Annotated in this window: 402 protein-coding genes, 6 tRNA genes, 23 pseudogenes and 1 riboswitch (1 of these 432 only partly in view); of the genes and pseudogenes, 255 read left to right on the forward strand and 176 right to left on the reverse strand. The window is 71.0% G+C overall.

The window, feature by feature from the left end:
• A pseudogene (locus tag IPK81_22485) lies at positions 1-1,821 on the forward strand (TRAP transporter permease); it begins 102 nt to the left of the window's first position.
• Here IPK81_22485 and IPK81_22490 read toward each other — a convergent pair.
• Together IPK81_22490 and IPK81_22495 are read right to left on the reverse strand one after the other, a co-directional pair.
• Positions 1,778-2,584 carry an RNA methyltransferase gene (locus IPK81_22490; GenBank protein QQS12237.1) on the reverse strand — a complete coding sequence of 269 codons (807 nt, stop codon included), beginning with the start codon at positions 2,582-2,584 and terminating at the stop codon, positions 1,778-1,780. The pseudogene IPK81_22485 and the gene IPK81_22490 sit on opposite strands and share 44 nt — an antisense overlap.
• 96 nt (positions 2,585-2,680) lie before the next feature.
• On the reverse strand, positions 2,681-3,475 hold the full coding sequence (locus tag IPK81_22495) for a DUF4394 domain-containing protein (GenBank protein ID QQS12238.1): 795 nt from the start codon (positions 3,473-3,475) through the stop codon (positions 2,681-2,683).
• Between the two features lie 220 nt (positions 3,476-3,695).
• Between IPK81_22495 and IPK81_22500 the strand changes: the two genes are divergently transcribed.
• From IPK81_22500 to IPK81_22520, 5 genes are all read left to right on the forward strand, one after another.
• Positions 3,696-3,956 carry a UxaA family hydrolase gene (locus IPK81_22500; GenBank protein QQS12239.1) on the forward strand — a complete coding sequence of 87 codons (261 nt, stop codon included), beginning with the start codon at positions 3,696-3,698 and terminating at the stop codon, positions 3,954-3,956.
• 77 nt (positions 3,957-4,033) lie between these two features.
• Complete coding sequence (locus tag IPK81_22505; GenBank protein ID QQS12240.1) at positions 4,034-4,765, forward strand: SDR family oxidoreductase; 732 nt, start codon at positions 4,034-4,036, stop codon at positions 4,763-4,765.
• Between the two features lies 1 nt (position 4,766).
• Positions 4,767-5,432 carry a bifunctional 4-hydroxy-2-oxoglutarate aldolase/2-dehydro-3-deoxy-phosphogluconate aldolase gene (gene eda, locus IPK81_22510; protein QQS12241.1) on the forward strand — a complete coding sequence of 222 codons (666 nt, stop codon included), beginning with the start codon at positions 4,767-4,769 and terminating at the stop codon, positions 5,430-5,432.
• A gap of 142 nt (positions 5,433-5,574) precedes the next feature.
• On the forward strand, positions 5,575-6,618 hold the full coding sequence (locus tag IPK81_22515; protein ID QQS12242.1) for a beta-propeller fold lactonase family protein: 1,044 nt from the start codon (positions 5,575-5,577) through the stop codon (positions 6,616-6,618).
• A gap of 25 nt (positions 6,619-6,643) precedes the next feature.
• Entirely contained in the window at positions 6,644-7,624 is a 981-nt protein-coding gene (locus IPK81_22520) for a sterol desaturase family protein (protein ID QQS12243.1), read from the forward strand.
• A 4-nt stretch (positions 7,625-7,628) separates the two neighbouring features.
• Here the strand turns inward: IPK81_22520 and IPK81_22525 are convergent, their stop codons facing one another.
• On the reverse strand, positions 7,629-8,567 hold the full coding sequence (locus IPK81_22525; protein ID QQS12244.1) for a sugar kinase: 939 nt from the start codon (positions 8,565-8,567) through the stop codon (positions 7,629-7,631).
• A gap of 113 nt (positions 8,568-8,680) precedes the next feature.
• Here IPK81_22525 and IPK81_22530 point away from each other — a divergent pair, with 113 nt between their 5' ends.
• Genes IPK81_22530 through IPK81_22540 form a run of 3 tightly spaced genes read left to right on the forward strand, consistent with a single transcriptional unit; the run spans position 8,681 to position 12,458 of the window.
• Positions 8,681-9,556, forward strand: coding sequence for a DMT family transporter (locus IPK81_22530; protein QQS12245.1), 876 nt, complete (start codon positions 8,681-8,683; stop codon positions 9,554-9,556).
• Between the two features lie 40 nt (positions 9,557-9,596).
• Positions 9,597-10,622 carry a 2-hydroxyacid dehydrogenase gene (locus IPK81_22535; GenBank protein ID QQS12246.1) on the forward strand — a complete coding sequence of 342 codons (1,026 nt, stop codon included), beginning with the start codon at positions 9,597-9,599 and terminating at the stop codon, positions 10,620-10,622.
• A 36-nt stretch (positions 10,623-10,658) separates the two neighbouring features.
• Entirely contained in the window at positions 10,659-12,458 is a 1,800-nt protein-coding gene (locus tag IPK81_22540; GenBank protein QQS12247.1) for a dihydroxy-acid dehydratase family protein, read from the forward strand.
• A gap of 43 nt (positions 12,459-12,501) precedes the next feature.
• Here IPK81_22540 and IPK81_22545 read toward each other — a convergent pair whose 3' ends face one another.
• The gene (locus IPK81_22545; GenBank protein ID QQS12248.1) at positions 12,502-12,891 is read right to left on the reverse strand and encodes a DUF983 domain-containing protein; all 390 of its coding nucleotides are present in this window, start codon (positions 12,889-12,891) and stop codon (positions 12,502-12,504) included.
• Positions 12,892-13,031: 140 nt separating this feature from the next.
• Between IPK81_22545 and IPK81_22550 the strand changes: the two genes are divergently transcribed.
• Both IPK81_22550 and IPK81_22555 read left to right on the forward strand, forming a co-directional pair.
• Complete coding sequence (locus IPK81_22550) at positions 13,032-14,285, forward strand: CoA transferase (protein ID QQS12249.1); 1,254 nt, start codon at positions 13,032-13,034, stop codon at positions 14,283-14,285.
• Positions 14,285-15,202: a CoA ester lyase gene (locus IPK81_22555; GenBank protein ID QQS12250.1), complete on the forward strand. Its 918-nt coding sequence runs from the start codon at positions 14,285-14,287 to the stop codon at positions 15,200-15,202. The genes IPK81_22550 and IPK81_22555 overlap by 1 nt, the downstream gene beginning before the upstream one ends.
• 34 nt (positions 15,203-15,236) lie before the next feature.
• Here the strand turns inward: IPK81_22555 and IPK81_22560 are convergent, their stop codons facing one another.
• Positions 15,237-16,691, reverse strand: a complete 1,455-nt coding sequence (locus IPK81_22560) for a M81 family metallopeptidase (GenBank protein QQS12251.1) — start codon at positions 16,689-16,691, stop codon at positions 15,237-15,239.
• A 91-nt stretch (positions 16,692-16,782) separates the two neighbouring features.
• On the opposite strand from IPK81_22560, the gene IPK81_22565 reads away from it, so the two are divergent.
• Together IPK81_22565 and IPK81_22570 are read left to right on the forward strand one after the other, a co-directional pair.
• Positions 16,783-17,268 carry a YajQ family cyclic di-GMP-binding protein gene (locus IPK81_22565; protein QQS12252.1) on the forward strand — a complete coding sequence of 162 codons (486 nt, stop codon included), beginning with the start codon at positions 16,783-16,785 and terminating at the stop codon, positions 17,266-17,268.
• Positions 17,261-17,686: a VanZ family protein gene (locus tag IPK81_22570; GenBank protein QQS12253.1), complete on the forward strand. Its 426-nt coding sequence runs from the start codon at positions 17,261-17,263 to the stop codon at positions 17,684-17,686. Before IPK81_22565 ends, IPK81_22570 begins: the two co-directional genes overlap by 8 nt.
• A gap of 125 nt (positions 17,687-17,811) precedes the next feature.
• On the opposite strand, the gene IPK81_22575 is transcribed toward IPK81_22570, so the two are convergent.
• On the reverse strand, positions 17,812-18,693 hold the full coding sequence (locus IPK81_22575) for an SDR family oxidoreductase (GenBank protein ID QQS12254.1): 882 nt from the start codon (positions 18,691-18,693) through the stop codon (positions 17,812-17,814).
• Positions 18,694-18,874: 181 nt separating this feature from the next.
• On the opposite strand from IPK81_22575, the gene IPK81_22580 reads away from it, so the two are divergent.
• Complete coding sequence (locus IPK81_22580) at positions 18,875-19,375, forward strand: CspA family cold shock protein (GenBank protein ID QQS12255.1); 501 nt, start codon at positions 18,875-18,877, stop codon at positions 19,373-19,375.
• Positions 19,376-19,393: 18 nt separating this feature from the next.
• Here IPK81_22580 and IPK81_22585 read toward each other — a convergent pair whose 3' ends face one another.
• The 3 genes from IPK81_22585 to IPK81_22595 form a co-directional block, all read right to left on the reverse strand.
• Positions 19,394-20,368 carry an ABC transporter substrate-binding protein gene (locus tag IPK81_22585; GenBank protein ID QQS12256.1) on the reverse strand — a complete coding sequence of 325 codons (975 nt, stop codon included), beginning with the start codon at positions 20,366-20,368 and terminating at the stop codon, positions 19,394-19,396.
• Positions 20,369-20,405: 37 nt separating this feature from the next.
• Positions 20,406-21,149, reverse strand: coding sequence for an ABC transporter permease (locus IPK81_22590; protein QQS12257.1), 744 nt, complete (start codon positions 21,147-21,149; stop codon positions 20,406-20,408).
• Positions 21,149-21,976, reverse strand: a complete 828-nt coding sequence (locus tag IPK81_22595; GenBank protein QQS12258.1) for an ABC transporter ATP-binding protein — start codon at positions 21,974-21,976, stop codon at positions 21,149-21,151. The genes IPK81_22590 and IPK81_22595 overlap by 1 nt, the downstream gene beginning before the upstream one ends.
• A riboswitch (TPP riboswitch) is annotated at positions 21,969-22,074 on the reverse strand. It overlaps the preceding gene by 8 nt.
• Positions 22,075-22,223: 149 nt before the next feature.
• On the opposite strand from IPK81_22595, the gene IPK81_22600 reads away from it, so the two are divergent.
• Entirely contained in the window at positions 22,224-22,697 is a 474-nt protein-coding gene (locus IPK81_22600; protein QQS15223.1) for a DUF192 domain-containing protein, read from the forward strand.
• A gap of 267 nt (positions 22,698-22,964) precedes the next feature.
• Here the strand turns inward: IPK81_22600 and IPK81_22605 are convergent, their stop codons facing one another.
• The 7 genes and pseudogenes from IPK81_22605 to IPK81_22635 all read right to left on the reverse strand — a co-directional run bounded on the left by IPK81_22605 (position 22,965) and on the right by IPK81_22635 (position 34,169).
• Positions 22,965-25,196, reverse strand: a complete 2,232-nt coding sequence (locus tag IPK81_22605; GenBank protein QQS15224.1) for a trehalose-6-phosphate synthase — start codon at positions 25,194-25,196, stop codon at positions 22,965-22,967.
• A 56-nt stretch (positions 25,197-25,252) separates the two neighbouring features.
• A complete protein-coding gene (locus tag IPK81_22610) occupies positions 25,253-27,043 on the reverse strand; it encodes a glycoside hydrolase family 15 protein (protein ID QQS12259.1) in 1,791 nt (596 codons plus the stop codon).
• Complete coding sequence (otsB, locus tag IPK81_22615; protein ID QQS12260.1) at positions 27,040-27,774, reverse strand: trehalose-phosphatase; 735 nt, start codon at positions 27,772-27,774, stop codon at positions 27,040-27,042. The genes IPK81_22610 and otsB overlap by 4 nt, the downstream gene beginning before the upstream one ends.
• A 68-nt stretch (positions 27,775-27,842) precedes the next feature.
• Positions 27,843-30,438, reverse strand: a pseudogene (locus tag IPK81_22620) (cation-translocating P-type ATPase).
• A 103-nt stretch (positions 30,439-30,541) separates the two neighbouring features.
• Complete coding sequence (locus tag IPK81_22625; GenBank protein ID QQS12261.1) at positions 30,542-32,821, reverse strand: xanthine dehydrogenase family protein molybdopterin-binding subunit; 2,280 nt, start codon at positions 32,819-32,821, stop codon at positions 30,542-30,544.
• Positions 32,818-33,300 carry a (2Fe-2S)-binding protein gene (locus tag IPK81_22630; protein QQS12262.1) on the reverse strand — a complete coding sequence of 161 codons (483 nt, stop codon included), beginning with the start codon at positions 33,298-33,300 and terminating at the stop codon, positions 32,818-32,820. Before IPK81_22630 ends, IPK81_22625 begins: the two co-directional genes overlap by 4 nt.
• Positions 33,301-33,302: 2 nt before the next feature.
• Entirely contained in the window at positions 33,303-34,169 is an 867-nt protein-coding gene (locus IPK81_22635; protein QQS12263.1) for a xanthine dehydrogenase family protein subunit M, read from the reverse strand.
• A 197-nt stretch (positions 34,170-34,366) separates the two neighbouring features.
• On the opposite strand from IPK81_22635, the gene IPK81_22640 reads away from it, so the two are divergent.
• The 5 genes from IPK81_22640 (at position 34,367) to IPK81_22660 (ending at position 39,411) form a co-directional block, all read left to right on the forward strand.
• A complete protein-coding gene (locus tag IPK81_22640; GenBank protein QQS12264.1) occupies positions 34,367-34,759 on the forward strand; it encodes a two pore domain potassium channel family protein in 393 nt (130 codons plus the stop codon).
• Between the two features lie 88 nt (positions 34,760-34,847).
• On the forward strand, positions 34,848-35,327 hold the full coding sequence (locus IPK81_22645) for a DUF861 domain-containing protein (protein ID QQS12265.1): 480 nt from the start codon (positions 34,848-34,850) through the stop codon (positions 35,325-35,327).
• A 96-nt stretch (positions 35,328-35,423) separates the two neighbouring features.
• Positions 35,424-36,824 (forward strand): class II fumarate hydratase, encoded by a 1,401-nt coding sequence (gene fumC, locus IPK81_22650; protein ID QQS12266.1) that lies wholly within the window; start codon positions 35,424-35,426, stop codon positions 36,822-36,824.
• A 363-nt stretch (positions 36,825-37,187) separates the two neighbouring features.
• A complete protein-coding gene (locus IPK81_22655; GenBank protein QQS12267.1) occupies positions 37,188-38,867 on the forward strand; it encodes a formate--tetrahydrofolate ligase in 1,680 nt (559 codons plus the stop codon).
• 25 nt (positions 38,868-38,892) lie between these two features.
• Complete coding sequence (locus IPK81_22660) at positions 38,893-39,411, forward strand: AAA family ATPase (GenBank protein QQS12268.1); 519 nt, start codon at positions 38,893-38,895, stop codon at positions 39,409-39,411.
• A gap of 204 nt (positions 39,412-39,615) precedes the next feature.
• On the opposite strand, the gene IPK81_22665 is transcribed toward IPK81_22660, so the two are convergent.
• Positions 39,616-40,026, reverse strand: a complete 411-nt coding sequence (locus tag IPK81_22665) for a DUF2237 domain-containing protein (GenBank protein QQS12269.1) — start codon at positions 40,024-40,026, stop codon at positions 39,616-39,618.
• A gap of 270 nt (positions 40,027-40,296) precedes the next feature.
• Here IPK81_22665 and IPK81_22670 point away from each other — a divergent pair.
• The 4 genes from IPK81_22670 to prmB all read left to right on the forward strand — a co-directional run bounded on the left by IPK81_22670 (position 40,297) and on the right by prmB (position 41,836).
• Positions 40,297-40,373 (forward strand) — tRNA-Pro (locus IPK81_22670).
• Positions 40,374-40,415: 42 nt separating this feature from the next.
• Complete coding sequence (locus tag IPK81_22675; GenBank protein QQS12270.1) at positions 40,416-40,718, forward strand: ETC complex I subunit; 303 nt, start codon at positions 40,416-40,418, stop codon at positions 40,716-40,718.
• 54 nt (positions 40,719-40,772) lie between these two features.
• A tRNA-Arg gene (locus tag IPK81_22680) sits at positions 40,773-40,848 on the forward strand.
• A 31-nt stretch (positions 40,849-40,879) separates the two neighbouring features.
• Complete coding sequence (gene prmB / locus IPK81_22685; GenBank protein QQS15225.1) at positions 40,880-41,836, forward strand: 50S ribosomal protein L3 N(5)-glutamine methyltransferase; 957 nt, start codon at positions 40,880-40,882, stop codon at positions 41,834-41,836.
• Here prmB and IPK81_22690 read toward each other — a convergent pair whose 3' ends face one another.
• Both IPK81_22690 and IPK81_22695 read right to left on the reverse strand, forming a co-directional pair.
• Positions 41,837-42,496, reverse strand: a complete 660-nt coding sequence (locus IPK81_22690) for a cupin domain-containing protein (GenBank protein ID QQS12271.1) — start codon at positions 42,494-42,496, stop codon at positions 41,837-41,839.
• Positions 42,493-43,089 (reverse strand): sigma-70 family RNA polymerase sigma factor, encoded by a 597-nt coding sequence (locus tag IPK81_22695; GenBank protein ID QQS15226.1) that lies wholly within the window; start codon positions 43,087-43,089, stop codon positions 42,493-42,495. Before IPK81_22695 ends, IPK81_22690 begins: the two co-directional genes overlap by 4 nt.
• Positions 43,090-43,341: 252 nt before the next feature.
• Here IPK81_22695 and IPK81_22700 point away from each other — a divergent pair, with 252 nt between their 5' ends.
• A complete protein-coding gene (locus tag IPK81_22700) occupies positions 43,342-44,091 on the forward strand; it encodes a hypothetical protein (protein ID QQS12272.1) in 750 nt (249 codons plus the stop codon).
• On the opposite strand, the gene IPK81_22705 is transcribed toward IPK81_22700, so the two are convergent.
• Positions 43,996-45,147: an aromatic ring-hydroxylating dioxygenase subunit alpha gene (locus IPK81_22705; protein QQS12273.1), complete on the reverse strand. Its 1,152-nt coding sequence runs from the start codon at positions 45,145-45,147 to the stop codon at positions 43,996-43,998. The two genes, IPK81_22700 and IPK81_22705, sit on opposite strands and share 96 nt — an antisense overlap.
• 138 nt (positions 45,148-45,285) lie before the next feature.
• Here IPK81_22705 and IPK81_22710 point away from each other — a divergent pair, with 138 nt between their 5' ends.
• The gene (locus IPK81_22710) at positions 45,286-46,098 is read left to right on the forward strand and encodes a TIGR00282 family metallophosphoesterase (GenBank protein ID QQS12274.1); all 813 of its coding nucleotides are present in this window, start codon (positions 45,286-45,288) and stop codon (positions 46,096-46,098) included.
• 506 nt (positions 46,099-46,604) lie between these two features.
• On the opposite strand, the gene IPK81_22715 is transcribed toward IPK81_22710, so the two are convergent.
• Positions 46,605-47,612 carry an NADPH:quinone reductase gene (locus tag IPK81_22715; protein QQS12275.1) on the reverse strand — a complete coding sequence of 336 codons (1,008 nt, stop codon included), beginning with the start codon at positions 47,610-47,612 and terminating at the stop codon, positions 46,605-46,607.
• A gap of 64 nt (positions 47,613-47,676) precedes the next feature.
• On the reverse strand, positions 47,677-48,315 hold the full coding sequence (locus tag IPK81_22720; GenBank protein ID QQS12276.1) for a DJ-1/PfpI family protein: 639 nt from the start codon (positions 48,313-48,315) through the stop codon (positions 47,677-47,679).
• A gap of 160 nt (positions 48,316-48,475) precedes the next feature.
• On the opposite strand from IPK81_22720, the gene IPK81_22725 reads away from it, so the two are divergent.
• From IPK81_22725 to IPK81_22740, 4 genes are all read left to right on the forward strand, one after another.
• Positions 48,476-49,234 (forward strand): YebC/PmpR family DNA-binding transcriptional regulator, encoded by a 759-nt coding sequence (locus IPK81_22725; GenBank protein ID QQS12277.1) that lies wholly within the window; start codon positions 48,476-48,478, stop codon positions 49,232-49,234.
• Positions 49,235-49,321: 87 nt separating this feature from the next.
• The gene (ruvC, locus tag IPK81_22730) at positions 49,322-49,963 is read left to right on the forward strand and encodes a crossover junction endodeoxyribonuclease RuvC (protein QQS12278.1); all 642 of its coding nucleotides are present in this window, start codon (positions 49,322-49,324) and stop codon (positions 49,961-49,963) included.
• On the forward strand, positions 49,960-50,580 hold the full coding sequence (ruvA, locus tag IPK81_22735; GenBank protein ID QQS12279.1) for a Holliday junction branch migration protein RuvA: 621 nt from the start codon (positions 49,960-49,962) through the stop codon (positions 50,578-50,580). Before ruvC ends, ruvA begins: the two co-directional genes overlap by 4 nt.
• A 115-nt stretch (positions 50,581-50,695) precedes the next feature.
• Positions 50,696-54,100: a carbamoyl-phosphate synthase large subunit gene (locus IPK81_22740; protein ID QQS12280.1), complete on the forward strand. Its 3,405-nt coding sequence runs from the start codon at positions 50,696-50,698 to the stop codon at positions 54,098-54,100.
• A gap of 46 nt (positions 54,101-54,146) precedes the next feature.
• Here the strand turns inward: IPK81_22740 and IPK81_22745 are convergent, their stop codons facing one another.
• A complete protein-coding gene (locus tag IPK81_22745) occupies positions 54,147-54,545 on the reverse strand; it encodes an MAPEG family protein (GenBank protein ID QQS12281.1) in 399 nt (132 codons plus the stop codon).
• 177 nt (positions 54,546-54,722) lie between these two features.
• Here IPK81_22745 and IPK81_22750 point away from each other — a divergent pair, with 177 nt between their 5' ends.
• The 15 genes from IPK81_22750 to ftsH all read left to right on the forward strand — a co-directional run bounded on the left by IPK81_22750 (position 54,723) and on the right by ftsH (position 74,906).
• Complete coding sequence (locus tag IPK81_22750) at positions 54,723-55,544, forward strand: helix-turn-helix domain-containing protein (GenBank protein QQS12282.1); 822 nt, start codon at positions 54,723-54,725, stop codon at positions 55,542-55,544.
• A 76-nt stretch (positions 55,545-55,620) separates the two neighbouring features.
• Positions 55,621-58,119: a protein kinase gene (locus tag IPK81_22755; GenBank protein QQS12283.1), complete on the forward strand. Its 2,499-nt coding sequence runs from the start codon at positions 55,621-55,623 to the stop codon at positions 58,117-58,119.
• Positions 58,120-58,182: 63 nt separating this feature from the next.
• A complete protein-coding gene (locus tag IPK81_22760; GenBank protein ID QQS12284.1) occupies positions 58,183-60,864 on the forward strand; it encodes a protein kinase in 2,682 nt (893 codons plus the stop codon).
• Positions 60,865-61,006: 142 nt separating this feature from the next.
• The gene (locus IPK81_22765) at positions 61,007-63,730 is read left to right on the forward strand and encodes a protein kinase (protein QQS12285.1); all 2,724 of its coding nucleotides are present in this window, start codon (positions 61,007-61,009) and stop codon (positions 63,728-63,730) included.
• Between the two features lie 118 nt (positions 63,731-63,848).
• Complete coding sequence (gene ruvB, locus IPK81_22770) at positions 63,849-64,937, forward strand: Holliday junction branch migration DNA helicase RuvB (protein ID QQS12286.1); 1,089 nt, start codon at positions 63,849-63,851, stop codon at positions 64,935-64,937.
• Between the two features lie 35 nt (positions 64,938-64,972).
• On the forward strand, positions 64,973-65,404 hold the full coding sequence (locus IPK81_22775) for a YbgC/FadM family acyl-CoA thioesterase (GenBank protein QQS15227.1): 432 nt from the start codon (positions 64,973-64,975) through the stop codon (positions 65,402-65,404).
• Between the two features lie 82 nt (positions 65,405-65,486).
• Positions 65,487-66,293: a protein TolQ gene (gene tolQ / locus IPK81_22780; protein ID QQS12287.1), complete on the forward strand. Its 807-nt coding sequence runs from the start codon at positions 65,487-65,489 to the stop codon at positions 66,291-66,293.
• A gap of 71 nt (positions 66,294-66,364) precedes the next feature.
• Complete coding sequence (gene tolR / locus IPK81_22785; protein QQS15228.1) at positions 66,365-66,835, forward strand: protein TolR; 471 nt, start codon at positions 66,365-66,367, stop codon at positions 66,833-66,835.
• Between the two features lie 22 nt (positions 66,836-66,857).
• Positions 66,858-67,877: an energy transducer TonB gene (locus IPK81_22790; GenBank protein ID QQS12288.1), complete on the forward strand. Its 1,020-nt coding sequence runs from the start codon at positions 66,858-66,860 to the stop codon at positions 67,875-67,877.
• A 77-nt stretch (positions 67,878-67,954) separates the two neighbouring features.
• Positions 67,955-69,253: a Tol-Pal system protein TolB gene (tolB, locus tag IPK81_22795; GenBank protein QQS15229.1), complete on the forward strand. Its 1,299-nt coding sequence runs from the start codon at positions 67,955-67,957 to the stop codon at positions 69,251-69,253.
• A 183-nt stretch (positions 69,254-69,436) separates the two neighbouring features.
• Positions 69,437-69,895 (forward strand): peptidoglycan-associated lipoprotein Pal, encoded by a 459-nt coding sequence (pal, locus tag IPK81_22800; GenBank protein ID QQS15230.1) that lies wholly within the window; start codon positions 69,437-69,439, stop codon positions 69,893-69,895.
• Positions 69,896-70,143: 248 nt separating this feature from the next.
• Positions 70,144-70,608, forward strand: a complete 465-nt coding sequence (locus IPK81_22805; GenBank protein QQS12289.1) for an OmpA family protein — start codon at positions 70,144-70,146, stop codon at positions 70,606-70,608.
• 84 nt (positions 70,609-70,692) lie between these two features.
• Positions 70,693-71,535, forward strand: a complete 843-nt coding sequence (gene ybgF / locus IPK81_22810) for a tol-pal system protein YbgF (protein ID QQS12290.1) — start codon at positions 70,693-70,695, stop codon at positions 71,533-71,535.
• 72 nt (positions 71,536-71,607) lie between these two features.
• A complete protein-coding gene (gene tilS, locus IPK81_22815; GenBank protein ID QQS12291.1) occupies positions 71,608-72,924 on the forward strand; it encodes a tRNA lysidine(34) synthetase TilS in 1,317 nt (438 codons plus the stop codon).
• Between the two features lie 50 nt (positions 72,925-72,974).
• A complete protein-coding gene (gene ftsH / locus IPK81_22820; protein QQS12292.1) occupies positions 72,975-74,906 on the forward strand; it encodes an ATP-dependent zinc metalloprotease FtsH in 1,932 nt (643 codons plus the stop codon).
• Positions 74,907-75,038: 132 nt separating this feature from the next.
• Here the strand turns inward: ftsH and IPK81_22825 are convergent.
• Positions 75,039-76,049, reverse strand: a pseudogene (locus tag IPK81_22825) (IS30 family transposase).
• Positions 76,050-76,726: 677 nt separating this feature from the next.
• Between IPK81_22825 and IPK81_22830 the strand changes: the two are divergent.
• Entirely contained in the window at positions 76,727-77,596 is an 870-nt protein-coding gene (locus IPK81_22830; protein QQS15231.1) for an ATP-binding cassette domain-containing protein, read from the forward strand.
• 67 nt (positions 77,597-77,663) lie between these two features.
• Positions 77,664-78,407, forward strand: coding sequence for a hypothetical protein (locus IPK81_22835; protein ID QQS12293.1), 744 nt, complete (start codon positions 77,664-77,666; stop codon positions 78,405-78,407).
• Between the two features lie 923 nt (positions 78,408-79,330).
• Here the strand turns inward: IPK81_22835 and thiD are convergent.
• Entirely contained in the window at positions 79,331-80,146 is an 816-nt protein-coding gene (gene thiD, locus IPK81_22840) for a bifunctional hydroxymethylpyrimidine kinase/phosphomethylpyrimidine kinase (protein ID QQS12294.1), read from the reverse strand.
• Positions 80,147-80,166: 20 nt separating this feature from the next.
• Positions 80,167-81,537 (reverse strand): phosphoglucosamine mutase, encoded by a 1,371-nt coding sequence (locus IPK81_22845; protein ID QQS12295.1) that lies wholly within the window; start codon positions 81,535-81,537, stop codon positions 80,167-80,169.
• A 253-nt stretch (positions 81,538-81,790) separates the two neighbouring features.
• On the opposite strand from IPK81_22845, the gene IPK81_22850 reads away from it, so the two are divergent.
• Positions 81,791-82,918, forward strand: a complete 1,128-nt coding sequence (locus tag IPK81_22850; protein ID QQS12296.1) for a TRAP transporter substrate-binding protein — start codon at positions 81,791-81,793, stop codon at positions 82,916-82,918.
• Positions 82,919-82,934: 16 nt separating this feature from the next.
• Here IPK81_22850 and IPK81_22855 read toward each other — a convergent pair whose 3' ends face one another.
• From IPK81_22855 to IPK81_22865, 3 genes are all read right to left on the reverse strand, one after another.
• Positions 82,935-83,732, reverse strand: coding sequence for a FecR domain-containing protein (locus IPK81_22855; GenBank protein QQS12297.1), 798 nt, complete (start codon positions 83,730-83,732; stop codon positions 82,935-82,937).
• Between the two features lie 105 nt (positions 83,733-83,837).
• Positions 83,838-84,551 (reverse strand): FecR domain-containing protein, encoded by a 714-nt coding sequence (locus IPK81_22860; GenBank protein ID QQS12298.1) that lies wholly within the window; start codon positions 84,549-84,551, stop codon positions 83,838-83,840.
• 10 nt (positions 84,552-84,561) lie between these two features.
• On the reverse strand, positions 84,562-85,773 hold the full coding sequence (locus IPK81_22865) for a tetratricopeptide repeat protein (protein QQS12299.1): 1,212 nt from the start codon (positions 85,771-85,773) through the stop codon (positions 84,562-84,564).
• A 380-nt stretch (positions 85,774-86,153) separates the two neighbouring features.
• Here IPK81_22865 and IPK81_22870 point away from each other — a divergent pair, with 380 nt between their 5' ends.
• From IPK81_22870 to IPK81_22880, 3 genes are all read left to right on the forward strand, one after another.
• Positions 86,154-86,585 (forward strand): CBS domain-containing protein, encoded by a 432-nt coding sequence (locus IPK81_22870; protein ID QQS12300.1) that lies wholly within the window; start codon positions 86,154-86,156, stop codon positions 86,583-86,585.
• 307 nt (positions 86,586-86,892) lie between these two features.
• Positions 86,893-88,896, forward strand: a complete 2,004-nt coding sequence (locus IPK81_22875; GenBank protein QQS12301.1) for a hypothetical protein — start codon at positions 86,893-86,895, stop codon at positions 88,894-88,896.
• A 242-nt stretch (positions 88,897-89,138) separates the two neighbouring features.
• Positions 89,139-89,663, forward strand: a complete 525-nt coding sequence (locus tag IPK81_22880) for a hypothetical protein (protein ID QQS12302.1) — start codon at positions 89,139-89,141, stop codon at positions 89,661-89,663.
• Here the strand turns inward: IPK81_22880 and IPK81_22885 are convergent.
• Positions 89,660-89,854: a hypothetical protein gene (locus IPK81_22885; GenBank protein ID QQS12303.1), complete on the reverse strand. Its 195-nt coding sequence runs from the start codon at positions 89,852-89,854 to the stop codon at positions 89,660-89,662. The genes IPK81_22880 and IPK81_22885 overlap by 4 nt on opposite strands.
• Positions 89,855-89,951: 97 nt before the next feature.
• Between IPK81_22885 and IPK81_22890 the strand changes: the two genes are divergently transcribed.
• Together IPK81_22890 and ilvD are read left to right on the forward strand one after the other, a co-directional pair.
• Complete coding sequence (locus IPK81_22890) at positions 89,952-90,587, forward strand: hypothetical protein (GenBank protein ID QQS12304.1); 636 nt, start codon at positions 89,952-89,954, stop codon at positions 90,585-90,587.
• A 131-nt stretch (positions 90,588-90,718) separates the two neighbouring features.
• Positions 90,719-92,483: pseudogene (gene ilvD / locus IPK81_22895) on the forward strand (dihydroxy-acid dehydratase).
• A gap of 13 nt (positions 92,484-92,496) precedes the next feature.
• Here ilvD and IPK81_22900 read toward each other — a convergent pair.
• Together IPK81_22900 and IPK81_22905 are read right to left on the reverse strand one after the other, a co-directional pair.
• Positions 92,497-92,856, reverse strand: a complete 360-nt coding sequence (locus IPK81_22900) for an MmcQ/YjbR family DNA-binding protein (protein ID QQS12305.1) — start codon at positions 92,854-92,856, stop codon at positions 92,497-92,499.
• A complete protein-coding gene (locus IPK81_22905) occupies positions 92,856-93,326 on the reverse strand; it encodes a VOC family protein (GenBank protein QQS12306.1) in 471 nt (156 codons plus the stop codon). The genes IPK81_22900 and IPK81_22905 overlap by 1 nt, the downstream gene beginning before the upstream one ends.
• 53 nt (positions 93,327-93,379) lie before the next feature.
• On the opposite strand from IPK81_22905, the gene IPK81_22910 reads away from it, so the two are divergent.
• Genes IPK81_22910 through IPK81_22925 form a run of 4 tightly spaced genes read left to right on the forward strand, consistent with a single transcriptional unit; the run spans position 93,380 to position 96,565 of the window.
• The gene (locus IPK81_22910) at positions 93,380-93,988 is read left to right on the forward strand and encodes a TetR/AcrR family transcriptional regulator (protein ID QQS12307.1); all 609 of its coding nucleotides are present in this window, start codon (positions 93,380-93,382) and stop codon (positions 93,986-93,988) included.
• Positions 93,989-94,044: 56 nt separating this feature from the next.
• Positions 94,045-95,019 (forward strand): tripartite tricarboxylate transporter substrate binding protein, encoded by a 975-nt coding sequence (locus IPK81_22915; GenBank protein ID QQS12308.1) that lies wholly within the window; start codon positions 94,045-94,047, stop codon positions 95,017-95,019.
• A 27-nt stretch (positions 95,020-95,046) separates the two neighbouring features.
• Complete coding sequence (locus IPK81_22920; GenBank protein QQS15232.1) at positions 95,047-96,240, forward strand: aromatic ring-hydroxylating dioxygenase subunit alpha; 1,194 nt, start codon at positions 95,047-95,049, stop codon at positions 96,238-96,240.
• A gap of 22 nt (positions 96,241-96,262) precedes the next feature.
• Positions 96,263-96,565, forward strand: coding sequence for a hypothetical protein (locus IPK81_22925; protein ID QQS12309.1), 303 nt, complete (start codon positions 96,263-96,265; stop codon positions 96,563-96,565).
• Positions 96,566-96,572: 7 nt separating this feature from the next.
• On the opposite strand, the gene xth is transcribed toward IPK81_22925, so the two are convergent.
• Complete coding sequence (xth, locus tag IPK81_22930) at positions 96,573-97,364, reverse strand: exodeoxyribonuclease III (protein QQS12310.1); 792 nt, start codon at positions 97,362-97,364, stop codon at positions 96,573-96,575.
• Between the two features lie 63 nt (positions 97,365-97,427).
• On the reverse strand, positions 97,428-97,766 hold the full coding sequence (gene erpA, locus IPK81_22935; protein ID QQS12311.1) for an iron-sulfur cluster insertion protein ErpA: 339 nt from the start codon (positions 97,764-97,766) through the stop codon (positions 97,428-97,430).
• Between the two features lie 231 nt (positions 97,767-97,997).
• On the opposite strand from erpA, the gene IPK81_22940 reads away from it, so the two are divergent.
• Positions 97,998-98,717 carry a SapC family protein gene (locus tag IPK81_22940; protein QQS15233.1) on the forward strand — a complete coding sequence of 240 codons (720 nt, stop codon included), beginning with the start codon at positions 97,998-98,000 and terminating at the stop codon, positions 98,715-98,717.
• Positions 98,718-98,864: 147 nt separating this feature from the next.
• On the opposite strand, the gene ruvX is transcribed toward IPK81_22940, so the two are convergent.
• From ruvX to IPK81_22955, 3 genes are all read right to left on the reverse strand, one after another.
• On the reverse strand, positions 98,865-99,401 hold the full coding sequence (ruvX, locus tag IPK81_22945; protein QQS12312.1) for a Holliday junction resolvase RuvX: 537 nt from the start codon (positions 99,399-99,401) through the stop codon (positions 98,865-98,867).
• The gene (locus IPK81_22950; protein QQS12313.1) at positions 99,374-100,210 is read right to left on the reverse strand and encodes an alpha/beta fold hydrolase; all 837 of its coding nucleotides are present in this window, start codon (positions 100,208-100,210) and stop codon (positions 99,374-99,376) included. Before IPK81_22950 ends, ruvX begins: the two co-directional genes overlap by 28 nt.
• A 96-nt stretch (positions 100,211-100,306) precedes the next feature.
• Positions 100,307-101,026 carry a hypothetical protein gene (locus tag IPK81_22955; protein ID QQS12314.1) on the reverse strand — a complete coding sequence of 240 codons (720 nt, stop codon included), beginning with the start codon at positions 101,024-101,026 and terminating at the stop codon, positions 100,307-100,309.
• Positions 101,027-101,165: 139 nt separating this feature from the next.
• Here IPK81_22955 and IPK81_22960 point away from each other — a divergent pair, with 139 nt between their 5' ends.
• The 6 genes from IPK81_22960 to IPK81_22985 all read left to right on the forward strand — a co-directional run bounded on the left by IPK81_22960 (position 101,166) and on the right by IPK81_22985 (position 106,468).
• Positions 101,166-102,059 (forward strand): alpha/beta hydrolase, encoded by an 894-nt coding sequence (locus IPK81_22960; GenBank protein QQS12315.1) that lies wholly within the window; start codon positions 101,166-101,168, stop codon positions 102,057-102,059.
• A gap of 74 nt (positions 102,060-102,133) precedes the next feature.
• Complete coding sequence (gene gatC / locus IPK81_22965) at positions 102,134-102,451, forward strand: Asp-tRNA(Asn)/Glu-tRNA(Gln) amidotransferase subunit GatC (protein ID QQS12316.1); 318 nt, start codon at positions 102,134-102,136, stop codon at positions 102,449-102,451.
• A gap of 51 nt (positions 102,452-102,502) precedes the next feature.
• A complete protein-coding gene (gene gatA, locus IPK81_22970; protein QQS12317.1) occupies positions 102,503-103,972 on the forward strand; it encodes an Asp-tRNA(Asn)/Glu-tRNA(Gln) amidotransferase subunit GatA in 1,470 nt (489 codons plus the stop codon).
• A gap of 40 nt (positions 103,973-104,012) precedes the next feature.
• Complete coding sequence (locus IPK81_22975; GenBank protein QQS12318.1) at positions 104,013-104,666, forward strand: hypothetical protein; 654 nt, start codon at positions 104,013-104,015, stop codon at positions 104,664-104,666.
• Positions 104,667-104,774: 108 nt separating this feature from the next.
• Positions 104,775-105,437, forward strand: a complete 663-nt coding sequence (locus IPK81_22980; protein ID QQS12319.1) for a hypothetical protein — start codon at positions 104,775-104,777, stop codon at positions 105,435-105,437.
• 53 nt (positions 105,438-105,490) lie between these two features.
• Positions 105,491-106,468, forward strand: coding sequence for a dienelactone hydrolase family protein (locus tag IPK81_22985; protein ID QQS12320.1), 978 nt, complete (start codon positions 105,491-105,493; stop codon positions 106,466-106,468).
• 10 nt (positions 106,469-106,478) lie between these two features.
• On the opposite strand, the gene IPK81_22990 is transcribed toward IPK81_22985, so the two are convergent.
• Positions 106,479-107,591, reverse strand: a complete 1,113-nt coding sequence (locus IPK81_22990; GenBank protein QQS12321.1) for an acyltransferase — start codon at positions 107,589-107,591, stop codon at positions 106,479-106,481.
• Positions 107,592-107,959: 368 nt separating this feature from the next.
• Between IPK81_22990 and IPK81_22995 the strand changes: the two genes are divergently transcribed.
• From IPK81_22995 to gatB, 4 genes are all read left to right on the forward strand, one after another.
• On the forward strand, positions 107,960-108,268 hold the full coding sequence (locus IPK81_22995; protein ID QQS12322.1) for a hypothetical protein: 309 nt from the start codon (positions 107,960-107,962) through the stop codon (positions 108,266-108,268).
• 99 nt (positions 108,269-108,367) lie between these two features.
• The gene (locus IPK81_23000; protein QQS12323.1) at positions 108,368-108,664 is read left to right on the forward strand and encodes a DUF1877 family protein; all 297 of its coding nucleotides are present in this window, start codon (positions 108,368-108,370) and stop codon (positions 108,662-108,664) included.
• Positions 108,652-108,882: a DUF1877 family protein gene (locus IPK81_23005; GenBank protein QQS12324.1), complete on the forward strand. Its 231-nt coding sequence runs from the start codon at positions 108,652-108,654 to the stop codon at positions 108,880-108,882. Before IPK81_23000 ends, IPK81_23005 begins: the two co-directional genes overlap by 13 nt.
• 87 nt (positions 108,883-108,969) lie before the next feature.
• Positions 108,970-110,418 (forward strand): Asp-tRNA(Asn)/Glu-tRNA(Gln) amidotransferase subunit GatB, encoded by a 1,449-nt coding sequence (gene gatB / locus IPK81_23010; protein QQS12325.1) that lies wholly within the window; start codon positions 108,970-108,972, stop codon positions 110,416-110,418.
• 12 nt (positions 110,419-110,430) lie between these two features.
• Here the strand turns inward: gatB and IPK81_23015 are convergent, their stop codons facing one another.
• Together IPK81_23015 and IPK81_23020 are read right to left on the reverse strand one after the other, a co-directional pair.
• Complete coding sequence (locus IPK81_23015) at positions 110,431-111,291, reverse strand: VOC family protein (protein QQS12326.1); 861 nt, start codon at positions 111,289-111,291, stop codon at positions 110,431-110,433.
• An 80-nt stretch (positions 111,292-111,371) separates the two neighbouring features.
• On the reverse strand, positions 111,372-112,472 hold the full coding sequence (locus IPK81_23020; GenBank protein QQS12327.1) for a GTP-binding protein: 1,101 nt from the start codon (positions 112,470-112,472) through the stop codon (positions 111,372-111,374).
• 164 nt (positions 112,473-112,636) lie between these two features.
• Here IPK81_23020 and IPK81_23025 point away from each other — a divergent pair, with 164 nt between their 5' ends.
• Positions 112,637-113,707 carry a cyclase family protein gene (locus tag IPK81_23025; protein ID QQS12328.1) on the forward strand — a complete coding sequence of 357 codons (1,071 nt, stop codon included), beginning with the start codon at positions 112,637-112,639 and terminating at the stop codon, positions 113,705-113,707.
• A gap of 73 nt (positions 113,708-113,780) precedes the next feature.
• On the opposite strand, the gene IPK81_23030 is transcribed toward IPK81_23025, so the two are convergent.
• A complete protein-coding gene (locus tag IPK81_23030; protein ID QQS12329.1) occupies positions 113,781-115,001 on the reverse strand; it encodes an MFS transporter in 1,221 nt (406 codons plus the stop codon).
• A gap of 137 nt (positions 115,002-115,138) precedes the next feature.
• Here IPK81_23030 and IPK81_23035 point away from each other — a divergent pair, with 137 nt between their 5' ends.
• The 6 genes from IPK81_23035 to IPK81_23060 all read left to right on the forward strand — a co-directional run bounded on the left by IPK81_23035 (position 115,139) and on the right by IPK81_23060 (position 120,789).
• Positions 115,139-115,624, forward strand: coding sequence for an ASCH domain-containing protein (locus IPK81_23035; GenBank protein QQS12330.1), 486 nt, complete (start codon positions 115,139-115,141; stop codon positions 115,622-115,624).
• Positions 115,625-115,757: 133 nt separating this feature from the next.
• The gene (locus IPK81_23040) at positions 115,758-116,987 is read left to right on the forward strand and encodes a beta-lactamase family protein (GenBank protein ID QQS15234.1); all 1,230 of its coding nucleotides are present in this window, start codon (positions 115,758-115,760) and stop codon (positions 116,985-116,987) included.
• 49 nt (positions 116,988-117,036) lie between these two features.
• Positions 117,037-118,308 carry a beta-lactamase family protein gene (locus tag IPK81_23045; protein QQS15235.1) on the forward strand — a complete coding sequence of 424 codons (1,272 nt, stop codon included), beginning with the start codon at positions 117,037-117,039 and terminating at the stop codon, positions 118,306-118,308.
• Between the two features lie 35 nt (positions 118,309-118,343).
• Positions 118,344-119,177 (forward strand): amidohydrolase family protein, encoded by an 834-nt coding sequence (locus tag IPK81_23050; protein ID QQS12331.1) that lies wholly within the window; start codon positions 118,344-118,346, stop codon positions 119,175-119,177.
• A gap of 41 nt (positions 119,178-119,218) precedes the next feature.
• The gene (locus IPK81_23055; protein QQS15236.1) at positions 119,219-119,587 is read left to right on the forward strand and encodes a FixH family protein; all 369 of its coding nucleotides are present in this window, start codon (positions 119,219-119,221) and stop codon (positions 119,585-119,587) included.
• Positions 119,587-120,789 (forward strand): cytochrome-c peroxidase, encoded by a 1,203-nt coding sequence (locus IPK81_23060; protein ID QQS12332.1) that lies wholly within the window; start codon positions 119,587-119,589, stop codon positions 120,787-120,789. Before IPK81_23055 ends, IPK81_23060 begins: the two co-directional genes overlap by 1 nt.
• 4 nt (positions 120,790-120,793) lie before the next feature.
• Here IPK81_23060 and IPK81_23065 read toward each other — a convergent pair whose 3' ends face one another.
• Complete coding sequence (locus IPK81_23065) at positions 120,794-122,776, reverse strand: hypothetical protein (protein ID QQS12333.1); 1,983 nt, start codon at positions 122,774-122,776, stop codon at positions 120,794-120,796.
• A 97-nt stretch (positions 122,777-122,873) separates the two neighbouring features.
• Here IPK81_23065 and IPK81_23070 point away from each other — a divergent pair, with 97 nt between their 5' ends.
• Both IPK81_23070 and IPK81_23075 read left to right on the forward strand, forming a co-directional pair.
• Entirely contained in the window at positions 122,874-123,494 is a 621-nt protein-coding gene (locus IPK81_23070; protein QQS12334.1) for a glutathione S-transferase N-terminal domain-containing protein, read from the forward strand.
• Between the two features lie 144 nt (positions 123,495-123,638).
• Positions 123,639-123,732, forward strand: a tRNA-Ser gene (locus IPK81_23075).
• A 40-nt stretch (positions 123,733-123,772) separates the two neighbouring features.
• Here the strand turns inward: IPK81_23075 and IPK81_23080 are convergent.
• On the reverse strand, positions 123,773-123,961 hold the full coding sequence (locus IPK81_23080) for a hypothetical protein (protein ID QQS12335.1): 189 nt from the start codon (positions 123,959-123,961) through the stop codon (positions 123,773-123,775).
• Between the two features lie 308 nt (positions 123,962-124,269).
• Between IPK81_23080 and IPK81_23085 the strand changes: the two genes are divergently transcribed.
• A complete protein-coding gene (locus IPK81_23085; GenBank protein QQS12336.1) occupies positions 124,270-124,593 on the forward strand; it encodes a membrane lipoprotein lipid attachment site-containing protein in 324 nt (107 codons plus the stop codon).
• A gap of 101 nt (positions 124,594-124,694) precedes the next feature.
• Here the strand turns inward: IPK81_23085 and modC are convergent, their stop codons facing one another.
• The 3 genes from modC to modA form a co-directional block, all read right to left on the reverse strand.
• A complete protein-coding gene (gene modC, locus IPK81_23090) occupies positions 124,695-125,768 on the reverse strand; it encodes a molybdenum ABC transporter ATP-binding protein (protein QQS12337.1) in 1,074 nt (357 codons plus the stop codon).
• A complete protein-coding gene (gene modB / locus IPK81_23095; GenBank protein ID QQS12338.1) occupies positions 125,765-126,460 on the reverse strand; it encodes a molybdate ABC transporter permease subunit in 696 nt (231 codons plus the stop codon). The genes modC and modB overlap by 4 nt, the downstream gene beginning before the upstream one ends.
• A gap of 62 nt (positions 126,461-126,522) precedes the next feature.
• Positions 126,523-127,311, reverse strand: coding sequence for a molybdate ABC transporter substrate-binding protein (gene modA, locus IPK81_23100; GenBank protein QQS15237.1), 789 nt, complete (start codon positions 127,309-127,311; stop codon positions 126,523-126,525).
• Between the two features lie 133 nt (positions 127,312-127,444).
• Here modA and IPK81_23105 point away from each other — a divergent pair, with 133 nt between their 5' ends.
• On the forward strand, positions 127,445-127,816 hold the full coding sequence (locus IPK81_23105; protein ID QQS12339.1) for a LysR family transcriptional regulator: 372 nt from the start codon (positions 127,445-127,447) through the stop codon (positions 127,814-127,816).
• Between the two features lie 52 nt (positions 127,817-127,868).
• Here IPK81_23105 and IPK81_23110 read toward each other — a convergent pair.
• Positions 127,869-129,286 (reverse strand): annotated as a pseudogene (locus IPK81_23110) (4-hydroxyphenylacetate 3-hydroxylase).
• A 151-nt stretch (positions 129,287-129,437) separates the two neighbouring features.
• On the opposite strand from IPK81_23110, the gene IPK81_23115 reads away from it, so the two are divergent.
• Together IPK81_23115 and IPK81_23120 are read left to right on the forward strand one after the other, a co-directional pair.
• The gene (locus IPK81_23115; GenBank protein ID QQS12340.1) at positions 129,438-130,046 is read left to right on the forward strand and encodes a hypothetical protein; all 609 of its coding nucleotides are present in this window, start codon (positions 129,438-129,440) and stop codon (positions 130,044-130,046) included.
• Positions 129,995-130,411: pseudogene (locus IPK81_23120) on the forward strand (tripartite tricarboxylate transporter substrate binding protein). The gene IPK81_23115 and the pseudogene IPK81_23120 overlap by 52 nt, the downstream one beginning before the upstream one ends.
• A 12-nt stretch (positions 130,412-130,423) precedes the next feature.
• Here IPK81_23120 and IPK81_23125 read toward each other — a convergent pair.
• From IPK81_23125 to IPK81_23140, 4 genes are read right to left on the reverse strand one after another with little or no spacing between them, the layout of a single operon-like run.
• Positions 130,424-131,215 (reverse strand): alpha/beta fold hydrolase, encoded by a 792-nt coding sequence (locus IPK81_23125; GenBank protein QQS12341.1) that lies wholly within the window; start codon positions 131,213-131,215, stop codon positions 130,424-130,426.
• A 3-nt stretch (positions 131,216-131,218) separates the two neighbouring features.
• Positions 131,219-131,917, reverse strand: coding sequence for a 3-oxoacid CoA-transferase subunit B (locus tag IPK81_23130; GenBank protein ID QQS12342.1), 699 nt, complete (start codon positions 131,915-131,917; stop codon positions 131,219-131,221).
• Between the two features lie 2 nt (positions 131,918-131,919).
• Positions 131,920-132,591 carry a 3-oxoacid CoA-transferase subunit A gene (locus IPK81_23135; protein ID QQS12343.1) on the reverse strand — a complete coding sequence of 224 codons (672 nt, stop codon included), beginning with the start codon at positions 132,589-132,591 and terminating at the stop codon, positions 131,920-131,922.
• Positions 132,592-132,625: 34 nt separating this feature from the next.
• Positions 132,626-133,243: a glutathione S-transferase N-terminal domain-containing protein gene (locus IPK81_23140; protein QQS12344.1), complete on the reverse strand. Its 618-nt coding sequence runs from the start codon at positions 133,241-133,243 to the stop codon at positions 132,626-132,628.
• A 188-nt stretch (positions 133,244-133,431) separates the two neighbouring features.
• Between IPK81_23140 and IPK81_23145 the strand changes: the two genes are divergently transcribed.
• The 3 genes from IPK81_23145 (at position 133,432) to argE (ending at position 136,043) form a co-directional block, all read left to right on the forward strand.
• Positions 133,432-134,319, forward strand: coding sequence for an MBL fold metallo-hydrolase (locus IPK81_23145; protein ID QQS12345.1), 888 nt, complete (start codon positions 133,432-133,434; stop codon positions 134,317-134,319).
• A 37-nt stretch (positions 134,320-134,356) separates the two neighbouring features.
• On the forward strand, positions 134,357-134,758 hold the full coding sequence (locus IPK81_23150; protein QQS12346.1) for a PPOX class F420-dependent oxidoreductase: 402 nt from the start codon (positions 134,357-134,359) through the stop codon (positions 134,756-134,758).
• Positions 134,759-134,870: 112 nt separating this feature from the next.
• Positions 134,871-136,043: an acetylornithine deacetylase gene (gene argE, locus IPK81_23155; GenBank protein QQS12347.1), complete on the forward strand. Its 1,173-nt coding sequence runs from the start codon at positions 134,871-134,873 to the stop codon at positions 136,041-136,043.
• Here the strand turns inward: argE and IPK81_23160 are convergent.
• Positions 136,003-136,800: an RNA pseudouridine synthase gene (locus IPK81_23160; GenBank protein QQS12348.1), complete on the reverse strand. Its 798-nt coding sequence runs from the start codon at positions 136,798-136,800 to the stop codon at positions 136,003-136,005. The two genes, argE and IPK81_23160, sit on opposite strands and share 41 nt — an antisense overlap.
• Positions 136,797-137,594 (reverse strand): aspartate dehydrogenase, encoded by a 798-nt coding sequence (locus IPK81_23165; GenBank protein ID QQS12349.1) that lies wholly within the window; start codon positions 137,592-137,594, stop codon positions 136,797-136,799. Before IPK81_23165 ends, IPK81_23160 begins: the two co-directional genes overlap by 4 nt.
• 338 nt (positions 137,595-137,932) lie before the next feature.
• Between IPK81_23165 and IPK81_23170 the strand changes: the two genes are divergently transcribed.
• The 7 genes and pseudogenes from IPK81_23170 to ppa all read left to right on the forward strand — a co-directional run bounded on the left by IPK81_23170 (position 137,933) and on the right by ppa (position 145,546).
• Complete coding sequence (locus IPK81_23170; GenBank protein ID QQS12350.1) at positions 137,933-139,741, forward strand: FAD-dependent oxidoreductase; 1,809 nt, start codon at positions 137,933-137,935, stop codon at positions 139,739-139,741.
• Entirely contained in the window at positions 139,726-141,555 is a 1,830-nt protein-coding gene (locus IPK81_23175) for a 2-oxoacid:acceptor oxidoreductase subunit alpha (protein ID QQS12351.1), read from the forward strand. Before IPK81_23170 ends, IPK81_23175 begins: the two co-directional genes overlap by 16 nt.
• A gap of 25 nt (positions 141,556-141,580) precedes the next feature.
• Positions 141,581-142,636, forward strand: coding sequence for a 2-oxoacid:ferredoxin oxidoreductase subunit beta (locus IPK81_23180; protein QQS12352.1), 1,056 nt, complete (start codon positions 141,581-141,583; stop codon positions 142,634-142,636).
• An 8-nt stretch (positions 142,637-142,644) separates the two neighbouring features.
• Positions 142,645-143,064 carry a DUF3574 domain-containing protein gene (locus tag IPK81_23185; GenBank protein ID QQS12353.1) on the forward strand — a complete coding sequence of 140 codons (420 nt, stop codon included), beginning with the start codon at positions 142,645-142,647 and terminating at the stop codon, positions 143,062-143,064.
• A gap of 93 nt (positions 143,065-143,157) precedes the next feature.
• On the forward strand, positions 143,158-144,117 hold the full coding sequence (locus IPK81_23190; GenBank protein ID QQS12354.1) for a tripartite tricarboxylate transporter substrate binding protein: 960 nt from the start codon (positions 143,158-143,160) through the stop codon (positions 144,115-144,117).
• Between the two features lie 73 nt (positions 144,118-144,190).
• A pseudogene (locus IPK81_23195) lies at positions 144,191-144,978 on the forward strand (SDR family oxidoreductase).
• A 34-nt stretch (positions 144,979-145,012) separates the two neighbouring features.
• A complete protein-coding gene (gene ppa / locus IPK81_23200; GenBank protein ID QQS12355.1) occupies positions 145,013-145,546 on the forward strand; it encodes an inorganic diphosphatase in 534 nt (177 codons plus the stop codon).
• Positions 145,547-145,555: 9 nt separating this feature from the next.
• On the opposite strand, the gene IPK81_23205 is transcribed toward ppa, so the two are convergent.
• Positions 145,556-146,380, reverse strand: a complete 825-nt coding sequence (locus IPK81_23205) for an NAD(P)-dependent oxidoreductase (GenBank protein ID QQS12356.1) — start codon at positions 146,378-146,380, stop codon at positions 145,556-145,558.
• 122 nt (positions 146,381-146,502) lie between these two features.
• On the opposite strand from IPK81_23205, the gene IPK81_23210 reads away from it, so the two are divergent.
• The 3 genes from IPK81_23210 to IPK81_23220 all read left to right on the forward strand — a co-directional run bounded on the left by IPK81_23210 (position 146,503) and on the right by IPK81_23220 (position 149,582).
• On the forward strand, positions 146,503-147,339 hold the full coding sequence (locus tag IPK81_23210) for a phytanoyl-CoA dioxygenase family protein (protein ID QQS12357.1): 837 nt from the start codon (positions 146,503-146,505) through the stop codon (positions 147,337-147,339).
• Positions 147,340-147,344: 5 nt separating this feature from the next.
• On the forward strand, positions 147,345-148,673 hold the full coding sequence (locus tag IPK81_23215; protein QQS12358.1) for an FAD-binding oxidoreductase: 1,329 nt from the start codon (positions 147,345-147,347) through the stop codon (positions 148,671-148,673).
• Between the two features lie 66 nt (positions 148,674-148,739).
• A complete protein-coding gene (locus IPK81_23220) occupies positions 148,740-149,582 on the forward strand; it encodes an enoyl-CoA hydratase/isomerase family protein (protein ID QQS12359.1) in 843 nt (280 codons plus the stop codon).
• A gap of 64 nt (positions 149,583-149,646) precedes the next feature.
• Here the strand turns inward: IPK81_23220 and IPK81_23225 are convergent, their stop codons facing one another.
• The 4 genes and pseudogenes from IPK81_23225 to IPK81_23240 all read right to left on the reverse strand — a co-directional run bounded on the left by IPK81_23225 (position 149,647) and on the right by IPK81_23240 (position 152,343).
• Positions 149,647-149,850, reverse strand: a complete 204-nt coding sequence (locus tag IPK81_23225) for an aa3-type cytochrome c oxidase subunit IV (protein QQS12360.1) — start codon at positions 149,848-149,850, stop codon at positions 149,647-149,649.
• A gap of 113 nt (positions 149,851-149,963) precedes the next feature.
• Positions 149,964-150,563, reverse strand: coding sequence for a HutD family protein (locus IPK81_23230; GenBank protein QQS12361.1), 600 nt, complete (start codon positions 150,561-150,563; stop codon positions 149,964-149,966).
• Positions 150,560-151,220 (reverse strand): annotated as a pseudogene (locus IPK81_23235) (phosphoribosylglycinamide formyltransferase). Before IPK81_23235 ends, IPK81_23230 begins: the two are co-directional and overlap by 4 nt.
• 22 nt (positions 151,221-151,242) lie before the next feature.
• Entirely contained in the window at positions 151,243-152,343 is a 1,101-nt protein-coding gene (locus IPK81_23240) for a phosphoribosylformylglycinamidine cyclo-ligase (GenBank protein QQS12362.1), read from the reverse strand.
• A 99-nt stretch (positions 152,344-152,442) separates the two neighbouring features.
• Here IPK81_23240 and IPK81_23245 point away from each other — a divergent pair, with 99 nt between their 5' ends.
• From IPK81_23245 to IPK81_23285, 9 genes and pseudogenes are all read left to right on the forward strand, one after another.
• Complete coding sequence (locus IPK81_23245) at positions 152,443-153,528, forward strand: DUF2066 domain-containing protein (protein QQS12363.1); 1,086 nt, start codon at positions 152,443-152,445, stop codon at positions 153,526-153,528.
• Between the two features lie 25 nt (positions 153,529-153,553).
• Positions 153,554-154,114 carry a CDP-alcohol phosphatidyltransferase family protein gene (locus IPK81_23250; GenBank protein QQS15238.1) on the forward strand — a complete coding sequence of 187 codons (561 nt, stop codon included), beginning with the start codon at positions 153,554-153,556 and terminating at the stop codon, positions 154,112-154,114.
• A gap of 11 nt (positions 154,115-154,125) precedes the next feature.
• The gene (locus tag IPK81_23255; protein QQS12364.1) at positions 154,126-155,232 is read left to right on the forward strand and encodes an AI-2E family transporter; all 1,107 of its coding nucleotides are present in this window, start codon (positions 154,126-154,128) and stop codon (positions 155,230-155,232) included.
• 10 nt (positions 155,233-155,242) lie between these two features.
• Complete coding sequence (locus IPK81_23260) at positions 155,243-155,953, forward strand: DNA replication protein (protein ID QQS12365.1); 711 nt, start codon at positions 155,243-155,245, stop codon at positions 155,951-155,953.
• Between the two features lie 12 nt (positions 155,954-155,965).
• A pseudogene (locus IPK81_23265) lies at positions 155,966-156,746 on the forward strand (SDR family oxidoreductase).
• 512 nt (positions 156,747-157,258) lie between these two features.
• Entirely contained in the window at positions 157,259-157,882 is a 624-nt protein-coding gene (locus IPK81_23270; protein QQS12366.1) for a hypothetical protein, read from the forward strand.
• 104 nt (positions 157,883-157,986) lie between these two features.
• Entirely contained in the window at positions 157,987-158,871 is an 885-nt protein-coding gene (locus IPK81_23275; GenBank protein QQS12367.1) for a YicC family protein, read from the forward strand.
• 10 nt (positions 158,872-158,881) lie between these two features.
• Positions 158,882-159,538 (forward strand): guanylate kinase, encoded by a 657-nt coding sequence (gmk, locus tag IPK81_23280; protein ID QQS12368.1) that lies wholly within the window; start codon positions 158,882-158,884, stop codon positions 159,536-159,538.
• Between the two features lie 450 nt (positions 159,539-159,988).
• A pseudogene (locus tag IPK81_23285) lies at positions 159,989-160,933 on the forward strand (transposase).
• A gap of 112 nt (positions 160,934-161,045) precedes the next feature.
• On the opposite strand, the gene IPK81_23290 reads toward IPK81_23285, so the two are convergent.
• From IPK81_23290 to IPK81_23305, 4 genes are all read right to left on the reverse strand, one after another.
• On the reverse strand, positions 161,046-161,771 hold the full coding sequence (locus tag IPK81_23290; protein QQS12369.1) for a hypothetical protein: 726 nt from the start codon (positions 161,769-161,771) through the stop codon (positions 161,046-161,048).
• A gap of 94 nt (positions 161,772-161,865) precedes the next feature.
• Positions 161,866-162,855: an NADPH:quinone reductase gene (locus IPK81_23295; protein ID QQS12370.1), complete on the reverse strand. Its 990-nt coding sequence runs from the start codon at positions 162,853-162,855 to the stop codon at positions 161,866-161,868.
• A gap of 10 nt (positions 162,856-162,865) precedes the next feature.
• On the reverse strand, positions 162,866-164,194 hold the full coding sequence (pyrC, locus tag IPK81_23300; GenBank protein QQS12371.1) for a dihydroorotase: 1,329 nt from the start codon (positions 164,192-164,194) through the stop codon (positions 162,866-162,868).
• Between the two features lies 1 nt (position 164,195).
• A complete protein-coding gene (locus tag IPK81_23305) occupies positions 164,196-165,164 on the reverse strand; it encodes an aspartate carbamoyltransferase catalytic subunit (protein QQS12372.1) in 969 nt (322 codons plus the stop codon).
• Positions 165,165-165,296: 132 nt separating this feature from the next.
• Here IPK81_23305 and IPK81_23310 point away from each other — a divergent pair, with 132 nt between their 5' ends.
• From IPK81_23310 to IPK81_23325, 4 genes are all read left to right on the forward strand, one after another.
• Positions 165,297-165,776: an isoprenylcysteine carboxylmethyltransferase family protein gene (locus IPK81_23310; protein ID QQS12373.1), complete on the forward strand. Its 480-nt coding sequence runs from the start codon at positions 165,297-165,299 to the stop codon at positions 165,774-165,776.
• Complete coding sequence (locus IPK81_23315) at positions 165,776-167,017, forward strand: TIGR03862 family flavoprotein (protein ID QQS12374.1); 1,242 nt, start codon at positions 165,776-165,778, stop codon at positions 167,015-167,017. The genes IPK81_23310 and IPK81_23315 overlap by 1 nt, the downstream gene beginning before the upstream one ends.
• 101 nt (positions 167,018-167,118) lie before the next feature.
• Entirely contained in the window at positions 167,119-167,811 is a 693-nt protein-coding gene (locus tag IPK81_23320; GenBank protein ID QQS12375.1) for a response regulator transcription factor, read from the forward strand.
• A gap of 11 nt (positions 167,812-167,822) precedes the next feature.
• A complete protein-coding gene (locus tag IPK81_23325) occupies positions 167,823-169,196 on the forward strand; it encodes a hypothetical protein (GenBank protein QQS12376.1) in 1,374 nt (457 codons plus the stop codon).
• Between the two features lie 3 nt (positions 169,197-169,199).
• Here the strand turns inward: IPK81_23325 and IPK81_23330 are convergent, their stop codons facing one another.
• Together IPK81_23330 and IPK81_23335 are read right to left on the reverse strand one after the other, a co-directional pair.
• Positions 169,200-170,258: an adenylate/guanylate cyclase domain-containing protein gene (locus IPK81_23330; protein QQS12377.1), complete on the reverse strand. Its 1,059-nt coding sequence runs from the start codon at positions 170,256-170,258 to the stop codon at positions 169,200-169,202.
• 4 nt (positions 170,259-170,262) lie between these two features.
• Positions 170,263-171,264 (reverse strand): threonine/serine dehydratase, encoded by a 1,002-nt coding sequence (locus tag IPK81_23335; GenBank protein QQS12378.1) that lies wholly within the window; start codon positions 171,262-171,264, stop codon positions 170,263-170,265.
• Between the two features lie 801 nt (positions 171,265-172,065).
• On the opposite strand from IPK81_23335, the gene IPK81_23340 reads away from it, so the two are divergent.
• Positions 172,066-173,214 (forward strand): enoyl-CoA hydratase/isomerase family protein, encoded by a 1,149-nt coding sequence (locus IPK81_23340; GenBank protein ID QQS15239.1) that lies wholly within the window; start codon positions 172,066-172,068, stop codon positions 173,212-173,214.
• 28 nt (positions 173,215-173,242) lie between these two features.
• Here IPK81_23340 and IPK81_23345 read toward each other — a convergent pair.
• Positions 173,243-173,329: transfer RNA gene (locus IPK81_23345), tRNA-Leu, on the reverse strand.
• A gap of 133 nt (positions 173,330-173,462) precedes the next feature.
• Here IPK81_23345 and IPK81_23350 point away from each other — a divergent pair.
• The 3 genes from IPK81_23350 (at position 173,463) to IPK81_23360 (ending at position 175,604) form a co-directional block, all read left to right on the forward strand.
• Complete coding sequence (locus IPK81_23350; protein ID QQS12379.1) at positions 173,463-174,050, forward strand: histidine phosphatase family protein; 588 nt, start codon at positions 173,463-173,465, stop codon at positions 174,048-174,050.
• 137 nt (positions 174,051-174,187) lie between these two features.
• Positions 174,188-174,418 (forward strand): hypothetical protein, encoded by a 231-nt coding sequence (locus tag IPK81_23355; GenBank protein ID QQS12380.1) that lies wholly within the window; start codon positions 174,188-174,190, stop codon positions 174,416-174,418.
• Positions 174,419-174,638: 220 nt separating this feature from the next.
• Entirely contained in the window at positions 174,639-175,604 is a 966-nt protein-coding gene (locus IPK81_23360) for a DUF692 domain-containing protein (protein ID QQS12381.1), read from the forward strand.
• A 740-nt stretch (positions 175,605-176,344) separates the two neighbouring features.
• Here the strand turns inward: IPK81_23360 and IPK81_23365 are convergent.
• Positions 176,345-176,701, reverse strand: a complete 357-nt coding sequence (locus IPK81_23365) for a DUF559 domain-containing protein (protein ID QQS12382.1) — start codon at positions 176,699-176,701, stop codon at positions 176,345-176,347.
• Positions 176,702-176,972: 271 nt separating this feature from the next.
• Between IPK81_23365 and IPK81_23370 the strand changes: the two genes are divergently transcribed.
• From IPK81_23370 to IPK81_23380, 3 genes are all read left to right on the forward strand, one after another.
• Positions 176,973-177,929, forward strand: a complete 957-nt coding sequence (locus IPK81_23370) for a putative DNA-binding domain-containing protein (protein ID QQS12383.1) — start codon at positions 176,973-176,975, stop codon at positions 177,927-177,929.
• Positions 177,930-178,152: 223 nt separating this feature from the next.
• A complete protein-coding gene (locus IPK81_23375; protein QQS12384.1) occupies positions 178,153-178,629 on the forward strand; it encodes a hypothetical protein in 477 nt (158 codons plus the stop codon).
• 147 nt (positions 178,630-178,776) lie between these two features.
• Complete coding sequence (locus IPK81_23380; protein ID QQS12385.1) at positions 178,777-180,240, forward strand: terminase; 1,464 nt, start codon at positions 178,777-178,779, stop codon at positions 180,238-180,240.
• Between the two features lie 143 nt (positions 180,241-180,383).
• On the opposite strand, the gene IPK81_23385 is transcribed toward IPK81_23380, so the two are convergent.
• Both IPK81_23385 and IPK81_23390 read right to left on the reverse strand, forming a co-directional pair.
• Complete coding sequence (locus IPK81_23385; protein ID QQS12386.1) at positions 180,384-181,397, reverse strand: hypothetical protein; 1,014 nt, start codon at positions 181,395-181,397, stop codon at positions 180,384-180,386.
• 80 nt (positions 181,398-181,477) lie between these two features.
• On the reverse strand, positions 181,478-182,398 hold the full coding sequence (locus IPK81_23390) for a patatin-like phospholipase family protein (protein ID QQS12387.1): 921 nt from the start codon (positions 182,396-182,398) through the stop codon (positions 181,478-181,480).
• A gap of 166 nt (positions 182,399-182,564) precedes the next feature.
• Between IPK81_23390 and IPK81_23395 the strand changes: the two genes are divergently transcribed.
• Positions 182,565-183,314: an alpha/beta hydrolase gene (locus tag IPK81_23395; protein QQS12388.1), complete on the forward strand. Its 750-nt coding sequence runs from the start codon at positions 182,565-182,567 to the stop codon at positions 183,312-183,314.
• A gap of 19 nt (positions 183,315-183,333) precedes the next feature.
• Here IPK81_23395 and IPK81_23400 read toward each other — a convergent pair whose 3' ends face one another.
• From IPK81_23400 to IPK81_23430, 7 genes are all read right to left on the reverse strand, one after another.
• Complete coding sequence (locus tag IPK81_23400) at positions 183,334-183,966, reverse strand: hypothetical protein (GenBank protein QQS12389.1); 633 nt, start codon at positions 183,964-183,966, stop codon at positions 183,334-183,336.
• A 387-nt stretch (positions 183,967-184,353) separates the two neighbouring features.
• Entirely contained in the window at positions 184,354-185,208 is an 855-nt protein-coding gene (locus IPK81_23405) for a phytanoyl-CoA dioxygenase family protein (protein ID QQS12390.1), read from the reverse strand.
• 325 nt (positions 185,209-185,533) lie between these two features.
• Positions 185,534-186,508 (reverse strand): dipeptide ABC transporter ATP-binding protein, encoded by a 975-nt coding sequence (locus IPK81_23410; GenBank protein ID QQS12391.1) that lies wholly within the window; start codon positions 186,506-186,508, stop codon positions 185,534-185,536.
• 22 nt (positions 186,509-186,530) lie between these two features.
• A complete protein-coding gene (locus IPK81_23415) occupies positions 186,531-187,445 on the reverse strand; it encodes an ABC transporter ATP-binding protein (protein ID QQS15240.1) in 915 nt (304 codons plus the stop codon).
• A gap of 71 nt (positions 187,446-187,516) precedes the next feature.
• Positions 187,517-188,467 (reverse strand): ABC transporter permease, encoded by a 951-nt coding sequence (locus IPK81_23420; protein QQS12392.1) that lies wholly within the window; start codon positions 188,465-188,467, stop codon positions 187,517-187,519.
• Complete coding sequence (locus tag IPK81_23425) at positions 188,433-189,380, reverse strand: ABC transporter permease (GenBank protein QQS15241.1); 948 nt, start codon at positions 189,378-189,380, stop codon at positions 188,433-188,435. Before IPK81_23425 ends, IPK81_23420 begins: the two co-directional genes overlap by 35 nt.
• 57 nt (positions 189,381-189,437) lie before the next feature.
• Entirely contained in the window at positions 189,438-191,228 is a 1,791-nt protein-coding gene (locus IPK81_23430) for a peptide ABC transporter substrate-binding protein (protein QQS12393.1), read from the reverse strand.
• A 189-nt stretch (positions 191,229-191,417) separates the two neighbouring features.
• On the opposite strand from IPK81_23430, the gene IPK81_23435 reads away from it, so the two are divergent.
• From IPK81_23435 to IPK81_23445, 3 genes are all read left to right on the forward strand, one after another.
• On the forward strand, positions 191,418-192,278 hold the full coding sequence (locus tag IPK81_23435; GenBank protein ID QQS12394.1) for an SDR family NAD(P)-dependent oxidoreductase: 861 nt from the start codon (positions 191,418-191,420) through the stop codon (positions 192,276-192,278).
• 68 nt (positions 192,279-192,346) lie between these two features.
• Positions 192,347-192,742, forward strand: a complete 396-nt coding sequence (locus IPK81_23440) for an MAPEG family protein (GenBank protein ID QQS12395.1) — start codon at positions 192,347-192,349, stop codon at positions 192,740-192,742.
• A gap of 78 nt (positions 192,743-192,820) precedes the next feature.
• A complete protein-coding gene (locus IPK81_23445; protein QQS12396.1) occupies positions 192,821-193,900 on the forward strand; it encodes a C-terminal binding protein in 1,080 nt (359 codons plus the stop codon).
• 12 nt (positions 193,901-193,912) lie between these two features.
• Here the strand turns inward: IPK81_23445 and IPK81_23450 are convergent, their stop codons facing one another.
• The 4 genes and pseudogenes from IPK81_23450 to IPK81_23465 form a co-directional block, all read right to left on the reverse strand.
• Positions 193,913-195,049: a mandelate racemase/muconate lactonizing enzyme family protein gene (locus IPK81_23450; GenBank protein QQS12397.1), complete on the reverse strand. Its 1,137-nt coding sequence runs from the start codon at positions 195,047-195,049 to the stop codon at positions 193,913-193,915.
• Between the two features lie 72 nt (positions 195,050-195,121).
• A complete protein-coding gene (upp, locus tag IPK81_23455; GenBank protein ID QQS12398.1) occupies positions 195,122-195,757 on the reverse strand; it encodes a uracil phosphoribosyltransferase in 636 nt (211 codons plus the stop codon).
• Positions 195,758-195,773: 16 nt separating this feature from the next.
• Positions 195,774-196,975, reverse strand: a pseudogene (locus IPK81_23460) (URC4/urg3 family protein).
• A gap of 44 nt (positions 196,976-197,019) precedes the next feature.
• Positions 197,020-198,309, reverse strand: a complete 1,290-nt coding sequence (locus IPK81_23465) for a GTP cyclohydrolase II (GenBank protein ID QQS12399.1) — start codon at positions 198,307-198,309, stop codon at positions 197,020-197,022.
• Between the two features lie 262 nt (positions 198,310-198,571).
• Here IPK81_23465 and IPK81_23470 point away from each other — a divergent pair, with 262 nt between their 5' ends.
• Positions 198,572-199,000 carry a cupin domain-containing protein gene (locus IPK81_23470; GenBank protein QQS15242.1) on the forward strand — a complete coding sequence of 143 codons (429 nt, stop codon included), beginning with the start codon at positions 198,572-198,574 and terminating at the stop codon, positions 198,998-199,000.
• Positions 199,001-199,019: 19 nt separating this feature from the next.
• On the opposite strand, the gene IPK81_23475 is transcribed toward IPK81_23470, so the two are convergent.
• Positions 199,020-200,147 (reverse strand): FAD-binding oxidoreductase, encoded by a 1,128-nt coding sequence (locus IPK81_23475; GenBank protein QQS12400.1) that lies wholly within the window; start codon positions 200,145-200,147, stop codon positions 199,020-199,022.
• Positions 200,148-200,236: 89 nt separating this feature from the next.
• Here IPK81_23475 and IPK81_23480 point away from each other — a divergent pair, with 89 nt between their 5' ends.
• From IPK81_23480 to IPK81_23505, 6 genes and pseudogenes are all read left to right on the forward strand, one after another.
• On the forward strand, positions 200,237-201,757 hold the full coding sequence (locus tag IPK81_23480) for an AMP-binding protein (GenBank protein QQS12401.1): 1,521 nt from the start codon (positions 200,237-200,239) through the stop codon (positions 201,755-201,757).
• Positions 201,758-201,850: 93 nt separating this feature from the next.
• Positions 201,851-203,014 (forward strand): LLM class flavin-dependent oxidoreductase, encoded by a 1,164-nt coding sequence (locus tag IPK81_23485; protein QQS12402.1) that lies wholly within the window; start codon positions 201,851-201,853, stop codon positions 203,012-203,014.
• A 31-nt stretch (positions 203,015-203,045) separates the two neighbouring features.
• Positions 203,046-203,801: an SDR family oxidoreductase gene (locus IPK81_23490; GenBank protein ID QQS12403.1), complete on the forward strand. Its 756-nt coding sequence runs from the start codon at positions 203,046-203,048 to the stop codon at positions 203,799-203,801.
• A 43-nt stretch (positions 203,802-203,844) separates the two neighbouring features.
• Positions 203,845-205,272, forward strand: coding sequence for an MFS transporter (locus tag IPK81_23495; protein ID QQS12404.1), 1,428 nt, complete (start codon positions 203,845-203,847; stop codon positions 205,270-205,272).
• A gap of 48 nt (positions 205,273-205,320) precedes the next feature.
• Positions 205,321-206,116, forward strand: a pseudogene (locus IPK81_23500) (SDR family oxidoreductase).
• 30 nt (positions 206,117-206,146) lie between these two features.
• Positions 206,147-207,178, forward strand: a complete 1,032-nt coding sequence (locus IPK81_23505; GenBank protein ID QQS12405.1) for an aldo/keto reductase — start codon at positions 206,147-206,149, stop codon at positions 207,176-207,178.
• 146 nt (positions 207,179-207,324) lie between these two features.
• Here IPK81_23505 and IPK81_23510 read toward each other — a convergent pair whose 3' ends face one another.
• The 3 genes from IPK81_23510 to IPK81_23520 form a co-directional block, all read right to left on the reverse strand.
• A complete protein-coding gene (locus tag IPK81_23510) occupies positions 207,325-208,449 on the reverse strand; it encodes an AbrB family transcriptional regulator (GenBank protein ID QQS12406.1) in 1,125 nt (374 codons plus the stop codon).
• On the reverse strand, positions 208,446-209,213 hold the full coding sequence (locus IPK81_23515; protein ID QQS12407.1) for an NAD kinase: 768 nt from the start codon (positions 209,211-209,213) through the stop codon (positions 208,446-208,448). The genes IPK81_23510 and IPK81_23515 overlap by 4 nt, the downstream gene beginning before the upstream one ends.
• A gap of 97 nt (positions 209,214-209,310) precedes the next feature.
• Positions 209,311-210,339, reverse strand: a complete 1,029-nt coding sequence (locus IPK81_23520; protein ID QQS12408.1) for a cobalamin-independent methionine synthase II family protein — start codon at positions 210,337-210,339, stop codon at positions 209,311-209,313.
• 99 nt (positions 210,340-210,438) lie between these two features.
• On the opposite strand from IPK81_23520, the gene phnC reads away from it, so the two are divergent.
• From phnC to IPK81_23550, 6 genes are read left to right on the forward strand one after another with little or no spacing between them, the layout of a single operon-like run.
• A complete protein-coding gene (gene phnC / locus IPK81_23525; protein QQS12409.1) occupies positions 210,439-211,248 on the forward strand; it encodes a phosphonate ABC transporter ATP-binding protein in 810 nt (269 codons plus the stop codon).
• Between the two features lie 32 nt (positions 211,249-211,280).
• Positions 211,281-212,216: a phosphate/phosphite/phosphonate ABC transporter substrate-binding protein gene (locus IPK81_23530; GenBank protein ID QQS12410.1), complete on the forward strand. Its 936-nt coding sequence runs from the start codon at positions 211,281-211,283 to the stop codon at positions 212,214-212,216.
• Between the two features lie 7 nt (positions 212,217-212,223).
• On the forward strand, positions 212,224-213,117 hold the full coding sequence (gene phnE / locus IPK81_23535) for a phosphonate ABC transporter, permease protein PhnE (protein ID QQS12411.1): 894 nt from the start codon (positions 212,224-212,226) through the stop codon (positions 213,115-213,117).
• A gap of 10 nt (positions 213,118-213,127) precedes the next feature.
• Complete coding sequence (gene phnE / locus IPK81_23540) at positions 213,128-214,036, forward strand: phosphonate ABC transporter, permease protein PhnE (GenBank protein ID QQS12412.1); 909 nt, start codon at positions 213,128-213,130, stop codon at positions 214,034-214,036.
• A 2-nt stretch (positions 214,037-214,038) separates the two neighbouring features.
• Positions 214,039-214,791 (forward strand): phosphocholine cytidylyltransferase family protein, encoded by a 753-nt coding sequence (locus tag IPK81_23545; GenBank protein ID QQS12413.1) that lies wholly within the window; start codon positions 214,039-214,041, stop codon positions 214,789-214,791.
• Positions 214,792-214,798: 7 nt separating this feature from the next.
• Complete coding sequence (locus IPK81_23550; GenBank protein QQS12414.1) at positions 214,799-215,860, forward strand: cobalamin-independent methionine synthase II family protein; 1,062 nt, start codon at positions 214,799-214,801, stop codon at positions 215,858-215,860.
• 9 nt (positions 215,861-215,869) lie between these two features.
• On the opposite strand, the gene IPK81_23555 is transcribed toward IPK81_23550, so the two are convergent.
• The 3 genes from IPK81_23555 to IPK81_23565 form a co-directional block, all read right to left on the reverse strand.
• Positions 215,870-216,949: a hypothetical protein gene (locus IPK81_23555; protein ID QQS12415.1), complete on the reverse strand. Its 1,080-nt coding sequence runs from the start codon at positions 216,947-216,949 to the stop codon at positions 215,870-215,872.
• A gap of 348 nt (positions 216,950-217,297) precedes the next feature.
• Positions 217,298-218,239: a DMT family transporter gene (locus tag IPK81_23560; protein ID QQS12416.1), complete on the reverse strand. Its 942-nt coding sequence runs from the start codon at positions 218,237-218,239 to the stop codon at positions 217,298-217,300.
• Positions 218,236-219,111: an EamA family transporter gene (locus IPK81_23565; protein ID QQS12417.1), complete on the reverse strand. Its 876-nt coding sequence runs from the start codon at positions 219,109-219,111 to the stop codon at positions 218,236-218,238. Before IPK81_23565 ends, IPK81_23560 begins: the two co-directional genes overlap by 4 nt.
• 191 nt (positions 219,112-219,302) lie before the next feature.
• Between IPK81_23565 and IPK81_23570 the strand changes: the two are divergent.
• Positions 219,303-220,324, forward strand: a pseudogene (locus IPK81_23570) (alpha/beta fold hydrolase).
• On the opposite strand, the gene IPK81_23575 reads toward IPK81_23570, so the two are convergent.
• Complete coding sequence (locus tag IPK81_23575; GenBank protein ID QQS12418.1) at positions 220,325-221,272, reverse strand: DMT family transporter; 948 nt, start codon at positions 221,270-221,272, stop codon at positions 220,325-220,327. It lies immediately after the preceding pseudogene.
• Between the two features lie 112 nt (positions 221,273-221,384).
• Between IPK81_23575 and IPK81_23580 the strand changes: the two genes are divergently transcribed.
• From IPK81_23580 to IPK81_23590, 3 genes are all read left to right on the forward strand, one after another.
• Positions 221,385-223,706, forward strand: coding sequence for an adenylate/guanylate cyclase domain-containing protein (locus IPK81_23580; protein ID QQS12419.1), 2,322 nt, complete (start codon positions 221,385-221,387; stop codon positions 223,704-223,706).
• A 5-nt stretch (positions 223,707-223,711) separates the two neighbouring features.
• A complete protein-coding gene (locus IPK81_23585) occupies positions 223,712-224,632 on the forward strand; it encodes a DUF4392 domain-containing protein (GenBank protein ID QQS12420.1) in 921 nt (306 codons plus the stop codon).
• Positions 224,633-224,745: 113 nt separating this feature from the next.
• Entirely contained in the window at positions 224,746-225,933 is a 1,188-nt protein-coding gene (locus IPK81_23590) for an acyl-CoA/acyl-ACP dehydrogenase (protein QQS12421.1), read from the forward strand.
• A gap of 14 nt (positions 225,934-225,947) precedes the next feature.
• On the opposite strand, the gene IPK81_23595 is transcribed toward IPK81_23590, so the two are convergent.
• Positions 225,948-226,574 (reverse strand): DedA family protein, encoded by a 627-nt coding sequence (locus IPK81_23595; GenBank protein QQS12422.1) that lies wholly within the window; start codon positions 226,572-226,574, stop codon positions 225,948-225,950.
• Between the two features lie 180 nt (positions 226,575-226,754).
• Here IPK81_23595 and IPK81_23600 point away from each other — a divergent pair, with 180 nt between their 5' ends.
• From IPK81_23600 to IPK81_23650, 11 genes are all read left to right on the forward strand, one after another.
• Positions 226,755-227,732: an NADPH:quinone oxidoreductase family protein gene (locus IPK81_23600; GenBank protein ID QQS12423.1), complete on the forward strand. Its 978-nt coding sequence runs from the start codon at positions 226,755-226,757 to the stop codon at positions 227,730-227,732.
• Between the two features lie 29 nt (positions 227,733-227,761).
• Positions 227,762-228,517: an SDR family oxidoreductase gene (locus IPK81_23605; GenBank protein QQS12424.1), complete on the forward strand. Its 756-nt coding sequence runs from the start codon at positions 227,762-227,764 to the stop codon at positions 228,515-228,517.
• A 17-nt stretch (positions 228,518-228,534) separates the two neighbouring features.
• Complete coding sequence (locus IPK81_23610; GenBank protein ID QQS12425.1) at positions 228,535-228,996, forward strand: (2Fe-2S)-binding protein; 462 nt, start codon at positions 228,535-228,537, stop codon at positions 228,994-228,996.
• A gap of 37 nt (positions 228,997-229,033) precedes the next feature.
• On the forward strand, positions 229,034-230,137 hold the full coding sequence (locus tag IPK81_23615; GenBank protein ID QQS12426.1) for a M14 family metallopeptidase: 1,104 nt from the start codon (positions 229,034-229,036) through the stop codon (positions 230,135-230,137).
• A 4-nt stretch (positions 230,138-230,141) separates the two neighbouring features.
• On the forward strand, positions 230,142-231,146 hold the full coding sequence (locus IPK81_23620; protein ID QQS15243.1) for a D-cysteine desulfhydrase: 1,005 nt from the start codon (positions 230,142-230,144) through the stop codon (positions 231,144-231,146).
• A 26-nt stretch (positions 231,147-231,172) separates the two neighbouring features.
• Positions 231,173-232,705, forward strand: a complete 1,533-nt coding sequence (locus IPK81_23625) for a M81 family metallopeptidase (protein ID QQS12427.1) — start codon at positions 231,173-231,175, stop codon at positions 232,703-232,705.
• Between the two features lie 128 nt (positions 232,706-232,833).
• Positions 232,834-234,789, forward strand: coding sequence for a hypothetical protein (locus tag IPK81_23630; protein QQS12428.1), 1,956 nt, complete (start codon positions 232,834-232,836; stop codon positions 234,787-234,789).
• 83 nt (positions 234,790-234,872) lie between these two features.
• Positions 234,873-235,502, forward strand: coding sequence for a carbon monoxide dehydrogenase subunit G (locus IPK81_23635; protein QQS12429.1), 630 nt, complete (start codon positions 234,873-234,875; stop codon positions 235,500-235,502).
• A gap of 130 nt (positions 235,503-235,632) precedes the next feature.
• The gene (locus tag IPK81_23640) at positions 235,633-236,118 is read left to right on the forward strand and encodes a (2Fe-2S)-binding protein (protein QQS12430.1); all 486 of its coding nucleotides are present in this window, start codon (positions 235,633-235,635) and stop codon (positions 236,116-236,118) included.
• 50 nt (positions 236,119-236,168) lie between these two features.
• Positions 236,169-238,538, forward strand: coding sequence for a xanthine dehydrogenase family protein molybdopterin-binding subunit (locus IPK81_23645; GenBank protein QQS12431.1), 2,370 nt, complete (start codon positions 236,169-236,171; stop codon positions 238,536-238,538).
• Between the two features lie 25 nt (positions 238,539-238,563).
• Complete coding sequence (locus tag IPK81_23650) at positions 238,564-239,361, forward strand: FAD binding domain-containing protein (protein ID QQS12432.1); 798 nt, start codon at positions 238,564-238,566, stop codon at positions 239,359-239,361.
• Between the two features lie 72 nt (positions 239,362-239,433).
• On the opposite strand, the gene IPK81_23655 is transcribed toward IPK81_23650, so the two are convergent.
• Both IPK81_23655 and IPK81_23660 read right to left on the reverse strand, forming a co-directional pair.
• A complete protein-coding gene (locus IPK81_23655) occupies positions 239,434-239,994 on the reverse strand; it encodes a hypothetical protein (GenBank protein ID QQS12433.1) in 561 nt (186 codons plus the stop codon).
• 162 nt (positions 239,995-240,156) lie between these two features.
• Complete coding sequence (locus IPK81_23660) at positions 240,157-241,365, reverse strand: citrate synthase family protein (protein QQS12434.1); 1,209 nt, start codon at positions 241,363-241,365, stop codon at positions 240,157-240,159.
• A gap of 72 nt (positions 241,366-241,437) precedes the next feature.
• Here IPK81_23660 and IPK81_23665 point away from each other — a divergent pair, with 72 nt between their 5' ends.
• On the forward strand, positions 241,438-242,541 hold the full coding sequence (locus tag IPK81_23665) for a citrate synthase/methylcitrate synthase (protein QQS12435.1): 1,104 nt from the start codon (positions 241,438-241,440) through the stop codon (positions 242,539-242,541).
• A gap of 246 nt (positions 242,542-242,787) precedes the next feature.
• Here IPK81_23665 and rnd read toward each other — a convergent pair whose 3' ends face one another.
• Positions 242,788-243,966, reverse strand: a complete 1,179-nt coding sequence (gene rnd, locus IPK81_23670) for a ribonuclease D (GenBank protein QQS12436.1) — start codon at positions 243,964-243,966, stop codon at positions 242,788-242,790.
• Between the two features lie 195 nt (positions 243,967-244,161).
• On the opposite strand from rnd, the gene aspS reads away from it, so the two are divergent.
• The gene (gene aspS, locus IPK81_23675) at positions 244,162-245,964 is read left to right on the forward strand and encodes an aspartate--tRNA ligase (GenBank protein QQS12437.1); all 1,803 of its coding nucleotides are present in this window, start codon (positions 244,162-244,164) and stop codon (positions 245,962-245,964) included.
• Between the two features lie 442 nt (positions 245,965-246,406).
• On the opposite strand, the gene IPK81_23680 is transcribed toward aspS, so the two are convergent.
• Entirely contained in the window at positions 246,407-247,126 is a 720-nt protein-coding gene (locus tag IPK81_23680; protein ID QQS12438.1) for a ribonuclease activity regulator RraA, read from the reverse strand.
• A gap of 239 nt (positions 247,127-247,365) precedes the next feature.
• On the opposite strand from IPK81_23680, the gene IPK81_23685 reads away from it, so the two are divergent.
• The 3 genes from IPK81_23685 (at position 247,366) to IPK81_23695 (ending at position 254,342) form a co-directional block, all read left to right on the forward strand.
• A complete protein-coding gene (locus IPK81_23685; GenBank protein QQS12439.1) occupies positions 247,366-249,048 on the forward strand; it encodes an amidohydrolase family protein in 1,683 nt (560 codons plus the stop codon).
• Between the two features lie 305 nt (positions 249,049-249,353).
• Positions 249,354-251,228 carry a hypothetical protein gene (locus tag IPK81_23690; GenBank protein QQS12440.1) on the forward strand — a complete coding sequence of 625 codons (1,875 nt, stop codon included), beginning with the start codon at positions 249,354-249,356 and terminating at the stop codon, positions 251,226-251,228.
• Positions 251,229-251,234: 6 nt separating this feature from the next.
• The gene (locus tag IPK81_23695) at positions 251,235-254,342 is read left to right on the forward strand and encodes a hypothetical protein (GenBank protein ID QQS12441.1); all 3,108 of its coding nucleotides are present in this window, start codon (positions 251,235-251,237) and stop codon (positions 254,340-254,342) included.
• A 219-nt stretch (positions 254,343-254,561) separates the two neighbouring features.
• On the opposite strand, the gene IPK81_23700 is transcribed toward IPK81_23695, so the two are convergent.
• Positions 254,562-255,470, reverse strand: coding sequence for a transcriptional regulator GcvA (locus IPK81_23700; protein ID QQS12442.1), 909 nt, complete (start codon positions 255,468-255,470; stop codon positions 254,562-254,564).
• Positions 255,471-256,022: 552 nt separating this feature from the next.
• Here IPK81_23700 and IPK81_23705 point away from each other — a divergent pair.
• The gene (locus IPK81_23705; GenBank protein QQS12443.1) at positions 256,023-256,613 is read left to right on the forward strand and encodes an adenylate kinase; all 591 of its coding nucleotides are present in this window, start codon (positions 256,023-256,025) and stop codon (positions 256,611-256,613) included.
• Positions 256,614-256,955: 342 nt separating this feature from the next.
• Here the strand turns inward: IPK81_23705 and IPK81_23710 are convergent.
• Positions 256,956-257,029 (reverse strand) — tRNA-Cys (locus IPK81_23710).
• A 201-nt stretch (positions 257,030-257,230) separates the two neighbouring features.
• On the opposite strand from IPK81_23710, the gene IPK81_23715 reads away from it, so the two are divergent.
• The 4 genes from IPK81_23715 (at position 257,231) to IPK81_23730 (ending at position 260,580) form a co-directional block, all read left to right on the forward strand.
• Positions 257,231-257,890: a protein-L-isoaspartate O-methyltransferase gene (locus IPK81_23715; protein ID QQS12444.1), complete on the forward strand. Its 660-nt coding sequence runs from the start codon at positions 257,231-257,233 to the stop codon at positions 257,888-257,890.
• A gap of 58 nt (positions 257,891-257,948) precedes the next feature.
• A complete protein-coding gene (locus IPK81_23720; GenBank protein ID QQS12445.1) occupies positions 257,949-258,275 on the forward strand; it encodes a sulfurtransferase in 327 nt (108 codons plus the stop codon).
• Positions 258,275-259,657, forward strand: coding sequence for a TolC family outer membrane protein (locus tag IPK81_23725; GenBank protein ID QQS12446.1), 1,383 nt, complete (start codon positions 258,275-258,277; stop codon positions 259,655-259,657). Before IPK81_23720 ends, IPK81_23725 begins: the two co-directional genes overlap by 1 nt.
• Before the next feature lie 104 nt (positions 259,658-259,761).
• Positions 259,762-260,580, forward strand: coding sequence for a DUF2497 domain-containing protein (locus tag IPK81_23730; GenBank protein ID QQS12447.1), 819 nt, complete (start codon positions 259,762-259,764; stop codon positions 260,578-260,580).
• Between the two features lie 97 nt (positions 260,581-260,677).
• Here IPK81_23730 and IPK81_23735 read toward each other — a convergent pair whose 3' ends face one another.
• On the reverse strand, positions 260,678-261,277 hold the full coding sequence (locus tag IPK81_23735) for a Spy/CpxP family protein refolding chaperone (GenBank protein ID QQS12448.1): 600 nt from the start codon (positions 261,275-261,277) through the stop codon (positions 260,678-260,680).
• 246 nt (positions 261,278-261,523) lie between these two features.
• Here IPK81_23735 and IPK81_23740 point away from each other — a divergent pair, with 246 nt between their 5' ends.
• Positions 261,524-264,202: a valine--tRNA ligase gene (locus IPK81_23740; protein ID QQS12449.1), complete on the forward strand. Its 2,679-nt coding sequence runs from the start codon at positions 261,524-261,526 to the stop codon at positions 264,200-264,202.
• A gap of 293 nt (positions 264,203-264,495) precedes the next feature.
• Here the strand turns inward: IPK81_23740 and IPK81_23745 are convergent, their stop codons facing one another.
• Positions 264,496-265,299, reverse strand: coding sequence for a helix-turn-helix transcriptional regulator (locus IPK81_23745; protein ID QQS12450.1), 804 nt, complete (start codon positions 265,297-265,299; stop codon positions 264,496-264,498).
• A 132-nt stretch (positions 265,300-265,431) separates the two neighbouring features.
• On the opposite strand from IPK81_23745, the gene IPK81_23750 reads away from it, so the two are divergent.
• From IPK81_23750 to IPK81_23775, 6 genes are all read left to right on the forward strand, one after another.
• A complete protein-coding gene (locus IPK81_23750) occupies positions 265,432-266,622 on the forward strand; it encodes an MFS transporter (GenBank protein QQS12451.1) in 1,191 nt (396 codons plus the stop codon).
• A gap of 318 nt (positions 266,623-266,940) precedes the next feature.
• Entirely contained in the window at positions 266,941-267,273 is a 333-nt protein-coding gene (locus IPK81_23755; protein QQS12452.1) for a hypothetical protein, read from the forward strand.
• Between the two features lie 3 nt (positions 267,274-267,276).
• A complete protein-coding gene (locus IPK81_23760; protein QQS15244.1) occupies positions 267,277-268,197 on the forward strand; it encodes a 2-dehydro-3-deoxygalactonokinase in 921 nt (306 codons plus the stop codon).
• Between the two features lie 89 nt (positions 268,198-268,286).
• The gene (locus tag IPK81_23765; protein QQS12453.1) at positions 268,287-268,949 is read left to right on the forward strand and encodes a hypothetical protein; all 663 of its coding nucleotides are present in this window, start codon (positions 268,287-268,289) and stop codon (positions 268,947-268,949) included.
• Positions 268,950-268,963: 14 nt separating this feature from the next.
• On the forward strand, positions 268,964-269,587 hold the full coding sequence (locus tag IPK81_23770; protein QQS12454.1) for a 2-dehydro-3-deoxy-6-phosphogalactonate aldolase: 624 nt from the start codon (positions 268,964-268,966) through the stop codon (positions 269,585-269,587).
• 13 nt (positions 269,588-269,600) lie between these two features.
• The gene (locus IPK81_23775; GenBank protein QQS12455.1) at positions 269,601-270,737 is read left to right on the forward strand and encodes an acyl-CoA--6-aminopenicillanic acid acyltransferase; all 1,137 of its coding nucleotides are present in this window, start codon (positions 269,601-269,603) and stop codon (positions 270,735-270,737) included.
• 69 nt (positions 270,738-270,806) lie between these two features.
• Here the strand turns inward: IPK81_23775 and IPK81_23780 are convergent, their stop codons facing one another.
• Complete coding sequence (locus IPK81_23780) at positions 270,807-271,346, reverse strand: N-acetyltransferase (GenBank protein QQS12456.1); 540 nt, start codon at positions 271,344-271,346, stop codon at positions 270,807-270,809.
• A 37-nt stretch (positions 271,347-271,383) separates the two neighbouring features.
• Between IPK81_23780 and IPK81_23785 the strand changes: the two genes are divergently transcribed.
• On the forward strand, positions 271,384-272,277 hold the full coding sequence (locus IPK81_23785; GenBank protein QQS12457.1) for a carbonic anhydrase: 894 nt from the start codon (positions 271,384-271,386) through the stop codon (positions 272,275-272,277).
• A 29-nt stretch (positions 272,278-272,306) separates the two neighbouring features.
• Here the strand turns inward: IPK81_23785 and IPK81_23790 are convergent, their stop codons facing one another.
• Positions 272,307-272,813 (reverse strand): hypothetical protein, encoded by a 507-nt coding sequence (locus IPK81_23790; protein ID QQS12458.1) that lies wholly within the window; start codon positions 272,811-272,813, stop codon positions 272,307-272,309.
• 367 nt (positions 272,814-273,180) lie between these two features.
• Here IPK81_23790 and recA point away from each other — a divergent pair, with 367 nt between their 5' ends.
• The gene (recA, locus tag IPK81_23795) at positions 273,181-274,251 is read left to right on the forward strand and encodes a recombinase RecA (protein QQS12459.1); all 1,071 of its coding nucleotides are present in this window, start codon (positions 273,181-273,183) and stop codon (positions 274,249-274,251) included.
• A gap of 544 nt (positions 274,252-274,795) precedes the next feature.
• Here recA and IPK81_23800 read toward each other — a convergent pair.
• The 5 genes from IPK81_23800 to IPK81_23820 form a co-directional block, all read right to left on the reverse strand.
• Positions 274,796-275,401, reverse strand: coding sequence for an alpha/beta fold hydrolase (locus IPK81_23800; protein ID QQS12460.1), 606 nt, complete (start codon positions 275,399-275,401; stop codon positions 274,796-274,798).
• 247 nt (positions 275,402-275,648) lie between these two features.
• On the reverse strand, positions 275,649-276,413 hold the full coding sequence (locus IPK81_23805) for a YkgJ family cysteine cluster protein (GenBank protein ID QQS12461.1): 765 nt from the start codon (positions 276,411-276,413) through the stop codon (positions 275,649-275,651).
• A complete protein-coding gene (locus tag IPK81_23810) occupies positions 276,410-277,249 on the reverse strand; it encodes a YkgJ family cysteine cluster protein (protein ID QQS12462.1) in 840 nt (279 codons plus the stop codon). The genes IPK81_23805 and IPK81_23810 overlap by 4 nt, the downstream gene beginning before the upstream one ends.
• Before the next feature lie 61 nt (positions 277,250-277,310).
• On the reverse strand, positions 277,311-278,843 hold the full coding sequence (locus IPK81_23815; GenBank protein ID QQS12463.1) for a YkgJ family cysteine cluster protein: 1,533 nt from the start codon (positions 278,841-278,843) through the stop codon (positions 277,311-277,313).
• Positions 278,840-280,405, reverse strand: a complete 1,566-nt coding sequence (locus IPK81_23820) for a YkgJ family cysteine cluster protein (protein ID QQS12464.1) — start codon at positions 280,403-280,405, stop codon at positions 278,840-278,842. Before IPK81_23820 ends, IPK81_23815 begins: the two co-directional genes overlap by 4 nt.
• A gap of 199 nt (positions 280,406-280,604) precedes the next feature.
• Here IPK81_23820 and alaS point away from each other — a divergent pair, with 199 nt between their 5' ends.
• The gene (alaS, locus tag IPK81_23825; protein QQS12465.1) at positions 280,605-283,268 is read left to right on the forward strand and encodes an alanine--tRNA ligase; all 2,664 of its coding nucleotides are present in this window, start codon (positions 280,605-280,607) and stop codon (positions 283,266-283,268) included.
• Positions 283,269-283,270: 2 nt separating this feature from the next.
• Positions 283,271-283,600, forward strand: a complete 330-nt coding sequence (locus IPK81_23830; protein QQS12466.1) for a hypothetical protein — start codon at positions 283,271-283,273, stop codon at positions 283,598-283,600.
• A 20-nt stretch (positions 283,601-283,620) separates the two neighbouring features.
• Here IPK81_23830 and IPK81_23835 read toward each other — a convergent pair whose 3' ends face one another.
• Complete coding sequence (locus IPK81_23835; protein ID QQS12467.1) at positions 283,621-284,688, reverse strand: hypothetical protein; 1,068 nt, start codon at positions 284,686-284,688, stop codon at positions 283,621-283,623.
• Positions 284,689-284,994: 306 nt separating this feature from the next.
• Between IPK81_23835 and IPK81_23840 the strand changes: the two genes are divergently transcribed.
• A complete protein-coding gene (locus IPK81_23840) occupies positions 284,995-286,542 on the forward strand; it encodes a hypothetical protein (GenBank protein QQS12468.1) in 1,548 nt (515 codons plus the stop codon).
• 296 nt (positions 286,543-286,838) lie between these two features.
• Positions 286,839-287,918 (forward strand): amidohydrolase, encoded by a 1,080-nt coding sequence (locus tag IPK81_23845; GenBank protein QQS12469.1) that lies wholly within the window; start codon positions 286,839-286,841, stop codon positions 287,916-287,918.
• Positions 287,919-287,930: 12 nt separating this feature from the next.
• Here IPK81_23845 and IPK81_23850 read toward each other — a convergent pair whose 3' ends face one another.
• From IPK81_23850 to IPK81_23865, 4 genes are read right to left on the reverse strand one after another with little or no spacing between them, the layout of a single operon-like run.
• Positions 287,931-288,758, reverse strand: a complete 828-nt coding sequence (locus IPK81_23850; GenBank protein QQS12470.1) for an isocitrate lyase/phosphoenolpyruvate mutase family protein — start codon at positions 288,756-288,758, stop codon at positions 287,931-287,933.
• A 5-nt stretch (positions 288,759-288,763) separates the two neighbouring features.
• Entirely contained in the window at positions 288,764-289,057 is a 294-nt protein-coding gene (locus IPK81_23855) for a hypothetical protein (GenBank protein QQS12471.1), read from the reverse strand.
• Positions 289,054-289,971 (reverse strand): LLM class flavin-dependent oxidoreductase, encoded by a 918-nt coding sequence (locus IPK81_23860; GenBank protein QQS12472.1) that lies wholly within the window; start codon positions 289,969-289,971, stop codon positions 289,054-289,056. The genes IPK81_23855 and IPK81_23860 overlap by 4 nt, the downstream gene beginning before the upstream one ends.
• 19 nt (positions 289,972-289,990) lie before the next feature.
• A complete protein-coding gene (locus tag IPK81_23865; protein QQS12473.1) occupies positions 289,991-290,755 on the reverse strand; it encodes an alpha/beta fold hydrolase in 765 nt (254 codons plus the stop codon).
• Positions 290,756-290,940: 185 nt separating this feature from the next.
• Between IPK81_23865 and IPK81_23870 the strand changes: the two genes are divergently transcribed.
• On the forward strand, positions 290,941-291,738 hold the full coding sequence (locus IPK81_23870) for a TIGR03084 family protein (GenBank protein ID QQS15245.1): 798 nt from the start codon (positions 290,941-290,943) through the stop codon (positions 291,736-291,738).
• A gap of 126 nt (positions 291,739-291,864) precedes the next feature.
• Here IPK81_23870 and IPK81_23875 read toward each other — a convergent pair.
• The 6 genes and pseudogenes from IPK81_23875 to IPK81_23900 all read right to left on the reverse strand — a co-directional run bounded on the left by IPK81_23875 (position 291,865) and on the right by IPK81_23900 (position 297,439).
• Positions 291,865-291,948, reverse strand: a pseudogene (locus tag IPK81_23875) (helix-turn-helix domain-containing protein).
• Between the two features lie 190 nt (positions 291,949-292,138).
• Positions 292,139-292,924: a citryl-CoA lyase gene (locus IPK81_23880; GenBank protein ID QQS12474.1), complete on the reverse strand. Its 786-nt coding sequence runs from the start codon at positions 292,922-292,924 to the stop codon at positions 292,139-292,141.
• Positions 292,925-293,018: 94 nt separating this feature from the next.
• Complete coding sequence (locus IPK81_23885) at positions 293,019-294,254, reverse strand: LLM class flavin-dependent oxidoreductase (GenBank protein ID QQS12475.1); 1,236 nt, start codon at positions 294,252-294,254, stop codon at positions 293,019-293,021.
• A 36-nt stretch (positions 294,255-294,290) separates the two neighbouring features.
• Positions 294,291-295,073, reverse strand: a complete 783-nt coding sequence (locus IPK81_23890) for an alpha/beta fold hydrolase (GenBank protein ID QQS12476.1) — start codon at positions 295,071-295,073, stop codon at positions 294,291-294,293.
• Positions 295,074-295,231: 158 nt separating this feature from the next.
• The gene (locus tag IPK81_23895; GenBank protein ID QQS12477.1) at positions 295,232-296,254 is read right to left on the reverse strand and encodes a ferredoxin--NADP reductase; all 1,023 of its coding nucleotides are present in this window, start codon (positions 296,252-296,254) and stop codon (positions 295,232-295,234) included.
• A 90-nt stretch (positions 296,255-296,344) separates the two neighbouring features.
• Positions 296,345-297,439, reverse strand: coding sequence for a 3-hydroxyacyl-CoA dehydrogenase (locus IPK81_23900; GenBank protein QQS12478.1), 1,095 nt, complete (start codon positions 297,437-297,439; stop codon positions 296,345-296,347).
• Here IPK81_23900 and IPK81_23905 point away from each other — a divergent pair.
• A complete protein-coding gene (locus IPK81_23905) occupies positions 297,425-297,928 on the forward strand; it encodes a hypothetical protein (protein ID QQS12479.1) in 504 nt (167 codons plus the stop codon). The genes IPK81_23900 and IPK81_23905 overlap by 15 nt on opposite strands.
• Positions 297,871-298,389, forward strand: a complete 519-nt coding sequence (locus IPK81_23910) for a tripartite tricarboxylate transporter substrate binding protein (GenBank protein ID QQS12480.1) — start codon at positions 297,871-297,873, stop codon at positions 298,387-298,389. The genes IPK81_23905 and IPK81_23910 overlap by 58 nt, the downstream gene beginning before the upstream one ends.
• A gap of 39 nt (positions 298,390-298,428) precedes the next feature.
• On the opposite strand, the gene IPK81_23915 is transcribed toward IPK81_23910, so the two are convergent.
• From IPK81_23915 to IPK81_23930, 4 genes are all read right to left on the reverse strand, one after another.
• A complete protein-coding gene (locus IPK81_23915; protein QQS12481.1) occupies positions 298,429-299,415 on the reverse strand; it encodes a tripartite tricarboxylate transporter substrate binding protein in 987 nt (328 codons plus the stop codon).
• A 92-nt stretch (positions 299,416-299,507) separates the two neighbouring features.
• Positions 299,508-299,903: a hypothetical protein gene (locus tag IPK81_23920; protein ID QQS12482.1), complete on the reverse strand. Its 396-nt coding sequence runs from the start codon at positions 299,901-299,903 to the stop codon at positions 299,508-299,510.
• A gap of 27 nt (positions 299,904-299,930) precedes the next feature.
• Entirely contained in the window at positions 299,931-300,683 is a 753-nt protein-coding gene (locus IPK81_23925) for an amidohydrolase family protein (GenBank protein ID QQS15246.1), read from the reverse strand.
• A gap of 25 nt (positions 300,684-300,708) precedes the next feature.
• Positions 300,709-302,139, reverse strand: coding sequence for an amidase family protein (locus tag IPK81_23930; GenBank protein QQS12483.1), 1,431 nt, complete (start codon positions 302,137-302,139; stop codon positions 300,709-300,711).
• A gap of 145 nt (positions 302,140-302,284) precedes the next feature.
• On the opposite strand from IPK81_23930, the gene IPK81_23935 reads away from it, so the two are divergent.
• Entirely contained in the window at positions 302,285-303,265 is a 981-nt protein-coding gene (locus tag IPK81_23935) for a tripartite tricarboxylate transporter substrate binding protein (protein ID QQS12484.1), read from the forward strand.
• A 73-nt stretch (positions 303,266-303,338) separates the two neighbouring features.
• On the opposite strand, the gene IPK81_23940 is transcribed toward IPK81_23935, so the two are convergent.
• On the reverse strand, positions 303,339-304,943 hold the full coding sequence (locus IPK81_23940; GenBank protein QQS12485.1) for a peptide ABC transporter substrate-binding protein: 1,605 nt from the start codon (positions 304,941-304,943) through the stop codon (positions 303,339-303,341).
• A gap of 159 nt (positions 304,944-305,102) precedes the next feature.
• Here IPK81_23940 and queC point away from each other — a divergent pair, with 159 nt between their 5' ends.
• Positions 305,103-305,801 (forward strand): 7-cyano-7-deazaguanine synthase QueC, encoded by a 699-nt coding sequence (gene queC / locus IPK81_23945; protein ID QQS12486.1) that lies wholly within the window; start codon positions 305,103-305,105, stop codon positions 305,799-305,801.
• Between the two features lie 135 nt (positions 305,802-305,936).
• On the opposite strand, the gene pbpC is transcribed toward queC, so the two are convergent.
• Both pbpC and IPK81_23955 read right to left on the reverse strand, forming a co-directional pair.
• Positions 305,937-308,084: a penicillin-binding protein 1C gene (gene pbpC / locus IPK81_23950; protein QQS12487.1), complete on the reverse strand. Its 2,148-nt coding sequence runs from the start codon at positions 308,082-308,084 to the stop codon at positions 305,937-305,939.
• Between the two features lie 55 nt (positions 308,085-308,139).
• The gene (locus IPK81_23955; protein QQS12488.1) at positions 308,140-313,224 is read right to left on the reverse strand and encodes an alpha-2-macroglobulin family protein; all 5,085 of its coding nucleotides are present in this window, start codon (positions 313,222-313,224) and stop codon (positions 308,140-308,142) included.
• A gap of 373 nt (positions 313,225-313,597) precedes the next feature.
• On the opposite strand from IPK81_23955, the gene IPK81_23960 reads away from it, so the two are divergent.
• The gene (locus tag IPK81_23960) at positions 313,598-314,026 is read left to right on the forward strand and encodes a DUF1489 domain-containing protein (protein QQS12489.1); all 429 of its coding nucleotides are present in this window, start codon (positions 313,598-313,600) and stop codon (positions 314,024-314,026) included.
• Between the two features lie 5 nt (positions 314,027-314,031).
• Positions 314,032-315,510, forward strand: a complete 1,479-nt coding sequence (locus IPK81_23965) for a hypothetical protein (protein ID QQS12490.1) — start codon at positions 314,032-314,034, stop codon at positions 315,508-315,510.
• 9 nt (positions 315,511-315,519) lie between these two features.
• Here the strand turns inward: IPK81_23965 and IPK81_23970 are convergent, their stop codons facing one another.
• The gene (locus IPK81_23970; GenBank protein ID QQS12491.1) at positions 315,520-317,154 is read right to left on the reverse strand and encodes an AMP-binding protein; all 1,635 of its coding nucleotides are present in this window, start codon (positions 317,152-317,154) and stop codon (positions 315,520-315,522) included.
• Positions 317,155-317,356: 202 nt separating this feature from the next.
• Between IPK81_23970 and IPK81_23975 the strand changes: the two genes are divergently transcribed.
• Positions 317,357-319,459 carry a molybdopterin oxidoreductase family protein gene (locus IPK81_23975; protein ID QQS12492.1) on the forward strand — a complete coding sequence of 701 codons (2,103 nt, stop codon included), beginning with the start codon at positions 317,357-317,359 and terminating at the stop codon, positions 319,457-319,459.
• Between the two features lie 77 nt (positions 319,460-319,536).
• Positions 319,537-320,220 (forward strand): class I SAM-dependent methyltransferase, encoded by a 684-nt coding sequence (locus IPK81_23980; GenBank protein QQS12493.1) that lies wholly within the window; start codon positions 319,537-319,539, stop codon positions 320,218-320,220.
• A gap of 140 nt (positions 320,221-320,360) precedes the next feature.
• Here the strand turns inward: IPK81_23980 and IPK81_23985 are convergent, their stop codons facing one another.
• The gene (locus tag IPK81_23985; protein ID QQS12494.1) at positions 320,361-320,720 is read right to left on the reverse strand and encodes a hypothetical protein; all 360 of its coding nucleotides are present in this window, start codon (positions 320,718-320,720) and stop codon (positions 320,361-320,363) included.
• Between the two features lie 288 nt (positions 320,721-321,008).
• Between IPK81_23985 and IPK81_23990 the strand changes: the two are divergent.
• Both IPK81_23990 and IPK81_23995 read left to right on the forward strand, forming a co-directional pair.
• A pseudogene (locus tag IPK81_23990) lies at positions 321,009-321,946 on the forward strand (AAA family ATPase).
• Positions 321,947-322,231: 285 nt separating this feature from the next.
• The gene (locus IPK81_23995) at positions 322,232-324,331 is read left to right on the forward strand and encodes a DUF4139 domain-containing protein (protein ID QQS12495.1); all 2,100 of its coding nucleotides are present in this window, start codon (positions 322,232-322,234) and stop codon (positions 324,329-324,331) included.
• A gap of 279 nt (positions 324,332-324,610) precedes the next feature.
• Here IPK81_23995 and IPK81_24000 read toward each other — a convergent pair whose 3' ends face one another.
• Both IPK81_24000 and IPK81_24005 read right to left on the reverse strand, forming a co-directional pair.
• A complete protein-coding gene (locus IPK81_24000) occupies positions 324,611-325,654 on the reverse strand; it encodes a quinone-dependent dihydroorotate dehydrogenase (protein QQS12496.1) in 1,044 nt (347 codons plus the stop codon).
• A gap of 77 nt (positions 325,655-325,731) precedes the next feature.
• Positions 325,732-326,313: a hypothetical protein gene (locus IPK81_24005; protein QQS12497.1), complete on the reverse strand. Its 582-nt coding sequence runs from the start codon at positions 326,311-326,313 to the stop codon at positions 325,732-325,734.
• Positions 326,314-326,560: 247 nt separating this feature from the next.
• Here IPK81_24005 and IPK81_24010 point away from each other — a divergent pair, with 247 nt between their 5' ends.
• Positions 326,561-328,228 carry an NAD(P)/FAD-dependent oxidoreductase gene (locus tag IPK81_24010; protein ID QQS12498.1) on the forward strand — a complete coding sequence of 556 codons (1,668 nt, stop codon included), beginning with the start codon at positions 326,561-326,563 and terminating at the stop codon, positions 328,226-328,228.
• Between the two features lie 37 nt (positions 328,229-328,265).
• Here the strand turns inward: IPK81_24010 and parE are convergent, their stop codons facing one another.
• Positions 328,266-330,272 carry a DNA topoisomerase IV subunit B gene (gene parE / locus IPK81_24015; GenBank protein QQS12499.1) on the reverse strand — a complete coding sequence of 669 codons (2,007 nt, stop codon included), beginning with the start codon at positions 330,270-330,272 and terminating at the stop codon, positions 328,266-328,268.
• A 113-nt stretch (positions 330,273-330,385) separates the two neighbouring features.
• Here parE and IPK81_24020 point away from each other — a divergent pair, with 113 nt between their 5' ends.
• From IPK81_24020 to IPK81_24035, 4 genes are all read left to right on the forward strand, one after another.
• Entirely contained in the window at positions 330,386-330,802 is a 417-nt protein-coding gene (locus tag IPK81_24020; GenBank protein ID QQS12500.1) for an acyl-CoA thioesterase, read from the forward strand.
• Complete coding sequence (locus IPK81_24025) at positions 330,799-331,569, forward strand: DUF1007 family protein (protein ID QQS12501.1); 771 nt, start codon at positions 330,799-330,801, stop codon at positions 331,567-331,569. The genes IPK81_24020 and IPK81_24025 overlap by 4 nt, the downstream gene beginning before the upstream one ends.
• A gap of 105 nt (positions 331,570-331,674) precedes the next feature.
• Positions 331,675-332,706, forward strand: coding sequence for a hypothetical protein (locus IPK81_24030; GenBank protein QQS12502.1), 1,032 nt, complete (start codon positions 331,675-331,677; stop codon positions 332,704-332,706).
• A gap of 142 nt (positions 332,707-332,848) precedes the next feature.
• A complete protein-coding gene (locus IPK81_24035) occupies positions 332,849-333,754 on the forward strand; it encodes a DMT family transporter (GenBank protein QQS12503.1) in 906 nt (301 codons plus the stop codon).
• A gap of 4 nt (positions 333,755-333,758) precedes the next feature.
• On the opposite strand, the gene IPK81_24040 is transcribed toward IPK81_24035, so the two are convergent.
• Positions 333,759-334,163: a nuclear transport factor 2 family protein gene (locus tag IPK81_24040; GenBank protein QQS15247.1), complete on the reverse strand. Its 405-nt coding sequence runs from the start codon at positions 334,161-334,163 to the stop codon at positions 333,759-333,761.
• 55 nt (positions 334,164-334,218) lie between these two features.
• Positions 334,219-335,016 (reverse strand): annotated as a pseudogene (locus IPK81_24045) (crotonase/enoyl-CoA hydratase family protein).
• Positions 335,017-335,144: 128 nt separating this feature from the next.
• Between IPK81_24045 and IPK81_24050 the strand changes: the two are divergent.
• From IPK81_24050 to IPK81_24070, 5 genes are all read left to right on the forward strand, one after another.
• Positions 335,145-336,302, forward strand: coding sequence for an acyl-CoA dehydrogenase family protein (locus IPK81_24050; protein ID QQS12504.1), 1,158 nt, complete (start codon positions 335,145-335,147; stop codon positions 336,300-336,302).
• Between the two features lie 14 nt (positions 336,303-336,316).
• Positions 336,317-337,378 carry an acyl-CoA dehydrogenase family protein gene (locus tag IPK81_24055; protein QQS12505.1) on the forward strand — a complete coding sequence of 354 codons (1,062 nt, stop codon included), beginning with the start codon at positions 336,317-336,319 and terminating at the stop codon, positions 337,376-337,378.
• A gap of 65 nt (positions 337,379-337,443) precedes the next feature.
• The gene (locus IPK81_24060) at positions 337,444-338,640 is read left to right on the forward strand and encodes an acyl-CoA dehydrogenase family protein (protein QQS12506.1); all 1,197 of its coding nucleotides are present in this window, start codon (positions 337,444-337,446) and stop codon (positions 338,638-338,640) included.
• A 19-nt stretch (positions 338,641-338,659) separates the two neighbouring features.
• Positions 338,660-339,061 (forward strand): VOC family protein, encoded by a 402-nt coding sequence (locus IPK81_24065; protein ID QQS12507.1) that lies wholly within the window; start codon positions 338,660-338,662, stop codon positions 339,059-339,061.
• A gap of 96 nt (positions 339,062-339,157) precedes the next feature.
• Positions 339,158-339,682, forward strand: a complete 525-nt coding sequence (locus IPK81_24070) for a hypothetical protein (GenBank protein ID QQS12508.1) — start codon at positions 339,158-339,160, stop codon at positions 339,680-339,682.
• A gap of 15 nt (positions 339,683-339,697) precedes the next feature.
• Here IPK81_24070 and IPK81_24075 read toward each other — a convergent pair whose 3' ends face one another.
• The 5 genes from IPK81_24075 to IPK81_24095 form a co-directional block, all read right to left on the reverse strand.
• Complete coding sequence (locus IPK81_24075) at positions 339,698-341,116, reverse strand: amidase (GenBank protein ID QQS12509.1); 1,419 nt, start codon at positions 341,114-341,116, stop codon at positions 339,698-339,700.
• Between the two features lie 31 nt (positions 341,117-341,147).
• Positions 341,148-341,888 carry a hypothetical protein gene (locus IPK81_24080; GenBank protein QQS12510.1) on the reverse strand — a complete coding sequence of 247 codons (741 nt, stop codon included), beginning with the start codon at positions 341,886-341,888 and terminating at the stop codon, positions 341,148-341,150.
• Positions 341,885-342,781, reverse strand: a complete 897-nt coding sequence (locus IPK81_24085; protein QQS12511.1) for a phytanoyl-CoA dioxygenase family protein — start codon at positions 342,779-342,781, stop codon at positions 341,885-341,887. Before IPK81_24085 ends, IPK81_24080 begins: the two co-directional genes overlap by 4 nt.
• Positions 342,782-342,807: 26 nt before the next feature.
• Positions 342,808-343,116 carry an antibiotic biosynthesis monooxygenase gene (locus tag IPK81_24090; protein QQS12512.1) on the reverse strand — a complete coding sequence of 103 codons (309 nt, stop codon included), beginning with the start codon at positions 343,114-343,116 and terminating at the stop codon, positions 342,808-342,810.
• Positions 343,117-343,218: 102 nt separating this feature from the next.
• Positions 343,219-344,463 carry a hypothetical protein gene (locus tag IPK81_24095; GenBank protein ID QQS12513.1) on the reverse strand — a complete coding sequence of 415 codons (1,245 nt, stop codon included), beginning with the start codon at positions 344,461-344,463 and terminating at the stop codon, positions 343,219-343,221.
• A 128-nt stretch (positions 344,464-344,591) separates the two neighbouring features.
• Between IPK81_24095 and IPK81_24100 the strand changes: the two genes are divergently transcribed.
• Complete coding sequence (locus IPK81_24100; protein QQS12514.1) at positions 344,592-345,479, forward strand: TauD/TfdA family dioxygenase; 888 nt, start codon at positions 344,592-344,594, stop codon at positions 345,477-345,479.
• Positions 345,480-345,599: 120 nt separating this feature from the next.
• On the opposite strand, the gene IPK81_24105 is transcribed toward IPK81_24100, so the two are convergent.
• Entirely contained in the window at positions 345,600-347,285 is a 1,686-nt protein-coding gene (locus IPK81_24105) for an amidohydrolase family protein (protein ID QQS12515.1), read from the reverse strand.
• Positions 347,286-347,657: 372 nt separating this feature from the next.
• Here IPK81_24105 and IPK81_24110 point away from each other — a divergent pair, with 372 nt between their 5' ends.
• From IPK81_24110 to IPK81_24125, 4 genes are read left to right on the forward strand one after another with little or no spacing between them, the layout of a single operon-like run.
• Positions 347,658-348,725, forward strand: a complete 1,068-nt coding sequence (locus IPK81_24110; GenBank protein QQS12516.1) for a tartrate dehydrogenase — start codon at positions 347,658-347,660, stop codon at positions 348,723-348,725.
• Between the two features lie 30 nt (positions 348,726-348,755).
• Entirely contained in the window at positions 348,756-349,454 is a 699-nt protein-coding gene (locus tag IPK81_24115) for an enoyl-CoA hydratase/isomerase family protein (protein QQS12517.1), read from the forward strand.
• A gap of 19 nt (positions 349,455-349,473) precedes the next feature.
• A complete protein-coding gene (locus IPK81_24120) occupies positions 349,474-350,364 on the forward strand; it encodes an alpha/beta hydrolase (protein QQS12518.1) in 891 nt (296 codons plus the stop codon).
• 45 nt (positions 350,365-350,409) lie between these two features.
• The gene (locus IPK81_24125; protein ID QQS12519.1) at positions 350,410-351,393 is read left to right on the forward strand and encodes a tripartite tricarboxylate transporter substrate binding protein BugD; all 984 of its coding nucleotides are present in this window, start codon (positions 350,410-350,412) and stop codon (positions 351,391-351,393) included.
• Between the two features lie 332 nt (positions 351,394-351,725).
• Here IPK81_24125 and IPK81_24130 read toward each other — a convergent pair whose 3' ends face one another.
• The gene (locus IPK81_24130) at positions 351,726-352,802 is read right to left on the reverse strand and encodes an alkaline phosphatase family protein (GenBank protein QQS12520.1); all 1,077 of its coding nucleotides are present in this window, start codon (positions 352,800-352,802) and stop codon (positions 351,726-351,728) included.
• Between the two features lie 223 nt (positions 352,803-353,025).
• On the opposite strand from IPK81_24130, the gene IPK81_24135 reads away from it, so the two are divergent.
• A complete protein-coding gene (locus IPK81_24135; GenBank protein ID QQS12521.1) occupies positions 353,026-354,813 on the forward strand; it encodes a hypothetical protein in 1,788 nt (595 codons plus the stop codon).
• 140 nt (positions 354,814-354,953) lie between these two features.
• On the opposite strand, the gene IPK81_24140 is transcribed toward IPK81_24135, so the two are convergent.
• The 4 genes from IPK81_24140 to IPK81_24155 form a co-directional block, all read right to left on the reverse strand.
• On the reverse strand, positions 354,954-356,177 hold the full coding sequence (locus tag IPK81_24140; GenBank protein ID QQS15248.1) for a beta-lactamase family protein: 1,224 nt from the start codon (positions 356,175-356,177) through the stop codon (positions 354,954-354,956).
• A gap of 124 nt (positions 356,178-356,301) precedes the next feature.
• Positions 356,302-356,712, reverse strand: coding sequence for a hypothetical protein (locus IPK81_24145; GenBank protein ID QQS12522.1), 411 nt, complete (start codon positions 356,710-356,712; stop codon positions 356,302-356,304).
• A gap of 407 nt (positions 356,713-357,119) precedes the next feature.
• Positions 357,120-358,442, reverse strand: coding sequence for a hypothetical protein (locus IPK81_24150; GenBank protein QQS12523.1), 1,323 nt, complete (start codon positions 358,440-358,442; stop codon positions 357,120-357,122).
• Positions 358,443-358,593: 151 nt separating this feature from the next.
• Positions 358,594-359,772, reverse strand: a complete 1,179-nt coding sequence (locus tag IPK81_24155) for a hypothetical protein (GenBank protein QQS12524.1) — start codon at positions 359,770-359,772, stop codon at positions 358,594-358,596.
• Between the two features lie 301 nt (positions 359,773-360,073).
• Between IPK81_24155 and IPK81_24160 the strand changes: the two genes are divergently transcribed.
• The 3 genes from IPK81_24160 (at position 360,074) to IPK81_24170 (ending at position 362,693) form a co-directional block, all read left to right on the forward strand.
• Positions 360,074-361,042 carry an ABC transporter substrate-binding protein gene (locus IPK81_24160; GenBank protein QQS12525.1) on the forward strand — a complete coding sequence of 323 codons (969 nt, stop codon included), beginning with the start codon at positions 360,074-360,076 and terminating at the stop codon, positions 361,040-361,042.
• A gap of 774 nt (positions 361,043-361,816) precedes the next feature.
• Positions 361,817-362,020, forward strand: coding sequence for a hypothetical protein (locus tag IPK81_24165; protein QQS15249.1), 204 nt, complete (start codon positions 361,817-361,819; stop codon positions 362,018-362,020).
• Between the two features lie 97 nt (positions 362,021-362,117).
• Positions 362,118-362,693: a hypothetical protein gene (locus IPK81_24170; GenBank protein ID QQS12526.1), complete on the forward strand. Its 576-nt coding sequence runs from the start codon at positions 362,118-362,120 to the stop codon at positions 362,691-362,693.
• Positions 362,694-363,044: 351 nt separating this feature from the next.
• Here the strand turns inward: IPK81_24170 and IPK81_24175 are convergent, their stop codons facing one another.
• The 5 genes and pseudogenes from IPK81_24175 to IPK81_24195 all read right to left on the reverse strand — a co-directional run bounded on the left by IPK81_24175 (position 363,045) and on the right by IPK81_24195 (position 367,610).
• The gene (locus tag IPK81_24175) at positions 363,045-363,257 is read right to left on the reverse strand and encodes a hypothetical protein (GenBank protein QQS12527.1); all 213 of its coding nucleotides are present in this window, start codon (positions 363,255-363,257) and stop codon (positions 363,045-363,047) included.
• Positions 363,258-363,285: 28 nt separating this feature from the next.
• A complete protein-coding gene (locus tag IPK81_24180) occupies positions 363,286-364,239 on the reverse strand; it encodes a hypothetical protein (GenBank protein QQS12528.1) in 954 nt (317 codons plus the stop codon).
• 81 nt (positions 364,240-364,320) lie between these two features.
• Positions 364,321-364,539, reverse strand: a complete 219-nt coding sequence (locus tag IPK81_24185; protein QQS12529.1) for a dodecin domain-containing protein — start codon at positions 364,537-364,539, stop codon at positions 364,321-364,323.
• A gap of 372 nt (positions 364,540-364,911) precedes the next feature.
• Positions 364,912-365,577 carry an aspartate/glutamate racemase family protein gene (locus IPK81_24190; protein ID QQS12530.1) on the reverse strand — a complete coding sequence of 222 codons (666 nt, stop codon included), beginning with the start codon at positions 365,575-365,577 and terminating at the stop codon, positions 364,912-364,914.
• A 24-nt stretch (positions 365,578-365,601) separates the two neighbouring features.
• A pseudogene (locus tag IPK81_24195) lies at positions 365,602-367,610 on the reverse strand (NADPH-dependent 2,4-dienoyl-CoA reductase).
• Positions 367,611-367,715: 105 nt separating this feature from the next.
• Here IPK81_24195 and IPK81_24200 point away from each other — a divergent pair.
• Both IPK81_24200 and IPK81_24205 read left to right on the forward strand, forming a co-directional pair.
• The gene (locus tag IPK81_24200) at positions 367,716-368,627 is read left to right on the forward strand and encodes a polysaccharide deacetylase family protein (GenBank protein ID QQS12531.1); all 912 of its coding nucleotides are present in this window, start codon (positions 367,716-367,718) and stop codon (positions 368,625-368,627) included.
• A gap of 2 nt (positions 368,628-368,629) precedes the next feature.
• Complete coding sequence (locus IPK81_24205) at positions 368,630-369,526, forward strand: polysaccharide deacetylase family protein (GenBank protein QQS12532.1); 897 nt, start codon at positions 368,630-368,632, stop codon at positions 369,524-369,526.
• 10 nt (positions 369,527-369,536) lie between these two features.
• Here the strand turns inward: IPK81_24205 and IPK81_24210 are convergent.
• Positions 369,537-370,401, reverse strand: a pseudogene (locus IPK81_24210) (class I SAM-dependent methyltransferase).
• Between the two features lie 131 nt (positions 370,402-370,532).
• Positions 370,533-372,023, reverse strand: coding sequence for a DEAD/DEAH box helicase (locus IPK81_24215; protein QQS12533.1), 1,491 nt, complete (start codon positions 372,021-372,023; stop codon positions 370,533-370,535).
• A 689-nt stretch (positions 372,024-372,712) separates the two neighbouring features.
• Here IPK81_24215 and IPK81_24220 point away from each other — a divergent pair.
• Positions 372,713-373,531, forward strand: a complete 819-nt coding sequence (locus IPK81_24220; protein QQS12534.1) for an alpha/beta fold hydrolase — start codon at positions 372,713-372,715, stop codon at positions 373,529-373,531.
• 118 nt (positions 373,532-373,649) lie between these two features.
• Here IPK81_24220 and IPK81_24225 read toward each other — a convergent pair whose 3' ends face one another.
• The 5 genes from IPK81_24225 to IPK81_24245 form a co-directional block, all read right to left on the reverse strand.
• Positions 373,650-374,438 carry an alpha/beta fold hydrolase gene (locus IPK81_24225; GenBank protein QQS12535.1) on the reverse strand — a complete coding sequence of 263 codons (789 nt, stop codon included), beginning with the start codon at positions 374,436-374,438 and terminating at the stop codon, positions 373,650-373,652.
• 88 nt (positions 374,439-374,526) lie between these two features.
• Entirely contained in the window at positions 374,527-375,759 is a 1,233-nt protein-coding gene (locus tag IPK81_24230) for an LLM class flavin-dependent oxidoreductase (protein ID QQS12536.1), read from the reverse strand.
• Between the two features lie 74 nt (positions 375,760-375,833).
• Complete coding sequence (locus IPK81_24235; GenBank protein QQS12537.1) at positions 375,834-376,175, reverse strand: hypothetical protein; 342 nt, start codon at positions 376,173-376,175, stop codon at positions 375,834-375,836.
• Positions 376,176-376,994 (reverse strand): SDR family oxidoreductase, encoded by an 819-nt coding sequence (locus IPK81_24240; GenBank protein QQS15250.1) that lies wholly within the window; start codon positions 376,992-376,994, stop codon positions 376,176-376,178. It abuts the gene before it with no gap.
• A complete protein-coding gene (locus IPK81_24245; GenBank protein ID QQS12538.1) occupies positions 376,946-378,037 on the reverse strand; it encodes a LysR family transcriptional regulator in 1,092 nt (363 codons plus the stop codon). Before IPK81_24245 ends, IPK81_24240 begins: the two co-directional genes overlap by 49 nt.
• Positions 378,038-378,167: 130 nt before the next feature.
• On the opposite strand from IPK81_24245, the gene IPK81_24250 reads away from it, so the two are divergent.
• The 3 genes from IPK81_24250 (at position 378,168) to pncA (ending at position 382,876) form a co-directional block, all read left to right on the forward strand.
• Complete coding sequence (locus IPK81_24250) at positions 378,168-378,389, forward strand: hypothetical protein (GenBank protein ID QQS12539.1); 222 nt, start codon at positions 378,168-378,170, stop codon at positions 378,387-378,389.
• Between the two features lie 45 nt (positions 378,390-378,434).
• Positions 378,435-382,055, forward strand: coding sequence for an ABC transporter ATP-binding protein (locus IPK81_24255; GenBank protein QQS12540.1), 3,621 nt, complete (start codon positions 378,435-378,437; stop codon positions 382,053-382,055).
• Between the two features lie 95 nt (positions 382,056-382,150).
• Complete coding sequence (gene pncA / locus IPK81_24260; GenBank protein QQS12541.1) at positions 382,151-382,876, forward strand: bifunctional nicotinamidase/pyrazinamidase; 726 nt, start codon at positions 382,151-382,153, stop codon at positions 382,874-382,876.
• A 30-nt stretch (positions 382,877-382,906) separates the two neighbouring features.
• Here the strand turns inward: pncA and IPK81_24265 are convergent, their stop codons facing one another.
• From IPK81_24265 to IPK81_24275, 3 genes are all read right to left on the reverse strand, one after another.
• Positions 382,907-383,236, reverse strand: coding sequence for a hypothetical protein (locus tag IPK81_24265; GenBank protein QQS12542.1), 330 nt, complete (start codon positions 383,234-383,236; stop codon positions 382,907-382,909).
• A 146-nt stretch (positions 383,237-383,382) separates the two neighbouring features.
• Positions 383,383-384,576, reverse strand: a complete 1,194-nt coding sequence (locus IPK81_24270; GenBank protein ID QQS12543.1) for a PLP-dependent transferase — start codon at positions 384,574-384,576, stop codon at positions 383,383-383,385.
• A 20-nt stretch (positions 384,577-384,596) separates the two neighbouring features.
• Complete coding sequence (locus IPK81_24275) at positions 384,597-385,202, reverse strand: aminodeoxychorismate/anthranilate synthase component II (GenBank protein QQS12544.1); 606 nt, start codon at positions 385,200-385,202, stop codon at positions 384,597-384,599.
• Positions 385,203-385,335: 133 nt separating this feature from the next.
• On the opposite strand from IPK81_24275, the gene IPK81_24280 reads away from it, so the two are divergent.
• From IPK81_24280 to ppk2, 5 genes are all read left to right on the forward strand, one after another.
• Positions 385,336-386,226 carry an EamA family transporter gene (locus tag IPK81_24280; protein ID QQS12545.1) on the forward strand — a complete coding sequence of 297 codons (891 nt, stop codon included), beginning with the start codon at positions 385,336-385,338 and terminating at the stop codon, positions 386,224-386,226.
• A gap of 72 nt (positions 386,227-386,298) precedes the next feature.
• Positions 386,299-387,486 carry a divergent polysaccharide deacetylase family protein gene (locus tag IPK81_24285; protein QQS12546.1) on the forward strand — a complete coding sequence of 396 codons (1,188 nt, stop codon included), beginning with the start codon at positions 386,299-386,301 and terminating at the stop codon, positions 387,484-387,486.
• A 71-nt stretch (positions 387,487-387,557) separates the two neighbouring features.
• On the forward strand, positions 387,558-389,012 hold the full coding sequence (locus tag IPK81_24290) for an amidase (protein QQS12547.1): 1,455 nt from the start codon (positions 387,558-387,560) through the stop codon (positions 389,010-389,012).
• A 104-nt stretch (positions 389,013-389,116) separates the two neighbouring features.
• Positions 389,117-390,724: an AMP-binding protein gene (locus tag IPK81_24295; GenBank protein ID QQS12548.1), complete on the forward strand. Its 1,608-nt coding sequence runs from the start codon at positions 389,117-389,119 to the stop codon at positions 390,722-390,724.
• 391 nt (positions 390,725-391,115) lie between these two features.
• Positions 391,116-392,177, forward strand: a complete 1,062-nt coding sequence (gene ppk2, locus IPK81_24300; protein QQS12549.1) for a polyphosphate kinase 2 — start codon at positions 391,116-391,118, stop codon at positions 392,175-392,177.
• A 22-nt stretch (positions 392,178-392,199) separates the two neighbouring features.
• On the opposite strand, the gene IPK81_24305 is transcribed toward ppk2, so the two are convergent.
• Positions 392,200-393,144: a hypothetical protein gene (locus tag IPK81_24305; GenBank protein ID QQS15251.1), complete on the reverse strand. Its 945-nt coding sequence runs from the start codon at positions 393,142-393,144 to the stop codon at positions 392,200-392,202.
• A 97-nt stretch (positions 393,145-393,241) separates the two neighbouring features.
• On the opposite strand from IPK81_24305, the gene IPK81_24310 reads away from it, so the two are divergent.
• The 3 genes from IPK81_24310 to IPK81_24320 all read left to right on the forward strand — a co-directional run bounded on the left by IPK81_24310 (position 393,242) and on the right by IPK81_24320 (position 396,377).
• On the forward strand, positions 393,242-393,976 hold the full coding sequence (locus tag IPK81_24310; GenBank protein ID QQS12550.1) for an MBL fold metallo-hydrolase: 735 nt from the start codon (positions 393,242-393,244) through the stop codon (positions 393,974-393,976).
• A 98-nt stretch (positions 393,977-394,074) separates the two neighbouring features.
• Positions 394,075-395,049 (forward strand): tripartite tricarboxylate transporter substrate binding protein, encoded by a 975-nt coding sequence (locus IPK81_24315; GenBank protein ID QQS12551.1) that lies wholly within the window; start codon positions 394,075-394,077, stop codon positions 395,047-395,049.
• Between the two features lie 116 nt (positions 395,050-395,165).
• Entirely contained in the window at positions 395,166-396,377 is a 1,212-nt protein-coding gene (locus IPK81_24320) for an acyl-CoA dehydrogenase family protein (GenBank protein QQS12552.1), read from the forward strand.
• Between the two features lie 45 nt (positions 396,378-396,422).
• Here the strand turns inward: IPK81_24320 and IPK81_24325 are convergent, their stop codons facing one another.
• Both IPK81_24325 and IPK81_24330 read right to left on the reverse strand, forming a co-directional pair.
• Positions 396,423-396,890, reverse strand: coding sequence for a hypothetical protein (locus tag IPK81_24325; GenBank protein ID QQS12553.1), 468 nt, complete (start codon positions 396,888-396,890; stop codon positions 396,423-396,425).
• 125 nt (positions 396,891-397,015) lie between these two features.
• The gene (locus IPK81_24330) at positions 397,016-398,068 is read right to left on the reverse strand and encodes an alcohol dehydrogenase catalytic domain-containing protein (protein ID QQS12554.1); all 1,053 of its coding nucleotides are present in this window, start codon (positions 398,066-398,068) and stop codon (positions 397,016-397,018) included.
• Positions 398,069-398,127: 59 nt separating this feature from the next.
• Here IPK81_24330 and IPK81_24335 point away from each other — a divergent pair, with 59 nt between their 5' ends.
• Genes IPK81_24335 through IPK81_24355 form a run of 5 tightly spaced genes read left to right on the forward strand, consistent with a single transcriptional unit; the run spans position 398,128 to position 401,879 of the window.
• Positions 398,128-398,643 carry a MaoC family dehydratase gene (locus IPK81_24335; protein ID QQS12555.1) on the forward strand — a complete coding sequence of 172 codons (516 nt, stop codon included), beginning with the start codon at positions 398,128-398,130 and terminating at the stop codon, positions 398,641-398,643.
• The gene (locus IPK81_24340) at positions 398,643-399,416 is read left to right on the forward strand and encodes an SDR family oxidoreductase (GenBank protein QQS12556.1); all 774 of its coding nucleotides are present in this window, start codon (positions 398,643-398,645) and stop codon (positions 399,414-399,416) included. Before IPK81_24335 ends, IPK81_24340 begins: the two co-directional genes overlap by 1 nt.
• A gap of 29 nt (positions 399,417-399,445) precedes the next feature.
• Complete coding sequence (locus IPK81_24345) at positions 399,446-399,736, forward strand: antibiotic biosynthesis monooxygenase (protein ID QQS12557.1); 291 nt, start codon at positions 399,446-399,448, stop codon at positions 399,734-399,736.
• Positions 399,737-399,773: 37 nt separating this feature from the next.
• The gene (gene corA / locus IPK81_24350; protein ID QQS12558.1) at positions 399,774-400,841 is read left to right on the forward strand and encodes a magnesium/cobalt transporter CorA; all 1,068 of its coding nucleotides are present in this window, start codon (positions 399,774-399,776) and stop codon (positions 400,839-400,841) included.
• A 33-nt stretch (positions 400,842-400,874) separates the two neighbouring features.
• Positions 400,875-401,879, forward strand: coding sequence for a glutathione S-transferase family protein (locus IPK81_24355; protein QQS12559.1), 1,005 nt, complete (start codon positions 400,875-400,877; stop codon positions 401,877-401,879).
• A gap of 12 nt (positions 401,880-401,891) precedes the next feature.
• On the opposite strand, the gene cynS is transcribed toward IPK81_24355, so the two are convergent.
• The 5 genes from cynS to IPK81_24380 form a co-directional block, all read right to left on the reverse strand.
• Complete coding sequence (cynS, locus tag IPK81_24360; GenBank protein ID QQS12560.1) at positions 401,892-402,338, reverse strand: cyanase; 447 nt, start codon at positions 402,336-402,338, stop codon at positions 401,892-401,894.
• A 10-nt stretch (positions 402,339-402,348) separates the two neighbouring features.
• On the reverse strand, positions 402,349-403,275 hold the full coding sequence (locus IPK81_24365; protein ID QQS12561.1) for an ABC transporter ATP-binding protein: 927 nt from the start codon (positions 403,273-403,275) through the stop codon (positions 402,349-402,351).
• Positions 403,276-403,280: 5 nt separating this feature from the next.
• Positions 403,281-404,132: a nitrate ABC transporter permease gene (gene ntrB / locus IPK81_24370; GenBank protein QQS12562.1), complete on the reverse strand. Its 852-nt coding sequence runs from the start codon at positions 404,130-404,132 to the stop codon at positions 403,281-403,283.
• 40 nt (positions 404,133-404,172) lie between these two features.
• Entirely contained in the window at positions 404,173-405,546 is a 1,374-nt protein-coding gene (locus IPK81_24375; GenBank protein QQS12563.1) for an ABC transporter substrate-binding protein, read from the reverse strand.
• Between the two features lie 244 nt (positions 405,547-405,790).
• On the reverse strand, positions 405,791-407,032 hold the full coding sequence (locus IPK81_24380; GenBank protein QQS12564.1) for an acyl-CoA dehydrogenase: 1,242 nt from the start codon (positions 407,030-407,032) through the stop codon (positions 405,791-405,793).
• 164 nt (positions 407,033-407,196) lie between these two features.
• Here IPK81_24380 and IPK81_24385 point away from each other — a divergent pair.
• The 6 genes and pseudogenes from IPK81_24385 (at position 407,197) to IPK81_24410 (ending at position 412,728) form a co-directional block, all read left to right on the forward strand.
• A pseudogene (locus IPK81_24385) lies at positions 407,197-408,110 on the forward strand (branched-chain amino acid ABC transporter permease LivH).
• 2 nt (positions 408,111-408,112) lie between these two features.
• Positions 408,113-409,585, forward strand: a complete 1,473-nt coding sequence (gene livM / locus IPK81_24390; GenBank protein ID QQS12565.1) for a high-affinity branched-chain amino acid ABC transporter permease LivM — start codon at positions 408,113-408,115, stop codon at positions 409,583-409,585.
• Entirely contained in the window at positions 409,582-410,400 is an 819-nt protein-coding gene (locus tag IPK81_24395) for an ABC transporter ATP-binding protein (protein ID QQS12566.1), read from the forward strand. The genes livM and IPK81_24395 overlap by 4 nt, the downstream gene beginning before the upstream one ends.
• Positions 410,401-410,404: 4 nt before the next feature.
• The gene (locus tag IPK81_24400) at positions 410,405-411,112 is read left to right on the forward strand and encodes an ABC transporter ATP-binding protein (protein QQS12567.1); all 708 of its coding nucleotides are present in this window, start codon (positions 410,405-410,407) and stop codon (positions 411,110-411,112) included.
• 55 nt (positions 411,113-411,167) lie between these two features.
• Positions 411,168-411,479: a hypothetical protein gene (locus IPK81_24405; GenBank protein ID QQS15252.1), complete on the forward strand. Its 312-nt coding sequence runs from the start codon at positions 411,168-411,170 to the stop codon at positions 411,477-411,479.
• Positions 411,480-411,609: 130 nt separating this feature from the next.
• On the forward strand, positions 411,610-412,728 hold the full coding sequence (locus tag IPK81_24410; GenBank protein QQS12568.1) for an ABC transporter substrate-binding protein: 1,119 nt from the start codon (positions 411,610-411,612) through the stop codon (positions 412,726-412,728).
• Between the two features lie 74 nt (positions 412,729-412,802).
• On the opposite strand, the gene IPK81_24415 is transcribed toward IPK81_24410, so the two are convergent.
• A complete protein-coding gene (locus IPK81_24415) occupies positions 412,803-413,294 on the reverse strand; it encodes a helix-turn-helix domain-containing protein (GenBank protein ID QQS12569.1) in 492 nt (163 codons plus the stop codon).
• A 321-nt stretch (positions 413,295-413,615) separates the two neighbouring features.
• On the opposite strand from IPK81_24415, the pseudogene IPK81_24420 reads away from it, so the two are divergent.
• From IPK81_24420 to IPK81_24475, 12 genes and pseudogenes are all read left to right on the forward strand, one after another.
• Positions 413,616-414,150, forward strand: a pseudogene (locus IPK81_24420) (2,4'-dihydroxyacetophenone dioxygenase family protein).
• A gap of 181 nt (positions 414,151-414,331) precedes the next feature.
• On the forward strand, positions 414,332-414,772 hold the full coding sequence (rpiB, locus tag IPK81_24425) for a ribose 5-phosphate isomerase B (protein ID QQS12570.1): 441 nt from the start codon (positions 414,332-414,334) through the stop codon (positions 414,770-414,772).
• A 37-nt stretch (positions 414,773-414,809) separates the two neighbouring features.
• A complete protein-coding gene (locus tag IPK81_24430; GenBank protein ID QQS12571.1) occupies positions 414,810-416,126 on the forward strand; it encodes a serine hydroxymethyltransferase in 1,317 nt (438 codons plus the stop codon).
• A 51-nt stretch (positions 416,127-416,177) separates the two neighbouring features.
• The gene (gene nrdR, locus IPK81_24435; protein ID QQS12572.1) at positions 416,178-416,639 is read left to right on the forward strand and encodes a transcriptional repressor NrdR; all 462 of its coding nucleotides are present in this window, start codon (positions 416,178-416,180) and stop codon (positions 416,637-416,639) included.
• Between the two features lie 191 nt (positions 416,640-416,830).
• Positions 416,831-417,924, forward strand: a pseudogene (gene ribD, locus IPK81_24440) (bifunctional diaminohydroxyphosphoribosylaminopyrimidine deaminase/5-amino-6-(5-phosphoribosylamino)uracil reductase RibD).
• 8 nt (positions 417,925-417,932) lie between these two features.
• Complete coding sequence (locus tag IPK81_24445) at positions 417,933-418,547, forward strand: riboflavin synthase (protein QQS12573.1); 615 nt, start codon at positions 417,933-417,935, stop codon at positions 418,545-418,547.
• Positions 418,544-419,699 (forward strand): annotated as a pseudogene (gene ribB, locus IPK81_24450) (3,4-dihydroxy-2-butanone-4-phosphate synthase). The gene IPK81_24445 and the pseudogene ribB overlap by 4 nt, the downstream one beginning before the upstream one ends.
• A gap of 2 nt (positions 419,700-419,701) precedes the next feature.
• Positions 419,702-420,184: a 6,7-dimethyl-8-ribityllumazine synthase gene (locus tag IPK81_24455; protein ID QQS12574.1), complete on the forward strand. Its 483-nt coding sequence runs from the start codon at positions 419,702-419,704 to the stop codon at positions 420,182-420,184.
• Positions 420,181-420,714, forward strand: coding sequence for a transcription antitermination factor NusB (gene nusB / locus IPK81_24460; GenBank protein ID QQS12575.1), 534 nt, complete (start codon positions 420,181-420,183; stop codon positions 420,712-420,714). The genes IPK81_24455 and nusB overlap by 4 nt, the downstream gene beginning before the upstream one ends.
• A gap of 4 nt (positions 420,715-420,718) precedes the next feature.
• A complete protein-coding gene (gene thiL / locus IPK81_24465; GenBank protein QQS12576.1) occupies positions 420,719-421,702 on the forward strand; it encodes a thiamine-phosphate kinase in 984 nt (327 codons plus the stop codon).
• A 132-nt stretch (positions 421,703-421,834) separates the two neighbouring features.
• Positions 421,835-423,049: an MFS transporter gene (locus IPK81_24470; protein QQS12577.1), complete on the forward strand. Its 1,215-nt coding sequence runs from the start codon at positions 421,835-421,837 to the stop codon at positions 423,047-423,049.
• Between the two features lie 85 nt (positions 423,050-423,134).
• Positions 423,135-423,959: an isocitrate lyase/phosphoenolpyruvate mutase family protein gene (locus IPK81_24475; GenBank protein QQS12578.1), complete on the forward strand. Its 825-nt coding sequence runs from the start codon at positions 423,135-423,137 to the stop codon at positions 423,957-423,959.
• Between the two features lie 67 nt (positions 423,960-424,026).
• Here IPK81_24475 and IPK81_24480 read toward each other — a convergent pair whose 3' ends face one another.
• Complete coding sequence (locus tag IPK81_24480) at positions 424,027-424,464, reverse strand: hypothetical protein (protein QQS12579.1); 438 nt, start codon at positions 424,462-424,464, stop codon at positions 424,027-424,029.
• A gap of 95 nt (positions 424,465-424,559) precedes the next feature.
• Positions 424,560-425,192, reverse strand: coding sequence for a glutathione S-transferase family protein (locus tag IPK81_24485; GenBank protein ID QQS12580.1), 633 nt, complete (start codon positions 425,190-425,192; stop codon positions 424,560-424,562).
• A 298-nt stretch (positions 425,193-425,490) separates the two neighbouring features.
• Here IPK81_24485 and IPK81_24490 point away from each other — a divergent pair, with 298 nt between their 5' ends.
• Positions 425,491-427,623 carry a sodium-translocating pyrophosphatase gene (locus tag IPK81_24490; GenBank protein QQS12581.1) on the forward strand — a complete coding sequence of 711 codons (2,133 nt, stop codon included), beginning with the start codon at positions 425,491-425,493 and terminating at the stop codon, positions 427,621-427,623.
• 114 nt (positions 427,624-427,737) lie between these two features.
• Here IPK81_24490 and IPK81_24495 read toward each other — a convergent pair whose 3' ends face one another.
• From IPK81_24495 to IPK81_24505, 3 genes are all read right to left on the reverse strand, one after another.
• Complete coding sequence (locus tag IPK81_24495; GenBank protein QQS12582.1) at positions 427,738-428,028, reverse strand: hypothetical protein; 291 nt, start codon at positions 428,026-428,028, stop codon at positions 427,738-427,740.
• A 228-nt stretch (positions 428,029-428,256) separates the two neighbouring features.
• Positions 428,257-429,363 carry a class II histone deacetylase gene (locus IPK81_24500; GenBank protein ID QQS12583.1) on the reverse strand — a complete coding sequence of 369 codons (1,107 nt, stop codon included), beginning with the start codon at positions 429,361-429,363 and terminating at the stop codon, positions 428,257-428,259.
• Positions 429,364-429,380: 17 nt separating this feature from the next.
• Positions 429,381-429,830, reverse strand: a complete 450-nt coding sequence (locus tag IPK81_24505) for an outer membrane protein assembly factor BamE (GenBank protein ID QQS12584.1) — start codon at positions 429,828-429,830, stop codon at positions 429,381-429,383.
• A gap of 40 nt (positions 429,831-429,870) precedes the next feature.
• On the opposite strand from IPK81_24505, the gene IPK81_24510 reads away from it, so the two are divergent.
• The 8 genes from IPK81_24510 to IPK81_24545 all read left to right on the forward strand — a co-directional run bounded on the left by IPK81_24510 (position 429,871) and on the right by IPK81_24545 (position 434,916).
• Positions 429,871-430,527 (forward strand): ubiquinol-cytochrome C chaperone family protein, encoded by a 657-nt coding sequence (locus IPK81_24510; protein QQS12585.1) that lies wholly within the window; start codon positions 429,871-429,873, stop codon positions 430,525-430,527.
• The gene (locus IPK81_24515; protein ID QQS12586.1) at positions 430,524-431,087 is read left to right on the forward strand and encodes a DUF177 domain-containing protein; all 564 of its coding nucleotides are present in this window, start codon (positions 430,524-430,526) and stop codon (positions 431,085-431,087) included. Before IPK81_24510 ends, IPK81_24515 begins: the two co-directional genes overlap by 4 nt.
• Positions 431,088-431,224: 137 nt before the next feature.
• On the forward strand, positions 431,225-431,413 hold the full coding sequence (gene rpmF / locus IPK81_24520) for a 50S ribosomal protein L32 (GenBank protein ID QQS12587.1): 189 nt from the start codon (positions 431,225-431,227) through the stop codon (positions 431,411-431,413).
• A 36-nt stretch (positions 431,414-431,449) separates the two neighbouring features.
• Entirely contained in the window at positions 431,450-432,517 is a 1,068-nt protein-coding gene (gene plsX, locus IPK81_24525; protein QQS12588.1) for a phosphate acyltransferase PlsX, read from the forward strand.
• Positions 432,514-433,485, forward strand: a complete 972-nt coding sequence (locus IPK81_24530; GenBank protein ID QQS12589.1) for a ketoacyl-ACP synthase III — start codon at positions 432,514-432,516, stop codon at positions 433,483-433,485. Before plsX ends, IPK81_24530 begins: the two co-directional genes overlap by 4 nt.
• 345 nt (positions 433,486-433,830) lie before the next feature.
• Complete coding sequence (locus tag IPK81_24535) at positions 433,831-434,154, forward strand: integration host factor subunit alpha (GenBank protein QQS12590.1); 324 nt, start codon at positions 433,831-433,833, stop codon at positions 434,152-434,154.
• Between the two features lie 35 nt (positions 434,155-434,189).
• Positions 434,190-434,648, forward strand: a complete 459-nt coding sequence (locus IPK81_24540; GenBank protein QQS15253.1) for a MerR family transcriptional regulator — start codon at positions 434,190-434,192, stop codon at positions 434,646-434,648.
• 191 nt (positions 434,649-434,839) lie between these two features.
• A tRNA-Pro gene (locus IPK81_24545) sits at positions 434,840-434,916 on the forward strand.
• A gap of 46 nt (positions 434,917-434,962) precedes the next feature.
• Here IPK81_24545 and IPK81_24550 read toward each other — a convergent pair.
• Positions 434,963-435,190 (reverse strand): hypothetical protein, encoded by a 228-nt coding sequence (locus tag IPK81_24550; protein ID QQS15254.1) that lies wholly within the window; start codon positions 435,188-435,190, stop codon positions 434,963-434,965.
• Positions 435,191-435,390: 200 nt separating this feature from the next.
• On the opposite strand from IPK81_24550, the gene IPK81_24555 reads away from it, so the two are divergent.
• A complete protein-coding gene (locus IPK81_24555; protein ID QQS12591.1) occupies positions 435,391-435,723 on the forward strand; it encodes a divalent-cation tolerance protein CutA in 333 nt (110 codons plus the stop codon).
• 133 nt (positions 435,724-435,856) lie between these two features.
• Positions 435,857-437,167: an MFS transporter gene (locus IPK81_24560; GenBank protein QQS12592.1), complete on the forward strand. Its 1,311-nt coding sequence runs from the start codon at positions 435,857-435,859 to the stop codon at positions 437,165-437,167.
• 45 nt (positions 437,168-437,212) lie between these two features.
• Here IPK81_24560 and IPK81_24565 read toward each other — a convergent pair whose 3' ends face one another.
• The 4 genes from IPK81_24565 to IPK81_24580 form a co-directional block, all read right to left on the reverse strand.
• On the reverse strand, positions 437,213-437,809 hold the full coding sequence (locus IPK81_24565; GenBank protein ID QQS12593.1) for a glutathione S-transferase family protein: 597 nt from the start codon (positions 437,807-437,809) through the stop codon (positions 437,213-437,215).
• A gap of 14 nt (positions 437,810-437,823) precedes the next feature.
• The gene (locus tag IPK81_24570; GenBank protein QQS12594.1) at positions 437,824-438,348 is read right to left on the reverse strand and encodes a hypothetical protein; all 525 of its coding nucleotides are present in this window, start codon (positions 438,346-438,348) and stop codon (positions 437,824-437,826) included.
• Between the two features lie 24 nt (positions 438,349-438,372).
• Positions 438,373-438,861 carry a hypothetical protein gene (locus IPK81_24575; GenBank protein ID QQS12595.1) on the reverse strand — a complete coding sequence of 163 codons (489 nt, stop codon included), beginning with the start codon at positions 438,859-438,861 and terminating at the stop codon, positions 438,373-438,375.
• 116 nt (positions 438,862-438,977) lie between these two features.
• Positions 438,978-440,270, reverse strand: a complete 1,293-nt coding sequence (locus tag IPK81_24580; protein QQS12596.1) for an O-acetylhomoserine aminocarboxypropyltransferase — start codon at positions 440,268-440,270, stop codon at positions 438,978-438,980.
• A 90-nt stretch (positions 440,271-440,360) separates the two neighbouring features.
• Between IPK81_24580 and IPK81_24585 the strand changes: the two genes are divergently transcribed.
• The 4 genes from IPK81_24585 to IPK81_24600 all read left to right on the forward strand — a co-directional run bounded on the left by IPK81_24585 (position 440,361) and on the right by IPK81_24600 (position 444,927).
• Entirely contained in the window at positions 440,361-441,650 is a 1,290-nt protein-coding gene (locus IPK81_24585) for an aminotransferase class V-fold PLP-dependent enzyme (protein ID QQS12597.1), read from the forward strand.
• A gap of 63 nt (positions 441,651-441,713) precedes the next feature.
• The gene (locus IPK81_24590) at positions 441,714-442,490 is read left to right on the forward strand and encodes a class II aldolase/adducin family protein (protein QQS12598.1); all 777 of its coding nucleotides are present in this window, start codon (positions 441,714-441,716) and stop codon (positions 442,488-442,490) included.
• Positions 442,491-442,614: 124 nt separating this feature from the next.
• A complete protein-coding gene (locus IPK81_24595; protein ID QQS12599.1) occupies positions 442,615-443,622 on the forward strand; it encodes a tripartite tricarboxylate transporter substrate binding protein in 1,008 nt (335 codons plus the stop codon).
• A gap of 81 nt (positions 443,623-443,703) precedes the next feature.
• Positions 443,704-444,927 carry an MFS transporter gene (locus tag IPK81_24600; GenBank protein QQS12600.1) on the forward strand — a complete coding sequence of 408 codons (1,224 nt, stop codon included), beginning with the start codon at positions 443,704-443,706 and terminating at the stop codon, positions 444,925-444,927.
• Here IPK81_24600 and IPK81_24605 read toward each other — a convergent pair.
• Genes IPK81_24605 through IPK81_24615 form a run of 3 tightly spaced genes read right to left on the reverse strand, consistent with a single transcriptional unit; the run spans position 444,911 to position 448,484 of the window.
• Complete coding sequence (locus tag IPK81_24605; GenBank protein ID QQS12601.1) at positions 444,911-445,915, reverse strand: LLM class flavin-dependent oxidoreductase; 1,005 nt, start codon at positions 445,913-445,915, stop codon at positions 444,911-444,913. The two genes, IPK81_24600 and IPK81_24605, sit on opposite strands and share 17 nt — an antisense overlap.
• Positions 445,916-445,940: 25 nt before the next feature.
• Positions 445,941-447,932, reverse strand: coding sequence for a glycosyltransferase family 39 protein (locus IPK81_24610; GenBank protein QQS12602.1), 1,992 nt, complete (start codon positions 447,930-447,932; stop codon positions 445,941-445,943).
• A 33-nt stretch (positions 447,933-447,965) separates the two neighbouring features.
• A complete protein-coding gene (locus IPK81_24615) occupies positions 447,966-448,484 on the reverse strand; it encodes a CoA-binding protein (GenBank protein ID QQS12603.1) in 519 nt (172 codons plus the stop codon).
• A 144-nt stretch (positions 448,485-448,628) separates the two neighbouring features.
• Here IPK81_24615 and IPK81_24620 point away from each other — a divergent pair, with 144 nt between their 5' ends.
• From IPK81_24620 to IPK81_24635, 4 genes and pseudogenes are all read left to right on the forward strand, one after another.
• Complete coding sequence (locus IPK81_24620; protein QQS15255.1) at positions 448,629-449,780, forward strand: NADH:flavin oxidoreductase/NADH oxidase; 1,152 nt, start codon at positions 448,629-448,631, stop codon at positions 449,778-449,780.
• A 30-nt stretch (positions 449,781-449,810) separates the two neighbouring features.
• Positions 449,811-450,128: a hypothetical protein gene (locus IPK81_24625; protein QQS12604.1), complete on the forward strand. Its 318-nt coding sequence runs from the start codon at positions 449,811-449,813 to the stop codon at positions 450,126-450,128.
• A gap of 17 nt (positions 450,129-450,145) precedes the next feature.
• On the forward strand, positions 450,146-450,496 hold the full coding sequence (locus IPK81_24630) for a hypothetical protein (protein ID QQS12605.1): 351 nt from the start codon (positions 450,146-450,148) through the stop codon (positions 450,494-450,496).
• A gap of 451 nt (positions 450,497-450,947) precedes the next feature.
• Positions 450,948-451,106 (forward strand): annotated as a pseudogene (locus IPK81_24635) (patatin-like phospholipase family protein).
• Positions 451,107-451,885 lie beyond the last annotated feature (779 nt).

The following is a 451,885-nucleotide window of genomic DNA, read 5'->3' on the forward strand; positions in this document are numbered from 1 at the left end:
GTCATCGGCCTGATCTTCCTGGTCTTCGCGCTGGTCAGGCGCAAGGCGGCCAAGGCGCGGCCGTCCTCGGCGCTCTCGCCCGGCGGCGTGCCGCTGTTCGACTGGCTGCTGATGGCCGCCACGGTCATCGCGGCGCTCGACATTCGCTCGTCTTTCATGATCTCGCCTTCCGCGTCGGCAACCGGCTGGTCCTCGACGTGATCATGGGCTCGGTGCTGATCGTTGCCGTGCTCGAGGCGACGCGGCGCACCATGGGCTGGGCGCTGGTGATCATCGCCAGCGTCTTCATCGTCTATGCGCTGGTCGGGCCATGGATGCCGGGCATCCTGGTTCACCCCGGCGCGTCATGGGCGCACCTGATCGAGCACCTCTATCTCGGCAGCAACGGCTTCTACGGCGTGCCGGTCGGCGTGGTCGCGACATACGTGTTCCACTTCGTCCTGTTCGGCGTGCTCGCCATGCGCATCGGGCTGGGCCAGCTGTTCCTCGATGTCGCGATGGCGGTCGCCGGGCGCTTCGCGGGCGGTCCGGCCAAGGTGGCGATCTTCGGCTCGGCGCTGTTCGGCATGATCTCCGGCAGCTCCGTGGCCAACGCCGTCACCGTGGGCTCGCTGACCATCCCGATGATGAACCGGCTGGGCTACAAGAGGCACTTCGCCGCCGGCGTCGAGGCCACCGCCAGCACCGGCGGGCAGATCACGCCGCCGGTCATGGGCGCCGCCGCATTCCTGATGGTCGAGTACCTGGGTCTGCCGTACCAGACGATCATCATCGCGGCGATCCTGCCGGCCTTCATGCATTTCTTCGGCGTCTTCGTGCAGACGCACTTCGAGGCCAAGAAGCAGGGCCTGCGCGGCCTGGCGCCGGAGGAGCTGCCGAACCTCCGGCAATCGCTGCGGCGCGACTGGCCGACCCTGATCCGCTCTTCGGCCTCCTCGCCGTGCTGTTCTCGGGCTTCACGCCCTATCTCGCGTCGGCCTGCTGCTGGCGCTGTGGTGGCTCAACAAGGCGCGGCGGCTGCACTGGGGCGAGCTGGTGGACGGCTTCATCGTCGGCGCGAAGTACGCGCTGGCTGTCGGCGCGGCGGCCGCCTGCGTCGGCATCATCATCGGCGTCGTCACGCTGAGCGGCGTGGGCTTCAAATTCGCCCATGTCACGGTCGAGGCCGCCAAAGCGCTGGCGTGCTCGGGCCCGGTCGCGGCGGTCGCGGGCGTGTTCGGCTACGCCGGCGGCGAGCAGGCGCTGGTGCTGCTCTTCACGCTGATGATGGTGGCGGTGATCTGCATCGTCATGGGCTGCGGCATCCCCACGACGTCGACCTACATCATCATGGTGGCGGTCGCGGCGCCGGCGCTGAAGATGATGGGCGTGCCCGACCTGGTGAGCCACTTCTTCGTCTTCTACTACGGCGTCCTGGCCGACATCACCCCGCCGGTGGCGCTGGCCGCCTATGCGGCGGCGGGCATGGCGGGAGCCGACCCGTTCAAGACCGGCAACACCGCGTTCCGCCTGGCGCTCGGCAAGGCGCTGGTGCCGTTCGTGTTCGTCTACTCGCCGACGCTGCTGCTGGTGGTTCCCGGATTCTCGTGGGGCGAGTTCGCCAGCACGCTGTTCGGCTGCCTCGTCGGCGTGACCATGCTGTCGGCCGCCTTCTCGGGCTTCATGCTGGCGCGGATGGCGCGGTGGGAATGCTGGCTGATCGGGCTGGCCTCTCTGCCGGTCGTCGCCCCGAGCATGACCGCGACGCTCGCCGGCCTGGCGATGGCGACGCCGGTGTTCATCCGCCAGATGGTCGCGTGGCGCCGCCCGGCGCCGGCGTGAGGGCGCGCCGCCGGCGCCGGATCTCGTAGAGGCAGACGGCCGTCGCGGCCGCGACGTTGAGCGAGTTCGAGGCGCCGTCCTGTGGGATCCTCACGATCCGGTCGCACACCGCCGCCGTCTCCGGCGACAATCCGCGCGCCTCGTTGCCGACCACCAGCGCGAGGGGGCCGTCGAGCGGCGCGGCGTCGAGCGTGGAGTCGGTGTCGAGGCTGGTGCCGACCACGGCCACGCCATCGGCGCGCAGCGCCACCAACGCCGCCGCGAGATCGTCGACTCGCACGATCCGCAGGCGGTTGACGGCGCCGGCCGAACTGCGCGCGGCCTGGCTGTTGACGCCGGTCTGGCCTGCCGCGCCGAGGACCACGCCGTCGACGCCGAACACCTCCGCCGAGCGCAGGGCGGCGCCGAGGTTGAACGAATCCATCACGCCGTCGAGCGCGAGCCAGAGGCCCGGCGTCCGCGCCGCGTAACGCAGGTCCGCCGGCGTCGCGTAAGGGTAGGGGCCGACGCGGATCGCGAAACCCTGGTGGTCGTCGGCGCCGCAGAGATTCGTCAGCCGGGCGCGCGGCGCGGTGTCGACGCGGAGATCGAGCGCCGCCGCGAGCCGGCGGTAGTCCGTGGCTGGCGCAGGAGCGACGTCGTCGGCGATCCAGGCCTCGAGGACGGGCCAGCGTCCCGCGCGCAAGGTTTCGAGCACGAGGTTGCGCCCCCACAGCCAGCTACGCTGATGATTGCCGAGGTACTGTCCGCCGCGTCGCGCCATCGATTCCGCCATCGCCTTCTATGGCCGCAGCATAGCGTGAATCGACGGCGCCGGCGGTGGTCCGCCGGCGTCGTGGCGTAGGCCGGCGCGGGCCGGCTACTTCGTTGGCCGAACCGCGATGTCGGTGACGTTCGCCGGCAGGCCCTCGATCCTGGCGCCCGCGGTTGCCTTGCCGCTGACGATGTCGACGCTGTGCAGCATGCCGCCGGCCAGCAGCCACGCGCGGTTGCCGCCGTTGCCGTCGGACTCGATGTCGAAGCCGATACCGCCGGTGGTCACCACGCCCAGCGCGCCGAGCGTGTTGAGGACGCCGTCGTTCGGCGGCGCCTGGCGCGCCAACGCGCCCAGTGCGCCGTCGATGTCGTAGAGCGTCGTCTCCTTGGCGCCCTTGAACGAGTTGACGTAGGCGCCGGCGCGGATCGCCGGTTTCGCGTCCTTGTTGGCGTCGGTGGCTGCGTATTTCAGCGCGCCGTCGGTGATGACGCCGCCGTCGTCGACGTTGGCGCGCAGATTCGTGCCTTCGCTGCCGATGATGCGCAGACGGTCGGCCACGGGATTGAAGTCGACGGTCGCGTGCGCGCCCGCGGGCAGCATCGTCTTCAGCGTGGATTTCTCGGTGGCTTTCCCTGTCTGGGTGTCGATGGTGACGACCTTGCCGTCGGCGGTGACGCCGTAGAGCATGCCGTCGGCCGGGCGCACGTCGATACCGACCAGGGGTCCCGCGCCGGTCACCGGCACGGTGCGCGTCACCTTGCGGGCGTCGGTGTCGATGATGACGAGGCTCTTGCCGTCGGCGAGGCCGACGAGGGTCGCCGCGAGGGACGGGGCCGCCGCCAGCCCGGCGGCGGCGATCGTGATGGCGGCGATCACGTGGGTCGGTCTGCTTGTCATGGATCCCTCCGGTTCTCTCGGTGTCGCGCGCCCAGGGGACGTCGCTGTTCGGTCTACGCGCCGCCGCCGCCGGGGGATGACCGGCTCACGCCCTTGTCACGGCGCGGGAGGATCGTGTGAGGCGCGACGGCCGGCGGGCGGCGATAAAGCGCGTGCAAGCCTGCATGCGGTCCGCTATTGACCGGCCGCGTTCGAAATCCCGCGACGAGGCCAGATCGACATGGCGGACGGCGACTCACGGATCCTTCAACTCGCGCCCGGCGACAATGTCGCGGTCGCGATCCACGAGATCGAGGCGGGCGAGACCGTGCGCATCCATGGCCGTGAGATCGCCGTTCCCCGGACGCTGCCCGTGGGCGGCAAATTCGCCGCGCGGCGCATCGAGACCGGGGAGCCGCTCGTCAAGTACGGCACGACGATCGGCCGCGCGACGGCCGACATCGCGGTCGGAGCGCCGCTGGATTCGACCAATACCGGCTGATTTCCGCCGTGGAGGCGTGATTCCCCCGCCGCGCGTTCCGCTCTAGGATCGCGCCGAACGGGGGGGGAGGCAAGCGCATGCGGCTCCGAGGCAAGAAGTGCGTCGTCACGGCGGCGGCGCAGGGGATCGGCGAGGCCACGGCGCGGGCCTTCGCGCGCGAGGGCGCCGAGGTGTTCGCCACCGATGTCGACATCGACAAGCTGACGCGCGCGCTGGGCGGCGTCGCCGGGATACGGCCGTCGCGGCTGGACGTGCTCGACAAGACCGCCATCGGGGTTCTGGCGCGGGCCACCGGGCCGGTCGACGTTCTCTTCAACTGCGCCGGGTTCGTCCATCACGGAACCGTGCTCGACGCCACCGACGAGCAGTGGGAGTTCGCCTTCGACCTCAACGTCCGCAGCATGTTCTGGACGATCCAGGCGTTCCTCCCGGCGATTCTGGAGTCCGGCCGGGGCGCCTCGATCGTCAACGTCGCTTCGGCGGCGTCGTCGCACAAGGGCGCGCCGCTGCGGTTCATCTACGGCACGACCAAGGCCGCCATCGTCGGGTTGACCAAGTCGGTCGCCGCCGATTTCGTGAAGCAGGGCGTGCGCTGCAACGCGATCTGTCCGGGAACCATCCAGACGCCGTCGCTCGACGACCGCATCGCGGCGATGGGCGGGGACGCCAGTATGTTCAAGGCCCGCCAGCCCGGCGGCCGGTTCGGCACGCCGGACGAGGTGGCGGCTCTGGCGGTCTATCTAGCCGGCGACGAGAGCGCCTTCACCACCGGTACGACGCACGTGATCGACGGCGGCTGGAGCGTATGACATGGCCGCGGGCCGGCACGCCGCGCGCGATATCGGCGCCGTCCTGGCCAAGGCGCCAGTCATCCCGGTCCTGACGCTGTCCGGAGCCGAGGACGGCGTTCCGGTGGCGCGGGCCTTGGTCACCGGCGGACTGAGGGTGCTGGAGATCACCCTCAGGACGGATGGCGCGTTGGAGGCGCTACGGGCGATCGTGGCCGAGGTGCCGGAGGCCATCGCGGGGGTCGGCACCGTGCTGGCGCCAAGCCAGTTCGCGGAGGCGCAGCGAGCCGGCGCTCAGTTCGCGGTCAGTCCCGGTCATACCACGGCGCTGCTCGACGCCGCCCGGGCGGTAGATCTGCCCTACTTGCCCGGGGTGGCGACGGTCTCGGAGGCCATGGAGTTGGCGGAACGGGGCTACAGGTACCTCAAGTTCTTTCCCGCGGCCTCGGCGGGTGGAACGGATGCGCTTCGGCAGATCGCGGGCCCCTTGCCGGATTTACGGTTCTGTCCGACCGGCGGCATCGACGACCGCACGGCCGCCGCCTATCTCGCGCTTCCGAACGTGGCCTGTGTGGGGGGATCGTGGCCCGCTCCAGCGTCCGCGATCGGCGCCCGCGACTGGCCCCGTATCGAAGCGCTCGCCGCCGCCGCCGCCGCCTTGACGCGCGCCGTGGGGGCGGTGGATTGACGCCGGTCAATGCCGGCGGAGGACGCGGCCGGGAAAATGAAGCCAGCGTCACGGTGGCGTGAATCGGCGTCTTGTGTCATGTAAAGGCCCGATTTTGGTCCGGCGGGCGTCGCCGGTGCAAATTGACCGGAGCGACTCATCTATGACCGGGCGTGGGTTCTGGCGGGCGCTATGGGCGGCCGGCGTCCTTGTCTGCGCCACGGGTGGCTCGGCGGTCGCGGCCGATCCGCCGGTCGCCATCATACTGAACTCCGAAGAAGCGTCGATGAGCATCGTCGACCGTCTCATGATGCAGGAGGTCGACAGGCGCCCGCTCGGACGTGAACCGCACCACCTCATCCTCACGCCGGACGGCAAGGATCTGATCGTCGCGTCGACGGTGACCAACGAGCTGGTGTTCCTCGATCCGGTCACCGCGGTCGAGCGGAAGCGCATCCGCAACATCCTCGACCCCTACCAGCTCGGGTTCAGCCCCGACGGGAAATGGTTCGTGACCGCGGCGTTCCGCATGAACCACGTGGACATATACGAGGCGAAGGATTTCAAGCTGGTGAAGCGCATCGCGCTGCACACGCTGCCAAGCCACATGGCTTTCAGCAAGGACAGCTCTTCGGTCTATTTCACAGTCCAAGGCTCCAACCAGGTCGCTGCGGTGTCGCTGGAGCGCCAGGAGATCATGTGGAGTCTCGACGTCGGCGATTCGCCGGCGGGGATCTTCGTCCTTCCGGACCAGAAGCGGCTGCTGGTTGGGCTGACGGGCGAGGACGCCGTCGTCGTCGTCGACATGGCGCGGAAGGAGGTCGTGAAGCGCATCACGACGGGCCGGGGCGCGCACAACCTCTTTCGGACGCCGGATCCGAAGCGCGTGATGGTCTCCAACCGGATCGAGGGCACCATCGGCGTGATCGACGTCGAGAAGCTCGAGCTGGTCGACACCATCAAGGTCCCCGGCGGGCCGGACGATCTCGATTTCACGCCCGACGGCAAGCAGATCTGGGTCACGCTGCGCTGGCGCCGCAAGGTGGCGGTCGTCGATCTCGCGACCCGCAAGGTGGTCGGCACGGTCAACGTCGGCCGTTCGCCGCACGGCCTCTACCTCAACGGCCCGCATACGGTGTCGCGGTCGCGCGACGCGCCGCCGGAGGCGCCGCCGGCGCGCACCGCCGAGGAAAAGGGCCGCCAGTAGGCGGCCCCGCGGCACGGAGAGCGCGATGCGCTGGTTGCTGGATTTCTGGATCGAGGTCCAGGCTTGGATCCTGGAGACGATCGTCAATCCCGCGCTCTTCAAGCTCGGGCTGATGACGTTCCTCGACGACGCGCCGGCGCTGGTCGAGATCGTCATGCTCGGCGTCGTCCAGATCGCGGTGATCGCCTGCGTGTTCATGCCGCTGGAGCGTCTGGCGCCCGCCGAGCGGTGGCCGGACCACAAGCTGGCGCGGGTCGACGTCGTCTACACCCTCCTGAACAAGCTCGGCGTCATGCCGCTTCTGGTGTTCCTCGTCCTCTACGATCTCAACGACCTGCTGCTCGACGCGGTGCGCGAGCACGGGCTCGTGATGCCGACGATCGAGCTGCATGTCCCCTGGCTGCGCGACAAGCCGCTCCTGCTGTTCGCGATCTACTTCCTCGTCTACGATTTCGCCGGATACTGGCTGCACCGCATGCAGCACGGATTCCGCTGGTGGTGGGCGCTGCACAGCCTGCACCACAGCCAGCGCCAGATGACGTGCTGGTCCGACGACCGCAACCACGTCCTCGACGACCTGCTGACGTCGCTGTATTTCGCGTTCGTCGCGCTCGCGATCGGCGTCGCGCCCGGCCAGTTCGTGATGATCCTGCTGCTGGGCCGGCTGATCGAGAGTTTCTCGCACATCAACCTGCGCTTCGGCTTCGGGCGCTACCTCGACAAGGTCGTCGTCGATCCGTGGTTCCACCGCACGCACCACGCCATGGCCAGCCCGGCGGAACCGCATATCCACGACCGCAATTTCGGGACGGTCCTGCCGGTCTGGGACCTGCTGTTCCGCACCGCCGTCTACGACTACAAGCCGCGGCCGACCGGGGTCGACGACTCCGCCGACGCCGACAACGGCAAGGGCTGGATCGGCCAGCAGGTCGCCGGCTTCGCCCGGCTCGGCCGCGCGCTGATCGCCATGGTGCGGCCGCGCGCGGTGCGGGCGCCGGCCGAGTAGGGCGTCAGACGCCGTCGCGGCGCTCCAGCGCGGCGATGACGTCGGCGCGGCGCGGGATCGGCGCCACGGCGCCGAAGCCGGTCGTCGACAACGCCGCCGCCGCGTTGGCGTAGATGGCGGCCGCGAACGGATCGTCGCCGGCCAGCGTGCGCGCCAGGAACGCGCCCGCGAAGGTGTCGCCGGCGCCGGTGGCGTCCACCGCGTCGACCCGCCGCGGTGCGATCCGCCGCCGTTCCCGCGGCGTGGCGACCAGGGCGCCGGCGGCGCCGAGCTTCAGCGCGACCAGCGACGGACCCAGCGTGAGATAGAAATCGGCGATCGCGTCGGCGTCGGCCAGACCGGTCAACGCGGTGGCGTCGTCGAAGCTGGGCAGGGCGATGTCGCAGCGCGCGATGGCGGCGTGGATCGTCTCGCGCGCCGCGTCGATGCTCCACAGCTTGAGCCGCAGATTGGTGTCGTAGGCGATCCGGCCGCCGGCGCGCCGGACGATGTCGATGGCGGCGAACCCCGCGTCCCGGGCCGTGGCGGAGATCGCCTGGCTGATGCCGGAGAGGTGCAGCATCCGGGCGCCGGCGAGAAACGCCGCCGGCAGATCGGCGGCCGCCATCAGGCTGGCGGCCGAGCCGCGGCGCAGGAACGAGAAGCTGTGGCCGGTCGCGGCGTGGGTGGCGAAATACGCCGCCGTGTGGCCGTCGTCGCGCCGCGCCACGCCGGCGTGGTCGACGCCCTCGCGCGTCCACAGCTCGACGAACAGGTCACCGAACGCGTCGCGGCCCAGCGCCGTGACGTAGCCGACCGACGCTCCTTGCCGCGCCGCGGCGATGGCGGCGTTCGAGGTGTCGCCGCCGAACCCCTGCAGCCAGCGCGTGCCGCCGGGCTCGGTCTGGTTGAACTCGACCATCGGCTCGCCGAGGCAGACGAGGTCGGGCGTCGCTTTGGCCATTCGGCGCGCTCCGGTGGCGGTGGTGGTTGCGGACCCGTCCGGCGACGGGTACCGATGGCGTAACAGAAGCGCGCGCCGCACGGCAATGGCGCGCCGCGAGGAGGGGGGACGCGGTGTCGATGTTCGCGGGCGGCGCGGCGGCCGGCGTCCCCTACATGCTGCTGGCGATGCTGGTGTTCTCGGCCAACGACGCGCTGGCCAAGCACGTCGCCGCGCTCTGCCCGCTGATCCAGCTCCTGTTCATCCGCAATCTCGGCGCCGCGCTGATCGTCGTGCCGCGGGTCCACGCCTATGGCTGGCTGCGGGCGCTGGCGGTGCCGCGTATCGGCCTGCACGCGCTGCGCGGCGCGCTGATCCTGATCGAGCTGGCGCTGTTCTACACCGCCGTGCCGCTGATCCCGCTGGCCGACACGCTGACGATCTACCAGGCGTCCCCGATCCTGACGACGGCGCTGGCGGTGCCGATCCTCGGCGAGCGGGTCGGCTGGCGGCGCTGGACCGCCGTCGCCGTCGGTTTCGTCGGCGTGGTCCTGGTCATGCGGCCGGGCGGCGCCGAGGGGTCGATGGCGCATCTCATCGCGCTGGCCGGGGCGGTGGTGTACGCGGGGGTGACGCTGCTCACGCGTCTGCTGCGCGACGCGGGACCGGTGCCGATGATCGCCTGGCATGTCGGCGGCACCCTGCTGGCGGTGGCGCTGGCGGCGCCGTTCTTCTGGCGGCCGATCGATTGGACGACCGCGGTCCTGATCGCGATCATGGGCGTGGTGTCGACCGGCGGACACGTCCTGAACAACCGGTCGCTGGCGCTGTCGCCGGCCTCCGTGGTGATGCCGTTCCACTACACGCAGATCGTCTGGGGGATCGTGTTCGGCTGGCTGATCTGGCGCGACACGCCCGACGGCTGGATGCTGTCCGGCGCGGCCCTGATCGTCGCCAGCGGCCTGTTCATCATGTACCGCGAGCGGGTCGTGCGCGGCGGTGGCGCCTAGCGGCCGCACGGCGATCTGGCGTCGCGCTCCGGATGGTGGAATGCTGCGCCAAACCGCGCCGGCGGCGACCGGCGCCAACGGCCCCGCCGGAAGCGGGGCGGCGACGGGGAGAGGACGCTTGAAGCCCGACATCCTTCTGGTCGTGCCGCTGATCGACAGCGCGATGGCCGCGCTCGACGAGCGTTTCACCGTGCACCGCCTGTGGGAGGCCGCCGATCCGGCGGCGTTCGCGGCGTCGGTCGCCGACCGCGTGCGCGGTCTCGCCACCACCGGCGCGACCGGCGTGAAGGGCGATCTGATCGCGCGGCTGCCGAGGCTCGAGGCGGTCGCGTCCTACGGCGTCGGCGTCGACGCCATCGATCTGGCGGCCTGCCGGGCGCGCGGCATCGGCGTGTCGAACACGCCGGACGTGCTGACCCAGGAGGTCGCGGATTTCGGCATGGCGCTGCTGCTGGCCGCGGCGCGGCGCATCCCGCAGGCCGACGCCTACGTGCGCCGCGGCGACTACCGCCGCGACGGCAAGGACATGTATCCGCTGACGACGCGGGCGCGGGGCAAGCGCGTCGGCGTGGTCGGCATGGGCGCGATCGGAAGCGCCTTCGCGAAGCTGTGCGGCGCCTTCGATATGAAGGTGTCGTGGCACGGACCGAGGCCGAAGCCCGGCGTGCCGCACCCCTACGTCGCCGATCTGTCGACGCTGGCGGCCGAGGTCGATTTCCTCGTGCTGACCTGCAAGGGCGGGCCGGACACCGCCGGGTTGGTCGACGCCGCCGTGCTGCGCGCGCTCGGACCCAAGGGCACGCTTGTCAACATCGCGCGCGGCAGCGTGGTCGACGAGAGGGCGCTGGTGGCCGCGCTGGCATCCGGCGAGCTCGGCGCCGCCGCGCTCGACGTGCACGCCGACGAGCCGAACGCCGCGCCGGAGCTGTTCGCGATGGACAACGTCGTGATCCAGCCGCACGTCGCCAGCGGCACGCACGAGACGCGCGGCGCGATGGGCCAGCTGGTGGTCGACAATCTGGCGGCGTGGTTTTCGGAACGGCGGCTGCTGACGCCGGTCACCTGAGGCGCGCGGAGCGCCGCGGAAGCGAGGGGAAGCGAGATGGCGAAGGGCAACGGGAAGAGCGACGGCAAGCGCCGTCTGCGCAGCCGCGAGTGGTTCGACAGCGCGAGCGATCCGACGATGACGGCGCTCTATCTCGAGCGCTACATGAATTTCGGCCTGACGCTGGCCGAGCTGCGCGGCGGCCGGCCGATCATCGGCATCGCCCAGACCGGCAGCGACCTGTCGCCCTGCAACCGCCACCACCTCGACCTGGCGTGGCGCGTGCGCGACGGCATCCGCGACGCCGGCGGCATCCCGATCGAGTTCCCGGTGCATCCCATCCAGGAATCGGGCAAGCGGCCGACGGCGGCGCTCGACCGCAACCTCGCCTACCTCAGCCTCGTGGAGTGCCTCTACGGCTACTTCTTCGACGGCGTCGTGCTGACCACGGGCTGCGACAAGACCACGCCGGCGATGATCATGGGCGCGGCCACCGTCGACATCCCGGCCATCGTGCTGTCGGGCGGCCCGATGCTCGACGGCCATTTCGGCGGCGGATTGTCTGGTTCCGGCACGATCGTGTGGTACGCCCGCCAGGAGCTGGCGGCCGGACGCATCGACATGGAGCAGTTCGTCGAGATGGTGGCGACGGCGGCGCCCAGCGTCGGTCACTGCAACACCATGGGCACGGCGCTGTCGATGAACAGCATGGCCGAGGCGCTGGGCATGTCGCTGCCGGGCTGCGCGTCGATCCCGGGCCCGTACCGCGAGCGCGGCCAGATGGCCTACGAGACCGGCCGGCGCATCGTCGACATGGTGTGGGAGGATCTTCGGCCGTCGAAGATCCTGACGCGCAAGGCGTTCGAGAACGCCATCGTCGCCGCCAGCGCGCTCGGCGCCTCGACCAACTGCCCGCCGCACGTCAACGCCATCGCCCGCCACGCCGGCGTCAAGCTCGAGATCGGCGACTGGGAAAAGATCGGCTACGACATCCCGCTGCTGGTCAACTGCATGCCCGCCGGCAAGTACCTCGGCGAGGCGTTCCACCGCGCCGGCGGCGTGCCGACGGTGATGGCCGAGCTGCTGCGCAAGGGCAAGATACACGGCGACGCCATGACGGTCAGCGGCAGGACGATGGCCCGCAACGTCAAGTCGGCGGCGCCGGTCGACCACGAGGTGATCAAGTCCTACGACAAGCCGATGCTCGGCCAGGCGGGGTTCGCGGTGCTGTCCGGCAACCTGTTCGACTCCGCGATCATGAAGACCTCGGTGATCTCGCCGGAGTTCCGCAAGAAGTACCTCCAGCGCAAGGGCGACCGGGACGCGTTCGAGGGCAACGCGGTCGTGTTCGACGGCCCGGAGGACTACCACCACCGCATCAACGACCCGAAGCTGCCGATCGACGAGAACAGCATCCTGTTCGTGCGCTACACCGGACCGATCGGGTATCCCGGCGCCGCCGAGGTGGTGAACATGCTGCCGCCGGACCGGCTGGTGAAAGGCGGCATCCTGCTGCTGCCCTGCGTCGGCGACGGGCGGCAGAGCGGCACCTCGGCCAGCCCCTCGATCCTCAACGCCTCGCCCGAGGCGGCGGTCGGCGGCGGGCTGGCGCTGCTCAAGACCGGCGACAAGGTGCGCGTCGACCTCAAGAAACGCACCGCCAACATCATGATCGACGCCAAGGAGCTGGAGGCGCGCCGCAAGGCGTGGAAGCCGAACTATCCCGCCAGCCAGACGCCGTGGCAGGAGCTGCAGCGCAAGTTCGTCGGCCAGCTCGACACCGGCGCCTGCCTCGACTTCGCGATCGATTTCCAGCGCATCGCCGAGAAGAAGGGCGTGCCGCGGCACTCGCACTGAGCGGCGGAACGGACGGGGCGCCGCGACGGCGCCCCGCGCCGCGTCAGCCCGGCTGCGGCGAGCGGATCTTCAACGCCCAGAGGACGCCGAGCGTGGCGCCCTTGACGCGCGGCAGCAGCCACAGGCACAGGCCGAGGCCGAGCGGCAGCCAGAGGACGGCGTGGACCCAGAGATCCGGTTCGTAGAGTTTCTCGACCAGCAGGACCAGCGGCACCACGATGTGGCCGACGATGAAGATCACGAAATAGGCCGGCGCGTCGTCGGCGCGGTAGGCCGAGAACTTCTCGCCGCAGGCCGGGCAGGCGCTGCGCAGCTTCAGATAGGCGCTGAACAGGCCGCCTTCGCCGCAATTCGGGCAGCGGCCGAACAGCCCGCGCCGTAGCGAGGCCGGCCAGTCGCGGTCGGCGTCGTCGTTGGGGGGGATCTGCGGCATCGGCCTCTCCGGCGGCTCCGTGGACGATTGATATAGGCCTTCGCGTCGGCTCGCGTCAGGGGGCCCGCCGTGCGGCGTCTTGTCCCTGCGTCCGTCGTAGGATAACGCAGTCGCGGAACGACGGCACGGGGCGGGGACGCATGGAAGCCGAACTTGCGAAGCGGGACTACGATCCGGACGCGCGGGGTCCGTTGACCGGGCTGCGGGTGCTGGATCTGGCGCGACTGGTCGCCGGCAACACCGTCACCCAGATGCTGGGCGACTACGGCGCCGAGGTGATCAAGGTCGAGCCGCCGGCCGGCGACACGCTGCGCGCCTGGCGGGTCAAGGGCGTCGAGACCAACTGGAAGATCTTCTCGCGCAACAAGAGGAGCCTGGCGGTCGACTTCCGCAAGAAGCCCGTGCGCGACATCCTGCTGAAGCTGGCGGCCGGCAGCGCCGTCCTCGTCGAGAGCTTCCGGCCCGGCACCTTGGAGAAGATGGGGCTCGGACCGGACGTCCTCCTGGCGGCCAACCCGAAGCTGATCATCGTGCGGATCACCGGGTGGGGCCAGACCGGCCCGTACAGCCACCGGCCCGGCTTCGGCACGCTGGTCGAGGGCATGAGCGGATTCGCCTCGATGAACGGATTCGAGGACCGCGAGCCGGTGCTGCCGCCGATGTACCTCGCCGACACCATCGCCGGTCTGACCGGCGCCGCCGCCGTGATGATGGCGTTGCGCGAGGTCGAGGTGAACGGCGGCAAAGGGCAGGTGATCGATCTGCCGCTGCTCGATCCGCTGTTCAACGCGCTCGGACCGCAGGCCGCCAACCACCGGCTCACCGGCAAGATCAAGATCCGCACCGGCAGCCGCTCGACCAACGCGGCCCCGCGCAACGTCTACCGCACGAAGGACGATGCCTGGGTCTGCCTCTCGGCGTCGACCCAGGGCATGACCGAACGGCTGTTCCGCGCCATCGGCCGGGCCGACCTGATCGAGGATCCGCGCTACCGCACCAACGACGACCGCGTGCGCCACGGCGAGGAGCTCGACGCCATCATCGGCGCCTTCTGCGGCGCGCGCACCCTCGACGAGAACGTCGCCTTCTTCGACAAGGCGGAGGTCACCATCGGCCCGGTCTACGACGTGGCGCGCATCCTCAAGGACCCGCACTTCATCGACCGCGGAATCCTGGCGGACTATCCCGACGACGAGGTCGGCCGGTTCGCCATGCACGCCGTCACGCCGCGGCTGATGGGCACGCCGGGATCGATCCGCGCGCCGGCGCCGGCGCTGGGCGCCGACAATCGCGCGATCCTCGCCGGCATCGGAATCTCGGGCGAGGCGTACGACGCGCTGGCCCGCGACAAGGTCGTGATCGACGCGCCTTCGGGCGACGGGGAGGAGGGCTGATGAACGCCGCCAAGGAGCTGCCGGTCTGGCGCTCGCTGCTCTACGTGCCGGTCAACGTCGAGAAGTTCGTCGACAAGGCGCACACCAGCGGCGCCGACGTGGTCCAGCTCGACCTCGAGGACAGCGTGCCGCCCTCGGCCAAGGACCACGCCCGCACGCTGGTGGCCGCGTCGGCCCAGCGCGTGCGCCGGGCCGGGGCCGACGTGGTCGTGCGCATCAACCGGCCGATCGACATGGCCGTCCGCGATCTCGAGGCGTCGGTCGGCCCGCTGGTCGACGGCATCGCCGTCACCAAGGTCGAGGGACCGGACCACGTGCGCCTGCTCGACGAGCTGGTGTCGGAACTGGAGGCCAAGCGCGGTCTGCGGGAGGGCCACACCAAGTTCATCGTCATGATCGAGACGCCGGCGACGTACTTCAACATGCCGGCGGTGGCGGCGTCGGCGGCGCGCATCGTCGCGATGAGCATCGGCGGCGAGGATTTCGCCTCGGAGGTCGGCATGGAGCCGACCGAGGAGACGCTGCAGCTCCCCAAGCAGACCATGATCTACGCCGCGAAATCGGCGGGGCTGATGCCGTTCGGCTACATCGCCAGCGTCGCGGGATTCGGCGACTGGGACGGCTTCCGCCGCATGGTGCGCCGTTCCCGCCAGTTCGGCTTCATGGGCGCGAGCTGCATCCATCCGGGCCAGGTGCCGATCGTCAACGAGGAGTACACGCCCTCCGCCGAGGAGGTGGCGTTCGCGCGCCGCATCATCGAGGAGGACCGCAAGCACGCCGCCGCCGGCCGCGCCTCCTTCGCCGTCGACGGCAAGATGATCGACATCCCCGTCATCCGCCGCGCCGAGACGCTGGTGAGGCGCGCCGAGGCGATCGCGGCCCGCGAGGCGGTCAAGAAGGCGGCGCTGGGCGGCTAGCGCGGCGGGCGCCACCATCGACGCGGTGGCGGGCCTACGCGAACGGATCCTCGACCTTCGGCCAGAACGGCGTCGTGCGCTTGGTGTAGGGCAGACGGGCGTAGGCCGGCTCCGACGCGCCGGGCGTGGTGCAGTAGAGCGTCTCGCGCGCGATCGGCGCGAAGCCGTTGTAGAAGTGCTGCGCCGATTTCACGACGACGATCCGGTAGGCGGTCGGATCGATGCCGAGCGCGCGGAAGGCGTCGGCGTGGAAGGTCTGCGTGCGGTGCGTGTTGATGGCGATGTCGATCTCCGGCGACGACAGCCACGCCACGTCGCCCAGCGGCGCCATCACCGGTCCGTAGGGCTGCATGACGTCGCGGGCGATCTTGCGCACGGTGACCCGGAGATCGACCGGATCGCCGCTGCATTTGCCGCTCTTGCCGCCGAGCCGCATGTCCAGCGTGGCGCCCTCGCCGGCCTCCTCGGCGATGCGGAACGCCATCGGATCCCACATCACGCCGAACAGGGTCGGGCCGGCGCGGCGCTCGAGGATGGCGCGCAGCAGGAACGTGGCGTCGCCGGGCGCGCCGCTGCCGGGATTGTCGGCGCGGTCGGCGATCACCACCGTGCCCTCGTTGTGCGTGCCGGCGCGGTCGAGCGCCTCGGCCGGCGTCAGGAACCGGGTGGCGTAGTTGTGCCGCTCGGCGAACAGCTCGCCCGCGAGCTGGGCCGCCAGCCGCCCGGCCTTGGCGGCGTCGCCGTCGGCCACGACCAGCATGCGGGCACCGACGTCCTCGACGTCGGCGAACGCGAAGCCGTGCGCCAGGGACACCGACAGGATGCCGTCCTTGCCCTCGAGCGACGCCATCCTGGCGACGAAGCTCTTCATCGGCTCCACCGGCGTGCGGAACGAGCCCATCATGCGGCAGTCGTGACGGACCATGACCGGGCGGGTCTTCCCCTCCGCGGCGTCGGCGCAGATCGCGAACAGCTCGGCGGCGCGTTCCATCGGATCGATGTGCGGGTACTCCTTGTAGATGACGATGGCCGTGGCGGCCGAGAGCATCGCCGCCGACAGATGGCAGTGCAGGTCGAGTTCGGCACCGATCGCGACCTTCGGGCCGACCAGGGCGCGGACGCGCGTCAGCAGGTCGCCTTCGCAATCGTCATACCCGTCCGCGACCATGGCGCCGTGGAGGTTGAGCAGCACGATGTCGAACGGTCCGGCGGCCCGGATAGACTCCAGGATCTCGTCGCGGAAATCCTCGTAGACGCGGCGCACGGTCGTGCCCGACGGCGCGGCGAAGGTGAGCAATCCCTCCACCACCGCCCAGCCGCGTGCCTCGGCGTCGCGGCGCCAGACATGGAGCGGCCCCGAGAAGGACGAGGGAGGATGCTTCGTGGCGTCGCCCCGGAAGATGCCGAACGCCTCGTAGGCCCGCCGGCCGGTCGGGAACGGCACGAACATGTTGGTCTCGGTGCCGAATCCGGCGATGAACACGCGCAACGTCAGCCTCCTGTGGTCGGCCGGAGCGTAGCCCTCCGGTCGCGGGCTTGCTAGGCTTGGACGCCGCCAACCGACGCGCGGACGGAGCGCCATGCCCACTTTCGATATCGTCTCCAAGACCGATCTGGCCGAGGTCGACAACGCGCTCGACGGCGTCCGCCGCGAGATCTCCACGCGCTTCGACTTCAAGGGCAGCGCGGTGACGCTGGAGCGCAAGGACGAGGCGATCACCATCCTCGCCGACGACGCGCTCAAGCTGAAGCAGGTGCAGGAGCTGGTGAAGGGCTACTTCGCGCGGCGCAAACTCGATGGAAGGGCGCTGGAGTTCAAGGACCACGAGCGGGCGTCGGGCAACGCCGTCCGCCAGACCGTGGTCGTCAAACAAGGGATCGACCGCGAGGCCGCGAAGACGATCGTCAAGGCGATCAAGGACTCGAAGATGAAGGTCCAGGCGGCGATCCAGGGCGACGAGCTTCGGCTGACGGGCAAGAAGCGCGACGACCTGCAGGAGGCCATCGCCCTCGTGCGCAAGCTCGACATCGACCGGCCGCTGCAGTTCGTGAATTTCCGTGACTGACGGCGCCGCGACGCGCGCGGGGGGGCCGGTCGTCGGCGCCATCGTGGCGCTGCGCCGGCTCGGCGAGGCGTGGCGCGGGCCGCTGATGGTCCTCTGGGGGCTCGGCCTCGTGGTCCTGGCGTTCCTCTACTGGGCGCCGTCGATGACGCCGCCGACCAGCGTCGCCGGCGTCGAGCTCGGCCTCGACAAGCTGTTCCACGCCGCCGCGCACGCGGGCTTCGTCTGCCTGCCGCTGGCGATCCTCGCCGACGGTCCGCTCCGTCGCGGCACCGTCGCGCTGGCGCTGCTCGTCGCGGTCGGCTTCGAGCTGGGCCAGCTCTGGGCGCCGGGCCGCAGCTTCGGTGCGTCCGATCTCGCCGCCAACGCGCTCGGCGCCGCCTTCGGCGTGTGGCTGGGTGGCGTCGTCCGACGGCTCTAGACGAGGCTCGCCGCGCGTTCCGAGACAGTGTCATCCCGAGCGCAGCGAGGGATCTAGGCGGCCTCCCTTGGATCCCTCGCTGCGCTCGCGACGATAGAAGGAGCGCGCCAGCCGATCGGCCCGCGCTAGCCGCGCTTGGCGCGGTCCGCCGCGTTGGTCGACTGGATCGCCTCGCGGATCTTGCGCCAGTGGTCCTCGTCGTAGGCCAGCATGTGCGAGAACGTGCCGTTGCCCATGATGCCCATGCCGCCGTCGATGGCGACGACCTCGCCGTTGATGTAGGCGACCTCGTCGGACATCAGGAACGCCGCCATGTTCGCCAGTTCGTGCGGCCGGCCGACCCGGCCCATCGGGTTGCGCGTCTTGTAGGGATCCTCGGCGCCATCGCCCATCGGACTGAGGCGCGCCCAGGCGCCCTCGGTCGGGAACGGCCCCGGCGCGATGGCGTTCAGGCGGATGCCGTGGCGGGCCCATTCGACCGCCAGGCTCTGGGTCATGACCGCGACGCCCGCCTTGGACATCGCCGAGGGCACGACGAACGGGCTGCCGGTCCACACCCACGTGGTGAGGATCGACAGCACGCTGGCCGCGCGACCCTCCGCGATCCAGCGCCGGCCGCAGGCGTTGGTCATGTAGAAGGTGCCGTGGAACACGATGTTGGCGATGGCGTCGAAGGCGCGCGGGCTCAGATCCTTGGTCTGCGAGATGAAGTTGCCGGCGGCGTTGTTGACCAGACCGTCGAGCGGGCCGACCTCGCGCCAGATCGCGTCGATGGTCTCCTCCACCGCCGACGCCACCTTGATGTCGCAGCCGTAGGTGTCCACGCGGCGCCCGGGATGGCGCGCCATCGCGGCGTCCGCCGCTTCCTTGAGCACGCCGCCGCGGCGGCCGAGGATGACGCAGTCGGCGCCGAGCTCGACGAATTTCTCCATCATGAGCCGGCCGAGGCCCGAGCCTCCGCCCGTCACGAGGAAGCGCTTGCCCTTGAACAGATCGGTCCTGAACATCGCGTCCTCCATCGTCCGGATCGTCGTGGTCGAGCATTAGATCGGCGGCCGCGTTTCGTCGAGCGGCGGGCCGGCGCGCATTTGAGGCTGTTCACGGCCGGCGCGATCGGTGCTAGAGTTTTGTGGGGACAAGAATAATGGGGATCGGCGTATGGCGATCCAGCAAAGCGAACAGGGTGGGATGAGTCCGGAGACGGTCGAGTTCCGCGGTAGAGTGAAGTGGTTCAACGCGACCAAGGGCTACGGATTCCTGACTGTGGAGCCGGGCGGCGCGGACGCGTTCCTGCACGTCACGATCCTGCGCCAGGTCGGGCACGAGGACATCGCGCCGGGGGTGACCCTGGGCTGCCACGCCACGCGCGGACCCAAAGGCCTCCAGATCATGCGCATCGTGTCAGTCGACCTGTCGACCGCCGGACCGATGCCGCGCGCCGACGCCGGCACGCCACCCTCCGCTGACGACGATCCCGGTGAAGATTTCGAGCCCGGCCAGGTCAAGTGGTACAACGCCGAGCGCGGCTATGGCTTCGTGTGTCCGGCGTCCAGCGGCAAGGACGTGTTCGTGCACGCCGCCACGCTGCGCAAGAACGGCATCGAAGGGCTGACTCCCGGGCAGAACGTGCGCGTGCGCGTCGCGCAGGGACCCAAGGGCCTGCAGGTCGCCGATATCCGCGTCGGCTGACGCGCCGCGCGGCGCGTATCAGCGGATCTCCCTGACGTAGGAATCGACGGGCACGTCGCGCTTGATCAGGCCGCGCCCCTTGAGGAATTTCGCGAAGGTCTCGTAGCGGGCGCGGTCCAGCGCCGCCGGATCGGCGGCCAGCAGCGGCAGGGTGTCCTTCCATGCCCGGCGGTTCAGTTCGTTGGCGACCTCCTTGCCGCCGTAGGCCGCGAACGCCGCCCACGCCGCGTCGGGGTTCGCCCGCAGCCACTCCGTCGCCTCGCGGATGGCGGCGAGGATGTTCCGGGTGCGCGCCACGTCGAGCGACGACGCGCGCGCGACGAGGATCAGCTCGTCGTACATCGGCACGCCGTAGGTCTCGACCATGAACGCCACGCCCTTGAGCTTCTCGATCTCGAGATCGTTGAGCTCGAAGTTGCGGAAGGCGCCGATGACCGCGTCGACCTGCTTCGATTTCAGCGCCGTCGTCAGCGCGAAATTGACGTTCACCAGGGTCACGTCCTTGAGCGTCAGCCCCGCGGTCTCCAGCATCGCGGCGAGGATCGCGTCCTCGAATCCGGCCACCGAGTAGCCGACCTTGCGGCCCTTGAGATCGGGCAGCGTGCGGATCGGTCCGCCGGCGAGCGCGACCAGCGAATTGAGCGGCCGGTCGACCAGCGCGCCCACGCGGACCAGCGGCAGCGCGTCGCTGGCGCGGTCGCTGCCGGCGACGAAGAGCTGGAGCTGCGGCTGGTAGGAGACGGCGTAGTCCCCCTTGCCGGCGGCCACCAGCTTCGGAGGGGCGCTGGGATCGGCGGGCACGATCAGATCGACCTCCAGCCCGCGCTTGGCGAACAGCCCGCGCGTCTTGGCGATCACCAGCGCGGCGTGGTCGGGATTGAGGAACCAGTCCAGCAGGATCGTCACCTTGTCGGCGGCGCGGGCGGCGCCCGACGCGAGGAACGGGACGCCCAGCGACAGGGCGGCGACGGCGTGGCGGCGATGAAGGGTCATCGGTCTCTCTCCTCGAGTAAGCGTCGATTCGAATGTCTCAGGGTTGGCGCGGCACCCACGGCATGGCGCGGCGCAGGACGGCGTCCACGGCGGCGTAGAGCGCCACGCCGATGGCGCAGAGCGTCACCAGCGCCGCGAAGGCCAGCGGCGCCTGGCCGCGCGCCAGCTGCTGCATCATCACGTAGCCGAGCCCGGCGCTGGCGCCGACCCATTCGCCGATCACCGCGCCGATCGGCGCGACGGTGGCCGCCACGCGCACGCCGGACGCGAAGGCGGGCAGGGCGGCCGGCAGCCGCACGCGCAGCAGGATCGCGGCCGGCCGCGCGTCCATCGTGCGCGCCAGATCGATCAGCGCCGGATCGACCCGCCGCAAACCGTCGAACGTGGCGCTGGCTACCGGGAAGAAGATCACCAGGGTCGCCATCGCGACCTTCGAGGCCATGCCGTAGCCCAGCCACAGCACCAGCAGCGGCGCGATCGCGAACACCGGCAGCGACTGGCTGATCACCAGCGTCGGCAGGCCCCACGCGCGCGCCGCCGGGAAGCGCGCCATTGTCAGCGCGATCGCCACGCCCAGGCCAACGCCCAATGCCAGCCCCAGTCCGATCTCGGCCAGCGTGTAGGCCGCGTGCTCGAGCAGCAGATCGCCGCGGGCCGCGAACTCCTCCGCGACGATCGACGGCGGCGGCAGGATGTAGTGCGGCAGGTCGAACGCGCGCACCGCCGCCTCCCACAGCGCGACGAGTCCGGCCAGCGGCAGCAGCGCGCGCAGTACCCGCATCACGCGGCCTCGCCCAGCGGATGGCGCGCGGCGAGCCGCCGCAGCAACGCCGCCTGCAACGCCAGCGTCGCGTCGGCGTCGGCCGCCCGTGGCGTCGGCGCGGCGTCGGCCGGGATCGCGACGCGCTCGACGGTGGCCGGCGCGCCCGCCATCATGAGGATCTCGTCGCCCAGGCGCGCGGCCTCCAGCGGATCGTGCGTGACTAGCAGGACGGTCCTGCCGGCGAGGTGGCTTGCGGCCAGGTCCTGCAACCGCAGCCGCGTCAGCGCGTCGAGCTGGCCGAACGGCTCGTCCATCAGCACGACAGGCCGGTCCTCGACCAGGGTGCGAGCCAACGCCACGCGTTGACGCATGCCACCCGACAGCGCGTCCGGCGGCGAGTCGAGCCGCGTGCCCAATCCGAAAGCCCGCAGCAGCGCCGTCGCCCGCCCGCGCGCCGCCGCCAGCGGCGCGGCTTCTCCACGCAGCCGGAATCCCAGCGCCGCGTTGTCGCGCGCCGACAACCATGGCAGCAGCAGATCGGTCTGGCCCATCCACGCCAGCCGGCCGGCCAACGGCGCGCCGTCGCCGGCCGTCACGGCCGCGGTCAGCGTCTCGGCGGCCTCCGCAGTGCCCCGTCCGCCGTTTTCGGCGGACGGCCCGAGGCCGGCGATCAGGCGCAACAGCGAGCTCTTGCCAACCCCTGACGCGCCTAGAAGACAGGTCGTGCGTCCGGCGGCGACGTCGAGCGACAGGCCGTCGAACACCGTCAACCCGGCGTAGGACAGACGCGCGTCGTGGATATGGAGGGAGGGCGCCCCCTTGGAAGGCGCCGTGGCCGCAGACATCGTTCACCCGTCCCTACGCCGGTCCGAACCGGATCAGGTTCCGGGGTCGTCCCTCTCAGGACCTCTCAGCCGATCGCTCGGCTCCCCCCGGTGACTCGCAGACGCGCGGACTATGGTCGGGCGGCGGGGGCCCCGCAACGCCTTTGTTTCGCCGCGCCGGGCCGGGTAAAGTGCCGCCATGAGCGCATGGAAGCACAAAGTGATCACCGGCGTCATGGCGCTGGGACTCGTCGGCGGGACGCTGCCGATGCTGCTGCCGTCGGGCGGCGGCGCCCAGGCCCCGGCCGCGACGCCGTCGGCGCCGCCGCTGCCCGGCGCGCCGTCGCCGATGGCGTTCGACCGCTCGACCCTGACCATCGAGACCAGCGTCGGCGAGCGGAAATTCGACGTCGAACTGGCGCTGACGCCGGAACAGCATCAGCGCGGCCTGATGTTCCGCAAGTCGATGGGCGCGATGGAGGGCATGCTGTTCGACAACGGCGTCGAGCGGCCCACGGCGTTCTGGATGGCCAACACGTTGATCCCGTTGGACATGCTGTTCATCGCCGGCGACGGCACGATCGTGCGCATCCACCCCAACGCCGTCCCATTGTCGACCGACACCATACCGTCGGGGGCGCCGGTCAGGGGCGTGCTTGAGCTCAACGGCGGCGCCGCCCGCATGCTCGGCATCAAGCCCGGCGACAAGGTCCGTCACGCCATCTTCGGCAACGCGAAGTAGCGCCGCGCCGGACACCGACGATCCGATCCGGCGGCCGCGCGTCACGGTCTTGCGGCCGCCACGTCGCGCCATCCGGGAATTCGTCACGCCTCCGCAAATTGTTACGCGCGATATCGGGGGCAACGCGGCTCACAGGCGGGGTACGTGGTCCCGCGGGGACCGCGTGCCGGTCTCCGCCGGACGCGCCCGGCGTCTTGGAGGCGGCGCTAGCCTGCCGGCCGCCGCGCGGCCGATCGGCCGGGGCGAGCGGGTGCTCGACCGGGTTGGTCAGGCCGCGTTCGCCGCGGCTTCGATCCGGATGTGCTCGCGGCGGCGCAGCCGGGCGGCGTCCAGCAGCATACGGGCCGCCCATCGGTAGACGTTCCGGCGGCGGACGAGGTCGCGCATCATCAGCATCCGCTCGCGCTGCTCGGTCGCGGTCATCCTCAGGGCGGCGTCGAACGCCTTCGCCATCCCCTGGGTGTCGTAGGGGTTCACGATCAGCGCCTCCGACAGCTCCTGCGCGGCGCCGGCGAACGTCGAGAGGATGAGGACGCCGTGCTCGTCGTCGCGCGCGGCGACGAACTCCTTGGCGACGAGGTTCATCCCGTCGTGCAGGCTCGACACGACGCACATGTCGGCGGCGCGGAACAGCTCGAAGATCTCGTTCGGCTCGTGGTGGCGCACGATCAGCAGGATCGGCTTGTAGCCGTCGTCGCCATGGCGGGCGTTGACCTCCTCGGCGAGGCGCTCGGCCTCGACGTGGAGGGCGCTGTAGGCGTCGAGCTTGCCGCGCGTCGGCGCCGCGACCTGGATGAACGTGAGCTTGCGGCGCCATTCCGGCTGCCGCGTGAGCAGATTGTCGACCGCGCGGATGCGGTCGAGGATGCCCTTGGTGTAGTCGAAGCGCTCGATGCCGACGGCGACGCGCATCTCGGGATCGAGCCCGTGTCGCCGGCGCACCGCCGCGCGGCACTCGTTCACCGACGCCTGCGAGGCCAGCGCCGCGGGCGGCCACTCGATCGAGATCGGATAGGGCCGGACCGTCGTCTCGCCGCCGCCGAGCGCGACCGAGGCGCGCTCGCGGTCGATCCGGCTCTCCATGAAGCGGTCGACCGCCTCGAGGAAATTGTTGCAGTGGAGCTGGGTGTGGAAGCCGAGGATCGTGCTGCCCAGCAGGCCGTCGATGATCGCTTCCCGCCACGGACAGATGCTGAACGTCTCGGCGTTGGGCCAAGGGATGTGCCAGAAGGTAAGGATGGTCGCCCGCGGCAGCCGCTCGCGGATCATGCGGGGCAGCAGCGCGAAGTGGTAGTCTTGGACGAGCACGACGGGGTCGTCGCAGCCCGCCTCCTCGACCACCGCGTCGGCGAACCGCCGGTTGACCGCGACGTAGCGGGCCCAGTCCTCATCGCGGAAGACGGGCCGCACGAAGGCGATGTGGCAGAGCGGCCAGAGCCCCTCGTTGGCGGCGCCGTAATAGTAGCCGTCCTGCTCGTCGTCCGACAACCAGACGCGGCGCAAAGTGTACGCCGGCGCCGCCGGAGGCACGCCCAGACGGTCGTGGGCGTCGACCGTCTCGCGGTCGGCCGTGCCGCTGCCGTGCGCGATCCAGGTCCCACCGCAGGCGCGCATCACCGGCTCCAGCGCGGCCACTAAGCCGCTGGCGGGCACCTGGAGCGCGACGCCGCCGGCGTCGGCGCGGTTGTGGATGTAGGGTTCGCGGTTCGACACGACGAGCACCTTGGTGTCCGGCAGCTCGTCGGCCAGCAGCCTGTGCAGGGTGCGCGGCGACCACTCGACGTGGAATCCGTCGTCGGCGTTGCGGTCCTCCCGGATCTCGTCGAGCAGGGCGCGCATCTCGCGGCCGACGGGGAAGTCGTCGCGCGGCTTCGCCGGACCGCCGGCTTGGTCGCGCGCCTCGGCGATGGCGCGCCGGATCGAGCGTGTCCATGCGCGCATCAGGGCGACGATGGTCACCGTCGAGAGGAGGCCGAGTCCGACGGCGACGCCGACCAGCGACAGCACCGTGTAGAAGCGCGCCGAGCGCGCCCGCTGTTCGATGAAGGCGAGGTCGTGGACCACGAGCAGATGGCCCGCCGCCGCGCCGACCGCCATCGGAAACACGCTGACGTGGATCCGGCGGTCGCCGGTGGTGAGCGTGGTGAACGTCTCGCCCGGACCACGGGCGAGATCGCCGCAGCCGACCTCCCTAGGCATCAGGCGCGTGGCGTGGCGCAGCGCGCCGTCCGCCGCGCAGAAGCCGAGCGCCGTGAGCCGCTCGTCCTCGGACAGGCGCTCGAAGTATCCGACCGGATCGAACCCAGGGACGACCACCTGGCCGCCCGCGAGATGGGCGCGGACCGAGTGCTGGACGAGGCGCGCCCGCAGTTCGACGTCGCGGCGCGACCACCCCTCGACCATGGTCGAGGCGAGGGGCGCCAGAAGGATGATGAGGAGGAGCGACGCGACGGTCGCGATGGCGACGTACCGCGCGAGCGAACTGCGGAGGAACTCCATGGTCGCGGCGCGCCGCGCCAGACCGGCGGCGGCGATGAAGGGGGACGTGCGGAGTCTCATCGAGCGCCCTCCCAGCCCTTCGACAGACGCATCGCGGCGACGATGATGCCGACCATCGAGTAGGTCTGCGGGAAGTTGCCCCACAGCTCGCCGGTCGCCGGATCGATGTCCTCCGACAGCAGGCCGACGTGGTTCCGCCGCGCCAGAAGCGCCTCGAAGATCCGGCGGGCCTCCTCGAGCCGTCCGACGGCGGCGAGCGCGTCGACGTACCAGAACGTGCAGATCGTGAACGACACGGAGGGCGCGCCGAAATCGTCGGGGGCGGCGTAGCGCAGCAGGTAGCCGTTACGACCGAGACGCCGGCCGACCACGTCGACGGTGGCCACGAAGCGCTCGTCCGAGGCGGAGACGATGCCGAACTCGTGCATCAGCAGCACGCTGGCGTCGATCTCATCGGAGTCGAGGCTGCCCGTGAAGCAGCCCAGATCTGGGTTCCAGGCGCGCGCGAGGATCGTCTCGCGCAACGCGTCGGCGGCGTCGCGCCAGTGGGCGGCGCGCGCGCCGAGCCCGAGCTTCGTGGCGATCCGCGCCAGGCGGTCGCAGGCGACCCACGACATGGCCGCCGAATGGGTGTGGATCCGGGCGCGGCCGCGGTACTCCCAGATGCCCGCGTCGGGCATCAGCGCCCGCTCGAGAGCGCTCGCGCCGAGCGGCTCCAGCATCTCGAACAACGCCTGGCCGCCCATGTCCGGCAGGCGTTCGTCGACGAACATCTGCGACGCGGCCAGGAGGACGCTGCCGTAGACGTCGTGCTGCACCTGCTCGGCGGCGGCGTTGCCGACGCGGACGGGGCCGTGTCCGCGGTAGCCGCGCAGCGCCGGCGCGACGCGCTCGTCGAGCCGCGATTCCGGCACCACCGCGTAGACCGGCTTCAGGTCGGGTCCGCGCTCCATGGCGATGACGTTGGTGACGTACTCGATGAAGCGTTCCATCGTGCGCGTCGCGCCCACCCTGTTGAGCGCGTGCACGGTGAAGAACGCGTCTCGGATCCAGCAATAGCGGTAGTCCCAGTTGCGCGGCGTGTCCGGCGCCTCCGGGATCGAGGTGGTGAGCGCCGCGACGATGGCGCCGGTCTCCTCGAAGCTGCACAGCTTCAGGGTGATGGCGGCGCGGATCACCGCCTCCTGCCATTCGTACGGGACGTTCAGATTGCGCACCCAGTCGCGCCAGTGCTCGCGCGTCAGATCGTGGAACTCGCGCCCGACGCGGGCGATGGAATCAGGCAGCGTCTCGTCGGCGTGGACGACGAACGTCACCGGCCGGGCGAGCACGAAGGCGCTCTCGCCGGCGACGTAGCTGACCGGCGCGTCGGTGGTCAGGCGGATCGAACCGGCGTCGCTGACATAGCGCATGTGGTTGCTGCCCGGCACGGCCGTCGCGTGGACGGCGCCGTAGTCCATCCGTGGACGCATCCGGACACGGATGCGGCACAGCCCAGAGAGCGGCTCGACGCGGCGCACGATCGCCGGCGGCCGGTACGTCCGGCCGTGCTGCTGGAAGCGCGGCGCGAAATCGGTGATCGCGAAGGACGCGCCCGTCGACGAGGTGACCACCGTCCGCACGATCGCCGTGTTGCGCTCGTACGTCTGCTCCGTCGTCGATTCCTCGTCGAAGCCGATGGAAAAGTAGCCGCCCGCCGGATCGTCGCCGTCGACGAGGGCGCAGAAAACGGGGTCGCCGTCGATGCGCGGCCAGCAGGCCCAGACGAAGGTGCCGCGGCGGTCGAGCAGCGCCGCGATGTTGCCGTTGCCGATGACCGCGAGATCGAGGGATGGCCTTGGGATCATGCCGGGAGCCTCGCCGCGAGCGCCGCCAGCCACGACCGCACGGCCGACGGACCGTTGAAATCGCTATCCGCCGCCGCGAACAACTCGCCGGCGACCCGCAGCGCGCCGCCGCCGAGGCGTCGGGCCGCGTCGAACGCGGAGAGGTCCGAGAAATCGTCGCCAATCATAAGCGGACGCCGCCCTGCGAACGGCGCGAGCCGCGACAGCGTCTCCAGCGCCGTGCCCTTGGACACGTGCTTCGGGACGATCTCGATGACCTTCCGGCCGGCGCAGAGGATCAGATGGTCGGGCCCGTCGGCGAGGATGCGGCGCAGCGCGGACTCGACCATGGGCTCGGCGGCGGGGGCCAGCCTGTAGTGGACGGCGATGGAGCAGGGCTTCTGTTCGATGACGATCCCCGGCGCGATATCCTCGAGCCGGCGCACGGCGTCGCGCACCGCGCCGTCCAGCGGCGCCGCGAGATCCACCGGTTCCCGACCGCGTTCCGTGCGGATCTCGGCGCCGTGCACGCCCGCGACGAGAAGGGTCGACGGCGCGAGAAGGCGGTCGATATCCGACACCGGGCGGCCCGTGATGATCGCCAACGCCCCGCCGAGGCCCGTCTGAAGGCGTTGGAGGAGCGGCACCAGACCGTCCGGGACGCGGACCGCGTCGGGAGTCGGCGCGATATCGATCAACGTGCCGTCGAGGTCGAGGAACAAAGCGCAGTCGAGTGCGTCTTCGAACCGCATCGACATTAACTTTGGGTCCAGGGCCGGCGGGCGCAAGGTCGGGCCGCCGCGTCGGCATGAATCGGCGTTTATCCGGATTGCCGGGCGCGGGCCCGCCGCGCCGTCGGGTTCCGGCGCCACAGCGGCTTCGTCGCTTCCAGCAGCAGGAACACGACGACGCCGGCGGCGAGCGTCACGGCGAGGTCGTCGGCGTGCAGCGGACCGAAGCGGAAGAGGTCGCGCGCCCACGCCCACAGCAGCGTGACCGCCAGCAGCGCGGCGACGGCCGACAGGACCCAGACGAGAGCGGGATTCGGGCGGATCAACGCGGTGACCGGGGACGCGCTGAACGAGCGGTTGACGAAGATCAGGCTGATGATCGTCAGCACGAGCGAGAAGAACGTCAGAGCGCGGACCTCCGACTCGGGCATGCCGCGCTGCAGGGCGGCGAGGAATATCCCGGCGACGAGCGCCAGCGCGAGCATCCCCTGCGAGAGGCTCCACGCGATCAACCGGGCGGGGAAGAGGGGTTCGTCGGGTGACCTCGGCGGGCGCCGCATCACGTCCTCCTCCTCGGTCTCGGCCTCGAACACCAGCGAGCAGACAGGATCGATCACCATCTCGAGGAACGCGATGTGCATCGGGCCCGAACAGGAGCGGCAGCCCGAACAGGAGCGGCAGCAGCGCCAGCCCGGCGATCGGCACGTGGACGGCGAAGATGAACCCCATCGCCTTGCGCAGATTGTCGTAGATCCGTCGCCCCAGCAGAATCGACTTCACGATCGAGCCGAAATCGTCGTCGAGCAGCACGATGGACGACGCCTCGCGCGCCACGTCGGTGCCGCGCCCGCCCATGGCGATGCCGATATGCGCCGCCTTCAGCGACGGCGCGTCGTTGACGCCGTCGCCGGTCATGGCGACGATCTCGCCGTTCGCCTTCAACGCCTCGACGATGCGCAGCTTCTGTTCCGGCATGATGCGCGCGAACACCGTCGTCGCGCGCACCCGCTCGCGTAGAGCGGCGTCGTCCAGTGCCGCCAGCTCGTCGCCGGTCGCCACGTCCCGGCCCTCGATGCCGGCCTGCCGCGCGATGGCGCGCGCCGTCGCCGGATAGTCGCCGGTGATCATCACCACCCGGATGCCGGCCGAGCGGCAGTCCGCCACCGCCGCCGGCACGCTCGCGCGCAGCGGATCGGCCAGCCCGGCGAGGCCGACGAACTCGAACGCGAAGTCGCGCGGCGAGTCGGGCAAGGCCGTCCCGGTGAACGACGCGCGGGCCACGCCCAGCACGCGCAACCCTTCGGCGGCCATCGAATCCACGGTCGTGGTCAGCGCGGCGGCCGCCGCGGCGTCGAGACGGCACAGATCGGCGATGGCCTCCGGCGCGCCCTTGGCCGCGACGACGATGCCCTCGGCGCCAGCGGCCGGCCGCCACGCCTGCGTCATGGCGAGGAGGTCCGGCCGCAGGCCGTAGGCGCGTTCGAGCGTCCACCCGGCGTCCGGCATGCGCCCGGTCCCGGCGGGCTCCGCGCCGCCGAGCGCGTGGAACGCCTTGTCCATGGGATCGAACGGTTCGCGCGCGCTGGCGAGCAGGCCGGCCGCGGCGATGTCGTGGAATCCCGCCGCGAGTGTCGCGCCTGATGCGTCGGTGAGCCGGAGGATCCCGCCGCCGGCGGGTCGCAGCTCGGCGATCCTCATCCGGTTCTCGGTCAGCGTGCCGGTCTTGTCCGTGCACAGCACGGTCGCGGATCCGAGCGTCTCGATGGCGGCGGCGCGCCGCGTCAGGACCCGCGCGCGCGAAATGCGCCAGGCGCCCATCGCCATGAAGATGGTGAGCACCACCGGGAACTCTTCCGGGAGCATCGACATGCCCAGCGCGATGCCGGCCAGCACCGCGTCGAGCCAGCCGCCCCTCAGGGTGCCGTAGAGCAGGACGGCGAGGACGCTCACGGCGCCGCCGCCGGCGGTGCACGCCCACACCAGCCGGCGCGTCTGCGCCCGCAGCCGCGGCGGCTCCGTCTCCAGGGCGCCCAGCGACTGGCCGATCCTGCCGATCTCGCTGCGCGCGCCGGTCGCCGTCACCTCGCCGGTCCCCGTGCCCCGCACGATCAGCGATCCGGAGAAGACGAACGGCAGGTCGTCGCCGCCCGGTCGGGGGGCCTCCGATGGAGCGACTCCGGCGCGGGCGGCTTTGCGCACGGGTACGGACTCTCCCGTCAGCAGCGATTCGTCGGTCTGCAGGTCGTGGGCGTCGACGAGGACGGCGTCGGCCGGCACGCGGTCGCCTTCCGCGAGGACGACGATGTCGCCGCGCACGACGTCGCGGCCGGCGATGCGCTTGCGCTCGCCGTCGCGCACGACCAGGGCGCGCGGGCTGGTGAGGTCGCGCAGCGCCTCGAGCACCTTTTCGGTGCGCGTCTCCTGGATCACGGTGATGGCGACCGAGAGGACCGCGAAGCCGAGCAGGATGACGGCGTCCTTCGGCTCTCCGAGCGCGAGGTAGATGGCGCCGCCGCCCAGCAGCAGCGCCAGCATCGGCTCGCGCAGGACCTCGAGCACGATGCGCAGCGGCGTGCGCTTGTCCGGCCGCGGCAGCTCGTTGGGTCCTTCGGCCCGCAGGCGGGCGCGGGCCTCCTCATCGCGGAGGCCGCGTGGAAGCCCCGTCGATGGCGCCGCGCCGGGCATGTCGGTCGTCCGATTCCTGTTGCCGAAACGCGATGGGCGGCCCGCGGGCCGCCCAGGATGGAGCGCCCGATGGCCGCCACGGCCACCGGGAGGGACGGCGGCGCTACTCCGCCGCCATCTTCGGGGTCGCCGCGTCGATCGCGGCCGACAGGCGCGGCGGCGACAGCGGCAGGTCGACGACGCGCACGCCGGTGGCGCGGGCGACGGCGTTGCCGACGGTCGCCAGCGGCGGAACGATCGGCACCTCGCCGACGCCGCGCACGCCGTAGGGATGGTGCGGGTTGGGCACCTCCACGACGATGGTCTCGATCATCGGCAGGTCCGACGCCACCGGGATGCGGTAGTCGAGGAAGCCGGCGTTATCGAGTCTGCCCTTGGCGTTGTAGATGTACTCCTCGTTCAGCGCCCAGCCGATGCCCTGCACGGCGCCGCCCTGCATCTGGCCCTCGACGTAGCTGGGATGGATCGCTGTGCCGACGTCCTGCACCGCGGTGTAGCGGTCGATGGTGACGATGCCGGTGTCGCGGTCGACCGCGAGGTCGCAGATGTGCACGCCGAAGCCGGGTCCGGCGCCCTGCGCGTTGAGCTGGGCGTGGCCGTTGATCGGGCCGCCGGTCTTGCCGGCGGTGGCCGCCAGCTGGGCCAGCGACAGCGGGTCGAACTCGCCGACGTTGCTGCTCGCCGGCTTGGCCATGCCGTCCTCCCAGACCACGCCCTCGGGATCGACGCCCCAGGTCTTGGCGGCGCGGATCTTGAGGTCGCGGATCATGTCCTTGACCGAGTTCACCACCGCCAGGCCGGTGGCGAAGGTCACGCGGCTGCCGCCGGTGACGAAGTTGAACCCGATCGAGGCGGTGTCGGCGACGATCGGACGGACCTTGTCGTAGTCGACGCCGAGCTCCTCGGCCGCCATCATGGCGAGCGAGGCGCGCGAGCCGCCGATGTCGGGGTTGCCCGAGATGATCGTGACCGTGCCGTCCTCGGCGACGTGGGCGGCGGCGCTGGAATCGGCGCCGACGTTGAACCAGAAGCCGGCCGCGACGCCGCGCGCCATGCCCGGCTTGACCTTGCTCTTGTAGTGGGCGGAGTTCTTCGCCGCCTCGAGGCACTCGACGAAGCCGATGACGTCGAAGGTCGGGCCGTAGCTGGTCTTGGTGCCCTTCTTCGCCGCGTTCTTCAGGCGCAGGTCGATCGGATCCATGCGCAGCTCCTGCGCCAGGATGTCGAGCGTCGATTCGACGCCCCACGCCGTGATCGGCGCGCCGGGCGCGCGGTAGGCCGCGACCTTGGGCCGGTTGCTGACGACGTCGTAGCCCGTGACCTTGATGTTCGGGATGTCGTAGCAGGCGAAGCTGGTCCAGCACGCCGGTCCCAGCGGCGAGCCGGGGAAGGCGCCGGCCTGCAGCGCGACGGTGCACTCGGCGGCGACGATGGTGCCGTCGCGCTTGGCGCCGATCTTGACCTTGACGGTGCCGCCGGGGGCGGGGCCCGAGGCGCGGAACACGTCCTCGCGGCTCATCACCATCTTCACGGGCTTGCCGGATTTGCGCGACAGCAGCACCGCGATCGGCTCGAGGTAGACCACCGTCTTCCCGCCGAAGCCGCCGCCGATCTCGGTCGGCACGACGCGGATCTGCGAGGTCTCGATGTTGAGCAGGCGGCTGACGAAGCCGCGCACCTGGAAGTGGCCCTGGGTGCTGGCCCAGATCTGCACCTGGCCGTCCTCGGCGGCGCTGGCCAGCGTCGCGTGCGGCTCGATGTAGCCCTGGTGCACGGCCTGGGTGGTGTAGTCGCGCTCGACGACGACCTCGGCCTGGGCGAAGCCGGCGGCGGTGTCGCCCTTGGCGTTGTCCATGCGCTTGGCGATGTTCGACGCCTTGGTCGGCGCCGGCTTGACGCCTTCGGTGAAGAGGTGGTCATGCAGGACGGGGGCGCCGTCCTTCATCGCCTCGTCGACGTCGATGACGTGCGGCAGCACCTCGTAGTCGACCTTGATCAGGGCGAGCGCCGCCTTGGCGACGGCCTCCGTGGTGGCGGCGACGGCGGCGACGGGATGGCTCTCGAACAGGACCTTCTCGCGCGCCATGACGCCGCGCGTGATGTCGCGCAGGTTCACCTGCATCTCGCCGGTCGGGACGATCATGTTGGGCTGGTCGGGGAAGTCCTTCGACGTCACAACCGCCTTCACGCCCGGCAGCGCCTCGGCCGCCGAGGTGTCGATCGACCTGATGATGGCGTGGGCGTGCGGGCTACGCAGCACCTTGCCGACGAGCTGGCCGGGCATGTTGAAGTCGGCGCCGAAACGGGCGCGTCCGGTCACCTTGTCGGCGCCGTCCGGGCGGTCGGGACGCGTGCCGATCCACTTGTAGACTGGCTTGCTCATCGCGCTGTCTCCCTCATGTCGGCGGCCACTTCCATGACCGCGCGGATGATCTTGTCGTAGCCGGTGCAGCGGCAGAGGTTGCCGGCGAGCCAGTACCTCACCTCGGTCTCGGTCGGGTTCTTGTTGCGCGCCAGCAGCGCCCGCGCGGCGACGAGGACGCCGGGCGTGCAGATGCCGCACTGGAGCGCCGCGAACTCGACGAACTTCTTCTGCAGGGCGTGGAGCTGGTCGCCCTTGGCCATGCCCTCGATGGTCTCGATGCGCTTGCCCTCGGCCTCCGGCGCCAGCACGAGGCAGCTGCACACCAGCCGGTCGTCGATCGTGACGCTGCACGCGCCGCAGTCGCCCGAGCCGCAGCCCTCCTTGGTGCCGGTCAGGCCGAGCTGGTCGCGCAGCACGTCGAGGACGGTCTGCGAGGCGTCGCACAGGAACTCGACCGGCTCGCCGTTGATGGTGGTGGTGACGTGCGTCTTAGCCATGGTTAGCGCCCTCCCGCGCGTTCGGCCGCGATGGCCGTGGCGCGCTTCAGAAGAACGCCGGCGATCTTGGTTCGGTAGACGATGGTGCCGCGCTTGTCGTCGATCGGTTTGCAGGCGGCGCGGCAGGCGGCGGCGGCGGCCTCCAGCGCCTTGTCGTCGAGCTTGGAGCCGACCAGCGCCTTGCCGGCGGCCTCGACCAGCAGCACGGTCGGCGCCACGGCGCCGAGGCCGACGCGGGCGGCGACGCAGACGCCGTCCTTCATCGTCAGGCTGACGCCGCAGCCGACGACCGCGATGTCCATCTCGGTGCGCGGGATCAGCCGCAGATAGGCGTCGCCCGACCCGGCGGGACGCGCCGGCAAAGTGATGCTGACGACGATCTCGCCCGGCTCGAGCGTGGTGCGGCCCGGTCCGGCGTGGATCTTCTCAACCGGCACCTCGCGGCGCCCCTTCGGTCCTTGGATCGTGACCGTCGCGTCGGCGGCGACCAGCGCCGGCACGCTGTCGGCGGCGGGCGAGGCGTTGCACAGATTGCCGCCGGCCGAGGCGCGGCCCTGGATCTGCTTGGAGCCGATCAGGTTGATGGCCTCGACCACGCCCGGCCACGCCTTCTTGAGCGCGGCGTGCTCGCCGATGACGGCGCCCGACACTGCCGCGCCGATCCGGAACGACCCGGCCTTCTCCTCGATCGTCGTCATCTCGGCGATCTTCTTGACGTCGACGATGGAGGTCGCCTTGAGCACGCCGGCGCGAAGCTGCACCAGCAGATCTGTGCCGCCGGCCAGGATGCGGCCGGCGCCCTTGGCGGCGACCATCGCCCCCACGGCTTCGTCCAGCGTGCTTGGCGCGCTGTAGCTTAGATCGGTCATCTTTGGTTCCCGTTGGTGTTTCCGGTCCCCGACGGCTCCCGTTGATCCGGGAGTCCGGTCTGGATCGCCGCCACTATGGCGGCTCGCGCGGGGCCCTGCAAACCGCGTTTTCGGGACGCCGCCGTTCGGGAATTGCCGTTTCGGCGGGCCGAGGTCAGGATCGGCGTCCCGCAACGCACAGGCAGGGGCGCGCGATCATGAAGGCCTTCGTCAACGCCACCGACACGTTCAAGGAACTGGCGGGCATCTATCTCGCCTTCGTCGGCGTCGCCGCCGTCGTGTTCCATTTCGCCGAGGACAAGCCGCTGCTCGACTCGCTGTGGTGGGCGTTCGTGACGGCGATGACCGTCGGCTACGGCGATTTCGCGCCGGTCACGCTGATCGGACGCATCAACGGCGTGATCCTGATGCACGTCGCGCCCTTGATCATCATCCCGCTGGTGGTCGCGCGCCTGCTCGACAAGGTGATGGTCGACCACGACGCGTTCACCCACCACGAGCAGGAGGCCCTGAAGGCCGAGATCGCGGCCATGCGCGGCGACCTCGCCGAGCTCAAGGCGGCGCTGCTGGCCAAGGCCGCCGAGCGGTAGCGGCCGCGCGGGTTGCCTCAGATGATGGTTCAGGTTAAGTTAAAGTGATTTCACAGAATTGATTGTTCGAAGGTTTCGAAACATGCATATGCCGTTGATGAGGCAGGAGAATCTCGCTGCGACCTCGATGCGCGACGCGCCGATCGACCCAGGCTGGATTCTGGCTGGCGAACCCCGCGCACGGGTCGCGTCGCTGTCACGGCACACCGACGACACGGCGTGGACCGACCTGTGGGATTGCACCGCCGGCGCGTTCGAGTGGCGCTACGATGTCGATGAGACGATCCATGTTGTCGACGGCGCCGCCGAGCTGACCGATGATTCCGGCCGGACCTGGTCGCTGCGGGCGGGCGACGTGGCGTCGTTCCGTGCCGGCAGCCGGGTCCGCTGGGTCATCCCCGACTACGTCCGCAAGGTCGCCTTCTGCCAGCACCGCGTGCCGCGGCCGCTGGTGCCGTTGATGACGGTGGATCGCCGGCTACGTGAGCGGCCGCGCTGGCGCCAAGCCGCCGCGACGATGGCGGGGATGCTGACCGCCGCGACCGCCGTCGCGCTGGTCGTCGACTAGCGCCGTTCCATCATCAGCCGGATTTGCGGACCGCTCATCGCGGCCCCATGTTGACGTCGTAGGCCGCGCGGGACGGCGGCCGTCGACGGGAGCGTCATGACCGACACGCGGATCGAGACCGACTCGCTGGGCGAGGTGGCGGTGCCGGCGTCGCGCTACTGGGGCGCCCAGACGCAGCGCAGCCTGGAGAATTTCCGGATCGGCGGCGAGCGCATGCCGGCGGCGCTGATCGCCGCGCTGGGCGTGCAGAAGAAGGCCGCCGCGCTGGCCAACCATGAACTGGGCCTTCTGCCGGCGGATCTCGCCGGCGCCATCGTGGCCGCCACCGACGAGGTGGTCGACGGCCGGCTCGCCGACGAGTTCCCGCTTGCCGTCTGGCAAACCGGCTCCGGCACGCAGACCAACATGAACGCCAACGAGGTGATCGCCAACCGCGCCTGCGAGCTGCTGGGCGCGCCGCGCGGCCGCAAGAGCCCGGTGCATCCCAACGACCACGTCAATCTCGGCCAGTCCTCGAACGATTCGATCCCCACGGCGATGCACATCGCCGCCGCGCGCGAGGTCGAGGGACGGCTGAAGCCGGCGCTGCGCGAGTTGCGTGACACGATCGCCGCGCGCGCGACGGCGTTCGCGGACATCGTGAAGATCGGCCGCACGCATCTGCAGGACGCCACCCCGGTGACGCTGGGGCAGGAGTTCGGCGGCTGGGCGCGCCAGGTCGCGCTGGGGATCGAACGGCTCGACGCCGCGATGCCGCGCGTCATGGAATTGGCGCAGGGCGGCACCGCCGTCGGCACCGGCCTCAACGCCGATCCGCGCTTCCCGGCGCTGTTCGCCGCCAAGACCGCCGAACTCACCGGCCTGCCGTTCCGTCCGGCGGTGGATTTCTTCGAGGCGCTCGGGGGCAACGACGCGCTGGTCGAGTTGTCGGGCGCGCTCAACACCATCGCGGTCTCGCTGCACAAGATCGCCAACGACGTGCGCCTGCTCGGCTCCGGCCCGCGCGCCGGTCTGGGCGAGCTGCGGCTGCCGGAGAACGAGCCCGGCTCGTCGATCATGCCCGGCAAGGTCAACCCGACCCAGGCCGAGGCGTTGACGATGGTCGCGGCCCGCGTCATCGGCAACCACGTCACGGTGACGTTCGCCGGCGCGAGCGGACACCTCCAGCTCAACGTCTACAAGCCGGTGATCGCCGACGCCGTGCTGCAGTCGATCCGGCTGCTGGCCGACGCCGCGGAGAGCTTCGCGCGCAACTGCGTCGCCGGCATCGAGCCCGACCTCGGGCGCATCGACGAATTGCTGCGGCGCTCGCTGATGCTGGTGACGGCGCTCAACCCCCATATCGGCTACGACAAGGCCGCCAAGATCGCGCGCGCCGCCCATATCGGCGGCCTCTCGCTGCGCGACGCCGCCATCGCCTCGGGCTTCGTGACCGCCGCGCAGTTCGACGCCTGGGTGGTGCCGTCCGACATGACCGGGCCGGCGCGCGAGGGGTGAGGTCGCCGCTTACCCACATTGGCCGCGCGCCGGACGGCGGATAGCATCGCGTCGGCGGGCGGCGGTATCTGGTTCGACGAAGCCCCTCACCCCGGCCCTCTCCCCCTCGTCAGGGGGAGAGGGGGGCATGAACGCGCTTCGCGGCGCGTTCTTCCTCCTTCTCCCCCTCGTTGGGGGGAGAGGGGGTATGAACACGCTTCGCGGCGCGTTCTTCCTCCTTCTCCCCCTCGTCGGGGCGGAAGGGGGGATGAACGCGCTTCGCGGCGGGTTCTTCCTCCCTCTCCCCGCGCAGGCGGGGAGAGGGTCGGGGTGAGGGGCTTCCTGCCCGCCGGGGAATGCGAAGCGATAGGGGGGGGAGACGGCATGGCCGAGGTGCTCAGCGACATCGAGATCGCGCGGCGGGCGACGCCGCGTCGGCTGGTCGAGGTGGCGGCGAAGATCGGGATCGGCGACGACGCGCTGGAGCCCTACGGACGCACCAAGGCGAAGGTCGACCTCGCCGCGCTGCCCGGCCTCGCGGCGGCGAAGCCGGGCCATCTGATCCTCGTCACCGCGATCAATCCCACGGCGGCGGGCGAGGGCAAGACCACCACCACGATCGGGCTGGGCGACGCGCTCAACCGCATCGGCAAGCGCACGGCGATCGCGCTGCGCGAGCCCAGCCTCGGGCCGTGCTTCGGCCAGAAGGGCGGCGCCACCGGCGGCGGCTACGCCCAGGTCGTGCCGATGGCCGAGATCAACCTCCACTTCACCGGCGATTTCCACGCCATCACCACGGCGCCCAACCTGCTCGCGGCGATGCTGGACAACCACGTCTACTGGGGCAACGCGCTGGGCATCGATTCGCGGCGCGTGTTCTGGCCGCGCGCCATGGACATGAACGACCGCGCGCTGCGCGACGTCGTGCTCAGCCTCGGCGGCGTCGCCAACGGCTTCCCGCGGCAGGGCCGGTTCGACATCACCACGGCGTCCGAGGTGATGGCCATCCTCTGCCTGGCGCGCGACCTGAAGGACCTCGAGGCGCGGCTGGCGCGCATCGTCGTCGCCGAGACCCGCGACGGCAGGATGGTGACCGCCGGCGACCTGAAGGCCGCGCCGGCGATGGCCGCGATCCTCAAGGACGCCGCCAAGCCCAACCTCGTGCAGACGCTCGAGGGCAATCCGGTGCTGGTCCATGGCGGCCCCTTCGCCAACATCGCGCACGGCTGCAACTCGCTCATCGCGACCCGCGCGGCGCTGGGGCTGGCCGACTACGTCGTCACCGAGGCCGGCTTCGGCGCCGATCTCGGGGCCGAGAAGTTCCTCGATATCAAGTGCCGCGTCGGCGGCCTGAAGCCGGCGCTCGCCGTGGTGGTGGCGACGGTGCGGGCGTTGAAGCTGCACGGCGGCGCCGACGCCAAGGCGCTGGGCGCCGAGAACCTCGACGCCGTCGCCAAGGGTCTCCCCAACCTGCTGCGCCACGTCGAGAACCTGGCCAAGTTCGGCCTGCCGGTGCTGGTCGGCATCAACCGCTTCACCTCGGACACGCCCGCCGAGCTGGCGCTGATCGAGGCCAAATGCGCCGAGGCCGGCGCCAAGGCGATCCTGTGCGAGCACTGGGCGAAGGGCGGGGAGGGCGCCGAGGCGCTGGCGCGCGAGGCCGTCGCCGTGATCGACAAGGGCGCCGCGAAATTCGCGCCGCTCTATCCCGACGACATGCCGCTGCTCGACAAGATCGGCGTCGTCGCGCGCGAGGTCTACCGCGCCGCCGGCGTCGCGCCGACCGCGGCGGTGCGCAACCGCGCCGCCGCGCTGGAGGCGGCCGGCTTCGGCAAGCTGCCGGTGTGCATCGCCAAGACGCAGTACAGCTTCGCCGCCGACCCGGCGCTGCGCGGCGCGCCGACCGGCCACACCCTGCCGATCCGCGAGCTGCGGCTCTCGGCCGGCGCCGGCTTCGTGGTCGCGCTGGCCGGCGACATCATGACCATGCCCGGCTTGCCGCGGGTGCCGGCCGCCGAGCGCATCCACCTGATGGCCGACGGCGAGATCGACGGCATCTTCTAAGCGCGGACCGACGCGGAGCGGCGCGATGGCGACGCTGGTGGCGATGTGCGGTTTGGCGTTCTCCGGCAAATCGACCATCGCGCGGCTTCTGGCCGACGCGCTCGACGCGCCGAGGATCAGCCTCGACGCGATCAACGAGGAGCGTGGTCTCGACGGCGGCGCCGGCATTCCCGACGCCGAATGGGAGGCGACCAGCCGGATCGCCGTCACGCGCCTGCGCGCCGCGCTCGCGGCCGGCCGGCACGCCGTGCTCGACGACACGCTCTCGCACCGCTTCCTGCGCGACCGCTACCGCGCCGTCGCGGCGGAGGCGGGCGCGGCCTTCGCGTTGGTGTTCGTCGACACGCCGCTGGACGAGATCCGGCGCCGGCGTCGGCTCAACGACGCCGAGCGTGGTCGTCCGACGATCGCCGACACCGTATTCGACCACCACGCGGCGCGCTTCGAGCGTCCCGCCGACGACGAGATCGCGATCCGCATCGCGGGCGCGGCCGACATCGACTCGCTGCTCGCCAACCCGTCCCGCGCGCTCGTCGCCCGCTAAAGCGAATCGGCTGCCGGTGCGCTCAGACCGGTCCAGCCGCTCCGGACCCCACTGTCATCCCGAGCGCCGCGAGGGATCCAGGCGCCGCCCCTGGATCCCTCGCGGCGCTCGGGATGACAGTGGTGCGCCGTTCGCGACAACGGTGGTGGGGTGTCGGAGAACGCCGGTCGGTGTGCTGCGACGGAGCGACCAGCGCGCCGTCGATCAATTCGCCTTGAACGCGTGCGCCTTGAGCGCCTCCAGCGGCACGATGCCCAGGGTCGCGCGGTGGGTCGCTTCGAGGATCACGGCGGGGGCGGCGTCGGCCTCCCACGCCTCGCGCCAGCGCGCCGCGCACAGGCACCAGCGGTCGCCCGGCTTCAGCCCGGCGAAGCCGAAGCGCGGCATCGGCGTCGAGAGGTCGTTGCCGGCCGCCTTCGAGAAGGCGAGGAACGCCTCGGTCATCACGGCGCAGACCGTGTGCAGGCCGGTGTCCTCGCGGCCGGTGTTGCAGCAGCCGTCGCGGAAGAAGCCGGTCAGCGGCTCGGCCGAGCACGGCGCCAGCGGCCCGCCCAGCACGTTGATCGAGGGGGCGCGGCCGTCGCCGCCGCGGCGGTCGGGCGTCTGGTCGAACATCGGATACTCCCTGCTGCCCCGTCGCATGCACCCGCCGCCGGTCCGGCGCAAGCTGGACCGGTCGGCCGCTGGCGGTCGGGCGCAAGCCCGACCGATCCCCGCCGCCGGTCGCGCGCAAGCCGGACCGGTCGGCCGCTGGCGGCCGGCGGCGCGGCGCGACCTGGTTCCCTTGCCGCCGCGCGCCGAAATGCCCCCTTCCGGCGCCGCCGCGGCGCTGGTAGATAACCGCGCGACGAAAAGGGCTTCCGCGCGCGGGAGCGTCCGAGGGATCGGGGCGTAGCTCAGCCTGGTAGAGCGCTTGCCTTGGGCGCAAGAGGCCGTCGGTTCGAATCCGGCCGCCCCGACCATCCCGCGGGCGCCGCGCCGGCACAGGAAACGGGTCTGGAACGATGCAGGTCAGGATCTTCAAACCCGCCAAGACCGCGATGCAGTCCGGCGTCGGCAACGCCCAGGAGTGGGTGATCGAGAGCGAGCCGGAGGCGGTCGAGACCGATCCCCTCATGGGCTGGACCAGTTCGCGCGACATGATGGGCCAGGTGCGCCTGACCTTCGCCACGAAGGACGAGGCGGTGGCCTACGCCACGAAGAAGGGCTGGCTGTACACCGTCTCCGAGCCCAAGGCGCGCGCCGTGCGGCCCAAGGCCTACGCCGACAATTTCGCCTTCGGCCGGGTCGGCCGCTGGACGCACTGACCTCGCCGCCGGCGCGCCGAGGCGCCGCCGGTGTGGTATCCTGCGGCCGCGCGGGCGCCCGTAGCTCAGTGGATAGAGCAACCGCCTTCTAAGCGGTAGGTCGCAGGTTCGATCCCTGCCGGGCGCGCCATCAGCCCAACTCGCACGGAATTTTCGTGGCCATATCCGATCCCGCCGCCGTCGCGGCCGAACTGCTGACGGTGCGCGATTTCCTGCGCTACGCCGTCAGCCGCTTCAACGCCGCCGGCATCGCCTACGGCCACGGCACCGGCGGCGCGCTGGACGAGGCGGCGTTCCTGATCCTCGAGACCCTGCGCCTGCCGATCGACCAGCTCGATCCGTTCCTCGACGCGCGCCTCACCGCGCCGGAGCGGTTGCGCCTGGCGGAGGTGGTCGAAGCGCGGGTCGCCACCCGCAAACCCGCCGCCTATCTGACGGGACGCGCCTACATCCAGGGCGTGCCGTTCCATGTCGACGAGCGGGTGATCGTGCCGCGCTCGTTCATCGGCGAGCTGCTGTTCTCCGACCTGATCGGCGGCGAGGGCTTCGCGCTGGTCGAGGATCCCGACGCCGTGGGCCGCGTGCTCGATCTCTGCACCGGCTCGGGATGCCTGGCGATCCTCGCGGCGCGGGTGTTCCCCAACGCGCGGATCGACGCCGTCGAGCTGTCGCCGGACGCCGCCGCCGTCGCGCGCCGCAATATCGACGAGAGCGGCGAGGGCGGGCGCATCGAGCTGCTCCAGGGCGACCTGTTCGCGCCGGTGGCGGGGCGGCGCTACGATCTGATCCTGACCAACCCGCCCTATGTCGACGCCGCGGCGATGGCGGCGCTGCCGCCGGAGTACCGGCACGAGCCGGCGATGGCGCTGGCCGGCGGCGACGATGGGCTGGACATCGTGCGGCGCATCCTCGCGGCGGCGCCCGGTCATCTGACGCCCGACGGCGGCCTGCTGTGCGAGATCGGCACCGGTCGCGAGATCCTCGAGGCCGAGCATCCCCACTGGCCGTTCTTCTGGCCGGACACCGCCGAGAGCGCCGGCGAGGTGTTCTGGCTCACGGCCGCCGCGATGCGGCCCGCGCCCGCGAAGGCGAAGCGGCGGACGCCGCGGCCGGCCTGATCAGCGCGGCGGCTTGGCGGAACGGCGGCGCAGCAGCGGATTGAGCCAGCGGCCCACCGGCCCGGTGAGCACGATCGACGCCTCGGACACCGCGAGGCAGACGCACGCCTCGACACCGTCGACGGCGGGGCGGTGGTCCAGCGACGCGTCGGCGACGCAGATGTCGCCGGCGGCGTAGCGGCGCTCGCCGTCGTTGAACGCGCCGGAGATCACCAGGGTGTATTCGACGCCCTCGTGGGTGTGGCGCGGAATCGCCCGGCCGGCGCCGATCCGCATCAGCGCGGCGTTGTGGCGCCCGTCGCGCAGGGGCAGCGCGATCTCCTCGACGCCGGGCATGACGCGGCTCCACGCCGCGCCCTCGGGCACGTAGGCGCGCACCGCCGGCGGCAGCCCGGCGAGCGGACCGGGCGCCGCGTCCGGAGCGGCCGCCTCGTCCGCGTCGTCGAGCCGGGCCAGGACCGCGGCGAGCGCGCCGTCATCCATCGGCGCGGCGGGGGTCGCGGCCAGCATCGCGCCGCCGACCGCCTCGAGATCGGCGACCAGCTCCAGCGATTCGGGTGCGAGCGACAGATGGCAGGCGACGACGAGGGCCGGTCCCTCCGGCAGGGCCCCGGTCGCGTAGTCCAGCAGCATCTCCGCCGGCGCGGGGTGCGACGTCATGCGTGGTCTCCGTGTAACGCCGACCGCAGCCGCGCGAGGGCGAGGCGGATCCGCGACTTGACCGTGCCCATCGGCAGGCCGAGCTCGGCGGCGATCTCGAGATGGGTCTTGTCCTCGAAGTAGGCCTTCTGGAGCACGGCGGCCTGCTCGGGCGGCAGCCGCGGCAGCGCCTCCCGCAGCCGGTCGTGCGACTGCGCCGTGATCGCGGCGTCCTCGGCCGCCGGCTCATGGTCGTCGGCGAACAGCGCCAGCTCGTCGGCGTCCTGCGGCGGCCGGCCGTCGCGGCGGAACATGTCGATCCGCTTGTTGCGCGCGATGGTGAACACCCAGGTCGACGCCGCCGCCTTGCGGCGGTCGAATGTCGCCGCCCGCCGCCACACCGCGATCATCGTCTCCTGCGCGACCTCCTGGGCGGCGTCGGGATCGGCGCCGCCGCGCATGGTGAAGGCCTTGATCCTGGGGGCGAAGAAGCGGAACAGCTCGCCGAAGGCCGCCCGGTCGCGCCGGACGACGGCGGCGATCAGCTCGCACGCCCAAGGGTCGCCGCCGGGCTCGAGCCCCTCACGACGCTGCGGCGCGCGTCCATCGTCCATGCGGTGGATCCCGATTCCGGCCCACGCGCGCGGCGCGCGGATGAAGCCGACGGCTCCGACCATAGCGACGACGCTCCTGGGTTCGCAATCGCTCATTTACGTCCGCGCGCGCGCTCCGGATCACCGGCCGCCGCCGGCGCGGGAACCGGCGTTCCGCCGCGGCGTTGACCGGACGGGCGTGCGACGGCGCCGCGTGATCCGCCGCCGCCGGACGCCCGTAGAACCGCCAGCCGCACCAATGGAGGACGCACCATGCGCGCAACGACACGCCGCGGCCTCGCCGCGATGATCGCGTCGGTCGCCGCCGCCCCGTCGTGGGCGGTCGTACCGCCGTCGCGGCGCATCGCGTTCGACGTCGTGCGACGTGGCTCGCGCATCGGCGCGCACACCATCGATTTCCGCGACGAGGCCGGCGCGCTGGTCGTCGACATCGCGCTCGACATCGTCGTGCGCGCCGGGCCGATCGCGGTGTTCCGCTATCGGCACCGCGCGACCGAACGCTGGCGCGACGGTGCGTTCCTGTCCCTGGTCTCCCGCACCGACGACGACGGCACGGCCGCGTTCGCGAACGTCGAGCGCCGCGCCGACGGGCTTCTGGCCGTCGAAGGATCGAAGTCCGGCCGCGTGACCGCGCCGGCCGCCGCGCTTCCGGCCACCCACTGGAACTACCGGCAGCTCTCGGCGCCGATGATCAACCCGCAGCACGGCGAGGTGCTGACGCCGGCCGTGCTCGATCGCGGCGAGGAGACGCTGGCGGACGGCGCGGCGCGGCGCGCGCCCGGCGGTTCGCGATCACCGGGCCGGCGCCGCTCGATCTCTGGTACGACGAGGCGCGGATCTGGCGCGCGCTCGCGTTCAAGGCGCAGGACGGCTCGGCCGTCACCTACGTCGCGGTCTAGCGCGGCGTCAGCCCGCCGTCAGCGCCTCGTCGAGCGAGCGGTGGAAGTCGTGCAGGCCGGGCTCGTTGCGGCCGAACACGACGTGGCTCTGCGCGCCGCTTGAGAAGCCCTGCTGGATCGTGCGCGCCATCGGGAAGTCCTCGGCGTGCACGGTGCCGCGCACGATGTCCCAGTTCTTGTTCCACTTCGCGCGGTCGGAGTCGGTGACCGTCTTCTCCGGGCTCAGCAGCCACAGCCGCACGACGCAGCGGTTGGGGTCGTCGCCGTCGGGCACGGCGGTCCAGAACTCGACGTGGTCGCGCTGCCACACCACGACGGCGTTGGGGAACACGCGGTGGATGCCGACGATGTGGCCGGCGACGTCGCGCTCGGCCGACGGCGTGTCGGCGAGCGCCGCCAGGAACGTCATCCGCGGCGCCACGAAGCGGCCATGCCGTCCCAGCCGCTCGTAGATGCCGCCGCGCCCCTCGATGAACCGCCCCACGGTCCTCGAGTGCAGGTAGGGCACGTGGTAGAGTTCGAGGAAGGTGTCGACCACCAGCTTCCAGTTCAACGCCTCGCCGAAGCGCTCGAAGCGGAACACGCCGGCCTCGGCGATTCTCATTTCCGCCAGCACCGGCCCGATGGGGCCGAGGAACGCATCGATGTCGATCGGCGGTCCGGCGGTCGGCGTCACCCAGACCAGCCCGTGGCGTTCCGCGACCGGCAGCGCGACCAATCCCGACGCGGCGCGGTCGAGATTCGGGAACCCCTCGGCGCCGGGCACGTGGCGCAGGGCGCCGTCGCCACCGTAGACCCAGGAGTGGAACTTGCAGGTGAAGGTCGGGCGGCGGCCGCATTCCTCGTCGACCACGCGGCAACCGCGGTGGCGGCAGACGTTGTGGAACGCCTTGAGGGTTCCGTCGCTCTGGCGCGTCAGCAGGATCGACAGGCCGTCGATGTCGACGACGCGGAAATCGCCGGGCGACTCCATCTCGCTCGACGCCGCCACGATCAGCGGCGTGCGCCGGAACAACGTCGCGCGCTCGCGGGCGGCGTGGGCGGGATCGATGTAGTGCGCGACCGGCTGGCGGTACTCGCGCCGCTCGAGCTGGGTGGTGTCGGCCTTGAGCATGGCGATCATGCGATCGCCCCAGGCGGCTTGGGTCGCGGTGTCCATGGCGGTGTCCTCTGGCCATTCTTCTAACCGACCAATCGGTCGGTTTCCAGCCCCAATCGGATCACGGGGGCTTCCGGCGCGGCGACCGGTTGTCGGCGCGCCGCATAGGCCCTAAGGGTGCGGGGGTGGAGGGATGGCATGAAGGTTCTGTTCTGCGGCGACATCGTCGGCCGCGCCGGGCGCGATGTCGTGGTCAAGGAGGTGCCGCGGCTGCGCGCGCGCCTGGGGCTCGATTTCGTGGTCGTGAACGGCGAGAACGCCGCCGCCGGCTTCGGCATCACCGCCAAGATCTGCCAGGACCTGCACGAGGCCGGGGTCGACGTGATCACCGGCGGCAACCACTCCTGGGACAACAAGGACGCCATCGCCTACATCGCGCAGGACCGCCGGCTGCTGCGGCCGGTCAACTTCCCGCCGGGCACGCCGGGCTTCGGATCGGGAGTCTACGAGACCGCCAGGCGCAAACGCGTGGCCGTGATCAACGTGATGTGCCGCCTGTTCATGGACGCGCTCGACGATCCGTTCCAGGCGCTCGAGGCGCAGTTCAAGACGCACCGGCTGGCCGCCAACGCCGACTTCGTCCTCGTCGACGTCCATGGCGAGGCGACCAGCGAGAAGCAGGTGATCGGCTATTTCTGCGACGGCCGCGCCTCGCTGGTGGTCGGCACCCACACCCACGTGCCCACCGCCGACGCGCGTCTGTTGCCGAAGGGCACGGCCTACCAGACCGACGCGGGCATGTGCGGCGACTACGACTCGGTGATCGGCATGAAGAAGGAGATCGCCATGCCGCGCATGATCCGGAAGATGCCGGGTGACCGCTTGGCGCCGGCGGAGGGCGAGGCGACACTGTGCGCGGTCTATGTCGAGACCGACGACCGCACCGGCTTGGCGGTGAAAATCGCGCCGATTCGGATTGGCGGACAGCTGGCGTCGGCTGAGAATGTCTAAATTTATAAAATATCGAATAATATTAATTAGATAAGATATTTTATTAAACTAATAATCCACTTCATTTTCGCTTTACACAAAGTCGACGCCGCGTCAACGGAAGACACGAGATTCTGTCCATATTTCTAATTTAATACATTAATAAAACTCGCTAATTCATTGAATTATATAAATGAATATAGATCATAAACCGCCTTAAATTGACCATCATCAGACGCCGGCCCCGTCAGCGCGCGGCCCGTCTTTGTTCCGTCCGATCAGTATCTTGGGGATGAAGCGGCCATCACAACCCATTAGAGGTATGGCGTAAATCGCTGTTGACGCCAACCCGAAAAGAATCAAAAGTCTTTGTTATTGAACGGTTTTTCACCGAAATCGTTCTCCGATGTTCCGAGTTAGAGGGGGCGTCGGAACCACGGTTCCGACGTTTTTTGGCGGGGGTCTCGTACCCCCGCCCTTTTTTTCTGCACAGTCTGTGGAAAAGCGCCTCCGACGGACGTCGCCATCTAGTCGATATCCACGACCACGTGGCCGATCTTCGTCCCCGCCTCGACGCAACGATGCGCGTCGGCGATGCGCGCCAACGGAAAGCGTTCGGCGATGGCGAAACGCGCGCCGGTGGAATTCGCGGCGCTGGCGACACCCTTGTCGGCCACCCAGCGTTCGATGTCGCGCACGCAGCGCGCGCGTTGCGCCGGCGTGATCGTGTACATCAGCACCGGCCTTAGCAGCAGGTTCTTCAGGATCGTCGGGAAGAACGGCAGATCCACCTTGGGCGTCTTCGAGCCGTAGTACACGAGGATGCCCTCGTCGCGCAGGACCGCCAGGTTCGTCGCCATGTTCTCGCCGAGCTCGACCTCGACGACGCGGTGCACGCCGGCGCCTGACGTGATCGCGCGCACCCGCGCGACCACGTCCTCGGTCCGGTAGTTGATCACGTGGTCGGCGCCGGCCGCCTTGGCGTGCGCCGCCTTCTCCGGCCCGCTGACGGTGGTGATCACCTCGGCGCCCGCCCAGCGCGCGAGCTGGATGGCGTAGTGGCCGACCACGCCGGCGCCGCCCGACACCAGGACGGTCTCGCCGGTCGGCGCGCCGTCGGCGAACAAGCAGCGATGCGCGGTGATCACCGGGATGGCGAGGCAGGCGCCCTGCGCGAAATCCAGCGCCGACGGCAGCGGCACGGCCATCTCCGACGGCACGGCGCAGAGCTGCGCGGCGGTGCCGTTCCACCGGCCGTAGGCGGCGTTCCACAGCCAGACGCGCTGGCCGATCCGAGCCGCCGGCACGCCGGCGCCGACCGCGACGATCTCGCCGGCGGCGTCGCTGTGCGGGATCTGGCGGGGGATCGTCATCTTGGCGCGCAGGCCCATCCGGGTCTTCACGTCCGATGGGTTGACCGCCGAGGCGCGGATGCGCACCAGCACCTCGCCGGCGGCGGGGACGGGGTCGGGCAGGTCGCCGACCACCAGCACCTCGTCGGCGGGGCCGTTACGGTCGTACCAGGCGGCTTTCATCTCGATGTCCTTCGGTGATCGTAGGGCGTGGCCGGGCGGCCGACGCGGGGGGATGGCGGGCGGATCACGGCTTCGGCGCGTTCGCGGCCAGCAGGGCCAGCGCGCGCGCCATCGTCTCCGGTCCCGCCGAAGCCGGCGTGCCGGCGTCGAACGGCGGGTCCGGCGCGTATTCGATGGCGAGCTGCAGGGCCCTCGCGGTCGGCTCGTCGACCAGCCGCGCCGCCAGCGTCAGCGCCATGTCGATGCCGGCCGACACGCCGGCGGCGGTGACGTACTTGCCGTGCTCGACCACGCGCTGTTCGACCGGCATGGCGCCGAGGCGGCGCAGGGCGTTCATCGCCGCCCAGTGCGTCGTGGCGCGCCGATCCTTCAGCAGCCCCGCGGCGGCGAGGATCACCGCGCCGGTGCACACCGACGTGGTCCAGCGCGTCGTGGCGTCGACCGCGCGCAGCCAGTCGAGCGTCCGGGGATCGGCGACCTGCGGTCGCACGTCGCCGGCGCCGGGCACGACCAGCACGTCGGCGCGCGCCACGTCGGCCATGGCGCGCAGCCCGTCGAACTTGAGGCCGGTGTCGGTGGTCACCGCGCCGCCATCGCGCGCCACCGGGAACGCGCGCGCGCCGGGCAGGCGCGACAGCACTTCCCATGGGCCGATCGCGTCGAGCGTGGTCATGCCGTCGTAGAACAGGAAGACGATGTCCATTTGGCTCCGTCCGTGGTCAACGCCGCCACTCTTGCATCGGCGGCGCCGGCCGGCTACCTCCGGCGCCGGCCGACGACGGATACAGGCTTCGCCCATGCGGGACGACGCCATCCGTGGTATGAGGCCGGCGCAGTCAACCACAGGATATCGGAACCGGGCCATGGCGGGCCATTCCCAATTCAAGAACATCATGCACCGCAAGGGCGCGCAGGACGCCCGCCGTGCCAAGGTCTTCACCAAGCTGCTGCGCGAGATCACGACGGCGGCGCGCAGCGGCCTGCCCGATCCGGCGTCGAATCCGCGTCTGCGCGCCGCCGTGATCGCGGCGCGCGAGGCCAACATGTCGAAGGACACCGTCGACCGCGCGATCAAGCGGGCCTCCGGCGCCGACGGCGACGCGAACTACGAGGAGATGCGCTACGAGGGCTACGGTCCCGGCGGCGTCGCGGTGATCGTCGAGGCCCTGACCGACAACCGCAACCGCACCGCGTCGGACGTCCGTTCGACCTTCGCCAAATACGGCGGCAATCTCGGCGAGACCGGCAGCGTCGCCTTCATGTTCGACCGCGTCGGCGAGTTCCGCTTCAAGCTGGCGGTCGGATCGGCCGACGAGGTGCTCGAGAAGGCGATCGACGCCGGCGCCGACGACGTGCAGACGGTCGAGGGCGAGGACGGCCACCACGAGATCGTCTGCGCCCAGGATTCGTACAACGCGGTGCGCGAGGCGCTCGAGAAGTCGCTGGGGGCGCCGACCAGCGCCAAGCTGGTGTGGCGGCCCCGGACCGGCGCGCCGGTCGAGGGCGAGACGGCGCAGACGCTGATGAAGCTGATCGGCGCGCTCGACGACAACGACGACGTGCAGACCGTGTTCGCCAATTTCGAGATGTCCGACGCCACGCTGGCGTCGCTGGCGGGATGAGGATCGCGATGTGACCGGGCCGGCGTCGCCCGACCTCTCCACCACGCCCGCGCCGCGGCGCGCGCCGGGCGCGGGGAGGCGCGGCCGATGCGGCTGATCGGACTCGATCCGGGATTGCGCAACACCGGCTGGGGCGTGATCGAGTCGGAGGGCAACCGGCTGCGCTACGTCGCGTGCGGCGTGGTGCATTCCGACGAGGCGCTGCCGCTGGCGTCGCGGCTGTGCCAGCTGTTCGACGGCGTGACGGCGGTGATCGCGGAGTGGGCGCCGCTCGAGGCGGCGGTCGAGGAGACCTTCGTCAACAAGAACCCGAACTCGACCCTGAAGCTCGGCCAGGCGCGCGGCGCGGTGCTGCTGGCGCCGGCCAAGCGCGGCCTGCCGGCGTTCGAGTACGGCGCCAACCACATCAAGAAATCCGTGGTCGGCGTCGGCCACGCCGACAAGGTCCAGGTCGAGATGATGGTGCGCCGGCTGCTGCCCGGCAGCGACGCGGTCGCGGACGCCGCCGACGCGCTGGCGGTGGCGATCTGCCACGCCCACAACCGGTCGTCGATCGACCGCTGGAAGGCCGGCGAGACCACCGCCGGCGACGAGTCCGGCGGCGAGGTCGGCGCGGTGCGCGGCGGACGGATCGGCGCCGGCCGCGGCCGCAGCGGCGTGCGCGGCTCGCAGGCGGAGTGGGAGCGCCGCATCCTCGCGCGCGCTTCCGACGGGAAGCCCGGACGATGATCGGCAAGCTGCGCGGCGTCGTGGATTCGGTGGCCGACGATTCCTGCGTCGTCGACGTCAACGGCGTCGGCTACGTCGTGCACGCGTCGGGCCGCACGCTGCGCGAGCTGGCGTCCGGCGCGCCGGCGACGCTGCTGATCGAGACGATCGTGCGCGAGGACGCGATCTCGCTCTACGGCTTCCTCGCCGCCGCCGAGCGCGACTGGTTCCGCATCCTCACGACCGTGCAGGGCGTCGGCGCCCGCGTCGCGCTGTCGCTGCTGTCGACCCTGGCGCCGGAGCAGCTCGCCTCGGCCATCGTGGCGCAGGACCGCGCCGCGCTGAGCCGCGCGCCCGGCGTCGGCCCCAAGCTCGCGGCGCGTCTGGTGACGGAGTTGAAGGACAAGGCCGTCGCCTGGGGCGCGACGCCGGGGGCGCGGCCGGCCACGTCGACCTCGAGCGCCGATGAGACGCCCGCCGCGCCGTCGGTCAACGAGGACGCGGTCTCGGCGCTGGTCAATCTCGGCTACCGCCGCATGGAGGCGTTCGCCGCCGTCGCCAAGGTCGCGCAGCGCCTCGGCGACGGGGCGCGGATCGACGCGCTGATCCGCGAGGGATTGCGCGAACTCGGCCGTTGAGCCGCGCCCGCGCGGACTAGCCGCCCTGCGGCTCGCGCGGCCACGTTCCGCTTGAGCGCGGCGCGCCCGGCGGTTCCAATCGCGCCGGCAACGAACCGGGGCGGAAACCAACTCCATGAGCAGAAGTCTTCTGATCGCCAACCGCGGCGAGATCGCCATCCGCGTCGCGCGCACCGCGGCGGAGAAGGGCTGGCGCACCGTCGCGATCCATTCCGAGGACGATTCCGCCTCGCTGCATCTGCGCCGCGCCGACGCCGTGTTCGCGCTGCGCGGCGCCGGCGTGCCGCCCTATCTCGACATCGCCCAGATCGTCGCGGCGGCGCGCGAGACCGGCTGCGACGCGGTCCATCCCGGCTACGGCTTCCTCAGCGAGAACGGCGATTTCGCGCGCGCATGCGAGGCCGCGGGACTGATCTTCGTCGGACCGCGGCCGGAGACGCTGGACCTGTTCGGCGACAAGGGCCGCGCCCGCGATCTGGCGGCGCGTTGCGGCGTTCCACTGGTGCCGGGCATCTCGGGACCGACGACGCTGGAGCAGGCGCGGGCGTTCCTCGCCGCGCAGGGCGGCGCCGGAATCATGATCAAGGCGGTGGCCGGCGGCGGCGGGCGCGGCATGCGGCCGGTCCACGACGCCACCGAGCTCGACGCCGCCTTCGCGATCTGCGGCGCCGAGGCGCTGCAGGCGTTCGGCAACGGCGCCGTCTACGTCGAGCGGCTGTTCCCGCGCGCGCGCCATATCGAGGTGCAGATCGTCGGCGACGGCACCGGCGCCGTGGCGCATCTGTGGGAGCGGGAGTGCAGCCTCCAGCGCCAGCGCCAGAAGATCGTCGAGATCGCGCCGGCGCCGGACCTCGCCGACGGCGTGCGGCGGCGTCTGCTCGACGCCTCGCTGCGCCTCGCCGCCGAGGCCCGCTACCGCGGCGTCGGCACGTTCGAGTTCCTGGTCGACGCCGACGACCGGGGCGATTCCGCCGAGGTCGCGTTCATCGAGGCCAACGCCCGTCTGCAGGTCGAGCACACCGTGACCGAGGAGGTCACCGGCGTCGACCTCGTCGCGGCCCAGCTCGACATCGCCGGGGGCCGCACGCTTGCCGAGATCGGCCTGCGCCAGGTCGACGTGCCGTCGCCGCGCGGCATGGCCGTGCAGGTGCGCGTCAACATGGAGACCATGGCCGCCGATGGCGCGGTGAAGCCGGCCGGCGGCACGCTGACGGCGTTCGAACCGCCTTCGGGTCCGGGCGTCCGCGTCGACACCTTCGGCTACGGCGGCTACCGCACCAGCCCGCGCTTCGACTCGCTGCTGGCGAAGGTGATCGTCCACCACCCCTCGGGCAGCTTCGCCGACGCCGCGGCCAAGACCTACCGGGCGCTGTCGGAGTTCCGCATCGGCGGCGTGGCGACGAACCTGCCGTTCCTCCAGAGCGTGCTGCGCCATCCCGACGTGGTGGCAGGCCGCGGCCACACGCGTTTCGTCGAGCAGAACCTGCCGGCGCTGCTGGCGTCCGATGGACCGGACCATCCGCGCATGTATGTCGAGGTCGCCGGCGCCGCGGCGCCGCGCCGCGCCGGAGTCAGGGTCGCCAGCGACGATCCGCTGGCGGTGCTGGCGCTGGGCCGCGGCGAGGCCGTGGCGCTCGACGCGGGCGTCGCGGACATGGCCGCGCCCGATGGCGGCGACATCGCCGGCCCCGAGGGGACGGTGCCGATGCCGGCGCCGCTGCAGGGCACGATCGTCGGCATCGACGTGGCCGAGGGCGATGTCGTGCGGCCCGGTCAGCAGGTGCTGATCATGGAGTCGATGAAGATGCAGCACGTCGTCAAGGCGACGACCGGCGGCACGCTGCGCGCGCTGACGGTGGCGGCCGGCGACACGGTGTTCGAGGGCCATCCGCTGGCGTTCATCGAGCCCGACGCCACCGTCGGCGCCGCCGAGGAGGCGGAGGCCGTGGTCGACCTCGACGCCATTCGGCCCGACCTCGCGGAGGTGCTGGAGCGTCAGGCCGTCACGCGCGACGCGGCGCGGCCCGACGCCGTGGCGCGGCGGCGGAAGACGAAGCAACGCACGACGCGCGAGAACATCGAGGATCTGTGCGACCCCGGATCGTTCGTCGAGTACGGCTCGCTGGTCGTGGCGGCGCGGCGCCAGCGCAACACGCTCGACGAGCTGATCCGCACGACCCAGGCCGACGGCCTCGTCACCGGGCTGGGCCGCGTCAACGGCCATCTGTTCGCCGACGACGCCGCGCGGATCATCGCGATGTCCTACGACTACACCGTGCTGGCCGGCACGCAGGGCAAGAAGAACCACCAGAAGAAGGACCGCATGTTCGAGCTGGCGGCGAAGTGGCGGCTGCCGATGGTGCTGTTCGCCGAGGGCGGCGGCGGCCGGCCCGGCGACACCGACACGGTCTATGCCGCCAACCTGATCACGACCGCCTTCAACCTGTTCGCCAAGCTCAGCGGGCTGGTGCCGCTGGTGGGCGTCGTCTCCGGCCGCTGCTTCGCCGGCAACGCCGTTCTGGCCGGTTGCTGCGACGTCATCATCGCCACGGAGAACGCCAATCTCGGCATGGGCGGGCCGGCGATGATCGAGGGCGGCGGGCTGGGCGTGTTCCGGCCGCAGGAGGTCGGCCCGATGGACGTGCAGACCCGCAACGGCGTGGTCGACGTGCTGGTGCCGGACGAGGCCGCGGCCGTCGCCACGGCGAAGAAGTACCTGTCGTATTTCCAGGGCGCGACGGCGGACTGGAGCTGCGCCGACCAACGGATCCTGCGACGGTTGATCCCGGAGAACCGGCTGCGCGTCTACGACGTGCGCAAGGTGATCGAGACGCTGGCCGACACCGGGTCGGTGCTGGAGCTGCGGCCGAAATTCGGGCTCGGCATGATCACGGCCTTCGCGCGCATCGAGGGAAGGCCGATCGGGCTGGTCGCCAACAACCCCATGCATCTCGGCGGCGCCATCGACAGCGAGGGGGCCGACAAGGCGGCGCGCTTCATGCAGCTCTGCGACGCCTTCGACATCCCGATCCTGTCGTTGTGCGACACGCCCGGCAACATGGTGGGTCCGGAGGCGGAGAAGGCGGCGCTGGTGCGCCATTGCTGCCGCCCGTTCGTGGTCAGCGCCAACGTCACCGTGCCGGTGTTCTCGGTGACGTTGCGCAAGGCCTACGGGCTGGGCGCGCAGAGCATGGCCGGCGGCGGATTCCACGCGCCGTTCTTCGCGATCTCGTGGCCGACCGGCGAGTTCGGCGGCATGGGGCTGGAGGGCGCGGTCAAGCTGGGCTACCGCAACGAGCTCGCGGCGATCGCCGATCCGGCGGAGCGCAAGGCGACCTACGACAAGATGGTCGCGGGCATGTACGAGCGCGGCAAGGCGTTGAGCACGGCGTCCTTGTTCGAGCTCGACGATGTCATCGACCCGGCCGACACGCGGCGCTGGATCATGGCCGGCCTGCGCTCGGCGCCGCCGGTGCCGCCGCGCACGGGCAAGAAGCGGCCCTTCATCGACACGTGGTGAGGCCGCCTCCGGCCCGCGCCGGAGACGGCCCCGCCGACGCCGCGGTTCAGATCAGCTTGAAGATCGCCAGCGCGATCGCCGCCTGCGCGAGCCAGCCGGCGGTCCAGATGAAGGTGCGCGCGACCGGGACGCCGGCGGTGTAGACGACGGCGTGCGCCAGCCGCGTCCAGAACACCACGGCGCAGGCCGTGGCCGTCGTGGCGCTGGTGGCGCCGGTCTGCTGCGCCACCAGCACCAGCGGCGCGAACACGACGAGGCCCTCGACCGCGTTGGTGTGGGCGGCCATCAGGCGCTTGGCCCAGGTCGATTGCGGCTTGTCCGCCGGGCTGTGGTTGCCCATCGCGGGAAGCAGGCCGCGCACCGCCACCCGGTCGAGGATGTAGGGGACCCAGAGGACCCCGGTCAGGATGGCGGTCAGGGTCAGCCAGTACAGTTCCTTGGACATCGTCGCGCTCCCGCGTTGTCGGCCGCCGGCGTGCGGCCCCGGCGGTGGCGGCGCGCCGCCGGGGCGTCCCTCCGGGGCCGGCGGCGCGTCGCCGATGTTGGCCGCGGCCGCGTCGATCCCGTATGGTCGGCCGTCATCATCGTGGAATCGGGAATGAGCGCAATTACGCAGGACGTAATGGCCGGCGCGTCGCGGACGCCGGCCGACGGCGGTTTCGGCCGCGGCCTCAGGACGTGGCGCGAGCGCCGCGGCATGTCGCAGCTCGCGCTCGCCGGCGTCGCCAACAGCTCGCAGCGCCATCTCAGCTTCCTCGAATCCGGCCGCGCCCGGCCGAGCCGCGAGATGGCGCTGCGGCTGGCGGTGGCGCTCGACGTGCCGTTGCGCGAGCAGAACGCGCTGCTGCTGGCGGCCGGCTTCGCGCCGGCGTGGCGCGAGGGCGGCCTCGCCGCGCCGGACGCGCGCAGCATCGACGACGCCGTCGCCCGCATGCTGCGCCAGCAGGAGCCGTTCCCGGCCGTCGTGGTCGACTGCAACTGGAACCTGCTGCGCGCCAACGACGCCACGTTCCGCCTGCTCAAGTTCCTCACCGGCCGCGCGCCGGCGGGCGCGCCGCCGGGCAATCTGCTGGAGGGGCTGCTGTCGCCGGAAGGGTTGCGGCCGTTCCTGGTCAACTGGCGCGAGACGGCGCTCCACCTCCTGCGCGGCCTGCGCAGCGATCCGGTGCTCGACGGCTCGGCCGAGACGCGGGCCTTGGTGCGGCGCCTGGAGGGCGCGCCGGAGATCGCGGCGCTGCTGAAGGCGCCGCCGCCGCCCGATCCGGCGGGCCCGGTGCTGCCGCTTCATTTCCGCAAAGGGACCACCGACATCCGGCTGTTCACCGTGATGGCGACGCTGGGCTCGCCGCGCGACGTGGCGCTGCAGGAGACGATGGTCGAGTTCTTCTTCCCGATGGATTCGGCCACGGCGGCGCTGTTCCGGAAATGGGCGAAGCGCAAGTGACGATGGCGGCGCGCCGGCGGCCGCGGTTGCGCGGCGGCGGCGTATCTGTGACCATTCCGGCGGTACGGGGAGCGTGATGGCGTCTGACGAACGATCGAGCGACGAGCCGGCGGCCGCGCCAGCCGAGACGCCGCCGGAGTCCGCGCCGCCGCCCTCGACGCCCTTCGAATCCGCGGCGCCCGCGGTCGCGCCGCCGCCGCGCGTGGCACCGTCCGACGATCCGTTCGGGCCGCTGCCGGCCGGCGCGCTGGTCGGCAAGTACGAGATCGCGGGCATCCTCGGCCAGGGCGCGTTCGGCATCACGTATCTCGCGCGGGACACGCAACTGCGCCGCGACGTGGCGGTCAAGGAGTACCTGCCGACCGCCTTCGCCAAGCGCCAGGGCGGCAGCACCGTGGTGCCGCGCTCGCAGCACACCGCCGACGATTTCCAGTGGGGCCGCGACCGCTTCGTCGATGAGGCCCGCACGCTGGCGTCGCTCGAGGACGCGCCGGGCATCGTCAACGTGCACGACTTCATGGAGGCCAACGGCACGGCCTACATGGTGATGGCGCTGGTGCGCGGCGAGACGGTCGAGGCGCGCCTCAAGCGCGAGACGCGCCTGCCGGAGGCGGTCATCGCCAGGATGCTGCCACCGCTGCTCGACGGTCTGGAGCTGGTGCACGCGGCGGGCTTCCTGCACCGCGACATCAAGCCAGCCAACATCCTGCTCGATCCGGCCGGCCGGCCGACGCTGATCGATTTCGGCGCCTCGCGCGTGGCGCTGGAAGCGCGCACGCAGGTGATGACGGCGGTCTACACGCCAGGCTACGCGCCGTTCGAGCAGTCGAGCTCGGCCAAGCAGGGGCCGTGGACCGACGTCTACGCGCTGTGCGCCACGCTCTACCACTGCGTCGACGGCTCCCCGCCGCCATCCGCGATCGACCGCATGGTCGAGGAGCGGCTCAAACCGGCCGCGGAGATGGGCAAGGGCCGTTACGCGCCGGCGCTGCTGGCGGGGATCGACGCCGGCCTGAAGCTGCGCGCGCCCGACCGTCCGCAGACCATCGCCGATCTGCGGCGCGTGTTTAAGGGATTCGGCGGCACCGGATCGCCGCATCATGCGACGGCGCACCCGGCGCCCGCCGACGATCGGGCGGCGGCGCGACGCGGCCGCGCGCCGATGTGGATCGCCGCCGGCGTCGCGGCGCTGGCGCGCGCCGGCGGCGGCGCGTGGTACGCGACCCGTCCGCCGACCGATCTCGATCTCGCCAGCGAGCGCGCGCGTCGCGTCGCCGCCGACGAGAAGGCGCGGACGGACGCCGAGGCGGCGCGCCGGGCCGCGGCCGCCGAAGCCGAACGCAAGGCAGCGGCCGAGACGACGGAGCGGCAGCGCGTGGCCGATGATGCGGCGCGCAAGGCGGAAGCCGAGCGGATCGCCGCGGAGGCGGCGGCGCGTCAACGCATCGCCGCCGAGATCGCGCGCAACACCGAGGCCCAGAAGGCCGCCGCCGAGGAGGCAGAGCGGCAGCGCGTCGCCGCCGAGGTGGCGCGAAGGGCCGCGGCCGACAAAGCGGCGGCGGAGGAGGCCGAGCGCCAGCGCGTGGCGGCCGAGACCGAGCGTAAGGCTGCGGCGGAGAAGGCCGCCGCGGAGGAGGCCGAACGCCAGCGCGCCGCCGCGGTCGAGGCCGCTCGCAAGGCCGCGGCCGACAAGGCGGCGGCGGAGGAAGCCGAGCGTCAGCGCCTTGCGACCGAGGCGGCGCGCAGGGCCGCCGCGGAGAAGGCGGCCGCCGAGGAGGCGGAGCGTCAGCGGGCGGCGGCGGCCGAGGCCGTCCGCAAGGCCGAGGAGGAGAAGGCGAGGGCGCTCGCCGACGCCAGGCGGCAGGGCGAGGCCGCGGAGGCGGCGTTGCGTCTGACGGAGGCCGATCGCAAAAGGATTCAGATCGCGCTGACGTCGCTGGGGCACAACACCCAGGGCAGCGACGGCGCGTTCGGTCCGCGGTCGCGGGCGATGATCGCGGCGTGGCAGAAATCGCGCAACGAGGCCGAGACCGGGTACCTGACGGCGCCGCAGCTGGCGGCGTTGCGGACGCAGGCGGCGCCGGCGCTGGCGCGGTACGACGAGGAGCAGAAGAAAGCGGAGGAGGACGCGAAGCGCCAGGCCGAGGAGAAGGTCAAGCGCGAGGAGGAGGAGCGCCGCCGGGCGGCCGCGTCCGCCGCGGCGCCACCCGCGCGTCCGGCGCCGGCCGCGCCCGCGGAGACCCCGGCACCGCGCGCGGCGGCGGCCCTGCCGCCGGGTGGCGTGGACGGCGCGTGGAGCGGGATGGTGGATTGCGCGCCGGGGCTGCGCGAGACCGTCTCGTTCAACATCGTCGGCGGCGCCGGCATCGCGCGCCTCGCCGCCAGCCAGGGCGCGCTGGTCCTGCGCGTCGCCGGCACCAACGCCAACGCGCAGATGACCTGGCGCGACGCCGCCGGGGTCGACTACGAGGGCACGGCCGCCGGCGTCGTCGCTGGTGCCAGCATCCGGCTCCAGGGCGCCGCCCGCGGCGGCGGCCGGGCGTCGACCTGCGCGGTGACGTTGACGCGGCGCTGACATCGTCCCGTTCTTGCGCGCGGCCGCGGTATCTGTGACGATCCCGACGTTGCGGGGAGCGTGATGGTCTCTGATGATCGGCCTACCGCCGCGGAACCGCGCGGCGGACCGGATGCCGACGACCCGTTCGGGCCGTTGGCCATCGGCGCGCGGATCGGCAAGTACGAGATCGTCGAGGTGCTGGGCCAGGGCGGCTTCGGCATCACCTACCTGGCGCGCGACACGCAGTTGCGGCGCGACGTGGCGGTCAAGGAGTACCTGCCGACCAGCTTCGCCAAACGCCAGGGCGGCAGCACCGTGCTGCCGCGCTCGACCCATGTCAGTGACGATTTCCTGTGGGGCCGCGAGCGGTTCCTCGACGAGGCGCGCACCCTCGCGACCTTGGAGGACGCGCCGGGCATCGTCGACGTCTACGACTTCATGGAGGCCAACGGCACCGCCTACATGGTGATGGCGCTGGTGCGCGGCGAGACGGTGGAGGCGCGCATCAAGCGCGACCGCCGCCTGCCCCAGCCGACCATCGAGCTGCTGCTGTACCCGCTGCTCGACGGTCTGGAGCTGGTGCACGCGGCGGGCTTCCTGCACCGCGACATCAAGCCGGCCAACATCCTGATCGACACGGCGGGCCGGCCCGTGCTGATCGATTTCGGCGCGTCGCGCGCGGCGCTGCAGGGCCGCACCCAGGCGCTGACGGCGGTCTACACGCCGGGCTACGCCGCCTACGAGCAGTCGACCTCGGCCAAGCAGGGCCCGGCGACCGACATCTACGCCTTGTGCGCGACGCTCTACCACTGCGTCACCGGCACACCGCCGCCGGCGGCGAGCGACCGGATGATGGACGACGACATCGTGCCGGCGGTGGAGGCGGGCAAGGGCCGCTACGCGCCCAGCCTGCTGGCGGCGATCGACGCGGGGTTGAAGCTGCGCGCGTCGGAGCGGCCGCAGACCATCGCGGATCTGCGCCGCGTCCTGTCGGGTCACGGCGCGGGCGCGGTGGCGGGCGCGCCGGCGGCGGCGACGCGCGAGATGGAGCCGGTGGCGCAGACCCGGCGGATGGAGGAGCCCGCGCCGCGCGCGGCGGCGGCGGCGCCCAAGCGTTCGCGCGTCGGACTGATCGCGGCCGGGGTGGCCGCGCTCGCGCTGGCCGCCGGCGGCGGCTGGTACGCGACGCGCCCGGCGCCGGCCCCCGAGGCGGTCAGCGTCGAGGAGACGCTGCGTCGGGCGGAGGACGAGCAGCGGCGCCAGGCGGCTGTCGTGGCGCGGCTGCGCGAGGAGGAGGCCAAGCGCAAGGCCGAGGAGGAGCAACGGCTGCGGATCGAGAACGCGCGCCGCCAGGCCGAGGAGGACGAGAAGCGCCGCATCGCCGAGGAGGCGCGTCAGCGGATCGAGGCCGAGGCGGCGCGCAAGGCCGCCGAGGAGAAGGCCGCCGCCGACGCGGTGGCGCGGCGGAAGGCGGAGGAGGAGGCGAAGGTCCGCGCCGAGGCCGAGGCCGTGCGCAAGGCGGCCGCCGACAAGGCCGCGGCGGAGGAGGCCGAGCGTCAGCGCGTCGCCGCCGCCGCCGAGGCGGAACGGCGCCGGGCGGCCGAGGAGGTGGCGCGCCGGGCGGCGGCCGAGGAGGCCGAGCGTCGGCGCATCGCGGCCGAGGCGTCGCGCAAAGTCGTCGAGGAGAGGGCGGCCATCGATGCCGCCGCCCGTCGCAAGGCGGAGGATGAAGCGAAGGCCCGCGCCGAGGTCGAGGCCGCGCGCCGCCGCGAGGAGGAAGCGCGGATCGCGGCGGAGGAGAAAGCGAAGGCCGAGCGGTTGGCGCAGGAGAAGGCGCTGGCGGAGGCGAAGACGCTGGCCGAGGCCGAGGCGGCGCGGAAGGTGGCGGAGGAGAAGGCCGCGGCGGAGGCGGCGGAGCGCCGCAAGGCGGAGGAGACCGCGAAGTCCGCCGCTGAGATCAAGAAGCAGGCCGAGGCCGCCGAGGTCGCGCTGCGTCTGTCCGAGATCGACCGCAAGCGCGTGCAGGTCGCGCTGACATCGCTGGGCCACAACACCGGCGGCAGCGACGGCGCGTTCGGCCCGCGTTCGCGGGCGATGATCGCGGCGTGGCAGAAGTCGCGCAACGAGACGGACACGGGGTATCTGACGGCGCCGCAGTTCACGGCCCTGCGGACGCAGGCGGCGCCGGCCATCGCGCGCTGGGACGAGGAGCAGAAGAAGGAGGAGGAGGCCAAGCGCAAGGCCGAGGAGGAGGCCAAGCGTCTGGCCGAGGAAAAAGCGAAACGCGAGGAGGAGGAGCGCAAGCGCCAGGCGGCGGCTCCTCCACCGGCGCAAGCCCGGCCGGCCCAGACGGAGACGCCGCTGCCGACGCCCGGCATGCGCAACGTCGTCGGCGCGCAGCCCCCGGCCGCCGCGCCGGCTCCGGCGCAGACGGCGGCGGCGGCCGTGCCGCCCGGCGGTGGCACGTGGCGTGGCTTCTGGGGGTGCGTGTCGCCGCAGGCGGACACCGGCACGTTCCGGCATGAGGTCGCGATTCCGATGTCCGGCGGTCGCGGCTCGATGAGCGCGTATGGTAGCACCATCACGCTCGAGATATCCGGCACCCAGGCGCGCTTCCGCCGCTCCGGCGTGAACAAGCGCGGACAGGATGTCTCCCACTCCATGAGCGGCGTCGTGAACGGCGATGTCATGGTGCTGAACGGCGCGAATGATCGCGTGACGTTGGGCGAGAAGTGCTCGGGCCGATTCAAGCTGAGTCCATAGCGAGACTTGCCGCCGCGCGCGGCCTGGGCGAAACTCGCGCGCCAGCGAGAGAACCGCCATCGAAAACGACCGCCCCGCGGCGCCGCCGATACCAGACCAGCACGCCGACGAGGATGACACCCAGGGCGCGCTGCGGGCCGGCATGGTCGTGGGCAAGTACGAGATCGTCGAGGTCCTGGGCCAGGGCGGCTTCGGCATCACCTACCGCGCCCGCGACACGCGGCTGGGCCGCGATGTCGCGCTGAAGGAATATCTGCCGACCAGCTTCGCGATCCGACAGAGCAACGGCACGGTGCTGCCGCGCTCGACGCGGGTGGCCGAGGATTTCCGCTGGGGCCGCGAACGGTTCCTCGACGAGGCGAAGACGCTGGCGACGCTGGAGGACGCCCCGGGCATCGTCAACGTCTACGACTTCATGGAGGCGAACGGCACGGCGTACATGGTGATGGCGCTGCTGCGCGGCGGGACGCTGGAGGCGCGGCTGAAGCGCGACGGCCGGCTGCCGCAGCCGGCCATCGAGCTGCTGCTGTATCCGCTGCTCGACGGTCTGGAGCGCGTCCACGCGGCCGGCTTCCTGCACCGCGACATCAAGCCGGGGAACATCCTGCTCGACGCCGACGGTCGTCCGACCTTGATCGACTTCGGCGCCTCGCGCATGGCGCTGCAGGGCCGCACGCAGGCGATGACGGCGATCTACACGCCGGGCTACGCGCCGTTCGAGCAGTCGACCTCGGCCCGGCAGGGACCGGCGACGGACATCTACGCGCTGTGCGCCACGCTGTACCACTGCGTGACCGGCGCGCCGCCGCCGGCGGCCAGCGACCGGATGATGGACGACGATCTGGTGCCGGCGGCGGAGGCGGGCAAGGGCCGCTACGCGCCGAGCCTGCTGGCGGCGATCGACGCGGGGCTGCGGCTGCGGCCGGCCGAGCGTCCGCAGACGATCGCGGATCTGCGCCGCGTGTTGTCCGGTGGCGGCGGCGGCGCGGCGGCGATGCCCGGCGCGGCGACGCGCGAGATGGAGCCGGTGGCGCAGACCCGGCGGATCGACGAGCCCGCGGCCCGGCGCCGGCCGCGAGCCGCATTGGTCGCGGCCGGTATCGCGGCGCTGGCGCTGGCCGCCGGTGGCGGCTGGTACGCGACGCGTCCGGCGCCCGCGCCCGTGGCGGAGACGGTCAGCGTCGAGGAGACGCTGCGCCGGGCGGAGGAGGAGCAGCGCCGCCAGGCGGCGATCGTGGCCCGTCTGCGCGAGGAGGAGGCCGCCCGCAAGGCGGCGGAGGAGCAACGGCTGCGGATCGAGAACGCGCGCCGCCAGGCCGAGGAGGACGAGCGCCGGCGCATCGCCGAGGAGGCGCGGCAGCGGATCGAGGCCGAGGTGGCGCGCAAGGCGGCGGAGGAGAAGGCCGCCGTCGAGGCCGAGGTACGCCGCAAGGCCGAGGAGGAGGCGAAGGTCCGCGCCGAGGCCGAGGCGGCGCGCAAAGCCGCGGCCGACAAGGTGGCGGCGGAGGAGGCCGAACGTCAGCGGGCCGCGGCCGCTGTACAGGCGGAGCGCCGTCGCGTCGCGGAGGACGCCGCGCGTCGTGCGGCGGCGGAGGAGGCGGACCGTCGTCGGGTGGCCGAGGAGGTGGCGCGCAAGGCGGCGGCGGAGAAGGCCGCCGTCGAGGCCGAGGCGCGCCGCAAGGCCGACGAGGAGGCGAAGCTGCGCGCCGAGGCCGAGGCGGCGCGCCGCCGCGAGGAGGAAGCGCGGATAGCGGCCGAGGAGAAGGCGAAGGCCGAGCGGTTGGCGCAAGAGAAGGCGCTGGCGGAGGCGAAGACGCTGGCCGAGGCCGAGGCGTCTCGCAAGGCCGAGGAGGAGAAGCGTCGCGCGGCGGAGGAGACCGCGAAATCGGCGGGGGAGATCAAGCGTCAGGCGGAGGCCGCCGAGGCCGCGCTGCGGCTGTCGGTCGAGGACCGCAAGCGGGTGCAGGTGGCGTTGACGTCGGTGGGCCACAACACGGCGGGGACGGACGGCGCGCTCGGCCCGCGCTCGCGGGCGATGATCGGCGCGTGGCAAAAATCGCGCAACGAGCCCGACACCGGCTATCTGACGGCGCCGCAGCTGACGGCGCTGCGCACGCAGGCGGCGCCGGCGCTGGCGCGCTACGACGAGGAGCAGAAGAAGCTGGAGGAGGACAAGCGCAAGGTCGAGGAGGACGCCAAGCGCGTGGCCGAGGAGAAGGCCAAGCGCGAGGAGGAGGAGCGCAAGCGTACGCCGCCCGCCGCGACGGCGCCTCCGGCGCAGACCGCCGCCGCCGCGCCCGCCGGCACCGGCCCGGATCAACGCTGCTTCGAGCTGATGGAGTACTACAGCGCCAGGGTCGGCAAATTCGGCGGCCCGCCGCCGGGTCGCGTCGAACGTGCGCTGGGCGAACAGGAGTGCCGGAAGGGCAATCTGGCGGCCGGCCATCGATTGCTTGAGCAGGCGATCAGGATCGCCAACCTCCCGGTTCCCGGATCGGCCGGACCACCGGCCGCCGCGGCCCCCGCGGCGGCACCGACGGCCTCTGCGGCGCCCGCCGGCGCGATCGACGGCACGTATAGCGGCAACCACTGCTCCGCGAACGTCAACCAGCCGGAGCGCTGCGTGCTGGTCGTGCTCGTCCTGCAGGGCGGCGCCGGCACCTACAACTGGCCGGTCGGCCGCTGCGGCAAGCTCGGGTCGATCACCGTGCGCGCCGATTCGGGCGGAACGATCTCGGGGACGCGGTCGGCGTTCTCGGAGCACTGCGACGCCAGGAACGACCGCGTCTGGGGCCAGGTCTCCGGCGGCCGCATGTCGCTACAGGGAACCGACACGACATACCGGGCGACCCTGACCCGGAAGTAGGTCGATGCGCCGGCCTGCGGGTGCGCCGCTATGCGCCCGCGGCGGCGCGTGTTAGAAAGCGCGACCCTCAGTCCTGTCGCAAGACGGACCAAATGAAACCGAAATCGCGCCCGTCCCCATGACCGCCAAGGACGCCGACCGCCTCGTCTCGCGCGCCCGCAGCGACGAGGACGCCGCCGAGCTCAAGCTGCGGCCGCAGATCCTCGACGATTTCGTCGGCCAGCGGCAGGTGCGCGAGAACCTCAAGGTGTTCATCTCCGCCGCGCGCGCGCGCGGCGAGCCGCTCGACCACACGCTGTTCCACGGCCCGCCCGGGCTGGGCAAGACGACGCTGTCGCAGATCGTCGCCAAGGAGATGGGCGCGGGCTTTCGCGCCACGTCGGGGCCGGTGATCGCCAAGGCCGGCGATCTCGCCTCGATGCTCACCAACCTCGAGCGTGGCGACGTGTTCTTCATCGACGAGATCCACCGCCTCAATCCGGCGGTCGAGGAGATCCTCTACTCGGCGATGGAGGATTTCCACCTCGACATCATGATCGGCGAGGGTCCGGCGGCGCGCTCCGTGCGCATCGATCTGCCGCCGTTCACTCTGGTCGGCGCCACGACGCGCTCCGGCCTGATGACGACGCCGTTGCGCGAGCGCTTCGGCATCCCGCTGCGGCTCGATTTCTACACCGCGGAGGAGCTCGAGACGATCGTGCGCCGCGCCAGCCGGGTGCTGTCGGTCACGCTGACCGACGACGGCGCGACCGAGGTCGCGCGCCGCTCGCGCGGCACGCCGCGCGTCGCCAACCGGCTGCTGCGCCGCGTGCGCGATTTCGCGTCGGTCGCCGGCGCCGCGGTGATCGACGCCAAGGCGGCCGACGCGGCGCTGACGCGGCTGGAGGTCGACCGTCTCGGCCTCGACATGATGGACCGGCGCTACCTGGCCTTGATCGCCGAGAGCTACGGCGGCGGACCGGTCGGGGTCGAGACGATCTCGGCGGCGCTCAGCGAGCAGCGCGACGTCATCGAGGACGTGATCGAGCCGTATCTGATGCAGCTCGGCCTGCTGATGCGCACGCCGCGCGGCCGCGTGCTGGCCGAGGGCGGCTGGCGCCACATCGGCATGCGGATGCCGAAATCGGCGCGCTCGCAGCTCGACCTGCTGGACCGCGTCGACGGCGCCGCGGCGCCCGGAGGCGGCGGCGGGGAGGACGCGACGTGACGCCGACGGCGTCGCCACGCGCGGCCCCGCACGTGCTGCCGCTGCGCGTCTACTACGAGGACACCGACGCCGGCGGCGTCGTCTACCACGCGTCGTACCTGCGCTACATGGAGCGCGGCCGCACCGAGCTGCTGCGGACGCTGGGGCACGACCTCGCCGCGTTCCGCGCCGGCACCGGGGTCAACTGGACCGTCCGCCGGCTGGCGATCGACTACCTCCGGCCCGGCCGGCTCGACGACGCGCTGGAGGTCGTCACCACGGTCGCCGCGTTGCGAGGCGCCTCGGTCGATCTGGTCCAGCGCCTGCGACTCGCCGATGGCGCCGGAACCGGTCCGCTGCTAAGTGACGCGACATTGACCATGGCCTGCATGGGCTCCGACGGGAGACCCGTGCGCCTGCCGACCGACGCCCGCGCGGCGTTGCTCCGGCACCTGCCCGTGTCTGAGGCGGCCGCGCCAAACCCTTGACCGTGTTGCGTAATTGCCACATGAGCCGCCGCGTTGGCGCCATATTCGGCCCTTAGTCCTTAACCGAAGCATCGGAGTTTCGATGGATCCCCTGATACAACTCGCGCAGGCCGTTCCCGCTCCGGCGCCGGTGCCGTCGACGACGCTGCCGCCGCCGCCGGGCACCGGTCCGGCCATAGCGGGTCCCCTGACCTCGGCGGCGGGTTCGGTCGACGTGTCGTTCGTCGGCATGTTCCTGCACGCCCACCTCGTCGTCCAGCTCGTGATGATCCTGCTGCTGCTGGCGTCGGTGTGGTGCTGGGCCATCATCATCGAGAAGACGCTGAAGATGCGCCGGCTGCGCCGCCAGGCCGAGGCGTTCGAGGACACGTTCTGGTCGGGCGTCTCGCTCGACGACCTCTACGACCGGATCGGCTCGAAGCCCGACGAGCCGTTGTCGAGCGTGTTCTCGGGCGCGATGCGGGAATGGCGGCGGTCGTTGTCGAAGGGCCTCGCCACCACGATCAGCGCCCGCCAGAACCTGCAGGCGCGCATCGAGCAGGTGATGGCCGTCACCGTGCAGCGCGAGATGGAGGCGATCGAGAAGCGGATGACGGTGCTGGCGTCGACCGGTTCGGCGGCGCCGTTCGTCGGCCTGTTCGGCACGGTGTGGGGCATCATGACGTCGTTCCGCTCGATCGCGGCGTCCAAGAACACGTCGCTCGCCGTCGTCGCGCCGGGCATCGCCGAGGCGCTGTTCGCCACCGCGCTCGGCCTCGTCGCCGCGATCCCGGCGGTGCTGGCCTACAACAAGATCAGCAGCGAGATCGGCCGCTACGGCCAGCGCCTCGAGAACTTCGCGCAGGAGTTCGTCACCATCCTGTCGCGGCAGCTCGAGGAGCAGGGCTGATGGCCGTCAAGATGGGCGGCGCGATGCAGACCGGCGGCGGCAGCCGTTTCCGCCGCCGCGTCTACACGCCGATGTCGGAGATCAACGTCACGCCGTTCGTCGACGTCATGCTGGTGCTGCTCATCGTGTTCATGATCTCGGCGCCGCTGCTCAACGTCGGCATCAACGTGGACCTGCCGAAGATCACCGCCGATCCCGTGACCTCGCAGCAGCAGCCCGTGGTCATCACCGTCGACAAGTCGGGATCTCTGTACATCGGCCAGGACAGCGAGACGAAGTACGACGTCGAGGAGCTGGTCGCCAAGCTCAAGGCCATCAGCAAGGAGAAGGCGGAGGAACGCATCTTCGTGCGCGCCGACCAGACCGTGAACTACGGCCGCGTGATGGAGGCGTTCTCCGCGATCCGCAACGCCGGCTTCACCAAGGCGGCGCTGGTCGCCGACATGTCGGGCGGCGGCAAGCCGGCGGCGGCGCCGGCCGGCGGCGCCGCGCCGAAGGCGGCCGCTCCGGCGGCGCCGTCGACGCCGGCGCGCAAGAACTGAGCGGGGCGGGAGCGGAGCGCCGATGCGCGGACGCGACACGAGGGACGACGATTTCCGCACGCCGGCCGTGATCTCCAGCGGCGTGCACGTCGTGCTGCTCGTGGTCGCGATCTTCGGCCTGCCGGCGCTGACCAGCCATCGTCCCGAGGACCTGCCGCTCGACGTCCCCGTGGTCGACCCCGAGGAGATCGCCAAGATGTCGGCGGCGCCCAAGGTGGGTCCGCGGCCGCCGCCGCAGCCGCGCGAACTGCCGGTCCGCGAGGAGCCGACGCCGCCGCCGCCGGCGCGCACCCAGGACTCGGCGCCGAAGCCCGAGCCGAAGCCGCCGGAGACGCAGCAGGCGACGGTGACGCCGCCGCCGACGCCGCCGAAGCCGCCGGAGATCAAGAAGCCGGAACCGCCGAAGGTCGAGACGCCGAAGCAGCCCGACGCCGAGTCGCTGAAGCCGATCCCCGAACCGCCCAAGCCCGAGGTCAAGAAGCCGGAGCCGCCCAAGCCGCCGGAACCGCCGAAGCCGGAGGTCAAGAAGCCCGAACCGCCCAAGCCGCCGCAACCTCCGGCGCAGCCGGCGCAGAAGCCGCCGCCGCCGCGCAAGACGCTCGACGACATCCTCAGCACCGCCACGCAGCAGGACAACCGCCGCACGCCGCCGGGCCCGCAGACGCCGGAGTCGCGCCAGCCGCCGCAGCCGCCGGCGCGCGCGCCGCAGACCGCCACGGCGTTCGCCGCCAAGCTGACGGCGAGCGAGACGGCGGCGATGGCCGACCGCGTGCGGCCGTGCTGGAACGTCAACGCCGGCGCCCGCGACGCCGCCCAGCAGGTGGTCGAGATCGTCGTCGACATGCGGCCCGACGGCACGGTGTCGGCGGTCAAGATCGCCGACGAGGGCCGCGCCCAGCGCGACGCCACCTACGGCGCCTTCGCGTACGCCGCGCAGCGCGCCGTGCTCAATCCGCGTTGCCAGCCTTTGCCTTTCCCGGCGGGCAAGTATGATCAGCTCAAGCGTTTCGTGTTCCGTTTCGATCCGCGGGACATGTTGTGATCGGCCGTAGAACGAGGGGAATCCCGATGGACCAAGCCGGACCCGGCATCCTGACGCGCCGCGGCGCCGCCGCGACCATGGCCGGCGCCGCCGCCGCCGCCGTGGCGTCGTCGGCGGTCGCGCAGCAGCGCGGCCTGCCCGTCATCGACGTGACGCGGCCGAACAGCGAGCCGGTGACGATCGCCGTCACCGATTTCGTCGGCGAGGGCGTCGGCGCGCAGATCGCGCAGGTCATCACCGCGGACCTCGAGCGCTCCGGATTGTTCCGGCCGATCGACAAGGCCGCGTTCATCGAGAAGATCACCGATCCGAACCGCGCGCCGCGCTTCCGCGACTGGATGGCGATCAACGCCCAGGCGCTGGTCACCGGCGCCGCCACGCAGCAGGCCGACGGCCGGCTGCGGGTGGAGTTCCGGCTGTGGGACGTGGCCGCCGGCGCGCAGGCGGTGGGGCGCTCGTACTTCACGCAGTCCGCCAACTGGCGCCGCATCGCGCACATCGTCGCCGACGAGATCTGGAAGAAGATCACCGGCGAGGGCGGATTCTTCGACACCCGCGTCGTCTACGTCGCCGAGAGCGGCCCCGGCACCGCGCGCGTCAAGCGGCTGGCGATCATGGACCAGGACGGCGCCAACCACCGCTTCCTGACCGACGGCCGCGCGCTGGTGCTGACGCCGCGCTTCTCGCCGACCCTGCAGGAGGTCGTCTACATGTCGTACGCCTCCGGCGCGCCGCAGGTCTACGTCATGAACGTCGACTCCGGCCGCCAGGAGCTGCTCGGCAACTTTCCCGGCATGACCTTCGCGCCGCGCTTCTCGCCCGACGGCAACCGCGTCGTGATGAGCCTGTCGGCCGACGGCAACTCCGACATCTACTCGATGGACGTCCGGTCGCGCTCGATGTCGCGGCTGACCAACCATCCCTCGATCGACACCTCGCCGAGCTACTCGCCCGACGGCTCGCAGATCGTGTTCGCGTCGGACCGCGGCGGCAGCCAGCAGATCTACATCATGGGCTCGGGCGGCGGCGACGGCAGGCGCGTCAGCTTCGGGTCCGGGCGCTACAGCACGCCGGTCTGGTCGCCGCGCGGCGACCTGATCGCCTTCACCAAGCAGGACGGCGGCAGCTTCTCGATCGGCGTCATGCGGATCGACGGATCGGGCGAGCGCATCCTGGCGTCGAGCTATCTCGACGAGGGGCCGACCTGGGCCCCCAACGGGCGGTTCCTGATGTTCTTCCGCCAGGCGCCGAACGCCGGCGGCCGTCCCGGCGCGGTGCGCCTGTACATGGTCGACATGACCGGACAGAATCTGCGGCCCGTGCCGACGCCGACCGACGCGTCGGATCCGGCGTGGTCGCCGCTGATTCCGCAGTAGGAGTCGAGTAAACGGTCAATTGCGCCGGCGCCGCGTCGCCTTGTATGGCGGGGAGGCGCTGTCTATCATGGCCGAAGCGCCGGCCGGTCGCGCGCGGATGCGAATTCCCCGCGGTTTCCGGTCTTTCTTGAACGCGATCAAGCGGCCGCCACGCGGCGGGCGCGCGGGAGAACGACAATGCGGATGCGGATCATCGGGGCGCTGGCGGCGCTGCTTCTCGTCGCGGCGTGCAGCAGCACCGAGCCGGCCCAGCCCGGCGGCGCCACGGCCACGGCGGCACCGGGATCGCTCGCCCACTTCCAGCAGGTCGCCGGCGACCGCGTCTATTTCGAGACCGACCAGTCGACCCTGACCACCGACGCCCGCGCCACGCTCGACAAGCAGGCGGCGTGGCTGAAGCAGTACGGCGACCGCTACGGCACGTTCATGATCGAGGGCCACGCCGACGAGCGCGGCACGCGCGAGTACAACCTGGCGCTCGGCGCCCGACGCTCGACGGCGGCGCGCGCCTACCTCGCGACCCAGGGCGTCTCCGGCGCGAAGCTCAAGACCACCAGCTACGGCAAGGAGCGTCCCGAGATCGTCGGCAGCGACGAGGGCGCCTGGTCGCGCAACCGCCGCGCCGTGACCGTGCCGCAGTAGAATTCCCGGCATCCCGCCGACGACGGCCCGCCGCGAGGCGGGCCGTTTCGATTCCGCCCGGGGCGAGCGTGGCGTGGCTCCGCCCGGGGCGAGCGTGGCGTGGCCGGCCGGCAACACGGGCGGCGAATCTCGACCAGCGGTCCAAGCGCCCCGGTTTCGCCGCCGTTCCGCCGGACGTCGGGCCCATTCCGCGGCCAGCGTGGCGGGCGCCGGACGTCGCAACGCCGGCTCCCATGGAGAGATCGACCATGCAACGCAGACGGATTCTCGGCCTCGCGCCGGCGCTTCTCGCGGTCGCGGCCTGCGGCGCCACGCCGGAGGCGCCGGGCGGCGCCACCGGCACGGCGGCGCCGGGCTCGCCCGAGCATTTCATGCAGTCCGCGGGCGACCGCGTGTTCTTCGAGCTCGACAGCTGGACGCTGACGCCGGTGGCGCGCGAGACGCTGACGCGCCAGGCGGCGTGGCTCAAGCAGTACGGCGAGCGCTACCCCGTCGTGACGATCGAGGGCCACGCCGACGAGCGCGGCACGCGCGAGTACAACATCGCGCTGGGCGAGCGCCGCGCCGCCGCGGCGCGCGACTTCCTCGCCGCCGGCGGCGTGGCGCGCGGCAAGCTCAGGATCGTGAGCTTCGGCAAGGAGCGGCCGGAGATCGTCGGCAACGACGAGGGCTCGTGGTCGCGCAACCGCCGCGCCGTGACGACGTTGCGCTGACGCCGCGCGGCGTCTTGATCGCCGCCGGCGCGTTGTCGATAGTGGGTTTCCGCGCGCCCCGCGCGGAACGGTCCGGAGTCCACCATGAACGGAATCGTCAGAGCCGGGTTCCTCGCCGCCGGCCTCGCCACGGCGGCCGCGGCGTCGTTCGCGTCCGCGCCGGCGTCCGCGCAGGGGACCTACCGCACGGAGGAGCGCTTCATCGAGATGGAGCGCCTGATCACCCAGCTCACCGGCCAGGTCGAGCGCCTGCAGAACCAGGTCCAGCAGCTCCAGCAGCAGATGGAGCGCCAGCAGGCCGACTACGATTTCCGCCTGCGCGAGCTCGAGGGCAAGGGTGGCGGCGCCCGTCCGCCGGGTGGCGCCGCGCCGCGGCCGCCGGCCGGCGGCGCCTACGTGACGCCGCCCGCCGCCCCCGGTGGGCTGTCGCGGGGACAGGTCACCGACACGCGGCCCCTCGGCGGCGCCGTGATCCCGCCGCCGGGCGGCGCCGGCCTGCCGCCGGCGCCACCGCCGCCACCGCCGCCAACCGCCGGGACGGGGACGCCGGAGCAGACCTACAACACCGCGCTCTCGGCGATGGGCAACAGCGACTACGCCGGCGCCGAGCGCGGCTTCCGCGATTTCCTGACGCGCTTTCCACGCCACGGGCTGGCCGGCAGCGCGCAGTACTGGCTGGGCGAGACCCACTACATCCGCCGCGACTACGCCGCCGCCGCCGCGGCCTTCGCCAACGGCTACAAGAACTACCGCACCAGCCCGAAGGGGCCCGACAACCTGCTGAAGCTCGGCATGTCGCTGCAGGCGACCGGCAAATCCGAGGACGCCTGCGTCGTCTACGGCCAGTTCCCGCAGGTCTATCCCAACGCCAACGACGTGCTGAAGCGCCGCGTCGCCGCCGAGCGCCAACGCAGCCGCTGCGGCTGATCGGCGACGTCGCGGGCGCCGGGGCCTCGCGCGCCGCTTCCGCGGGCGCGCCGGCGGGGGCATCATCGGCGCATGCCCGGCGCCACATCGAGGACATCGGCGACGCCCGTCGCCGCCGCCGAGTTCGCGGCGCTGATGCGGCCGTTCGAGCCGTTCGAACGCCATCCGCTGCTCGCCGTGGCCGTGTCGGGCGGCCGCGACTCGCTGGCGCTGGCGCTGCTGGCGCGCGAATGGGCGCGCGGCCGCGGCGGCGACATCGTGGCGCTCGTCGTCGACCACGGGCTGCGGCGCGAATCGGCCGACGAGGCGGCGCGGGTGCGCGGCTGGATGGCGGCGCGCGGCATCGCCTGCGAGACGCTGGCATGGCGGCCGTCGCCGCCGCGGCGCACCGGGATCCAGACGGCCGCCCGCGACGCGCGCTACGCGCTGCTGTTCGGCTGGTGCGTCGACAACGGCGCGCTGCATCTGCTGACCGCCCACCAGGCCGACGACCAGGCCGAGACCCACGCGCTGCGCGCGGCGCGCGGCAGCGGGCCCGACGGGCTGGCCGGCATGTCGGCGGTGGTCGAGCGGCCCGGGGCGCGGCTGCTGCGTCCGCTCCTGCCCGTCCCGCGGGCGCGGCTGACGGCCACCCTTCTCGGGCGCGGTCAGGCGTGGCTCGACGATCCCAGCAACGCCGATCCGCGCTTCGCGCGCGCGAAGCTGCGGCGCGACGGGCTGCCGGCGCCGCGCGTGGTGGTGCTGCGCCGTGTCGGACGGCTGGCGCTCGAGCGCGCCCGCATGGACGCCAGGGTCGCCGCGGCGATGGCCGGCTGCGCGTGGCTGCATCCGCTGGGCGGCGCCTATGTCGACGCCGGCGCGTTCGCGGCGCTTGACGCGCCGGTCGCCGCGCGCGTGCTGGCGCGGCTGGTCGTCGCGGTCGCCGGCGCCGAACATGCGCCGCGGCTGCCGCGGATCGAACGCGCCGCGGCGGCGCTGCGTCGCGCCGGTACGACGACGGGGCTGACCGTCGGTGGATGCCGAGTCGTCTGGCGGGGCGGCGGCTGGCTGGTCGCGCGCGAGGCCGGTGGCGCGACCGACGGACGTTTCACGCGGTCGGCGGCGGACCTCTCCCCCTCGGCGGGCGCACCCGTCGTCGGACTGGCGCGACCCATTGCCGAGGCATGGCCGGCGACGCCGGGACTGGCCGTGCTGACGGCCGGGCTGGGGCCGGTGTCGCGGGTCGGCGGCGTGGACATCGAGGGCGGCCGCGGCGTTCCGGAAGCGGGCGCCGGGCCATCCGTCTGCTTCCGACCCCGGCAACCGGCCGCCGGCGCGCCGTTCGTCCCTTGCATCGCCGCGCCGGACGACCAAATAGAGCGGACGAAATCTGTGCCCGGCGCCTCTTGAATCGGGTATAAGCTATTGAATTGGCATCCAACCGTCCGGAACAGGCCCCAGTGAACCTCTTCAACCGCAACGCCGCCCTCTGGGTGGTCATCCTGCTGCTGCTGGCGCTGCTCTACACCGTGTTCCAGAGCGGCGTCGGGCGCGGCAATGTCGAGGCGTGGTCGTATTCCAACTTCCTGTCGCGCGTGGAGTCGGACCAGGTCGAGAGCGTCCGCATCGAGGGCAACCGGATCAGCGGCCGGACCAAGACCGGCCAGACCTTCTCGACCTACGCGCCGAACGATCCCGGCCTGGTCGACCGTCTGCGCGGCAAGGTCGAGAAGATCGACGCCGGCCCGCCGGACGAGGGCGTCAACATCGGCTCGGCGCTGATCAACTGGCTGCCGCTGCTGGTGCTGGTGGGCGTCTACATCGTGTTCATGCGCCAGATGCAGGGCAACGGCCGCGGCGGCGCCATGGGCTTCGGCAAGAGCCGGGCGCGGCTGCTGACCGAGAAGCAGGGCCGGGTGACCTTCGACGACGTCGCCGGCATCGAGGAGGCCAAGGGCGAGCTCGAGGAGATCGTCGACTTCCTGAAGGACCCGCAGAAATTCCAGCGGCTGGGCGGCAAGATCCCCAAGGGCTGCCTGCTGATCGGCTCGCCCGGCACCGGCAAGACGCTGCTGGCGCGCGCCATCGCCGGCGAGGCCAACGTGCCGTTCTTCACGATCTCCGGTTCGGACTTCGTCGAGATGTTCGTCGGCGTCGGCGCCAGCCGCGTGCGCGACATGTTCGAGCAGGCCAAGAAGAACGCGCCCTGCATCATCTTCATCGACGAGATCGACGCCGTCGGCCGCCATCGCGGCGCCGGCCTCGGCGGCGGCAACGACGAGCGCGAGCAGACGCTGAACCAGCTGCTGGTCGAGATGGACGGGTTCGAGGCCAACGAGGGCATCATCCTGATCGCCGCGACCAACCGTCCCGACGTGCTCGACCCGGCGCTGCTGCGTCCCGGCCGCTTCGACCGCCAGATCATGGTGCCGAACCCGGACGTCAACGGACGCGAGAAGATCCTCAAGGTCCATCTGCGCAAGGTGCCGATCGCGCCCGACGTCGATCCCAAGGTGATCGCCCGCGGCACGCCCGGCTTCTCCGGCGCCGACCTCGCCAACCTGGTCAACGAGGCCGCGCTGCGCGCCGCGCGCCTGGGCAAGCGCCTCGTGACCATGGGCGACATGGAATTCGCCAAGGACAAGGTGCTGATGGGCGCCGAGCGCCGCTCCATGGCCATGACCGAGGACGAGAAGAAGCTCACCGCCTACCACGAGGCCGGCCACGCGCTGGTCGCGCTGGCGGTGCCCAAGGCCGATCCGCTGCACAAGGTCACGATCATCCCGCGCGGCCGCGCGCTGGGCGTGACGATGCAGCTGCCGGAGCGCGACCACACCAACTACAGCAAGGTCTTCCTCGAGTCGCGGCTGGCGATCCTGTTCGGCGGCCGTCTGGCCGAGGAGATGATCTTCGGCGCGGAGAACGTCACGACCGGCGCGTCCAACGACATCCAGGTCGCGACGCAGACCGCGCGCGGCATGGTCACCGCGTTCGGCATGTCGGAGAAGCTCGGCCGCGTCCGCTACCAGGCGAACGAGCAGGAGGTCTTCCTCGGCCACTCCGTGACCCAGACGCAGAACGTGTCGGAGGCGACGGCGCAGGTCATCGACCAGGAGGTCCGCCGCCTGATCGAGGAGGCCGAGGCGAAGGCGCGCGCCGTCCTGACGGAGCGCTTCGAGGACCTGAAGAAGATCGCGGTGGGGCTGCTGGAGTACGAGACGCTGTCGGGCGAGGAGATCCGCACGCTGCTCGAGGGCGGCAAGATCGTGCGCGACGAGACCGGCGGCGCCGGACCCGCCGGCAAGGGCCGCCGCGCCTCGGTGCCGACCAGCGACGCCGGCGCCAAGGCGGCCGAGCCGACCGGCGATCCCGCGCCGCAGCCCGGCGCCTGACGGAGCGGGGTGGGCGCCGCCCGCCGGTCGAGCGGGGCGGGCGCCGCCCGCCCGTCCGCTAACCGCGGCGGAGGATTGCCGCGAGGCAGACCAACGGGCTGACGAGCCAGACCGGCGCCGCCAGCGATACTGTCATCCCGAGCGCAGCGAGGGTGTGGATTCACATTCGAGGCGCAACAGTTTGTGGAAGAAGACCTCGGCCGGGGACCTGAAGGCGAGGCACTTGCGGGGCGTGTTGTTGTAGGCGGCAATCGCGGCGTCGAGGCGGTCGAGAGTGATCGTGTCGAGGTCGGTCTTGCGTGGCAAGCGTCCGCGCAGGCGTCCGATGGCGTTCTCGACGCCGCCCTTCTGCCACGGGCTGTGGGGTCGCAGAAGAAGGCGCGGAGGCCGAGGGCGTCGGCGAGCGAGCCGTGGCGGGCGAACTCCGTGCCGTTGTCGAAGGTGATGGTGCGTCGCAGGCGGGGATCGAGCCGCTGGAACCAGGGCGAGAAGCCGCTCGGCGACGGGTCCGGGGAGCTTGCCGGGCTGGTGCGCCGCCAGGACCAGACGGGACTTGCGTTCGTGGGCGACGAGGATGGTCCGGCCGGGCGTGGCGAACGACATGAGGTCGCCCTCCCAGTGGCCGAAGGTGCGGCGGCCGTCGACGCCGGGGGCCGTAGATCGATGGGGACGCGGCCCTTGATGAGATCGTCGACGGAGCGTTTGCGCCGTCCGAGCCGGCCGGCGGCGGTGCTTGCGGCGCGGCAGGTAGTTGCGCCAGGCGGCGTCGTTGGTGCGACGGCGCTGGGCGTGGATGAAGCGGTAGATGCTCTCGTGGCTGATGCTGGCGGCGCGCTCGCGTCCGAGGCGGCCGGCGACCTGCTCGGGCGACCAGCCCTGGGCGAGGCGCCCGAGGACGAGGCCGCGCAGGTCCGCGTCGCGTTCGAGGCGGGAGCCGGTCCATCGCCGGGCGCGGGCCTGCTCCTGGGCGTAGGCCGGCCTGTAGCCGACCGTGGTCCCGCTGTTGCGCCTCAGCTCGCGCGAGATGGTCGATGGCGCGCGATCCACAGCTGCAGCGATCTGGCGGATCGACTGGCCGGCTTGTCGAAGGCGGGCAATCTCGCACCGCTCGTCGAGGTCGAGGTGGTCGTATCGTGTACCCATGGCAACACCTTAAGCTGGTGTTGCGCCTCGTTTGTGAACTCAGGGGGATCTTTCCGCTGCCACAAGATCCCTCGCTACGCTTGGGATGACGGACAAGCCGTTGGCGTCGTTGAAAAGGCGCTGGGGTCAGGCCTGCAAAACGGCAAATTTTCCCACCCATTCGCCGCCGAAAAATGCCGTTTTGCAGGCCTGACCCCAAAGCGTCCTCCCCCGTCCGCGGGGGAGAAGATGGCGCCTCGCGCCGGATGAGGGGCGCGGCGCCGCGGCCACGCGCGATCATCGCCATCACCTTGGGGTCAGGCCTGCAAAACGGCAAATTTTCCGACCGCCCTTCGTCGAAAAATGCCGTTTTGCAGGCCTGACCCCAAAGCGTCCGACGCGCTGTTTGAAGCGTGGAGCCACCGACAGCGATACCGTCATCCCGAGCGCAGCGAGGGATCTTGAGGCGGCGGAAAGATCCCTCGCTCCGCTCGCGATGACGAACCCGCCACACCCGCGCCTTGCGACCGCGTCGCCGGCCCGATAGCGTCGCCGCAGCCACCGCCGCTCCGGAGGCCGCCCTGTCCCGGTCGTCCGCTCCCGCCCTCCCGGCAACGTCATCCGCGCATCACCGCGCCGCCCACGCCCACGCGGTGATCGACGGCGAGCTGACGGTGGGCCAGTTCATCGCCTTCACGATGTTCGCCAACCACGTGATCCAGCCGATCCTGCGGCTGAGCCAGATGTGGCAGGACTTCCAGCAGGTCCGCATCTCGGTCAACCGGCTGGGCGACATCCTCAACACCCCCACCGAGCCGACCTACAAGGCCGGCCGGGTCGTGCTGCCGCCGATCCGCGGCGACATCGAGTTCGACGCCGTCACCTTCCGCTACCGCTCCGACGGCCCGGAGGTGCTGCGACGGCTGTCCCTGAAGATCCCCGCCGGACAGGTGATCGGCATCACCGGCGCCTCGGGCTCGGGCAAGAGCACCCTGGCCAAGCTGGTGCAGCGGCTGTACGTGCCGGAATCGGGTCGGGTGCTGGTGGACGGGGTCGACCTGGCGCTGATCGACCCGGCGTGGCTGCGGCGGCAGGTCGGCGTGGTGCCGCAGGAATCGGTGCTGTTCAACCGCTCCGTCCGGGACAACATCGCGCTGGCCGACCGCACGGTGTCGATGGACCGCATCGTCCAAGCGGCGACGATGGCCGGGGCGCACGAGTTCATCCTCCAGATGCCGGAGGGCTACGACACGCAGATCGAGGAGCGCGGGATGAACCTGTCCGGCGGCCAGCGTCAGCGCATCGCGATCGCGCGGGCGCTGCTGATGGACCCGCGCATCCTGATCTTCGACGAGGCGACGAGCGCGCTGGACGCGGAGACGGAGGCGATCGTGCAGGACAACATGGCGGAGATCGTGAGGGGCCGGACGGTCGTCGTCATCGCACACAGAGAGTCGGCGTTGCGCATATGCGACAAGATTCTCAGTCTGAGCGAGGCAGGGAAGTCAGATCCGCGACCTGCCGTGGACCGACAGAGCGGCGCGCACGATCGAGGAGGAAGTCTATGAAAGAACGCGCAGACGCATGGAGCCGCGGCGCTTCAGAGTGGCCGAGCTTTGGAGAAACACTGTGCCAGTGAGCACCACGAAGATTCGCTGGTTGGCACTGGCGATAGTGGGAGGAATTTCAGTGTCCTGCACAACTCGAAACTTAAAGCCCAGCGCTTCTGAAATAGACCTCTTCAAATCCGTCGGAATGAAGGCGTCTGCCTACGACGCTGTTATAGAAAGTGTTGAACCAAGACCGATTTGGCGTGAAAAAAACCTGTCGATTGAAATCGACCTAGATACAAGTCATCCCTGCTCAGTAAAAGTCGCGGACGAAGCAGTTAAGTTTACAAAAAGTCTTGAGAATCTATTTGGCTTTACCTTTATAATAACAAGGCACGACGCGTATGCCAACAACTTCGTGTTGTTCAGAATATTCAGTGGAGAGACTTTCGCGAGCGCCAACAAAGACCAAGACCAGCTCATCGTAGAAAGTGGAGCGGATCCCACTGAGGTGATTGGACGAGGATCCGCTGAGAATGCGAGGCTAAGAAACATGCAGATAACACTCCGAACGCCCGAGGCACACGAACGAGGAGTATGTCCGACAGAGGAGTTCTCCAATGTCCTGCTCTTCTTTTCTGGACCGTTTTTCCTCTCTCCCCTTAGTGACGAGCGTGTCAAGATCACGTCGGATCAGCGTAGGACTATCAGATTGCTTCTTTGGTCAATGGCCTACAACGACAGAGGATACAATCCGAAAGCTGATAGGGCTACGCAACGACGGTTGTTTCTCGAATACATAAGGGTTCTCGAAGCATCATCGCGGTAGTGCATACCGTAACTGATGATCGAAGGTGACGCAGTGGCCGTGATATTTAGATCCTACCCGATTGGTGACGGGGTCAGGCCTGCAAAACGGCAAATTTTTCCGGCCGTCGCGCGCGAGGAATGCCGCTTTGCAGGCCTGACCCTGAAGCCGCTGAAGCTGCGGACGTGTTCGTCGTGAAGACGACGCCCCCTCATCCCGCCGCGGCTGCCGCGGCGTACCTTCGGGCACCGTCTCGCCCGAGGACGGAGGAGAAGGGTGGGGAATGGGGCGTATGCGTTGGCCCGCCCGCAGGACCGGGAGAAGGGACCATGCATCGCCGACCGCGGGTTCCTTTCGCGTCGAGAGGCGCGACGGTTCACCCGCCGCCCCGCGCATCGGTTCCCGGCCCTTTCGACCGGCCGGGGGGGCCGTCGCCGACGCCGCGGATCGTCGCCGAGGCGCCGGCCACGACCTACCGGGTCGCCGAACGCGCTCCGGGTCCGGGCGCCGGGCGGCGCGGGCTGCCGCGCCGGCGCCGGCGCGCGGTCCACGCCCCGGTCGGCGTCCCGTTCAGCGGCGAGAGACGGGCGCGCCGGACGCGTCGTCGCCGCTGACGCCGCCCGCCGGCGTCGCGTTCCCCGGCCGGTCGCCGCCGAGCCGGGCGGGCGGGGATGGCGCGTTACGCGTCGACTCCGAGGTGAGCGGTCGGGCGGGCGCCACACGCCGATATCTGGTCGGTACGGACGATCGTACCCGCGGCATCCAGTGGGGCCGCGGTCATTTTGTATATTGTATGCAAAATACAATATACAAACGCCGGCGGAACGGGGACGGCGCGCCCGCGAAGGCGTTTCGACGCTGATTTCGCGGGCTTCTGGAATCGTCCGGCGCGTCGGCGCGGGTCGCCAAAATCGGCCGATTCCGTCACGCCGTCCGGCGCCGCCTCAGCCGCGCGAACGCCAGTGCGGATCGACCGTGTGGGCGTGGTTCAGCGGGCCGTGGCCGGCGCCGAAGCCCGGCGCGGTCTCGATGGCGCGGCGCACGTAGTCGCGCGCGCGCGCCACGGCCTCGGCCAGCGTCAGGCCCTGCGCCAGCCCGCAGGCGATCGCCGACGCCAGGGTGCAGCCCGTGCCGTGGGTGTGGCGCGTCGCGACGCGGCGGTGCGTGAAGCGCTGGACGCCGTCGGCGGTGACCAGCAGGTCGACGACCTCGTCGCCGCTCTCCATGTGGCCGCCCTTCATCAGGATCGCGCGCGGTCCCGACGACAGCAGCTTCCCGCCGGCGCGGCGCATGGCGGCCTCGTCGCCGATGGCGAAGCCCACCAGCGCCTCGGCCTCCGGCACGTTCGGCGTCGCCACGGTGGCGAGCGGCAGCAGCTTCTCGATCAGCGTGCGCTGCGCGTCGTCGCGCAGCAGCTTGTGGCCGCCCTTGGCGACCATCACCGGATCGACCACCAGCGGCGCGCCCGGCGCGTGTCGCTTCAGCGCGGCGGCGACCGTCTCGATGATCTCCGGCGTCGCCAGCATGCCGGTCTTGATCGCGTCGACGCCGAGATCGGACGCCACGACCTTGATCTGGCGCGCGACGAAATCGGGATCGACCGGCAGCACGCCGTGCACGCCGAGCGTGTTCTGCGCCGTCAGCGCCGTGATCGCCGTCATGGCGAAGCCGTCGAGCGCGGTCACGGCCTTGATGTCGGCCTGGATGCCGGCGCCGCCGCCGGAATCGGAGCCGGCGACGATCAGCACGCGTCCCTTCATGGATCGTCCTTCCGCCGCGCTCAGGCGGCGCGCGGCGCGGCGGCCGACGCGATGATCTCGACCAGCCCGTCGACGACGCGCGCGACGGCGTCGGGATCGTCGCCCTCGGCCATGACGCGGATCAGCGGCTCGGTGCCGGATTTGCGCACCAGCAGGCGTCCGTCGGCGCCGAACGACGCCTCGGCCTCGGCCAGCGCGCGCGCCACCGGCGCGGAGTCGAGCACGGCGTTGGCGTTGGTCCCGGCGGGCAGGCGCACGTTGCGCAGGATCTGCGGCACCGGCGTGAAGCGGCGGCAGACCTCGGACACCGGCCGGCCCGTGGCGGCGACGCTGGCGAGCACCTGCAGCGCGGCCATCAGCCCGTCGCCGGTGGTCGCGAAGTCGGTCATGATGAGATGGCCCGACTGCTCGCCACCGAGGTTGAAGCCGCCCTCGCGCATCCGCTCCAGCACGTAGCGGTCGCCGATGGCGGTGCGCTCCAGCGTGATGCCGCGCGACGCCAGGAAGCGCTCGAGGCCGAGATTGGACATCGCGGTGGCCACGACGCCGCCGCCGCGCAGCCGGCCGTCGGCGGCCCACGACTCCGCGATCGCGGCCATGATCTGGTCGCCGTCGATCACCTCGCCGCGCTCGTCGACCAGCACGAGGCGGTCGGCGTCGCCGTCGAGCGCCAGCCCGACATCGGCGCCGCGTTCCTGCACGGTCTCCGCCAGCCCCTCGGGATGGGTCGAGCCGCAATCGCGGTTGATGTTGAAGCCGTCGGGCGACACGCCGAGCTCGATCACCGTCGCGCCGAGCTCCGACAGCACCCGCGGCGCCACCCGGTAGGCCGCGCCGTTGGCGCAGTCGACCGCGATCTTCAGGCCTTCGAGCGTCGACGTGCGCGGGAAGGTCGCCTTCACCGCCTCGATGTAGCGGCCGCCGGCGTCGTCGATCCGCCGGGCGCGGCCCAGCGCGCGGCTCTCGGCGCGGCGCGGCGTCAGGTCGGTCGCCATCAGCGCCTCGATCTCGGCCTCGATCTCGTCCGACAGCTTGAAGCCGTCCGGCCCGAAGAATTTGACGCCGTTGTCGTGGAACGGATTGTGCGAGGCCGAGATCATGACGCCGAGATCGGCGCGCATGGAGCGCGTGAGATGGCCGACCGCCGGCGTCGGCACGGGGCCGAGCAGCTGCACGTCCATGCCGATCGACAGGAAGCCGGCGGTCATCGCCTGCTCGATCATGTAGCCGCTGAGCCGCGTGTCCTTGCCGATCACCACGAGATGGCGGTGGTCGCCGCGCTCGAAGCGCGCGCCCGCCGCCATGCCCAGCCGCAGCGCCGTCTCGGCCGTCATCGGCTCCAGATTGGCGCGGCCGCGCACGCCATCCGTCCCGAACAATTTCCGTGTCATGTCAATATCTTACATCTCCGGCCCGCGGCTTTCCAGTGGCCGGATTCCGCCCCCAAACCCGTCTCGACGCCGCCATGATCGTTGGCGATAGAGGCGTCATCATGGAGTTGGGTCGCTTGCCGCCGTCGCATGCGGGTGAGAGAATTGTGGAAACGGGCGCGGATCGTTCGCTGTGGCGCCCGACGCGGGGAGGTCGACGCGCGTCGCCGCCGGTCAACGGCCGGGTCGTGTAGTCCAAGATGACAGAGGAATGATGTACGCGTCGATCGGGATGTCCGCAGGCTGGCGCCGCACCGCGCGCGCGCTGGCGCTCTGCCTCGCCGCGTCCGCGCCGCAGGCCTTCGCGCAATCGCCGCCGACCGCGCCGACGCCGCAGACCGCCGCCGCACCGAGATCGGCGCACGCCGACGTGCCGGGCCGCGTCAAGATCACCATGCAGGCGGCGTTCAATCCCGGCGTGTCGGTGCTCGGCGAGTCGGCCAAGCAGTTCGCCCGCTCGCTGCGCGCGATGTCGGGCGGCGCCGTCGTCGTCAGGATTCTGGAGGCCGGCGCGCGCGCGCCGACCGTCGACCTGCTCGACGCGGTGGTCCGCGGCGACGTCGAGGCGGCGTTCACGACGCCGTTCTACGCCGCGTCGAAGGCGCCGGCGCTCCTGCTGTTCGCGGCCGTGCCGTTCGGTCCGACCGAGCACGAGTACGTCTCGTGGATGATCGACGGCGACGGCGGCAAGCTCCACCGCGGCATCTACGAACGGCTCGGGGTCCACGCGTTGATGTGCGGCGTCGCCGGACCGGAGGCGGGCGGCTGGTTCCGCAACGAGGTGACGACGGTCGCCGACCTCAAGGGCCAGCGCGTGCGCTACGTCGGCCTCGGCGGCGACGTCATGGCGCGCTTCGGCGCCGAGATCGTCACGGTGCCGGCCGGCGAGCTGTTCCACAAGCTGCAGGAGGGAAGGCTCGACGCCGCCGAGTTCTCGATGCCGTCGGTCGACCGCGCGATCGGCTTCGAGAAGCTCTCGATGATCTACTACTTCCCCGGCTGGCACCAACCGGCGACGGTGCTCGATTTCTACATGCGCAAGGACGCCTGGGACGCGCTGGGCCCGGACCGGCAGGCGCAGATCGAGATCGCCTGCCGCGCCAACATCGCGTGGACGCTGTCGCGCGGCCCCGCCGAGCAGGCCCGCGCGCTCGACTTCTTCCGCAAGCAGGGCGTGTCGATCCGGCGCTGGCCGGCCTCGGTGCTCGACGCCTTCCGCGAGACGTCGTCGGACGTGCTGCGCGAGCGCGCCGACAAGGATCCCGAATTCAAGCTCGTGCTCGACAACCTGCGCCAGTTCCTCGACGGACCGCGCGCCTGGTCGCGCCTGTCGCGGCCCTGAGGCCGCGGCGCGGCGCTCAGCCGCCGCCGTCGCCGCCGCCGGAGCCCTGGCCGCCGTCGCCGCTGCCGGGATGGCCGGGCGGGCCGCCGCCGCCCAGAGTGCGGACGTTGCGGCGGATGTCCTGGATGCGGCGGCGGTCGTCGGTGAAGTCGGGCGTTCCGTCGCGGCGCAGGAGGATGTTGCGGATCGGCGCCAGCAGCCGGCGCTGCCGCTCGGTCAGGTCGATGGTCTCGCGGATCGAGCCGTCCGGTCCCAGCACCACGACGTCGCCGTTCCTGTCCATGCGCACGGTGCGGCCGCGGGCCTGGATGTCGAGGCCGCCCTCGATCAGCTGGACGACCACGGTGCCGTCGGCCTCGACGATCAGGTCGAAGATCGTGCCGCGGACTCCGATCGTGCCCGCCGGCGTGCGCACCTGGTACGACTGGCTCGGCATGTTGCCGCTGACGAACCGGAACACGCCCCTGGCGGCGTTGATCGACGCGGTCGAGCCGCCGCGCGCCGGATCGTAGACGAAGCGGTCGAGGGTGACGCGGGAGTCGGGGCCGACGGTCAACGACGTCTCGTCGCGGAACACGATCTGCCCCTTGCTCAGCGCGGCGGTGGCGATCTCCTCGTTGGCGTGCACGCGGTCGCCGGTTCTCAAGTCGCGGCTCGAGACCGAGCCCGTCACTTTGTTGACCACGGCCGCGGCGGTGCCGATGTCGGCCGGGCCCTGCGCGCGCGCGTCGACGGACGCAGCCAACACCATGGCCAAGGCCAGCGCCGCCGCCCGCTTCGTCCCCGTGCGGGTCGTTGAGTTGATCGACGTCACGTTCACCACCGTTTGACGGGCTCGCGGCCGGTCATTTTATGAGTGTATACTCATTATATCCTGCGCGGCCGTCGCTTGCAATGGACCTCCGCCGCCGACGTCGATTCAAGGGCTGGTCTGGGGCGGACGTGGAACGATGCGGCGGCGGCGGCGTAGATCCGCCGGGTCGTCCTCGATAGCGCCGCCCAGCGCCGCCTGGTCGCGGATCGCGTTCAGCCGCCGCTGGTCCTGGAGGCGCAGTCCGTCGAACAGCTTCAGCATCTTGCCGTCCGGGCCGAACAGCCCGCTCGCGCCACGCCGGTCGAGTCGCGTGGCGCCCGCGCCGCCGGCGCGAGGCCGGAAGTCGACCGCGCCCTCGACGAGGTGCAGCATGGTCGTGCCGTCCTCCTCGACGACGAGGTCGAAGATCGTGCCGCGGACGCCGATCGCGCCCGCCGGCGTGCGGATCACGTAGGCCTGGCTCGGGAGGTTGCCGCTGACGAAACGCAGCGCGCCGCGGGTCATGGACAGGGTGACGGATGGGGCGCCGCGCGCGGGATCGTAGACGAACCGGTCGAGCGTCACGTTGGACGCCTCGCCGACCGTGAGCACCGTCTCGTCGCGGAACAGCAGCTGGCTGCGCGACGCCGGGCCCGTCGATATCCGTTCGTCGACATGGACCTTGTCGCCGAGGCGCAGGGTGCGGCCGCCGACCGAGCCCTCGACCTTGTTGACGACGGTCGACGCCACGCCGATGTCGTCGACGGCCGAGGCCGGCGCCGCCGTCGCGGCGCATCCGATCGCGAGGAGCAGGACCGCGCCGCCGCGGTGGAGGGACACGTCGACGCCCTCAGAACTCGACGATGACGTTGAGGCCGAAGCGGTGGTTGTCGTAGCTGTACGCGCGGTAGTTCGAGCGCGATCGGTCGAAATCGTAGCTGACGACCGCCGTGATCGAACGGTCGAGGAACTCCGATCCTGCGATCTTCAAACCGGGAAGGGCGCGCCAGTCGCTGCGGTGGCCGCGGTCGGTCGGGATCGCGCCGCTCGGGCGGCCGGCGTAGCTGCGCACGTCGAGCGACAGTTCGGGGATCAGATAGATCGTGCGGAATCCAAGCGCGCGCTGCGCGATCGGCACCGTGTACGCCAGCGTCGCTCCGGTCTGCGTGAACGTTTCCTCCCCGGTGTTGATACGCGCGTCGTAGAACACGACGAACGGCTCGAGGGAGACCGTGTCGCTGCGCGTGAACACGCCGTCCCAGCCCATCTCCATCCGGCCGGCATAGACCCAGGCGTCGCGGGCGTTGTCGCTCTTGCGGAAGTTCGTGCGTCCGAATCCGACGCGGGCCGTCTTCACCCAGCCGGTCTGGAAGTCGAGGTCGACGGCGACGCCGACGGAGTGGAAAAGCTGATGGTACCCCGAGAAGCCAAGGTCGGCGTACAGGCCGGGCCGGACCTTGACGCCCTGGTCGACGACGAAGACCGGTCCGCTGTCCACCGCGCCGTACTGGAAATCGCGCTTCGACGAACGGACGTGGAAATCCCCGTAGAACTGGGCCTTGCTGCGCCAGCGCTGCGACCCAAAAAAACGTTCGTCGTCGATGCGCAACGTGCCGACGCCGGCGAAATCGTCGCTGCCGCCAAGCTGGCGCGTGCTGATCGTGGAGGGCGAGAGCTGCTGGTTCGCGGCAGATGCGTTGGTCTCGAACAAACCGCCGAACCCGGCGCGCAGACGCGTGAACGGCGGGTCGGCGTTCAGCTTCAGACGTTCGTAGCCGCGCCGCGCGACGTCGTCGCGGGGGTCGTTCAGCAGCATGCGCTCGTAGGCGGCGAGCGCCTTGCGCGGCTGGCCTGCGTCCTCCGCCGCCTTGGCGTAGCGAAGATTGGCCTCGCGGTCGGCCGGGTTGGCGAGAACCGACTGGAACGCGCGCTCGAGCTCGGTTTGGAGCGCGGCGGGCGCGGGCGCCGCCGCTGCGGGGACGCGCTGGGCCATGGGCGCCGCGACCGGGAGCGCCAACGCGGCGAGGCCGAGGAACAGGACGGATCGCACAGAACGCCGCATCTCTTCACGCTCCTGCCGCCGGCCGGGCCGACACGCCGAGGTGGCGCGTCCTGCCGCCAGATCTGGCGCCGGCCAGGGACGGGACAATCGGCAAATGCTCGCATGATTCGTGAAGCCATTCAATCCGCGCCCGCCCGCGGCCGGCCCGGGAAACCGGATGTGAACGCGATATCCGTTGATCTTCGCGCGGTTTGGGAGGACCGTTGAACGGTCGGCGCGAGGCGCCGATCGTCGCTGCGCGGCGTCGGCGGAGAACGAAACCCCGCCGCGCCCGTCGCGTAGCATCGTGGAGTCCAGCGCGGTCCGGGGTCTCTTCCCGACGCCCGATCGGTCCACGGCGCCAGAAGAGGCTTCCCGCGCGCGATGCGGAGGAGGAAGCCATGTTCGTGTCCGACATCCTCGTGCACAAGGGCGACCGGATCGTCTCGGTCGCGCCGGGCGATTCACTGGTGTCCGCCATCGCCACCCTGTCCGCCAGGCGCATCGGCGCGGTGCTGGTGCTCGACCGCGGTGGCGCCCCTGTGGGCATCCTCTCTGAACGGGACATCCTGCACGCCGTGGCGGACGATGGCGCGACGGCGTTGGCGGGGCGGGTCGCCGACGTCATGTCGTCGCCCGTGGTCTGCTGCGACCGGGACGACACCGTCGAGCGGGCGATGGAACTCATGACCGAGGGTCGGTTCCGGCATCTGCCGGTGCTGGGCGGGGGCGTCCTCGTCGGCCTCATCTCGATCGGCGACGTCGTCAAATGGCGTCTGAGCGAGATCCGCCAGGAGGCGGAAGACCTCCGCCAATACATCGCCGCAGCGTGAATCCTGCGCCAAGGCTTGACGCCCGCGCCCGCGCAATGCGGGTCGCGGGCGCGACTCTCGGTAGGTGTTAAATCTCTGAAATAATTAAAGATATCAGCGCATTTAGATATTTTCCTATAGTTGAAAATACTCCGTGTTTTTACATTAAAAAATTATCATTACCTGTTGAAATAACTGACAAACAATTAAACTTACATGTGAATATATTGTTAATTGACTGATATAAAACAATAAGTTATTTTTCGTTTTGAAGATTCTAGTTTGTCATCGGGATCTAGCCGGTCCCGGGAAAGCGCCGGATCATCGTATGGTGCGTGTTTATCTCCTCGGCGGCTGCCGTGTGACGCTTTCGAACGGGACCGACGCGACCCCACGGGCCAAGAAGACCCGGGCCGTCCTCGCGTTCCTGTGCCTGACGCCGGATGCCTCCGCGACGCGTGAGCGGATCGCTGGACTGGTCTGGAGCGACCGTCTGGAGGAGCAGGCGCGCGGCTCGCTGCGACAGTCGATCACCGAGCTCCGCGCCCTCTTCCAGGGCGAGGACGCGGAGGCGATCCATATCGATCGCGACGTCATGCGCATCGATCTGGAGCGCACATGGATCGACGCCCGCGAGGTCGAGCGCTGCGGCGAGGGCAGCGCCGAGGACAAGCGGAAGATCGCGGAACTATACCGGGGCGACCTGCTGGCCGACCTGTCGGCCATCGGCGGCGCCTTCCAGGACTGGCTCTACGGCGAGCGGGCGTGGCGCCGCGAGCAGGCGTTCGGCGCGATGGCCAGCGCGATGCGCGACCTTATGGGCGCCCGCGAGTTCGCCGCGTCCGAATCGGTCGCGCGCCATATGCTCGCGCTCGAGCCGTCGCACGAGGAGGCGCACCGCGGCCTGATGGAGGCCTACGCCCGGGCGGGGGACAAGGCCGCCGCGCTGCGCCAGTTCCAGGTCTGCGTCGACGCCTTGAAGCGCACCCTGGACGCGAAGCCGGGTCAGGCGACGATCCAGCTCTACGACCGTATCCGCGGGGACCGGCTGGACGGCGATTCGCCGACCGCGACCGAACTGCCGGCCGCGGCGCCGGCGGCGGTCGCGGCGCCCGCGGTCGCGGACCCCATGGTCGAGACGCTGCCGGTGGCCGTGCTTCCGTTCCGCAACGTCGGGGGCGAGCCCGAGCAGGAGTATCTCGGCGAGGGTTTCGCCGAGGACATCGTCGACGGTCTGTCGCGGTTCAAGTGGCTGTCGGTGATCCCCACGGGGTCGACGGGCGTGCCTCGTGGACAGGACGTCGATTCGCGCGAGATCGGCAAGCGGCTCGGCGTCCGCTACGCGATCGAGGGCACGGTGCGTCGCCAGGGCGGCATCGTGCGCATCGGCGTGCGGCTGGTGGACTGCGACGACGGCCGGGCGATCTGGTCGGACCAGCGCACCGTCGAGTTCGCGAACCTGTTCGATCTGCAGGACGAGATCGTCCGTGGGGTGGTCGGCCAGCTCAACCCGAAGATTCTCCAGGCCGAGGTCGACCGGGTGCGCCGGCGCCCGCCCGACAACGCCAACGCCTACGATTCGGTGCTGCGCGCCGTTCCGCTGATCTACCAGGCGTCGCCGACGGCGTTCCGCACGGCCGGGGAATTTCTCGAGCGGGCGCTGCGTTTGGATCCGGACTACGCCCACGCCCATGCCTGGATGTCGTTCTGGCATCTGATGGGGGTCGGGCAGGGCTGGGTTCCAGACCGCGACGCAAGCAGCCGCCTGGCCGAGCAGCACGCGCGCCGCGCCGTGGACCTCGATCCCGACGACCCGATGGGCCTGTCGTTCGCCGGTCACGTCGAAGCGTTCCTGCACCGCGATTTCGACGTGGCAGAGCATTTCCACGCGCGCTCGCTGGCGGCGAATCCGAATTTCGGCTGGGGCTGGGCGCTCAGCGCACTGGTCTCGGCCTACCGGGGCCACAGCGACAAGGCGCTGGAGTCGATGGAGCGATACCGGAAGTTGTCGCCCTACGACCCGTTTCGCTTCTTCTGGGAGAACGTGACGGTCATCGCGCTCACGCTGGCCGGGCGCTACAATGACGCGATCTCGGCGGCGCAGCCGATCCTGCGCGAGCATCCGACCTTCGCTGCCGCCTACCCGCCGGTCATCGCCAGCTTGGGTCAACTTGGCAAAGCGGATGAAGCTGCGGCTTTGGTCAAGAAACTCCGCGAACTCCAGTCAGGATTTAGTATTTCGTCGTTCGTGGCCACCTATCCGTTGGAGCGGGCCGAGGATAAGGCGAAGTATATCGCCGGCTTCCGGGCGGCCGGCGTTCCGGAATCCTGAGGATTTACTCTCGATTCCGCCCTTAGCGGGTGTCGCGCGCGCCGTTTTGGAGCGGTGCATTTCCTGCGACAATCTCAATTTTCGCAACACGTTAGCGATTAATTAACGGCGCGGGAGGTGCCGTCAAAGAGAATGTGAAAGAGCCACACATGGGGGTGGCGTCGGTTATTGGGCGGGTCGCCCGACTGTTTGCACCAGTCGGTCGCTCGGTTTCCGGCGAGTACATCGAGGAGGATGCAGATATGTCCGGGATGTCCCGCGACTGCGGTCGTGTACGCGTGGGTATGATGGCGCCGGTGTTCGGCGCCACGAAGGTCAAGCTCGGCATGATGGCGCCGTCGTTCGGCGCGACCAAGGTCAAGCTCGGCATGATGGCGCCGTCGTTCGGCGCGACCAAGGTCAAGCTTGGCATGATGGCGCCGTCGTTCGGCGCCACGAAGGTCAAGCTCGGCATGATGGCGCCGTCGTTCGGCGCGACCAAGGTCAAGCTCGGCATGATGGCGCCGTCGTTCGGCGCCACGAAGGTCAAGCTCGGCATGATGGCGCCGTCGTTCGGCGCGACCAAGGTCAAGCTCGGCATGATGGCGCCGTCGTTCGGCGCCACGAAGGTCAAGCTCGGCATGATGGCGCCGTCGTTCGGCGCGACCAAGGTCAAGTTCGGCATGATGTCGCCGTCGTTCGGCGCCACGAAGGTCAAGTTCGGCATGATGTCGCCGTCGTTCGGCGCCACGAAGGTCAAGTTCGGCATGATGGCGCCGGCGTTCTAACCAACGCCGCGTCGAATTCTGGAAAGGGCGGCCACCGCGACGTGGTCGCCCTTTTCTTTGTCCGGACGCGCGCCGACGCGGTTCCGGAGAGGGCCGCATTGATCTAGATGATCGACGTTGCCGTCGACGACGGGTAAAAAAGCCGTCATGAGCGACTCGAAGAAGCCCGGTTCGACCGGTCCGGCGATCACTTTCTATCGCATGGTCCCGACGGCCCGCCCGCCAATGCGCGCCGATCCGGCTGCCGGCGGCACATTTCCGACGCGCGCCTTCCGGTACTGCGAGCCGATGCGCGCCGCGTCTGCGTTCGGCTGGTACCTCTTCCCGCCCATGGACTTCCAGGTCATGTGGGACGGACGCGAGACGTTCTGGGCGCACGAGGCCGCCGGGGGCCAGTGGATGCCGCTCCACCAGGAGCAGTTCCCGGATTTCTCCGACCATTTCGACGAGCGCGTCCCGGAGGATTGCAAGGGCTTCGCGCTGCCGTTCCTCGGCGCCCCCAACGAGCCCGGCTTGTTGCAGATCTGGAGCGGCTACGTCGCCCGCACCGAGCCCGGCTGGAGCGTGCTCTCGCGGCCGCTGGCGAATTTTCCCCGTCCGTCCGGCTACGAGGCCTACGAGGGCATCATCGAGACCGACCGCTGGTTCGGCCCGATCTTCACCAACGTCCGGCTGACCCGGACCCACGTGCCGATCCATTTCCGCACCGAGGTGCCGTTGCTGCAGCTCCAGCCGTTGCCGCGCTGGCTCTACGCCGACGACGTCTTGGAGAAGTTCGGACTGGTCGAGAAACTCGAGGACTTCACGGCGGAGGACTGGGACCGGTTCCGCAAGACCATCGTCAATCCAATGAACGACGAGAACCGGCCGCGCGGCGAATACGCCGGCGCCGCCCGCAAACGCCGTAAGCGCGAAGATAGCTGACCGCCGCAGCGCCACCGGCCGTGGCCGCATTTCGACCGTGGTGCCGGCCAGCCCGCGCTGGCGCGGGCGCTGGCGCGTGGCTATGCTGCGCGCCGATCGAAACCGACAGCGCTGAGAGGGAGTGAGCCGATATGGCCGCGAAGAAGAAGGCCGCCGGAAAGAAGGCGAAATTCCACCCCAACCCGACCCTCGACAAGACCCGGATGCCCAGCCGGCACACGACGGTCGGGCCGGAACGCGCGCCGCACCGCTCGTACCTCTACGCCATGGGACTGACCGAGAAGCAGATCGGCCAGCCGCTGGTCGGCGTGGCGACCTGCTGGAACGAGGCGGCGCCCTGCAACATCTCGTTATCGCGCCAGGCGCAGGCCGTGAAACTCGGGGTCGACGCCGCCGGCGGCACGCCGCGCGAATTCACGACGATCACGGTCACCGACGGAATCGCGATGGGCCACCAGGGGATGAAATCCTCGTTGGCCAGCCGCGACCTGATCGCCGATTCGGTCGAGTTGACGATGCGCGGCCACTGCTACGACGCCATGGTCACGCTGGCCGGCTGCGACAAGTCGCTCCCGGGCATGATGATGGCGATGCTGCGCCTGAACGTGCCGTCGGTGTTCATGTACGGCGGCTCGATCCTGCCGGGCACGTTCCGCGGCCGCGACATCACCGTGGTCGACCTGTTCGAGGGCGTCGGCATGCACGCCGCCGGCAAGTTCAGCGACGCCGACCTGCACGAGATGGAGTGCGCGGCCTGTCCGTCGGCGGGATCCTGCGGCGGCCAGTTCACCGCCAACACGATGGCGTGCGTGTCCGAGGCGATCGGCCTGGCGCTGCCGGGCTCGGCCGGCGCGCCGGCGCCTTACGAGAGCCGCGACGAGTACGCCAAGGCCTCGGGCGAGGCGGCCATGAACCTGCTGCGCCTCGGCATCCGGCCGCGCGACATCTGCACCCGCGAGGCGTTCGAGAACGCCGCCACCGTGGTCGCGGCCACCGGCGGCTCGACCAACGCCGGCCTGCACCTTCCGGCGATGGCGCACGAGGCGGGCATCAAGTTCGACCTTCACGACGTGGCGCGCATCTTCAAGCGGACGCCGTACATCGCCGACCTCAAGCCCGGCGGCAAATACGTCGCGCTCGACATGCACCGCATCGGCGGCATCCCCGTGGTGATCAAGGAGCTGCTCGACAACGGGCTGCTGCACGGCGACTGCATCACGGCCACCGGCAAGACTCTGGCCGAGAACCACAAGGACGTGAAGTTCCCCGAGGACCAGGACGTCGTCTATCGCGTGAAGAACTGCATCACGCCGACCGGCGGCGTGGTCGGCCTCAAGGGCAACCTCGCCAGCGACGGCGCCATCGTGAAGGTCGCCGGCATGCAGCGGCTGGTGTTCGCGGTCCCCGCGCGCTGCTTCGACAGCGAGGAGGAGGCGTTCCAGGCCGTCGTGAAGGGCAAGTTCAAGGAGGGCGAGGTCATCGTCATCCGCTACGAGGGGCCGAAGGGCGGACCGGGCATGCGCGAGATGCTGGCGACCACGGCCGCGCTCTACGGCCTGGGCGTCGGCGAGAAGGTGGCGCTGATCACCGACGGCCGGTTCTCCGGCGGCACCCGCGGCTTCTGCGTCGGCCATGTCGGCCCGGAGGCCGCGGTCGGCGGCCCGATCGGGCTGCTGAAGAACGGCGACATCATCGTGATCGACGCGGTGAAGGGCCGGCTCGATGTCGAGCTCACGAACAAGGAGCTCAAGGCGCGGCGCAAAGTGGAAGCCGCGCAAGACCGACTACCAGTCGGGCGCGCTGTGGAAGTACGCGCAACTCGTGGGACCGGCGGTCGATGGCGCGCTGACCCATCCCGGCGGCAAGAAGGAAAGCCACACCTACGCCGACATCTGACGGCGCGGTCGGCCTATCGTTCGGAGGAAGGCGCGCGGCCCGGACCGCGCGCCTTTTTCTTCGGCGTCAGGACGAGGTCGTAGGCGATCCGGAGCAGGCGCGCGACCTGGCGCCGGTCGGCGCGCGCCAGCTCGACGAACGTCCAGCCCTGCCGGCCCCACGCACCGGGCACGGCGCTCGCCGACTGTGGATCGAGATCGGTCAGGGCCAGACGTTCGTCGATCGGCAGCTTGACGACCATGCGGCGGTCGGCGGGATGCAGCGTCGCGAAGATCCGGCCTTTGATCCGGTAGGACGGCCTGCCCCTGTGGTCGCGCTCTTCCGCGCCGGGGAGCGCCAGCGCGAGCTCGCCGGCCGTCGCGAGCGGCGTCATCACCCGCCCTGGAGCATCGCCGTCCAGCGGCGCTGCATCTCGGCCGGCGTCAGCCGCTCGATCTGGGTCGCGATCGACCATTGGTGCCCGAACGGATCGGCGATCGTGCCCATCCTGTTGCCGTGGAACTCGTCGGCGACGGCGCGCACCAGCGTGGCGCCGGCGGCGATGGCGCGCGCGACCATGGCGTCGACGTCGGGCACGGAGAGATGGAGCTTGACCGGCGAACCGCCGATCGACGCCGGACCGAGCGCGCCGAAATCGGGATACTCGTCGGCCAGCATGATCATCGAGGAGCCGATCCGCAGCTCGGCGTGGCCGACGCGGCCGTCGTTGGGATCGACGAGGCGGTAGATCTCCTCGGCGCCGAAGGCGGCTTTGTAGAAATCGATCGCCTCGGCGCCGCCCTTCACGACGAGGTGGGGGGCGACGGTGTGGAAGCCGGTCGGGATCGGATCGATTTCGGCCATGGTGGACCATCCGGCTTTCGTGGATAATATAAACGTTACGTACCGTTTCATTAATGACCGCCAAAGTCAACCCGACCTCGACGCCGTCACCCCGGACCCGCGGCCGCCCGCGCAGCGAAGCCGCGCGCTCGGCGATCCTGCGGGCCGCCCGGGAGTTGATGGAGCGCGGCGGGCCGGCGGCCGTGACCATGGAGGGTGTCGCCGAGCGCGCCGGGGTCGGCAAACCGACGGTCTACCGCTGGTGGCCGGACCGGCACGCGGTGGCGATGGCGGCGCTGATCGAGCTGGCGCCGGCCGACGAGGGTCCCTCGGCGTCGGCCAAGCCCGCGCTCGAGCGGCTACGCGCGCAACTCCGCCGCGTCGCGACGGTGTTCACCACGCCGGTCGGGCGTCTGGCGGCGATGATGATCGCCAGCGCGTCGGGCGACACCGAGCACGCCAAGGCGTTCCGCCACCATTTCGTGCTCGCCCGGCGCGCCGAGGGCGCGGCGCTTCTGGCCGCGGCGATCGCGGCGGGCGAATTGCGGGGCGACGTCGATGTCGAGGTCGCGGCCGACGCGATCTACGGCCCGCTGTTCTTCCGCCTGCTGCTGGGGCACGCGCCGCCGGACCGCGCCTTCGTCGACCGGCTGCTCGACCAGGCCGTCGCGGGACTGCGCTGAACGGGCTTCCACGGGCCGTGGAAGGCGATAAGCTTCCATCAAAGGGAGACGCGCCAATGGCTCAGATCGGACGCCGCGCATTGACGGCCGGAATCGCGGGCGCCGTCGCGGCGCCGGCGTCCGCGCTGGAACCATGGCCGTCGAAGCCGGTCCGGATCGTCGTGCCGTTCAACGCCGGCGGCGCCATCGACGCGCTGGTCCGCGTGGTCTCCGAACCTCTGGGCCAGCGTCTGAAGCAGCAGATCCTCGTCGACGCCAAACCCGGCGCCAACACGATCCTCGGATCGGACCTCGTCGCCAAGGCGGCGCCCGACGGCCACACGTTCCTGATCACCACCAACTCGACGCACACCAACAATCCCACGCTCTACAGGACGTTGCCGTTCGATCCGGCGAAGGACCTCGTGCCGGTGACGCTGGTCTCGATGGGATCGATCCTCGTCGCCGCCAAGGCCGACGCGCCGTTCACCGATCTTAAGGGCATGGCCGCGTGGGCCAAGGCGCTGGGCCGGCCGGTCACCTACGGTAGCTGGGGCATCGGCTCGTCCGGCCATCTCTACGGGCTGATGTTCGAGAAGGCGCTCGGCGGACAATGGAGCCACGTGCCCTACCGCGGCGACGTGCCGGCGCTGCAGGACGTCGGCAACGGCACGCTCGACATCACATGGGCGAGTCCGGCCAGCGCGAAGACGCAGATCGCGGCCGGCCGCGTGAAGCCGATCGCCGCCGCCGGCGCGGCGCGCGGCCTGGCGATGCCCGATCTGTCCACCTTCGCCGAGCAGGGCTTCGCCGGCTTCGATCTGCGGCTGTTCGTGGCCGCCTACGCGCCGGCCGGCACGCCGGCGTCGATCATCGGGCGCATGCGCGAGGAGATCGCGGCCATCGTCGCGATGCCGGACGTGCGCGAGAAGCTCGTGCAGCAGGGCCAGACGCCGGTCGGTTCGACGACCGACGAACTGGCGGCGGTTCTCGCGCGCGAGACGCCGATCTGGGCGGCGTTGATCCGCGAGTCGGGCGCCAAGGTGGACTGAGGCGTGCTGGTGGGGGAGGAGCAGGGCATGGATGTCGCGACGCGGGGACCGGTCGACGCCGGGACCGCCTACGGATTGGCGGCGCCGACCTACGACGCGCGTCTCACCGAGGTCGGCCGCGGCACGCCGATGGGCGAGCTGTTGCGGCGCTACTGGCATCCCGTCGGGCTGGCCGCGGACGCCGGCGCCACGCCACGTCCGATCCGCGCGCTGGGCGAGGACCTGATCCTGTTCCGTGACGGCGCCGGCCGCGCGGGGATCGTCTATCCGCGCTGCTGCCACCGCGGCACGACGCTGTACTACGGCAAGATCGAGGAGCGCGGCATCCGCTGCTGCTACCACGGCTGGCTTTTCGACGTGGAGGGCCGCTGCCTCGAGATGCCGTGCGAGCCCAATCCGACGGGCCCGCTGTGCCAGCGCGTGCGCCAGCCCTGGTACCCGGTCGAGGAACGCTACGGGCTGGTCTTCGCCTACATGGGTCCGCCGGAGCGCAAGCCCGTGCTGCCGCGCTACGAGCCGCTGGAGGTCATGGGACCGGGCGAGTTCGTCGAGACCGACGATTCCAGCATCGGTAGCGGCGGCATCCAGATCGCGCCCTGCAACTGGCTGCAGCATTTCGAGAACGTCGTCGATCCCTACCACGTGCCGATCCTGCACGGCTCGTTCAGCGGCCCGCAATTCGCGCAGCAGATGATGGGATTCCCCAAAGTGAGGTTCGAGTACGGTCCGTTCGGCGTGAAGGCGACCTCCGTTCGTAGTTTGCCGGACGGCCGCAAGTACCGTCGCGTGACCGAGGCCGCGCTGCCGACGCTGCGCGTGGTCGCCAACCCACAGGTCGGGGAGCGCTACGGCATGGTCGAGTCGATCGGCTGGACCTTGCCGATCGACGACACGCACTACCGCATCTACGTCGCCGGCCGCGTGCGCGAGGCGGGCGAACTGCGCAAGTTCAAGTCGCGCTACAACGGCAAGACCTGGGCCGAGCTGACCGAAGCCGAGCACCAGATATTCCCCGGTGACACCGAGGCCCAGGTCGGGCAGGGCGCGATCACCTTCCATTCCGAGGAGCATCTCGCGTCGAGCGACCAGGGCGTCTCGATGCTGCGCATCCTGCTGCGCAAGCAGCTCGACGTGGTCGCGGCCGGCGGCGATCCGCTCGGCGTCGCGTTCGACGCGGATGGCGCGCTGCTGAAATTCGACGCCGGCCAGTACCTCGAGTGAGCGCGGCGCGCGGGGAGGCGCGATGGAGATCCTGATCCTGACGTTGTTCGGGATCGTCGGCGTCGCCGTGGTAGGCGCGATCGCCGCGGTCGCGTGGATGGCGATCCGTCACGGGCGCGAGTCCGGGACGGGCGACGGCGGCCACGACTCCGGCGCGCCGAGCACGTTTCTCAGCGAGGCCGGCGCCGGCTCCGACGCGGGCACCGCTTCGCCATCGGAGACGGCCGACAGCGCGACGACGTCGGACAGCGCGGACAACCGCGCCTCCAGCGATAGCGGATCGAGCGACAGCGGTTCCAGCGACAGCGGCGGCAGCAGCGAGTAGCCGGCGGTCAGGCGGGCGGCGGCCCTAGCTCGCACCAGACCGGAACGTGGTCCGACGGCTCGGCCCGTCCGCGTTCGGCGCGGTCGATGCCGCACGCCACCAGCCGGTCGACCGCCTGCGGCGAGAGCAGCAGGTGGTCGATGCGCAGGCCGTGGTCGCGGTTCCACGCGCCGCCCTGATAGTCCCAGAAGCTGTAGGCGTGATCGGCCGGGTGCAGCGTCCGGAAGGCGTCGGCGTAGCCGAGGTTGAGGATGCTCCGGAACGCCGCGCGCGACTCGGGCCGGCACAGCGCGTCGTCCGCCCAGCCGACCGGATCGTAGACGTCGGCGTCGGTCGGGCAGACGTTGTAGTCGCCGCCGAGCACGACCGCCTCGCCGGTCGCCAGCAACGCCTTGGCGCGGTCGCGCAGGCGCGCCATGAAGCCGAGCTTGTACGGCAGCTTCTCGCTGTCGACAGGATTGCCGTTCGGCAGATAGATGCCGCCGATCCGCACCGGCCCGTCGGGGCCGGTCACCCTGGCCTCGATGTAGCGCGACTGCGCGTCGGAATCGTCGCCGGGCAGCGCGCGCAGGTCGACGTCGAACGGATGCCGCGACAGCAGGGCGACGCCGTTGAACGTCTTCTGGCCGACGATCTCGCAGCGGTAGCCGGCGGCCTCGATCCCGTCGCGCGGGAACTGGTCCGCGACGCACTTGATCTCCTGAAGCACGACGACGTCAGGCTTGGCGCGGCCGAGCCAGTCGATCAGATGGCCGGCGCGTTTGCGGATCGAATTGACGTTCCAGGTCGCGATCTTCATCGCGCGACTATGGCCGCGCGCGCCCGCGATGTGAAGGCGCGGCCGTGCGCGCGGGACGGCGGATCAGGTGCTGAACGAGTTGCCGCAGCCGCAGGACGAGGTGGCGTTGGGATTGCGGATCTGGAACGTGGCGCCGACCATCTCGGTCACGTAGTCGATCTCGCTGCCCTTGAGCAGCTCCAGCGAGGTGCTGTCGATCAGCACGCGCGCGCCGTCGCGTTCGATCAGGACGTCGTCCTCGTTCACGCTGGTGTCGAAGTCGATATTGTATTGGAAGCCCGAGCAGCCGCCGCCGAGCACGGCGACGCGGAGTTTGGCCTCCGCGGGCTCGCGTCCCAGCAGGAAGGCGATGCGGCGGGCGGCGCTCTCGGTGACGATGACGGACGGTTCGACGCTGGCCATGGGCACTCCTGTGGCACGGAAACAGCGTACCACGTTCTTCACGCTTTAGATTGATCGCGCTCCGCGTCCTGTCAACCTCCGGTCGGCAGGATCGACGCTAAATCGTGATGGATCGCCGGGACGCGGGCGGATATCATTGATTTTGCGGGGAAATTCCGCCCGGACCGCCGCCATAGGACCGTCGACCGCATGTCCGACACCGTCGTCCCACCCGCCGCGCCGCCGTCGCCGATGCCGCTGTTCTACACGCGGCCGAGGCCGGTCGAGCCCGCCGCGCACGGCGCCAAGGCGCTGCGCGACGACCCCGACCATGGTTTCGCGGCCACGACCAACGCCGTGCCGCTCAACGGGGTCGAGTTCGGTCTGGCGCAGCGCAGCTATCCGATCGTGTTCTCCGGCCAGGGGGCGCCGTTTCCGGTCGCGATCCTCGGCCTGCGCACCGACGAGAACCTGTTCGTGACGCCGGCGCGCCGCTGGATCGAGGGCGTCTACGTCCCGGCCTATGTCAGGCGCTATCCCTTCATCTTCATCGAGGCCGCCAACGGGCAGCTCATCCTCGCGGTCGACGAGGGCGGCGATTTTCTCGTGCCGGAGGGTCGCCAAAGGCTGTTCGACGCCGACGGCAAGCCGACCCAGCTCGTCGCCAACGCTTTGAAGTACTGCGGCGCCTACCAACGCAACCACAAGGCCACGGTCGATTTCGTGGCCGCGCTCAGGGCCGAGAAGCTCCTGGTCGAAAACCGCGCCCAGGCGACCATCGCCGGCGGCGAGCGGATCGCGCTGGCCGGATTCACCGTGGTCGACGAGGCGCGCTTCAACAAGCTGCCGGCCGAGACGCTGCTGGCGTGGCGCGACAGGGGCTGGCTGGCCTGGATCTACGCCCATCTGATGTCGTTCGCGGCCTGGGACCTGCTCGCCGCCGCCGCCGCCGAGCGCAAGAAGCCGGCCTGAGCGCCGCCCGCGGCATTTCGATCGGCTTCAATCCGTCCGTCATCCCGAGCGCAGCGAGGGATCTTTCGACGGCGGAAAGATCCCTCGCTGCGCTCGGGATGACGGCACGCGATCGCGAGCGGCGTGCATCCGTCCGATCATGGGATTTTACCGCGGCCGCTCCCACGGCGGCGGCTCGTCGACCGCCGATAGGTGGCGGAGCCGGTCGAGAGCGGCCTGGAGGATCCACGCCGCCGCGCCGGCGTCGATGCGCGAATCCCGCCGCCGACGCGACATGTCGTAGGCGTCGATCATCGTGCGCTCCACACCGGCGGTGCTCAGGCGCTCGTCCTGGAAGACCATCGGCAGATCGGCGAAACGACGGCCGCCGCCGGTGTCGAGCGGCATCGACGCGAGGTTGGCCGCGAACTGGCGCACGGACTGGCAGCGCGGACCCTCGGTGCCGTCCATGTTCAACGGCAGGCCGATCACCAGCGCCGCGACGCCCTCGCGCGCGACGATCGCGGCCAGCGCGGCCGCGTCCTTGCCGAACTTGACGCGCGCGATGGTCTCGAGCGGCGAGGTGAACTGGCGCCGGATGTCGGACGTGGCGAGTCCGATGGTCTTCGTGCCGACGTCGAGCCCCATCAAACGGCCCTCGGCCGGCAGGATCGCGCTCAACGCGTCGAGATCGACGATCGCCATGCGCGCCGCTTGTCGGAATCGGTGAGGGTGGTGTCGCGCGACGCCATCGCGGCGTCGGCCCAGTCGGCGGCGGTCGTGGCGATGTCGCGCCACATCCCCTGGCCGAGCACCCAGTGGCAGGCCTCCGCGAATTCGCGGTGCTCGGCGACGTGGGCGTATTTCGCGGCGACACGCCGGACCATGCCGGGCGGCGTGAGGCGGTCCTGGCCGGCGCCGATCACCAGCATCGGACAGGTGACGTCCTTCGCGTCGACGCGCGCGGCGTGGCGCCGGTCGAACAGCGGCAGCGCGATCTCCAGCAGCGCGCGGCCGGATTCGTGGACGAACCGCCCGTATTCACGGCCGCTCTCCTGCCGGTCGGGGCAGGTGTTGAAGGCCCCGTACATCGCGTCCTCGAAGCTGGGTCGGTGCGGCCGCGCCCACCAGCGCCAGCGGCTCTGCGTCCGCAGGAACGCGCGCACCGCGCTGGGGTAGAGCTTGAAGATGCCCTCCGGCGCGGCCGGGCAGAGCAGCACGGCGGCGGCGCAGAGCTGGCGCGCCGCCAGCTTCTGGGCCAGCAGGCCGCCCATCGAATGGCCGATGACCAGCGGCTTCGACGGCAGGTTGGCGATGCGCGATTCGAGATCGTCGACGTAGTCCAGCAGCGACGTCGCCCCCAGCGCCGCCGGCGGGTCCAGCGGCGGCGCGTCGTGGTGGCGCAGCGTCGGCGTCATGACGGTCCAACCGCGCTCCTCCAGGAACGCGCGCCAATGCCGCCAGACATGCGGCGTGCCCCACATGCCGTGGATGAGAACGGCTACCTTGTCCACGATCCCCGTCGCCGCGATGCCAGTCAAATCAAAGAGTTAGCGCCATCATGGTAGTGCATGCGCAGGATCGACGGAAGCGCCGCGAGGGACCCGGCCTCACTTCTGCGCGACGAACCCGTCGCGGGTCGGCACGAAGACATCGGTGCGCCGGTCGCGCCGTCCACTGGCGCAGTCGACCTCCTCGTGGTCGATGGCGATGGCGGCGCCGCCGCCCTTGGCCTCGACCATCTTCGCCGCCGCCGCCGTCAGCAGCCGCTGCACGCCCTTCGGTCCGGCGAAGGCGCAGCCGCGCCCGTTGGCGTCGAACGGCGCGGCGTAGAGCGTCTGCGTCTTCCCGCTCGCCAGATCCGTCGCGCGGTAGCTGCGCAGGGTGACGCCGCGGTCCGGCGCGCTGGCGACGTGGAACAGCGAGCGGCCGCCGCCGGGCCGGCCGACGAGCACCGGCGCCTCGATCAGGCCCTCGAGCACGAGCCGGGCCGAGACGTTGTCCTTGGTGAGGTCGAGCGCGTAGACGCGGCTGTCCAGCGCGGTGGCGTCGACCAGGCCGAGCAGCATCCGCCGGTCGTCGATCCTGCAGGAGAAGTCGATCAGGTGGCGGCCGCTGAGGCCCTCCTGGCGCAACCAGCCGACCACGCGCTTGCGGATCTCGTCGGACATCGGGAAGAGCTGCTTCGGCGCGCACACGACCGGCGCCGGCACCGCCGACTCGGACGGCGGCGCGGCCGGTTTCGCGGGCGGCGCCTGGGCCGCGGCCGTGCCGGCGGCCGCCATCAGGAGCGCGGCGAAGGAAGATCGGAGGAACGCGGAAGCCGGCATGCGGTCGGAGCCCTGGTGCGGACGGATTGGGCGCCGACCATATACCGGAACCGCGGCCGCGCCGGTGGCGATTTCCGTGGTCGGCCGGCGCGTGCCCCGGCACACTCCGCGCGAAACATTGAACGGACGGGAGGACGCGATGGCGGACGGTGGAATCGAGGCGGTGCGGGCGAAGATCGCGGCGCTGCCGCCGTCGCACGGCCAGCCCGTGGAGGCGCTGCGGGCGCTGTACGACAAGGCGGTGCGCGCGTTCCCGGTCGGCGACGACGTCGCGGTCGAGGCGGCGACCATCGGCGGCGTGCCGGCCGAACGGGTGACGCCCATAGGCGTCGCCACCGATTCCTGCCTGATCTATCTGCACGGCGGCGGCTACGCGATCGGATCGCCGCGCTCGCACCGCCACCTCGCCGCCGCCATCGCCCGCGCCGCCGGCATCGCGGCGGTGGTGCCGGAGTACCGGCTGGCGCCGGAGAACGCGTTCCCCGCGGCGGTCGACGACGCGCTCGCGGTCTACCGCGCGGTGCTCGACGGCGGTGTCGCGCCGGCGCGGGTGGCGATCGCCGGCGACTCGGCGGGCGGCGGTCTCACGGTCGCGTTGATGCTCGCCGCCCGAGCCGCCGGACTGCCGATGCCCGCCGCGGGGGTCTGCATCTCGCCGTGGACCGACATGACCGCCGCCGGCGCCAGCCACCGCGACAAGGCCGATGTCGATCCGCTCGTGAAGGGCCCGGATCTGGCGCGCTGGCGCGACGCCTACCTCGCCGGCGCCGACACGCGGACGCCGCTGGCCTCGCCGCTGCACGCCGATCTGGCGGGATTGCCGCCGCTCTTGATCCAGGTCGGCGGGGACGAGGTGCTGCTCGACGATTCGCGCGCGCTGGCGCGCCGCGCCACGGCCGCCGGCGTCGACGCGCGGCTGGAGGAATGGCCCGGGATGATCCACGTGTGGCACTGGTACTGGCCGATGCTGGCGGAGGGCGGGCGCGCCATCGACGGAATCGGCGCCTTCCTGCGCGGGCGCCTCGCGGCCTGACGCGGCGGCGCGGCCCTTGCAGCGAGCCCCCCAAACCGGCTAGGTGCGGGCGCGAAATCAGCGAGGGTTGTCCCATGTCGATCGACGCCGGAACGGTGGCCAAAATCGCCAAGCTGGCCCGGGTGAAGGTGCCGGAGGAGGAGCGCGCGCGGCTGGCCGGCGAGCTCTCCGGCATCATGACGTGGATCGAGCAGCTCAACGAGGTCGACACCGCCGGCGTCGAGCCGCTGGCCAGCGTGTCGGCCGTCACCCTGCCGATGCGCGCCGACACCGTGACGGACGGTGGCATCGCCGCGCGGGTTCTCGCCAACGCGCCGGGCGGCGCGGTCTACCTCGACCCGGCCGATCCGAACGCCGGCGGCTTCTTCACGGTGCCCAAGGTCGTGGAGTGACGCGCGACACGCGACACCTCCGCCTCAGCCTATCGTCCTCCGGATTGTGAAATGACAGCGCTCACCGACCTGACCATCGGCGACATGACGGCGGCGCTCGCCAAGGGCGAGACCTCCGCGACCGAGGTCGCGACGGCCTTCGTCGGCCGCATGGAGGCGCATCGCGGCCTCAACGCCTTCATCACCGAGACGCCCGACCGCGCGCTGGACATGGCGAAGGCATCGGACGCGCGGCGCGCGCGCGGCGAGGCCGGGCTGCTCGAGGGCCTGCCGCTCGGCATCAAGGACCTGTTCTGCACCGAGGGCGTGCAGACCACCGCCGGCTCGGCCATCCTCGAGGGCTTCAAGCCGACCTACGAGTCGACCGTCACCGCCAACCTCTGGAAGGCCGGCGCGGTCATGCTGGGCAAGCTCAACCTGGACGAGTTCGCCATGGGCTCGTCGAACATGACCAGCGCCTACGGCATGGTCGAGAACCCGTGGAAGCGGGCCGGCGACAACCGCAAGCTGGTGCCCGGCGGCAGCTCCGGCGGCTCGGCGGCGGCGGTCGCGGCGCGCATCGCGCCGGGCTCGACCGGCACCGACACCGGCGGCTCGATCCGCCAGCCCGCCAGCTTCTGCGGTGTCGTCGGCATGAAGCCGACCTACGGCCGCTGCTCGCGCTGGGGCATCGTCGCCTTCGCGTCGTCGCTCGACCAGGCAGGGCCGTTCGCGCGCACGGTCAAGGACACCGCGCTGCTGCTCGGCGCGATGGCCGGCCACGATCCCAAGGACTCGACCTCGGCGCCACTGAAGGTGCCGGATTTCGCCGCCGCCTGCGCGGGCGGCGTGCGCGGGTTGAAGGTCGGAATCCCGAGGGAGTACCGCGTCGACGGCATGTCGCCGGAGATCGACGCGTTGTGGTCGCGCGGCGTCGAGATGCTGAGGGACGCCGGCGCGACGCCGGTCGACATCTCGCTGCCGCACACGAAATACGCGCTGGCGACCTACTACATCATCGCGCCGGCCGAGTGCTCCTCGAACCTCGCGCGCTACGACGGCGTGCGCTTCGGCAAGCGCGTGCCCGGCAAGGACCTGCAGGAGATGTATGAGAACACGCGCGGCGCCGGCTTCGGCGCCGAGACGCGGCGGCGCATCCTGATCGGCACCTACGTGCTCTCGGCCGGCTACTACGACGCCTACTACAAGAAGGCGCAGCAGGTCCGCGCCCTGATCGCGCGCGACTTCCAGCGCGCCTTCGAGCTGTGCGACTTGATCCTGACGCCGACCGCGCCGACGGCGGCGTTCGCGGCCGGCGAGAAGATGGACGATCCCGTCACGATGTACCTCAACGACGTCTTCACCGTGCCGACCTCGATGGCCGGCCTGCCGGGCATCTCGCTGCCGGCCGGTCTCGACAAGGACGGGCTGCCCCTCGGACTGCAGCTCATCGGCCGCGCCTTCGACGAGGAGACGCTGTTCCGCGCCGCCTCGGCGCTGGAGACGGCGGCGGGCTTCGCCGGGCGGCCTGTGGGGTACTGACGACATGTTCCACCGCGGCCGGCTTCGGATCGTCAGCGAGGTGACGACCGACCCGGTCCGGGTGCGGCTGCGCACGGTTTCCGTCAACACGTTCTACGTCGCGCTGGGTGACGCCGATCTCGCCGAGCTGCGTTCGATCGCGTCGCCGGAACGCCGCCTGGACTTCGTCTTCGACAACGCCGACGCGCGCTGGACGGGCTACGACTACCTCTACATCGAAAGTCAGGCCGAGACGATCCACCGGCTGCTCGTGCGCCATCCACCGGTGGAGCGGCTCGACACGGCGTTCGGACCGGCGCCGGAGCGCCATGTGGTGTTCGGCCACGAGGCGCTCGTCGAATGGTATAGTGTCCGGCATTCCGCGATCGTGCTGGAGGGGCAGATCAACGACGAGGCACCGATTCCCGGCGACCGGTTGGATGCCGATTGGCTCAGGCCGAACGGCGACGGCGTGCGGCGTCGCTATCGGCTCGGTTTGATCGAGAACGAGCGTATGCCCGAGGCCGCCGGCGCCATGCCGGACGCGACGCTCGACGAGTTCACGATCGGCTACCGCGCGCACGCCGACCCCCACGACGCGGCGTTCGGGCCCGACGACTGCCGTATCGCCTATGGCTTCTATCTCGGCGTCCAGCGCTTCCTGCGCCGGCACGCCGCGACGGGCAAGCACGTGGTCATCGCCCGCGAGATCTGAAGGCGGGGAGCGGTATTCGCGTGATGGCCGAGGCGTCGCGACGGGTGGCATGTTGGATCCGGGACCGGATCTGTTGACGTATCCGTTCGCTGCAGGGGAGGGGGAGCGATGTTCCGACGTGGCCTGGTGCGGATCGCGATGGACCGCACGGCGGGCGATCCCGAGCACATGTTCCGCTCGATCCCGACGCACGCGTTCCATGTCGCGCTCGACGACGGCGACCTCGCGTCGTTGCGCGCCATCGCCGATCCGCGGGCGCGCGTCGACTTCGTGTTCGGCAACGCCGACGGCCGCTGGGCGGGCGACGACTATTGCTACATCGAGGATTGCTGGGACGCCATCCACCGTCTGATGACGTGGCATCCGCCGGTGGACTGCATCGACTGGACCTACGGCGAGGCGCCGCTGCGCCACGTCGTCGCCGGGGTCGAGCCGATCGTGGACGCCCTCCTCGTCAAGGACGTGCCGCTGGGCGTGATGCGGGCCGATGGCGTGGATCCGCCACCGCCGACGCCCGACGGCGAGAAGGCGCCGCGCACCTACCGGATCGGCCTGATCGGCGCGGCCGACACGCGCACCGTCGCCGAGGCGATGCCGGAGGTCGGATACGGGGACTTCGAGACCGGCTACGCCGCGCATTGTCCGCCGTCCTGGCCGATGTACGGCCCGCGCGACGCGCGCTTCTGCTTCGACGCCTATCGCCGGCTGCGGCGGTTCTTCGCGCGGCACGCCGGCGCCGGCAAGCACATCGTCGCGGCGATCGAGGAGTGACGCCGGCCGCGGGCGGCGTCAGAATGGCGGTGCCCGAGCAGGGGGAGCCAGCGATGCCCGACACGACGACGCCCGTCCGCTTCCGCGACCGGCATATCCGCTTCGCCAACGGCGCCGCCGGCCGCTCCATCGAGATCGCCAGCGCCAATCCGCGCAACTACCACCAGCTCGTGAGCGACCCCGGCGCCATGCCGCCGGTGACCATCGACGGCAAGCTGTTCCTACCGCCCGGCGCGACGGGAAGGGTGCCCGTGGTGATGGTGGTTCCGGGCAGCCTGAGCGTCGCGCCGTCGCATCTGGCGCACGCCGAGACGTTCAACGGCATGGGGTTCGCGAGCTTCGTGCTCGACCCCTTCGGGGCGCGCGGCGTCACGTCGACCGTCGCCAACCAGACGCAGTTCTCGTTCGCCGCCAGCGCGCTGGACGTGATGCGCGCGGTCAGGGCGCTGTCGGCGCTGCCGGAGATCGATCCCGCCCGGATCGGCCTGCAAGGCCATAGCCGGGGCGGCTCGGCGGTGCTGATGGCCGCCATGACGCGCCTCAACGCCGGCCAGCTCGGCGGCGCGCGCATTCGCGCGGTGCTGGCGGGCTATCCGTGGTGCGGCCACCAGCCGGTCGTGCCGGACGTCGGCGGCGCTGAGATCCGCACCTTGATCGGCGATCGCGACGAATGGTGCTCGGCGCAGCAGGCGCAGGGTTTCACGCAGGCGATCCGGCTGCGCGGCGGGGCGGCGTCGATCCGCATCGTGCCCGGCGCGGCGCACAGCTTCGACCGGCGCGAGCCGATCCAGCGCATCGACAACGCCTCGGTCGCGCCGGGGGCGCCGACCGCCTATCTGGCCAACGACGGCGCGATGATCCATCCGGCGACAGGCGTCGCCGATCCGGCGCTGACCGACCGCGACGTCATGATCTACGGGATCAAGGCGGGTTACGGCGTCAAGGGCGCGACGATCGGCAGCCGGGACGACCAGGCCGACCTGTTCCGCGACGACATGATGGCGTTCTTCGGCCGGACGCTGGCGGGGTGATCGCCCCGCGTCACGCCGCCGGCGTGGGCGCGCGCTTCGCGGCGGTACGCCGCCGCGCGAGATCGTTGAACCAGTCGCGCGCCGGCACCTCGATGAAGCGGTAGGTGACGGCCGAGAGGCCGAGGGCGAGGGCGACGTAGACGACCGTCAGCGCGTCCATGATCCACGGATCTCCGACGTCGAAGACGTAGACCGTCTCGCCCATGTCCTTGCGCACGACGCGGCCCATGACGGCGCCGGTCGCGTATTCCACGCCGCGCCAGGCGAACACCATCGCCATCAGCGCGAACACGTGGACCATGTAGAGCGAGTAGGAGCGCTCGCCCAGCCAGCGCAGCGGCGCCGCCGTCATGAACCGCGAGATGGCGCCGCCGTGGTGCGCGAACCCCCAGACGACCCAGGCGAAGAACAGCGGCGAGAGCACGGCGGCGGGCGAACGCCCGAGCTGCGTCACGAACGCGATGGTCGCGACCACGGCGAGGGCCTCCCGGGCGGTCCGGTCGCCGGCCGGCTTCGGCGCGGCCTCGAACGCGCGGTGCAGCAGGTGGCCGCAGAAGAAGCCGTAGACGCAGCGGAACAGCCCGAAATCGTAGGTCACGTCCATGTTCCAGCGCGCCAGCGTGATGAGGCCGAGCAGTCCGCCGATCGCCAGCGCGAGGGCCGGTACCAGCGCGCGGCCGCGGGCCGCGACGCAGACCACGGCGAACAGGGCGTAGGTGTAGAACTCCGAGCCGATGCTCCAGCTCGGCCAGTTCCAGAAATGCGCGTCGAGCTTGCCGACGCCGTTCAGCATCAGGAGAACCGCCGGCACGGTGTCGGGCTGCCACTTCGCGATGAACGGTTCGACGAGGTGGGTGCGCAGTCCGGCCGGCAGCAGCGCCGCCGCCAACGCGGCCACGGCGATCATCGCGAGCAGCGTCGCGGCGTGGAGCGGCCAGACCCGGCCGAAGCGCCGGATCAGGAAGGCGAGGACGTCGTCCGTCGATTCGAGGCGCTTGGCGTAGGCGTGGGTGATGACGAAACCGCTGAGGACGAAGAAGAAATCGACGAACAGATAGCCGTGCGTGACGATCGGCAGATGCAGCAGATGGCTGGTGAATGTCGCGTGGTAGAGGACGACCATCAGCGCGCAGACTCCGCGCCAGCTATCGAGGTTTAAAAATCACATAAAATCAACTTATTATTGGATAATTCTCATGTAAATTAGCATGGTTCCGCCGACGCGGCAATCTGGAGCGGATCGGCGCCGAACCAAGGGCGGTTGGCGCGCGCCGTCGGCTGCGGGCATGATGGACGGTGCGGTGTGCCGGAAGGTGGGGGATCGAGATGCGTTGGACGTGTTGCGTGGTCGTGGCTGGATTGGTGGCCGCCGGCGCCGCCCAGGCGCAACAGGATCGCCCGTCGGGCTGGATCGCCGACCCCCGCTCCGGGTGCCAAGTGTGGAACAATTTTCCGCAGGAGGACGAGCGGATCGAGTGGGAGGGGCCTTGCGTGGATGGCTACGCCCATGGCCGCGGCACGCTGCGCTGGTACTCGAAGGGCGATAACTACGAGACCCAGGAGGGCGAGTTCCGCGCCGGCAAGCTCGACGGCTGGGTGGTCTCCAAGGACGACGAGGGCACGTTCGAAGGCGAGTTCCGTGACAATTTGCCGAACGGCGAGGGCACGCGGCGTCTCAACGATGGCGAGGTCTACTCGGGCCGCTGGCGCGACGGGTGCTTCGACCAGGGCGGCCGGCGCGCCTTCTATTTCACCACGCTGGAGAAGTGCGGGTTTCCGCCGCCGGGGCGTTCGATTTGACGCGGTGACGCGCGATCTCGTTTTGCAACTAATGATAGATAGAACATATCATGAATACCGGATAGCGTGCATTCCGTCGACAATGATGGAGATGACGCCATGTCCCAGCTGGCCACGTTGTTCGCGATCACGCGCGAGGAGCTCGACGCGTTGATGGCCCTGCCCGAGGAGGACCGGGTGGAGCACATGTACGAGAACATCATGGAGACGCTCTTCGGTACGCCGCGCGCGTGCGAGCTCGAGAAATCGTGGTTCGGCATCCATCGCGTCCTCACCGGGCCGGGGGAGCGGGACGACCCGTACGATATCGACGAGAAGGCCGGTGCCGAACCGCTGAAGGTCGGTGTCTGCGGCGGCGCGCCGCTGTGCCCGCGGACGTGCATGTGCTGGCGTTGACGACGCCGGCGCAGGCGGGGGCGTTCGCGGCCGCTGTCGCCGGATGGGACGAGGCGGCGTTCAACGCTGCCTACGACCGCAACGCCGCCGCCACGATGGCGCCCCGTTTCGGCGAGGAGTACCGCGAGTTCTGCTTCGAGCACTTCAAGAACCTCCGCGACCTCCACGCCCGCGCCGCGGCGGCCGGACACCACGTCCTGTTCTCGGGCGACCTTTGAGCCCGCGCGCCGTCGCGCGGCATGGACAGGACGCGCCGGAGTGACTAGGTACAGGCCGTTTCCACGCGCGCGGGGGACCCGCTGACCATGTCTCTGATCAAGGGCGAGACGGGCGACTGGGAGATCGTGATGGGCCTCGAGGTCCACGCCCAGGTCGTATCCGAATCCAAGCTGTTCTCGGGGGCGCCCACGACGTTCGGCGCCGATCCCAACACGCAGGTGTCGCTGGTCGACGCCGCCATGCCGGGCATGCTGCCGGTGATCAACGAGCGCTGCGTCGAGCAGGCCGTGCGCACCGGGCTGGGCCTGAACGCGAAAATCAACCTGCGCTCGTTCTTCGACCGCAAGAACTACTTCTACGCCGACCTTCCGGCGGGCTACCAGATCTCGCAGTACAAGGACCCGATCGTCGGCGAAGGCGAGGTCGAGATCGAGCTCAAGGACGGCGCCGTCAAGCGCGTCGGCATCGAGCGGCTTCATCTCGAGCAGGACGCCGGCAAGTCGCTGCACGATCAGCACCCGACCCAGACCTACGTCGACCTCAACCGCGCCGGGGTCGCGCTGATGGAGATCGTGTCGCGGCCGGACATGCGCGACGCCGACGAGGCGGCGGCCTACCTGACCAAGCTGCGCTCGATCCTGCGCTATCTCGGCACCTGCGACGGCAACATGGAGGAGGGCTCCATGCGCTGCGACGTGAACGTCTCGGTGCGCCGTCCCGGCGGCGAGCTGGGCACGCGCTGCGAGATCAAGAACGTCAACTCGATCCGTTTCGTGAAGCAGGCGATCGAGTACGAGGCGCGCCGCCAGGTCGAGATCATCGAGGGCGGCGGCAAGATCGTCCAGGAGACGCGCCTGTTCGATCCCGGCAAGGGCGAGACGCGCTCGATGCGTTCCAAGGAGGACGCGCACGACTACCGCTACTTCCCCGACCCCGACCTGCTGCCGCTGGTGCTCGAGCCGGATTTCGTCGCGCGCATCAAGGCGTCGTTGCCGGAGCTGCCCGACGCCAAGAAGGCGCGCTTCGCCAAGGCGTACGGCCTGTCGTCCTACGACGCCGGCGTGCTGGTCGCCGAGCGCGAGACCGCCGATTTCTTCGAGGCCGTCGCCAAAGGCCGCGACGGCAAGCAGGCGGCCAACTGGGTGACCGGCGATTTCTTCGCCATGCTCAACCGGCGCGGCGCCACGATCGCGGCCAGCCCGGTCAGCGCCGCGCATCTCGGCAAGCTGCTCGACCTGATCGCCGACGGCACCGTTTCCGGACGCACCGCCAAGGACCTGTTCCTGGCGATGGAGGAGACCGGCAGGGATCCGGCCGTCCTCGTCGAGGAGCGCGGCCTCAAGCAGGTCACCGACACCGGCGCCATCGAGGCGGCGGTCGCCAAGGTCGTGGCCGACAACCCCGCCAAGGTCGCGGAGTACAAGGCCAAGCCGACGCTGTTCGGCTGGTTCGTCGGGCAGGTGATGAAATCGACCGGCGGCAAGGCCAACCCGAAGGCCGTCAACGAGATCCTGAGGAAGGCGCTCGACGCCTGAGGCGGCGCCGGCTCAGGCCGCGGTGAACTCGATCATCGCGCCGCAGGCCTGTCCCGGCGCGACCAGCACGTTGCTGTCGCCCAACGTGAAGCCGACGCCGTTGAACGACAGCGTGCCGACGAGGCGCGCGCGGTCCATCACCTCGATCGACAGGCCGGCGTAGGCCGGCAGCTTGCGCGCCCGCGGCAGCGTCTCGGGGCCGTACATCTCGCCGAACCGCCGCGGCGTCAGCACGCGCAACTCGACGTCGCGGGCGCGCACGTGGGCCGCGTCGCGCTCGTCCAGCGTCGGCGTGGCGCCCCAATCCTCGACGTAGCGCGCAGCGATGGCGCGGGGATTGTCGTCGATGGCGAGGATCGCGCGCAGCCGCGCGGCGCCATTGGCATGCGCCCGCCACTCGGCGCGGTGGAAATGCTGGACCGTGCGGTGCTGGCAGGGGTTCCAGTACAGCGGCGCCCGGCCCCAGGCCGGCAGGCACACCGAGAACGACACGTCGAGCGCCTGGCCCGACGGCAGCGGCCAGGCGCGGCGCATGTCGATCGTGGCGCCGGGGTCGAAGCCACCGGCGCGCAGCGCGGCCTCGGCCGCCCGGCAATCGGCGACGCCGACCACGCTCGACACGACGCCCTCGGGACCGCCCAGCAGGTTCTCCATGAAGGGTGGCGCCAGCGCGCGGTCGGTGAAGCCCAGCAGCTCGATGTAGTTGGCGGCGTCGCCGTAGACCGGCGTCAGGCAGACGCACCGGTTGCGCATGCCCGGCAGGTCGCTGGCCGGCGCGACGGTGAAGCCGAGACGCTCGAACTGGAAGGCCGCGCGCTCGACGTCGCGCACGCCGATCATGGCGTGGTCGATGTCGACGATGTCGATGGCCATGGCGCGGCGGGGTCCTTCGCGGGGTGTGGTCGTCGGGGCGCGCACAATGGCGGCGGCCACGGATTCGGGCAAGCGCCGCGCTACGGTGCGCCGGCCATCGCCTTCCAGCTCGCCTCGACGTCGGCCTGCGCCAGGTCGCGGGTGATGAACACCAGCCGCGAGCGGCGGTCGCCGTCCGGCCACCGCGCCAGCAGCGTGGGCGGGTGGAACACGTCGTGGACGCCATGGACCACCAGCGGGCGGTCCTCGCCCGCGACGTCGAGCACGCCCTTCACCCGCAGCAAGCGGTCGGCCCAGCTCCGCCGCACCGCCATCATCCAAGGGTTGAACACGTCCCAGTCCAGCGGCTCGCGCCACGTCAGACAGAAGCTGCCGATGCGGGAGTCGTGCCGGCTGCGGTCGACGGCCGGCCCGTGGTCGTGGCCGGCGTGCGTGTGGTCGCCGTGATCGCCGTGGTCGTGCCCGTGCCCATGCCCATGCCCATGGTCGTGCGACTCGGCGGCGATCCAGTCACGCACGCGGTCGGTCTTGCCCTCGGGGTCGAACGGACCGGCGTCGAACAGCAACGCCGGGTCGATGTCGCCGCCCCGCACCTCGTGCCGGCGCGCGCCGGGATTGAGCGCGGTCAACCTCGCGTCGAGGCCGGTGCGTCCGGCCGGGTCGGCGATGTCGCTCTTGGTCAGCAGCAGCCGGTCGGCGACGGCGGCCTGCTTCACCGCCTCCGGATGCTCGTCGAGCTGGGCGGCGCCGTGGACGGCGTCGACGGTCGTGACCACCGCGTCGAGCCGGTAGTCGTGCGCGGTCATCGGGTTGTTGAGCATCAGCGCCAGGATCGGCGCCGGATCGGCCAGGCCCGTGGTCTCTACCAGCACGCGGTCGAACGGCGGCATGGCGCCGCGCTGCCGGCGCGCCGCGATGTCGCGCAGCGTGCGCTCGAGGTCGCCCTTGATCGTGCAGCAGACGCAGCCGGACTGCAGCAGCACCATCTCGCCGTCGACCGATTCGACGAACATGTGGTCGAGGCCGACCTCGCCGAACTCGTTCACCAGCACCAGGCTGCGCGCCATCCTGGGATCGCGCAGCACGCGGTTGAGCAGGGTGGTCTTGCCGCTGCCGAGGAAGCCGGTGATCAGCGCCACCGGCGTGCGCGCGGCCGATTTATCGTCGTCGAACAAGCCCATGCGCGAACGCTCCGGAAGTGGGTCGCGAAACCGGGTGTGCAAAGTCCCGCGACGTTAACACAACCGCGGCTTGACTTCCCGCGCGGGGGCGACCGAAGCTGGCATCGAGGATGCGGGGAACCCGGCCGCCACGAGAGCGGCGACGCATTCGATGGAGGTACGCCATGGACTCACGCTATCTCGACACCAACGCATCCGCCGACGAGCCGGAGAATCCGGAGCGTCGCAGTTTCCTGACCGGCGCCGGGGTGGCCGGCGGAGCCGTCGCGGCCGGCGTGCTGCTGGCGCAGGCGGCGCAGGCGCAGACGCCGATGCCGGCCTTGACCGACAAGGTGTGGTGGCCGCATCCGCGCTGGGGCAAGGACGACCAGGCCGGCGCGTCCAACTGGATCACGCCCGCGAAGGTCCTCGACGCGGTGAAGATGATCAAGGACGGCAAGATCTACCGCATCGGCCGGGTGTACGAATCGGCGATGCCCAAGTTCGGCGAGCGCGCTTTCACGCTGCGGATTCCCGGCGCGCCGACGGGCGGTCCGTTCGGTGCCAACAAGCTGATCTACCATGACGAGTTCCTCGCCACCGAGGGCGGCCAGACGGGCACGCAGTTCGACGCCCTCGGCCACATCGGCATCCAGATGGGCAAGGACGGCGACAAGAACGAGATGCGCTACTACAACGGCTTCACCGAGCAGGAGATCGCGACCGCCTACGGACTGACGAAGATCGGCATCGAGCACGTCAAACCGTTCTTCACCCGCGGCCATCTGTTCGACATCGAGGCGGTGAAGGGCAAGATGATGGAGGCCGGCGAGGAGATCAAAGTCGCCGACCTGCGCGCCGCGATGCAGAAACAGGGCATGAACGAGGCGGACATCAAGGACGGCGACGCCGTGTTCTTCAACACCGGCTGGGGCAAGCTGTGGATGAAGAACAACGACAAGTTCAACGCCGGAGAGCCGGGCATCGGCCTCGAGGTCGCCAAGTGGTGCGTCGAGAAGAACGTCTGCCTCACCGGCGGCGACACCTGGGCGACCGAGGTGGTTCCGAACCCCGACAAGAACCTCGCCTTCGCCGTGCACGGCGAGCTGATCACCAAGCACGGCATCTTCAACCACGAGAACCTGAACTTCGAGGCGCTGATCGCCGACCGGAAGTACCAGTTCGCCTACATCTTCTCGCCGGCCCCGATCAAGGGCGCGACGGGATCGAACGGCGGACCGATCGCGGTGACCTGACACGATCCGCCATCGCACGGCACGGAACCCCGCCGGAGCGATCCGGCGGGGTTTTCCATGCCCGCGTGGAAGGTCAGGCCGGTGCGGCCGCCGGTGGCGGCGGCGGCGCCACGCGGATCGGTCGGAAGCTGAGCGCGATGGCCACAGCGCCGAGCCCGATCGCGAACGAGCCGACATGGAGCCAGCCGTAGCCGCCGAACGAATCGAACAGATGGCCGCCGGCCCAGGGTCCGAGCGCCATGCCGAGGCTGGCGGCCATCGACACCGCGCCGAACACCGTGCCCATGACGCGCGGCCCGAAATAGTCGCGCACCAGGATCGCGTAGAGCGGCATGACGCCGCCATAGGCGATGCCGAACACGATCGACAAGGCGTAGAACGCGCCGAGGTCGCTGACGAAGACGTAGGCGCCGGCGCCCATCGCCTGCACCAGCAGGCCGGCGACCAGCGTCGGACGCGCGCCGACGCGGTCGGCGGTGATGCCCAGCAGGATGCGGCCGGCGAGTCCCGACAGGCCGGCGAGGCTGTAGACGCTGACGGCGGCCATCGCGCCGATGCCGCAGCCGATGGCGTAGGTCACCATGTGGAAGATCGGGCCGGAATGCGCCGCGCAGCACGCGAAATGGGTGAGCGCGATGGCGATGAACTGCGGCGTGCGGAAGGCCTGCGTCGCGGTCAGCGTGTAGCCGTCGGACGCGGCGGCCGCGCCGGGACCGCCGGCGGACGCCGCCGACGGTGGCGAACGGATCAGCAGGGCGGCGGGCACGAGCAGCGCCCATGCCGTGACCCCGACGACCAGCATCGCGGTGCGCCAGTCGTAGTTGTCGATCAGCAGCCGCACGAACGGCGCCACGGTGAGCGGCGCCACGCCCATGCCGGCGGAGATCAGCGCCACGGCGAGGCTGCGGTTGTTCTCGAACCAGCCCGACGCCGTCGCCATCAAGGGCGCGTAGAAGCTGCCGACCGCGACGCCGACGACGACGCCGAACAGGATCTGGAACTGGAGCAGGGACTGGGCCTGGCTCGCCGCGACGAGGCCGGCGCCGAGCAGCAGGCTGCCCGCCAGCGTGACGACGCGCGCGCCATAGCGGTCCGACAACGCGCCCCAGGCGAGCGTCGCCAGACCCATCGCGAGGAAGTCGATCGTCGCCGCCGTCGAGATGCCGGCCCGCGACCAGCCTGTCGCAGCGCCGATCGGCTCGAGGAACACCGCCAGCGAGAACATCGCGCCCATGCTGACGCAGGTCATCAGCATGCCCGCCGCGACCACGACCCTGCCGTACGATGAACCCATGGCGACCGCTCCCCGGGCGTGGTCCAATCGCCGCCGCGCGGCGATTCCGGCGGACGGATCCCGCCACCGGTACGGCAGCATAGCGCCGTCGGTGCGGCGGGACACGCCGTATCATGGGGCCGGGCGGGGAGCGGGCGATGGCGAGGATCGGCAAGACCGCGGCGGCGGACGCGTATTTCGAGGCGTTCCGGCGGGCCCGGGGCGTCGCCGACCCGGCCTACGACCTCGCCCGCTTCGGCGATTCGCCGGGGCTGGCGGACGAGCTGCTGGAGCTGGTGCTCTCCGGCGTGAAGCGCGCCACCGCGTATCTGCTCCGCGACGTCGAGGCCGGTCTCGAGGACATGGGCCGGGTCGGCGCGCACGTCGTGGCGCTCGACGGCGCCGGGACGCCGCGCTGCGTCTGGCGCACGACCGACATCGCCGTGAAGCCGTTGATCGAGGTCGACGACGCGTTCGCCCGGGACGAGGGCGAGGGCGACGGCAGCCGCGCCTACTGGCTCGCGGCGCACCGGGAGTATTTCGCGCGCGAGGCGGCGCGGCGCGGATTCGCGTTCGACGACCGCTCGCCCACGGTGTTCGAGCGGTTCACGATCGTTTGGCCGCCCGAGCGCGCCGACGTGTGAGCGCCGCACCGGCGGTTGTCGCGGCGCGACCGCCGCGTTACGGTTCCAAGACAAGAAGCCGGGGAGGGATGTCATGAGGCGCGCGATTTCGCTGGCGGCGACGATGGCCGCGTTGACGCTGGCGACCGGCGCCATGGCGCAGGGACTGCCGCGCACCGGCAAGGCCGAGGAGGTCGGCCTGTCCACCGACCGTCTGAAGCGGCTGACCGAGCGCATGAAGCTGGGTGTCGAGAAGAACGAGATCCCCGGCGCCGTGGTGCTGATCGGCCGCAACGGCAAGGTCGCGTACTACGAATCGTTCGGCTTCCGCGACAAGGAGGCGAAGTCGCCGATGAAGGGTGACGCGATCTTCCGCATCGCGTCGATGACCAAGCCCATGGTGTCGCTGGCGATCATGATGCTGGCCGAGGAGGGCAAGCTGTCGATCGCCTATCCGGCGTCGCGCTACCTCCCGGAGTTCAAGGACCTCCAGGTCGGCGTCGAGAAGCGGAAGGACGACGGCACCATCGAGGTCGTGATGGAGAAGCCGCGCCGCGAGATGACGGTGCAGGACCTGCTGCGCCATACCTCCGGTCTCACCTACGGCGCGCCGACCGGCGGGCCGCTGAAGCGTGCGTATATCGACTCGAAGGTCGCCGACCGCGACCAGACCAACGCCGAGATGATCACCAAGCTGTCGAAGCTGCCGTTGGTCCACCAGCCGGGCACGACGTGGGAGTACGGCATGTCGACCGACGTGCTTGGCCGCATCGTCGAGGTCGTGAGCGGCATGCCGCTCGACAAGTTCATCGCCGAGCGCATCGCCAAGCCGCTCAAGATGACCGACACCGCCTTTTCGGTGGAGGCCTCCAAGGCCGACCGCGGCGCGCGTCCGCAGGCCGAGGGCCCGAAAAACGAGGTGCCGAACGTCCCGGCGGTGACCGTCGACTTCAAATGGAAGTCGGGCGGTGGCGGCATGGTGTCGACGGCGGCCGACTACGCGCGGCTGTGCCAGTTCTTCTTGAACGGCGGCGCGCTCGACGGCGTGCGGCTGGTGTCGCGCAAGACGATCGAGCTGATGACGGCCGACCACCTGCCGCCGGGCACGGCGATGGGACGCGACATGTTCCGCTTCGAGGCGTTGCTGCCGTCACCCGAGGTCGGCCAGGGTTTCGGACTCGGCTTCGCGGTGCGCACCGAGGCCGGCCGCAACCCGTTGCACGGCTCGGTCGGCGACTATTTCTGGGGCGGGGCGTACGGCACCTACTTCTGGATCGACCCGAAGGAGAAGCTGTTCGCGATCCTGATGATGCAGTCGCCGGACGCGCGCCTCTCCTACCGCTGGCTGATGCGCGAGCTCGTCTACCAGGCGGTGGTCAATTGAGCGCGGCGACGCGGTGAGCGGAGGCGCTGAGGTGCTCCGGTCCGCGTCCATGGCGGTGGCGTTCCTGGTCGGGCTGGCGTCGCCGGCCGCCGGCCAGGGGCTGCCGTGGGCGAAGACGGCGGAGGATGTCGGCGTCTCGACGGTCCGCCTGCGGGGTTTGACGGACCGGCTGCGCGAGGGCGTCCGGGGCGGCGAGATCCCCGGCGCGGTGGCGATCGTCGTACGCAACGGCAAGGTCGTCTATTTCGAGTCGTTCGGCTTCCGCGACCGTGAGGCCCGGGCGTCGATGAAGGTCGACTCGATCTTCCGCATCGCGTCGATGACCAAGCCCGTCGTGTCGCTCGCCGTCATGATGCTGGCCGAGGAGGGCCGGCTGTCGATCGCGGAGCCGGCGTCGAAATACCTCCCAGAGCTCAAGGACCTCAAGGTCGGCGTCGAGCGGCGCCGCGACGACGGCGCGGTCGAGCTCGAGCTCGTGCCGGCCCGGCGCGAGATGACGATCCACGACCTCCTGCGCCACACCTCCGGTCTGACCTACGGCGTGTTCGACGATTCGGCGGTCGACCGGATGTACCTCGCCGCCAACGTGACCGACGGCGGGCAGACCAACGCCGAGCTGGTGTCGAAGCTCGCCAAGCTGCCGCTCAAGCACCAGCCCGGCACGACGTGGGAGTACAGCCTCTCGACCGACGTGCTGGGCCGCCTCGTCGAGGTCGTGAGCGGACAGGCGCTCGACGAGTTCGTGGCCGAGCGGATCACCGGGCCGTTGAAGATGCCGGACACGGGCTTCCACGTCGACGACTCCCGGCGCGACCGCGTGGCGCAGCCGATGGTCGATCCCAGGACCGGCAGGCGCATGGCGCTGCGCCGGGTGGACGAGCGCCCGAGATGGCTGTCCGGCGGCGGCGGCATGTTGTCGACGGCGGCGGACTACGCGCGGTTCGGCCAGTTCTGGCTCAACGGCGGACAGCTCGACGGCGTCCGCCTGCTGTCGCGCAAATCTGTCGAGCTGATGACCGCCAACCACCTGCCGCCGGGCACCGCCTTCACGCCGGCCGTGAACCCGGGCTGGGGCGAGATGGCGCCGTCGCCGGAGGCGGGACAGGGCTTCGGGCTCGGTTTCGCGACGCGCCGCGGCGCCGGCGGCAACCCGCTGCACGGCTCGTCGATGGAGTACTATTGGGCCGGCGCGATGGGCACGAGTTTCGTGATCGATCCGGCGGAGCGGCTGGTGGCGGTGCTGATGATCCAGGCGCCGGCCCAGATGGCGCCGTACCGCGCCATGATGCGCCAGCACGTCGCCGCGGCGCTGGTCGATTGACCGGGCGGGCGCGTCCGGGAGCGGGGAGGAGCGGCATGCGCAGACGTGGGTTCATGGCGGCGGTCACGGCCGTGGCGGCGCCGGCGCCGTTCGCGCGGGCGCAGGAACCGATGCCGATCTTCGACGCGCACATACACTACAGCCACGACGCCTGGGACGTGGTGCCGCCGAAGGAGGCCATCGCCATCCTCAAGCGCGCCGGCGTGCGCCGGGCGATGGTGTCGAGCTCGAACGACGACGGCACGCAGATGCTCCACGCCGAGGCGCCGGACATGATCGTGCCGGAGCTGCGGCCCTACCGCCGGCGCGGCGAGCTCTCGACCTGGGTGCGCGAGGAGGCCGTGATCCGCGAGATGGAGACGCGGCTCAAGAAGTACCGCTACGTCGCGATCGGCGAGTTCCACCTCTACGGAGCCGACGCCGAGCTGCCGGTGCCGCGGCGCATGGTGGAGCTGGCGCGCCAGTACAAGTTGTTCCTGCACGCGCATTCCGACATCGACGCGGTCGAGCGCCTGCTCAAGCTCGATCCCGGGGCGCGCGTGCTGTGGGCGCATTCCGGTTTCGCCGGGCCGGAGGAGGTCCGCGCGATGCTGCGCAAGCACAGGAACCTGTGGTGCGATCTCGCCTTCCGCGGCGACCACGCGTCGGGCGACAAGGTCGAGCCCGCCTGGCGCGAGGCGTTCCTCGAGTTTCCCGACCGTTTCCTCGTCGGCACCGACACCTTCACGCCCGAGCGCTGGCACTACATCCCGGAGCACGCCAATTTCTCGCGCGCCTGGCTGTCGGACCTGCCGAAGGAAGTGGCCGAACGGATCGGCTGGCGCAACGGCGAGGAGGTCTTCGGCCGCATGATGGGAGCGGCGCGGTGACGCTCCGAGTGGCGGTGTCTGCGGCGTCGGCCGTGGCGCTCATGGCGGGCGCGGCGGCGGCCTGCGAGATTCCGCCGGCGCTCGCCGACGGGCGCCGCGTCGAGTCGGCGGGCTACCTCGTGGTCTACCGGACGGCGCCGGCGCCGATCGCGGTCGGCGGCCGCTTCGACGTCGAACTGGCGGTCTGCCCCGCGGCGGGCAAGGCGCCGGTGCGCGGCGCGACGGTCGACGCGACGATGCCGGAGCACCGCCACGGCATGAACTACCGGCCGGAGATGACGACGCTCGGGCCCGGCCGCTACCGGGCCGCCGGCCTGTTGTTCCACATGCCCGGCCTGTGGCGCGTCGAGTTCAAGCTGGCGACGGCGAGCGGAACCGTCGTCGTCGGCGAGTCGCTGACGGTCGACTGATGGCGCCGCGCGCCGCGCTGGTGGTGGCGTTCGCGGCGGCGCTGGCGGTGGCGTGCGGGCTCGTCCACGCGCAACCGGCGTCCGACGACGCCGCGCGCCTCAGCGACGCCGAGCGCCGGCGCGTCCTCCAGCACGGGCCGTGGCCGCCGGCGCCGGCGCGCGACCCCAGCAACCGCGTCTCGGCCGTGCCCGCGGCCATCGCGCTCGGGGAGATCCTGTTCTTCGATCCGCGCCTCTCCGGCGATGGTGGCACGAGCTGCGCGACATGCCATCGGCCGGACCGCGACTGGACGGACGGCCGCGCGCGCGGGATGGGACATGCGGAGTCCGATCGCAACACCTCCAGCCTGTGGAACGTCGGGCACGGCCGCTGGTTCGGCTGGGGCGGGGCCGGCGACAGCCTGTGGGCGCAGAGCGTGCGGCCGATCCTCGACGCCGCCGAGATGGGCGCCTCGCCGGCCGTCGTCGCGGCGCGCGTGCGGGCGGATCCCGAGCTTTCATGCAGGTACGCGGCGGTCTTCGGCGCCGCGCCGACGGACATGGACGACGACGCGCTGCTGGTCGCCACCGGCAAGGCGCTCGCCGCGTTCCAGGAGACCCTCGTGAGCGGCCGGACTCCGTTCGACGATTTCCGCGACGCGCTGGCGCGCGGCGACACCCCCGCCGACGCGGCCTACCCGGCGGTGGCGCGGCGCGGACTCAAGATCTTCGTCGGCCGCGGCAATTGCTCGGTCTGCCATTTCGGGCCGCGTTTCACCAACGACGAGTTCGCGGACATCGGCATGCGGTTCTTCACCGGACCGGGACGCGTCGATTCGGGACGGCACGCCGGGCTGGCGGCGCTGCGCGCCAATCCGCTCAATCTACTGGGCCGCCACAACGACGACGCCACGGGCGCCGCGGCGGTGAAGACGCGCACCGTCGAGGCGCAGCACCGAAATTTCGGCGAGTTCAAGGTGCCGGGTCTGCGCAACGTCGCCCGCACGGCGCCGTACATGCACGCCGGGTCGATCGCCGATCTGCGCGGCGTCGTCGCCCACTATTCCGACATCGACGAGGACCGCCTGCACGCCGACGGCGAGCGCATCCTGAAGCCGTTGCGGCTGGACGCCGGCGAGATCGACGATCTGCTGGCGTTCCTCGAATCGTTGAACGACCGCCGCGCGTCCGTCGCGCGCCCGCCGCCGGCGCCCTGCCGCTGAGCGGTCAGTCCAACGGGCCGCCGCCACGGTCCGTCGGCGCCGCCGGCCGGCCGGGCGCGAGCGGCAGGACGATCGGCGCCTCGACCAGCCGCGCCGACGTCGCCGGTGGCGCGGGCGCGTCGTCGGCGAGCCCGCGCGTCGAGCGGACGGCCGGCACGGCGAGCGGATACACCGTCAGCGCCCCATCGCGGTCGATGTGCAGTTTCAGCGCGCATTTGTGGCCGGCGATGCGCAGCGCCGAGAACGCCTCGTTCTCGTGCAGGCCGAAGACGTCGAGGCAGATCAGCAGATAGATCCCGAAGACGGTGGCGCCGGCCACGCCGCAGGCGAGCGCGACCGCGACGTGCTCCAGCGCAAGCAGCGGCTGCGCGCGCGTGAAGGCGCCGAGATGCGCCAGCGCCACCGTCACGGCGATGCCGGCGAGGATCTGCGCCAGTGTGTGGGCGGCGCCGAGCGCGACGCGGCGCGCGCCGCGGCAGGGCGCGAAGCCGTAGAGCCCGCCCCATACCGCCAGCGCGATCAGCATGACGCCGGGCGAGGCGCCGGCGAACAGCACCCACTGCACGAGGATGTCCCACGGCGACTGGCCGGGGCGGGTGAGGGCGTCGTGGAAGGTCTTGTACTCGGCGCTCGCCGGCGGCACCCACGACGCCAGCCAGTTCACCGTCAGCCAAATGCCGGCGATCGCGCCGGTCAGCTTCCAGTTGATCGCCGCGAAGCCGAGATTGGCGAAGCCGAGCCGGAACGAGGTCCGCGCGTCAGGGAAGACCGCCGGCGCGCCGGTGCGCGGATCGGTGGCGCGAGTGAACAGGCGCTGGTGCCGGCCGGGCTCCGCGTCGGCGGGCCACTCGTCGCCGCGGCGCGTGCCGCGCGCGCCGACCGCCTCGTGCTCGCGGTTGTCGCGCGCCGCGCGCGCCGCCTCGGGGACGCGCGAATTCGGCGGCGGCGTGTCCCAGGCAATGGCGCGCCGCTCCGGCAGCAGATGGGTCGGATGCAGGAACGCGCCGCCGCCGCCGGCGGTGATGTAGTGGCGGACCACGCCGTCGGGCAGCGGCGCGCCGGTGAAGTCGACGCCGGGGTGGCGCTCGACGTAGCGCGCGTAGTGGTGGTTGTCGCCGGTGACGACGAGGCGGAGCTGGTGGCCGCGCTCGCGGCAGACCACGTTCTCGAGGAAGGCGTGGTTGCGGAACCCCTCCTCGGGATCGGCCGGATCGGCCAGAAGCCAGTCCGGCCGGCCGGTGCACAGGATCACGTTGGCGCCGTCGGGCATCCAGCGCCGCGCGACGGTGGCGAAAAAGTCGATCTGCGGCTGGTCGATGTAGCCCTCGAGCTGGACGTCCACGCCCCACAGCCACCAATTATGCGGCAGGCGCAGAGCGAAGTAGCTGCGCACCTGGCGGGCGCGACGGCCGCCGACCAGCCGGCCGCGGGCGCGCGCCTGGTCGACCCACGGCGACAGCGGCTGGCGGGTGCAGAAGATCGCCATGAACGACCGCAACCCGTCGTACCAGTCGTGGTTGCCGGGGATCGCGAACACGTCCGGGGTGGCCGCATGGCCGGCGTCGCCGCGCGCCGCCGCGCCATGCGTCCAGGCGAGGTCGAATGGCGCCTGCAGCCGCTCGCGGTAGGCCTCGCGCGAGGCGGTCGGATAGACCTGGTCGCCGCCGAGGATCAACGCATGGCCGACGGGCAGGGGATCGGCGACGCCGTCCGGATCGGGCAGCCGCACCGGCTCGGCCAGCAACCGCGCCATGGCGTAGGTCGGATCCCAGCCGTCGCCGGTGTCGGCGAGGAAGTCGAGCCAGATCTCGTCGCGGCCGGCGTAGTCCATCGCCGGGTCGATCCGGTCGATGTCGAGCGCGCGCTGCCCGGCGGCGGTCTCGCGGCGGTCGGCGAACTCGCCGAACAGCGTCGACACGACGACGCGGAAGGCCGTGTCGAGCAGCATCGCCGGCTCGTACCAGCCCGTCATCCTGTGGCGCCGCATGCGGACCGCTCCCGATTGCCGCTCTTCCGGCGATGGCCTAGTGTCCCGGCGTCCCGACCCCCCGTCAAACGCGCCGCCGCGCGCCGCGAGGCTTCCGATGATCGATTTCTACACCTGGTCCACGCCCAACGGCCGCAAGATCAGCATCATGCTGGAGGAGTGCGGCCTGCCGTACACCGTCCACAAGGTCGACATCACCAAGAACGAGCAGTTCAAGCCCGATTTCCTGAAGGTCAGCCCGAACAACAAGATCCCGGGCATCGTCGACCGCGAGGGACCCGGCGGGAAGCCGTACGCCTGCTTCGAGTCCGGCGCGATCCTGCTGTACCTCGCCGACAAGGCCGGCAAGTTCCTGCCGGAGGACAAGGCCGCGCGCTTCGACGCGATCCAGTGGCTGATGTGGCAGATGGGCGGCTTCGGCCCGATGCTGGGGCAGACGCACCACTTCGTGCGCTTCGCCTCGGAGCAGGTGCCCTACGCGATCAAGCGCTTCAGCGAGGAGACCGCGCGGCTGTACGGCGTGCTCGACAAGCGACTGGCGGAGCACGCCTACACCGGTGGCGCCGACTACACGGTCGCCGACATGGCGATCTATCCGTGGGCGGCGCGCCACGAATGGCACCGCATCGATCTCGCGGCGTTCCCCAACGTGCGGCGCTGGTACGACGAGGTCGGCGCGCGTCCGGCGGTGAAGAAGGGAATGGCCGTTCCGGCGTGACCCGCGGCGCCGTGAGCAGCGCGGCAAGTCGTTGATTCGACGCGATAATCGGACCCGCTGATTGACAGGAGCGGGACCGGCGGCTAGAACCCGCCTCGCATCCGCCGTGGAAGTTTGTCGCTCGGGCCTAATTACGGAACCTGCGGAGGGGTGGCCGAGCGGCTGAAGGCGGCGGTTTGCTAAACCGTTATAGGGCCTTAAACCCCTATCGAGGGTTCGAATCCCTTCCCCTCCGCCACTATCCCGCGCCGCCGATCATGCGCCGGGACGTGGTCCGCTCAGTCGTCCCGACGCCAGGCGCCGAGCAGGAAGCGCGGACGCCCGCCGCCGTCCCCGCCACCGGTCGCCGGCTTGTCGGAGGCATCGAGGCCACGGTGGCCCATCCAACGCTCGATCAGCAGGCGCGCGACATAGCCGATCACGAGGAACGTTCCGAAGTAGAGCACCGCCGTCCAGAACGCGCGCATCGCGGAACTCTCCCGAGGCCGGGCGATTTCCACGCTCGTCGGCGGCTCCACCCGTCAATAGTCCCGCACGCATCGCCGCGTAAACCGATCATCCGCGGCTCGGGCCGCGGCGCCGGGCGTCGCCACGAACCGCGTCGCCCTCATGAAATCACGCGCGGCCCCGAATCCCGCCGTCCGCCGGACACCCGTCGGCCACACTCGGTCGCCACTCTATGGCCATCGCACAGCGCGCCGATCACCGGGCCGCGCGGCGGTTCGAACGGCGCGGCGCCACGTCGCCGCGCGCGTGTCGAGGTCGGGAGGGCTCCATGAAACGCTCGTTCGCGCTCGCGCTCGCCGTGTTCGGCCTCGCCGCCTGCCAGCCGGATCCCGGCTACCATGGGCAGTACGGCTCCTATCCGTCGTCGAGCTACGGCGGCGGCTATCAGCAGCCGGTCTACGGCTACCAGCAGCCGGGATACGGCTATCAGCAGCCGCGCTACGGCTCCCAGCCGTCGCGCTACGACCAGCAGCGGAAAATCGACTACGAGCGTCGGACCTACGGCTACCACCGCGAGTTCTGCGGAAGCGGCTCGCGCTCCCGTGATTGCGTGCGGGCGCCCGAGACGACGCCTCCGCCGCCGGGTCCGTAGACGGTCGACGGATGGACGACGCGCCTGCCCGCGATCACGTCCGGGAGCTGCCCATGATCGATCCCGGGACGCTGTGACGCGAACGCCCGCCTACGACGCGGTCAGTCACGGTCGATGGCGACGGCCTTGATCAGCGCGACCACCTTCAGGCCCGGACGCAGCGCCAGCTCCTCGGCGGCGCGCGCGCTGACGCGCGACCACAGCGGCGCGCCGATGTCGAGGCGCACGTCGACGACGAAACCCTCGGCGGCCGGTCGCACGAGCTCCGCTACGGTCGCCTCCAGCCGGTTCTGTATGCTGATGGCGCGCGGCGGCTCCAGCGCCAGCGCTATGTCGCGCGCCAGCACGCGCAGCCGCACCTCGGCGCCGATGGGCAGGTCGATCGCCGGTGCCACCAGCTCGCGGCCGGCGCCGATCTCAAGAACGGTCAATCCGAACGCCGGGTCGTGGCGGCGCACCGCCGCGCGCAGCACGGTCGCGGGTCCGTGCGCGTCGCCGACCGCGTCGCCGCTGAGAATGTCCTCGACCGGACCGATGGCCGCGACCCGGCCGCCGTCGACGCGCACCACGGCGCGCGCCAGCCGCACGACCTCCTCGACGGCGTGGCTGACGTAGAGGATCGGCAGCGCGAAGCGGTCGCGCAGGCGCTCGATATAGGGCAGCAGCTCGGACTTGCGCTCGCGGTCCAGCGCCGCCAGCGGCTCGTCCATCAGCAGCGCCCGCGGTTGCGACAGCAGCGCCCGGCCGATGGCGACGCGCTGGCGCTCGCCGCCGGACAGCGTGCCCGGCCGCCGCGCCAGCAGCGGCGCGATGCCGAGCAGGGCGACGACCTCGTCGAACGCCGCGATGCGGGCGGCGCCTCGCGCGCGCCGCTCGCCGTAGCGCAGATTGGCCTCGACGGTGAGATGCGGGAATAGCCGCGCGTCCTGGAACACGTAGCCCAGCCGCCGGCGCTCCGGCGGCACGTCGATTCCGCGGGCCGCGTCGAACACGGTCTCGCCATCGATGGCGATGCGGCCGCTGAGGGGACGCCGCAATCCGGCGACGCAGTCGATGATCGTCGACTTGCCGGCGCCGGAGCGGCCGAACAGCGCGGTCACGCTGCCGGCCGGCGCGTCGAACGCGGCCTCGAGGTCGAAGGCGCCGACACGCAGGGCGATGTCGACCTCGATCACGACGCCGCCCCGATGCGCCGCGCCAGCGCGCGGTTGAGCCACTCCGCGCCGGCCAGCGCCAGCAGCGCCACGACGATCGACACCATGGTCAGGCGCAGCGCCGGCCCGTCGCCGCCCGGCACCTGGGTGTAGGCGTAGATCGCCAACGGCAGCGTGCGCGTCTCGCCGGGGATGTTCGACACGAAGGTGATGGTGGCGCCGAACTCGCCAAGGGAGCGCGCGAAGCTGAGCACCGCGCCGGCCAGCACGCCCGGCGCCATCAACGGCAGGGTGATAGTCAGGAACACCTGCCATGGCGGCGCGCCGAGGGTGCGGGCGGCCTGCTCGAGGCGGCGGTCGACGGCCTGCGCCGACAGCCGGATCGCCTGCGTCATCAGCGGGAAGCCCATGACGGCGGCGGCCAGCGCCGCGCCGCGCCACGAGAACGAGAAATCGATCCCCAACCACTCGCGCAGCGGCGCGCCAAGCGGTCCCTTGGGCGCCAGCAGCAGCAGCAGCCCGAAGCCCACCACGACCGGCGGCAGCACCAGCGGCAGGTGCACCACCGCGTCGACCACGGCCTTGCCGGGGAAGTCGCGCCGCGCCAGCAGCCAGCCCGCGGCGATCGCCGGCACGAGGCTGACGCCGACGCTCCACGCGGCGACCTTCATGCTCAGGAGAAGGACGCCGAATTCCTCGGCGGACAGGATCATCCGGCGATCCTAGCCCGGACGCCGCCGTCGCGGCGTGGCCGGAGTCACGGCGGCCGCGTCCGTCACGGCGACGGCGGCGGGCCGAAGCCGGCCTCGGCCAGCACCGCCTGCGATTCCGGCGTCATCAGGAAGTCGAGGAACGCCTTGGCGCGCGCGCTCTTGGCGTTCGTGGTGACGGCCATGGGGTAGACGATCGGCGGATGGCTGCCGGCGGGGAAGCGCGTGACGACCCGCACCTTCGGCTCGACCGCGGCGTCGGTGGCGTAGACGATTCCCAGCGGCGCCGCGCCGCGGGCGACGAAGGCCATGGCGTCGCGCACGTTCTCCGCCGACGCCAGACGCGGCACCAGGGCGTCCCAGACGCCGTAGTGGGTCATCGCGGCCTTGGCGTAGCGGCCCGCCGGCACGGCCACCGGATCGGCGATGGAGAGCCTGCCGTCGCCCAGCGCCGCGAGGAGCGGGAAGCCCGGTGCCGGCGTCAGGGTGACCGTGGTTCCGGCCGGCGCGATCAGCGCCAGCACGTTGGTCGCCAGCGCGCGCTGCGTCTCGACCACCACGGCTTTGCGATCGACGACGTATCTCATCCACGGCTCGTCGGCCGAGATGAACACGTCGCCCGGCGCGCCGCTCTCGATCTGGCGCGCCAGCGCCGAGGAGGCGGCGTAGACCGCCACGCATTTCGGCTCCCCCTTCGCGGCCCACGCCGCGCACAGCTTGTCGAGAACGTTCGAGAGGCTGGCGGCGGCAAGCACGCGCAGCTCCCCCGGCTGCGCCGCGGCGGGAATGGACGCCAGAACCACCGCGCCGGAAAGAGCCGCGGCGCCGAGCCAGCGGCGCGCCCGGTCGGTCATGGTCGTCGCCGTCATCCCGGCCGCGCTCCTGTCGATATATCCATCTGGATATATCGCATGCGCGCCATCGGCGGCGCAAGCGCGTGGACCTCGCGCCCTTGGCGGCCGGCGGTGGGAATGCTCTAGTCCCGCCATGGCGAGGCTCACCCTGCGCATCGAGTTCGGCGGCGAGGACGCCGTCGGTCCCGGCAAGATCCGGCTGCTCGAGCTGATCGATTCGAGCGGGTCGATCTCGGCCGCCGGGCGCGAGATGGGCATGTCCTACCGGCGGGCCTGGCTGCTGATCGACGAGGTCAACCGCTGCTTCCGCCGGCCGGTGGTCGAGAAGCGCGCCGGCGGCAGCCGCGGCGGCGGCGCAGCGTTGACGCCGTTCGGCCAGTCGCTGGTCAAGCACTACCGCGCGGTCGAGGTCAAAGCCGCCGCCGCCGCCGCCCCCCACCTGCGCGCGCTGCACGGGGAACTTCTGGTCGGCGCCGATGCGGCCCGGCGCCGGAGGGCCGGCTAGCGCCGCCGCGGCGACACCCGCCCTGCGTAGTATCCGATTGGATATCGCGCGCTCAGTGCCCGCCCGCCACCGCGCCGGCCGCCGTCAGCGCGGCCTTGCGCGCGGACGCCATGTCGTAGGACCGGTGCATCATGATGCGCTGCGCGTTCAGCCCGCCGCCGGCCTGCAGCGCCACGACCTGCTGCCAGCCGCCATAGGCGTCGGCGGTGAGGTCGCGGATCAGATTGTAGACGCGCATCCGCGTCTCGACGTCGACGTCGGGCTTGGTGTGCAGGTACTTGCGCAGCAGCGGCCCGGTCTCGGCGTGGCGCAGGTCGCCCTCCAGCGGCAGCGTCAGCACCAGCCCGCCGCCGAGGTCGTGCAGGCAGCGCACGGCGGCGTGGAAATTGGCGGCGTAGTGGTATTGGCCACGTTCACCGCCAGCGTGTTCGGGTGGATCATGCCGGTCGGCGTGGTCTCGTAGTTGCGGCAGGCGTAGTCCAGCGCCATGCGCAGCATCTCGGCGTAGTTGATCAGCTCCGAGACGGTGTTCTGCGCCACCGGATCGCGCTCCTTGCCCTGCTGCTCGATCACGAGCTGGGCGAGGCCCACGAAGATGCGCGACAGCTTGACCGCCTCGACCAGCCCGCCGGTGCGCTCCCACAGGCCGAGCGACTGCGCGAAGACGGTCGCCAGCGGCACCTCGCCGGCGAGGAACACGCGCTCCCACGGCACGAAGACGTCGTCGAACACCACGAAGCCCTCGGGCATGGAGTGGTGCGCGCTGGCCGGATAGTCGAAGGCGTTGAGCCGCGGCGGCGCGAAGCTGCGGTTGATGACCTTCACGCCGGGCGCGTTGACGGGGATGGAGAACGAGACGGCGTAGTCGGTCTCGTCCTGGCGCATGCCCTTGGTCGGCATCACGACGAGCTCGTGGATCAGCGAGGCGCCGGTGATGTGCAGCTTGGCGCCGCGCACGACGATGCCGTCGCCGCGCCGCTCGACGATGCGCAGGTAGAGATCGGGATCGTCCTGCTCGTGGGCGCGGCGCTTGCGGTCGCCCTTGGCGTCGGTGATGACCTCGGCGGCGCGCAGGTCGTTGTCGCGCGCGTGGCGGTACATCGCCTCGATGTTGTCGGCGTAGCGCGGGTTCACGCGCCGCACGGCGTCGGTGACGCTCATCAGCGCCATGTAGACGCTCGAGGTGCCGCCGACGATCGACAGGTCGGTCATCATCGCGATGCGCGCGTCGAGGTCTTCGGAGTTGCGCGGCACCTGGTAGATGCGGTGCGCGCGCTCGCCGGTCTCCGTGACGTAGGTCAGGCGCTCGCGGCGGGCCGGATCGGCGAGGTCGTAGTCGCGCGCCGCCACCGCCAGCGGCACCCGGAACCGGGGATGCGTCGTGACGTCCGCGATCGATTCGCCGTCCCACCATGTCGCGCGGCCGTCGCGCAGGCTGGCGGCGTATTCCGCCGGTGTCTTCAACGCCATCGAGTCCTCCCTGTTCCGCGCGATGGTGCGGCGGCGGGGGAGAGCGGGTCAACCGGCGAACCGTCAGACGTGCCCCGCGCGCGCCGTGCCCACTGGCGTCCGGCCGCGAAGGCGCGCAATCTCCAGTCCAAACACCGCCCAGGGAGGAACCATGATCATCAGGCGTCTCGTGCTGGCGGCCGTCGCCGGCGTGGCATCCATCGGCGTCGCGCAGGCGCAGGCGCCGGCGTTTCCGAACCGTCCGATCACGCTGGTCGTGCCGTTCCCGGCCGGCGGGCCGTCGGACATCTTCGGCCGTCTGCTGGCCAAGGGCATGTCGGAGCGCCTCGGCCAGCCCGTCGTGATCGAGAACAAGAGCGGCGCCGGCGGCGTCATCGGCATGGATTTCGTCGTCAAGGCGCCGCCGGACGGGCACGTGATCGGCCTGGCGAGCCCCAGCGCCATCGTGCTCAATCCGCAGCTCGTGCCCAAGATGCCGTACGACGCGCGCAAGGATCTCGCGCCGCTCACGCTCGTGTCGCGCGTCCAGGAGGTGATCGGCACGCATCCCGATCTCGGCGTCTCGACCGCGAAGGAGCTGGCGGCCAAGGCCAAGGCGGCGCCGGGCAAGATCACCTACGGCTCCGCCGGCACCGGCGGCATCACGCATCTGGCCGCGCTGCTGTTCAACCGCGAGACCGGCGTCGACACGCTGCACGTGCCCTACCAGGCGCGGCGCCGGCGGTCACCGACCTTCTCGGCGGGCAGGTCAACTTCGTGATCCTCGACATCACGGTGCTGCTGCCGCACATCCGCGCCGGCAAGATCAAGCCGGTCATGATCACCAGCGACACGCGCGCCAAGCTTCTGCCGGACGTCCAGAGCGCCGTCGACGCGGGCCTTCCGAAGGTGAACTCCGACAACTGGTACGCGCTGTTCACCGGCGCCGGCGTGCCGGCGGCGGCGCGGGCGCGTCTCGCCGCGGCGGCGGCGGAGACCCTGCGGACCCCGGAGCTGATCGAGGAGTACGCCAAGCTCGGCGCGCTCTCGGCCCCGACGACGCCCGAGGGGCTGGCGAAGCACATCGACGAGGAATGGACGAAGTGGGGCGCCATCATCAAGGCGGCCAACATCAAGCTGGATTGAGGCGGCGCGGAATCAGGCGCCGACGGACTCCAGGAACCCGCGGATCGCCGCCGCGACCAGGGCCGGCGCCTGCGCCGGCATGAAATGGGCGGTGTCCAGGATGTCGTAGCGCGCGCCGGGGATGGCGCGGGCCACCGGCTCCACCACGGCCGGCGGGCGCACCTGGTCGTAGCGGCCCGCCAGCACGAGGACCGGACAGGCCAGACGCGCGAGGTCGCGCTCCATGTCGAGCGCCACCAGCATGCGGAAGATCGCGGCCAGGCTGGCGGGATCGTTGCCCAGCCAGCGCGCGCGGAACGCCTCGAAGCGCGCGACGTCGCCGCGCATGACCGGCGGCCACGACGCGTCGAGCCCGTTGGCCGCCAGCGGCCGCATGCCGTGCGTCTCGATCGCCGCGGCGCGCTCGATGGTGGCCGCGCGCCGCTCCGGCGTCAGGCCGATGGCCGGGGCCATCGCGACCACCGCCGAAATCCGGCCGGGATGGCGCAGGGCGAAGCGCAGGCAGATCGCCGCGCCGACGGCGCCGCCGGCCAGCGCGACCTTTCCGACGATCCCGACGGCGTCGAGCAGCGCGGCGATGTCGTCGGCCACGACGTCGATATCGGCGGCGCCGCGGATCTTCTCCGACAGGCCGGCGCCGCGGGTGTCGAAGCGCAGCACGCGCCGGTCGCGGGCCAGCGCCGGGGCGACCTCGTCCCAGCTCTCCAGCGTCGCGCCCATCTCGTGCACCAGCACGACCGCGCGCGGGCCGCTTCCCGTGACTTCGTAGCGCAGCGCCGCGCCGTTTACCTCGCGATACTCCATCGCTCAGCCCGTGCGCACGACGGCGCCGTCCGGCAGGTCGGGCGTGACCAGCGGCCGGCAGTCCGCCGGTATCTCGATCGGCGCGCCGGTGCGCGCGCGCAACGCGTCGGCGCCGACCGAGGCGAGGATCTCGCGCGCGACGAAGCCCGCCGGCGTCACGTCGACGACCGCGATGTCGGTGTAGATGCGCGTGACGCAGCGCACCGCCGTCAACGGCAGGGCGCAGGCGGCCAGCAACCGCGGCGCGCCGCCGCGGGTGTTGTGCTCCATGATCACCCGCGTCTCCTTGGCGCCGACCGCGAGGTCCATCGCGCCGCCGACCAGCGGTCCTTTGTGCGGGATGCGCGAATCCCAGTTGGCGAGATCGCCGTTGGTCGCCACCTCGAACGCGCCGAGGATGGTGACGTCGATATGGCCGCCGCGGATCATGCCGAACGACCAGACGGAATCGACGATGGTGCCGCCCGTCCGCAGCGTGATCGGCCGGCTGCCGGCGTCGACCAGGTCGGTGTCCATGGCGTCGCCCTCGGCGGCGGGGCCGACGCCGACCACGCCGTTCTCGGACTGGAAGAACACGTCGCGGCCGGCCGGCAGGTGGTCGGACACCAGCACCGGCATGCCGATGCCGAGATTGACGACCGAGCCGTCGGCGATGTCCTGCGCCGCGCGCCACGCCATCTGGTTGCGGTTCAACGCCGTCATCGTCAGCTCCCCACCGCCACGACGCGGTCGACGTAGAGGCCCGGCAGCTGCACGCGCTCCGGCGCCAGCGGCGCCTCCTGCGCGGTCCGCACCTCGGCCACCGTCAGCTTCGCGGCCGTCGCCATGGCGGGGCCGAAATTGGCCTGCGCGTAGCGGAACACGAGGTTGCCGAAGCGGTCGGCGACGTCGGCGCGCACCAGCGCCAGGTCGCCGGCGATGGCCGTCTCCAGCACGTGGTCGCGGTCGCCGAAGCGCCTGACCTCCTTGCCCTTCGCCAGCTCGGTGCCGAAGCCGACCGGCGAGTAGAAGGCGGGGATGCCGGCGCCGCCGGCGCGGATGCGCTCGGCGAAGGTGCCCTGCGGCAGGCACTCCAGCTCGATCTTGCCGTCGCGCCACAACGTCTCGAACACCGACAGGCCCTTGTCGCGGCCGCGCGCCGCGCTGGCGATGACCTTGCGCACCATGCCGGCCTCGATCAGCTCGTGCGTCAGCGACAGGCGGTGGGTCGCGGAGTTGACGACCAGCGTCAGATCGCGCGGTCCGCGTTCGCGCAGGGCGCGCAGCAGCACGTTGGGAAACCCGGCGCCGCCGAAGCCGGAGACGAACACCGTGGCGCCGTCGCCCACGCCCTCCATCGCCGCCGCCGCGTCGGCCACCCGTTTGTCGATCGCCATGCGCCGTCACCACCGGGCGCGCGCCCGGCCTCCCTCAATACGCGTCGACATGTTCCGTCGCCGCGACCGACGGCCGCGCCGCGAAATCCGCGTGCCACGCCGCGAGCGCCGGCCGGCCGCTCCGCCACGAATCCTCGGCGAAGCGGAAATCGAGATACGACAGCGCGCAGCCGATCGCGACATGGCCGATGTCGTACGGGATCGCGGCCAATGCCGGGGCCATCGCCTCCAGCGCCGCGAGGATCGCGTCGCGCTTGAGTGCGAAGCCGGCCATCAACTCGGGCGACCGGCGCGCCTCGGGCCTGGCGCGCTCCGACAGCCGCAGGATCAGCATGTCCATCGCGCCATCGCCCAACGCCTGGCGCCGCAGCGCGTCGACGCGCCGCGCGGGATCGACGGGGAACAGGCGCCGGCCGGCGTGCAGCGTGTCGAGGAATTCGCAGATCACGCGGGAATCGTAGAGCGCGGCGCCGTCATCGAGCAGCAGGGTCGGCAGCTTGCCGAGTGGATTGAGCGTCATCAGCTCGCGGTTCGGGTTCGCCGCCGCCACGATCGTGCGCTCGCAGACGATGCGTCCGGCCACGCCGGTCTCGTGCGCGACCACCATCACCTTGCGCACGAACGGCGAACGCGACGACCAGAACAGCTTCATGGATCTCCCCCGGCGCCCCCGGCGCCGGCGCGGATGCTGGACCGGCCGCCGTCTGCGCACAACCGCGTTGTCGCGGCGGCGGCGGGGGCGCCACTGCGGCGGCGGGGGCGCTGCCGCGGCGGCGGCTTGCGCGACGCGCAGCGCCGGTTGAAGGTCGCCGCCGGATAGCCGCGGGGAGGCGGCGCGCGATGAACGACATTCCCGAGAATCAGATTCCCGGCTTCTACCACCGCCGCGTCGGCGACCTGCTGGTCACCGCCGTCAGCGACGGCTATCTCGACGGCAATCTCGACGTGCTCCTGAACATCCCGCCGGACGAGCTGCGGGAGCTGCTCAGCGCGTCGTTCCGCCCGACGACGGGGCGGCGCACCTCGGTCAACACCTTCATCGTGCGCGCGCCGGGACGCGCGCCGGTGGCGATCGACGCCGGCTCCGGCAACTACCTCGCGGCGACCGCCGGCCGGCAGCGGGCCAATCTCGCGGCCGCCGGGATCGATCCCGCCGCTGTTGGTTCGGTGCTGCTGACGCACATGCATCCCGACCATTCCGGAGGGCTGTTCGACGTCGCGGCCGGCGCGTTCCTGTTCCCCAACGCCGAGCTGGTGGCGCACGAGGACGAGCTGCCGCACTGGCAGGACGACGCCGCGATGGCGCGCGCCAACGAGCGCTTCCGCAAGACCTTCTTCATGCAGGCGCGCGAGCAGGTCGGTCCCTACGCCAAACGCCTGCGCACGTTCCGGGACGGCGAGGTGCTGCCGGGCATCACCGCGATCCCGTGCCCCGGCCACACGCCGGGCCACACCTCCTACCTGATACATTCCGGCGCCGAGTCGCTGCTGATCTGGGGCGACACCGTGCACGTGCCGGAGGTGCAGATCCCCCGGCCGGAGGTCGCGATCGCCTTCGACACCGATCCCGACGCCGCCATGGCGACGCGCCGGCGCGTGTTCGACATGGCCGCCAGCGACAGGCTGCTGGTCGCCGGCATGCATCTGCATTTCCCCGGCTTCGGCCGCATCGCCCGGCGCGGCGACGGGTTCGCGCTGGTGCCCGAACCCTGGGCGTTCACGCTGTGACGGCGCGGCGCCCGACGGAAGCGAGGGGATCGCCGAGATGATCGAGATCCCCGCGGTCTACATGGATCTGCTGCTGGAGAAGCGGGCCTTCGCGCACCTGGCGACGGTGATGCCCGACGGTTCGCCGCAGAACACGCCGGTGTGGTTCGATTTCGTCGATGGCCGGATCCGGGTGAACTCGGCGCTCGGGCGGACCAAGACCCGGAACATGAAGGTCGGCGCCAAGGTCGCCCTGTCGATCATGGATCCCGACGATCCCGACCGCTACGTCCAGCTGCGCGGCACGGTGGCGCGCGTGCGGCAGGACGATGTCGCGGCCGCGCATATCGACCAGCTCGCCCACAAGTACCTCGGCCTCGACAAGAACCCCTACGCGAAGTCAGGCGACGTGCGGGTGATGTTCGAGATCGCGGTGTTCTCCGTCCAGGGGATGAGCTGATCGGCGCGCCGCCGCCGGCGGGCGATTGAATCGCCGGCGGCGGAATGCGAAGCTTCAGGATCGACGCGCCCCGGAGCGAGACTCCGGGGCGGTTCATTTCGGGGGTAGGCGGATGAAGGCGGAGACGGTCGAACCGGTGGAGATGCTGCGCCGGCTGGTGGCGTTCGACACGACATCGCGCCACTCCAACATGGCGTTGATCGACTACGTGCGCGGCTATCTCGAGGGGCACGGCGTCGCCTCGACGCTGGTGCCCAACGAGGACGGCACCAAGGCCAACCTCTACGCCACGATCGGGCCGAACGTGGAGGGCGGCATCGTGCTGTCCGGCCACACCGACGTCGTGCCGGTCGACGGCCAGCCCTGGGAGACCGATCCCTGGGAGCTGACGGAGAAGGGCGGCAAGCTCTTCGCCCGCGGCACCTGCGACATGAAGGCGTTCTCGGCGGTGGCGCTGGCGCTGGTGCCGGCGTTCCAGGCGGCCGGGATGAAGGTGCCGGTGCACCTCGCGTTGTCCTACGACGAGGAGATCGGCTGCCTCGGCGCGCATTCGCTGGTCGAGCGGCTGATGGGCGACGTGCCCCGGCCGCGCGCCGTGATCGTCGGCGAGCCGACCATGATGGGCGTCGTCGACGCGCAGAACTGGGGTGGCGGCCTGATCACCACGTTCACCGGGTTCGAGGCGCACTCGTCGATGACCCATCTCGGGGTCAGCGCCATCCACTTCGCCGGCGACTTCATCCATTTCCTGAACGGTATCCAGGAGGAGATGGAGCGGCGGCCGCGGCGGACCGACATCGACACGCTGCCCGGACACACCACGATCAACGTCGGCATCATCCACGGCGGCACCGCCGGCAACATCCTGGCGCGCGAATGCGTCGTGAACTGGGGCTACCGCACGCTGCCGGGCGACGACGCGATGGAGGTGCAGCGCCGCGCCGAGGCGTACATCGCAGAGACGTTGCTGCCGGCGATGCGCCGCCGCCACCCCGACGCGGACATCCAGACGCGGCGCCGCTCCCTCGTGCCCGGCATCACGCCGGAGGATAACCGGGAGGCGGCCGCGCTGGCGCTGCGCTGGACCGGCGGCAACCGGACCTACGCCGTGCCCTACGGCACCGAGGCCGGCATCTTCCGGGCGGCGGGGATCCCGACGGTGATCTGCGGTCCCGGCGACATCGCCCAGGCGCACCAGCCGAACGAGTTCATCCTCGCGTCGCAGGTCGCGGCCTGCGAGACGTTCATGCGTCGTCTGATGGCGTGGGGCGCGGCGCCGTCGTAGCGGCGTCTTCCGCCGCCGACCAGCCGAGCCGGCGCAGCGCGTCACGCATGTGCGGTGGCGGCGGCGCGCTGACGTCGACCACAGGTTTTCCCTCGCGGATCGGCACGACGATGCGGCGGGCGTGCAGATGCAACGGCGCCCGCGCGGAATCGTCGGCCGGTCCGTAGAGCGGATCGCCGACGATCGGGCAGCCCAGCGCGGCGCAATGCACCCGGACCTGGTGCGTCCGCCCGGTCCGCGGGCGCAGTTCCAGCCATGTCAGGCCGTCGGCCGCGCCCAGCGCGCGGTATCCGGTGACCGCGGTCTGGCCGGCCGGATCGACGATCACGCGCCAGCCGCCGTCACGGCGCGTGGTCTTGAGCAGCGGCGCGGCGATCTCGCCCTCGGCTTGGGCTGGCGCCCCGCGCACGACGGCCCAGTAGGTCTTCTCGACCTTGCCCTCGGCGAACAGCATCCCGAGCTTGCGCAGCGCCTTGGGGTGGCGGCCGAGCACGAGGCAGCCGCTGGTGTCGCGATCGAGGCGGTGGGCGAGGCCCGGCGGACGCGACCAGCCGAAGCGCAGCGCGTCGAACGCCTGCTCCAGATTGGCGCCGCCGCCGGGGCCGCCATGGACCGCGATGCCCGGCGGCTTGTCGATCACCAGCATCAGCCCGTCGCGGTACAGCACGCGCGCCTGCAGGTCGGCGGCGGTCGCCGCGGCGACGCGCCCCGGCGCCGGCGGTCCCGCGCGTCGCGGCCGGGGCGGCGGACGGCTCATACCCCCAGCACCAGCGGCGAGACCATGTTGCGCAGCGTCTTCACGATGGCGTGGCCGACCAGCAGCCCGGTCTTGGGATTCTCGGGGCTGGGCACGAGGTCCTCGACGAAGCTCATCGATCCCAGCGCGCCGCGCGCGTGGATCTCGCAGATATGGGTGGTGATCGTCGGATCGGCGACGATGACGACGCGGGTGCGGTCGAGACCGATGCCGGCCAGGGCCGTGGCGGCCGAGATGTTGACGTTCTGGGGATAGAGGCGGGCGCCTTCGCGCACCGGGCCGTCGAACACGACCGTCGGCACCGTCAACGCGTCGAGATCGACCAGCGTCTCGGCGATGGTGCCCTTCCATGCCGACGGATCCTTGCGGACGGTGATCGTGACCTCGTCGAGCCCGCCTTGCGCCAGCGACGCCAGCATGTCGAGCCCGCCGATGCCGGCGGACGGCAGGTACACGCGCTTGCCATTGGCGCGCGCCGCGGCGACGACCCGGTCGAGCAGGGACGCGTCGGTGAACGCGCCCACCGAGGTGACGTAGAGGTCGGCGCCGCCCTCCAGCGCGCGGATGGCGTGGTCGCGCACCGCCTGGTGGCCCGCCCCCTCGACCACGACGTCGAGGTTGTAGCGGAAGAACCAGTCGGGATCGTGGGTGACGTCGGGCCGGACGGTCACCGCCTCGCGCGGCCGGCGGACCAGCGCCGTCGTGAGCTCGAGGCCTTCCAGCTTGCCCGCCGCGACCGCCTCGGCCACGCGGGTGCCGATGGCACCGTATCCTATGAGCCCCAACCGGACCATGCCGTCCCCCCTCCGCCGTCCGATGCGTCCAGCTTGACCCCGCCCTGCGCGGCGCGGCGACACCGGCCGACCGTTAGCAGATCGGGGCTGTGTTTGACCAAGGCCGGGTGGGCCGTCGACCGCTTCCGCAGGCGTCAAATCACGCTGGCATCGCGATTTTTCGCATTTTAGTGTATATGCTCATTTTATCCGGCGTTGTCGGCCGTAATGGTTGACCCGACAGTAGGGACACTCGACATGTAGTGTGCCATGACCTTGACAGAGTCGCCGTCTAAGGCGACCAATCCCTTAAATAAAGGCGAGAACCGTGAGCGGGACGGTTCGCGGGAGGAATAGGTTTGAAAGCTACGGATATCGGCAATCCCGACTACTTTCACAAAGTGGTCGATTGCCAGTGGGCGTGTCCGGCCCATACGCCGGTGCCCGAGTACATCCGATTGATCGCGCACGGACGGTTTTCCGATGCCTACATGATCAATTGGAAGTCGAACGTCTTCCCGGGGATCCTCGGCCGCACCTGCGATCGTCCGTGCGAGCCGGCGTGCCGTCGCGGCCGCGTCGAGGACGAGACGCTGGTCAAGGGCAAGAAGGAGCCGGTCGCGATCTGCCGCCTCAAGCGGGTCGCCGCCGACTACAAGGACGACGTCGCCGAGCTGATGCCGAAGGCGCCGGCGCGCAACGGCAAGCGCGTGGCCTGCGTCGGCGGCGGGCCGGCGTCGCTGACCGTCGCGCGCGACCTCGCAGTGCTCGGCTACGACATCACGATCTACGACCAGGATCCGAAGCTCGGCGGTTTCATCCGCACCCAGATCCCGCATTTCCGCCTGCCCGAGTCGGTGATCGACGAGGAGGTCGGCTACATCATGGGCATCGGCAACATCGCGTTCCGGCACCAGCGCGTCGACTCGCTGTCGGCGCTGCTGGCCGAGGGCTACGACGCGGTGTTCGTCGGCTCCGGCGCGCCGCGCGGCCGCGAGCTCGAGGTGCCCGGCCGCCAGGAGGCCGCCGCCAACATCCATATCGGCATCGACTGGCTGTCGAGCGTCTCGTTCGGCCACATCACCAAGGTCGGCCGGCGCGTGATCGTGCTGGGCGGCGGCAACACGGCGATGGACTGCTGCCGCACCGCGCGCCGGCTCGGCGGCGCCGACGTGAAGGTGATCGTCCGCTCGGGCTTCGAGGAGATGAAGGCGTCCCCGTGGGAGAAGGAGGACGCGATGGGGGAGGACATCCCCATCCTGAACTACCTCGTGCCCAAGGAAGTGACGCACGACAACGGCAAGCTGACCGGCGTGGTGTTCGAGAAGGTCAACGCGGTCTACGACGACAAGGGCCGCCGCAGCCTGGTGCCGTCGGGCGAGCCCGACCAGCGCTTCGAGTGCGACGACGTGCTGGTCGCGATCGGCCAGGAGAACGCCTTCCCGTGGATCGACGCCGCCGCCGGGATCGCGTTCGACAAATGGGGCCTGCCCAGGCTGGACGAGAAGACGCTGCAGTCGAGCCATCCCAAGGTGTTCTTCGGCGGCGACGCGGCGTTCGGCCCCAAGAACATCATCTGGGCGGCGGCGCACGGCCACGAGGCCGCGGTCTCGATCCACAAGTTCCTCTCCGGCGGCGAGCTCGCCGACCGCCCCGCGCCGGGCATGAACATCGTCTCGCAGAAGATGGGCATCCACGAGTGGAGCTACGACAACGACGTGTCGGTGGCGCCGCGCTTCAAGGTGCCGCACCGCAGGAAGGAGGAGTCGCTCAAGGACATCCTCGCCGAGGTCGAGCTGGGCTTCGATCCGGAGCTGGCGTGGAAGGAGGCGCAGCGCTGCCTCAACTGCGACGTCCAGACGGTGTTCACGGGCAGCCTCTGCATCGAGTGCGACGCCTGCGTCGACATCTGCCCGATGGACTGCATCACCTTCACCGCCGACGGCGAGGAGAAGGACCTGCGCGGCCGCCTGACGGCGCCGGCGCTGAACGCGACGCAGGACCTCTACATCGGCGACGGACTCAAGACCGGCCGCGTCATGGTCAAGGACGAGGACGTCTGCCTGCATTGCGGCCTGTGCGCCGAGCGCTGCCCGACGGGCGCGTGGGACATGCGCAAGTACTACATCGAGATGACGCACGCGGAGCACGCATGCCACAAGCGCTAGAGGCGGTGAACGACTTCGTCGTCAAGTTCGCCAACGTCAACGGATCGGGCTCGGCCTCGGCCAACGAGCTGTTCGCCCGCTCCATCCTGCGCATGGGCGTGCCGGTCAGCCCGCGCAACATCTTCCCCTCGAACATCCAGGGCCTGCCGACCTGGTACGAGGTCCGCGTCACCGAGAAGGGCTATCTCGGCCGCCGCGGCGGCGTCGACATGATGGTCGCGATGAACCCGCAGACCTGGGCCGAGGACGTGAAGGAGATCACGCCCGGCGGCTACCTGTTCTACGACAGCACCAAGCCCATGCCGGCCGCCATGTTCCGGCCCGACATCAACATCGTCGGCGTGCCGCTGACGGCGATCACCAACGCCACCTACACCGACGCCCGCCAGCGCCAGCTGTTCAAGAACATCATCTACGTCGGCGCGCTGAGCGTCCTGCTCGACATCGATCCCAAGGAGATCGAGCGGCTGTTCGGCGAGCAGTACAAGGGCAAGGAGAAGCTGCTCGACAGCAACGTCAAGGCGCTCAACCTCGGCCGCGACTGGGTGAGGGAGAACCTCGATCCGGCGACCGTGAAGCTGAAGGTGCGCCGCGCCGACAACGTCGGGAACCGGATCTTCGTCGAGGGCAACAGCGCCGCGGCGCTGGGCTGCGTCTACGGCGGCGCCACGGTGTGCGCGTGGTATCCGATCACGCCGAGCTCCTCGATGGCCGAGGCGTTCCAGGCCCATTGCCGGCGCTACCGCCACGACAAGGAGACCGGCAAGGCCAGGTACGCGATCGTGCAGGCCGAGGACGAGCTGGCCTCGATCGGCATGGTGATCGGCGCGGCCTGGAACGGCGCGCGCGCCTTCACCGCGACCTCGGGCCCCGGCGTCTCGCTGATGACGGAGTTCATGGGCCTGGCCTATTTTGCCGAGATGCCGGCGGTGATCGTCAACGTGCAGCGCGGCGGGCCGTCGACCGGCATGCCGACGCGCACGCAGCAGGCCGACATCATCGCCTGCGCCACGGCGTCGAACGGCGACACCCGCCATGTGCTGCTGTTCCCCGAGGATCCGAAGGAGTGCTTCGACCATTCGGCGGCGGCGCTCGACCTCGCCGACCGGCTGCAGACGCCGGTGTTCGTGATGACCGATCTCGACATCGGCATGAACCAGCGCCTGTGCGAGCCGTTCGCGTGGGACGAGTCGAAGGCCTACGACCGCGGCAAGGTGATGACGGCGGAGGAGCTGGAGGCCGGCAAGCAGTTCGGCCGCTACCTCGACGTCGACGGCGACGGCATCGCGTACCGGACCTATCCGGCGACGCATCCCTCGAAGGGCGCGTACTTCACGCGCGGCACCACCAAGGACCGTTTCGCGCGCTACAGCGAGGAGGGGCCGGTCTACGTCGACAACATGGAGCGCCTCCAGCGCAAGTTCGAGACGGCCAAGACGCTGGTGCCGCAGCCGGTGGCGCGCGCCGCCAAGAAGCCGACCCCGATGGGCGTCATCTATTTCGGCTCGACCAGCCCGGCGATGGCCGAGGCCCTGGACCGGCTGGAGGAGGACGGCGTCCACGTCGACGCGCTGCGTCTGCGCGCGTACCCGCTGTCGAAGCCGGTCGAGGAGTTCGTCGCGGCGCACGACACCGTGTTCCTGGTCGAGCAGAACCGCGACGGCCAGCTCCGCATGCTGATGCTGAGCGACCTCGGCGTCGACCCGCGCAAGATCGTGCCCGTGCTGCACTACGACGGCACGCCGATCACGGCGCGCTTCATCACCGGCGCGATCCGCGCCCACCTTTCGCCGAAGCGCATGGCCGCCGAGTAGACCGGCGCCGAACGGAGACGCGACGATGACGTACATCGCCAAGCCCAAGCTGCACCATCCCACGCTGCACAAGAACAAGGCCGGCTTCACGCGCCGCGACTACGAGGGCGCGATCTCGACCCTGTGCGCCGGCTGCGGCCACGATTCGATCAGCGCCGCCATCGTGCAGGCCTGCTACGAGCTCGACATCCTGCCGCACCAGGTCGCCAAGCTGTCGGGCATCGGCTGCTCGTCGAAGTCGCCGACCTACTTCCTCGGCGCCAGCCACGGCTTCAACACGGTGCACGGGCGCATGCCGTCGGTGATGACCGGCGCCAACCTCGCCAACAAGGACCTGATCTACATGGGCGTGTCCGGCGACGGCGACTCCGCCTCGATCGGGCTGGGCCAGTTCGCGCACGTCATGCGCCGCGGCGTGAACATGCTCTACATCGTCGAGAACAACGGCGTGTACGGGCTGACCAAGGGCCAGTTCTCGGCCACGGCCGACCGCGGCTCGGTCAGCAAGAAGGGCGTCGCCAACTCCGATTCGTCGATCGACATGGTGTCGATGGCGATCCTGATGGGCGCCACCTTCGTGGCCCGCAGCTTCTCCGGCGACAAGCAGCAGCTCGTGCCGCTGATCAAGGCGGCGATCCAGCACAAGGGCGCCGCCTTCATCGACGTCATCAGCCCCTGCGTGGCCTTCAACAACCACCCGGGCTCGACCAAGAGCTACGACTACGTGCGCGAGCACAACGAGGCGGTGAACCGCGTCGACTTCATCGAGACCCGCGCCGAGATCACGACGCAGTACGATCCCGGCACGACCCAGGTGGTGGAGCAGCACGACGGCACCTCGCTGCGCCTGCGCAAGCTGACGCCGGACTACGATCCCTGCGACAAGATCGCGGCGATGAAGCACGTCCAGGAGGCCGAGGCGGCGGGCGAGGTGGTCACCGGCCTGCTCTACGTCGAGCCGATGCCGAAGGACCTGCACGCCAACCTCAACACCGTCGACACGCCGCTCAACCGCCTCGAGGCCGGCGCGCTGTGCCCCGGCTCGGCGACGCTCGACAAGATCAACGCCTCGCTGCGCTGAGACGCGGCGTGGCGCGGCGGCGCGCCGGGCCGCCGGCCGCCGCGCTCGCCGCCGCGCTGGCGCTGGCGGGCTGCGCCGCGCCGCCGTTCTGCGCGCCGCCCGCGGCGCGCGCGACCCAGTTCGACGTCTATCTCGGACGCGACATCGCCGGTCGCGGCGAGGTCACGGACGCCGAATGGGCCGCGTTCCTCGATTCCGAGGCGACGCCGCGGTTCGGCGACGGGCTCACCGTCGCCGATCTGCGCGGGCAATGGCGCGACGCCGCCACCGGCGCGATCGCGCGCGAACGCTCCAAACGCCTGACGGTCGTCGCGCCCGACGCCGCGCGCGCCCGCGACGCCGTCCGCGCCGTCGCCGAGGCGTACAAGCGCCGCTTCGCCCAGCAATCCGCGCTCGTCGTCGAACAACCGGTCTGCGCCGCGTTCTGACGCCGTGTCGCTGGCGGCCATGCGCGCGCGTGGCTTGTCCGGCGCCGGCGGCGCGGCGAGAGTCCGGCCGCCACCGGAATTGGAGACCCGCCGATGAAGAGACGCCGCGCCCTGTCCCTGCTCGCCGCCGCGGCGGCGCTCCCGGCGCCCGTCCTCGCGCAGGCGTGGCCGAGCAAGCCCATCCGGGTCGTGGTGCCGTTCGCGCCGGGCGGGTCCGGCGACATCACGGCCCGGCTCTACGGCAAGTACATCGAGGAGAAGGTCGGCCAGCCCGTGGTGATCGAGAACAAGCCCGGCGCCAACGGCATCGTCGGCACGGAGATCGTCAAGAACGCGCCCGCCGACGGCTACACGCTGCACCTCTCCACGGTGTCGACGCACTGCACCAATCCCAGCCTCTACAAGTCGCTGCCCTACGATCCGGAGAGGGATTTCACCGTGGTCGGCGTGTTCGGCTCGGGCGGCGTGTTCCTGGTGGTCCGTCCGGAGGCGCCCTACAAGACGCTCGCGGCGTTCGTGGCCCACGTGAAGGCCAATCCCGGCACCGTCCATTTCGCGCATTTCAACACCTCCTCGCAGATCCCCGGCGAGCTGCTCAACCGCGTGGCGGATGTGAAGATGGTGGCGGTGCCGTACCGCGCGATCGGCAACGCCATCCAGGACTTCTTCTCCGGCGTCGTGCAGGCGATGTTCATCGACACGACGGCCGCCCACAGCCATGTCGCGTCGGGCAAGATGATTCCGATCGCGATCACGAAGGGCGAGCGCTGGGCGCGCCATCCAGACGTGCCGGCGATGGCCGAGCTCTACCCCGGCTTCGACGTTTCGGGATTCCTCGGGATGTCCGTGCGGGCCGGCACGCCGGTCGAGATCGCGCGCCGGCTGAACGACCTCATCAACGAGGCCAGCTTCTCGGCCGCGATCGCGCCGCGGCTGGAGGAATTCGGCTTTCCGCCGCAGCGGCGCGACCTCGAACAGAGCGCCGCCTACGTGCGGGAGACCCGAGAGAAGCAGGCGCGCTACATCAAGCTGGCCGGCATCGAGCCGCAGTAGCCGCCCGCGTTGTCGCTGCCGGCGGGCGGGCGTACAGTCCGCCGCGACATCGGAACGATCTGGAGGAAGCGCGATGGAATGCCGGATGGACGGCCGCGTGGCGGTGATCACGGGCGGCAGCATGGGGCTGGGCAAGGCGATGGGCGCGGCGTTCGCCGGCTCCGGCGCCGGGGTGGCGCTGATCGCGCGCCGGCCGGAGCCGCTCGCCGCCGCCAAGGCGGAGATCGCCAAGGCGACCGGCGCCAAGGTCGAGGGCTACAGCTGCGACGTCGCCGACAAGGACGCGCTGGAGCGGACCTGGGCCGCGATCCAGCGCGATTTCGGCAAGGTCGACGTGCTGGTGAACAACGCCGGCGCCTCGGCGGCCAAGGCGTTCGAGACCATCACCGACGCCGACTGGGAGGCCGATTTCGGACTCAAGATCTGGCCGGCGATCCGCCTGTGCCGATTGGCGCTGCCGGGCATGAAGGAGCGCCGCTGGGGCCGGATCGTCAACGTTCTGAACACCTACGCCAAGGCGCCGGCCGGCAACTCCGGTCCGACCAGCGTCAGCCGCGCCGCCGGGCTGGCGCTGACGAAGGTGCTGGCGCACGAGAGCGCGCCGCACAACGTGCTGGTCAACGCGTTGCTGGTCGGCCTGATCGAGAGCGACCAGTGGGCGCGCCGCCACAAGCAGGTCGGCGGCAACCAGACCTACGACGAGTTCCTCGCCAACATGGCCAAGACCGCGGCATCGGCATCGGCCGCGTCGGACAGGCGGCGGAGTTCGCGAACATCGCGTGTTTCCTGTGCTCCGACGCGGGCTCGTACATCAACGGCGTCGCGATCAACGTCGACGGCGGCATGTCGCCGGTGGTGTGACGCGGAGCGCGGGAAGGTCGGCGGAGGGACACCGATGGACATCTCGAGGATACCGACCGGGAAGAACCCGCCGTGGGACGTCAACGCGATCATCGAGGTGCCGCAGGGTGGCTACCCGGTGAAGTACGAGCTCGACAAGGCGTCCGGCGCGATGTTCGTCGACCGGTTCCTGCACACCTCGATGGTCTATCCCGCCAACTACGGCTTCATCCCGCACACGCTGTCGGGCGACGGCGATCCGGTCGACATCCTCGTGGTCGGGCCGGTGCCGGTGGTGCCCGGCGCCGTGATCCGCTGCCGCCCGATCGGCGGCATGCTGATGGAGGACGAGGCCGGCACCGACGAGAAGCTGCTCGCGGTGCCGGTCGACAAGCTGCATCCGTTCCACCGCGGCGTCGCCAGCTACCGGCAGCTGCCGGAGATCCTGTGCGAGCAGATCGCTCACTTCTTCCAGCACTACAAGGATCTGGAGAAGGGCAAGTGGGTGAAGATCGCGCGCTGGCTGGAGCCCGACGAGGCCGCCCGGATGATCGAGGAGGGGATGGCGCGCGCCGCCGCGAAGGCCTGACGGCCCCGCTCAGTAGCGGAATTTCTCGATCCGGTCGGGATCGCCGCTGTAGCCGTCGTCGGCGAAGCTACCGCCGATGACGCGGGGACCGACCGCGTCGGGATCCTCAGGCGGCTCGCGCGCCAGCACCTCGGCGGCGTGGTCCTCGGCGAAGTCCTTCGGCTTGTAGCCCAGCCGGTAGGCGGTGGCGTTGTCGAACCACGACCGGTCGTTCTCCGACACGCCGTAGACGATCTCGAAATGCACGTCGGGATGCTCGATGCCGATGCGCACCAGCTGCGCCAGGTCGCGCCAGCTGATCCAGATCGACAGCCGGCGCTTGTCGATCGGCTTGTCGTTGGCGTTGCCGATGCGGATGCACAGCGAGCCGACGCCGTGCTTGTCGGCGTAGAGCGCGGCCACCAGCTCGCCGAACGCCTTGCTGACGCCGTACAGCCCGTCCGGCCGGAACACCACGCGGGCGCCGACGCGGCGGTTGCGCGGATAGAAGCCGACGGCGTGGTTGCTGCTGGGATAGACCACGCGCTTGACGCCGGCGCGCCGAGCCGCCTCGTAGACGTTGTACAAACCCTCGATGTTCTGGCGCTTGACCGTCTCCCAGTCGGCCTCGACCGACTGTCCGGCCATGTGGACGACGGCGTCGACGCCGGCCATCGCCTTCTCGACCGCCGCGAAATCGGCGATGTCGACGCGGTGGAACTCCTCGCCAGGCGCCAGATCGCCGATCGGCTTGATGTCCACCAGCCGCAGGACCGGATACACGCCGCGCAGCTCGCGCCGTAGCGCCGCGCCGATCGAGCCTGCGGCCCCCGTCAGAAGCACTGTCCTCGTCATCGTCCGCCCTCCGCCCCGGCGGCCATGGTAGGGGCCGGCGCGCTCCTCGTCGATGGCCGGCGATTGCGCGGCGGCGGCCGGCGGCGATACTCTCGTGTCGCCGGCAATGGAAAGGGGACGCCATGGCCAACGTGCTCGACGCCGCGCAGGCGGTGGAATACGCGACGCGGGGATTCACCACGGCGCGCGGCATGTTCTCGCCCGCGGAGGTCGCGCTGCTGACCCGCGCGATGGAGGAGGATCCGGAGGTCCGCGGCCACGTCATCGACCGGCTCGACGGCGAGGGCCGCTCGACGCGCATCTCCCTGTGGAACCGCGCCGGCGACTCGGTCTACGGGCTGGCGGCGCGCTGCGCCCGCATGGTCGACACCAGCGCCGCGCTGCTCGGCGGCGACGTCTACCACTACCAGTCCAAGCTCACGGCCAAGGACCCCGGTGTCGGCGGCGCCTGGGAATGGCACCAGGACTACGGCTACTGGTACCACAACGGCTGCCTGCGGCCGGACATGCTGTCGTGCATGATCGCGCTCGACCGCACGACGCGGGAGAACGGCTGCCTGCAGATCGTCGAGGGCAGCCACCTCATGGGCCGCGTCGACCACACGCCGCTGACCGCCGGCCAGAACGAGGTCGATCCGCGCCGCATGGAGCATATCCTGGCGCGCAACCCCGTCGCGTATTGCGAACTCGAGCCCGGCGACGCGCTGATCTTCCACTGCAACGCCATCCACCGCAGCGACGCGAACCGCTCGCCGCACCGGCGCTGGACCTTGCTGATCTGCTACAACCGCGTCGACAACGACACCGTCACCCGCGACGACGACCGCTACTACGTGCCGCTGGAGCGGGTCGACGACGGCGCCCTGCTGCGCGCCGGAGCCCGCTTCGCCGCCGGCGACGGCAGCGAGCACTTCGCCTCGCGTCCCTACGTGCCGAAGCTGCCTGCGGCGGCGGAGTAGGGGCGGTGGCCGCGGACATCCTCCATCCCGATTTCAAGGCCGAGCCGTGGTGGTGGGAATGGTGGCGGCCGTCCAACGCGCTGTCGCAGGACCCGCCCCGGTCGGTCGACGCGCTGATGGTCGGCGCCGGCTACGGCGGATTGTCGACGGCGCTGGAGCTGGCGCGCGGCGGCGCGAAGGTGGCGGTGCTGGAACGCGGCGATCTCGGCGTCGGCGCCAGCACGCGCAACGGCGGCATGGTCAGCGGCGGCGTGAACCTCGGCAAGGGCATGTCCGGCAAGAGCGGCGGCGGCGGTTGGGACGCCCGCAAGAAAGCGCTGCTGGCCAGCGGCGTCGACTCGATGACCGCGATCGAGGACATCGTCGCGCGCGAGAAGATCGAGGCCCACTACGTGCGCAACGGCCGCTTCATGGGCGCCTTCACGCCGGCGCACTACCGCGATCTCGAGGCCAAGGTCGACGACTTCAACGCGCTCGCCGGCGCCGGCGCCTCGATGCTGCCGAGGGAGCGCCAGCGCGAAGCCATCGCGTCGGACTACTATTTCGGCGGCATGGTGGTCGACCGCGCCGGCCACCTCCATCCCGCCTGCTACTACGGCGGGCTGCTCCAGGCGGCCCACGACGCCGGCGCCACGCTGTGCGCGAGGACGGAGGCGCTGTCCTACGAGCGCAAATCCGGCGGCGGCTTCGTCGTGCGCACCAACCGCGGCGACATCGAGGCCAAGGAGGTCGTGGTCGCGACCAACGGCTACACCGGCGACGCCACGCCGTACCTCAAGCGCCGCCTGGTCCCGGTCGCCAGCCACATCATCGCCACCGAGGAGCTGCCGGAGGGGATGGCCGAGTCGCTGATCCCCAACAGCCGCGCCGTCGCCGACACCAAGCGCGTGCTGACCTACTACCGGCTGTCGCCGGACCGCAAACGCATGATCTTCGGTGGCCGCGCGCGCTTCACGCAGGCGCCGCCGGAGGTCAGCGCGCCGGTGCTGTACCGCTACATGACCGACCGTTTCCCGCAGCTCAAAGGTTCCCGGATCACCCACGCGTGGACCGGCAACGTCGCCTTCAGCTTCGACTGGCTGCCGCACATGGGCCGCACGCCCGACGGCCTGCGCTACCTGATGGCCTGCAACGGCAACGGCGTGGCGATGATGACCTATCTCGGCCGCGAGACGGCGCGCAAGATCCTCGGCGGGACCAACGCGCCGGCCAACGCCTTCGACACCGACGATTTCCCGACCCGCGCGCTCTACGGTGGCGATCCGTCATGGGTGCTACCCGCCGTCGGCGCGTGGTACCGCTTCCGCGACTGGCTCGACCGCCGCGCGGCCTGAGCCGCCGGTTCCCGCTCCCCTCGATCGCAACGACACACCGCCACCACGGCGGATGGAGGAACGTCCATGACGACGACCGCGCCGGTGATCCTGGTCGACGACCCGCTGCCGGGCGTGCGGCGCATCACGCTGAACCGCCCGGAGAAACGCAACGCGCTCAGCAACGCCCTGCGCGCGGCGATCTTCGAGACGCTGCAGTGGAACGACGGCGATCCCGATGTCCGCGTCACGATCGTGCGCGGCGCCGGGCCGGCGTTCAGCGCCGGCTACGACCTCTCCGCCGACAACCGGGTCGGCCAGCCCTACCACACGGCCGGCGGGCACGGGCAATGGTCGCGCCATGTCGTCGACGGCTGGTTCCGGGTGTGGGACCTCGGCAAGCCGGTGATCGCGCAGGTGCACGGGTACTGCCTCGCCGGCGGCACCGAGCTGGCGACCTCGTGCGACCTCGTCTACGTCGCCGAGGACGCGCAGATCGGCTATCCGCCGGTGCGGCTGATGAGCCCGCCCGACATGCAGTTCCATCCCTGGCTGATGGGCATGCGCCAGGCGATGGAGTCGATGCTGACCGGCGACTCGATCTCAGGCGCCGAGGCGGCGGCGCGCGGCTGGGCCAACCGCGCCTTTCCGGCGGGGCGGCTCGAGGAGGAGACGCTGAAGATGGCGGAGCGCGTCGCCAAGGTGCCCAGCGACATCCAGCAGATCAACAAGCGCTCGGTTCATCGCGCCATGGAGATCATGGGCCTGCGCGCCGCGGTGCGCGCCGGCACCGAGATCCAGGCGCTGTGCTTCCACACCGAGTCGAGCAAGGCCTACATGGGCCGCTTCAAGCGCGACGGCGCCAGCGTCGCCAAGCTGCTGAGCGAGCGCGACGCGGCGTTCGGCGACTACCGCGAGCGCGAGAAATAGCGGCCGGCGCCACGAAAAAGCGGCCCTCGCGGGGCCGCTCGATCGATACGACGCGGGGGCCGGCTCAGCGCAGGACGGCCGCCGCGATCGTCAAGGCGATCAGCCCGAGGATCATCCCGCCCAGCCCGATCACCGGCATATGCGCGACCAGCGCGAACGCCATGCCGACGACGATCACGATCAGCGCGAGGATCGTGTAGGTGATCAGCTTGAGCACGCCGGCGTAGGTCTGGTTGTACTGGCGCATATCGAAATCGTGGCTGGCCATCGGCTCCCCCGGCGGGTCGTTGACATGGTGCGGCGCGGGGCCCGGCGGGCGTCGCGGCGTCGATTCCTTATAGCCAAACCCGCCGGCGCCGGAAAGCCCCGATGCCGGCGCGGTCAGGGCTTGGGATGCACCACGACGGCGATCAGCATCGACCACGGCCGGTAGGGTTCGAACGCCAGGGTGGCGCCGCCCGGCGCGAACCGCGCGTAGCGTCCGGCGTCCAGTGGCGCCGGCCGGCCGCCATCGACGACCAGATTGAAGCCGCCCCGCAGCGCCATCAGGACCATCGTCGCGGCGGGTTCCCGCAGGCGGCCGGCGGCCGGATACGGCACGACGCGGCCCGTGAATCGGTCGCGGCGGGTCATCAGATTGAGGACCTGGAGGCCGCCGTCGGGCGCCTCCGGTCCCAGCGTCGCCTGGACCGGCGTCTCGCCGGCGAAACGGGTGGTCTCGAAGATCTCGACCGGGCCGGGGACGCCGCCGTCGAAACCCAGCCGCAAGCCGCTGCCCAGCGGCATCAACTGGCGGTCCAGATCCGGCAGGTAGGAGAAGGGCCCGGCGCGGGAGATGTCGCTGAGATCGACACGCCAGTCGCAATCGTCGTGGCCGGCGCCGTCGGGCGCGATCGCGAGCGACCGGGAGATGCCGCCGCCGTTCTTCCACGGCGTCGGCGCGATGGCGTCGACGCGGCGGATGTCGGGCGCGTCGCTCACGGCCGCCACAGCGTCGCCGCCGCCGGTGGCAATCCGTCGATCTCGACGCGGTCCGGCCGGCCCGGCGTCGACACGATGCGCAGCCGGTCCTCGGCCAGCCAGCGCGCCGCCAGCGGGTAGATCTCGTGCTCCACTTTCAGGATGCGGGCGGACAGCGACGCCTCGTCATCGGCCGCCAGCACCGGCACGACGCCCTGCGCCCACGATCGGGCCGGCGTCGAGATCGGCGGTCACGAAGTGCACGGTGCAGCCCGCCGCGCGGACGCCGGCCTCCAGCGCTTGGCGCTGGACGTGCAGCCCTTTGAACGACGGCAGCAGCGAGGGGTGGATGTTCAGGATGCGGCCGGGCCAGCGGCCCGGAAACCACGGGCTGAAGATCCGCATGAAACCGGCGAGGCAGACGAACTCGACGCCGGCCGTCTCGAGCGCCGTCGACACGGTCCGGTCGAAGCTCTCTCGGTCGGGGTGGTCCTTGTGGCGCACGACCGCGGTCGCCACGCCGGCGGCGCGCGCGGTCTCGAGACCCGCGGCGTCGGCGACGTTGCTGACCACGATCGCGATCTCGGCGGGATAGTCGGGGGCGCGCGTCGCGGCCAGCAGCGCGGCCATGTTCGAGCCGCGCCCGGAGATCAGGACGCCGATCCGGCGGCGGCTCATCGGCGCGTCCGCTCCGCCACGCTCAACGCCGCCACAGCGCGTCGGCGTCCGCCATGACGCAGTCCGGCCCGGCGCCGCGGTCGGGCAGGGCCTCGATGGCGCCGACGCGGACCGCCGTCTCGCCCGAGGCGGCGAACGCCGCGGCGACGGCGGCGGCGTTCTCCGGCGCCGTCACGACGACCATGCCCAGTCCGCAGTTGAACGTGTCCAGCATGTCGCTGGTCGGCGTGCGGCCGATTTCGCGCAGCCAGTGGAACACGTCGGGCGGCGTCCACGCGAGCGCCTCGAGCGTCGCGCGGACGCCGTTCGGCAGGCAGCGCGGCACGTTGCCCGGCAGGCCGCCGCCGGTGATGTGCGCGAGGCCCTTGATCGCGCCGGTCGCGCGCATCGCCGCCAGCGCGGCCTGCACGTAGATGCGCGTCGGCTCGAGCAGCGCCCGGGCCAGCGACCGGGCCGGCGCGAACGGCGCCGGCGCGTCGAGCGCCAGCCCGCTGCGCTCGACGATCTTGCGCACCAGCGAGAAGCCGTTGGAATGGACCCCTGAGGACGCCAGGCCCAGCACGACGTCGCCCGGCGCGATGTCCGGCCGCGGCAGCAGCGCGTCGCGCTCGGCGGCGCCGACCGCGAAGCCCGCGAGGTCGAAATCGCCCTCGGCGTAAAGGCCGGGCATCTCGGCGGTCTCGCCGCCGACCAGGGCGCATCCCGCCCGGCGGCAGCCCTCGGCGATCCCGGCGACCACGTCGCGGCCGGCCTCGATGTCCAGGCGTCCCGTGGCGTAGTAGTCGAGGAAGAACAGCGGCTCGGCGCCCTGCACGACGATGTCGTTGACGCACATCGCCACCAGGTCGATGCCGACGGTGTCATGGATGCCCGAATCGATGGCCAGTTTCAGCTTGGTGCCGACCCCGTCGGTGCCGCTGACCAGGATCGGGTCGTGGAAACCGGCGGCCTTGAGGTCGAACAGGGCGCCGAAGCCGCCCAGGCCGCCCATCACGCCGGGACGCCGGGTCGCTTTGGCGAGCGGCTTGATGCGCTCCACCAGCGAATCGCCGGCCTCGATGTCGACGCCCGCCTGCTTGTAGGTCAGCGGCGGGCGGTTGTGGTCGGCGGGAGGGGAGTTCAAGCGGCGGCCGTTCGTGCTAGGAAGCGAGGGGCATAGATATCCCAACGCGAAGGCATTGCAATGGCGCTTCCCGCCCCGTTTTCCCCATGGACCGGCCGGATGGCCGCCGCCACCCGGCGGATGTTCGTGGCGCTGGCGGCCGTCGCGGCGCTGGCGGGCGCCCCCGGAGGCGCGGCGGCGCAGCAGCGCGGCGCCGGCGATCCCGTGTTCACGGTCACCAACATCCCCGTCGACGCCACCGCCAAGACCCCGCTGGAGGCGCGCGACAAGGCCCTGCTGGAGGGCGAGAAGGGCGCGTTCGAGATCCTGGTGCGGCGCCTGGTCGCGACCGACGACGTCTCGAAAGTCGGCATCCCGACCGACGCCGAGATCGAGCAGCTCATCCTCGGCTTCGAGTTCGCCGGGGAGCGCACCACGGCGAACCGCTACATCGCGCAGCTGTCGGTGGCCTTCAGCCCGGATCGGATGAAGGCCTATCTGCGGGCGGCCGGCGTCAACTTCATCGATTCCTCGGCGCCGCCGGTGCTGGCGCTGCCGTTGACGCGCTCCAAGGCCGGGGTGGCGGCGCTGGACGAGCGCACGCCGTGGCGCGAGGCGTGGGCGAAGGTCTCGGCCGCCGGCGGTCTGGTGCCGATGCCGGCGGTGCGCGGCGACGGCGCCGACGCCAAGCTGATCGACCCCGAACAGGCCTTCGTCGGCGACGTGGCCGCCCTGGGCCGGCTGGCGCAGCGCTACGGCACGCGGCGGATCCTGGTCTCGGTCGCCACCGGCGAGGCCGAGGGGCCGTTCGCCGTCACCGCCACGCTCTACGACCTCGGCACCGGCGACAAGTCGACCGTCCCGCCGCAGGCCGGCGTCGCCCTCGACAAGCTGGTCGACGCCGCCGTCAAGCACCGGCTGAAGCTCGAGGACGAGTGGAAGTCGGTGGCGGCGGTTTCGCGCGACTTCGCCGACGTGATCGTGGTGACGGTGCCGATCAAGGGCCTCGACGACTGGGTCAAGCTGCGCCGCCGCATCCAGACCACGGCCAACGTGCGCGAGATCCAGGTCCAGTCGCTGGAGCAGGAGCAGGCCGTGGTCCGTATCGCCTTCGTCGGCACGCGCGAGCAGTTCAACCGGGCGCTGCGCCTGCAGGGGCTGGCGATCGTCGACGGCGCCGCCGGCCCGACGATCGTCGGCCAGTGAGCGCCGGAGGCCGGCCGGCGCGATGATCGTCATCCTGCCCAACCTCCTCAGCCTGGCGCGTCTGGGCTGCGTGCCGGTCGTGATCTGGTGCGTGCTCGAGGGCGCCTACGGGCTGGCCTTCTGGGTGTTCCTCGGCGCCGGCATCTCCGACGCGCTCGACGGGCTGATCGCCAAGCGCTTCGACGCGGCGACCGAGTTCGGCGCCTATCTCGACGCGCTGGCCGACAAGGCCCTGCTGGTCGGGACCTACGTGGCGCTGGCGCTGCGCGGCGAGGTGCCGCTGTGGCTGACGATCATGGTCGTGTTCCGCGACCTGCTGATCGTCGGCGGCGCGCTCACCGTCAACGCCCTGACCCCGTTGCTGCGGGTCGAGCCGATGATGCTGAGCAAGGTCAACACCGCGCTGCAGATCGGTCTGGTGGCCGTGGTGATCGGCAAGCGCGCCTTCGAGCTGCCGGTTCCGGCCGTGGTCGAGGCCGGGGTCTGGCTGGTCGCGGCGACGACGGTCCTGTCGGGTGTCGCCTATGTGGTAACCTGGATGCGCCGCGTCGCCGCCTGGGAGCGCGACCGCGGGGACGGGGATTGAAGGGCGGGGAGATGGACGCGGGCAAGCAGTTGCGGTTCTGGCTGATCGGCGCGCTCTGCCTTGGCGGCGCGCTGTGGCTGCTGCGCGACATGCTGCTGCCGTTCGTGGCCGGCATGGCGATCGCCTACTTCCTCGACCCGCTGACCGACCGCGTCGAGCGGCTGGTGAAGTCGCGCACCGTGGCGACGACGCTGATCGTGGCGGTCGCGACGCTGGCGCTGCTCGGGGTCGTGATCGCGGTGGCGCCCCTGGTGGTCGAGCAGATCGGCGCGCTGGCCCAGAAGCTGCCGCAGTACGCGGCCCGCCTCTACAACCGGCTCGTGCCGCTGCTGGAGACGCTGCAGGAGCGCTTCGGCGTCGACCTCGGCGGCAACCTCAAGGAATTGGAGGGCGCGGCCGCGTCGCGCGCCGGCGCCGCCCTGGCGCTGGTCGGGCGGGTGCTGACGTCCGTCCTCACCCAGGGCGCCCAGGTGTTCAACCTTCTGGCGCTGCTGTTCCTGACGCCGGTCATCGCGTTCTACCTGATGCGCGACTGGCCGAAGCTGCTCGCCAATGTCGATTCCTACCTGCCGCGGCGGCAGGCCGCCACGATCCGCGACCTGGCGCGGCAGTCCAACGCCGCCGTCGCCGGCTACGTCCGCGGCCAGGCCACGGTCTGCCTGTCGCTCGCGGTGTACTACGGCGCCGGTCTGGCGGTGGTCGGGCTCGATTTCGGCCTCGCGATCGGCCTGATCATCGGGCTGATCTCGTTCATCCCCTTCGTCGGCAGCTTCACCGGCGGCGTGCTGGCGATCGGCATGGCGCTGGCGCAGTTCCCCCCGGACTGGTTCGGGGTCGGCAAGGTGGTGGCCGTGTTCGCGGTCGGCCAGTTCCTCGAGGGCAACGTGCTGGCCCCCAAGCTGGTGGGCGACCGCATCGGCATCCATCCGGTATGGCTGATGTTCGCGCTGCTGGCCGGCGGCACGCTGTTCGGCTTCGTCGGCCTGCTGGTCTCCGTGCCGGTGGCGGCCGTGGTCGGCGTGCTCGTGCGCTACTCGCTGGCCCGCTACCGCGCCAGCGCCTACTTCCAGGACGCCTCCATCGACGACGACGACACTGACGCCGCGAAGCGCGACTGACGGCGTCCCCATGTCCGGCCAGATTCCGCTCGACCTTCCCGCCGCCACGGCGCTGGGGCGGGCCGATTTCCTACCCGCCGAGGCCAACGCCGAGGCGCTGGCCTGGATCGACCGCTGGCCGGACTGGCCGGTGCCGGTGTCGGCCGTGGTCGGACCGGAGGGCAGCGGCAAGACCCATCTGCTGGCGATCTGGGCGGCCCGGGCCGGCGCCATGATCCTCGATGGACGCTGGCTCGCCGCCACCGAGCTGTCGGCCGTGCTCGACCGGCTCGGCGGCGCGACCCGGGTGGCGCTGGACGACGCCGACGCCATCGCCGGCGCCGCCGTCGGGGAGCGCGCGCTGTTCCATCTCTACAACTGGATCCGCGAGCGCGGCGGGGCGCTGCTGATGGCCGGCCGCACGCCGCCGGCCCGCTGGCGCGTGGCGCTGCCCGACCTGTCGTCGCGGCTGCGCACCGCCCACGTGGCGACGCTCGGCGCGCCCGACGACGCGCTGCTCGAGGCCGTGCTGTTCAAGCTGTTCCACGACCGGCAGGTGGCGGTGGGCATGGATGTGGTCCAGTATCTGGCGCGACGCATGGAGCGCTCGCTGTCGGCGGCGGGGGCGGTGGTCGACGCGCTGGACCGGCGCGCGCTCGCCGCCAAACGGCCGATCAGCGTGCGGCTCGCGCGCGAACTGGCGGCGGAGTCCGGATGGACCCGCGGCGACGACCGGGACTAGGGGAGGGAAGCGATGGATCTGGGAATCAAGGGCCGCAAGGCGATCGTGTGCGCGGCCAGCAAGGGCCCTCGGCAAGGGCTGCGCCATGGCGCTGGCGGCCGAGGGCGTCGACCTCGTGATCAACGCCCGCACGGCCGAGACGCTGGAGGCGACGGCGGCCGAGATCCGCAAGGCGACCGGCGTGAAGGTGACGGCCGTGGCCTGCGACGTGACCACCGACGCCGGCCGCGCCGCCGTGCTGGCCGCCTGCCCGGAGCCGGACATCGTGATCAACAACGCCGGCGGGCCGCCGCCGGGCGATTTCCGCGACTGGACGCGCGAACACTGGATCAAGGCGGTCGATGCCAACATGCTGACGCCGATCGAGTTCATCAAGGCGACGGTCGACGGCATGATGAGCCGCGGCTTCGGCCGCATCGTCAACATCACGTCCAGCTCGGTGAAGGCGCCGATCGACGTGCTCGGCCTCAGCAACGGCGCCCGCTCGGGCCTCACCGGCTTCGTCGCCGGCGTCGCGCGTAAGACGGTCGCCAAGGGCGTCACCATCAACGGCCTGCTGCCGGGTCCGTTCGACACCGACCGCCTGCGCGGCACGATGACGGCGCGCGCCAAGATGTTCAACCGCAGCGTCGAGGAGGAGCGCCGCCTCAGCGCCGGCGCCAACCCGTCGGGCCGCTTCGGCACGCCCGAGGAGTTCGGCGCCATGTGCGCCTTCCTGTGCAGCGTCCACGCCGGCTACATGACCGGCCAGAACATCCTGATGGACGGCGGCCAGTATCCGGGGACGTACTAGACAGAGGAGCTAGCTTGGCTTCCGTTGGCCATCGTCACGCTATCGCGCGCTTTGGAACGTCGGGCTCCAAGCAGGGTCCGGGCGCGCGTCGGCGAGGGCGAAGGATGTGGTCGTCGGCGCTAGCGGCCGCGCTCGTCATGGGCGCGGGTTTTGACGCTCGCGCGCAACGCCCGCCGGTATTCTCCGTGACGGGTCACTCGATCTCTGCCGATGGAAGCGTACTCGCGATTGGGTACCAGGTACGCCAGTTGCCCGGCAGGATTGCGCGCGTCCATCGAGATACGTCCAATGTCTTCGTGCTGCCGGAACTCCCAGGACGAACGCTGGTGTGGCCTACGATCTCGCCCGACGGGCGGACCATAGTGGCGGTCGCTGGCTGCACCACTGAATGTCAGCCCGGTCTGGACTACGCATGGCTTGTGTCGTGTGTGGACATGTGTGGCGAATGGACGAGGATTCAGACCGACGCCCACGTCCCACAAGCCGTGGCCTATATGCCGGATGGGCGTGGCGTGCTCTACGCCAAGGGGCTGGTTTCGGCACGACGCGGTACCACGCATGTCGATGGTATCGCGTATCATTCGGTCACTAGAGGATCGCCGCGGCCGATCGTTCAAACCAGCCCGAACGATGTGAGTTTCAGAGATGGGTTCATGGATATATTCTCTCTGTCGGCGACATCGCGTGGTGAGGTCTACATCGCGGGCATACGGAGGGGCACCACGCGAACAGAGCTCAGAGGTGTCGGGAAGAGGGCGTACTCAGAGCAAGCATATCAGTTCAAATTCCCGCCGATGGGCCGAGTGTTGGACTGGGGATCGGTCACCCCGGCCGAGCGATCACCGCTTGACCAGTTTGGCGGGGTTTCACAGTTCCGAGTGGACGCGTCCGGCAAAGTCGTCGTTCTCCATTCCGGCGGGCATGCCGCCCTGGTGCGCGATGGATCGATCACGCTACTAAACGATTCCGAATCATGGGCGGAGCGCGTGGCGCTTTCTGCGGACGGTGGAACGGCGGCATTTGTTTCGCGTCGCCGCTCCCAGCAAGAGGCTCCGCCCAAAGTGGTGATCTACGATGTTCGATCGGGCCGCACGATTCAAGTTGACTGGCTCCAGCGGCTGGGCGCGCCCAAATGAGAGGCGGCACCTGTTGCGAGCAGCTTTGAACGCGCGGAACCGATCAATGAAATGACGCGCTTTTCGCGGCTATTGGGGGAGTTGGGGATTTGCGGATCGCGAGCATGACCGGCTACGCGCGCGCCGAGGGCGCCGACGGGCCGGTGACGTGGGTTTGGGAGGCGCGCAGCGTCAACGGACGGGCGCTGGAGACGCGTCTGCGCGTGCCGCCGGGCATGGAGCGGCTGGAGCATCCCGCGCGCGCCGCCGTCGGCGACGCGGTGAAGCGCGGCAACGTCTCGCTGTCGCTGTCGATGCTGGAGCGCCGCGGCCGCCAGCCCGTGCGCATCGACCGCGAGCTGGTGCGCGAGCTGCTGGGGATCGTGTCCGAGCTGCGGGCGCATGGCGAGATCGATCCGCCGACCGCCGACGGCCTGCTGCGGGTGCGCGGCGTGATCGAGGAGGAGACCGGCGTGGCGCCGAGCGAGGCGGAGATCGCCGCCCGCGACGCCGCCATCATGGCGACGCTCAAGACGACGATGAAGGCGCTGGTCGAGGCCCGCGCCTCGGAGGGCGCCCGCCTGGCCGCGATGCTCGACGGCCATCTGGCGCAGATCGCCGAGCTGCGCGACCGCGCCGAGGGCCGCGCCGCCGCCCAGGGCGACGTCGTGCGGACGCGCTTCGAGACCCAGCTCGCCGACATCCTCGGCCGCGTGCCGGCGCTGTCGGCCGAGCGTCTGGCGCAGGAGATCGCGCTGCAGGTCGGGAAGGCCGACGTGCGCGAGGAGCTCGACCGGCTCAAGGCGCACCTGTCGGCGGCGCGCGAGCTGATGGCCGCGGCCGGACCGGCGACGCCGGTCGGGCGCAAGTTCGACTTCCTGTGCCAGGAGTTCAACCGCGAGGCCAACACCCTGTGCTCGAAATCGGCCGACATCGAGCTGACGCGCATCGGCATCGATCTGAAGAGCGCGATCGAGCAGCTGCGCGAGCAGGTCCAGAACGTCGAATGAGACCGCGCCGATGACCGACGCCCCGACCATCGCCGACGTGCCGGTGCTGCGCCGCGGCCTGATGCTGGTGCTGTCCTCGCCGTCGGGCGCGGGCAAGACGACGCTGTCGCGGCTGCTGCTGGAGCACGACCCCGAGATCGAGCTGTCGATCTCCGCGACGACGCGGCCCAAGCGGCCGGCCGAGCGCGACGGCGTCGACTACCGCTTCGTCGACCACGCCGCGTTCCGCGCCATGATCGACCGCGACGAGCTGCTGGAATACGCGCAGGTGTTCGAGAACTACTACGGCACGCCGCGCGGACCTGTGGAGAAGACCCTGTCGTCGGGCCGCGACATGCTGTTCGACATCGACTGGCAGGGCACGCAGCAGGTCGCCGAGCGGGCGCGGCAGGACCTCGTCAGCGTCTTCATCCTGCCGCCCTCGACGCGCGAGCTGGAGCGCCGGCTGGTGACGCGGGCGCAGGATCCGCCCGAGGTCGTGGCCAAGCGCATGGCCAAGGCCGCCGACGAGATGAGCCACTGGCCGGAATACGACTACGTCATCGTCAACCGCGAGATCACGCGCAGCCTCGAGCAGCTCAAGGGCATCCTCGCCACCGAGCGCCTCAAGCGCCACCGCCAGATCGGCCTCTCCGATTTCGTGAAGGCCCTGCGCGAGGGGCGTTGACGCTGCGCTTCATACCTCCCTCTCCGCCGCGTAGCGGGGGAGAGGGAAGGGGCCCGCGCGAAGCGCGGGAAGGGTGAGGTGGTCGTCGTATCGGACGTGGTCGTGAGAGACCTATCGTGCTCGTCGGGATCAAACGCGCGAGGGTCGATGACGCCCTGTATCAGGCATGTCGATTCGCCACCGGAGGTTCCACTTACGCTACCACCACCTCACCCTCCCCATGCTTCGCATGGGTCCCCTTGCGTAAGCGCGAGCGGTTAGGATGAGGGCGTTCCGCGAGGAATGCCCAGGGCCGGGTGGCCACCCGGCCCTGGGCGGTCGACCGTCGGATCGTTGGTCCCGGGAATCGTGACGGATCGCGAGGGAGCCGGATCGCGGACGAACCACTTCATCGAGGCCCGGATGGTTGCCCGAACAACCTGGTTCGCACGCAAGGCAGGGACGACGAAGATGGCCGAACATAGCACGCCTGTCGCCGGCATCGACACCGGCAAGACCTGGCTCGACATCGCGCTGTGGCCGGACGGCGCCACATGGCGGGTGCCCAACACCGCCGAGGGCCACCGCGCGCTGCGCGAACGGCTGGCCGGCCTCGGCGTCCGGCGCGCCGGCATCGAGGCGTCGGGCGGCTAGAGAGGGCGGTGGCGGCGGCGCTGCGCGGAGCCGGCGTCGAGGTCCTGTCCTGCAGCCCGGCGGTCCGCGCCTTCGCCGCCTACAAGCTGCGCCGGGCCAAGAACGACCGGATCGACGCCGCCCTGATCGCCGGGTGCGCCGCCGGTCCCGCCGGCGTGCGCGCCGCGCCCGATCCGAGGATGGCGCCCTCGCCGAGCATCTTCTCTTCATCGAGCAGATCGAGGACGACCTGCGCCAGACCCGCTGCCGCCTCGAGCGCTTCGCCGCCCGGCGCCTGCGCGCCGGCCTCGGCGCGACGTCCAGCGCCTCGAGCGCCGCCGCGACGCCGAGCTGGCGCTGCTGCTCAAGACCGTCCGCGCCGAGGCCGACCTCGCCCGCCGCCTCGACCTCGTCGCCAGCGTCGACGGCGTCGGCATCCGCACCGCGCTGACCCTGGTCGTGCTCATGCCCGAGCTCGGCGCGCTGTCGCGCGAGCAGGCCGCCGCGCTCGCCGGCCTCGCCCCGTTCGACCGCGACTCCGGCACCCTGCGCGGCGAGCGACACATCGCCGGCGGACGCGGCCGCGTGCGCAAGGCCCTGTTCAACGCCGCCCTGCCGGCCGCCTTCAGGTGGAACGACAACCTCGTGCCGGTCTACAAGACGCTCGTCGCCAAGGGCAAACCTCACAAGAAGGCCCTCGTCGCCTGCGCCCGCAAGCTCGTCATCTTCGTCAACGCCGTCCTCGCCAGAGGCACCCCGTGGACCAAGCAGATCCCGGTTTGATTAATGGTTGCTCCCTCTCCCCCGCTGCGCGGCGGAGAGGGCATTCGGCCGCGACTATCGATGCGTGGATTCACTCCCGCGAGCGGGCGAGGGGGCGCGACGCGCGTGCGCCCTACTGCAGCGGCGAGACGACGTTGCAGGGGGCGTTGTCGACGAACTGGGTCGTCGGCGGGCCGGAGATCTCGGCCGCGACCTTGTCGCCGCCGCGCACCGAACGCATCGTCACGGTCACGTCGCTGACCATCCGGTCGCCGTTGTTGAAGCGGCAGTTGATCACGACGTCGAGGATGCGCGGGGTGTTGTTCGACAGCAGCATCGAGAGCTGCCAGCGGTAGTCCGGCCCCGGCCGCAGCGCCGGCAGCTCCAGCGCGACCACCGGCACCGAGGCGCCGGGCACGGCGCGGATCGGCACCGAGCCGACGCGGCGCCACTGCGGCTCGACGCTGACCGGCCCCTGGCCCGGCAGGATCACGCCCGGCGCGGCGCCGACCGTCGATCCGGGGTTGCGCGGATCGAACGCCCTGTCGTCCGGCGAGGTCAGCGGCTTGTCGTCCTTGCCGACCTTCGACGGATCGTAGGAGCGTTCCGGTCCGGTCGAGGCCGCCGGGCCGCCCGCCGGCGGCGCGCCGGCGCCGGTGTCGATGCGGTCGTAGCAGGACGCGCGGCTGGCGGGATCGGGGATCTCGGCGCACAGCTTCATGCGCCGCACGAGGTTGTCGAGCAGTTCGCTCGACCGGTCCATCGACGACCCCGGCCCGCGCTGCGCCAAGGCCGGAACGGCGGCGGCGAGCAGCAGGGCGGCGAGGCCGGTCGAGACGACGGGGGCGAGGCGGCGCATGACGACACTCTAGTTCATTTCAGGGAGCCTCAGCATACCCCGGCGCGTGGCGAAAGTGTGGCCCGAACATCGCGGTGGCGAGGCATCGCGCCGCTCACGCGCGGCAGTCGACCACCACGGTGCCCCGCTTGGTGCAGGCCTCGACGGCGTCGTGCGCGTCCGCCGTCCGCGCCAGCGGGAACACCGCCGAGACGGCGTGGCGCAAACCGCGATCGGCCAACGCCGCGGCGATGTCGGCCTGCGCCCGTCGACGGGCGGCGAGCGGCGCGTTGTTCAGCAGCACGGCGTGGATCGAGACGTTGCGGCGCATCAGATCGGCCGCCGGCAGCGCGGGCGTGGGCGCGCCCTTCGTGGCGTAGTACGCGATCGATCCGTTGACCGCGATCGCCGCGAGGCTGGTCGCGAGGTTGCCACCGAAATCGACGTCCACGACGTGGTCGACGCCGCCGGGCCCGGCGAAGTCGCGCAGACGCCCCGCGACGTCCTCGCGGCGGTAGTCGATCACCAGGTCGGGCGACGCGGTGGCGGCGTGCGCCGCCTTGTCCGGCGAACTCACGGTCGTCGCCACCCGAGCGCCGGCCCGCTTCGCCCATTGCACGGCGTAGTGGCCGACCGCGCCGGCGCCGCCGGTGACCAGGACGGCCGCGCCGGCGAGATCGGCGCGCAGATGCACGCAGCGATGCGCCGTCATGCAGGGGATGCCGAGGCAGGCCCCCTCGGCGAAGCTCGTGCCGTCCGCGAGCGGCGCCACCAAGCCGGCGTCTAGCGCGATCCATTCGGCGGCGGTGCCGTCGACGCGGCCGCCGCGCTGGCCGTTGTAGAGCCACACCCGCTTGCCGAGCCATGCCGGATCGACGCCGGCGCCGACCTCGTCGACGATCCCCGCGCCGTCGCTGTCGGGGATGACCGCCGGTCCTTCCATGACGTAGCCGCGGCCGGCGCGCCGGTTGGTGTCGGCGGGATTGACGCCGGACGCGTGCAGCCGCACCCGTACCTCGCCGGCGGCCGCGCGCGGCGTCGGCCGCTCGCCGATCCGCAGCACCTCCGACGCCGGCCCCTGCCGCTCGAACCAGACCGCGCGCATCCGCGGCCCGCTACGCCGGCACGACGGGCGCGCGGTCGGGGTCGCGGTGGATCGGGCGGCCGTCGACCACCGTCATCAGCACGCGACCCTGGGTCGGGCGTTTGTCGAAGGCGGTGTTGCCGGTCTTGCTCTGGAATTTCTCGGGATCGACCACCCACGCCGCGTCGGGATCGAACAGCACCAGATCGGCCGGCGCGCCCTTCTCGAACCGCCCGCCTGGCAACTTGAACAGCGACGCCGGCGCGCTCGCCAGACGCCGCCAGATCTCCGGCAGCGTCATGTGGCCGTTGTGGTGGAGGTCGAGCGACACCGGCAGCAGCGTCTCCAGCCCGACCACGCCGGGCAGCGCCAGCGCGAAGGGCACGCGCTTGCTCTCGACGTCCTGCGGGCGGTGGTCCGACACGATGCAGTCGATGGTGCCGTCCTTCAGCCCGGCGACGACGGCGACGCGGTCGCGCTCGGCGCGCAACGGCGGCACCACCTTGGCGAAGGTGCGGTACTCGCCGACCGCCGTCTCGTTGAGCGCGAAATAGTGCGGGGCGGTGTCGCAGCTCACGCGCAGGCCGCGGGCCTTGGCGCGGCGCATGATGTCGACGCCCTCGGCGGTCGAGATCTTGCTGGCGTGGTAGCGCGCGCCGGTCATCTCGACCAGCCGCATGTCGCGCTCCAGCATGATCGCCTCGGCCAGCGGATGGTTGCCGCCGAGCCCGAGCCGGGTCGCCAGCTCGCCGCTGTTCATGTCGCCGCCGGACAGCGCCGGCTCCTGCGGCAGATGCACCACCAGCGCGTCGAAGGTGCGCGCGTAGTAGAGCGCGCGGCGCATCGTCTGGGCGTTGGCGATGGGGCGGTCCGAATCGGTGAACGCCACCGCGCCGGCCTCCTGCAGCAGTCCGATCTCGGCGAGCTGCTTGCCGCCGAGGCCCAGCGTCAGCGCGCCGTAGGCGTAGATCTTGGTCAGCTTCACCTGGCGGCCGCGGCGGTGCACGAACTCGATCAGCGAGGCGTCGTCGAACGGCGGCTCGGTGTCGGGCAGCACGCACATCGAGGTGACGCCGCCGGCCGCCGCCGCCTGCGCCGCGGTCTCGAGCGTCTCCTTGTGCTCGCCGCCGGGCTCGCCGGTGTGCACGCGCAGGTCGACGATCCCCGGCGCCAGGCACATGCCTCCGCAATCGACGCTGGCGATGCCGTAGGGCGCGCCGCTGGAGAAGAGGTTCGCGCCGTAGTCGGCGATGCGGCCGTCGCCGCCGACCAGCAGGCTGCCGGGTCCGTCGGTGCCGGCGACGGGATCGATCAGTCGCGCGTTGAGGTAGGCGACGGGCGCGCCGGTGCCGTTGGCCATGTCAGCGCTCCGCCTTGTCCGGCGCGTTGCGGCGTTCGCCGATCAGGGCGTCGAGGCAGGCCATGCGCACCGCGACGCCCATCTCGACCTGCTCGTGGATGACGCTGCGCTGCAGGTCGTCGGCCACCGCCGAGTCGATCTCGACGCCGCGGTTCATCGGGCCGGGATGCATGATGAGCGCGTCCGGCTTGGCCGCCTTGAGCTTCTCGGTGTCGAGCCCGAAGAAGCGGAAATACTCGCTGACCGACGGCACGAAGGCGCCGTTCATGCGCTCGGTCTGCAGCCGCAGCATCATGACGATGTCGACGTCCTTCAGCCCGGCGCGCATGTTGTGGTGGACCTCGACGCCGAGCTTCTCGATCTCCGTCGGCATCAGCGTGATCGGCCCGACCACGCGGACGTGCGCGCCCATCACGTTGAGCAGGTGGATGTTCGAGCGCGCCACGCGGCTGTGCAGGATGTCGCCGCAGATCGCCACCGTCAGGCCGGCCAGCCGGCCCTTGCGGCGGCGGATCGTGAGCGCGTCGAGCAGCGCCTGCGTGGGATGCTCGTGCTGGCCGTCGCCGCCGCTCACCACGGCGCAGTTGACCTTCTGCGCCAGCAGGTTGACGGCGCCGGAATCCTGGTGCCGCACGACCAGCGCGTCGGGCAGCATGGCGTTGAGCGTCATCGCGGTGTCGAGCAGGGTCTCGCCCTTCTTCACCGAGGAGGCCGCGACCTCCATGTTCACGACGTCGGCGCCGAGGCGCTTGGCCGCGACCTCGAACGAGGTGCGCGTGCGCGTGCTGTTCTCGAAGAACAGGTTGATCACGGTGCGGCCGTTCAGCAGGTCGCGCTTCTTCATGAGCGACCGGCTGGTGTCGATGTAGGTCTCGGAAAGATCGAGAAGGGCCGAGATCGTCTCGGCCGACAGTCCGGCGATTCCGAGGAGGTCCCTCGGCATCCCGGGAATCGGGGGGTGAATTGCCATTAAAGGCGCACCATAGGCAACGCGTCGGCGGTTGCAAGCGCCGCACGGCCGGGGCATGTGGATTCCTGGCGGCCGGGCGCCGCCGCGGTGCGGAACGCGGCGGGGGACGCGCCATCGGCGGGGGAGCCTGGGTTGACGGACGGGACGACGACGAGCGGCGTGATCGTGCGGCCGCCATACTTGTTCCTGGGCGCGATGGCGCTGGGGCTGGTGGCCGACCGCTGGATCGTGCCGCTCGACATCTTCGGCGCCGTGTCGTGGGCGGCGCGGCAGTGGATGGCCGCGGCGCTGGTTTTCTGTGGCGTGGCGGCGGTGGTCGATTGCGCGCGCCGGTTCCGCCGCGCCGGCACGTCGGTGCCGACGTCAAGCCCGACCTCGGCGATCGTCTCCAGCGGCCTGTACCGCTATTCGCGCAATCCCATCTATGTCGGGCTGACGATGATCCATCTCGGCGTGGCGGTCTCGGACAACAACGCCTGGCTTTTGATTCTGCTGGCGCCGACCCTGCTGATCCTGCGCTACGGCGTCGTGGCCCGCGAGGAGGCCTATCTCGAACGGCGCTTCGGCGACGGCTACCGCGGCTACCGCGCCCGCGTCCGGCGCTGGATCTGATGGCCGCCCGTCGCGTCGCCGTCGTCGGCGGCGGACCCGCCGGGTTGATCGCCGCCGAGGCGCTAGCGGGCGCGGGCGCCGCCGTGACCGTGTTCGACGCCATGCCGTCGGTCGGGCGCAAATTCCTGATGGCGGGGCGCGGCGGGCTGAACCTGACCCACGGCGAGCCGGTCGAGGCGTTCCTCGGCCGCTACGACGCGGCGCGCGACCGGCTGGCGCCGGCCATCGCGGCGTTTCCGCCGGCGGCGCTGATCCGCTGGTGCGAGGGCCTGGACCAGCCGACCTTCGTGGGCTCCAGCGGTCGCGTGTTTCCGCGCGCGCTCAAGGCCTCGCCGTTGCTGCGGGCGTGGCTGGCGCGGCTGGCCGCGCGCGGCGTCACGATCCACACGCGGCGGCGCTGGACCGGCTGGGGCGCCGACGGCGCGCTGACCTTCGGCGGGCCCGGCGGGGCGGTCGAGAGCGTCACCGCCGATGCGACGCTGCTGGCGCTGGGCGGCGCGTCGTGGCCGCGGCTCGGCGCCGATGGCGCGTGGACCGGCCTTCTGGCCGCCCGTGGCGTCGACGTGGCGGATCTGGCGCCGGCCAATTGCGGCTTCGACATCGGGTGGTCGAGCGTGTTCCGGGAGCGCTTCGCGGGCGCGCCGCTCAAGCGCATTGCGCTGTCGTTCGCCGGACGCGCCGTGCGCGGCGAGGCGGTCGTCACGACGCACGGGCTGGAAGGCGGCGCCGTCTACGCGCTCTCCGGCCCGCTGCGCGACGCGATCGCGGCGCACGGCCACGCCACGCTGCGCATCGACCTGCGGCCCGACGTCGATGTCGGCGCGCTGGAATCGGCGCTTGCCGGCGGCCGCGCGCGCCGCTCGCTGTCCACGCACCTCCAGAAGGCGGCCGGGCTGGCGCCGGCGCAGATCGGCCTGCTGCGCGAGGCGGCGGCCGGCGCGCGGATCGAGACGCTGGCGCCGGCCGCGCTGGCGGCGCTGGTCAAGGACCTGCCGCTGCGCCTCGACGCGCCCCGGCCGATCGCGCGCGCGATCTCCTCGGCGGGCGGCGTGCGTTGGGACGCGATCGACGAGGCGTTCATGTTGAAGGCGCTGCCCGGCGTGTTCGTGGCCGGCGAGATGCTCGACTGGGAGGCGCCGACCGGCGGCTACCTGCTGCAGGCCTGCTTCGCGACCGGGCTGGCGGCCGCCCGCGGCGTCGCGGCCCGGCTGGGGCTGCCCGCGCCCGCCGCGCCGGGCTGACGCCGCGAGGGCGGTGGACACCGCGGCAGGAATCGCCCGTAAGCATGGCGTCAGCTAGGGGTATGATACGCTGTCGCGGGCGTCTTCCGAGAGATCCTGATATGCGTCTTTTGCTGGTCGAGGACGAAGCCGAGCTGGCGCGGCTGGTGCGCGCCAACCTCGCCCGCGAGGGCTTCGCGGTCGACATCGTGCGCACTCTCGACGAGGCGCGCGCCGCGCTCTCCGCCGCCCGCTACGACGTGATCCTGCTCGATCTGACGCTGCCCGACGGCGACGGCCTCGATCTGCTCGCCGAGTTGCGGCGGAGCGGCGACTCGACGCCGGTGATCGCCGTCACGGCGCGCGACGCCATCGACCAGCGCATCCACGGCCTCAACCTCGGCGCCGACGACTACCTCGGCAAGCCCTACGCCCAGGCCGAGCTGGTGGCGCGCATCCGCGCGCTGCTGCGCCGGCCGAACGGCGCGCTGGGCCTGCGCCTGACGCTCGGCAACCTCGAGTTCGACGCCTCCAGCAGCGCGGTGCACGTGGGCGAGGAGGCGCTGCCGCTGCCGCGTCGCGAGCTGGCCCTGCTCGAGCTGCTGATCCGGCGTTCCGGCCAGGTCGTGACCCGGCCGCTGATCGAGAACGGCCTCTACGGCTTCGACGACGACGTCGACGCCAACGCCATGGAGGCCAGCGTCTCGCGGCTGCGCAAGCGGCTGCTCGCGGCGGGGGCGTCGGTGACCATCCACACCGTGCGCGGCGTCGGATACATGCTGACGGCGGACAAGCCGCCGGCCGCCGGCGCCTGAGAGGCCGGGTCGTGGCCGACGGCACCGGCCGGTCGATCCGCAAGCGTCTGCTGCGCAACTTCGCGCTGTTGTTCGGCGCCACCGTGGTGGCGCTGTCCGGATTCTTCGTGTGGTCGTCGTGGGACCACCGCGAGGCGCTGGCGGACGACCAGCTCGAGGAGCTCGCCGACCTCGTCGTCGGCGGCGCCACGCGGGCGGCGGACGGGACCGTCGACCTGCGGCTGGGGGCGGCGAAGCGGGCGCGGCTGGAGGCGACCACCGGCGTGCGCGTCTTCGTGCACGATCCCGGCACGCGCCGCACCGTGCACGAGTCGCCGCCGGGCTTCGCCGCGACGCTGCCGTTGTCGCCGGCCATCGAGTGGCGCTGGGCCTACCTCCTGATCGATCCGGTGGATACGCCGGTCGACCAGCGCGTCCAGCTCCTGATGGCGACCAAGGCGACGGCGGCCGGTCCGCTGCGGGTCGCGATCGCCCGGGACGAGCCGTCGGACGATTTTCCGTTCCGGTGGATCGCGACCGCCATCCTGACGCAGGTGCTGCCCGTCGTCGGACCGATCGCCGTGCTGGCGATCGCGCTCGGGCTGTGGACGCTCGGGCGCGAGCTCGAGCCGGTGGCCAAGGCGGCGGAGCAGGCCAACGTCATCGGCGTCGATTCCACCGGCGCACGCATCTCGACCGAGGTGCCGGCCGAGGTCCGCCCGCTGGTCGACGCCATCAACCGCGCGCTCGACCGCCTCGACATCGGCTTCTCCGAGCAGCGCCGCTTCACCGCCGAGGCTGCGCACGAGCTGCGCACGCCGCTGTCGGTGCTGCGCGCGCGCCTCGACGGCATGGACGAGTCGGTGGCCGCCGACATCCGGGGCGACGTCGACCGCATGGCGCGCGTGGTCGACCAGCTGCTCGCGGTGTCGCGGCTCGACTCGCGGCTGCCGATGGAGCGCGTCGAGGTCGATCTCGGATCCGTGGCCAGCGACGTCGTCGCGCGCCTGGCGCCATTGGCGGTGGCCCGCGGCCGCCAGCTGTCGCTGACCGCGCACGACCGGCCGGTGCGCGTGCGCGGCGATCCCGACATGCTCGGCGCCGCCATCCGCAATCTCGTCGAGAACGCGATGCGTTTCGCGCCGGTCGATTCCACCGTCGAGGTTGTGGTCGCCGAGGACGCGCGCGTCGAGGTCCACGACGCCGGGCCCGGCATCGCGGCGGCCGACCGACCGCACGTGTTCGAGCGGTTCTGGCGCCGCCGCGAGGGCGGTTCGCAGGGCGGCGCCGGCCTCGGCCTCGCGATCGTCGCGGAGATCGCCAAGCGCCACGGCGGCTCGATCGGCATCGAACGCAGCCCGCTCGGCGGCGCGCTCGTGCGCGTCGAGCTGCCGCGCCTCGCGTAGGCCTCAGGCCAACCGCAGCGCCGCCACGTCCAGCGGACGGTCCTTGCCGCGCAGCGCCAGCGGCGGCACGGCGTCGGCCACGACGCCCGCCGGCGGCGGTCCGCGGTCGACCAACGCGCGCGACGCCAGCGTGTCGGCGCCGGTCTCGCGGCAGGCGGCCAGCAGCCGGCTGGCGGTGTTCAGCGTGTCGCCGAGGAACGCGATCTCGCGCTTGCCCAACCCCATCTCGCCGGCGACCACCGGCCCCGAATGCGCCGCCGCGCGGAACGCGGGCGCGACGCCGAACCGGTCGCGGTAGACGGCGGCCCGCCGCGCGAGCCGCCGGCGCAGCAGGAACGGATAGAGCAGGGCGCGGCCGGCGTTGGCCGGCGGTTCCATCGGCCAGGTCAGGATGGCCTCGTCGCCGACGAATTTATGGACTTCCGCGCCGGCCTCCAGCGCCGTGGTCGCGACATCCTCGAAGAACGCCGCCAGAAGGCGGTGGAAGGCGAGATCGCCTAGCCGCTCGGCGGCGCCGGTCGAATCCACCATGTCCACCAGCACGAAGATTCGGTCCTCGACGCGGGGGCGCATGTAGCGGCCGGTGATCAGCCGTCCGAGCGTGCGGAATCCGACCAGCGTGCCGACCTCGATGACGAGGTTCGCGGCGATCGAGAAGATCCCGGCGAAGATCAGGATGTCGACGAAGGCGCGGTCGAAGCCGAGCGGCTGCGGATGGATGACGTTGAACGCCAGCCGCGTCGCCTGGGTGCCGGCGGCGATGATCGCGAGATAGACCAGCGACTTCGCGAGGAGGTAGAGGACGAAGGGCAGGCGCCGCAGTCTCGACATCGCGCCGCCGTGGCGGCCGTCGAGCTCCACCCACATGATCGGCACGGAGACCGCGAGCGAGTTGACGACGCCCTGGAGCGCCGAGCTGACCGGCGTCGCGGGCGGTTTGGCGATCGCCGCGCCGAACACGATGCCGCCGACGCATCCGATCGCGGCGATGATGGCGATCTGGCGCCACTCCGCGCGCCGCCGCGCCCGGTCGGCCAGATCGAGCGCGTCGGCGGCGGCCACCGCGTCAGCCCGCGCCGGCCGTGGCCAGCGCCGCGCGGAACACCGCGCCGTCGACGTTGCCGCCCGACGCCACCACGCAGACCACGCGGCCCTTCACGGGTAGGCGCCCCGTGAGGACGGCGGCGAGGCCGACCGCGCCGCCCGGCTCGACCACCAGCTTGTACTCGCGGAACGCCAGCTCCATCGCCCGCGCGACCTCGTGGTCGTCGGCCACCAGGCTGCCGGTCAGATGCGTGCGCGCCAGCGCGAAGGTGATGTCGCCGGGTTGCGGCGCCAGCAGCGCGTCGCAGAACGAGCCGACCAGCTTGTCGTTGCGCCGGATCGCGCCGGCGGCCAACGAGCGCGCCAGATCGTCGAAGCCCGCCGGCTCGGCCGCGAAGCATTCCGTCGGCGGGTTGAGGGCGCGCACCGCCGTGGCGATGCCTGTCGACAACCCGCCGCCGCTGCACGGCGCGATGATGGCGTCGAGCGTCAGGCCGAGCTCGCGCGCCTGGTCGAACGCCTCCAGCCCGGCCGTGCCTTGCCCGGCGATGATCCAGGGATGGTCGTAGGGCGGCATCGGCGTGCGGCCCTCGCGCGTGGCGAGATCGCGCGCGATCGCCTCGCGGTCGTCCTTGATCCGGTCGTAGGCGATCACCTCGGCGCCGCTGGCGCGCGTGTTGGCGACCTTCACCGCCGGCGCGTCGGAGGGCATCACGATCTTGGCCGACACGCCCAGCAGCCGCGCCGCCTCGGCGACACCCTGCGCGTGGTTGCCCGACGACCACGCCACCACGCCGCGGGCGCGCGCCTCCGGCGTCATCTGGGCGATGAAGTTGTAGGCGCCGCGGAACTTGAACGAGCCGGTGCGCTGCAACGGCTCGGCCTTGATCAGCAGGCGGCCGCCGAGGCTGGCGTTGACGCGTGGATTCTCCAGCAGCGGCGTGCGCAGCGCGATCCCCGCCAGCCGCTGGGCGGCGGCCTCGATGTCGACGTAGCTGGGCGGCGGGAGCGGGGTGGCGGTCATCTGTCGTCCGGCGCTGTGGTGGGCGCCGCACCCTAGCAGCCCGACCAAGCCGGCGGAATCACGACGGCGCGCCTCTCCTGTCCTCCAGAGTCGCCCTCGACAAGGCGAGGGACCGACGCGGGCAAGAGCTCCGTCGACGTTGCGCCACGTCCCTTCCGTCGTCCGGAGTCGCTGTGAGCAAGGCGAGGGATCGACGTGGGCACGTTCTCCGGCACCGTCGCAACACGTCTCTCCCGTCATCCTGAGCGGAGGCGCGTAGCGCCGTAGTCGAAGGATCTTTCCGCGGCGCGCGGGCGGACAAGATCCTTCGACTGCGCGCCTGCGGCGCTCCGTTCAGGATGACGGCACCGCTATCGTGCGTGTGGTCGGACCCGGATGACGGCATCGAGGATTTGCGACTTCGGCGCCGTCTCTCGCCGCCCCGACCGTCACGCGGCGCTTGACCGGGGGTGCCGCGGGCGGGTGACATGCCGTCGCGCGGACCTCCAACGGCCGCGCCACGACAGCGAACACGCGGAGCCCTCGACGATGAGCCTCACCGCCACCGACCTCGCCCATCTCGCCGAGGACAAGCGCGCGCTGCTGGCGGCCGGGCTCGACGCCACGCGCACCCAGGCGTGGATCGCCGCGCGCCCGGCGGCGGCCGGCGCGCTGGCGGTCGACCGCGACACCTATGGCCGCTACTGGCAGCTCGGCGACGCGCTGCTGTCGGAGCTGCCGCCCAAGGCCCGTCGCGGCTCCGCGCACGGCGCGGCCGCCGCGCGGCTGCTCGAGGCCGGCCGCGAGACGCGCCGGCGCTTCATGGCCGCCCATGCCGGCGAGGTCTACGACGCGCTGACAGATTCGCGGCGGCGCTTCGTCCGCGTCGAGGCGCTGCTGATCGACGCCGCCGCGCGTTTTCCGGGCCTTGTGCCGACCGCCGATCGCATCGCCCGCGACTCGACCGGCAAGCACGCCGACAAGGACGGCGTGGAGATCGACCAGGGGATTTTCTGCCACGCCGTGCTGGCGCGCGCCGATAGCGGCCTGCATCTCTGCCACTCGATGTTGCTACCGCGCGCGGAGTCGGCGGCGCGTCTCGACGAGCTGGCGAGGACGGGCCGCGTCGATCTCGGCCACGCCGAGGTCGAGCGTCGCGGTGACGCCAGCGTCGTGACGCTGAAGAACCCGCGCTACCTCAACGCCGAGGACGACGTCGTGCTCGATCCGCTGGAGATCGCGGTCGACCTGGCGCTGCTCGACCCGCGGACGCAGATCTGCGTCATGCGCGGCGGCTTCGTCGAGCATCCCAAGTACAAGGGCCGCCGCATCTTCCAGGCGGGCATCAACCTCACGCACATCTACAACGGCCTGATCCCGTACCTCTGGTACGTCCGGCGCGACCTCGGCTGGGTGAACAAGGTGATGCGCGGGCTGGCGTACGAGCACATCGGACCGGACGAGGTGACGGGCGACACGCGCGAGAAGCTGTGGATCGCGCAGGTCGACACCTTCGCGATCGGCGGCGGCTGCCAGGCCCTGCTGGCGATGGACTACAACGTCGCCGGCGCCGACGCCTACATGACCCTGCCGGCGCGCAAGGAGGGCATCATCCCCGGCATGGCGAATCTGCGGCTGTGGCGCTTCGTGGCCGACCGCGTCGCGCGCCAGGCCATCATGTACGAGCGCGGCATCCCCTGCGACAGCGACACCGGCCGGCAGATCATCGACCGCGTGGTGGCGCCCGAGGCGACCGACGCCGCCGTCGACGACGTGGTCGCCGGCCTCACCGGCTCGGGCATCGTCAGCGCGCGGTCGAACCGCGTCGCTTTCCGCGTCTCGGAGGAGCCGCTCGACCTGTTCCGGCGCTACGCCGCCGTCTACGCCCGCGAGCAGGCGCTGTGCCATTTCAGCCCGGCCCTGATCGCCAACCTCGAGCGCCACTGGAACGCGGCGAACCGGCGGATGTGACGCCGCCGCCGCGCCCGCCGCGCGCCGGTGGTGCCCGCTGCCGGACTCGAACCGGCACGGCCTCGCGGCCTCGGGATTTTAAGTCCCGTGTGTCTACCAGTTCCACCAAGCGGGCGCCGACCGGCCGGGCACCCTAGCGATCCGCGGGGGGCCGGTACAAGCGACGCCTGACGTCCGCGTCAACACGGCTTTGCGCACGGGGCCGCGGCGCGCTATGCGCTTCGCGTCGCCCCGTCGGGAGATCAACCATGCGCCGCCGCTCCGTCCTCGCGATCCCGCTCGCCGCGCCGCTGCTGCTGCCGGCGTCCGCCGTCCGCGCCCGCGGCATCGCCGAGGATCTGCGCCACGGCGGCTACGTCATCTACATGCGCCACGCCGAGACGTTCGCGTCGCCCGAGCCGACGCTGGGCGATTTTCGCGACTGCCTGTGGCAGCGCAATCTGACGCCGGCCGGCAAGGCGCAGGCCGAGGCCACCGGCGAGCATCTGCGCAAGCTCGGCACGCGCTACAGCCGTGTGTGGAGCAGCCCGTTCTGCCGCTGCCGCGACACCGCGCAGCTCGTGGCGACGCGCGTCGCGGAGCAGACCGAGGATCTGCTGTACCACGTCACGCAGACTCCGAATCAGCAGACGGCGGGTGTCGAGCGGCTGCGCATCCTGCTGTCGAACCGCGAGCCCGGCGGGCGCGTCACGCTGCTCGTCGGCCACGCGCCGCCGTTCAAGTCGCTGACCGGAATCGGGCTCGCCGAGGGACGCGGCGCGATCATCCGGCCTCGGCAGACCAAGGAGTTCGACATCGCGGGCTACGTCGATGCCACCGGGGTGCACGCACGGTAGATCGCGCGGACGTGATGGCGCGTGCGCGCGCTCTCTCCGACCTGTGACTTCACAGTGAGCGCCACGCGCGGTCATTGTCGGGAGGCGATCGACGGATGATCCGCCAGGTCGCAGCCAACCACTCAGGGAGTCGCATCATGAAGAAGACCTCTTTGGTCGCCGCCGCGCTGTTTGCCGCCGGCACGATGGTCGGAGTCGCGGAGGCGCAGAGCGGGGTGAAGTGCAGCGGCGTCAATTCCTGCAAGGGCACCAGCGCCTGCAAGACCGCGACCTCGGCCTGCAAGGGCATGAACGCCTGCAAGGGCCAGGGCTGGACGTCCGCCTCGACGGCGGCGGAGTGCACCGGCAAGGGCGGCAAGGTCCTCTAGCCTCCCCTCCGGGACGCGCGGCCGGCCCCGGCCGGACCGCCTTCCGGGCGCGGCGGCGGCGGCGCGATCCTCTCTCCCGCGCCGCCGCCGTCCGCTCCAGCGCGGCGCCGTCCGCTCCAGCGCGGCGTCGTCCGCTCCAGCGCGACGCCGTCCGTTCCGGCTCGGACCCGGGCGCGCTAGATTGGCCGCGATGACCACCGCTTCCGCCGCATCGCCCCCGATGGCCGCGCCCGCCGCGGTGCCGCGTGAGGCGCCCCGCGCCGTCCCGCCCGCCGTGGTGCCGCGCGAGGCGACGCTCGCCGTTCCGCCCGCCGTGGCATCCGCCGGCGGGTCGCGCGACGCGACCGCGTCCGCGCCGTTGTCGGGCTTCGGGCTGGGGCTGCGGCACCAGCACTACGCGGAGATCGCCGACCATCCCGGCGCGGTCGACTGGTTCGAGGCGCTCAGCGAGAACTACATGGTCGCCGGCGGCAGACCGCTGGCCAACCTCGACCGCGTCCGCGCCGACTATCCCGTCGCGCTGCACGGCGTGTCGCTGTCGATCGGCGCCGTCGACCCGCTCGACGCGGACTACCTCGACCGCCTCGCCGCGCTCGCCGAGCGCGCCCAGCCCGCCTGGATCTCCGACCATCTCTGCTTCACCGGCCACGCCGGCGTGAATCTGCACGACCTGCTGCCGCTGCCCTACACCGAGGAGGCGCTGGCGCATGTCGCGGACCGCGTCGCGCGCACGCAGGACCGTCTGAAGCGCCGCATCCTGCTGGAGAACGTCAGCAGCTACGTGCGCTACGCCGAATCGCAGCTCGCCGAGCACGACTTCCTCGCCGAGATCGCGTGCCGCGCCGATTGCGACATCCTGCTCGACGTCAACAACATCCACGTCAGCGCCTTCAACCACGAGTTCGATCCGCTGGCCTATCTCGCCGCCATGCCGGCGGCGCGCGTGCGCCAGATCCATCTCGCCGGGCATCTGAATCTCGGCACGCATATCATCGACACCCACGACCGCGCCGTGATCGACGACGTCTGGTCGCTCTACGGCGCCGCCATCGAGCGCTTCGGCATGGTGCCGACCATGATCGAGCGCGACGACGACATCCCGCCCTACGCCGACCTGCTGGCCGAGCTCGACATCGCGCGCGCGGTCGCCGCCAAGGCGCTGGCGCGCCGGGCGGTGGCGGCGTGACCACCATGTTCAACGCGCGCACTTCCTCCCTCGCCGCCGCATGTGGCGCGAGCGGGCCGAGAGGCTCTTCCTCTCTCTCCTCGCGTCGGCGCGGAGTGGGGGTAAGGCGCGCGGCAGGGCGCCCGGTGGTCGTGAAGCCCCTCACCCCGGCCCTCTCCCCGCCTGCGCGGGGAGAGGGGGTAAGGCGCGCGGCAGGGCGCCCGGTGGTCGTGAAGCCCCTCACCCCGGCCCTCTCCCCGCCTGCGCGGGGAGGAAGGGGCGCGGCAGGGCGCCCGGTGGTCGTGAAGCCCCTCACCCCGGCCCTCTCCCCGCCTGCGCGGGGAGAGGGGGTAAGGCGCGCGGCAGGGCGCCCGGTGGTCGTGAAGCCCCTCACCCCGGCCCTCTCCCCGCCTGCGCGGGGAGAGGGGGTAAGGCGCGCGGCAGGGCGCTCTGTGCTCGTGAAGCCCCTCACCCCGACCCTCTCCCCGCCTGCGCGGGGAGAGGGGGTAAGACACGCGCGCGGAGGGCACCCGGTACGCCTGAAGCTCCTCACCCCGACCCTCTCCGCTGCGCGTGGCGCGAGCGGGCCGGGGCGTTCTTCCTCCCTCTCCGCCACACGCGGTGGGAGCGGGCCGGGGCGCTTTTCCTTCCTCTCCGCTGCGCGTGGCGCGAGCGGGCCGGGGCGTTCTTCCTCCCTCTCCCCGCGCAGGCGGGGAGAGGGCCGGGGTGAGGGGCTTTGTGCGCCGCCCGCCGCGGCCGTGTCAGGCCTCGCCGCGCAGCGCGGCGGCGATCAGCTCCGCCGCGGGCGAAGGGTCGGGCAGCACGTCGGTGTTCCACAGCCGCAGCACGCGGTAGCTGTTGGCGCGGAACCACGCCGTCCGGCGCGCATCGTAGGCCACGGAATCGGCGTGGTGTCCGCCGTCGAGCTCGACGACCAGCCGATGCTCGACGCACAGGAAGTCCGCGATGTAGGCGCCGGCCGCCGCCTGGCGGCGGAACTTGGCGTTCTCGATCCCGCGGTCGCGCAGCATCAGCCAGAGCGCGCGTTCGGCCGGCGTCCCGTCGCGCCGCAACGCGCGGGCCCGTCCGGTGTGCGCGGCTCTCCATGGTCGTGTCATGGAATAGATATACAACCGAGTGCCGAGGCCGGGAAGCCCCTCACCCCGGCCCTCTCCCGCCTGCGCGGGGAGAGGGGGCAAGACGCGCGCACGGAGGGCGCCCGGTACGCGTGAAGCCCCTCACCCCGACCCTCTCCCCGCCTGCGCGGGGAGAGGGAGTAAGGCGCGTGGCAGGGCGCTCCGTGCTCGCGGAGCCCCTCACCCCGACCCACTCCCCGCCCGCGTGGGGAGAGGGGGTAAGACACGCGCGCGCGAAGGGCGCTCGGCTGCGATGACCGCGCTCCGCCGCCTGCAACAGGAGTTCCGCGGCTGGATGCTCGAGGGCGCGCCGGAACTGCGCGGGCGCGTGCTCGACACGGCGAAGGCGGACCGCGACCTGCTGCTGGCGGTCTACCGCGACGGCTACGCGCTGCGGCTGATCGAGGCGTTGACCACCGACTATCCCGGCGTGCTGGCGATGGCCGGGCCGGCGGATTTCGACGTGCTGGCGCGCGCCTACATCGCGGCGCGGCCCTCGACCGATCCATCGGTGCGCTGGTTCGGCCGCCACCTCGCGGATTTCCTCGCCGCCACGCCGCCGTTCGACGGCAGCCCGGCCGCCGCCGACATGGCGCGCTTCGAATGGGCGCTGGGCGAGGCGTTCGACGCCGCCGACTCGACGCCGTTGACGTTCGACGATCTCGCCGCCCTGCCGGCGGAGGCTTGGGAGACGCTGCGGCTGGGCTTCGCGCCGTCACTGCGCCGCCTGACCCTGCGCCACGAGGCGCCGCGGGCCTGGGCGCGGCGCGAGGCGGTCGCGCCGGGCGATCTCGACGTGCCGGCCAACCCGCCAGGCGAGGACGGCGCGCCGGTGGCGGTCGACTGGCTGGTGTGGCGCGCCACCGCCGATGCCGAGACCCAGTACCGCTCCATGGCCGCCGACGAGGCCTGGGCGCTCGACGCGGCGCGCGACGGCGCGGATTTCGCGGCGCTATGCGACGGGCTGGCGGCGTTCGCGCCGGCGTTGGACGGGCACGGCGTCTCCGAAGGCGGGGTAGGCGGTCCCGTCGAGACGGCGACGGCGTCTCGTCCGGACGACGACCGGCCGTTGGAAGACGGTGGCGGCGGGGAGGGCGGTTCCGAATCCGCCGAGGACGAAGCCGCCGGCTGGGCCGCGCAGCGCGCCGCCGGCCTGCTGCGGGTGTGGGTCGATTCGGGGCTCATCACGGGTACCGGTTTCGACGATTGATGATGCGGCCGTAGCCGGCGACCCCTCACCTAGCCTCTCCCGCGTTGGGGGAGAGGAACAAGAGATTGTTCCTCATCAGATTCTTCCTCCTCTCTCCCATCGGGGAGAGGTTGGATGAGCGGCCGGATCGTCGAGACGTTGACGGGTCTCATAAAATACAGTATAAGAATATATATTGAACCCTGCCGCCACCGATGCGGCGTCGCGATCCTTGGAGCCCGAATTGACCGACCCGAAGCGCGTCGACGCGCACACACGCGCCCGACGGCGCCATCGCTACACCACCGCTCTGGGCGTCACCGTCTGTCGCCGGCTGGCGGCGGGCGAATCCGTCTACGCGTTGGACCGTGATCCGGCGATGCCGTGCGCCAGCTCGATCATGCGCTGGCGGAGGGACTACGCGGAGTTCGCCGATATGTATGCGCAATCCGTATTGGCGCGGGCGGACAGGTACGCCGGCGCGGCCTTCGCCGAGGCGCAGGAGACGGCGCGGCGAGCGGGCGAGGCGCGGGCCGAACTGCAGCGCGAGCGCGACCGGCTGGGCGCGGTCGCCTTGCGCCGCGCCCGCGAGATCGTGGCCGCCACGCCGGCCGGAATCGCCGGCACGCGACGGGCGGCGCGGTCGGCCGAATCGGAGGTGGCGCGGGCCGAGCGGCTGCGCGCCGCGCTGGGGGAGCCGGGTGGCGCGGCGAAGACGTAGACGGCACCTGCCGTGGCCGCCCTGCGTCGAAGCGCGGGCGGCGCGCGGATTCCCGAACACTGGCGGCGACAAACTCCCTCTCCCCCGCTCAGGCGCCGCAGACGGCGCCGACGCGGCGGAGAGGGCGATGACACCGGAGCGTCCTCCATGTCCGAAGCGCGGCTCGCCGCCTGCCAAAGCTACCGCGATGACCCGCTGGGCTTCGTGCGGGACTCGTTCCCGTGGGGGACGGGGGCGCTGGCGGGGCTGGACGGGCCGGCGGGCTGGCAGGCGGCGTTGCTGGAGGACATCGGCGCGGCGCTGCGCGGCGGCGCGCCGGTGCGCATGGCGACGGCGTCGGGCCACGGCGTCGGCAAGACGGCGGTGTGCGCCTGGCTGACGCTGTGGTTCCTGAGCACGCGGGCCGATCCGCAGGTCGTCGTCACCGCCGGCACCGAGAACCAGCTGCGCGGCAAGACCTGGCGCGAGCTGGCGAAGTGGCTGCGGCTGCTGGCGCACGGCGCCCTGTTCCGGCTGACGGCCGACCGGCTGTCGCTGATCGGCGCGGAGCGCACGTGGTTCGCGCAGGCGGTGCCGTGGAACCGCGCGCGCGGCGACGCCTTCGCGGGCACGCACGAGCGCCACGTGATGATGCTGTACGACGAGGCCAGCGCGATCGACGACACGATCTGGGACGTGACCGAGGGCGCCATGGCGACGCCCGGCGCGCTGTGGCTGGTGTTCGGCAACCCGACGCGGGCCGACGGCCGCTTCGCGGAGTGCTTCGGGCGCTTCGCGCACCGCTGGACGACGCGGCACGTCGACGCGCGCGATTGCGGGCGCGCCGACGCGGCGCAGATCGGGCGCTGGATCGAGGATTACGGGCTCGATTCGGATTTCGTGCGTATGCGCGTCACCGGCCAGTTCCCGCGCGCCTCGTCGGAGCGCTTCGTGCCGGCCGATCTGGTGGCGCAGGCGCGCCAGCGCGCGGCGCTCGACCCGCGCGCCGGGCCGCTGCTGATGGGCGTCGACGTGGCGCGGTTCGGTGACGACCATTCGGTGGCGCTGCTGCGCCGGGGCGACCGCGTGCTGGCGCTGACGCGCTGGCACCGGCTCGACACGATGCAATTGGCGGCGCAGGTCTCCGGCCTGATCAATTCATGGCGGCCGGTGCGGGTGTTCGTCGACGGCGTCGGCGTCGGCGGCGGCGTGGTCGACCGGCTGCGCCAGCTCGGCCACCAGGTGGTCGAGGTCAACGCCGGCGCCCGGGCGCGCGACGACAGGCGCTTCGCCAATCTGCGGGCGGAGATGTGGAGCGCGATGCGCGACTGGCTGGTGGCCGGCGGCGCGCTGCCGGTCGACGACGAGGCGCTGGCGCGCGAGATCGCGACGCCGGGCTACGGCTTCGACCCGCGCAACCGGCTGCGGCTGGAGGGCAAGGACGAGCTGCGCGCCCGCGGCGACGGCTCGCCCGACGCCGCCGACGCGCTGGCCCTGACCTTCGCGGCGCCGGTGTCCGGCCTCGGCGCCGGCGCCTGGGGACCCGGCGGCTGGGAGGCGGATCCGTTTCTCTTCCCGCGCCAGACACGGACCGAGGGCGGCTGGGTGGTGTTCCCCGGCGATCGGCGCTAGGCAGCCGCCAGAGCCAGACGCGCCATTAGGAGTACGTCGGTAAAGGCGCCGTCGAGCCTAAGCGCGCAGCGTCGGCGCCTCTAAAGCGCGAAGGCCCTTCTTCGGGTCCTCAGCGTCATCCATCAAACTGCCCCGCGCGCGCGTCAAAAGACCAGTCGCGACCTGTCATATGGCGACGTCGGCAAGACGTCCGGGACAAAAATCCGAGCCTCGGCCAGAATACGGTGCTTACGCACAATCCCGGTTGAAATTTCTGTAAATAAGTTGCCTACCTCATTTTCGAGTGCCAGAAGTCCATTGAGGGAGGTTGCGCCTGCGCCAAATATTTGGCGCGTCTCGTTGGGCACAGTGAGGCTAGCGCGAAGCTGGGAGTCATTTGCCAATTCCGTAAGCCACGACTTTGCCACGCTAAGTAGTAGTAAGCTACCGCCGTAGGGCACGACGAGTCTTTCACTAGGAATACGGTAGGCGATAGCAGCAATGTCATAGCTGGATACCGCAATCTCTTGATCGGCGTCTGCTTTGATTGTTTTTAGCAGACGAATTACCGCTCGCAGGTTGCCGCCTACTTCGGAATCCTTCTGGTGTATCATGTAGTTGTGCAGAAATGGAAAATTGTCGATCGTGCGGCCAGCTGCGCTATCCAAGATCGAAATGCCCCGCTGAGTAATATCGTTTGTGTCAATGTAGTTCTTAGTGTTGAGCCACGCAGCAACGACGACGTCCACATTTCGCGTTAGAGAGCCCTCAGATAGATGAATTGCCTTTCCCGGAGCTGTGTCGACAATTGCTTTCGGGAATGCAGCTGTAAGTACTTCGGAGCAATGGCCGCGAAGCGCGAGGAGGTCTGATAGCGCGTCGCCACTATACGGAGATTGTGGTTCCAATGGCTTGCGAAGGTATATGAATCGCTGTTCAAGAACGAGAAGGTCGATGTCACTATGCGCTTTGATGTGCGTGTCGCTCGTAACCGACCCCTGAAACGTAAATTCAGGCTTGTGCCACGACGCATCCTCTAGAGACTTCCGAATATGTGAAGATACTCGGCGACCCTCTTCATACGATTTTTCTGTATATGCGGAATCAATAGGCTGCATCGCGCCAATGACATACTTGACGTTATCGTCTTCCTGCAATGACGCGTATGCCTCACTCATCGCCTTTCTGGTGATCGTAGGATCGTTTCGTCGAGAACGAAGGCGTTCGAGGCGAGGAGGCATTGTCGACCCCAGAAGTTTTAGAGGATCACGCGACAGAAAACTTCCTCACTTTCGCGAAAAGCGGTCCGTCCACATTCAAACATTCGATCAAGCAATCTGCTGTTGGTTTCAAGCAAGTCAGTGTGAATATCAAAATCCGTCGAGCTAAAGGGAATACGACACGATTGTAACTGAGGATATGTAGCCTTCATAAAAAATTCTTGAGTAATCGCGGTTGTCTGGAGAGTTGTTTCAAATACGCGAATACCTGGATGTGATCTTATCCATCGCGAGAAGCCGCGGGGCGCTTTGGTCGCGAATCGTCCGGTGCCCACCGTAAGGAGCTTGACGTCGGCGATCGCCTGGCCAAGAGGGCCATTCGCATCTAGAAATGCAAACAGCGAAGGATCATTTGCCGAAAATCCACCGTCAATTAGCTCATGTTCAGAGCCCGCGAGATTCAGAGCTACTGGGTGGAAGTAAGGGTAGGCGGAGCACGATGCGGTCACCACTTCACCGATGGTCCGCCCAAAACCTGGTTGGAAGCTCGCGGAACCGGCCCATGCGCCCGAAGTATAGCTCTTGAAAACGGTTGGTCTGCTGTGCGTTAGATTTGTTGTGACAATCGCGGTCTTTGTTTGGAATTTGTCAAATCGGTCGTGTCCAAAGATATCAGACGCGAGCTCTGCAAGGCGAGCGCTTCGTGTTGAGGGCCAACGTGCGCCGAGAACCCAAGGAATTCGTTCTTGATATTTTGCGGCAATGTCATTGACGCTCCAGCCCAAGCTAAGGAGCGAGCCAATTATGGCGCCAGTACTTGTACCGGCTATCAAGTCGAAATGCTTACACAGCGGCGAGCCGAGAACGGCCTCCACCTCTGTGAGCACTCCTAGGCTGAATACGCCCTTGGCGCCCCCTCCCATCAAAGCCAGTATCCGGAACGGCATCTGGCGCCTCATGCGTCATTTTTCAAGATGTACCGCCACTGGGGGCTATGCGTCAACGGTTGTAGTTTACGATTTTATTTCTCTGGTTGGGAGTATGCGCGGCGAGGGCCTTATTCAATGGGGCGAGTAGACGGTATATTGACACGCCAGCGACGGAGCCATCTTGGGAGACCCAGCCATGCCGATCTACGAACGCGGCCCCGTCCGTATCCACTACGAGGAGGCGGGATCGGGCTTCCCGCTGCTGGTCATCCCCGGCGGCGGGTTGAACGCGACGACGGCGTTCCTGAGCGGCGGCGCGCCGTTCAACGCGATGGAGGCGCTGAAGGACCGCTACCGTTGCGTCACCATGGATCTGCGCAACGCCAATGGCGGGCGGTCGTCGGGGCCGCTCGAGGTCGAGCGGCCGTGGGACGCCCACACCGACGACCATATCGGGCTGATGGACCATCTCGGCATCGACCGGTTCATGGTACTGGGCTACTGCATCGGTGGTCCGTTCACGTGGAACCTGATCAAGCGCGCGCCCGGCCGCGTGGTCGCCGCCGTGCTGACGCAGCCCAGCGGCTTCCGGCCCGAGCTGCCGGACCAGTTCTACGCCAACAACATCGCCAACTGGGGCCCGGCGCTGTGCGCGCGCCGGCCCGACATCACGATGGAGATGGTGGCGGCGTTCCTGCAGCGGATGTACCGCGACACCGGCGATTTCGTGTTCACGGTGTCGCGGGACTTCGTGCGCAACTGCCGGACGCCGGTGCTGGTGCTGCCCGACGACATCCCGCCGCATCCCTTCGCCGTGGCGATGGAGACGGTGCGGCTGGCGCCGCGGTCGGAGGTCAGCCTGTACCCGTGGAAGGAGCCGCCGGAGATGATCCCGGTGGTGGTGCGCCAGGTGCGCAGCTTCCTCAAGGCGCATGAGCCGGGGTAGACGGGCGGGTTGCCGCCGCCTATCGCATGCCCACGATCCACGTGCCGGTGGTGTAGCGGCCCTGGTAGCCGGTGTCCTTGAGGAACCAGCTCGCGAAGCGGCGGAAGGCGTCGAGGCCCTTGAGGACGAATTCGCCCTGGTTGGAGTCGAACAGCCTGTACTCGTTCCCGGCGCGCTGCAGGCCCAGCGCGTGGCCGCCGCCCTTGCGGCGCATCTCGACGAAGTACAGGCCGTCGCCGGCGAAGACCGCGCGCTCCAGCATGGCGGCGCTGACGCCGGTGGTCGACGTCCAGTAGCGGCCGCGGTTGACCACCACGCCGTAGCCCTTGAGCACCGCCTCGGCGCGCGGCAGGAACACGTCGGCTGGATTCGAGCCGGTGACGCGGGTGTCGACCATGATGTTCTGGTCGCGCGTCGCCTGCCAGAAGGTGCCCTGCGCGACCCCGGTGGCGGGATCGAACGGATAGTCGGCGCCGGCCCGCCGCAGGCCGATCCAGCGCAACGCCAGACCGGCGCAGAACCCGGCGGGGGCGGCGGCGCCCCACGGGCCGGGCATGTCGTCGTTCAGCACGTCGGTCTGGCTCTGCGACATGGCGTAGACCAGCTCGCCGCCGGTGCGCGCGGTGGTCTGCACGTAGCTCCAAGTGTCCATCTTCCGCTCCACCAGCCCGCCACCCGGCCGGGGCGATACCCGGAAAGATGTGAGCGTTAACTCATAAACGCGGAATGCGGGGGGATATTCCCACGGCGGGGAGATTTTTTCGGGGGCGGGAGGGTCCGTGGCCGGAGGCTGCCTTCCTGGATTCGCCTGACACGGCCGAGGCCTGGCTGGCGGCGCACGCCCTCCGCCCGTCATCCCGGGCGGAGCGCCGAAGGCGCGCAGTCGAGGGATCTTTCCGCGTCGGGCGCGGCGGCAAGATCCTTCGACTTCGGCGCTCCGCGCCTGCGCTCAGGATGACGGTTGAGATGCGGTGCGAGCGCGTTCGAGGGCATGTTCCTCCACCGCCCCGCCCCGCGAAGGGGCGACGGCCGCCGCCGCTCACTCCGCCCGCATCGCGGGGGCGTCGAGGTCGCGCACCTTCTCGGCGCCGGCGTAGAGGATGCGGGTCTGACGGTCGACCAGGTCGGCGTGGTAGGCGACCGCCGCCGGATCGAACTCGGCGCGGGGCGAGGGGTCGCGGTCGAAATTTCCGTGGGCGTCGACGCCGCGCACCAGCATGGCGCTGTCGCGCACCGGCGTGAGCTGCCGCACGTGCGTGGGGATGTAGCGCACGGCGTAGCCGATGCGGCGGTGGGCGGCGCGGTTGGGCGCCGAGCCGTGGATCAGCCGGACGTGGTGCAGCGAGATCTCGCCCGGCCGCAGGACGATGTCGACGGCCTTCGATTCGTCGACCTCGACCTCGATCTCCTGGCCGCGGCTCAGCAGGTTGCGCTCGTCGAACGTGTCCTTGTGCGCGATCTGCTCGCCGTGGGTGCCGGGCATCACGCGCATGCAGCCGGACTCCACGGTGCTGGGCGTGAAGGCGATCCACGCCGTGACGATCTCCGGCTTCGACAGGCCCCAGTAGGTCAGATCCTGGTGCCAGCTCACGAAGCTGGGGTCGCGCGCGCCCTTGGTGAAGAAGCCGCTGCCCCAGGCGAGGATGTCGGGGCCGATGATGTCCTCGACCGCGTCGAGCACGGCGGGGTGGCGCACCAGATCCTCGAGCCACGGCACCAGCAGATGCGGTTTCATGTTCGTTTTGCGCGAGATCGCGCCGCCCTCGCGCGCCTCCATGGCGCGCAGCCGGCGCTCGCATTGCGCGGCGTCGTCCTCCGACATGACGCGGATGGGAAAGTGGAAGCCGTCGCGGTGGTAGGCCGCGACCTGCGCCTCGGTCAGCGCCTTGGGCATGGCGGGAACTCCCTGCTGATGGCGGCGTGTCGTCCGCGGCGATCATGTCGCGCGGTCGGCGCCGGCGCGAGTCCTTCGTCGGCCCGGCATCCCCGCGGCGTCCCGGCACGCGTCATGCCCCCTCGCCCCGCGAAGACGGGGAGACGGCCGGGGTGAGGGGCTTCCCATTGACGCCGGGTTGGGCGGGGCCGGTGGAAGCGACCGCCCGGCCGGGCGCCGCGAAGCGCCTCACCTTCCCACGCCGTCGGCGCGGGCCCGTTCCTCTCCCCGCCTGCGCGGGGCGAGGAGAACCCTCGGCCGCGCGGACGGGGGAGGTTGGCACTCCTCAGCCCCTCAGATGGCAGGCGACCCAGTGGCCGGCGCTGGACTGCTTGAGCGTCGGGCTCTCGGTGGCGCAGAGCGGCAGCTTGCGGATCGGGCAGCGGGTGTGGAAGTGGCAGCCGGGCGGCGGGTTGATCGGGCTGGGCACGTCGCCCTCCAGCCGGATGCGCTGGCGCTTGACGCTGGGATCGGGGATCGGCACGGCCGAGAGCAGCGCCTCTGTGTAGGGGTGCAGCGGGTTCGCGTAGAGGTCCTTGGCCGGCGCGATCTCGACGATGCGCCCGAGGTACATGACGGCGACGCGGGTGCTGATGTGCTCGACCACGCTGAGGTCGTGGGCGATGAACAGGTAGGTGAGGCCGAACTTCTCCTGCAGGTCCTCGAGCAGGTTGATGACCTGGGCCTGGATCGAGACGTCGAGCGCCGACACCGGCTCGTCGCACACGATCAGCTTGGGCGAGACGGCGAGCGCGCGGGCGATGCCGATGCGCTGGCGCTGGCCGCCGGAGAACTCGTGCGGGAAGCGGCGCATGTGGTCGGCGTTGAGCCCGACCGTCTCCAGCAGCTCGGCGACGCGCTCGTCGTAGGCGGCGCGGTCCTTGGCCAGGCCGTGGATGGTCAGCGCCTCGCCGATGATGGCGCCCACCGTCATGCGCGGGTTGAGCGAGGCGTAGGGGTCCTGGAAGATGATCTGCATGTCGCGGCACAGGGCGCGCAGGTCGCTCTTGCCGAGCGCGCCCATGTCCTTGCCCTCGAACCACACCTCGCCCGAGCTCGGCTCGATCAGGCGCAGGATGCAGCGGCCGGTGGTCGACTTGCCGCAGCCCGACTCGCCCACCAGCCCCAGCGTCTCGCCGGCCGCCAGCTCGAAGCTGACGCCGTCGACGGCGTGCACGCGGCCGACCTCGCGCGACAGCAGGCCGCCCTTGATCGGGAAGCGTTTGACGAGGTCCTTGACGCGCAGCAGGGGTTCGCTCATCGGGGCGCGGTCCTCGGGACGGTCAGTAGAGCACGCAGGCCACCTTGTGGCCCGGTTCGATCTCGCGCAGCGGCGGCTCGGCCGCCACGCAGTCCGGCCGCGCGAACTTGCAGCGCGCCGCGAAGCGGCAGCCCGGCGGCGGGCTGAGCAGGCTGGGCACCGCGCCGGGGATCGACTCCAGCCGCGCCTGGCGGCCGGCGGTGCGGTCGATGCGCGGGATCGAGCGGATCAGCCCCTGCGTGTACGGGTGGCGCGGATCGCCGAACAGCGCCCGCACCGGCGCCTCCTCGACCACCTTGCCGGCGTACATGACCACGACGCGCTGGCAGGTCTCGGCCACCACGCCCATGGCGTGCGTGATCAGCATGATCGCCATGCCGAGCTTGTCCTTCATCTCCTGCATCAGCTCGAGGATCTGCGCCTGGATGGTGACGTCGAGCGCGGTGGTCGGCTCGTCGGCGATCAGCAGCGTCGGCTCGCACGACAGCGCCATCGCGATCATCACGCGCTGGCGCATGCCGCCGGAGAACTGGTGCGGGTAGTCGTGGATGCGGCGCGACGGGTTGGGGATGTTGACCAGCCCCAGCATGTCGGCGGCGGCGGCCAGCGCCTGCTTGCGCGACAGCTTGCGGTGCAGCTCGATGACCTCGGCGATCTGGTCGCCCACCGTGTAGACGGGGTTCAGCGACGTCATCGGCTCCTGGAAGATGATCGCGATCTCGCGCGCGCGCACGCGGTTCATCCCGGCCTCGTCGACCGGGATCAGGTCGCGGCCGCGCCACAGGATCTGGCCGGCCTCGAAGCGGCCCGGCGGCATGTCGATCAGCTTCAGCACCGAGCGCGCGGTCACGGTCTTGCCGCAGCCCGACTCGCCCACCACGCCCAGCGTCTCGCCGGCGTCGATCCGCAGGTCGACGCCGTCGACGGCGCGGACCATGCCGTCGTCGGTCTTGAACCAGGTCTTCAGTCCGCGGATGTCCAGCAGGGTCTCGGCCACGATGCGCGCGCTCACAGGACGCGGCGCGGATCGAGCGCGTCGCGCAGCCCGTCGCCGATGAAGTTGATGGTGATGACGGCGAGGAAGATGGCGGCGCCGGGGAACAGCACCCAGTGGGGCGCGAAGTCGAGGTAGTCCTTGGCGTCGCGCAGCATGCTGCCCCAGGTTGGGATGTCGGACGGGAAGCCCAGCCCGAGGAACGACAGCGTCGATTCCGCGATGATGGCGGCCGCCACGTCGATCGTGCCGGCGACGATCACCGGGCCGAGCGCGTTGGGCAGGATGTGGTGCGTCACGGTACGCGGCGTCGAGGCGCCCAGCGCGCGCGCGGCCTCGACGAACTCCTTCTCGCGCAGCGACAGGAACTGCGCCCGCACCAGCCGCGCCACCTGCATCCAGCGCAGGCCGCCGATCACCGCCACGATCAGGATGAAGGCGCCGCCCTCCGGCCCCATCACCGATTTCACGGAGTCGCGGAACAGGTAGATCAGCAGCAGCAGCAGCGGCAGCAGCGGCAGCGCCAGGAACAGGTCGGTGAGCCACATCAGCGCTGCGTCGACCCAGCCGCTGGCCATGCCGGCGATGGCGCCGACCAGCACGCCGACCACGACCGCCACGACCATCGCCGCCAGACCGACCGCCAGCGAGATTCGGCCGCCGTAGAGCAGGCGCGCCAGCAGGTCCTGGCCGAGGTCGTCGGTGCCCAGCGGATGCGCCCACGAGGGCCCCTTGAGCTTGTGGGCGAAGTCGATGTCGTTGATCGCCACCGGCCAGAGGAACGGACCGAGGATCACGGCCACGATCAGCGTCAGCAGGATGACGGCGCTCGCGACCGCGAGCCGGTGCTTGCGGAAGCGGCGCCACGCCTCGCCGGCCGGCGTGAGCGGCCGGCTCCGGCGCGCCGCCGACGCGGCCGGCGCCACCGCGTCAGCGGTAGGCGATGCGGGGGTCGAGCCAGCCATAGAGGATGTCCGCGATGAGGTTGAACAGGACCACAAGACAGGCGAACACGAAGGTGACCGCCATCACGACCGGGGTGTCGTTGGCCAGCATCGAGGCGATCAGCAGCGAGCCGATGCCGGGGACGCGGAAGATCTGCTCGGTGACGATGGCGCCGCCGAACACGACGGGCAGCTGGAGCGCCACCAGCGTGACGACCGGGATCAGGGCGTTGCGCACGACGTGCTTGGTGATGACCTTGCGCTCGCCGATGCCCTTGGAGCGCGCCGTGGTCACGTAGTCGAGCTTGATCACGTCGAGCACCGAGGAGCGCACGTAGCGCACCAGCGAGGCGCCCTGGAACAGGCCCAGCACCATCACCGGCATGATCGCCTGGCGGACGTGCTCCCAGTAGAACCGCCAGCCCGTCGCGTCGATGTTGGCGCGGTAGACGAAGGGCAGCCAGTCGAGCTGCACCGAGAACACCAGGATGAACAGCAGGCCGGTGAAGAAGGTCGGCAGCGAGAAGCCGACGAAGGCCAGCGTGTTGGCGATCTGGTCGAACAGCGAGTAGGGCTTGGTCGCCGCGAGCACGCCGATCGGCAGCGCCACGAGGATGGCGAGGACCTGCGAGGAGCCGATCACGATCAGCGTCACCGGCAGCCGCTGGAGGATCAGGTCGTCGACGTCGATGCGGCTGACGAAGGAGAAACCCCAGTCGCCCTGCAGCATCGCCGCGAGCCAGTGGACGTAACGGGTCCACACCGGGTCGTCGAGGCCGAACTTGGCGCGCAGCGCCGCGCGCACCTCCGGCGGCACCGCCGGGTTGGTGGCCAGCTCCTCGAACGGATCGCCCGGCGCCAGCGCCAGGATGCAGAACAGCACGAGGCTGATCCCGAGCAGGCTCGGGATCGCGATCAGCAGGCGGCGGATGATGTATGGCGCGGGACCACGGGGACGCCGGGGTCCCCGCCCGGCCGGCGCGGCGGCCGATCACGCTTCCTTGAACCAGTCGGACAGGTCGGACGTGTTGTTGTCCCAGCCGCTGATGTTGGCGTTGAGCTTGGTGCCCAGCGCCGCCACGCCCGGTCGCTGCACGACGCCGAGCACGACCTGGTTCTGGACGACGAGGTCGTTCATCTTGATGAACATCGCCGTCCGCTTGACAGCGTCGAGCTCGGACTCCGAGGCGCGGAACAGCTTGTCGTACTCCTCGTTGCGCCAGCGGGTGATGTTGCGACCCTGCCACTTGTTCTCCTTCGTGGCGACCTCCCAGCTCGTGAACTGGTTCATGAAGAGCTGCGGATCGGGCTGCGTCATCGTCGTCGTGTACATCTGCAGGTCGCAGTAGAACTTGGTGTAGGTGTCCGGGTTGGAGACGTCGGACGAGAAGAACACCGAGGCCGTCACCGACTTCAGCTCGATGTCGATGCCCGCCTTCTGCGCCGCCTGCTTGATGATCGCCTGCGTCTTCTGGCGCGGCTGGTTGATCGAGGTCTGGAAGACAAGCTTCAGCTTCTTGCCGTCCTTCGCCCGGATGCCGTCGGCGCCCTTCTTCCAGCCGGCCTTCTCCAGCAGGTCGGCGGCCTTCTCGACGTTGAACTCGACCGGGTTGGCCTTCGAGCGGAACTTCGCGGGGTTGTTCAGGAAGTCGCGCGTCGCGGGCCCGGTGCGGCCGTAGATGTGCTGCTCGATCGACTTGTTGTCGATGATCAGCGCGATCGCCTGGCGCACCGCCTGGTCGCCGAGGATCGGGTGCTTGGTCTTGGCGCTGGCGCGCTCGCCGTCGACCTCGGTCCACGGGTCGGTGGTGTTGAGCTGCATGTGCTCGATGTTGCCGCCCGGCGTGACCAGGACGCGGCCCTTGCCGCCCTTCTCGAGCCGGCTGAGGATCTCGTCCTCGACCTGCATGTTCCAGGCGAAGTCGTATTCGCCGGTCTGCAGCACCGCGCGCGCCGCCGACACCGCGTCGCCGCCGCCCTTCATCTCGATGGCGTCGAAGTACGGCTTGTTGGCCTGGTGGTAGTCGGGGTTGATGACGCCGGTGACGAGGTCGGCCGGCTTGAAATCCTTGAACAGGTAGGGACCGGTGCCGACCGGCTTGAGGTTGGTCGGGGCGTCGCGCGACTTGGCGCCGATGAAGTCCTGGAAAAGGTGCTTCGGGATCAGCATGCCGCGGGTGCCGACCAGCGCGTCGGCCCAGAACGGCGTCGGCTTCTGGAACTTCACGACCACGGTGTAGGTGTCGACCTTCTCGACGACCACGTCCTTGTACGAGCCGACGGTCACCGCGGCGGTCGCGGGATCCTTCGCGTACTGCCAGTTGAACACGCAGTCGTCGGCGGTGAACGGCTTGCCGTCGTGCCACTTCACGTTCTGCTTCAATTTCCAGGTCACCGACTTGCCGTCGGCCGCCAGCCCGCCATTCTCGCGGCTGGGAATCTCCGCTGCCAGCATCGGCCTGAGGTTGCTCTCGGCGTCCCACGCGGCCAGCGGCTCGTAGAACAGGCGCGAACCGTCCTGGTCCTTGGTGCCGACGGCGAAGTGCGGATTGAGCAGGGTCGGGCCCTGCCACCACAGCACCTTGAGCGTGCCGCCGCCGCCGCGCTTGGTCGGCTTGTAGGCCGACGGCGCCTGCGCCATGGCCACGCCGGAGTAGGCCAGAAGCTGCGTCGCCATCGGCGCCGTCACGCCGACCGCCAGCATCCGGTTCACGAAACCGCGGCGCGATAGCCGGCCGGTCTTGACCTTGCCGATAAGGCCTCGGATCTCACGTTCGTCCATAGAAACCCCCTTGCCGTTGGCGCTTCGTGCCACGCGCGCCGTTCCGCGGACCTGCGGACGGCGTTCTTTGCGAAGCCGTATCAAGTGCATGGCGAATCGCGTCCGTCAACGCGCTATCGACGCGCGGCGGGCGTTTACGGATGCGGTATGATGCCCCGCCATCCGTCCGTGATATACGCAGAGCCGATGATGTCCCCAGCCGCCGCCACCGATCCCGTCCGTCCCGTCGCCGTCGTCACCGGCGCCAGCCGAGGGCTCGGCCGCGGCGTCGCCCGCGTGCTCGGCGAGGCCGGTTGCGTCGTCTACGTCACCGGCCGAAGCAGCGACGCGGGTCCGACCACGGAGGGTCTGCCCGGCACGATCGAGCGCACCGCCAAGGAGGTCGACGAGCGCGGCGGGCAGGGGATCGCGGTCCGCTGCAACCACGCCGACGAGACCCAGGTGCGGTCGCTGTTCGAGACGGTCGGCCGCGACCACGGCAGGATCGACATCCTCGTCAACAACGCCTGGGGTGGATACGAGAGCCATCCCGGCGCCGAGTTCACGCGCCCGCTGTGGCAGCAGGAGCACGCCGCCAACTGGGGCGGCATGTTCGACCGCGGCCTGAAGGCGACGTTCCTGTCGTCGCGCCACGCCGCGCCGCTGCTGACGTCGAGCCGCGCCCGCACGGGTCCGCGGCTGGTCGTCAACACGCTGGCCTGGGCGTTCGACGAGTATCTCGGCAACCTCTACTACGACGTCGCCAAGGCGGCCGTGATCCGGCTGACCGCGGGGCTGGCGCGGGAGCTGGCGGCGAGCGACGTGGCCGTGGTCGCGCTGGCGCCGGGCTTCGTGCGCACGGAGCGCGTCGAGAAGGCGCTCGCCGGCGATCCGGCGACGCTGGCGACGACCGAGTCGCCGGAATACGCCGGCCGCGCCGTGGCGATGCTGGCCGGCGATCCCGGCGTGATGGAGAAGAGCGGCCGTCTGCTGACGGTCGGCGATCTCGCCCGCGAGTACCACTTCGCCGATCTCGACGGCCGGCAGCCGGCGGCGTTCCGCCTGGCGTAGGCCGGCTCACGGCGTCGGCGGATCCGCGACGCGGGCCGCCCCGCCGGCGCGACGGCAGGGAGGACCCGATGTCGTGGGAACTGTGGGCGGCGCTGCTCGCGGCGCTGCTGGGACTGGTGCACCTCTCCGCGGCGGCCTTCTCGTTCAAGGCGCAGGTCGGCAACCGCTACGCGGCCGGCCCGCGCGACGAGGATCTGCGGCCGACGGGCGTCGCGGCCCGCCTCCATCGCGCCCACGCGAACTTCCTCGAGACCTTCGCCTATTTCGCCGTCTGCGCCGTCGTCGTCCACGTCACCGGTTCCTCCGGCGCCCTCAGCCAGACCGGCTGCGCGATGTATCTCGCCGGCCGCGCCGCCTATCTGCCGCTCTACGCCGCCGGAATCCCGTGGATCCGGTCGCTGTGCTGGAACGCCGCGACGCTCGGACTGGTGCTCGTCGGCGCGCAGGCCGTCGTGCGAGCCTGATGACGGTGGTGTCCGCCCGGCCCGGAACGGGCGGCGGCGATTGACAAGGCGCGACGCGGCCGATTTGCTCCGCCGCTCATGAACGGCGGGAGGGACGACGTGGCTGATTTGAGGAACGACACGGCGAAGTTCAGGATCGTGTCGCCGGGCGCCATGCCGGGCGACGACTACGCCTACGAGATGGAGGCGTTGCGGGCGCTCGACGTCGCGATCGTCGGTCTGCCGGCCTCGGCCACCGACGACGAGGTCATCGCCGAGGCGCGCGACGCCGACGCGATCTACCTCCAGCGCCGCAAGCTGCCGAAGGTCGTGATCGACAGCCTGACGCGCTGCAAGGCGATCTCGCTGGGCAGCGTCGGCGTCGATTCGTGCGACGTCGCGGCGGCCACGGCGCGCGGCATCCCCGTCACCAACGTGCCCGACACCTTCATCGAGGAGGTCGCCGACCACGCCATGACGCTGCTGCTGGGCATGTTCCGCCGGCTGGTCGAGCAGGACCGCATGGTGCGCGAGGGCCGCTGGTCGGAGGGCCGGCCGGCGCTCTACAAGTTCCCGCGCCTGATGGGACAGACGCTCGGCCTGATCGCCTTCGGCCACGTCGCCCGCGCGGTGGCCAAGCGCGCCAAGCCGTTCGGTCTGCGCGTCATCGCCTACGACCCCTACGTCGAGGAGCTGGTGATGAGCGAGCACGGCGTCGAGCCGGCCAGCCTCGACGAGGTGCTGTCGCAATCCGACATCGTCTCGATGCACGCGCCGGCGACCGCCGACGCGCAGCGCATGCTGCGCGAGGAGCATTTCCGGCGCATGAAGCCGACGGCGCTGTTCATCAACACCGGCCGCGGGCCGACCGTGGACGAGGCGGCGCTGATCAAGGCGCTCGAGGAGGGCTGGATCGCCGGCGCCGGCCTCGACGTGCTGGAGGTCGAGCCGGTCAAGCCGGACAACCCACTGCTCAAGATGGACAACGTGATCCTGACCGCGCACGTCGCCTCGGCCTCGGCGCGCTTCGATCCGGCTCGCCGCCGCCGCGTCGGCCAGGAGCTGGCCTCCATCCTCACCGGCCGCTGGCCGCGCTCCTGCGTCAATCCCTCGGTGCTGGAGAAAGGCGGGCTGACGCGCTGGCAGCCCTATTCGATGGAGCGCGGCCCCGGCAACTGACGGCCGCGCGCGTCAGCAGACGCGGTAGCGGTCGACGGCGGCGCGATCGAGTTCGACTCCCAGCCCCGGGCCCGACGGAAGGACGAGGTGACCGTCCTCCAGCCGGGGCGGATTCAGCGCCAGCTCCTCGCGCAGCGCGTTGCGGCTCATGTCGTATTCGACCAGCACGGGATAGGGCGGGTTGTCGGTGTGCGGGCTCACCGGCAGCGCGGCGACGAAATGCAGCGCCGCGGCCAGCCCGACGGCGCCGCCCCACACGTGCGGCGAGACGCGCAGGTTGGACGACTGCGCCAGGAACGCGATCCGCTTCGCCTCCGTCAGGCCGCCGGTGGCGGGGATCGACGGCTGCACGATGTCGACGCCGCGCGCGTCGATCAGGAGCTTGAAGTCGCGCGTGGCGTACAGCGCCTCGCCGGCGGCGATCGGCAGCGGCGCCCGCGCCCGCAGCTCGGCGTAGCCGCGGATATCCGACGGCGGCAGCGGCTCCTCGACCCAGTGGATGCCGTACGGCTCGATGGCGCGCATCGATTCAAGCGCCAGGTCGACGGTGTAGTTGCCGTTGACGTCGACGATCAGCAGCGCGTCGGGGCCGAGCATGCCGCGCGCCAGCTTGACGCGGGCGGCGTCGTCGCGCGCGCCGCGGCCGATCTTGATCTTGGCGCCGAGGTAGGGATGGGCGCGCACGCGCTCCATCTGGTGCTCGAGCTGGTTCTCCGGATCCTTCGAGAAGAACCCGGTCGAGGCGTAGACGGGCAGGCGTTCGGCGCGGCAGCCGCCGAGCAGGTCGCAGACGCGCACGCCGAAGGTCCGGCCGATGGCGTCGAACAGGGCGGTGTTGATCCCGGCGAGGCAGGCCGTGAGCTGGTTCTGGACCCCGAGATGGTAGAGCCGGTTGCGCAGCTCGGCCTCGACGTGGTCGAAATCGAACACGCTGCGTCCCGCGAAGAACGGCTCGACCATCGCGAAGTAGTCGCGGCCCACCAGCGGATTGCCGAACGCCTCGCCGATTCCGACGACGCCGTCGCTGGTCTCGACCTCGACGAGGCCGCCGGGCCGGCGGTGGCCGCCGCCGCGCGACATGCCGTAGGCCTTTTCCGGCGGCAGGACGAACTCCAGTCCGGTGAAGGAGAGGCGGCGGATCGTCGGCATGGTCGCTCCCGGTTGCTGGCGTCGCGCCATCCTGCGTCGGCGGCGCGCCGCGGGGAAGACGCCGGCGCCCCGCTACCGCGTGCCGTACATGCGGTCGCCGGCGTCGCCGAGGCCGGGGACGATGTAGGCGTGGTCGTTGAGCCGCTCGTCGATGGCGGCGACGGTGACCGGCACGTCGGGATGCGCCGCGCCGAACGCCGCGACGCCCTCCGGCGCCGCCAGCACGCAGAGCAGCTTGATGCGGCGCACGCCGGCGCCCTTCAGCAGGTCGACGGCGGCGATCGACGAGTTGGCGGTCGCCAGCATCGGATCGCACACCAGCGCCAGACGCTCGGCGGCGTCCTCGGGCATGCGGAAGTAGTACTCGACCGCGGCCTTCGTCTCGGGATCGCGGTAGAGGCCGATATGGCCGACGCGGGCCGAGGGGACGAGGTCGAGCAGCCCGTCGGCCAGTCCGAGCCCGGCGCGCAGGATCGGCACGATCACCAGCTTCTTGCCGTCGATGAACGGCGCGTCCATGGCCGCCACCGGCGTCTCGATGCGCTGGCGCGTGAGCGGCAGGTCGCGCGTCACCTCGTATCCCAGCAGCAGCGCGATCTCGCGCAGCAGGCGGCGGAAATTGGTGGTCGAGGTCTCGCGGTCGCGCAGGATGCTGAGCTTGTGCTGGACCAGCGGGTGGTCGACGACGGTGACGTTGGGAGCGGGCATCGCGGATCCTCGCGGTTCAGAACACGGTGCCGTCGCTGGCGACGGCGATGGGCGGGGCGCCGCCGGCACGGCGTTGGGCTGCCAGCCGGCGGCCGGCCAGCCAGGTGCCGCCCTCCAGCACCTTGACCAGCGGCAGCGCCTCGGCGTCGAGGCCGAGATGCAGGCGGACGTGCGCCGCGATGTCGTCGAGCAGCGCCACCGTGAGCGCGCGCCACTCGACGACCGCCTCGTCGCCGGGCGGCAACGGTGTGGTCAGCAGCTCGCGGCGCTTGACGCGCAACGCGCCGCAATCGACCAGGAGGCCGCCGTTGCGGTACTCCGGCAGGCCGGTCAGCGCGTCGAGGTCGACCACGCGGATGCCGGCCTCCTCCAGCGGCTCGACCAGCGAGTAGGCGAGCCATTGCGAGAGCTTGTGGAACGGCACGAGACCGTCGGTGCGGTCGCGCGCGCGCGCGGCGGGATGGCGCCAGACGTCGCCCAGCGGCACGCCGTCGATGTCGAGCCGGGACGGCCAGATGCCGAGAAGACGTCGAGCAGGGCGGCGAGGATCGCGGCCGCCGGCAGGACTCCCGCCTCGGCGCGCGCCGCGAGATGGTCGAAGAGGGTTCCCAGCCGCGCGCCGGCGCCGAACACGTCCGGCCGCGACCGCGCGACGGCGCCGAGCGACGCGATCAGGGCCGCCCGGCCGTCGAGGCCGACCAGCGGATTGCCGGGCGCGACCTGGAACGCGGTCGCGAGCGCGCCGGCGGAGAAACGCTCCAGCGCCTCGGCGTCGGCGCGCAGCGGCGCCGCCGGATCGTTGGAGAACGCGCCGCCGCGGTAGAGGTCGAAGCTGGCGACGGCCAACCCCTCGGAGCGCGTGAACGTCGCGCCGCCGTCGGACTCGCGGTAGCGCCAGTCGGCGCCGGCGCCGGCGTCGAGCAGGACAGACGTGATCGCCAGCTCGACGCGGACGCGGCCGCGCTCGGCGGGGTCCACGCCCCCCAGCGTCGCGGCGAGGCCGCGCCACCGGTCGCGGCCGCCGACCTCGAAATGCCGCCAGCGGGCGTGGAACGGCACCCGCTGTGGATCGGGGAAGCGTTCGCGCATCACCGCCAGGGTGGCGCGCACGGCGGCCTCCAGCCCGTTGGCGTCGAGCGCGAAATGCGGCGAGCGTCCGTCCTCGACGTGGCGGCGGACCAGCGCGGCGCGCGCGCGGATCGTCGCCGGCGCGCGCATCAGCGCGATGGCCGAGGCCACCAGCGGCGGGACGCAGGCGACGCTCACTCCGCCAGTCCCCGGCCTTTCGCTTTGAGCAGCTCGGCGGCGTCCGGCGCGGCGGCGGTGAAATAGCCGGCGGCCTTCTTGGCGTCCATCTCGACCTGGGCGTCGGGCGGGATCAGGCCCTCGGGGATCGCGACCTGCTCGACGATCTCGACGCCCATGTCGCGCAGCGCGCCCGACTTCATGTTGCTCATCGAGGCGAAGCGGTCGATGCGCGCGATGCCCAGCCAGTGGAACACGTCGGGCATGAGCTGCTGGAAGCGCATGTCCTGGACGCCGGCGACGCATTCCGTGCGCTCGAAGTAGCGCGCCGCGCTGTCGCCGCCGGCCTGCCGCTTGCGCGCGTTGTAGACGAGGAACTTGGTGACCTCGCCCAGCGCGCGGCCCTCCTTGCGATTGTAGACCACGACGCCGACGCCGCCGCGCTGGGCCTCCTCGACGCACAGCTCCATGCCGTGCGCGAGGTAGGGCCGGCAGGTGCAGATGTCGGAGCCGAACACGTCGGAGCCGTTGCATTCGTCGTGCACGCGGCAGGCGATGCGCGTCTGCGGCCGGCCGAGTTTGGAGACGTCGCCGAAAAAATAGAGCGTCATGCCGCCGATCGGCGGCAGGAACGCCTTCAGGTCCGGTCGCGTGACCAGTTCCGGGTACATGCCGCCGGTCTGCTCGAACAGCGCGCGGCGCAGCGCGGTCTCGGCGATGGCGAACCGCTCGGCGACGCCGGGCAGCCACCACACCGGCTCGATCGCCGCCTTGGTGACGCGCACGTCGCCGGAATCGAGCAGGACGTCGCCGTCCGGGATCAGCCGGCCGGCGGCGACCGCGTCGCGGATCTCCGGCATGCCGACATGGGCCTTGGTGACGGCGATGGTCGGGCGGACGTCGAGGCCCCGCGCCAGCTCGCCGGCGAACACGTCGGCCACCATGTGGCCCCAGGGATCGAACGACACGATCCTCGCCGGGTCGGCCCAGCCGGGAAACGGCCCGATGCGCGCCGCCGGCGCGGTGTCGGTGAGGTCGGCCTTGTGGTTGCGGTCGAGCGTCCGCGAGGCGACGGCGAGGGCGCGGTAGATTCCGTAGGAGCCGGAGTGCGTGCCGATGGCGTTGCGCCGCTCCGGGCTGGTCAGGGTGGCGACCACCGGGCCGCGCTCGACCGCCGTGGGCGCGCCCCAGCGCAGCGGCGGCGGGCGCGTGGCGCCGGAAAGCGGATGGGATGTCAGGCGGATGTGTCGGCGCGCGGGCTGCGCTTCGCTGGAAGCGGGTGTGGGCGGCGGGTCGACGGCGTTCATTCTTGGCCTTCCACGGTGCAACCCCGGAAAGCGACGCAGTCTACCACGCTGTGGATAAATGTCGACGCGGAACCCGTCCGGGGCGGGAATTGCCGCGCTCCGGCGATGCGGACATACTTCGCGCAGGGAGGTATCCGACATGGCCAAAGCAGCGAAACGCGCGGTCCGAAAGACCGCCACCCGCAAACCCGCCAGCCGCAAGCCGCCGGCGCGGAAGCCGGCCGCGAAGCCGGCGCGCCGGGCGACGCCGCGCAAGACCCTGATGGGCAAGGCCGCGGGGGGCAAGGCCGCGCCGAAGGCGAAGGCGGCGGCGCTGGCGCGGCAGGTCGTGGTCAGCCACGCCGCCGCCGATTCCTTCGCGCCGGACGGGCTGCGGCCGTTCTTCGAGTACCGCGACCTCGGGTTGATGGGCGTGACCGGCGGGCGGGTGCACGCCCATGTCATCCGCGCCCGGCCGGGCATGCACGCCGACGCGCCGCGGCACTGGCACGATCTGGATTTCCAGTTCGTCTACGTGCTCAAGGGCTGGGTGAAGTTCCACTACGAGGGCTACGGCGACGTGACGCTCGAGGCCGGCTCGATGGTCTACCAGCCGCCGCGCATCAAGCATAAGGAGATCGCGCACTCCGACGATCTCGAGCTGATCGAGATCACCAGCCCCGGCGAATTCGCGACCCACGCGGTGGAGTAGGACGCGCGGGCGCCGCGTCTCACCGAAGCCGCATCGGCGACAACGCGGCTTCCGCGACGCCCAGCGCCGTGATGTCGGCCGGCAGCCCGTCGCCCAGCGCCAGCGCGGCGCTGAGGCGGCCCATCGCCGGCGCGCTCTGGATGCCGTAGCCGCCCTGGCCGGCGAGCCAGAAGAACCCGTCGGCGCCGGGCTCGTAGCCGGCCACGAAGGTCTTGTCCTTCACGAAGCTGCGCAGGCCGGCCCATTTGTTGCGGATGCGCCGGATCTCGAGGGTCGTCGCCGTCTGGATGCGGTCGACGGCGATGGCGATGTCGATCTCCTCCGGCTGCGCGTCGCACGGCTCGCTCGGCGTCTCGTCCGCCGGCGAGCCGAGGAATTGCCCGACCTCCGGCTTGAAATAGAACGTCTCCGCGATGTCGACGACGATGGGCATGCGCGCGATGTCGAGCCCCGGCGGCGCGTCGAAGGTGAAGGCCGTGCGCCGCTTCGGCACCAGCCCGACCGGCTTCACACCGGCCATCGCCGCGAGCGCGTCGCACCACGCGCCGGCGGCGTCGATGATCGCGCCGGCGACGACCGTGTCGCCGTCGGCCAGCCGCACGAGCCACTTGCCGTCGCGGCGGTCGAGGCCGACGACCTCCGACTTGAGACGCAGGGTCGCGCCGGCGGCGCGGGCGCCGCGCAGGAAGCCGGCGTGGATGGCGGCCACGTCCATGTCCTCGGCGTCGGGTTCGAACACGCCGCCGTCGACGTAGTCGGCGCGCAGCAGCGGGCACAGCGCCAGCGCCTCGGCCTTGTCGACGCGGCGCACGCTGGCGACCAGCGCGTTGAACTCCCTGTGCGCCGAATCCAGCGCCGCGCGCTCGTCGGCGCGGCCGGCGAACAGCGCCCCGCGCGGCGACAGCAGCGGGACGTCGGCGAAGCCGGCCGGCGGGTCGCGGTAGAACGGGCCGCTGGCGACGGTGATGGCGCGGATCGCGGCGCCGCCGTAGGTCTCGCTGTACAGCGCCGCCGAGCGGCCGGTGGTGTGGTAGGCGGCCACATGCTCGCGCTCGAGGATCGCGACGCGCGCCCTCGGCGCCAGGAAGTACGCGCAGGAGACGCCGGCGATGCCGGCGCCGACGATGGCGAAATCGACTTCGGTCACTTCTTCTTCCGTGCGGTGCGCGCGCCGTCCGCGGCGATTGCCCGCCGGCGTCCCGCTTGCGATAGTCCGCGCGCGAACGGAGGGCAACGATGAATATCGCTTCGCTGCTGATCAAATCGGCGCAGGCGTTCCCCGAACTGACGGCCCTGGCGAAGGGGCCGGCGCCGCACCTGTCCTACCGCGCGCTGCTGCGCCGCGTGTCGGTGATGGCGACGCATCTGCGGCACCGCTTCGGCCTGGCGCCGGGCGACCGCGTGGCGCTGGCGACGACCAACTGCGTGGAGTCGCTGGAGGCGATGTACGCCATCTGGCACGCCGGGCTGTGCGCCGTGCCGATGAACGCCAAGCTGCATCCCAAGGAGTTCGCCTTCATCCTCGGCGACAGCGGCGCGCGCGTGTGCTTCGTGACGCCGGACCTCGCCGAGGCGATCGCCTCGGTGAAGGACGAGTGCCCGGCGCTGGAGCGCGTCGTCGACGTCACCACGCGCGACTACACGTTCATGGCGGTGGGCGATCCGGTCGCGCTGCACGACGCGAGGCCGACGGATCCGGCGTGGCTGTTCTACACCTCGGGCACGACGGGCCGGCCGAAGGGCGCGACGCTGACGCACCGCAACCTGCTGACGATGACGTTCAACTACTACGCCGACATCGACCGGCCGGCGCCCGGCGAGTCGCTGCTGCACGTCGCGCCGGTCAGCCATGGTTCCGGCCTGTGGACCTTCCCGATGCTGGCGCGCGGCGTCGTCCAGGTGTTCCCGGAGAGCGGCCGCTACGAGGTGCCGGAGACGGTCGAGCTGATCAACCGCTGGCCCGGCGCGAACGTCTTCCTGGCGCCGACCATGGTGAAGCGGCTGATCGATTCGCCGTCCGCCGCCGATCTGCGGCCCGGCGCGCTGCGCACCATCACCTATGGCGGCGCGCCGATGTACGTCAGCGACCTCAAGAAGTCGCTCGACCTGCTGGGCGACGTGATGATCCAGCTCTACGGGCAGGGCGAGAGCCCGATGACGATCACCCATCTCAGCCGCGCCCAGCACGCCGACCGGACGCATCCCCGCTGGGAGCAGCGGCTGGCGTCGGCCGGCCTGCCGGATTCCTGCGTCGAGGTCCGCGTCGTCGACGAGGACGGCCGGCCGGTGCCGACGGGCGAAACCGGCGAGATCATCGTCCGGGGCGACGTCGTGATGACCGGCTACTGGCGCAACGAAGCGGCGACCGCGCGCTCGTTGCGCGACGGCTGGCTGTGGACCGGCGACGTGGGGTGTTTCGACGACGACGGCTTCCTGACGCTGAAGGACCGCTCCAAGGACATGATCATCTCCGGCGGCTCCAACATCTATCCGCGCGAGATCGAGGACGTGCTCAACGCGCATCCCGCCGTGCTGGAGTGCTCCGTGGTCGGCCGGCCGCATCCCGAGTGGGGCGAGGAGGCGGTTGCCTTCGTCGTGGCGCGCGAGGGCCGCAGCGTGACCCCGGCCGAGCTCGACCAGCTCTGCCTCGACAACATCGCGCGCTACAAGCGGCCGAAGGACTACCGCTTCATCGACGCGCTGCCGAAGAACAACTACGGCAAGATCCTCAAGACCGATCTGAGGACCCGCCTCTAAGCAACGCAGCCGCGCGCCGCGGGGTTTCCGCCGGCGTGGCGGCGTCCGCTATGCTCGACCCCGAATGAACCAAATGACCACGGATTGGAAACGATGAAGGCGTCGCTGTTCTACCTGCCGACGGTCGGCGACCGGTCGCAGATCGAGGCCGGCATGGTCGGTCTGCGCGGCGACCTCTACCAGCAGATGCTACGCGAGGTGTCGGAGCAGGTGCGGCTGGCCGACGACGTCGGCTATGATTCGGTCAGCTTCACCGAGCACCATTTCCACATCGAGGGGTTCGAGCTGTCGAACAACCCCGTGCTGCTCGACCTCTACGTCGCGATGCAGACCAAGCGCATCCGCGTCGGCCAGCTCGGCATCGTGCTGCCGGCCAGCAATCCGATCCGCGTCGCCGAGGACATCGCGATGCTCGACCACATGAGCGGCGGCCGCGCCTGCGCCGGCTTCGCGCGCGGCTACCAGCGGCGCTGGGTCGACACCATGGCGCAGCAGACCCACGGCATCCACGGCGCCCTGCCGCACCAGCACGACGAGATCGACGCGGCCAACCGCGAGGCGTTCGAGGAGTGCTTCCAGATCATCAAGAAGGCGTGGACCGAGCCGATGCTGGCCCACCAGGGCAAGTACTGGAAGATCCCGCCGGGCCCGACGCCGTGGGACCTCGAGACGACGAGGAACTGGGGCGCCGGCGTCGAGAACGGGATCCTCAAGGCGGTGGGCGTCGTGCCCAAGCCGCTGCAGAAGCCGCATCCACCCGTGTTCCAGCCCTTCGCCTCCTCGGAGAACAGCATCCGCTGGTGCGCGCGCGAGGGCGTGACCGCGATCCTGCCGCCGATGCGGCAGGAGCTCGAGGAGCAGTTGTTCGACGTCTACGCCAGCGTGTCCGGAAAGCCGCGCGGCGACGGGCTCGGGCTGCTGCGCGACGTCATCATCGCCGACACGGAGGAGGAGGCGGTCGCGCTGTGGAAGGACTCCGCGACCTTCACCGGCAACGCGTGGTTCGTGCCGTTCGGCTTCCGCAAGGGCATGATCGACCCGAAGACCGGAAACGCGCCGGCGCCGGAGGAGGCGATCGCCAACGGCTACGCCTTCGTCGGCACGGTCGATTCGGTGACGCGCCTGCTGGAGAACACCAAGAAGCGCCTGCCGGTGAACTGGATCTTCGCCTGGACCTACAACGCGCTGATCCCGCATGCCAAGCTGATGAAGTCGCTGGAACTGTTCCACACCAAGGTCCTGCCGCGCGTGGCGTAGGCGGGACGCCGACACAGGGGGAGAGACGGACATGGCCACCACCAAAGTCGCGCTCGTGACGGGCGCCGGATCGGGAGTCGGCAAGGCGTCGGCGCTGGGGCTGGCCAAGGCCGGCTATTCCGTCGCGCTGGCGGGACGCCGCAAGGAGCCGCTCGACGAGGTGGTCTCGGCCGCCAAGGCGCTGGGCGTCGGCGCGCTGGCGGTGGCCGCCGACGTGGGCGACCCCGAGGCGGTGAAGCGGCTGTTCGCGGCCGTGAAGGCGGAGTTCGGCCGGCTCGACGTGCTGTTCAACAACGCCGGCACCGGCGCGCCGCCCGTGCCGATGGAGGATCTGACCTACGCGCAGTGGAAGGCCGTGGTCGACGTCAACCTGACGGGCTCGTTCCTGTGCGCGCAGGAGGCGATCCGCATGATGAAGGCGCAGACCCCGCAGGGCGGCCGCATCATCAACAACGGCTCGATCTCGGCCCACGCTCCACGGCCGAACTCGGCGCCGTACACGGCGACCAAGCACGCGATCACCGGCCTGACCAAGGCGATCGCGCTCGACGGCCGGCCGTTCGACATCACCGGCGGCCAGGTCGATATCGGCAACGCCGCCACGCCGATGACCGAGCGCATGGCCAAGGGCGTGCTCCAGCCCGATGGATCGACGCGGATCGAGCCGACCATGAACGTGCAGGCGGTGGCCGACGCGGTGGTCTACATGGCGACGCTGCCGCCGGACGCCAACGTGCTGTTCCTGACGGTGATGGCGACCAAGATGCCGTTCGTCGGCCGCGGCTGACGCGGCCCGCGCCGGTAACCGCGGCGATGCGCCGGGCCGCGCCGTGACCCCGCGCGCCGCCCCGGCGCTGGGGATGTTCGTCGTCGGGCTGGGCTCGTCGATCGGTCCACTCGACACGGCGCTGAACATCGCGCTGCCGAATCTCTCCGCCGCGTTCGGGCTGGAGATCCGCGCGATCCAGTGGGTCGTGATCTGCTACGTGCTGACCTACGGCAGCCTGATGCTGGTCTGCGGCAAGGTCGGCGATTTGTTCGGCTACCGCCGCGTGTTCCGGATCGGCCTGGCCGTCAGCGTCGTCGGCCTCGCGCTCTGCGCGCTGGCGCCGACCTACAACTGGCTGCTGGTGGCGCGGGTGGCGCAGGGCGTCGGCACGGCGCTGGTGCTGAGCTGCGGGCCGGCGCTGGCGACGTCGCTTTTCCCCGACGCGGGACGCACCCGGGCGCTGGCGACCTACGCCGGCATGATGGCGGCCGGGGCCGCGATCGGCCCGTCGCTGGGCGGCTTCCTGGTGCAGCCGTTCGGCTGGCCGGCGGTCTACTGGTTCCGCGTCCCGATCGCGTTGGGCGCGCTGCTGCTGAGCTTCCTGCTGCCGGCGCCGTCGCCATCGGCGGTCCAGCGGCCGTTCGACGGGATCGGCGCGGCGTTGCTGGCGACCGCGATGAGCGCGCTGCTGCTGGCGCTGGCGACGTTGCGCATGTCGGCGGGCGACCTCACCCTGCCGGCGGCGCTCGCGGCCGTCGCGGTGGTCGCCGGCACCGCCTTCGTCCGCCGCGCGTCGCGCGTTCCCGAGCCGATCCTGCGGCCGGGGCTGTTCCGCGATCTGGACTTCGCCGTCCTCAACGTCGCCAGCGTCTGCGCCTACGTCGCGGGCTTCGCGATCCTGCTGCTGGTGCCGTACTACCTCGTGGGCATCGCCGGCCTGTCGACGCCGGCCGCGGGGATCGCGCTGGCCATGGCGCCGCTGGGCACGATCCTCGGATCGACCGTGGTCGGGCGTCTCGCCGCGGCGGTCGGCCGGCGGCGCGTGGCGCTGGCCGGCTTGATCGGCGCGGCCGCCGCTCTGGCCGCGATCGGCGGATGGACCGCGACCACGCCGCTCTGGCTGATGATCGCCGCGCTTCTGGCGCACGGCGTCGCCACCGGGCTGTTCCAGGTCACCTACAGCGACATCGTCGTGGCGACCCTGCCGGCGCGCGACCGCGGCGTGGCCGGCAGCCTGACCATGGTCACGCGCACCATCGGGACTGCGGGCGGCGCCGCGGCGCTCAGCGCGCTCTCCGACTCCGCGGCGCAGGCCGCGCGCGCGACCGGAGCGCCCGCGCCGGCGGCGTTCCTCGCGGGTTTCCAATACGCTCTGTGGGTCGTCGCGGCGGCGCTGGCGCTGGCGATCCTCGTCAGCCTGGTCCGGCCCCGCGTCTGGCTCGAGGCCGATCAGCGCGCCGCACCGCCCGCGGGACGCGAAGGTGGCTGAGGGCGTGTGCTAGGGTCGGCGAGACGTATTTCGACGGGAGAGACGGCGATGGGCGAGAGGTTGAAGGGACGCGCGACGGTGGTCGTGGGCGCGGGATCGAGCGGGCCGGGCTGGGGCAACGGCAAGTGCACGGCCGTGACGTTCGCGCGCGAGGGCGCGCGTGCTGTGCGTCGACCGCAACCTCGCGGCGGCCGAGGAGACCGTCGGCCTGATCAAGGGCGAGGGCGGCGAGGCGGTCGCGCTGGCGGCCGACGCCTCCACCGCGGCGGGCGCGAAATCCATCGTCGACACCTGCGTCGGGCTGTGGGGCCGGATCGACGCGCTCGACAACAACGTCGGCATCAGCCGCGACGGCGGGCCGGTCGAGCTCGACGAGAAGGACTGGGACACGGTCTTCAACGTCAACGTGAAGAGCATGTTCCTGACCTGCAAATACGCGCTGCCGGTGATGGAGAGGCAGGGCAAGGGCGCGATCGTGAACGTGTCGTCGATCGCCTCGATCCGCCAGCCCAAGGGCATCCGCTACATCGCCTACAACGCCAGCAAGGGCGCGGTGAACAGCTTCACCCAGGCGCTGGCGCTGATGTACGCCGACAAGGGCATCCGCGTGAACGCGATCCTGCCGGGGCTCATGCACACGCCGATGATCTCGATCCTCAAGGACCAGTACGCGCAGGGCGACTACGACCGCATGATCGCGATCCGCGACAAGGCCTCGCCGACCGGCAAGATGGGCACCGGCTGGGACGTCGCCAACGCCGCGCTGTTCCTGGTCTCGGACGAGGCCGCCTACGTCAACGGCCACCTGATGATCGTCGACGGCGGCATCACCATCCGCGCCTGACACGCCCGCGCCGGCACCGGGGAGAACCGCATGGCATCGTTTCCGCGCCGGCGCGTCGGGCGCACGGCCCTCGAGGTCACCGAGCTGGGGCTCGGCGGCGCGCCGCTGGGCGGCTTCCGCGCGACGATCTCCGACGCCGACGGCGTCGCGCTGGTCGACGCCGGCTACGATTCCGGGGTCCGCTTCTTCGACACCTCGCCGTTCTACGGCTACGGCCGCAGCGAGCTGCGCATGGGCGCGGCCCTGCGCGGGCGGCCGCGCGCCGACTACGTGCTGTCGACCAAGATCGGCCGAGTCATGCGCGCGATGCGGCCGGGCGAGCGCGCGCCGGAGGACATGCGCGCCAACGGCCTGCCGGGCTTCGCGCCGCGCTTCGACTACACCTACGACGGCGTGATGCGCTCGCTGGAGCAGTCGCATCTGCGGCTCGGCATCTCGCGCATCGACATCGCGCTGGTGCACGACGTCGATTTCTGGACGACGAAGGACCGCGCCGTCCTCGACAAGCGCTTCGCCGAGGTCATGGACGGCGGCTTCCGCGCGCTCGACGAGCTGCGCCGCGCCGGCGTGATCGGGGCCATCGGCGTCGGGCTCAACGAGGCCGACACCAGCCTGCGCTTCCTGCGGGCCGGCGATTTCGACTGCGTGCTGCTGGCCGGCCGCTACACGCTGCTGGAGCAGGGCGCGCTGGCCGGGTTCATGCCGGAATGCGTCCGGCGTGGCGTGTCGGTGATCCTCGGCGGGCCGTACAACTCCGGCATCCTCACGGGCGACGTGAAGCCCGGCGCCAAGCACGACTACGTCGACGCGGCGCCGGCGCTGATCGAGCGGGCGCAGCGGATCGAGGCGGTGTGCCGCCGCCACGGCGTGCCTCTGGCCGCCGCGGCGCTGCGCTTCCCGCTGGGGCATCCCGCCGTGTGCTCCGTGATCCCCGGCGCGCTGAGCGTCGCTGAGGTGGAGCAGAACGCGGCCCATATGCGCCGGCAGATCCCCGCCGATCTGTGGGCCGAGCTCAAGCGCGAGAGCCTGCTCGATCCCGCCGCGCCGGTGCCGGCGGGCTGAATCGGGAGGCGTTTGCGCGGGCGGCGCGAACAGGGCCCCCCTGTCATTCCGACCGCTCCGCCGTCATTCCGAGCGCAGCGAGGAATCTTTCGACGGCGGAAGGATTCCTCGCTGCGCTCGGAATGACGGTAGGGGCGGACCGCCGATCAATCCTCCGTGGGTGCCGGGCCCAGCCTGGGCTCCAGGAAGCGGCGGAAGAAATAGCCGCCGAAACCGACGATGGCGAAGATCCGGAAGAGGTGGTGGGTGGCCACCATCGCGATGTCGGCGCCGAGCGCGAGGCCGACCAGGCTCATCTCGGCGAAGCCGCCGGGCGCGTAGGACAGCACGATGTCGTCGGTCGGCAGGCCGGAGATGACGTGGCCCAGCCACGCGAAGCCGACCGCGATCAGGATCAGGACGTAGGCTGCGGCGACGCCGTAGGCGATGTCGCGCATCACCTCGCGCAGGATGGCGCCGACGAAGCGGCAGCCGATGGCGGCGCCGATCACGACCTGCGCCAGCGCCACCAGCTCGCCGGGCGGCTTCGACGCGGTCCAGCCCAGCAGATGGACCGCGCCGCTGACCAGCATCGGCCCGAACATCATCGCCGCCGGCATGCGCACGCGCAGCGCCACGAAGGCGCCGACCACGCCGCAGGCGACGAGGATCGCGACGTCGACAGGCGTCAGCGGCGCCACCGCCTTCGCGGCGTCGAACACCGACGAGGTCGTGCCGTACATCCAGCGGTACCAGAAGGGGATCGTCATCACGACGACGAGGATGCGCACGGCGTGCATCAGCGCGATGGTGCGCTCGTTGCCGCCGTAGACGGCGCCCAGCGTGACCATCTCGTTGAGGCCGCCGGGCATGGCGGCGAAATAGGCGGTGCGGCCGTCGTAGCCGCCGCGGACGCGGAACAGCCAGTAGACGACGAGGGCGCTGCTCAGCGAGACCAGCAGCAGCACGCCCATGGTCGCCGACCAGCGCGGGATCTGCTCGACCATCTCCGGCCGGAAGCCGCTGCCCAGCAGCACGCCGAGCACGACCATCATCACCTGCCGCAGCCGGTTGGGCACGCCGATGCGGGCGCCGGACATGGCGGCCACGGTGCCGACCAGGGCCGCGCCCATCATCCACGCCAGCGGCATGCGCATGAGGTGGAACGCGTAGCCGCCGGCGGCGCCCAGCGCCATCGCCAGCGCGAAAGGCCGCCAGCCGGTGTGGCCGACGAAGCCGCGGCGCCGCCGCGCCCGCTCGGCGGCGACCTTGTCCACGCCCGCGTCGCTCACGGCTGGAACTGCTCGGCCAGGATGCGGTCCTCGAGATGGTGCTCGGGGTCGAACAGCAGCGTGAGCGCGACGGAGGGATCCTCGGTGACGACCACGCGGGCCACGTCGCGCACCTCGGTGTAGTCGGCCACGGCGTTGACCGGCCGCTTGTCGGCCTCGAGCACGTCGAAGGTGACGGTGGCGGCGCGCGGCAGCACGGCGCCGCGCCAGCGTCGCGGGCGGAACGGGCTGATCGGCGTCAGCGCCAGAAAGCCGGCGCCGAGGGGCAGGATCGGACCGTGGGCCGAGAGGTTGTAGGCGGTCGAGCCGGCCGGCGTCGCGACCAGCACGCCGTCGCAGGCCAGCTCGTCGAGCCGGCGGTTGCCGTCGACCGAGATCGCGATCTTGGCGGTCTGGCGGCTGTGGCGCAGCAGCGACACCTCGTTGATGGCCCGCGCTTCGACCGTCTTGCCGGCCGTCGTGCGCGCGACCATGCGCAGCGGGTTGAGCGTCACCGGCCGCGCCGCCTTGAGCCGGCGCAACAGGCCGGTCTCGCGGTAGTCGTTGAGCAGGAAGCCGACCGTGCCGCGGTTCATGCCGTAGATCGGCGCGTCGCGGCCCATGCGCTGGTGCAGCGTGCGCAGCATGAAGCCGTCGCCGCCCAGCGCCACGACGATGTCCGCGCGCGCGACCGGCACGGACGCGTAGCGGGCGGTCAGGCGCTTCAGCGCGGCCTGCGCCTCGACGGTGCGGCCGGCGACGAACGCGATCTTGGGGGAGGTCACGAGCGGGGGCGGGGAGTCATGGTGCGGCGCAGTATAGCCGCGGTCGAGGCCCGCGCCAGCGCCGCGCGGACATGGCTCGGTCGAGCGTCCCGCGGTCTCAGACGAGGCCCATGCGGCGCCGCGCCAGGCGCGCGCCCTCGACCATGGCAGTCATCTTGCGGCGCGCCAGCCCGCGCGGCAGGGCGGAGAAACCGCAATCCGCCGTCACCCGCAACCGCTCGACCGGGGCGTGGCGTGCGGCGAGCGCGATGCGGTCGGCGACCTTTTCCGGCGTCTCGAGATGGAAGTTCTTCACGTCGACGACGCCCACGCCGACATCGAACCGCGCCGCCAGCGCGCCCACGGTCTCGATCTGCGCCATCTCCCGGTTGGCGTATTCCAGCGACACCTCCTCGACGTCGAGCCCGAGCAGCGCCGGGACGAGACGCTGGATGTCGCGGTCCGCCATCGGCCGGCCGGCGTTGTTCCCGAAGCACACGTGCACGGCGCGGCGCGTGTCGCAGCCGGCCATCGCGCGGTTGACCACCGTCACGGCGTCGTCGAGCGACAGGCCGAACGGGTTCTCGGGCAGGCCGGGCTCGTCGAGCTGGATGTAGTCGGCGCCGGCGGCTTGCAGTCCCGCCAGCTCGGCGCGGACGATGGCGATCAGTTCCTCCAGCACCGCTCCGGGATCGCGTCCGCCGGCGGTCATGAACCCGGCGAAGGTCAGCGGGCCGGGGAAGGCGACCTTCAGCGCGCGGCCGGGCGCCAGCCGCTTCAACGTCACGAACTCCTCGACCACGCCCAGCCCGCGCGGCGCCTCCACTCCGCCGTCGACCGCGAAATGCGGCGCCATGTCGTAGCCCGGAACGCCGAGCTTGCGGTCGGGCGGCACGCGCTTGAGGCCGGAGAGGCGGCCGAACACCTCGAACACGAAGCGCTGCCGGCGCAGCTCGCCGTCGCTGACGATGTCCAGCCCGGCCTCGACCTGGTCGGCGATGGCGATGCGGGTCGCGTCCTCGTAAAGCTCGTCGATGTCGGCCGGTCCGAAGTCGCCGTCGCGCGCGCGCCCGCGGCCGGAGATGAACCACCCCGGCGAGGCGTAGCTGCCGACGCCCATGGTCGGCAGCGGGGGAAGCGTTGGCATCCGGCCGGTTCCTCGATGCGATGCGATGTGAAAGCCTGTGGAATATCCGCGACTTGTACACTGGCGCAGCCGCCGGACGCGGGTCAATATTCGAGCCGCATGCTGAAAATCGATAAGCTCACCAAGATCTACGGCGGCGTGGCGGCGGTTGACAACGTCACGTTCGAGGTCCCCACCGGGCAGATGGTGGGCGTGATCGGGCGTTCCGGCGCCGGCAAGTCGACACTGCTGCGGATGATCAACCGCCTCACCGACCCGACCTCGGGCACGATCCTCTGGGAGGACGCCGCCGAGCCGCCGGTCGACGTCGGCGGTCTGCGCGGCGCGCGGTTGCGCGCGTGGCGGCGGCGCTGCGCCATGGTGTTCCAGCAGTTCAACCTCGTGCCGCGCCTGCCGGTGCTGACAAACGTCCTGATCGGCCGGGTCGGCTTCCACGGCACGCTGACGACGCTGCTCGGCCTGTTCCCGGCCGTCGACCGCGCCATCGCGATCCGCGCGCTGGAGCGGCTCGATCTCGCCAGTCACGCCCTGCACCGCGCCGACGCGTTGTCGGGCGGCCAGCAGCAACGCGTCGCGATCGCCCGCGCGCTGGTGCAGGAGCCGAGGGTGTTGCTGGCCGACGAGCCGATCGCCTCGCTCGACCTGCGCAACGCCACCGTGGTGATGGATGCGCTGCGGCGCATCAACCGCGAGGACGGCATCACCGTCGTGTCGAACCTGCATCTGCTGCAGACCGCGCGCGACTACTGCGACCGCATCATCGGTATGCGCAAGGGCGCCGTCGTGTTCGACGGTCCGCCGTCGTCCCTGACCGACGCCCAGGCCCGCGAGATCTACGCGACGGCGGGCGGCGGCGAGGAGGAGGTCGACATGGTGATGGACGCCACGTCGGCGCCGTTGAATCAATGACCGGCCAGGCCGGGAAACGAAGGGGGGAAACCATGATCCGAGGGATGACGCGCCGCGCGGCGCTCGGGCTCGCCGCGTTCGCCGCCGCCGGCGCCATGCCGGCGATGGCCGACGAGTTTATCGGCGGATGGCAGAAGAAGTATCCGGTGGTGAAGTACGGCGTCATCCCGGTGGAGACGCAGGGCAACACGACCAAGTCGATGGACGCCTTCCTGCGCCACGCCGAGAAGGAGACCGGCGCGAAGTGGGAGCTGTACACGGCGACCGACTACTCCGGCGTCATGAACGCGCTGATCGCGGGCCAGATCCACGTCGCGTGGCTGAGCGGCTTCAGCTACTGCCAGACCCACATGGACAGCAAGGGCGGCGTCGAGGCCCTGGTCGCGGCGCAGGAGCCCGACGGATCGATGGGCTACAACGCCGTCATCGTCGTCAAGAGCGACAGCCCCTACAAGACGCACGAGGATCTCAAGGGCAAGATCGTCGCCCGCACCGACCCCCTGTCGGGCTCCGGCTACCTGATCCCGACGGCGGCGTTCCGCCAGATGGGCAAGCCTGTCGACCAGTACTACCAGAGCCCGCTGGCCGGCGGCCATCCGCAAGCCGTGCTCGGCGTGCTGCGCGGCACCTACGACGGCGCCTTCACTTGGACCAGCAAGGACGACAACATCGGCAACCTGCGCCAGATGATGAACAAGGGCCTGCTCAAGCGCGAGCAGGTGCGCATCGTGTGGACCTCGCCGCAGCTGCCGTCGCCGCCGGTGGTGATCCGCACCGACCTGCCGCTGGAGATGCGCGCCGACATCCAGAAGCTGTTCATCCGCCTGAAGGACCACAGCATGTCGCTCGCCGAGTCCGTCGCCCAGGGCAAGACCAACGGCATGGTCCGCGTCTACCACGAGGACTACCGGCTGATGTGCCAGGCCGCCGAGCTCGAGCGCGACGCCCGCAAGCAGCGCAAGAACTAGCGGCGCCATGGCGACGATGGACACCGGCGCCGCCGCCGGCGACGCGGCGGTCGCGCGCTTCGAGCGGCGCTACGCCGAGCACCGGCGCGGCAAGACGATCTGGAGCGCCGCGTTCTGGTCGGTGTTCGCGGCGTGCTTCGTCGTGTCCGTCGTGGTCTCGAAGTTCGACGTCGTGGCGATCGCCACGGGCCTGCCGCGCACCACCGAGTTCATCGTCAAGATGATCCCGCCGATCCACTGGTCGAGCTTCTCGGCCGATGTCGGCGAGTGGTACTGGGGCATCGACAAGTGGCTGACGAGCCTGCTCAACACGCTGCTGATGGCCTACCTCGCGACGGTGATGGGCACGGCGATCGGCGGCGCGCTGAGCTTCCTGGCGGCGCGCAACCTGGCGCGGCACTACGCGATCTACTGGGTCACGCGCCGCGTGCTCGAGATCGCGCGCACCGTGCCCGACATCGTCTGGGCGCTGATGTTCGTGCTGGCGTTCGGAATCGGACCGCTGCCCGGCGTTCTGGCGATCACTGTCCACACGCTCGGCGCCCAAGGCAAGCTGTTCGCCGAGGTCAACGAGAACGTCAGCCCGCTGCCGATCGACGGCATCCGCGCCTCGGGTGGAAACTGGTTCCAGGAGATGCGGTACGGCGTGCTGCCGCAGGCGCTGCCCAACTACATGTCCTACACGTTCTGGCGCGTCGAGCTGAACGTGCGCTCGGCGACGATCGTCGGATTCGTCGGCGCCGGCGGCATCGGCCACGACCTCTTCACCTCGATCCAGCTGCTCTATTTCGCCGACGCCGGCGCGATCCTGTTGATCGTGGTCGCCACCATCATGGGCATCGACATGCTGAGCGAGAAGTACCGGCATCGCCTGATCGGCAAGGACCAGCTCGCGCAATGAGGGTTCGCCGATGAACCGGTCCTCGACCGCCCCCGACGCCGCCGAGATCGCGGCCATCCGGGCGCGCGTGCCCGGCGCGTTCGCGTCGCCGCCGCGCGAGCGGGCGCGCCGGCTGCTGGTCTGGGGCGCCGCCGGCGCGCTGACGGTGTACTGCCTGTACCGCTTCGGCTTCTTCACCTGGAGCTTCATCGACGGGATGCTCAAGCTGGGTTCGGTCGTGATCTCGCAGCTTTTCCCGCCCAGCGGCTGGGAGCAGCTGCCGCTGTTCCTGAAGGTGATGGGCGAGACGCTGGCGATGGCGTTCCTCGGCACCGTCCTCGGGGCGGTCGTGGCGTTCCCGCTCGCCTTCCTGGCGTCGAAGAACATGATGACGTTCCGGCCGGTGCAGTTCGGCACGCGCCGGTTCGCCGACCTGCTGCGCGCCTTCGATTACCTGATCTGGGCGCTGATCTTCGTTCGGGCGATTGGTCTGGGCCAGATGGCCGGCATCATGGCGATCGCCATCGTCGAGGTCGGGACTTTCATCAAGCTCTACTCCGAAGCGATCGAGAGCCTCGACCGCAAGCAGATGGACGGCGTGCGGGCGGCCGGCGGCAACGGTCTGGACGTGATCCGCTACGGCGTCCTGCCGCAGGTGCTGCCGATGATGATCTCGAACACCCTCTACATGTTCGAGCACAACGCGCGGTCGGCCTCGATCCTCGGCATCGTCGGCGCCGGGGGCATCGGCTTCCTGCTGTCGGACCGGCTGCGCGCCTACGAGCTGCAGGAGGCCTGCCTCATCATCATCATCGTCGTGCTGACGGTCTACGCGATCGATTTCGTGTCGAAGCGCATCCGCGACCGGATCATCGGCGACGACCGGCGCGACGCGGTGGCCGACGACCTGCCGCAGTTCGCCGACAGCAAGGGCAGGTGAGCATGCGCGCGATCATCATCGGGGCCGGACGCGGCCGGCGCCTCATGCCGACGACCGAGGACGCGCCGAAGTGCTTCGCCGAGATCAAGGGCAAGCGCATCCTCGACTGGACGGTCGAGGCGTTGCGCGGCGGCGGCGCGACCGAGATCTGCTTCGTCGGCGGCTACCGCATCGAGTCGGTGCAGCGCGAGTACCCGGAGTTCGTGTTCCGCCGCAACGACGACTGGGAGAACAACAACATCCTCGTGTCGTTGATGTGCGCCGAGGACCTGATGGACCGTCCGTTCGTCACGACGTACTCCGACATCCTGTTCACCGCCGACATCGTGCGCAAACTGGTCGCTTCCAAGGAGGAGCTTGCGCTCGGGATCGACACGGACTGGCGCGAGCACTACCGGCCGCGCACCCAGCATCCGCCGCACGACGCCGAGAAGGTGATCACCCGCGGCGGACGGGTCGAGCGCGTGTACCGCACCATCCCCTACGAGGACGCGACCGGCGAGTTCATCGGCGTCGCGAAGTTCGGCGCCGCCGGCGCGAAGCTGCTGCGCGAGCACTACCGGCGCCGCAAGGCCGAGTTCTGGGGCAAGCCGTACCGCGAGGCCGCCGAGTTCCAGAAGGCGTACCTCATCCACCTCTTCCAGGACATGATCGAGCAGGGCGTCCGCTTCGGCCACGAGGACACGCCCGGCAACTACCGCGAGATCGACACCCAGGAGGACATGAACCTGGCCCAGACGCTGTGGAATCCGTGAGCCCGACATGACAAGCCTGCCGTTGTTCCCCGCGTCGATCGTGGGCTCCATCCCGCGGCCGCTGATGGTGCGCGAGCTGATCGAGAAGCCGGAATGGGACGAGGCCGATTCGCGCGCCATGGACGCCGCGGTCCGCTACGTCGTCGCCCTGCAGGAGAAGGCCGGGCTCGACGTGGTCAACGACGGCGAGTGGCGGCGGCGCTCCTACATCGGTGTCATCGCCGAGCTGGCGCACGGCTTCACGCTGGAGACCAACCCGGCCGACGGACGGCCATGGACGGTGGTGACGGAGCGCCTGTCGCCCAAGCCGCCGGGCTTCGTGGCCGACGAGGCGCGCTTCGTGAAATCGATCGCCAAGGCGGCGACCAAGATCACCCTGCCGGCGCCGGCGCTGCTGGGCGAGCGGTTGTGGGATTCCGGCCGCTCCGGCAAGGCCTATCCCGACCGCGACGATTTCGTGCGCGACTGCGTGGCGCCGCTGCGGGCGGAGATCGCGCTGATGCGCGACATGGGGATCGACATCGTCCAGATCGACGATCCGCATCTCTGCCTGTTCGTCGATCCCGACGTGCGGCGGCGCTACGCGGACCCCGACCGCGCCGCCGATTTCGCGGTCGACATGATCAACGCCGTGGTCGACGGCTTCACCGGCATCAAGTTCGCGGTGCATCTGTGCCGGCGTGCCGGCGCCCGGGTGCGCGGCGAGAAGCACCACGCCGGCACCTACGGGCCGATCCTGCCGCAGCTCAACCGTCTGAACGTCGCCCACCTGACGATGGAATTCACGGCCGGCGGCGCCGACGACCTCGAGAGCCTGTCGCGGCTGCGCGGCGATTTCGAGCTCGGGCTCGGCGTGGTCGACGTGACCCCCGGCGCGCCGGAACACGCCCGGTTGATCGTGTCGCGGGTCGAGCGGGCTCTGACGCGGGTCGACGCCAAGCGGATCACCTTGAATCCCGATTGCGGCTTCGCGCCGGGCTCGGCCGCCAAGGTCGACATCGACGAGGTCTACCTCAAGCTCAAAGCCGAGGCCGAGGCCGCCGCGACCTTGCGCGCCCGGCACGGCTGAACGCGCGGCTCAGCGGCGCTCCGCCAGCAACCGGTCCACCGCCGACCACATCGCGAAGGCGTTGGCCAGCGACACGGCGTCGAACTCGACGTGGCCGATGCGTTCGATGAGATGCACCGAGGCGGCCCCCTTGGGCACGGCGGCCGCCAGCGCCTCGCTCTCGCTGAACGGAATCACGGGATCGTCGCGGCCATGCACGAGGATCAGCCGCGCGTGCAGCTTCGACAGGTCGTAGAGCGCCAGATTGAGTCCGTCGATGCTCTCGCGCACGCCGGCGGGCAGCGCCGCCAGCAGGGCGTTCACGCGCGCGGCGTCGTCGTTCTCGACCAGCGCCAGCACGGCGCGGCCGTCCTCGCCCAGCGCCGGACGCAGGTCGTCGATCGACGCCGCCGGATCGGCGCCGCGGCGGCGCGCGACCTCGCGCAGGGCGTCGGCGTCGGCGGCCGAGTCGAGCCGGCCGGCGTTGGCCAGCAGGAACGCCCAGCGGCCGTAGCGGTTGGGCGTCAGCCGGTGCAAACGGCCGTCGCCGATGCGGCGGAAGGCGCCGGTGGTGACGAAGCGGATCGTCTCGTCGGCGTTGTGGTAGCCGCCGATGCCGGCGATGAAATCGACCCGTGGTGTCATGTCGGTGTCCAGCGCGGCGATCACCGCCGGTCCGACGCCGTAGGAGATCGCGCCGATGCCCAGCGGAAGGCCCGGCGCGGCCCGCTTCAGCGCCCGCGCCGTGTCGGCGAGGATGTCGGCGTCGGCGCGCGACAGGGCCAGCCGCCGCACCGCCGGCAGCTCGGGGATCGCGACGACGAAGCCGGCGCGGGCCAGGGAGTGGGCGAAGGCGATCAGGCGGGGCTCGTCGCGGCCCAGCGCGGCGGCGCCCGGCGCCAGCACCAGCGTCGCGCGCGCCCGGCCGCCTGGCGCGTAGACGTCGGCCTCGACGCGCCTGCCGTCGACGTCCCAGACCGCGGGGAGGGCGACCGGCGCCGCCGTGGCGTCCTTCCACCACGTGGGCGCGGAGCCGGCGGCGATGTCGACCATCAGCAGCGCCGCCTCGGTCCAGCGCACGGGATGGCCGAACGCCGCCACGGCGGCCAAGGCGGCCGCTCCGCCGATCGCGATTTTCCTGCGCCGTCGCATGGCCGCACGCTCGGCGTGGAATACGGCGGAAGCGGGGCGGGCGGTCGATGGGGTATGATCGAGCGATGCCGGAGGACCTGCGTATGTCCGACATCGTCGAGCCGTTGATCGTCGATCTCGTGGCCTGGGTGGCACGGGCGCCGCGCAGCTACGCCGAGGTGCTCGACGCGTGGCGGACCTCGTGTCCGCGGCTTACCGTCTGGGAGGACGCCATCGACCGGGGCTATCTGGCGCGCCGCTCCGAGGATGGCCGGACGGTCGTGGTCGTGACGCCGGCGGGGCGCGCTCTGATCACGGCGGCCGCCGCTATTCCGTCCCCGCCGCAGCCGTCGCTTTCGCCGCGCGCTCGGCGGCGCGGCGCTCGCGGGCCAGGCGCGCCTCGCGCAGCGTGACGTAGGTCGCGGCCGCGAAGATCAGGCCGCCGCCGACCCAGGTGTGCCAGGTCGGCGTCTGCGCGAAGACCCAGTAGCCGATCATCGTCGTCCAGATCATGCGGAAGAAATCCATCGGCATGACCGCCGACGCCTCGGCGTAGCGGAAGGCCTGGCCGATCAGCAGGTGCGTGGCGGTGCCGGTGGTGCCGGCCACGAACATCAGCGCCCAGTGCGTCCATGTCGGCTCGCGCCACACGAACAGGGCGGGGATCAGCAGCGCGGGCGTGATCAGCAGCGTCGACCACGCCGCCATCGCCGGCGAGCTCTCCGTCGCCGACATCCGCTTGATGACGATCAGGGCGCCGGCCCACAGCATGGCCGAGGCGATCAGCAACCCCCAGCCGATGTTGAAGGCGCCGCCGGGCCGCACGATCACCAGCACGCCCGCGAAGCCGACCAGCAGCGCCAGCCCGCGGCGCCAGCGCACGTGCTCGCCGAGGAACAGGGCGGCGCCGGCGGTGGCGAACAGCGGCGCCAGGAAGTTGAAGGCCGCGACGTCGGCCAGCAGCACGATAGGCACCGCGATGAACCACATCGCCATCGCCACCAACTGCAGACCGGAGCGGACGGCGTGCAGCCGGAAGACCGAGGTGCGCATGCCGGAGATGCCGAGCTTGGCGATCCACGGCGACAGCACGATCAGGCCGCAGAACATGCGCAGGAACACGACCTGCAGCGGGTGCAGGTCCTCGGCGACGACCCGCACGATTCCGACCATGATGGATTCCAGCACCGTGGCGGCCAGCCACAGCGACATGCCGATCAGCGTCGCCGTCGCGGTGCGGGCGCCCGCCGCCGGCGCCGCCGGCGTCACGTCGCGGCCTTGGCGGCGCCGGCGCGGCTCTCGACAAGGGTATTGGCGACCAGCGCGCCCAGCACCATCGCGCCGCCCGCGATCCCCGCGGCGCCCGGCGATTCGGCGAACACCAGCCAGACCCAGAGCGGGCCGAGCACGGTCTCCAGCAGCGCCACAAGGCTGGCCTGGGCCGCAGGCAGGTGCCGCAGGCCGAGCGTGAACAGCACCAGCCCGAGGCCGAGCTGCACCACGCCGAGGAACGCCAGCCACGGGATCTCGTGGACAGGGGCGGGGAACGGCCACGCCAGAGGCAGCGTGATCGCCGCCGACAGCAAGCCGGCCAGCGGCACCGTCGGGATCATGTCGATGTCCGGCCGCGTGCGCACGACCACCATGTTGGCGGCGAAGCCGGCGGCGCAGATCACCGCGAGGATCGAGCCCGCCATGCCGTGCGTCGCCAGCGAGTCGCGCACCATCAACGCCACGCCGCCCAGCGCCACGACCATCGCCGCCCAGGTGTTCCACCTGACCGGCTCGCCCAGCACGACGCGGGCCAGCAACGCCGCCATCAGCGGCGCCGACGAGGTGACCACAAGCACGTTGGCGACCGTCGTCTCCTTGAGCGCGAGGATGAAGCCGACGAAGGCGACCGTCAGGCAGGCCGCGCTCAGGGCCATGGTCCGCCACGCCGCGCGCAGGCCGTGGCGGGTGCTGGCGCGGCGCCAGCCGTAGAGGAAGCCGCCGACCACGATCGCCATGAACAGCGAGCGCCAGAACACCACCTCCCACGCGTTGGCGTGCAACGCGCGTACGACCAGGCCGCCGAAGCTCCAGCACAGCGCGCCGCCGGCCACGAACGCGATGCCCAGCGCGAAACTCGGCCGGGTCATCGGGGCGGAAGGCGCCGGGGGCGCGCGGGGAGGGCTGGGTGACGGCTCATGGAGCGACCGCGCATACCCGCGCCGGCCGCCGCTGTCGAGCGCCGCGCGCCGGTACCGGCCAACCGGCGCACGGCGGTGCGCGCAGCGGCGGCCGACGGCGGGCTTCGCGCCGGGCGTCGGCGCGTCTAAAAGGGCGCGCGATGACCTCGGACAGACCAGCGGCGCCGCCGTTCGACATGCCGGCCTTCCGGCCGCGGTTTCCGTGGATCGGCGGCGATCTGCAGACTCTGGCCAACCGCATCGCGCCGCCGTCGCGCGCGACCGGCGCGGCGGCGAGTTTTCGTGTCGAACTGCCGATGGCCGACGGCAGCGGCGACACGCTGCTGGCGACCCTCGACCGCCCTCGGATCGATTCCGGCGGCGCGCTCGCGATCCTCGTCCATGGCCTCACCGGCTCGGAATCGAGCGCGTACATGGTGCGGACCAGCCGCCATCTGCTCGAGCGCGGCCAGTCCGTGCTGCGCCTGAACCTGCGCGCCGCCGGTCCATCGCGCGCGACCTGCGGGCAGATCTACTACGCCGGCCGCAGCCAGGACTTCCGCGCGGTCCTCGCCCTGCTTCCGGCGGCGCTTCCGGACGGGCTCGGCCTGCGTCCGCGCGTGGCGGTCGGATTCTCGCTCGGCGGCAACATGCTGCTGAAGTACCTCGGCGAGGAGGGAAGCGCCGCGCCGCTGCTGGCGGCGGCCTCGGTCTGCGCGCCGATCGACCTGTCGCGGACCTGCGCCCACATGCTGCGGCCGCGCAACGTCGTCTACCACAAGTACCTCATCGCCTCGATGCGGCGCGAGGCGACGGCGCCCGGCGCCGCGCTGACGGCGTCCGAGCGGGCCGCGATCCTGGCGAGCCGCACGGTGGGGAATACGACGACGTCTTCATCGCGCCGCGCCACGGATTCGCCGGCGCCGAGGACTACTACGAGCGCAACCGCGCCTCGCGGTTCATGACCGACATCCGCGTGCCGACGCTGGTGGTCGCGGCGGCCGACGATCCTTGGATTCCGGTGGCGCTGTATCGCGGCTACGACTGGGCGGGCAACCCGGCGCTGACGCCGCTGGTCGCGGCCGGCGGCGGCCATGTCGGATTCCACGCGGCCGGCGATCCCGTGCCCTGGCACGACCGCGCCATCGCGCGGTTCCTCGACCGCGTCGGCGCCGGCGGCTGACTACGGCGCGGTCGGCGGCGCCGCGGCGCGCTCGCGGGCGCGCACGCGCTCGCGGTGCAGGATGTAGAGGCCGGAGCCGATGATGAACGGCAGGCCGGCCCACACCCAGACGGTCGGCACCTCGCTCCAGAACAGCCAGCCGTAGCCCATCGCGTAGATGATCGCGACGTAGTCGAACGGCGCCAGCACGGCCACCGGCGCCATCCGCCACGCCCGCGTCATCAGGATGGTGCCCAGGCTGCCCAGCAGTCCGATGGCGATGAACCACAGCCAGTCCACGGCGGTCGGCCATATCCAGGTCGCCCGGCCCATCGGCCGGCCCAGCGCCTCGTTGCCGGCGATGAGGAGGCCGGCGACGGCGATCACGGGCAGCGAGAAATACATGATCGTCGCCTGGTCGCTGTCGGTGCGGCTGAGGCGGCGGACCAGCACCATCGACAGCGCGTAGCACGTCGTGGCGCCCAGCAGCAGGATCGAGAGCGGCTGGAAGGTCGCGGCGCCCGGCCGCACGATGATCAGAACGCCCACGAAGCCGACGGCGACCGCGGCCCAGCGGCGCCAGCCCACGCGCTCGCGCAGGATCGGAACCGACAGCGCGGTCATCAGCAGCGGCGCCGCGAACGACACCGCGTAGAGCTCGGCCAGCGGCATCAGCGGGAACAGGTAGAAGAACCCGAACAACGTGCCGAACGCGATCACCGTGCGGACCGCCTGCAGCCCGGGCTGGCGCGAGCGCAGCGTGGTCAGGCCGCCGGCGGCGTGGATCACCCAGGCCAGCGGCGCCAGGCCGAACAGCGTGCGCAGGAACAACGACTGCAGCGTCGGATAGTGGGCGCCGATCTCCTTCACGATCGCGTCCATCGAGGCGAACAGGAAGATCGCGACGAGCTTGCTGTAGATGCCGCGCAACGTCTCGCCGGCGGGCGTGGGGGCGGTCGCGCTCGACATGGCGCGGGGATAGCACCGGAGTCGCGGGGGCGCTATGGTCGCGCGCGTCGGCGGTGGCGCGGGTGGAAGGCGGTAGATGCGCGGATGGCGGCGGTGGCTTGGGGCGGGTCGGTTGGCGTTCGCGCTGCCGGCCCTGATCCTCGTGGCGGCGCTGGGTCTGCGGGTGGCGGATCCGTCGGCGCTCCAGCGACTGCGGGATTACGCCTTCGACACGTTCCAGCGGACCTCGCCGCGGCCGTGGGCGGCCGAGGTCCTGCCGGTCCGCATCGTCGACATCGACGACTCGGCGCTGGCGCGCCACGGGCAATGGCCGTGGCCGCGCGACCTCGTGGCGCGGCTCGTCGACGCGCTGTCCGAGGCCGGCGCGACCGTGATCGTGTTCGACGTGCTGTTCTCGGAACCCGACGGCAAATCGCCGTCGCGCTTCGTCGAGGAGGTCAAGGCCGCCACCGACGCCGAGACGGCGGCGCGTTTCGCGGCGGCGGCGCGCGACAACGACGCCACGCTGGCCGAAGCCATCGCGCGGTCGGGACGGGTGGTGATCGCGTTCGCCGAGGACCAGACGGTGGGCGGAGGCGGCGGGCGCCTTCCGAAGGCGCTGCACACGGTGGTGGTCAACGGCCGCGACGAGGACTGGCGCCCCTTCGTCCGGCACGTCCCGGCCGCGACGCCGAGCCTGCCGGCGTTCGAGGCGGTCGCGGTCGGCTACGGCAACATCATGGTCGACATCCAGGCGGAGGTGATCAGGTCGGTGCCGCTGCTCACGCGCCTCGGCGCGGCCGAGAGGCCGTACCCGACGCTCGCGCTGGAGGCCGTCAGGGTGCTGCAGACGCGGGTCGAGGCCATCCGGCCCGGCACGAGCTATGTCGTGCGCGCGGGCGCGGCGTCCCAGCAGGCGCGCGGCTTCGGCGTCTCGACCACCGGAATCTACGGGATCGGCATCGGCGAGGTGCGGATCGACACCGATCCCTACGGCCGCGTCTTCCTGTTCGACAGCGGCCACAAGCCGGAGCGCTACGTCTCGGCCGGCGCGGTCCTCGCCGGCACGGTCGACAAGGCCAAGCTCGAGGGCCACGTCGTCCTCATCGGCAGCAGCGCGCCGGCGCTCCGCGACGTGCGCAACACGCCGGTGAGCGCCGGCATCTCGGGCACCGAGGTCCACGCGCAGCTGATCGAGCAGATGATCCTGGCGTGGCAGGGGCCGGCGATGGCCTCGGCGCCGGACACGCCGCCGGCGGTCCGCGAGATGGCGCGGCGCCCGTTCCTGATCCGGCCGGACTTCGCGAGCGGCGCGGAGATCGTCTATCTGCTCGTGGCCGGGTTGGTGTTCGTGCTGCTGCTGCCGAGGCTGCGCGCCGGCCCGATGGCGGTGGTCGCGGCCGGCGGCGTCGGCGTCGCCCTCGTGGTGCCGTGGCTGCTGTACGACCGGATCGGCGCGCTGTTCGATCCGGTCTATCCGGCCGGGACCCTGGCGGCGATGTACGTGGTCGGCTCGGCCGCCGGCTTCATGCGCACCGAGGCCGAGCGCGCCCAGATCCGGGGCGCCTTCGGCCTGTACCTGTCGCCCGACGTCGTCGAGGAGCTGGCGCGCCATCCCGACCGGCTCAAGCTCGGCGGCGAGGTCCGCGAGCTGACCGTCATGTTCACCGATCTGCGCGGCTTCACGACGATCTCCGAACAGTTCGACCCGCCGGGCCTGACGCGGTTCATGAACCGCTTCCTGACGCCGATGACGGACATCATCCTCGCCCACCGCGGCACGGTCGACAAATACATGGGCGACGCGATCATGGCGTTCTGGAACGCGCCGCTCGACGTGTCCGACCACGCGGCCAAGGCCTGCGTCTCGGCGCTCGCGATGCAGGCGCGGCTGCGCGACCTCAACGTCGAATGGCGCCGCGAGGCGCACGAGGAGGGCCGCAACCACATCCCCGTCAACATCGGCATCGGTCTCAACAGCGGCCGCGCGTCGGTCGGCAATTTCGGATCGGACCAGCGCTTCACCTACACCGGCATCGGCGACGACGTGAACCTCGCGTCGCGGCTCGAGGGCCAGTGCAAGACCTACGGGGTCGGGATCATCGTCGGCGACGACACCCGCGAGGCGGCTCCGGATTTCGCCTACGTCGAGCTCGATCTGATCAAGGTGAAGGGCAAGACCGAGCCGGAGCGGATCCACGCGCTGGTCGGGGACGCGGCGATGCGCCACGACGAGGCGTTCCGCGACCTTCTGGTGGCGCACGAGGAGTTCCTCGGCGAGTACCGGCTGGGCGAGTTCGCCGCCGCGCGCGCGCGCGTGCCGGCGCTGCGGACGCTGGCGGAGGCGGCGGGCTGGACGTCGCAGTACTACGCCCATATGGCGCAGCGGCTGCGCGCGCTCGAGGACGATCCGCCGCCGGCCTGGGACGGCGTGCACGTGGCGCAGGAGAAATGACCGACATGTCAGCGCAGGACGGCCGGCTCGCGGCCATCGAAGCGATCGTGTGCCGCGAGGTCGGCCGCGGCGCCGAGCCGTTGATGGCGGCGACCCGCGGCGAGCTGGCGGCGGCGGCGAAGGCCATCGCCGGCGCGCCCGCGCCGCGCATCGGGATCATCACCGGCTTCTTCGTCGTGCCGCCGCGGCTCGATCCGGCGATGGCAGAGACCGACGGCCCCGTGGGCGCCGCCCATCTCGCGGCCGGCTTCGCCGCCGCCGGCTGGCCGGTCCGCGTCGCCACCGACGCGCCCTGCGCGAACGCCGTCGCCGCCGCGCTGCGCGGCGCCGGGGCCGCGCCGGCGGTCGGCCTCGACATCGTTGCCGGGGAGGGTGACGTCGCGGCGTCGATCGCGGCCGTCGCGGCGGGCTGGCGCGCCGCGGGGATCACGCACGCGATCGCCATCGAGCGCTGCGGCCGGGCGGCCGACGGCGCGCCTTACAACATGCGCGGAATCTCCGTCGCCGGCGTCACGGCGCCGCTCGACGATCTGTTCACCGGCGGTCCGTGGACGCGCATCGGCATCGGCGACGGCGGCAACGAGGTCGGCATGGGCAAGCTGCCCGCGGCGCTGATCGCGGCGTCGGTGCCGAACGGCGCGAAGATCGCCTGCGTGACGCCGGCCGACCATCTGGTGGTCTGCGGCGTGTCGAACTGGGGCGCCTACGGATTGCTGACCGCGATGGCCGCGCTGCGTCCCGATCTGGCGCCGGCGCTGCGGTCGACGCTGACCGGCGCCGCCGACCGGCGCATCCTCGACACGCTGGTGCGCGACGGCCCGGCCGGCGACCCCGTCGCCGGTGCCCGCGCCGCCTCCGTGGACGGCTATCCGCACGAGGTGCACGCCGAGGTCATCGCCCGCCTCGACGCCGCGCTGTCGTCCTGACGGCCGTCCGCGGACGAAGGGCAGCCATGCCGGCGTCCGCGCCGGTTGCGTCGCGCGGGCGGCGCCCCTAACGTCCGCGCCGCGTTCGACCCCGCAGGAGACTGGACACCGACATGGCCGCCACAGCGATTCCCGCCGACCACGCCTACGGCCGCTCGCATCCCGAGATCCGCGACGCCGTGCGCCAGCTCTGCCAGCGCTTCGACGGCGCCTACTGGCGCGAGCTCGACCGCAACCGCGGCTATCCGACGGCGTTCGTGACGGCGCTGACCGAGGCCGGCTGGCTGTCGATCCTGATCCCGGAGCAGTTCGGCGGCGCGGGGCTGGGAATCTCCGCCGCCGCCGCGGTGCTGGAGGAGATCCACGCCGCCGGCTGCAACGCCGCGGCCTGCCACGCGCAGATGTACACGATGGGCACGGTGCTGCGGCACGGCAACGCCGACCAGAAGGCGCGCTACCTGCCGAAGATCGCGACCGGCGAGCTTCGGCTTCAAGCCTTCGGCGTGACCGAGCCGAGCAGCGGCACCGACACGCTCAGCCTGCGCACGGCGGCGGTGAAGAAGAACAACAGCACCTACATCGTCAACGGCCAGAAGCTGTGGACCAGCCGCGCCGAGCATTCCGACCTGATGCTGCTGCTGGCGCGCACGACGCCGCGCGAGCAGGTCAAGAAGCGCACCGACGGGCTGTCGGTGTTCCTGGTCGACATGCGGGCCGCCAAGGGCAAGGGCCTCGAGATCCGGCCGATCCGCACGATGATGAACCACAACAGCACCGAGGTGTTCTTCACCGACATGGAGGTCCCGGCCGAGAACCTCGTGGGCGAGGAGGGGCAGGGCTTCCGCTACATCCTCTCGGGCATGAACGCCGAGCGCATCCTGATCGCGTCGGAGTGCCTCGGCGACGGCCGCTGGTTCGTCGAGAAGGCCACCGCCTACGCCAAGGAGCGCGTGCTGTTCGGCAACCCGATCGGCCGCAACCAGGGCGTCCAGTACCCGATCGCGCGCGCCTACGTGCATCTGCAGGCCGCCGAGCTGATGGTGCGCAAGGCGGCGGCGCTCTACGAGAGCGGCATCAACTGCGGCGAGGAGGCCAACGTCGCCAAGCTGCTGGCGTCGGAGGCGGCGTGGGAGGCCGCCGACATGTGCGTGCAGACGCATGGCGGCTTCGGCTTCGCCGAGGAGTTCGACGTCGAGCGGAAGTTCCGCGAGACGCGGCTCTACACGGTGGCGCCGATCTCGACCAACATGGTGCTCAACTTCGTGTCGGAGCACGTGCTGGAGCTGCCCCGGTCGTACTGACCCCGGCGCGGGCGTCAGTTCCGCGCCGCCCGCCAGCGCTGGAAGAGGCGCCACGCCGCCCAGGCGGCGGCGCAGAGCGCCGCGGCGATGGCGACGGCGGCCCACAGGGGCACGCGGTCCCGCAGCCACGCGAAGGCGGCGTCGCCGGCCACGCCGACCCCCAGCCAGTAGGGCGCCCAGATCGCGGCCGAGGTCCAGTTGGCGATCTGGAACGACGCGGGCCGCATGTCCATCATGCCGGCCACCAGCGGGATGGCCGCGCGCACCGGCCCGAGGAAGCGGCCGAGGAAGACGCTGGCGGCGCCCCAGCGACGGAAGAAGAGTCGCGCGCCGGCCAGGAGATGGGGATGGCGCGTGAACGGCCACATGCGCGGCACGGAGGCGCGGAAGTGGCGGCCGATCAGGAAGCTCGCCCAGTCGCCCAGCGCCGCGCCGGGCACGGCCCACGCGACCATCCACCAGAAATCCAGCGTGCCCTGGCCGACCATGACGCCGACGAACACCATCGCCGCCGTCGCCGGCAGCAGCAGGCTGACGAAGGCCAGCGACTCGCCGAACGAGAGCGCGAACACCACCGGTCCGGCCCAGTCCTTGTGGGCGGTGATGAAATCGCGGATCTGGATCTCGAGGTCGCCGAGCATGGTCGCCGGGGCCGGAGGGTCGGGCGGCGCCGAGACTGCCCAATGCGCGCCGCCGCCACAAGCCGCCCGCCGCCGGCACCGGCTCATGTGGCCGGCGCATGGCCGCCTCCGTTTGACCGGCGCGGCGCGTCCGGTATCAATGCGGTCGCGACGGATCGACGAACCACGGGAGTGACGCACATGCGGGCGATGATCAGCGAGCAGATCGGCGGGCCGGAGAGCCTCGTCCTGAAGGAGCTGCCCTCGGCGCCGCTCAAGAAGGGCCAGGTGCGGATCGCCGTCCACGCCGCCGGCGTGAACTTCCCCGACACGCTCATCATCCAGGACAAGTACCAGTTCAAGCCGCCCCGGCCCTTCGCGCCCGGCCACGAGGTCGGCGGCGTCGTGTCCGAGGTCGGCGAAGGCGTCGCGGACTACAAGGTCGGCGACCGCGTGATCGCGGCGATCGGGCATGGCGGCTACGCCGACGAGGTCGTGGCCGACCAGACCCAGCTGCTGCCGATGCCGCCGAACATGTCGTTCGAGGAGGGCGCCGCCTTCACCATGACCTACGGCACCAGCTACTACGCGCTCAAGCAGCGCGCCGACCCCAAGCCCGGCGAGACGCTGCTGGTGCTCGGCGCCGCCGGCGGCGTCGGCCTGACGGCGGTCGAGCTCGGCGCGCTGATGGGGCTGAAGGTGATCGCCGCCGTCGGCTCCGACGAGAAGATGGAGATCTGCCGCAAGTACGGCGCCACCATGTTCGTGAACTACAACACCGAGAAGATGCGCGACAAGGTGAAGGAGCTGACCGGCGGCAAGGGCGCGGACATCGTCTACGACGCGGTCGGCGGCGACGCCTTCGACGAGGCCATCCGCTGCATCAACTGGTACGGCCGGCTGCTGGTGATCGGCTTCGCGTCGGGCCGCATCCCGTCGCTGCCCGCCAATCTGGCGCTTCTCAAGAGCTGCGACGTGCGCGGCGTGTTCTACGGCGCCTGGCGGGCGCGCGAGCCCGCCGAGGCGCGCAAGAACTTCGACGAGATGTTCGCCTGGGTGCGCGACGGCAAGCTGAAGCCGCACATCTCCATGACGTTCCCGCTGGAGAAGGCGGCCGACGCCATGAACGCGCTGCTGTCGCGCAAGGCCACCGGCAAGGTCGTCATCAAGACGCGATGAGCCGCGCGGCGGCGGAGGGGATGGTCCAGATGGGCAGGCTCAAGGACAAGGTCGCGATCGTCACCGGCGGCGCTTCGGGCATCGGCGCCGCCAGCTGCCGGCTGTTCGCCGAGGAGGGCGCCCGCGTGCTGGCGGTCGACCGGCCGGAATCGGCGATCGCCACGGCGCACGCCGGAATCGACGCCATCGCCGCGCTCGGCGTCGACATCACCGGGGACGACGCGCCCAAGCGCATCCTCGACGCCGCCGTCGAGCGGTTCGGCGGCGTCGACATCCTGTTCAACAACGCCGGCGTCAGCGGCCGGGCGTTCGCCGAGGAGATGACCGACGAGCACTGGGACCGGGTGATGGGCGTCAACGTGCGCGCCATGTTCCGGATCTGCCGCGAGGCCATCCCGCATCTGCGCCGCGCGGCGGAGAGGAAGGGACGCGCGCGCATCATCAACACCGCCTCGGTGATGGCCTTCGACACCGACTACGGCCTGTCGGCGTACTGCGCCTCGAAGGCCGGCGTCGCCGGTCTGACACACACGCTGGCGCTGGAGTTGGGCAAGTTCCGCATCACCGCCAACTACGTGCTGCCCGGCGCGATCTACACCGGCATGACCAAGTCCGGCTTCGACGACCCCGAGATCGCCGCGATCTGGGCCAAGAAGGCGGCGCTGCGCCGGCTGGGCCAGCCGATCGACATCGCCCGGGGCGCGCTGCTGCTGGCCAGCGACGAGGCCGATTTCATCACCGGCCACGGGCTGGTGGTCGACGGCGGGTTGACGCTGCGGACCTGAGCGGCGGAGGAGCGGAGATGGCGGTCGCGTTCACGCTCAACGGCAAGCCGGCGTCGCTCGACGTCGAGCCGGAGATGCCGCTGCTGTGGGCGCTGCGCGAGGCCGCCGGATTGACCGGCACCAAGTTCGGCTGCGGGCTGGCGCAATGCGGCGCCTGCACCGTGCATCTCGACGGCGCGCCGGTCCGCTCCTGCCAGACCACGACCGGCGACGTCGCCGGCCGCGCCGTGGTCACGATCGAGGCGGTGGGCGGCACGCCGATCGGCAAGGCCGTGCAGGAGGCGTGGATCGCGCACCAGGTGCCGCAATGCGGCTACTGCCAATCCGGCCAGATCATGTCGGCGGCGGTGCTTCTGGCCACGAACCGGGCGCCGACCGACGCCGACATCGACGCCGCGATGCGGGGCAACATCTGCCGCTGCGGCACCTACAACGCGATCCGCGCGGCCATCAAGACGGCCGCGAAATCGCTGGGCTGAGGCGCGCCGCCGGAACGCCGGCGGCCCCGGAGACCACATGACGACGTCCGTGCATTCCTTCGCCGCCGACTATCCCGAAGCGCGCGAGAAGTTCCTCGCCGCCGCGCGCATCGCCGGCGCCGCGACCAGCCGCTACGACAACCCCGTGAAGGGGCCCGACGGCGGCTCGTTGTCGACCGACGTCGCCTGGCTCGGGCCGGACGACGCCGACAAGGTGGTCGTGACCATCTCCTCGACCCACGGCGTCGAGGGGTTCTGCGGCTCGGGCGCGCAGGTCGACTGGCTGATGCGCCGCGGCGCCTCGGCGCTGCCGCGCGGCGTGGCGGCGCTGTTCGTGCACGCCATCAATCCCTACGGTTTCGCGTGGCTGCGGCGGGTGACGGAGGAGGGCAACGACCTCAACCGCAACTTCGTCGACCATTCCAAGCCCTATCCCGACAATCCCGGCTACAGCGAGCTGGCCGACGCGATCGTGCCGCCGGCGCTGTCGGGGCCGGCGTTCGAGGCGGCGCAGGCGCGCCTGAAGGCGTACCGCGCGCGCGAAGGCGACGTCGCCTTCTACCGGGCGCTGTCCGGCGGGCAGTTCACGCACGCCGACGGGTTGTTCTACGGCGGCGGCGGCGCGAGCTGGGCCAACCGCACGACGCACGCGATCATCGAGCGCTTCCTGGCGCGGCGCCGCGACGTCGCGGTGATCGACTTCCACACCGGCCTCGGGCCGTTCGGTTACGGCGAGCTGATCACCCATTACGAGCCGGACCACGACGGCTCGCGCCGCGTGCGCGCCTTCTGGGGCGAATCGGTGACGGAGTCGAAGAAGGGCCAGACGTCCTCGCAGGCCCGCGACGGGCTGGGCCACTACGGCTTCAACCGCGCGCTGCCGCGATCGCGCGTGACCATGGCGACGCTGGAGTTCGGCACCTATGACCGCGAGAGCGGCCACCGCGCCTTCGTCGCCGACGCCTGGCTGCACCGCCACGGCGATCCGCTCGGCGCGGAGGCCGGTCCGATCCGCGCGGCGATGCGCAAGCAGTTCTATCCCGACACCGAGGAGTGGAAGGAGATGGTGCTTTTCCGTGGCAACCAGACCATCCGGCAGGCGATCGCGGCGCTGGCCGCCGACGGCGGCGGGGAGCCCTGACATGCTGCAGCTCGGACGTTTCGACCGCGTGCGCCTCGGCCACTGGCCGACGCCGCTGGAGCGCGCGCCGCGCCTGACGGCGGCGCTCGGCGGGCCGACGATCTGGATCAAGCGCGACGACTGCACCGGGCTGGCCACCGGCGGCAACAAGACGCGCAAGCTCGAGTTCCTGGTCGGCGAGGCGGTGGCGCGGGGCGCCGACACGCTGATCACGCTGGGCGCCGTGCAGTCGAACCATGTCCGCCAGACGGCGGCGGCCGCCGCGCGCATGGGGATGGCGTGCGAGATCCTGCTGGAGCGGCGCCTGTCGCAGACCACGCCGACCTACGAGCGCAACGGCAACGTGCTGTTCGACCGCCTGCTCGGCGCCAGGCTGCGCGAGGTGCCGTCGGGCACCGATATGCTCGCGGCGGCGGAGGCCGTCGCCGACGAATGCCGCGCGGCGGGCCGGCGGCCCTACGTGATCCCCGGCGGCGGCTCCAACGAGGTCGGCTCGCTGGGCTACGTCGCCTGCGCGCTCGAGACACTGGCGCAGGCGGCCGACATCGGCTTCCGGATCGACACCGTCGTGCACGCCACCGGCAGCACCGGCACGCAAGCCGGCCTTCTGGCGGGCTTCGAGGGGGCGCAGAGCGGCGTCGACGTGCTGGGCATCAGCGTGCGCCAGACGCGTGAGCGTCAGGAGGCCGCGGTCGACGCGCTGACACAGCGTGTCGCGCGGCACCTCGGCCTCGCGCACCCGATCGGGCGCGACCGCGTCCGCGCCAACGGCGACTATGTCGGCGAGGGCTACGGCGTGCCGACTCCCGGCATGATCGAGGCGCTGCGCCTGACCGCCCGCACCGAGGGCGTCCTGCTCGATCCGGTGTACTCCGGCAAGGCGATGGCCGGGCTGATCGATCTCTGCCGCAAAGGCGCGTTCGGCGCCGGACAGAACGTGGTGTTCGTCCATACCGGCGGCCAGGCGGCGCTCTCGGCCTACGAGGAAGCCCTCTCGCCCGAATCGTGAACGCGCCCGCACGAGGGAGTCCAGCCGTGTCCGCCGATCAGCCGCGTATCGCCCTGCTGGGCTTCGCTATCGAATGCAACCGTTTCGCGCCGGTCAGCACGCGCGAGGATTTCGCGGTCGACGTCGACATGCGCGGCAACGCCCTGCTGGTCGAGGCGCGCAAACCGGCGCCGGAGCTGATGCCGGACATGCCCGGTTTCGTCACCGAGATGGACCGGACCGGCGCGTGGATTCCGGTGCCGATCCGCATCGCCTCGGCCCAGCCCGGCGGGCCGGTCGACGATCCGTATTTCCGCGAGCTGATGGCCGAGTTCGAGTCCGGGCTGCGCGGCATGGGCCCGTTCGACGGCGTCTACGTCTCCTCGCACGGCGCGGCGCTGACGACCGCCAGCGACGATCCCGACGGCGAGCTCTACGCCATGATCCGCCGCGTCGTCGGCCCGGCCGTGCCGGTGATCGGAACCTTCGACCTCCATTGCAACGTCTCGCCGGCGATGGTCGAGAACATCACGGTGTTCGTCGGCTACCGCTGCAATCCGCACACCGACATCCGCGAGCGCGGCGTCGAGGCGGCGCGGCACATGCGCGAGACCCTGGCGGGCGCGACGCCGGTCGCGGAGATGGTCAAGATTCCGCTGGTGGCGCCGCAGATCTCGCTGCTGACCGCCGCGGGGCCCTACGCCGACGCCATGGACTACGGCCTGTCGAAGGTCGGCGGCCCGGTCATGAACGTCTCGGTCATGGCGGGGTTCTCCTACAGCGACACGCCGAAGAACGGCTTCACCGCGATCGTCACGGCGCGGAACGGCGACCGCGCGGCGGCGCGCGCGCTGGCGCTCGACATCGTCACCCGGACCTGGAACGACCGGGCGCGCTTCAAGCGCGCCATGACGCCGCTCGACGACGCCGTGCGCATGGCCGTCGCGGTCGGGAACGATCCGTCCCTGCCGCCCATCATCCTCGCCGACGTCGCCGACAACCCCGGCGGCGGCGGACGCGGCAACACGACGTGGCTGCTGCAGGCGTTGAAGGACGCCGGCGCGAAGGGCGTCGTGGTCGGCGTGTTCAACGACCCGGCGGTGGCGGCGCAGGCGCACGGCCTCGGCCGCGGCGCGCGGTTCCGCGCCCGCTTCAACACGCGCGAGCAGGACGGTTTCTCGAAGGCTTGGGAATGCGACGCCACCGTCGCGGCGTTGAGCGACGGCCGCTATGTCGGCCGCCGCGGGCTGGCGCGGGGCATGGCCAGCGACATGGGGCCCTCGGCGCTGCTCGATCTCGACGGGATCAAGATCGCGGTCATCACCCACCGCCAGCAATGCCTCGACCCGATGCAGTTCGAGCAGTTCGGCCTCGATCCGGCGATGGCGCGCACGATCGTCGTGAAGAGCCGCGGCCATTTCCGCGCCGGGTTCGACGGCTTCGTGCCGTCGGCGCGCACCTACGAGGTCGATTGCCCCGGCCTGACGTCGCCCAACCTGGCGACGTTCCCGTGGTCGCGCCTGCCGCGGCCGGTCTACCCGCTCGACGAGCACACGAGCTGGACGCCACCGGCCGCGTAGGGGCGGCGTGGCGCCGCGCGGTCGTGCGGCGAGCCTGGCCGCAAGGCCACCGGCGATAGCCCCGGCCGCCGCCGCCTGGGGGCAAGTTCAGCCTCGACCGGCCGGCTCGGCCTGCTAAAAGCGCAGGCATGATCCGGATACTGGTCGCCGTCGCCGCGTTCGCGGTCGTCACCGCGCTCAACTGGCTGTGGTGGAGCGTGCCGAACGCGCCGGTCGACGTCTCGTTGGCGCCGGGACCCGTCCAGAGCCTGTCGTTCGCGCCGTACCGTCCCGGCCAGAGCCCGCTGAGCCGCACGTTCCCCACCGCCGCGCAGATCGAGGAGGATCTCCGGCTGCTCAAGGGCCGGACCTCGGCGATCCGCACCTACACCAGTCTCGAGGGCATGGAGGCGGTGCCGCGGCTGGCCGGCAAGTACGGGCTGAAGGTGTGGCATGGCGCCTGGATCAACAACGTCGAGCGCGAGAACTTGGAGCAGGTCGCGGCGCTGATCGACCACGCCAACCGCTATCCCGACGTGGTCGACCGGGTCATCGTCGGCAACGAGGTGCTCCTGCGCAAGGACCTGCCGGCGTCGCAGTTGATCCGCTACATCCGGCAGGTGAAGCGCGCCGTGCGCCAGCCCGTGACCTACGCCGACGTCTGGGAGTTCTGGCTGCGCAACCCCGAGGTCGCGGCCGAGGTCGACATCGTCACCGTCCACATCCTGCCGTACTGGGAGGACGAGCCGATCGGCATGGACCGCCGCGACGCGCGCGGCGATCCCGCCTACGACCGGCTGGCGATCAAGACCCACATCGTCGACATCATGGATCGCATGCGCAAGGCGTTCCCCGGCAAACGCATCGTGATCGGCGAGACCGGCTGGCCCAGCGCCGGGCGGATGCGCGCCGACGCGCGGCCCGGGCTGGTCGAGCAGGCCCGATACTACGCGCTGTTCAAGAAGCTCGCCGTGGCGGAGAAGCTCGAATACAACCTCGTCGAGGCGTTCGACCAGCACTGGAAGAGCCACCAGGAGGGCACGGTCGGCGGCGCGTGGGGCCTGTTCACGGGCGAGCGCGTGCAGAAATTCCCGATCGGCGAACCGGTCAGCGCCGAGCCCAGATGGCGCGCGCTGTTCGCCTTCTCGTCCATCGCCGGCGGTCTCGCGATCCTCGTGTTCGCCGCGTCGCGGCGCCGGCCGTCGCCGGCGGCGGTCGCCGTGTTCGCGCTGGTCGCGCAGGCGGCGGCGACCTGCGTGACGCAGGCCGCTTGGGCCAACTACAGCGTCGCGTTCTACCCCGCGCGGCTGCTCGGCGCGGCGTTCTACGTGCTGGCGGGCGTGGCGTTCGCCTACGCGCTGCTGCGCGGCGTCGGCGACAGCCTGACCGGCCGCATGGCCGACGCCTCGCTGTTCGGCGGCCGCGTGCGCGCGGCGTGGACGTCGTTCCGCGCCATGCCGGCGGCGGCGGTGTTCGGTCGGCCCGACGTGATGCTCCAGGTCGCCTATCTCGGCTTCACGCTGCTGTGCCTGTTCCATCTCGTCATGCTGTCGATCGACTGGCACATCGGCGTGCTGCCGTTCGGCGAGCGCGGCTGGGTGATCGCGATCGACGGCCGCTACCGCGACTTCCCGATCCTCGATTTCGCGCTGCCGAGCGTGGTGCTGATGGCGTGGAAGCTCGGCACGGTGTTCCGCACCGGCGACGTGCCGCGGGTCGACCGCGTCGCCAAGGCGCTGTCGTTCGGCCGGCTGCTGGGCTACGAGGGCGGGCGTGGCTACGTGCGGATGGACGCGGTGCTCACGCGCTGGGCGCCGATCTGGCCGGAGCTGCTGCTGGCGTCGTCGCTCGTGCTCGGCGCCATCGCGCTGACGCTGACCGAGGGCGCGGTCAAGCTGCACGGCGAGGCGGCGCAGCAGGCGCGCGGCTGGGCGGCGCCGGACGGCGGCGTCTGGGTGATCCGCGCCCTGTTCTGGAACGTCCAGAGCAACTGGTTCTCGGCCATGGCGCTGCTGATGGCCGTCCCCTACGCGGCCACGGCCTATGTGTCGCTGCGCCAGCCCTTGGCCGAGCCGCCGCCGGAATCGTACACTGGCAAATGGTGAGGCGGACGCGGTATTGATGGCGATCCGCCCCCCGCGCCCGGCCGGCGCCGGCGTCGACGCCACGTCTCGAGGATAGCGCCACCATGGATTTCTCCGGCGAATACCGCATTCCCGCGTCGCGTCAGGCCGTCTGGGACGCGCTCAACGATCCCGAGATCCTGAGGCAATGCATTCCCGGCTGCGAGTCGCTCGAGAAGGAGGGCGACAACGTGCTGAAGGCGTCGGTGCGCATGCGCATCGGGCCGGTCAGCGCGCGCTTCGGCGGCAAGGTGACGCTGTCGGACATCGATCCGCCGAACGGCTACCGCATATCCGGCGAGGGGCAGGGCGGGGCGGCCGGCTTCGCCAAGGGCGGCGCGGTCGTCAAGCTGACGGAGGACGGCGGCGCCACGGTGCTGAACTACACCGCCGACGCCCAGGTCGGCGGCAAGATCGCGCAGGTCGGCGCGCGCCTGATCGACGGCACCGCCAAGAAGCTGGCCGACGAGTTCTTCAGCAAATTCGCCGAGGTCGTCGGCGCCGGCGCGGCGCCGGCCGCGACCGCCGACTCGCCGTCGACGATCGACGCGCCCGCGCCGGCGGCCGGCGGGGTCAACGCCGCCGGATCGCCGGCGCGGCCGGTGACGGATTCCGCCGAGCGGGGCTACAAGCACTGGCTCGTCATCGGCGCCGGACTGGCGATCCTCGTGATCGCGTATTTCGCCGCGCGGTGAGCGTCGATGACGCCGGCGCCATTTCGCTTGACCCGCGACGGTGGCAGCCGCCATTCTCGATCCGAAGCGAAAAAGGACGGCCGCCGTGGCGCGTGGGCGGCCGCATCAGGTTTCTAGGGAGCACAAGACGATGACGATGTCCGTTTCCATGTCGGTCAACGGCAAGAAGGTGTCCGGAAACGTCGAGGCGCGCACGCTGCTGGTGCAGTTCCTGCGCGAGAATCTCGGCCTGACCGGCACGCATGTGGGCTGCGACACCAGCCAGTGCGGCGCCTGCGTCGTGCATGTCGACGGCAAGGCGGTGAAGTCCTGCACGATGCTTGCGGTCCAGGCGTCGGACGCCACGGTCACGACGATCGAGGGCCTCGCCGCCGACCCGGAGAAGCTGCATCCCATGCAGGAGGCGTTCCGCGACAACCACGGCCTGCAGTGCGGCTTCTGCACGCCGGGCATGGTGATGAGCGCGATCGACCTGGTGAAGCGGCACAACTACGCCGTCGACGAGGACATCGTCCGCCACGGCCTCGAGGGCAACATCTGCCGCTGCACCGGCTACCACAACATCGTGAAGTCGATTCTGGCCGGCGCCCAGGCGATGAAGGCCGCCGGCGTCTGACGAACCCGTCGCGCGGACTGCGACAAGACGGGACGTCCACGGAGGGAACCATGACGAACGGCACCAAGATCGGCGATCGCGTGCGGCGCAAGGAGGACCGGCGTTTCCTGACGGGGAGCGGCCGGTACGTCGACGACCTCGCCCTGGCGCGCTGCACCCACGCCTATTTCCTGCGCTCGCCGCACGCGCACGCCAGGATCCGCGGCATCGACGCGGCGGCGGCGAAGGATTCCCCCGGCGTCGTCGCGGTGTTCACCGGCAAGGACGTCGCCGACGCCAAGGTCGGCGGGCTGATCTGCGGCTGGACCGTCACCGACAAGCACGGCCAGCCGCACAAGGCGCCGGCGCATCCGGCGCTGGCGCTCGACACCGTCCGCCACGTCGGCGACACGGTGGCGATGGTGATCGCCGAGACCTACGCGCAGGCCAAGGACGCCGCCGAGAAGATCGCCGTCGACTACGACGTGCGGCCGGCGCTGGTCGATCCGGTCAAGGCGGCCGCCGCCGGCGCCGCCCTCGTGCACGACGACGTGCCCGGCAACCTCTGCTACGACTGGGAACTGGGCGACAAGGCCGCGGTCGCCGCCGCCTTCGCCAAGGCCGCCCACGTCACCAAGATCGACCTGGTCAACAACCGCCTGATCCCCAACGCGATGGAGCCGCGGGCGGCGGCGGCCGAGTACGACCGCGGCACCGGCAACTACACGCTGTACACGACCAGCCAGAACCCGCACGTCGCGCGGCTGGTGCTGTCGGCCTTCGTGCTCGGCATCCCCGAGCACAAGCTGCGCGTGGTCGCGCCCGACGTCGGCGGCGGCTTCGGCTCCAAGATCTTCATCTACGCCGAGGAGACGATGTGCGTGTGGGCGGCCGGCAAGGTCGGCCGCGCCATCAAGTGGACCGCCGAGCGCGGCGAGTCGTTCATGAGCGACGCGCACGGCCGCGACCACGTCAGCCACGCCGAGCTGGCGCTCGACAAGGACGGCAAGTTCCTGGCGCTCAAGGTCGACACCATCGCCAACATGGGCGCCTACCTGTCGACCTTCGCGACGGCGGTACCGACCTACCTCTACGCCACGCTGCTGGCCGGCCAGTACACGACGCCGGCGATCCACTGCAACGTGCGCGCCGTGTTCACGCACACCGTGCCGGTCGACGCCTACCGCGGCGCCGGGCGGCCCGAGGCGACCTACCTGATCGAGTCGATCGTCAGCAAGGCGGCGCGCGAGACGGGCATCGACTCCGCCGAGCTGCGCAAGCGCAACTTCATCGCGCCGACCGCCTTCCCGTACCAGACGCCGGTGGCGCTGACCTACGATTCGGGCAACTACGTGCCGATCATCGACGAGGCGATGAAGCTGGTCGACTACGCCGGCGCGGGCGCCCGCAAGGCCGAGGCGAAGAAGCGCGGCAAGCTGCGCGGCATCGGCATCTCGTCCTACATCGAGGCCTGCGGCATCGCGCCGTCGGCGGTGGTGGGCTCGCTCGGCGCCGGCGTCGGCCTGTGGGAGAGCGCGCAGCTGCGCTTCAACCCGACCGGCAACGTGCAGATCCTGACCGGCTCGCACAGCCACGGCCAGGGCCACGAGACGACCTTCGCGCAGCTGGTGTCCGACAAGCTCGGCGTGCCGTTCGACCAGATCGAGGTGGTCCACGGCGACACCGACAAGGTGCCGTTCGGCATGGGCACCTACGGCTCGCGCTCGCTGGCGGTCGGCGGCTCGGCGATCATGAACGCGGCCGACAAGATCATCGCCAAGGGCAAGAAGATCGCGGCCCATCTGATGGAGGCCGCCGAGGCCGACATCGTGTTCGAGAACGGCACCTTCAAGGTCGCCGGCACCGACAAGAACGTGCCGCTGGCGCAGGCGGTGTTCGCCGCCTACGTGCCGCACAACTACCCCTCGGACAAGCTCGAGCCGGGCATGGACGAGAACGCGTTCTACGATCCGTCGAACTTCACCTATCCCTCCGGCACGCAGATCTGCGAGGTCGAGATCGACCCCGACACCGGCGTGGTCGAGATCGCCGATTTCGCCGCCGTCGACGATTTCGGCAACATCATCAATCCGATGATCGTCGAGGGCCAGGTGCACGGCGGCATCGCCCAGGGCGTCGGCCAGGCGCTGATGGAAGCCGCCGTCTACGACAACGCGACCGGCCAGCTGATGAGCGGCTCGTACATGGACTACACCATGCCGCGGGCCGACGACCTGCCGTCGCTCAAGCTCGGCTACAAGGTCACGCCGTGCCCGCACAACCCGCTGGGCGTGAAGGGCTGCGGCGAGGCCGGCGCCATCGCCGCGCCGGCGGCCGTCATGAACGCGATCCGCGACGCGCTGGCCCAGGTCGGCGCCCAGGACCGCATCGAGATGCCGGCCACGCCGCAGCGCGTGTGGGCCGCGATCAACGCGCGCTGAGCGCGCCGGATTCCAGGAGGGAACGATGTACGATTTCGCGTACCACAAGGCCGGCTCCGTCGCCGACGCCGCCGCCGCGCTGAAGAAGGCGGGCGGCGAGGGCAAGCTGATGGCCGGCGGCATGACGCTGATCCCGACGCTCAAGCAGCGCCTGGCGCGGCCGAGCGACGTGGTCGATCTCGCCGGCGCCGCCGAGCTGCGCGGCATCAAGGTCGACGGCTCGACGGTCACCATCGGCGCCATGGCGCGGCACGCCGAGGTCGCGGCGTCGGCCGAGGTCGCCAAGGCGATCCCGGCGCTGGCGGCGCTGGCCGGCGGCATCGGCGACGGCCAGGTGCGCAACCGCGGCACGATCGGCGGATCGATCGCCAACAACGATCCCGCCGCCGACTATCCCGCCGCGGCGCTGGCGCTGGGCGCCACGATCAAGACCAACGAGCGCTCCATCGCGGCCGACGATTTTTTCAAGGGCCTGTTCGAGACCGCGCTGAAGGACGGCGAGATCGTCGTGTCGGTGTCGTTCCCGGTCGCCAAGAAGGCGGCCTACATGAAGTTCCCGAACCCGGCGTCGCGCTACGCCATGGTCGGCGTGTTCGTGGCCCAGACCGCCGGCGGCCCGCGCGTCGCCGTGACGGGCGCCGGACCGGGCGTGTTCCGGGTCAAGGCGATGGAGGAGGCGCTGGCCAAGAGCTGGTCGGCCGACGCCGTGGCCGGGATCAAGGTGCCGGCGTCCGGCATGAATACCGACATCCACGCCAGCGCCGAGTACCGCGCCCATCTCGTGACCGTGATGGCCAAGCGGGCGGTCGCCGCCGCCGGCTGACACGCCGTCCACCGGACATGGAAAGGGCGGCCCCCGGGGCCGCCCTTTTCGTTTGCGCGGAAGGAGGGGCGCCTACTTGGCGGCAAGGCGCCGGTGGGTCGGGCGGGCGGCCTCCTCGAAGCCCTCCAGCGAGACCGCCACGCGCCCGATCTGGCCGGCGGACGTGGTCGCCTCGGCCAGCAGCATCTTGCTGGCGGCGGCGAGCTTGGTCATCTGCTCGGACTGCTCCGCCGACATCACGCACATCACGCCGCACGCGGCGTCCATCTGTGGGTTGTCGTCGATCTTCATCGTGATCTTGGCCGAGCTCGGCAGGGTGGTCACCGACCAGCGGCCGTCCTGCGGATTGAACCGGACCACGCCCGACAGGTCGATGCCGCGGCGCTTCTGCTCCGGCGACGGCGTCCAGGCGCTCTCCAGCACGCATTCCTTGCGCTGCTGTAGGCGGTTGTCGCGGCACACCACGCTCCACTGCCCGGCGCCGGCCTCGCCCGCCCAGCCGGTCTTCGGGGCGGCGGCCAGCAGTTCCGGTAACATGTTCATCAGGACGATCAGGCCGCCGACGAGCACGCCGACGCCGCCGACGACCGTGCCGTACATCTTGATCTTGGCGTTGGAATCCATCGCTGACATGGAGGAAATCCCTTGAATATCGGAGGGTGGTGACGCGCAATAGAGTGCTTATATCATGGCTTTATTCGAATTTCCTTATCTAAAGTATTAAATTAGGAAAAACTTGTTATTAATTGATATTAATTATTATTTTTTCATATAATTAGATCAGATCCAACTCTGTCATTCGGCGAAATTGACGCCGACGTAGCGGGCCCGCGGCCGGATCAGCTCGGGATTGGCCCGCTGCTCCAGCATGTGCGCCAGCCAGCCGACGGCGCGCCCGACCAGGAACATCGCCAGCGCCGAACCCCGGGGCAGCGACCAGACGCGTTCGATCGCCACCAGCGCCACGTCGATGGTCGGCGGCGCGCCCACGACCCGCTCGGCGGCGGCGGTGATCGCCAGGGTCCGGCGCGCCTCCGGACGGCCGCCGACCTTGTGCGCCAGCCGCTCCAGCAGGAATCGGGCGCGGGCGTCGCCGCCGGGATAGAGGCGGTGGCCGAAGCCCGGGATCCGGGCGCCGCTCTGCACGCGCTCGACCAGCGCCGCGTCGGGATCGGCCGCGTCCTGGACGGCGGCGAACATCTCGCCGACCCTGCGGGTCATGCCGCCATGGGTCGGTCCTTGGAGCACGGCGAGGCCGGCGATCACGGCGCCCCACGGCGTGACGCCGGTCGAGGCCGCCACCCGCACGGCGAAGGTCGAGGCGTTGAGCTCGTGGTCGGCGGCCAGCACCAGCGCCGCGCGCACGAGGTCGGCGCCGTCGTCGTCGAGCCTCCACGCATCGGCGATCTGCCGGTGGATCGGCGCCGTCGACGGCCCCGCGCCGCGCGTGATGGCGGCCAGCAGGCGGACCACGCGCGCCGCCGTGGCGGCGACCGTGCCGGCGTCGCGCGAGAACGCGCGGGTGTCGCCGGCGGCGGCCAGCGGCAGCAGCGCGAGGCAGCGGTCGATGGGCGGCAGCGCCGCCGCCGCGGCCCATCCCGCCCGCAGCGTCGACGTCACCGGCGGCAGCGCGTCGGCGTGCGCGAACGGATCGCCGGGCGTGTCCCACAAGAGCCGCGCGACGTCCTCGAGCGTGGCGCTTCCGGCCAGCGTGGTCGCGTCCTGCCCGCGGTAGAACAGGCGGCCGCCCTCGATCAGCGTCAGCGCCGACTCCAGCACCGGCGCGCCGAAATGCAGCGACTGGCTGGCGACCGCCTCGGCGCCGCGCCCGCGCGCCTTGCGGGCGGCCAGCGCGGCGATGTCGTCGGCCCGGTAGCGCCGCTGGCGCCCGGCGCCGTCCTCCGAGCGGATCATGCCCCGGCTGACATAGGCGTAGAGCGTCTGGCGATTGACGCCGAGCGCCTCGGCGGCGGCCTCGGCGTCGAGGTATTGTTGACTGATCATATCTATATATTGACTATATTTATCAAGATTGACAAGTATATACGTCAGCATAGGTTCCCTTCATTCGCGACGATGGAGGCGACGATGTTGATCGGGCGGAACGACGGTCTGGACGGCGTGGTGGCGGGCGAGACGATCCTCAGTCTGGTCGATGGCGAGGCCGGCGAGTTGATCGTGCGCGGCCGCACCCTGTCGGAACTCGTGTCGCGCCATGGCTTCGAGGGCGTCGCGGCGATCCTGTGGGACGGTTTCGTCGACGAGGGCGGCGACCGGGCCGCCGTCCAGGCCGGCTTCGGCCGCGCCCGGGTGGCCGCGTTCGCCTCGGTCCCGCGTCTGCTCGCGGCCGCCGGACATCTGCCGCCGGTCGAGGCGCTGCGCGTGGGCCTCGCGATTCTGCCGGACGAGGACGAGTTGCCGGCCCATGTGCGCGCCTGCGCGGCGCTGGCGGTGTTCCTGCCGGCCTTGCTGCGCCACGCCGAGGGAAAGGCGGCGGTGGCGCCCGATCCGTCGCTCGGCACCGCCGCCGATCTGCTGCGCATGCTCTCCGGCCGCGCCGCGCCGGAGGCGCACGTGCGGGCGCTCGACGCCTACCTGACGACGGTCGCCGACCACGGCTTCAACGCCTCGACCTTCGCGGCGCGCGTCGTGGCGTCGACCGACGCCGGCCTGATCTCCGCCTGCCTCGCGGGCCTTTGCGCGCTGAAGGGACCGCTGCACGGCGGCGCGCCGGGCCCGGTGCTGGACATGCTCGACGAGATCGGCGGCGAGGCCAACGCGCGGCCGTGGCTCGAGGCGGCGATCGTCGACGGCACCAAGCTGATGGGCTTTGGCCACCGCATCTACAAGGTGCGCGATCCACGCGCCGACGTGCTGAAGGCGGTGGCGCGCGATCTCGGTCTGGAGTCAGGCCGGCTGGCCTTCGCGGCGGTCGTCGAGCGCGAGGCGCTGGCGGCGCTGCGGCGGTTGAAGCCGGGGCGGCGGCTCGACACCAATGTCGAATTCTACACCGCGCTGGTGCTGGAGGCGGTGGGCGTGCCGCGCGCGGCGTTCACGCCGCTGTTCGCCGTCGCGCGCGTCGTCGGCTGGTGCGCGCACGTCTTCGAACAGGAACGCGGCGGCCGCATCATGCGCCCGCAGTCGCGCTACATCGGCCCGCTACCCCGCGCCGCGGCTTAGTTCACATCCCTTCTCCCCCGTCATCGGGGGAGAAGGTGCCCGAAGGGCGGATGAGGGGTCTTCGACGTTCAGATTGATCGACCGGCGTGCGCGGCGTCGACCATCGCGCGCGACCGTGAGACCGCGCCCCTCATCCGGCGCTTCGCGCCACCTTCTCCCCCGAAGACGGGGGAGAAGGGAAGAATATCCAGCCATGTGCGATAGCCCTGCCCGATGGTGGGGCAGAAGGAGGACATACGGCCGATGTCAGCCGGTCTCGACCTCGGCCGCGGTTCGGCGGGCGGCCTCGATCAGGCGGATGCGGTCGCCGTCGAGGCCGACGGCGAGCTCGCCGCCCATCAGGCGCAGCGCGTCGCGGCCGAAGATCTCGTGGCGCCAGCCCGACAGGCAGGGCACGTCGCGCTTGCCGGCGGCGAGGCGGTCGATGTCGTCGGAGGACGCCACCAGCCGCGTCGCCACGCCGTCGGCGTCGCAGCGCAGGCGCAGCAGCACCTTCAGCAGGTCGACCACGGCGCCGGGCGCGCGCAGATTCTCGGCCGGCCGCTCGCGCGGCGGCAGATCGGCCTCGGGCACCGCCAGCGCGCGCTCGACGGCATCGAGCACGGCGCGGCCCTGCTTGCCCTCGACGAAGCCGCGGCCGATGCCGCGCGTGGTCGCGAGCTGCTCGACGCTGGTCGGCGTGTGCGAGGCGATCTCCATCAACTGCTCGTCGCGCAGGATGCGCTGGCGCGGCACGTTCACGCGCTGCGCCTCGCGCTCGCGCCAGTCCGCCAGCTCGCGGATCAGCACCATCATGCGCGGCGAGGGGTTGCGCGGCTTGAGACGGCGCCAGGCGTCCTCGGGCTCGACCCGGAACGTGCCGGGCTCGCGCAGGATCGCCATCTCCTCGTCGATCCAGCGGTCGCGGCCGGTCTTCGCCAGCTTGTCGCGCAGGCGCTCGTAGACGACGCGCAGATAGGTCACGTCCGACAGCGCGTAGTGCAGCTGCTTGTCCGACAGCGGCCGGCGCGCCCAGTCGGTGAACCGGCTGGACTTGTCGATGCGCGCCTTGGCCAGCTTGGCGGCCAGCGTGTCGTAGGCCACCTGGTCGCCGAAGCCGCACACCATGGCCGCGACCTGGGTGTCGAAGATCGGTGTCGGCAGCCGGCCGGTCAGCTTGAGGAAGATCTCGAGGTCCTGGCGGGCGGCGTGGAACACCTTCAGGACGGTCGGATTGTCCAGCAGCGCGAAGAACGGCGCCAGGTCGATGCCGGGGGCCAGCGAGTCGATGGCGGCGGCCTCGTCCGGCCCGCCGACCTGCGCCAGGCAGAGCTGCGGCCAGTAGGTCCGTTCGCGCATGAACTCGGTGTCGACGGTGACGAATTCCGCCGTGGCGAGCCGCTCGCAGAACGCCGCGAGGGCGTCGGTCGTCGTGATTAGTTGCATGCCGGGCGCGCTTATAGCCGGCGGCGGCGGCGCTGACCAGCGCGCCGGCGCGATTCCGGCCGGGCTGGTTGACTTTGGCGCGCGATCCGGGGCATTTCCGGCGCTTCCGTATCGAGCCGGCGACGGCGGCGCGCGGCGTCCCTCCGGCGCCGCGCCGCCCGGCGCGCCGGCGGCAACGCCCGGGTCCCGTCCACCATGCACGTCTATCGCACCCACAACTGCGGCCAGCTCCGCGTCGCCGATGTCGGCGGGCAGGCGCGCCTGTCCGGCTGGGTCCAGCGCAAGCGCGACCATGGCGGGCTGCTGTTCATCGACCTGCGCGACCACCACGGCGTCACCCAGATCGTCGTCGACATGTCGAGCCCGGTGTTCAAGACCGCCGAGTCGGTGCGCTCGGAGAGCGTCATCTCCGTCACCGGCAAGGTCGTGAAGCGCGAGCCGAGCACGGTGAACCCGAGGCTGCCGACCGGCGAGGTCGAGCTGGTCGCGGCCGAGCTGGTCGTGCAGTCGATGGCCGAGCCGCTGCCGATCCCGGTATACGCCGAGAACGACACGACGCCGGAGGAACTGCGGCTGAAGTACCGCTTCCTCGACCTGCGCAAGGACAAGCTCCACCGCAACATCATGCTGCGCAGCCAGGTCATCGCGAGCCTGCGCCGGCGCATGATCGAGCAGGGCTTCACCGAGTTCCAGACGCCGATCCTGACGGCCGACAGCCCCGAGGGCGCGCGCTCCTACCTCGTGCCCAGCCGCATCCATCCCGGCAAGTTCTACGCCCTGCCGCAGGCGCCGCAGATGTTCAAGCAGCTGCTGATGGTGTCGGGCTTCGACCGCTACTTCCAGATCGCGCCCTGCTTCCGCGACGAGGACGCGCGCGCCGACCGTGCGCCGGGCGAGTTCTACCAGCTCGATTTCGAGATGAGCTACGTCACCCAGGACGACGTGTTCGCCGCCATCGAGCCGGTGCTGGCCGGCGTGTTCAAGGAGTTCGCGGGCTATTCGAAGGAGACGCCGTGGAGCGTCACCGAGGGCGCGTTTCCGCGCATCGCCTACGACGAGGCGCTGCTCAAGTACGGCAGCGACAAGCCGGACCTGCGCAATCCCCTCGTCATCAGCGATGTCGGCGACGTGTTCGCGGGATCCTCGTTCAAGGTGTTCGCCGGTATCGTCGCCTCGGGCGGCGTGGTGCGGGCGATCCGCGCGCCCGCCGTCGGCGCGCAGCCGCGCAGCTTCTTCGACAAGCTGAACTCCTGGGCGCAGGGCGAGGGCAAGCCCGGGCTGGGCTACATCCTGTTCGAGGCCGGCGCCGGCAAGGGACCGATCGCCAAGTTCGTCGACGAGGAGCGCATGGCGAGGCTGCGCGCCGCGACCGGCGCGGTCGACGGCGACGCGGTGTTCTTCGTCGCCGACAAGGTCGAGGCGGCGTGGAAATTCGCGGGCGCCGCGCGGACGAAGATCGCGCAGGAGATGGACTGCGTCGAGAAGGGGGCGTTCCGGTTCTGCTGGATCGTCGACTTCCCGATGTTCGAATACGACGAGGACGCCAAGAAGATCGACTTCAGCCACAACCCGTTCTCGATGCCGCAGGGCGGGCTCGAGGCGCTCGAGTCGCAGGACCCTCTCTCGATCAAGGCCTACCAGTACGACATCGTCTGCAACGGCGTCGAGCTGAGCTCGGGCGCGATCCGCAACCACAAGCCCGAGATCATGTACAAGGCGTTCGGCATCGCCGGCTACAGCCGCGAGGAGGTCGAGGCGCGCTTCGGCGGCATGCTCAACGCCTTCAAGTACGGCGCGCCGCCGCACGGCGGCTCGGCGCCGGGCGTCGACCGCATCGTCATGCTGCTGGCCGACGAGCCCAACCTGCGCGAGGTCATCGCGTTTCCCATGAACCAGCAGGCGATGGACCTGATGATGGACGCGCCCGCCGAGGCGACGCCGGAGCGCCTGCGCGAGCTCCACCTGCGCGTCGCCCTGCCGCCGAAGAAGGCGGAGTAGGGCGCGGACGGTCTTCGACGCCTCCTCCCTTCTCCTTCGCGGCGCGCGCTTTCGGATTCACGCATCTGAAATGGCAGGCGGGTGCCCTCTCCGCCGCGCAGCGGGGGAGAGGGAGGGGACCCGCCGCGAAGCGGCGGGGTACGCGGTATCGGCGCTTCGCCGATACCGCGGTGGTGAGGTGGTGGTCGGATCAGACGGAACGCCGATGGCGTGAAGTTATTGCCGATGCAGTCAACGTTCGTGGGCCCGCATGTCCGCGATATCGACGCATGCGTCAGCCCTGTCACGACCGCATCCGATACGACGACCACCTCACCGCCGCAGTATCGGCGCTTTGCCGATACTGCGTTCGCGCGCTCCGCGCGGGCCCCTTGCCTCTCCCCCGCTGCGCGGCGGAGAGGGAGAATGCAGGAGACGTCGAAGTCCGTTTCGTTTTCGGCCGCTACGCCTTGCCGCGGGCCTTCTTCCACGCCTCGTAGTCGCGCTTGGCCTCGTCGCCGGCGACCGGGAACAGGCCCTTGAGCGGGCGGCCGCGCGCCACCTCGGCCTCGGCGAACTCCTCGTACTCGTAGGTCGTCACCGCCTCCTGCGCCACCGCCTCGACGATGTCCGGCGGGATCACGAGGACGGCGTCGCGGTCGCCGACCACGATGTCGCCGGGATAGACCGCGACGCCGCCGCAGGCGATCGGAAGCTGCAGGTCGACCGGCCGGTGCGCGATCGGGCTGGGCGGCGAGGAGGGGCGGCGGTGGTAGGCCGGCAGGCCGGTCTTGAACACGCCGTCGGTGTCGCGGAAGCCGCCGTCGGTGACGATGCCGGCCGCGCCGCGCGCCTTGAGGCGTCCGACGTAGAGGTCGCCGGCCGAGGCGGCGCGCGAATCGCCGCGCGAATCGATCATCAGCACGTGGCCCGGCGGGCACTCCTCCATCGCCTGCGGCTGCACCATGCTGCGGTTGGTCGAGGTCGGGCCGTCCTTGTCCTCGCGCGACGGGATGAAGCGCATGGTGAACGCCACGCCGACCATGCGCGGCTGCTCCGGCCGCATCGGATAGACGTCGTACAGCGTCATCGACTTCAGACCGCGGCGGTTCAGCACGCCGGTCAGGGTCGAGGTGCCGACGCGCGCCAGCGCCTCGCGCAGTTCCGGCGTGAGAATGCTCATGGACCTGTTTCCTCCGATTCGTTCCGGCGCCGATGATGCGTGCCGCCGCCGCCCCGATCAAGCGGGCGTCTCCACTCCCTCTCCCCCGCTGCGCGGCGGAGAGGGCAAGGCACGCGCGGCAGCGCGCAGGGGTGCCATGAACGGCGCGGTGGGCGCTGGCATGGCGGGCGCGTCGGGCGTAGCGTCGGCGGCGACGAAGGCGGCGCCGGACGCCGCCACGCAGGATGGAGGATACGCCGATGTTCGATCTCGTGATCCGCGACGCGTGGATCTTCGACGGCGAGGGCAATCCGCCGGCGCATGGCGATCTCGGCGTCACCGATGGCCGCATCGCCGCGGTCGGCGGCAAGCTCGGTCCCGCCAAGGAGGAGGTCGACGCCTCGGGCCTGGCGCTGGCGCCGGGCATCATCGACGGCCACACCCACTACGACGCGCAGATCACCTGGGATCCGTTTGTCGATCCGTCGCCGGCGCTGGGCGTGACCACGGCGGTGCTGGGCAATTGCGGCTTCACCATCGCGCCGTGCAAGCCGGCCGACCGCGACCTGACGATGCGCAACCTCACGCATGTCGAGGGCATGTCGCTGGACGCGCTGCGCACGGGCATCCGCTGGGGCTTCGAGAGCTTCCCGCAGTATCTCGACATGCTGGAGCGCGACGGCGTCGGGCCCAACGTCGCGTGCTTCGCCGGCCACTCCACCATCCGCACCTACGTCATGGGCGAGGACGCCTCGCGCCGCGCCGCGACCGACGCCGAGATCGCTGCGATGGCGGCGATCGTGCGCGAGGCGATGGCCGCCGGCGCGGTCGGCTTCGCCTCGACCACGGCCGAGGCGCATAACGGTGAGGGTGGAATCCCGATGCCGTCGCGGCTGGCGGAGGAGCGCGAGACGCGCGCGCTGGTGAAGGCGATGGGCGAGTCGGGCCGCGGCGTCTACATGCTCACGAAGGGCAACAAGACGACGATCCCGCAGCTTGAGGAGATCGCCGCCGAGACCGACCGGCCGGTGGTGATCGCGGCGCTGTTCCACTCCAACACAAATCCCGACGCGGCTTTCCGCACGCTCGACCAGGTCAACGCCGCGCGCAGCCGCGGCCGGCGCCTGCACGCGCAGACCTCGTGCTGCCCGCTGAGCATGGATTTCACCTTCAAGAGCCCGTACCTGTTCGAGAGCATGGAGGCGTGGAAGCCCGCGATGGCGGCGCACGGCCACGACGATCTCAAGCGCGTCTACGCCGATCCCAAGTGGCGCGCGGCGGTGAAGCACGAGCTGGCGACGCAGCAGGGCCTGCGCGTGTTCAACAGCGAATGGGACAAGCTGTTCGTGGTCGAGGCCGCGACGCCGGCCAACGCCGCGCTGGAGGGCCGCGACCTCGCGGCGCTGGCCAGGGAGTCGGGCAAGGATCCGCTCGACCACATCCTCGACCTCGCGCTGTCGGAGGATCTCGGCACGTCCTTCGTGGCGCAGCTGCTGCACAACGACGAGGCCGCCGTCGGCCGCATCCTCAAGGATCCGCAGACCCACATCTCGCTGAGCGACGCCGGCGCGCATCTCACCTTCTTCTGCGACGCCGGCTTCGGCCTGCACCTGATGGGCCACTGGAGCCGCGACAGGGGCGTGCTCGACCTGCCGCAAGCGATCCACCGGCTCACCAGCCAGCCAACGAAGCTTTTCGGCATCGCCGACCGCGGCACGCTGAAGCCCGGCCTCGCCGCCGACCTGATGCTGTTCGATCCGGCCACCGTGGCGCGCGGCAAGAAGTTCCGCGCCCACGACCTGCCGGCGGGGGCCGCGCGGCTGTCGACCACGGCGGTCGGCCTGCGCGGCGTCTGGGTCAACGGCGTGCTGGTGGCCGACGGCGACGGGCTGCGGCGGAACATCGGCCGCCCCGGCAAGGTGCTGCGCCGCTTCGCGGCCTGACCGTCGCGGGGCGGCAGGGGGACATTCGCGGATCGGCCTGAAACGCCGCGTGCGCGAATCGCGTCCCCGGTTTTCAACCCCTGATTCCACGGCATCGGATCGATTCCGGCGACGGGGACAATCGGCCGTTTCGCGATTTGTATATTGTATTTTGTATACAATATACAAAACGACCCCTTGCGCCGCTCGGGTATCGTCGATTCACGCCATGAAGTAGATAGTTAAAGTAATTTCTCAACTATATTGATTCATCAGGGTTTTTTTTGATATCATAGTTGAATATATACTCCTAAGCGATTGATTTAGTGGATATTTACGTCGACGCCTCCAACATCCTGACGACCGGCACCGAGGATGCGGACCGCATCTTCGCCACCGGCGAGGCCGACACCGTCGATGGCGCCGGCGGCGCCGACATGCTGTTCGGCGGCGGCGGCCGCGACACGCTGCGCGGCGGCGCCGGGGCGGATTTCCTGGTCGGCGGCGCCGACGGCGAGGTCGACATCCTCCAAGGCGGACTGGGCGACGATTTCTACCGGCTCGACGACGCGGGCGAGGTCGCCGACGAGACGGACGGCGACGGCCTCGACACGGTCTGGGTCTCGGCCGGCGCGTCCTACACCGCCTCGGCCGGCATCGAGGTCATCGCCATCAACCGCGACGGCGCCTTCGACGTCGCCGCCAACGCGCTCGACAATCTGGTGTTCGGCAACGACGAGGCCAATAGCGTCGACGGCGGCGACGGGAACGACACGCTGCTGGGCTACGCGGGGGACGACACGCTTGCGGGCGGCGCCGGCGACGATGTGGTCCGTGGCGGTGTTGGCAACGATGTCCTTTCCGGCGAAGGCGGCTTCGACATCATGTTCGGCGGTGGCGGCGATACAGTCTATGGCGGCGCCGGCAACGATTGGATCATGAGCGACATGGGCGCAACGCCTTCGATGATCGCGTACGGCGGGGACGGCGACGACTTCTTCGAGAACGCCGATCCCCCGTCGCCGGGCGTCGGTGGTCGATCTGACACGTACTATGGTGGCGAAGGCGACGATCACTGGAACGACCTCGGCGATCGCAACACGCATTTCGGCGGAGTCGGCGACGACGAGTTGAGCGGAGGCCGCGTGCTCGACGGCGGCGACGGCGATGACCTCCTGTGGGCGTGGCGTGGAGGCACGGTGTACGGCGGAGCCGGCAACGACTTCTCCCAGGGTGCCGACACCACCTACGGCGGCGATGGCGACGACGAACTGGCCTCGGGGGATGGCGGCATCGCCTACGGTGGCGATGGCGACGACACCATCGAGTGCGGGGCGGTCGCCGCGATGGCCTATGGTGGCTCCGGAAACGACCAGATCAGTGTCTCGGATGGCACCGCCTACGGCGGCGATGGCGACGACCAGATATCTGTCGGGGGCGACGCATATTCCAGCGTCAGCGCGTTCGGAGACGATGGCGACGACGTGTTGACTGGCGGCGCGGGCGCGGAGGTGCTCTTCGGCGGCGACGGTGACGATGAGCTCAACGCTGGCGATGACTCCGGTGTCCATCTGCTCTTCGGCGGTGCCGGGGTCGACACGCTGTACGGCGGCGACGGTGCGGATTTCCTGTCCGGGGGCGCCGATGGCGAGGTCGACATGTTGTGGGGCGGGTGGGGCGACGACTTCTACCGCCTCGACGATCTCGGCGAGGTCGCCGACGAGAGCGACGGCGGCGGCGGGATCGACACGGTCTGGGTTTCGGTCGGGACGTCGTACACCGCGTCGGCGGGGATCGAGATCGTGGCGGTCAACGTCGCCGGCGATTTCGATGTCACCGGCAACGGGCTCGACAACGCCCTGCACGGCAACGACGAGGTCAATCGCCTGTATGGCGGCGCCGGGAACGACCTGCTGCGCGGCTACGATGGCGACGACACGCTGACCGGCGGTGCCGGCTACGACGTGATGATCGGCGGCGCGGGGGCGGATATCTTCGCGATCGGCGCCGGCGACGGCGACGATCTGATCTGCGACTTCGACGCCGCGGCGGGCGACCGCGTCGACCTCGCCGACGGCGTCGTGTTCCTCGGCGCCGGCGCCACGCCCGACGTGGCGATGCTGTCGGCCGACGGCGGCCTGACGATCACCTATCTCAGCGCCAACAACGGCCATGCCTGGCAGGCCGAGGATTTCATCTGAATCGAAATGGCTGATATTTACGTCGACACCTCCAACATCCTGACGACCGGCACCGAGGACGCGGACCGCGTCTTCGCGACCGGCGAGGCCGACACCGTCGATGGCGCCGGCGGCGCCGACATGCTGTTCGGCGGCGGCGGCCGCGACACGCTGCGCGGCGGCGCCGGCGCCGATTTCCTCGTCGGTGGCGCCGACGGCGAGGTCGACGTCCTGCAGGGCGGCGCGGGCGACGATTTCTACCGGCTCGACGACGAGGGCGAGGTCGCCGACGAGACCGACGGCGACGGGATCGACACGGTCTGGGTCTCGGCCGGCGCGTCCTACACCGCCTCGGCCGGCATCGAGGTGATCGCCATCAACCGCGACGGCGCCTTCGACATCACCGCCAACGCGCTCGACAACCTCGTGTTCGGCAACGACGAGGCCAACAGCGTCGATGGCGGCGACGGCAACGACACGCTGCTGGGCTACGCGGGCGACGACAGCCTCGACGGCGGCGCGGGCTCGGACACGCTGTACGGCGCGCTGGGCGACGACACCCTGGACGGCGGCGCGGACGACGACACCGCGTATCTCGGCGACGGCGACATCGCGTATGGCGGGGACGGCGACGATTTCCTGCTCGTGGACTCCGCGGCGCCGGGAGGCGTGGACCGCATCACCGCCTATGGCGGCGCCGGGCAGGATATTTTCTTCAAGAGCTCCACCGGCGTGCTGGCGACGATGGTCGCCTACGGCGGCGACGGCGACGACATTTTCGCGAGCGACGGTTCCAGCGGCTCGGGCGCCATGCGGGACACGTTCTTCGGTGGCGCCGGGAACGACTGGGCCGACAGCGATATCGGCGGCCAGCACTACGGCTTGGTCGGCACGCCGGTACGGATTCCCGCCGGGACGTTCTTCGGCGGAGATGGCCACGACCTGCTGCGCGGCGCGGCGCTGCTCGACGGCGGCGAGGGCGACGACACGCTCGGCTATGGTCTCACCAGCTACGGTGGCGCCGGTGGCGATGTGATCGAAGTCCTCGCCTACAGCGACGATGCCGCCGCGGCGCTCGCCGCCGGCGTCGCGGTCGTCGCCGACGGGGGCGACGGCGACGACCGGATCCACATGCTGCTTCAATGGGCCGCCGGCGCCACCGCGTACGGCGGCGATGGTGCGGATGTGATCCGCGTGGACGCGAACGGAGGCGCGACCCCGGCGGCCGTCGTGGTCCGAGGCGATGCTGGAGACGACGCGATCACGGTGGGCGCGACCGACGCCGTCGACGCCCTTGTCGATGGTGGTGCCGGCAACGATACGATATCGATGCGGTACACGGAATCCACCATCGTCGTGCTCGGCGGCGATGGTGACGACACGATCTCGCTCGAAGGCGATGCGTATTCCAGCGTCACCGCGTACGGCGGGGGCGGTGCCGACACGGTGTACGGCAGCATCGGCGACGACACGCTCGACGGCGGCGCGGGCGACGACGTGGCCTATGGCGGCGAGGGCAACGACGTCCTCGACGAGGACCATGTTCCCTACGTCCTCCAGCCGCTCGAGCCGTCGGTCGGCTTCATCGATCTGGCGGCGGCGCAGGCGGCGGCCACGGGCGGCCGCGACACGCAGTATGGCGGCGCCGGCGACGACCAGCTCTGGCTGGGCGAGACCGTTTACGGCGGCGACGGCAGCGACAACATCCTGCTCGGCGGCGTGGACGCCACGGCCTACGGCGGAGCCGGCGACGACTACATCGACAGCGGATTGCTCGGCGGCGCCACCGTGTTCGGTGGCGCGGACACCGACTACATCGACGCCAGCGGCGCCGACGTCGCGTACGGTGGGGATGGCGACGACTACTTGGTCGCGCGGCACGCCGTGCCGGGTGACCAGGGGCGGATCACCGCTTACGGCGGCGCCGGAAACGACGTCATCGAGGGCGCGGCGGTCGGCGCGTCGGTGACGGTGCTCGGCTACGGTGGCGATGGCGACGACTATTTTGAGAACGCCAATCCCGCGTCGCCCGGGGGTGTCGAGCGATCGAACACCTTCCACGGCGGAGACGGTGACGACCTGGCGGCCGACCTCGGGGGCCGCGACACCTATTTCGGCGAGGGCGGCGACGACGAGCTTATCGGCGGCCGCGTGCTCGACGGCGGCGACGGCGCCGACATCGTGTGGAACTACAGCGGAGGGACCGCTTACGGCGGCGATGGCGCGGACACACTGTTTGGCGGCGGCGCCGGAACGGCGTACGGCGGCGCGGGCGCCGACGTGTTCGGAGGTGGCGCCGATACGGCGTACGGCGGCGATGGCGATGACATGTTCGAGGGTGGCGCCGTCGCTTACGGCGGTGATGGCGACGACACGTTCGAAATGGATAGCGCCATCGCCTACGGCGGCGCGGGCGCGGACGATCTGCGCGGCCATACCGGGTTCAGCACCTTGTTCGGCGACGATGGCGCCGACGTCCTTGGGGTCGCCCTTGGCGCCGACGCCGCGCTGATGATCGGCGGCGCGGGCCTCGACACGCTCATCGGCTATCACGGCGACGACACGCTCATCGGCGGCGCCGATGGCGAGGTCGACATCCTGCGTGGCGGAGGAGGGAACGATTTCTACCGTCTCGACGATCTCGGCGAGACCGCCGACGAGACCGATGGCGGTGGCGTCGACACCGTCTGGGTGTCGGTCGGCGGATCGTACACGGCGTCGGCGGGGATCGAGGTCGTGGCGGTCAACGTCGCGGGCGATTTCGACGTCGCCGGCAACGGGCTCGACAACGCCCTGCACGGCAACGACGAGGTCAACCGCCTCTATGGCGGCGCGGGCGACGATCTGCTGCGCGGCTACGGCGGCGACGACACGCTCGTGGGTGGCGCCGGCTACGACGTCATGATCGGCGGCGCGGGCGCGGACATCTTCGCGATCGGCGCCGGCGACGGCGACGATCTGATCTGCGACTTCGACGCGTCGGCGGGCGACCGCGTCGACCTCGCCGACGGCGTCGTGTTCCTCGGCGTCGGCGCCACGCCCGACGTGGCGATGCTGTCGTCCGACGGCGGCCTGACGATCACGTACCTCAGCGCCAACAACGGCCATGCCTGGCAGGCGGAGGATTTCATCTGAGGTAGGGGGAGCGGACTTCGACGTGTTTTCCTTCTCCCTCGGGGACGAGGGTGAAGGGCGGAGAAGGCTACGCGCTTCCGCCGTTCCGTCCCTTCTGTCATCCCGAGCGCAGCGAGGGATCTAGGCGCTGACCCTAGATCCCTCGCTGCGCTCGGGATGACAGTGGGAGAGTCGCGAACCGCCCGTCGTCCTGAACGCCAGCGAAGAACCTCGACTCCGCTAGCCCGACTGCGCCGCCATCCAGTCGCGGAAGGCGGCGACCTTGCGGGAGGCGCGGCGGCGCGGGGGGCAGACGAAGAAATAGGCGAAGGCCAGCGGGGTCTCGACGCCGAACGGCGACACCAGCTTGCCGGCGCGCAGATCCTCGGCCGCCAGCCGCGTCTTGGCCAGCGCCACGCCGTGGCCGCCGGCGGCCGCCTCGAGCACCAGGCTGGACTGGTTGAAGCGCAGGCCGCGGCCGGACTCGGCGGCGTCGACGCCGGCGGCGCGCAGCCACATGCGCCAATCGGGACAGCTCGGGTCCTGATCGGGGCTGTCGTCGTGCAGCAGCGTGTAGCGCGCGAGATCGGCCGGCACGCGCAGCGGGGCGGCGCCCGCCAGCAGCGACGGCGCGCAGACCGGCACCACGCTCTCGTCGAGCAGCTTCTCGGAGATCAGGCCGGGATAGCCGCCGGCGCCGTAGCGGATGGCGCAGTCCACGTCGTCGGCGTCGAAATCGACGAGGTGCATGGTGGCGGTGATGCGCACGTCGATGTCGGGATGATGGACGCGGAAATCGTCGAGCCGCGGCACCAGCCATTTCGAGGCGAAGGACGGCGCGACGGATACCGTGAGCGGGCCGCTCTCGCCGGCGGTGTCCAACTCGGCCAGCGCCGCCAGCAGCGATTCGAAGCCCTCGACCAGACCCGGCAGGCAGGCCTGGCCCTCGTCGGTCAGGATCAGCGTCCGGCCGCCGCGGCGGAACAGGGGACAGCCGAGATGGTCCTCGAGCTGCTTGATCTGCTGGCTGACCGCCGCCGGCGTGACGTTGAGCTCGTTGGCCGCCTTGGAGAAGCTCAGATGCTTGGCCGCCACCACGAAGGCGCGCAGCGAGTTCAGCGGCGGCAGTCGGTTGATCGTGCGGCGCATCGGGGGTCCAGGCGGAGGCGGGGCGCGGCGCGCACGGCGTCCACCGCGTCGATATCGTCCCCGCGCCGCCTTCTCGCAAGGCCCGTGCCGGCGGTCAACGGCGGGGGGGGGCAGGACGTGCGATCGGTGGGAAGGTGGAGCGCTATCATCCCTCTCCGCCGCGCAGCGGGGGAGAGGGAAGGGGCCCGCGCGCAGCGCGGGAACGCAGTATCGGCAAAGCGCCGATACTGCGGCGGTGAGGTGGTCGTGGTATCGTTCACAGTGTCGATGGACAGGCGACGTGCGCCGGTATCGAACCTCCGGACCTCGGACATCGTCGATATCAGGATAGTTGGTTTTCCGTCGGCGTCCGTGTCGATACGACCACCACCTCACCCTCCCCGCCGCTCGCGGCGGGTCCCCTCCCTCTCCCCGCTGCGCGGCGGAGAGGGCATTCAGCGGCGAAGAGGGCATTTGCTCGCAGGAAGGCTCGCACGCCGCCGATCAGGGTGCGCCGCCCTGTCGCACCCTTGTGGATGACTCCTCCCGCGGGGCCGTGGCAGGATGCTGCACATGCGAAGGATCGCCATCGTCGGAACCGCGGGTGCGGGTAAGAGCGTGCTGGCCGGCAGGCTGGCGCCCGCGCTCGGCGCCGAGATCGTCGAGCTGGATCAGCTGTTCTGGGGCCCGGACTGGACGCCGGTGCTGCCGGAGCTGTTCCGCCACCGCGTCGAGGCCGCGACCTCGGGCGACCGCTGGATCGTGTCGGGCAATTACGCGCAGGTGCGTGACATCGTCTGGCGCCGGGCCGACACGGTGGTGTGGCTCGATTACGCGCTGCCGCTGACCCTGCGCCGGCTGGCGTTGCGCACCATCAGGCGCGTGGTGTCGGGCGAGGACCTCTGGGGCACGGGCAACCGCGAGACCTGGCGGGCGCTGTTCGGCCGCGACTCGATCCTGCTGTGGGCGGCGCGCACCCACCACCGCAACGCCCGGGGCCTGACCCAGTCGCTCGACGAGCAGCGCTTCGCGCATCTCCAGACGCTGCGCTTCAAGTCGCCGCGCGAGTTGCGGCGCTGGCTCGCCGCGCAGGCCTCGGCCGACCGCCCGACCACCGGCGCCTCGGCCGACGAGGCGCGCTACGGCGCGATGGCGGGGCGGTAGCGGGGCTTTCCACGACGTGGCGCCGTGCTTCGCGCGACGCGCGGCAACACGACGCCGCTGTCATCCCGAGCGCAGCGAGGGATCCAGGCACCGCTCCTGGATCCCTCGCTGCGCTCGGGATGACAGCGGGGTACGCGAGCGGACGGTGGGCGACGCGCCAGCGAGCGGTGGGGTGCGCGAGAGCGGACGGTGCGCGACGGGCGGCGCGAAGCGGCGGGGCGCTCGTCGGCGGCTGGCGGGTGGCGAGAGAGTCGCCGGTCGGCGGGGAACACCGCCCCGCGCCGGGTCGGTCGCGTGGTGGCGACCGAGGCCGCGCTTCGCCGGTCAGGGCGCGCGCGGCGCTGGAGGCCCGAGCCGGAATCGAACCGACATAAACGGATTTGCAGTCCGCTGCATAGCCATTCTGCCATCGGGCCGGCGCGAGTGGTGGGCGCGGTATAGGTGCGCCGCCCCGCACGGTCAAGCCGCGGGGATTCCTCCCTCTCCGCCGCGTAGCGGGGGAGAGGGTGAAGACGCCGCGCCCGCGCGCCGGCCTCCACGCCTCGCGCGTTGCCCGCCCGGAACGCGGCGTCTATAAGTCGCGCGCGTCGTTCAACTTCGGTCCGCCGGATACCGCCATGGCCCAGGATTTCGCCGTCGCCCGCCGCAACATGGTCGACGGGCAGTTGCGTCCCAACCAGATCGTCGATCCGGCGCTGCTGGCGGCGCTGTCGTCCGTGCCGCGCGAGGCGTTCGTGCCGGCCGACCGCGCCGGCATCGCCTATTCCGACGAGGCCGTGCCGCTGGGCGGCGGACGGGCGCTGATGGAGCCGATGGCGCTGGCGCGGCTGATCCAGATCGCGCGGCCCGCCACGGGCGACGCCGCGCTGGTGGTCGGCGCCGGCACCGGCTACGGCGCGGCGATCCTGTCGCGGCTGGTGGCGACGGTGGTGGCGGTGGAATCCGACGCAGCCCTGCTGGCGCGGGCGCGCGCGGCGCTGGCGGGCGCGGCTAACGTGACGCTGGTCGAGGGTGCGCTGGCCGAAGGCGGCGCGGCCAAGGGGCCGTACGACCTGATCCTGGTCGAAGGCATGATCGAAGCGATCCCCGAGGCGCTGGCGGCGAAGCTGGCCGAGGACGGCCGGCTGGTGGCGGTGGTCGGCGACGGCCGCCCCGGCGTGCCCGGACAGGCGCATCTCGGTCGCCGCGCCGGCGGCGTGTTCTCGAGCCGTCCGGTGTTCGACATCGGCGTGCCGCTGCTGCCGGGCTTCGCCAAGCCGCGCGCCTTCGCGTTCTGACCACCGCTTCGGGTCGGCGCGCGCTTGCGGATTGGCGCCGGCGCGCTAGGGTGCCGCGATGTCCGCGCTGGAGGAGATCGACCCGCCCGAACTGTCGCGCCGGCTGGCCGCGCCGGAGGCGCCGGTCGTGGTCGACGTGCGCGAGCCGTGGGAACTCGACATCTGCCGCCTGCCGGACAGCGTCGACGTTCCGCTCGGCGAGCTGCCCGGGCGGATAATGTCGCTACCCGCCGACCGGCCGCTGGTGATACTCTGCCACCATGGAATGCGCAGCCGGCGCGCGGCGCTGTGGCTGCGCGCGCAGGGGATCGAACGGGTGTCCAATCTACGCGGCGGCATCGACGCCTGGGCGCGGACGGTCGATCCCGGGATGAGGACGTATTGATGGGTAGGCGTTTGGGCGTATCGACCGGCGCGCGCCGTCTCGCGGCCATCCTGCTGGCCGGCACCGCGCTGGTCGTCCCGGCCGCCGCCGCGTCGGCGCAGACGCTCGTCGAGACGCTGGTCTCGACCTACAATTCCAACTCCGATCTTCTCGCGCAGCGCGCCCGGCTGCGGGTGGTCGACGAGGGCGTCAGCCAGGCGCTGGCGTTCTGGCGGCCGACGATCCGCGCCTCCGGCGACGCCGGGATCGGCCGGATCGACAGCAATCTGCGCCGGCCCGAGCGCAACGACCTGTGGCCGCGCAGCTACCAGATCACGCTCAGCCAGCCGCTGTTCCGCGGCGGCAAGACGCTGGCGGCGACCCGGGGCGCGGAGGCCGACGTGCAGGCCGAGCGCGCGACGCTGTTCGACCGCGAGCAGTTCGCGCTGCTGTCGGCGGTGAGTTCTTACAGCGACGTGGTGCGCGACGCCGCCACCGTGGAGTTGCGCCGCAACAACGTCCGCGTGCTGCAGACGCAGCTCGAATCGACCAACGCCCGCTTCCGCGTCGGCGAGCTGACCCGCACCGACGTCGCGCAGTCCGAATCGCGGCTGGCGAAATCGCAGTCGGACCTGACGCTGGCCGAGGCGACGCTGGCGATCTCCCGCGCGACGTTCGAGCGCGTGGTCGGGCGGCCGGTCGGCGGCCGGCTGGACGAGGCGCCGCTGCTGTCGCAGCTGCCGGCGAGCGAGGAGAACGCCGTCGCGCTGGCGCTGGAGTACGCGCCGCGCGTCGTCGCCGCGCGCTACCGTCTACTGAGCGCCAACTACGCGATCGACAACGCCAAGGGCGATCTGCTGCCGCAGGCCTCGCTCGACGCCACCGCGCGGCGCGCCCACGACAGCACGATCGCCGACGACCGCACCCGCACCTACCAGATCAGGGCGACGGTGACGGTGCCGCTGTACCAGGGCGGCGGCGAATACAGCCGCGTGCGCGCCGCCAAGCAGACCTACGGCCAGCGCCAGGTCGAGCTCGACGGCGCGCGGCGCCAGTCGGCCGAGGCCGCGATCCGCGCCTACCGCACCTACGACGCCGCCCGCGCGCTGGTCGAATCGATCGGCGCGCAGGTGCGCGCCGCCCAGGTGGCGCTCGACGGCGTCCGCCAGGAGGCGCAGGTCGGCTCGCGCACCACGCTGGACGTGCTCAACGCCGAGCAGGAGCTGATCGACGCCCAGGTCCAGCTCGTGGCGGCGCGGCGCGGGCTGGTGATCGGCCACTACCAGGTGCTGGCGGAGGTCGGCCAGCTGACGGCGCGGCAGCTCAAGCTGCCCGTGGAGCTCTACGACGAGGAGAGGTACTACAAGAACGTCCGCGACGCTTGGTTCGGCCTCGGTCCTTGACGATGGCCGCGACCGTTCCGTCCGGAGTCCCGAAAAGCGACGAGCCGGCGCCGCGCGCACCGCTCCACGAGAGGGCGGTCGCGGGCGCGGTCAAGGGTGGTGCGATGAGCGAAACCAAACCCATGGACGATCCGTCGATGGACGAGATCTTCGCCCGGATCCGCAAACTGACCGGCGAGGATTCCGGCGGCGGGAAGGGCGTCGAGACGCCGCCGGCCGCAGCCGCCGCGACAGTCGTGGCGCCGGCGCCCGTCGCCGCGATCTTGGCTCCGGCGTCCGCCGCCGCCGCTCCGGCCGTCGTCGCGATCGCCGCGGCCGCGGTCCCGCCGGCCGCCGGCGACGAGCGGCCCGCGGCGCTGCGTCCCGTCGCCCCGCCGCCGCCGGCGCCACGCCCGCCGACCGTCATGCGCCCGGCCGCGGTCGAGCCGCCGCCGCCGGAACCCGACGACGTGCTGCTGCTCACCGAGCTGATCGTCGATCCGCCGGCGACGCCCGAGGCCAAGACGCCGGCCGCCGCCGACGGCCCGACCATCCTGCCTGTCCGCCCGGCCCCCGCCGCGCCGCCACCGGCCGCGCCGATGGCGGTCGCGCCGATCCCGTCGCCGGCCGCGTCGGCGTCGGCCGGGAAGCCCGCCGCCGATCCCCGTCCGATCCCCACTCCGGCCACCGAGCGAAAGACCATGACCACACCCAGCAATCCCATCGGCTCCGCCATGGACCGTCTCGCCCGCGCCGTGGAAGAGGCGCAGCCGCCGGCCGCCGCCCCCGATCCGGGCCCGGCGCTGGGTGCCGGCGGCCGCACCATCGAGGACATGGTCAAGGAGATGCTCCAGCCGATGCTCAAGGACTGGATGGACCGCAACCTGCCGACCCTGGTCGAGCGCATCGTCGAGCGCGAGATCGCGCGGATGACGCGGCGCTAGGCACGCGCCGGCCGGCCGCGACGAAAAACGCCGCCGGGGGTGACCCCGGCGGCGTTCTTTTTTGGTGCGGTCGGGATGTCGCCATCCCGCCCGGTGGTTACTTGGCCGCCGGCGGCGCGCCGGCCGGGGCCGGACCGGCCGGCTGGCCGGGGCGCATGCCGTGCGGGCCGTGGCCGCCGTGGCCGCCGTGGCCGTGACGGCCGCCGTCAGGACCCATGCCGCGGCCGCCCATCCGGCGCACCAGCGTCTCGGCCAGCGTCTTGCGCTGGGCCTCGGTCAGGGTCGGCGACAGCTTCTCGACCGCCTGGCGCAGCGCCTTGGTGCTGTCGAGCGCGGCCGTCAGATAGACCTCGCGGCGCGCGAGGTCGGCGGCGGCGTCCTGCCCGGCGTTGGCGGCCGGCGGCGTGGCGCAGAGCTTCTGCATCGGCGCCAGGGCGGCCTTCGCCTCGGTGGCGAAGGCCTGCCACGCCGGCTTCTGGGCGTCGGTGATGCCGAGCTTCACCTCGGTGTAGGCGACGCGGCCGGCGAAGCGCGCCGGCATGTCGGCGCACATGCGGTCGCGCATGACCCGGCGCATGTCGCTCTGGCCCTGGGGCTGCTGCGGCGGCGGGGGCGGCGGGGTCTGCGCCCAGGCGGCGATGCCGATCAGGGCGGCGCCGGCGACGACGCTGGCGATGGAGACGGTACGGAAGTCCATAGGGGGTCCTTTCACTCGGGGCGGTTGGCGCCTTGATGATCCTTACGAAGCGGCGTCCCTCCGCATCCCCGGCCGTCGATCACGTTCCCGTCAACCGCCGACGCCGTTCGAGCTGTCCGCCCGTCGCCCCGGTCTCGGGGGAACAAGGGAAGACACGTCGCCAGCGGCGCGAGGCGCCAGCGGCGGCGACGCGTATTCCGATGGCGGTTCCGTGCTATAGGGCCGTTCCCTGACGCGAAAAAGACCATGCTCGACAAGACATACGACCCCAAGGACATCGAGGCCCGCCGCTACCGCGAGTGGGAGGAGTCCGGCGTTTTCGCCGGCCGGCCCGAGAGCGGCCGGCCGCCTTTTTGCATCGTCATTCCGCCGCCGAACGTCACCGGCAGCCTGCACATGGGCCACGCGCTCAACAACACGCTGCAGGACGTGCTGATCCGCTGGCACCGCATGAAGGGCGACGACGCGCTGTGGCAGCCCGGCACCGACCACGCCGGCATCGCCACCCAGATGGTCGTCACCCGCCAGCTCGAGGAGAAGGGCATCGCGCTGGCGCTCGGGCAGGTGCCCAAGGACGCCAACCAGAAGCTGATCGACCGCGACGCGTTCCTGGCGCGCGTCTGGGAGTGGAAGGCTGAGTCCGGCGGCACGATCACGCGTCAGCTGCGGCGGCTGGGCGCGTCGTGCGACTGGACGCGCGAGCGCTTCACGATGGACGAGGGCCTCAGCCGCGCCGTGCTGAAGGTGTTCGTCGATCTGCACCGGCAGGGGCTGATCTACAAGGACAAGCGCCTTGTGAACTGGGACCCGAAGATGCTGACGGCGATCTCCGACCTCGAGGTCGAGTCGCGCGACGTCAAAGGGCACCTCTGGTACTTCCGTTATCCGATCGAGGGCATGCCCGGCGAGCACATCGTCGTGGCCACGACACGGCCGGAGACGATGCTCGGCGACACCGGCGTCGCGGTGCATCCCGACGATCCGAAGTGGAAGCATCTGGTCGGCCGGCACGCGGTCCTGCCGATCGTCGGCCGCCGCATCCGCATCGTCGCCGACGAATACTCCGATCCCGAGAAGGGATCGGGCGCGGTGAAGATCACGCCGGCGCACGACTTCAACGATTTCGAGGTCGGACGCCGCCACGGGCTCGAGGCCATCAGCGTGCTCGACAAGTACGCGCGCATGAACGACGCCGTGCCGGAGGCCTACCGCGGGCTGGACCGCTTCGAGGCGCGCAAGCGCGTGGTCGCCGAGATGGAGTCTCTGGGTCTGCTCGATAAGGTCGAACCGCATCAGCACACCGTCCCCTACGGCGACCGCGGCGGCGTGCCGATCGAGCCGTTCCTGACCGACCAGTGGTATGTCAACGCCGCCGAGCTGGCGAAGGCGCCGATCCGCGCCGCGCGCGAGGGCGACGTCAAGTTCGTGCCCGAGCGCGGCAAGGACGAGTTCTTCCGCTGGATGGAGAACATCCAGCCGTGGTGCGTGTCGCGCCAGCTCTGGTGGGGCCACCAGATCCCGGCGTGGTACGATGCGGAGGGCAACGTCTTCGTCGAGATGTCGGAGGACGACGCGAAGGCCGCGGCGCGCGCGAAGCACGGCAAGGACATGCCGCTGACGCGCGATCCAGACGTGCTCGACACCTGGTTCAGCTCGGCGCTGTGGCCGTTCTCGACCCTGGGCTGGCCGGACCAGACTCCGGCGCTGGCGAAGTACTACCCGACCAGCGTGCTGGTGACCGGCTGGGACATCCTGTTCTTCTGGGTCGCCCGCATGATGATGATGGGGCAGCACTTCATGAAGGAAGTGCCGTTCCGCACGGTCTACCTGCACGCCCTCGTCACCGACGAGAAGGGCCAGAAGATGTCGAAGTCGAAGGGGAACGTGATCGACCCCCTCGACCTGATCGACAAGTACGGCGCCGACGCGCTGCGCTTCACCTTGACGGCGATGGCCGCCCAGGGCCGGCCGATCAAGCTGGCGACGGCGCGCGTCGAGGGCTACCGCAACTTCGCGACCAAGCTCTGGAACGCCACGCGCTTCAGCCAGATGAACGGCGCCGCGATCCCGCCGGGCTTCGATCCTGCGTCGGCGTCGCTGACGCTGAACAAGTGGGTGTTGGGCGAGCTGGCGCGCTGCGCCGCCGCCGTCGACAAGGCGCTGGCGGAGTACCGCTTCAACGACGCCGCGACGGCGCTCTACGAGTTCGTGTGGGGCACGTTCTGCGACTGGTACGTCGAGCTGTCGAAGCCGGTGGTGCAGGGCGAGGACGGCGCCGGCAAGAGCGAGACGCAGGCGGTCACCGGCTACGTGCTGCGCGAGACCGTGAAGCTGCTGCACCCCATCATGCCGTTCCTCACCGAGGAGCTGTGGGACAAGCTGGGGTACCGCGCGGAGTCCGGCGCGTTGATCGCGCAGGCCTGGCCGGCGGCCCCGGCGGCCGACAGCGCCGCCGACGACGAGATGGGCTGGCTGGTGCGGTTGATCACCGACATCCGCTCGGCCCGCAACGAGGTCAACGTGCCGGCCGGCGCCAAGCTCAAGCTCCTGGTGCGCGACGCCGGCGCGGAGACGGTCGCGCGCATCGGCCGCCACCGCGCCGCGCTGGAGCGATTGGCCCGGGTCGAGGACGTCGATCTCGGAACCGGCGCGATCGGTGGCGGCGCGCTGCAGGTCGTGATCGGCGAGGCGACCTACGCGCTGCCGGTGGCCGACGTGATCGACCTCAAGGCCGAGCGCGCGCGGCTCGAGAAGGAAGTCAAAAAGCAGGAAGGCGAGGTCGCCAAGATCGACGCCAAGCTCGGCAACGCCCAGTTCGTCGCCAAGGCGCCGGAGGAGGTCGTCGAGGAGCAGAAGGAGCGCCGCGCCGACGCCCTCGCCACCGCCGAGCGCCTGCGCCGCGCCATGACGCGTCTGGCGGGGTAGGTTCTCCCGCTCTGCCGCGCGGCGCGCGTGGCCACGCGTCTCCTTCGTTCCCTCTCCGCCGCGTAGCGGGGAGAGGTGGGGCCCGCGCCGAAGGCGTGGGAGAGTGAGGTGGTAGCCGTGCGGTTCTCGATGTCAGGCATGGACGCGCGCTGCCTCTCGAACGACTTCACGAATTGCGCAACCACCGCCTCACCGCCGCCGTATCGGCTTCGCCGATACGGCGTACCCCATCGCTCGCGCGACGGGTCCCCTCCCTCTCCGCCGCTACGCGGCGGAGAGGGCGAGGTCACTTCCTACGGCCGCGCCAAATAGCGGCTCGGGGGCGCGCCCAGCGCGCGGCGGAACATGGCGGTGAAGGCGCTGGGCGACTCGTAGCCGAGGTCGAGCGCGATGCGGGTGATGGGCTGGCCTGCGGCCAGACGCGCCATCGCCGCCAATAGACGCGCCTGCTGGCGCCAGTCGGCGAAGCTCAGGCCCGTCTCCTTCAGGAACAGCCGCGCCAGGGTGCGGCCCGAGGCGCCGGCGCCGCGCGCCCAGTCGTCGAGCGTGCGCGGATCGCCGGGCTCCTCGCGCAGCGCCCGGCAGACGCGCTCGACCCGCGGATCGACGGGCATCTTCAGGTCGAGCGCGACCGAGGGCAGGGCGGCGATCTCGTCCAGCAGCAGACGCATCACCCGGCCATCGGCGCCGGCCTCGTCGTAGAGCACGGGCAGGGCGCAGGCGCGCAGGATCAGCTCGCGCAGCAGCGGCGACACCGCGATCACCCGGACCGCCGGCGGCAGCGCCGCGGCCGCCTCGGACCGCACGTAGAGCGTGCGCATCGAGACGGCGCCGGACATCCGGATCTCGTGGCGCACGCCGCCGGGCATCCACACCGCGCGCTGCGGCGGCACCGCCCAGGTGCCGATGTCGGCGCTCACCGTCATCACGCCGCGGGCGGCGAAGATGAGCTGCGCGCGCTCGTGGGCGTGCGGCAGGATGTGGAAGCCGTCGGCGAAATCCTTGGCCATGGCGGCGACCGGCCGCGCCACGCGCTGGTAGTCGAGCGGGTCGGTCGAGCGGCCGGCGGCGGGGCGGCGGGTGGATGGACGCGGCATGGTCTCGACGGCGGCGTGATGTCCGGTTCGCGACGATCCTAGTCCGTTTCAAGTAGGCAGGACAGGCCGGCCGCGCCTAACATCCGGTTGAGAACGATTCGCGGAGCCCGAATCCGCGTCCGGGAGCGAGACATGAAGAACACGAGTCCGACGGCGATCCTTCTGAACGTCGGCCATCTCATGGACCATTGGGTGCTGGCGGCGTTCGCCTACACCTGGTTCCAGATCGCCGCCGCGTGGGGCACGGAGTGGACCGAGCTGACGCCGTACAATTTCGGCGCCACCTTCATGTTCGGCACGGGTTCGATCATCGCCGGGCGCCTCGGCGATCTTTGGGGCCGGCGCATCATGATGATCATCTTCTTCGCCGGCATGGGTGCCTCGTGCCTGGTCATCGCGCTGTGCTCGACGCCGTGGCAGATCGGCGTCGCGCTGACGCTGATGGGCGCGTTCGCCTCGATCTACCATCCCGTCGGAATCCCGATGCTGGTGCAGAAGGCCGAGAAGCCGGGCTTCACGATCGGCGTCAACGGCGTCGCCGGCAACATGGGCATCGCCGTCGCCGCCGGCGGCAGCGTGTACCTCGCCGAGACCTACGGCTGGCAGATGGCCTACGTCGTGCCGGCGGTCGTGTGCCTGGTGTCCGCCGTGCTGTTCACGATCTACGCGCCGAAGGAGGAGGAGGCGCCGGCCAAGCGCAAGGCGAAGATGACCAAGCTGCCGCCGGCCGTGATGGCGCGCGTCTTCATGGTGATGACCGCCACCGCCGTGACCGGCAGCATCATCTTCAGCGCCACCACCAACGGCAACGGCGAGCTGATCCGCGAGCGGTTCCGGGGCGTGGTCGAGAGCCCGCAGACGCTCGGGGTGATGCTGTTCACCATCTTCACGCTGGCGTCGCTGGCGCAGCTCGTGGTCGGCAAGCTGCTCGACCGCTATCCGCTGAAGAAGATCTACCTGCCGATCCTGTTCATGCAGGTGCCGCTGCTGCTGCTGGCGTCGCAATCCTACGGCTGGACGCTGTACGTCACGGCGATCGGCTACATGCTGTTCGTGTTCGGCGCCATCCCGTTCACCGACTCGATGATCGTGAAGTACATCGACGACCGCATGCGCTCGCGCGTCACCGGCATGCGGCTGGCGGTCGGACTGGGACTGAGCTCGCTGGTCGTGGCGACGCTGGGACCGTCGGTGAAGGCGGCGGGCTTCACGACGCTGCTGATCGCGCTGGCCTGCGTCGCGGCCTGCTCGTTCATCGCCATCCTGTTCCTGCCCGACGAGCAGGTCGCCGAGGCCCCGGCGCAGACCTCGCCGGCGGAGTGAGGCGGTACGGCGCGCGTTTGTCCGACCTCATGCTCCCTCTCCGCCCGCTTGCGGGGGGAGAGGGTCGGGGTGAGGTGGGTCGTCGCGGAATCGCGGAGTTCGATATCGACGCACGTCGCGTATCCATCGATACCGCCGACGATGCGACCGCCACCTCACCCTTCCCATCGCTCGCGCGACGGGGCCCCTCCCTCTCCCGCGCCGCGCGGCGGAGAGGGAATTGGCGGCGCGTCCCGAGGTGGGCATGGGGATCGCGGGTTTGCGTCGGGCGGCGGCGCGACCTAGGCTTTCCGGACGTTTGGCGGCGGGGAGGATGGGGTGACGCCGATCGGATCGATGACGCGGCTCGTCGGGTTCTCGCTCGTCGGAATCGGGGTGGCGATCGGCGCGCTCAACTGGGCGTCGTTGACCTGGTGGAACACCTACTACCCGAAGCTTCTGGCCTCCGCGCCCGTGTTCGGGATGATCGGGCTGGGCGTTTTCGCGTTTCCCGGCGTCGAGCCGCCGGACGGGCTCGATCCCGGCGCCCGATCGCGCCACTTCTTCGGCAAGGCGCCGCTCCTCCATAAGATCGCGTGGGCGGTCTCGGGAATCATCGGGCTGGCGGCCGGCGGATACGCGCTGCACCGCCTCGGCTATTTCGGACGTTAGCGGATCGTGTCCGACGTGGCGCCCGCGCTGATCGCGCTGGACTGGGGCACGACGTCGCTGCGCGGCTGGCTGCTCGGCGCCGACGGGACGATCCTCGAACGGCGCGCGGGCGGACCCGGCGTGATGTCGGTTCCCGCCGGCGGCTTCGCCGCCGCCTACGATTCCTTCACCGCCGACTGGCGCCGCGACCATCCCGTCGCGCCGGCGATCGCGTCGGGCATGGTCGGTAGCCGGCAGGGCTGGATCGAGGCGCCCTACGTCGACTGCCCGGCCGGCTTCGACGCGGTGGTCGCAGGCCTGACACGCGCCGCGGCCGACGCGCCCATGATCGTGCCGGGGGTGGCGCGGCGCGAGGCCGGCGCGATGCCCGACGTCATGCGCGGCGAGGAGACGCAGATCTTCGGCGCGCTCGGCGACGATTCGGGAGGCGGCGCTTTCGTGCTGCCGGGCACGCACAGCAAATGGGCGGTGGTCGAACGCGGCCGCATCGTCCGCTTCTCCACGTGGATGACCGGCGAGCTGTTCGCTGTCCTGCGCGCGCATTCCATCCTCGGCCGCACGATGCCGGCCGACGGCGCCGTGCCGCACGATGGCGCGGCGTTCGCGGCCGGCGTTCGCGACGGGCTGGCGCATGGCGCGTCGCTGCCCAGCCGGCTGTTCGGGGTGCGCGCCGGGGTGCTGCTGGGCCGGCTGGAGGAGCGCGGCTCGGCGTCGTTCCTGTCCGGCCTGCTGATCGGCGCCGAGATCGGCGCGGCCGTGCGCGACGCGCCCGCAGGCGATGTGGTCCTGATCGGCGCGGCGGGCCTGGTGGCGCGCTACGCCGAGGCGCTGACCATCGCAGGGATCGCCTCGCGGACCGCCGATCCCGACGTCACCCCGCGCGGCCTGTGGCGGACGGCGCGCGCGGCCGGCCTGGTCGCCTAGGCCGGCGAATTCGCGTTGACCGCGCCCCGATTCGGTCCAGAGTCGTCCCAGGCGCGCGCGTCGCGCCATTGGGTCGAGAGGGCTTGGACATGGCGAATTCCGTTCATCGTCGCGGTTTGCTGACGGGCGCTCTCGGAGTCGCCGGCGCCGCGCTCTCCGGCGCCGCGCTGGCCCAGTCCCTGCCGGGCGTGCCGTCTCTGCCGGGCACGCGGGCGCCCGTGCCGACGACGCCGGCGCCGACGCAGGGCGGCTCGATGGGCGGTGGCCGCGGCTACAACGGCAGCACGCGCGGCACGCTGCGCACGGCGCAGGGCGCCGCCATCGCGACCTCGATCAGCTGGTCCGGCGACTCGCGCAACCTCACGGTCACCAGCGTGTCGAACAACATCCTCGCGACGCAGCAGCAGGACGCCTACGACGGCGGCCGTTCGGCCCTGTCGCGCAACACCGGATTGTCGCTGCCGGCGCCGGCGCCGAGCACGACGGCGGGCCAGGTCGGCGCCGCCGGCTCGATGATCGGCGGCACCGCCGGCCGCATCGCCGGCCAGGCCGGATCGGCCGCCGAGGCGGCGAAGACCGGGACCTGCGCCTGCGGCCGCACCTCGGCCAGCGGCAACGGCTATGTCGGCGGCGCCACGGCGTACATAACCGTGGCGCAGGAGTTGTCCAACGGCCAGATCCGGCAGACCGTGCAGATCAGCAACTACACCGGCGTGTTCAACGACAACACGGCGCGCGCGTTGTTCCAGTAGACGGGGCGCGCGACATGGCGGCAAGCGGCGCGCTCGCGCGGGCGCTGGCGGCGTGCCCGCTGATCGCCATCCTGCGCGGCATCCAGCCGGACGAGGTCGCCGCGGTCGGCGCGGCGCTGGTCGATGCCGGATTCCGCATCATCGAGGTGCCGCTGAACTCGCCATCGCCTTTCGAGAGCGTGGCGCGTCTGGTCGGCGCGCATCCCGACCATCTGATCGGCGCCGGCACCGTCATGACCACCGGCGACGTCGACCGTGTCGCGGCGGCGGGCGCGCGGCTGATCGTCATGCCGCACGCCGACCTCGAGATCGTCCGCCACGCCAAGGCGCGGGATCTGGTCTGCGTGCCGGGAATCGCGACGCCGACCGAGGGCTTCGCGGCGCTCTCGGCCGGCGCCGACGGGCTGAAGCTGTTCCCCGGCGAGATGCTGACGCCTGCCGTCGTCAAGGCGATGCGCGCGGTGTTCCCGAAGGAGACGCCGATGATCCCCGTGGGCGGTGTCGACGAGCGCACCATCCCGGCTTACCGCGCCGCCGGCGCGACCGGATTCGGGATCGGCTCGGCGTTGTACAAGCCCGGCATGACCGCCGCCGAGGTCGCCGTCCGCGCCCGCGCGCTGGTCGCGGCGCTGGGGTAAAAGGATCGCGCTGATGACCGTCGTTCCGTTGCCGTTGATCGAGATCGCCGGCGCCACGCCGTACGAGCGCGGCGTGGGTTACGGCCGGCAGGCGGCCGACAGGGTGAAGGCCAGCGCGGCGCTCTATGGCGCGCGTCTCGGCAAGCTCGATCTGTCGGCCGACGCGGTGCGCGATCTGGTCCGCGCCTTCATCCCGCGCATCGAGGCGTTCGAACCGGGCTACGTCGAGGAGATGCGCGGCATCGCCGCCGGCGCCGGCGTCGCGTTCGAGCAGGTCGCGCTGGTCAACGCCCGGACGGAGATCCTCAAGCTGGGCGAGCGCCGCGCCGCGGAGCTGAAGGTCGGCCAGGACGGCTGCACCGGCGCGGTGATCCTGCCCGAGGCGACGCGCGACGGGAACCTGATCCATGGCCAGAACTGGGACTGGCTGGCGGAATGCGCCAAGACCACGGTGGTGCTGCGCGTGCGCCGCGACGACGCGCCGTCGTACCTGACCTTCACCGAGGCCGGCGGTCTGGCGCGCGCCGGCATGAACGCGCTGGGCACCGCGATCACCGCCAACTACCTTGAGAGCGACCGCGACTACCGCACGGAGGGCGTGCCGCTGGCGCTGATCCGCCGCAAGGCGCTGGAGAGCGCGCATTTCGCGCACGCCGTGAAGGCCGTCGCGACGACGCCGAAATCGGCCTCCAACAACATGATCCTCAGCACCGCCGAGGGCTTCGCGATCGACTGGGAATGCGCGCCCGACGAGGCGTTCCCGGTCTATCCCGAGGACGGGCTGATCGTGCACGCCAACCACTGGCAGAGCCCGGTGGCGCTGGCCAAACTCAAGGAGGCGGGCACCGCCAGCACGCCGGAGAGCTGCTACCGCGACTGGCGCGTGCGCCGTCTGCTGGCGCCGGACGTCGGCCGCCTGACGCGCGACCATCTGCGCGCCGCCTTGTTCGACGATTTCGGCTCGCCCTACAGCGTCTGCCGGCCGCCGCGGCCGAACGAGGCGGGAAACCTTTCGGCGACCGTGCTGATGTTGCTGATGGAGCCGGCGCTGGGCGTGATGGAGATCGCGCCGCTGCCGGCGGTCAACCGGAGCTTCACGACCTACACGCTGCCGATGGAATCGGCCGCGACGCGCAAGGCGGCGGAGTAGGGCGGCGCCTGGATCCCGCGCTACGCTCGGCATGACGGAGGGGGCACGGGCGTGCCGCCCGCCGCGCCGCTACCGCCCGGCGGCCGGCGGGGTGCTGTCGCCGTCGCCGAGCGCGCGCTGCATGAGGACGCTGTCGACCCAGCGGCCGTGCTTGAAGCCGCTGGCGCGCAGCGTGCCGACCTCGCGGAAGCCGAACTTGGCGTGCACCCCGATCGAGGCGGCGTTGGCGCTGTCGCCGATGACCGCGACCATCTGGCGGAACCCCAGCGCGGCGCAGCGCTCGATCAGCGCCGGCAGCAGCGCCGAGCCGACGCCGCCCCGGCGGTCGCCGGCCTCGATGTAGATCGAGTTCTCGCAGGTGAAGCGGTAGGCCGGCCGGGCGCGGTACAGGCTGGCGTAGGCGTAGCCGACCACGCGGCCGCCGCGCTCGGCGACGATGTAGGGGAAGCCGCCGGCGAGATAGCCCTGCCGTCGCTTCGCCATCTCCTCGACCGAGGGCGCCTCCTCCTCGAACGAGGCCAGCCCTGTCAGCACGTGGTGGCCGTAGATGCGGGCGAGGGCGGGGACGTCGTCGTCGCGCGAATCGCGCACGGTCACGGCGGTGGACATCGTCTGGTATCGTCCTTGCGGCGGCGGGCGGGCGAAAATGCCGCGCGGCCGCCGCCCTGTCCACCCGGGGCGGGGTTGCATTCGTGCCGGCGTGGCCTATCTGGAGCGGGGCGTTCAACCAGGGGAGTGGCGCGTGACGGTCCTGCGGCGTGTGGTCGACGGCTTCCTGGGCTTCCGCGAGGATTACTGGGAGGCGAACCGCGATCTGTTCGACCGTCTGGCCCGCGAGGGCCAGGCGCCGAAGGTGCTGATCGTCGCCTGCTCGGATTCGCGCGTCGACCCGGCCATCCTGACGCGCACCCAGCCCGGCGACCTGTTCGTGGTCCGCAACGTCGCCGCCATCGTGCCGCCGCACCAGCCCGACGCGCTGGGCTACCACGGCACCAGCACGGCGCTGGAGTTCGGCGTGCGCGGCCTGAACGTCGAGCACATCGTGGTGCTGGGCCACGCGCTGTGCGGCGGCATGCGGGCGCTGATCGAGGAGGGCGCCAGCCACCTCGCCGAGTACCAGTACCTCGCCGACTGGACCGGGATCGTGCGCCGCGCCCGCGACATGGTCGCGCTGGGCGCCCCGGAGGCCGACGACGTCGAGCGCCAGCGCGCGGTCGAGCAGGCGGGCGTGATCGTCTCGCTGGGCAACGTCCTGTCGTTCCCGTGGGTGCGCGAGCGCGTCGCGGCCGGCACGTTGTCGGTCCACGGCTGGTACTTCGACCTGCGCACGGGCGAGCTCTACGCCTACGATCCCGCGTCCGCCGGCTTCATCGAGGTGCGCAGCCGGCCCGAGGCGGCGCTGGCATCGTCGCTGGCTGGCGCCGACGATTTCCACGCCGAGAACGACCACCATCTGGCGCGCTTCGTGGAGGCGCTGCGGCGCCGGCTCGGCGACCTCGCCGGCCGTCAGTTAACGCAGGGCGCCGCGCCCTTGGTGTGATGCGGGTGGAGCACGCGCAATCAATGCCGCTAGGTCGGTGTTTTGCGCGATGGTCCGATGCAGAGGTCAAACCGTTGAAGGAACGCCAGGAAGCGGTCGCCGGCTTCATAGAGTCTGTCAGAGTCAGCCTCCAGCGTCGCGACCGTGATTGCTTCCTCGACGATCTGGAGCTTTCCCTTAAGGCGAACGTTGCTCAACGTCGGATCTGAGGCAATTCCGTTGGAAAGATAGTGAGAGTGCACGTATTTGTTGCGAATTCCATATGACTGAGAGAGCGCCTCAAGCAGTTTGAGAAACTCCGCACCCTCCGGCATCCCCTTCTCTTTCAAGCTGTTGCCATAGACCTGCAAGAGCGAAAGCCGCGACTGGTACCCAAGATTAGTCGTGAGAAATATCCCCTTGGTCGGATCGACCTCCGTTATCTCTGAAATCGCTTCGAGCATCAGAAATTCAATGAACGACCACTGGACCGCAATCTCGCCAATCAGCTCTAGATGTCGCGGCGGCAGTGGATGATCGGTAGAAAATTTGGTCATGGCAAAGCACCCCCTCGAAAGATTCGCGCGACGACGAGAGCTACGCCAACGCGAAGGACTGCGGATGCGCCGCTGCAGCGTTTGCTGACGACGAGGCCGAGCGGCAGAGGAAAATCGCGACCGCCGCCAAACCTAAAGCAACTCGTCTATGACAGTCGGTTATCCGGTTGGTATCTCCAGCGGCCGACCGCCATATTCCGTAGGATTCTCCTCGGAACATTACAAGAACATGTGTCAAGTATGAAATGATTTCAATCGGTTAATTTACCCGTTGCCGGAGGGAACAAAACGCGTACATTGCCGTCATCTCAAGAACTTATCCGTGTTGAACGGTCGCTCTGGAGCGGTGATAACCAAGGAGGTCGGCATGTCGGCGCAGCTCAAAGTGGTCGAGAAGGACAGCATGGACAACAGGGGCAAGGCGCTGGACGCGGCGCTGGCGCAGATCGAGCGGGCCTTCGGCAAGGGCTCGATCATGAAGCTGGGCCAGCGCGAGGCGATCGAGATCGAGGCGATCTCGACCGGCTCGCTGGGGCTCGACGTGGCGCTCGGCATCGGCGGCCTGCCCAAAGGCCGCATCGTCGAGATCTACGGTCCGGAGAGCTCGGGCAAGACCACCCTGGCGCTGCACGTGATCGCGGAGTCGCAGAAGAAGGGCGGCACCTGCGCCTTCGTCGACGCCGAGCACGCCATGGACCCAGGCTACGCCAAGAAGCTCGGGGTCGATGTCGCCAACCTTTTGATTTCGCAGCCCGACGCCGGCGAGCAGGCGCTGGAGATCGCCGACACGCTGGTGCGGTCCGGCGCCATCGACGTGCTGGTGATCGACTCGGTGGCGGCGCTGGTGCCGAAGGCCGAGCTCGAGGGCGAGATGGGCGACTCGCTGCCCGGCCTGCAGGCCCGGCTGATGAGCCAGGCGCTGCGCAAGCTGACCGGCTCGATCTCGCGCTCCAACACGCTGGTCATCTTCATCAACCAGATCCGCATGAAGATCGGCGTGATGTTCGGCAACCCCGAGACCACGACCGGCGGCAACGCGCTGAAGTTCTACGCCTCCGTCCGCCTCGACATCCGCCGCATCGGCGCGATCAAGGACAAGGACGAGGTCGTCGGCAACCAGACCCGCGTCAAGGTGGTGAAGAACAAGGTGGCGCCGCCGTTCAAGGTGGTCGAGTTCGACATCATGTACGGCGAGGGCGTGTCGAAGACCGGCGAGCTGATCGACCTCGGCCAGAAGGCCGGCGTGGTCGAGAAATCGGGCTCCTGGTTCTCCTACGACGGCCAGCGCATCGGCCAGGGCCGCGAGAACGCCAAGCAGTTCCTGCGCGACCATCCCGACATGGCGGCGTCGATCGAGAAGACGATCCGCGAGCAGGCCGGCGTGCTGTCCAACGCGCTGATGGATCCGGCCGGCGGCGACAAGGACGACGACGAGTAGGAACCGGTATCGGGCGAGGGGCCCTTACGTCGGCGGCGCGGCTCCGGGGAAGGGGCCGTGCCGTCGGCGGCACCTCCCGAGTTTCGGCCTTCCGGATCGTGGCAGACCAACCCCCACGCATCCGATCCGGGAGCCGGCGCCGGCGAAGGCCGGCGCTGAACGGGCGACGCACCCCACGGCGTCGCCCGTTCGTTTTTGCGGATGGTGGAGCGGTGGCGGCCGGCGTGGCGATGGCGACGTGCCATGGCGATGTGCCATGGCGATGTGCCACCGGGCCCAGGCTACGGGAGCGATGCCGAGGTGGCGACGGCGCGGCGGCAGCGACGCGCGATCGGGCGCAAGCCACGGACCCACGGCGACGCACGGACCAGGCCTTGGTCACGAAGCGATGGCAGGATGCCGCGGCGGCGCCTTGGCGCATCCGTTCGCCATTCCTGCCGTCCCGAGCGCCGCGAGGGATCTTTCCGCCGCCGAACGATCCCTCGCGGCGCTCGGGATGACAGAGGGGCGGGCGACCGCATTCTCCCCGCCAACGGACCGAGTGTCAGACGCCGGCGTGCCGGCGGATGTGGCGCTCGATCGCAGGCGCGACGATGTCGGGGTGCTGGCGCGCGACCCAGTGGTCGTCGCTGTCGATCTCCACCAGCTCGGCGCGCGGCAGCAGCGCCGCCAGACGCCGGCCGACGCCAAGCGGGCTGATGGCGTCGCGGGTCGCCCAGATCAGCAGCGTGGGCACCGCGAGCGTGGCGAGCGCCTCGGAATGGTCGGGCCCGCGCTCGTAGATCCATTCCGCCGCGTCGGGATGCTCGGTCCGGTATTCCGGCCGCCAGTCCTCGGCATCGTAGGGCGCCATGTCGATGCCGCCGGAGGTCGCCGTCAGCACCAGCGCGGCGACCTTGTCGGGGTGCGCCAGCGCCAACCGCGCGGCGACGACGCCGCCCATCGACTGCGCGATCAGCACGCTGCCCGGCGCGAGCCGCGCCGCCATCATGCGCACGAGGTCGTCGAAGGAATCGATCCCCGGGACCGGGGGCAGGCCCGCCATGCCCGGCCAGTCCACGAACTCACGCGGCCACGTCGATGGCAACCGCGCCGCGACCGGCTCCCAGAACGCGCCGCCGGAGACGCCGGGAAGAAAGTGCAGCAGCATCGCCGGATACTGTCCCCATCGTCATGGCGGGCGTCGCCAACGTCGTGCCGGACGTCGCCACCGTCATTCCGAGCGTAGCGAGGAATCCTTCCGCTGCCAGAAGATTCCCGCACCGCTCGGGAAGACAGGCGGGGTATCGCAAGCGGCCTCGGCGGTGGAGTCGCTCCACAAACGCGCCGTGGCCACACGAGGCGTCGCGGCGCCCTCACCCAGCCTCTCCCCGATGGAGGAGGGGAACAGGAGCGCGCTACGACGCGCCCGGCGTCGGCCGCAGCAGCGCCTCGATCCACGCCGGTCCGGGGCGCCGCATGCCGGAGGGCGGCGGGTTGGCGGCCGCCCAGGCCAGCGCCAGGGGCAGCGCGATCCAGCGCCGCCGCGGCTTCGCCGGATCGGAGGTGATCGTCTGCAATCCGACCGACAGCGACATGACCGGCAGCGCCGCGATCCTCGCCGTGTCCAGGGTGGCGCAATGCGCGGGCGGCGAGGTGACGACGTATTCGCGGCAGGCCAGCGGCCGGTCGGCGTAGATCGAACAGGATTCATCGGACAGGAACGGGCAGTCCACGCGCAGCGCGAAGTACTCGCGGCCGAGCGGACCCGTCGCCTCGCCGCCGCCGTCGCCGGCGCGCTCGAACCGTCCGCGCAAGCCGGCGGCCTCAAGCCGCGCGGCCGCCGCGTCGAAGCCGGCGCGGACCTCGCCGCGCCGGGGTTCGGCCATCCGGTCGACCAGGTCCGCCAGCGCCCACGCCTCGACGTCGGAGATCGCCACGGCCTGCCGGCAGCAGGCGGCGCAGCGGGGACCGCAGGCGACGGCGCGTCCGCCCTTGGCGGCATCGCGCCGCGCCGCGGCGACGATCTCGTCGACGATCCGTCGCGCGGCGGGCAGGATGTCGGCCGGCGGCACCGGCTCGCCGGGCACCTCGACGGGGACCTCGACCCGCGTGTCGCCGAACGACAGCCGCAGCCGCGTCCGCAGCGTCGGCCGGCCGATGGCGCCGCCGGGAGAGGTCACGCCGGCTCCGGCGGACCGGCCAGCGGCGCTTCGGCGGCGGCTTCGGCTTCGGCCTTCTCGCGCCGGGCGGCGATCTCGGCTTCCATCGCCTTGAGCCCGCCCATGTAGGCGAACATCCAGTCGACGCCGCTGCGCGGGGCCGGCGGCTCGTTCGCCGCCAGCCAGCGTGGCAGCAGCGCCAGGGCGACGCGGCGGCTGGCGTAGTCGTTGTTGAAGCCGGTCATGCGCTGCGCGCCCGCGGCCGGCAGGCCGTAGACGATCGTCTCGACCTCGGCCTCGCCGAGCTTCCAGCAGTTCTCGGCCGGCGAGCTCACCATGTACTCGCGGCAGATCAGCGGCCGTTCGTCGTAGATCGCGCAGGAGGAGTCCTCGAGGAACGGGCAGGCGAGCCGGAGCTTGAAGTACTCCATCGCCAGCCCGTGGCGGTCCTCGTCCATCACGCCGGCGTCGAGCGCGCCGGGGCCGAAGCGTGCGTCGATGACCCGCGCGGCCTCCTCGAACCGCGCCATCAGGCGCGCGCGCTTATCGTCCGGCATCGCGGCGACGACGGCGCCGATCGCGTGCGCCTCCATGTCGGAGACGCTGGCGAGCTGGTGGCAGCAGGCGTCGCAGCCGCGCCGGCAGCTCACCGATCCGCCGGCGCGCTCCAGCGCAGCGACCGTGGCGGCGGCCACCTGGTCGACCAGCGACCCGAGCGACGAGACGATCTCGCGCGGCGTGACGAGATCGCGAGTCGACTGGAACTCGATCATCTGGGGCCCGTCCTTGACGTGCCATTTGATCGAGACGGCCACCTCGTTCCCGCGCGCCGGCGGTGCGTTCGATTCGGTTGTCACAACACTCTCCGGGCGTCGCTCCCTCGGGGCGCGTGGAATGTATCGCCGGCGCGTCGGCGGGTCACCCCGTCGTTTCGTCGTCGCCAGCGGCCGGCCGCGCCATCACGCGCTCGAACAGCGCCTTGAACCACTCCTGTCCCGGCCGTGGCGGCGGCGGCACCGGATTGCGGTCGACCCACGCCAGCGCGACCGACACCGCGATCGCCGGCGGCGCGGCGCCTTCCGGCGCGCCGAGGCGGCGGAGCGATCCCGACAGGCGCGGCGCCTCGATGGTGGTGATGTCGGTGTGCGCGAGGTCGGAGCAGTTCTCGGCCGGCGAGGTGGCGAGGTATTCGCGGCACGTCAGCGGGCGCTCGGCGTGGATCATGCAGCGCTCGTCGACCAGGAACGGACAGTCGATCCGCTCGGCGAAGTAGCGCAGGCCGAAATCGTGCGGCGATTCCGGATACGCCTTCTCGAGATGGAACAGCCGCTCGAACATGCCGAGCGCCGTGGTCCGCCGCTCGACATCGGCGAAGCGGGCGCGCACCTCGCGCTGGACCGGCGCGGGCATCGCCGCGACCAGCGCCGCGAGACGGTGGGCCTCGGCGGTCGATACCGGCGCCACCTGCCGGCAGCAGGCGGCGCAGCCCGCGCGGCACGACACCGGCGCGCCGCGCGCGGCGCTGGCGTCCGACGCGGTGGCGACGATGGCGTTGGTCACGGCCTGGGCGACGGGCACGATCGCGCTGTGCGGCACGACGCCGGTCGGAATCGCGACGTCGACGTCGACGCGCCGGCCGGAGACGGACAGGTTGAGCGTGGCCTTCATCGTACCCGCGGCGGCGGCGGTGTCGATGCCGAGCGGTGCGGGCCCCGCCGCCGGCGCCGTCGCGGGCGCTGGCGCTGGCGGCGTCGCGGACGCTGGCGCATCGGCGGCCCGCGGCGCGGGAGCCAGCGCCCGCAGCGTGGTCCCGAGCCGCTGGAACCAGTCGGCGCCGGAGCGTAGGGGCTCGGCCGGCGCCGTCTCGCTCCACCGCAGGGCCAGCGGCAGCAGGATGGTCGTCCGCCGCGGCGCCGCCTCGTCGAGCGACGACAGGAAGCGCAGCCCCGGCTCCATGAACTGGCGCGGCACGTCCCTGACGTCGTGGCGCGCCTCGGCGTCGAAGCACATCTGCGGCGGCGAGGTGACCATGAACTCGCGGCAGGCCAGCGGCCGCTGCTCGTAGATCGAGCAGCGCTCGTCATCGAGGAAGGGGCAGGGCAGCGCGAGGCCGAAATACGCGTCCCGGTGCGCCGCGGCGTCCCAGTCCATCAACGCGTCGAGCGGCCGCCACGCCGCGAGGCGTTCGGCCGTCGCCGCGAACCGGGACCGCACGATCGCGCGGCGCGGCTCGGGAAGCGCCTCGACGATCGCGGCGACCTCGCGGGCCTCGATGTCCGACAGCGGGACCGCCTGGCGGCAGCAGGCCGCGCAACCGGCGCGGCAGGACACCGCCTCGCCGCGCGCCTCGACGGCGGCGGCGGCCGAGACCGTGTTGGCGTCGACGATCCGGCGCAGCGCCGGCAGGATGGCGCGGGCCGGAATGTCGCCGTCGGGGACGGACACCGTCATGCCGGCCGCGCCGTCCGCCGGCGGTGGCGGCGGGGAGCGGGCGGCGCGGCTCCGTCCGTGCGCGGCGCGCCGGCGGGCGTCGCCTCGTTCAGCGCCATGAAGCGGCGGAACCACTCCACGCCCGTGCGCGGCGCTTCGCCGACGGGATTGTCCGCCACCCAGCGCAACGCCAGCGGCAACGCCAGTCGGGCGCGCCGCGGCGCCTCCTCGCCGGACGTCAGGAACTCCAGCGCATCCGACAGCATCGGCCGCACCAGCGCGTCCGGCAGGAGCCCCTCGCCCATGCGGGCGCACACGCTGGGGTGCGAGATCACATCGAACTCGCGGCAGATCAGCGGCCGGTCGGGATGGATCGAGCAGCTCTCATCCTCGAGGAAGGGGCACGCCAGGCCGAGGCGGTAGTACTCGATGGAGCGCCGCCGGTGGGTGTCGTCCGGCAGGAGGGCCAGCGGCGCCAGCTCGTCGAGCGGGCGCCACGCCGCCAGCCGCCGCTCGGCCTCGGCGAATCGCGCCTTGACGCGCGCCCGACGCCCGTCGGGAAACGACTCCACCAGCTCGGCGAGGGCGCGCGCCTCGACGTCGGAGACCGGCACGATCTGCCGGCAGCAGGCGCCGCAGCCCGGTCCGCACGACACCGGCGTGCCGCGCGCCGCGGCGGCGGCGCCGACCTCGCGCGTGTTCTGGTCGACCATCCGGCGCAGCGCCGGCAGGATGCCGCGCGCCGGGCCGGGCTCGTCGGGCACGGAGATCCGCAGCCGTCCGGGCGCCGGGTCCGCGGCCGGTGACGGGGACGCCGCCGGCGGCTCGACGGCGGGTTCGGACTGGCGCGCCGCCCGCCGCTCCTCGACGAGCTTGACGCTCAGCGCCGCCAACCGGCGTAGCCAGTCCTCAGGCAGGCGCTCCTCGCCCTCGTCGGGATGCTCGACGGCCCAGCGCAGCGCGAAGGTCAGCGGCATGCTGACGCGCCGCGGCGGATCCTCGGTCGAGGTCAGCAGTTCGAGCGCCTCGCCGACCGGTGGCCGCACGATGCCGACCGGACGTTCGCCCTCGGCGAGGCGTCCGCACACGCTGGGCGGCGAGACGACGTCGTATTCGCGGCAGACCATCGGGCGGTCGGCGTAGATGGAGCAGCTCTCGTCCTCAAGGAACGGGCAGGCGAGGCCCAGCCGGTAATGCTCGCGGGCGCGCAGGCGGAAGTCGTCGTCCGACACCGGCTCGAGCGGCATCAGACGGTCGAGCGGCCGCCACTCCAGCATCCGCCGCTCGGCGTCCGCGAAGCGCGCCTCGACCCGCGCGCGGCGCGGCGCCGGCATCGCCTCCACCAGGCGCGCCAGCGCGTGGGCCTCGACGTCCGAGACGGCGATGATCTGGCGGCAGCAGGCGGCGCAGCCGCGCTTGCACGTCACCGGCTTGCCGACGGCCGCGCTGGCGGCGTGGAACGCCGGCGTCTGGGAATCCACCAGCGTCCGCAGGGCGGGCAGGATGGCGCGCGCCGGCCCGGGCTCGCCGGGCACCGTGACGGCGAGCGCCGGGCGGTCGGCGTCGTCGGGCGTGCTGCTCATGGTCGCGGTCCAAGGTCGGGCGCGCGGGACGCGTCGCGCGGGTCGAGGCTGACGCATGCGCCGGCGCGCCGCAAGGTCGGCCGCGGGCCGCCGGCCGGCGTGTGGACACCCGCCCGACCGGCGCGCTAAGACAACGGGTGTTGTGGATTCCCGCGGCGAGGCGCCGACGCGGAACGACGGCCATCTGCGGCGGGGGATCATGGCGAGCGCGAGCGATATCCGGCGGACTTTCCTGGAGTATTTCCGCCGGAATGGACACGAGGTGGTGGCGTCGAGCCCGCTGGTGCCGCGCAACGATCCCACGTTGATGTTCACCAACGCCGGCATGGTGCAGTTCAAGAACGTCTTCACCGGCCTGGAGAGGCGCCCCTACAGCACGGCGGCGACGTCGCAGAAATGCGTCCGCGCCGGCGGCAAGCACAACGACCTCGAGAACGTCGGCTACACCGCGCGCCACCACACGTTCTTCGAGATGCTCGGCAATTTCAGCTTCGGCGACTACTTCAAGGAACGCGCCATCGAGCTGGCGTGGAACCTGATCACGAAGGAGTACGGGCTGCCGCCGGAGCGGCTGCTGGTCACCGTCTACCACACCGACGACGAGGCGGCGGGCCACTGGAAGCGGATCGCCGGCCTGCCCGACTCGCGGATCATCCGCATCGACACGTCCGACAATTTCTGGGCGATGGGCGACACCGGCCCGTGCGGGCCGTGCTCGGAGATCTTCTTCGACCACGGCGACCGGATCGCGGGCGGTCCGCCAGGCTCGGCCGACGCCGACGGCGACCGCTTCATCGAGATCTGGAACCTGGTCTTCATGCAGTACGAGCAGGTGACGCGCGAGCAGCGCGTCTCGCTGCCCAAGCCCAGCATCGACACCGGCATGGGGCTGGAGCGGCTCGCGGCCGTGCTGCAGGGCAAGCACAACAACTACGACATCGACATGATCCGCGCGCTGGTGCTGGCGTCGGCCCAGGCCACGGGCGTCGATCCCGACGGCGCCCAGGCGCCGTCGCACCGCGTCATCGCCGACCATCTGCGCGCCAGCTCGTTCCTGATCGCGGACGGCGTGCTGCCGTCGAACGAGGGCCGCGGCTACGTGCTGCGCCGGATCATGCGCCGCGCCATGCGCCACGCCCACATGCTGGGCGCGCGCGATCCGGTGGTGTGGAAGCTCGTGCCGGAGCTGGTCCGCCAGATGGGCGACGCGTTCCCCGAGCTGGTCCGCGCCCAGGCGTTGATCGCCGAGACGCTGCGGCTCGAGGAGACGCGCTTCAAGGCGACGCTGGGCACCGGCCTGCGCCTGCTCGACGAGGAGACGGCGGGACTGGCGGCCGGCGGCAGCCTGCGCGGCGACGTCGCGTTCAAACTCTACGACACGTTCGGCTTCCCGCTGGATCTCACGCAGGACGTGCTGCGCGGCCGCGGCATCGGCGTCGACCTCGCCGGCTTCGACGCCGCGATGGCCGAGCAGAAGGCCAAGGCGCGGGCCGCCTGGGCGGGCTCGGGCGACGCCGCCGACGAGGCGGTGTGGTTCGACCTGCGCGAGCGCCACGGCGCCACCGAGTTCCTCGGCTACGACACCGAGGCGGCCGAGGGCAAGATCGTGGCCATCGTCGCGGGCGGCAAGGAGGTATCCGCGCTCAAAGCCGGCGAGCGGGGCCAGATCCTGGTCAACCAGACGCCGTTCTACGCCGAGTCCGGCGGCCAGATGGGCGACACCGGCCGCATCGCGGCGGGGGCGTCCGCCTTCGCCGTGTCGGACACCGCCAAGAAGCTCGGCGACCTGCACGTCCATGGCGGGACCGTCGAGAGCGGCGAGCTGAAGGTCGGGGACGACGTGGCGCTGTCGGTCGACGGCGCCCGCCGCTCGCAGCTGCGCGCGCACCACTCCGCCACGCATCTGCTGCACGAGGCGCTGCGCCGCCGGCTGGGCGACCATGTCGGCCAGAAGGGCTCGCTGGTCGCGCCCGACCGCCTGCGCTTCGACATCTCGCATCCCAAGGCGCTGTCGGCCGAGGAGCTGCGCGACGTCGAGGCCGAGGTCAACGTCCGGGTGCGCGTGAACTCGCCGGTCGAGACGCGGCTGATGACGCCCGACGACGCGATCGCCGCCGGCGCCATGGCGCTGTTCGGCGAGAAGTACGGCGAGGAGGTCCGCGTGCTGTCGATGGGCGGCGCCGACGACGAGCGCTACTCGGTCGAACTGTGCGGCGGCACCCACGCGCGCCGCACCGGCGACATCGGCTTCTTCAAGATCGTCGGCGAGAGCGCCGTGGCGGCGGGCGTGCGCCGCATCGAGGCGATGGCCGGCGCCGCCGCAGAGGCCTACGTGCGCGAGCGCGACGCGGCGCTGTCGGCGGCGGCGGGCTCGCTGCGCGTGCGGCCGGAGGAGCTGGCGGAGCGCGTCGCGGCGCTGGTCGACGGGCAGCGCAAGCTGGACCGCGAGCTGGGCGAGGCGCGGCGCGCGCTGGCGCTGGCCGGCGGTGGCGGCGGCGCGGGCGCGGCCGGCGGCGCGGCGCCGAAGGATGTCGGCGGCGTGAAGCTGATCGCGCGCCGGCTCGACGGCGTGCCCGGCAAGGACCTCAAGGCCATGGCCGACGAGTTCAAGAAGCAGGTCGGCTCCGGCGTCGTGGCGCTGGTCGGCGTCGAGGACGGCAAGGCGTCGGCGGTGATCGGCGTGACCGACGATCTGTCGGCGAAGTATTCGGCGGTCGACCTCGTGCGCGCGGCCGTCACGGCGCTGGGCGGCAAGGGCGGCGGCGGGCGGCCCGACATGGCGCAGGGCGGCGGACCCGACGCCAGCCGCGCCGACGCCGCGCTGGCGGCGGTCGAAAGCGCGATCGCGGCGACGGGAGGCTGACGATGGGCAGGTTCGGACTTCTGGCCTCGGCGCTGGCCGCCGCGCTCGCGCTCGGCGCCTGCGCCGCGCGCGACTTCACGCGCCAGGGAGCCACCGAGGAGCAGTTCAAGGCCGAGGAGGCGGCGTGCCGCGCGCAGGTCGACGAGATGATGCGCCGCGAGCGCAACATCGTCGACGACCGGCAGACGACGCTGGGCCGCTACGACGAGCGGTCGGGACGCACGATGCTGCCGACCCAGATGGCGCAGCGCGACGACAGCAACCGTTCCGGGCGCTTGATGGAGAACTGCATGAAGGCGCGCGGCTGGACGCCGGTGAAGAAGGGGCCGTAGCGACCCCCGCCGCGAGCCGGCTACTGCCGTTGCAGGACGTGGATGGAGATCGCCTCCCTCAGCCATTTGCGCTGGTCCGGTCCCGTGACCAGCGTGTTCAGCGAGCCGCTCGACGACCCGACGACGCTTGAATCGGTGACATTGGCCCCGAGCGAGAGGGCGGTGACGCGGCCGTCCGTTGTCGTCAGCGTATGGCGCGCGAGCTGCGCCGCGACGATGCGGCCGACCGACCGCTGGAGCCGCTGCTGCGCGATCGGGCTGATCAGGTTGGCGAGCTTCACGGCGTGCCGCTCGCGGCCGGCGCCGGCCATCGTGACCTTCGCCGCTTTGAGCGCGGCCTCGAGCTGCGCCTTGCCGGCCGGCGTGCTGACGATCTGGGCGTGGACGCCCTTGAGGAATTGCTCGCGCGCCGCCTTGGGCATCGCCTGGATCTTCGCCGGCGTCATGCCGCGCATCAGGGCGCTGTGGCGCGACGCGGCGGCCATCACCGCGGTCCGGGCCGCCGCGCCGGCCACGGTTCCCAGCGCCACGAGACCGATGGCGTCGACCGTCGTGATGACATTGCCGTACGACGCGTTGCCATCCCACTCCTGAAGCTGGTTCCCGTAAGGGTCGAGCGCCATCCGCCAGAGGCGGATGATGGCGTTGGACGTCTGCACGGTCGACGTCGCGAGCCCGGTCCAGGACGCGACGGCGACCGCCACGCCGACGGGTCCGCTCGCCGGGGTCGACGCGGCGCCGCCGCCGACGCCGACCAGCGAGACGGTGAACGCCAGCAGGTTGATGCCGACGCCGATCAGCTCCGGGCCGAGCTTGCTGATGTTGCTCTCGTATCCCGGCGCCTGGGCGGTGGTGGTCGCCGCGCTCGGCACCTGCCGCGCCTCGATCCGGCCCGCGGGCGCTGAGCCGTGGTCGACGATGACGAGCTTGTCGCGGAAATTGACCGCCGGCGTCATGCCGCGGTGGAGCGTGCGGCAGGCGCCGAGCCGGCTGTAGCCGATCATGCAGCCATTCAATTCCCGCTCGCCATGGATGGCACGGACGATCTGCGCCAGCAAAGGCGCCGGCAGCGATTGTTGCGCGGACATCTACTCTACGCTCCCCGGCGCCCCGCGCGGGCGCGCTCGCCCCTGAATTTGCGGACGATAGAAGAAACCGGGGTCGAGCGCGAGGGCGTATCGCGCAGCCCGGCGGGGCGGAGCGCTGCATGCCGTCCCGTTTGTGCGCTATCGTTTTAACAAGGGCGGCATCGGGGGATGCCGTTGGACGCGGGGGATCGCATGCGCCACGCTTTTCTTGGTGCATTCGCGTTGGGTTTCGCGTCGGTGGTTTCCGTGGCGGCCCAGACGCCGCCGCCTATCACTGTGACCGTGACTGGGGACGGCGGCGCGCCCGTGTCCGGGGTCAGGGTGACCACCGAGCACCCTGCCTCCGCGACCGTCTCGGTGCAGACCGACGCCAAAGGGCAGGCGGTCGTGCGTGCCGATGGCGAGAGCCCGACCGCCGTGTACGTCGATCCCAATCCGGGAAGCACCATCTCGTACCGTCCGCTGGTGGTGGTCCTGCCCCCGGGGGCGACGACCGTCGCGGTGTCGGCGACCGACTTCACCTTCAGCCTCTTCCGCATAAACCTGGGCATCGAAAGCGCGGCACACAACTGCCATCCGGAGGCCTACGACCGGTGGGTACGGGAGTTCGAACGGACGAGGGCGGCGCTGGTCCGGGAAGTGGAGGCGCACCGCGCGGCGGCCGAGAGTTTCCGCGGCGCCCATGGACTGCCCGGCGGGAATCCCGACACCATCGAGCAGCGCCTCCGACAGCGCACCGCCGGGTTCGCGGACGCGGCGGGGCTGGCGCGCGCCTTGGGCCACGCGACCGCGTACAAGGCACTCCTCAGTCGCGCCGAGCGGGCGGCGAGGGCGGTCAACGACTTCGATAGCGAGCACCGGAGCCGGCCGTTTCCGCCACGGCCGGAGAAGTGCGAGAAGCAATCCTCCGCCGGCGTGGTGGGAACCCAGTTCTACGCCTCGGCCGACGCCGGGCCGGCCTATCTCGACCGGCCGTCATCGACCTACTTCCGCACCGAGCTGGGCGGCGTGGTGCTCGGGTTTCCTGCCATCCGCATGCGCAACGACACGGTCGCGACGCAGTTCGCCGGCACCTTCGGCGCCACGTTCGTGGCGCCGTTCCTCGGCCCCGGCCGGCGCATGATGGCGGAGGCGCGGGCGTGGCGCGTCGACGGCAACAGCTCCGGCGCCCAGGACCTGTTCACGCCGCCGCCGGGCGCGACGACAGGCCTGTTCTCGCCGCAGACCGCGTTCGCGCCGTTCGGCGGCTATTTCACGGGATCACCGCTGTCCGATATCCGGCAGAGTTCGCGCTTCGCCGATTTCGGCGGCGAGGCACGGATCGGCGCGGTCTTCGTCATGGCGACGGCCACCGTGACCCCGTTCGTCGGCTTCCGGGTGTCGCGCACGTCGGTCGAGGACCAGCTGGCGCTGGGGATCGGCGCGCCGGCGTTCACGACGTTCAACCAGTCCAGCGACGTGCGCGCCACCACCTACGCGCCGATGCTCGGCGTGCGGGCGCGCCAGGCTCTGGGCGGCGGCTTCGCGCTGGTCGGCGAGGGCAGCGTGGCGTTGCAGATCAGCCGTGGATCGGGCGAGTGGTCGACCTTCGTGCCGGCGGTCGATCCGGAGTCGCGTCGCGGCAAGCTGTCGGGCGACAAGACGGGCGTCGGCCTGGCCGGCACCGTCGGCGTCGAGTACGCGGCGCCGGGCGTGACGCTCGGCCTGGCGTTGAACGTCGCCCACAGCGGCAACAGCCCGCGGCTGGAGTTCGCCGATCCCGCCGGCACGGCCAACGGCACCGGCGGCGCGCGCGTCGGCTACGGCTCGCACACCACGCTGGGCGCGAGCGCGCGCGCGACGTTCTATTTCTGAGGCGGGCTTTTTTCCCCTCTCCACCACCTAGGGCAACTCGATCTTTGTCTCCACGCAGATCGATTCTCATGCTCCCTCCCCCTTGTGGAGGAGGGTTGGGGTGGGGGGTACCGTCGCACGATGTTAAACTTCATCGCGCTACGGACGCGGCTGCATGTCGAACATCGCGACCGGCCTCACCCCCCCGCCCCAGCCCTCCCCCACAAGGGGGCAGGGAGTCTGAGGACGGCGCTCCTAGGGGCGTGCATCCGGCTGACCGGCTCGGAGAACCCGCATGATCGTCGACTGCCACGCCCATGTGTTCGCGCCGTGGAGCGGCGCCTGCGGGCATCCCACCGGCGCGATCCACAAGAGCTACCTCCAGAAGGTCGTCACCCGCACCGTGGCGCCGACGTTCCGCCTGCGCGACGGCGCGCGCCGACACCAAGGCGCTGTTCCGCGCCGGCGACGAGGGCTGGGGCGGCCTCGCCGACGTCGACTTCCGCGTCGGCCGCTTCGGCCGCCTGGAGTTCACGCATGACGGCGAGGCCTACGGCATCCAGTACATGCCCGCGGGCATGCAGGAGCTCGTCGCGCCACCGGAGCTGATGCTGGCGCAGATGATGAACGCCGGTGTCGACCATTGCGTGCTGCAGGCCGGCGGCGGCTATGGCGCGATGACGGAGATGAATGCCGATTCCGGGCGGCGCTACCCCGGGCGCATGACCGGCCTGATGCATGTCGACGAGGCGATGGCGGGGCGACCGGCGCAGCTCGCGGAGATCGATCACGCCTTCACCGCGCTCGGACTGCGCGGCCTCTACTTCAACGTCGATTCGCTGAGCCGCCACGGCTTTCCGTGGCCGCTCGACGCGCCGGAGATGGAGCCGTTCTGGGACAAGCTGGTGCGGCGCGGCATCGCGCTGTGCCTCGAGTTCGGCTCCGGCCCGGGCTACGACATGGCGGGTTACATGGCGCATATCGTGGCGTTCGGGCGCGTGCTGGACCGGTATCCGACCTTGCGCGTGCATCTCGCGATGAGCCCCCCGGTCGCGTATTTCGCGCCGAACGGCCGCTACGACTTTCCGACCGAACTGCGGCGGTTGTACCGGCACGAGAAGCTGGTGCTGGAGGTGGTGTTTCCGATCACCTACGGCGGCGTCTGGGACTACCCTTATCCGGAGGCGCAGGCGCTGATCGCCGACATGCGCGACCAGCTCGGCGCGGACCGGTTGGTGTGGGGCTCCGACATGCCGAACGTCGAGCGGTTCTGCACCTACAAGCAGTCGCTGGACTATATCAGGCGCTACTGTCCGTTCCTGACCGCGCGCGAGAAGGATCTGATCCTGGGCGACACCTGCGCGGCGTTCTACGGCATCGATGGCGCCGCGGCCTGAGCCGGCGGCGCGTCAGGGCTTGAAGATCCTCCTCAGTTCGCGCGTCGGCACGGTGTCGTGCATCCACTTGAACGAGCCGCGCTCCTTCATGTCGCGGGCGCCCTTGATGAACGCCGCCAACGCCAGCCGCGACAGCGAGCCGCCGACGCTGACGCGTTTGACGCCGACGCCGGCGAGGTCCTCGGCCGTGAGGGCCGGATCGGCCATGCTCATGACGACGTTGACCGGCTTGCCGACCGACGACACGACGCGACGGATGGTGTCGAGGTCGCGCAGGCCCGGCGCGTAGAGCACGTCCGCGCCGGCCGCCTCGAAGGCGCGCAGGCGACGGATGGTGTCGTCGAGGTCGTCCCGCCCATGCAGCAGGTTCTCGGCCCGCGCGGTCAGGGTGAACGGGAAAGGCAGCGATCGCGCCACCGCGACGGCGCCACGCACGCGGGCGACGGCGTGGTCGAACGCGTAGATCGGCCGCGCCGGATCGCCCGTCGCGTCCTCGATCGAGCCGCCGACGATGCCGTTCGCCGCCGCGTCGCGGATGATCGAGGCGGCGGCGTCGGGGTCGTCGGCGTAGCCGTTCTCGAGGTCGGCGTTGACCGGCAGTTCCGTGGCCGAGCTGATCAGGCGGCAGTTCGCCAACAGCTCGGCGCGGCTGACGCTGCCGTCGCCGTCCGGCCGGCCCAGCGTGTTGGCCAGCCCGAGGCTGGTGGTCGCCAGCGCCTCGAAGCCCAGCGACTCCAGGATCTTCGCCGTGCCCGCGTCCCACGGATTGGGCAGCAGCAGGATGCCGGGCCGCTGGTGCAGGTCGCGGAAGAGCGCGGCTTTCGCGGCCTGCGTGCGCACCGCCGTCACTCCGCCGCCATCGGCCGCCCGGCGGTGGCCTCGCGGCCGGCGTTGAGGTCCTTGAGACGCGGGAACACCTCCTTGGCGAAGAGCGTGATGTTCTCGACCGTGTCGCGGTGGTCGAGGTGGCCGCCCTGGCCGAAGAACAGCAGGTGCCCGACGCCGCCCATGCGGTCGTTGAAATCCTTGATCTGGGCGCACACGTCGTCCGGCGTGCCGGCGAACACGGTGTCGGTGGCGATGAACTCCTCGACCGTGGCCGTTGTCTGGTCGACCGGGTTGCCGGCGCGGTCCTTCACGAAGCCGCCCTTGCCGGCCCGGCCTTCAGCATGGCGACGTTGGCGTTGACCGAGTTGTAGCCCGGCGGGTTGGTGAACGGCTCGTGCACGGTCGCGGCGGTGCGCACGTAGTCTGCGATGAGATGGGCGCGGCGGTGGCCCTCGGCGCGGGTCGCGCCGACGCCGATGCAGGCGGCGTAGGCGAAGCGGTCCGGGCCGGCGACCCAGCCCAGCTCGCGGGCCCGCGCGCGGTAGGCCTCGAACATCGGCTTGGCGACGCCGCCCGACAGCAGCGTGCCGACGACGTGGCCGCGCTCGGCGGCGAGCCGTCCCGTCTCGGCGCTCAACCCGGTCATCCACACCGGCGGGGTCGGCTGCTGCACCGGCCGCGGCCAGATGTTGACGTTGCGGTAGTGGAAGTACTCGCCCTCCCAGTTGAACGGCCCGGACGTCGTCGACAGCGCCTTGAGGATCAGGTCGTGCGCCTCCCAGTAGCGCCGCATCAGCCGCGCCGGGTTGCTGTTGGCGGGCGCGATCTCGTACGGCGCGCCCTTCACCAGCCCCATCTCCAGCCGGCCGCCCGACAGCACGTCGATCCACGCCATCTCCTCGGCCACGCGCACGGGGTCGGGCCGGTTGGCGACCGGCGAGCCGAGCGACAACAGACGCGCGTTCTTCGTCTCGCGCGCGAGGATCGCCAGCGCCATCGGCGCCGACACCGTCAGGCAGGTCGCCGTGCTGTGGTGCTCGTTGACCATGATGTCGAGCCCGACCTCGTCGCACAGCCGGAACTCGTCGAGATAGCGGTTCAGCAGCCGCGTGCCCTCGGCCGGGTCGAACAGCCCGTTCGGCAGGTCGACGCGCAGCGAGCCGCGCTTGAGGCCTTCCTCCCAGACGGGATGGTAGGCCATCTCCGAGAAGTACCAGACGCGCATCGCGGTTCTCCCGGTCGGTTCAGGCGGCGAACGCCGCCAGCGCGGCGACGGCCGCGTCGGGTTGCTCCCAGAGGGGATAGTGGCCGCAATCGTCCAGCGTCGTCATGGTGGCGCCGGCGATCTCGGCGCGCCACGCCGCGCCGTAGGCGGGGGCGACGATGCCGTCGGCGGCGCCCCACAGCAGCAGGGTCGGCAGGTCGATCCGGTGCAGCCAGCGCTTCAGGCGGGGGTTGTGCATGTAGGGCTTCCAGCCGAACAGCGCCAAGGCCTCGCGGCCGCGGGCGATTGCCGCCAGCTCGGTCTCCGGCAGCGCCTTGTGGTCGACCGCGCCGCGGGCCGGCACCGCCCAGGCGCGGCGCGTGAATTCCTCGCGCACCATGCCGTGCATGTCGGCGATGTCGCGCTCCAGCGGGCCGCCGACCTTGATGCCCAGCGGGGCCGCCAGCGCGAGTTTGGAGAACCGCCTGGTGTCGCGCACCGCCATCTCGGCGGCGATCCAGCCGCCGAAGCAGGCGCCGACCAGGACCGCGTCGCGCAGGTCGAGCTTGGCGGCGAGGTCGAGATAGAGGTAGGCGAGGTCGTCGACCGTCCCGATGCCGTCGGGCAGGGCGGAGCGGCCGAAGCCGGGATGCGACGGCGCGACGACGCGGAAGCGCCGCGCCAGCAGATCGAACCACGGACGACCGGTCGCCGGGCCCTCGCCCTCGTGCAGGAACAGCAGCGGGCGGCCGGTGCCGCTTTCCGCCACATCGAGATCGACACCCGCCACCTGGATGATCGCCACCGCCGCATTCTCCGCCGACATCCGAACTCGCGTGGAGCGTCGCAGCCGCGACCACGGCGAGTCAAACCGGCGACGGACCGCGGCGTGCGCGGGAGCGTTGTGCGCCGCGCATGTCCGCGTCGGCTTGCCGTTCGCGACCGGGCTTGCGACGCTGGGGGCGCGAACAGGGAGCCGATACGCCGATGCTGCGAGAAGTGACCGACCTGCGCGCCGAGGCCGACGAACTGCACGCGCAGCTCGCGACGCTGCCGGCGGCGGACTGGGACCGCGCCACGCTGTTCAAGGCGTGGACGATCAACGATGTCGTCCAGCACCTGCATGCCGGCGATCTTCTGGCGGCGGCGTCGGCGCGCGATCCCGTCGAGTTCAAGGCGCTGGCCGCCGACATGCGCGCCAAGCGCGAGAGCGGGTTGACGCGCGTGCAGGAGACGCGCCAGCGCCTAGGCGACCTGACGGGGCCGCGCCTGCTGGCGCGTTGGCGCGAGACGCTCGCCTCGCTGTGCGACGCGCTGGACGCGCGCGATCCGAAAGCGCGTCTGACCTGGGCCGGTCCCGACATGGGCGTGCGCATGTTCACGACCGCGCGCCAGATGGAGATCTGGTCGCATGGCCAGGCGATCTACGATCTGCTCGGCCGCACGCGCGCGCCGACGGACCGGCTGCGCAACATCGCCGAGATCGGCGTGCGGACCTTCGGCTGGACCTACGTGAACCGCGGCCTGCCGGTGCCGCCGGACCCGCCACGGGTGCGGCTGACGGCGCCGTCGGGCGCGGTGTGGGAGTGGTTGGCGGAGTCGCGCTCCGGCATGGTCGAGGGCGAGGCGCTGGAGTTCTGCCAGGTCGTCACGCAGACCCGCAACGTCGCCGACACGCGTCTCGTCGTGACCGGCGCGGCGGCGGTCGACTGGATGTCCATCGCCCAGTGCTTCGCCGGCCCGCCCGAGGAGCCACCCGCGCCGGGCTCGCGGCGGATGGCGATATGACATCCGCTCGGCTCTAACGGACGGGCGCCCGCTCGATCCGTCCACGCGGTCATCCCGAGCGCAGCGAGGGAGCCAGGCGCGGACCTGCTCCTGGGCGTAGGCCGGCCTGTAGCCGACCGTGGTCCCGCTGTTGCGCCTCAGCTCGCGCGAGATGGTCGATGGCGCGCGATCCACAGCTGCAGCGATCTGGCGGATCGACTGGCCGGCTTGTCGAAGGCGGGCAATCTCGCACCGCTCGTCGAGGTCGAGGTGGTCGTATCGTGTACCCATGGCAACACCTTAAGCTGGTGTTGCGCCTCGTTTGTGAACTCAGGCCCTCGCTGCGCTCGGGATGACGAGATGGGTGGGGTGCCTCCTGACGATTGAAGCGCCCGCCGGCGGCGCGCGCCGGCCTCCCGCGTCACCCCGGCGGGCGCATGTGGGCGCTGGCCTCGTCCTCGGTGCGGAGCCAGATCTCCTGCGCCATCGGCCGCTCGCTCTCCTCGAGGATGTGGCCGACCAGGCCGACGGCGCGGGCCATGACGCCGAAGCCGCGCACGGCCGCGACGGGGAAGCCGAACTCGCAGCAGATCGCGCCGATGGCGCCGGTGGCGTTGACCGGCAGCGACTTGCCCGACACGCGCTCCGCCTCCTCGGCGACGAGCTGGATCAGCCTCGTGTAGTCGCCGGCCATGCCGCATTCCGCCGCCAGCGCGAACAGCCTGGGCGCGCGCGGATCGACCGGCTTGTGGATGGGATGGCCCATGCCCGGCAGGATGCGCTTGGCCGCGCCTTCGCGGGCGACGATGTCGCGCGCCAGCGACGGCAGGTCGGCGCCTGTCGTCCCTTTCGGCAGGGCCTCGTAGAGCAGACGGGCGGCGCCCTCCATGCTGCCGACGAACACGCTGCCCAGGCCGCAGAGTCCGGCGGCGACCGCCGCCTGCATCGACTCCGGCGCGCCGGCGTAGGTCAGGCGCGCGGCGATCACGCTGGGCGTCAGCCCGTGCTCGACCAGGGTGACGAGGATGGCGTTGAACAGCCGCGACTGGTCGGGCGTCGCGGTCCGGCCGGTGAGCTGGAGGAAGGCGAAATCGCCGAGGTTCATGTGGCCGATGACCTCGTTCGGCAGATCCTTGCCGCGCACCACGATGCGCTCGCGGTTGCTCCAGGCGATGTCCGAGCGGATCGGGTTCTGCTTGCGGGCCATGGCGGTCTCCTCCGCTGACGTGGCGCTGAACGGGAACACGCGCCGCGGCGGGCGCGGCGCGTGTCGATAGGAAGCGGTCCGGCGGCGCGTGCGCCTACTCGGCGGCGGCCTTGCGCAGATCCTTGGAGTAGGCGATCGACACCGGCGCGTCGGCCTCGAACGGGCTCTTGAGGTCGAGCTCCTTTGCGTACTCGCGCAGCGCCGGCATGACCTCGGTGCCGAGCAGCCGGATGCAGGTCTTGCTGTCCTCGTGGCTGACGTTGCCGTCGTTGCCCCAGATCGCGAGGATGCCCGGCCGCGTCTCCTCCAGCAGATGGCGCAGCCGCGGCAGCACCTGCTTGGGCGTGCCGGCCATGATCATGCCGTCGGCGATCTGCTGCTCGAAGGTCGGCCGGCCGCGCGGCGACACGGCGCGCCCCGACGCGAACTCGACGAAATTGCGCCGCTGGCTGGGCGAGAAGTAGCCGGACGGGCTCGACCACACGGGATGCGCCAAGCCGGTGAACTCGCCCTGCATCCACATGAACTCGCGCGCGTTGCGCAGCGCTTTCTCCTCGGTCTCCGCGACGTGCACGCGGGCGAGGTAGCCGCGGTTCTCCGGGCCGGAGACGTAGCCGGCCTCGAGCGCGGCGTCGTCGTAGGTCTTCCAGATCTGCTTCGTGGCGTCGATCGCGGTGTTGAGCGCGATGTAGGGATAGCGCTGCCGCGCCGCCCAGACGATGGTCTCGCGGCTGACCACGCCGGGGATCCAGACGCGCGGATAGGGCTTCTGCAGCGGCACGGCCCAGGGGTTCACGACGCGCTGCTGGTAGTGCGTGCCCTCCCAGCGGAACGGGCCGGGCTGGGTCCACGTCTTGACGATCAGGTCGTGCGCCTCCTCGAAGCGCTCGCGGTTGTAGGCGGGGTTCACGCCGGTCGCGAGCTGCTCCTGGCCGCCGCCGCGCACGAAGCCGGACACCAGGCGGCCCTTGGAGATCATGTCGATCATCGCCAGCTCCTCGGCCAGGCGGATCGGGTCCTCCGACAACGGCAGCGGGTTGCCGAGCATGACGATCTTGACGCGCTTGGTGACGCCGGCCAGCACCGAGGCGAACACGTTGGCCTTGGCCTGCATGCAGAACGGCGCGTTGTGGTGCTCGTTCAGCATGATGCCGTCGACGCCGACCTCCTCGGCCAGCACGTATTGCTCGAGATACTCGTTGTAGAGCCGCGAGCCGGCGACGGGATCGAAGTTGCTGTTGGAGAACATCAGCGCCGTGGCGCCGAAATCCAGACCCTTCTTGGGGTCGTAGGCCGACATCGGCTGCTCGGTGAAGTACATCAGGTGCATGGCTGGCTCCGGGTTCGGGCCGAACGGGAAGGGCGGTCAGAGCTTGGCGGCGAAGGCGGCCACGAGCGCCGCCAGCTCGGCGGGACGCTCCATGTCGACGCAGTGACCGCAGTCGCGCACCGTCTCGAGTCGCGCGGCGGGCAGGGAAGCGGCGTAGACCTTGCCGGCGCTCGCCGGCACGACCTTGTCGTCGTCGCCCCACACCACCAGCGCCGGCGCCTTCACGCCGGCCAGCAGATGCGGCAGCGTCTGGCTGTACATGTAGGGCTTCCACGCGATGCGGAAGCTCATCTCGCGGCAGATGTCCCATTGCTCGAGCTGGTCGGTGCTGGGCTCGGCGCCGTAGGCCGCGGCGAAGGCGGCGTCTGTCTTGAAGCCGGCGCGCGCGTATTCGATGTAGCTCACCAGCGCCTGGTCGAGGATGTAGCCCTCCGGCGGTTTGACGCCCATGGCGCCGACCAGGACCAGACCGCGGAGGTCGCGCGGCGCCATGGTCGCCATCTCGGCCGCGATCCAGCCGCCGAAGCCGAGGCCGACCAGCAACGGCCGTTCGACGCCGAGATCGGCGAGGAGGGCGCGGTACATGACGGCGACGTCGCGGGTCGAGCGCATCCATTCCGGTCGCGGCGAGCGGCCGAAGCCGGGATGGTGCGGCAGGATGACGTCGTATTGCGCCGTCAGCGCCTCGAGCAACGGCGTCTGCTCGAGCGTGCCGATGTCGTGGTGCAGCAGCAGCAGCGGCGTACCCTTGCCGGCGCGCATCGTCTTGACCGTGCCGCCCGCCACCTCGCGGTCGGATTCCACCCACGCCACCGTCATCGCGTTCTCCCATCCCGTTGACGGGAACGCTCGCAACGCGGGCCGGGCGAGTCAACGTGCGCGACCCGACGCCGGCACGGCGTCAGGGCAGGTCGGCCATGCGCCGCCGCCGTGTTTTCCTTCTCCCGCCAAACACGGAGAGCGGGCCGCGCCGCCGCCTACACGACGTCGTAGTTGATCTCGACCTCCTCGCCGTAGGCGTGGCCCTGGCAGGTCAGGATCCAGCCGCTGGCGAGGTCGCTCTCGGTGTAGATCTCGTTGTTGGCCAGCACGATGCGGCCCTTGATCGTCTTGGCGGCGCAGGAGGCGCAGAAACCCTCCTCGCAGGCCGAGTTGGGCGACAGCCCGGCGTCGCGCGCGGCCTGCAGCAGGGTCTTGCCCCTGGCGTAGGGCACGCGGTGGATCTTGCCCTCGAAGTGGATCGTGACGTGGTCCGGCACCACGGCGTCGTCCTCGACCGGCGCGCTGGGCACGGCGGCGTTGCCCGAGGCCTCGAAGCGCTCGATCAGCACGCGCTCGCGCGGCATGCCGGCCGCCAGCAGCGTGGTCTCCACGAGGTTCATGAACGGGCCCGGTCCGCAGAGGTAGGCCTCGGCGTCCTCGAAGCCCGACATCGCCGCCTTGATCTCGTCGGCCTGGGTCAGGCCCTGCTCGGCGTCGAGGTGGTGGAGCACATCGAGCCGGCCGGGATGGGCCGCGGCCAGCGCGTCGAACTCGGCGCGGAAGATGATCGAGTCACGGTCGCGGTTGGCGTAGAACAGCCGCATCCGCCGCTTCGTGGTCGCCAGCGCGCTCTTGATGATCGCCATCATCGGCGTGATGCCGCTGCCGCCGCCGAACAGCAGCAGCGGCGCCTCGCCGGCGCCGAGCACGAAGCGGCCCGCCGGCGCCATGACGTCCAGCGTCTCGCCTTCCTTGAGCCCGTCGTGGAACCAGTTCGACCCCTTGCCGCCGACCACGCGCTTGACCGTCACCTTGGGGGCGCCGTCGGTCTCCGGCGCGCTGGACAGCGAGTAGCACCGCGCGAAGGCGCCGTCGGGATGCGGCACGCGGAAGGTCAGGAACTGGCCGGCCTTGTAGGCGAAACGGGCGCGCAGATCGGCGGGGATCTCGAGGACGAAGGAACGCGCGTCGGCCGTCTCCTGGACGATCTTGGCGACGCGCAGCTTGTGGTACGACATGCGGGCTCCGGACGGGTCGGCTTCGGACCGCCGATGTTTAGGCGAGCCGGCGGCGGCCGGCCAGCCGAAAGAATCGGTCCGTTCCGGCGCTCAGATCACGCCTTCCTCGCGGAAAATCTCCATGCACTTCAACAGGGCGCGCTCGTAGCGGACGCGCTCGGCGGCGATGGTCTCGGGGGTCCAGTCGAAGAAGCCGCGGCCGGTTTTGAAGCCGATCCGGCCCTCGTCGACGTTGCGCTGGAGCACGGGCGGCGGCCCGTCTGCGTTGGTCAAATCGGGCCAGATGATCTTGGAGACGGCGCAGGTCGTGTCCCAGCCGGAATGCTCCTTCTGCAGGATCGGGCCGGCGGCGGCGTAGCGGAAGCCGAAAGACAGCCGCACCGTGGCGTCGACGTCCTCGGCCGAGGCGACGCCGCTCTCGATCAACCACAAGGCCTCGCGCATCAACGCCGCCTGGATGCGGTTGCCGAGGAAGCCGACGATGTCCTTGCGGACCTGCACCGGCCGCTTGCCCAGCGACGTCATCATCGCGCCGACCGCCTCGGCGACGGCCGGGTCGGAGTGGACGGAGCGGACGACCTCGACCAGCGGCACGAGATGGGCGGGCATGAAGAAGTGCAGCCCGAGCATGCGGTCCTGCGTCGCCAGCCCCTCGGCGATGGCGCTGATCGGGAAGCTGGAGGCGTTGCTGGTCAGCGGCGTGTGCGGTCGCGCGAGGCGCTCGAGGTCGGCGAAGACGGCGCGCTTGAGCGCCAGATCCTCGGTGACCGCCTCGACGACCATGTCGACCTCGCTCCAGGGGACCTCCGCCAGCGTCGCCATCGTCGTCAGGCGCGACAGGTCCGCCGGCTTGCCCAGCGCCGCGAGGCAGCGCGCGATATTGCCGGGCACGGCGTCGCGGGTCGCGGCCGAACGCGACACCACGTCGGTGCGCCAGCCGCCGGCCACGAAGATCGCGGCGATGCCCGCGCCCATGACGCCGCCGCCGACGACGACCGCGCGTTGAGGGGATTCCGGCACGTCGAGGCTCCGTGTGGTGGTGGGAAGGGCCGCCACTGTAGCCTCCCGACGCGCCGCACGCGCAAGGAAGGAATGCGCGGAAGCGGCGCGACGGACGCTGCGGCGGCGCGCGCGATGTGGGAGAAGGCGCCCGGAACGATGGAGGACACCATGCTTCGCAGACATCTGTTGGGAACGGCGGCGGGGGTCGCGGCGGCGGCGGCCGGAGGCGGCGCGTGGGCCCAGGGCGGCCAGATCCGGCTGGTGGTGCCCTACGCGCCCGGCGGATCGACCGACACCGCGGCGCGCGTGCTTTCGGAGCGCATGTCGGCCGATCTGGGCCAGACCGTCATCGTCGAGAACCGCCCCGGCGGCGGCACGATGGTCGGCATGCAGAACGTCGCCAGCGCCAAGCCGGACGGCTCCTCGCTGCTGCTGATGACCACGACGGCGGCGTTGCTGCCGGCCTTCGACATGAAGCTGCCGATCGACCCCCAGAAGGACCTGGTGACGGTCAGCCAGCTCGCCGACATCCCCGTGCTGTTCGCCGTCGCCTCGACCCACCCGGCGAAGACGCTCAAAGAGTTCGAGGCTGGCTCAAGACGCAGAAGCCGCCGGTGCCGTTCGCGACCTCCAGCACGGGCGCGCTGCCGCATCTGTGGGGCGAGCTGCTGAACTTGCGGCTGGGCCGCCTGATGGAGCACGTGCCCTACAAGGGTGCAGCCGACGCGCTGCGCGACGTGCTGGCCGGCCATGTGCCGGCGTTCATGGACACCACGACGCCGATCGACCAGCAGATCCGCGCCGGAAAGATGCGCGGTCTGATCGTCGGCGCGCCGGAGCGGGTGGCGGCCACGCCGGACGTGCCGACGGCGGCCGAGCTCGGCATGAAGGACCTCGAGGCGGCGGTGTATTTCGGCGTCGCGGCCACGGCCGGTACGCCGGCGCCGCTGATCGCCAGGTACAACGCGGCGATCAACGCCGCGCTCAAGCAGCCGGCGGTGCGTGAGCGGCTGGGCACGCTCGGCTTCATCCCCACCGGCGGCACGCCGGAGGCCTACGCCGAGCGGCTGCGTTCCGAGACGGCGCGCTGGCGCGCCGTCATCAAGGAAGCCGGCATCAAGCCGCCGGTCTGAGGCCGGCGGCGGGGCCGGGCGCGGCGCGCGTCCGGCCGCCTATTCCAGCTTGATGCCGGCGTCCTTCACGACCTTCGCCCACAGCGCCGATTCGGCCTGCAGCCAGGTGTTGGCGTCGGCCGGCTTGCTCAGCACCGGCTCGGCGCCGAGCTCCTGGAAGCGCTTGGCGACGTCGGGCATGGCGACGATCTTGACGATTTCCGCGTGCAGGCGCGCCGTGATCTCGGCCGGCGTGCCGGCGGCCGACAGAAACCCCTGCCACGAGCCGGTGACGAAATCCTTCAGGCCGCTGGCCTCGGCGATCGTCGGCAGGTCGGGGGCCAACGGATGGCGCTTGGCGCTGGAGACGGCCAGCCCCTTGAGCTTGCCGCTCTTCACGTGCGGCAGCGTCGCGACCATGCCGTTGAACACCAGATCGGCGTGGCTGCCGGCGACCTGCTGCACCGCCTCGGCGCCGCCCTTCATCGGCACGTAGGTCCATTTGATGCCGAGCTCGTGGGCGAAGCGGGCGCCGGCGAGATGCGGCGCGCTGCCCAGACCGGCCGTGGCGTTGTTGAGCTTGCCGGGGTTGGCCTTGGCGTAGGCGATCAGCTCGACCGCCGAGTTGGCGGGATGGTCGGGCCGCACCGCCAGCATGTGCGGCGAGTAGGCCAGCACCGTCACCGGCGCGAAATCCTTGGCGAGATCGAACGGCACCTTTGTCACGCTCGGCGAGATCGCGAGGCTGCCGAGGTCGGTGAGCACGAACGTCGTGCCGTCGGGCGCCGATTTCGCGACCATGTCGACGGCGATGTTGCCGTTGGCGCCCGGCCGGTTCTCGACCAGCACGGACTGCCCCAGCGCCTCCTGCAGCCTCGGCTGGAGCAGCCGGGCGAGGATGTCCGAGGTGCCGCCGGGCGCGAACGGGATCAGGATGCGGACCGGTTTGGTCGGCCATGGCGCGGCCTGCCCGAGGACCGCGGGCGCGGCGATGGCGGCCCCGATCGCGGGAACGGTCGAGAGCAGGGCGCGGCGGCGTAGTTTCATGACGGGCTGTCCTCCGGTGTTTCGTCGATCACGGGGCAAAGCGCGGTGATCGTCAAGCGGCCTCGCGGCCCCGGCCTTCCGAAAGGGCATTGTCAGGCTTCGTGGTAGGTGGAGGCGTAGACGCGCCAGCCGTCGTCGACGCGCACGAGATTGTAGGATTGCCGCCATGTGCGCACGTTCGCGCCGGCGGCGTCGAGCAACGCCCAGGTGACGGTCGCGAGCACGGCTTTCGACCCCATCTCGACCACCGACAGATCGCGCCACGCGCATGTCCGCGCGCCCTCGCGGTGGTACTCGTCGAGCGCCGCCTGGAAGAACGTCGCGATCGCCCGCGTCGTGGGGACGACGTCGATGGCGCCGCCGCCGCGCAACGCGATGCCCGGCGCGTGGTACAGCGCGGCCACGCGCTCGCCCTTGAACGACGCGAAGGCGTCGTTGAACTGGTCGAAGAACGCCGCCACGCGGCCTTCGGGCGATTTGTCGTCCATGCGGTGCCTCCGCGTCGATCCGGGAGCCTACGCGACCTCGCCTGCGGGACGGTAGAGGTCCAGCGCGTTGGACCACATCGCCTTCGCCGCGCGTTCCGGGCCGAGCGCGGCGCGCAGCAGCGCGACGTCGGCCGCCTCGAACGGCCGGCGCGCGCGGGTCGACGGCAGGTCGGTGCCGAACATCAGGGCGGTGTCGTCGACGTCGGCGATGGCGCGCAGCGTCGCGGCCACGTCGAGCGAGACGCGTCCGAACCCCGTGGCCTTCACCTTGGCGCCGCCGGCGACGAGGTCGAGCACGCGGGGCAGGGCGTCGGCCGTCATGCCGAGATGGTCGATGACGATCCGCGGCAATCCCGCGAGGCGCGCGGCGATCGGCGCCAGCGACGCGCCGTCGACGTAGAACTCGGCGTGCCAGCCGGTGAGGTCGTGGACGCGGCGGGCGAACGCCTCGATCCCGTCGAAGTCGCGGACGCCGCCGCGGAACAGGTTGAAGCGCAGGGCGCGCACACCGGCGGCGTCGAGGGCGCGGATCGACGCGGCCGGCGCGTCGGTCTCGAGCTGCGCCACGCCGACGAAGCCCGGGCCGAGCGCGCGCAGCGCCGCCAGCAGGTAGGTCTGGTCGAATCCCTGGAACGACGCCGACACCACCGCGCCGCCGCGCACGTCGAGCGCCGCGGTGGCGGCGCGGTACTCGTCGACGACATGGGGCGGCGGCAGGTAGCCGTCGTTGGCGATCAACGGGAAGCGCGGATCGACGATGTGGAAATGCGCGTCGAACAGCGGCACGTGGCGGCCCGTCCGCCGCTCACCACGCCGGGTCGACCGGCGTCTCGATGCCGTGCACGGCCTCGACGATCTCGGCGGCGTCGAGCGCCAGATCCTCGCGGTAGCGCCCGGCCACGATCTGCACGCCCAGCGGGAGGCCGTTCGGCGCGTCGGGCACGGCGGCCAGCCCGACGGGCACGGCGACCGACGGCAGGCCGAGCAGGTTGACCGCCGTCATCAAGGCCTGGGCGCGCAGGACATGGCGCAGCCGGTCGGCGGTGTCGTGGTCGAACCCGACCTCGAACGGCAGGTCGCCGGAGTTCGGGCCGAGCACAAGCGGGTAGGTCTCCATGAAGACGCTCCAGGCGCGCCGGTGCGTCAGCACCTCGGCGAGACCGAGCATGTAGTCCTTGAGCGAGAGATCGGGCTCGACCTCGAGCCACAGCGACAACGCCTTCCGGGCGTCGGCGTCGGCCAGCTTCTCGATGGTCTCGCGCATGACGTGGCGCGATTCGCCAAACACCAGCTTCTGCCACAGCCGCGACGCGCCTTCGATCGACGGCGGCTGGACCTCCTCGACCTTGTAGCCGGCGTCTGCCAACGTCTTGCCCGCCTTGCGGATCGCGGCGGCGACATCGGGATGCACGTACAGGCCCGGCGACTCCACGACCATCGCGACACGGATCGGCTTCGCCACCGGCGGTCCCTCCAGCGGCGCCGGCGCCCAGATCGGATCGCGCGCGTCGCGCGCGGTCATGGCCGCTAGGCCGAGCCGTAAGTCGCGCACGGTGCGCGCCAGCGGTCCGTTGACCGCCATCAGCTGGTTGGTCGGAAGGCGCTCGGCGGCGGCGCCGGGATTCCATGCCGGCACGCGCCCCTGGGTCGGCCGGATGCCCGCCAGACCGCAGGTGTAGGCCGGGAAGCGGATCGAGCCGCCGTAGTCGTTGCCGTGCGCCAGCGGCGCGATGCCGACCGCCAGCGCCGCCGAGGCGCCGCCCGACGAGCCGCCGGGCGTGCGGATCCGGCTCCACGGATTGTAGGTGCGCCCGCGGGCGTCGTTGTCGGTGTGCCAGCGCAGCGAGAAGGCCGGCGCGTTGGTGCGGCCGATGGTGATGGCGCCGGCCCTGGTCCAGTTGGCGACGACGGGGTTGTCGTCCTTGGCGATGGCGTCCTTGAAGGCGGCGATGCCGTTGACGGTGGGCAGGCCCTTCTGGTCGACGTTCTCCTTGATCGTCACCGGCACGCCGTGCAGCGGCCCGAGCGTCTCGCCGCGGCGCGCCGCCTCGTCGGCGGCGCTGGCCTGCGACAGCGCCTGGTCGCCGAGATCCTGCACGACGGCGTTGAGCTTGGGGTTGACGTCGCGCATGCGGTCGACGATCGCCTGCGTCGCCTCGCGGCTGGAGACCTTGCGCGTGCGTATCGCCTGCGCCAGGTCGACGGCGGTCCATTTCCAGAGCTCGGTCGCGGCCATCGGCGTCCCTTCCCTCGATTCCATTGGCGCGACCATAGCCGGCGCCCGGCGGGGCGGGAAAGCGCCAAGCCGGCGATGGTGGTGCGCGTCCGGCGCACGGTCTACCGTCGAGGGCGGAACGCAAGCCGCTCGGGGAGGGGACGAGATGATCCGTGGACTCACGCGGCGCGGGGCGCTGGCGGCGCTCGGCGCGGCGCCGGCCGTGCCGGCGCTGGCCCAGGCCGACGCCTATCCGTCGCGGCAGCCGATCCGGCTGGTGGTGCCGTTCCCGCCGGGCGGCGGCACCGACGCGCTGGCGCGCATGCTGGCGGAACCGCTCAAGGAGCGGCTGGGCCAGAGCATCGTCATCGAGAACAAGCCCGGCGCCGGCAGCAATCTGGCGCACGAGTACGTCGCCAAGCTTCCGGGCGACGGCTACGCGATCCTGGTCAGCGGCGGGAATCTGCGGCTGTTCCCCTACATGATCGCCAAGCTGGGCTACGATCCGAAGACGGCGTTCGCGACGTTCGGATTCCTCGGCAAGCAGGAATCGGTGCTGGTCGGATCGGCCAACGCGCCATGGGCCGACGTCAAGGCGGTCCTCGCGGCGGCCAAGGCCGAGCCGGGCAGGGTGCAGTTCGGCACCGCCGGCGTCACCACGCCGATGCATCTCGCGGGCGAACAGTTCGGCCTGCTCAACGGCACGCGCCTGACGCACGTGCCGTTCAAGGGCACCGGTCCGCTGGTCGCCGACCTGCTCGGCGGGCACATCCAGCTCGGCGTCTCCAGCCTCAGCAGCGTCGAGGCGTATTTCGCCGACAAGCGTCTGAGGCCCTACGCGCTGGCGTCGAAGGAGCGCTCGCCGCTGGCGCCGGACGTGCCGACCTTCCGCGAGATGGGATGCGGCGACGTCGAGGGCGCGATCGTCTACACGCTCGCGGTGCCGTCGTCGACCCCGAAGGCGATCGTGCGTCGGCTCAACGGGACGCTGACCGCCGTCACCGGATCGCCCGCCGTCGCCGAGCAGATGCGCAAGCGCGGCTTCGTCGCCATGCCCGGCACGCCCGAGATCCTGGAGGCGTGGCTCGACGAGCAGGAACGGATCTGGGGGCCGGTGATGGTGGCGGCCGGCATCAAGCCGGAGTGACGCGACGGCGTGGACACGACGACGCCGGCCTCTCGGCCGGCGTCGCGCCTCGTTTCGTGCGTGGGACGACGCGTCAGCGCTCCAGCCAGATCCGCTCCATGCGCCAGCCGTTGTAGATGCCGTTGTGCTGGAGCACGAGGCCCTTGAGCGCCGGCTGCCAGCATGTGTTGCCGATGCCGTGCGAGATCACCGGCCGGGCGGCGTCGACCACCAGCGCCTTCTCGACCTCCCACACCAGCTTCTTGCGCTTCTCACGGTCGGTCTCGCGCGACTGGGCGTCGATCAGCTTGTCGACCTCCTTGTTGCAGTAGCCCGTGTAGTTGCGCTCCGATCCGCAGCTGAAGTTCTCGTAGAAGTTCGTGTCCGGATCGTCGAGACCCAGGCCCGTCAGGTTCATGCCGACCTGGTAGTCCTTCTTGAGCACCTTGGAGTACCAGACCGCCGTGTCGATCGGATCGAGTTCGCCCTCGATGTGGATCTTCTTCAGCTGGTCGATCAGGATCACCGCCGGGTCGCGGTAGATCGCGATGTTGCGGGTGGCGACTTTGACCTTGAGCGGCTTGGCGGCGCTGTAGCCCAGCTCCTCCATGATCTTGCGGCCCTCGGCCAGGTTCTTCTCGAGGTCGGTGCCGTAGCCCGGCAACTTGACGATCTCCTCGAGTGGCATGCTCCACGTGCCCTCCGGACCCGGCAGCATCGAGGCCCCGACCTTCTCGTGGCCCTGGCTGATGATCTGGATCATCGACTTGCGGTCCAGCGCCAGCAGCATCGCTGAGCGGACCTTCGGATTGTCGAACGGCGCGGATTCGCGGTTGACCAGCAGGTTGGCGTTGACGTTGGTCGGCCGGGCCTCGCACATCGCCTTCGGCGCCTGCTCCTTGACGTCCTTGAGCATGGGGAAGGTGACGTCCGAGTCGAAGGTCAGGTCGAACTGCCCGGACACGAAACCGAGGATGCGGGTCGAGCGGTTGGGCACGATCTTCCAGTCGATCGCGTCGAGGTAGGGATAGCCCTTCCTCCAGTAGTCCTTGTTGCGCTCCAGCCGGATCGACTCGTTGCGCTTGAAGTCGACCATCTTGAACGGGCCGGTGCCGATCGGCTTGGTGCGCATGTCGCGCGCCGGCACGTGGCAGGGGTAGACCGGCGAGTAGCCGGCCGCGAGCATCGCGAGCATCGACGGCTGCGGCCGCTCGAGCTCGAACACGACCTCGAGATCGCCGGCCGCCTTGACCTCCTTGAGGTTGCCGTACCAGACCTTGCGCGGGTTCTTGCGCTGCGCCTCGGGACCCTTCTGCTCGATCTTGCCGGTCAGGCCCATGAAGGTGCAGACGACGTCCTTGCTGGTGAACGGCTTGCCGTCGTGCCACTTGACGCCTTCGCGCAGCTTGAACGTGAGCTTGGTGTACTCCGCGTTCCACGCCCAGCTCGTCGCCAGCTCCGGCGTCAGCTTGTCGACGGTGTTGATCTTCTCGTTCGGATCGAACATCAGCAGGTTGTTGAACACCGGCATGAACGGCATGTTCACCGAGATCGTCGCCTCCTCGTGGATCGAGGCGCTCGGTGGATTGTCGCGGTGCGCGATGCTCAGCGTGCCGCCGTGCTTCTGCGCCAGCGCCGGGACGGCGGCGACCGCGGCGGCGAATCCCGCCGCGAGGAACGTGCGTGTCCTGTCACCCATCTCGTTTCTTCTCCAATGTTTGAGCCGGTCCTCGTTGGGACCCGGCCGGGTTTCCTCGACGCCGGCTACGACCGGTCTTGTCCGGCGGACGCTAGCACGGGATGATCGCGGCGCGCACCTGCCGACGACGCGCCGCGCGCCGTGGAGGAGAGGGGGACGATGACCGACCATGCGCTCGTGCTGTTCTCCGGCGGGCAGGATTCGACGGCGTGCCTGGCCTGGGCGCTGGACCGCTTCGAACGCGTCGAGACCGTCGGTTTCGACTACGGCCAGCGCCACGCGGTCGAGCTGGCGTGCCGGCCGCGCGTGCGGGAGGCCGTCGCGCGGGCGTTCCCCGTCTGGGGCGCGCGGCTCGGCGACGACCACGTCGTCGACCTCCGCGCGCTGGGCGCCATCAGCGACACCGCGCTGACCCGCGACGCCGCAATCGCCTTCGAGAAGGGCGGGCTGCCGACGACCTTCGTGCCCGGCCGCAATCTGCTGTTCCTCACCTACGCCGCCGCCATCGCCTACCGCCGCGGCCTCAAGCGGCTGGTCGGCGGCATGTGCGAGACCGACTACTCCGGCTATCCCGATTGCCGCGACGACACGCTCAAAGCGATGCAGGTGGCGCTCACGCTGGGCATGGACCGCCGCTTCGTGGTCGAGACGCCGTTGATGTGGATCGACAAGGCGGCGACGTGGCGGCTGACCGAGCGTCTGGGCGGCGCCGCGCTGGTCGACCTGATCGTCGAGGAGACCCACAGCTGCTATCTCGGCGACCGCTCGAAACGCCACGACTGGGGCTACGGCTGCGGTGGCTGCCCCGCCTGCGATCTACGTCGTGCCGGATGGGAGCGGTATCGCGCGGGCGCTTAGAGTTGGCTCCCCGATGATCGCCCCTCACGTCATCCCGAGCGCAGCGAGGGATCTTTCCGTCGCTCCAAGATCCCTCGCTCGCTGCGCTCGGGATGACATCGAGAGTAAGGGGGGGCCACGTCGTCCGGACGACACTCAGCGGCTGGCGAGCTTGACGCGCACGTTGACGCTGGCGCTGCGGCCGTCGGCGTCGATCACGGTCAGACGCGCGAGGCCCGGACCGTCGGGCTTCCACGCCGGATGGGCGCGGAACGGGTCGGCGTCCAGCGGCTTGCCGTCGACCAGCCAGCGCAGCTTGCCGCTGCCGCCCTCGGCCCGCAGCGCCACCGTCGCGGCGCCACCGAGCTCGACGGTGGCGTCGGCGGTCGGGAACAGGATGCGCGGCGGCCTGATGGTTTGACGCGGCGTGGCGGCCGTCGGCGCGGCCGGCCTGACTTCTCGCGAAGCCGTCGGCGCCGTGGCCGCCTGCAGCCGCGTCGCTGTTGTCTGGAGCGTGCGCAGCAGCGGCGGCAGATCGCGGTTGTGCGCGACAACCAGCGCGTCGGCCGGCGCGGGCCGGCGCGCCGAATCCTCGGCCGGCAGCCGGTCGAACGCCTTGAGCAGCAGCGGCAGCGCCGACTGTCGGCCGTAATGGCCCGGCCGCGGAGTGCCGTCGGCGTGGCCGGTCCAGACGACGACGGTGTACGCGGCGGTCCATCCGGCCGCCCAGGCGTCGCGGAAGCCATACGAGGTGCCGGTCTTGAACGCGAGCGCGCGGTCGGTCGCCACCTGTCCGTCCCACATGCGTGGCAGGTTGGCCCAGCCCTCGGGCAGCGGCGCGCCGGCGAGGATGTCGGCGAGATGCCAGGCCGATGCCGGGGTGACGAGCCGGTGGACGGCGTCGGCGGAATCGGACGCGCGCAGCCTCGGCTTGACCACGACGCCGTCGTTGGCGAGCGCGGCGTAGAGCGTCGCCATCTCCAGCGGCGACAGCGCCACGCCGCCCAGGGCCACCGCGAGCGAGCCGCCGGCCTGCTCGGAGCGCGGCAGCGCCGGCGCCACGCCGGCCTGGCGCAGCGCGGCGAGGAAGCGGCCGGAGCCGACCCGGTCCAGCGCCGCCACCGCCGGCACGTTCAAGGAGTGCTGGAGCGCGCGCCGGACGGTGAGCGTGCCCTGGTGGTCGCGGTCGAAATTGCGCGGCATCCAATCGCCGAACCGCGTCGGCGCGTCGTCGACCAGGGTCTCGGGATGGGCGATGCCCTCGTCGAACGCCAGCCCGTAGATGAACGGCTTCAACGCCGAGCCGGGCGAGCGGCGGGCGCGCACCAGATCGACCTGCGCGTGGCGGCCGGAGGGATCGCCGCCGTACCAGGCGACGACGGCGCTCCGGCGGTTGTCGACCACGACGATGGCGATGTCCGGCGAATCGCCGGCGCGGCGGCGCTCGTCCTCGGCCAGCCGCGCGACCGCGTTCTGGATCTCCGACCGCAAGGTGGTGCGGATCGCGCCCGGGGCGGCGCCGGTGGCGAGATGCTGCGCCAGATGCGGCGCCGCCGACGGCATCGCCAGCCGGCGCGCCGGGGCGGGGCGCTTCAACGCCTCGGCCAGGGTCGCCGCGTCGATCGCGCCGCGCGCGTGGGCGCGCATCCGCACCATGTCGCGCGCCACGTGCGCGCGATCGGGAAAGCGGTCGGGCCGGCGCCGCTCGGGCGACTGCGGCAGCCCGACCAGAAAGGCGGACTCCGCCAGCGTCAGCCGCGACGGCTCCTTGCCGAAATAGAGTAGCGAGGCGGCCCGCACGCCCTCGATGTTGCCGCCGAACGGCGCCAGCGTGAGGTAGATCGAGAGGATCTCGTCCTTGGAGTAGCGCCACTCCAGCTGGAGCGCGCGCGCCGCCTGCTTGAGCTTGCCGCTCCAGCTGCGGTTGGGCCGCGGTTCGAGCAGCCGGGCGGCCTGCATCGACAGGGTCGAGGCGCCCGACACGATGCGACCGCGGGTGGCGAACTGCTCCAGCGCGCGCATCGCGGCCAGCGGGTCGACGCCGATGTGGCTGTCGAAGCGCTGGTCCTCGTAGGCCTTGAGCAGCGACAGGTAGCCGGAATCGACGTCCTGCCGCCGAGTCGCCAACCGCCACTTGCCGTCCGGCGTGGTGAAGGTCCGCATCAGGCGGTCGTCGGCGTCGCGCACCTCGACCGACACGGCGCGGTAGCGCGACAGGTCCGGCGGCGCCAGCCTGTCGAGCGTCAGCAGGCCCGCGGCGAGCAGCCCGGCGGCGACGGCGGCGTGGCGGACGCGGCGCCACATCCGCCCGCGGAGCGGGCGGACGCCCTCGTCCGGTGCGCCGCCGCCGGCCATGGTCTCAGCGCGGCACGATCACGACGCGGCCGCTCTCGCCGCGGGCGACCGTCTGCGGATCGTACATGTCCTCGGCCTGCGGCGCCGGCAGGGCGTAGGCGCCGGGCGTCACGGCGCGCACGATGTAGGTCACCTGGCCGAACTTGCGTGGCTTCTCCTCGTCCCGGTACCACCAGCGCTGGGCGGCGGGGATCTCGCGGGCGCCCAGGTTGACGGCCGCGAACATGCGGTCGTCGCGGGCCTCGACCGAGACCGGCCGCTCCTCGCTCTTCTGCACGCCCTCGATCTCGAAGCCGGCCGGCAGCAGGTCGAGCAGGGCGATCTCGCGGTAGGCGTTCGACTCGTTCCACACCGTGACCGTGACCTTGAGCCGGTCGTTCTGGCGCACGTTGAGAAGATCGACCGCGCCGTCGCTCAGCGTGGTGTAGACGCGCGAGATCGTCAGACCCTTCTGCTCCGGCGGCAGCGGCGCCGTCGGCACGCCGCGCGCCGACACCGTGGCCCACACGTCGGTCGACGCGGCGTTGGCGACCACCTTGCGGCGGCCGTCGCGCAGATCGACGTCGAACACGGCGGGATCGCGCTCCGGCTTCACCGACTGCCCGTCGATCTTCAGGTCGAGCTTGCCGCCGCCGCCCTGCAGCGTCGCGCTGGCGGCGAGCAGCATCCACGCCTTCTCCTGCGTCGTGGTCCACCGCGCCTCGGTGCGCTTCTGCTCGGCCATCAGACCGACCAGGCGGACCAGCGCCGGACGCTGGTTGGCCTCCGGCGCGACGGCCATCAGGCCGGCGAGATCGCGCAGCGCCGTGCCGTAGTAGTCGCCGGTCGGCGTGTCGCCGACCGCCGACAGGGCGTGCGCGAACTCGGTCGCGGCGCGGCCGCGTTCGCCGATCAGCGTCAGCGCGGCGGCGAGATGGCCGCCGGCCAGCGCGCCGGTCGTCTTGCGCCCGTCATTATCCTGGAAGTAGCGGACGCGGCCGGCGTCGGCCAGCCCGCCGCGCGCCAGCACGTACCAGGCGTAGGCCTGGGCGTTGGGCGCGAAGCGCTCGGCGCTGCGCTGGAGCCACGCCATGCCCTTGCGGTAGGCGACCTCCGGCACGACGTAGCCCTTGTCGCGCGCCCGCATCAGGAAGTCGTAGGTGTAGACCTGCAGCCACTGGTCGGCCGGGCTGCCGACGGCGCCCCACATGCCGAATCCGCCGTCGCCCATCTGGCGGTCGAACACGCTGAAGACGGCGTCCTGGACGCGGCGCGGGATCTGGTTGTCCTGCCGCGTCTCGCCGATCAGGGCGAGATCGTTGAAGTACAGCAGCGGCAGGGCGCGGCTGGTGGTCTGCTCGAGGCAGCCGTAGGGGTACTTGTCGAGCGACCGCAGCAGGCTGGCGACGTCGAAGCCGCGCAGCGCCGAGACCGCGACGGTGACGCTCGCCGTGCCGGGCAGGAAGTCCGACACCACCTCGCGATCGACCGTCAGGTCCTTGCCGGGGGTGAGCTGCACCACGGACTGCCGCGTGACCGGCGCCTGGATCGGCCTGACCTCGATGTCCCAGCTGCGCGTGACCGTGAAGCCGCCGGGGCCCTCGACCTGGAGGAACACGGTGCCGGTGCCGACCGCGCCGCCGCGCACGGCGACCGCGAACTGCTCGCGCTTATTGACCGGCAGCGAGATCCGCCGGTCGACCGGCTCGGCTAGGGCGACCGCGCCGGAGGTGGTGACGCGGGCGCGGTACTCGCCGGCGGCGCCGTCGACGTTGTGCAGCGACACCGTCGCCCGGCTGTCGTCGCCGGGCGCGAGGAAGCGCGGCAGGACCAGATCGGTGGCGACCGCGTCGCGCACGTACATGCGGCGCTCGGCGGAACCCACGCGGGTCTTGTCGAACGCCACCGCCATCAGGCGGAGCTGGCCGCTGAAATCGGGCACGTCGAGCTCGATGCTGGCCTCGCCCTTGGCGTCGAGCTTGACGATGCCCGAGAACAGCGAGGCGATCTTGATCGGCACGACGTCGAGCCCGGCGCCGCCGGCGCCGTCGCCGCCGCTGCGCAGCTGGCCGAGGAACTCGGCCCGGTCCTGGAGCAGGCGGCCGTAGTCGTCGCGCATCGCCACGCCGAGGCGCCGCTTGCCGAAGTAGAAATCGACCGGCGCCGGCGTGCGGAACTTCGTGAGCTGGAGGATGCCCTCGTCGACGGCCGCGAGGGTCACGAAGACCTCCGCGCCGTTGGCGTTGGCGACCTTGACCGGCGCCACGATCTTGCGCCGGGGCAACGTCTTCTCGGGCGTGCCGATGGCGATCTGCAGGCTGCGCGGCGCCGGATCGACGCCCAGCCACGCGAGACCCACGGCGCGCACCGGCGCGCGGTCGGGCGCTGTGGCGCCGAGCGGCCGGTAGGCGGTCACCAGCGCGTAGGCGCCGGCGCCCCAATCCGCCGACACGGGGATGTCGATGGTGGTGGCGCCGGCCGGCACCCGGACGGTCCGCGTGTCGAGGACGCGGTCGCTCGCCAGCACGACGAGCGCCTCGCCGGCGAACGGCGCGTCGATGCGCAGCTTGGCGGTCTCGCCGGCGGCGTAGAGCTTCTTGTCGGCCGACACGCCGATCGAATCGGGCGTGTCGCGCTCGGCCGAGGACGAGCCCCAGCCGACATAGAACTTCACCACCGTGCGCGTGTCGGTCTCGCGGTCGAGCACCACCAGCTTGTGCGGGCCCCATTGGAACGACTGGCGGATGTCGGCCGGACGATCGGCGGCGGCATCGAGCTTGCCCTGCGCGATCACGGCGGAGTCGTCCTGCTCCTGCCAGCGCCAGCGGCCGTCGTTGTCGCGGAACCAGGTGAAACGCCGGTGCACGCGCTCGATGCGCCACTCCAGCTCGCGGCGCGCGATGCGCTTGCCCTCGTTGTCGACCGCGACGACCTCGAAGGTCGCCTCGTGGCCCTCGGGCACGAACGCGCCGGTGTAACCCTTGGCGCCGTACCACGGCGGCAGGTCGCGGCCGCCGACGGCGGCGCGGATTCCGAGATAGACCGGCCGCGTGCGGATCGGCAGCACGGCGTCGGTGCTGGTCATGCGGCCGCCGGGCTCGAACACCGAGACCCGCAGCTCGCCGCGCAGCGGCACCAGCGCGTCGACGGCCTCCGGCAGCGCGCCGGTCACCTTGCTGCGGCCCTGGCCGTCCAGCCGCGCGATGTCGAGCGCCACCGGATCGACCTCGAGCTTCACCTCGGGATCGCCGAACATGAAGCCCGGCAGGGCGGGGAACGGTGTCGGGTCGGGCTTGATCGTCAGCTCGGCCTCGCCGTCGAGGTCCGCCGCCGGGGCGCCGTAGAGGAACTCCGACGTCACCGGCACGTCGATGTCGGCGCGACGGCCGAGCGTCGCCGGCAGCTTGCCGATCTCGACCTTCAGCTTCTGCGGCACGAAGTCCTCGACCGCGATCTCGATCTGGCCGACGGCGGCGCCCTTGGGATCGACGAAGGCCTCGACCGTCCACTTGCCGCGCCGCGCGGAGCGGGTCAGCTCCAGCGGCCAATGCGCGCCGCCGGCCGACAGGGCCGGCATGGTCACGCGGCGGTACTCGACGCCGTCCGGCCGCTTGGCCACCAGGGTCAGCGGCATGCCGTCGATGGCGTTGGCGCCGCGGTCGCGCAGCAGGGCGGTGACGTTGACGGTCTCGCCGGGGCGGAAGATGCCGCGGTCGGCGTAGAGGAAGGCGTCGATCGGGCCGGGGACGGCGCGGCCGTCGATGCCGCGGTCGGACAGGTCGAACGCCGCGCGCTTGATGTCGATGTGGTTGAAGTCGGCCTTCTTCGCGTCAAGCGCCATCACCATGATCGGCGTGGCCGCGCCGCCGCCGCCCAGCAGGCCGGCCGGGAACACCGCGCGGCCCTGCGCGTCGGTGGTCGCCTTGGCGATGTCCTCGTTGTTGCGGGCGATCAGCGACACCTCGACGCCCGGCAGCGCCTCGGCGGTCTGCAGCGAGCGCGCGAACACCGTCATGCCCTCGCCGCCGGTGAAGGTCGTCAGGCCGATGTCGGAGTCGATCACCCACTGCGTCGCGAATTTGCGCTCGTAGTAGGCCTCGTAGTCGTAGTTCTCGTTCTCGCGGTCGAGCAGCACGTCCATGGCGCCGTCGGCGGCGTTCCACGCCACCACGACGTAGGCGCCCGGCTTCCAGTCCTTGACCACCTCGCGCACGGGGATCGCGGTCGTGACGGCGCGGTTCTGGACGTTGCGCACTTCCATCGTTCCCGACCACACCAGGGCGCCGGTCTTCTTGCGGAAGGCGTCCATGGCGTAGGCCTGCAGCTCGCGGCGCTGGTCGCCGAACGCCTCGTCGTCGTCGGAATAGTAGATCGAGGCGCTGCGGCCGACCTGCGAGACCATGCGCTCGCCGATGCGGTAGACGTGGACGTTGACCTTGCTGACGTTCACCGTCGTCAGCGGCACCCCGACGCTGGTCTGGCGCGGCAGGATGTGGCCCTTGCCCTGGAAGGCGACCACCGGCGCGCGCTCGCCAAGCGCCACCACGACGGTCTCCGACGCGTCGAGCTTGCCGCCGTCCTGCGACGGCAGACCGGCGCGCACCAGCACCTTGTAGTCCTCGCCGTGGTCGAGGCCGCCGAGGCAGATGCGCTCCTGCTTGACGGCGATCGCCGCCTTGGTCGGCGGCGTGATCTCCAGATAGTCGCCGTATTTCACGCGGCCCGATTCATCGAGCAACCGCGAGAAATGCAGGCACGCCTCGGGCGCCGCCTCGCCGCCGACGGTCTGACGCACGAAACGGAACGGCGCCGGCGCGCCGGTCGGCGGCGCCGGCGTTCCGGCCGTCGCCGGGATCGGAATCGGGGCGGCGGACGCGGGCTGCGCGGGTGCGGCCGGTGTCGTTGTCGCGGCGGGTGTCGGTGTGGCGGGCGGCGTCGCCGTCTTCACCGGCGTCGCCGGTGGCGTGGCCGCGGGTTTGGCTGGCGCCGCTGCCGTCGGCGCCGCTGGCGGCGCGTCGAGACGCTCGCCGCGATGGCCGAGGAGGTAGCCGCCCAATCCCGACACGAGCGCGACGACCGCGATCAGGGAGGCGAGGGTGTTGCGTTGCATGGCGTTCACCGGCGGGGCGTGCGGAGAAGGGGACTTGGATGCGAGGCTTGGGCGCAATGTGACCGCCGGCGGCGCGGGGCGGCAAGGCCCCGGTTCGACGGCGTCATCGCGTCGCTTGGCAGTCTACATGCGGGAGTCGTCAGCGAAAAGTGACTGCTCGCGCCCATGGCGGTTTGGACACTTTGTGAGGTGTTGCGGCTCAATCCGGCAACTTCCAGTCTTTTAGGCGCGGATCATGTCCGCATTGTGTCTGATTCGCGCAATTCCGCAGGGTTGCGGTCCGTCTGCGCGCCGGGCGCGCTGTGGATAGAGCGGACCGCGCGCGACGGCTGGTCCGTGGTAAGTCCGCGACGGATCGTCGGCCGGAGAACCAATGGCGTTGCACCTGATCAAGCTCGCGGTGGGCGTGCGCGATTTCGGCCATCTCAAGGAGCTCCAGGCCAACCGTCGGCGCGAGCGCCGGCAGAAGGGCAACGGGCCGCACTGGGTGTTCACGCGCAACACGCCGAAACGGGTCGAGGAGCTGCTCGACGGCGGCTCGTTGTACTGGGTGATCAAGGGCGTGGTCGGCGCCCGCCAGACGCTGGTCGGATTCGACGAGGACGCCGACGACGAGGGCCGCAAATACTGCAAGATCAAGGTGCGCCGCACGGTCGTCGCGACCGCGCCGATGGCGATGAAGGCCTTCCAGGGTTGGCGCTACTTCGATGGCGCGCGCGCGCCGCGCGACCTGTCCAAGGGCGACACCTCTGCGCTGCCGCCCGAGATGGCGGCGGAGCTGAAACGCCTCGGGCTGCTTTGACGCGGATGGCGACGCCGCCGCCGCGACCGGGACTAAGCCCGCCGGAGTGGGTGGTGTTCATCGGCGCGGCGCTGGCGCTCGGGGCCGTGGCCGGGCTCTACGCGCGGCCGCCGTTCGACGACGAGATCCACACGCTGGTCGCGGTCGAGCGGCTCGGCTTCGGTCAGATTCTCCTTGGCACACTGGCGGGCGGCGACATCCATCCGCCGTTGGCGACGTTGTTCTTCAAGGCCCTGTGGACGCTCGGTCTCGACGCGACGGCGATGCGGGTCGTCGCGATGGTTCTGACCATCGCGGCATTTGGCATCGTCCTCGATCTCACCCTGCGTCGTCTCGACCCCGGCGACCGCGCCGTCCGGCGCGCCGCGATCGCGGCGTTCGTCGCCTGTCCGCTGCTCTATGGCGCCGGCGACTCGCTGCGCTGGTATCCGGTGTTCGCGGCGCTGGCGGCGGTGTTCGTCGCGGTGTGGTCGCGCGCCGGGCGTCCGACGATCCTCGCGGGCGCGCTGCTCGGCCTCGCGGCGTCGACCAGCTTCCTCGCGGTCGTGCCGGGCGTCGTCATGATGATGCGCCGCTATGCGTTTCAGCGGCGATTCGAGCGGGCGCGCGACGTCCCGTTCATCGTAGCGACCCTGATGTGCGCGTCACCTGGGCTGATCACGTTCTGGAACGCCGCGACCAAGGCCGGCGAGGTCCGCGACGGTTCGGCCCTCGTCGCGCCGCTGACGCTGGCGCTGGGGTGCTTCGGCGGGGGGAGACTCGGGCTGTCGCCGGCGCCCGCCATGTTGCCCTACATGGCTGTCGCCACCCTCGCCATCGCAGCGCTCGCTTTGCGATGGCTTCGGGCGGACCGCGATCACGCGGCTACGGCGCGGTCCGGTGAGCTCGCGCGAGTCGCCGTGTCGTTCGTCGCGCTGTCCGCGATCGTCATGGCCGCGCTCGGCCTCTCGCAGCCACGCGCGCTGTTGTTCGTGGCGCCTTTCGTCTGCGCCGCCATCGTCCTCGCGCTGCCGCGGGCGCCATCACTCCGTGTCGTTGTCGTCGCGGCGCTCGCATTGCCGACCACGCTGGTCGTCGCGACCACGTTGCCGACGACGTATCCGTTCAAGCGCAACCTCGCGATCCCGATGACCGAGGTGATGGCGTGGATCGACGCCGAGGCGCCGGCCGATGCCGCGTTCGTCACCTCCGAGCCGGTGCTCGAATACCTGCTGGACCGGCGCGGGCGCTGCGTCGTCGGCCGCATGGGCGCGGCGCGCGCCTGCGATGCGGCGCGTCTGGCGGCGGCCGGCGCCGTCGTGGTCCTGCGCGACCACACGTTCGAGGACGTTCCCCAGTTGCGCGACGCCGCCGACCGGGCGGCGCGCGAACGGCGGCCGGTCCTCACCGCGACGTTCGGCCTCGACCGCGACGCGGCGCTGAAATCGCGGCTGACCGGCGTGGCCCTGACGCCGTGGATCCTGCGCGCCGAGCTGTGGCGCTGACGCGCGGGCCTACCTCGCCGCCTTCCTCTCGGCGTCCATGCGCTTGAGCTCGCGGCGCAGGATCTTGCCGGTGGTCGTGAGCGGCAGGGCGTCGAGGAACTCGACCTCGCGCGGATACTCGTGCGCCGCCAGCCGTGTCTTCACGTATTCCGCGATCTCGCGCTTGAGCGCCTCCGACGGCACGGCTTCCGGCCGCAGCTGCACGAAGGCCTTCACGATCTCCGTGCGCACCGGATCGGGCACGCCGACCACGCCAACCATCGCCACGGCGGGATGGCGCATCAGGCACTCCTCGATCTCGCCCGGCCCGATGCGGTAGCCGCCCGAGGTGATCACATCGTCGTCGCGGCTCTTGAAGAAGACGTAACCCTCGTCGTCCATGCGCCCGACATCGCCGGTCAGCAGCCAGTCGCCGGCGTATTTCCTCGCCGTGCCCTCCGGGTTCTTCCAGTATTCCAGCATGACGACGGGGTCGTGCCGCCAGCCGGCGATCTGGCCTTCCTCGCCGGCCGGCAGCGGCCGGCCCTGGCCATCGACGACGGCGACCCGGCGGCCGACGGCGGCGCGGCCGCAGGAGCCCGGCTTGACCGGGAACCAGTTGGGCGAGTTCACGATCATCAGGTTCATCTCGGTCTGGCCGTAGCCTTCCGACAACGTCAGGCCGAAGGTCTCGCGGCCCCACGCCAGCAGCTCCTCGCCCATCGCCTCGCCGCCGGTATAGACGCTGCGCACGTCGTAGCCCCAGCGCTGCCGCGGCCGCTCGACCTGGCGCATCATCTTCAGCGCCGTCGGCGGGATGAAGCTGGCGCCGACGCCATGCTTCTCCAGCATGGCGAAGGCGCGCTCGGGATCGAACTTGGCGAAGCGGTGCGCGAGGACGGGGTTGCCGTAGAACCACGCCGGAAACAGCGAATCATAGAGCCCGGCGATCCACGCCCATTCGGCGGGGGTCCACATGACCTCGTTGCCGCGCGGCCAGAAATCGCCCCACTGGTTCATCGCCGGGATCACGCCCAGCATCATGCGGTGGGCGTGCATCGCGCCCTTGGGCTGGCCGGTCGTGCCCGAGGTGTAGACCAGCAGCGCCGGGTCCTCGGCGTCGGTGTCGACAACCGGGAACGAGTCCGACGCCGCCGCCAGCAGCGTGTCGTAGTCGAGGAAGCCCCCGGCGTGTCCGCCGGCGCCGATGACGACGATCGTCCTGAGGGCGGGTAGCCGGTCGCGCACCGCCAGCACTTTCGGCAGCTGCGACATGTCCGTGAGGATCGCGGCGGCGCCGGCGTTCGAGGCACGGAACTCGACCGCCTCTTCGCCGAACAGGGTGAACAACGGCAGCGCGATGGCGCCCATGCGGTAGCAGGCGAGATGGCCGATCGCGAGCTCGGCGCTCTGCGACAGAAACACGCCGACGCGGTCGCCCTTGGCGACGCCGCGGGCCGCCAGCGCGTTTGCCAGCCGCGAGCTGGCGCGCGACAGCTCGCCGAACGTCCAATTGCGCACCGACCCGTCGGCGTTCTCGACGATCATCGCCAGCGACGCCGGCGGATGGCGGTCGCACACCGCCCGGGCGATGTTGAACTTCGCCGGCCGCGGCCAGCTGAAATCGGCCTGCGCCCGCTCGTAGCTGCGGCCCGGAGGAATCATGGCGGTGTCGGTCCCGATCCTGGGTTGCTCGTCGCGCCGCACTCTATCGACCCGCCGGCCTCCGGCGCCAGCCGCTTGCGCGCCAAGCCGGATTTGCGCTGGAAAGGCAGGACAATTCGATTGCGCCGTGGCGGCCGCGGCGGGTTCCGTGGCCGGTGCCGCCCCTGTATGATCGGGGACCTCTTGAGGAGCCCACCGCCCGATGCCCCCCGACGGAAGCGCCACGCCGATCCCCGCCAAGGCCGCCAAGCAGAAGCCGACGCTGGTCAACTCGGTGTGCCCGCACGACTGCACCAGCACCTGCGCGCTCGAGGTCGAACGGCTCGACGCCCATACCATCGGCCGCGTGCACGGCTCGCGGCGTAACACCTACACCGCCGGGGTGATCTGCGAGAAGGTCGCGCGCTATTCGCAGCGCGCGCACCATCCCGACCGCCTCCAGCACCCGATGAAGCGGACCGGACCGAAGGGCTCCGGCCAGTTCGCGCGCATCTCGTGGGACGAGGCGCTCGACACCGTCGCGGCGCAGTTCATCGCCAAGGCGGCGGCGCACGGCAGCGAGACGGTGTGGCCGTATTTCTACGCCGGCACGATGGGGCTGGTGCAGCGCGACGGCATCAACCGCCTGCGCCACGCGATGCGGTACTCGCGCTGGTTCTCGACGATCTGCGTGACGCTCGCGGACACCGGCTGGGTCGCCGGCACCGGCTACAAGCGCGGCGTCGACATGCGCGAGGTCGACGAGCATTCCGACGTGGTGGTGATCTGGGGCGGCAATCCCGTGAACACCCAGGTCAACGTCATGCACCACGCCATGGCCGCGAAGAAGCGCGGCGCCAAGCTGGTGGTGGTCGATCCCTACCGGACCGGCACGGCCGAGAAGGCCGACATGCACCTCGCGGTGCGGCCCGGCACCGACGGCGCGCTGGCCTGCGGCGTCATGCACGTGCTGTTCAAGGAGGGCTTCGCCGACTGGGACTACATGCGCAGGTACGCGGATTGCCCGGACGATCTGGCGGCGCACGTGGCGACGCGGACGCCGGAATGGGCGGCGGGCATCACCGGCGTTCCGGCGGCCGAGATCGTCGCGTTCGCGCGGCTCTACGGCTCGTCGAAGAAGACCTACATCCGTTGCCACCACGGCTTCAGCCGCTCGCGCAACGGCGCGGCGAACATGCACGCCGTCACCTGCCTGCCGACCGTGACCGGCGCCTGGTCCCAGCTTGGCGGCGGCGCGCTCTACGGCCACACCCAGATGTATCCGCTGAACCGGACGTTGATCGAGGGCACCGATGTCCTTGACACCTCGCTGCGCGAGCTCGACCAGTCGCGGCTGGGGCCGATCCTCACCGGCGACCCGGAGGCGCTGCACGGCGGCCCGCCGGTCACCGCGATGCTGGTGCAGAACACCAACCCCGCGATGGTCTGCCCCGAGCTGCATCTCGTGCACAAGGGGCTGGCGCGCGAGGACCTGTTCCTCTGCGTGCACGAGCAGTTCATGACCGAGACGGCGGCGTTCGCCGATATCGTGCTGCCGGCCACGACCTTCCTCGAGCACGACGATTTCTACACCGCGTCCGGCCACACCTATTTCCAGGTCGCGAAGAAGGTGATCGAACCCTACGCCGAGAGCCGTGAGAACCATTTCGTGATCTGCGAGCTGGCGAAGCGGCTGGGCGCGGAGCACCGCGGCTTCGGTATGACGGCGTGGGAGATCATGGACGAGACCCTGAAGGTCTCCGGCATGTGGGACGCCGAGACCAACTTCCAGAAGGGCGGCCAGGATTTCGTCAAGCCGTTCGAGACCGGGCATTTCCTCGACGGCTTCGAGACCCCGGACCGCAAGTTCCATTTCCGGCCGGACTGGAAGCGCTTCGGCGGCCGGTGGCGGGAGATGCCGGCGCTGCCCGACCATTTCGACGTGATCGACAACGCCACGGCGGAGAAGCCGTTCCGTCTGGTGGCGGCGCCGGCGCGCACGTTCCTGAACTCGACCTTCACCGAGACGCCGGGATCGCTGTCGCGCGAGAAGCGGCCGACGGCGCTGGTGCATCCCGACGACTGCGCGGCGCTGGGCGTCGACGACGGCGACCGTGTCGTGCTCGGCAACGAACGCGGCGAGGTGCTGGTGCACGTCAAGCCGCAGGCCGGCCAGCAGCCCGGCGTCGTGGTCGTCGAGGGCATCTGGCCGAACAAGCATTTCGAACGCAAGATCGGCATCAACGCCATCACCAGCGCCGACCCCGGCTGGCCCAACGGCGGCGCGGTGTTCCACGACACCGCCGTGTGGATCAAGAAGGCGTAGACGCCGCGCTCCTTCATTCTCCCCCGTCGTCGTCGGAGGCGGCTCAACGCCGATGTCGGGCGATCAGGGAAGCATCTATGGAAATCTACAGCGAAGCGTGGGCCGCGAACTACGAACGCTTGGCGAACGCCTCGATCGCCGGACGCGAAGGCCTCTACCGCCTGTGCAAGGCGTACCTGATGAATTTGCCGGACGACGCGCGAGTGCTTGTCATCGGGTGCGGCACGGGCGAGGAACTCGTCGTCCTGGCGAAGGCGCTACCGCGGGCGTCGTTCGTCGCGATCGATCCAGCGAGACCGATGCTGGCGCTTTGCGCGAAGCGAGTGGCGGACGAAGGGCTGTCCGCGCGCATCGCGATACGCAATACGACGCTTGCTGATTTCACCCCGCCCCACGATTTCGACGCGGCGACGGCCATCCTCGTGTCCCAGCACCTTAGCCCGGACGCCGCCGCCCGGGCCTTCTTCCAACGGATCGCTGCATTGCTCAGGCCGGGAGGCCTGCTGTACAGCGCCGATCTTCACATCGGCGCCGGCCAGGACCGGGATTCGCTGCTGAGGTTGTGGCGCGGCAATGTCATCGCGTCCGGATTGGAACCTGAGGTGGCGGATGGAATGCTGCGGAAGATAGAAACCGAGATACGCCCGCGTGATGAGGCGGCCATTACCGATTTTCTGCGGAATGCCGGCTTCACCAATATTCTGATGCCCTATCGGTCCCTCATCTACGGCGCGTGGGCGGCGGAGAAGACAGCCGCCTGACATCGCGTCCGGAACGGCAAGCGCCGATTCCCTGGTGGCGGTTCACATGGCGACGAGCCGCGGGACCGGTTCATCGCACAAGTGGAGGGGCGTGCCGGGAGGCGCGCCCCGGCGGCCGCGGCGCGGATGAGGGGCGTCTTCTACCGCCCCCGGCCTGCGGAGCCGCCGGGGTGGCGGGTGTGGGGCTCGCCGGCGTGGATGGTCTGGGTGCGGGTCGTGCCGGTTCGGTTGCCGCCGGTGGTGTAGTGGCGGCCGGTGCCATGGCCACCCGAACCGACATGCGGATTGCGGCGCACCACCGGCCGCTCGACGCGGGAGGCCGGCACGCTGACCACGGCCTGGCCGTTGTCGTAGTAGACCCAGCGGTTCGTCCGCGGATCGAGATAGCCCTGCAGCGGCTTGAGGTATTTCTCCGCTTCGGTCTGCTGCGCGCCGGCCGGCGTGATCACGGCGGTGGTGGCGAGCGCCAGCGCGATCAGGACGAGGGGAAAGCGGTTCATGGTCGTCTCCGTTCCAAGCCGGCCGCGTGGGCCGCTGCGGGACGGATGGTGGGGCCGGTGCCGGCCCGGACCTATGAAGCGCTTCACGGTATGGACTTCGGACACGGCGGCGCGCGGGCCCGGATCGCACGACGGCGAGGGGCGTGGCGCGCCAAGGCGCCGGAACGGACGGGCGGAGCGACGTGTTATCCCAAGGGCGATGGTCGCTAGATCACTGCCGGCGGTGTAGGCTCGGCGCCAACGCCGGCTTGAGACCGGCTCCGCGACGTCAACCCCCGGACGCCCGCCATGACCCTGATCGCGCCGCTCTCGTTCCGCCCCGCCGCCGCCAATCCGAGCGTCGTGCAGGCCCAGGCGCCCGCCGCCGACCGGGCGCACGTCATCGTGTTCGGCAACGAGAAGGGCGGCTCCGGCAAGTCGACCGCCGCGATGCACGTGGCGGTGTCGCTGCTGCGCGACGGCCGCCGTGTCGGCACGCTCGACGTCGACGCCCGCCAGGGCACGTTCACGCGCTACGTCGAGAACCGCCGCGCCTACGCCGCCGCGAAGTCGCCGGGGCTCCGCAATCGGCGCACCGCGCCGTGCTGCCCTCGACGCTGGGCACGCGGGCCGAGAGCGAGGCCGACGAGAAGGCGCGGCTCGACGCGGCGTTCGGAGAGCTGCTGGCCACCTGCGAGTTCGTCGTCGTCGACACGCCGGGTAGCGACACCTTCCTGTCGCGCCACGCCCACACCTACGCCGACACGCTGGTCACGCCGCTCAACGACAGTTTCGTCGATCTCGACCTGCTGGCGCGCATCGACGCCGACACGTTCAAGGTGGTCCGGCCCAGCATCTACGCCGAGACGGTGTGGAAGCAGCGCCAGATCCGCGCCATGCAGGGTGGCCGGCCGGTCGACTGGATCGTGATGCGCAACCGCCTCTCGGCGCTCACCGCGCGCAACAAGCGCGACATGGGCGCGGCGCTCGAGGCCCTGGCCAAGCGCATCGGCTACCGGCTCAGCCGCGGCCTGAGCGAGCGCGTGGTCTACCGCGAGCTTTTCCTCAAGGGCCTGACGCTGCTCGATTTGCGCGAGGAGCGGACCGGCGTCGCCATGACCATGTCGCACGTCGCCGCGCGGCAGGAGGTGCGCGACCTGGTGTCGACGCTGAACCTGCCGGGCGTCGCGGTCGAGACGCCGGCGGAGCCGCGGCCGGACGACGAGCGGGCGGACGCCGCCGAGTAGCGCCGTGCGTGGACCGCCGCGAGGTCCTTCACTGCGCTCAGGACGACGAAATTCAGGCGTGGCGCCGAGGTCTTCCGCGGTGCTCGGGATGGTGGTTCCTAGCGCACTGGACTTGCAGCCATCGTCCTGAGCGGCGCGAAGGACCTCGACTCCGTGGTATGTGACGCGGGTGCCCGCCGCGCGCGATCCGCGCGAGTTTTGCGCGATCTCCTCGCGCGGCCGCCGCGAAAACGTCATGATCCGCGTCCAGCGTCGCGGTCCCGTTTCCCGTCCCGAGGTGCGCCGATGTCCCTGATCCGCCGATCGTTCCGACTCCAGGCCGCCGCCACGCTGGTCGGCCTGACAACCGCGCTGCTCGCCACCGCCTCGGCGCTGGCGCAGGAGCTGGCGCTGAAGCGGGTCATGCTGTCGTCGGGCGGGGTCGGGTATTTCGAGTACGAGGCGGCGGTCGAGAACGACGCGGTGCTGAAGCTCACGGTCGGCCTCGACCAGGTCGACGACGTGCTCAAGAGCCTCGTGGTCTACGACGACAAGGGCGGCGTCGGCGGCATGAGCCTGCCGGGACGCGAGCCGCTGTCGCAGGTGTTCAAGGAGCTGCCGTTCGACCAGGCGGCGCTGGGCGCGCCGGCGACGCTGCTCAACGCGCTCAGAGGCGCCGAGATCATGATCGGCGGCGCCCGCGCCATCACCGGCCGCGTCGTCGCGGTCAACGCCGAGGCGGTGCTGAGCCCCGAGGGCCGCCAGGTCGGCACCCGCAACCGCGTCACGGTGATGACCGACAAGGGCATGCAGCAGTTCATCCTCGAGGAGGCGGAGACGCTGCAGTTCGCCGATCCCGCCGTCCGCGAGCAGGTGCAGCGGGCGTTGGCGGCGCTGGCCTCGAACCGCGCCAAGGACGCACGCTCCATCGAGCTGACGTCGAAGGGGCAGGGCAAGCGCACCGTGCGGGTGGCCTATATCGTCGGCGCGCCGCTGTGGAAGGCGTCCTACCGGCTCACGATCCCGGCCGACGGCGACGCCACCCGGGCGCAGCTCCAAGGCTGGGCCGTGATCGAGAACATGAGCGGCAAGGACTGGAAGGACGTCGAGCTGACGCTGGTGTCGGGCAAGCCCGTCACGTTCCGGCAGGCGCTGTACCAGTCCTACTACATCGACCGCCCGAACATCCCGGTCGAGGTGATCGGCCAGCTGCTGCCCGGCGTCGACACCGGCGAGATGGAGCGATACCGCCGCGAGGCCAGTGCCTCACCGCCGCCGCCACCCGCGCCGGCGATGCGGCCGGCGCCCGGCGCGCCGCGGGCGCAGACGCAGATGGACGGGCGCATGATGCCGGGCTTGGCCGGCGGCGCGCCCGCCGAGTCCGCCTCGCGCAACATGGCCGCGCCGGCCGAGCAGGTCGCCGCCCAGGAGGCGCTGACGCAGGTCGTGTTCAAATTCCCCTCGCCGCTGTCGGTCGGCACCGGCCGCACGCTCTCGGTGCCGATCATCAATGGCGACGTGCCGATCAAGCGGCAGGCGCTGTATCAGCCCGAGACGCATCCGCGCAATCCGCTGGCCGCCGTGCGGCTCCAGAACGACGGTCCGACCGGCCTGCCGCCGGGCCTGATCACCATCTACGAGCGCACCGGCCAGCCCGGCTCCGGCCAGGTCGCCTATGTCGGCGACGCGCGTCTCTCTGCGCTGCCGCCGGGCGAGAACCGGCTGCTGAGCTACGCGTTGGACCAGAAGATCACGGTGGAGCGCGAGACCGGCCAGACCGAGGTCATCGTGCGTGGGTCCGTCGTGCAAGGCGTGCTCAAATACGACGTGATGCGGCGTCAGACCGTGACCTACAAGGTCAAGGCGCCGGCGCGCGAGAACCGCCAGCTCCTCGTCGAGACGCCGCGGCTGGGCGGCTGGACGCTGGTCAAGCCGGACTCCAAGGACGTCGGGCTGATCGAAGGCCGTTACCGCGTGCCGTTCGACCTCAAGGGCGGCGAGTCCTACACCTTCGAGGTGGTGCAGGAGCAGACCGTCAGCCAGGAGCTGGCGCTGCTCAACGCCAACCCGGAGCGCGTCGGGTTCTTCGCCAAGGCGCGCGAGTTCGACCAGAAGACGCGCGACCAGCTCGCGCAGCTGCTGCGGCTGCAGGGCAACGTGGCGCAGGCCGAGAAGCGCGGCGCCGAGATCGACGCCCAGCGCAACCGCATCGTGCAGGAGCAGGGCCGCATCCGCGACAACCTCGCCCGGGTGCCGTCCAACAGCGACCTGCACAAGCGCTACCTCGCGACGCTCGACCGCCAGGAGACGGAGATCGAGGGTCTCGCCAAGCAGCGCGGCGACGCCGACAAGGCCGTCGACGCCGCCCGCGAGGCGATCGTCGCGTACATCAAGTCGCTGGGGTAGGTGGCTTCGTTCTTCCTCCCTCTCCGCCGCGTAGCGGGGGAGAGGGAAGGGGCCCGCGCGCAGCGCGGGAAGGGTGAGGTGGTGGTCGTCGAATTGACGGCGTCCGAAACCGACGCACGTAGCATCTCCATCTACATAGCGACCGATACGACGACCACCTCACCCTCCCATGCTTCGCATGGGCCCCGCCCTCTCCCCCGCTTTGCGGCGGAGAGCGGGTAGTCGCCATCCGATATGCAAGCCCGCTAGCCACAAGCGGGCGGAGAAAGAGCAGGACGCCTACAAATCGGCGCCGACGGCGTCGGCGACGCTGGCGAAGCCGTCGCGTTTGAGCAGGGCGGCGAGCTCGTCCTTGATACGGCGCACCAGCCCCGGACCCTCGTAGACCAGCGCGCTGTAGAGCTGCACCAGGGTGGCGCCGGCGCGGATCTTGGCGTAGGCGTCGGCGCCGCAGCCGACGCCGCCGCAGCCGATCAGCGGAAAGCGTCCGGCGACGGATTTCGCGGCGGTCTTGAGCACCGCCGTCGACAAAGCCAGCAGCGGCGCGCCGGACAGCCCTCCGGTCTCGCCACGGCGCGGACTCTTCAGATCCGCCGGCCGCGACAGCGTGGTGTTGCCGACGACCATGCCGTCGATGCCGACCTCGACCGCCGCGGCGACGACGTCCTCGACGTCGCCCTCCGACAGGTCGGGCGCGATCTTCACCAAAAGCGGCGCGTCGTGGTCGCCGCGCGCCGTCTTGGCGCCCGACAGCAGCGCCACCAGCTCGGCGCGACCCTGCAGGTCGCGCAGGCCCGGCGTGTTGGGCGACGACACGTTGCACACGAGGTAGTCGGCGTAGGGCGCGGTGGCGGCGACGCAGGTCGCGTAGTCGGCGGCGCGGTCGGCGCTGTCCTTGTTGGCGCCGACATTGACGCCGACCAGTCCGACCCGGGGCCGTTTGGCGAGGCGCTTGAGCGCCGCGTCGAGGCCTTGGCCGGGGAACCCCATGCGGTTGATGACGCCGCGGTCCTCCGGCAGCCGGAACAGGCGCGGGCGCGGATTGCCGACCTGCGGCCGCGGCGTGACGGTGCCGATCTCGACGAAGCCGAAACCGGCGCCGAGCATCGCGTCGGGCACCTCGGCGTTCTTGTCGAAGCCGGCGGCCAGCCCGATCGGATTCGGGAACGGCCGGCCCCACACGCAGCTCGCCAGCGAGGGATCGTCGACGCCGCGGTCGCGCGGCACGACCCCGGCGCGCGCGCCCGTGATCGCGGCGCGATGCGCCGTCTCGGCGTCGAGCCGCGACAGCACGGGATCGAGAAGGGCGTACCAGCCGGCCATCGGGCGTGGTTAGCAGAGCGGCGCCGGCCGCGCCATGCGGCCGTTGTGGACGGCTACTCGACGCCGCCGCGCCGCCGCTATTGCCGCGGAAAGCCCGAGCCGCGGCCGTTCATGAACGGGTTGCGCTTGGGGAACAGCACCGGGAACAGCTCGACGAACATCTGGCGGAAGGCCGGGTCGTCGACGTTGCGCGCCGCCGTCGTGGCGACCGCGCGGCTCATCAGGTCAGTGCCGCGGCAGAAGGCGATCGACAGCCGCGCCTGGCCCTCCTTCACCGGTTCGTGGGCGATCTTCTGCGGCGCCGCGCACAGCGTGTGGTGCGACAGGTTGCGGGCCGGACCGAATACGATCACCAGCCGGTAGTCGGGCGAGCCCGCTGGCATCGTGCCGGCGCGGGCGAAGCGCGTGGCGGGGCTCGCCGGCCGCGCCTGGTCCATGATCCGCAGCACCGCCGGCGCCAACGCGTCCGACGAGGCGCCGGGGAAGACGTCGCCATGCAACTCGACCGGGAACTCGCGGCCGTCGGCGGCGGCGACGTATTCCTGGTAGCTATAGGGGGACTCTGCGCCGGCCGAGGTGATGACCGCGGCCGACGCCGGCGCGGCGGCGGACACGGCTGAGGTGGCGGCGATCAGGGCGGCGGCGATCCTGCGGCGCATTGCGGTCTCTCCTCGGGCGGCTGGCGTCATCCTACACCAACACCGGCCGGGCAGCGTTATTCCAAGGGCGATGCGGGCGATGGACCATTCCGCTTTGCCAACGTCACAGGCGATTGCCGGGACCGCGCGCGCCGGCCGGATCGCGGTGCGAACGCGGCGGGCGGGCGATGCGCCGCGGACCTTGTCCGCCGGGCCCGGGCGCGGGACAGTGAGGTCCGCTTGGATCGAGGATCGAAGGTAGAGCCGCATGTCCGCGCCCCAGTCGCCCCACGCTCCGCTCCGGACCGGCGAGCCCGTCGACGCGCTGGTGATCGGCGCGGGTTTCGCCGGCCTGTACGCCCTTCACGCGCTCAGGGACCGCCTCGGGCTCAGGACCCTCGTCGTGGAAGCCGGCGGCGACGTCGGCGGCACGTGGTACTGGAACCGCTATCCCGGCGCGCGCTGCGATTCGGAGAGCCATTCCTACTGCTACAGCTTCTCCGAGGAGCTGTGGCGCGGCTGGGAGTGGTCGGAGCGCTATCCCGACCACCGCGAGATCCGCCGCTACCTGGGCTACGTCGCCGACCGGCTCGACCTGCGGCGCGACATCCGCTTCGACACCCGGGTCTCGGGTTGCCGCTACGACGCGGCCGCCAACCTGTGGCGCGTGACGACGCGGACCGGCGAATCGCTGTCGGCGCGGTTCCTGATCACGGCCGTGGGCTGCCTGTCGACCGCCAACATCCCGCGCGTTCCCGGCCTCGCCGAGTTCACGGGCGCCTGGTATCACACCGGCGAATGGCCGCACGCGGGGGTCGATTTCACAGGCAAGCGGGTGGGGCAGATCGGCACCGGGTCGACCGGAATCCAGGCCGCGCCGGTGATCGCGGAGACGGCGGCGCACCTGACCGTGTTCCAGCGCACCGCCAACTACAGCGTGCCGGCGCGCAACCAGCCGCTGACCGACGCGTTCAAGGCCTGGATCCGCGACAACCGCGACGAGGTGCGGCGCGTGACCCGCTCGACCCTCAACGGGCATCCCTTCACCATCGACGACCTGTCCGTGCACGACGTGACGGAGGCCGAGTTGCGCGCCATCCTCGACCGGGCCTGGGCGCGCGGCGGCCTCCAGTTCCGCGCCAATTTCCGCGATGTCATGCTCGACGAGAGCGCCAACGCCAGGCTGGCCGACTACATCAAGGACCGCATCCGCGAGACCGTGAAGGATCCGGCGACGGCCGGCGCGCTGGCCGACATCGACCACCCCTACGCCGCGAAGAGGCCGCCGATCGACACCGGCTACTTCGAGACCTTCAACCGCGACAATGTCGACCTGGTCGACGTGCGCGCCGATCCCGTCGCTCGTATCACGCCGACCGGGATCGCGCTGGAGAGCGGGCGTGAGATCGCGCTCGACGTCATCGTCTTCGCCACCGGGTTCGACGCCATGACGGGTCCTCTCATGGGCCTGGGCATCGAGGGCGCCGGCGGCCGGACGCTGGCGCGGGACTGGGCGGACGGCCCGCGCACCTACCTGGGACTTCAGGTGGCGGGCTTCCCCAACCTCTTCACGATCACCGGCCCCGGCAGTCCCTCTGTGCTCTGCAACATGCCGGTCTGCATCGAGCAGCACGTCGACTGGATCGCCGACTGCATCGCCTACATGCGCGCCAACGGCCTGTCGCGCGTGGACACGACCGAGCCTGCGATGGAGCGATGGGGCGCCGAGGTCGCCCGCGCCGCTGCCGCCACGCTGCTCGCGCGCGTACGCCACAGCTGGTATCTCGGGGCCAACGTGCCGGGCAAGCCGCGTGTGTTCATGCCCTACGCGGGCGGGATGACCCGTTACCGCGACCATTGCGCGGGCGTCGCGGCCGCCGGCTACGATGGCTTCGTGTTCGACCGCGTCGCCGCCGCGGCCGCAGCCGCCAGCTGATCCGGCGACAGCCGTCCATAGGCTCCGGGCGGACGCCTCAGACGTCGAGGTCGTGCGCGAACTTGGCGTTCTCTTGGATGAACGCGAAGCGCTTCTCCGGCTTGCGGCCCATCAGGTCCTCGACCAGGGTCGCGGTGCGCATGGCGTCGCGGCGGTCGTCCTCGTCGACCGACATCGGCACGTTCACCTTGAGGAGGGTGCGCCGGCGCGGATCCATCGTGGTGTCGCGGAGCTGCGCCGCCGGCATCTCGCCCAGCCCCTTGAAGCGGCTGATCTCGACCTTGCCGGCGCCGGCGAACACCGTCTTGAGCAGCTCGTCGCGGTGCGCGTCGTCGCGCGCGTACTCGACGCGCCCGCCGCGCGACAGGCGGTAGAGCGGCGGCTGCGCGAGGTAGAGGTGGCCGTTCTCGATCAGCTTCGGCATCTCGCGGTAGAAGAACGTCATCAGCAGCGAGGCGATGTGCGCGCCGTCGACGTCGGCGTCGGTCATCACGATGACGCGCTCGTAGCGTAGCCGCTCCTCGCTGTAGTTGCCGTTGGTGCCGCAGCCCAGCGCCAGGATCAGGTCGGAGACCTCCTGGTTGTCGCGCAGCTTGTCGGCCGAGGCGCTGGCGACGTTCAGGATCTTGCCGCGCAGCGGCAGGATCGCCTGCGTCTCCCGGTCGCGCGCCGACTTGGCCGAGCCGCCGGCCGAGTCGCCCTCGACCAGGAAGATCTCGGTGCCGTCGCGCTTCGACGACGAGCAGTCCGCCAGCTTGCCCGGCAGGCGCAGCTTGCGGGTCGCGGTCTTGCGCTGCTGCTCCTTGTCCTGGCGGCGGCGCGCGCGCTCCTCGGCGCGGGCCACGAAGGTCTCCAGCAGGACGTTGGCCGATTCCTTGTCGCCCGTCAGCCAGTGGTCGAAATTGTCGCCGACCAGCGTCTCGACCAGCTTGGTCGCCTCGACGCTGACCAGCTTCTCCTTGGTCTGGCCCTGGAACTGCGGCTCGGGCACGAAGATCGACACCAGCCCGGCGGCGCCCTCCATCACGTCGTCGGCGGTGATGGTCGAGGCCTTGCGGTTGTTGACCATCTCGCCGTAGCGCTTGAGGCTGCGCAGCAGGGCGGTGCGGAAGCCGCTCTCGTGCGTGCCGCCCTCGGGCGTCGGCACGGTGTTGCAGTAGGACCGCATGAAGCCGTCCTCGTCCTGCGGCCACCAGATAGCCCACTCGACCTTGGCCTTGACGCCGTTGAGGTCGGTCTCGGCGACGCCGGCGAACGGCGCCGGGGTGATCGTGGCGCGCTTGCCGATCTCGGATTCGAGGAAGTCGCGCAGGCCGCCGGCGAAGTGGAATGAATCCTCCGCCGGCACCGAGCCGTCCTTGGGCAGCAGCGAGGGATCGCAGCGCCAGCGGATCTCGACGCCGCGATAGAGGTAGGATTTGGAGCGCGCCATCTTGTGGACACGCTCGGCGGAGAATTTGGCGGCGCCGAAGATCGGGGGGTCGGGATGGAAGGTGATGGTCGAGCCGCGCCGGGTCGGCGCCGCGCCGGTGTTCTTGAGCTTCGTGACCGGCTTGCCGCGGGCGTAGCTCTGCTCCCACGACTGGCGGTCGCGGGCGACCTCGACGTGCAGCTCGTCCGACAGCGCGTTGACGACCGAGACGCCGACGCCGTGCAGACCGCCGGAGGTGGCGTAGCTCTTGCCGTTGAACTTGCCGCCGGAATGCAGCGTCGTGAGGATCACCTCGAGCGCCGACTTGTTGGGGTATTTCGGGTGCGGGTCGACCGGGATGCCGCGGCCGTTGTCGCGGATCAGCACCTTGTTGCCGGCCTGCAGCTCGACGGTGATGGTGTCGGCGTGGCCGGCGACGGCCTCGTCCATGGCGTTGTCCAGCACCTCGGCGACGAGATGGTGCATCGCCCGCTCGTCGGTGCCGCCGATATACATGCCCGGCCGTTTGCGGACCGGTTCGAGCCCCTCCAGGACCTCGATATCCTTGGCCGAATAGCCGCCGCCCTTGGGGTCGCGGGCGCCGGCGTCGAACAGATCGTCGCTCTTCGCCATGTCGTTTTCCGTGGTCTTTGGCGGGCCGCCGGCGGGGGTCCGGGGATGGCCGCTGGGCGGTTGGTATGGTAGGAAACGCCGGCGAAAGCAACAATATCCGGTAGGGGCATCCGATGGCCGAGACCATTCCCGCAGCCGCCGCGCCGGCGCCGCGGGTCGTCGATCTGGCGCGCGAACCGATCCTGCGCACGGTGCCGCAGCCGGCCGACGCCAACCCCAACGGCGACATCTTCGGCGGCTGGGTGCTGTCGCAGATGGACGTGGCCGGCGGCGTGCCGGCGGCCCGCACGGCGCAGGGCCGGACGGCGACGGTCGCCATCAACGCCATGGAGTTCGTGCAGCCGATCAAGGTCGGCGACCTCGTCAGCGTCTACGGCGAGGTGGTCAAGATCGGCAACACCTCGATCACGATCCGGCTGGAGACCGTGGTGCAGCGCCAGCTCGATCCCACCCCGATCCGCGTGACGGAGGGCAACTACGTGTTCGTGGCGATCGACGACCAGGGCCGTCCGCGCCGGGTGCCGCGGTGATCCGCCGCGCGCTGGCCGCGGCAGCGCTCGCCGCCGCGGCGCTGCTGTCCGGAGCGGCGCTGGCGCACCCCCACATCGTGGTGTCGCAGGTCGTGCGCTTCGTGGTGACCGACGGCGTGTTCACCCATGTCGAGGTGGAGTGGCGCTTCGATCCCTTCGCCAGCGAGCTGGAGATCGCCGCCGCCGACGCCAACAAGGACGGCAAGCTGTCGGAGAAGGAGGTCCGCGACCTCGCCGCGGTGGCGCTGCCCGAGCTCAAGACGCTGGGCTACCTGCTGTGGCTCAACGCCGGCGCCAAGGACTACCAGCCCAAGGGCGCCTCTCCGGTGTTCGGCGCGCGCATCGCCGCGCCGGCCGTGTTCATGCCCGAGGACTGGGCGCCGCAGGCCGATCCGCCGGGCGGCGCGATGCCGGCGAAGCCGGGGCAGGGCGCGCCGCAGGCGGCGCCGGGCAAGCCGCCGGTCTCGACCGACATGCCGCCGCTCAAGGGCGCCACCACGCTCAAGGACAAGCAGCGGCAACGGACCCCGCGCAACCTCGTCTACACGCTGCGTTTCGCGCTCGAGAAGCCGGCCAAGACCGTGTCGGTCGCCGCCATCGACCCCGAGGACTACGTGCGCATCGAGCTGCCGAAGGCGAAGGCCTGGGAGATCGTCGGTGCCGATCCCGGCGCGACCTGCGCCGTCGACAAGCACCCCACCGCGAAATCCGAGTACTGGCCTGGCAACCCGTTCTTCGCCGACCGCCTGACATGCCGTCTGCCGTGAACGCGGTGCGGCGCTTCGCGGCGGTGGAAGGTGGCCGTCGTGCGGTGGGGCGGCGCCGGCACCCGTTTCCGCGGGCCGCGCGTCGCCCGACGAAAGGAACGTGACATGACGAGCGCGAGCCTCTCCAACCGCGCGGCGTGGCTGTGGATCGCCGGCGCGGTAGGCGCGCTGGTGCTGCTGGCGCTGGCGTTCGGCGACCTCACCGGCCAGATCGGCCGCGTCGCGGCGGAGTGGCAGACGCGGCTCAACCGCGAGGTCGGTCTGCGGCTGCGTTCGATCGCCGACACCGGCGACGCCACGGCGCTATGGGCTTTGCTCGGCACCGGGCTGCTCTACGGGATCGTCCACACGCTCGGGCCCGGCCACGGCAAGGCGATCGTGGTCGCCTACTTCCTCGATGGCGCGCGGCGGCGCGCCTGGATCGAGGGCGCGCTGGCCGGCGCGTGGATCGCCATCACGCACACCGCGGCGGCGCTGGCGCTGGCCGCCGTGCTGTTCCTGCTCGGCCGCACGCGACCGCTCTCGGCGCTGGCCGACGTGCGGCTGGTCGAGCTCGTCTCGTACACGTTGATCGTCGCCGTCGGCCTGTGGCGCCTCCACGCCGGCCTCACCGGCCGTCTGCACGACCACGACCATGGCGACGGTGGTGGCCACGACCACCACGCCCATGATCATGGACACGCGCACGGCCATGCGCACACGCACGCACACGACCATGGCCACCGGCACGACCACGACCACGCGCGCGACCATGGTCACGAAGATGGGCGTTCCGGGAGCCATGGCGCGGTGGCGTCGCCGGGGGGCTGGCGCGCGTTTTTCCGGCTCGACGCCGGGCTCGGCCTGCTGACCGCCGCGGGCGTGGCGCCCTGCGCCGGCGCGGTGGTGATGGTGCTGTTCGCCGCCGCCTTCGACGTCGTCTGGGCGGGATTGCTCGGCGTCGTCGCCATCGCCTTCGGCATGGCCGCGACCCTGACGGCCGTCGGGCTGGCGTCGATGGCCGCCAAGCGGCTGATGATCGGCGAGAGCGCGTCCGACGCCATCGGGCGGATCACCACGATCGTCGCGGCCGTGATCGTGCTGGCGACCGGCGGCCTGCTGCTGCTCGGCGCCCTGGTGCGCCTTTTCGGACGGTGACGACGGCCGATCCGCGCCGGAATGCCGCGCGCATGACCCCGTGACAAGCGCGCATGGCTTCGCGCGTTGCCGCGGGGCGTGCGCGCCGGCATGTTGAAGCCGCGCCGCCGAGACGCCGGCGCAGGGCATCGAGGCGATCATCGTGAGCGACGCGACGGCGGGCACGCCGGCACCCCGGTTCGACCGAAGATTGCTGCTCGGCATCCTCTTCATGTGCGGGTCCGGGGCGCTGTTCCCGGTCATGAACGGCCTCGTGAAGCAGCTCAGCGCCGGCTACGAGTCGCCGCAGATCGTGTGGGCGCGCACGCTGGGGCATCTGATCTTCGTGCTGCTGCTGTTCGCGCCGCGGCGTGGCATCGGCATCATCCGCTCGAACCGGCTGGGCTGGCAGGTCGGCCGGTCGCTCCTGCTGCTGGTGTCGACCTCCTGCTTCTTCTACGCCGTGCAGTTCGTGCCGCTGGCCAAGGCGGCGTCGATCAGCTTCATGGCGCCGCTGCTGGTCACGGTGCTGGCGGTGCCGATCCTCGGCGAGCGCATCGGCATCCACCGTCTCGGCGCGGTGCTGGCCGGCCTGGTCGGCGTCCTCATCGTGATCCGGCCGGGCACCGAGGTGTTCCAGTGGGCGTCGCTGCTGATCCTGTGCAGCGCGGCGTGCTACGGCCTCTACCAGATCTTCACGCGCCGCGTCGCCGGCGCCGACGCGCCGGAGGTCTCCGTGGTCTACAGCGCGCTGGTCGGCACGCTGGTGATGACCTGCCTGGTGCCGTTCTTCTGGACCACGCCGCAGTCGCTCAAGGACATCGCCATCCTGACCAGCCTCGGAATCTTCGGCGGGCTCGGCCATTACTGCGTCGCCAAGGCGATGACCTACGCCGCCGCCAACGTGCTGTCGCCGTTCCAGTACTTCCAGATGGTCGGCTCGGTGATCGTCGGCTTCGTGATGTTCCACGAGGTGCCGGACGGCTACACGTGGCTGGGCGCCGCCGTCATCATCGCCAGCGGCCTCTACATCGGCTGGAACGAGTCCCGCAAACCGCGCGCGGCCTGACGCCTCAGTGCATCTTGCGCCGGTCGCGCTTCGGGGCCGGCGGCGCCGGCGCCGCGCCGGCCGGGCCGGGCGCCTGGGCCGACTGGTGGTGGATCATGCGCCACGCGCCGTCCTCGCGCGTGAACACGTTGGTCGCCAGCAGGTGCGCGCCCGGCAGTATCTCGCGGCAGATCACCATCCCCATGTCGCCGCGCGCCACCACGACGTCCTCGACGATGCGCACCGTGGTCGGCTGGGCGGGGTTGCGCAGGATGGCGCGCCAGCTCGCGAGGATCGTGGCACGGTCGTAGAGCGGCGGCTGCCCGGGATGCAGGCAGGCGACCGGCGCGGCGCGCGCCCACAGCGCGTCCATCGCCTCGATGTCGCGGTCGACGAAGGCGCGGTACAGCGCCCGGTTGGCGCGCGCCACGCCGGCGCGGTCGCCGCCGGCGCGCGCCGTGACGACGGTTGGCGGCTTGGGATCCTCGTCCGGCTACGGGCTTGCGCTTCTCGACGAAGGCGTCGACCGCCTCCTTGTGATCCTCGGTCTGGTGCGCGATCGCCTGCATCGAGGCCGACATGTCGAGCAGGGTCGAAAGCTCGCTGCGCGCACCCTCGCGCACCAGGCGCTTGGCCATGCGCAGGCCGTAGGCGGGATTGACCGCGATGCGCCGCGCCAGCGCGCGGGCCTCGTCCATCAGCTTGTCGTCGTCCACCACCTTGGAGACCAGCCCCATCTCGAAGGCCTGCTCGCCGGTGAACTGCTCGCCGGTGAAGGCCATCAGCATGGCGTTGGACATGCCCACCGCGCGCGGCAGGAACCAGGCGCCGCCGTCGCCAGGGATGATGCCCAGCTTCACGAAGCTCTCGGCGAAGCGCGCGCTTTTGCCCGCGATGCGGATGTCGCACATGCAGGCGAGGTCGCAGCCGGCGCCGATGGCGTGGCCGTTGACGGCGGCGATGATCGGCACCTCCAGCTCGTACATCGCCGTGGGGATGCGCTGGATGCCCTTGATGTAGCCGTTGCGCACGCCGTAGACGCTGCCGCCGAACATGCCCTCCTTGGTCTTCATGTTGCGCACGTTGCCGCCCGAGCTGAACGCCGTGCCGGCGCCGGTCAGGATCGCGCACTTGACCTCGTAGTCGTCGTTGATGCGCGCCAGCGCGTCGACGATGGCCGAGATCGTCGCGTCGTCGGAGATCGCGTTGCGGACGTCCGGATCGTTGAGCGTCAGGGTGACGATCCCCTCGGCGCTCTTTTCGTACAGCAGTTTGTCGGCCATGGCGCATACCTCGAAACGGTAAATGGACGTTTAATTCCGGCGGAACGGGTCTAGGATTAGCGGAGTGCGGCGCGCCGGCCAACGGCCATGGCGCGCCGCCCTCGAAATCGTTCCGGAGGAAGCCCGCGATGTCCGCGCCCGCGCTCGAGTTCCCGCCCTTCCGCCTGCCGCCCGACATCGAGGAGCTGCGCGCCGAGGTCCGCGCCTTCCTCAAGGAGACGCTGCCGGAGATCAAGGGCGGCGAGCGCTACAAGAGCTGGAACAGCCGTTCGCCCGAGTTCAGCCGCAAGCTGGGCGAGAAGGGCTGGATCGGCATCACGTGGCCGAAGCGCTACGGCGGCGCCGAGAAGACCTTCCTGCACCGCTACGTGATCACCGAGGAGCTGCTGGCCAACGGCGCGCCGGCCGGCTCGCACTGGGTCGCCGACCGCCAGAGCGGCCCCAACATCATCCGCTTCGGCAACGACGAGCTGAAGGATTCGATCCTGCCGCGCATCGTCAAGGGCGAGTGCTTCTTCTCGATCGGCATGAGCGAGCCGGATTCGGGCTCCGACCTCGCCTCGGTGCGCACCCGCGCCGACAAGGTCGAGGGCGGCTGGCGCGTCAACGGCACCAAGATCTGGACCAGCGGCGCGCACCGCTCGCACTACGCCATCGTGCTGCTGCGCACCAGCGGCCAGCACGGCGACAAGCACCGCGGCCTCAGCCAGCTCGTGGTCGACCTGGCGTCGCCCGGCATCACCATCCGGCCGATCATCAACCTCAACGGCAAGCACGACTGGAACGAGGTCGTGTTCCGCGACTGCTTCGTGCCCGATCCGATGATGCTGGGCGAGGAGGGCGACGGCTGGCTCCAGGTCACCGGCGAGCTGGCCTACGAGCGCAGCGGCCCGGAGCGCTTCCTGACCAACGTCCATGTGCTGCGCGAGCTGATCCGTCTGGTCGGCCGCCAGCCCGGCGCCCAGGCCCAGGCCGTGGTCGGCAAGCTGGCCGCCCGCCTGTGGAGCCTGCGGCAGATGTCGCTGTCGGTGTCCGGCATGCTGCAGCAGGGCAAGTCGCCGGTCGCGGAGGCGTCGGTGACGAAGGATCTCGGTACCCATTTCCAGCAGGACCTGCCGGAGATCGCGCGCCTGCTGGCCGAGACCGACGCGGCCGACGAGGACGATCTCGCGGAGTTCCTCGACATGTGCCAGATGGCGACGCTCGCGGCGCCGGCCTATTCGATCCAGGGCGGCACCACGCAGGTGCTGCGCGGCATCATCGCGCGCGGCCTCGGTCTGCGCTGAAGGAGCCAATGCACATGTCGACGGAGAACGAGACCCGCCAGATGTTCGTCGAGACGGCCGCCAAGCTGTTCTCGGAGCAGGCGACGCGCGAGGTCATCAACGGCTTCGAGAAGGGCGAATGGCCTGCCGATCTGTGGCGACAGGTCGAGGAGGCCGGTCTGCCGTGGGCGGCGGTGCCCGACACGATGGGCGGCGCCGGCGGCGACCTCGGCGACCTGATGGCGGTGCTGCGCGAGGCCGGCCGCAACGCCGTGCCGCTGCCGATGGCGGAGACCGGGCTGGGCGCGCTGTTCGCGGCCGAGGCGGGGCTGACGCCGCCGCCCGGACCGATCGCGCTGGTGATCGCCGACGCCAAGGCGCCGGTCCGCATCGCCGGCGGCAAGGTGACCGGCAAGGTGTCGCGGGTGGCCTTCGCGTCGGTATGCGACCATTTCGTCGTCGTGGCGCCGGGCGAGTCGGGACCGGCCGTCGCGGTCGTGCCGCGCGCGGCGGCGAAGATCGCGGCGCAACAGGGCCAGACCGGCGAGCCCTACGACGACGTCGCCTTCGAGGGCGCGGCGGCGGGCGCCACGGCGGCGGCGAAGACCACGCCGGAGCGCGCCTTCGAGCTGGCGGCGCTGGCGCGCGTCAGCCAGATGACCGGCGCCGCCGACCGCGTGCTGTCGATCGCCACGCAGTATTCCAAGGAGCGGGTGCAGTTCGGACGCTCGATCAGCACCTTCCAGGCGATCCAGCACATGCTGGCGGAGCTCGCGACCTACGTCGCCGCCGTCGCCGCCGCCGCGCAGGCGGCGGCGCGCGACGCCGAGGAGGGCCACGGCACCTTCGCGATCATGGCGGCGAAGACCCAGGCCGGCGAGGCGGCGCACAAGATCTGCGCCATCGCGCATCAGTCGATGGGCGCGATGGGCTACACCTACGAGCACATCCTGCACCAGTACACCCGCCGCCTGTGGGTGTGGCGCCGCGACTACGGCAGCGAGACCTACTGGGGCGCGCGGCTCGGCCGGGCGCTGGCAGAGGCCGGTCCGGACGCGTTCTGGCCGTCGCTGACGGCGAGCCGGATCGCGGCGTAGACCGCCGCGCGGCGCCGCCACCGCTTGGCGGCGCCGACCTTGGACGAAGGGCAGGGAGGAAGGGCGTGGCACCCGACAGTCTCGACCGGTCGTCCGAGGCCATCGACTACGTCGCCCGTGCGCGCGAGGTCGCCGTCAAGGCGGCGGCGCTGTCCGACGAGATCGAACGCCAGCGCCGCCTGCCGCCGGCGCTGCTCGACGCGCTGCACGGCGCGGGGCTGTTCCGTCTGCTGCTGCCGCGCGCCTTCGGCGGCGCCGAGACCGATCCGCTGACCTTCTTCAAGGTGATCGAGGCCGTCGCCAAGGCCGACGCCAGCACAGCGTGGTGCCTGGGCCAGGCGTCGGGCTGCTCGATGGCGGCGGCGTATCTCGATCCCGCGGTCGCGCGCGCCGTGTTCGGCGACGATCCGCGCGCCGTGCTGGCGTGGGGCCCCGGCCCCAAGGTGCGCGCCGTGCAGGTCGAGGGCGGCTACCGCGTCACAGGCGAGTGGAGCTTCGCGTCGGGCGGCCGCCACGCGACGTGGCTGGGCGCGCATTGCCCTATCTTCACGCCCGACGGCGCGCCGCTGCGCGACGCCGCCGGCCGCGGCGTCGAGCGCACCATGCTGGTGCCGGCGTCCGAGGTGGTGTGGACCGACATCTGGAAGGTGGTCGGCCTGCGCGGCACGGCCAGCGACGCCTTCGCGCTGACCGACCATTTCGTGCGCGCCGACCACTCGATCACCCGCGACTTCGAGAAGGAGTGCCGCGAGACCGGGCCGCTCTACCGCATGTCGGCGCTGGCGCTTTACGAGATCGCCTTCGCCGGCGTGTCGCTGGGCATCGCGCGCGCCTGCCTCGACCAGTTCATCGAGGTGTCGCGCACCAAGGTGCCGCGCGGGCTGAAATACGCGATCCGCGACAACGCGGTCGTGCAGGCCGGCGCGGCGCGGGCGGATATCGGCGTGCGGTCGGCGCGGCTCTACCTGACGAAGACGTTCCGCGCGATCTGGGACGAGGTCCGCCAGCCCGGCGCCCGCTTCACGCTCGACCAGCGCATCGCGCTGCGCGGCGCCTCGACCCACGCCATCCACCAGTCGCGCGAGGCCGTCGATTTCGCCTACAACGCCGCCGGCGCCACCGCGATCTTCGAGAGCCATCCGCTGGAGCGCCGGTTCCGCGACATGCATACCGTCACCCAGCAACTCCAGGGCCGCGCCCAACATTTCGAGTCGGTCGGCGCCCACATGCTCGGCAGCGCGCCCGACCTCACTTTCGTCTGAAATTCCGCGGGAGGCCGTCATGGGACTCGGAGTCCTTCAGCACTACACGATCGAGCCGGTCGATCTCGAGGCGACCAGGGATTTCTACGTCGAGGCGCTCGGCCTCGAGGTGGGCGAGCGTCCGCCGCTCGGCTTCCCCGGCTACTGGCTGTACTCCGGCGGCGTCGCGACCGTGCATCTGCTCGGGCCGCGGAAGCCGCGCGAGGGGATCGTCGTGCGTCCGCCCGGCGAGCGCATGGACAACACCGGCCGGTTCGACCACATCGCGTTCGCCGCGTCCGATGTCGACGCGGTGCGGAAGCGGCTAGATGCCAAGGGCGTGAAGTACCGCGAGCAGACCGTGCCCCGGACCGGCGCCAAACAGATATTCCTGCACGATCCCGACGGTGTCGGGGTCGAGCTCAACTTTCCGGCGATGTGACGTGAATGAGAAGTAGGTAATTAGTCACTTTTCTTCCGGGTGAAACCGGCGTAGGTTGAGGCGATCCAAACCGGCCCCGCCGAGGGAGCGTCCAACATGCCCGCCAGCTTCAAGCACGCCGTCGACCGGCTCTCGGCCGGGCAGAAGACGCTGACCACCTGCTGGCTGGCGTCCTACAAGATGATCCTCAAGTTCCACGGGCAGCGCACGGACAACATCCAGGCGCGGATGCAGTCGGCGGGCATCGACGCGGCCGACGCCGAGGCCAACGGCCTGCTCGACACCGACTACGACAAGGCGGGCCGCGCGCTGGGCAACGACCGCTTCGCCGGCACCAAATTCAACAAGGAGCAGGGGTTCTTCGACGTCGGATTGTCCGACGGCTGCGAGGCGTTCCTCAAGATTCTCGCGGCCGCGCCGTTGTGGACCTCGCGCCGCGCCGGCAAGGAGTTCCATATCGTCGTCGCCGTCGGCTGGGACGACGACAACGAGCAGATCATCTTCCTCAATCCGTTCCCCGGCCCGGACCACGCGCTGGAGGTGAAGCTCAAGGGCAACCTCTTCGTGCGCAACATCACCTCGGCCGCCGGCTCGGTGCAGAGCGCCGTCATCGTCCCCTGACGGCGGCGCCGGCGGTCACAGCCCCAGCGCGGCGAGGTCCGGCGCGGCGCGGTGGTGGTCGGTGGCGTCCTGGAACGCCTTGCCCAGCCGTAGCACCATCGTCTCGGCGAACGGTTTGCCGACGATCTGCACGCCCAACGGCAATCCGCCCGATAGTCCCGCCGGCAGCGACACCGCGCAGAGCCCGAGGAAGTTCGCCGGCCGCGTCAGGTAGCCCGGCAGCGGCGACGCCTCGTCGACCTCGGCCAGCGGGATCGCCGTCGTCGCCATCGTCGGCAGCAGGATCGCGTCGTAGGCCTCGAACCATGCCGCCATGGCGCGCCGCCGGCCCGTCATCGCGAACATCGCGTCGGCGTACTGCCACGGCGTGAAGTTCCGGGCGCTGAGCACCCGCCGGCGCACCGCCTCGCCGATCGGCTTGTCCATGTCGCCGATATAGGCCTGGTGGTGCACATAGGCCTCGGTCGACGACACCGTGCCGGACATCGCCGCGACGTCGAAATACCAGTCCGGCAGCCGCGTCTCGACCACGTTGACGCCGATCCCGCGCAGCGTCGCGGCTGCGGCGCGCCACGCCTCGACCGCGTCGGGCTTCATGAACTCCGGCAACTGGGCCGCGTCGGGCATCGCCACGCGCGCGCCCTTGACCCGCGCGCCGGGGGCGACGGCGGCCATGTAGTCGGCCGGCGGCGGCGCGGACAGCGTCGCGGCGTCGCGCGGATCCGGTCCGGCCAGCGCCTGCAGCAGCAGGGCGCAGTCCTCGACGCTGCGCGCCATCGGCCCGATCGTGTCGAGCGTGTGCGACAGCAGCATCGTGCCGTGCAGGCCGATGCGGCCGTGCGTGACCTTGACGCCGGTGAGGCCGGTGAAGGCGCAGGGGATCCGGACCGAGCCGCCGGTGTCGCTGCCGATGCCGGCCGGTGCCAGCCGCGCCGCCACGGCCACGCCGGTGCCGCTCGACGAGCCGCCGGGCACGCGGTGGGTGGCGAGGTCCCACGGGTTCCACGGCGCGCCCATCAGCGGGTTGGTGCCCCAGCCGCCGAGCGCGAACTCGACCATGTGCGTCTTGCCCAGCGGGATCATGCCCGCCGCCAGCAGCCGCTCGACCGTCGTGGACGTCTCGGTGGCGACCCGCTCGGCGAACATGACGGAGCCGCCGGTGCCGACGCGCCCGGCGATGTCGCACAAATCCTTGATGGCGATCGGCAGCCCGTGCAGCGGCCCCAGCGGCAGGCCGGCGGCGCGCGCCTTGTCGGCGCCGTCGGCGAGCGCGCGGGCTTCCGACGCGTAGACCTCGTTGAAGGCGTGCAGCCTGCCGTCGGCCTTGTCGATCCGCGCCAGCAGCGCATCGACGATCTCGCGGCTGGAGAAGCGCTTGGCGCGCAGCCCGGAGGCCAGTCCGGCGAGTGTCAGTTCGTGAATCGCGCCCGTCATGCCCCGATCCTTTCACCCGCTCCGCGCGCGGTCAGCGACCCGCGGCGCGGCCGACGATCCCGCGCTTCCGATCATAGCGCAGGAACCCGCGCGTGGTCCCGCTTTCGCCGAGCCACAGGTACGACAGTATCCACGCCTCGGGATGGCGGGCGCAGGAGGCGATCCTCAGCGTGGCGCCGATCTCGAGGCGCGGCGTGCGAACGCGCGGGACGACCTTCCCCGACGGCGAGACCATGACGATGTCCTGCGCCACGCAGACGCAGAACCAGTCGTCCCACGCCGCGGCGTGGGAGGCGTGCGACGCGAAGCGGATCTCGCGACGGGGCGAGTCCGCGTCGTTGGGCGCCAGCCAGCCGGCGAGCGAGTCGAACGTGAGCGTCTGCGAGCGCGACCGGACCGCCGTCTTGTAGCCGCCGAGGTTGCCGTAGGCGCCGGGCACGGTGCGGCCATCGGCGTGGAGGCGCGGGAGCGCGGGATCCTCCGGGATGGCCATGAACGCCTTGTGCAGCGCCGCCGCGGCGCGGCGCCGGGCCACGTCCGCGGGGTCGCTCCGCGACGCCCGCACCGCGGCGAGCATCTCGGCCAGCGCCGCGTCGCCCAGGGTGGCGAGCACCAGACCATGCAGTTCGCCGGCCAGGAAGGCGTCGTGCGGGCATGAGGTCGCGTTGTCGGTGTGGCCCGAGCCGGAGGTCTTGCCGACGACCACGCTCTCGGCCGTGATGTGCGCGTATCGCGTCGCGCCGTGGCGCCACGCCTCCCAGCTTGTCTTCACGTCGCCCGGCCAGCGCCGGTTGAGGTGGGGAACCCGCTTCCGGAAGCGTCGCGCGGCCAGGCGCGCGGAAAGAGATCGCACCGCATCGGCGCGCCGGGCGCGAGGTCCGGCTCGCGGATCATCTTGAACGTTCCCGGCCGCGGATCGTAGCGCGCGTCGTCGCCGGTGTAGCGCAGCGCCAGACCGCGCCGGCGCCGTCCCGGCGTGTCGTTGCCCGGCGCGCCGTGCACGATCATGGCGTGGAACACCAGGCAGTCGCCGGGCTCCATGTCCCAGGACCTGATGTCGTGATCGCCGCGCGCCGCCTCGATGTCGGGGATCGGTGGCAGCGGGTTGTCCTTGAAGCGGGCGTCGTTCTCGCCGCCCCTCCGGAACGCCGTCGGCCGGTAGCTCACGCCGGCGCGGTGCGAGCCGGCGATGAACTCGACCGCGCCGTTTGTACGGTCGGTGCGGTCCAGCGCGATCCACACGCTGGCGATCTGCCAGCCCTTCACCGCCCAGTAGGGCTGGTCCTGGTGCCACGGCGTCGGATGCGCGGTCGACGGCTCCTTCACGAACAGCTGGTCGTAGAAGAAATCGGCGGTGCGCGAGCCCATCAGCCGGGCGGCGATCTCCGCCGCCGGCGAGTCGAGCGCCGCGGCGCGGAACTCTGGATCGCGCGTCCACATGAACATGTCGCCGAAGAACCGGCCCGGCGTGCTGCCCTCGGCGAAATTCAGCGCCATCGGACCCGGCGCGCGGATGTCGCGCTCGACCGCCGCGCGCAGGCGCTCGACCCACGCCGGATCGAACGCGTCGCGCAGACACACGACGCCGTCGCGGCCGTAGGCCGCCACGTCGGCGTCGGTGATCCCGACGCCGACGCGCGTCGCCGCTTCCGTGGCGTCCACCATGGCGCCGCGATCCGCCGGCGCGGCGCCTAAGCCGCCGGTGACAGCACGTGGATGGTGCGGCTCGCGATGTGCTCGCGGGTCTTGGCGGCGTAGGCGGCCATGTGCGGCGCCGCGGCGTGCGCCTTCAGCGCGTCGAGGCTCTCCCACTTCTCGACCACCACGAAGGTGTCCGGACCCAGCGGCTTGCCGGCGGAGAAGCCCTCGGCGTCGATCACCGGGCCGTACTCGATGCAGCCGTTCTCGGCGTGCACCGCCGGCATGTTGGCGCGGAACGCCGCCAGGATCTGGTCGCGCATGCCCGGCTTGGTGGTGATGATGGCGAGAACGTGGATCATGGTGGTTTCCTCCTGTGGGTCGACGGCGCCAGCTTAACCGCCCGCGCGCGGAGGGGCGAGCGGCGTCCGCGTCATGGCGTCACGGCGCGAAAGCGTGGCGGCTCACCGCGTCAGGCGGCCGATGAACGCCAGCACCGGCGCCTCCCAGTAGGACGGCCGCAGGATCAGGCCGTGGCCATCGGGGTACAGGCCGGAGCTCATGACGAGGTCGCCGCTGCCGCCGGCGGCGCGGTAGGCGTCGAACGCCGCGCGGCTGGTGGCCGGCGACACGCACAGGTCGGTGTCGGCGTAGAGCCAGAGCGTCGGCGCCCGCGCGAGCGCGCCGGCCTCGGCGAACCGGGCGCGGGCGTAGGGCCCGGCCGATGTGGCGGGCTCGTCGGCGTCGCACCACGCGCCGCCGGCGAAGTTGATCACGCCGGCGATGTCGGCGGGACGCCGCGCGGCCTGGAGGATCGCGAACAACCCGCCGCGCGACTGGCCGACCATCAGCGGCCGGCGGGCGTCGATCCCGGGCCAGCCGCGCGCGGCGTCGACCACCGCGTCGAACTCCTCGAACGCGGCGGCGGCCATCGCGTCGCCGTAGGCGGCGTCGAGCGAACGGTCGACCGGGAACTCGGGGAAGAACCGGCCGCGCGAACCGCCGGCGCCGCGGTGCATCGGCTCGACCACGGCCCAGCCGCGGCTGGCGAGCAGCCTCGCGATCGCGCCGTGGTGGATGACCGCGCCCTCCTGGCCCGGCGTGACGTCGCCGTGGATCAGCAGCGCCAGCGGCGCCGGCGCCCGGCCGGCGGCCGGGTAGAAGGTCGCGACGAGTTCGTCGTCGTCGCCGTTCGCGCGCGGCACCGGGATGCGCAGCATGCGCCACGGGCGGTCGCGGCCGAGCGCCGGCCATGGTTCGGGGCCGGCGCGGCGCAGCAGGGCGTACCGCACGTCGCGCCACGGCGCGGCCCGCTCCCACCGGGCGAACACGCGGTCGTCGGGCGTGTGCGTGAGCGTGATCCGCAGCCGCGGCGAGACGTCGACGACGACCCCGTCGGCCCGCACGGTGGCGGGCACCCGGTGCATGTCCGCCGGCAGCCGGCCCATGCGCGCGTCCTCGCCATAGGCGATCTCGACCATGAGGGCGCCGACGCCGTCGCGCGCGACCCGGATGCGTGTCTGGCGGGTGTCGTTCCAGGCGTCGCCGGCCCAGTCGCCGACGATGCCCGGCGTGGATGCGCTCCGCGCGGCGGCCTCCGTCGCGGCCAGCGCCGCGAGCGCGCCGCGCAGAATCGCGCGCCGCGACCAGCGCGCCATCGTCGCGCCGGGCGCGGAGTCGCCGCCGCCGTGGTCTGGATCGATCCTCATGCCGGATGGGGAGACTATCCGGCGGGCGCCCCGGGCGCGAGCCACCGCGGCGGCCGTCTGCGGTTTGACCGTCGGCGTGGCGGCGGCGGATACTGGGACGCATCCGGTGGCGGGTGAAGAGGCGCGCGATGGCGATCTCGGTCAAGCGGTTGCATCCGCTGTTCTTCGGCGAGGTCTCGGGCGTCGATCTGTCGGCGCCGTTGACCGGGGCCGACCGGAAGGCGATCGCCGACGCGATCGACGCGCACGCCGTGCTCGTGTTCCACGACCAGCGTCTCGACGACGACGCGCAGGTCGCGTTCGGCGCGCTGTTCGGTCCGGTCGCGACATCGGCGCAGCGCGCCCGGCACCACGGGGTGCGCCACCGTCTGGAGCGCGACGACATCGCCGACATCTCCAACCTCGACGCCGACAACCGCGTCATGGGGGCCGACGACCGGCGCCGCCAGGATTCGCTGGGCAACCGGCTGTGGCACACCGACGCCTCGTTCCGCGCGGTTCCGGGCGCGCTGTCGATGCTCTACGCGCACGACGTGCCGGCCGAGGGCGGCGACACCGAGTTCGCCGACATGCGCGCCGCGTGGGACGCGCTGCCGCCGCGCGAGCAGGCGCGCTGCCGCGACCTGGTCGCGGAGCACTCGATCTGGCACTCGCGGGCGCAGATCGGCTTCACCGACTATTCCGAGGCCGAGCGCGCGGCGCTGCCGCCGGTGCCGCAGCGGCTGGTCCGGCGGCATCCCGGTTCGGGCCGCGCCACGCTCTACCTCGCGTCGCACGCTTCGCACATCGTCGGCTGGCCGGTGCCCGACGGCCGCTTGTTCCTGCGCGAGCTGATCGAGTTCGCGACGCAGCCGCGGTTCGTGCACCGGCACCGCTGGCGCAACGGCGACCTCGTGATCTGGGACAACCGCTGCACGATGCACCGCGCGACCCCGTACGACACGACGCTGAAGCGCGATCTGCGCCGCGTGACGACCCGCGACGCGGCGTCGTCGCTCGAGGAGGCGGCGGCGTAGCCGGCCGAACCCCCGCCATCCGAGTTCGATCGCGTGTCGAGGATGCCGACGTGCCTTCCCTTCCCGCCGCGGAAGAGAAGGAGGGGGCCCGCCGCGTGAGCGGCGGAGAGGACGGGGCGGCTAGGCCGCGTGGCCGTGGCGCAGGACGCGGCCGGGCAGGGCGGCGCCGGCCGGCAGCGCGTCCGCGTCGTCGCGGCGGATCACCGCGCCGTTGACGACCACCGCGGCGACGCCGGTGGCGTCGGCGACCAGACGGTCGGCGCCGCCCGGCAGGTCGAACACGCGCCGCAGCGCGCTCGGCGCCACGGTCGCCGGATCGAACACCACCACGTCGGCCGGACGGCCGACCGCGAGCAGGCCGCGGTCCTTGATGCCGAACAGCTCTGCCGGGCGCTGCGTCAGCATGTGCACGCCCTGCTCGAGGGTGAAGACCTTCTTCTCGCGCACCCACTTGGCGAGGAAGTAGGTGGCGTAGCAGGCGTCGCAGAGCTGGCTGGCGTGGGCGCCGGCGTCCGACAGCGCGATCACGGTGTTGCCGTCCTTCAGCAGCTCCTCGACCTCGCCCTCGTCGTGGTTGATCAGCGCGATGCGGAAGCGCGCCTCGAGATCGCAGTCCAGCGCCAGGTCGATCGCGAAATCGAGCGGCGCCTTGCCGGCCTTCGCCGCGGCGGCGGCCAGCGGCTGCTCCTCGAGCGAGCGGTCCTTGGGCGACCAGGTGATCGTCGTGCGCTCGGCCCAGGTGCGCAGGAACGGCAGGAGCTGCTCCTCCATCGTGCGCCGCCACGCCGGATCGCGGTAGGCGCGCACGCGGGCGCCGGGATCCTTGGCGCACTCCGCCGCCAGCGTGTTGAACAGTTTCATCGATTCGAACGGGAACGGGCTGGCCCAGTTGAACTCGAAGAACAGCGGCCGGCAGCTCACCTGCGGGATGACGTCGGCGCCGGTCTTCTTCTCCGCCTCCGTGCGGTCGAGGTACTTGCGGTGCGAGCCCGGGCCGGCGAGGCCGGCGAGCAGGGCGGTCCAGGTGACCCGGATGCCGCGCTCGCGCGACAGCTTCGACATCTCCTCGATGAAGAACTCCTTGCCGAAGGTGATCTGCATCAGCGGCGCGCCGGCGTCGCGCGCCGCGGTGGCCAGCGTGTCGATCTCGTCGTAGGTGGCCTGGCGGCTCGGCACCGGCCGGCCGGCGTAACCGTTATGGGTGATCGCCTTCGAGGTCGCGAAGCCCAGCGCGCCGGCCTTGACCGCCTCGCTGACCGACAGCCGCATCGTCTCGATCTCCTCGGGGTTGGCGGCGCGCTCGGTCGAGGCCTCGCCCATGGCGTGCAGCCGCACCGGCGTGTGGCCGACCAGCACCGCGAGGTTGATGGCGCTGCCGTTGCGCTCCAGCGCGTCGAGATACTGAGGGAAGGTCTCGAAGCCCCAGTTCTCGCCCAGCCCGGCCTTTAGCGCGTCGAGGCTCATGCCCTCGACGTTCTCCAGCGTCTGCATGATGCGCAGCCGGTCCGACGGGCGCGTCGGCGCGACGCCGAAACCGCAATTGCCCATGACCGCCGTCGTCACGCCGTGCCACGGCGAGATGGTGGCGCCGCGGTCCCACAGGATCTGCGCGTCGTAGTGCGTGTGGACGTCGACGAAGCCCGGCGCCACGACGCGGCCCGCCGCGTCGATGGTCTGCGCCGCCGTCCCCGGCGCGGCGCCGAGCGCCACGACCTTGCCGCCCTTGATGCCGACGTCGCCCTTGAAGCCGGGCTTGCCGCTGCCGTCGACGATCGTGCCGCCGGTGATCTTCAGGTCGTAGTCCATGCGTTCCTCCGCGGCGGGTCGAATAAACCGGCGTTCATCATGGCCGCGCGCGGGCGACGGGGCAACCGACCACCCCGGCGCCTCCGGCAAGCGTCCTATGCGCGCCGCGCCCCCTCGGCTTGCGCCGCCGCGGCGGACTGCTAGTTTCCCGCGCGACGAAGCGTTCTTCGCCCTCTCCGCCCACGAAGTGGGGGGAGAGGGAGGGGACCCATGCGCAGCATGGGGAGGGTGAGGTGGGTCGGTGGACCGCACGGGCGCTAGCCTGTTCTTCATCGACACCACCTCACCCTCCCCACCGCTTCGCGGCGGGTCCCTCCCTCTCCCCCGCGAGCGGCGGAGAGGGCGGTCAATTCAGACAGAGGAAACACGCACATGGCCAGGCACAGGATCGCGGTGATCGCGGGCGACGGCATCGGGATGGAGGTCGTGCCGGCGGGCATCGAGGTGCTGGAGGCCGCCGGCCGCCGATTCGGCGTCGAGTTCGAGTGGACCGAGTTCGACTGGTCGTGCGAGCGCTACGCCAAGACCGGCGAGATGATGCCCAAGGACGGGCTCGACCAGCTCAAGCCTTTCGAGTCGATCTTCCTCGGCGCGGTCGGCTGGCCGGGCGTGCCCGACCACGTCTCGCTGTGGGGCCTGCTGATCCCGATCCGCCGCGGCTTCGACCAGTACGCCAACGTGCGGCCGGTGCGCCTGTTCGAGGGCGTGCAGTGCCCGCTGGCCGGCCGCAAGCCCGGCGAGATCGACTTCTACGTCGTGCGCGAGAACACCGAGGGCGAGTACTCCTCGATCGGCGGCCGCATGCTCGAGGGCACCGACCGCGAGTTCGTGACCCAGGAGGCGATCTTCACGCGCACCGGCACCGACCGCATCATGCGCTACGCCTTCGAGATGGCGAAGGGGCGCAAGCGCAAGCACGTGACCTCGGCGACCAAGTCGAACGGCATCATCTACTCGATGCCGTACTGGGACGAGCGCTTCGCGCTGATGGCGAAATCCTATCCCGATGTCACCACCGACCAGTTCCACATCGACATCCTGACGGCGCATTTCGTGCGCAACCCGCACTGGTTCGACGTCGTGGTCGGCAGCAACCTGTTCGGCGACATCCTCTCCGATCTCGGCCCCGCCGTGGTCGGCTCGATCGGCATCGCGCCCAGCGGCAACATCAACCCCGAGCGGCTGTTCCCCTCGATGTTCGAGCCGGTGCACGGCTCGGCGCCGGACATCGCCGGCAAGGGAATCTGCAATCCGATCGGCCAGGTGTGGTCGGGCGCGATGATGCTGGAGCATCTCGGCCACCGCGACGCCGCCGACGCCATCGTGCGCGCCATCGAGACCGTGCTGGCCGGCGGCGGCCCCAAGACGCCCGACCTCGGCGGCAACGGCGGCACCAAGGACCTGACGCGCGCGCTGGTGGAGGCCGTGAAGACGGCGTGACACGCGGCGCGTGGATCGGGGCGCGCCGGCATGGCCGTCGATCTCGACATCGCCGACGGGCTGGCGACGCTGCGTTTCGAGGCGCCGCCGGCCAACGCGGTCGATCTGGAATTCACCGCCGCGCTGATCGCGCGCCTCGCGGATCTGGCGGCGCGCCGCGACATCGCCGCCGCCGTCGTCACCGGCGCCGGACGCGCCTTCTGCGCCGGCGTGAATTTCAAAGTCGTGCCGGGCTACGACGCGGCGGACCGGCGCGCGATGGTCGCCGACATCAACGCGATGGCGGCGGCGCTCTACGGGCTTCCCTTTCCGGTGGTCGCCGCCGTCAACGGGCCGGCGGTCGGCGGCGGCATGGTGCTCGCGATGGCGTGCGATTTCCGTGTGGCCGCGCGCGGGGCGGCGCGGTTCGCGCTCGCCGAGGTGACGGCGGGGATTCCGTATCCGGCCGTGCCGCTCATCGTGCTGGAGGACTCCGTCGAGCCGGCGCTGCGCCGCGACCTGATGCTGAGCGGCCGCATGGTGTCGGCCGAGGAGGCGCTGGCCGCGCGTCTGGTCGACCGCGTCGTCGCCCCGGAGGATGTCGTCGCGGAGGCCGCCGCGCTGGCGCGCGCGCTGGCGGCGGCGCCCGGCTATAGCGCGGTCAAGGCCCAGTTGCGCGACGGCACGTTGCGCCGCATGCGCGCGGTCATCGACTCCGGCGGCGATCCGATGCTCGTGTCTTGGATCTAGACCCGGCGGGGAGGGCGCGATGTTCGAGGGATTCCGGCGCGGCACGTTCGCGACGCCGATGGCCGGCGGTGCCGGGCACATCAACTACGTCGTCGCCGGCTCCGGCCCGCCGATGCTGCTGCTGCACGGCCATCCCCAGAGCCACATCATGTGGCATATCGTGGCGCCGCGGCTGGCGGCGACGCGCACGGTGGTGTGCGCCGATCTGCGCGGCTACGGCGACAGCGCCAAGCCCGCGGGTGACGCGCGCCATGAGAATTACTCCAAGCGCGCGATGGCCGCCGACATGGTGGCGCTGATGGCCCATCTCGGATTCCCGCGCTTCGATCTGGTCGGCCACGACCGCGGCGGCCGGGTCGGCCAGCGCCTGTGCCTCGACGATCCCGACGCCGTCGCCCGCTTCATGCCCGTCGACATCGCGCCGACCCTGGCGATCTACGAGGGCACCAATCTCGAGCTGGCGACGCGCTACTTCCACTGGTTCTTCCTGATCCAGGCGCATCCCTTTCCGGAGAACCTGATCTCGCACGACATCGACTTCTACCTGCCGTGGATGCTGGGCCAGCGCTGGGGCGCGCCGATCGTGCACACGGCTGAGGCGCAGGCCGAGTATCTGCGCTGCGCCAAGCTCCCCGGCGCGATCCACGCGATGTGCGAGGACTACCGCGCCTCGGCCTCCATCGACCTCGACCACGACCGCGCCGACCTCGCGGCCGGTCGCAGGATCGCCTGCCCGGTGCGCGCGGTGTGGTCCAAGGGCGGCGTGATCGACCGGATGTTCGATCCGATCCGCACGTTCCAGCCCTATTGCGCGCTGCCGGTGACGGGCGCGGCGATCCCCGGCGGCCACTATCTCGCGGAGGAGAGCCCCGACGAATTGACGCGGGAAATCGCCGATTTTTTCGGCTAGAAGCGCGCCAAAGGGCGATTTCCGCCCGTTAGGGAGTGACCGCAGATGTTGAAACGTCGCCAATTCACCGGCGTCGCGGCCGGGGCCGTGTTCGCCACGACCAGCGCCGTCCGGGCGCAGGGCTACCCGACAAAGCCGATCTCGGTGATCGTGCCGTTCGCGGCCGGCGGGCCGACCGACGCGCTGGCCCGCGTGCTGAGCCAGAAGATGAGCGAGAAACTCGGCCAGAGCATCATCGTCGAGAACGTCGGCGGCGCCGGCGGCACGATCGGCGTCGCCAAGGCCGCGCGCGCCAATCCCGACGGCCACACGCTGATCTTCACCCACATGGGCACGCTGGCGGTCAACATCGCGCTCTACAAGACGCTGCCCTACGACAGCCGGACCGACCTCGAGCCGATCGGGCTGGGCGGGACCAACCCGATGGTGCTGGTCGCGCGCAAGGATCTGCCGGTCAAGGACTTCAAGGAGTTCATGGCCTACGTGAAGGCCAACCAGAAGAAGGCGCAGTACGGCATGGCCGGCATCGGCGCCGCCTCGCATCTCGGCGGTCTCATGCTCAACAGCATGATGAAGGTCGAGGTGCTGGAGATCCCCTACAAGGGCACCGGCCCGGCGCTGAACGACCTGATGGCCGGCCAGTTCGACTACATGGTCGACCAGGCGGTCAACGTGCTGGCGCAGATCAAGGCCGGCAACATCAAGGCGCTGGGCGTCAGCAGCAAGAAGCGCCTGCCGCAGCTGCCCGACGTGCCGACCATCGACGAGGCCGGGCTGCCCGGCTACGAGGTCGCGATCTGGAACGGCTTCTTCGGCCCCAAGGGCACGCCGAAGGACGTCGTCGCCAAGGTCAACGCCGCGCTGGTCGCGACCTTGGCCGATCCGGCGGTCAGCAAGCAGCTGATCGACTTCGCGGTCGAGCTGCCGACCAAGGAGGAGTCGACGCCGGAGGCGTTGCGCGCGCAGCTCCAGGCGTCGATCGACAAGTGGGTCCCCGCGGTGCGCGGCGCCGGCGTCCAGCCGCAGTAGGGCGACGGGCTGCCGCGTTCACACAATTCGATGCGGGGCAGCTTTCTAAACTCCCTCCCCCCTTGTGGGGGAGGGTCGGGGTGGGGGTAGTGCAGGTCGCGATGTTTGCGATTGAATGGTGTAGCCGAAGCGGCTCACGGCGCAGATTTCGCGCGATGGCACCCGCCACCCCAGCCCTCCCCCACATCGGCGCCCTACCGGGCGCCTGAGGGGAGGGGGCATGAGGATAGCAGGCGGGGCTGGGTGACGAGGCGCCAACCTCGACGCTGCGCGGATCGTAGAGTCGTGTAGTTAAAGCGTTCTTTCAGCTCATATATCTTTGCCGAAGAACGCTATTTCTCCGCCAGATCATCCATGTCGACAGAATCGTGCCGGACCGTCTGGCCGACCTCGTCGCGCACGGCGACCTGCACGGTGCGCTCCCACCAGTCGATCTCGACCGTCCCGAAATTCGGCAGCCCGTACACCGCGCCCAGTCGGTTCGGACCGTCCTCCTTGTTGCCGGGGAAGAACTTGTTGAGCCCGCTCGAGGTGATCTCGGTCAGCGTGTAGGGCGTGTCCTCGCTCTCCTGGTAGATGGCGCCGATGTGGCGGTCGCCCGACACCAGCACCACGCCCTCGGCCTTGGCGTCGCGCACGACCTCGAAGAATTTCCGCCGCTCCAGCGGGAGGTTGCCCCACCGCTCCCAGCCATGGCCCTCGGCCAGGATCTGCACGCTCGACACCACCAGCCGGATGTCGGCCGGCTCGCGCAGCCGTTGGCTCAACCATGACCATTGCGTCTCGCCCAGCATCGTCTTGGTCGGATCCTCGTCCGGCACGTAGCGCTCCTTGCCCGGCGCGTTGAGCCTGTCCGTGCGCTTCAGGGGCGAGCGGAACCAACGCGCGTCCAGCAGGATCACCTGCGTGCGCATGCCGGCGGGACCGAACGTCTCGGCATGGTACAGCCCCTCGCGGCCGCGCCGGGGATCGTCGGGCGGGACGTCCCAGAAGCGCAGGAACTCGTCCTTGGCGGCCGCCTTGTGCGCGAACTCGGCGCCGCCGTCGTTGAGCCCGTAGTCGTGGTCGTCCCACACCGCCATGTGGCGCAGCTGGCGGCGCGCCTTCATGAACCCCTCGTTGTCGCGCTGGCGGGCGTAGGCGGCGCGCAGCGGTCCGAGGTCGGGATCGGCGCTGTCGCCGTAGACGCAGTCGCCCGCGAAGATGAACAGGTCCGGGCGGTAGGTGAGGATCGCGTCCCAGATCGGCTGCGGCTGGTTCTGGTCGGCGCAGGAGCCGAACGCGATCCGCGCCATCGGCCGCTGCTGCGCGCGCGCCACGAACGGCGCCGCCAGCGTGGCGCCGGCCAGCAGCAGGGCGGCGCGGCGCGTCGGGCGGGGGACGGTGTCGCTTCGGCGGTCCGGTGTCATGTGCGGCGCGATCCTGCGGGACGGGCCGGTAGTCTCGCCGCGGATCGCCACCGCTTCAAGCGCCGCGGCCACCGGGGCCGGGGATGATTGCCCGGTTTGCGCCGCATATGCAGAATGCGGGCGCGATGGCGGGGCGAGGGCGCTCCAGCGGACCGCGTGTCGGGGGAGATCCATGAAGGTTGGTGCTTTGACGGGCGCGGCGATCATTGCCGTCGCCGCAACGATGGGCGCGCCTGCGTCGGCGCAGACGCCCTGTCCGGAGACAGCCGAAGGCCTGGCGGTCGGCAGCAAGCTCACCTGCGTCTGCACGCAGCAGGCGGTGAATGGCGGCCGCGGACAGACCCGCCGCGAGCGGCGCGCGTCCGACGCCGCCGATCCGTCGGCGTTCGGCGTCGATCGCTACGCCGCGACGTCGGAGATCTGCGTCGCCGCCCGCCACGCCGGCGTCGCCGCGCCGCGCGGCGCCACCGTCACCCTGGTGGTCGGCGACGGCTGCGGCGAGTTCGCCGGCTCGTCGCGCAACGGCGTGTTGACGGCCCGCGCCGACGCCGCGCCCAAGAGCTTCGGGTTCGGCGCCGCGTTGCCGGCCTGCGTCAAGCCGTTGGTCGCCGCCGCACCGGCCGCCACGCCAGCGCAGGCGCCGGTGGTTCCGGTCAGCGCGCCGGTGGCGGCCGCCCCGCCGCCCTCGGCGCCGGCTGCGCCGCAAGCCGCCGGACCCGCGCCCTCTCCGGCGCCGACTCAGGTCGCGGAGGCACCGAAGCCCGCCGCGCCGCCGGCGGCCGCGCCCGCGCAGTCCGTCGCCCAGGCGCCGGCCGGCGACGCCTTCAAGCGTCTCGCGGACATGAATGTGAAGGTGTCGGGCCAGCCGGTGACGGCGGAGAACGCCGACAAGGTGCTCAACGTCTACGTCTCCGGCGATCTGGCGAAGAAGTTCACCGACGAGGACTGCGCCGCGCTCAAGGCGCTGCCCAAGCTCGGCAGCCTCCAGCTCGCCGGCGCCAAGGTGACGGCGGCCTGCGCCGCCGATCTGGCGAAGATCGCCTCGTTGCGGCAGCTCTCCCTCGACCGCGCGAGCGTCGACGACGCCACCTTCGCGGCGCTGGCGGCGGCCAAGGAGCTGCGCAGCCTGTCGCTGGTATCCGTCAAGGGCCTGACCGAGGCGGCCATGACCGGCATCGGCAAGCTCGCGGCGCTGCAACGCCTGAACCTCGAGATGTCCGACGTCTCCGACGCCGGACTCGCGCACATCGCCGGCCTCAAGGATCTGCAGTGGCTGTCGGTGGCGCAGACCCAAGTCGGCGCCGCCGGCATGGCCTCGATCGCCAAGCTGCCGGCCCTGGTCGAGCTGGCGGCGCGCTCCATGCCCAAGCTCGACGACGCGGCGCTGGCGGCGCTGGCCGGCGGCGCGCCCAAGCTGCAGCGGCTGTTCGTGTCCGGCGCCAAGTCGATGACGACGGCCGGCGTGGCGCACATCGCCAGGATCGCGGGCTTGCGCGAGCTCCAGCTCTACGAGAACAAGCTGGCGGGCGGCTTCGCGCCGCTGGTCGAGCTCAAGCAGCTGCAGGCGCTGAACATCAGCAATTGCGGCGCCACCGACGCCGACCTCGCGACCGTGGCGAAGATCTCGTCGCTGCTGACGCTGACGCTGGCGTACTCGCCCGAGGTGACGGACAAGGGTCTCGCCGCGATCGCGACGATGAAGCTCCTGAGCGAGCTCTACGTCCACAAGGCGAAGATCACCGACGCGGGTGTGGCGGCGCTGAAGGACATGCCCGGTCTGCGGCGGCTGAGCCTGCCGGAGACGCCGGTCGGCGACGGCGCCGCCGCCGCGCTGGCCGGGATGAAGCTTCAAATGCTCGACCTGCGCGCCACGGCGGTGACCGACGCCTCGCTGCCGACGCTCGCGAAGATCGAGGGCCTGTCGTCTCTCAACGTGATGCAGACCAAGGTCACGGACGACGGCGTCAAGGCCGCCAAGGCCGTGAAGCCGAACATGCACATCGCGAAGTGAGAGAGGCGGCGCCCCTCATCCGCCCTTCGGGCACCTTCTCCCCCGAAGACGGGGGAGAAGGGAATGAGGCTTTCGCCTTCTCCCCGTCTTCGGGGGAGAAGGTGGCGCGTAGCGCCGGATGAGGGGCTTCCGCGGACGCCTCAGTCGATGACCGCCTGATAGGTGAGCACGCGCAGCTCGCGGCGGATCGGGTAGGCGCTCGACGGCATCGCCTGGGTCAGCAGCAGCACCGCCATGTCCTCGCGCGGATCGACCCAGAAGGCGGTGCTGGCGGCACCGCCCCAGGCGTACTCGCCGGGCGTGCCGAGGATCTGCGCCTTGGCCGGATCGAGCATCACCGAGAAGCCCAGGCCGAAGCCGATGCCCTCGTAGCTCGACTCGCTGAAGCGCGGCTGGCCCATGTCGGCCATGTCGCCGCGCAGGTGGTTCGACGTCATCAGCTCGACCGTCTTGCGGCCCAGCAGGCGCACGCCGTCGAGCTCGCCCTTGTTCAGCATGAAGCGGCAGAAGCGGATGTAGTCGGCCGCCGTCGACACCAGACCGCCGCCGCCCGACACGATGTCGCGCTTCGTGAGGTAGTGGCTCTTCTGCGGATCGTCGATCAGCTTCAGCGAGCCGTCGGCCTCGACGTTGTAGTTGGCGGCGAAGCGGCCGGCCTTGTCGGCCGGCAGGTGGAACGACGTGTCGACCATGCCCAGCGGCTTGATCACGCGCTTCTCGAGGAAATCGTCGAAGCGCTCGCCGGAGATCGCCTGCACGAGGTAGCCCAGCACGTCGGTGGCGACGCTGTAGTTCCCCTCCGCGCCGGGCTGCGCGATCAGCGGCAGCTCGGCCAGCCGCTCGATCATCTCCTTGAGCGACACCTTGGCGAGGTGGAAGTCGATGCCGACCTTGCGGTACAGCGCATCGACGTTGTTGGCCTCCATGAAGCCGTAGGTGAGCCCCGACGTGTGCGTGAGCAGGTCGCGGAAGGTGATCGGCCGGTTGGCCGGCACGGTGTCGATCTTGCCGCGCATGCCGCCGGACGCCACGCGCATGTCCTTGAACATCGGCGCGTAGCGGGTGATCGGATCGTCGAGCTGGAAGCGGCCCTCCTCGTACAGCATCATGATGGCGACGCTGGTCAGCGGCTTGGTCATCGAATAGATGCGGAAGATCGTGTCGGCCCGCATCGGCGTGCCGCGCGCGAGGTCGGACTTGCCGGTGACGTGCAGGTGGGCCACCTGGCCGCGCCGCATCACCACCGTGGTCAGCCCGGCCAGCTTGCCCGACGCCACCAGCGCGTCGGCCCAGGCGCTGACGCGCTCCAGCCGCGACGAGCTCAGGCCGACATCCTCAGGCTTCACGGTGGTGGCGATGTTCATGTCCATGGCGGGTTTCCTCTCGCGTCCAGAATTCCGACCGGACTCTATCCATCCCGGCCGTGGCCTGTCGAGGCGGCCGCCGCCGGCGCATGGCTCCCATGGCGGCGGTCGCGCCCGGCGATCGTCAATGGTGGCCTTGGATCACGCGCGGCGCCGTGCCGGTCACGTTGTGGCGGACCCGGTCGGCCTCGCCATCGGCGGATCCGCGCGGACCCCGGCGGACGCTCCCGGCCGACCCGCGCGACGGCCGGTTGGCGGCGACCGTCGTCGCGTCCTCGGCGCGCGGCGACCGCGGGAACGAATTGCCGGCGTCGTAGCCCAGCGCCGTCGCGTCCATCCGCGCCTTGCCGGCCTTGCGTTTGGCGACGAGCGCGCGGGCGAAGAGGGAGTGTGCCGCCGCGGCGAGAGCCCGGTCGAATGAATTGCCGCGCCTTCGACGTTCGTCGCGCAGCGCCACGAACGCGCGCTGCACGCGCTCCGGTATAGACTCGACGTTCGCATGCGCCAGAAGGGCGCGATTGACGTGCGCCTGCACGGTCGAATCGTTGATGCAGGGGCGCGACGACCTCGCGGTTCAGGCCGCCTTGAGCGGACCGATGAGCATGATCTCTAGCGAGCTGTCGGTCTCGTCGAACTGGGCCTCGAACAGGCCCGTGTTGCCGCCAACGGCGTAGGTTCCGGCGAATCGCCCTGGCGACAGGACACCGGCTTACGACAACGGCGTCGTCTCGCGCCCGGCCGCCACACGGCCCGACTTCGTCCGGAAGGCGACATGCGGGACGGCGAAACGGGAAGTGTCGCCAAACCGGTGATCGACAGGTGCCATTCACTATCGGGCGGCTGGTCCGGCATGGGTTCGCCATCCAGCTCCCGTAGGCAGGGAAGGATGGCAACGTTCTCCGGGTCCGCCAACCGGCCGCGGACCGTCGGAGTCGCGGTCGGCTACGGCTTGGCGCGCAGGTTCAGCGTCTGCAGGTCGGTCCGCTTGCCGGCGGCGACGGGAATCATCTGCGAGGCGCCGACGAAGCCCGACGTCAGCAGGCCCCATTTGCCCGGCTCCGTCTCGATCGCGAGGATGTACTTGCCGGCCGGCACGTCCTCGAAGGCGAAGCGGCCGTCCGCGTCCGTGGTCTGCGACCGCGCGAAGGGTTGGCCGGTGCAGGGCGTGGTCTGGACCCTCGAGATGCCGGCGAACAGCGCCTCGACGCAGAGCTCGACCTTGGCCTTGGCGACGGGCTTGCTCTCGGCGCCGGCGACGCGTCCGATGATCGAGCCCGGCGCCGTCGGTTCGGTCTTCGGCAGCGCGGCGGGGCCGCCGCGGAACACCGCGAGGTCGACCAGCGCGTTGGCCGGCAGGGTCGCGTTGTCCATGCGGTAGACCGTCCACTTGTCGCCGTCGAGCACCGCCAGGCCGTAGCTGGTCGCGGCCCAGACGCGGCCGTGGCCATCCGCCGCCAGCGCGTTGATGCGGTTCGATGGCAGCCCCTTGTCGCGGGTGTGCCGCGTCCAGGCGCCGGCGGCGTAGACGTGGATGCCGTCGGCGTGCGTGCCGACGAACACGCGTCCCGCCTTGTCGACCACCATCGCGCGCACGGTGCCCAGCCGCTGCTCGACCGCGGTCCATTTCTCGCCGTCGCGCAGCCACAGGCCGGAGCTGCCGGCGACCCAGACCTTGCCGTCGGGTCCCACCGCAAGGCGCTCGAAGAACACGGCCTTCTCGAATCCCTCGCCCTGCTGGAAGCGCGTCCACTCGCCTTTGGCGAAGCGCGCCACGCTGCGGCCGGTGGCGACCCACACCGCGCCGTCCGGCGCGATCGACACCGACTTGATCAGATCGTTGATCGAGGCGCCGCTCGCGAGCTGGTCGGGGTTGATCGTCGTCCACGCGCCGCCCTGGAACCGGCTGACGCCCTTGAAGTGGGCGACCCACAGCGTGTCGCCGGCGCAGACGATCGACTCCGCCGAGGCGCTGCCCCAGCGCGGATGCTGCGACCAGCCCTTGGAGTCGAGCGCGCTGACGCCGCTTCCGTGCGCGAAGATCGTCTGCTCGCCGCAGGCGGCGATCTTCGCGACATGGTTCGAGCCGAGCGTGCCCTTGTCGGCCTGCTTGTACGTCCTCCACGCGCCGCCCGAGAGGCACGCGGCGCCGTCGCCACCCGTGGCGACGCAGAGCTCCGGCGCCTGCGCGCGGGCGGCGGCGAGGGGGCTCGCGGCGGCGAGGACGAGGAGGGCGGTAGACCAGACGGCGCGGCGTTGGAAGGGCACGGGAGGGGCTCCGGAATATTATGAGCGCTCACGGGGAAGTGAGCGGCCAATTCTTACGAACCCTTCAGGCCCCGCGCAAGCGCCTTCCACAAAACGACGGTCCGGGCGAAACGCGGGACGCCCCCGGCCGGAGCCGGGGGCGCCGCCGGCGTCACTTGCTGACGCGCAGCTTGGGGTTGACCTCCTTGGCCTTGGCGATGCCGGCGTCGTCGACGCCGGTCTTGCGCGCGCTGACGCTGGTCAGCGCCGCGTTCGCCGCCAGGGTCAGCAGGCCGGCGTTGGTCACCTTGGTGTCGTCGATCGACAGCGAGCCCAGCTTCGGCATCGCGGCGAAATGCGCCATGCCCGCGCCGGTCAGCTTCGTCTCGCTGGCCCACACGGTGGCCAGGGTCGCGTGCTTGGCGAACGGCGCGAAGCCGGCGTCCGTGACCTCGGTCTTGCTGACGATCAGCGTGCGCAGCCTGGGCAGGGCCGCCAGCGCCACCAGGGTCTTGTCGGTCACCTTCGTGTGCCAGATCGCGACGCTGGTCAGCTGCTTCATCTTCGCGAGCTGGACGCCGCCGGCGTCGGTGAAGTGCTTCTTGGTGTTGAACGCGCCCATGAAGACGATGTCCTCGATGGCCGTCGACGCCGTCAGCGCCTCGACCTCCTCGTCGACCTCGACCCACTGCAGCACCAGCCGCCTCAGCGTCTTGATCGCGGCCAGCGCCTCGAGGCCCGGCCGGCCGACCCCCTTGGCGCCGATGATGTTGAGCGAGCGCAGCTTCGGCGCCGCCTTCAGCTCGATCAGCCCGGCGTCGCCGAACGACGACTGGCTGAGGTCCAGCGTCTGGAGGTTGGGTAGCGCCGCCAGCGCCTTGACGCCGGCCGCCGTGTACTTCGACGGCGCGAACAGCGAGCCGCTCAAGGTCAGCGACTCCAGTTTCACCATCCTGCCGATCTCCAGCAGCGCCTTGTCGGTCAGCTGGTTCTCGCCGCCCATGTTCAGCGACTGGATGTTGGCCAGCTTCGCCGCGGCCGCCGCCATGTCGTCGCCGTAGGCCTTGTTGGAGAGGTCGAGGCTGCGCAGCGCCGGCAGCGCGGCGAGGTGCTTGAGGTCGTCGGGCTTGAGCTTGGCGGCGATCTCGTTCGTGCCGAGGCTGATCGAGTACAGCTTCGCCAGCGACTCCTTGGTGAACGGCTTGTTGTGGTCCTTGGCGCCGATCTCGGTCAGCCAGGCCAGCGCGTCGTCGAGCGCGTCGGCACGCGCCGGGCCGGCGGCCAGCGCCACCGCGGCGCCGGCCATCGCCGCGGCCGAGGCGCCGCGGCGGGTCATCATCTTCGAAGCCATGTCGTCGTCTCCCCTGTCGATTGTCATGTGCGCGCCCGTCGGGCGGCGACGGATGCGTCCGGGTACGGTCCGGCGCGTCGCGCCGGCCTCGATGCTGGAACGGGAGCCGCGCCCGGTGGCGCGGGCGGTGACGTCGCCCGTCGGGTTACCATCCTAAGTGAGCGGTCAGGTTCCATACTCCATACTATTCGGGGACTCCACTGGGCATCCACGCCCGGCGCGAATAATTTTTCACCCCGTCCGCGCCTATGGCAGTCTGCCCGCGTCGTAGGCGTTCCCTATATCGTCGAACAGGTGACCCATGAGACGCCGGCTCCTGCTTTCCGCCGCGTTGTCGGCGCCGTCGTTTATCGGGTTCCGCGCCGCCGCCGCCGAGCGCGTCATCGGCTTCGTCTCGCCGGAGGCGCGCGAGTCGATGACCGCGATCGTGGCCGCGTTCCGCGCCGGCCTCGCCGACAACGCTAAGCCCGGCGCGGCGCCGATCCGCGTCGTCGAGCGCTACGCCGACGGCAAGCTCGACGCCGTGCCCGGCATCGTGGCGCAGCTCGAGAAGCTGCCGGTGAACCTGATCATGGCGCAGGGCGCCGCCACCCTGCCGGTGGTGCGCGCCAAGCGCACGGTGCCGGTGGTGTACGGCTACAGCGGCGATCCGGTCGTCGCCGGCATCGCGCAGTCGCTGGCGCGGCCGGGTGGCGATTCCACCGGTGCCACCTTTATGGCCATCGAGCTCAACCCCAAGCGCGTCGACCTCGTGCGCGAGGCGCTGCCGGCGTGCCGGCGCATCGCGCTGCTGTCGAACGCCCGCCACGCCGGCGAGGAGCTCGAGATCACGGCCTGCGAGCGCGCCGTCGCGCCGGCCGGGATCGAGCTCGTGGTGCTGCGCGCGCAGACCGCCGCCGACATCCCGCCGGCGCTGGCCGGGGCGCTGGAGTCGCGCGTCGACGCGGTCATGGCGCTGCCCAGCGCGTCGATGGTCCAGGCGACGCCCATGATCGTCGAGGCCTGCGCGGCGCGCGGCGTGCCGCTGGTCTCCGGCTGGGCGCAAATGGCGCATTCCGGCGCGCTGTTCACCTACGGCCCGGAGCTCAAGGCCGCCTACCGCGGCGTCGCCCGCCACGCCGTGCGCATCCTCGACGGCGCGAAGCCGGGCGACCTGCCGATCGAGCGGCCGTCGGTGTTCGAGCTGGTGGTCAACCAGCGCACGGCCAAGCGGCTCGGCCTGACGCTGCCGTCCACGCTGCTCGCCCGGGCCGACGAGGTCATCGAGTGAGGCGGCGCCACCTTCTCGCGCTCGCGGGCGCGGCGGGGACTGTCCCGCTCGTGGCGGCGCGTGCTCAGGGATCGCGCCGGATGCCCCGCGTCGGCGTGTTCGCGAGGCCTTCGTTCCAGTTCGACGCGCTGCGCGACGCGCTGCGCGACGCGCTGCGCGCGCTGGGCTACCACGAAGGGGTCGGCGTCGCCTTCGAGCGCGTGGGCGCCGCCGGCAGCTTCGCGCGGCTTTCCGAGGCGGCGGCGGAACTCGTCCGTATCGGCGTCGACGTGATCGTCGCGGGCGGGGCGGAGTCCGTCCAGGCGGCGCGCAACGCGACGTCGTCGATTCCGATCGTCATGACGCTCGTCGGCGACCCGGTGGGACTGGGCTTCGTGCGGAGCCTCGCGCGGCCGGGCGGGAACGTCACCGGCGTCTCCAACGCCAGCACCGAGCTCGCCGGCAAATGGATCGAACTGTTGAAGGAGGCGGATCCGCGGATCGGACGCATCGGGGCGCTCTGGAATCCGCCCCAGCCCGCGCATCGGGTCTGGCTCTCGGAGTTCGAGCGTTTCGCGGTCGCGGGCCGCGTCCAGCTGGCGCCGCTGGCGGTCGAAACGGCCGTGGACATCGAGCGCGAGATCTCGGCGGCCGGACGTGCCGGCGCCACCGGCCTCCTCGTGCCGGGATCGACCTTGCACATCGAGCGGCTCGGTCTGATCGCCGACGCCGCGTTGGGCGCGGGGATGGCGGGAATCGCCTGGACCGCGCGCCTTCGTGAGAGCCGGCGGCCTGATGGCCTACGGCGCCAGCGAGGTCGCGCAGTTCCGGCGGGCCGCGACGTATGTCGACCGCATCCTGAAGAGCGCGAAGCCCGGCGGACTACCGGTAGAGCAACCGACGACGTTCGAGCTGGTGGTGAACCTCAGGACCGCCGCGGCGCTGAAAATCGCGATTCCGCCAACGCTTCTTCAACGCGCCGACGAGGTGATCGAGTAGGGCGGCGCGAATTTTCCCCCGCCGGCCGGGGATGGATGGCCGTGGCGCCCCGTAGATAGAGAGTGATCAAACACTCACTTTCTAGGGGAGAGCCAACATGAAAGCGATCTGCAAAGTCTGCCGCCGCGCGGCGCTGTTGACCTGCGTCACCAACCTCGGCGGCATCGGACCCGGCCATTCCGCCATCGTCCTCGACTCCACCGTCTATACCTTCGAGAACGTGCGCGGATCGTGGTTCGTGAGCGGATCGAGCGGCTGGCGCGAGGTCTCGGCCGCCGCCTATTTCGCCGAGAACGTCCACCGCCCGGTGGTGGTCCAGGAGCTCGACGCCGGCGCGGTCGACGCCAGCGCCATCCACGCCTACATCGTGGAGTCGGATCTCGGCGACGCCGACTATCTGTCGAGCGGCGTGTGCAGCCAGCAGGCGATCAACGCCATCAGCGCCGGCGTCAAGGGCGGCATCGGCGTGTGGGGACCGAACTTCCCCTGGGAGGTCTACAAGGCGGTCCAAAGCTCGGGGCTGGTGTCTTCCGGCTACTACACCTTCCCGTGGCGGGACCGCCCGAAGGGCTGCAATCCGGTGGCCGTCGGCCTGTGTCTGTCGCAGCTCAACATGGCCTACCGGCCAGAGAACAATACCCGCAAGGAGCCGCCGCCGGTGCTGAAGTGGTAGGGGGCGGGGCGGGTGCCACCGCCGGCTCGAGGCGTCGCGTCCAGGTCCACCCGCAGCGCTGGCACCCGCTCCTGCGCCTCGACGCCGCGCGGCGGGCCCGCGTCCGCCGCAGGCGCCGCCTACTCAGGCAGCGCTCCGGAAGATCCCTCCGACTCCGGGCTATCGGCGCTCTCGTCGCGGGCACTCGAATCATCCCGCGAGGGACCCCAGACAACGGAATCACAGCTTTGATTGGAGGCGCGCCGCGCCGTAGTCGACCGATCATGTTCAGACACTCGACCGGGCAAAGGCCGTTCGGCCGCGCGCCTTTGGCGTTCCACTCGGAACGACGGCCGCTGAAGTCTCGTGACGTTATCGGAGCAATGCCGCCATCGCTTCCGCCACGGCGCGGTGGGCGCCTTCCAGCAGCGCCGGCGATGTCGTGGCGACGGCGACGTCGCCGGGCGTGTGGAACAGCGGGAAGGCGCCGGCGAAGGACAGCAGCGGCGTGGCGTCGCCGAGATGGCGCGACCACACCTCGCCCTCGCCGAGAAAGCGTGGCGGCGCGACGAACCCCGCCGGCATTAGGATCCGACCCAGCGGCGACTCAGCGTCAAGCGGACGGTTGGACGCCACCAGGCGCAACGGCGCCGGCCGCATGACGCCACCGGCGCCGACGATGCCGGCCGCGACCGACGCGCCGAGATGCACGACGGCGCGCGGCTTGACGTCGAACCCGTCGGCCAGCAGGCGCCGCAGGCCGAGGTTGTCGAGCTCGTGCCCGGACGTCGCCACGACGACGACCGGCAGCGTGCGCGCGAGGTCCCGCGCCAATTCCAACGCGATCGCCACGCCGGTGCCGCGCTCGGCGGCGCACGAGAACCAGCCGGTCAGCGGTGTCGTGACGGCGATCGCGCGCGCCGTCCGCCGGTCCGAGGCGCGCGATCAGGTTGTCGGCGCGGTCGGGCACGCGCCGCGCGCTGAGCCCCGCGAAGACCGAGCCGCCCGCCAGCGAGTCGAGGTGCTCGCCGGAGACCAGCAAGGTCGGGATGCCGGAGACCCGCTTGTCGGGATCGACGTTGACGGCGATCAGGTTCGGCCGTGGCGCCTCGGCGCCGAACCGGCCGAACGTCGCGAACACCGCCGCCGCCGCGCCGCTGGCCGCCGCTTCGCGCAGCGCGGCGGCGAGGTCGGCCTTGTCGAAGTTGTTGGCCAGCGTGACGGGGCGCAGGAACGGCGCCTCCGACGCGATCTCCCCGACGCCTTCGTAGTACAGCGGCAGCGACTCGACGCGCCGGCCGTCGATCGACACCGAGGCGCGGTGTTCGTAGCGCTCGAACGCGTAGGCGCGGCGCTCGACCCTGGCGCCGCGCGCCACCAGCTCGGCGTCCATCCAGTCCAGCGTCGCCGCCGCCTCGGGCGTGCCGGTGCGGTGGTGCGGGCGGGCGCTGTAGCGCGCGACCAGATCGTACAGCGCCCCGCCGCGGCCGGGTCCTTGCGCCGACGCCATGCGCGGGACGCCGGCGAGAGCGGCGGCGGCGAGGGCGGAGCGGCGCGACAGGGTCATAGCTGCCTTTTCGGAACACCTGATGTGGCGTTCCGTCTACCCTCCGCGCCGCCGCCGATCAAACGCGCGGCGGTCCGCTGGTCAGGCCGGCGCCTCAGCACGCAGGCCGAGCTTCAGCGTCACCTGGTAGCTCGACACCTTGTTGGCGCGGATGCTGCCGCGCACGTCGACCACCTCGAACCAGTCGAGGTTGCGCAGCGTCTTCGACGCCGTGGCGATGGCGCCGTCGATCGCGTCGGACACGGATTTGTCGGAGGTGCCCACGACCTCCGTCTTCACGTAGGTGTTCCGCTTGGCCATGGCGATCTCCTCCGTTGGAGGGCGGTCCGCCGTCGTCGGGATCATGCGCGGCGAGCCGCTCGGGCGCGCGCCGCGCCGTGGCGGCCCGCCCGGGAGGATCATGGTCCTGTACGAAGGCGGACGACAAGCGCGCGATTTCGCATGCTCCCTCTCCCGCTTCGCGGGAGAGGGCCGGGGTGAGGGGTGCGCGCAAAATCGACATATCCTGACGACGAGCACGTCGTCGCCAGCGTGGCGGGCCGAGGCCACGGCCGTACCGTCATCCCGAGCGCAGCGAGGGATCCAGGGTTGACGCCTGGATCCCTCGCTGCGCTCGGGATGACAGGATGGGAGCTTCAGCGGGTTGGGACATCAAAAAAAATTGTGCCGCCTCTACACGGCCCACTTCAACCGCGCCTGGCCGATGGCCATGGCGACGGCGGCCTGGGTCGGTTCCACCACCGGCACGCCGACCTCGCGCTGCAGCGTGTCGCGGTAGCGCGCCATGCCGGCGCAACCCATCACGAGCACATCGGCGCCGTCCTTCTCGCGCAGCTCGCGGCCGACCGCGACCATGCGCGACAGGGTGCGCTCCTCGTCGCTGAGCTCGACCACGCCCAGCCCGATGGCGCGGTCGCCGGCGAAGCGGTCCTGCACGCCCATCTGCCTGACGTAGCGCATGTGCCGGGGGATGGAGCGGTCGAGGATGGCGATCACACCGAAGCGCTGGCCCAGCGTCATGGCGGTGAGCACGCCGCATTCGGCGATGCCCAGCACGGGCTTCTGCGTCGCCTCGCGCGCGGCGAACAGGCCGGGATCGCTGAAGCAGGCGATGACGAAGGCGTCGCAGTCGTTGTCGCGGGCGGTGACCGTGCGCGACACCGGCGCCACCACGCTCTCGACATCGGCCTGCGTCTGGATGCCCGGCGGACCCTCGCGCAGGGTCACGCACTCGATCTCTGGTCCGCCGGACATGCGCAGCGGCGCCATCGCCGCGTCGATGCCGCGGGTGACGGCCTCGGTCGAGTTCGGGTTGATCACGAGGATGCGCTCGGCCATGGAAGTCTCTCCAGCCCGGTGATGTCAGATGGTCAGGCCCAGCCGCGTGCCGGCCTCGATGGCGCGCAGCGCGTCGAGCTCGGCGGCGGTCTCGGCGCCGCCGATGAGATGCGCGCCCATGCCGCGCGCCGTCAACGCGTCATAGAGGCGCCGCTCCGATTCCTGTCCGGCGCAGACGACGATGGTGTCGGCCGCGATCACGGCCGGGCCGGCGTCGGTCGCGTAGTGCAGGCCGCCGTCGTCGATGCGGTCGTAGCGCACGCCGGTCACGACCTTCACGCCGCGCATCGCCAGTTCGCCCTTGAGCACCCAGCCGGTCGACAACCCGGGCGGGCCCTTGGCCTTCGCGGCGCGTTGCAGGACGGTCACCTGCCGCGCGGGCTTGGGATGCGTGGCGGGCTTCAATCCGCCGGCCCGGCGGCGCCGGCGTCCGCCCCCCAGGCGTCGAGAAACGCGCCGACGCCGCCATCGGCCGGCGCCGTCAGGTAGGCGGCGACGTCGTAGCCGATGCCGCCGGCGCCGATGACCGCCACGGTCCGGCCGGCGGCGCGGCGGCCGCTGAGGATATCGGCGTACCAGGCGACCTTGGGATGGTCGAGGCCGGCGATTTCCGGCCGCCGCGCGCGCGCGCCGGTGGCGATCACGACCTCGTCGAAGCCACCGGCGGCGAGCGCATCCGGCGTAGCCGCCTGACCGAGCCTGACCGCGACGTCGAGCCGGCGCAGCCGGGCGCCGAAATACCGTATGGTCTCGGCGAACTCCTTGCCCGGCACGTTCATCGCCAGACGCATCTGGCCGCCGATCTCGCCGTCGGCCTCGAACACGGTGACGTGGTGGCCGCGCTGCGCCGCCTCCATCGCGCAGGCCAGGCCGGCGGCGCCGGCGCCGACCACGGCGATCCGTTTCGCCCGGCCCGGCGGCGCCGCGACGAGGATCGTCTCGCGTGCCGCCTTGGGGTTGACCACGCAGGTCGAGACCTTGTCGCGGAAGATGAAATCGATGCAGGCCTGGTTGCAGGCGATGCAGGCGTTGATCTCCTCGGCGCGGCCTTCGCGCGCCTTCAACGCCCATTCGGGGTCGGCCAGGAACGGCCGCGCCAGCGACACCAGATCCGCCACGCCCTCGGCCAGCAGCCGCTCGGCGAGATCGGGCATGGGCAGGCGGTTGGTGGCCATGACGGGGATGGTGACGGCGTCCTTCAAGCGCTGGGTCGCCGCGCGCCACGCCCCGCGCGGCACGGAGTACTGCGTCGTCGGCACGCGCGCCTCGTGCCAGCCGACGCCGTTGTCGAGCGCGTCGGTGCCGGCGTCCTGCAGGGCGCGGGCGAAGGTCGCGATCTCCGCACCGGACATGCCGCCCTCGACCAGGTCGAGCGACGAGATGCGGAACACGATCGCGAAGTCCGGTCCGCAACGCGCCCGGACGCGGCGCACGATCTCCAGCGGCAGCCGCATGCGGTTGTCGAGCGATCCGCCGAACTCGTCCGTCCGGTTGTTGGTGCGCGGGCACAGGAACTGCGTCAGCAGATAGCCTTCCGACCCCATGATCTCGACGCCGTCGTAGCCGGCGGTCCGCGCAAGGGCGGCGCAGCGCTCGAAATCGTCGATCGTCGCGCGGATCTCCGCCGTCGTCATGACTCGCGGCTTGAACTTGTTGATCGGCGAGCCGGCCTCGGAGGCGCCGACCGCGCGGTCGTGCCGCCCGTAGCGGCCGGAATGCAGGATCTGCAGCAGGATCGGCACGCCGAAGCGGTGCGCGGAGCCGACGATGGCCCGATGGAAGCCGACCTGGTCCTCGGAGTCGAAGCGCGCCGAATCGTCCTCGATCGTGCCGGCGGCGTTGGGCGAATAGCCGCCGGTGATGATCAGGCCGACGCCGGCCCGGGCGCGCGCCTCGTAGAACGCCACCAGCCGGTCGGGCGTCGTCTCGACCTGCTCCAGCCGCGTGTGCATCGAACCCACGACGACGCGGTTGGCCAGATCGAGCGAGCCGAGCTTGAGCGGGCTGAAGAGGTGCGGAAACGCCACGGTCATGGGTTCGATCCGGTTCCGGCGGACGGGGGTTCCGTGCGCGCTTGCGGCCGCGCGGATCGCGGCTACAGTCGGGGATCATACCCTCCGCGAGGGGAGGCCGCGCAAGTGGACCCGTACCGTTTCAGCTATTCGCCCATCGTCGAGCGCCCGCGGCTGCGCTGGCCCAACGGCGCCCGCGTCGCCGTCTGGATCGTGCCGAACATCGAGCACTACGAGTACGTCCCGGCCGAAATCCGGGTGCGCGATCCGTGGCCGCGCCAGCCGCATCCCGACGTGCTCGGCTACGGCGGCCGCGACTACGGCAACCGGGTGGGGCTGTGGCGCATGTTCGAGACGCTCGACCGGCACTCGATCCGCTGCACCGTGTCCCTGTCGATGTCGGTGATCGAGATGTACCCCGACATCCTCGAGGCGATGGAGGCGCGGCGCTGGGAGTACATGAGCCACGGGCTCTACAACACGCGCTACCACTGGAACTACACCGAGGACGAGGAGCGCGCCGCGATCGCGCGCTGCTGCGAGATCCACGAGCGGCTGACGGGCCGCAGGCTGCGCGGCTGGTTCTCGCCGGCGGTGTCGTTCACCGAGCGCACGCCGGACCTCGTGGCCGAGGCGGGGATCACCTACTACTGCGACCTCTACCACGACGACCAGCCGACCCCGATCCACGTGCGGGCCGGCAATCTCGTGTCGATCCCGTATTCTATGGATATCAACGACGCGATGATCTACCGCCAGCCGTTCGAGGCGTCCGACTTCGCCGGCATGATGATCGACCATTTCGACACGGTTTACCGCGAGGGCGGCGACGCCGGCGGCGGCCACGGGCGGGTGATGTGCGTGGCGCTGCATCCCTACATGATGGGCTCGCCGCAACGCGTGAAGCACCTCGACCGCGCGCTGGCCTACATGCGTTCGCATTCCGACGTCTGGTTCGCCACCGGCGAGGAGATCGCGGACTGGTACATCAAGCACGCCATGCCGGCCTACCGCGGCCACCTCGGCAAGGAGGCCTGAGCATGGACGAGCGCATCCCGCCGGGAATGGACAACCCGCACTACGCCTACTCGCCGCTGCACAAGCGCAAACCGATCAAATGGCCTCGGGACGCCAAGATCGCCTTCTGGGTGATGCTGCCGATCGAGCACTGGGAGTTCGAGCCGCCGAAGGGATCGCGCAAGGACCCGCGCTTCGTCGGCGAGTTCGGCACCTACAGCCCGGACTACCGCACGTGGACGCAGCGCGAGTACGGCAACCGCGTCGGCATCTTCCGGGTGCTGGAGGTGCTCGACCGGCACGGGATCCGCGCCACGGTGCCGCTCAACGCGTCGGCGGCGGAACGGTATCCGTACCTGGTGGAGCAGTGCCGTAAGCGCGGGTACGAATTCATGGGGCACGGCACCCACGCCAACAGGATGGTGACCAGCGCGATGACCGAGGCGGAGGAGCGCGCGCATATCGCGGACTCGCTCGACGCCGTCCAGCGCGCCACCGGGGCGAGACCGCGCGGCTGGCACGGGCAGGACTACGGCGAATCGGCGCGCACGCCCGCGCTGCTGGCCGAGGCGGGCTTGGATTTCGTGGCCGACTGGCCCAACGACGACGAGCCCTATGCGATGACCGTCGGGCGGCCGTTCGTCTCGCTGCCGGCCCAGCCGGAGTGGGACGACGTGCAGTTGCTGTGGCTGCGCCGGGTGGGCACGCCCCGGTTCCCGGAGATCGTCTCGGAGGCGTTCGAGACCCTGCACGGGGAGGGCGGCCGCGTCTTCTGCCTCGCGGTCCACCCCTGGCTTCTGGGCATGGCCCACCGGATTCGGTATTTGGACGAAGCGCTCGAGCGCCTGAAGCGCTTCGACAAGGTCTGGCAGGCCACGGCCGGCGAGATCGTCGACGCCTACAACGCCGGGCGGCGTTGAGGCCGCGCGGTCAGATCGCGACCAGGCGCAGGCGCAGCAGACCGAGATTGCCGGTCCAGAATCCGTAGGACGACAGCTTCAGATAGCGCTCGTAGCGCGCCACCTGCTCGCGGCCGACCAGCGTGGTGGCCTCGGCGCGGCGGGCGCGCAGATTATTGGCCCAGGTCTCGCACGTGCGCGCGTAGTCGACCCGGTCGTTGCGCAGGCGGGCGATCTCGAACAGCCCCTCGGCGGCCAGCACGATCTCCTCCAGCCGGCAGGTCGGAATCCGGGAAGATCTGGCTCATCAGCCCGACGTTGGGATCGTCGCGCCGCAGGGTGCCGTAGGCGATGGTCTGCAGCGACATCCGGCCGGATTTCGGCAGCCACTCGCGGCAACGCGCGAAGAAGCCGCGGTAGATCTCGATCTTGCGGGCGGAATCGTCGGTCGGCTTGGTGAAGTGCTCGAACGCGCCGACCGAAACGATCGCCTCGTAGCCGGCGGCGGGCACGTGGTCCTGCCAGTTCTCGAGGCGGGCCTCCATGCCGGGCACGTCGAGGCGGGCGACGTGGGCGGCCTGCGCCGCGCTCAACGTCAGGCCGACGGCCGACTCGCAGCCAAGCTCGACGGCGCGGCGCAGCAGGGTTCCCCAGCCGCAGCCGATGTCGAGCAGGCGCCGGGCCGGCGGCGCGCCGGCATTGCGCAGATGGAACTCCACCTTGTTGCGCTGCGCCCAGGCGAGATCGCGCGTGTCGTCGGGCCCGTCCCACAGCGCCGCCGAGTAGGTCATGCTCGGGTCGAGCCATAGTCGGTAGAAGTCGTCTCCGACGTCGTAGTGGGCCTGGATCGCCGCGGCTGACGCGCCGGCGGGTTGCGGCGGGGTCGGGGACGTCATCGAAACTCCGGGTGGAACCACGCGCGACGGAAGACGCCCCGCGACATCGCGCCGGTCACCCGGAAGCGGCGTCGCGCGGCGTCACGCCGGCCTATGGCCTAGCGCGTCCGTCGATCGAAGGAAAGCGCGGCCTAGCGGGGCTGGTGCTGCGACCGCTGGCCGCCGTGACCGCCGCCGCGATGGGCCGGGGCCGGACGTCCGGCGTCGCGGCGCTGGCCGCCATCGGGCCGGGCGGCACCGTCGCGGCGCGCCGGACCGGCGCCCTGGCGCTGGCCGTCCCGTCCGCCACCGCCGCCACCCGCGTGGGCGGCGTGTCCGCCGCGGTGGCCGTCACGGCCGCCGCCGCCATGGCCGGCGTGCCCGCCGCGGTGGGCGTCGCGTCCACCGCCATAGCCGCCACCCGCCGAATGTCCGTCGCGGCGCGGCTGCTGCCGGTGGCCGCGCTGGGTCGGCGGCGGCGCGGTGACCTGGCCGCTGGCGATGCCCTCGTGATGGTAGGGATGGTCGGCGTCCATCGCGATGCGCTGGCGCGTCGTGCGCTCGATCGCCCGCAGATAGGTCGTCTCGGACGCGTCGCAGAAGGCGATCGCCCGGCCGTCGGCGCCGGCGCGCGCGGTGCGGCCGATGCGGTGGACGTAGCTCTCGGGCACGTTCGGCAGGTCGTAGTTGATGACGTGCGTGATGCCGTCGACGTCGATGCCGCGGGCGGCGATGTCGGTGGCGACCAGCACGCGCATGCGGCCTTCCTTGAACTGCGACAGCGCCTTCTGCCGCGCGCCCTGCGACTTGTTGCCGTGGATCGCGCAGGTCGGGATGCCGGCGGCGGCGAGGCCGTCGGCGATCTTGTTGGCGCCGTGCTTGGTGCGGCTGAACACGAGCGCGCGGCGGATCGCCGGTCCCGAGAGCAGGTGCACCAGCAGGGCGCGCTTGCTGGCGTTGTCGACGAACATCACGCGCTGCTCGATGCGCTCGACCGTCGTCGCCGGCGGCGTCACCTCGACGCGCACGGGCTCGTTCAGGAGGTCCTGCGCCAGCTTGGCGATGTCGCCTGGCATGGTCGCCGACAGCAGCGCCGTCTGGCGGCCCTGCGGCAGCAGGCGGACGATGCGGCGCACGTCGTGGATGAAGCCCATGTCGAGCATGCGGTCGGCCTCGTCGAGGACGAAGATCTCGAGCGCGCCGAAGCCGATGGCGCGCTGCTGGATCATGTCGATCAGGCGGCCGGGCGTGGCGATGAGGATGTCGACGCCGGCGCGCAGCGCCTGGATCTGCGGCCGTTCGCTGACGCCGCCGAACACGCAGGTGTTGCGCAGCGACATGAAGCGGCCGTAGCGCGAGAAGCTCTCGGCGATCTGCAGCGCGAGCTCGCGGGTCGGCGCCAGCACCAGCGCGCGGCAGGTGCCGGGCGCCGGGCGGCGGCGGTCGGCGGCCAGCCGCTGGAGGATCGGCAGCGCGAACGCCGCCGTCTTGCCCGTGCCGGTCTGCGCGATGCCGAGCAGGTCGCGGCCCTCGAGCAGCGGGGGGATGGCCTTGAGCTGGATGGGGGTGGGGTTTTCGTAGCCGTCGGCGGCGAGCGCCTTGGCGAGCGGATCGATGAGCTTGAGGTCCTGGAACGAAGTCACTTTTGGTACGCTTTCTCGCGACGGCGGCGACACGGCCTGCCGTCATGGGGTGCGGATCGCGCGCGGCGCGGCACGAGGCCGCCCGCGCGGACGAACGGTCCGCGATCGCAACCCCCTGCTCTCGACGAGGGGTCTTCGGGGATGGAGGTCTCAGCAGCGCGCGTTAAGGCCGGTTCTAGATCCGGGCGGAAGGCGCGTGGCCGCGAGAGATATCGAGCGGATCGCTCCGTCGATGCGCGGTAGATGCCTCTTCGCAGTTGCGAAGTCAAGCGCAGGTCGTTTGTTGCGCCGCCAAAGTCGTCGGTGATCGTTTGCATCCGATCAACGAGGTGCTCGGCAACGTGGTGTCGCGTCGTCGATCGGCGAGGCGCCATGGATCGCCGCGCGCTGATCGATCTTCCCGCGTGGCGATGCGAATAACCGGATCCGCGGCCGGCATTCGCTGGACCGCGTGGAGGTCTAGCTAGCGGGTGTCGCCGTCCTTGAAGACGGCCTGGGGCTTCCGGCTGGACGCGGTGCCGGTCTTCGCCGCGAGAACCGGACCGGCGTTGCGCGGACGACGAGGAGCGCTGGTCCACGGATTGCGTGATCCTCGCGCGGCGCCGTTCAATCTCCGATTCGGGCGTCGTCCGTTGCGCATCCACCGCCCAGGACCGCAAGATGCCGACGGACGGGATGGAGGTGTCGGGATGCGGGTGGATGTCGCGCACGGCGCGGAGCTTCACGCGGAGATCGTCGATCTCGTGCCGCCGTGGACCGTCGATCCGCCGGCGATCCTGATGAGCCATGGCGTGTCGACCACCGCCGATATCTTCAATGGCTGGCTGCCGCATCTGATCCCGCATGCGCGGATCGTGCGGTTCGACAGCCGCGGCTTCGGGCGCTCGACCATTCCCACGGGGCGCCATCCGTGGAGCATCGACCTGTGGGCCGACGACATGCTGGCGGTGGCCGACGCGTTCGCGGTCGAGCGCTTCCATATCGTCGCCGAGTCGGCCGCCGGCGCCGCCGCGCTGCGTCTGGCGTCGCTCGACGGCGGCGCGCGGGTGCTGTCGGTCACCACCTGCTCGGCCCCGTATCGCGGCGGCGATCTCGCGCGCGTCGCCGAGTGGCGTTCGCGGTTGGCGCGGGACGGGATCGCGGCGTGGTCGGAGCGCATGATGGGCGAGCGCTTCCACGACGACCAGCTCGCGCCGGCGGCGCGCGACTGGTTCGCGCGCCAGCAGGCCGGTGGATCGGCCGAGGTGCTGGCCGATGTCGCTGAAATGCTCGTCGGTGTCGACCTGAGCGCCGATCTCGCGGCGATCCGCGTTCCCGTGCTGGTGATGGCGGCCGATGGGTCGCCCTACGTCACCGTCGACATCGCGCGCGCGATGCAGCGTTTGATTCCCGGCGCCGAGCTGCGGATCATCCCGCACGCCCGCCACGGCATTCCGTTCTCGCACGCCGAGGAGTGCGCCCGGTCGTGCGTCGCGTTCCTGCGCCGGAACGGGTTCGTGGGCGGGTAGCGTCCGCGTTCAACGTGCGGCGGCACGCCGTCGTCGCACGACCCCACCGTCATCCCGAGCGTAGCGAGGGATGACGGTGGGGTCGTGTCCTGAACGAGCGCGCTGAGCGTCCGCGAGGTCAGTTGAGCGTCGCCAGCGCCCGCAGGACGTCCTCGGGCTTCTCGTGGCCGACGAGGTGTCCGGCCCGCGGGATCGTGACCAGACGCGCGCCGTTGATGCCCTTGCGGAACGCCTCGCCGTAGACCGGCGGGATCAGCTTGTCCTCGGCGCCCCAGATCACGAGCGTCCGCGCCTTGATGCGGTAGAGGCGCTCGGCGAGGCCGCGGTCGGGGATCGGGAACAGGATCTTGCCCGCCATGCCCAGGCGGCGGGCGTTCATCACCATGAAGTCGGCGAGGAACTTGATGTCGTTGAGATCGCCCGACGGCGTCATCAGCCGCTTGCCGGCCTCGACGTCGTGGAACAGATAGCCCGGCAGCTCCTGCGGCAGCAGCGCGAACAGATCGGGGATGGGCGTGGCGTCCATCCACAATCCGGCGGAAGAGACCAGGCAGAGGCGCTCGATCTCGTTCGGCGCCAGCGCCGCCATCTCGGCGGCGATCATGCCGCCCATCGACAGGCCGAGCACCATCGGCTTCGCGAGACCGAGCGCGTCGACCACGTCGAAGCCGAGCAGCGCGAAGTCGAGCATCGTGCGCACGCGCTCCTCGCCGGTCGAATCCTCGTAGCCGGGGAGCAGGGGGGCGTAGACGCGGTACTTCGTCGCCAGCGCGGCGAGGAATGGATCGTCGCGCATCAGGCCGCCGGCCCCGTGGAAGAACAGCAGCGGCGCGCCGTCGCCGCCCTCGTAGACGCGGATCTTGGCGCGGCCGCCGGCGACATCGATCAGACGGGACGTGATGGGCATCTTTTGACTCTGAAGGTGCGGGACGGAAGGCCGTGGCGGCCGCGCCCATCGTCCGGGCGCGGCGGCCGGGCGTGGGATCGGAGGCGGCCTACTCGGCCGCGACGCGGCGCTCCGCCTCCGCCATCGGCTTGATCCAGAAGCGGTCCTCGTTCCGCCATTCCGGGAACAGCTCCGCCTTCAGCCGCGGCATGACCTTCTCGGCGAACAGGGTCGTCGAGTGGCGCACCTTGTCGGCCGGCATGTCGCCGATCTGGAACAGGCCGAAGATGTTGCCGACGCGCAGCGACTTCGCGAGGTCGACCATGCGGTCGTGCACCGTCGCCGGCGAGCCGGCGATCACGTAGCCTTGGTCGACGAGGTCCTTCCACGTCAGCGTCGGGTAGTTGCGCAGCTGCGCCTGCGTCAGCTGCGTCACCATGTTGGCCTGCAGCGTCTTGACCGTGCGGTAGCCCGGCGCGTCGGCGAAGCCGGGATAGACGTGCAGGCAGCGGTTATAGAAGTAGTGCACGTGCGGCGCGTAGAGACGCTCGGCCTCGGCGTCCGTCTCCGCGACGCAGATCACCTGGGCGAAGCCGCCGCGGTAGGGGCTCTCGTCCTTGCCGGCCTTGGCGACGCGCTCCCAGTAGCCGTCCATCAGCTGCTTGGCGCGGAGGTAGCCGGAGTAGCTGAGGTAGCAGTAGGTGTAGTCGTGCTCGAGGCAGAAATCGTAGGTCTCCAGCGAGCCGCCGCCGGGGATGAAGATCGGCGGCCGCGGCCGCTGGACCGGCTTGGGCCAGCAATTGACGTAGCGCAGCTTGGTGTAGCGGCCGTTGAAGGCGAACGGCTCGTCCTCGCGCCACGCCCGCATGATCAGCTCGTGCGCCTCGCTGTACATCTCGCGCGTCAGCGCCGGGATCGAGCCGTAGGCGTAGTTGGTGTCCATCGACGTGCCGACCGGGAACCCCGCCGCGAGCCTGCCGCCGCAGATCACGTCGAGCATCGCGAATTCCTCGGCGACGCGGATCGGTGGATTGTAGAGGGCGATCGAGTCGCCCAGCACCATGATCGCGGCCTTGCTGGTGCGTCGCGCCAGCGTCGCCGCCATGATGTTCGGCGACGGCATCAGGCCGTAGGCGTTGGCGTGGTGCTCGTTCACGCCCAGCGCGTCGAAGCCCACCGTCTCGGCGTATTCGAGCTGGTCGAGATACTCGTGGTAGATCTGATGGCCGCGCTTGGGGTCGTAGAGCGTGGTCGGGATGTCGACCCACACCGAACGGTACTTCTCGCGGAAATCGTCGGGCAGATGCGGCCACGGCATCAGATGGAACCAGGTGAACTTCATCGTCGCCTCCGATGCGGCCACGGCCGCTCCAATTCGTCCGCCATTCCGCCGTCCGCCGCGGCGTCCCGCCAACCCTAGCTGACGGGCTTCGCCGCGCAACGCCTCCACACCTCGACCGGCCGGTCGGGCGCCGGCCGCAGATTCATCGTCGTCTCGCTCAACAGCGCCATCTCGACGACGGGGCCGCCGGGCCGCTGGTAGCGGAACCCGTGGCGGTCGTAGTCGCCCTTCATCGCCACGCCCTCGGGCGTCACGATGTCCGGTCCCCGGATCGTCAGATCGCGGTTGTCGGCCGAACACCAGCGTCCGTCGATGGCGTCGGCGCGCGCGGGCGTCGCGGCCGACACGACCAGCGCGGCGGCGAGGGTCGCTGCGGCCAGCCGCCGGGGCTGCGCGCTCTTCGGTGGCCCGCGCATTCAATCGTCGCCGCCGACGCGGCGCACTTCCATCGCCTGGCCGGTCGAGCCGTGGTTGACGCCGGCGCTGCGCAGGAACGGGTTGTCCTTGCCGGTGCCCCACAGCGCGATGCCCTGCGCCAGCAGGCCGCCATCGACTTTCACCGTCTCGCCGGTGATGAAGCGCGCGTCGTCCGAGCACAGGAACACCGCCGCGGCCGCGATGTGCTTGCCGTCGCCGCGCTCCGGCCAGGGCTGGCGCGCGAACTGGCGCTCGTAGCGCTCGGGCTGGCCGCGGTGCACCAGCGGCGTCGAGATCACGCCCGGCGCGATGGCGTTGACGCGGATCATGTGCGGCGCCAGCTCGGTGGCGACGTTCTCGGTGAGGCTGATGACGGCGGCCTTGGCGGCGGAGTAGGCGTGGCTGCCGCCGCCGCCGACGATGCCGGCGATCGAGGCGGTGACGAGGATCGCGCCGCCGCGGCCGTGCTTCTTCATCGCCATGGAGGCGTGCTTCATGCCGAGGAACACGCCGCGCGTCAGCACCGCGAAGGTGTAGTCCCAGCCCTCGACCGTGGTCTCGGCGATCGGGCCGAAGGCGCCGCCGACGCCGGCGTTGAGATAGGCGATGTCGAGCGTGCCGAACACCCGCTCGGTCTCCGCCACCATCGCGATGGCGTCGCGCTCGTCGGCCACGTCGGTGCGCACGAACGCCACGCGCCCGGCGTGGCCCGCCGCCTCGCCCAGCGCCACCGTCCCGCGGCCGTTGGCCTCGTTCAGGTCAGACACCATCACCCGCGCGCCCTCGTCGAGGAAGCGCAGCGCCGTGTCGCGGCCCATGCCGCTGCCGGCGCCGGTGATGACCGCGACCTTGTCCTGGAGTCTACCCGCCACGATGTCCGTTCCTCTCCGAGCATGAACGCGCGTTCATGCCGAGCTTTGCCCATGCGCCGACGCGGGGCAAGGCTCGTCGCCCGGCGGGCGCCGCTTCCTCGGCGTACGTCCCTCCAGCGCACCGCGCTCTCGGCGAACAGTTCGATCACCGCGTCCATGCCGGCGCGCACCCGCGGCAGGTCGCGCAGGTCGCGATGCACGAGCAGCCATTGGTCGGCCGCGACCGCGTCGATGACCCCGCCGACGCGGCGGAGGTCGGCGTCGGAATCGCCGAGGAAGCAGGGCAGCACGGCGAGGCCGGCGCCGGCGCGCGCCGCCTCCTGGAGCACCAGCCAGTTATTGGCGCGCACGGCCGGCCGCACGTCGCCGAGCAGATCGGCCAGCCACCGGGCACCGGGCATGTAGCCGTGCGCGTCGTCGAAGCCGGCCCACGGCATGATGCGCAGCGCAGGAGGCGCAGGGCGGGCGTGGGCCGTCAGATTGGGGTGCCCGTAGACGGCGTAGGCGACGCGGCCGATCCGGCGGGCGACGATCTCACCTAGGTCGGGCACCTGCTCGCGGATCATCAGATCCGCCTCCCGCCGGGAGAGGTTGGCCAGCATGTGGCTGGTCGCGAGCTCGAACTCGATCTCCGGCAGCTTGCGGCGCAGGGCGGCGGCGCGGCGCGCCAGCAGCGTCGTCATCGCCTCGCCGGCCGATATCCGCACGACGCCGCGCGCCGTGTCGGTGAGGCCGGCGCTGCGCCGGCCGATCGACTCGGCCGCGCGCTCCATGGCCTCCGCGTCCTCCAGCAGCTCGGCGCCCGCTGCAGTCGGGGCGAAGCGGTCGGGCAGGCGGTCGAACAAGCGCGCGCCGAGGCGCCCCTCCAGCGCGCGCACGCGGCGCGCGACGGTGGGGTGGCTCACGCCCAGCCGCTTCGCGGCCGCGCTCAGATTGCCCTCGCGGGAGAGGGTGAGGAACACCCGCAGGTCGTCCCAGTCGGCGCTCATGTACGAAAACGTACAGCTAGTGGTCTCCATTGTCGAGTTACGAACGAATACGTACAGGCTAGCTTTCCCGGCATGGAGCGCGGCGACGACCTCGATGCGATGCCGCCGCACCGACCGGAAGAGAGGAACGATGACCGCCGCGACGCACCGCTTGCACGACCACCTGGCGCCCGCTCCGCCCCGCGACAGTCTTTTCCACCGCCCACGGATCGCGCTCGACTGGCTGTCGCGCCGGATGGCGCTGGCCCGCTCGCGGGCGGTGCTTCAGGAGTTGGACGGCCGCCTGCTGGCCGACGTCGCGCTCGACCGCGCCGCCGCGAGGGCGGAAGCTGCCAAGGGGTTCTGGGGCTGAGGCGGGAACGGCGCCGCCGCGGCGCCCCGGACGGGAGTTCTAGAGATGCACGTCGAACGTCGATTGCTGGATTTCACCGGCGAAGTACGCGGACGCATCGCGTGGGCGGTGGCGGTCGGACTCGCGGCGGTCGCCGCGGGGGTGGCGCGGCTGGCGCTGCTGGGCTGGCTGATCGGCGCGGTGTTCGCGGGCGCCGGGCCGGCGACGCTGGCGTGGCCGATCGCGCTGGTCGCCGGCGTCATGGTGCTGCGCGGCGCGCTGGAGCACGCGCGCACCATGGTGGCGCACGAGACCGCGGCGAGGGTGCAGCGCAAGCTGCGGCGCGCGATCTTCGACCGGATCGCCGCGCTCGGACCGGCGGCGGTGGCGCGCCGGCGCTCCGGCGCGTTGACGTTGTCGCTGGTCGACGGCGTCGAGCAGCTCGAGACGTATTTCGGACAGTTCCTGCCGCAGTTCCTGATCGCGCTGCTGACGCCGCCGCTGATCTTCCTCGCGGTGGCGTGGATCGACCTGCCGGTCGCGCTCGTCATCCTGGCCTTCGCGCTTGTCGCGTTGTTCGCGCCGTCGATCTGGCACCGCAACGACACCCAGGCGTCCCTGGCGCGGCAGAAGGCCTACGCCGCCTTCGCGGCGGACTTCCTCGATTCGATCCAGGGACTGGCGACGCTGAAGGCGTTCGGCCAGAGCGGCGCGCGGGCCGACCGTCTGGCCGAGCGGGCGCGCGATTTGTTCAAGCGCACCATGTGGGTGCTGGCGACGAACTCCGCCGCGCGCGGCATCACCGACACCGCGATCGCCTGCGGCGCGGCCGCCGCGCTTGCGCTCGGCGCCTGGCGGGTCGAGAGCGGGGCGCTGTCGATCGCGGGGCTCCTGATGATCCTGATGCTCGGCGTCGAGGTCTACCGGCCGATGCGCGAGCTGCGTTCGGTGCTGCACCAAGGCATGGTCGGGATGTCGGCGGCGCAGGGCATCTACGCCATCCTCGACGAGCGGCCCAGCGTCGCCGACGCGCCGGACGCCGGCGCGGCGCCAGCGACGCTGGAGCCGGCGATCGCCTTCGAGGACGTGCGCTTCGCCTATCCCGGCGGCCGGGGCGTCGTGCACGACGGGCTCTCATTCCGCGCCGAGGCCGGCGAACGGATCGGCATCGTCGGCCCGTCCGGCGGCGGCAAGTCGTCCATCGTGCGCCTGCTTCTCCGCTTCCACGATCCCGATTCGGGCCGGATCACCATCGGCGGCCACGACCTGCGGACCCTCCCGTTCGCGCGCATCCGGTCGATGATCTCGGTCGTCAACCAGGACACGTTCCTGTTCCACGGCAGCGTCGAGGACAACATCCGCATGGGCCGCCCCGACGCGACCCACGCCGAGGTCGAGGCGGCGGCGCGCGCCGCCAACATCCACGATTTCGTCGCGGGACTGCCGCAGGGTTACGCCACGGTGGTCGGCGAGAAGGGCGTCAAGCTCTCGGGCGGCCAGCGGCAGCGCGTCGCCATCGCGCGCGCGCTGCTGCGCGACACGCCGATCCTCGTGCTCGACGAGGCGCTGTCGGCGGTCGACGCCGAGAACGAGGCCGTGATCCAGCAGGCGCTGGACGCGCTGATGCGCGGCCGCACGACGCTGGTGCTGGCGCACAGGTTGTCGAGCGTGATCGGATGCGACCGCATCCTCGTGCTCGACGGCGGCCGCGTCGCGGAGAGCGGCGACCACGCCTCGCTGATGCGCGCCGGCGGCGTCTACGCGACGCTGATGTCCGAGCAGGCGCGCGAGCGCGGCGCGCAGGCGTCGTCGGTCGCGGTGGGCGGCGGCGCGGCGGTCGAGACCGAGGTCGAGCGCGCCGGCCCGAGCGGACGTCCGGCGCCGACCGAGGGGATCCTCAAGGCCGAGGGGCTGGGCTGGTTCCGGCTCGTGGTCGAGCTGATGAAGCTGATCGTGCCGTGGCGTGGCCGGCTCGCCGGCACCTTCGCGTTCGGCGTGGCCCGCGTGCTGGCGTTCATCGGCGTCGGCGTGCTGGGCGCGCTCGCCGTGCAGGCGTTGAAGAACGGCCAGCCCTACGCGCCGTACCTGTGGGCGCTGGCCGTGGTGGCGCCGCTATCGGGCCTGCTGCACTGGCTGGAATCCTGGCTGGCGCACGACATGGCGTTCCGCCTGCTGGCCGAGATGCGCATCGACGCGTTCCGCAAGCTGGACGCGCTGGCGCCGGCCTACCTGACGCGCCGGCGCACCGGCGATCTGATGTCGCTGGCGACCCACGACATCGAGCTGGTCGAGTATTTCTTCGCCCACACCGTGGCGCCGGCCTTCGTCGCCGTGCTGGTGCCGGCCGTCGTGCTGATCGTGCTCGGCCAGGCCAGCGGCTGGATCGTGCTGGCGCTGCTGCCGTTCCTGCTCGCCGTCGGCGTCAGTCCGTTCCTGATGCGCAAGCGCGTCGACCGTCTCGGCTCCCGCGCGCGCGAGGCGGCGGGCGAGCTCGGCGCCTTCGCGGTCGACTCGGTGCAGGGTCTCGGCGAGATCGTGGCGTTCCAGCAGGAGCGCGCGCGCGGCGACAAGCTCGACGCGCTGACGGCGCGCCACGCCGGTTTGCGGCTGCCGTTCTTCCGCGAGCTGACATTCCAGCACGCGCTGACCGAGATGTTCACCGGGCTGGGCGGCCTGGCCGTCGTGGCGGCGGGCGCGGTGCTGGCGTCGAGCGGCGCGATCGACGCCTCGAGCCTGCCGCTGCTGGCGCTGCTGGCGATGGCGGCGTTCCTGCCGGTGTCGGAGATCGCCCATGTCGGCCGGCAGCTCGCCGACACGATGGGCGCGACGCGGCGCGTCTACGCGCTCGCCAACGAGCCGGTGCCGGTGCGCGACGGGCCGGGCGCGCCGGCGCGCACCGGCGCCGCGGCGATCGCGCTGGAGAACGTCGGCTTCACCTATCCCGACCAGGACCGGCCGGCGCTGCGCGACGTCACCTTCACCGCGCCGGCGGGAAAGACGGTGGCGCTGGTGGGCATGTCCGGCGCCGGCAAGACGACGACCGCGCAGCTTCTGATGCGGTTCTGGGATCCCGATTCCGGACGCATCACCATCGACGGCGTCGATCTGCGTCAGCTCAAGCTCGACGCTCTGCGCCGCAACATCGCGCTCGTGGCGCAGGACACCTACCTGTTCAACGACACGCTGCGCGCCAACATCCTGATCGCCCGGCCCGACGCCGACGCGGCGTCGCTCGACGCCGCCGTGGCGCACGCCTCGCTGGCCGATCTCGTCGCCACCCTGCCGGAAGGGCTGGACACGCCGGTCGGCGAGCGCGGGACCAGCCTGTCGGGCGGCCAGCGCCAGCGCGTCGCCATCGCGCGCGCCTTCCTGAAGGACGCGCCGGTGCTGATCCTCGACGAGGCCACGTCGCACCTCGACGCGGTCAACGAGCAGGCGGTGCGCGGCGCGCTGGACCGGCTGAAGTCCGACCGTACGACCATCGTCATCGCCCACCGCCTGTCGACCGTGCGCGACGCCGACGTGATCGTGGCGATGGACGGCGGCCGCGTGGTCGAGATCGGCGACCACCGGACGCTGCTGGCGCGCGGCGGGCTGTACGCCCAGCTCGTGTCGCGGCAGATGTCCGGCGCCGCCGACGCCGGCGCGGCGCCGCCCGCCCGGTTGTCGACCGCCGCGTCGTCCTGACCCGCACCGCGCGTCTTGCGGGCGCCAGGCGGCCGGATCAGACTTTCACCGTCCGGCGTGGCCGACGTTCCGCGCCGCATGACAGGAGGATGGTCATGACGCACGGATGTGATCGACGCGCCTTCCTGCGGGCGGGCGGAGGTTTCGCGCTGCTCGCCACCATCGGCGCGCCGGCCTGGGCGCAGACTCCGCTGAAGCCCGGTGAGAGCGACGCGCTGATCGTGGTCGACGTGCAGCGTTGCTTCACGAAGGGCGGCAGCCTCGAGGTGCCGGACGGCGACGCCGTCGTACCGCTGATCAACCGCCTGGCCAAGAGCTTCGCCAACGTGATCCTGACGCAGGACTGGCACACGCCGAACCACGTCTCGTTCGCGTCCTCGCATCCCGGCAAGAAGCCGTTCGAGACGATCGACCTGCCCTACGGCAAGCAGGTGCTGTGGCCTGACCATTGCGTGCAGGGCACGGACGGCGCCGGGCTGCATCCCGATCTCGCCATCCCGCACGCCCAGCTCGTCGTCCGCAAGGGCTTCCGCCGCGGGATCGACAGCTACTCCGCCTTCCTCGAGGCCGACCGCAAGACCGAGACCGGCCTGGGCGGCTACCTGAAGGACCGCGGCATCACGCGGCTGTTCTTCGCCGGACTGGCGACCGATTTCTGCGTCGCCTGGACCGCGTTGGACGCGCGCAAGAAGGGTTTCGAGGCGCTAGTGATCGAGGACGCGTCGCGCGGCATCGACGCGCAGGGCTCGATGGCGGCGGCGTGGAAGAACATGCTCGAGGCCGGCGTGAAGCGCATCAAGTCGGCCGACATCGCCGCCTGAGCGGGGAATCGATGAGACTGGCGGCGGGCGCTACCAGCCAGATTGACGGATCGCATTGCCCGCGTCGGTCCACCGAGCCGTGATTCGAATTGGAGTCACGATCTCCGCCAAGCCGTAGTCGACTAGAAGAAGGATCGCGGTTTCCGCAGCGGTCTCGGCCAAGCTGTCCAACCGCCCGTCGAGGGTGCAACACTGCTCAACGTATTTTACGAGCGATCGGACGAGGGTCTTCTCAAGCGCGTGGCCTACCTCGTCGGGAACGTTGCCCGTGAACTGCTCGACGAGCATATAGAGAGAATTCAGCAGGGCTTCGTTTCTCTGCGTGATTTCGTCTCGCCAGTTTGGCTCGTCGTCCTCCATGGCGTCGCCCTCTAGAGTCAGGTTGTTGGCATCTAGTCGATCTCGCGCTGCTCACCACCCGGTATGTTGCGGCCGAGATCCGGACGGCATCGCAAATCGCCGCACAACTGTCCGATGATGTTGCAGGCTCAATCAGAGAACTCGCGCTAGCCCGCATTGCGGCGGTGCGCCAGCGACAGCGCTCGGTCGAGATCGTCGAACAGATCCTCTTTGGCCTCGATCCCGACGCTGAGGCGCAGCAGATCGGCGGGCGCCGGGGTGCCGGCGCCCTCGACGCTGGCGCGGTGCTCGATCAGGCTCTCGACGCCGCCCAGCGACGTGGCGCGCTTCCATAGGCCGACCTGCGCCGCCACCGCGATGGCGGCGGCCTCGCCCGTGAGGTCGAGCGCCGGATCGCCCTTCACGCGGATCGACATCATGCCGCCGAAGCCGCCGGCCATCTGCCGGCCCGCGACCTCGTGGCCGGCGAAGCCGGGCAAACCGGGATAGAGCACGGCCTCGACGAGGGGATGCGCCGCCAACCGCTCCGCCAGCCAACGCGCGTTGTCGGCGGCCGTACGCACACGCGGGAACAGCGTCCGCATGCCGCGCAGCAGGAGGTAGGATTCCAGCGCCCCGAGCACCGTGCCGAGCTGCGCCCGGATCAGGCGGATGCGCTTCCAGTGGTCGTCGTCGTGCGCCGCCACCAGCGCGCCGGCGATGACGTCGCTATGTCCGGCGAGATACTTGGTGGCGGCGTGCATCACGAGATCGGCGCCATGCTCGATCGGCCGCGTGAACACCGGCGTGGCGCAGGTCGAGTCGACCGCCAGCAGGGCGCCGGCGTCGTGGGCGATCCTGGCGCAGGCCGCGATGTCGGACACGCACCACAGCGGATTGGCCGGCGTCTCCAGCCAGATCATCCTGGTCTTTCCCGGCCGCACCGCCGCGCGGACGGCATCGACCGAGTCGGCGTCGACGAACTCGACCACCAGTCCCCAATGCGTCGCGAAATTGAGCAGCCAGTTGCGCAGCGACCAGTACATGACCTTGGGCGCGATGACGTGGTCGCCGGGCGCCAGCGCCAGGAAGCAGGCCGTGGCGGCGCTCATGCCCGAGGAGAACACCATCGCCGCCGCGCCGCCCTCCAGCTTGGCGAGGAGCTGCTCCGGCTGGTCGTAGTTCGGCGAGTCGGCGCGGCTGTAGACGCGGCCGGAGCGGTACTGGTTGTCGGGGTCGCGCAGATACGTCGTCGCGAGATGGATCGGCGGCACCACCGCGCGGGTGGCCTCGTCGACCCAGCCCAGCGCCTGCGCGGCGAGGGATTCCGGCGCGAGCGGCTTCGCCTTGCTGTCGGTCATGGCGCTGTTCCGCGGACCGCCTACGCGGCCCGCTTCTTCTGCTGGTCGGGATGGTCGCCGCACAGGCGCAGGAAATTCTCGAGGATGCGGTGCCCGTGCTCCGACGCGATGCTCTCGGGATGGAACTGCACGCCGTGGATCGGCAGCGACTTGTGGCGGACGCCCATGACCATGCCGTCGTCCATCTCGGCGGTGATCTCCAGGCAATCCGGCAGCGAGGCGCGATCGACGATCAGGGAATGGTAGCGCGTCGCGGTGAACGGCGAGGGCACGCCTTCGAACACCCCGCGGTCGGTGTTGGACATGGCCGACAGTTTGCCGTGCATCGGCACCGGAGCGCGCACCACCTTGCCGCCGAACGCCTGTCCGATCGCCTGGTGGCCGAGGCAGACGCCGAGCAGCGGCACGTTGTTCTTCGCGGCGGCGGCGATCAGGTCGAGGCAGATCCCGGCCTCGTTGGGCGTGCACGGGCCGGGCGACAGCACGATTCCGGCCGGCTTCAGCGCCAGCGCCTCCTCGACCGTGATCTTGTCGTTGCGGCGCACCTCGCACACGCCGCCGACATCGCCGATGTAGTGGACGAGATTGTAGGTGAAGCTGTCGTAGTTATCGATGACCAGCAGCATGGCGGCGGTTCCCGGAGCGAGGCGCGGACACTACCCGACGACGGGCGCCGACGCCACCGGCGCGACGCCCCGGACGAGCGGGACAATCGCGCGCTAGACACGGGGGCCGGTGGCGTGCGAGGAGTGCGCCGCAATGTCGCTGGTGCTCGACCCGCTCGTCATCGGACTGCTGCTCGCGGCCGCGATCATGCACGCCTCGTGGAACGCGCTGCTGAAGGCCGACAGGACCGACCGGCTGGCGACGTTCGGCATCATCATGCTCAGCGGCACGTTCCTGGGCGGGGTGTTCGTGCCGTTCCTGCCGGCCCCGGCGGTGGAATCGTGGCCGTGGCTGGCGGCGTCGGTGACGATCCACCTATTCTACTACTTCTTCCTGCTGAAGGCCTACGCCCACGGCGATCTCAGCCACACCTATCCGATCGCCCGCGGGCTGGGGCCGCTGCTGGTGGCGCTGTTCTCCGGCCGGCTGCTCGGCGAGGAACTGCGGGTCCAGGACGTCGCCGGCGTCGCCCTGCTGAGCCTTGGGTTGATCGCGCTGGCGTTGCCGGCGCGGCCCTCCGCGGCGCCGCGCGCCGGGAACCACCGCCTCGCCACCGTCTACGCCGTCCTCACGGGGATATCGATCGCCGGCTACATCGTCGCCGACGGCTCGGGCGTGCGCGCCGCGGGGCCGACGCTGGAGCACAAGCTGGCCTACATCGCCTGGCTCAACGTGCTGGAAGGCCCGTGGCTGCTGGTCGTGGCACTGATCCTGCGGCGGGGCGCCGTGGTCGCCTATCTTCGTGGCGCCTGGTGGCGCGGCGCCGCCGGGGGCGCGATCGCGACCGTGGGCTACGCCATCGCCATCTGGGCGCTGTCGCAGGGCCCGATGGCGCATGTCGCCGCGCTGCGCGAGACGTCGGTCCTGTTCGGCGCCTTACTCGGTACTCTGCTGCTCGGCGAGCCGTTCGGCCGCCGCCGGGTCGTCGCCGCGGGAGTCATCGTCGCCGGGCTGGTGCTGATGAACGGGCCGCGTCTGTTCTAGCGCCGGTCCGCCGCCACCGTGCTATGGTGGCGGCAACGACAACGAACGATCCCCTCGACATAGTCCACCATCATGGCCTCAGGCCCACGTCGCGCCGCCAAATCGGGCCGCAAACCCGCGCGCGGGAAGAAGCGCTCCGGCAAGACGCCCACGCCCGGCGCCCGCCTCGACGCGGCGCTATCGGGCGGGCGCGCCATGCTCTCCGGAGCCGCCGCCGCCTTGGCCGGCGTCTTCGCGGGTCGCCGTCTGGCGTTCATCGGCGTGTCGCTGGCCGCGTTGCTCGTGTTGGGCGCCGCCGGTGGTCTCTGGCTCACATCGCTGTTCGACGCGCCGGCCGTACGCACGGCGGCCACCGCGCCGCCACGCGGCGCGGCGCCGGCGCCGCGCGCCGCGACCAAGCCACCGGCTGAACCAAAATACGCGCGCATCGACGATCTTCCCGACCTGCCGAAATACTCCGAGGCCGAGGGCAAGGCGCGGCCGGTGTTCGAGGAGCGGGTCGCGGCCGTGCCGCCGGCGCGTCGACTTTCGGGCGATGCGACCTGGCAGCGCAACGCCGTGCCGTTCCGGGACGACCGCGCGCGGCCCGTGGTCGTGATCGTGATCGACGACATGGGCGTCGACCGAGCGCGCTCGCGCCGCGTCACCGAGCTGCCGGGACCGTTGACGCTCTCGTACCTGCCCTACGCGAGGGACCTGCGCGAGCAGGCGCAGGCGGCGCGCGGCCGCGGCCACGAGCTGATGCTGCACCTGCCGATGGAGCCGTTGTCGTCGAGCGCCGACCCCGGTCCGAACGCGCTGCTGACGACGCTGGCCGAGGACGCGATCCGGCGCCGCACGATCGCCGCGCTGGACAGCTTCGGCGGCTACGTCGCGGTCAACAACCACATGGGCAGCCGCTTCACCACATGGCGCCCCGGCGTGGAGATCGCGCTGCGCGAGATGAAGTCGCGCGGCCTGGCGTGGCTGGACTCGCGCACCTCGGCGCATTCCGTCGGCGGGCTCGTCGCCGACGAGCTGGGGCTGCCGTTCGTCGACCGGCACGTCTTCCTCGACGACGTCGACAGCGTCGAGAACGTCCGCGCCCAGCTCGCCGAGGCCGAGCGCGTCGCGCGCCGGCAGGGCTTCGCCATCGCGATCGGCCATCCGCACGACGCCACGATCCAGGCGTTGGCGGAGTGGCTGCCGTCGGTGGCGGGCAAGGGGCTGCAGCTCGGCCCGGTCAGCGCCGCGCTGCGCCGACGCGGCGGCTGGGAGTAGCGCGCGCGCTTCCGGTCGCCGGCGCGGCCGGCTAGGCTGGCGCGTCGATCCCGGGAGGAAAGGCCGAGACCATGGACGCGGCGTACCGCACGACCACCGACCTCATGCGCGCCATGGCGGCGGGCGAGATCGGCTCGCTCGAACTGCTCGACTCGCTGCTGGCGCGGCTGGAGCGGCACAACCCGGCGATCAACGCCGTCGTCGTCACCGATATCGAGCGCGCCCGCGCCTACGCGAAGGAAGCCGACGACGCGCGCGCGAAGGGGCTCTCGTGGGGCCCGCTCCACGGCCTGCCGATGACGGTGAAGGAATGCTTCGACGTCGCGGGCCTGCCGACCACCTCCGGCGCGCCGGCGCTGAAGGGCAACATCGCGCCCCGGCACGCCGACGCCGTGCGCCGGCTGGTCGACGCCGGCGCGGTGATCTTCGGCAAGACCAACACGCCGCTCTACGCCGGCGACCTCCAGACCTACAACGCGGTCTATGGAACCACGAACAACCCATGGGACCTGGCGCGCGGGCCGGGTGGATCGTCCGGCGGGGCGGCGGCGGCCGTCGCGGCGGGGCTGACGCCGCTGGAACTGGGGAGCGACATTGGCGGCTCGATCCGCAACCCCGCGCATTTCTGCGGCGTGTACGGCCACAAGCCGAGCTACGGGGTCGTTCCGATGCGCGGTCACGTGCCTGGCCCGCCGGGATCGCTGGTCGAGGCCGATATCGGCGTCGGCGGCCCGCTCGCGCGTTCGGCCGAGGATCTCGACCTGGCGCTCGGCGTCATGGCGGGGCCGGGCGAGCTCGACGCGCTGGCATGGCGGATCGATCTGCCGAATCCCCGGCAGGGCGCGATCGGCGACTACCGCGTCGCCGTCTGCGCCGACGATCCATTCTGCCCCGTCGACGGCGAGATGGCGGCGATGATCGACGCCGCCGCCGACGCGCTGGCCAAGGCGGGCGCGACGGTGCGCCGCGCCAAGCCGGAACTGGATTTCGCCGGCTCCTTCGCCGTCTACCACGACATGCTCAACGCGCTGCTCGCGGCCGGCAAGCCGGACCACGTCATGCGGCGGCTGGAGCAGGTCGCGGCGACGGCCGCGCCGGCGGACAACGGGCCGCTGACCACGCTGGCGCGCGCCTCCGTGATGCGGCACACCGAGTATCTGCGGCTGACCGATCTGCGCCAGAAGGACCGCATGGCCTGGGACGCGTTCTTCCGCGACCACGACGTGTTCCTCTGCCCGGTGGTCATGACGGCGGCGTTCGCGCACGACCAGTCGCCGCGCATGCTGGAGCGCACGCTGACGGTCAACGGGACGACACGGCCATATTTCGATTCGCTGAAATGGGCGGGGCTGATCGGCAACGTGCGCCTGCCGTCGACCGTGGCGCCGATCGGCCGGACGCGCGCCGGCCTGCCGGTCGGGATGCAGATCGTCGGGCCGTACCTCGAGGACCGCACCACCATCGACCTCGCCAAGCGCCTGGCCCCGTTGATCGGCGGCTTCGAGCCGCCGCCCATGTTCGCCTGAGGCGCCGCCGCGCGGCGCATGGGCGCCGCGCGCCGACGGCGTCGCTCCCGCGCCGCGCGCCGCGCTATCCTGCGGGTCGACGACAACAGCTCCGGGGAAACGCCATGTCCTTCGCGCCCGCCGACGGCCGCGCCACACCGGTCAATCCATTCGCCGGCCGCGACGTCAACTGGTTGCTCGATTTCCGCGCCGGGACGCGCGGCGACCATCCGTTCCTGGTGTGGGAACCCTTCGAGGGCGCGCGCGAGGTGTGGACCTACGCCCGCTTCCGCGACCGCGTGCTGCGTGTCGCCGCCGGCCTGCGCAGGCGCGGCGTGAAGGCCGGCGACAGCGTGCTGGTGCATCTCGACAACGCGCCGGAGATGGAGTTCCTGTGGTTCGCCTGCGCCCGGCTCGGCGCGGTCGTGGTCACGACCAACACGCGGTCGGCCGGCGACGAGCTGGCGTATTTCGCCGAGCATTGCGGGGCGGTCGGCGCCGTCACGCAGCCCGAGCTGGCGGCGGTGGTCGCGGCCAACGCGAAGAACCTGAAATGGCTCGTGGTCACCGAGCATCTGGTCGAGGGCGGCGAGCCGCCGGCGGAGCTGCGCCCGGCCAAGGCCGACGCGTTCTCCTCGCTGGACGGCGATCCGCACGACCTGCCGGCCATCGAGGCCGATCCGTGGCGGCCGGGCTCGGTGCAGTACACGTCGGGCACGACGTCGCGGCCGAAGGGCGTGCTGTGGACCCAGGGCAACGCGTTGTGGGGCGCGCGCACCTCGGCCATCCACCAGACGCTCACGCCGGACGACGTGCACCACGTGGTGATGCCGTCGTTCCACACCAACGCGCGCAGCTATTCGATCCTGCCGACGATGTGGGCCGGCGGGACGGTGGTGATCCAGCCGAAATTCAGCGCCCGGCGGTTCTGGGACGTGGCGCTGCGCAACCGCTGCACCTTCGCCTCGACCCTGCCGTTCTTCTGCAAGGCGCTGATGGAGCATCCGCTGCCCACGCACCATTTCCGGCTGTTCGGCAACGGCGTCAACGAGCCGCCGTTCGACGACTTCTTCGGCGTGCGCAGCATCGGCTGGTGGGGCATGACCGAGACCGTCAGCCAGGGCATCGTCGGCGACGCGCTGCTGCGCAACCGGCCGATGACGACCGGCCGGCCGGCCGCCGGCTACGGCATCCGCATCCTGCGCGAGGATCTCAAGACGCCGGTGGAGCCCGGCGAGATCGGGCATCTCCAGTGCCACGGCACGCGCGGCATCCAGATCTTCCTGGAGTACCTCAACAATCCCAAGGCCACCGCCGAGAGCTTCACCGAGGACGGCTGGTTCATCACCGGCGACCGCGTGAAGCTGGAGGAGGATGGCGTCCTGACCTTCAGCGACCGCGACAAGGACATGCTGAAGGTCGGCGGCGAGAACGTCGCGGCGTCGGAGATCGAGCGCGTCATCGCGCTGGTGCCGGGCGTGCAGGAATGCGCCGTCGTCGCCCAGAAGCACCGCATGCTCGACGAGGTGCCGGTGGCCTTCGTGATCCCGACGCCGGACGTCAAGATCGAGGGCAACAACGAGCTGCCCGCGCGGATCATGGCGGAGTGCGCCGCCAAGCTGGCCGACTTCAAGCGGCCGCGGCAGGTGCTGCTGGTGCCGGACATGCCGCGCAGCACGCTGGAGAAAGTGCACAAGGTCGCGCTGCGCGAGCGCCTGCCGGTGGCGGGCTGACGCCGCCCGCCCGTCGTCACCGGGGCGCCCGCGCCGGATGCGCGCGCGGGCGTCCACCCGGTCGCGGGGTGGCGATGGAGCGCCGCCCGCGAGACGCCGGCGCCGCGCCCAAAAGCGCCGCCGGGAACGACGCGGGGCAGGGCGTTCCGCGACGCGAGTCCTGACGCCGGGGCGACGGTGAAGGCCGCTCGCCCGTGGTTCGGCATGGTCGGTCGGGACGCTGTTCCCGCCGCTGCGCGCCGGCCTTCCGGGAGCGGCCGGATCAGGCTCGGCTTTGAGGCAGATCAGGGAACGGCGGGCGGAGAGGATGGAATGTGACCTCAGTTGCGCCGTCGACGTGACGACATGCGGCGCTGCCCCCGCCGGATCGCCGAAATTGAAGGTTGCCATGATGCAGAAGTCGATCGATCTGAACGCCGCGGCGCCAGCCTACCCGGACGAGGCCGCGTCGGAGCCGGCGGCGGCGCCCGCGCAGAGCGCCTCCGCGGGGGTGCCGGAGGCGGCGGCCGCCATCGCGACCGCGGCCGGGGCCGCTGGCGAGGTTCAGGCGAAGCCGGCCCGCCCGGCCAGGAGCCGCCATGACATCGCCTTGAGGAAGCGCGATCCGGCGAGCATCCGCCGGCTCTTCGAGAGCGGCGAGTACCCCTATGTGACGCGCATGCAGACCAAACCGTACGAGGCGCACATGGTCGGCCTGCAGCGCGAGCTGCTGAAGGCGCAGCGCTGGATCGAGGAAGCCGGCGAGAAGGTCATCGTTCTTTTCGAGGGCCGCGACGCGGCCGGCAAGGGCGGGACGATCAAGCGCTACATGGAGCACATGAACCCGCGCACCGCGCGCGTGGTGGCGCTGGCCAAGCCGAGCGAGCGCGAGCGCACCCAGTGGTACTTCCAACGCTACATCGCCCATCTGCCGGCGGCCGGCGAGATCGCCCTGTTCGACCGCTCCTGGTACAACCGCGCCGGCGTCGAGCGCGTCATGGGGTTCTGCTCGCCCACCGACTACCTCGAATTCATGCGCCAGTGCCCGGAGTACGAGCGCATGCTGACGCGGTCCGGAATCCGCCTGTTCAAGTACTGGTTCTCGGTCTCGCGCGACGAGCAGCGACGCCGCTTCGAGGCGCGAGAGACCGATCCCCTTAAGCAGTGGAAGCTTTCGCCCATCGATCGCGCGTCGCTGGACAAGTGGGACGCATACACGGAGGCCAAGGAGGCGATGTTCTTCTACACCGACACCGCCGACGCGCCATGGACCGTCGTCAAATCGGACGACAAGAAGCGGGCGCGGCTGGCGTGCATGCAGCACTTCCTGTCGTTCCTGCCTTATCCCAACAAGGACACGGCGGTCGCCGTCCAGCCCGACCCCCTCATCGTCGGGTCGACAAGCCACGTGATCGGCCGGGATGGAGGCATCCTCGGCAAGACGGTCCACCCGGAGCTGCGTCGCGGCGGCTGACGGACTCGCGCCGCCCACCGCCTCACACGGGCATCGCGCGCCGCTGGTGCGCGCGGCCGGCCTTCGCCGTTTCAGGGTCATGTCCGGCGACCACGCGCACGCCCTCGTCGATCCGCGCCGCGATGGTGGCCGGCGTCGCGCCCTCCAGGAAGGCGATGCCGCGCGCCCGGCAGGCCGCGAGCACGCGGTCGCGCGCCCGGCGCATCTCCGGCGTATAGGGCCATGGCGGCATGGTGGTGTGGCCCAGCGACAGGCTGAGGTCGCCGGGGCCGAGCTCGGCGAAGCCCAGGCCGGGCATGTCGAGGATGGCCTCGCAATTGGCGATGCCCTCCGGACTCTCCAGCTTGACTCCCAGCAGCAGCTCGCCGTCCGGCGACAACGGCCAAGGCTCGCAGCGCCGCATGTATTCCTCGGTGGTCAGGCCCCAGACCGGCGCCGCCGTCGGCTCCGATCCGCGCCCGCGCGTGCCGGTGCCGAGCTTGCCCGGGGCCGCGGGCCCGCGCGCGGCGCCGTCGAGCCGCGCCAGCGGCGTCGGCTGGGCCGGATCGACGCCGGCGAGGTGGTGGGGATAGCGGCAGGATTCGACGAAGGCGCGCGTCGCCTCGGCGCTCTCGGCCTGGCACAGCAGGATGCCGTGGACGCCGCGGCCGAGGATCTGCCGGAACTGCCAGGCGTTGAAGCGCACGTTGTCGGCGTCGGTGCCGTTTACCGGCGCCTCGACGATCACCGCCGGCGCGCGATGGCCGGACCGCGTCGGTCCGCCGTCGACCAGGCCGCGCATGTATTCGGCCAGCCCCGTCATGTCGAAGGCGCCGTGCTCCATGCCGACGTTGATGTAGTCGGCCCATGTCCCTGCGTCGGCGCGGCCCTGCGCGTGGGTCAGCACGTGGCCGGTGTGCGGGCCGTCGTAGTAGATCGCCTGCCCTTGCGCGAGCAGCTCGATCGCGCGGTTGACGCGTGGCGCCATCATGCGGTCCTCCCGATATCGCGCGAACCCTAGCAGAGCCGCGCTTGCGCGGGCAGCCGGCGACGGCGCAGCATGGGCGCGCGGGAGGCGGAGCGCGATGCGGGTCAGGTTCATCGGATGCGGCGACGCGTTCGGCAGTGGCGGGCGGTTCAACACGTGTTTCCAGGTGGTGTCGCCGTCCGCGTCGTTCCTGATCGACTGCGGCGCCTCATCGATGGTCGCGCTGCGCAAATGGGGCGTGGATCCGAACAGCATCGACACGGTCTTCATCACCCATCTGCATGGCGACCATTTCGGCGGCCTGCCGTTCCTGATCCTCGACGCCCAGCTCGGCAGCCGCCGCGCCGCGCCGCTGACCATCGCCGGACCGCCGGGCCTGCGCGAGCGGCTCGACGACGCGATGGAGGTGTTCTTTCCGGGCTCGACGCGGATCGAACGCCGGTTCGCCGTCGAGATCGTCGAGCTCACGCCGGACAAGCCGGCGCGGGTCGGCGCCGTGGACGTGCTGCCGATGGGGGTCGTGCATTCCTGCGGCGCGCCGCCGCTGGCGCTGCGCCTGACGGTCGACGGCCGCAGCGTCGCCTATACCGGCGACACGGAATGGACGGAGGCGTTGATCCCGGTCGCCAACGACGTCGACCTGTTCATCGTCGAGGCGTACTTCCACGATCGCAAGGTCCGCTTCCATCTCGACCTCGCCACCGTCGCCGCCAACATGGACCGCCTGCGGCCGAAGCGGACGATCCTGACGCATCTCGGTCCGGACATGCTCGGACGCGATCTCGCGGGCCGTTTCGAGGTCGCCGACGACGGCCTGGTCGTCGACCTTTAGGCACTTCCTGCGGCTTGGAGCGCGGGCGGCGGCGCGCTACCGTCGACGTGAGGATCGACGCCCGGCCGCTGTCGCCGGCCGCGCAGGGGGAGACGGGCATGCGCAGGTTCACACGCCGAACGACTTTGGCGCTGGGCGCTGGCGCGCTGGCGGCTCCAGCCGGGTGGGCGCAGACCGCCTTCCCGGACAAGCCCATCCGCCTGGTGGTCGGCTTCGCGCCCGGTGGGCCGACCGACGTGCTGGCGCGGCTTCTGGCCGAACGCCTGACCGAGGCGATCGGCCAGCAGGTGCTGGTCGAGAACAAGCCCGGCGCCGCCGGCAACCTGGCGTCGGAGCAGGTCGCCAAAGCCCGGCCCGACGGCCACACCGTTCTGTTCGGCACCTCGATCATGTCGCTGGTCCCGACGCTCTACGCGACGCTGCCCTACGATCCGCACAAGGATCTCGATCCCGTCGCCCACATCAGCAGCGTGCCGCTCATCCTCGTCGTGCCCCCCGGCGGGGCGAGGACGACGGAGGAGCTGGTCGCGATGCTGCGCAAGGAGCCCGGCAAGCACTCCTATCCGACGCCGGGCAACGGCAGCTTGATCCACCTGACCAGCCATCTGTTCGCGGCGCGCGCCGGCGGCGAGGCGATGCACGTGCCCTATCGCGGCTCCGGCCCGGCGATGCAGGACACGCTGGCCGGGCGGCACGCCTTCCAGTTCGACACGCTCGGTTCGAGCAAGGGATTCCTCGACGCCGGCAAGCTGCGGCTGCTGGGCGTGTCGACCGAGGCGCGCGTGCCCGCCATGAAGGACGTGCCGACGATCGAGGAGCGCGCCGGGTTCCCGTTCGTGTCGCGCACGTGGAACGTGCTGTTCGCGCCCGCCGGCACGCCGAAGCCGGTGATCGAGAAGCTCAACGCGGCGACCAACGCCGCGCTGCGCCATCCCGCGCTGGCGGAGAGGGCCGCCGCGCTGGCGATCGACCTGATCGCCAATTCGACGCCCGCCTCGGCCGGGAAGTACTACCTCGACCAGATCGCCTACTGGGCCCCGATCGCCAAGGCGTCGGGCGCCAAGGTGGAGTAGGGGAGGTCGGCGCTTCCGAGCAGCGGAATCGAAATCCGCCACGGATTGCCGGACCGGGCCACGGCCGGTACGGTCCGGCATCCGTCCGGGCGACCGACGTCCACGAGGACCCGACCATGCACATGAATTTCACCGATGCCGATCTCGCCTTCCAGCGCGAGGTGCGCGACTGGCTGACCGACAACCTGACGCCGGAGATCGTCGGCGAGACCAGGGTGGCGCGCAACGCCCACATGCCGCGCGAGAGGCTGATGGACTGGCAGAAGCGGCTGGCGCGCAAGGGCTGGCTGTGCACGAACTGGCCGAAGGAGTTCGGCGGTCCGGGCTGGACGCCGACCCAGAAGTACATCTTCGAGATGGAGATGGCGAAGGCCGGGGCGCCGGGCACCTCGCCGTTCGGCCCCAAGATGTGCGCGCCGGTGATCATGAAGTTCGGCACGCCCGAGCAGCACCGCCGCTACCTGACGCCGATGCTCAACAGCGACCTGCTGTGGTGCCAGGGCTACTCCGAGCCGGGGTCGGGATCCGACCTCGCGTCGCTGCGCACGCGCGCGGTGCGGGACGGCGACCACTACGTCGTCAACGGCCAGAAGACCTGGACTACCGGCGCCCACCAGGCCGACTGGATCTTCTGCCTCGTGCGGACCTCGACCGAAGGCAAGCCGCAGGACGGCATCTCGTTCATCGTGTTCGACATGAAGACGCCCGGCGTCTCGGTCGATCCGATCATCACCTCCGACGGCAACCGCGCCGGCACCAACGAAGTCAACCAGGTCTTCTTCGACAACGTCCGCGTGCCCGTCGACCAGCGCATCGGCGAGGAGAACAAGGGCTGGACCTACGCCAAGTACCTTCTGGAGTTCGAGCGCGGCGGCAATCCGTACAGCCCGCGCCTGCGCGCCTCGTTCGAGAAGCTGCGGCGGATGGCCGGCGCGGCGGTCGACGGCGACAAGCCGCTGCTGCGCGACACCTCGTGGCAGGACAAGCTCGCGCGCATGGACATGGAGATCTCCGGGCTGGAGATGTTCGAGATGGAGTTCTACTCGCGCCTGTCCGGCGGGCAGAACCCCGGACCGCTGTCGTCGATGATCAAGCTGCGCGGCACCGAGGTGATGCAGCTCGTCCAGGAGTACGCCATCGACGTCGCCGGCCACTACAGCCAGCCCTGCCCGCCGCAGCGCCAGCCCAACGCCAACGACGAGCCGATCGGCCCCGAAGGCTCGGACGTGCTGGCGCCGCGCTATTTCAACGGCCGCAAGATGACGATCTATGGCGGCTCATCCGAAGTGCAGCGCGGCATCATGGCCAAGGCCATGCTTGGCCTCTGAGCCGCGCGGCGGGCGCGGGGCGGTCGGCGCGAGGCGCCGGCCGCGTCAGAGCGCGATGTTGGTGTGCAGGCAGGGAATGCCGACGCGCTCCACAGCGCCCCGGTTGAGCACGAGATGCTCCTCGAAGCGGCGGATGGTGTCGCACAGGGTGATCATGACCTGGTCGCCGAAATCGTTGCCGCCGCGCTTGATCGCGCGGACGAACTGGGCGGCGGTGTACTCGGCCGGATCGTCCTTCTGGAACCGGTAGGTGAACAGCGCGTGGGCGCCGGCCCCGTCCCAGCCGAACAGCAGGAAGTCGGTGGAGACACCGGCGACGGCCTGCATCAGGGGTTTCTTCCAGGCCGCGAACTGGTCGGTGATGCCGTCCATCAATCCGGTCACGGTCTTGCCGAGCGGCTTCGGGGCGGTCTTCTTCAGGGCGTAGCTCATCCATAGCTCGCCCTCAGTCCAGCTGACGACGGAATGCGTGAAGCCGGTGTTGCTGTAGGCATCGAAAGCGTAGCCGATCATCGCCCACCCCGCGGTTGCCGGCCCGCTCCAACGTGCCGTCGCACGCAAGAACACCCGCCCGCCGACTTTATTCCCGGGCGGGTTGAGGAGCGACTCGGCGGCAGCCGCCGGTCCTCGGCGCCACTCTACGGGGTCAGCACGACCCGGCCGACCACCTTGCCGGCCTTGAGCTCCTCGATCACGTCGTTGGCCGCCTCCAGCCCGCGGGTCGAGTAGGGCAGCGCCTGGATCCGGCCGTCGCGCACGAGCTGCATCAGCTCCTTGAACTCCGTCAGGTCGCCCACGTAGGAACCCTCGATCGCCGCCATCTTGAACGGCATGGCGATCGGCGCGAACGGCGCGTCGCCGCCGAACAGGCCGACGACCACCAGCTTGCCGCCGCGACGTAGCGAGTCGAAGGCGAATTTGAACGACGCCGCGGCGCCCACGAAGTCGATCGCCGCGCAGACGCCGCCGCCGGTCTCCTGCACCAGCTTGGCGACGGCGCCCTCGGCCCGTGGATTGACCACGCGGTGGGCGCCGTGCCGCTCGGCGACCTTGAGCTTGGCGTCGTCTATGTCGGCGACCACGATCTCGCCGTCGAAGGTGGCGCGCGCCACCTCGAGTCCGGCGAGGCCGACGCCGCCTGCGCCGACCAGCAGCACGCGCTTGCGGTTCTTGACGGTGCGGGTCTTCTGCAGCGCGCTGTAGGCGGTCAGTCCGGAGCAGGCGTAGGTGCAGGCCAGCTCGATCGGCGAGTTGCCGTGGTCGACCAGGTATTTCGCGTGCGGCACCAGCACGTGCGTGGCGTAGCCGCCGTCGCGGCGCGTGCCGAGCGTGCGCGGCGCGGCGCACAGCAGCTCGTCGCCGGCCTGGCAGTGGGCGCAGGTGCCGCAGGCGATCCACGGGAACACGACGTAGCGCTGGCCCGGCTTGACGCCCTTGACGTCGGGACCGACAGCCACGACCTCGCCGGCGATCTCGTGGCCGAGCGTGAAGGGCAGCTTCATGCCGCGCTGGTGCATCTCCAGCTTCTGGCCGCCGCCTAGGTCGAAGAACCCCTCCCAGATATGGAGGTCGGAGTGGCACACGCCGCTCGACAGGACGCGCACCAGCACCTCCTCGCCCCGCGGCGTCGGCTCGGCGAACTCGTTGAGCTTGAGCGGCTTGCCGAACTCGACGATTTGCATGGCGCGCATGGCGTCTCTCCCCTAGGATTCGCGTCGTTGTGTTGAACGTATCCTACGCGGAGGCCGGCGTGTCGGGAAAGAGCGGCGGTGCCGCCGAGAGGTTCGATCCGCGGAACCACACCTTTGGTCCCGCCCACTATTTCGAGGACCTCGAGGTCGGGCGGAAATTCTACATCAACTCGCGCACGCAGACCGACGCCCTGTTCTCCGCGTTCCAGCTCGCGAGCGGCGACAACCACCCCATCCACTACGACCGCGTCTACTGCCAGGCGCGCGGCCACCGCGACATGCTCGCGCACGGTCTGCAGGTGGCGATCCAGGCGGCGCCCGGCGCCGGCACGTTCCCGCACATCCTCGGCGACGCGATGATCGGCTTCATCGAGCAGAGCTCGCGGTTCCTGAAGCCCGTCTACGCCGGCGACACGCTCTATCCGATGCTGGAGATCACCGAGCTGCGGGCCGGCCGCACGACGGGCGTCGTCGTCGTGAAGGTCACGATCCACAACGAGGGTGGCGACCTGGTGATGGACGGCGAGCAGAAATTCCTCGTCCGCAAACGTCCCGCCGGCGCGGGCGCGCGGTGATGGGCGCGCTCGACGGCAGGATCGCGTGGATCACCGGCGCGGGCACGGGCATCGGCCGCGCCGGCGCGGTCGCGTTGGCGGCGGAGGGCGCCCACGTCACCTTGTCCGGCCGCACCGCGGCGACGCTGGACCAGGTCGCGTCCACGATCCGCGCCGCCGGCGGACGCTGCGATGTCGCGCCACTGGACGTCGGCGACAAAGCCGCGGTCAGGGCGACGGCCGACCGGCTGCTCGCCGCGCACAACCGGATCGACGTCCTCGTCAACAGCGCCGGCATCAATCTGCGGGAGCGCGCCTGGGCGAACGTCAGCACGGACGGCTGGGACGACGTCGTGCGCATCAACCTCGACGGCACGTTCTACTGCTGCCACGCCGTGCTGCCGGCGATGCGCGCCCAGGGCGACGGGTTGATCGTCAACGTGTCGAGCTGGCTGGGAAAGCACGTGTCCCCGCTGGCCGGGCCGTCCTACACCGCGACGAAGTTCGGCGCCGCGGCGCTGCCGGAGTCGATCAACGCCGAGTACGGCCGCCACGGCGTGCGCGCGACGGCGCTGAACCCGGGCGAGGCCGCGACCCCGATCATGGAGCGGCGGCCGGTGAAGCCCGCCCAGGCGGAGCTCGACCGCATGCTCCAGGAGGAGGACCTCGGTCGGACGATCCTGTTCCTGGCGACGCTGCCGGCGCGGGTCTGCGTCAACGACATGATCGTCACGCCGACCTGGAACCGCTTCTATATCGGCGGGCTGGAGACGACCCAGCCCAAGAAGGACTGAACCAAGGATATCTAGGAGGAGGACGCGGCATGCTCGGCATCATCGCCACCCTGACCATCAAGCCGGGGACCAACAAGGATTTCGAGGAGACCATGGGCAAACTGGCCGCCGCCGTGCGCGCCGGCGAGCCGGGCAACAAGCTCTACGCGCTGCACAAGACGGCCGACGCCAACGTCTACGTCATGCTGGAGCGCTACGACGACCAGGCGGCGCTGGAGGCGCACCGCGCCGCGCCGCATTTCAAGGAGCTCGGGCGCAAGCTCGGCGACTACCTCGCCGGCCGGCCGCAGGTCCAGGTGATGGAGGAGGTCGGCGGCTGAGGCGCCGGCCCGCCACGACCAGCGGACGGAGAGGCCCATGGACGGGATGGCGCGCCGCACGACCGAGCCGGGCACGCCGCCGGGCCTGCTGGTCGGGCGCGCGCCCACGGCCGAGGAGGCGCTGCACTTCACGCTGGTCGAGTACACCCAGGACACGATCAGCGTCGTCGAGGAGGTGACGGTCGAGGAGTGCCGCTTCCACCTCGAGACGCCGGAACGGACCTGGATCGACGTCGGCGGGCGGCCCAGCGCCGAGATGCTGAAGTCGCTGGGCGACGCCTTCCACCTCCATCCGCTGGCGCTGGAGGACGTGTTCCACGCCCACCAGAGGCCGAAGCTGGACCTGTACCAGAACCAAGGCTTCGTGGTCCTCAACGACCCGGCCTACGTCGACGGCGAGATCCGGCAGCGCCAGGTGTCGATCTTCTTCGGCGACAACTACGTCATCAGCTTCCACGACCACGACGAGGACATCTTCCGCGTCGTGCGCGAGCGGTTGCAGCTCGCCACATCGCGCCTGCGAGCCAAGGCGACCGACTACCTGCTCTATGCGCTGGTCGACCTGGTCGTCGACCGCAAGTTCCCGCTGATCGAGAAGCTCAGCGCGCGGCTGGAGGCGCTCGAGGACGAGGCGCTCGACAAGCCCACCAGGTCGACCCTGAAGAACATCCACGAGGCGCGGCGCGCGTTGATGACGTTCCACCGCGTGCAGTGGGCCGAGCGCGAGACGGTGCTGGCGCTGATGCGGCCCGACGTGCCGCACGTCGTGGCGGACACGCGCACCTACCTGCGCGACTGCTTCGACCACACGGTGGCCGTGCTCGAGCTGATCGAGAGCTACCGCGACGTCGCCAACGGGCTGATGGAGGTGTACCTGATGCACACCTCGAACCAGACCAGCGACGTGATGAAGACGCTGGCGATCGTCACGGCGTTCTTCATGCCGCTCAGCTTCCTGACCGGCATCTACGGGATGAATTTCGAGACCGCGAAGGGCAACATGCCCGAGCTGAACTGGACGTTCGGCTACGTCTATTTCTGGTGCATGGTCGTCCTCGTGGTCGGCGGCCTGTTCTTCTGGATGAAGCGCAAGCGCTGGTTCTGACCGGCGCGGCCTAGGACGGGGAGGGGAACCGCGATGGCGTCGGGAACGTATCGGCTGTTCGGCTCGGAGTTGTCGCCGTACTCGGTGAAACTGCGCTCCTACCTGCGATTCAAGGGGATCGCGCACGAGTGGATCCCGCGCGGTCCGGCCAACGCGGCGGAGTTCCAGAAATACGCCAAGCTGCCGCTGATTCCGCTGCTGGTGACGCCGGACGGCGAGGGCCTCCAGGATTCGACGCCGGTCATCGAGCGCCTGGAGGCCGCGACGCCGGAGCCCTCGATCCATCCCGACGACCCGGCCCTGCGTTTCCTGTCGCAGCTCGTCGAGGAGTACGGCGACGAGTGGCTCAACAAGCCGATGTTCCACTACCGTTGGAGCGTCGCCGCCGACTGCGAGTCGGCCGCCGGCCGCATCGCGCGCCAGATGCTCGGGCCCGAGGCGCCGGAGGCCAAGGTGGCCGAGGCGGCCAAGGCGGTGGCGCAGCGCATGGTGCCGCGTCTGGGTTTCGTCGGCTCGAACGCGGCCACGAAGGACACCATCGAGGGCTCGTTCCGTCGCGTGCTCGACATCCTGGAGGTCCACCTCCAGAGCCGGCGGTACCTGTTCGGCGACCGGCCGGCGCTCGGCGATTTCGGCGTCTGGGCGCAGATCTACGAGGCGTGGACGGACCCCACGGGGCGCGCCCTGATCGACGAGCTCTACCCGACGGTGTGGCGCTGGATCGAGCGCATGCTGTCGCCGACGATCGAGGGCGGCTGGGAATCGTGGGACGCCCTCAAGTGGGGCCTGGGCCGCCTGCTCGAGACCGAGGTCGGTGCGCTGTTTCTCCCGTGGTCCGCGGCCAACGCCGCGGCGCTCGCGGCCGGCGCCGAGACGATGTCGGTCGATCTGGACGGGCGCCCCTTCACGCAGCAGCCGCAGAAGTACCACGCCCGCTCGCTGGCGGAGATCCGGCGCAAATACGCCGCCGCCAAGGACGCGCCCGGTCTGGCCGCGATCCTCGACGCCGGCGGCTGCCGGCGCCTGCTGGAGGCCTGACGCCGGGCGGCGTCAGTAGGTGCGGTAGGGCAGGAACTTGCCGCTCATCGTGATCTTGACGCGGTCGCCCTTCGGATCGGGCAGCCGCTCCATCACCATGTCGAAGTCGATGGCGCTCATGATGCCGTCGCCGAACTCCTCCTGGATCAGCTCCTTCCAGGTCGTGCCGTAGACCGACACCAGCTCGTAGAAGCGGTAGATCAGCGGATCGGTCGGCACCGAGGTCGGCAGCGAGCCGCGGTAGGGGATCTCCTGCAGCAGGATCGCCTCCTCCTTGCCGAGCCCGAACAGCTTGGCGGCCTTGCCGGCCTGCGCCTTGGTCATGCGCATCTGGCCCATGCAGGCGGCGCAGACGAGGATCGGCGACATGCCGCCGATCTTCTCGCCGATCGTCTTCCAGCTCAGGCCCTTGAGGCGCTTGGCGGTCAGGATCCTCTCGGTCACGTCGGCGCGCTTCATCGTCGGCTCCTCAGGCTGCGGTGGTCGTGATGTCGATGGCGGGCGCGGCGTCGCGGCCCGCGACCAGCGCCGGCTCGGCGTCGCCCGGGCGCACGTGCGGCGGCCGGCGCGGATCGTAGCCGCCCGCCGCCAGCTCGCGGTCGAACGCCTTGGAGCGCGTGACCAGGAAGTCGAGCAGATGGTTGCGGATCCGGTAGTAGTGGGAATGGCGGTGCAGGTCGGCGCGGACCCGCGGCTTGGGCAGCGTGTTGACCACGATCTCCGCGATCCGCGCGCCCGGCCCGTTGGTCATGAGCACGATGCGGTCGGCCAGCAGGATCGCTTCGTCGATGTCGTGCGTTATCATGAACACGGTCTGGCGGGTCTCGTCGCAGATGCGCACGACCTCGTCCTGCAAGGTTCCCCGCGTCAGGGCGTCGAGCGCGCTGAACGGCTCGTCCATCAGCAGCATCTTGGGCTCGATCGACAGCGCCCGCGCGATGCCGACGCGCTGTTTCATGCCGCCCGAGAGCTGGGCGGGCTTCTTGGCCTCGGCGCCGGCCAGTCCGACCAGCGCGATGTAGCGCAGGGCGTGCTCCCTCACGCGGTCCCGGGCCCAGTCCGTCCAACGCGAGCGCACGGCGAACGAGACGTTGCCCAGCACGCTCATCCACGGCATCAGCGCGTGGCTCTGGAAGATCACGGCGCGGTCGAGGCTGGGGCCGGCGACCTCCTTGCCGTCGGCGATGATCGCGCCGTCCGACGGCGTCTCGAGGCCGGCCAGCGCGTTGAGGATCGTGGTTTTGCCGCAGCCGGAATGGCCGATCACGCAGACGAACTCTCCGCGCTCGATGCTGAGCCAGAGATCCTCGAACACGGTGGTCCCGGGTCCGCGGCCGGACGGTGGCGGGAACCGCTTGGCGAGACCCTCGACGCTGATCAGCGGGCGGCCGGTCACGCCCGTCACTCCGGGTAGGTGACGAGGCGCGCGGCCCACGCCAGCGCCTGGTCGAGCACCAGGCCGACCAGCCCGATCAGCAGGATCGCGGTGAGGATGTTGGCGATCGAGAGGTTGTTCCACTCGTTCCAGACGAAGTAGCCGATGCCGGTGCCGCCGACGAGCATCTCGGCCGCGACGATCACCAGCCACGCGATGCCCATGGAGATGCGCATCCCGGTCATGATGGTCGGCGCGGCGGCCGGCAGCACGACGGCGAACGCCTTGCGCAGCGGCGAGACCTCCAGCGTGCGGGCGACGTTGAGCCACTCCCGCCGCACCGACATGACGCCGAACGCGGTGTTGATCAGCATCGGCCACATCGAGCAGATGAAGATCACGAAGATCGAGGCGGTGCCGCTGTCCTTGATCGTGTAGAGCGCCAGCGGCATCCAGGCCAGCGGCGAAATCGGCTTCAGCACCTGGATGAAAGGGTCCAGCGCGCGGTAGACGATCGGCGACATGCCGATCAGGAATCCGAGCGGGACCGCCAGAAACGCCGCCAGCCCGAAGCCGAACAACACGCGGCCCAGCGACCAGCCGAGCTGGATGCCGATCCCCTGGTCGTTGGTGCCGCGGACGTAGAACGGATCCTTGATGTGGCCCCAGAGCGTCCGGCCGACCTCGAGCGGGGTCGGCATCGCCGATTTCTGCCCGCCCGCGGCCGCGGCGCCGACCAGCTTGGCGTACTCCGGGTCGACGTTGACCGTGCCGGCCTTCGGCAGGGTCGCGAGCTGCCACATCGCGATCAGCGCCGCGAAGATCAGCAGCGAGATCATGCCGGCGCGCAGGCGCGGCGAAGCGGCGAGGCTTGGCATGCGTGGCGACGCCCGGGCTAGCGCGGATCCGGCGCCGCGCTCACGTGCGCCGGATGGCGAAGCTGGCGAGGTACTCCTCCGGCTTCGCGGCGTCGAACGCCTTGCCCATGACCACGATGGTCTTCGACGACGGATCGGGCGGCGTCAGGCCGGCCTCCTTCATGAGGCGGGCGGCGTCGGTCGCGAGGTAGACCTCGCGCGCCACCTTCGCGTAGTCGACGTCTCCTTTGATCTGCCCCCAGCGTTTCATCTGCGTCATGATCCAGATGGCGAACTGCTCCCACGGGAAGGGATCGAAATCGATGCGCGCCGGATCGGTCTTCACGCCGCCCAGTCCGTCCGCGTAGGTGCCCGTCAGGATCTGCTCCAGCACCGTGACGGGCTGGTTGAGGTAGTTCTGCGGCGCGATCGCCTCGGCGATCCGCTTGCGGTTCTCGGCCTTGCTCGCGAACGCCGTCGCCTCGACGATGGCGCGCAGCAGCGCGCTGTAGGTGTTCGGCGTCTCGGTGATGAACGCCTTGCTGGCGGCGAAGGCGCAGCAGGGATGTCCGTTCCACAGCTCCTTCGACAGAACGTGGATGAAGCCGACGCCGTCGAACACGGCGCGCTGGTTGAACGGATCGGGACCGAGATAACCGTCGATGTTGTCGGCCCGCAGGTTGGCGACCATCTCCGGCGGCGGCACGGACCGGATCTGGATGTCCTTGTCGGGGTCCAGCCCGTGCTCGGCCACGTAGTAGCGGAGCAGGTAGTTGTGCATCGAGTAGTCGAACGGCACCGCGAAGCGGAAGCCCTTCCACTGCTTCGGGTCGCGCTTGTCCTTGTGCTTGACCGACAGGGTGATCGCCTGGCCGTTGATGTTCTCGACCGCCGGCATGGCGTAGGGCTGCGCCGCCGAGCCGGCGCCGAGCGTGATCGCCAGCGGCATCGGCGAGAGCATGTGGGCGGCGTCGTATTCCTTGTTCAGGGTCTTGTCGCGGATCACCGCCCAGCCGGCGGTCTTCACGACCTCGACGTTCAGGCCCTGCTTCTCGTAGAAGCCCATGGGGTGCGCCATGATGATGGGCGTGGCGCAGGTGATCGGGATGAAGCCGACCTTGAGGTCCTTCTTCTCGGGCTTGCCGGCGCCCTGCGCGAAGGCCTCGCGCGCGGCGGCGAGCGGGAACAGCGACGCCACCGCCGCCATCGCGGTCGACGCGCCCACCGTCCTCAGGAACCCGCGGCGACCGGAGTCGTCGGGGAACAGCGCGCGCATGACGGCGGCGTCGACCACGCGGCCGACCCGGTCGTCGACCCCGGCCGGCGCGGCCGACCGCGCCGCGTCGTGCTCGGCTTCAGACGCGTGGTGGCCGCAGGAGCAGCCGCCTTTGCGAAGGCCGCGCGCGCCGTCGAACGGATCGTCGAATGTCGACATGAGGACTCTCCCAACGGTGTGGCGGGTTCGGCCACTCGTTTCCGTCGGAAGCAGCAAGGCCCGTGCCACGCCTTTCCATCGGCGCCGGCGCCAGGCCGTCGCCGTTTGACCGCGTATTGGGCAGTCTGGCCGCGGCTCGTGCCCAAAAGGACGCCATCGCGCCCCCCGTGGACAGCCGGACAGCCATGGTTCGCTGCGATCGCCCCGTGAGCGGGCGGAATGGCGCCTTGGCGGGCGCCGGCGGTCAGCGGCCGCCGGTGAAGGCCTGGATGCCGGTGATCGCGCGGCCGAGGATCAGCGCGTGCACGTCGTGGGTGCCCTCGTAGGTGTTGACGGCCTCGAGGTTCATCACGTGGCGGATGACGTGGTACTCGTCCGACACGCCGTTGCCGCCGTGCATGTCGCGGGCGACGCGGGCGATGTCCAGCGCCTTGCCGCAGTTGTTGCGCTTGATCAGGGAGATCATCTCCGGCTGGGCGCGGCCCTCGTCCTTGAGGCGGCCGACGCGCAGGCAGGCCTGGAGACCCAGCGCGATCTCGGTCTGCATGTCGGCGAGCTTCTTCTGGATGAGCTGGTTGGCGGCCAGCGGGCGGCCGAACTGCTTGCGGTCGACGGTGTAGTCACGGGCGCGCTTCCAGCACGCCTCGGCGGCGCCCATGGCGCCCCAGGCGATGCCGTAGCGGGCGTTGTTGAGGCAGCCGAACGGGCCGCCGAGACCGGACACGTTGGGCAGCAGGTTCTCGTCCGGCACGAACACGTCGCTCAGCATGATGCCGCCGGTCACCGACGCGCGCAGGCTGAATTTGCCCTCGATCTTGGGCGTGTCGAGGCCCTTCATGCCGCGCTCGAGGATGAAGCCGCGGATCACGCCGTCGTCGTTCTTGGCCCACACCACCAGCACGTCGGCGATCGGACTGTTGGTGATCCACATCTTCGAGCCGTTGAGGATCCAGCCGCCGGCGGCCTTGGCGGCGCGCGTCTTCATGCCGCCGGGATCCGAACCGTGGTCGGGCTCGGTCAGGCCGAAGCATCCCACCCACTCGCCCGAGGCGAGCTTGGGCAGGTACTTCATCCGCTGCTCCTCGGTGCCGTAGGCGTAGATCGGATGCATCACCAGCGAGGACTGCACGCTCATGGCCGAGCGGTAGCCGCTGTCGACCGCCTCGACCTCGCGGGCGATCAGGCCGTAGGTCGTGTAGTTGGTGGCGGCGCAGCCGTACTTCTCCGGCAGGGTGCTGCCCAGAAGCCCCAGCGCGCCCATCTCGTTCATGATCTCGCGGTGGAACTTCTCGTGGCGGTTGGCCTCGACCACGCGCGTCAGCAGTTTCTCCTGGCAATAGTCGCGGGCCACGTCGCGGATCGCGCGCTCCTCCTCGGTGAGCTGGTCGTCGATCAGGAACGGATCCTGCCAGTCGAACGGCGCGGCGCCCTCCTTGATCCCCTTGGCGTTGGCTGACTTGACGGCGGCGGCGATGGCGGACGACATGGGAGGGCTCCGGGGCTGTGCGGACGCGCTGCGACGAGGCGGCGCTTGCCGGCCTTTCGACGGATGGGCTTATATCCGCCCTGAACCGGGCCGCCAAGGACCGGACGGACAGGAAGGGGCCGGACCCCGCTGACGCGACGGCGCGCCGGCGGGACGAGGGGTGGATGGAATATTTCGTCCAGCAGCTGATCAACGCGGTGACCCTGGGGTCGATCTACGGGTTGATCGCCATCGGCTACACCATGGTCTACGGCATCGTCGGCATGATCAATTTCGCCCATGGCGATATTTTCATGATCGGCGGCTTCATCGCGCTGTGGGATTCATCATCTGCGCCACCCTGGGGATCGGCTGGGCGCCGCTGGCCATCCTGCTGGTGCTGGTGGTGGCGATGGTGTTCACGGCCGTCTACGGCTGGGCGGTCGAGCGCATGGCCTACCGTCCGTTGCGCGGTTCGTTCCGTCTGGCGCCGCTGATCTCGGCGATCGGCGTGTCGATCGCGCTGCAGAACTTCGTTCAGCTCACGCAGGGCGCCCGGCCGAAGCCGCACCAGGCGCTCGTCAGCGGCGCCATTCCGCTGATGGAGCACGACGGCTTCACCGTCCAGGTCAGCTATCTGCAGATCATGATCGTCGTCACGACCGTGGCGTTGATGATCGGCTTCACCTTCCTGATCGAGCGCACCTCGCTGGGCCGCCAGCAGCGCGCCTGCGAGCAGGACCAGAAAATGGCCTCGCTGCTGGGGGTCGACGTCGACCGCACGATCTCGCTGACCTTCGTGATGGGCGCCGCCCTTGCCGCCGTCGCCGGCATGATGTTCATGATGTACTACGGCGTCATCGACTTCTTCGTCGGCTTCCTCGCCGGCATCAAGGCGTTCACCGCCGCGGTGCTCGGCGGCATCGGCTCGCTGCCCGGCGCCATGCTGGGCGGGTTGCTGATCGGCCTGATCGAGGTCTTCTGGGCCGGCTACTTCTCCAGCGAGTACAAGGACGTCGCCGCGTTCGCGGTGCTGATCCTGGTGCTGATCTTCCGGCCGACCGGACTGCTCGGCCGGCCCGAGATCGAGAAGGTCTGACGATGGCCGCTCCGACCGCGCGGTCCGCCATCCCGCCGGCCGCCGCCGCCGGCGGCCTCGCCGCCGCCTTGATCGACGCCGCGGTGACCGCCGGCGTGGCGTTGGCGCTGGGCTTCTTCGTGGTGGGGTTCCGCACCGTCGATTTCGGATCGGGCAAGGGCCTCCAGTTCGACTACCGCCTGGTCGACGTGCTTGTCGGCACGGCGATCGTGTTCATCGGCCGGCTCGGCTTGACGCTGACGGCGACCTTGCCGGCGGCGACCATCGGGATCGGCGTCGCGGCGCTGGCGCTGTCGTGGCTGGCGCCGTTCCCGTCGGGCTTCCTGAAGCTGGTCTGCGGCGCCGCCGGCGCGACCCTGGCGTTGCGCGGCGCCTTCGCGGTGTTGCGCGCCAACCGGCAGGGCGGGCTGGCCGTCGACGATCTGTCGGCGAAGGCCGGCGATCTGGCGCGCGTGGCGTTCCCCTGGCTGGGCGCCGCGCTGCTGGCCTGCGCCGTCGCGCTGCCGTTCATGCCGTTCGCCGACCAGAAGGTGATGGACCTCGGCATCCTGATCCTGACCTACGTGATGCTGGGCTGGGGGCTGAACATCGTCGTCGGCCTCGCCGGCTTGCTCGATCTCGGCTACGTCGCGTTCTACGCCGTCGGCGCCTACGCCTACGCGTTGCTGGCGACGCAGCACGGGCTGAGTTTCTGGCTGTGCCTGCCCGTCGCGGGGATCATGGCGGCGATGTTCGGCGTGCTGCTGGGCTTCCCGGTGCTGCGCCTGCGCGGCGACTATCTGGCGATCGTCACGCTCGGCTTCGGCGAGATCGTGCGCATCGTCCTGCTGAACTGGACGGATTTCACGCAGGGGCCGGCGGGCATCGGCGGCATTCCCGGCGCCACCCTGCTGGGGCACGTCTTCGCCGAGTCGGCGCCCGAGGGCGAGAAGGCCTTCCACGAATGGATGGGGATTCCGTTCCACGCCAACCACCGCCTGATCTTCCTCTATTTCGTCATCCTGGCGCTGGCGCTGGTGACCAACTGGGTGACGCTGCGGCTGCGCCGCCTGCCGGTCGGCCGCGCATGGGAGGCCTTGCGCGAGGACGAGATCGCCTGCCAGGCGCTGGGCATCAATCCGACCAACACCAAGCTCACGGCCTTCGCCATCGGCGCGATGTTCGCGGGCTTCGCCGGCACGTTCTTCGCGGCCAAGCAGCGCTTCATCAGCCCGGAGAGCTTCGTCTTCATCGAGTCCGCGATCATCCTCGCCATCGTCGTGCTCGGCGGCATGGGCAGCCAGATGGGCGTCGTGCTCGCGTCGATCCTGCTGATCGGCCTGCCGGAATGGTTCCGCGACCTCGGGCAGTACCGCATGCTGGCGTTCGGGCTGGCCATGGTCCTGATCATGGTGTTCAAGCCGCGCGGCCTGATCGAGCACCGCGATCCGACCGTGAGGTTGAAAGCGACCGGCGGCGGAGGCGGGCGGCGATGACCGCGCCACTGCTCGACGTCGAGCATCTCACGATGCGCTTCGGCGGCCTCGTGGCGATCGATGACGTGTCGTTCCGCGCCGCGCCGCGCGAGATCACCGCCATCATCGGTCCCAACGGCGCCGGCAAGACGACGGTGTTCAACTGCCTCACCGGCTTCTACCGCCCGACCAGCGGCCGCATCGCGCTGCGCCACGGCGGCGGCGAGTTCCTGCTGGAGCGGATGGCCGGGTTCCAGATCGCGGCCCGCGCCCGCGTCGCGCGCACGTTCCAGAACATCCGCCTCTTCCCGGCCATGAGCGCGCTCGAGAACCTGATGGTGGCGCAGCACAACCGGCTGATGCGGGCGTCCGGCTACACGCTGCTCGGCGTGCTCGGAATTGGCGGCTATCCGGCGGCGGAGCGCGCCGCGGTCGCCAAGGCCGCGGCCTGGCTGGAGCGCATCGGCCTCACCGACGCGGCCGACCGGCCGGCCGGCGAACTGCCCTATGGCAGCCAGCGCCGGCTGGAGATCGCCAGGGCGATGTGCACCGATCCGGCGCTGCTGTGCCTCGACGAGCCGGCGGCGGGTCTCAATCCGCGCGAATCGGAGGAGCTCAACGTCCTGCTGCGCTCGATCCGCGACATGGACGGCGTGGGCGTGCTTCTGATCGAGCACGACATGACGGTGGTGATGGCGATCTCGGACCGCGTCGTGGTGCTCGACTACGGCCGCAAGATCGCCGACGGCGCGCCGGCCGCCGTGCGCGCCGACCCGGCGGTGATCCGCGCCTATCTCGGCGAGGATGAAGACGCACCGTCGGTCGCCCATGGCTGACGCGATGCTCCGAGCGGAGGGCGTCGAGACCCACTACGGCGCCATCCAGGCGCTGCGTGGCGTCGACGTCGAGGTGCGCAAGGGCGAGATCGTGGCGTTGATCGGCGCCAACGGCGCCGGCAAGTCGACCCTGCTGATGACCATCTTCGGCGCGCCGCGCGCCAGCGCCGGGCGGATCCTGTTCGAGGAGCGCGACATAACGCGCGTGCCGACCCACGAGATCGCCCGCGCCGGCATCGCCCAGGTGCCGGAGGGCCGGCGCATCTTCGCGCGCATGACCGTCTACGAGAACCTCCAGATGGGGGCGGTGTTCGCCGATCCCGCCGGATTCGACCGCGACATCGAGCGCGTCTTCGCGCTGTTCCCGCGCCTCAAGGAGCGCCGCGACCAGCGCGGCGGCACCTTGTCGGGCGGCGAGCAGCAGATGCTGGCGATCGCCCGCGCGTTGATGGGCCATCCGCGCCTGCTGCTGCTCGACGAGCCGTCGCTCGGGCTGGCGCCGTTGATCGTTCGGCAGATCTTCGAGACGATCCGCGCCATCAACCGCGACGAGGGCGTCACCGTGTTCCTGGTGGAGCAGAACGCCCACCAGGCGCTGCGGCTGGCCGACCGCGGCTACGTGCTGGTCAACGGCCGCGTGACGCTGTCGGGCGCCGGCGCCGAGCTCCTCGCCAACGAGGAGATCCGCGCCGCCTATCTGGGCGGCCACTAGGGAGGACGGGATGCACGAATACCTCCCCTGGCTCGGCAACACCGTCGCGGCGTTCCTGACGACGCTCGGCGGTCTGGCCGCGCCGGCCGCGTGGATGGCCGGGCGCGGCGTGGCCTCGACCTGGCGGTCCCCATGGCAGGCGGTGGTCTACGCCGGCCTCCTGGCCGCGGCGCACCGCTTCGCCGACTACGCGCTGGCCGGCGGGGACCTCGTCGCGCCGGCGGCCTTCGCGGTCGCGTGGGCGGTCCTGGCGGCCGTGGCGCTGGCGTCGTGGCGACGGACGCGGGCGGCGATGATGGTCGCGCAATACCCTTGGCTCTACGTCCGCGCCGGACCGTTCGATTGGCGAGACAAGGCGGCCGGCTGAATCGCGCCCGCGCGCGTGTCACGGCGCTTGGCGAGCGGCGCGGACCGGCGCTAAGGTCCGCCATCCGCCCCCTCGGGCGCCGGATCGCGGAGCCCCCGACGGGGGCCGTGTCGAACCAAGGAGAGACTCCATGAAGAGATACGTCTGGACGCTGGGAACGGCGACGGCGATGGCCTTGGCGCTCGGCGCCGGCCCGGCGCTGTCGCAGATCAAGATCGCGGCCGCCGGCCCGATGACGGGCTCCAACGCCTCGTTCGGCGAGCAGCTCAAGCGCGGCGCCGAGATGGCGGTGGCGGAGATCAACGCCGCCGGCGGGGTCAACGGCCAGAAGCTCGAGCTGTCGATCGGCGACGACGCCTGCGATCCAAAGCAGGCGACCGCCGTGGCCAACAAGCTCGTGTCCGACAAGGTCGTGTTCGTGGCCGGCCATTTCTGCTCCGGCTCCTCGATCCCGGCGTCGAAGATCTACAAGGAGGGCAAGGTCCTCCAGATCACGCCGGCCTCGACCAATCCGAAGCTGACCGAGGAGGCCTTCACCGAGAAGAACCCGCTGGTGTTCCGCACCTGCGGCCGCGACGACGTCCAGGGCAAGACCGTCGGCGCGTACATCATCAAGAACATGAAGACGAAGAAGATCGCGATCCTGCACGACAAGTCGCCCTACGGTAAGGGCGTCGCCGACGAGACCAAGAAGGCGATGAACGCCGGCGGCGTGAAGGAGGCGATGTACGAGGCCTACACCGACTCCGACAAGGACTTCACCGCGCTCATCAGCAAGATGAAGCAGGCGAAGATCGACGTGATCATCCTCGGCGGCTACCACACCGCCGGCGGCCTGATCATCAAGCAGTCGAAGGAGCAGGGCCTGGCGGCGCAGCTGATCGGCTTCGACTCGCTGGTCACCGACGAGTTCGGCCAGATCGCCGGCGCCGCGTCCGACGGCGTGCTGATGACCTTCCCGCCCGACCCGACCCTCGACCCGAAGAACAAGGCGCTGGTCGAGAAGTTCAAGGCCGACAAGTACAATCCCGAGGGCTACACGCTGTTCAGCTACGCCGCCGTGAAGGTGTGGGCGGCGGCGGCCAACGGCGCCAAGACCACGGACGCGACCAAGGTCGCCGCGGCGATGCGCGCCGGCAGCTACGACACCCCGGTCGGCCGCCTGGCGTTCGACGCCAAGGGCGACATCAAGAACCCGGAGTACGTGTTCTTCGAGTGGAAGGGCGGCAAGTACGCCCAGAAGAAGTAACGTCCGCGCCAGCGACGACGGCCCGGTGGCCCCCAGCCGCCGGGCCGTTTTCGCGTCCGCTACGCGGCGGTGGATCAGTCGGCGCCGCCGCCGGCCGCCATCGTCCGGAACCGCCGCGGCGGGACGCCGTAGCGGTCGCGGAACGCGCGGCTGAAATGCGACCAGCTGCTGAAGCCCCACGAGAACGCGATCCCGGTGATCGAGCGCCCGGCCTGCGCCGGATCGGCGAAATCGCGGCGGGCGCGCTCCAGCCGCAGCCGCCACAGCGCCGCGTCGAGTGTCTCGCGCTCGGTCTCGAACAGCTTGTGCAGGTAGCGCTTCGAGTAGCCGATCCCCGCCGCGATCGTGTCCAACCGAAGTGTCGGATCGCCGAGATTGTCGCGGATGAACGCCAGCACGCGGCGGCGCGCGCGGTCGCGCAGCGAGGCGTCGGTCGCCACCCCCTCGCGCTCGAGCGCGGCGCACCAGATCGGCGAGGATTTCCCCGAGGTCGTCGTCCAGCGCGGCGTCGGAATCGAGCGCGGCCTGGGCGGAGCGCAGCAGGTCGAAGGCGCCGCGGCCGGCATGGTCGGCGCGGGTGAAGCGGCGCGCCGTGACGCCGGCGACGTCCAGGCCGGTCCGCGTCAGATACTCGCGCGGCAGGAAGATCGCGGCCTGGCGGATCGGCGCGGCGTTGAACACGGAGTAGGGCCGGGTGGCGTCGTACACGCTCCATTCGCCGGGCGAGAGGATGACCCGCCTTCCGTCCTGCTCGAAGCAGGCGCCGCCCTCGAGCTGGGCCGTGACCCTGACGTAGCCGCGGTGGTCGCGCCGGATCAACGGCGGCGTCTTCATGGCCGACGGGGGAATGCACGTCCGACAACAGTGCGCGACAACGGAGGAGTCCCATGCCCGAGACCGCGACCCGCGAATTCTGGCGCGATCCCAAACCGGTGCCAAAGGTGTTCCAGACGGACGCCCTGGCCGAGGTCTACCTCATCAACGCTCCCACCGACGACGAGCGCTAGTACGCGCCGTTCAGGGAGACGGTCGCGTCGCGGCCAGTCTGGATCTCGCCCTCGCAGAACAAGTGGTGCGACATCCTGATGGCCAAGGCGGCCGGGCTGGTGAACCGGCACTACCACCCGCACGAGGTCTTCGCCTACACGCTGTCCGGCAAGTGGGGTTACCTGGAGCATACTTGGACGGCGACGTCCGGCGACTTCGTCTACGAGACGCCGGGCGAGAGCCACACCCTCGTCGCCCACGACCGTCCCGACCCGATGCTGGTGTTCGTCACCGTCACCGGGCCGCTGGTCTGGGCTGGACGATAAAGGTGAACCGGACGGCTATTTCGATGGGCACCAGTACATCGCCCTGTGCCGCACCCACTTCGACAAGGTCGGGATCGGCGCGGCGTATGTCTACAAGCTGTTCCGGTAGCGACGGCGCGGCGTCTTGCCGCTTCCAGTCACGCTTCAAGAAAGGCGCAAGTATTCATCTAGAACAAATAGTTAACCGGCGAATCTGCAAGCCGTTGCCAGAGATTGTGGAGTGTTGGCGGGGGATGGCGAGATATGGTATCCCTCCGGCTCTCGCCAACAGATTTTGGGTCCGGGGGCCGATGTCGGCGCAAACCGTAGCGATGGCGTCCGATCACGCCGGTTTCGATCTCAAGGAGGTCCTCAAGGAGGATCTCCGGGCGGCCGGCCATGCCGTCCTCGACCTTGGCACCCACTCGACCGCCTCGGTCGACTACCCGGATTTCGGTCGCGCGCTGGCCGCGGCGATCCGCGACGGCCAGGCTGGACGCGGCGTCCTGGTCTGCGGCACCGGCATTGGCGTCTCGATCGCCGCGAACCGCGAGCCGGCCGTCCGGGCCGCCGTGGTGCACGACGTCACCACGGCGCGGCTGTCGCGCCAGCACAACGACGCCAACGTGATCGCTCTGGGCGCCCGGATCGTGGGGACGGAGGTCGCCAAGGACTGCCTGCGGGCGTTCCTCGAGACGCCGTTCGAGGGTGGCCGCCACGCCGGGCGCGTCGCCAAGCTCGCCGCCCGCTGAGAACCGAACTCCGCCGCCCCAACCGGAGCCAACGATCATGAACGCCACCGCCCCAGCCGCCGCCAAGACCGCCGCCATCGTCCCGCCGGGCTTCTTCAGCGCCGGCGTCGGCGAGACCGATCCGGCGATCAAGCACGTCCTCGACGCCGAGCTGGCCCGCCAGAAGGACTGGATCGAGCTGATCGCTTCCGAGAACATCGTCTCGCAGGCCGTGCTCGACGCGCAGGGCTCGGTGCTGACCAACAAGTATGCCGAAGGCTATCCCGGCCGGCGCTATTACGGCGGCTGCGAGGAGGTCGACGAGGCCGAGACTCTCGCCATCGAGCGGGCCTGCAAGCTGTTCGACTGCGCCTTCGCCAACGTCCAGCCGCATTCCGGCGCCCAGGCCAACCAGGCCGTGTTCTTCGCGCTGATGAAGCCCGGCGACACCTTCCTCGGCATGTCATTGAACGAGGGCGGCCATCTCACCCACGGCTCGCCGGCCAACCAGTCCGGCAAGTGGTTCAACGTCGTGTCCTACGGCGTGCGGCCGGGCGACCAGCTGATCGACTACGACGCGATGGAGCGGACGGCGCGCGAGAGGCGCCCGAAGGTGATCGTCGCCGGCGCCTCCGCCTATTCGCGGCAGATCGACTTCGCGCGCTTCCGCAAGGTGGCCGACGAGATCGGCGCGTTCTTCATGGTCGACATGGCGCACTACGCCGGTCTGGTCGCGGCCGGCGTCTATCCCAGCCCGCTGCCGCACGCGCACGTCGTGACGACGACGACGCACAAGACCCTGCGCGGGCCGCGCGGCGGGATGATCCTCTCCAACGACGCCGAGCTGGGCAAGAAGATCAACTCCGCGGTGTTCCCCGGCCTGCAGGGCGGGCCGCTGATGCACGTCATCGCCGCCAAGGCCGTCGCGTTCGGAGAGGCGCTGCGGCCGGAGTTCGCGGTCTACGCCCGCCAGGTGGTCGAGAACGCCAAGGTGCTGGCGGCGACCCTGGTCGAGCGCGGCCTCGCGATCGTCTCCGGCGGCACCGACAGCCATCTCATGCTGGTCGATCTGCGGCCGAAGAGGACGACCGGCGCGGCGGCCGAGAAGGCGCTGGACCGCGCCGGCCTCACCGCCAACAAGAACGGCATCCCGAACGATCCGGAGAAGCCGGCGGTGACCTCGGGCATCCGCCTCGGCACGCCGGCGGGCACCACCCGGGGCTTCGGCCCGGCCGAGTTCCGACAGGTCGGCAATCTGATGGCCGACGTGCTCGACGGCCTGTCGACCAACAGCCCGGACGGCAACCGTCTGGTCGAGGAGAAGGTGCGGGCTCAGGCGCTGGAGTTGTGCCGCCGGTTTCCGATCTATCGATAGGGACGCCAAGCGGCCGCCGCGACAAGGCCGCGCGCGACAGGGGGAAAATAGATGCGCTGTCCATTCTGCGGCAACGACGACACCCAGGTGAAGGACTCGCGTCCCACCGACGACAACTCCGCGATCCGTCGGCGCCGGTACTGCCCGGCCTGCGGCTCGCGCTTCACGACGTTCGAGCGCGTGCAGCTGCGCGAGCTCACCGTGCTGAAGAAGAACGGCCAGCGCGTCGCCTTCGACCGCGACAAGCTGGCGCGTTCCATCCAGACGGCGTGCCGCAAGCGGCCGGTCGATCCCGAGCGCATCGAGCGGGTGGTCAACGGCATCGTGCGCCGGCTCGAGAGCTCGGGCGAGAGCGAGATCAACTCGACCCAGGTCGGCGAGCTGGTGATGGACGCGCTGCGCGCGCTCGATCCAGTGGCCTACGTGCGCTTCGCCTCGGTCTACAAGAATTTCCGCGAGGCCAAGGATTTCGAGGATTTCGTCAGCGACCTCGGCGACGTCGTGAAGGAGTGACGCGCGGCGTCGCGCTTCCTTGGCGGATTCTGTCGCTGTCACCCCGGGCGAAGCGAGGGATCCACGCGCGGCGCATGGATCCCTCGCGTCGCAGGGGATGACAGGCGGCGTCCGGGCCGCGGCGGCGCGGATGTGTCGAACGGCGGAGTAGAGCGTTCCCGATGACGGTGCGACGATCCGACGTCGATTTCATGGCCGGGGCCCTGGCGCTGGCGCGCCGCGGGCTTGGCGACACCTGGCCCAATCCCACGGTCGGTTGCGTGCTGGCCCGCGACGGCATGCCGTTCGCGCGCGGGCGCACCGCCACGGGCGGGCGTCCGCACGCCGAGGCGGCGGCGATCGCCGCCGCCCGGAGCGCCGGCCTCGGCGACGCGGTGCGCGGCGCCACGGCCTACGTCACGCTCGAGCCCTGCGCCCACCACGGCCGCACGCCACCCTGCGCCGAGGCGCTGGTCACGGCCGGGATCGCGCGTTGCGTCGTCGCGACCGGCGATCCCGACCCGCGTGTCGCCGGCCGCGGCGTGGCGATCCTCCGGGCCGCCGGCATCGAGGTGCTTGAGGGTGTCGGGCGCGCCGACGCCGACGCGGTCAACGCCGGGTTCTTCATGCGCGTGCGCGACGGCCGGCCGCTGGTGACGCTCAAGCTGGCGACGTCGCTGGACGGGCGGATCGCCACCGCCACCGGGGAGTCGCAGTGGATCACCGGCGGCCCGGCGCGGGCGCACGGCCATCTGCTGCGCGCGACGCACGACGCGATCATGGTCGGCATCGGCACCGCGCTGGCCGACGATCCCGAGCTGACGTGCCGTCTGCCCGGTCTGGCGGCGCGCTCGCCTGTGCGGATCGTCGTCGACACGTCGGCGCGGCTGCCGCCGACATCGAAGCTGGCCACGTCGGCGCGGACGGTTCCTGTGTGGCTGGTGTGCGGCGACGACGCGCCGGGCGATCGCACCGCCGCGCTGGACGCGCTCGGCGTGAAAGTGCACCGCGCCCCAAGGGGCGGTGACGGTCGGGTCGACCCGCGGCCCTGGCGGCGACCCTGGGGACCGCTGGTCTGACACGGGTGCTGGTCGAGGGGGGCGGCCTCCTCGCCGGCGCCTTGCTGGCGGCCGACGTGGTCGACCGGATCGTGGCGTTCCGGGCGGGAATGGTCGTCGGCGGCGACGGGTTCGCCGCCGTGGCGGCGCACGGTGTCGCGCGCCTTGTCGACGCGCGGCGCTTCGCGCGCCTATCGCTCGGCGAAATCGGCGACGACACGCTGGAAACCTGGACCCGACACTCCTAGGTTGGGGCATGTTCACAGGCATCATCACCGACGTCGGCGAGGTGACGGCCGTCGTGCCGGGCACCGCCACGGGCGACCGGCGCTTCACCATCGCCACGGCGTTCGACGTCGACTCGGTCGATCTCGGCGCCTCGATCTGCTGCGCCGGGTGCTGCCTGACGGTCACCTCCAAGGGCCGGGATGGCGGCCGCGGCTGGTTCACGGTCGATGTCTCGGGGGAATCCCTGTCGAAGACGACCCTGGGCGACTGGTCGGTAGGCCGCAGGATCAATCTCGAACGCTCGCTCAAGTTCGGCGACGAGCTGGGCGGCCACCTCGTCTACGGCCACGTCGACGGCGTCGGCCGCATCGTGTCGGCGACGCCCGAAGGCGGCAGCGTGCGCTACGTTTTCGAGGCGCCCGACGCCATCGCCGGCTACATCGCCTCGAAGGGATCCGTGGCGGTCGACGGCGTGTCGCTGACCGTGAACGAGGTCGACGGCGCCCGTTTCGGCGTCAACATCATCCCGCACACCCGGGCCGCCACGACGTTCGGCGCGGCCGGGGCGGGCGACCGGGTCAACCTTGAGGCCGACATGCTCGCGCGCTACGTTGCGCGCCTGCTCGAAAGGACGCGCACATGAGCGTGCTGCAAAAGGAACCGTGGCGTCTGACCTTCCAGGACATGAAGGCGCCGGCGGAGGACATCATCGAGGAGGCGCGGCGCGGGCGCATGTTCATCCTGGTAGACGAAGAGGACCGCGAGAACGAGGGCGACCTCGTGATGGCGGCCGAGTTCGTCACCCCCGAGGCGATCAACTTCATGGCGCGCTACGGCCGCGGCCTGATCTGCCTCGCCATGACGCGCGAGCGCTGCGAGCAGCTCGGCCTGCCGCTGATGTCGCGCCAGAACGGCACCCGCCACGCCACCGCCTTCACCGTGTCGATCGAGGCGCGCGAGGGCGTCACCACCGGCATCTCCGCCGCCGACCGCGCCCGCACCGTGCAGGTGGCGATCGATCCGAGCTGCGCGGCGCACGACATCGTCACCCCCGGCCACGTGTTCCCGCTCATGGCCCGCGAGGGCGGCGTGCTCGAGCGCACCGGCCACACCGAGGCGAGCGGTCGACCTCGCGCGTCTGGCGGGCCTCAGCCCGGCCGGCGTGATCTGCGAGATCATGAACGACGACGGCACGATGGCGCGCCGCGACGACCTGATCAAATTCGCCCAGCTGCACGGGCTGAAGATCGGCACCATCGCCGACCTGATCGCCTACCGCCGCAAGTACGACAGCATCGTCAAGCGCATCAGCGAGACGACGCTCGACAGCCGCCACGGCGGCGAGTTCCGCGTCATCGCCTACGTCAACAAGGCGACGATGGCGCAGCACGTCGCGCTCGTGAAGGGCGACATCACCACCGGCGGGCCGGTGCTGGCGCGGGTGCACGCCATGAACCTGTTCTCCGACGCGCTCGGCGAGAAGCGCATCGGCCGCGGCGGCGAGATCGAGAACGCGATGGAGCTGATCGCGGCCGAGGGCAGGGGCGTGCTGGTCCTGATCCGCGAGCCGTTGAGCTTCCAGCTCGCGATGAACCGGCGCAGCGCCGGCGAGGCGGTCGAACCGCCGAGCGGCGAGCTGCGCGACTACGGGATCGGCGCCCAGATCCTGCTCGATCTCGGGGTCAAGCAGATGATGCTGCTGACCAACAGCAAGAAGAACCTCGTGGGCATCGACGGCTTCGGTCTCGAGATCGTCGGCCAGCGCCCGGTGCCGACCAAGGGCGGGGGACGCTGACGATGGCCGAGGCGCAGCGCGGCGCGCGACCGCTGGTCACGCCGCTGCCGGCGGGCGCGAGGGTGTTGATCGTCGAGGCGCGCTTCTACGAGGCGTTGGCCGACGAGATGGCGGCCGGAGCCGCCGCCGAGCTGGCGCGCAACGGCGCCGCCGTCGAGCGGATCGCCGTGCCCGGCGCGTTCGAGATCCCGGGCGCCATCGCCATGGCCGCCGATTGCGGCCGCTACCACGGCTACATCGCGCTGGGCTGCGTCATCCGCGGCGACACCAGCCACTACGACTACGTCTGCGGCGAGAGCGCCCGCGGCTTGATGGATCTCGCGGTCCAGCGCCGGCTGGCGATCGGCTACGGCATCCTGACGGTCGAGAACGAGGCGCAGGCCTGGGTCCGGGCGCGCCGGAGCGAAGGCGACAAGGGCGCCGACGCCGCGCACGCCGCCCTGCGCATGATGTCGCTGCGGATCACCCACGGGAGCGCATCGTGACGACATCAGCGCCGGCCGGAAAGCCGGCGCCGGGGCGCCTGCGGCGCAGCCTCGCCCGTCTCTCGGCCGTGCAGGCGGTGTACCAGCTGCTGGCCGGCGACGACGCCGGCGCGGATATCGTCGAGCAGTTCCTGAATTTCCGCGCCGCCGACTCCGGCGACGCCGGCATGTCGCCGGACGCCGAGCGGCCGTTCTTCAAGGCGTTGGTCCAGGGTGTCGACGCCGACCGCGCCGCGCTGGTGGCGCTGGTCGAGGAGGGGCAGGCCGAGAGCTGGCCGTGGAAGCGGCTCGACCGGCTGATCCAGGCCATCATCCTGACCGGCGCGTGGGAGCTGAAGGGGCGCGTCGACGTGCCGGCGCGCGTGGTCATCACCGAGTACATGCACATCACCTCGGCGTTCTACCAGGGCCGCGAGTCGGGCTTCGTCAACGCGTCGCTGGACCGGCTGGCGCGGCGCCTGCGGCCCGACGAGTTCACCGCGACGGACGCGCCCGTGGCGCCCGCCGAGCCGGCGCCGGACGGCGTCTGAGGCGATGCCGGCTCGCCGTTCCGGCGAATTCGAGCTCATCGACCGGTTCCTCAGACCGCTCGCGGCGGGATTCGCGGGCGCGGCCGGCCTTGGCGACGACACCGCCCGGATCGACGTGCCGGCCGGCGAGAGCCTCGTCGTCACGACCGACGCCCTCGTGGCCGGCGTGCACTTCCTCGACCGCCACGATCCGGGTCTGATCGCGCGCAAGGCGCTGCGCGTGAACCTCTCCGATCTCGCGGCGGCCGGCGCCCGGCCGCTGGCGTACCAGCTCGCGCTCGCCCTTCCGGACTCGGTCGACGACGACTGGATCGCGGCGTTCTGCGCCGGGTTGGCGCTCGACCAGGCGGAATTCGCCATCCACCTCAGCGGCGGTGACACCGTCTCGACCCCCGGACCGCTGACCATCTGCGTGACGGCGTTCGGCGCCGTGCCGTCGTCGCAGGCGCGCGGACGCGGCGGCGCGCAGCCGGGCGACAAGGTGTTCGTCACCGGGACGATCGGCGATGGCGCTTTGGGTCTGCTCGCCGAGACCGGGCGGTTGGCGGATATCGAGACCGCGCATCGCGCCTACCTCGCGGACCGCTATCTGCTACCGCGGCCGCGCGTGGCGATGGGCTTGGTGTTGCGCGGCCGCGTGACGGCGACGATGGACGTCTCGGACGGGCTCGTCGCCGATCTCGGCCACATCTGCGCGCGTTCAGGCGTCGCCGCGGTGGTCGACGCCGACCGCGTGCCGTTGTCGGCCGCCGCCGCCGCCGCGGTCGCGGCCGATCCATCGCGGTTGGCCGTGGCGCTGACCGGCGGCGACGACTACGAGCTGCTGTTCACCGCCCCGAGATCTGCCGCCGCCGCCATCCACGAGGCGGCGCGTGCGGCCGACGTGCCGGTGGCGGAGATCGGCGTGGTCGAGGCCGGAAGCGGTGTTCGGGCGCTTCGAAGCGGGGCGGAGATGCGGCTCGCCTCGGGCGGGTTCACGCACCGCTAGAGACGCCGCGACGGTCATCTGCCGCGAGCGGGTACAATCCAATTGTCCCGGTTTCGCGGCCGTCGCCGCCGCATGGCCGGCGCGCCGATACGGCGCTTGCGCCGCGGCGGCCGGGGTCTATGTTCGCGCGCGATGAGTGCTCCCAACGCCACGGGCGCGACTGCCGGGTCCGGCGCGCAGGTCGTCCGAAACATCTTCCTGCTGGCGGTCTGCCAGGCGCTCGCGCAGAGCGGCAACACCATCATGCTGTCGATCACCGCGCTGGCGGCGCTGTCGTTCGGCGCGCCGCGCGAATGGTCCAACCTGCCCATCTCCCTCCAGCACGTCGGCGTCATGTTGTCGGCGTTTCCCGCGGCGATGATCGCGCGGTCGATCGGCCGTCGCGCCGGTTTCCGGACGGGATCGATGGCGGGGATCGCCGGCGGGGCCATCTGCGCCGGGGGGTTGCACTTCGGCAGTTTCGCGATGCTGTGCGCTGGCGGCCTCGTGCTCGGCTACGCCATCGCCAACATGCAGATGTACCGGTTCGCCGCTGTCGAGCTGGCGCCGGTGGCGATGCGCGCCAAGTCGATCGCCTGGGTCACCGCGGGCGGCGTGGCGGCCGGCATCCTCGGCCCCGGCCTGGCGCGCACGACACCCGATCTGCTGGCGCCGCAGTTCCTCGCGACGTATTTCGCCGTCGTCTGCCTCCACGTGGTCGCGCTGTGGCTGCTGGGGCGCATCGAGTTTCCGCCGGTGGTCGAGTCGCAGGTCTCGGGCCCGCAACGGCCGCTGCGGGAGATCGCGCGCCAGCCCAGCTACATCGTCGCCGTGGTCGGCGGCATGATGGCGTTCGGCGTCATGTCGTTCATCATGAGCGCGTCGCCGCTCGCCATCGTCGCCTGCGGCCTGTCCTACAAGGAGGCCCCGGTCACGATCTTCGTGCACGTGATGGGGATGTTCGTGCCGGCGTTCTTCACCGGCAATTTGATCAACCGCTACGGTGTCATCAACATGATGATGGTCGGCGCGGCGCTGCTGCTGGCGGGGGTCGCGGTCGCGCTGTCCGGCCAGACGGAATGGCACTTCCGCATCGCGCTCGGACTCAACGGGGTCGGCTGGAACTTCATGTTCGTGGGCGCCACGACGCTGGTGACGACCAGCTACCGTCCGTCGGAGAAGGCCAAGGCGCAGGCGCTCAACGACTTCCTGATCTTCGGCACCACGGCGATCTCCAGCGTGCTGTCGAGCCAGCTGCTCGAGCTCTACGGCTGGGCCTCGCTCAACATCCTGTCGATCATCCTCGTCGGCGTCGTCGTGGCGGCGCTGATCTGGTTGAAGCTCAAGCCTGGCGCGGCGCCGGCCTGAGGCGCGCAACAGGGACAACCGCCGGCTCGCGGCGGCCGCCGCCGCGGCTATGCTGCGCCGTCGTTTCGATGGGGAGGAGGGCGCCATGCCCGTGAGCCAGCAAGACAAGGCCGAGGCCTTCCGCGCGCTGCACGCCGGGCCGCGCGCCTTCGTGATCGCCAACCCGTGGGACGCCGGCTCGGCGCGCGCGCTGGCGTCGCTCGGATTCAAGGCGCTGGCGACGTCCAGCGGCGCCAAGGCCGGCGTTCTCGGCAAGCGCGACGGCAAGGTGACGCGCGACGAGGCCTTGGCGCACTGCCGGCTGGTGGCCGGCGCCACGGATCTGCCGGTCGCAGGCGATCTGGAGAACTGCTACGGCCACGCCCCGGCCTTCGTCGCCGAGACGATCACGCTGGCGGCCGGCACCGGTCTGGTCGGCGGCTCCGTCGAGGACGCGACCGGCGAGAAGGACAAGCCGCTCTACGATCTCGGCCACGCCGCCGAGCGGGTCGCCGCGGCGGCGGAGGCGGCGCGCAAACTTCCGTTCGCGTTCACGCTGACGGCGCGCAGCGAGAACTTCCTGCGCGGCAACCCCGACCTCGACGACACGATCAAGCGTCTGCAGGCCTACGAGAAGGCCGGCGCCGACGTGCTGTTCGCGCCTGGATTGCCCGACCTCGCGGCCGTCCGCACGGTCTGCGCCGCGCTCGGCAAGCCGTTCAACTTCATGGTGGGCATCCGCGGCAAGTCGTTCACGGTGGCCGATCTCGAGGCCGCCGGCGTGCGCCGCATCAGCCTGGCGACGTCGCTCTACCGCGCCGCGATGACCGGCCTGGTCGACGCCGCGCGCGAGGTCGCCGAGCACGGCACGTTCACCTACCTGGACAGGTCGCTCGCGACGCCGGACGTCAACAAATTCATGGCCGACTGAGGCGCGCTGTCGCTCCGACCCACCGAGCGCGGCGCCTGATGTCCGCGCGGGCGCGTCTCGGCGGGCCTCAGTACATCGGCGGTTTGGCGACTCTCGGCGCGGTACCGCCGCTGGCTTTGAGGTCGGCTTCGCCGTCCCTGACGCCCTCCGCCTGGAACAGCCGCTGCACCGCGCTGGGCGGCGTCACGGGCTTGTTCGGATTGTGCTGCGGCGTCACGCCGATCTCTTTGCCGGTGTTGTAGATCCACGTCATCGTCTTCATCTGCCACGCCGGCTGGATGCCGTTGCCGACCCACGCGCGCGACAGGAAGTAGTGCTCCACGCAGGCCATCACCTCGTCGTCGGGATGGATCAGCGTCATGGGATAGAGCGCGTCGGGCGCGCCGTTGCGGACTTTGTAGAGGTCTGTCTTCAACTGCATGTAACGCGCCGGCTCGGGCGTCGCCTTGCGGTAGGTCTTCCAGCGCTCGATGTAGTCTCGGACGACGGCTTCGTTGGCGGCCATGGCGGGGCTCCGGAACTGCGACGCGCGGAACCTATCGCCACGCCGCCACGCCGCCAATCGGAGAAGAGTTCACGCCGCCGCGGCCTCTGCCGCCATCAGGCCGCCGGCTTCTGCTCGGCCCGCGCGCGCAGCACCGCCGGGCGGGCCGCCATCGCGCGATGGTGCGCGGCCACCTTCGGGAAGCGCGCGATGTCGACGCCGTCGCCCTCCAGCCACCCGGCGATCGTGAACAGGTACGGATCGCAGATCGTGTAGGAATCGCCCATCACCCAGGGCCCCGCGATCATCCCGCGTTCGATCAGCTCGAAGCACTCCGCCATGTTCTGGCCGACCTTGCCGCGCATCGCGTCGAGCGCCGCGGCGTTCTCGGCCGGCACCCAGCGGTAGCCGCGGCCACGATGGGCGTGCGCGACGTGGACCGTCGAGCAGAGGTAGCTGTTGAACGACTGGACGCGCGCGAACGCGAATGCGTCGTCGAGCGGCGCGAGCCGCGCCGCCGGGAACGTCTGCGCGATGTACGCGAGGATCGCCGGCGTCTCCGTCAGGATGCCACGGTCGGTCACGAGCGTCGGAACCCGCCCCTTGGGGTTGACCTCCAGGTAGGGCGCGGAGCGCTGTTCGTCCGCCGCGAAATTCACCAGCACCGGCTCGTAGGTGGCGCCGGATTCCGCCAGCGCGATATGCGAAGCGAAGGCGCACGAACCCGGCGAATGGAACAGCTTCAACATGACGACTCCCGCGACTGATATGACTGGACGCCGGCGATCCTGACCCAGGCGTGCCGCCGGCGGAAGCGTCACGAGGACCCGAAACCGCGCCACAGCCCGTTGAAATGTCGCGAGAATTGCCGGCGGCGCAGGGCAGGGGCCAGTTGCGTGCCGGTCGGCCTTCTGGCATGTAACCGCCGGCTGATCGCCGGGGGGAGCGGCCCAAGAGCCGTCGTCGCGGGTCCGCCTGTCTGGCCGGGGGGTCTCGGGAAACGCTCGATGCCACCCTCAACCGATTGAAAAACAACGGGAAAGACCCATGTTGAACATTCTCTGGGCGACGATCGGCTGTGGCCTGATCGCCATCCTCTACGGGGTGGTGACGGGACGCGCCGTCATGGCCTCCGACTCCGGCACCGCCCGCATGCAGGAAATCTCGCTCGCGGTGCAGGAGGGCGCCTCCGCGTACCTGGCGCGCCAGTACAAGACGATCGCGATGGTCGGCGTCGTCGTCCTCGTCGTGCTCGGCTATCTGCTCGGCACCAAGGTCGCCATCGGCTTCCTGATCGGCGCCGTGCTGTCGGGCGCCGCCGGCTTCATCGGCATGAACGTGTCGGTGCGCGCCAACGTCCGCACCGCCGCCGCCGCGCAGAAGAGCCTCGCTGCGGGCCTCGACATCTCGTTCAAGGCGGGCGCCATCACCGGCATGCTCGTCGCCGGCCTCGCGCTGCTGGGCGTCACCGGCTACTACATGATCCTCACCGTCGGCATGGGGCTGAAGCCGACCGACCGGACCGTGATCGACGCGCTCGTCGCGCTGGGCTTCGGCGCCTCGCTGATCTCGATCTTCGCGCGGCTTGGCGGCGGCATCTTCACCAAGGCCGCCGACGTCGGCGCCGATCTGGTCGGCAAGGTCGAGGTGGGCATCCCCGAGGACGATCCGCGCAACCCCGCGACGATCGCCGACAACGTCGGCGACAACGTCGGCGACTGCGCCGGCATGGCCGCCGACCTGTTCGAGACCTACGCGGTCGGCACCGTGGCGACCATGGTGCTGGCGTCGATCTTCTTCGGCGCCGACGCCGCGCTGGTCGCCAAGATGATGGCCTATCCGATGGCCATCGGCGGCGTCTGCATCCTGACGTCGATCATCGGCACCTACTTCGTCCGCCTCGGCGCCGACAACGGCATCATGTGGGCGATGTACAAGGGCTTCATCGCCTCCGCGGTGCTGTCGGCGATCGCCTTCTGGCCGATCACCAGCTACGTGGTCGGCATGGACACCAAGCTGACCGTGAGCGGCCAGACCTTCACCGGCCTCAGCCTTTTCTACTGCGCGCTGATCGGCCTGATCGTCACCGGGCTGATCGTCTGGGTGACCGAATACTACACCGGCACCGGCTACCGTCCGGTCCGCTCGGTCGCGCAGGCGTCCGTCAGCGGCCACGGCACCAACGTGATCCAGGGTCTCGCCGTCTCCATGGAGGCGACCGCGATCCCGGCGCTGGTGATCTGCGCCGGCATCATCGGCTGCTACGTGCTGGCGGGCCTGTTCGGCATCGCCATCGCGACCACCGCGATGCTGGCGCTGGCCGGCATGGTCGTGGCGCTCGACGCCTACGGCCCGGTCACCGACAACGCCGGCGGCATCGCCGAGATGGCGGGCCTGCCGAAGGAAGTGCGCAAGAACACCGACGCGCTCGACGCCGTCGGCAACACGACGAAGGCGGTCACCAAGGGCTACGCGATCGGCTCGGCCGGCCTCGGCGCGCTGGTGCTGTTCGCCGCCTACACCTCGGATCTCGACTTCTTCATCGCGCAGGGCAAGCTCGGCGTGACGGCGGTCGATTTCTCGCTCAAGAATCCCTACGTGGTCGTCGGCCTGCTGCTGGGCGGCCTTCTGCCGTACCTGTTCGGCGCCATGGGCATGACGGCGGTCGGACGCGCCGCCGGCTCGGTGGTCGAGGAGGTCCGTCGCCAGCTCAAGTCGATCCCCGGCCTGCGCGAGGGCAAGTCCGGCGTGAAGCCGGAGTACGGCCGTCTCGTCGACATGCTGACCAAGGCGGCGATCAAGGAGATGGTCATCCCGTCCCTGCTGCCGGTGCTGTCGCCGATCGTGCTGTTCTTCATCGTGCGCTGGATCGGTGGCGCGTCGAACGCCTACGCGGCGCTGGGCGCGATGCTGCTGGGCGTGATCGTGACCGGCCTGTTCGTGGCGATCTCGATGACCGCCGGCGGCGGTGCCTGGGACAACGCCAAGAAGTCGTTCGAGGACGGTTTCGTCGACAAGGACGGCGTCAAGCACATGAAGGGCTCGGACGCCCATAAGGCGGCCGTCACCGGCGACACCGTCGGCGACCCCTACAAGGACACGGCCGGGCCGGCCGTGAACCCGATGATCAAGATCACGAACATCGTGGCGCTGCTGCTGCTGGCCGTCCTGGCCCACTAGGCGACACGCGCACCAACAGAAAGCCCCGGCGGAGCGATCCGCCGGGGCTTTTTCTTCGTCGGGCGCGATCGGTCGCGGCGCGGTCGGCGTGGCTGGCGGTCGGCTGCGTGCCGGCTAGGCGGCGGTCTTCGCGGCGGTCCGGCGAATCTTTCCGCCACCGGCGGCCGCGATCTTGAGGACGGCGGCCGCGCGCTCGGCCTCCAGCGCCTTCTCGGCCTCGGCGGCGTCGCGCGCCAGCCGCAACGCGCGCAGCTTCGCGGTCTTGGCGGCGTCGGCCTCGCGGGCCCGCTCGCGCTCCTTCATGGCTTCCTTTTCGCGCGCCTTGGCGGCGTCCTCGCGCCGCTGGACGCTGCCGCCGAGCCGGTCGTGCGCGCGGCGGATGGCCGCTTTCCGTGACTCTTCCATGACGGGCTCCTTTTGTTGGACGCTGGATGCGCCGTGGTCGCGCCGACGTCGGGCCGGATCGCGGGAGAATGGTGTCGTCGGCCCGACCGCGGGGTCTCGCGCGGGGCGGCCGCAGGGGCTCGCCCGTGCCATGGCCTTTCCCCGTCAAGTACGGGTCGGCGACGGCCTCGGCGGCCTTTGTAGACCAAATCCGGGCAAAAGAGTCGGATATTTGGCGGCGGGCGCCGGTCAGAGACGTCCCAACGCGCGGAACCGGTCCTCGACGAACTGGATCGGCACGATCTGGTTGGACTGAAGCGTCTGGCCGGGTAGCGCCGCCCAACCGGCGAGGAACGGATCGACCACCCCGGACCTGATCCCCGACATCTGCTCGATCGTGGCGAGCGCGAGGTAGGGCACGGAAACGGCGGCGTAGCCGCCCTCGTGCGTCATCACGATACGTCCGCCGCAGAAAGCGTCGGCGATCCGCATCAGCTCGGCGGTCATGGTCCGGTAGGAACCGGAATGCAGCATCATCCGGCCGAGCGGATCGTGGTTGCCGGCGTCGAAGCCGCTGGAGACGATGATGAGCTGCGGCGCGAACCGCCGCAGCGCGGGCAGCACGATCCGGTCGAAGGCGTGCAGATAGGCGCCGTGACCCGAGCCCGGCGGTAGTGGAATGTTGATCGTGGCGCCGCGTCCATCGCCTTCGCCGATCTCGTCGATGCCGCCGGAATTCGCCGGAAAAAGACCGTCCTGGTGCAGCGAGATCGCCAGCGCGCGCGGATCGCGCCAGAACGCCTTCTGGGTGCCGTTGCCGTGGTGGACGTCCCAGTCGACGAAGGCGATGCGCTCGAGACCGCGCGCCTCGAGCGCGTGGCGTCCGGCGATCGCGCCGTTGCAGAGGTAGCAGAAGCCCATGCCGGTTTCGCGCTCGGCGTGGTGGCCGGGCGGACGGATCAGCGCGTAGGCGTTGCGGACCTCGCCATCGAGGACGGCGTCGACCGCCGCGACCGCCCCGCCGGCGGCGAGGATCGCGATCTCGGCCGTCCGCGGCCCGGCCCGCGTGCGCGGCCCGACCTCGCCGTAGGGCGCGGCATCGGCGGCGTGTAGTCCGTCTAGGTATTCCCGGCTGTGGACCCGCAGTATCTGCTCGTCGGTCGCCGGCCGAGGGGCGATCGGGACGAGACCGCGCAGCAATCCACCGGCGTCGAGGAGGTTGCGGATGCGCCGCTTCGTGTCCGGTGATTCCCAGCTCGCAGCGGGCTCGAACATCGCCGCCGGCGGATAGTTCGCCGACATGTCGGCGCCGTTGTGCCAAGCGTAGCGCTCGTCCCAGACGAACCCCGTCGCCATCGCGGCGCCTCCGCGGACTACTTCTTGGGCGTGTTGAAGCGGCCGACGTTTCCGAAGATCTGCTCGAGCACCGTCAGTTCCTTGCCGGCCGTCGGGGTCTTGCGGTCGACCATGTCGACGACCTTGGCGTCCTTCAAGGTGTAGTTCTTGATCTCCTTGACCCGCCCGTTCTCGTCGAAACGGACGGCGATCACCTTCTGCTCGGCGACCTTCGGCTCGAAGAAGGCCATCGCCTCCTGCCGCTGGGTGACGTAGTACCAGGTGTCGTCGTTGAAGCTGGCGACCGCCGAGGGGCTGCCCATCAGCCGCAGCACGTCGTCGCGGCCCTGCGAACCGACCTCGAGCTTCTCGACGACGCCAGGCTGGGGGACGTGCCCCCGGACGTCGACGATGGGATCGCAGCCGCCGAGCGCCAAGGCGCCGACGGTCGCGGCGACCGTGGCGAAACGTAGAACGAAAGCGGACATTGGGCGATCCCGGCTTGATCGGCGGGTTCAGCCGCCATAGATGGCGGTGCTGGACGGGCCGGCACATTGCCGCCGGGAGGGCGCCAAGTCAAACGTGGGCGGACGGATCGACGCCGGGTCCGCGAACAAGGAAGCGGGGATGCTGGGGCTTTTTCGCCGGCGCGAGACGCCGGAGCAACAACAGGCGCGGGCGATCTACGTCGCGCTGGCCGAGCAGGCGCGCCGTCCGGAATTCTACGCCGATCTCAAGGTTCCCGACACGGTGGACGGGCGGTTCGACTTGCTCGCGGTTCACGCCTGGCTTGTGATCGAGCGCCTGAGCGTCGAACCGGACGCGGCGACACTGAATCAGGCCGTTTTCGACGCGATGTTCGGCCATCTCGATCTGACGGTGCGGGAGATGGGCGCGCAAGATCTCGGCGTTGGCCGGCGTATCAAGATCATGGCGGAGGGCTTTCGCGGGCGGTCCGTGGCGTTCCAAGGGGCGGTCGCCGATGCCGACGATACCGCGCTGCGCGCCGTGGTGCGGCGTAACGTCTATGGCAAGGCCGAGGCGCCGGACGAGGGAGTCGACGCGCTCTGCGCCTATATCCGCGGGAGCGCTGCCGGACTGGCCGCCGTCGACCGCGACGGAATGCTCGCGGCACGGCTCAAGTGGGCAAAAATATCCATTTATAAACAAGGCGATAAGCCATGAAAATCGAAATCGACCCGACGGTCGAGCTGTCACGGAAATTGCGATTGGACCGGGTTCCCGCCGGTGGCGTGGAGTTGCGCATCGAGCCCGGCGAGACGGAGCGGGCGGCGTTGGCGCGCCGCTTCGCGCTGTCCGCCGTGACGTCGATGTCGGCCACCACCCGCCTCGACCAAGGGGCGGGCGGGATGTGGCGCGTCCGCGGCCGCCTTCTCGCACGGGTGGTGCAACCCTGCGGAATCACGTTGGAGCCGGTCGAGCAGGCGATCGACGACACTTTCGACCTGCGGTTCGGCGAGGCGGCGGAGGAACTCGACCGCGCCACCGGTGAACTGGTCATCGACGCCGACGGCGAGGCGCCCGAGCCGCTTGAAGGCGATGAACTCGACCTCGGCGCGGTCGTGGCCGATCAGCTCGGGCTGGCGATCGATCCGTTTCCGCGCAAGGCCGGCGCCCGGCTGGAGGACGTGCTCCCGGCGGCGCGCGAGGAGGATCCTGCGGCGGGGCCGTTCGGCGTCCTGCGCGCGTTGCGCCGCCGCGAGCCGGATTCCAAGGGATCCTGACGCAGCGCCCGTCGAGTCGCCCCGGCAAGACCCTTGCCGCAACGGCGGGTTTTGGTTAGGAAGGCGGCCCTTGCGATAATTGCGTCCGATGGACCGGTGCCGTCGCGAAATGGCGGCGCCGTCGTGGAGACCGAGTCATGGCCGTTCCCAAGAAGAAAGTCAGCAAATCGCGGCGTGACATGCGCCGTAGCCACCACGGCCTCAAGGCGTCGGCCTATGTCGAGTGCGCGAATTGCGGCGAGCTGACGCGCCCGCACCACGTCTGCGGCGCCTGCGGCCACTACCGCAAGCGCGAAGTCGTGCCGCAGGTCGCCGCGACCGCCTGAGCGTGGCGGCCGCGCCGCTAGCGGCCGCACTCCACCGTGGACGGGAACATCGTCATCGCGCTCGACGGCATGGGCGGGGACCAGGCCCCCGACATGGTCGTGCGCGGCGCCGATATCGCACGCGAGCGCCATCCCGAGGTTACGTTCCTCCTGTTCGGCGATCCCGAGCGTCTGCGGCCGTTGATCGACCGCACCAAGCTTCTCAAGGGTAGCTGCGAGCTGGTCGCCACCACGGACGTGGTGTCGAACGACGACAAGCCGACCGCCGCGCTGCGCAAGCGCAAGACGTCGAGCATGGGGCAGGCGGTCGAGGCCGTCGCCGCCGGCACCGCGAGCTGCGTCGTCTCGGCCGGCAACACCGGGGCGTTGCTCGCGACCGCCAGCGTCGGACTGCGCACGTTGCCGGGCGTCCGGCGCCCGGCCCTGTGCTCTTTCCTGCCGACGACGCGCGGCGAGACCGTGATGCTCGACCTCGGCGCCAACCTGCAGTGCGACAGCAACAACCTGGTCGAGTTCGCGGTGATGGGCTCGGTGTTCGCGCGCAGCGTGCTGGGAATCGACGCGCCGACAGTCGGCCTGCTCAACGTCGGCGCCGAGGAGGGCAAGGGCAACGAGACGCTGCGCGACGCCGCGGCCGCGCTGCGGGTCGAGGGCGGCCCGGTCTCGTTCCACGGCTTCGTCGAGGGCAACGACATCGGCACCGGGGCGGTCGACGTCGTCGTGACCGACGGTTTCACCGGCAATGTCGCGCTGAAAGCGATCGAAGGCACCGCCAAGCTCTACACCGGCTTCGTGCGCGACGCGTTCAACACCTCGCCACTCGCGAAAATGGGCTATCTTCTCGCCGGTGGAGCTTGGCGCAAGCTGCGTCAGCGGGTCGATCCCCGGCGCTACAATGGCGGCGTGTTCCTCGGCCTCAACGGCGTCTGCGTGAAAAGCCATGGCGGCACGGACGCGATCGGCTTCGCGCACGCCATCGGCGTCGCGGTCGATCTCGTGAAGTACAGTTTCAACGACAAGGTCGTCGAGGACCTGAGGCGGCTGCGCGCGGCGCTCGAGAGCGCGGGCGCGCCGGCGGCGGTGGGGGGAGCTGCGGGGACATGATTCGCTCTGTGGTGCAAGGTTGCGGCTCGTACCTGCCGGAGCGGGTGGTGACGAACGAGGAGCTGGCGCGCCGGCTCGACACGTCCGACGACTGGATCACGCAGCGCACCGGCATCAAGGCGCGCCATATCGCCGCCGACGGCGAGATGACGTCGGATCTGGCGCTGGCCGCCTCCCGCGCGGCCCTGGCCGCCGCCGGGATGAGCGGATCCGACATCGACCTGATCGTGCTCGCGACCGCGACGCCGGACCAGACGTTCCCGGCGACCGCGACCAAGGTCCAGGCCGCGCTCGGCATGACCAGGGGCGCCGCGTTCGACGTCCAGGCGGTCTGCTCCGGTTTTGTCTACGGGGTGTCTGTGGCCGACAGCATGATGCGTTGCGGCATGGCGCGGACCGCGCTGGTGATCGGCGCGGAGACGTTCTCGCGGATTCTCGACTGGAACGACCGTGGCACCTGCGTGCTGTTCGGCGATGGCGCCGGCGCCATCGTCTTGAGAGCCGAGGAGGGGGCGGGAACCGCGTCCGACCGCGGGGTGCTGGCCAACACCATCCATTCCGATGGGCGGCACCACGACCTCCTGTACGTCGACGGCGGCCCATCCTCCACCCGGACGGCGGGTTTCCTCCGGATGGAAGGGAAGGAGGTCTTCAAGCACGCGGTGACCAACCTGGCCGCGGTTGTCGGGGAGACCCTCGGCTTGGCGGGCGTGACGGCGGCCGATCTCGATTGGCTGGTGCCGCACCAGGCCAACAAGCGGATCATCGACGGGACCGGCCGCAAACTCGGGCTGCCCTCGGACAAGGTCGTGGTCACCGTCCAGGACCACGCGAACACGTCGGCGGCCTCCATTCCGCTGGCGCTGGACGTCGCCATCAAGGACGGACGCATCCAACGCGGCCATCTCGTGCTGCTCGAAGCCATGGGTGGCGGATTGACCTGGGGTGCAAGCCTAATTCGTTGGTAGAACAAAAAACTGTGGAAATTTTCTCAAGATTCATTTCAGTTGAATTGATTGCTTAAGAGTTGCATATAAATATTATATATCAATATGTTAGATATTTTTATTAAAGTGATATTTTGTCATTATTATATAATACATTGATATATTTATATATATTTGAACTTTTTCACGTTCTTTACGAGCATCAGCTCAGGTTTCCGCAGAATTGCCGTTTTGACGACCATATTGGTCGTTCTGGGCGTGTTTTGTTCACTCCCGATTACATTTTTAACGGCCGCGCACATGCCCCTGTTATTGACCTCATTTCTATCTGAGACTATGGTTTAAGAGGGGAAGGGGAAAAGCTGAATGGAATTGCGTACGATCACCCGCGCTGATCTCAGCGAGGCGGTGTTCCAGGACGTGGGGTTGTCCCGGAACGAATCCGCCGAGTTGGTCGAGGTCGTCCTCGGCGAGATCGCGGATGCCTTGGCCAAAGGCCAGACCGTGAAGATTTCCAGCTTTGGAAGTTTCACCGTCCGGGACAAGGGCCAGCGGATCGGGCGTAATCCAAAAACCGGTCAGGAGGTTCCAATCCTGCCGCGGCGAGTCCTCGTCTTCCGCGCGTCGAACGTGTTGAAAGCAAAAATTAACAACACGACGCCAATCAGTGATGATGTGGAAGGTGAATGATGGCCACTGCGACAATGACCATGCCGGACCGACGGATGGAGAAATCCGCCCACGCGTTCCGTACCATCAGCGAGGTCGCGACCGAGCTGGATGTTCCGCAGCACGTCCTGCGGTTCTGGGAGAGCAAATTCAACCAGGTCCGCCCGCTGAAGCGTGGTGGCGGTCGCCGTTACTACCGGCCGGAGGATATCGACCTGCTGCGTCGTATCCGCTCGCTGCTGTACGATGACGGCTACACGATCAAGGGCGTCCAGCGTCTGCTGAAGGAGGCCCGCGGCCGCCTCGGCATGCGCGAGACCGCTGTCGAACCGCGTCTGCTCGACATCGAGACGCGCGCCGAGCTGCCGCGCACCGGCCCGCAGCCGGCGACCGACCGGCCGCTGTCGCGCGTCAGCGCGCGCCTCGACGCAGCCAAGCGCGGCGAGATCGAGGACGTGCTGTCCGACCTCCAGGGCGCGCTGTCGCTGCTTCGCAAGACGCTGCAGACCTCGTAGACGACGTATCGGCGCCGAATCGGAAGCCGCCGGCGCGATCGCCGGCGGCTTCGCCATTCTCCGCGCCGCGCATCCCGAGGAATTGTGGCGCGGGCAGCGCGGCGTCGTTGCAATCCGGCGTGCTGTGCGTCTATGTTCCGCGCGCCCGGACGGGGCGCCTCAGCGCGCCGCCGACGGGCGGACGAGCAGGTCGGGGCGTAGCGCAGCCCGGTAGCGCATCAGTCTGGGGGACTGAGGGTCGTCGGTTCGAATCCGGCCGCCCCGACCAACTCGTCACCGATTGGATCGGTTCAATCCACGATCTGCGCGGCGTCTCAGGCCTCGAGCGTCTGTTCGACCAGCGCGCGGCCGGCCGGCGTCAGCTTGCAGACCAACCAGTCGGGCTTCAGCGGATTGGCGAACCACGGCTCGGCCCATCCTCTATCGACGCAACGGCGGATCAGGGACGGCTCGAACGCTTGCCCGTCGAGGTCGAAAAGCGGAAGCTTTCCGCCAGGCTGGGAAAATCCTCGAATAAGATAAGATAATTCTCTATTTTTCAGCCTAATAGGAGAATTTCTTAAAGTTGAACATTCAGATGAAGAAGGCGAGACTTTCTTCGCGAGCGCGCCCATGACGTCCCCCAGACTTCAACTGCCCCTGTACAAGAAATACTCGACAAGCCTCTGAAAATAAACAAAAAATTAAAATTCACGCTGAGTAATAGCGATATCCACCGCCTATTGGGCCGAGGGAGGCGCAGGTGTCCCAAGTCTTGTTGGTCTACGTGACAGCGGCCGACGTCGAGGAGGCCGAAAGAATCGGCGAGGCGGTGGTCGACGGCCGCTTGGCGGCGTGCGCCAACATCGTCGATGGCATGCGCACGATCTTCCGCTGGGAAGGTAGCGTGCAGAAGGGCCGCGAAGCGATCCTGATCCTGAAGACCCGCGAGGACCTGTTCGAGGAACTCAAGGACCGTGTGATCGAATTGCACTCCTACGACCTGCCCTGCGTGGTGGCGGTGCGGATCGAGACCGGCCACGAACCGTTCCTGGAATGGGTCGAGGCCGAGACCGGCCCGAGTCTGTTCGCCTGAGCCGGCGCCGCCGACCCGTGCCCATTCGCGCGGCAGGCCGGCGCAAGCGCGTGTTGCGGCCACGACGGGTCCTCGGCACCATGGCGCCGCGCCGGCGGTCCCCCGCGTCGGCGGCCACGAACGGATCGGTCGCATGTCCGCAGCATCCCTAGACGCCGGTGCCGCCGCGCCGAACGAGCGCGCGATCCTGGTGTATTCCTCCATCGGCCACGGCCTGATGCACTACATGGCCGCGTTCTTCCCCTACATCGCCATCGGCATGGCGGTGGCGTGGGGAGAACCCGGCAAACCCCTCGACCACCAGGTCCTGTTGCTCCCGCTGTGGCAGATGGCGGCGTTCCTGCTCGGCCTCGCGGCGCTGCCGGCGGGCTGGCTCAGCGACCGCTGGAGCGCGCCGGGCATGATGGTGGTCATGTTCCTCGGCATGGGCGTGGCGTCGATCGCCTGCGGTTTCGTGCCCGACGGCGGCTATCTCGCGCTTCAGCTCCTGATGGCGGCGCTGGGCCTTTTCGCGGCGATCTACCACTCCGTCGGCATCGCCTGGGTGCTGCGCAACGCCGCGCGCCCCGGTCATGCCCTGGGAATCAACGGCGTGTTCGGCAGCGCCGGCCTGGCGCTGTGCGGCGCCGGCTCCGGCCTGCTGATCAACCTGTTCTCGTGGCGCGCCGCCTTCATCGTGCCGGGCGTCGTCTGCGTCGTGGCCGGAATCGCGCTGATGGACGCCATCCGGCGCGGGCGCGTGGGCGACCGGCCGATGCCGGCGACGCGCGGCGCGACGCCGGCCAAGGGCGATCTGGCGCGGGTGTTCGTGATCCTGACGGTGACGATGTTCATCGGCGGCATCATGTGGCAGGCGATCCAGTACGGCGCCCCGGGCCTTTTCGAGGCGCGGATGGCGGCGGAGATCGACTGGCTGCAGGGCGTGACCAACGGCCAGCTCGCGACCGAGGCCAAGAAGATGGCGTTCTGGGTCGGCATCTTCGGCTCTCTGGTCTACGTCGCGTCGGGAGTCTGCCAGTACTTCCTCGGCTGGCTGTCGGACCGCTTCGCGCTCAAGAGCGTCTACGCCGTGACGGCGTTCCTGCAGGTGCTGGCGATGCTGGGGCTGGCGTTCCTGCCGGGCTACGGCGCGGTGGCGGCCGCGATGGCGTCCGCGATCATCAGCTCCGCCTCGGGCCCGGCGGAGAACCTGCTGATCGGGCGCTACACGCCGACCCGCTACCACGGCCTCGGGTTCGGCGCGAAATTCATCGTCTCGTTCGGCGCCGGCCCGGTCGCGATCTGGCTGATCTCGCACGTGAAGGCCAGCACCGGCGATCTCGAGCGCCTGTTCCTCGGCCTCGCGATAGCGGGGGTGCTGGTCTGGCTGGCGGCGTTGCTGCTGCCGGGTGGCGAGCGCAAGGCGCCGGCGATGGCCGCGCCGCGCCCCGCGCCGGCCGAATAGGGCGGACCGCGCCGGACGCCGCAGGGCGACCGGCGCGGGCGCCGGTCACTTTCCGCGGAACGCCGGCCGCGACAGGCAGCGGTCCAGCCAGTTCGCGACGTTCGGGCAGGTCGGCATCTCGAGCTTGACCAGCTTCGCCCAGCTCATCACCGAGGCCAGGTTCAGATCGGCGATCGTGAAGGTGTCGCCGGTCAGGAACTGCCGGCCGGTCAACGCCGCCTCCAGCACGGCGAGCGGCTTGGCGACGGCGGCCTTGGCGTCCTCGACCGCCTTCGGGTTCCGCTTGTCCGGCGGCGTCATGAACTGGTCGATGACGATCGTCAGCAGGTGCTTCTCGACCTCGGTCATGCCCCAGAACGACCACTGGAAGGCGAGGCCCTCGCCCTCGGCGCTCGACGGCCACAGCGCGCCGCCGTACTTGCGCGCCAGGTAGAGGTTGATCGCCATCGACTCGAACAGGACCAGCTCGCCGTCCTGCATCGCCGGCATCTTGCCGTTGGGGTTGAGCTTCAGGAACTCTGGGTCCTTGATCGCCTTCATGTCGAGCGTGACTTGCTCGAACGGCACGCCGCACTCCCGGGCGCACCACAGCACGCGCGCGGCCCGCGACTGCGGCGAGCCGTAGATCTTCAATCCAGCCATCTGCCTCTTCCTCCTCAACGCATGTTCTGGATGACGTTCTTCGCCGCCTGGTCGTGGGCCTTCATGACGTCGCCCAGCGCGTCGAACATCTGCGACCGTTTCTCGATCATCCGCTTCAGCTTCGCCATCTCCGCGTCGGGGCTGCTGGCGGCGGCGGCCGCGACGCCTGCGGCCGCGAGCGCGGCGGTCTTCGAGATCGCGCTGGCGACGCCGCGCAGCGTGTTGAGCTTGCGCTCCAGGTCGCTGACCGCGGCCTCGACGTTGAACGCCTTCGAGCCCATCGCCTTCTCCGACGCGTCGTGCAGGATGGCGGCGAACGCCATCTTCGCGACAAGCGCCGTGATCGGCTCGGCGCGTGGCGCGGCCATGGCGGCGGCGCTCTTCAGGCTCATCTCGAGCTGCGCCAGCGTCGTCTGGATCAGCGTGCCAACCTTCGAGATGTCGCTGGCGAGCTTGGAGCCCTCGGTGGCGAGCTTCGGCGCCGAGGGCGAACCCGCGCGCGGCTGCTGGCTCGACCCGGTCGGTCCGGTGATCGGCATGTCGGTCTCTCTCCGCCGCGCTGGTCAGCGGGTGTTGCGGACGATGTTCCTCGCGGCGCCGTCCTGGGCCTTCGCGACCTCGCTCAACGCGTCGAAGAGCTGGGCGTGGTCGACGACGAGCTGCTGGAGCTTGTACAGGTCGGCATGCTTCGCCGCGCCGTCGCCAGCCGGCGCCGGGGTCGCGACGCCGCCCAGAGCGTCGAGCCGGACCGCCAGATCGAGGGCCGCGGTCGCCGGGTTGAACGATTTGCTGGCCATCGCCTTCCTCTGGGCGTCCTCGAGGATCGCCACGAAAGCGAGCTTCATCGCCAGCTGCGACCGTTCGAGCTGGCCGCTGGCCCCTTGGAAGCCGCCCGACGCGGCGTTGAGCATCGTGGTCAGATTGGATAGAACGTCCTTCACCTCGGTCGAGACCTTGCTGATGGCGTCGGCCAGCTTGCCGTTCTCGAGGCCGAGCCGGGAAAGCAGGTCGCCGGCGCCGCCGGCCGCCCGGAAATTGTCCACGAAGACCATGTCGGATCTCCCTCGCGCGCGGCCGATCGGACGGCCCTCCGCCGGCGCGTGCCGCCCGTCGCGCGCCACCGGCCGGCCATTCTGCGTCCGGCCGCGGCGGCCCGCAAGGCGGGCGGCTAGGCGGATGCCTTGGCGAGCGCCTGGTCTAGGTCGGCGACGATGTCGGCCACGCTCTCGATGCCGATAGACAGGCGGACCACGTCGGGCCCGGCGCCGGCGGCGACCCGCTGCTCGTCGGTGAGCTGGCGGTGTGTGGTCGAGGCGGGATGGATGATCAGGCTCTTGGCGTCGCCGATATTTGCGAGGTGCGAGAACAGCTCGACCGAGTCGACCAGCTTCACGCCGGCGGCGTAGCCGCCCTTGAGCCCGAAGGTGAACACCGAGCCGGCGCCGCGCGGCAGGTAGCGCTTCGCCAGAGCGTTGTAGCGGTTGCCCGGCAGGCCGGCGTAGTTGACCCATGCGACGGCGGGATGCGCCGCGAGATGTTCGGCGACCGCCTGGGCGTTGGCGCAGTGCCGCTCCATGCGCAGCGCCAGCGTCTCGATGCCGAGCATCGTCAACCAGGCGTTGAACGGCGCCTGCGAGGGCCCGAGATCGCGCAGGCCCACGGCGTGGCTGTGGAAGGTGTAGGCCATGTCGCCGAACGTCTCGAAGAAGTTCATGCCGTGGTAGGCGGGCTCGGCGCCGGCCAGGCTGGGGAACTTGCCGCCGCGCGACCAGTCGAACTTCCCCGAATCGACGATCGCGCCGCCCATCGACGTGCCCGTGCCGCACAGGAACTTGGTCGTCGAATGCAGCACCAGGGTCGCGCCGTGGTCGATCGGCTTGCACAGGTAGGGCGTCGCCATGGTGTTGTCGACCAGCAGCGGCACGCCGAGGGACTCCGCGACCTTGGCGATGGCCTCGATGTCGCACACCACGCCGCCGGGGTTGGCGAGGCTCTCGATGAAGAAAGCCTTGGTGCGCGGCGTGGCGGCGCGGCGGAAATTCTCGGGATCGTCGGCGTCGACGAACGAGGCGCGCCAGCCGAACTTCGGATAGGTGTTCCTCATCTGCTGGATCGAGCCGCCGTAGAGGCGCGTGGCGGCGACGATGTCGTCGCCCGGGGACATCAGCGGGAACAGCGCCAGCACCTGGGCGGCGTGGCCCGACGACGCCACCGTGGCGCCGCGGCCGCCCTCCAGCGCCGCCAGACGAGCCTCGAGAGCCGCCGTGGTCGGGTTGGTCAGGCGCGAGTAGATGAAGCCCACGGTCTGCAGGTTGAACAGCGCCGCGGCGTGGTCGGCGTCCTCGAACACGTAGGCGGTCGTCTGGTGGATCGGCAGGGCGCGCGACCCCGTGCTGGGATCCGGCGCCGCGCCGGCGTGGATCGACAGCGTCTCGAAGCCGTAGGCGGGTTGGTCGGTCATTGCGCACGCTCCATAAAGTTTGGTCGCCAGTCTTATACCCGGACGGAGCGGGCGGGGCGCGTCCGTTCGCCCGGCACACCGCCGGCCCGGATGACAGGCGGGGACCGGACGCCTAAGGTGCGCCCGCCGGAAAAGCCGCCCGAGGGAGTCGAGATCGTGAACGCCAAGCCGCGTGGCCGTCAGTTCTTCCAGAATCCCGGTCCGACGAACATCCCCGACCGCATCCTGCGCGCGATGGACCGCGCCACGCTCGACTTCCTCAGCGACGAGTTCATGGAGATCCACCGCTTCTGCCACGCCGGCGTGCGCCGCGTGCTGAAGACCAACCAGCGGCTGTTCATGTACGCCTCCAGCGGCCACGGCGCGTGGGAGGCCTCGCTGGTCAACCTGTTCGCGCCCGGCGACACGCTGCTGATGCTGGAGTCCGGCTACTTCTCGGAGAGCTGGGAGCAGATGGCGGCGAATCTCGGCCTCAAGATCGAACGTCTCGCCGCCGACTGGCGCCGGGGCGTGCGCGTCGAGGACGTCGCGCGCCGGCTGGAGGCCGACAAGGGCCACGCGATCAAGGCGGTGCTCACGGTACACAACGAGACCGCCACGGGCCTGGCGACGCCGATCGCCGATGTCCGCCGCGCGATCGACGGCGCCAGGCATCCGGCTTTGCTGCTGGTCGATACGATCTCCTCGCTGGGCTGCTACGATTTCCGCATGGACGCGTGGGGCGTCGACGTCTGCGTCGGCGGCAGCCAGAAGGGCCTGATGCTGCCCACCGGCATGGCCTTCACCGGCGTCAGCGACAAGGCTTTCGAGCGCTCGAAGCGGCCAGGCCTGCCGCGGCACTACTGGAACTGGGAGATGATGACGCGGCGCGAGCCGCAGAGCTTCGTCGGCACCACGCCGGTGCACCTGTTCTTCGCCCTCGAGGAATCGATCAAGATGATCGAGGAGGAGGGGCTCGACGCGATCTTCGCGCGCCACCACCGGCTGGCCGCGGCGGCCCGCGCCGCCGTGGCCCAGTGGGGCGGCGGCGCCGTCAGCGGCGCGACGTGCGGCGAGAAGGGCATCGCGGGGCCGGTCAAGGCGATCGAGCTGTTCTGCGCCGGTGCCTCGCGGCTGTCGGACTCGGTGACAGCGGTGATCGTGCCCGACGGCCACGACGCCAACGCCTTCCGCGGGGTGGCGTTGAACCGGTTCAACGTGTCGACCGGCGGCGGGCTCGGACCGCTGATGGGCCGCGTGTTCCGCATCGGCCACATGGGCGACCTCAACGAGCCGATGCTGCTGGGCGCGCTGGCCACCATCGAGCTGGCGTTCAAGGTCGCGGGAATGCCCTACAATCCCGGCGGCGTCGAAGCTGCGGTCGGCGCGCTCGCCGCGTAGCGGGCGCCGCTTCGAAGCGGCCGGCGACGCGGCGGCGCGGATCACAGCGAGGAGGACACGACCATGGCTGTCACGGCTCTGAAGAACGCGAAATCCGTCCGCGAGCAGGTCGGCGAGGAGGAGTGGCAGAAGCGGGTCGATCTCGCGGCCTGCTACAGGCTGGTGCATCTGCACGGCATGGACGAGATGATCGCCAACCACATCTCGACCCAGGTGCCGGGCGAGCCGGGGACGTTCCTGCTGAACCCCTACGGCTACCTCTACGACCAGATGCATGCCTCGTGCTTCGTGAAGGTCGATTTCGACGGCAACACGCTGTTCGATCCGACCGGGCTGGGCCCGAACAAGGCCGGATTCGTGATCCACAGCGCCATCCACAAGGCGCGCCACGACGTCGACTGCGTGATCCACACGCACACGCTGGCCGGCATGGCGGTCTCGGCGATGAAGCGGGGCCTGATGCCGCTGGCGCAGACCGCGATGCGCTTCATCGACATCGCCTACCACGACTACGAGGGGCCGGCGATCCGCATGGACGAGCAGGCCCGCCTCGTCGCCAATCTCGGCGAGCGCGAGGTGATGATCCTGCGCAACCACGGTCTGCTGGCGACCGGCGCCAGCATCCCCGAGGCGTTCAACAACATCTGGCGGCTCGAGCGCGCCTGCCAGCTCCAGGTGATGGCGCTGTCGTGCAACACCGAGCTGTCGCTGCCGCCGCGCGAGACCGTCGAGGCGGCGAACCACCTGTTCAAGCCCGGCGTGCGCCGCCGGCTCGGCCAGCTCGAGTGGCCGGCCCTGCTGCGCAAGCTCGACTCCATCGACACCTCCTGGCGCGAGTAGCGCCGCCGGGCGCCGGCGTCGCGGTCCTTCGCTGCGCCCGGGACGACGGGAATTGCGGCCTTCGTCAGGACGCCGCCGTCCTGCGCGCAGCGAAGGACCCCGAACCTCGAACGAAGAGGGCGGCGTGGCCACAGCCCATCTTTCCGGCCTCGCGGTCGGGAGCGCGCTGACGCGCCGCGGCGTCGCGGGCGGCCTCGCGCTGGCGCCACTCGCGGCGGCGGCGCAGCCCGCCGGCTATCCGGATCGGCCGGTGCGTCTGGTCGTCGGCTTTCCGCCGGGCGGGCCCAACGACCTGTTGTCGCGGATCCTCGCGCCGAGGGTCGGCGAGCTGCTGCGCCAGACCGTCGTGGTCGAGAACAAGAGCGGCTCCAACGGCGAGATCGCCACCGCTTTCGTCGCCAAGGCGCCGCCAGACGGCTACACGCTGGGGATGGCGACGAACGGCTCGACCACCATCGCGCCGGCGATCGGCCGCAAGCTGCCCTACGACGCGCGCGTCGATCTCGCGGCCGTCGCGCTGGTCGCCAGCAGCCCGATGCTGCTGGTGGTGCGCAACGACCTGCCGGCGGCGTCGTTGACCGAGCTGCTGCGGCTGGCGCGCGAACGGCCGGGCACGCTCAACGCCGGATCGGCGGGGTCCGGCAGCCCGACGCATCTCGGGCTGGAACTCCTGAAGTCGATGGCCGGCGTCGACATCGTCCACGTGCCCTACAAGGGCGGCGGCCCGCTGATGATCGACCTCATGGCCGGCCAGATCGACCTCTATTTCGGCGGCCTGACGACGGCGCTGCCGCATGTCCGGTCCGGCACGCTGCGCGCCCTGGCGGTGACGTCGCTGGCGCGCTCGGCGGCGGCGCCGGAGATCCCGACGCTGGCCGAGTCCGGCCTCGCGGGCTACGACGCCGGCATCTGGTACGGCATCTTCGCGCCGGCCGGCACGCCGTCGCGGATCGTGGACCGCCTGCACGCCGTCTTCGCCGAGGCGGTGCGCTCGCCGGACGTCCTGCGGCAGTTCGCCGAGCACGGCGCCGATCCGAGGGACCTCGGCCCCGCCGCCCTGGCGCGCTTCGTCGTCGAGGATATGGAGAAGTGGACGCGGCTGGCACGGGCGGCGCGCATCGTCTCGGACTGACGTCGGCGGGAATATTCCCGGCGACCGCGTGTTCGTCTCCATGCGACAGTGCGGCCGCGGGGCCGATCGACGGGGAGCGATGTGACGACGACGAAGCCGGGCGCGGGCGCGATCCACGCCGCCGCCACCTACCTCGCGGTCGTGCAGTTCTTCTTCGCCGGCTGCTGGATCGTCTACGTGATCCATCTGCCGGGCCTGCTCAAGACCGTCGGCCTCGACGCGTCGCTGGTCATCTGGTTCCTGATGGCCGACCAGCTCGTCTTCGCGCTCACCGACCTCGCGATGGGGCTGTGGTTGGACCGCATCCGCGGCGGCCTGCGCCGCTTTGGCCCCGTCGTCCTCGCGATGACGGCGTTCTCCTGCCTCGCGTTCCTGCTGCTGCCCTATGTCGCGCGATCCGGCGGCGACACCGGCAGGGGCGTCTTCATCGCGCTGCTCGTGGTCTGGACGGTGACGTCCTCGGCGCTGCGCGCGCCGCCGCTGGCGCTGCTGGGGACCTACGCGCCGGCGCCGGCGCTGCCGTGGGCGCTGGCCCTGAACTTCCTCGGCCTCGCCCTGGCCGGAGCCCTGTCGCCCTATTTCGGTGGCGCGCTCAAGGCGATGGACCCGCGGCTGCCGTTCGCGGTCTCCAGCGCCGCGCTGTTCGCGACCACGCTCGGCCTCGTCTGGATCGAGCGCGCGCTCGCGGCCGCCGGCCCGCAGGCGGCGGAGCCGAAGGCCGACGCGCCCCGGCCGCGCGCCGCGCCCCTGTTCTTCGCCGCCTGCGCCGCGCTGGCGCTCGGATTCCAGATCCATTTCTTCGTCAACTCCGCGCCACGCTACCTCGTCTTCGCCAAGCCGGCCGACCTCGACCTGCTGATGCCGGTGTTCTGGATCGGCTTCAATTTCGCGATGTTCCCCGCCGCCACGCTCGCCAAGCGGCTCGGCGAGATGCCCGTCATGGCCGCCGCGGTCGCCGTCGGGATCGCCGGCATCCTCGCCACGGTGCTGGCGCGCGACCTGACGACGCTGGTCGTCGGACAGGCGCTGGCCGGCGCCGGCTGGGGCGCCACCTTCGTGCTGTTCTTCGCCGGCGCCACGGCCTACGGCCGCGTCGGCCGCGAGGGCCGCATGCTGGGCGCGCTGTGGGCCGTCGTGAACGTCGCGGTGCTGGCGCGCATGGCCACCGGCGCCGCCGGCCTCGGCAAGATGCCGGAGTACGCGGACATCCTGTCCTGGGGGCCGGCGGTGGCGTGGACCGTCGGCCTCGCGCTGCTGCTCGTCGTCGCGTGGCGCTGGCGCGGCGGCGCTAGAGCGCCGGCATGACCTCGCGCGCGAACAGCTCGACCGAGCGCGCCGATTCATCGAACGACAGGTCGCCGAACGCCATCCGGCACAGGCAGTAGTTGATCCCGGCGACGTCGTTGTCGGCGCGCATGCGGTCGCGCACGGTCGCGGCCGAACCGGCCACGATGTAGCCCTGCGCCAGCGCGTCCTCGAACTCGGCGGGGATCAGCTGCCGCGGCAGGCCGACGCCGTTCTTCCGCCACAGGTGGATCAGCGCGTCGTACCACAGCGCGAAGGCGCGTTTGGCGGCGGCGCGCGCTTCGGCGTCGGTCTCCGCCACGACGACATGGCGGCTGATGCCGATGAAGGGCAGGGCGTCGTCGGCGCCGCCGCGCGCCCGCCACGCCGCGCGGTAGCGGGCCGAGAACTCGCCGACCCTCGGCGCCGCCATGCCGACGATGGCGTTGATTCCGTCCTGCGCCAGACGGTCGGCGTGGTCGAGCGTGTTGGCGCCGTACCACAGCGGCGGATGCGGCGTCTGCACGGGGCGCATCTCGATCGGCACGTCGCGGAAGCTGAAGAACCTGCCTTCGTGGGTCAGCGACGCGCTGGTCAGGCCGCGCATGACGACGTCGAACGTCTCGGCGTAGCGCTCCGGACCGGTCGCGGGATCGACGCCGAAATACGCCACCTCGTAGGGGCTGATGCCGCGGCCGACGCCCAGCTCGAGGCGGCCGTCGCTCATCTGGTCGAGCATGCAGATTTCGTCGATCAGACGCAGCGGGTGATAGAGGTTGAGCGTGTAGACCAGCGGGCCGAAGCGCAGCCGCTTGGTGCGCTGCGCGACGGCGGCGAGGAACACGCTCGGCGACGGCGCCATGCCCAGGGGCGTCGCGTGGTGCTCGGCCACGTGGTAGGCGTGGAAACCGAGGCGGTCGTACATCTCGATCAGCCGCAGCCGGTCCTCGAACTGCGCGCCCAGTCCACCGGCGGCGCGGTCCATATGGTCGAACACCCCGAACTTCATCGTTTCCGTCCCTGTCGTTGGCGCGTCACGGCGTCGCGTCCACGAGGCCCGCGGCCGGCCGGAAATCGTACAGGGCGAGGGGCGGCGGCGCACGCCCCTCCGCGCCCGGCCGAAGCGAGCGCCACATCGCGGGATCGACGCGCGTCGCGCGCGCCCGCACCCAGCCGGCGAAGGCGCGACGCCGTTCCTCGTCGACCGGGCGCAGACCGTGCGAGCCCCGGCCCGCCAGCAGCACGAAGCGGACGTCACCGGAGTCGATCCGCCGCGCCAGCGTGTCGAGATCGAGGATCGGGTCGGTGCCGAGGAAGCCGCCAATCGCCATGACCGGTAGCCCCGACCGTGTGATGACCGGTGCGGCCAGCAGCGCGTTCGACGTCGCCAGCGCGAAGCGTTCACCCCTCCGGTTGGCGGCGAGGAAGGCGTGCAACCGGGGATCGTCCGTGCCGGGCCGATGGTTCGCCAGCATGCCGCGGCGGCCCGGCGCATCGGGGGTGAGCACGCGGGCGAGGCTCGCGGACGGCAGCATGACGTTGCCCGGCGCCAGCGCGCAGGTCAGCGACCATACCGTCGGCAACGCGAGTAGAGCGGTGACGGCGATCGCCGCTCCGGCCCATCGCGCGCGATCGCCGCGCCATGCAACGAGCGCGCACCCGACCGCGATCGCCGCCACGAGGATCGGCAGGACCTGGTTGGTCCAGCCGTCGCCGCGCCATCCGAGATCGTCCGCCGCGACATGCGCCTGCCATGCCGCCGTCGCCAGCAGCGTCCCCGCGAGGGCGAACCGCCACGTCGGCGACCCGCGCCGCGCCCATGGCGCCGTCAGGCCGATCGCCGCGAGCGCGGCCAGCGGCGGGGCCAGCGCCGCGAGGTAGTAGGCATGGAAGATGCCGCCTGCGAAACTGAAGGCCGCTCCGTAGGTCAGGACCCATCCGCCCCATAGCAGGAGCGCGGCGTGCCGGCGCCCCGCCGGCCACGACGCGCCGGTGCCGAGCGCCGCGGCCACGGCGCCCAGCGCGGCCAGCGGCAGGAGCCAGCCGAACTGCGCCGCCAGATGCCGGTCGGCGAGTCGCAACGGTCCGGTCGGCACGTTGTCGAAGAACTGGCGTCCGGGCGCGATCGTCGCCGGCGCCGGGGACGCCGTCCGGTCCTGGCTCGCGTCGGTGGACGCGGTGGCGGCCGGCGGCTGCCGCCGCGCCCGGGGAGCGAACCGCTCCAGCCCGTTGTGGCCGACCACCAGTTCGAGCATTGAATCGGTCCGGCTGCTGCCGGCGTATGGCCGCTGCCCTTTGGGCACGAGATCGAACGGCGCCACCCACGAGAGCGCGACGGACGCGAACACGAGGCCGCCGATGGCGAGATGCGCGAGCCGGCGCCGCCACGACAACGGCGCGGACACGAGATAGACGAGCGCCAGAGTCGGCAGGATCGGCACGGCCGCCAGCATCTTGATGTTGAACGCCACGCCGGCGAGCGCCATGGCGGCGGCCAGCCATCCGGCGCTACCGCGCTCTGTCGCGCGCGAAACGGCCCAGGCGGCGAGGACGAGGAACAGCAGCAGCGCGCTGTCGGTGTTGTTGGTGCGGTCGATGGCGACGGCGACCGGCGTCACGGCGAGGAACAGCGACGCCAGCAGACCCGCGGCGATGCCGAAACGCCGGCGCACGAGACGTCCGGTGATCGCGACGGTCAGCAATCCCTCGACCACTTGAGGAAGCAGGATGGCGGGACCGGAGAATCCGAACGCCGACGCGCTGGCGGCCTGGATCCAGAACGCGACCGGCGGCTTGTCGAGCGTCACGAATCCGGCGGGATCGAAGGCGTTGAAGAACAGGAGGTCCCAGCTGGTCAGCATGCTCCTGACCCCGGCGGCGTAGTACTCCGTGCCGAAGCCGTTGGCGTCCAGCCGCCATAGCCGCAGCGCCGCCGCGACGGCGAGTATCGCCGCGAACGCGAGACGCGCCGGCCAGACGCCGATCGGGGGGCGACCTGGTGGCGCGGGAAGGGGGGATGTCCTCACGATGGCTGTACGGCCCGGAGGATCGTGGCATCCCTAGAGTCGGCGTTTCTTGCTGCTGATGACGCCGCTGGCGATGCCGTGCCACTCCAGTTTGCCGATCAGGCGGCTGTGCTCGATCTTGGGACAGCGGTTCATGACGACGCGCAGGCCGGCGGCCTCGGCGCGCGCCGCCGCGGCGTCGTCGCGGACCCCGATCTGCATCCACACGATCTTGGCGCCGTGGCGGATGGCGTCGTCGGCGATCGGGCCGGCGGCCTCGGAATTGCGGAAGATGTCGACCATGTCGACGGTCTCCGGCAGTTCGTCGAGGGAGGCGTGGACCTTCTGGCCGAGGATCTCCTGCCCGGCGGCGCCGGGGTTCACGGGGAATATCCTGAATCCGTGGTCGAGCAGGTACTTCATCGCGAAGTAACTCGGCCGGATCCAGTTGGTGGACGCGCCGACCATGGCGATGGTCTTCGTCGCCCGCAGCACCGAGCGCAGATAGGCGTCCGTGTAGCGGTCGTGCACCACGGCGTCGGTCGCCGGCGCCGGCGTCGTGTTTCCATCCATATCTTCATTCCCGTCGCCGCGATGTGGCGGCGCGGCAGTATGGGCGCGCATGGCGGCGTCCATCAAGCCGGGGTGGCCGGGCCCGCCGGCCTTGGCTAGGCTCGCGCGACAGGGAACAGGGAGAACGCCTTGGCCACGCCGCCCATGCTCTTTTCGCCGATCCAACTGCGCGACATCGCGCTCAAGAACCGCATCGTCGTGGCGCCGATGCACCAGTACGCGGCCGACAAGGGGTTCGCGACCGACTGGCACCTGATGAACGCCGGCCGCTACGCCGCCGGCGGCGCGGGGCTGGTGATCATGGAGTCGACCAAGGTCGAGCGCCGCGGCTGCGGCACCGTGGGCGATCTCGGACTGTGGGACGACAAGTTCATCCCCGGCCTGCGCCGCTGCGTCGATTTCATCCGGAGCCACGATTCCGCAGTGCCCGGCATCCAGCTCGGCCATTCCGGCCGCAAGGCGCGTCGGTTCCGTCCATGGGAGGGCGGCGCGCCGCTCAACGGGCCGGCCGATCCCGAGGTGTGGGACTGGGACGGCTGGGAACTGGTGTCGTCGAGCGGCGAGGCCTCGCCGGCCTCCGATCCGACGCCGCGGGCGCTCAGCCGCGACGAGATTCCGGACGTCGTCGAGCGCTGGGGCCAGGCGGCGCGGCGCGCCCATGAGGCCGGCTTCGACGTGCTCGACGTCCATGGCGCGCACGGCTACCTGATCCACCAGTTCCTCTCGCCGTTCGCCAACAAGCGCAACGACGAGTACGGCGGGTCGGACCTGAACCGCATGCGCTTCTGCATCGAGGTGATAGAGTCCGTCCGGGCGCACTGGCCGGCGCACAAGCCGCTGTTCCTGCGCCTCTCGGTCGAGGACGATTCCGGCTGGGGGCCGGCCCAGAGCGTCGAGCTGGCGAAGATCGTCAAGCCGAAGGGCGTCGACGTGATCGACTGCAGCTCCGGCGGCATGCGCGGCAGCCCGGTCGTCAGCGCCGGCCCGGTCGGTTACGGCTACCAGGTGCCCTACGCCGACCGGCTCAGAAACGAGGCCGGAATCCTCAGCATGGCCGTCGGCCTGATCGTGCACGCCGACCAGGCCGAGGCGATCCTGCGCGAGGGCCGCGCCGACCTGATCGCGCTGGCGCGCGAGCTGCTCTACAACCCGAACTGGCCGATGGACGCCGCCCGCAAGCTCGGCGTCGAGAAGGCGTTCGATTCGGTGCCGGCGGCGCAGGCCTACTGGCTCGCCAAGCGGGCTCAATCCGTCAACATCACGCCGTCGACCTACCAGCGCGGCATGGCCGGGTAGGGCGGACGCGCCTCGGAAGGGAGCCTGGCCATGCTGGAAATCGCCGTCTTCGTCATGGCCCTCGTCTACGCGGCGACGCTGCCCGGGCGCATCGCGAAGCTGAAGGCGGGCGAGGTCCCCGCGAAATTCGCGGCCGACCCGGCCGCCTACACGAAGCGTATGCGCAACGAAGCGCGCATCTTCTCGATCCTGGCGCTGATCTGGGGCGTGAAGGACGTCGTAGAGGTGCTGTTCCTGCGCGACGTGTCCGGACTGGGCGGCGTGCAGATCATCGTCTGGCTGCTGATCGCGGGCTGGTTCGCGCTGGCCGTCGCGCTTCACGTGCTGCGCCGCCCGCTCGACGAATAGAGGATCGCGCGGCGGCCGTGAGTCTCGAGGCGATCACGCTGGTGATCGTCGGCGTCGCGGCGGCGGGCTGGACGGGCAGGGCGCGCCGCGCCCGCGCCGGCGATCTGCCGTACCGATGGGGCATGAACGAGCGGCTGTATCTCTCCGTCGTGGGGGCCGAGGCGCCGATCGCGGCGGTGTTCTGCGTCCTATGCGCGCTGTGGCGCCTCGCCGGTCTGGTGTGGGCGGCGCTCGACGGCGACAAGCCGGCCTTGGCCGCGGCGGTCGACGACTGCACGCACGCGGTGGCCGCGGCGTGGGTCGCGCTCGCGATCCCTTGGCTGGCGCTGCGGCGGCGGTTCGACGCGGAATCCGGACGCGGCGTGTGAGGCCGCTCACACGCCGCGGGCGCCGACGCGCGCGAGGATCGCGACCGGATGCGCGCCATGGTAGCGTCGCGTCCGCCGCCCGGGGCGACCCGGCCGAAGCGTCCGGGAGACAGCGATGCCGAACGATCCCGCCCCGAAAGCCGCCGATGCGGCGCCGCTGCTGGACGCCGAGGGCGTGCGGCGGGAGGAGCTGGAACGCGCCGTCGCCCCCCGCCGCGCCGCGTGGGCGGATCTGAAAGTCGACATCGACGCCGACGTGTCGCGGCTGGCCGCGAGGCTGGCCAGTCTCGGCGAGCGCCTCGCGATGGAGGATCTCGAGACGGCGCGGCACAAGGCGGCGGCGTCCGACGGGATGGTGCCGGCCGCGGTGGACGCGCCGCCGCCGGCGGCGGCGCCAACCGGCGGCGGGCCGCCCGAAAGCGCCGCCACGAAGCCGCCGGCGGCCGAGCCCGTGGGGCCGGCGGCGCCCGCGCGCTCGCTTTTCGGACTGGCGCTGTCCGGTGGCGGGATCCGCTCGGCGTCGTTCTGCCTCGGCGCCACCCAGGCGCTGAACAAGCACGACCATCTGCAGACGGCCGACTACATCTCCAGCGTGTCGGGTGGCGGCTACACCAACGGCTGCCTCGCGGCCAACTGGCACCGGCCCGACGGCACGGTGGACAGCTCATGGCGCTTTCCGTTCGCCCACCAGCGCGGCGACATCGAGGGACCGGCGCTGCGCCACCTGCGGGCCTACTCCAACTTCATCGCGCCGCGCGGTGGCTTCCAGCTCCTGCACGCCGTCACCCAGTTTCTGCGCGGCGTGCTGCTGAACCTGATGGCGCTGCTGCCGTGGCTGCTGTTCTTCGCCGGCCTCGTGCACGCGCTGCTGGTCGCGCCGCCGTACTGGTGCGTGGCCCGGTGGGACGCGTGCGCGGCGCTGGCGCTGGGTCCGCTCAAGGACGTGGCGCTCGCGGCGTCGCTTTTCGTGCTCGGCTTCGCGTTGCTCTCGCGCCAGTACCGCCTGTTCCTGGAGCGATACGCCCAGGCGACCGGCCGGCCTTTCTGGGACGGTCGCGAGCTTTTCCGCCAGCATGTCGCGATCGGCGCCTGCGCCGTCGTCGCGACGGTGTTCGTCGCCGCGCAGCCCTATCTGTACTACGCGCTTGGCGCCACGCTGGTCGAGAAGCGGAGCCTGGCCTCCATCGGCGGCCTGGCCGCGGCCCTGGCGCTGCTCACGAAGGTCGGAAGCCTGCCCGCGGTCGTCCGGAAGGGGGCGGCCGTTGTCGCCGCGGCGCTCGCCGGTCCGGTGCTCCTCTGGCTCGGCGCCGTCGGCGTCGCGAAGCTGCTGGAGGACCAGGGCTTCCAGGAGTTCGTCAAGCCGGTGGTCGGCCGGCTGATCGGGGACGG

This window comes from Rhodospirillales bacterium, from assembly GCA_016699855.1.
Lineage (GTDB): Bacteria > Pseudomonadota > Alphaproteobacteria > Reyranellales > Reyranellaceae.

What these genes read in the sequence shown, in the direction of transcription:
- IPK81_22490 (QQS12237.1), bottom strand. Translation starts at nt 2,584, where the DNA reads ATGGCGCGACGCGGCGGACAGTACCTCGGCAATCATCAGCGTAGCTGG.
- IPK81_22495 (QQS12238.1), bottom strand. Translation starts at nt 3,475, where the DNA reads ATGACAAGCAGACCGACCCACGTGATCGCCGCCATCACGATCGCCGCC.
- IPK81_22500 (QQS12239.1), top strand. Translation starts at nt 3,696, where the DNA reads ATGGCGGACGGCGACTCACGGATCCTTCAACTCGCGCCCGGCGACAAT.
- IPK81_22505 (QQS12240.1), top strand. Translation starts at nt 4,034, where the DNA reads ATGCGGCTCCGAGGCAAGAAGTGCGTCGTCACGGCGGCGGCGCAGGGG.
- eda (QQS12241.1), top strand. Translation starts at nt 4,767, where the DNA reads ATGGCCGCGGGCCGGCACGCCGCGCGCGATATCGGCGCCGTCCTGGCC.
- IPK81_22515 (QQS12242.1), top strand. Translation starts at nt 5,575, where the DNA reads ATGACCGGGCGTGGGTTCTGGCGGGCGCTATGGGCGGCCGGCGTCCTT.
- IPK81_22520 (QQS12243.1), top strand. Translation starts at nt 6,644, where the DNA reads ATGCGCTGGTTGCTGGATTTCTGGATCGAGGTCCAGGCTTGGATCCTG.
- IPK81_22525 (QQS12244.1), bottom strand. Translation starts at nt 8,567, where the DNA reads ATGGCCAAAGCGACGCCCGACCTCGTCTGCCTCGGCGAGCCGATGGTC.
- IPK81_22535 (QQS12246.1), top strand. Translation starts at nt 9,597, where the DNA reads ATGCTGCGCCAAACCGCGCCGGCGGCGACCGGCGCCAACGGCCCCGCC.
- IPK81_22540 (QQS12247.1), top strand. Translation starts at nt 10,659, where the DNA reads ATGGCGAAGGGCAACGGGAAGAGCGACGGCAAGCGCCGTCTGCGCAGC.
- IPK81_22545 (QQS12248.1), bottom strand. Translation starts at nt 12,891, where the DNA reads ATGCCGCAGATCCCCCCCAACGACGACGCCGACCGCGACTGGCCGGCC.
- IPK81_22550 (QQS12249.1), top strand. Translation starts at nt 13,032, where the DNA reads ATGGAAGCCGAACTTGCGAAGCGGGACTACGATCCGGACGCGCGGGGT.
- IPK81_22555 (QQS12250.1), top strand. Translation starts at nt 14,285, where the DNA reads ATGAACGCCGCCAAGGAGCTGCCGGTCTGGCGCTCGCTGCTCTACGTG.
- IPK81_22565 (QQS12252.1), top strand. Translation starts at nt 16,783, where the DNA reads ATGCCCACTTTCGATATCGTCTCCAAGACCGATCTGGCCGAGGTCGAC.
- IPK81_22575 (QQS12254.1), bottom strand. Translation starts at nt 18,693, where the DNA reads ATGTTCAGGACCGATCTGTTCAAGGGCAAGCGCTTCCTCGTGACGGGC.
- IPK81_22580 (QQS12255.1), top strand. Translation starts at nt 18,875, where the DNA reads ATGAGTCCGGAGACGGTCGAGTTCCGCGGTAGAGTGAAGTGGTTCAAC.
- IPK81_22585 (QQS12256.1), bottom strand. Translation starts at nt 20,368, where the DNA reads ATGACCCTTCATCGCCGCCACGCCGTCGCCGCCCTGTCGCTGGGCGTC.
- IPK81_22590 (QQS12257.1), bottom strand. Translation starts at nt 21,149, where the DNA reads ATGCGGGTACTGCGCGCGCTGCTGCCGCTGGCCGGACTCGTCGCGCTG.
- IPK81_22595 (QQS12258.1), bottom strand. Translation starts at nt 21,976, where the DNA reads ATGTCTGCGGCCACGGCGCCTTCCAAGGGGGCGCCCTCCCTCCATATC.
- IPK81_22600 (QQS15223.1), top strand. Translation starts at nt 22,224, where the DNA reads ATGCTGCTGCCGTCGGGCGGCGGCGCCCAGGCCCCGGCCGCGACGCCG.
- IPK81_22605 (QQS15224.1), bottom strand. Translation starts at nt 25,196, where the DNA reads ATGGAGTTCCTCCGCAGTTCGCTCGCGCGGTACGTCGCCATCGCGACC.
- IPK81_22610 (QQS12259.1), bottom strand. Translation starts at nt 27,043, where the DNA reads ATGATCCCAAGGCCATCCCTCGATCTCGCGGTCATCGGCAACGGCAAC.
- otsB (QQS12260.1), bottom strand. Translation starts at nt 27,774, where the DNA reads ATGCGGTTCGAAGACGCACTCGACTGCGCTTTGTTCCTCGACCTCGAC.
- IPK81_22625 (QQS12261.1), bottom strand. Translation starts at nt 32,821, where the DNA reads ATGAGCAAGCCAGTCTACAAGTGGATCGGCACGCGTCCCGACCGCCCG.
- IPK81_22630 (QQS12262.1), bottom strand. Translation starts at nt 33,300, where the DNA reads ATGGCTAAGACGCACGTCACCACCACCATCAACGGCGAGCCGGTCGAG.
- IPK81_22635 (QQS12263.1), bottom strand. Translation starts at nt 34,169, where the DNA reads ATGACCGATCTAAGCTACAGCGCGCCAAGCACGCTGGACGAAGCCGTG.
- IPK81_22640 (QQS12264.1), top strand. Translation starts at nt 34,367, where the DNA reads ATGAAGGCCTTCGTCAACGCCACCGACACGTTCAAGGAACTGGCGGGC.
- IPK81_22645 (QQS12265.1), top strand. Translation starts at nt 34,848, where the DNA reads ATGCCGTTGATGAGGCAGGAGAATCTCGCTGCGACCTCGATGCGCGAC.
- fumC (QQS12266.1), top strand. Translation starts at nt 35,424, where the DNA reads ATGACCGACACGCGGATCGAGACCGACTCGCTGGGCGAGGTGGCGGTG.
- IPK81_22655 (QQS12267.1), top strand. Translation starts at nt 37,188, where the DNA reads ATGGCCGAGGTGCTCAGCGACATCGAGATCGCGCGGCGGGCGACGCCG.
- IPK81_22660 (QQS12268.1), top strand. Translation starts at nt 38,893, where the DNA reads ATGGCGACGCTGGTGGCGATGTGCGGTTTGGCGTTCTCCGGCAAATCG.
- IPK81_22665 (QQS12269.1), bottom strand. Translation starts at nt 40,026, where the DNA reads ATGTTCGACCAGACGCCCGACCGCCGCGGCGGCGACGGCCGCGCCCCC.
- IPK81_22675 (QQS12270.1), top strand. Translation starts at nt 40,416, where the DNA reads ATGCAGGTCAGGATCTTCAAACCCGCCAAGACCGCGATGCAGTCCGGC.
- IPK81_22690 (QQS12271.1), bottom strand. Translation starts at nt 42,496, where the DNA reads ATGACGTCGCACCCCGCGCCGGCGGAGATGCTGCTGGACTACGCGACC.
- IPK81_22695 (QQS15226.1), bottom strand. Translation starts at nt 43,089, where the DNA reads ATGGACGATGGACGCGCGCCGCAGCGTCGTGAGGGGCTCGAGCCCGGC.
- IPK81_22700 (QQS12272.1), top strand. Translation starts at nt 43,342, where the DNA reads ATGCGCGCAACGACACGCCGCGGCCTCGCCGCGATGATCGCGTCGGTC.
- IPK81_22705 (QQS12273.1), bottom strand. Translation starts at nt 45,147, where the DNA reads ATGGACACCGCGACCCAAGCCGCCTGGGGCGATCGCATGATCGCCATG.
- IPK81_22710 (QQS12274.1), top strand. Translation starts at nt 45,286, where the DNA reads ATGAAGGTTCTGTTCTGCGGCGACATCGTCGGCCGCGCCGGGCGCGAT.
- IPK81_22715 (QQS12275.1), bottom strand. Translation starts at nt 47,612, where the DNA reads ATGAAAGCCGCCTGGTACGACCGTAACGGCCCCGCCGACGAGGTGCTG.
- IPK81_22720 (QQS12276.1), bottom strand. Translation starts at nt 48,315, where the DNA reads ATGGACATCGTCTTCCTGTTCTACGACGGCATGACCACGCTCGACGCG.
- IPK81_22725 (QQS12277.1), top strand. Translation starts at nt 48,476, where the DNA reads ATGGCGGGCCATTCCCAATTCAAGAACATCATGCACCGCAAGGGCGCG.
- ruvC (QQS12278.1), top strand. Translation starts at nt 49,322, where the DNA reads ATGCGGCTGATCGGACTCGATCCGGGATTGCGCAACACCGGCTGGGGC.
- ruvA (QQS12279.1), top strand. Translation starts at nt 49,960, where the DNA reads ATGATCGGCAAGCTGCGCGGCGTCGTGGATTCGGTGGCCGACGATTCC.
- IPK81_22740 (QQS12280.1), top strand. Translation starts at nt 50,696, where the DNA reads ATGAGCAGAAGTCTTCTGATCGCCAACCGCGGCGAGATCGCCATCCGC.
- IPK81_22745 (QQS12281.1), bottom strand. Translation starts at nt 54,545, where the DNA reads ATGTCCAAGGAACTGTACTGGCTGACCCTGACCGCCATCCTGACCGGG.
- IPK81_22750 (QQS12282.1), top strand. Translation starts at nt 54,723, where the DNA reads ATGGCCGGCGCGTCGCGGACGCCGGCCGACGGCGGTTTCGGCCGCGGC.
- IPK81_22755 (QQS12283.1), top strand. Translation starts at nt 55,621, where the DNA reads ATGGCGTCTGACGAACGATCGAGCGACGAGCCGGCGGCCGCGCCAGCC.
- IPK81_22760 (QQS12284.1), top strand. Translation starts at nt 58,183, where the DNA reads ATGGTCTCTGATGATCGGCCTACCGCCGCGGAACCGCGCGGCGGACCG.
- IPK81_22765 (QQS12285.1), top strand. Translation starts at nt 61,007, where the DNA reads ATGGTCGTGGGCAAGTACGAGATCGTCGAGGTCCTGGGCCAGGGCGGC.
- ruvB (QQS12286.1), top strand. Translation starts at nt 63,849, where the DNA reads ATGACCGCCAAGGACGCCGACCGCCTCGTCTCGCGCGCCCGCAGCGAC.
- tolQ (QQS12287.1), top strand. Translation starts at nt 65,487, where the DNA reads ATGGATCCCCTGATACAACTCGCGCAGGCCGTTCCCGCTCCGGCGCCG.
- tolR (QQS15228.1), top strand. Translation starts at nt 66,365, where the DNA reads ATGTCGGAGATCAACGTCACGCCGTTCGTCGACGTCATGCTGGTGCTG.
- IPK81_22790 (QQS12288.1), top strand. Translation starts at nt 66,858, where the DNA reads ATGCGCGGACGCGACACGAGGGACGACGATTTCCGCACGCCGGCCGTG.
- tolB (QQS15229.1), top strand. Translation starts at nt 67,955, where the DNA reads ATGGCCGGCGCCGCCGCCGCCGCCGTGGCGTCGTCGGCGGTCGCGCAG.
- pal (QQS15230.1), top strand. Translation starts at nt 69,437, where the DNA reads ATGCGGATCATCGGGGCGCTGGCGGCGCTGCTTCTCGTCGCGGCGTGC.
- IPK81_22805 (QQS12289.1), top strand. Translation starts at nt 70,144, where the DNA reads ATGCAACGCAGACGGATTCTCGGCCTCGCGCCGGCGCTTCTCGCGGTC.
- ybgF (QQS12290.1), top strand. Translation starts at nt 70,693, where the DNA reads ATGAACGGAATCGTCAGAGCCGGGTTCCTCGCCGCCGGCCTCGCCACG.
- tilS (QQS12291.1), top strand. Translation starts at nt 71,608, where the DNA reads ATGCCCGGCGCCACATCGAGGACATCGGCGACGCCCGTCGCCGCCGCC.
- IPK81_22830 (QQS15231.1), top strand. Translation starts at nt 76,727, where the DNA reads ATGTTCGCCAACCACGTGATCCAGCCGATCCTGCGGCTGAGCCAGATG.
- thiD (QQS12294.1), bottom strand. Translation starts at nt 80,146, where the DNA reads ATGAAGGGACGCGTGCTGATCGTCGCCGGCTCCGATTCCGGCGGCGGC.
- IPK81_22845 (QQS12295.1), bottom strand. Translation starts at nt 81,537, where the DNA reads ATGACACGGAAATTGTTCGGGACGGATGGCGTGCGCGGCCGCGCCAAT.
- IPK81_22850 (QQS12296.1), top strand. Translation starts at nt 81,791, where the DNA reads ATGTACGCGTCGATCGGGATGTCCGCAGGCTGGCGCCGCACCGCGCGC.
- IPK81_22865 (QQS12299.1), bottom strand. Translation starts at nt 85,773, where the DNA reads ATGCGGCGTTCTGTGCGATCCGTCCTGTTCCTCGGCCTCGCCGCGTTG.
- IPK81_22870 (QQS12300.1), top strand. Translation starts at nt 86,154, where the DNA reads ATGTTCGTGTCCGACATCCTCGTGCACAAGGGCGACCGGATCGTCTCG.
- IPK81_22875 (QQS12301.1), top strand. Translation starts at nt 86,893, where the DNA reads ATGGTGCGTGTTTATCTCCTCGGCGGCTGCCGTGTGACGCTTTCGAAC.
- IPK81_22880 (QQS12302.1), top strand. Translation starts at nt 89,139, where the DNA reads ATGTCCGGGATGTCCCGCGACTGCGGTCGTGTACGCGTGGGTATGATG.
- IPK81_22890 (QQS12304.1), top strand. Translation starts at nt 89,952, where the DNA reads ATGCGCGCCGCGTCTGCGTTCGGCTGGTACCTCTTCCCGCCCATGGAC.
- IPK81_22900 (QQS12305.1), bottom strand. Translation starts at nt 92,856, where the DNA reads ATGACGCCGCTCGCGACGGCCGGCGAGCTCGCGCTGGCGCTCCCCGGC.
- IPK81_22905 (QQS12306.1), bottom strand. Translation starts at nt 93,326, where the DNA reads ATGGCCGAAATCGATCCGATCCCGACCGGCTTCCACACCGTCGCCCCC.
- IPK81_22910 (QQS12307.1), top strand. Translation starts at nt 93,380, where the DNA reads ATGACCGCCAAAGTCAACCCGACCTCGACGCCGTCACCCCGGACCCGC.
- IPK81_22915 (QQS12308.1), top strand. Translation starts at nt 94,045, where the DNA reads ATGGCTCAGATCGGACGCCGCGCATTGACGGCCGGAATCGCGGGCGCC.
- IPK81_22920 (QQS15232.1), top strand. Translation starts at nt 95,047, where the DNA reads ATGGATGTCGCGACGCGGGGACCGGTCGACGCCGGGACCGCCTACGGA.
- IPK81_22925 (QQS12309.1), top strand. Translation starts at nt 96,263, where the DNA reads ATGGAGATCCTGATCCTGACGTTGTTCGGGATCGTCGGCGTCGCCGTG.
- xth (QQS12310.1), bottom strand. Translation starts at nt 97,364, where the DNA reads ATGAAGATCGCGACCTGGAACGTCAATTCGATCCGCAAACGCGCCGGC.
- erpA (QQS12311.1), bottom strand. Translation starts at nt 97,766, where the DNA reads ATGGCCAGCGTCGAACCGTCCGTCATCGTCACCGAGAGCGCCGCCCGC.
- IPK81_22940 (QQS15233.1), top strand. Translation starts at nt 97,998, where the DNA reads ATGCCGCTGTTCTACACGCGGCCGAGGCCGGTCGAGCCCGCCGCGCAC.
- ruvX (QQS12312.1), bottom strand. Translation starts at nt 99,401, where the DNA reads ATGGCGATCGTCGATCTCGACGCGTTGAGCGCGATCCTGCCGGCCGAG.
- IPK81_22955 (QQS12314.1), bottom strand. Translation starts at nt 101,026, where the DNA reads ATGCCGGCTTCCGCGTTCCTCCGATCTTCCTTCGCCGCGCTCCTGATG.
- IPK81_22960 (QQS12315.1), top strand. Translation starts at nt 101,166, where the DNA reads ATGGCGGACGGTGGAATCGAGGCGGTGCGGGCGAAGATCGCGGCGCTG.
- gatC (QQS12316.1), top strand. Translation starts at nt 102,134, where the DNA reads ATGTCGATCGACGCCGGAACGGTGGCCAAAATCGCCAAGCTGGCCCGG.
- gatA (QQS12317.1), top strand. Translation starts at nt 102,503, where the DNA reads ATGACAGCGCTCACCGACCTGACCATCGGCGACATGACGGCGGCGCTC.
- IPK81_22980 (QQS12319.1), top strand. Translation starts at nt 104,775, where the DNA reads ATGTTCCGACGTGGCCTGGTGCGGATCGCGATGGACCGCACGGCGGGC.
- IPK81_22985 (QQS12320.1), top strand. Translation starts at nt 105,491, where the DNA reads ATGCCCGACACGACGACGCCCGTCCGCTTCCGCGACCGGCATATCCGC.
- IPK81_22990 (QQS12321.1), bottom strand. Translation starts at nt 107,591, where the DNA reads ATGGTCGTCCTCTACCACGCGACATTCACCAGCCATCTGCTGCATCTG.
- IPK81_23000 (QQS12323.1), top strand. Translation starts at nt 108,368, where the DNA reads ATGTCCCAGCTGGCCACGTTGTTCGCGATCACGCGCGAGGAGCTCGAC.
- gatB (QQS12325.1), top strand. Translation starts at nt 108,970, where the DNA reads ATGTCTCTGATCAAGGGCGAGACGGGCGACTGGGAGATCGTGATGGGC.
- IPK81_23015 (QQS12326.1), bottom strand. Translation starts at nt 111,291, where the DNA reads ATGGCCATCGACATCGTCGACATCGACCACGCCATGATCGGCGTGCGC.
- IPK81_23020 (QQS12327.1), bottom strand. Translation starts at nt 112,472, where the DNA reads ATGGGCTTGTTCGACGACGATAAATCGGCCGCGCGCACGCCGGTGGCG.
- IPK81_23025 (QQS12328.1), top strand. Translation starts at nt 112,637, where the DNA reads ATGGACTCACGCTATCTCGACACCAACGCATCCGCCGACGAGCCGGAG.
- IPK81_23030 (QQS12329.1), bottom strand. Translation starts at nt 115,001, where the DNA reads ATGGGTTCATCGTACGGCAGGGTCGTGGTCGCGGCGGGCATGCTGATG.
- IPK81_23035 (QQS12330.1), top strand. Translation starts at nt 115,139, where the DNA reads ATGGCGAGGATCGGCAAGACCGCGGCGGCGGACGCGTATTTCGAGGCG.
- IPK81_23040 (QQS15234.1), top strand. Translation starts at nt 115,758, where the DNA reads ATGGCGCAGGGACTGCCGCGCACCGGCAAGGCCGAGGAGGTCGGCCTG.
- IPK81_23045 (QQS15235.1), top strand. Translation starts at nt 117,037, where the DNA reads ATGGCGGTGGCGTTCCTGGTCGGGCTGGCGTCGCCGGCCGCCGGCCAG.
- IPK81_23050 (QQS12331.1), top strand. Translation starts at nt 118,344, where the DNA reads ATGCGCAGACGTGGGTTCATGGCGGCGGTCACGGCCGTGGCGGCGCCG.
- IPK81_23055 (QQS15236.1), top strand. Translation starts at nt 119,219, where the DNA reads ATGGCGGGCGCGGCGGCGGCCTGCGAGATTCCGCCGGCGCTCGCCGAC.
- IPK81_23060 (QQS12332.1), top strand. Translation starts at nt 119,587, where the DNA reads ATGGCGCCGCGCGCCGCGCTGGTGGTGGCGTTCGCGGCGGCGCTGGCG.
- IPK81_23065 (QQS12333.1), bottom strand. Translation starts at nt 122,776, where the DNA reads ATGCGGCGCCACAGGATGACGGGCTGGTACGAGCCGGCGATGCTGCTC.
- IPK81_23070 (QQS12334.1), top strand. Translation starts at nt 122,874, where the DNA reads ATGATCGATTTCTACACCTGGTCCACGCCCAACGGCCGCAAGATCAGC.
- IPK81_23080 (QQS12335.1), bottom strand. Translation starts at nt 123,961, where the DNA reads ATGCGCGCGTTCTGGACGGCGGTGCTCTACTTCGGAACGTTCCTCGTG.
- IPK81_23085 (QQS12336.1), top strand. Translation starts at nt 124,270, where the DNA reads ATGAAACGCTCGTTCGCGCTCGCGCTCGCCGTGTTCGGCCTCGCCGCC.
- modB (QQS12338.1), bottom strand. Translation starts at nt 126,460, where the DNA reads ATGATCCTGTCCGCCGAGGAATTCGGCGTCCTTCTCCTGAGCATGAAG.
- modA (QQS15237.1), bottom strand. Translation starts at nt 127,311, where the DNA reads ATGACCGACCGGGCGCGCCGCTGGCTCGGCGCCGCGGCTCTTTCCGGC.
- IPK81_23105 (QQS12339.1), top strand. Translation starts at nt 127,445, where the DNA reads ATGGCGAGGCTCACCCTGCGCATCGAGTTCGGCGGCGAGGACGCCGTC.
- IPK81_23115 (QQS12340.1), top strand. Translation starts at nt 129,438, where the DNA reads ATGATCATCAGGCGTCTCGTGCTGGCGGCCGTCGCCGGCGTGGCATCC.
- IPK81_23125 (QQS12341.1), bottom strand. Translation starts at nt 131,215, where the DNA reads ATGGAGTATCGCGAGGTAAACGGCGCGGCGCTGCGCTACGAAGTCACG.
- IPK81_23130 (QQS12342.1), bottom strand. Translation starts at nt 131,917, where the DNA reads ATGACGGCGTTGAACCGCAACCAGATGGCGTGGCGCGCGGCGCAGGAC.
- IPK81_23135 (QQS12343.1), bottom strand. Translation starts at nt 132,591, where the DNA reads ATGGCGATCGACAAACGGGTGGCCGACGCGGCGGCGGCGATGGAGGGC.
- IPK81_23140 (QQS12344.1), bottom strand. Translation starts at nt 133,243, where the DNA reads ATGAAGCTGTTCTGGTCGTCGCGTTCGCCGTTCGTGCGCAAGGTGATG.
- IPK81_23145 (QQS12345.1), top strand. Translation starts at nt 133,432, where the DNA reads ATGAACGACATTCCCGAGAATCAGATTCCCGGCTTCTACCACCGCCGC.
- IPK81_23150 (QQS12346.1), top strand. Translation starts at nt 134,357, where the DNA reads ATGATCGAGATCCCCGCGGTCTACATGGATCTGCTGCTGGAGAAGCGG.
- argE (QQS12347.1), top strand. Translation starts at nt 134,871, where the DNA reads ATGAAGGCGGAGACGGTCGAACCGGTGGAGATGCTGCGCCGGCTGGTG.
- IPK81_23160 (QQS12348.1), bottom strand. Translation starts at nt 136,800, where the DNA reads ATGAGCCGTCCGCCGCCCCGGCCGCGACGCGCGGGACCGCCGGCGCCG.
- IPK81_23165 (QQS12349.1), bottom strand. Translation starts at nt 137,594, where the DNA reads ATGGTCCGGTTGGGGCTCATAGGATACGGTGCCATCGGCACCCGCGTG.
- IPK81_23175 (QQS12351.1), top strand. Translation starts at nt 139,726, where the DNA reads ATGCCACAAGCGCTAGAGGCGGTGAACGACTTCGTCGTCAAGTTCGCC.
- IPK81_23180 (QQS12352.1), top strand. Translation starts at nt 141,581, where the DNA reads ATGACGTACATCGCCAAGCCCAAGCTGCACCATCCCACGCTGCACAAG.
- IPK81_23190 (QQS12354.1), top strand. Translation starts at nt 143,158, where the DNA reads ATGAAGAGACGCCGCGCCCTGTCCCTGCTCGCCGCCGCGGCGGCGCTC.
- ppa (QQS12355.1), top strand. Translation starts at nt 145,013, where the DNA reads ATGGACATCTCGAGGATACCGACCGGGAAGAACCCGCCGTGGGACGTC.
- IPK81_23205 (QQS12356.1), bottom strand. Translation starts at nt 146,380, where the DNA reads ATGACGAGGACAGTGCTTCTGACGGGGGCCGCAGGCTCGATCGGCGCG.
- IPK81_23210 (QQS12357.1), top strand. Translation starts at nt 146,503, where the DNA reads ATGGCCAACGTGCTCGACGCCGCGCAGGCGGTGGAATACGCGACGCGG.
- IPK81_23220 (QQS12359.1), top strand. Translation starts at nt 148,740, where the DNA reads ATGACGACGACCGCGCCGGTGATCCTGGTCGACGACCCGCTGCCGGGC.
- IPK81_23225 (QQS12360.1), bottom strand. Translation starts at nt 149,850, where the DNA reads ATGGCCAGCCACGATTTCGATATGCGCCAGTACAACCAGACCTACGCC.
- IPK81_23245 (QQS12363.1), top strand. Translation starts at nt 152,443, where the DNA reads ATGGCCGCCGCCACCCGGCGGATGTTCGTGGCGCTGGCGGCCGTCGCG.
- IPK81_23255 (QQS12364.1), top strand. Translation starts at nt 154,126, where the DNA reads ATGGACGCGGGCAAGCAGTTGCGGTTCTGGCTGATCGGCGCGCTCTGC.
- IPK81_23260 (QQS12365.1), top strand. Translation starts at nt 155,243, where the DNA reads ATGTCCGGCCAGATTCCGCTCGACCTTCCCGCCGCCACGGCGCTGGGG.
- IPK81_23275 (QQS12367.1), top strand. Translation starts at nt 157,987, where the DNA reads ATGACCGGCTACGCGCGCGCCGAGGGCGCCGACGGGCCGGTGACGTGG.
- gmk (QQS12368.1), top strand. Translation starts at nt 158,882, where the DNA reads ATGACCGACGCCCCGACCATCGCCGACGTGCCGGTGCTGCGCCGCGGC.
- IPK81_23290 (QQS12369.1), bottom strand. Translation starts at nt 161,771, where the DNA reads ATGCGCCGCCTCGCCCCCGTCGTCTCGACCGGCCTCGCCGCCCTGCTG.
- IPK81_23295 (QQS12370.1), bottom strand. Translation starts at nt 162,855, where the DNA reads ATGCGCGCGGTCTGGTTCGAGCGGCAGGGGCCGGCGTCGGAGGTGCTG.
- pyrC (QQS12371.1), bottom strand. Translation starts at nt 164,194, where the DNA reads ATGGCCAACGGCACCGGCGCGCCCGTCGCCTACCTCAACGCGCGACTG.
- IPK81_23305 (QQS12372.1), bottom strand. Translation starts at nt 165,164, where the DNA reads ATGGCAATTCACCCCCCGATTCCCGGGATGCCGAGGGACCTCCTCGGA.
- IPK81_23315 (QQS12374.1), top strand. Translation starts at nt 165,776, where the DNA reads ATGGCCGCCCGTCGCGTCGCCGTCGTCGGCGGCGGACCCGCCGGGTTG.
- IPK81_23320 (QQS12375.1), top strand. Translation starts at nt 167,119, where the DNA reads ATGCGTCTTTTGCTGGTCGAGGACGAAGCCGAGCTGGCGCGGCTGGTG.
- IPK81_23335 (QQS12378.1), bottom strand. Translation starts at nt 171,264, where the DNA reads ATGACCGCCACCCCGCTCCCGCCGCCCAGCTACGTCGACATCGAGGCC.
- IPK81_23340 (QQS15239.1), top strand. Translation starts at nt 172,066, where the DNA reads ATGGCCGCCCATGCCGGCGAGGTCTACGACGCGCTGACAGATTCGCGG.
- IPK81_23350 (QQS12379.1), top strand. Translation starts at nt 173,463, where the DNA reads ATGCGCCGCCGCTCCGTCCTCGCGATCCCGCTCGCCGCGCCGCTGCTG.
- IPK81_23355 (QQS12380.1), top strand. Translation starts at nt 174,188, where the DNA reads ATGAAGAAGACCTCTTTGGTCGCCGCCGCGCTGTTTGCCGCCGGCACG.
- IPK81_23360 (QQS12381.1), top strand. Translation starts at nt 174,639, where the DNA reads ATGGCCGCGCCCGCCGCGGTGCCGCGTGAGGCGCCCCGCGCCGTCCCG.
- IPK81_23365 (QQS12382.1), bottom strand. Translation starts at nt 176,701, where the DNA reads ATGACACGACCATGGAGAGCCGCGCACACCGGACGGGCCCGCGCGTTG.
- IPK81_23370 (QQS12383.1), top strand. Translation starts at nt 176,973, where the DNA reads ATGACCGCGCTCCGCCGCCTGCAACAGGAGTTCCGCGGCTGGATGCTC.
- IPK81_23380 (QQS12385.1), top strand. Translation starts at nt 178,777, where the DNA reads ATGTCCGAAGCGCGGCTCGCCGCCTGCCAAAGCTACCGCGATGACCCG.
- IPK81_23385 (QQS12386.1), bottom strand. Translation starts at nt 181,397, where the DNA reads ATGAGTGAGGCATACGCGTCATTGCAGGAAGACGATAACGTCAAGTAT.
- IPK81_23390 (QQS12387.1), bottom strand. Translation starts at nt 182,398, where the DNA reads ATGAGGCGCCAGATGCCGTTCCGGATACTGGCTTTGATGGGAGGGGGC.
- IPK81_23395 (QQS12388.1), top strand. Translation starts at nt 182,565, where the DNA reads ATGCCGATCTACGAACGCGGCCCCGTCCGTATCCACTACGAGGAGGCG.
- IPK81_23400 (QQS12389.1), bottom strand. Translation starts at nt 183,966, where the DNA reads ATGGACACTTGGAGCTACGTGCAGACCACCGCGCGCACCGGCGGCGAG.
- IPK81_23405 (QQS12390.1), bottom strand. Translation starts at nt 185,208, where the DNA reads ATGCCCAAGGCGCTGACCGAGGCGCAGGTCGCGGCCTACCACCGCGAC.
- IPK81_23410 (QQS12391.1), bottom strand. Translation starts at nt 186,508, where the DNA reads ATGAGCGAACCCCTGCTGCGCGTCAAGGACCTCGTCAAACGCTTCCCG.
- IPK81_23415 (QQS15240.1), bottom strand. Translation starts at nt 187,445, where the DNA reads ATGGTCCGCGCCGTCGACGGCGTCGACCTGCGGATCGACGCCGGCGAG.
- IPK81_23420 (QQS12392.1), bottom strand. Translation starts at nt 188,467, where the DNA reads ATGGCTGGCTCGACCCCCGCATCGCCTACCGCTGACGCGGTGGCGCCG.
- IPK81_23430 (QQS12393.1), bottom strand. Translation starts at nt 191,228, where the DNA reads ATGGACGAACGTGAGATCCGAGGCCTTATCGGCAAGGTCAAGACCGGC.
- IPK81_23435 (QQS12394.1), top strand. Translation starts at nt 191,418, where the DNA reads ATGTCCCCAGCCGCCGCCACCGATCCCGTCCGTCCCGTCGCCGTCGTC.
- IPK81_23440 (QQS12395.1), top strand. Translation starts at nt 192,347, where the DNA reads ATGTCGTGGGAACTGTGGGCGGCGCTGCTCGCGGCGCTGCTGGGACTG.
- IPK81_23445 (QQS12396.1), top strand. Translation starts at nt 192,821, where the DNA reads ATGAACGGCGGGAGGGACGACGTGGCTGATTTGAGGAACGACACGGCG.
- IPK81_23450 (QQS12397.1), bottom strand. Translation starts at nt 195,049, where the DNA reads ATGCCGACGATCCGCCGCCTCTCCTTCACCGGACTGGAGTTCGTCCTG.
- upp (QQS12398.1), bottom strand. Translation starts at nt 195,757, where the DNA reads ATGCCCGCTCCCAACGTCACCGTCGTCGACCACCCGCTGGTCCAGCAC.
- IPK81_23465 (QQS12399.1), bottom strand. Translation starts at nt 198,309, where the DNA reads ATGAACGCCGTCGACCCGCCGCCCACACCCGCTTCCAGCGAAGCGCAG.
- IPK81_23470 (QQS15242.1), top strand. Translation starts at nt 198,572, where the DNA reads ATGGGCAAGGCCGCGGGGGGCAAGGCCGCGCCGAAGGCGAAGGCGGCG.
- IPK81_23480 (QQS12401.1), top strand. Translation starts at nt 200,237, where the DNA reads ATGAATATCGCTTCGCTGCTGATCAAATCGGCGCAGGCGTTCCCCGAA.
- IPK81_23485 (QQS12402.1), top strand. Translation starts at nt 201,851, where the DNA reads ATGAAGGCGTCGCTGTTCTACCTGCCGACGGTCGGCGACCGGTCGCAG.
- IPK81_23490 (QQS12403.1), top strand. Translation starts at nt 203,046, where the DNA reads ATGGCCACCACCAAAGTCGCGCTCGTGACGGGCGCCGGATCGGGAGTC.
- IPK81_23505 (QQS12405.1), top strand. Translation starts at nt 206,147, where the DNA reads ATGGCATCGTTTCCGCGCCGGCGCGTCGGGCGCACGGCCCTCGAGGTC.
- IPK81_23520 (QQS12408.1), bottom strand. Translation starts at nt 210,339, where the DNA reads ATGCCAACGCTTCCCCCGCTGCCGACCATGGGCGTCGGCAGCTACGCC.
- phnC (QQS12409.1), top strand. Translation starts at nt 210,439, where the DNA reads ATGCTGAAAATCGATAAGCTCACCAAGATCTACGGCGGCGTGGCGGCG.
- IPK81_23530 (QQS12410.1), top strand. Translation starts at nt 211,281, where the DNA reads ATGATCCGAGGGATGACGCGCCGCGCGGCGCTCGGGCTCGCCGCGTTC.
- phnE (QQS12411.1), top strand. Translation starts at nt 212,224, where the DNA reads ATGGCGACGATGGACACCGGCGCCGCCGCCGGCGACGCGGCGGTCGCG.
- phnE (QQS12412.1), top strand. Translation starts at nt 213,128, where the DNA reads ATGAACCGGTCCTCGACCGCCCCCGACGCCGCCGAGATCGCGGCCATC.
- IPK81_23545 (QQS12413.1), top strand. Translation starts at nt 214,039, where the DNA reads ATGCGCGCGATCATCATCGGGGCCGGACGCGGCCGGCGCCTCATGCCG.
- IPK81_23550 (QQS12414.1), top strand. Translation starts at nt 214,799, where the DNA reads ATGACAAGCCTGCCGTTGTTCCCCGCGTCGATCGTGGGCTCCATCCCG.
- IPK81_23565 (QQS12417.1), bottom strand. Translation starts at nt 219,111, where the DNA reads ATGACCCGGCCGAGTTTCGCGCTGGGCATCGCGTTCGTGGCCGGCGGC.
- IPK81_23575 (QQS12418.1), bottom strand. Translation starts at nt 221,272, where the DNA reads ATGTCGAGCGCGACCGCCCCCACGCCCGCCGGCGAGACGTTGCGCGGC.
- IPK81_23585 (QQS12420.1), top strand. Translation starts at nt 223,712, where the DNA reads ATGTCAGCGCAGGACGGCCGGCTCGCGGCCATCGAAGCGATCGTGTGC.
- IPK81_23590 (QQS12421.1), top strand. Translation starts at nt 224,746, where the DNA reads ATGGCCGCCACAGCGATTCCCGCCGACCACGCCTACGGCCGCTCGCAT.
- IPK81_23595 (QQS12422.1), bottom strand. Translation starts at nt 226,574, where the DNA reads ATGCTCGGCGACCTCGAGATCCAGATCCGCGATTTCATCACCGCCCAC.
- IPK81_23600 (QQS12423.1), top strand. Translation starts at nt 226,755, where the DNA reads ATGCGGGCGATGATCAGCGAGCAGATCGGCGGGCCGGAGAGCCTCGTC.
- IPK81_23605 (QQS12424.1), top strand. Translation starts at nt 227,762, where the DNA reads ATGGGCAGGCTCAAGGACAAGGTCGCGATCGTCACCGGCGGCGCTTCG.
- IPK81_23610 (QQS12425.1), top strand. Translation starts at nt 228,535, where the DNA reads ATGGCGGTCGCGTTCACGCTCAACGGCAAGCCGGCGTCGCTCGACGTC.
- IPK81_23615 (QQS12426.1), top strand. Translation starts at nt 229,034, where the DNA reads ATGACGACGTCCGTGCATTCCTTCGCCGCCGACTATCCCGAAGCGCGC.
- IPK81_23630 (QQS12428.1), top strand. Translation starts at nt 232,834, where the DNA reads ATGATCCGGATACTGGTCGCCGTCGCCGCGTTCGCGGTCGTCACCGCG.
- IPK81_23635 (QQS12429.1), top strand. Translation starts at nt 234,873, where the DNA reads ATGGATTTCTCCGGCGAATACCGCATTCCCGCGTCGCGTCAGGCCGTC.
- IPK81_23640 (QQS12430.1), top strand. Translation starts at nt 235,633, where the DNA reads ATGACGATGTCCGTTTCCATGTCGGTCAACGGCAAGAAGGTGTCCGGA.
- IPK81_23645 (QQS12431.1), top strand. Translation starts at nt 236,169, where the DNA reads ATGACGAACGGCACCAAGATCGGCGATCGCGTGCGGCGCAAGGAGGAC.
- IPK81_23650 (QQS12432.1), top strand. Translation starts at nt 238,564, where the DNA reads ATGTACGATTTCGCGTACCACAAGGCCGGCTCCGTCGCCGACGCCGCC.
- IPK81_23655 (QQS12433.1), bottom strand. Translation starts at nt 239,994, where the DNA reads ATGTCAGCGATGGATTCCAACGCCAAGATCAAGATGTACGGCACGGTC.
- IPK81_23660 (QQS12434.1), bottom strand. Translation starts at nt 241,365, where the DNA reads ATGATCAGTCAACAATACCTCGACGCCGAGGCCGCCGCCGAGGCGCTC.
- IPK81_23665 (QQS12435.1), top strand. Translation starts at nt 241,438, where the DNA reads ATGGAGGCGACGATGTTGATCGGGCGGAACGACGGTCTGGACGGCGTG.
- rnd (QQS12436.1), bottom strand. Translation starts at nt 243,966, where the DNA reads ATGCAACTAATCACGACGACCGACGCCCTCGCGGCGTTCTGCGAGCGG.
- aspS (QQS12437.1), top strand. Translation starts at nt 244,162, where the DNA reads ATGCACGTCTATCGCACCCACAACTGCGGCCAGCTCCGCGTCGCCGAT.
- IPK81_23680 (QQS12438.1), bottom strand. Translation starts at nt 247,126, where the DNA reads ATGAGCATTCTCACGCCGGAACTGCGCGAGGCGCTGGCGCGCGTCGGC.
- IPK81_23685 (QQS12439.1), top strand. Translation starts at nt 247,366, where the DNA reads ATGTTCGATCTCGTGATCCGCGACGCGTGGATCTTCGACGGCGAGGGC.
- IPK81_23695 (QQS12441.1), top strand. Translation starts at nt 251,235, where the DNA reads ATGGCTGATATTTACGTCGACACCTCCAACATCCTGACGACCGGCACC.
- IPK81_23700 (QQS12442.1), bottom strand. Translation starts at nt 255,470, where the DNA reads ATGCGCCGCACGATCAACCGACTGCCGCCGCTGAACTCGCTGCGCGCC.
- IPK81_23705 (QQS12443.1), top strand. Translation starts at nt 256,023, where the DNA reads ATGCGAAGGATCGCCATCGTCGGAACCGCGGGTGCGGGTAAGAGCGTG.
- IPK81_23715 (QQS12444.1), top strand. Translation starts at nt 257,231, where the DNA reads ATGGCCCAGGATTTCGCCGTCGCCCGCCGCAACATGGTCGACGGGCAG.
- IPK81_23720 (QQS12445.1), top strand. Translation starts at nt 257,949, where the DNA reads ATGTCCGCGCTGGAGGAGATCGACCCGCCCGAACTGTCGCGCCGGCTG.
- IPK81_23725 (QQS12446.1), top strand. Translation starts at nt 258,275, where the DNA reads ATGGGTAGGCGTTTGGGCGTATCGACCGGCGCGCGCCGTCTCGCGGCC.
- IPK81_23730 (QQS12447.1), top strand. Translation starts at nt 259,762, where the DNA reads ATGAGCGAAACCAAACCCATGGACGATCCGTCGATGGACGAGATCTTC.
- IPK81_23735 (QQS12448.1), bottom strand. Translation starts at nt 261,277, where the DNA reads ATGGACTTCCGTACCGTCTCCATCGCCAGCGTCGTCGCCGGCGCCGCC.
- IPK81_23740 (QQS12449.1), top strand. Translation starts at nt 261,524, where the DNA reads ATGCTCGACAAGACATACGACCCCAAGGACATCGAGGCCCGCCGCTAC.
- IPK81_23745 (QQS12450.1), bottom strand. Translation starts at nt 265,299, where the DNA reads ATGCCGCGTCCATCCACCCGCCGCCCCGCCGCCGGCCGCTCGACCGAC.
- IPK81_23750 (QQS12451.1), top strand. Translation starts at nt 265,432, where the DNA reads ATGAAGAACACGAGTCCGACGGCGATCCTTCTGAACGTCGGCCATCTC.
- IPK81_23765 (QQS12453.1), top strand. Translation starts at nt 268,287, where the DNA reads ATGGCGAATTCCGTTCATCGTCGCGGTTTGCTGACGGGCGCTCTCGGA.
- IPK81_23770 (QQS12454.1), top strand. Translation starts at nt 268,964, where the DNA reads ATGGCGGCAAGCGGCGCGCTCGCGCGGGCGCTGGCGGCGTGCCCGCTG.
- IPK81_23775 (QQS12455.1), top strand. Translation starts at nt 269,601, where the DNA reads ATGACCGTCGTTCCGTTGCCGTTGATCGAGATCGCCGGCGCCACGCCG.
- IPK81_23780 (QQS12456.1), bottom strand. Translation starts at nt 271,346, where the DNA reads ATGTCCACCGCCGTGACCGTGCGCGATTCGCGCGACGACGACGTCCCC.
- IPK81_23785 (QQS12457.1), top strand. Translation starts at nt 271,384, where the DNA reads ATGCCGCGCGGCCGCCGCCCTGTCCACCCGGGGCGGGGTTGCATTCGT.
- IPK81_23790 (QQS12458.1), bottom strand. Translation starts at nt 272,813, where the DNA reads ATGACCAAATTTTCTACCGATCATCCACTGCCGCCGCGACATCTAGAG.
- recA (QQS12459.1), top strand. Translation starts at nt 273,181, where the DNA reads ATGTCGGCGCAGCTCAAAGTGGTCGAGAAGGACAGCATGGACAACAGG.
- IPK81_23800 (QQS12460.1), bottom strand. Translation starts at nt 275,401, where the DNA reads ATGCTGCTGCACTTTCTTCCCGGCGTCTCCGGCGGCGCGTTCTGGGAG.
- IPK81_23815 (QQS12463.1), bottom strand. Translation starts at nt 278,843, where the DNA reads ATGACGGTGTCCGTCCCCGACGGCGACATTCCGGCCCGCGCCATCCTG.
- IPK81_23820 (QQS12464.1), bottom strand. Translation starts at nt 280,405, where the DNA reads ATGAGCAGCACGCCCGACGACGCCGACCGCCCGGCGCTCGCCGTCACG.
- alaS (QQS12465.1), top strand. Translation starts at nt 280,605, where the DNA reads ATGGCGAGCGCGAGCGATATCCGGCGGACTTTCCTGGAGTATTTCCGC.
- IPK81_23830 (QQS12466.1), top strand. Translation starts at nt 283,271, where the DNA reads ATGGGCAGGTTCGGACTTCTGGCCTCGGCGCTGGCCGCCGCGCTCGCG.
- IPK81_23835 (QQS12467.1), bottom strand. Translation starts at nt 284,688, where the DNA reads ATGTCCGCGCAACAATCGCTGCCGGCGCCTTTGCTGGCGCAGATCGTC.
- IPK81_23845 (QQS12469.1), top strand. Translation starts at nt 286,839, where the DNA reads ATGTGTTCGCGCCGTGGAGCGGCGCCTGCGGGCATCCCACCGGCGCGA.
- IPK81_23860 (QQS12472.1), bottom strand. Translation starts at nt 289,971, where the DNA reads ATGCGCGTCTGGTACTTCTCGGAGATGGCCTACCATCCCGTCTGGGAG.
- IPK81_23880 (QQS12474.1), bottom strand. Translation starts at nt 292,924, where the DNA reads ATGGCCCGCAAGCAGAACCCGATCCGCTCGGACATCGCCTGGAGCAAC.
- IPK81_23885 (QQS12475.1), bottom strand. Translation starts at nt 294,254, where the DNA reads ATGCACCTGATGTACTTCACCGAGCAGCCGATGTCGGCCTACGACCCC.
- IPK81_23890 (QQS12476.1), bottom strand. Translation starts at nt 295,073, where the DNA reads ATGACGGTGGCGTGGGTGGAATCCGACCGCGAGGTGGCGGGCGGCACG.
- IPK81_23895 (QQS12477.1), bottom strand. Translation starts at nt 296,254, where the DNA reads ATGTCGTACCACAAGCTGCGCGTCGCCAAGATCGTCCAGGAGACGGCC.
- IPK81_23905 (QQS12479.1), top strand. Translation starts at nt 297,425, where the DNA reads ATGCTTCGCAGACATCTGTTGGGAACGGCGGCGGGGGTCGCGGCGGCG.
- IPK81_23900 (QQS12478.1), bottom strand. Translation starts at nt 297,439, where the DNA reads ATGTCTGCGAAGCATGGTGTCCTCCATCGTTCCGGGCGCCTTCTCCCA.
- IPK81_23915 (QQS12481.1), bottom strand. Translation starts at nt 299,415, where the DNA reads ATGAAACTACGCCGCCGCGCCCTGCTCTCGACCGTTCCCGCGATCGGG.
- IPK81_23920 (QQS12482.1), bottom strand. Translation starts at nt 299,903, where the DNA reads ATGGACGACAAATCGCCCGAAGGCCGCGTGGCGGCGTTCTTCGACCAG.
- IPK81_23930 (QQS12483.1), bottom strand. Translation starts at nt 302,139, where the DNA reads ATGGCCGCGACCGAGCTCTGGAAATGGACCGCCGTCGACCTGGCGCAG.
- IPK81_23935 (QQS12484.1), top strand. Translation starts at nt 302,285, where the DNA reads ATGATCCGTGGACTCACGCGGCGCGGGGCGCTGGCGGCGCTCGGCGCG.
- IPK81_23940 (QQS12485.1), bottom strand. Translation starts at nt 304,943, where the DNA reads ATGGGTGACAGGACACGCACGTTCCTCGCGGCGGGATTCGCCGCCGCG.
- queC (QQS12486.1), top strand. Translation starts at nt 305,103, where the DNA reads ATGACCGACCATGCGCTCGTGCTGTTCTCCGGCGGGCAGGATTCGACG.
- pbpC (QQS12487.1), bottom strand. Translation starts at nt 308,084, where the DNA reads ATGTGGCGCCGCGTCCGCCACGCCGCCGTCGCCGCCGGGCTGCTCGCC.
- IPK81_23955 (QQS12488.1), bottom strand. Translation starts at nt 313,224, where the DNA reads ATGCAACGCAACACCCTCGCCTCCCTGATCGCGGTCGTCGCGCTCGTG.
- IPK81_23960 (QQS12489.1), top strand. Translation starts at nt 313,598, where the DNA reads ATGGCGTTGCACCTGATCAAGCTCGCGGTGGGCGTGCGCGATTTCGGC.
- IPK81_23965 (QQS12490.1), top strand. Translation starts at nt 314,032, where the DNA reads ATGGCGACGCCGCCGCCGCGACCGGGACTAAGCCCGCCGGAGTGGGTG.
- IPK81_23970 (QQS12491.1), bottom strand. Translation starts at nt 317,154, where the DNA reads ATGATTCCTCCGGGCCGCAGCTACGAGCGGGCGCAGGCCGATTTCAGC.
- IPK81_23975 (QQS12492.1), top strand. Translation starts at nt 317,357, where the DNA reads ATGCCCCCCGACGGAAGCGCCACGCCGATCCCCGCCAAGGCCGCCAAG.
- IPK81_23980 (QQS12493.1), top strand. Translation starts at nt 319,537, where the DNA reads ATGGAAATCTACAGCGAAGCGTGGGCCGCGAACTACGAACGCTTGGCG.
- IPK81_23985 (QQS12494.1), bottom strand. Translation starts at nt 320,720, where the DNA reads ATGAACCGCTTTCCCCTCGTCCTGATCGCGCTGGCGCTCGCCACCACC.
- IPK81_23995 (QQS12495.1), top strand. Translation starts at nt 322,232, where the DNA reads ATGTCCCTGATCCGCCGATCGTTCCGACTCCAGGCCGCCGCCACGCTG.
- IPK81_24000 (QQS12496.1), bottom strand. Translation starts at nt 325,654, where the DNA reads ATGGCCGGCTGGTACGCCCTTCTCGATCCCGTGCTGTCGCGGCTCGAC.
- IPK81_24005 (QQS12497.1), bottom strand. Translation starts at nt 326,313, where the DNA reads ATGCGCCGCAGGATCGCCGCCGCCCTGATCGCCGCCACCTCAGCCGTG.
- IPK81_24010 (QQS12498.1), top strand. Translation starts at nt 326,561, where the DNA reads ATGTCCGCGCCCCAGTCGCCCCACGCTCCGCTCCGGACCGGCGAGCCC.
- parE (QQS12499.1), bottom strand. Translation starts at nt 330,272, where the DNA reads ATGGCGAAGAGCGACGATCTGTTCGACGCCGGCGCCCGCGACCCCAAG.
- IPK81_24020 (QQS12500.1), top strand. Translation starts at nt 330,386, where the DNA reads ATGGCCGAGACCATTCCCGCAGCCGCCGCGCCGGCGCCGCGGGTCGTC.
- IPK81_24030 (QQS12502.1), top strand. Translation starts at nt 331,675, where the DNA reads ATGACGAGCGCGAGCCTCTCCAACCGCGCGGCGTGGCTGTGGATCGCC.
- IPK81_24050 (QQS12504.1), top strand. Translation starts at nt 335,145, where the DNA reads ATGTCCGCGCCCGCGCTCGAGTTCCCGCCCTTCCGCCTGCCGCCCGAC.
- IPK81_24055 (QQS12505.1), top strand. Translation starts at nt 336,317, where the DNA reads ATGTCGACGGAGAACGAGACCCGCCAGATGTTCGTCGAGACGGCCGCC.
- IPK81_24065 (QQS12507.1), top strand. Translation starts at nt 338,660, where the DNA reads ATGGGACTCGGAGTCCTTCAGCACTACACGATCGAGCCGGTCGATCTC.
- IPK81_24070 (QQS12508.1), top strand. Translation starts at nt 339,158, where the DNA reads ATGCCCGCCAGCTTCAAGCACGCCGTCGACCGGCTCTCGGCCGGGCAG.
- IPK81_24075 (QQS12509.1), bottom strand. Translation starts at nt 341,116, where the DNA reads ATGACGGGCGCGATTCACGAACTGACACTCGCCGGACTGGCCTCCGGG.
- IPK81_24085 (QQS12511.1), bottom strand. Translation starts at nt 342,781, where the DNA reads ATGGTGGACGCCACGGAAGCGGCGACGCGCGTCGGCGTCGGGATCACC.
- IPK81_24090 (QQS12512.1), bottom strand. Translation starts at nt 343,116, where the DNA reads ATGATCCACGTTCTCGCCATCATCACCACCAAGCCGGGCATGCGCGAC.
- IPK81_24095 (QQS12513.1), bottom strand. Translation starts at nt 344,463, where the DNA reads ATGAGGATCGATCCAGACCACGGCGGCGGCGACTCCGCGCCCGGCGCG.
- IPK81_24100 (QQS12514.1), top strand. Translation starts at nt 344,592, where the DNA reads ATGGCGATCTCGGTCAAGCGGTTGCATCCGCTGTTCTTCGGCGAGGTC.
- IPK81_24105 (QQS12515.1), bottom strand. Translation starts at nt 347,285, where the DNA reads ATGGACTACGACCTGAAGATCACCGGCGGCACGATCGTCGACGGCAGC.
- IPK81_24110 (QQS12516.1), top strand. Translation starts at nt 347,658, where the DNA reads ATGGCCAGGCACAGGATCGCGGTGATCGCGGGCGACGGCATCGGGATG.
- IPK81_24115 (QQS12517.1), top strand. Translation starts at nt 348,756, where the DNA reads ATGGCCGTCGATCTCGACATCGCCGACGGGCTGGCGACGCTGCGTTTC.
- IPK81_24120 (QQS12518.1), top strand. Translation starts at nt 349,474, where the DNA reads ATGTTCGAGGGATTCCGGCGCGGCACGTTCGCGACGCCGATGGCCGGC.
- IPK81_24125 (QQS12519.1), top strand. Translation starts at nt 350,410, where the DNA reads ATGTTGAAACGTCGCCAATTCACCGGCGTCGCGGCCGGGGCCGTGTTC.
- IPK81_24130 (QQS12520.1), bottom strand. Translation starts at nt 352,802, where the DNA reads ATGACACCGGACCGCCGAAGCGACACCGTCCCCCGCCCGACGCGCCGC.
- IPK81_24135 (QQS12521.1), top strand. Translation starts at nt 353,026, where the DNA reads ATGGGCGCGCCTGCGTCGGCGCAGACGCCCTGTCCGGAGACAGCCGAA.
- IPK81_24140 (QQS15248.1), bottom strand. Translation starts at nt 356,177, where the DNA reads ATGAACATCGCCACCACCGTGAAGCCTGAGGATGTCGGCCTGAGCTCG.
- IPK81_24155 (QQS12524.1), bottom strand. Translation starts at nt 359,772, where the DNA reads ATGGCTTCGAAGATGATGACCCGCCGCGGCGCCTCGGCCGCGGCGATG.
- IPK81_24160 (QQS12525.1), top strand. Translation starts at nt 360,074, where the DNA reads ATGAGACGCCGGCTCCTGCTTTCCGCCGCGTTGTCGGCGCCGTCGTTT.
- IPK81_24165 (QQS15249.1), top strand. Translation starts at nt 361,817, where the DNA reads ATGGCCTACGGCGCCAGCGAGGTCGCGCAGTTCCGGCGGGCCGCGACG.
- IPK81_24170 (QQS12526.1), top strand. Translation starts at nt 362,118, where the DNA reads ATGAAAGCGATCTGCAAAGTCTGCCGCCGCGCGGCGCTGTTGACCTGC.
- IPK81_24175 (QQS12527.1), bottom strand. Translation starts at nt 363,257, where the DNA reads ATGCCGGCGGGGTTCGTCGCGCCGCCACGCTTTCTCGGCGAGGGCGAG.
- IPK81_24180 (QQS12528.1), bottom strand. Translation starts at nt 364,239, where the DNA reads ATGACCCTGTCGCGCCGCTCCGCCCTCGCCGCCGCCGCTCTCGCCGGC.
- IPK81_24185 (QQS12529.1), bottom strand. Translation starts at nt 364,539, where the DNA reads ATGGCCAAGCGGAACACCTACGTGAAGACGGAGGTCGTGGGCACCTCC.
- IPK81_24190 (QQS12530.1), bottom strand. Translation starts at nt 365,577, where the DNA reads ATGGCCGAGCGCATCCTCGTGATCAACCCGAACTCGACCGAGGCCGTC.
- IPK81_24205 (QQS12532.1), top strand. Translation starts at nt 368,630, where the DNA reads ATGGACGAGCGCATCCCGCCGGGAATGGACAACCCGCACTACGCCTAC.
- IPK81_24220 (QQS12534.1), top strand. Translation starts at nt 372,713, where the DNA reads ATGCGGGTGGATGTCGCGCACGGCGCGGAGCTTCACGCGGAGATCGTC.
- IPK81_24225 (QQS12535.1), bottom strand. Translation starts at nt 374,438, where the DNA reads ATGCCCATCACGTCCCGTCTGATCGATGTCGCCGGCGGCCGCGCCAAG.
- IPK81_24230 (QQS12536.1), bottom strand. Translation starts at nt 375,759, where the DNA reads ATGAAGTTCACCTGGTTCCATCTGATGCCGTGGCCGCATCTGCCCGAC.
- IPK81_24235 (QQS12537.1), bottom strand. Translation starts at nt 376,175, where the DNA reads ATGCGCGGGCCACCGAAGAGCGCGCAGCCCCGGCGGCTGGCCGCAGCG.
- IPK81_24240 (QQS15250.1), bottom strand. Translation starts at nt 376,994, where the DNA reads ATGGGCCGCGACACGGCGCTGCGCTTCCTCGACGAGGGCGCGCGGGTG.
- IPK81_24245 (QQS12538.1), bottom strand. Translation starts at nt 378,037, where the DNA reads ATGAGCGCCGACTGGGACGACCTGCGGGTGTTCCTCACCCTCTCCCGC.
- IPK81_24250 (QQS12539.1), top strand. Translation starts at nt 378,168, where the DNA reads ATGACCGCCGCGACGCACCGCTTGCACGACCACCTGGCGCCCGCTCCG.
- IPK81_24255 (QQS12540.1), top strand. Translation starts at nt 378,435, where the DNA reads ATGCACGTCGAACGTCGATTGCTGGATTTCACCGGCGAAGTACGCGGA.
- pncA (QQS12541.1), top strand. Translation starts at nt 382,151, where the DNA reads ATGACGCACGGATGTGATCGACGCGCCTTCCTGCGGGCGGGCGGAGGT.
- IPK81_24265 (QQS12542.1), bottom strand. Translation starts at nt 383,236, where the DNA reads ATGGAGGACGACGAGCCAAACTGGCGAGACGAAATCACGCAGAGAAAC.
- IPK81_24270 (QQS12543.1), bottom strand. Translation starts at nt 384,576, where the DNA reads ATGACCGACAGCAAGGCGAAGCCGCTCGCGCCGGAATCCCTCGCCGCG.
- IPK81_24275 (QQS12544.1), bottom strand. Translation starts at nt 385,202, where the DNA reads ATGCTGCTGGTCATCGATAACTACGACAGCTTCACCTACAATCTCGTC.
- IPK81_24280 (QQS12545.1), top strand. Translation starts at nt 385,336, where the DNA reads ATGTCGCTGGTGCTCGACCCGCTCGTCATCGGACTGCTGCTCGCGGCC.
- IPK81_24285 (QQS12546.1), top strand. Translation starts at nt 386,299, where the DNA reads ATGGCCTCAGGCCCACGTCGCGCCGCCAAATCGGGCCGCAAACCCGCG.
- IPK81_24290 (QQS12547.1), top strand. Translation starts at nt 387,558, where the DNA reads ATGGACGCGGCGTACCGCACGACCACCGACCTCATGCGCGCCATGGCG.
- IPK81_24295 (QQS12548.1), top strand. Translation starts at nt 389,117, where the DNA reads ATGTCCTTCGCGCCCGCCGACGGCCGCGCCACACCGGTCAATCCATTC.
- ppk2 (QQS12549.1), top strand. Translation starts at nt 391,116, where the DNA reads ATGCAGAAGTCGATCGATCTGAACGCCGCGGCGCCAGCCTACCCGGAC.
- IPK81_24305 (QQS15251.1), bottom strand. Translation starts at nt 393,144, where the DNA reads ATGGCGCCACGCGTCAACCGCGCGATCGAGCTGCTCGCGCAAGGGCAG.
- IPK81_24310 (QQS12550.1), top strand. Translation starts at nt 393,242, where the DNA reads ATGCGGGTCAGGTTCATCGGATGCGGCGACGCGTTCGGCAGTGGCGGG.
- IPK81_24315 (QQS12551.1), top strand. Translation starts at nt 394,075, where the DNA reads ATGCGCAGGTTCACACGCCGAACGACTTTGGCGCTGGGCGCTGGCGCG.
- IPK81_24320 (QQS12552.1), top strand. Translation starts at nt 395,166, where the DNA reads ATGCACATGAATTTCACCGATGCCGATCTCGCCTTCCAGCGCGAGGTG.
- IPK81_24325 (QQS12553.1), bottom strand. Translation starts at nt 396,890, where the DNA reads ATGATCGGCTACGCTTTCGATGCCTACAGCAACACCGGCTTCACGCAT.
- IPK81_24330 (QQS12554.1), bottom strand. Translation starts at nt 398,068, where the DNA reads ATGCGCGCCATGCAAATCGTCGAGTTCGGCAAGCCGCTCAAGCTCAAC.
- IPK81_24340 (QQS12556.1), top strand. Translation starts at nt 398,643, where the DNA reads ATGGGCGCGCTCGACGGCAGGATCGCGTGGATCACCGGCGCGGGCACG.
- IPK81_24345 (QQS12557.1), top strand. Translation starts at nt 399,446, where the DNA reads ATGCTCGGCATCATCGCCACCCTGACCATCAAGCCGGGGACCAACAAG.
- corA (QQS12558.1), top strand. Translation starts at nt 399,774, where the DNA reads ATGGACGGGATGGCGCGCCGCACGACCGAGCCGGGCACGCCGCCGGGC.
- IPK81_24355 (QQS12559.1), top strand. Translation starts at nt 400,875, where the DNA reads ATGGCGTCGGGAACGTATCGGCTGTTCGGCTCGGAGTTGTCGCCGTAC.
- cynS (QQS12560.1), bottom strand. Translation starts at nt 402,338, where the DNA reads ATGAAGCGCGCCGACGTGACCGAGAGGATCCTGACCGCCAAGCGCCTC.
- ntrB (QQS12562.1), bottom strand. Translation starts at nt 404,132, where the DNA reads ATGCCAAGCCTCGCCGCTTCGCCGCGCCTGCGCGCCGGCATGATCTCG.
- IPK81_24375 (QQS12563.1), bottom strand. Translation starts at nt 405,546, where the DNA reads ATGTCGACATTCGACGATCCGTTCGACGGCGCGCGCGGCCTTCGCAAA.
- IPK81_24380 (QQS12564.1), bottom strand. Translation starts at nt 407,032, where the DNA reads ATGTCGTCCGCCATCGCCGCCGCCGTCAAGTCAGCCAACGCCAAGGGG.
- livM (QQS12565.1), top strand. Translation starts at nt 408,113, where the DNA reads ATGGCCGCTCCGACCGCGCGGTCCGCCATCCCGCCGGCCGCCGCCGCC.
- IPK81_24395 (QQS12566.1), top strand. Translation starts at nt 409,582, where the DNA reads ATGACCGCGCCACTGCTCGACGTCGAGCATCTCACGATGCGCTTCGGC.
- IPK81_24400 (QQS12567.1), top strand. Translation starts at nt 410,405, where the DNA reads ATGCTCCGAGCGGAGGGCGTCGAGACCCACTACGGCGCCATCCAGGCG.
- IPK81_24410 (QQS12568.1), top strand. Translation starts at nt 411,610, where the DNA reads ATGAAGAGATACGTCTGGACGCTGGGAACGGCGACGGCGATGGCCTTG.
- IPK81_24415 (QQS12569.1), bottom strand. Translation starts at nt 413,294, where the DNA reads ATGCCGGCCGCGGCGCCTTCGACCTGCTGCGCTCCGCCCAGGCCGCGC.
- rpiB (QQS12570.1), top strand. Translation starts at nt 414,332, where the DNA reads ATGTCGGCGCAAACCGTAGCGATGGCGTCCGATCACGCCGGTTTCGAT.
- IPK81_24430 (QQS12571.1), top strand. Translation starts at nt 414,810, where the DNA reads ATGAACGCCACCGCCCCAGCCGCCGCCAAGACCGCCGCCATCGTCCCG.
- nrdR (QQS12572.1), top strand. Translation starts at nt 416,178, where the DNA reads ATGCGCTGTCCATTCTGCGGCAACGACGACACCCAGGTGAAGGACTCG.
- IPK81_24445 (QQS12573.1), top strand. Translation starts at nt 417,933, where the DNA reads ATGTTCACAGGCATCATCACCGACGTCGGCGAGGTGACGGCCGTCGTG.
- IPK81_24455 (QQS12574.1), top strand. Translation starts at nt 419,702, where the DNA reads ATGGCCGAGGCGCAGCGCGGCGCGCGACCGCTGGTCACGCCGCTGCCG.
- thiL (QQS12576.1), top strand. Translation starts at nt 420,719, where the DNA reads ATGCCGGCTCGCCGTTCCGGCGAATTCGAGCTCATCGACCGGTTCCTC.
- IPK81_24470 (QQS12577.1), top strand. Translation starts at nt 421,835, where the DNA reads ATGAGTGCTCCCAACGCCACGGGCGCGACTGCCGGGTCCGGCGCGCAG.
- IPK81_24475 (QQS12578.1), top strand. Translation starts at nt 423,135, where the DNA reads ATGCCCGTGAGCCAGCAAGACAAGGCCGAGGCCTTCCGCGCGCTGCAC.
- IPK81_24480 (QQS12579.1), bottom strand. Translation starts at nt 424,464, where the DNA reads ATGGCCGCCAACGAAGCCGTCGTCCGAGACTACATCGAGCGCTGGAAG.
- IPK81_24485 (QQS12580.1), bottom strand. Translation starts at nt 425,192, where the DNA reads ATGTTGAAGCTGTTCCATTCGCCGGGTTCGTGCGCCTTCGCTTCGCAT.
- IPK81_24490 (QQS12581.1), top strand. Translation starts at nt 425,491, where the DNA reads ATGTTGAACATTCTCTGGGCGACGATCGGCTGTGGCCTGATCGCCATC.
- IPK81_24495 (QQS12582.1), bottom strand. Translation starts at nt 428,028, where the DNA reads ATGGAAGAGTCACGGAAAGCGGCCATCCGCCGCGCGCACGACCGGCTC.
- IPK81_24500 (QQS12583.1), bottom strand. Translation starts at nt 429,363, where the DNA reads ATGGCGACGGGGTTCGTCTGGGACGAGCGCTACGCTTGGCACAACGGC.
- IPK81_24505 (QQS12584.1), bottom strand. Translation starts at nt 429,830, where the DNA reads ATGTCCGCTTTCGTTCTACGTTTCGCCACGGTCGCCGCGACCGTCGGC.
- IPK81_24510 (QQS12585.1), top strand. Translation starts at nt 429,871, where the DNA reads ATGGCGGTGCTGGACGGGCCGGCACATTGCCGCCGGGAGGGCGCCAAG.
- IPK81_24515 (QQS12586.1), top strand. Translation starts at nt 430,524, where the DNA reads ATGAAAATCGAAATCGACCCGACGGTCGAGCTGTCACGGAAATTGCGA.
- rpmF (QQS12587.1), top strand. Translation starts at nt 431,225, where the DNA reads ATGGCCGTTCCCAAGAAGAAAGTCAGCAAATCGCGGCGTGACATGCGC.
- IPK81_24530 (QQS12589.1), top strand. Translation starts at nt 432,514, where the DNA reads ATGATTCGCTCTGTGGTGCAAGGTTGCGGCTCGTACCTGCCGGAGCGG.
- IPK81_24535 (QQS12590.1), top strand. Translation starts at nt 433,831, where the DNA reads ATGGAATTGCGTACGATCACCCGCGCTGATCTCAGCGAGGCGGTGTTC.
- IPK81_24540 (QQS15253.1), top strand. Translation starts at nt 434,190, where the DNA reads ATGGAGAAATCCGCCCACGCGTTCCGTACCATCAGCGAGGTCGCGACC.
- IPK81_24560 (QQS12592.1), top strand. Translation starts at nt 435,857, where the DNA reads ATGTCCGCAGCATCCCTAGACGCCGGTGCCGCCGCGCCGAACGAGCGC.
- IPK81_24565 (QQS12593.1), bottom strand. Translation starts at nt 437,809, where the DNA reads ATGGCTGGATTGAAGATCTACGGCTCGCCGCAGTCGCGGGCCGCGCGC.
- IPK81_24570 (QQS12594.1), bottom strand. Translation starts at nt 438,348, where the DNA reads ATGCCGATCACCGGACCGACCGGGTCGAGCCAGCAGCCGCGCGCGGGT.
- IPK81_24575 (QQS12595.1), bottom strand. Translation starts at nt 438,861, where the DNA reads ATGGTCTTCGTGGACAATTTCCGGGCGGCCGGCGGCGCCGGCGACCTG.
- IPK81_24580 (QQS12596.1), bottom strand. Translation starts at nt 440,270, where the DNA reads ATGACCGACCAACCCGCCTACGGCTTCGAGACGCTGTCGATCCACGCC.
- IPK81_24585 (QQS12597.1), top strand. Translation starts at nt 440,361, where the DNA reads ATGACAGGCGGGGACCGGACGCCTAAGGTGCGCCCGCCGGAAAAGCCG.
- IPK81_24590 (QQS12598.1), top strand. Translation starts at nt 441,714, where the DNA reads ATGGCTGTCACGGCTCTGAAGAACGCGAAATCCGTCCGCGAGCAGGTC.
- IPK81_24605 (QQS12601.1), bottom strand. Translation starts at nt 445,915, where the DNA reads ATGAAGTTCGGGGTGTTCGACCATATGGACCGCGCCGCCGGTGGACTG.
- IPK81_24615 (QQS12603.1), bottom strand. Translation starts at nt 448,484, where the DNA reads ATGGATGGAAACACGACGCCGGCGCCGGCGACCGACGCCGTGGTGCAC.
- IPK81_24620 (QQS15255.1), top strand. Translation starts at nt 448,629, where the DNA reads ATGCTCTTTTCGCCGATCCAACTGCGCGACATCGCGCTCAAGAACCGC.
- IPK81_24625 (QQS12604.1), top strand. Translation starts at nt 449,811, where the DNA reads ATGCTGGAAATCGCCGTCTTCGTCATGGCCCTCGTCTACGCGGCGACG.